Source organism: Halomonas alkalicola (assembly GCF_030704205.1).
Classification (GTDB): Bacteria; Pseudomonadota; Gammaproteobacteria; order Pseudomonadales; family Halomonadaceae; genus Halomonas; species Halomonas alkalicola.
The window spans coordinates 1,182,515-1,636,080 of sequence record NZ_CP131913.1 but is presented as its reverse complement, the minus strand read 5'-3'; the positions used below and the strand labels follow the sequence as shown (position 1 = coordinate 1,636,080).

Annotated in this window: 390 protein-coding genes, 13 tRNA genes and 19 pseudogenes (2 of these 422 running past the window's edge); 241 read left to right on the top strand and 181 right to left on the bottom strand. The window is 68.5% G+C overall.

What is annotated here, in order from left to right; translation table 11 throughout:
* Both B6N23_RS07760 and B6N23_RS07755 read right to left on the bottom strand, forming a co-directional pair.
* Positions 1-361, bottom strand: partial view of an AzlC family ABC transporter permease gene (locus B6N23_RS07760; protein ID WP_169957358.1) — the 5' portion only. It extends 350 nt beyond the left edge of the window; only the first 361 of its 711 coding nucleotides appear in the window; it begins with the start codon at positions 359-361; its stop codon lies beyond the left edge, outside the window.
* Complete coding sequence (locus B6N23_RS07755; RefSeq protein ID WP_305503453.1) at positions 358-1,353, bottom strand: LLM class flavin-dependent oxidoreductase; 996 nt, start codon at positions 1,351-1,353, stop codon at positions 358-360. The genes B6N23_RS07760 and B6N23_RS07755 overlap by 4 nt, the downstream gene beginning before the upstream one ends.
* A 195-nt stretch (positions 1,354-1,548) precedes the next feature.
* Between B6N23_RS07755 and B6N23_RS07750 the strand changes: the two genes are divergently transcribed.
* The 5 genes from B6N23_RS07750 (at position 1,549) to B6N23_RS07730 (ending at position 6,393) form a co-directional block, all read left to right on the top strand.
* The gene (locus B6N23_RS07750; RefSeq protein WP_305503451.1) at positions 1,549-3,183 is read left to right on the top strand and encodes a BCCT family transporter; all 1,635 of its coding nucleotides are present in this window, start codon (positions 1,549-1,551) and stop codon (positions 3,181-3,183) included.
* A gap of 105 nt (positions 3,184-3,288) precedes the next feature.
* Positions 3,289-3,489, top strand: a complete 201-nt coding sequence (locus B6N23_RS07745; protein WP_305503449.1) for a hypothetical protein — start codon at positions 3,289-3,291, stop codon at positions 3,487-3,489.
* 3 nt (positions 3,490-3,492) lie between these two features.
* On the top strand, positions 3,493-4,191 hold the full coding sequence (locus tag B6N23_RS07740) for an extensin-like domain-containing protein (protein ID WP_305503447.1): 699 nt from the start codon (positions 3,493-3,495) through the stop codon (positions 4,189-4,191).
* A gap of 87 nt (positions 4,192-4,278) precedes the next feature.
* Positions 4,279-5,634: an MFS transporter gene (locus B6N23_RS07735; RefSeq protein ID WP_305503445.1), complete on the top strand. Its 1,356-nt coding sequence runs from the start codon at positions 4,279-4,281 to the stop codon at positions 5,632-5,634.
* Positions 5,635-5,646: 12 nt separating this feature from the next.
* Positions 5,647-6,393 (top strand): sulfite exporter TauE/SafE family protein, encoded by a 747-nt coding sequence (locus B6N23_RS07730; protein WP_305503443.1) that lies wholly within the window; start codon positions 5,647-5,649, stop codon positions 6,391-6,393.
* Between the two features lie 39 nt (positions 6,394-6,432).
* Here B6N23_RS07730 and B6N23_RS07725 read toward each other — a convergent pair whose 3' ends face one another.
* Positions 6,433-7,716 carry an E22 family MetX-like putative esterase gene (locus tag B6N23_RS07725; protein WP_305503440.1) on the bottom strand — a complete coding sequence of 428 codons (1,284 nt, stop codon included), beginning with the start codon at positions 7,714-7,716 and terminating at the stop codon, positions 6,433-6,435.
* Between the two features lie 118 nt (positions 7,717-7,834).
* Here B6N23_RS07725 and B6N23_RS07720 point away from each other — a divergent pair, with 118 nt between their 5' ends.
* From B6N23_RS07720 to B6N23_RS07690, 7 genes and pseudogenes are all read left to right on the top strand, one after another.
* On the top strand, positions 7,835-8,359 hold the full coding sequence (locus tag B6N23_RS07720; protein ID WP_305503438.1) for a retropepsin-like aspartic protease family protein: 525 nt from the start codon (positions 7,835-7,837) through the stop codon (positions 8,357-8,359).
* Between the two features lie 7 nt (positions 8,360-8,366).
* Positions 8,367-9,395 carry a YihY/virulence factor BrkB family protein gene (locus B6N23_RS07715; RefSeq protein WP_305503436.1) on the top strand — a complete coding sequence of 343 codons (1,029 nt, stop codon included), beginning with the start codon at positions 8,367-8,369 and terminating at the stop codon, positions 9,393-9,395.
* The gene (locus tag B6N23_RS07710; RefSeq protein WP_305503434.1) at positions 9,392-10,429 is read left to right on the top strand and encodes an NAD(P)H-dependent flavin oxidoreductase; all 1,038 of its coding nucleotides are present in this window, start codon (positions 9,392-9,394) and stop codon (positions 10,427-10,429) included. Before B6N23_RS07715 ends, B6N23_RS07710 begins: the two co-directional genes overlap by 4 nt.
* Before the next feature lie 4 nt (positions 10,430-10,433).
* The gene (locus B6N23_RS07705; RefSeq protein ID WP_305503432.1) at positions 10,434-12,179 is read left to right on the top strand and encodes a VRR-NUC domain-containing protein; all 1,746 of its coding nucleotides are present in this window, start codon (positions 10,434-10,436) and stop codon (positions 12,177-12,179) included.
* Positions 12,176-14,570, top strand: a pseudogene (locus tag B6N23_RS07700) (helicase C-terminal domain-containing protein). Before B6N23_RS07705 ends, B6N23_RS07700 begins: the two are co-directional and overlap by 4 nt.
* A 27-nt stretch (positions 14,571-14,597) precedes the next feature.
* A complete protein-coding gene (locus B6N23_RS07695) occupies positions 14,598-15,263 on the top strand; it encodes a cupin domain-containing protein (RefSeq protein ID WP_305503429.1) in 666 nt (221 codons plus the stop codon).
* 109 nt (positions 15,264-15,372) lie between these two features.
* Positions 15,373-15,552: a PLDc N-terminal domain-containing protein gene (locus B6N23_RS07690; RefSeq protein WP_110070209.1), complete on the top strand. Its 180-nt coding sequence runs from the start codon at positions 15,373-15,375 to the stop codon at positions 15,550-15,552.
* Between the two features lie 76 nt (positions 15,553-15,628).
* Here B6N23_RS07690 and B6N23_RS07685 read toward each other — a convergent pair whose 3' ends face one another.
* Entirely contained in the window at positions 15,629-16,879 is a 1,251-nt protein-coding gene (locus B6N23_RS07685) for a ribonucleotide-diphosphate reductase subunit beta (RefSeq protein ID WP_305503426.1), read from the bottom strand.
* A 101-nt stretch (positions 16,880-16,980) separates the two neighbouring features.
* On the bottom strand, positions 16,981-19,884 hold the full coding sequence (locus B6N23_RS07680; RefSeq protein ID WP_305503424.1) for a ribonucleoside-diphosphate reductase subunit alpha: 2,904 nt from the start codon (positions 19,882-19,884) through the stop codon (positions 16,981-16,983).
* Positions 19,885-20,222: 338 nt separating this feature from the next.
* On the opposite strand from B6N23_RS07680, the gene B6N23_RS07675 reads away from it, so the two are divergent.
* Together B6N23_RS07675 and B6N23_RS07670 are read left to right on the top strand one after the other, a co-directional pair.
* Complete coding sequence (locus B6N23_RS07675; protein ID WP_110070206.1) at positions 20,223-20,936, top strand: winged helix-turn-helix domain-containing protein; 714 nt, start codon at positions 20,223-20,225, stop codon at positions 20,934-20,936.
* Positions 20,937-20,939: 3 nt separating this feature from the next.
* Positions 20,940-22,541: an ATP-binding protein gene (locus B6N23_RS07670; RefSeq protein WP_305503423.1), complete on the top strand. Its 1,602-nt coding sequence runs from the start codon at positions 20,940-20,942 to the stop codon at positions 22,539-22,541.
* A gap of 13 nt (positions 22,542-22,554) precedes the next feature.
* Here B6N23_RS07670 and B6N23_RS07665 read toward each other — a convergent pair whose 3' ends face one another.
* Positions 22,555-23,469: a LysR family transcriptional regulator gene (locus B6N23_RS07665; RefSeq protein ID WP_305503421.1), complete on the bottom strand. Its 915-nt coding sequence runs from the start codon at positions 23,467-23,469 to the stop codon at positions 22,555-22,557.
* A gap of 104 nt (positions 23,470-23,573) precedes the next feature.
* On the opposite strand from B6N23_RS07665, the gene metE reads away from it, so the two are divergent.
* The 3 genes from metE (at position 23,574) to B6N23_RS07650 (ending at position 27,460) form a co-directional block, all read left to right on the top strand.
* Positions 23,574-25,871 carry a 5-methyltetrahydropteroyltriglutamate--homocysteine S-methyltransferase gene (gene metE, locus B6N23_RS07660; protein WP_169957398.1) on the top strand — a complete coding sequence of 766 codons (2,298 nt, stop codon included), beginning with the start codon at positions 23,574-23,576 and terminating at the stop codon, positions 25,869-25,871.
* Between the two features lie 95 nt (positions 25,872-25,966).
* Complete coding sequence (locus tag B6N23_RS07655; protein ID WP_305503415.1) at positions 25,967-26,677, top strand: COG3650 family protein; 711 nt, start codon at positions 25,967-25,969, stop codon at positions 26,675-26,677.
* Between the two features lie 174 nt (positions 26,678-26,851).
* Entirely contained in the window at positions 26,852-27,460 is a 609-nt protein-coding gene (locus B6N23_RS07650; protein ID WP_305503412.1) for an FMN-dependent NADH-azoreductase, read from the top strand.
* A gap of 96 nt (positions 27,461-27,556) precedes the next feature.
* Here the strand turns inward: B6N23_RS07650 and B6N23_RS07645 are convergent, their stop codons facing one another.
* Positions 27,557-28,624: a metal-dependent hydrolase gene (locus tag B6N23_RS07645; protein WP_305503410.1), complete on the bottom strand. Its 1,068-nt coding sequence runs from the start codon at positions 28,622-28,624 to the stop codon at positions 27,557-27,559.
* A 61-nt stretch (positions 28,625-28,685) separates the two neighbouring features.
* Positions 28,686-29,222: a DNA-3-methyladenine glycosylase I gene (locus B6N23_RS07640; protein WP_305503407.1), complete on the bottom strand. Its 537-nt coding sequence runs from the start codon at positions 29,220-29,222 to the stop codon at positions 28,686-28,688.
* A 92-nt stretch (positions 29,223-29,314) separates the two neighbouring features.
* Here B6N23_RS07640 and B6N23_RS07635 point away from each other — a divergent pair, with 92 nt between their 5' ends.
* The 3 genes from B6N23_RS07635 (at position 29,315) to B6N23_RS07625 (ending at position 30,926) form a co-directional block, all read left to right on the top strand.
* The gene (locus tag B6N23_RS07635; protein WP_305503405.1) at positions 29,315-29,797 is read left to right on the top strand and encodes a DUF411 domain-containing protein; all 483 of its coding nucleotides are present in this window, start codon (positions 29,315-29,317) and stop codon (positions 29,795-29,797) included.
* Positions 29,798-30,003: 206 nt separating this feature from the next.
* Complete coding sequence (gloA, locus tag B6N23_RS07630) at positions 30,004-30,444, top strand: lactoylglutathione lyase (protein WP_305503402.1); 441 nt, start codon at positions 30,004-30,006, stop codon at positions 30,442-30,444.
* A gap of 35 nt (positions 30,445-30,479) precedes the next feature.
* Positions 30,480-30,926, top strand: coding sequence for an META domain-containing protein (locus B6N23_RS07625; RefSeq protein ID WP_305503400.1), 447 nt, complete (start codon positions 30,480-30,482; stop codon positions 30,924-30,926).
* 167 nt (positions 30,927-31,093) lie between these two features.
* Here the strand turns inward: B6N23_RS07625 and B6N23_RS07620 are convergent, their stop codons facing one another.
* The 5 genes from B6N23_RS07620 to B6N23_RS07600 form a co-directional block, all read right to left on the bottom strand.
* On the bottom strand, positions 31,094-31,828 hold the full coding sequence (locus tag B6N23_RS07620) for a phosphatase PAP2 family protein (protein ID WP_305503397.1): 735 nt from the start codon (positions 31,826-31,828) through the stop codon (positions 31,094-31,096).
* A 181-nt stretch (positions 31,829-32,009) separates the two neighbouring features.
* The gene (locus B6N23_RS07615; RefSeq protein ID WP_305503394.1) at positions 32,010-34,856 is read right to left on the bottom strand and encodes a valine--tRNA ligase; all 2,847 of its coding nucleotides are present in this window, start codon (positions 34,854-34,856) and stop codon (positions 32,010-32,012) included.
* Positions 34,857-35,119: 263 nt separating this feature from the next.
* Positions 35,120-35,572, bottom strand: a complete 453-nt coding sequence (locus tag B6N23_RS07610) for a DNA polymerase III subunit chi (RefSeq protein WP_305503391.1) — start codon at positions 35,570-35,572, stop codon at positions 35,120-35,122.
* Between the two features lie 3 nt (positions 35,573-35,575).
* A complete protein-coding gene (locus B6N23_RS07605) occupies positions 35,576-36,676 on the bottom strand; it encodes a branched-chain amino acid aminotransferase (RefSeq protein WP_305503388.1) in 1,101 nt (366 codons plus the stop codon).
* Between the two features lie 165 nt (positions 36,677-36,841).
* On the bottom strand, positions 36,842-38,362 hold the full coding sequence (locus B6N23_RS07600) for a leucyl aminopeptidase (RefSeq protein ID WP_305503386.1): 1,521 nt from the start codon (positions 38,360-38,362) through the stop codon (positions 36,842-36,844).
* 150 nt (positions 38,363-38,512) lie between these two features.
* Here B6N23_RS07600 and lptF point away from each other — a divergent pair, with 150 nt between their 5' ends.
* The 8 genes from lptF to B6N23_RS07560 all read left to right on the top strand — a co-directional run bounded on the left by lptF (position 38,513) and on the right by B6N23_RS07560 (position 45,071).
* Complete coding sequence (gene lptF, locus B6N23_RS07595; RefSeq protein WP_305503383.1) at positions 38,513-39,595, top strand: LPS export ABC transporter permease LptF; 1,083 nt, start codon at positions 38,513-38,515, stop codon at positions 39,593-39,595.
* Positions 39,592-40,656 carry an LPS export ABC transporter permease LptG gene (gene lptG, locus B6N23_RS07590; protein ID WP_305503380.1) on the top strand — a complete coding sequence of 355 codons (1,065 nt, stop codon included), beginning with the start codon at positions 39,592-39,594 and terminating at the stop codon, positions 40,654-40,656. Before lptF ends, lptG begins: the two co-directional genes overlap by 4 nt.
* A gap of 13 nt (positions 40,657-40,669) precedes the next feature.
* Entirely contained in the window at positions 40,670-41,146 is a 477-nt protein-coding gene (locus B6N23_RS07585; protein WP_305503378.1) for an RDD family protein, read from the top strand.
* A 111-nt stretch (positions 41,147-41,257) separates the two neighbouring features.
* Positions 41,258-41,464 carry a (2Fe-2S)-binding protein gene (locus B6N23_RS07580; RefSeq protein ID WP_110070188.1) on the top strand — a complete coding sequence of 69 codons (207 nt, stop codon included), beginning with the start codon at positions 41,258-41,260 and terminating at the stop codon, positions 41,462-41,464.
* Between the two features lie 155 nt (positions 41,465-41,619).
* A complete protein-coding gene (gene bfr, locus B6N23_RS07575; protein WP_110070187.1) occupies positions 41,620-42,102 on the top strand; it encodes a bacterioferritin in 483 nt (160 codons plus the stop codon).
* A 303-nt stretch (positions 42,103-42,405) separates the two neighbouring features.
* Positions 42,406-43,464, top strand: a complete 1,059-nt coding sequence (locus B6N23_RS07570) for an ABC transporter substrate-binding protein (protein ID WP_110070186.1) — start codon at positions 42,406-42,408, stop codon at positions 43,462-43,464.
* Positions 43,465-43,466: 2 nt separating this feature from the next.
* Positions 43,467-44,294 carry an ABC transporter ATP-binding protein gene (locus B6N23_RS07565; protein WP_110070185.1) on the top strand — a complete coding sequence of 276 codons (828 nt, stop codon included), beginning with the start codon at positions 43,467-43,469 and terminating at the stop codon, positions 44,292-44,294.
* 9 nt (positions 44,295-44,303) lie between these two features.
* Positions 44,304-45,071: an ABC transporter permease gene (locus B6N23_RS07560; protein WP_110070184.1), complete on the top strand. Its 768-nt coding sequence runs from the start codon at positions 44,304-44,306 to the stop codon at positions 45,069-45,071.
* A 6-nt stretch (positions 45,072-45,077) separates the two neighbouring features.
* Here B6N23_RS07560 and B6N23_RS07555 read toward each other — a convergent pair whose 3' ends face one another.
* The 4 genes from B6N23_RS07555 to B6N23_RS07540 form a co-directional block, all read right to left on the bottom strand.
* Positions 45,078-45,302, bottom strand: coding sequence for a DUF1653 domain-containing protein (locus tag B6N23_RS07555; protein WP_305503372.1), 225 nt, complete (start codon positions 45,300-45,302; stop codon positions 45,078-45,080).
* Between the two features lie 25 nt (positions 45,303-45,327).
* Entirely contained in the window at positions 45,328-46,173 is an 846-nt protein-coding gene (gene tcdA / locus B6N23_RS07550; protein WP_305503370.1) for a tRNA cyclic N6-threonylcarbamoyladenosine(37) synthase TcdA, read from the bottom strand.
* Positions 46,174-46,185: 12 nt separating this feature from the next.
* A complete protein-coding gene (locus B6N23_RS07545) occupies positions 46,186-46,959 on the bottom strand; it encodes a pseudouridine synthase (RefSeq protein WP_302143010.1) in 774 nt (257 codons plus the stop codon).
* 86 nt (positions 46,960-47,045) lie between these two features.
* Positions 47,046-48,224 carry a cation diffusion facilitator family transporter gene (locus B6N23_RS07540; RefSeq protein ID WP_305503368.1) on the bottom strand — a complete coding sequence of 393 codons (1,179 nt, stop codon included), beginning with the start codon at positions 48,222-48,224 and terminating at the stop codon, positions 47,046-47,048.
* A 171-nt stretch (positions 48,225-48,395) separates the two neighbouring features.
* Here B6N23_RS07540 and B6N23_RS07535 point away from each other — a divergent pair, with 171 nt between their 5' ends.
* A complete protein-coding gene (locus B6N23_RS07535; RefSeq protein ID WP_305503352.1) occupies positions 48,396-49,070 on the top strand; it encodes an SDR family oxidoreductase in 675 nt (224 codons plus the stop codon).
* Between the two features lie 97 nt (positions 49,071-49,167).
* The gene (locus tag B6N23_RS07530) at positions 49,168-50,400 is read left to right on the top strand and encodes an MFS transporter (RefSeq protein WP_305503350.1); all 1,233 of its coding nucleotides are present in this window, start codon (positions 49,168-49,170) and stop codon (positions 50,398-50,400) included.
* Positions 50,401-50,428: 28 nt separating this feature from the next.
* Here B6N23_RS07530 and B6N23_RS07525 read toward each other — a convergent pair whose 3' ends face one another.
* Entirely contained in the window at positions 50,429-51,775 is a 1,347-nt protein-coding gene (locus tag B6N23_RS07525) for a glycosyltransferase (RefSeq protein ID WP_305503347.1), read from the bottom strand.
* A 157-nt stretch (positions 51,776-51,932) separates the two neighbouring features.
* On the opposite strand from B6N23_RS07525, the gene B6N23_RS07520 reads away from it, so the two are divergent.
* Positions 51,933-52,352, top strand: a complete 420-nt coding sequence (locus tag B6N23_RS07520; protein WP_169957426.1) for a SpoIIAA family protein — start codon at positions 51,933-51,935, stop codon at positions 52,350-52,352.
* A 39-nt stretch (positions 52,353-52,391) separates the two neighbouring features.
* Positions 52,392-53,009, top strand: coding sequence for a LysE family translocator (locus B6N23_RS07515; RefSeq protein WP_305503345.1), 618 nt, complete (start codon positions 52,392-52,394; stop codon positions 53,007-53,009).
* 18 nt (positions 53,010-53,027) lie between these two features.
* Here B6N23_RS07515 and B6N23_RS07510 read toward each other — a convergent pair whose 3' ends face one another.
* The 4 genes from B6N23_RS07510 to ugpB form a co-directional block, all read right to left on the bottom strand.
* Positions 53,028-54,182, bottom strand: a complete 1,155-nt coding sequence (locus B6N23_RS07510) for a sn-glycerol-3-phosphate import ATP-binding protein UgpC (RefSeq protein WP_305503740.1) — start codon at positions 54,180-54,182, stop codon at positions 53,028-53,030.
* A 2-nt stretch (positions 54,183-54,184) separates the two neighbouring features.
* Positions 54,185-55,033, bottom strand: a complete 849-nt coding sequence (gene ugpE, locus B6N23_RS07505; RefSeq protein ID WP_305503342.1) for a sn-glycerol-3-phosphate ABC transporter permease UgpE — start codon at positions 55,031-55,033, stop codon at positions 54,185-54,187.
* 15 nt (positions 55,034-55,048) lie between these two features.
* Complete coding sequence (gene ugpA, locus B6N23_RS07500; protein ID WP_110070860.1) at positions 55,049-55,933, bottom strand: sn-glycerol-3-phosphate ABC transporter permease UgpA; 885 nt, start codon at positions 55,931-55,933, stop codon at positions 55,049-55,051.
* A gap of 64 nt (positions 55,934-55,997) precedes the next feature.
* The gene (gene ugpB, locus B6N23_RS07495) at positions 55,998-57,317 is read right to left on the bottom strand and encodes a sn-glycerol-3-phosphate ABC transporter substrate-binding protein UgpB (protein WP_305503339.1); all 1,320 of its coding nucleotides are present in this window, start codon (positions 57,315-57,317) and stop codon (positions 55,998-56,000) included.
* A 218-nt stretch (positions 57,318-57,535) separates the two neighbouring features.
* Between ugpB and B6N23_RS07490 the strand changes: the two genes are divergently transcribed.
* The 3 genes from B6N23_RS07490 to B6N23_RS07480 all read left to right on the top strand — a co-directional run bounded on the left by B6N23_RS07490 (position 57,536) and on the right by B6N23_RS07480 (position 61,741).
* Positions 57,536-58,288 (top strand): HAD family hydrolase, encoded by a 753-nt coding sequence (locus B6N23_RS07490; protein ID WP_305503337.1) that lies wholly within the window; start codon positions 57,536-57,538, stop codon positions 58,286-58,288.
* 62 nt (positions 58,289-58,350) lie between these two features.
* The gene (locus B6N23_RS07485; protein WP_305503335.1) at positions 58,351-59,946 is read left to right on the top strand and encodes a methyl-accepting chemotaxis protein; all 1,596 of its coding nucleotides are present in this window, start codon (positions 58,351-58,353) and stop codon (positions 59,944-59,946) included.
* 49 nt (positions 59,947-59,995) lie between these two features.
* A complete protein-coding gene (locus B6N23_RS07480) occupies positions 59,996-61,741 on the top strand; it encodes a GGDEF domain-containing protein (RefSeq protein ID WP_305503332.1) in 1,746 nt (581 codons plus the stop codon).
* 12 nt (positions 61,742-61,753) lie between these two features.
* On the opposite strand, the gene B6N23_RS07475 is transcribed toward B6N23_RS07480, so the two are convergent.
* From B6N23_RS07475 to B6N23_RS07465, 3 genes are read right to left on the bottom strand one after another with little or no spacing between them, the layout of a single operon-like run.
* Entirely contained in the window at positions 61,754-63,397 is a 1,644-nt protein-coding gene (locus B6N23_RS07475; protein ID WP_305503330.1) for an ABC transporter permease, read from the bottom strand.
* A gap of 53 nt (positions 63,398-63,450) precedes the next feature.
* Positions 63,451-64,416, bottom strand: a complete 966-nt coding sequence (locus B6N23_RS07470; protein ID WP_305503328.1) for an ABC transporter substrate-binding protein — start codon at positions 64,414-64,416, stop codon at positions 63,451-63,453.
* A 40-nt stretch (positions 64,417-64,456) separates the two neighbouring features.
* Positions 64,457-65,554 (bottom strand): ABC transporter ATP-binding protein, encoded by a 1,098-nt coding sequence (locus B6N23_RS07465; protein ID WP_305503326.1) that lies wholly within the window; start codon positions 65,552-65,554, stop codon positions 64,457-64,459.
* A gap of 224 nt (positions 65,555-65,778) precedes the next feature.
* Here B6N23_RS07465 and B6N23_RS07460 point away from each other — a divergent pair.
* Positions 65,779-65,898 (top strand): annotated as a pseudogene (locus tag B6N23_RS07460) (porin); the annotation flags it as partial.
* A gap of 173 nt (positions 65,899-66,071) precedes the next feature.
* Here the strand turns inward: B6N23_RS07460 and B6N23_RS07455 are convergent.
* Entirely contained in the window at positions 66,072-67,391 is a 1,320-nt protein-coding gene (locus B6N23_RS07455; RefSeq protein ID WP_119023480.1) for an IS1380 family transposase, read from the bottom strand.
* A 91-nt stretch (positions 67,392-67,482) separates the two neighbouring features.
* Between B6N23_RS07455 and B6N23_RS07450 the strand changes: the two genes are divergently transcribed.
* A complete protein-coding gene (locus B6N23_RS07450; RefSeq protein ID WP_305503323.1) occupies positions 67,483-68,412 on the top strand; it encodes a porin in 930 nt (309 codons plus the stop codon).
* Positions 68,413-68,668: 256 nt separating this feature from the next.
* On the opposite strand, the gene phnE is transcribed toward B6N23_RS07450, so the two are convergent.
* Complete coding sequence (phnE, locus tag B6N23_RS07445; RefSeq protein ID WP_305503321.1) at positions 68,669-69,469, bottom strand: phosphonate ABC transporter, permease protein PhnE; 801 nt, start codon at positions 69,467-69,469, stop codon at positions 68,669-68,671.
* Positions 69,426-70,079 (bottom strand): ATP-binding cassette domain-containing protein, encoded by a 654-nt coding sequence (locus B6N23_RS07440; RefSeq protein WP_379688487.1) that lies wholly within the window; start codon positions 70,077-70,079, stop codon positions 69,426-69,428. Before B6N23_RS07440 ends, phnE begins: the two co-directional genes overlap by 44 nt.
* On the opposite strand from B6N23_RS07440, the gene B6N23_RS07435 reads away from it, so the two are divergent.
* Positions 70,056-70,793 carry an SIR2 family NAD-dependent protein deacylase gene (locus B6N23_RS07435; protein ID WP_169957441.1) on the top strand — a complete coding sequence of 246 codons (738 nt, stop codon included), beginning with the start codon at positions 70,056-70,058 and terminating at the stop codon, positions 70,791-70,793. The two genes, B6N23_RS07440 and B6N23_RS07435, sit on opposite strands and share 24 nt — an antisense overlap.
* 54 nt (positions 70,794-70,847) lie before the next feature.
* Complete coding sequence (locus tag B6N23_RS07430) at positions 70,848-71,642, top strand: tRNA-uridine aminocarboxypropyltransferase (protein ID WP_305503316.1); 795 nt, start codon at positions 70,848-70,850, stop codon at positions 71,640-71,642.
* A gap of 152 nt (positions 71,643-71,794) precedes the next feature.
* On the opposite strand, the gene B6N23_RS07425 is transcribed toward B6N23_RS07430, so the two are convergent.
* The 7 genes from B6N23_RS07425 to def form a co-directional block, all read right to left on the bottom strand.
* On the bottom strand, positions 71,795-73,039 hold the full coding sequence (locus tag B6N23_RS07425; protein WP_305503314.1) for a TraB/GumN family protein: 1,245 nt from the start codon (positions 73,037-73,039) through the stop codon (positions 71,795-71,797).
* A 65-nt stretch (positions 73,040-73,104) separates the two neighbouring features.
* The gene (locus B6N23_RS07420) at positions 73,105-74,553 is read right to left on the bottom strand and encodes a TrkH family potassium uptake protein (RefSeq protein ID WP_305503312.1); all 1,449 of its coding nucleotides are present in this window, start codon (positions 74,551-74,553) and stop codon (positions 73,105-73,107) included.
* Positions 74,554-74,566: 13 nt separating this feature from the next.
* The gene (gene trkA / locus B6N23_RS07415) at positions 74,567-75,940 is read right to left on the bottom strand and encodes a Trk system potassium transporter TrkA (RefSeq protein ID WP_305503310.1); all 1,374 of its coding nucleotides are present in this window, start codon (positions 75,938-75,940) and stop codon (positions 74,567-74,569) included.
* Positions 75,941-76,040: 100 nt separating this feature from the next.
* The gene (locus B6N23_RS07410; RefSeq protein WP_110068383.1) at positions 76,041-76,247 is read right to left on the bottom strand and encodes a dodecin; all 207 of its coding nucleotides are present in this window, start codon (positions 76,245-76,247) and stop codon (positions 76,041-76,043) included.
* 31 nt (positions 76,248-76,278) lie between these two features.
* Positions 76,279-77,649, bottom strand: a complete 1,371-nt coding sequence (gene rsmB / locus B6N23_RS07405; protein ID WP_305503307.1) for a 16S rRNA (cytosine(967)-C(5))-methyltransferase RsmB — start codon at positions 77,647-77,649, stop codon at positions 76,279-76,281.
* Positions 77,646-78,650 carry a methionyl-tRNA formyltransferase gene (gene fmt, locus B6N23_RS07400; protein ID WP_305503305.1) on the bottom strand — a complete coding sequence of 335 codons (1,005 nt, stop codon included), beginning with the start codon at positions 78,648-78,650 and terminating at the stop codon, positions 77,646-77,648. Before fmt ends, rsmB begins: the two co-directional genes overlap by 4 nt.
* A 109-nt stretch (positions 78,651-78,759) precedes the next feature.
* Positions 78,760-79,272: a peptide deformylase gene (def, locus tag B6N23_RS07395; protein WP_305503303.1), complete on the bottom strand. Its 513-nt coding sequence runs from the start codon at positions 79,270-79,272 to the stop codon at positions 78,760-78,762.
* A 173-nt stretch (positions 79,273-79,445) separates the two neighbouring features.
* Here def and B6N23_RS07390 point away from each other — a divergent pair, with 173 nt between their 5' ends.
* The 5 genes from B6N23_RS07390 to aroE are packed head-to-tail and all read left to right on the top strand — an operon-like array spanning position 79,446 to position 84,081.
* On the top strand, positions 79,446-80,555 hold the full coding sequence (locus tag B6N23_RS07390; protein ID WP_305503302.1) for a LysM peptidoglycan-binding domain-containing protein: 1,110 nt from the start codon (positions 79,446-79,448) through the stop codon (positions 80,553-80,555).
* Positions 80,556-80,564: 9 nt separating this feature from the next.
* Positions 80,565-81,677 (top strand): DNA-processing protein DprA, encoded by a 1,113-nt coding sequence (dprA, locus tag B6N23_RS07385; RefSeq protein WP_305503299.1) that lies wholly within the window; start codon positions 80,565-80,567, stop codon positions 81,675-81,677.
* Between the two features lie 52 nt (positions 81,678-81,729).
* A complete protein-coding gene (tsaC, locus tag B6N23_RS07380; protein ID WP_169957450.1) occupies positions 81,730-82,287 on the top strand; it encodes an L-threonylcarbamoyladenylate synthase type 1 TsaC in 558 nt (185 codons plus the stop codon).
* A gap of 38 nt (positions 82,288-82,325) precedes the next feature.
* Positions 82,326-83,255: an oxygen-dependent coproporphyrinogen oxidase gene (gene hemF / locus B6N23_RS07375; RefSeq protein WP_305503295.1), complete on the top strand. Its 930-nt coding sequence runs from the start codon at positions 82,326-82,328 to the stop codon at positions 83,253-83,255.
* Positions 83,256-83,268: 13 nt separating this feature from the next.
* Positions 83,269-84,081 carry a shikimate dehydrogenase gene (gene aroE, locus B6N23_RS07370; RefSeq protein ID WP_305503292.1) on the top strand — a complete coding sequence of 271 codons (813 nt, stop codon included), beginning with the start codon at positions 83,269-83,271 and terminating at the stop codon, positions 84,079-84,081.
* Positions 84,082-84,143: 62 nt separating this feature from the next.
* On the opposite strand, the gene B6N23_RS07365 is transcribed toward aroE, so the two are convergent.
* Both B6N23_RS07365 and B6N23_RS07360 read right to left on the bottom strand, forming a co-directional pair.
* Positions 84,144-84,401: a hypothetical protein gene (locus tag B6N23_RS07365; protein ID WP_305503289.1), complete on the bottom strand. Its 258-nt coding sequence runs from the start codon at positions 84,399-84,401 to the stop codon at positions 84,144-84,146.
* Positions 84,402-84,453: 52 nt separating this feature from the next.
* A pseudogene (locus B6N23_RS07360) lies at positions 84,454-85,257 on the bottom strand (M48 family metallopeptidase).
* 126 nt (positions 85,258-85,383) lie between these two features.
* On the opposite strand from B6N23_RS07360, the gene B6N23_RS07355 reads away from it, so the two are divergent.
* On the top strand, positions 85,384-86,250 hold the full coding sequence (locus B6N23_RS07355; protein ID WP_302140888.1) for an ATP-binding protein: 867 nt from the start codon (positions 85,384-85,386) through the stop codon (positions 86,248-86,250).
* Between the two features lie 47 nt (positions 86,251-86,297).
* On the opposite strand, the pseudogene B6N23_RS07350 reads toward B6N23_RS07355, so the two are convergent.
* The 18 genes and pseudogenes from B6N23_RS07350 to B6N23_RS07265 form a co-directional block, all read right to left on the bottom strand.
* Positions 86,298-86,480: pseudogene (locus B6N23_RS07350) on the bottom strand (hypothetical protein); the annotation flags it as partial.
* A 163-nt stretch (positions 86,481-86,643) separates the two neighbouring features.
* Positions 86,644-88,006 (bottom strand): annotated as a pseudogene (locus B6N23_RS07345) (IS1182 family transposase).
* Complete coding sequence (locus tag B6N23_RS07340; RefSeq protein ID WP_305503286.1) at positions 88,003-88,521, bottom strand: hypothetical protein; 519 nt, start codon at positions 88,519-88,521, stop codon at positions 88,003-88,005. Before B6N23_RS07340 ends, B6N23_RS07345 begins: the two are co-directional and overlap by 4 nt.
* A 257-nt stretch (positions 88,522-88,778) precedes the next feature.
* The gene (der, locus tag B6N23_RS07335; RefSeq protein ID WP_305503283.1) at positions 88,779-90,185 is read right to left on the bottom strand and encodes a ribosome biogenesis GTPase Der; all 1,407 of its coding nucleotides are present in this window, start codon (positions 90,183-90,185) and stop codon (positions 88,779-88,781) included.
* Positions 90,182-91,333, bottom strand: a complete 1,152-nt coding sequence (gene bamB, locus B6N23_RS07330; protein ID WP_305503280.1) for an outer membrane protein assembly factor BamB — start codon at positions 91,331-91,333, stop codon at positions 90,182-90,184. Before bamB ends, der begins: the two co-directional genes overlap by 4 nt.
* Positions 91,330-91,995 carry a YfgM family protein gene (locus B6N23_RS07325; protein ID WP_305503278.1) on the bottom strand — a complete coding sequence of 222 codons (666 nt, stop codon included), beginning with the start codon at positions 91,993-91,995 and terminating at the stop codon, positions 91,330-91,332. The genes bamB and B6N23_RS07325 overlap by 4 nt, the downstream gene beginning before the upstream one ends.
* 54 nt (positions 91,996-92,049) lie before the next feature.
* Positions 92,050-93,375 (bottom strand): histidine--tRNA ligase, encoded by a 1,326-nt coding sequence (gene hisS / locus B6N23_RS07320; RefSeq protein ID WP_305503275.1) that lies wholly within the window; start codon positions 93,373-93,375, stop codon positions 92,050-92,052.
* A 40-nt stretch (positions 93,376-93,415) separates the two neighbouring features.
* Entirely contained in the window at positions 93,416-94,528 is a 1,113-nt protein-coding gene (gene ispG / locus B6N23_RS07315; protein ID WP_305503273.1) for a flavodoxin-dependent (E)-4-hydroxy-3-methylbut-2-enyl-diphosphate synthase, read from the bottom strand.
* 8 nt (positions 94,529-94,536) lie between these two features.
* On the bottom strand, positions 94,537-95,502 hold the full coding sequence (locus tag B6N23_RS07310; RefSeq protein WP_305503271.1) for a RodZ domain-containing protein: 966 nt from the start codon (positions 95,500-95,502) through the stop codon (positions 94,537-94,539).
* A gap of 30 nt (positions 95,503-95,532) precedes the next feature.
* Entirely contained in the window at positions 95,533-96,285 is a 753-nt protein-coding gene (pilW, locus tag B6N23_RS07305) for a type IV pilus biogenesis/stability protein PilW (RefSeq protein ID WP_305503263.1), read from the bottom strand.
* 118 nt (positions 96,286-96,403) lie between these two features.
* Positions 96,404-97,531: a dual-specificity RNA methyltransferase RlmN gene (gene rlmN, locus B6N23_RS07300; RefSeq protein WP_169957461.1), complete on the bottom strand. Its 1,128-nt coding sequence runs from the start codon at positions 97,529-97,531 to the stop codon at positions 96,404-96,406.
* Positions 97,532-97,600: 69 nt separating this feature from the next.
* Positions 97,601-98,026, bottom strand: coding sequence for a nucleoside-diphosphate kinase (ndk, locus tag B6N23_RS07295; protein ID WP_253449099.1), 426 nt, complete (start codon positions 98,024-98,026; stop codon positions 97,601-97,603).
* A gap of 198 nt (positions 98,027-98,224) precedes the next feature.
* The gene (locus B6N23_RS07290) at positions 98,225-98,551 is read right to left on the bottom strand and encodes a HesB/IscA family protein (protein WP_305503258.1); all 327 of its coding nucleotides are present in this window, start codon (positions 98,549-98,551) and stop codon (positions 98,225-98,227) included.
* A 58-nt stretch (positions 98,552-98,609) separates the two neighbouring features.
* Positions 98,610-99,767 carry an IscS subfamily cysteine desulfurase gene (locus tag B6N23_RS07285; RefSeq protein ID WP_305503256.1) on the bottom strand — a complete coding sequence of 386 codons (1,158 nt, stop codon included), beginning with the start codon at positions 99,765-99,767 and terminating at the stop codon, positions 98,610-98,612.
* Between the two features lie 34 nt (positions 99,768-99,801).
* Complete coding sequence (gene iscR / locus B6N23_RS07280; RefSeq protein ID WP_302140909.1) at positions 99,802-100,272, bottom strand: Fe-S cluster assembly transcriptional regulator IscR; 471 nt, start codon at positions 100,270-100,272, stop codon at positions 99,802-99,804.
* Between the two features lie 97 nt (positions 100,273-100,369).
* On the bottom strand, positions 100,370-101,239 hold the full coding sequence (gene cysE, locus B6N23_RS07275) for a serine O-acetyltransferase (protein WP_240407647.1): 870 nt from the start codon (positions 101,237-101,239) through the stop codon (positions 100,370-100,372).
* 115 nt (positions 101,240-101,354) lie between these two features.
* Positions 101,355-102,098, bottom strand: a complete 744-nt coding sequence (gene trmJ / locus B6N23_RS07270) for a tRNA (cytosine(32)/uridine(32)-2'-O)-methyltransferase TrmJ (RefSeq protein ID WP_305503251.1) — start codon at positions 102,096-102,098, stop codon at positions 101,355-101,357.
* Between the two features lie 69 nt (positions 102,099-102,167).
* A pseudogene (locus tag B6N23_RS07265) lies at positions 102,168-102,871 on the bottom strand (IS5 family transposase).
* A gap of 265 nt (positions 102,872-103,136) precedes the next feature.
* Here B6N23_RS07265 and B6N23_RS07260 point away from each other — a divergent pair.
* Positions 103,137-103,931, top strand: coding sequence for an inositol monophosphatase family protein (locus tag B6N23_RS07260; RefSeq protein ID WP_119022052.1), 795 nt, complete (start codon positions 103,137-103,139; stop codon positions 103,929-103,931).
* A 99-nt stretch (positions 103,932-104,030) separates the two neighbouring features.
* Here the strand turns inward: B6N23_RS07260 and secF are convergent, their stop codons facing one another.
* The 5 genes from secF to queA form a co-directional block, all read right to left on the bottom strand.
* Positions 104,031-104,957: a protein translocase subunit SecF gene (gene secF, locus B6N23_RS07255; protein WP_305503247.1), complete on the bottom strand. Its 927-nt coding sequence runs from the start codon at positions 104,955-104,957 to the stop codon at positions 104,031-104,033.
* A gap of 9 nt (positions 104,958-104,966) precedes the next feature.
* On the bottom strand, positions 104,967-106,826 hold the full coding sequence (gene secD / locus B6N23_RS07250) for a protein translocase subunit SecD (protein WP_305503245.1): 1,860 nt from the start codon (positions 106,824-106,826) through the stop codon (positions 104,967-104,969).
* 153 nt (positions 106,827-106,979) lie between these two features.
* Complete coding sequence (gene yajC / locus B6N23_RS07245; protein WP_119022049.1) at positions 106,980-107,312, bottom strand: preprotein translocase subunit YajC; 333 nt, start codon at positions 107,310-107,312, stop codon at positions 106,980-106,982.
* Between the two features lie 135 nt (positions 107,313-107,447).
* Positions 107,448-108,566: a tRNA guanosine(34) transglycosylase Tgt gene (gene tgt, locus B6N23_RS07240; RefSeq protein WP_305503738.1), complete on the bottom strand. Its 1,119-nt coding sequence runs from the start codon at positions 108,564-108,566 to the stop codon at positions 107,448-107,450.
* A gap of 10 nt (positions 108,567-108,576) precedes the next feature.
* Entirely contained in the window at positions 108,577-109,632 is a 1,056-nt protein-coding gene (gene queA, locus B6N23_RS07235; RefSeq protein WP_305503243.1) for a tRNA preQ1(34) S-adenosylmethionine ribosyltransferase-isomerase QueA, read from the bottom strand.
* 127 nt (positions 109,633-109,759) lie between these two features.
* Between queA and B6N23_RS07230 the strand changes: the two genes are divergently transcribed.
* The 3 genes from B6N23_RS07230 (at position 109,760) to B6N23_RS07220 (ending at position 111,651) form a co-directional block, all read left to right on the top strand.
* Positions 109,760-109,846 (top strand) — tRNA-Leu (locus B6N23_RS07230).
* Positions 109,847-110,007: 161 nt separating this feature from the next.
* Entirely contained in the window at positions 110,008-110,880 is an 873-nt protein-coding gene (gene yghU / locus B6N23_RS07225) for a glutathione-dependent disulfide-bond oxidoreductase (RefSeq protein WP_305503240.1), read from the top strand.
* Positions 110,881-111,006: 126 nt separating this feature from the next.
* Complete coding sequence (locus B6N23_RS07220; RefSeq protein ID WP_169957475.1) at positions 111,007-111,651, top strand: alternative oxidase; 645 nt, start codon at positions 111,007-111,009, stop codon at positions 111,649-111,651.
* 22 nt (positions 111,652-111,673) lie between these two features.
* Here the strand turns inward: B6N23_RS07220 and B6N23_RS07215 are convergent, their stop codons facing one another.
* The 3 genes from B6N23_RS07215 to B6N23_RS07205 all read right to left on the bottom strand — a co-directional run bounded on the left by B6N23_RS07215 (position 111,674) and on the right by B6N23_RS07205 (position 113,722).
* Positions 111,674-112,057 carry a septal ring lytic transglycosylase RlpA family protein gene (locus B6N23_RS07215; RefSeq protein WP_169957476.1) on the bottom strand — a complete coding sequence of 128 codons (384 nt, stop codon included), beginning with the start codon at positions 112,055-112,057 and terminating at the stop codon, positions 111,674-111,676.
* 200 nt (positions 112,058-112,257) lie between these two features.
* Positions 112,258-113,145: a S66 peptidase family protein gene (locus tag B6N23_RS07210; RefSeq protein WP_305503233.1), complete on the bottom strand. Its 888-nt coding sequence runs from the start codon at positions 113,143-113,145 to the stop codon at positions 112,258-112,260.
* 256 nt (positions 113,146-113,401) lie between these two features.
* The gene (locus B6N23_RS07205; RefSeq protein ID WP_119023650.1) at positions 113,402-113,722 is read right to left on the bottom strand and encodes a hypothetical protein; all 321 of its coding nucleotides are present in this window, start codon (positions 113,720-113,722) and stop codon (positions 113,402-113,404) included.
* Between the two features lie 146 nt (positions 113,723-113,868).
* Here B6N23_RS07205 and B6N23_RS07200 point away from each other — a divergent pair, with 146 nt between their 5' ends.
* On the top strand, positions 113,869-114,261 hold the full coding sequence (locus B6N23_RS07200; RefSeq protein WP_119022042.1) for an HIT family protein: 393 nt from the start codon (positions 113,869-113,871) through the stop codon (positions 114,259-114,261).
* A gap of 37 nt (positions 114,262-114,298) precedes the next feature.
* Positions 114,299-114,925 carry a transglycosylase SLT domain-containing protein gene (locus tag B6N23_RS07195; protein ID WP_305503736.1) on the top strand — a complete coding sequence of 209 codons (627 nt, stop codon included), beginning with the start codon at positions 114,299-114,301 and terminating at the stop codon, positions 114,923-114,925.
* Positions 114,926-114,937: 12 nt separating this feature from the next.
* Here the strand turns inward: B6N23_RS07195 and B6N23_RS07190 are convergent, their stop codons facing one another.
* Positions 114,938-115,270 (bottom strand): hypothetical protein, encoded by a 333-nt coding sequence (locus B6N23_RS07190; RefSeq protein ID WP_305503230.1) that lies wholly within the window; start codon positions 115,268-115,270, stop codon positions 114,938-114,940.
* A gap of 74 nt (positions 115,271-115,344) precedes the next feature.
* Complete coding sequence (locus tag B6N23_RS07185) at positions 115,345-116,289, bottom strand: patatin-like phospholipase family protein (RefSeq protein WP_305503228.1); 945 nt, start codon at positions 116,287-116,289, stop codon at positions 115,345-115,347.
* Positions 116,290-116,441: 152 nt separating this feature from the next.
* Here B6N23_RS07185 and ftsH point away from each other — a divergent pair, with 152 nt between their 5' ends.
* From ftsH to B6N23_RS07155, 6 genes are all read left to right on the top strand, one after another.
* Positions 116,442-118,391, top strand: coding sequence for an ATP-dependent zinc metalloprotease FtsH (gene ftsH / locus B6N23_RS07180; protein WP_305503226.1), 1,950 nt, complete (start codon positions 116,442-116,444; stop codon positions 118,389-118,391).
* Positions 118,392-118,574: 183 nt separating this feature from the next.
* Positions 118,575-119,978 carry an ATP-dependent RNA helicase DbpA gene (gene dbpA, locus B6N23_RS07175; RefSeq protein ID WP_305503224.1) on the top strand — a complete coding sequence of 468 codons (1,404 nt, stop codon included), beginning with the start codon at positions 118,575-118,577 and terminating at the stop codon, positions 119,976-119,978.
* A gap of 28 nt (positions 119,979-120,006) precedes the next feature.
* Positions 120,007-120,909, top strand: a complete 903-nt coding sequence (locus B6N23_RS07170; RefSeq protein WP_305503222.1) for a PA4780 family RIO1-like protein kinase — start codon at positions 120,007-120,009, stop codon at positions 120,907-120,909.
* A gap of 63 nt (positions 120,910-120,972) precedes the next feature.
* Positions 120,973-121,725, top strand: coding sequence for a creatininase family protein (locus tag B6N23_RS07165; RefSeq protein ID WP_305503220.1), 753 nt, complete (start codon positions 120,973-120,975; stop codon positions 121,723-121,725).
* Positions 121,726-121,823: 98 nt separating this feature from the next.
* The gene (locus tag B6N23_RS07160; protein WP_110068427.1) at positions 121,824-122,015 is read left to right on the top strand and encodes a tautomerase family protein; all 192 of its coding nucleotides are present in this window, start codon (positions 121,824-121,826) and stop codon (positions 122,013-122,015) included.
* Positions 122,016-122,149: 134 nt separating this feature from the next.
* Complete coding sequence (locus B6N23_RS07155) at positions 122,150-122,602, top strand: DUF4399 domain-containing protein (RefSeq protein WP_305503217.1); 453 nt, start codon at positions 122,150-122,152, stop codon at positions 122,600-122,602.
* A gap of 98 nt (positions 122,603-122,700) precedes the next feature.
* On the opposite strand, the gene B6N23_RS07150 is transcribed toward B6N23_RS07155, so the two are convergent.
* Positions 122,701-123,594: a bile acid:sodium symporter family protein gene (locus B6N23_RS07150; protein ID WP_305503215.1), complete on the bottom strand. Its 894-nt coding sequence runs from the start codon at positions 123,592-123,594 to the stop codon at positions 122,701-122,703.
* Between the two features lie 94 nt (positions 123,595-123,688).
* On the opposite strand from B6N23_RS07150, the gene menA reads away from it, so the two are divergent.
* Together menA and B6N23_RS07140 are read left to right on the top strand one after the other, a co-directional pair.
* Positions 123,689-124,576 carry a 1,4-dihydroxy-2-naphthoate octaprenyltransferase gene (menA, locus tag B6N23_RS07145; protein ID WP_305503213.1) on the top strand — a complete coding sequence of 296 codons (888 nt, stop codon included), beginning with the start codon at positions 123,689-123,691 and terminating at the stop codon, positions 124,574-124,576.
* A 40-nt stretch (positions 124,577-124,616) separates the two neighbouring features.
* A complete protein-coding gene (locus tag B6N23_RS07140; protein WP_305503211.1) occupies positions 124,617-125,468 on the top strand; it encodes an alpha/beta hydrolase in 852 nt (283 codons plus the stop codon).
* Between the two features lie 43 nt (positions 125,469-125,511).
* Here B6N23_RS07140 and B6N23_RS07135 read toward each other — a convergent pair whose 3' ends face one another.
* Positions 125,512-126,234 (bottom strand): YebC/PmpR family DNA-binding transcriptional regulator, encoded by a 723-nt coding sequence (locus B6N23_RS07135; protein ID WP_119022029.1) that lies wholly within the window; start codon positions 126,232-126,234, stop codon positions 125,512-125,514.
* Positions 126,235-126,415: 181 nt separating this feature from the next.
* On the opposite strand from B6N23_RS07135, the gene B6N23_RS07130 reads away from it, so the two are divergent.
* Together B6N23_RS07130 and B6N23_RS07125 are read left to right on the top strand one after the other, a co-directional pair.
* Positions 126,416-127,615: a M24 family metallopeptidase gene (locus B6N23_RS07130; protein WP_305503208.1), complete on the top strand. Its 1,200-nt coding sequence runs from the start codon at positions 126,416-126,418 to the stop codon at positions 127,613-127,615.
* Between the two features lie 116 nt (positions 127,616-127,731).
* Positions 127,732-129,138, top strand: coding sequence for a uracil-xanthine permease family protein (locus B6N23_RS07125; protein WP_305503206.1), 1,407 nt, complete (start codon positions 127,732-127,734; stop codon positions 129,136-129,138).
* Between the two features lie 6 nt (positions 129,139-129,144).
* Here B6N23_RS07125 and B6N23_RS07120 read toward each other — a convergent pair whose 3' ends face one another.
* Entirely contained in the window at positions 129,145-130,557 is a 1,413-nt protein-coding gene (locus B6N23_RS07120) for a PhoPQ-activated pathogenicity-related family protein (RefSeq protein WP_305503205.1), read from the bottom strand.
* A 174-nt stretch (positions 130,558-130,731) separates the two neighbouring features.
* Between B6N23_RS07120 and B6N23_RS07115 the strand changes: the two genes are divergently transcribed.
* Positions 130,732-133,821: a bifunctional diguanylate cyclase/phosphodiesterase gene (locus B6N23_RS07115; protein ID WP_305503203.1), complete on the top strand. Its 3,090-nt coding sequence runs from the start codon at positions 130,732-130,734 to the stop codon at positions 133,819-133,821.
* Between the two features lie 6 nt (positions 133,822-133,827).
* On the opposite strand, the gene B6N23_RS07110 is transcribed toward B6N23_RS07115, so the two are convergent.
* Complete coding sequence (locus tag B6N23_RS07110) at positions 133,828-135,504, bottom strand: acyl CoA:acetate/3-ketoacid CoA transferase (RefSeq protein WP_305503201.1); 1,677 nt, start codon at positions 135,502-135,504, stop codon at positions 133,828-133,830.
* A 46-nt stretch (positions 135,505-135,550) separates the two neighbouring features.
* On the opposite strand from B6N23_RS07110, the gene B6N23_RS07105 reads away from it, so the two are divergent.
* The 6 genes from B6N23_RS07105 to B6N23_RS07080 all read left to right on the top strand — a co-directional run bounded on the left by B6N23_RS07105 (position 135,551) and on the right by B6N23_RS07080 (position 139,976).
* Positions 135,551-135,847: a hypothetical protein gene (locus B6N23_RS07105; protein ID WP_305503199.1), complete on the top strand. Its 297-nt coding sequence runs from the start codon at positions 135,551-135,553 to the stop codon at positions 135,845-135,847.
* 137 nt (positions 135,848-135,984) lie between these two features.
* Positions 135,985-136,443 (top strand): LexA family protein, encoded by a 459-nt coding sequence (locus B6N23_RS07100; RefSeq protein ID WP_249322252.1) that lies wholly within the window; start codon positions 135,985-135,987, stop codon positions 136,441-136,443.
* Positions 136,440-137,717, top strand: a complete 1,278-nt coding sequence (locus B6N23_RS07095) for a Y-family DNA polymerase (protein WP_305503197.1) — start codon at positions 136,440-136,442, stop codon at positions 137,715-137,717. Before B6N23_RS07100 ends, B6N23_RS07095 begins: the two co-directional genes overlap by 4 nt.
* Before the next feature lie 136 nt (positions 137,718-137,853).
* Positions 137,854-138,606 (top strand): SDR family NAD(P)-dependent oxidoreductase, encoded by a 753-nt coding sequence (locus B6N23_RS07090; protein WP_305503195.1) that lies wholly within the window; start codon positions 137,854-137,856, stop codon positions 138,604-138,606.
* A 70-nt stretch (positions 138,607-138,676) separates the two neighbouring features.
* Positions 138,677-139,540, top strand: a complete 864-nt coding sequence (locus B6N23_RS07085) for a bifunctional nuclease domain-containing protein (protein WP_305503193.1) — start codon at positions 138,677-138,679, stop codon at positions 139,538-139,540.
* Positions 139,541-139,595: 55 nt separating this feature from the next.
* A complete protein-coding gene (locus tag B6N23_RS07080) occupies positions 139,596-139,976 on the top strand; it encodes a hypothetical protein (protein ID WP_305503191.1) in 381 nt (126 codons plus the stop codon).
* A gap of 77 nt (positions 139,977-140,053) precedes the next feature.
* Here the strand turns inward: B6N23_RS07080 and B6N23_RS07075 are convergent.
* Positions 140,054-140,129 (bottom strand) — tRNA-Thr (locus B6N23_RS07075).
* 36 nt (positions 140,130-140,165) lie between these two features.
* Positions 140,166-140,990: an acyl-CoA thioesterase gene (locus B6N23_RS07070; protein WP_305503189.1), complete on the bottom strand. Its 825-nt coding sequence runs from the start codon at positions 140,988-140,990 to the stop codon at positions 140,166-140,168.
* A gap of 54 nt (positions 140,991-141,044) precedes the next feature.
* Here B6N23_RS07070 and tadA point away from each other — a divergent pair, with 54 nt between their 5' ends.
* Positions 141,045-141,530 carry a tRNA adenosine(34) deaminase TadA gene (gene tadA, locus B6N23_RS07065; RefSeq protein WP_119022016.1) on the top strand — a complete coding sequence of 162 codons (486 nt, stop codon included), beginning with the start codon at positions 141,045-141,047 and terminating at the stop codon, positions 141,528-141,530.
* Here tadA and B6N23_RS07060 read toward each other — a convergent pair.
* Both B6N23_RS07060 and mltF read right to left on the bottom strand, forming a co-directional pair.
* Positions 141,486-143,519 (bottom strand): GGDEF domain-containing protein, encoded by a 2,034-nt coding sequence (locus B6N23_RS07060; RefSeq protein ID WP_305503186.1) that lies wholly within the window; start codon positions 143,517-143,519, stop codon positions 141,486-141,488. The two genes, tadA and B6N23_RS07060, sit on opposite strands and share 45 nt — an antisense overlap.
* Positions 143,485-144,966: a membrane-bound lytic murein transglycosylase MltF gene (gene mltF / locus B6N23_RS07055; protein WP_305503184.1), complete on the bottom strand. Its 1,482-nt coding sequence runs from the start codon at positions 144,964-144,966 to the stop codon at positions 143,485-143,487. The genes B6N23_RS07060 and mltF overlap by 35 nt, the downstream gene beginning before the upstream one ends.
* 168 nt (positions 144,967-145,134) lie before the next feature.
* On the opposite strand from mltF, the gene purL reads away from it, so the two are divergent.
* From purL to nadA, 9 genes are all read left to right on the top strand, one after another.
* Positions 145,135-149,166, top strand: a complete 4,032-nt coding sequence (gene purL, locus B6N23_RS07050; protein ID WP_305503182.1) for a phosphoribosylformylglycinamidine synthase — start codon at positions 145,135-145,137, stop codon at positions 149,164-149,166.
* Between the two features lie 163 nt (positions 149,167-149,329).
* A complete protein-coding gene (locus tag B6N23_RS07045) occupies positions 149,330-150,151 on the top strand; it encodes a crotonase/enoyl-CoA hydratase family protein (protein WP_305503180.1) in 822 nt (273 codons plus the stop codon).
* Positions 150,152-150,199: 48 nt separating this feature from the next.
* On the top strand, positions 150,200-152,083 hold the full coding sequence (gene radD, locus B6N23_RS07040) for a DNA repair helicase RadD (RefSeq protein ID WP_305503178.1): 1,884 nt from the start codon (positions 150,200-150,202) through the stop codon (positions 152,081-152,083).
* 235 nt (positions 152,084-152,318) lie between these two features.
* Positions 152,319-153,242: a segregation and condensation protein A gene (locus B6N23_RS07035; RefSeq protein WP_379686779.1), complete on the top strand. Its 924-nt coding sequence runs from the start codon at positions 152,319-152,321 to the stop codon at positions 153,240-153,242.
* Positions 153,239-154,114 (top strand): SMC-Scp complex subunit ScpB, encoded by an 876-nt coding sequence (gene scpB, locus B6N23_RS07030; protein WP_305503176.1) that lies wholly within the window; start codon positions 153,239-153,241, stop codon positions 154,112-154,114. The genes B6N23_RS07035 and scpB overlap by 4 nt, the downstream gene beginning before the upstream one ends.
* Positions 154,111-154,962, top strand: a complete 852-nt coding sequence (gene rluB / locus B6N23_RS07025; RefSeq protein ID WP_119022008.1) for a 23S rRNA pseudouridine(2605) synthase RluB — start codon at positions 154,111-154,113, stop codon at positions 154,960-154,962. The genes scpB and rluB overlap by 4 nt, the downstream gene beginning before the upstream one ends.
* Positions 154,963-155,038: 76 nt before the next feature.
* Positions 155,039-155,114: transfer RNA gene (locus tag B6N23_RS07020), tRNA-Lys, on the top strand.
* A gap of 29 nt (positions 155,115-155,143) precedes the next feature.
* Positions 155,144-155,219 (top strand) — tRNA-Lys (locus B6N23_RS07015).
* A gap of 306 nt (positions 155,220-155,525) precedes the next feature.
* Positions 155,526-156,554 carry a quinolinate synthase NadA gene (nadA, locus tag B6N23_RS07010; protein ID WP_169957502.1) on the top strand — a complete coding sequence of 343 codons (1,029 nt, stop codon included), beginning with the start codon at positions 155,526-155,528 and terminating at the stop codon, positions 156,552-156,554.
* A gap of 16 nt (positions 156,555-156,570) precedes the next feature.
* Here the strand turns inward: nadA and B6N23_RS07005 are convergent, their stop codons facing one another.
* The gene (locus B6N23_RS07005) at positions 156,571-158,034 is read right to left on the bottom strand and encodes a M48 family metalloprotease (RefSeq protein ID WP_305503173.1); all 1,464 of its coding nucleotides are present in this window, start codon (positions 158,032-158,034) and stop codon (positions 156,571-156,573) included.
* A 151-nt stretch (positions 158,035-158,185) separates the two neighbouring features.
* Here B6N23_RS07005 and B6N23_RS07000 point away from each other — a divergent pair, with 151 nt between their 5' ends.
* Complete coding sequence (locus tag B6N23_RS07000; RefSeq protein WP_305503171.1) at positions 158,186-158,434, top strand: sulfurtransferase TusA family protein; 249 nt, start codon at positions 158,186-158,188, stop codon at positions 158,432-158,434.
* Positions 158,431-159,531: an AI-2E family transporter gene (locus B6N23_RS06995; RefSeq protein ID WP_305503169.1), complete on the top strand. Its 1,101-nt coding sequence runs from the start codon at positions 158,431-158,433 to the stop codon at positions 159,529-159,531. The genes B6N23_RS07000 and B6N23_RS06995 overlap by 4 nt, the downstream gene beginning before the upstream one ends.
* Positions 159,532-159,575: 44 nt before the next feature.
* On the opposite strand, the gene B6N23_RS06990 is transcribed toward B6N23_RS06995, so the two are convergent.
* On the bottom strand, positions 159,576-160,049 hold the full coding sequence (locus B6N23_RS06990) for a peroxiredoxin (RefSeq protein ID WP_305503166.1): 474 nt from the start codon (positions 160,047-160,049) through the stop codon (positions 159,576-159,578).
* Between the two features lie 200 nt (positions 160,050-160,249).
* Between B6N23_RS06990 and dapA the strand changes: the two genes are divergently transcribed.
* From dapA to purC, 4 genes are read left to right on the top strand one after another with little or no spacing between them, the layout of a single operon-like run.
* Positions 160,250-161,134: a 4-hydroxy-tetrahydrodipicolinate synthase gene (gene dapA, locus B6N23_RS06985; protein ID WP_119022002.1), complete on the top strand. Its 885-nt coding sequence runs from the start codon at positions 160,250-160,252 to the stop codon at positions 161,132-161,134.
* Between the two features lie 44 nt (positions 161,135-161,178).
* A complete protein-coding gene (locus B6N23_RS06980; RefSeq protein ID WP_302141065.1) occupies positions 161,179-162,144 on the top strand; it encodes a lipoprotein, NlpB in 966 nt (321 codons plus the stop codon).
* Complete coding sequence (locus B6N23_RS06975; protein ID WP_302141067.1) at positions 162,144-162,932, top strand: MBL fold metallo-hydrolase; 789 nt, start codon at positions 162,144-162,146, stop codon at positions 162,930-162,932. Before B6N23_RS06980 ends, B6N23_RS06975 begins: the two co-directional genes overlap by 1 nt.
* A 54-nt stretch (positions 162,933-162,986) precedes the next feature.
* Positions 162,987-163,700, top strand: coding sequence for a phosphoribosylaminoimidazolesuccinocarboxamide synthase (gene purC, locus B6N23_RS06970; RefSeq protein ID WP_305503163.1), 714 nt, complete (start codon positions 162,987-162,989; stop codon positions 163,698-163,700).
* 69 nt (positions 163,701-163,769) lie between these two features.
* Here purC and tsaA read toward each other — a convergent pair whose 3' ends face one another.
* Positions 163,770-164,492 carry a tRNA (N6-threonylcarbamoyladenosine(37)-N6)-methyltransferase TrmO gene (tsaA, locus tag B6N23_RS06965; RefSeq protein WP_305503160.1) on the bottom strand — a complete coding sequence of 241 codons (723 nt, stop codon included), beginning with the start codon at positions 164,490-164,492 and terminating at the stop codon, positions 163,770-163,772.
* Between the two features lie 101 nt (positions 164,493-164,593).
* Here tsaA and B6N23_RS06960 point away from each other — a divergent pair, with 101 nt between their 5' ends.
* Entirely contained in the window at positions 164,594-165,133 is a 540-nt protein-coding gene (locus tag B6N23_RS06960) for a GNAT family N-acetyltransferase (RefSeq protein ID WP_169957510.1), read from the top strand.
* Between the two features lie 23 nt (positions 165,134-165,156).
* Here B6N23_RS06960 and nadC read toward each other — a convergent pair whose 3' ends face one another.
* Entirely contained in the window at positions 165,157-165,948 is a 792-nt protein-coding gene (gene nadC, locus B6N23_RS06955; protein WP_439649841.1) for a carboxylating nicotinate-nucleotide diphosphorylase, read from the bottom strand.
* Between the two features lie 176 nt (positions 165,949-166,124).
* Here nadC and ampD point away from each other — a divergent pair, with 176 nt between their 5' ends.
* The 7 genes from ampD (at position 166,125) to B6N23_RS06920 (ending at position 175,707) form a co-directional block, all read left to right on the top strand.
* Complete coding sequence (gene ampD / locus B6N23_RS06950) at positions 166,125-166,736, top strand: 1,6-anhydro-N-acetylmuramyl-L-alanine amidase AmpD (protein WP_305503157.1); 612 nt, start codon at positions 166,125-166,127, stop codon at positions 166,734-166,736.
* 315 nt (positions 166,737-167,051) lie between these two features.
* Complete coding sequence (gene aceE, locus B6N23_RS06945) at positions 167,052-169,724, top strand: pyruvate dehydrogenase (acetyl-transferring), homodimeric type (RefSeq protein WP_305503155.1); 2,673 nt, start codon at positions 167,052-167,054, stop codon at positions 169,722-169,724.
* 57 nt (positions 169,725-169,781) lie between these two features.
* Positions 169,782-171,773: a pyruvate dehydrogenase complex dihydrolipoyllysine-residue acetyltransferase gene (gene aceF, locus B6N23_RS06940; RefSeq protein ID WP_305503153.1), complete on the top strand. Its 1,992-nt coding sequence runs from the start codon at positions 169,782-169,784 to the stop codon at positions 171,771-171,773.
* A gap of 274 nt (positions 171,774-172,047) precedes the next feature.
* Positions 172,048-172,704, top strand: a complete 657-nt coding sequence (adk, locus tag B6N23_RS06935; protein ID WP_119021992.1) for an adenylate kinase — start codon at positions 172,048-172,050, stop codon at positions 172,702-172,704.
* Positions 172,705-172,848: 144 nt separating this feature from the next.
* Positions 172,849-173,553: a tRNA (adenosine(37)-N6)-threonylcarbamoyltransferase complex dimerization subunit type 1 TsaB gene (gene tsaB / locus B6N23_RS06930; protein ID WP_302141081.1), complete on the top strand. Its 705-nt coding sequence runs from the start codon at positions 172,849-172,851 to the stop codon at positions 173,551-173,553.
* 56 nt (positions 173,554-173,609) lie between these two features.
* Positions 173,610-174,314: a class I SAM-dependent methyltransferase gene (locus tag B6N23_RS06925; protein ID WP_379686813.1), complete on the top strand. Its 705-nt coding sequence runs from the start codon at positions 173,610-173,612 to the stop codon at positions 174,312-174,314.
* 271 nt (positions 174,315-174,585) lie between these two features.
* A complete protein-coding gene (locus B6N23_RS06920) occupies positions 174,586-175,707 on the top strand; it encodes a phospholipase D-like domain-containing protein (protein WP_305503150.1) in 1,122 nt (373 codons plus the stop codon).
* A 6-nt stretch (positions 175,708-175,713) separates the two neighbouring features.
* Here B6N23_RS06920 and B6N23_RS06915 read toward each other — a convergent pair whose 3' ends face one another.
* Complete coding sequence (locus B6N23_RS06915) at positions 175,714-176,355, bottom strand: YecA/YgfB family protein (RefSeq protein ID WP_302141088.1); 642 nt, start codon at positions 176,353-176,355, stop codon at positions 175,714-175,716.
* 72 nt (positions 176,356-176,427) lie between these two features.
* Here B6N23_RS06915 and B6N23_RS06910 point away from each other — a divergent pair, with 72 nt between their 5' ends.
* The 3 genes and pseudogenes from B6N23_RS06910 (at position 176,428) to B6N23_RS06900 (ending at position 179,976) form a co-directional block, all read left to right on the top strand.
* Positions 176,428-176,988 carry a SprT family zinc-dependent metalloprotease gene (locus B6N23_RS06910; RefSeq protein ID WP_305503147.1) on the top strand — a complete coding sequence of 187 codons (561 nt, stop codon included), beginning with the start codon at positions 176,428-176,430 and terminating at the stop codon, positions 176,986-176,988.
* 173 nt (positions 176,989-177,161) lie between these two features.
* Positions 177,162-179,124 (top strand): annotated as a pseudogene (gene acs / locus B6N23_RS06905) (acetate--CoA ligase).
* Between the two features lie 189 nt (positions 179,125-179,313).
* The gene (locus B6N23_RS06900; protein ID WP_119021986.1) at positions 179,314-179,976 is read left to right on the top strand and encodes a LuxR C-terminal-related transcriptional regulator; all 663 of its coding nucleotides are present in this window, start codon (positions 179,314-179,316) and stop codon (positions 179,974-179,976) included.
* A gap of 66 nt (positions 179,977-180,042) precedes the next feature.
* Here the strand turns inward: B6N23_RS06900 and B6N23_RS06895 are convergent.
* The 4 genes and pseudogenes from B6N23_RS06895 to B6N23_RS06880 all read right to left on the bottom strand — a co-directional run bounded on the left by B6N23_RS06895 (position 180,043) and on the right by B6N23_RS06880 (position 186,734).
* A pseudogene (locus B6N23_RS06895) lies at positions 180,043-183,992 on the bottom strand (hybrid sensor histidine kinase/response regulator).
* A gap of 67 nt (positions 183,993-184,059) precedes the next feature.
* Positions 184,060-184,575 (bottom strand): hypothetical protein, encoded by a 516-nt coding sequence (locus B6N23_RS06890; RefSeq protein WP_110068471.1) that lies wholly within the window; start codon positions 184,573-184,575, stop codon positions 184,060-184,062.
* Positions 184,576-184,670: 95 nt separating this feature from the next.
* Positions 184,671-186,467 carry a sodium:solute symporter family protein gene (locus tag B6N23_RS06885; protein ID WP_305503145.1) on the bottom strand — a complete coding sequence of 599 codons (1,797 nt, stop codon included), beginning with the start codon at positions 186,465-186,467 and terminating at the stop codon, positions 184,671-184,673.
* A gap of 6 nt (positions 186,468-186,473) precedes the next feature.
* Positions 186,474-186,734, bottom strand: a complete 261-nt coding sequence (locus B6N23_RS06880; protein WP_119021982.1) for a DUF4212 domain-containing protein — start codon at positions 186,732-186,734, stop codon at positions 186,474-186,476.
* Positions 186,735-187,087: 353 nt separating this feature from the next.
* Here B6N23_RS06880 and tnpC (B6N23_RS06875) point away from each other — a divergent pair.
* From tnpC (B6N23_RS06875) to ttcA, 4 genes and pseudogenes are all read left to right on the top strand, one after another.
* Positions 187,088-188,540: pseudogene (gene tnpC / locus B6N23_RS06875) on the top strand (IS66 family transposase).
* Positions 188,541-188,990: 450 nt separating this feature from the next.
* Positions 188,991-190,808, top strand: coding sequence for a putative nucleotidyltransferase substrate binding domain-containing protein (locus tag B6N23_RS06870; RefSeq protein ID WP_305503142.1), 1,818 nt, complete (start codon positions 188,991-188,993; stop codon positions 190,806-190,808).
* A 66-nt stretch (positions 190,809-190,874) separates the two neighbouring features.
* On the top strand, positions 190,875-191,501 hold the full coding sequence (locus B6N23_RS06865; protein ID WP_119021980.1) for a 3'-5' exonuclease: 627 nt from the start codon (positions 190,875-190,877) through the stop codon (positions 191,499-191,501).
* 83 nt (positions 191,502-191,584) lie between these two features.
* The gene (gene ttcA / locus B6N23_RS06860) at positions 191,585-192,514 is read left to right on the top strand and encodes a tRNA 2-thiocytidine(32) synthetase TtcA (protein WP_169957526.1); all 930 of its coding nucleotides are present in this window, start codon (positions 191,585-191,587) and stop codon (positions 192,512-192,514) included.
* 114 nt (positions 192,515-192,628) lie between these two features.
* Here ttcA and fnr read toward each other — a convergent pair whose 3' ends face one another.
* The 11 genes from fnr to ccoN form a co-directional block, all read right to left on the bottom strand.
* Positions 192,629-193,372 carry a fumarate/nitrate reduction transcriptional regulator Fnr gene (gene fnr, locus B6N23_RS06855; RefSeq protein ID WP_119023644.1) on the bottom strand — a complete coding sequence of 248 codons (744 nt, stop codon included), beginning with the start codon at positions 193,370-193,372 and terminating at the stop codon, positions 192,629-192,631.
* 97 nt (positions 193,373-193,469) lie between these two features.
* A complete protein-coding gene (hemN, locus tag B6N23_RS06850; RefSeq protein WP_305503138.1) occupies positions 193,470-194,792 on the bottom strand; it encodes an oxygen-independent coproporphyrinogen III oxidase in 1,323 nt (440 codons plus the stop codon).
* Between the two features lie 161 nt (positions 194,793-194,953).
* Positions 194,954-195,652: a sulfite exporter TauE/SafE family protein gene (locus B6N23_RS06845; RefSeq protein ID WP_305503136.1), complete on the bottom strand. Its 699-nt coding sequence runs from the start codon at positions 195,650-195,652 to the stop codon at positions 194,954-194,956.
* Complete coding sequence (ccoS, locus tag B6N23_RS06840) at positions 195,652-195,882, bottom strand: cbb3-type cytochrome oxidase assembly protein CcoS (protein ID WP_110068479.1); 231 nt, start codon at positions 195,880-195,882, stop codon at positions 195,652-195,654. The genes B6N23_RS06845 and ccoS overlap by 1 nt, the downstream gene beginning before the upstream one ends.
* Entirely contained in the window at positions 195,879-198,365 is a 2,487-nt protein-coding gene (locus tag B6N23_RS06835) for a heavy metal translocating P-type ATPase (RefSeq protein WP_305503133.1), read from the bottom strand. The genes ccoS and B6N23_RS06835 overlap by 4 nt, the downstream gene beginning before the upstream one ends.
* 30 nt (positions 198,366-198,395) lie before the next feature.
* Positions 198,396-198,920 carry a FixH family protein gene (locus tag B6N23_RS06830; RefSeq protein WP_110068481.1) on the bottom strand — a complete coding sequence of 175 codons (525 nt, stop codon included), beginning with the start codon at positions 198,918-198,920 and terminating at the stop codon, positions 198,396-198,398.
* A 1-nt stretch (position 198,921) separates the two neighbouring features.
* A complete protein-coding gene (gene ccoG, locus B6N23_RS06825) occupies positions 198,922-200,361 on the bottom strand; it encodes a cytochrome c oxidase accessory protein CcoG (protein WP_302141110.1) in 1,440 nt (479 codons plus the stop codon).
* A 130-nt stretch (positions 200,362-200,491) separates the two neighbouring features.
* The gene (gene ccoP / locus B6N23_RS06820) at positions 200,492-201,421 is read right to left on the bottom strand and encodes a cytochrome-c oxidase, cbb3-type subunit III (RefSeq protein WP_305503131.1); all 930 of its coding nucleotides are present in this window, start codon (positions 201,419-201,421) and stop codon (positions 200,492-200,494) included.
* Positions 201,418-201,633, bottom strand: coding sequence for a cbb3-type cytochrome oxidase subunit 3 (locus B6N23_RS06815; protein ID WP_110068484.1), 216 nt, complete (start codon positions 201,631-201,633; stop codon positions 201,418-201,420). The genes ccoP and B6N23_RS06815 overlap by 4 nt, the downstream gene beginning before the upstream one ends.
* Before the next feature lie 2 nt (positions 201,634-201,635).
* The gene (gene ccoO / locus B6N23_RS06810) at positions 201,636-202,244 is read right to left on the bottom strand and encodes a cytochrome-c oxidase, cbb3-type subunit II (protein WP_305503128.1); all 609 of its coding nucleotides are present in this window, start codon (positions 202,242-202,244) and stop codon (positions 201,636-201,638) included.
* Positions 202,245-202,267: 23 nt separating this feature from the next.
* Entirely contained in the window at positions 202,268-203,692 is a 1,425-nt protein-coding gene (gene ccoN / locus B6N23_RS06805) for a cytochrome-c oxidase, cbb3-type subunit I (protein WP_119021970.1), read from the bottom strand.
* 472 nt (positions 203,693-204,164) lie between these two features.
* Here ccoN and B6N23_RS06800 point away from each other — a divergent pair.
* The 9 genes from B6N23_RS06800 to B6N23_RS06760 all read left to right on the top strand — a co-directional run bounded on the left by B6N23_RS06800 (position 204,165) and on the right by B6N23_RS06760 (position 211,943).
* Positions 204,165-204,240: transfer RNA gene (locus tag B6N23_RS06800), tRNA-Val, on the top strand.
* Positions 204,241-204,281: 41 nt separating this feature from the next.
* A tRNA-Asp gene (locus tag B6N23_RS06795) sits at positions 204,282-204,358 on the top strand.
* Positions 204,359-204,385: 27 nt separating this feature from the next.
* A tRNA-Asp gene (locus tag B6N23_RS06790) sits at positions 204,386-204,462 on the top strand.
* Between the two features lie 52 nt (positions 204,463-204,514).
* Positions 204,515-204,591, top strand: a tRNA-Val gene (locus B6N23_RS06785).
* Positions 204,592-204,594: 3 nt separating this feature from the next.
* Positions 204,595-204,671 (top strand) — tRNA-Asp (locus B6N23_RS06780).
* Positions 204,672-204,875: 204 nt separating this feature from the next.
* Positions 204,876-206,888 (top strand): FAD-dependent oxidoreductase, encoded by a 2,013-nt coding sequence (locus tag B6N23_RS06775; protein WP_305503125.1) that lies wholly within the window; start codon positions 204,876-204,878, stop codon positions 206,886-206,888.
* Between the two features lie 254 nt (positions 206,889-207,142).
* Positions 207,143-209,065 (top strand): PrkA family serine protein kinase, encoded by a 1,923-nt coding sequence (locus B6N23_RS06770; RefSeq protein ID WP_305503123.1) that lies wholly within the window; start codon positions 207,143-207,145, stop codon positions 209,063-209,065.
* 16 nt (positions 209,066-209,081) lie between these two features.
* Complete coding sequence (locus tag B6N23_RS06765) at positions 209,082-210,365, top strand: YeaH/YhbH family protein (protein ID WP_305503121.1); 1,284 nt, start codon at positions 209,082-209,084, stop codon at positions 210,363-210,365.
* A gap of 27 nt (positions 210,366-210,392) precedes the next feature.
* Positions 210,393-211,943: a SpoVR family protein gene (locus B6N23_RS06760; RefSeq protein ID WP_305503118.1), complete on the top strand. Its 1,551-nt coding sequence runs from the start codon at positions 210,393-210,395 to the stop codon at positions 211,941-211,943.
* Positions 211,944-212,031: 88 nt separating this feature from the next.
* On the opposite strand, the gene B6N23_RS06755 is transcribed toward B6N23_RS06760, so the two are convergent.
* The gene (locus B6N23_RS06755; RefSeq protein WP_305503113.1) at positions 212,032-212,346 is read right to left on the bottom strand and encodes a high-potential iron-sulfur protein; all 315 of its coding nucleotides are present in this window, start codon (positions 212,344-212,346) and stop codon (positions 212,032-212,034) included.
* A 201-nt stretch (positions 212,347-212,547) separates the two neighbouring features.
* On the opposite strand from B6N23_RS06755, the gene B6N23_RS06750 reads away from it, so the two are divergent.
* From B6N23_RS06750 to B6N23_RS06740, 3 genes are all read left to right on the top strand, one after another.
* Positions 212,548-213,015, top strand: coding sequence for a methylated-DNA--[protein]-cysteine S-methyltransferase (locus B6N23_RS06750; protein ID WP_110068492.1), 468 nt, complete (start codon positions 212,548-212,550; stop codon positions 213,013-213,015).
* Between the two features lie 107 nt (positions 213,016-213,122).
* Positions 213,123-213,398: an Lrp/AsnC family transcriptional regulator gene (locus B6N23_RS06745; RefSeq protein ID WP_110068493.1), complete on the top strand. Its 276-nt coding sequence runs from the start codon at positions 213,123-213,125 to the stop codon at positions 213,396-213,398.
* 96 nt (positions 213,399-213,494) lie between these two features.
* On the top strand, positions 213,495-214,358 hold the full coding sequence (locus B6N23_RS06740) for a DNA/RNA non-specific endonuclease (RefSeq protein WP_110068494.1): 864 nt from the start codon (positions 213,495-213,497) through the stop codon (positions 214,356-214,358).
* 112 nt (positions 214,359-214,470) lie between these two features.
* On the opposite strand, the gene B6N23_RS06735 is transcribed toward B6N23_RS06740, so the two are convergent.
* The 3 genes from B6N23_RS06735 to B6N23_RS06725 form a co-directional block, all read right to left on the bottom strand.
* Positions 214,471-214,557, bottom strand: a tRNA-Leu gene (locus tag B6N23_RS06735).
* A gap of 40 nt (positions 214,558-214,597) precedes the next feature.
* Positions 214,598-214,684: transfer RNA gene (locus B6N23_RS06730), tRNA-Leu, on the bottom strand.
* A gap of 69 nt (positions 214,685-214,753) precedes the next feature.
* Positions 214,754-214,840 (bottom strand) — tRNA-Leu (locus B6N23_RS06725).
* A 245-nt stretch (positions 214,841-215,085) separates the two neighbouring features.
* On the opposite strand from B6N23_RS06725, the gene rnr reads away from it, so the two are divergent.
* The 9 genes and pseudogenes from rnr to B6N23_RS06680 form a co-directional block, all read left to right on the top strand.
* Positions 215,086-217,491, top strand: a complete 2,406-nt coding sequence (gene rnr, locus B6N23_RS06720; RefSeq protein ID WP_305503101.1) for a ribonuclease R — start codon at positions 215,086-215,088, stop codon at positions 217,489-217,491.
* Between the two features lie 75 nt (positions 217,492-217,566).
* Positions 217,567-218,361 carry a 23S rRNA (guanosine(2251)-2'-O)-methyltransferase RlmB gene (gene rlmB / locus B6N23_RS06715; RefSeq protein WP_305503099.1) on the top strand — a complete coding sequence of 265 codons (795 nt, stop codon included), beginning with the start codon at positions 217,567-217,569 and terminating at the stop codon, positions 218,359-218,361.
* Between the two features lie 151 nt (positions 218,362-218,512).
* Positions 218,513-218,881, top strand: a complete 369-nt coding sequence (gene rpsF / locus B6N23_RS06710) for a 30S ribosomal protein S6 (RefSeq protein WP_119021961.1) — start codon at positions 218,513-218,515, stop codon at positions 218,879-218,881.
* A 33-nt stretch (positions 218,882-218,914) separates the two neighbouring features.
* Complete coding sequence (gene rpsR / locus B6N23_RS06705) at positions 218,915-219,142, top strand: 30S ribosomal protein S18 (RefSeq protein ID WP_023004506.1); 228 nt, start codon at positions 218,915-218,917, stop codon at positions 219,140-219,142.
* A 12-nt stretch (positions 219,143-219,154) separates the two neighbouring features.
* A complete protein-coding gene (locus tag B6N23_RS06700; RefSeq protein WP_305503091.1) occupies positions 219,155-220,006 on the top strand; it encodes a hypothetical protein in 852 nt (283 codons plus the stop codon).
* A 15-nt stretch (positions 220,007-220,021) separates the two neighbouring features.
* A complete protein-coding gene (rplI, locus tag B6N23_RS06695) occupies positions 220,022-220,468 on the top strand; it encodes a 50S ribosomal protein L9 (protein ID WP_169957542.1) in 447 nt (148 codons plus the stop codon).
* A gap of 140 nt (positions 220,469-220,608) precedes the next feature.
* A complete protein-coding gene (gene dnaB, locus B6N23_RS06690) occupies positions 220,609-224,754 on the top strand; it encodes a replicative DNA helicase (RefSeq protein ID WP_369425019.1) in 4,146 nt (1,381 codons plus the stop codon).
* Between the two features lie 99 nt (positions 224,755-224,853).
* Positions 224,854-225,147, top strand: a complete 294-nt coding sequence (locus B6N23_RS06685; protein WP_305503088.1) for a hypothetical protein — start codon at positions 224,854-224,856, stop codon at positions 225,145-225,147.
* Positions 225,148-225,188: 41 nt separating this feature from the next.
* Positions 225,189-225,467: pseudogene (locus tag B6N23_RS06680) on the top strand (hypothetical protein); the annotation flags it as partial.
* A 155-nt stretch (positions 225,468-225,622) separates the two neighbouring features.
* Here B6N23_RS06680 and B6N23_RS06675 read toward each other — a convergent pair.
* A complete protein-coding gene (locus tag B6N23_RS06675) occupies positions 225,623-226,021 on the bottom strand; it encodes a thiol-disulfide oxidoreductase DCC family protein (RefSeq protein WP_305503086.1) in 399 nt (132 codons plus the stop codon).
* Between the two features lie 121 nt (positions 226,022-226,142).
* Here B6N23_RS06675 and hemH point away from each other — a divergent pair, with 121 nt between their 5' ends.
* A complete protein-coding gene (hemH, locus tag B6N23_RS06670) occupies positions 226,143-227,243 on the top strand; it encodes a ferrochelatase (protein WP_305503084.1) in 1,101 nt (366 codons plus the stop codon).
* A gap of 24 nt (positions 227,244-227,267) precedes the next feature.
* On the opposite strand, the gene B6N23_RS06665 is transcribed toward hemH, so the two are convergent.
* From B6N23_RS06665 to B6N23_RS06640, 6 genes are read right to left on the bottom strand one after another with little or no spacing between them, the layout of a single operon-like run.
* The gene (locus B6N23_RS06665) at positions 227,268-227,717 is read right to left on the bottom strand and encodes a Na+/H+ antiporter subunit G (RefSeq protein ID WP_302141150.1); all 450 of its coding nucleotides are present in this window, start codon (positions 227,715-227,717) and stop codon (positions 227,268-227,270) included.
* 10 nt (positions 227,718-227,727) lie between these two features.
* A complete protein-coding gene (locus B6N23_RS06660) occupies positions 227,728-227,997 on the bottom strand; it encodes a K+/H+ antiporter subunit F (protein WP_119021952.1) in 270 nt (89 codons plus the stop codon).
* Positions 227,991-228,488: a Na+/H+ antiporter subunit E gene (locus B6N23_RS06655; protein WP_119021951.1), complete on the bottom strand. Its 498-nt coding sequence runs from the start codon at positions 228,486-228,488 to the stop codon at positions 227,991-227,993. Before B6N23_RS06655 ends, B6N23_RS06660 begins: the two co-directional genes overlap by 7 nt.
* The gene (locus B6N23_RS06650) at positions 228,485-230,026 is read right to left on the bottom strand and encodes a monovalent cation/H+ antiporter subunit D (protein WP_302141157.1); all 1,542 of its coding nucleotides are present in this window, start codon (positions 230,024-230,026) and stop codon (positions 228,485-228,487) included. Before B6N23_RS06650 ends, B6N23_RS06655 begins: the two co-directional genes overlap by 4 nt.
* Positions 230,023-230,364, bottom strand: coding sequence for a Na+/H+ antiporter subunit C (locus tag B6N23_RS06645; RefSeq protein WP_119021949.1), 342 nt, complete (start codon positions 230,362-230,364; stop codon positions 230,023-230,025). The genes B6N23_RS06650 and B6N23_RS06645 overlap by 4 nt, the downstream gene beginning before the upstream one ends.
* On the bottom strand, positions 230,364-233,180 hold the full coding sequence (locus tag B6N23_RS06640; protein WP_305503076.1) for a monovalent cation/H+ antiporter subunit A: 2,817 nt from the start codon (positions 233,178-233,180) through the stop codon (positions 230,364-230,366). Before B6N23_RS06640 ends, B6N23_RS06645 begins: the two co-directional genes overlap by 1 nt.
* Positions 233,181-233,575: 395 nt before the next feature.
* Here B6N23_RS06640 and B6N23_RS06635 point away from each other — a divergent pair, with 395 nt between their 5' ends.
* The 13 genes from B6N23_RS06635 to rloA3 all read left to right on the top strand — a co-directional run bounded on the left by B6N23_RS06635 (position 233,576) and on the right by rloA3 (position 245,145).
* Entirely contained in the window at positions 233,576-235,906 is a 2,331-nt protein-coding gene (locus B6N23_RS06635; protein ID WP_305503729.1) for a putative monovalent cation/H+ antiporter subunit A, read from the top strand.
* On the top strand, positions 235,899-236,330 hold the full coding sequence (locus tag B6N23_RS06630; RefSeq protein WP_305503074.1) for a Na+/H+ antiporter subunit B: 432 nt from the start codon (positions 235,899-235,901) through the stop codon (positions 236,328-236,330). Before B6N23_RS06635 ends, B6N23_RS06630 begins: the two co-directional genes overlap by 8 nt.
* A gap of 30 nt (positions 236,331-236,360) precedes the next feature.
* Positions 236,361-236,708, top strand: a complete 348-nt coding sequence (locus B6N23_RS06625) for a Na+/H+ antiporter subunit C (RefSeq protein ID WP_110068511.1) — start codon at positions 236,361-236,363, stop codon at positions 236,706-236,708.
* Positions 236,705-238,282 (top strand): Na+/H+ antiporter subunit D, encoded by a 1,578-nt coding sequence (locus tag B6N23_RS06620; protein ID WP_110068512.1) that lies wholly within the window; start codon positions 236,705-236,707, stop codon positions 238,280-238,282. Before B6N23_RS06625 ends, B6N23_RS06620 begins: the two co-directional genes overlap by 4 nt.
* A complete protein-coding gene (locus B6N23_RS06615) occupies positions 238,279-238,752 on the top strand; it encodes a Na+/H+ antiporter subunit E (protein ID WP_305503072.1) in 474 nt (157 codons plus the stop codon). Before B6N23_RS06620 ends, B6N23_RS06615 begins: the two co-directional genes overlap by 4 nt.
* Before the next feature lie 21 nt (positions 238,753-238,773).
* Positions 238,774-239,043, top strand: coding sequence for an MrpF/PhaF family protein (locus B6N23_RS06610; protein ID WP_110068514.1), 270 nt, complete (start codon positions 238,774-238,776; stop codon positions 239,041-239,043).
* Positions 239,036-239,440 carry a monovalent cation/H(+) antiporter subunit G gene (gene mnhG / locus B6N23_RS06605; RefSeq protein WP_110068515.1) on the top strand — a complete coding sequence of 135 codons (405 nt, stop codon included), beginning with the start codon at positions 239,036-239,038 and terminating at the stop codon, positions 239,438-239,440. Before B6N23_RS06610 ends, mnhG begins: the two co-directional genes overlap by 8 nt.
* Positions 239,441-239,568: 128 nt before the next feature.
* The gene (locus B6N23_RS17040) at positions 239,569-239,721 is read left to right on the top strand and encodes a DUF2256 domain-containing protein (RefSeq protein ID WP_169959479.1); all 153 of its coding nucleotides are present in this window, start codon (positions 239,569-239,571) and stop codon (positions 239,719-239,721) included.
* Positions 239,718-241,112: a DASH family cryptochrome gene (locus tag B6N23_RS06600; RefSeq protein WP_305503054.1), complete on the top strand. Its 1,395-nt coding sequence runs from the start codon at positions 239,718-239,720 to the stop codon at positions 241,110-241,112. The genes B6N23_RS17040 and B6N23_RS06600 overlap by 4 nt, the downstream gene beginning before the upstream one ends.
* Positions 241,105-242,658: an FAD-binding domain-containing protein gene (locus tag B6N23_RS06595; RefSeq protein ID WP_305503052.1), complete on the top strand. Its 1,554-nt coding sequence runs from the start codon at positions 241,105-241,107 to the stop codon at positions 242,656-242,658. Before B6N23_RS06600 ends, B6N23_RS06595 begins: the two co-directional genes overlap by 8 nt.
* Positions 242,655-243,110, top strand: a complete 456-nt coding sequence (locus B6N23_RS06590; protein WP_305503050.1) for a DUF3429 domain-containing protein — start codon at positions 242,655-242,657, stop codon at positions 243,108-243,110. The genes B6N23_RS06595 and B6N23_RS06590 overlap by 4 nt, the downstream gene beginning before the upstream one ends.
* A 69-nt stretch (positions 243,111-243,179) precedes the next feature.
* A complete protein-coding gene (locus B6N23_RS06585) occupies positions 243,180-244,451 on the top strand; it encodes a lytic murein transglycosylase (protein WP_305503047.1) in 1,272 nt (423 codons plus the stop codon).
* Positions 244,452-244,569: 118 nt separating this feature from the next.
* Entirely contained in the window at positions 244,570-245,145 is a 576-nt protein-coding gene (gene rloA3, locus B6N23_RS06580; RefSeq protein WP_379687952.1) for a retropepsin-like aspartic peptidase RloA3, read from the top strand.
* 14 nt (positions 245,146-245,159) lie between these two features.
* Here the strand turns inward: rloA3 and B6N23_RS06575 are convergent, their stop codons facing one another.
* Positions 245,160-245,873: a 16S rRNA (uracil(1498)-N(3))-methyltransferase gene (locus B6N23_RS06575; protein ID WP_305503044.1), complete on the bottom strand. Its 714-nt coding sequence runs from the start codon at positions 245,871-245,873 to the stop codon at positions 245,160-245,162.
* A 110-nt stretch (positions 245,874-245,983) separates the two neighbouring features.
* Here B6N23_RS06575 and phaR point away from each other — a divergent pair, with 110 nt between their 5' ends.
* The 6 genes from phaR to coq7 all read left to right on the top strand — a co-directional run bounded on the left by phaR (position 245,984) and on the right by coq7 (position 250,327).
* Positions 245,984-246,436, top strand: a complete 453-nt coding sequence (phaR, locus tag B6N23_RS06570; RefSeq protein ID WP_305503042.1) for a polyhydroxyalkanoate synthesis repressor PhaR — start codon at positions 245,984-245,986, stop codon at positions 246,434-246,436.
* A gap of 88 nt (positions 246,437-246,524) precedes the next feature.
* A complete protein-coding gene (gene purD, locus B6N23_RS06565) occupies positions 246,525-247,811 on the top strand; it encodes a phosphoribosylamine--glycine ligase (RefSeq protein ID WP_305503039.1) in 1,287 nt (428 codons plus the stop codon).
* 10 nt (positions 247,812-247,821) lie between these two features.
* Positions 247,822-248,262 carry an acyl-CoA thioesterase gene (locus tag B6N23_RS06560; RefSeq protein WP_305503037.1) on the top strand — a complete coding sequence of 147 codons (441 nt, stop codon included), beginning with the start codon at positions 247,822-247,824 and terminating at the stop codon, positions 248,260-248,262.
* Complete coding sequence (locus tag B6N23_RS06555) at positions 248,262-249,134, top strand: phosphoribulokinase (RefSeq protein WP_305503035.1); 873 nt, start codon at positions 248,262-248,264, stop codon at positions 249,132-249,134. Before B6N23_RS06560 ends, B6N23_RS06555 begins: the two co-directional genes overlap by 1 nt.
* A 37-nt stretch (positions 249,135-249,171) precedes the next feature.
* Positions 249,172-249,513 carry a histidine triad nucleotide-binding protein gene (locus B6N23_RS06550; protein WP_119021932.1) on the top strand — a complete coding sequence of 114 codons (342 nt, stop codon included), beginning with the start codon at positions 249,172-249,174 and terminating at the stop codon, positions 249,511-249,513.
* 169 nt (positions 249,514-249,682) lie between these two features.
* Positions 249,683-250,327 carry a 2-polyprenyl-3-methyl-6-methoxy-1,4-benzoquinone monooxygenase gene (gene coq7 / locus B6N23_RS06545; protein ID WP_211620945.1) on the top strand — a complete coding sequence of 215 codons (645 nt, stop codon included), beginning with the start codon at positions 249,683-249,685 and terminating at the stop codon, positions 250,325-250,327.
* Positions 250,328-250,493: 166 nt separating this feature from the next.
* Here coq7 and B6N23_RS06540 read toward each other — a convergent pair whose 3' ends face one another.
* The 4 genes from B6N23_RS06540 to B6N23_RS06525 form a co-directional block, all read right to left on the bottom strand.
* Positions 250,494-250,913, bottom strand: a complete 420-nt coding sequence (locus B6N23_RS06540) for an OsmC family protein (protein WP_119021930.1) — start codon at positions 250,911-250,913, stop codon at positions 250,494-250,496.
* A 358-nt stretch (positions 250,914-251,271) separates the two neighbouring features.
* Complete coding sequence (locus B6N23_RS06535; protein ID WP_305503027.1) at positions 251,272-252,627, bottom strand: IS1182 family transposase; 1,356 nt, start codon at positions 252,625-252,627, stop codon at positions 251,272-251,274.
* A 67-nt stretch (positions 252,628-252,694) separates the two neighbouring features.
* A complete protein-coding gene (murU, locus tag B6N23_RS06530) occupies positions 252,695-253,369 on the bottom strand; it encodes an N-acetylmuramate alpha-1-phosphate uridylyltransferase MurU (protein WP_305503025.1) in 675 nt (224 codons plus the stop codon).
* Positions 253,366-254,388 (bottom strand): aminoglycoside phosphotransferase family protein, encoded by a 1,023-nt coding sequence (locus B6N23_RS06525; protein WP_305503022.1) that lies wholly within the window; start codon positions 254,386-254,388, stop codon positions 253,366-253,368. The genes murU and B6N23_RS06525 overlap by 4 nt, the downstream gene beginning before the upstream one ends.
* Positions 254,389-254,544: 156 nt before the next feature.
* Between B6N23_RS06525 and B6N23_RS06520 the strand changes: the two genes are divergently transcribed.
* The 8 genes from B6N23_RS06520 to B6N23_RS06485 all read left to right on the top strand — a co-directional run bounded on the left by B6N23_RS06520 (position 254,545) and on the right by B6N23_RS06485 (position 262,398).
* A complete protein-coding gene (locus B6N23_RS06520) occupies positions 254,545-256,974 on the top strand; it encodes an LPS-assembly protein LptD (RefSeq protein ID WP_305503020.1) in 2,430 nt (809 codons plus the stop codon).
* 41 nt (positions 256,975-257,015) lie between these two features.
* Positions 257,016-257,690, top strand: coding sequence for a SurA N-terminal domain-containing protein (locus B6N23_RS06515; RefSeq protein WP_305503018.1), 675 nt, complete (start codon positions 257,016-257,018; stop codon positions 257,688-257,690).
* Positions 257,690-258,733 carry a 4-hydroxythreonine-4-phosphate dehydrogenase PdxA gene (gene pdxA, locus B6N23_RS06510; protein ID WP_305503016.1) on the top strand — a complete coding sequence of 348 codons (1,044 nt, stop codon included), beginning with the start codon at positions 257,690-257,692 and terminating at the stop codon, positions 258,731-258,733. The genes B6N23_RS06515 and pdxA overlap by 1 nt, the downstream gene beginning before the upstream one ends.
* A 68-nt stretch (positions 258,734-258,801) precedes the next feature.
* Positions 258,802-259,632, top strand: coding sequence for a 16S rRNA (adenine(1518)-N(6)/adenine(1519)-N(6))-dimethyltransferase RsmA (rsmA, locus tag B6N23_RS06505; protein ID WP_169957575.1), 831 nt, complete (start codon positions 258,802-258,804; stop codon positions 259,630-259,632).
* Positions 259,629-260,027: a Co2+/Mg2+ efflux facilitator ApaG/CorD gene (apaG, locus tag B6N23_RS06500; RefSeq protein ID WP_169957576.1), complete on the top strand. Its 399-nt coding sequence runs from the start codon at positions 259,629-259,631 to the stop codon at positions 260,025-260,027. Before rsmA ends, apaG begins: the two co-directional genes overlap by 4 nt.
* A gap of 32 nt (positions 260,028-260,059) precedes the next feature.
* On the top strand, positions 260,060-260,878 hold the full coding sequence (locus B6N23_RS06495) for a symmetrical bis(5'-nucleosyl)-tetraphosphatase (RefSeq protein WP_302141210.1): 819 nt from the start codon (positions 260,060-260,062) through the stop codon (positions 260,876-260,878).
* A 41-nt stretch (positions 260,879-260,919) separates the two neighbouring features.
* Positions 260,920-261,240: a thiosulfate sulfurtransferase GlpE gene (glpE, locus tag B6N23_RS06490; protein WP_110068532.1), complete on the top strand. Its 321-nt coding sequence runs from the start codon at positions 260,920-260,922 to the stop codon at positions 261,238-261,240.
* Positions 261,241-261,243: 3 nt separating this feature from the next.
* Positions 261,244-262,398, top strand: coding sequence for a tRNA nucleotidyltransferase/poly(A) polymerase-related protein (locus tag B6N23_RS06485; protein WP_305503012.1), 1,155 nt, complete (start codon positions 261,244-261,246; stop codon positions 262,396-262,398).
* A gap of 6 nt (positions 262,399-262,404) precedes the next feature.
* Here the strand turns inward: B6N23_RS06485 and folK are convergent, their stop codons facing one another.
* Positions 262,405-262,923 (bottom strand): 2-amino-4-hydroxy-6-hydroxymethyldihydropteridine diphosphokinase, encoded by a 519-nt coding sequence (gene folK, locus B6N23_RS06480; RefSeq protein WP_305503010.1) that lies wholly within the window; start codon positions 262,921-262,923, stop codon positions 262,405-262,407.
* Positions 262,923-263,288, bottom strand: a complete 366-nt coding sequence (gene folB / locus B6N23_RS06475; protein ID WP_305503007.1) for a dihydroneopterin aldolase — start codon at positions 263,286-263,288, stop codon at positions 262,923-262,925. The genes folK and folB overlap by 1 nt, the downstream gene beginning before the upstream one ends.
* A gap of 167 nt (positions 263,289-263,455) precedes the next feature.
* Between folB and plsY the strand changes: the two genes are divergently transcribed.
* Positions 263,456-264,064, top strand: a complete 609-nt coding sequence (plsY, locus tag B6N23_RS06470; protein ID WP_302141218.1) for a glycerol-3-phosphate 1-O-acyltransferase PlsY — start codon at positions 263,456-263,458, stop codon at positions 264,062-264,064.
* Between the two features lie 223 nt (positions 264,065-264,287).
* Here plsY and tsaD read toward each other — a convergent pair whose 3' ends face one another.
* Positions 264,288-265,316 (bottom strand): tRNA (adenosine(37)-N6)-threonylcarbamoyltransferase complex transferase subunit TsaD, encoded by a 1,029-nt coding sequence (gene tsaD, locus B6N23_RS06465; protein WP_169957581.1) that lies wholly within the window; start codon positions 265,314-265,316, stop codon positions 264,288-264,290.
* A 260-nt stretch (positions 265,317-265,576) separates the two neighbouring features.
* Here tsaD and rpsU point away from each other — a divergent pair, with 260 nt between their 5' ends.
* The 3 genes and pseudogenes from rpsU (at position 265,577) to rpoD (ending at position 269,893) form a co-directional block, all read left to right on the top strand.
* Positions 265,577-265,792: a 30S ribosomal protein S21 gene (rpsU, locus tag B6N23_RS06460; RefSeq protein ID WP_110068537.1), complete on the top strand. Its 216-nt coding sequence runs from the start codon at positions 265,577-265,579 to the stop codon at positions 265,790-265,792.
* Positions 265,793-265,952: 160 nt separating this feature from the next.
* Positions 265,953-267,804, top strand: a pseudogene (gene dnaG, locus B6N23_RS06455) (DNA primase).
* A 238-nt stretch (positions 267,805-268,042) separates the two neighbouring features.
* Positions 268,043-269,893: an RNA polymerase sigma factor RpoD gene (gene rpoD / locus B6N23_RS06450; protein WP_305502983.1), complete on the top strand. Its 1,851-nt coding sequence runs from the start codon at positions 268,043-268,045 to the stop codon at positions 269,891-269,893.
* Positions 269,894-269,974: 81 nt separating this feature from the next.
* Here the strand turns inward: rpoD and B6N23_RS06445 are convergent, their stop codons facing one another.
* Together B6N23_RS06445 and B6N23_RS06440 are read right to left on the bottom strand one after the other, a co-directional pair.
* A complete protein-coding gene (locus B6N23_RS06445) occupies positions 269,975-271,546 on the bottom strand; it encodes an AbgT family transporter (protein WP_305502981.1) in 1,572 nt (523 codons plus the stop codon).
* A 191-nt stretch (positions 271,547-271,737) separates the two neighbouring features.
* Complete coding sequence (locus B6N23_RS06440; protein ID WP_305502979.1) at positions 271,738-272,394, bottom strand: hypothetical protein; 657 nt, start codon at positions 272,392-272,394, stop codon at positions 271,738-271,740.
* A gap of 358 nt (positions 272,395-272,752) precedes the next feature.
* Between B6N23_RS06440 and B6N23_RS06435 the strand changes: the two genes are divergently transcribed.
* The 5 genes from B6N23_RS06435 to B6N23_RS06415 all read left to right on the top strand — a co-directional run bounded on the left by B6N23_RS06435 (position 272,753) and on the right by B6N23_RS06415 (position 277,554).
* Positions 272,753-273,526 carry an ABC transporter ATP-binding protein gene (locus B6N23_RS06435; protein WP_305502977.1) on the top strand — a complete coding sequence of 258 codons (774 nt, stop codon included), beginning with the start codon at positions 272,753-272,755 and terminating at the stop codon, positions 273,524-273,526.
* Between the two features lie 17 nt (positions 273,527-273,543).
* Positions 273,544-274,281 carry an ABC transporter ATP-binding protein gene (locus tag B6N23_RS06430; protein ID WP_305503725.1) on the top strand — a complete coding sequence of 246 codons (738 nt, stop codon included), beginning with the start codon at positions 273,544-273,546 and terminating at the stop codon, positions 274,279-274,281.
* Positions 274,282-274,395: 114 nt separating this feature from the next.
* A complete protein-coding gene (locus B6N23_RS06425) occupies positions 274,396-275,616 on the top strand; it encodes an ABC transporter substrate-binding protein (RefSeq protein ID WP_305502975.1) in 1,221 nt (406 codons plus the stop codon).
* A 58-nt stretch (positions 275,617-275,674) separates the two neighbouring features.
* Entirely contained in the window at positions 275,675-276,562 is an 888-nt protein-coding gene (locus B6N23_RS06420; protein WP_110068543.1) for a branched-chain amino acid ABC transporter permease, read from the top strand.
* Positions 276,563-276,564: 2 nt separating this feature from the next.
* Positions 276,565-277,554, top strand: coding sequence for a branched-chain amino acid ABC transporter permease (locus B6N23_RS06415; RefSeq protein WP_305502972.1), 990 nt, complete (start codon positions 276,565-276,567; stop codon positions 277,552-277,554).
* A 107-nt stretch (positions 277,555-277,661) separates the two neighbouring features.
* On the opposite strand, the gene B6N23_RS06410 is transcribed toward B6N23_RS06415, so the two are convergent.
* A complete protein-coding gene (locus B6N23_RS06410) occupies positions 277,662-278,609 on the bottom strand; it encodes a LysR family transcriptional regulator (RefSeq protein WP_305502970.1) in 948 nt (315 codons plus the stop codon).
* Between the two features lie 124 nt (positions 278,610-278,733).
* Here B6N23_RS06410 and B6N23_RS06405 point away from each other — a divergent pair, with 124 nt between their 5' ends.
* From B6N23_RS06405 to B6N23_RS06380, 6 genes and pseudogenes are all read left to right on the top strand, one after another.
* Entirely contained in the window at positions 278,734-279,843 is a 1,110-nt protein-coding gene (locus B6N23_RS06405) for an S-(hydroxymethyl)glutathione dehydrogenase/class III alcohol dehydrogenase (RefSeq protein ID WP_305502968.1), read from the top strand.
* A gap of 78 nt (positions 279,844-279,921) precedes the next feature.
* Positions 279,922-280,779 (top strand): S-formylglutathione hydrolase, encoded by an 858-nt coding sequence (gene fghA / locus B6N23_RS06400; RefSeq protein WP_305502966.1) that lies wholly within the window; start codon positions 279,922-279,924, stop codon positions 280,777-280,779.
* Positions 280,780-280,913: 134 nt separating this feature from the next.
* The gene (gene mtgA, locus B6N23_RS06395) at positions 280,914-281,618 is read left to right on the top strand and encodes a monofunctional biosynthetic peptidoglycan transglycosylase (RefSeq protein WP_305502964.1); all 705 of its coding nucleotides are present in this window, start codon (positions 280,914-280,916) and stop codon (positions 281,616-281,618) included.
* A 67-nt stretch (positions 281,619-281,685) separates the two neighbouring features.
* Positions 281,686-283,043, top strand: a pseudogene (locus B6N23_RS06390) (IS1182 family transposase).
* A gap of 200 nt (positions 283,044-283,243) precedes the next feature.
* A complete protein-coding gene (locus tag B6N23_RS06385; RefSeq protein ID WP_305502963.1) occupies positions 283,244-284,968 on the top strand; it encodes an NADH-ubiquinone oxidoreductase-F iron-sulfur binding region domain-containing protein in 1,725 nt (574 codons plus the stop codon).
* Between the two features lie 11 nt (positions 284,969-284,979).
* Positions 284,980-287,952 carry a molybdopterin-dependent oxidoreductase gene (locus B6N23_RS06380; RefSeq protein WP_305502962.1) on the top strand — a complete coding sequence of 991 codons (2,973 nt, stop codon included), beginning with the start codon at positions 284,980-284,982 and terminating at the stop codon, positions 287,950-287,952.
* On the opposite strand, the gene B6N23_RS06375 is transcribed toward B6N23_RS06380, so the two are convergent.
* Entirely contained in the window at positions 287,912-288,838 is a 927-nt protein-coding gene (locus B6N23_RS06375; protein WP_305502960.1) for a DMT family transporter, read from the bottom strand. The genes B6N23_RS06380 and B6N23_RS06375 overlap by 41 nt on opposite strands.
* 326 nt (positions 288,839-289,164) lie before the next feature.
* Between B6N23_RS06375 and B6N23_RS06370 the strand changes: the two genes are divergently transcribed.
* The 3 genes from B6N23_RS06370 (at position 289,165) to B6N23_RS06360 (ending at position 292,348) form a co-directional block, all read left to right on the top strand.
* The gene (locus B6N23_RS06370; protein ID WP_110068552.1) at positions 289,165-289,560 is read left to right on the top strand and encodes a DUF4168 domain-containing protein; all 396 of its coding nucleotides are present in this window, start codon (positions 289,165-289,167) and stop codon (positions 289,558-289,560) included.
* Between the two features lie 143 nt (positions 289,561-289,703).
* Positions 289,704-291,626, top strand: coding sequence for a DUF294 nucleotidyltransferase-like domain-containing protein (locus B6N23_RS06365; protein WP_305502956.1), 1,923 nt, complete (start codon positions 289,704-289,706; stop codon positions 291,624-291,626).
* Positions 291,623-292,348: a 3'-5' exonuclease gene (locus B6N23_RS06360; RefSeq protein WP_305502953.1), complete on the top strand. Its 726-nt coding sequence runs from the start codon at positions 291,623-291,625 to the stop codon at positions 292,346-292,348. The genes B6N23_RS06365 and B6N23_RS06360 overlap by 4 nt, the downstream gene beginning before the upstream one ends.
* 58 nt (positions 292,349-292,406) lie before the next feature.
* Here the strand turns inward: B6N23_RS06360 and B6N23_RS06355 are convergent, their stop codons facing one another.
* Positions 292,407-294,047: a BCCT family transporter gene (locus B6N23_RS06355; RefSeq protein WP_305502951.1), complete on the bottom strand. Its 1,641-nt coding sequence runs from the start codon at positions 294,045-294,047 to the stop codon at positions 292,407-292,409.
* A 429-nt stretch (positions 294,048-294,476) separates the two neighbouring features.
* On the opposite strand from B6N23_RS06355, the gene B6N23_RS06350 reads away from it, so the two are divergent.
* Together B6N23_RS06350 and B6N23_RS06345 are read left to right on the top strand one after the other, a co-directional pair.
* A complete protein-coding gene (locus B6N23_RS06350) occupies positions 294,477-294,845 on the top strand; it encodes a hypothetical protein (protein WP_302141283.1) in 369 nt (122 codons plus the stop codon).
* 54 nt (positions 294,846-294,899) lie between these two features.
* On the top strand, positions 294,900-295,349 hold the full coding sequence (locus B6N23_RS06345; protein WP_305503951.1) for a hypothetical protein: 450 nt from the start codon (positions 294,900-294,902) through the stop codon (positions 295,347-295,349).
* A gap of 165 nt (positions 295,350-295,514) precedes the next feature.
* Here the strand turns inward: B6N23_RS06345 and B6N23_RS06340 are convergent, their stop codons facing one another.
* The 7 genes from B6N23_RS06340 to B6N23_RS06310 all read right to left on the bottom strand — a co-directional run bounded on the left by B6N23_RS06340 (position 295,515) and on the right by B6N23_RS06310 (position 304,066).
* Complete coding sequence (locus B6N23_RS06340; protein ID WP_305502948.1) at positions 295,515-296,903, bottom strand: sigma-54-dependent transcriptional regulator; 1,389 nt, start codon at positions 296,901-296,903, stop codon at positions 295,515-295,517.
* Complete coding sequence (locus B6N23_RS06335; protein WP_305502946.1) at positions 296,900-297,268, bottom strand: sensor histidine kinase; 369 nt, start codon at positions 297,266-297,268, stop codon at positions 296,900-296,902. The genes B6N23_RS06340 and B6N23_RS06335 overlap by 4 nt, the downstream gene beginning before the upstream one ends.
* On the bottom strand, positions 297,162-298,400 hold the full coding sequence (locus B6N23_RS06330; protein WP_305502943.1) for a histidine kinase dimerization/phospho-acceptor domain-containing protein: 1,239 nt from the start codon (positions 298,398-298,400) through the stop codon (positions 297,162-297,164). The genes B6N23_RS06335 and B6N23_RS06330 overlap by 107 nt, the downstream gene beginning before the upstream one ends.
* An 88-nt stretch (positions 298,401-298,488) precedes the next feature.
* Complete coding sequence (locus B6N23_RS06325) at positions 298,489-299,652, bottom strand: PQQ-dependent sugar dehydrogenase (protein WP_305502941.1); 1,164 nt, start codon at positions 299,650-299,652, stop codon at positions 298,489-298,491.
* Positions 299,653-299,770: 118 nt separating this feature from the next.
* Complete coding sequence (locus B6N23_RS06320) at positions 299,771-300,646, bottom strand: AEC family transporter (RefSeq protein WP_305502939.1); 876 nt, start codon at positions 300,644-300,646, stop codon at positions 299,771-299,773.
* An 84-nt stretch (positions 300,647-300,730) separates the two neighbouring features.
* Positions 300,731-301,645 carry a LysR family transcriptional regulator gene (locus B6N23_RS06315; protein WP_305502937.1) on the bottom strand — a complete coding sequence of 305 codons (915 nt, stop codon included), beginning with the start codon at positions 301,643-301,645 and terminating at the stop codon, positions 300,731-300,733.
* Positions 301,646-301,834: 189 nt separating this feature from the next.
* Positions 301,835-304,066, bottom strand: coding sequence for a TonB-dependent receptor domain-containing protein (locus B6N23_RS06310; RefSeq protein ID WP_305502936.1), 2,232 nt, complete (start codon positions 304,064-304,066; stop codon positions 301,835-301,837).
* Positions 304,067-304,259: 193 nt separating this feature from the next.
* Here B6N23_RS06310 and B6N23_RS06305 point away from each other — a divergent pair, with 193 nt between their 5' ends.
* Together B6N23_RS06305 and B6N23_RS06300 are read left to right on the top strand one after the other, a co-directional pair.
* Complete coding sequence (locus B6N23_RS06305) at positions 304,260-306,080, top strand: ABC transporter ATP-binding protein (protein ID WP_305502934.1); 1,821 nt, start codon at positions 304,260-304,262, stop codon at positions 306,078-306,080.
* A 98-nt stretch (positions 306,081-306,178) separates the two neighbouring features.
* The gene (locus B6N23_RS06300) at positions 306,179-307,546 is read left to right on the top strand and encodes a serine hydrolase domain-containing protein (RefSeq protein WP_305502931.1); all 1,368 of its coding nucleotides are present in this window, start codon (positions 306,179-306,181) and stop codon (positions 307,544-307,546) included.
* 4 nt (positions 307,547-307,550) lie between these two features.
* Here B6N23_RS06300 and B6N23_RS06295 read toward each other — a convergent pair whose 3' ends face one another.
* Complete coding sequence (locus B6N23_RS06295) at positions 307,551-308,189, bottom strand: hypothetical protein (RefSeq protein WP_305502929.1); 639 nt, start codon at positions 308,187-308,189, stop codon at positions 307,551-307,553.
* Positions 308,190-308,336: 147 nt separating this feature from the next.
* Between B6N23_RS06295 and B6N23_RS06290 the strand changes: the two genes are divergently transcribed.
* The 7 genes from B6N23_RS06290 to B6N23_RS06260 all read left to right on the top strand — a co-directional run bounded on the left by B6N23_RS06290 (position 308,337) and on the right by B6N23_RS06260 (position 318,429).
* Positions 308,337-308,413, top strand: a tRNA-Ile gene (locus B6N23_RS06290).
* Positions 308,414-308,505: 92 nt separating this feature from the next.
* Entirely contained in the window at positions 308,506-310,497 is a 1,992-nt protein-coding gene (locus tag B6N23_RS06285; protein ID WP_305502927.1) for a type I restriction-modification system subunit M, read from the top strand.
* Positions 310,494-311,897, top strand: a complete 1,404-nt coding sequence (locus B6N23_RS06280) for a restriction endonuclease subunit S (protein ID WP_305502925.1) — start codon at positions 310,494-310,496, stop codon at positions 311,895-311,897. Before B6N23_RS06285 ends, B6N23_RS06280 begins: the two co-directional genes overlap by 4 nt.
* Positions 311,898-311,913: 16 nt before the next feature.
* On the top strand, positions 311,914-313,047 hold the full coding sequence (locus tag B6N23_RS06275; RefSeq protein WP_305502923.1) for a Fic family protein: 1,134 nt from the start codon (positions 311,914-311,916) through the stop codon (positions 313,045-313,047).
* Positions 313,048-313,272: 225 nt separating this feature from the next.
* Positions 313,273-314,223: a GIY-YIG nuclease family protein gene (locus B6N23_RS06270; RefSeq protein WP_305502920.1), complete on the top strand. Its 951-nt coding sequence runs from the start codon at positions 313,273-313,275 to the stop codon at positions 314,221-314,223.
* Positions 314,220-314,963, top strand: coding sequence for a DUF3800 domain-containing protein (locus B6N23_RS06265; protein ID WP_305502918.1), 744 nt, complete (start codon positions 314,220-314,222; stop codon positions 314,961-314,963). Before B6N23_RS06270 ends, B6N23_RS06265 begins: the two co-directional genes overlap by 4 nt.
* 226 nt (positions 314,964-315,189) lie before the next feature.
* Entirely contained in the window at positions 315,190-318,429 is a 3,240-nt protein-coding gene (locus tag B6N23_RS06260) for a type I restriction endonuclease subunit R (RefSeq protein WP_305502916.1), read from the top strand.
* Positions 318,430-318,525: 96 nt separating this feature from the next.
* On the opposite strand, the gene B6N23_RS06255 is transcribed toward B6N23_RS06260, so the two are convergent.
* Positions 318,526-318,798: a hypothetical protein gene (locus B6N23_RS06255; protein WP_305502914.1), complete on the bottom strand. Its 273-nt coding sequence runs from the start codon at positions 318,796-318,798 to the stop codon at positions 318,526-318,528.
* Between the two features lie 392 nt (positions 318,799-319,190).
* On the opposite strand from B6N23_RS06255, the gene B6N23_RS06250 reads away from it, so the two are divergent.
* Together B6N23_RS06250 and B6N23_RS06245 are read left to right on the top strand one after the other, a co-directional pair.
* The gene (locus tag B6N23_RS06250; protein WP_305502911.1) at positions 319,191-319,475 is read left to right on the top strand and encodes a hypothetical protein; all 285 of its coding nucleotides are present in this window, start codon (positions 319,191-319,193) and stop codon (positions 319,473-319,475) included.
* Between the two features lie 223 nt (positions 319,476-319,698).
* Entirely contained in the window at positions 319,699-320,664 is a 966-nt protein-coding gene (locus B6N23_RS06245; RefSeq protein ID WP_305502909.1) for an arsenic resistance protein, read from the top strand.
* A 5-nt stretch (positions 320,665-320,669) separates the two neighbouring features.
* Here the strand turns inward: B6N23_RS06245 and B6N23_RS06240 are convergent, their stop codons facing one another.
* The 4 genes from B6N23_RS06240 to B6N23_RS06225 form a co-directional block, all read right to left on the bottom strand.
* Positions 320,670-321,359, bottom strand: coding sequence for a pirin family protein (locus tag B6N23_RS06240; RefSeq protein ID WP_305502907.1), 690 nt, complete (start codon positions 321,357-321,359; stop codon positions 320,670-320,672).
* Between the two features lie 25 nt (positions 321,360-321,384).
* Positions 321,385-322,287, bottom strand: a complete 903-nt coding sequence (locus tag B6N23_RS06235) for a bile acid:sodium symporter family protein (RefSeq protein WP_305502905.1) — start codon at positions 322,285-322,287, stop codon at positions 321,385-321,387.
* Positions 322,281-324,050 carry an AMP-binding protein gene (locus B6N23_RS06230; RefSeq protein WP_305502903.1) on the bottom strand — a complete coding sequence of 590 codons (1,770 nt, stop codon included), beginning with the start codon at positions 324,048-324,050 and terminating at the stop codon, positions 322,281-322,283. Before B6N23_RS06230 ends, B6N23_RS06235 begins: the two co-directional genes overlap by 7 nt.
* 114 nt (positions 324,051-324,164) lie before the next feature.
* The gene (locus tag B6N23_RS06225) at positions 324,165-325,916 is read right to left on the bottom strand and encodes an ExeM/NucH family extracellular endonuclease (RefSeq protein ID WP_305502901.1); all 1,752 of its coding nucleotides are present in this window, start codon (positions 325,914-325,916) and stop codon (positions 324,165-324,167) included.
* 213 nt (positions 325,917-326,129) lie between these two features.
* Between B6N23_RS06225 and B6N23_RS06220 the strand changes: the two genes are divergently transcribed.
* The 4 genes from B6N23_RS06220 (at position 326,130) to B6N23_RS06205 (ending at position 328,234) form a co-directional block, all read left to right on the top strand.
* Complete coding sequence (locus tag B6N23_RS06220; protein WP_110069891.1) at positions 326,130-326,522, top strand: fluoride efflux transporter FluC; 393 nt, start codon at positions 326,130-326,132, stop codon at positions 326,520-326,522.
* Entirely contained in the window at positions 326,519-326,938 is a 420-nt protein-coding gene (locus B6N23_RS06215; protein ID WP_305502899.1) for a fluoride efflux transporter FluC, read from the top strand. Before B6N23_RS06220 ends, B6N23_RS06215 begins: the two co-directional genes overlap by 4 nt.
* A 524-nt stretch (positions 326,939-327,462) precedes the next feature.
* A complete protein-coding gene (locus tag B6N23_RS06210) occupies positions 327,463-327,810 on the top strand; it encodes a GNAT family N-acetyltransferase (RefSeq protein WP_305502897.1) in 348 nt (115 codons plus the stop codon).
* Positions 327,811-327,958: 148 nt separating this feature from the next.
* Entirely contained in the window at positions 327,959-328,234 is a 276-nt protein-coding gene (locus B6N23_RS06205) for a hypothetical protein (RefSeq protein ID WP_305502895.1), read from the top strand.
* Between the two features lie 50 nt (positions 328,235-328,284).
* On the opposite strand, the gene B6N23_RS06200 is transcribed toward B6N23_RS06205, so the two are convergent.
* The 4 genes from B6N23_RS06200 to folE2 all read right to left on the bottom strand — a co-directional run bounded on the left by B6N23_RS06200 (position 328,285) and on the right by folE2 (position 332,037).
* The gene (locus tag B6N23_RS06200; protein WP_119022843.1) at positions 328,285-328,530 is read right to left on the bottom strand and encodes a hypothetical protein; all 246 of its coding nucleotides are present in this window, start codon (positions 328,528-328,530) and stop codon (positions 328,285-328,287) included.
* 99 nt (positions 328,531-328,629) lie between these two features.
* On the bottom strand, positions 328,630-329,238 hold the full coding sequence (locus B6N23_RS06195; protein WP_305502893.1) for an undecaprenyl-diphosphatase: 609 nt from the start codon (positions 329,236-329,238) through the stop codon (positions 328,630-328,632).
* 151 nt (positions 329,239-329,389) lie between these two features.
* Positions 329,390-330,739 (bottom strand): magnesium transporter, encoded by a 1,350-nt coding sequence (gene mgtE, locus B6N23_RS06190; protein WP_169957637.1) that lies wholly within the window; start codon positions 330,737-330,739, stop codon positions 329,390-329,392.
* Positions 330,740-331,137: 398 nt separating this feature from the next.
* Positions 331,138-332,037 (bottom strand): GTP cyclohydrolase FolE2, encoded by a 900-nt coding sequence (gene folE2 / locus B6N23_RS06185; protein WP_305502889.1) that lies wholly within the window; start codon positions 332,035-332,037, stop codon positions 331,138-331,140.
* A 92-nt stretch (positions 332,038-332,129) separates the two neighbouring features.
* Here folE2 and B6N23_RS06180 point away from each other — a divergent pair, with 92 nt between their 5' ends.
* From B6N23_RS06180 to B6N23_RS06140, 9 genes and pseudogenes are all read left to right on the top strand, one after another.
* A complete protein-coding gene (locus tag B6N23_RS06180) occupies positions 332,130-333,308 on the top strand; it encodes a nickel/cobalt transporter (protein WP_305502887.1) in 1,179 nt (392 codons plus the stop codon).
* A gap of 74 nt (positions 333,309-333,382) precedes the next feature.
* Entirely contained in the window at positions 333,383-334,744 is a 1,362-nt protein-coding gene (locus B6N23_RS06175) for a TonB-dependent receptor (protein WP_305502885.1), read from the top strand.
* 10 nt (positions 334,745-334,754) lie between these two features.
* Complete coding sequence (locus tag B6N23_RS06170; RefSeq protein ID WP_305502882.1) at positions 334,755-335,651, top strand: metal ABC transporter substrate-binding protein; 897 nt, start codon at positions 334,755-334,757, stop codon at positions 335,649-335,651.
* Positions 335,652-336,257, top strand: a complete 606-nt coding sequence (locus tag B6N23_RS06165; protein WP_305502879.1) for an ATP-binding cassette domain-containing protein — start codon at positions 335,652-335,654, stop codon at positions 336,255-336,257.
* On the top strand, positions 336,247-337,041 hold the full coding sequence (locus B6N23_RS06160; protein WP_305502875.1) for a metal ABC transporter permease: 795 nt from the start codon (positions 336,247-336,249) through the stop codon (positions 337,039-337,041). The genes B6N23_RS06165 and B6N23_RS06160 overlap by 11 nt, the downstream gene beginning before the upstream one ends.
* A complete protein-coding gene (locus tag B6N23_RS06155; protein ID WP_305502873.1) occupies positions 337,038-337,946 on the top strand; it encodes a class I SAM-dependent methyltransferase in 909 nt (302 codons plus the stop codon). The genes B6N23_RS06160 and B6N23_RS06155 overlap by 4 nt, the downstream gene beginning before the upstream one ends.
* Positions 337,947-338,226: 280 nt before the next feature.
* Positions 338,227-339,583: pseudogene (locus B6N23_RS06150) on the top strand (IS1182 family transposase).
* 233 nt (positions 339,584-339,816) lie between these two features.
* Complete coding sequence (locus tag B6N23_RS06145; RefSeq protein WP_305502871.1) at positions 339,817-342,078, top strand: TonB-dependent receptor; 2,262 nt, start codon at positions 339,817-339,819, stop codon at positions 342,076-342,078.
* Positions 342,079-342,087: 9 nt separating this feature from the next.
* Entirely contained in the window at positions 342,088-342,768 is a 681-nt protein-coding gene (locus B6N23_RS06140) for a Fe2+-dependent dioxygenase (protein WP_305502869.1), read from the top strand.
* 100 nt (positions 342,769-342,868) lie between these two features.
* On the opposite strand, the gene B6N23_RS06135 is transcribed toward B6N23_RS06140, so the two are convergent.
* The 12 genes from B6N23_RS06135 to B6N23_RS06080 form a co-directional block, all read right to left on the bottom strand.
* Positions 342,869-343,963, bottom strand: a complete 1,095-nt coding sequence (locus tag B6N23_RS06135; RefSeq protein WP_305502867.1) for a CobW family GTP-binding protein — start codon at positions 343,961-343,963, stop codon at positions 342,869-342,871.
* Positions 343,964-343,966: 3 nt separating this feature from the next.
* Positions 343,967-345,187 carry a zinc metallochaperone GTPase ZigA gene (zigA, locus tag B6N23_RS06130; protein WP_305502866.1) on the bottom strand — a complete coding sequence of 407 codons (1,221 nt, stop codon included), beginning with the start codon at positions 345,185-345,187 and terminating at the stop codon, positions 343,967-343,969.
* Positions 345,187-345,615 (bottom strand): TraR/DksA family transcriptional regulator, encoded by a 429-nt coding sequence (locus tag B6N23_RS06125; protein ID WP_302141401.1) that lies wholly within the window; start codon positions 345,613-345,615, stop codon positions 345,187-345,189. The genes zigA and B6N23_RS06125 overlap by 1 nt, the downstream gene beginning before the upstream one ends.
* A gap of 18 nt (positions 345,616-345,633) precedes the next feature.
* A complete protein-coding gene (locus B6N23_RS06120) occupies positions 345,634-346,296 on the bottom strand; it encodes a DUF1826 domain-containing protein (RefSeq protein ID WP_302141403.1) in 663 nt (220 codons plus the stop codon).
* A gap of 151 nt (positions 346,297-346,447) precedes the next feature.
* On the bottom strand, positions 346,448-347,785 hold the full coding sequence (locus B6N23_RS06115) for a TRAP transporter large permease (RefSeq protein ID WP_305502864.1): 1,338 nt from the start codon (positions 347,783-347,785) through the stop codon (positions 346,448-346,450).
* Positions 347,782-348,285 carry a TRAP transporter small permease subunit gene (locus tag B6N23_RS06110; protein WP_305502863.1) on the bottom strand — a complete coding sequence of 168 codons (504 nt, stop codon included), beginning with the start codon at positions 348,283-348,285 and terminating at the stop codon, positions 347,782-347,784. Before B6N23_RS06110 ends, B6N23_RS06115 begins: the two co-directional genes overlap by 4 nt.
* A 66-nt stretch (positions 348,286-348,351) precedes the next feature.
* Positions 348,352-349,461, bottom strand: coding sequence for a TRAP transporter substrate-binding protein DctP (dctP, locus tag B6N23_RS06105; RefSeq protein ID WP_305502861.1), 1,110 nt, complete (start codon positions 349,459-349,461; stop codon positions 348,352-348,354).
* A 167-nt stretch (positions 349,462-349,628) separates the two neighbouring features.
* Complete coding sequence (locus B6N23_RS06100; RefSeq protein ID WP_169957647.1) at positions 349,629-350,195, bottom strand: LuxR C-terminal-related transcriptional regulator; 567 nt, start codon at positions 350,193-350,195, stop codon at positions 349,629-349,631.
* Positions 350,196-350,226: 31 nt separating this feature from the next.
* Positions 350,227-351,021: a 3-hydroxybutyrate dehydrogenase gene (locus B6N23_RS06095; protein ID WP_305502859.1), complete on the bottom strand. Its 795-nt coding sequence runs from the start codon at positions 351,019-351,021 to the stop codon at positions 350,227-350,229.
* 77 nt (positions 351,022-351,098) lie between these two features.
* Positions 351,099-352,265, bottom strand: coding sequence for an acetyl-CoA acetyltransferase (locus B6N23_RS06090; protein WP_305502858.1), 1,167 nt, complete (start codon positions 352,263-352,265; stop codon positions 351,099-351,101).
* Entirely contained in the window at positions 352,262-353,794 is a 1,533-nt protein-coding gene (locus B6N23_RS06085; protein WP_305502856.1) for an AMP-binding protein, read from the bottom strand. Before B6N23_RS06085 ends, B6N23_RS06090 begins: the two co-directional genes overlap by 4 nt.
* 275 nt (positions 353,795-354,069) lie before the next feature.
* Complete coding sequence (locus B6N23_RS06080; protein ID WP_305502854.1) at positions 354,070-355,809, bottom strand: isocitrate/isopropylmalate family dehydrogenase; 1,740 nt, start codon at positions 355,807-355,809, stop codon at positions 354,070-354,072.
* Between the two features lie 84 nt (positions 355,810-355,893).
* Between B6N23_RS06080 and B6N23_RS17110 the strand changes: the two genes are divergently transcribed.
* The 3 genes and pseudogenes from B6N23_RS17110 to B6N23_RS06070 all read left to right on the top strand — a co-directional run bounded on the left by B6N23_RS17110 (position 355,894) and on the right by B6N23_RS06070 (position 358,040).
* Positions 355,894-356,268, top strand: coding sequence for an IS5 family transposase (locus tag B6N23_RS17110; protein WP_439649837.1), 375 nt, complete (start codon positions 355,894-355,896; stop codon positions 356,266-356,268).
* Positions 356,214-356,651, top strand: a pseudogene (locus B6N23_RS17105) (IS5 family transposase); the annotation flags it as partial. The gene B6N23_RS17110 and the pseudogene B6N23_RS17105, both read left to right, overlap by 55 nt.
* 169 nt (positions 356,652-356,820) lie before the next feature.
* Positions 356,821-358,040, top strand: a pseudogene (locus B6N23_RS06070) (IS256 family transposase).
* Here B6N23_RS06070 and B6N23_RS06065 read toward each other — a convergent pair.
* Positions 358,022-359,422 (bottom strand): threonine ammonia-lyase, encoded by a 1,401-nt coding sequence (locus B6N23_RS06065; protein ID WP_305502850.1) that lies wholly within the window; start codon positions 359,420-359,422, stop codon positions 358,022-358,024. The pseudogene B6N23_RS06070 and the gene B6N23_RS06065 overlap by 19 nt on opposite strands.
* 163 nt (positions 359,423-359,585) lie before the next feature.
* Between B6N23_RS06065 and B6N23_RS06060 the strand changes: the two are divergent.
* Together B6N23_RS06060 and B6N23_RS06055 are read left to right on the top strand one after the other, a co-directional pair.
* Positions 359,586-360,336: pseudogene (locus B6N23_RS06060) on the top strand (tellurite resistance TerB family protein).
* Positions 360,336-360,806, top strand: a complete 471-nt coding sequence (locus tag B6N23_RS06055; protein ID WP_305502848.1) for a phosphatidylglycerophosphatase A family protein — start codon at positions 360,336-360,338, stop codon at positions 360,804-360,806. The pseudogene B6N23_RS06060 and the gene B6N23_RS06055 overlap by 1 nt, the downstream one beginning before the upstream one ends.
* Here the strand turns inward: B6N23_RS06055 and B6N23_RS06050 are convergent.
* A complete protein-coding gene (locus B6N23_RS06050) occupies positions 360,791-361,369 on the bottom strand; it encodes a gamma-glutamylcyclotransferase (RefSeq protein ID WP_305503723.1) in 579 nt (192 codons plus the stop codon). The genes B6N23_RS06055 and B6N23_RS06050 overlap by 16 nt on opposite strands.
* A 146-nt stretch (positions 361,370-361,515) precedes the next feature.
* On the opposite strand from B6N23_RS06050, the gene B6N23_RS06045 reads away from it, so the two are divergent.
* Positions 361,516-362,082 (top strand): NnrU family protein, encoded by a 567-nt coding sequence (locus B6N23_RS06045; RefSeq protein WP_302141416.1) that lies wholly within the window; start codon positions 361,516-361,518, stop codon positions 362,080-362,082.
* Positions 362,083-362,092: 10 nt separating this feature from the next.
* On the opposite strand, the gene B6N23_RS06040 is transcribed toward B6N23_RS06045, so the two are convergent.
* Positions 362,093-362,608 carry a hypothetical protein gene (locus B6N23_RS06040; protein WP_305502846.1) on the bottom strand — a complete coding sequence of 172 codons (516 nt, stop codon included), beginning with the start codon at positions 362,606-362,608 and terminating at the stop codon, positions 362,093-362,095.
* 101 nt (positions 362,609-362,709) lie between these two features.
* Positions 362,710-363,630, bottom strand: coding sequence for a LysR family transcriptional regulator (locus B6N23_RS06035; RefSeq protein ID WP_305502843.1), 921 nt, complete (start codon positions 363,628-363,630; stop codon positions 362,710-362,712).
* A 181-nt stretch (positions 363,631-363,811) separates the two neighbouring features.
* On the opposite strand from B6N23_RS06035, the gene B6N23_RS06030 reads away from it, so the two are divergent.
* From B6N23_RS06030 to B6N23_RS05980, 11 genes are all read left to right on the top strand, one after another.
* Entirely contained in the window at positions 363,812-365,323 is a 1,512-nt protein-coding gene (locus B6N23_RS06030) for a CoA-acylating methylmalonate-semialdehyde dehydrogenase (protein WP_305502841.1), read from the top strand.
* 236 nt (positions 365,324-365,559) lie between these two features.
* The gene (locus tag B6N23_RS06025) at positions 365,560-367,209 is read left to right on the top strand and encodes a GMC family oxidoreductase (protein WP_305502839.1); all 1,650 of its coding nucleotides are present in this window, start codon (positions 365,560-365,562) and stop codon (positions 367,207-367,209) included.
* A 200-nt stretch (positions 367,210-367,409) separates the two neighbouring features.
* Complete coding sequence (locus tag B6N23_RS06020; RefSeq protein ID WP_010629501.1) at positions 367,410-367,616, top strand: cold-shock protein; 207 nt, start codon at positions 367,410-367,412, stop codon at positions 367,614-367,616.
* A gap of 232 nt (positions 367,617-367,848) precedes the next feature.
* Positions 367,849-369,618, top strand: a complete 1,770-nt coding sequence (locus B6N23_RS06015) for an SLC13 family permease (RefSeq protein ID WP_305502832.1) — start codon at positions 367,849-367,851, stop codon at positions 369,616-369,618.
* 80 nt (positions 369,619-369,698) lie between these two features.
* A complete protein-coding gene (locus tag B6N23_RS06010) occupies positions 369,699-370,367 on the top strand; it encodes an alpha/beta hydrolase (RefSeq protein WP_305502830.1) in 669 nt (222 codons plus the stop codon).
* A gap of 130 nt (positions 370,368-370,497) precedes the next feature.
* Complete coding sequence (trpB, locus tag B6N23_RS06005) at positions 370,498-371,700, top strand: tryptophan synthase subunit beta (protein WP_305502828.1); 1,203 nt, start codon at positions 370,498-370,500, stop codon at positions 371,698-371,700.
* Between the two features lie 124 nt (positions 371,701-371,824).
* Positions 371,825-373,174, top strand: a complete 1,350-nt coding sequence (locus B6N23_RS06000) for a sensor domain-containing diguanylate cyclase (protein ID WP_305503721.1) — start codon at positions 371,825-371,827, stop codon at positions 373,172-373,174.
* A gap of 46 nt (positions 373,175-373,220) precedes the next feature.
* Positions 373,221-373,865, top strand: a complete 645-nt coding sequence (locus B6N23_RS05995; protein WP_305502826.1) for a hydrogenase subunit MbhD domain-containing protein — start codon at positions 373,221-373,223, stop codon at positions 373,863-373,865.
* On the top strand, positions 373,858-375,306 hold the full coding sequence (locus tag B6N23_RS05990) for a complex I subunit 5 family protein (protein ID WP_305502825.1): 1,449 nt from the start codon (positions 373,858-373,860) through the stop codon (positions 375,304-375,306). Before B6N23_RS05995 ends, B6N23_RS05990 begins: the two co-directional genes overlap by 8 nt.
* A complete protein-coding gene (locus tag B6N23_RS05985; RefSeq protein WP_305502822.1) occupies positions 375,303-376,808 on the top strand; it encodes a complex I subunit 5 family protein in 1,506 nt (501 codons plus the stop codon). The genes B6N23_RS05990 and B6N23_RS05985 overlap by 4 nt, the downstream gene beginning before the upstream one ends.
* Positions 376,805-378,628 carry a proton-conducting transporter transmembrane domain-containing protein gene (locus B6N23_RS05980; RefSeq protein WP_305502820.1) on the top strand — a complete coding sequence of 608 codons (1,824 nt, stop codon included), beginning with the start codon at positions 376,805-376,807 and terminating at the stop codon, positions 378,626-378,628. The genes B6N23_RS05985 and B6N23_RS05980 overlap by 4 nt, the downstream gene beginning before the upstream one ends.
* Positions 378,629-378,667: 39 nt before the next feature.
* Here B6N23_RS05980 and B6N23_RS05975 read toward each other — a convergent pair whose 3' ends face one another.
* The 5 genes and pseudogenes from B6N23_RS05975 to B6N23_RS05955 form a co-directional block, all read right to left on the bottom strand.
* Positions 378,668-380,068 carry a PhoH family protein gene (locus B6N23_RS05975; RefSeq protein WP_305502818.1) on the bottom strand — a complete coding sequence of 467 codons (1,401 nt, stop codon included), beginning with the start codon at positions 380,066-380,068 and terminating at the stop codon, positions 378,668-378,670.
* A gap of 237 nt (positions 380,069-380,305) precedes the next feature.
* Entirely contained in the window at positions 380,306-381,331 is a 1,026-nt protein-coding gene (locus tag B6N23_RS05970) for a patatin-like phospholipase family protein (RefSeq protein WP_305502817.1), read from the bottom strand.
* 86 nt (positions 381,332-381,417) lie between these two features.
* The gene (gene nirD, locus B6N23_RS05965; protein WP_305502815.1) at positions 381,418-381,843 is read right to left on the bottom strand and encodes a nitrite reductase small subunit NirD; all 426 of its coding nucleotides are present in this window, start codon (positions 381,841-381,843) and stop codon (positions 381,418-381,420) included.
* Positions 381,844-381,857: 14 nt separating this feature from the next.
* Positions 381,858-384,391, bottom strand: a pseudogene (nirB, locus tag B6N23_RS05960) (nitrite reductase large subunit NirB).
* Position 384,392: 1 nt separating this feature from the next.
* Positions 384,393-385,721: an NAD(P)/FAD-dependent oxidoreductase gene (locus tag B6N23_RS05955; RefSeq protein ID WP_305502812.1), complete on the bottom strand. Its 1,329-nt coding sequence runs from the start codon at positions 385,719-385,721 to the stop codon at positions 384,393-384,395.
* A gap of 524 nt (positions 385,722-386,245) precedes the next feature.
* Between B6N23_RS05955 and B6N23_RS05950 the strand changes: the two genes are divergently transcribed.
* Positions 386,246-388,942, top strand: coding sequence for a nitrate reductase (locus tag B6N23_RS05950; protein WP_305502805.1), 2,697 nt, complete (start codon positions 386,246-386,248; stop codon positions 388,940-388,942).
* Between the two features lie 33 nt (positions 388,943-388,975).
* Here B6N23_RS05950 and B6N23_RS05945 read toward each other — a convergent pair whose 3' ends face one another.
* The 3 genes from B6N23_RS05945 to B6N23_RS05935 all read right to left on the bottom strand — a co-directional run bounded on the left by B6N23_RS05945 (position 388,976) and on the right by B6N23_RS05935 (position 392,727).
* The gene (locus B6N23_RS05945) at positions 388,976-390,274 is read right to left on the bottom strand and encodes a nitrate regulatory protein (RefSeq protein ID WP_305502803.1); all 1,299 of its coding nucleotides are present in this window, start codon (positions 390,272-390,274) and stop codon (positions 388,976-388,978) included.
* Between the two features lie 87 nt (positions 390,275-390,361).
* Positions 390,362-391,714 (bottom strand): MFS transporter, encoded by a 1,353-nt coding sequence (locus B6N23_RS05940; protein WP_302141478.1) that lies wholly within the window; start codon positions 391,712-391,714, stop codon positions 390,362-390,364.
* 293 nt (positions 391,715-392,007) lie between these two features.
* Entirely contained in the window at positions 392,008-392,727 is a 720-nt protein-coding gene (locus tag B6N23_RS05935) for a murein L,D-transpeptidase catalytic domain family protein (RefSeq protein ID WP_305502800.1), read from the bottom strand.
* A gap of 147 nt (positions 392,728-392,874) precedes the next feature.
* Here B6N23_RS05935 and B6N23_RS05930 point away from each other — a divergent pair, with 147 nt between their 5' ends.
* A complete protein-coding gene (locus B6N23_RS05930) occupies positions 392,875-394,506 on the top strand; it encodes a L,D-transpeptidase family protein (protein WP_305502798.1) in 1,632 nt (543 codons plus the stop codon).
* 16 nt (positions 394,507-394,522) lie between these two features.
* Here B6N23_RS05930 and B6N23_RS05925 read toward each other — a convergent pair whose 3' ends face one another.
* The 3 genes from B6N23_RS05925 to B6N23_RS05915 all read right to left on the bottom strand — a co-directional run bounded on the left by B6N23_RS05925 (position 394,523) and on the right by B6N23_RS05915 (position 399,283).
* Positions 394,523-396,376, bottom strand: coding sequence for an ABC transporter ATP-binding protein (locus B6N23_RS05925; RefSeq protein ID WP_305503719.1), 1,854 nt, complete (start codon positions 396,374-396,376; stop codon positions 394,523-394,525).
* A gap of 142 nt (positions 396,377-396,518) precedes the next feature.
* Positions 396,519-398,225, bottom strand: a complete 1,707-nt coding sequence (locus B6N23_RS05920) for a peptidoglycan DD-metalloendopeptidase family protein (protein WP_305502796.1) — start codon at positions 398,223-398,225, stop codon at positions 396,519-396,521.
* A gap of 212 nt (positions 398,226-398,437) precedes the next feature.
* Positions 398,438-399,283: a pirin family protein gene (locus B6N23_RS05915; RefSeq protein WP_305502794.1), complete on the bottom strand. Its 846-nt coding sequence runs from the start codon at positions 399,281-399,283 to the stop codon at positions 398,438-398,440.
* A gap of 117 nt (positions 399,284-399,400) precedes the next feature.
* Between B6N23_RS05915 and B6N23_RS05910 the strand changes: the two genes are divergently transcribed.
* Positions 399,401-400,318 carry a LysR family transcriptional regulator gene (locus B6N23_RS05910; protein WP_305502792.1) on the top strand — a complete coding sequence of 306 codons (918 nt, stop codon included), beginning with the start codon at positions 399,401-399,403 and terminating at the stop codon, positions 400,316-400,318.
* Positions 400,319-400,414: 96 nt separating this feature from the next.
* A complete protein-coding gene (locus B6N23_RS05905) occupies positions 400,415-401,419 on the top strand; it encodes a glutathione S-transferase family protein (RefSeq protein WP_305502789.1) in 1,005 nt (334 codons plus the stop codon).
* A gap of 269 nt (positions 401,420-401,688) precedes the next feature.
* Here the strand turns inward: B6N23_RS05905 and B6N23_RS05900 are convergent, their stop codons facing one another.
* Positions 401,689-402,138, bottom strand: a complete 450-nt coding sequence (locus B6N23_RS05900; RefSeq protein ID WP_305502787.1) for a YaiI/YqxD family protein — start codon at positions 402,136-402,138, stop codon at positions 401,689-401,691.
* Between the two features lie 443 nt (positions 402,139-402,581).
* Here B6N23_RS05900 and B6N23_RS05895 point away from each other — a divergent pair, with 443 nt between their 5' ends.
* Together B6N23_RS05895 and B6N23_RS05890 are read left to right on the top strand one after the other, a co-directional pair.
* Positions 402,582-404,291, top strand: coding sequence for a DEAD/DEAH box helicase (locus tag B6N23_RS05895; protein ID WP_305502785.1), 1,710 nt, complete (start codon positions 402,582-402,584; stop codon positions 404,289-404,291).
* Positions 404,292-404,402: 111 nt separating this feature from the next.
* Positions 404,403-405,386, top strand: a complete 984-nt coding sequence (locus tag B6N23_RS05890; protein WP_305502783.1) for a DMT family transporter — start codon at positions 404,403-404,405, stop codon at positions 405,384-405,386.
* Between the two features lie 25 nt (positions 405,387-405,411).
* Here B6N23_RS05890 and B6N23_RS05885 read toward each other — a convergent pair whose 3' ends face one another.
* Both B6N23_RS05885 and argE read right to left on the bottom strand, forming a co-directional pair.
* Positions 405,412-406,140, bottom strand: coding sequence for a glutamine amidotransferase (locus tag B6N23_RS05885; protein WP_305502781.1), 729 nt, complete (start codon positions 406,138-406,140; stop codon positions 405,412-405,414).
* A gap of 21 nt (positions 406,141-406,161) precedes the next feature.
* A complete protein-coding gene (gene argE, locus B6N23_RS05880) occupies positions 406,162-407,316 on the bottom strand; it encodes an acetylornithine deacetylase (RefSeq protein ID WP_305502779.1) in 1,155 nt (384 codons plus the stop codon).
* A gap of 187 nt (positions 407,317-407,503) precedes the next feature.
* On the opposite strand from argE, the gene B6N23_RS05875 reads away from it, so the two are divergent.
* The 12 genes from B6N23_RS05875 (at position 407,504) to B6N23_RS05820 (ending at position 423,035) form a co-directional block, all read left to right on the top strand.
* Entirely contained in the window at positions 407,504-408,637 is a 1,134-nt protein-coding gene (locus B6N23_RS05875; RefSeq protein WP_305502777.1) for an alkene reductase, read from the top strand.
* Between the two features lie 205 nt (positions 408,638-408,842).
* On the top strand, positions 408,843-409,322 hold the full coding sequence (locus tag B6N23_RS05870; protein ID WP_305502775.1) for a virulence RhuM family protein: 480 nt from the start codon (positions 408,843-408,845) through the stop codon (positions 409,320-409,322).
* 83 nt (positions 409,323-409,405) lie between these two features.
* Positions 409,406-412,942: a type I restriction-modification system endonuclease gene (gene hsdR, locus B6N23_RS05865; RefSeq protein ID WP_305502772.1), complete on the top strand. Its 3,537-nt coding sequence runs from the start codon at positions 409,406-409,408 to the stop codon at positions 412,940-412,942.
* Between the two features lie 258 nt (positions 412,943-413,200).
* On the top strand, positions 413,201-414,361 hold the full coding sequence (locus B6N23_RS05860; protein WP_305502770.1) for a Fic family protein: 1,161 nt from the start codon (positions 413,201-413,203) through the stop codon (positions 414,359-414,361).
* Complete coding sequence (locus tag B6N23_RS05855; protein WP_305502767.1) at positions 414,358-416,025, top strand: class I SAM-dependent DNA methyltransferase; 1,668 nt, start codon at positions 414,358-414,360, stop codon at positions 416,023-416,025. The genes B6N23_RS05860 and B6N23_RS05855 overlap by 4 nt, the downstream gene beginning before the upstream one ends.
* A complete protein-coding gene (locus tag B6N23_RS05850) occupies positions 416,022-417,404 on the top strand; it encodes a restriction endonuclease subunit S (RefSeq protein ID WP_305502765.1) in 1,383 nt (460 codons plus the stop codon). Before B6N23_RS05855 ends, B6N23_RS05850 begins: the two co-directional genes overlap by 4 nt.
* The gene (locus tag B6N23_RS05845) at positions 417,401-419,131 is read left to right on the top strand and encodes an SWIM zinc finger family protein (protein ID WP_305502763.1); all 1,731 of its coding nucleotides are present in this window, start codon (positions 417,401-417,403) and stop codon (positions 419,129-419,131) included. Before B6N23_RS05850 ends, B6N23_RS05845 begins: the two co-directional genes overlap by 4 nt.
* Before the next feature lie 59 nt (positions 419,132-419,190).
* Positions 419,191-419,457, top strand: coding sequence for a hypothetical protein (locus B6N23_RS05840; protein WP_305502761.1), 267 nt, complete (start codon positions 419,191-419,193; stop codon positions 419,455-419,457).
* Positions 419,458-419,547: 90 nt separating this feature from the next.
* Positions 419,548-419,958: a hypothetical protein gene (locus B6N23_RS05835; protein ID WP_305502759.1), complete on the top strand. Its 411-nt coding sequence runs from the start codon at positions 419,548-419,550 to the stop codon at positions 419,956-419,958.
* Between the two features lie 67 nt (positions 419,959-420,025).
* Positions 420,026-421,450 carry an IS1380 family transposase gene (locus B6N23_RS05830; RefSeq protein WP_305502757.1) on the top strand — a complete coding sequence of 475 codons (1,425 nt, stop codon included), beginning with the start codon at positions 420,026-420,028 and terminating at the stop codon, positions 421,448-421,450.
* 221 nt (positions 421,451-421,671) lie between these two features.
* Entirely contained in the window at positions 421,672-422,574 is a 903-nt protein-coding gene (locus B6N23_RS05825; protein ID WP_305503717.1) for a PhzF family phenazine biosynthesis protein, read from the top strand.
* Positions 422,571-423,035, top strand: a complete 465-nt coding sequence (locus tag B6N23_RS05820; protein WP_305502751.1) for a hypothetical protein — start codon at positions 422,571-422,573, stop codon at positions 423,033-423,035. The genes B6N23_RS05825 and B6N23_RS05820 overlap by 4 nt, the downstream gene beginning before the upstream one ends.
* A 137-nt stretch (positions 423,036-423,172) precedes the next feature.
* Here the strand turns inward: B6N23_RS05820 and B6N23_RS05815 are convergent, their stop codons facing one another.
* From B6N23_RS05815 to B6N23_RS05805, 3 genes are all read right to left on the bottom strand, one after another.
* The gene (locus B6N23_RS05815; protein ID WP_169957701.1) at positions 423,173-423,418 is read right to left on the bottom strand and encodes a type II toxin-antitoxin system CcdA family antitoxin; all 246 of its coding nucleotides are present in this window, start codon (positions 423,416-423,418) and stop codon (positions 423,173-423,175) included.
* Between the two features lie 70 nt (positions 423,419-423,488).
* The gene (locus B6N23_RS05810) at positions 423,489-424,067 is read right to left on the bottom strand and encodes an antibiotic biosynthesis monooxygenase (RefSeq protein WP_305502741.1); all 579 of its coding nucleotides are present in this window, start codon (positions 424,065-424,067) and stop codon (positions 423,489-423,491) included.
* Between the two features lie 245 nt (positions 424,068-424,312).
* Positions 424,313-425,188 (bottom strand): alpha/beta fold hydrolase, encoded by an 876-nt coding sequence (locus B6N23_RS05805; RefSeq protein WP_305502739.1) that lies wholly within the window; start codon positions 425,186-425,188, stop codon positions 424,313-424,315.
* 244 nt (positions 425,189-425,432) lie between these two features.
* Here B6N23_RS05805 and B6N23_RS05800 point away from each other — a divergent pair, with 244 nt between their 5' ends.
* The gene (locus tag B6N23_RS05800; RefSeq protein ID WP_305502737.1) at positions 425,433-426,848 is read left to right on the top strand and encodes a CHAD domain-containing protein; all 1,416 of its coding nucleotides are present in this window, start codon (positions 425,433-425,435) and stop codon (positions 426,846-426,848) included.
* A 39-nt stretch (positions 426,849-426,887) separates the two neighbouring features.
* Here B6N23_RS05800 and B6N23_RS05795 read toward each other — a convergent pair whose 3' ends face one another.
* Positions 426,888-427,751: an SDR family oxidoreductase gene (locus B6N23_RS05795; protein ID WP_305502735.1), complete on the bottom strand. Its 864-nt coding sequence runs from the start codon at positions 427,749-427,751 to the stop codon at positions 426,888-426,890.
* Between the two features lie 56 nt (positions 427,752-427,807).
* The gene (locus tag B6N23_RS05790) at positions 427,808-428,101 is read right to left on the bottom strand and encodes a DUF503 domain-containing protein (protein WP_305502732.1); all 294 of its coding nucleotides are present in this window, start codon (positions 428,099-428,101) and stop codon (positions 427,808-427,810) included.
* 141 nt (positions 428,102-428,242) lie between these two features.
* On the opposite strand from B6N23_RS05790, the pseudogene B6N23_RS05785 reads away from it, so the two are divergent.
* From B6N23_RS05785 to B6N23_RS05770, 4 genes and pseudogenes are all read left to right on the top strand, one after another.
* Positions 428,243-430,171, top strand: a pseudogene (locus tag B6N23_RS05785) (ribonucleoside triphosphate reductase).
* 63 nt (positions 430,172-430,234) lie between these two features.
* Positions 430,235-430,960 (top strand): anaerobic ribonucleoside-triphosphate reductase activating protein, encoded by a 726-nt coding sequence (locus tag B6N23_RS05780; protein WP_305502729.1) that lies wholly within the window; start codon positions 430,235-430,237, stop codon positions 430,958-430,960.
* Between the two features lie 418 nt (positions 430,961-431,378).
* The gene (gene tnpC, locus B6N23_RS05775) at positions 431,379-432,827 is read left to right on the top strand and encodes an IS66 family transposase (protein WP_022519762.1); all 1,449 of its coding nucleotides are present in this window, start codon (positions 431,379-431,381) and stop codon (positions 432,825-432,827) included.
* A gap of 237 nt (positions 432,828-433,064) precedes the next feature.
* The gene (locus B6N23_RS05770) at positions 433,065-433,994 is read left to right on the top strand and encodes a hypothetical protein (protein WP_305502727.1); all 930 of its coding nucleotides are present in this window, start codon (positions 433,065-433,067) and stop codon (positions 433,992-433,994) included.
* Between the two features lie 359 nt (positions 433,995-434,353).
* Here the strand turns inward: B6N23_RS05770 and B6N23_RS05765 are convergent, their stop codons facing one another.
* Entirely contained in the window at positions 434,354-434,677 is a 324-nt protein-coding gene (locus B6N23_RS05765) for a type II toxin-antitoxin system PemK/MazF family toxin (RefSeq protein WP_299314471.1), read from the bottom strand.
* Positions 434,674-434,907 (bottom strand): antitoxin MazE family protein, encoded by a 234-nt coding sequence (locus tag B6N23_RS05760; protein ID WP_254276018.1) that lies wholly within the window; start codon positions 434,905-434,907, stop codon positions 434,674-434,676. The genes B6N23_RS05765 and B6N23_RS05760 overlap by 4 nt, the downstream gene beginning before the upstream one ends.
* A 179-nt stretch (positions 434,908-435,086) precedes the next feature.
* Here B6N23_RS05760 and B6N23_RS05755 point away from each other — a divergent pair, with 179 nt between their 5' ends.
* Positions 435,087-435,674: a recombinase family protein gene (locus B6N23_RS05755; protein WP_305502722.1), complete on the top strand. Its 588-nt coding sequence runs from the start codon at positions 435,087-435,089 to the stop codon at positions 435,672-435,674.
* 110 nt (positions 435,675-435,784) lie between these two features.
* On the opposite strand, the gene B6N23_RS05750 is transcribed toward B6N23_RS05755, so the two are convergent.
* Together B6N23_RS05750 and B6N23_RS05745 are read right to left on the bottom strand one after the other, a co-directional pair.
* Entirely contained in the window at positions 435,785-436,066 is a 282-nt protein-coding gene (locus B6N23_RS05750) for a helix-turn-helix domain-containing protein (RefSeq protein WP_305502720.1), read from the bottom strand.
* Positions 436,063-436,401: a type II toxin-antitoxin system RelE/ParE family toxin gene (locus B6N23_RS05745; protein WP_305502718.1), complete on the bottom strand. Its 339-nt coding sequence runs from the start codon at positions 436,399-436,401 to the stop codon at positions 436,063-436,065. Before B6N23_RS05745 ends, B6N23_RS05750 begins: the two co-directional genes overlap by 4 nt.
* Before the next feature lie 219 nt (positions 436,402-436,620).
* Between B6N23_RS05745 and tnpC (B6N23_RS05740) the strand changes: the two are divergent.
* Positions 436,621-438,070: pseudogene (tnpC, locus tag B6N23_RS05740) on the top strand (IS66 family transposase).
* Positions 438,071-438,168: 98 nt separating this feature from the next.
* Here tnpC (B6N23_RS05740) and B6N23_RS05735 read toward each other — a convergent pair.
* The 3 genes from B6N23_RS05735 to B6N23_RS05725 form a co-directional block, all read right to left on the bottom strand.
* Entirely contained in the window at positions 438,169-438,927 is a 759-nt protein-coding gene (locus tag B6N23_RS05735) for a class I SAM-dependent methyltransferase (RefSeq protein ID WP_305502716.1), read from the bottom strand.
* A gap of 27 nt (positions 438,928-438,954) precedes the next feature.
* The gene (locus B6N23_RS05730; protein WP_305502714.1) at positions 438,955-439,695 is read right to left on the bottom strand and encodes a dienelactone hydrolase family protein; all 741 of its coding nucleotides are present in this window, start codon (positions 439,693-439,695) and stop codon (positions 438,955-438,957) included.
* 150 nt (positions 439,696-439,845) lie between these two features.
* Positions 439,846-440,754 (bottom strand): LysR family transcriptional regulator, encoded by a 909-nt coding sequence (locus tag B6N23_RS05725; protein WP_305502712.1) that lies wholly within the window; start codon positions 440,752-440,754, stop codon positions 439,846-439,848.
* Between the two features lie 160 nt (positions 440,755-440,914).
* Between B6N23_RS05725 and B6N23_RS05720 the strand changes: the two genes are divergently transcribed.
* From B6N23_RS05720 to B6N23_RS05710, 3 genes are all read left to right on the top strand, one after another.
* Entirely contained in the window at positions 440,915-441,358 is a 444-nt protein-coding gene (locus B6N23_RS05720) for a DoxX family protein (protein ID WP_305502710.1), read from the top strand.
* 72 nt (positions 441,359-441,430) lie between these two features.
* Positions 441,431-442,378: a glutathione S-transferase family protein gene (locus B6N23_RS05715; protein WP_305502708.1), complete on the top strand. Its 948-nt coding sequence runs from the start codon at positions 441,431-441,433 to the stop codon at positions 442,376-442,378.
* A gap of 79 nt (positions 442,379-442,457) precedes the next feature.
* Positions 442,458-443,402: a pirin family protein gene (locus tag B6N23_RS05710; RefSeq protein ID WP_305502706.1), complete on the top strand. Its 945-nt coding sequence runs from the start codon at positions 442,458-442,460 to the stop codon at positions 443,400-443,402.
* Positions 443,403-443,437: 35 nt separating this feature from the next.
* Here the strand turns inward: B6N23_RS05710 and B6N23_RS05705 are convergent, their stop codons facing one another.
* The 3 genes from B6N23_RS05705 to B6N23_RS05695 all read right to left on the bottom strand — a co-directional run bounded on the left by B6N23_RS05705 (position 443,438) and on the right by B6N23_RS05695 (position 449,069).
* A complete protein-coding gene (locus B6N23_RS05705) occupies positions 443,438-446,758 on the bottom strand; it encodes an AAA family ATPase (RefSeq protein ID WP_305502704.1) in 3,321 nt (1,106 codons plus the stop codon).
* A complete protein-coding gene (locus B6N23_RS05700; protein WP_305502702.1) occupies positions 446,755-448,050 on the bottom strand; it encodes an exonuclease SbcCD subunit D C-terminal domain-containing protein in 1,296 nt (431 codons plus the stop codon). Before B6N23_RS05700 ends, B6N23_RS05705 begins: the two co-directional genes overlap by 4 nt.
* 83 nt (positions 448,051-448,133) lie before the next feature.
* Positions 448,134-449,069, bottom strand: a complete 936-nt coding sequence (locus B6N23_RS05695; RefSeq protein ID WP_305502700.1) for a LysR family transcriptional regulator — start codon at positions 449,067-449,069, stop codon at positions 448,134-448,136.
* Positions 449,070-449,187: 118 nt separating this feature from the next.
* Here B6N23_RS05695 and blaOXA point away from each other — a divergent pair, with 118 nt between their 5' ends.
* Together blaOXA and nfi are read left to right on the top strand one after the other, a co-directional pair.
* Positions 449,188-449,994 carry a class D beta-lactamase gene (gene blaOXA, locus B6N23_RS05690; RefSeq protein WP_379687802.1) on the top strand — a complete coding sequence of 269 codons (807 nt, stop codon included), beginning with the start codon at positions 449,188-449,190 and terminating at the stop codon, positions 449,992-449,994.
* A 22-nt stretch (positions 449,995-450,016) separates the two neighbouring features.
* On the top strand, positions 450,017-450,709 hold the full coding sequence (gene nfi / locus B6N23_RS05685) for a deoxyribonuclease V (RefSeq protein ID WP_379687800.1): 693 nt from the start codon (positions 450,017-450,019) through the stop codon (positions 450,707-450,709).
* 141 nt (positions 450,710-450,850) lie between these two features.
* Here nfi and B6N23_RS05680 read toward each other — a convergent pair whose 3' ends face one another.
* Complete coding sequence (locus B6N23_RS05680) at positions 450,851-451,747, bottom strand: aldo/keto reductase (RefSeq protein ID WP_305502698.1); 897 nt, start codon at positions 451,745-451,747, stop codon at positions 450,851-450,853.
* Between the two features lie 85 nt (positions 451,748-451,832).
* Between B6N23_RS05680 and B6N23_RS05675 the strand changes: the two genes are divergently transcribed.
* On the top strand, positions 451,833-452,408 hold the full coding sequence (locus B6N23_RS05675; RefSeq protein ID WP_305502695.1) for a DUF1415 domain-containing protein: 576 nt from the start codon (positions 451,833-451,835) through the stop codon (positions 452,406-452,408).
* Positions 452,409-452,478: 70 nt separating this feature from the next.
* A complete protein-coding gene (tpx, locus tag B6N23_RS05670; RefSeq protein WP_110068332.1) occupies positions 452,479-452,979 on the top strand; it encodes a thiol peroxidase in 501 nt (166 codons plus the stop codon).
* Positions 452,980-453,043: 64 nt separating this feature from the next.
* Here the strand turns inward: tpx and B6N23_RS05665 are convergent, their stop codons facing one another.
* Positions 453,044-453,566, bottom strand: partial view of a gamma-glutamyl-gamma-aminobutyrate hydrolase family protein gene (locus tag B6N23_RS05665; RefSeq protein WP_302141578.1) — the 3' portion only. It continues 170 nt past the right edge of the window; only the last 523 of its 693 coding nucleotides appear in the window; its start codon lies off the right edge, out of view — the gene reads right to left on this strand; the stop codon is at positions 453,044-453,046.

Sequence of the window (453,566 nt, the reverse complement as noted above, 5' to 3'; positions counted from 1 at the left end):
CCCAGTTGGCATCGCTGAGCAGGATCAGGCTGGCGTAGCGCCGTCCGGCAGGCAGCTCGCGCAGGTGGGGGTAGAAGGCGGCGCCCATCAGCAGGTGGCGGGCGTTGATCGCCAGGGTGATGGCCACCAGCGGCACCAGCGGGATGCTGTCGTCCCACAGCTCGAGGGTGGCGAACTGGGCGGCGCCGGCGAACACCAGGCCGCTCATCAGCAGGGTCTCCAGGCCGGATAGCCCCTGCTGCAGGGCCGCGACCCCGAAGGCGAGCCCGAAGACGATGACGAACAGCGACAGCGGGGCCATGCGGCGGAAGCCCTCGACCAGATGGCCGACCCCCGATCGAGACGCGGCCGGTTCGGTCATGAACGCCACACCTCGGCGACGATTTCGTAGCTTCTCAGGCGGTCCTCCAGGGCGAACACATCGGTATTGAGCATCAGCTCATCGGCGCCGGTCTGCGCGAGGAAGGCCTCCAGCCCATCGCGCACGGTCTCGGGGCCGCCGACGATGGCCGCTCCCAGGAACTGCTGCAGCTGGCTCTCCTCCAGGGGCGTCATCGCCAGATGCTCCACCGGCGGCTTCGCGCAGGTACGCTGGCCGCGGATCATGCCCAGAAACTTCTGACGGGCGGTGGTGGCGAGATACTCGGCCATGGCGTCATTCTCGGCGGCGATCACCGGCAGGCCGACCATGGCGTGGGGCCGCTCTAGCACCGCGGAGGGTCGGAAGTTGTCGCGGTAGAGGCGCAGTGCCTCGAACAGGTAGCCCGGGGCGAACTGGGCGGCGAAGGCGAAGGGCAGCCCCAGGCGAGCGGCCAGCTGGGCGCTGTAGCCGCTGGAGCCGAGCAGCCAGATCGGCACCTTGGTGCCCTGGCCGGGCACCGCACGCACCCGCTGGCCGGGCCGCTCGTCATCCAGGAAGCCCTGCAGCTCCTCGAGCCGCTGGGGGAAGTCCTCGACGCCGGCATAGGGATCCCGGCGCATGGCGGCCATGGTGGCGCCGTCGGAGCCCGGGGCGCGGCCCAGGCCCAGATCGATGCGTCCGGGGTAGAGGGTCTCCAGGGTCCCGAACTGCTCGGCGATCACCAGGGGCGGGTGGTTGGGCAGCATGATGCCGCCGCTGCCCACCCGGATGCGCCGGGTGGCGCCCGCCACGTGGCCGATCAGCACGGCGGTGGCGGCGCTGGCGATGCCCTCGATGCTGTGGTGCTCGGCGAGCCAGAAGCGGGTGTAGCCCAGCCGCTCGGTCAGCTGCGCCAGGGCGACGCTCTCCCGGAAGCTGTCCGCCGCGCTGCCACCCTCGCGGGTCGGGGCAAGATCGAGTACGGAGAGAGGCGTGTCGGCGAGACGGGGCATGGTTCCTCCAGAATGTTAGCCTGCTGATGAAGCCTACCATGGGGGCCGCCGGACCGCCGTGCAATCCTCCAGGTCGAGTGTGCCGCGCCGCTGGCCTGGCCGAGAGGCGGTGGTGGCCACGAGCGTCGCCATGGTAATGCTGGGCCAGGCTGGTAGAGTATTTATTGTACAACTCCTTCACAAAAGGACTCTCTGATGGCAGACCATGGAGGAAAGACGGTCTTTACCGTCTCTGCACTCATCATCCTGGCGCTCGTCGCGGTCGGGGCGGCCTTCCCCGAGGGCTTCGGCAGCGCCGCCAGTGCCGCCCTGGCTGGCGTGACTCAGCTGTTCGGCTGGTTCTATCTCTTTTCCGTATTCGGCTTCGTGATCTTCCTGCTGGGCCTGGCCTTCAGCAAGTACGGCAAGATCCGCCTCGGCCCCCAGGACAGCACCCCGAGCTACAGCTTCTTCTCCTGGGTCAGCATGCTGCTGGCCGCCGGCTTCGGCGTGGGCCTGGTCTTCTACGGCATGGCCGAGCCGATGTTCCACTACATCGACCCGCCCTACGGCGACGTGCCGGCCGAGACCACCGACTCGGCCCGCTACGCCATCCAGTACGCCTACTTCAACTGGGGCATCCACCAGTGGGCGGCCTTCTCGGTGGTAGGACTGATCATCGCTTACTTCCAGTTCCGCAAGGGGCAGGCCGGGCTCGTCTCCTCGGTGCTCTCCTCGGTGACCGCCAAGCATCCCAGGGCGCGCCGCTACGCCCCGGCCCTGGATATCTTCGCCGTGGTGGCCACGGTGATGGGGGTGGCGACCTCCCTGGGTCTCGGCGTGCTGCAGATGAACGGCGGGCTCAATGCCGTCTTCGGCCTGCCGGAGTCGGTGCTGTGGCAGTTTCTGATCCTCTTCGTGATGTTCCTGGCCTACATGGCCTCCACCTGGTCGGGCCTGGACAAGGGGGTCAAGCGCCTCTCCAACCTCAACATGGTGCTCTGCATCGGCCTGATGCTCTACGTGCTGGTGACCGGCCCCACGGTGGCCATCCTCGAGACCATCACCCTGGGGATCGGCGACTACCTGCAGAACTTCATCGGCATGAGCCTGCGCATCTCCCCCTACTCGGACAATACCTGGGCGAGCAGCTGGACCATCTTCTACTGGGCCTGGGTCATCGCCTGGTCGCCCTTCGTGGGCACCTTCGTGGCGCGGGTCTCCCGCGGCCGCACCATCAAGCAGTACGTGTTCGGCGTGCTGATCGTGCCGCCGCTGCTGGCCTGCCTGTGGATCGGCGTGTTCGGCGGCGCGGCGCTCAACATGGAGCTCAATGGCGACGTGGGGCTGGCCGCGGCCACCCAGGCCAACATCACCGTGGCGCTGTTCGAGATGTTCGCCCTGATGCCCTTCAGCGGCCTGCTCTCGGTGGTGGCGATGATGCTGATCTTCATCTTCCTGGTGACCTCGGCGGATTCCGCTTCCTACATCGTGGCCCAGATGACCGACAACGGCTCCATCAACCCGCCGCTCTACAAGCGGGTGATCTGGGGCGTGCTGATCGCTGCGATCTGCCTGACGCTGATCGCCGCCGGCGGCCTCACCGGGCTGCAGTCGGCCTCGGTGCTCGCGGCACTCCCCTTCACCTTCATCCTCTACGGTATGGTGGTGGTGCTGGTGCGCGAGCTGCGCGCCGACCGCCGCGCGATGCTTACCCAGCTCTATCGCCGCCACGGCGAGACCCCGGTGGGCGCCGACGCCTTCGAGGCGGAGCTGCTGGGCGAGGAGGAGCGCCTGCGCCGCGCGCCCAACGTGGTCAACCGCCGCATCAACCGCCGCGAGGGGATGTAGCGACGCGTGGGGGCGGGCAGTGGCGGCGTCCTTGGCGTCGCCGCCACTGGCCTGGCGGCGGCGCAGGCCGTAAGCTCAGGGAAATGGTGAAAACGGACTTCGACCATGTCGCTTCTGCTCACTGCCCGCGCCCCCCGCCGCGGGGCCACCCGACGACGCCAGCCACGGCGTGGCCAGCGCCTGCCCGGCGGGACTGGGCTCGGTCGTTGGCTCGATCGCTGGCTCGACCGCCTGGTGGATATCGCCGTGGTGGTGGCGCTGGTGGTGGGCGCCACGGCCCTGCTCCTGACCCTGGTGACCCGGTAGGACATGCGGGGCCTGCTGCTTCTGATCCTGCTGGCCGGCGCCCTGGCGCTGGCCTGGTGGCAGTTCGAGGCGCTGATCCCGCGGCACTGGCACCCCGCCGAGCCGCTCCACATCGATGACCCCCTCACCCCGGTGACGCAGTGGAAGCTGCGTCGCCTGGCCGACGACCGCGAGGGGTGCCTGGCGGCCCTGGCCACGGCGCCGGAGGGCGAGCTTTCGTTCACGCCTCTCGAGGACCATGAGCCCGTGGCGGGCTGCCCGTTGGCCAACGTGGTGCGCCTGGAGGCCAGCGGCGTCGACTTCAATGCAAGCTTCGTGGCGAGCTGCCCGCTGGCGCTTGCCTGGACGCTCTTCGAGCGCCAGCGCCTGCAGCCCGCCGCGGAATCGGTGCTGGGCAGCCGCGTGGCGAGAGTGGAGCACTTGGGCAGCTTCGCCTGCCGCAACGTCTACGGCCGGGAGCAGGGGCGGCCCAGCGAGCACGCCACCGCCGAGGCGCTGGACGTGGCCGCCTTCCGGCTGGCCGACGGGCGCGAGATCCGCCTGATCGACCACTGGGACGACGAGGGAGAGCGAGGTGAGTTCCTGCGCGAGGCCCGGGACGGCGCCTGCGACCTCTTCGGCAACGTGCTGGGGCCGGATTACAATCAGGCCCACGCCGACCACTTCCACTTCGGCATGCGCGGCTTCCGGCTCTGCCGCTGAGCGGCGCCATGCACCTCGGCGGCTCGAGATGGTGCGCTTCTGGCCCATGCTGCTAGGCTTGCCGTCTCGACCCGCAAGGACAGCCCCATGTCACCCCTGACCAGCGTCACACCGCCGCGGACCCGCGCCTCGCGCAAGGAGATCCTCGGCTGGGCGATGTTCGACTTCGCCAACCAGGCCTACACCCTGCTGATCATCACCGTGGTGTTCGGCGAGCTCTTCACCACGGTGATCGTCGGCGACCGCGGCGACGGCTACCGGCTGGCCAACTTCCTGTGGAGCCTGGCGCTGGCGGTGAGCTACCTGCTGGTGGTGGTCACCGGCCCCCTGTGCGGGGCGGTGATGGACTACCAGGCCTCCAAGAAGCGCTTCCTGTTCGCAAGCTACCTGGCCACCGTGGCCACCACCGCCATGCTCTACTTCGTGGCGCCGGGCTACGTGGTGCTGGGGTTGCTGCTGATCGTGGTCTCCAACTACGCCTACTCCATGGGGGAGTCCTTCATCGCCGCCTTCCTGCCCGACCTGGGGCCGCCGGAGGATCTCGGCAAGATCTCCGGCTTCGGCTGGGCGCTGGGCTACGTGGGCGGGCTCTTCGCCGCGGGCTTCACCCTGGTGGCGCTGGGCGAGGCCACCGCGGAGAACTTCGAGCGCATCCGCTGGGTGGGGCCCTTCGCGGCGGCCTTCTTCCTGGTCACCGCCATTCCCACCTTCCTGTGGGTGAAGGAGCGCGGCACCCCCCAGCCGCCGGGCAAGCCCTACCGGGAGATCGCCTGGGAGCGGGTCTCCACCACCCTGCACGAGCTCCGGCGCTTCCGGGACCTCGGCATCTTCCTGGTCTCACTGCTCTTCTCCATGGCCGGGGTATACATCATCATCGCCTTCGCCTTCATCTACGGCGCCCAGGTGATCGGCTGGGACGAGTCGATCCGCAACCTGATGTTCATCATCGTGCAGATCACCGCGGCGGCAGGGGCGCTGGGCTTCGGCTTCATCCAGGACCGCATCGGCACCAAGGTCACCTACCTCTTCACCCTGGGGCTCTGGGTGGCGGCGATCCTGGCCATCTGGGCGACCCCGGAGGTCACCGCCTTCCTCAACGCGCGCTTCGCCCTCGACTGGGAGGCCCAGCACCTGTTTCTCTTCGTCGGCTGCCTGGCGGGGCTCTCGCTGGGTTCCAGCCAGTCGGCCAGCCGCGCCCTGGTGGGGCTCTTCTCGCCCACCCGCAAGGCCGCCGAGTTCTTCGGCTTCTGGGGCCTGGCCAACAAGCTGGCCGGGGTCTTCGGCATCGTGGCCCTCGGCCTGCTGCAGACGGTGGTGGGACTGCAGGCCTCGATCCTGCTCTGCGCCGCGCTCTTCATCGTCGCCATCCTGATCTGCCTGGCCGTCGACCAGGCCCGCGGCCAGCGGGCGGCGGCGGAGTGGGAGGCGCGCAATGGCCGCTGAGGGGCGCGAGTGATGGGAGAGCCGCTCATCCTGCTGCTTGTCGCCGCCACCTTCCTGGTGGCCGGTGGGGTCAAGGGCATCATCGGCATGGGCATGCCCACGGTGTCGCTGGCGCTGCTGGCCGCCACCCTGGGGCTGCAGCCCGCCATGGCGCTGCTGCTGGCACCCACCCCGATCACCAATGTCTGGCAGGCGCTGGTGGGCGGCTACCTGGGGCGCATCCTCAGGCAGCTCTGGCCCTTCCTGCTGGCCTCGGTGGTGACGGTATGGCTGGGGGTGAGCATCCTGGCGCGGGTCGAGGTGCGCTGGCTATCGGGGCTCCTGGGCGTGCTGATCGTCTTCTATGCGCTCGCCGGGCTGTGCAACCTGGGCCTGGCGAGGCTGGTCGGCGGCGGGCGTCATGCCGCGCCGGTCAACGGGGCCCTGACCGGCCTGCTGACCGGCATGACCGGCTCCTCGGTCTTTCCGGGCGTCGCCTACCTGCAGTCCCTGGGCCTGCCGCGGGAGATGCTGATCCAGGCCATGGGCGTGCTCTTCGTGGCCACCACCCTGGCGCTGGGCCTCGCCCTGGGCGGCCAGCGCCTGCTCAGCATCGAGCTGGGCCTGCTCTCCCTGGCGGCGGTGGTGCCGGCGCTGGTGGGCATGCGGCTGGGGCAGTGGCTGCGCGCGCGCCTCTCGGAGGCGACCTTCCGGCGCGCCTTCCTCAGCGGCCTGCTGGCCATGGGCAGCTACCTGCTGGTGCGGGCCCTGGCGGGTTGAGCCGCCAGGGCGCCGGGGTCGCGCTGCATGACCCTGCCATCACTCCGCCAGGAAGGCGCGCAGGCGATCGCCTGCCTGGTCGATGGCCACCACGCCATCCAGGTGGCCGCGGGTGCCCGTGAGGGGAATCAGCTCCACCGGGGTGCCATCGGCGGCGATCAGCTCGGCGGTGCGCCGCACGCTCTGGGGAGCGAAGACCAGGTCATCCTCGCTGTAGAGCATCAGGGTCGGCGCCTCGATGGCGGCCAGGCCCGCTTCCAGGCTCTTGCCGTAGCCGGCCATGAAGGTCTGGTTGGCGCGCACCAGGTAGAGCAGGTGGTTGGCGTCGGCCACCTCGGCGCGGGCCGTGGCGATGTCGTCAAGGGTCTGCTCGATGGCGTAGCGGGCGTCGAGATCCCGGGCGGGGTCCGCATCCTCGTCGGCCCAGCTGCGGTCGAAGGTTTCGTTGGCCCACTGCCAGTGGTTGGCGTTGAGGGTGACCAGCTTGAGCGCCTCGCGCAGCCCATCCAGCGGGGGCTCGCCGTCGTAGTAGTCCCCGCCGTTCCAGTTGGCATCCACGCGGATCGGCGCGGCCCAGGCGGCGAGGGTGGCCAGCAGCCAGGGGTCGGCCTCGCCGGCGCCGATCACCGGAATCAGCCGCTCGACCCGCTCCGGGTAGGTGCTGGCCCACTCGTAGGCCTGCAGCGCCCCCATGGAGGCGCCCATCACGGCGTGCAGCCGCTCGATGCCCTGGCTCTCCAGCAGCGCCTTCTGGACATCGACGAAGTCGCCGATGGTCACCACCGGGAAGTCCAGGCCCCAGGGCTCTCCGGTCTCGGGGTGGGTCGAGGCCGGACCGGTGGTGGTTACCTTGGGGTCATGGGCGTTGAGGTTGACCAGGGTGTCCGAGGCGATGATGTAGAACTCGGCGGTATCCAGCGGCTTGCCGGGGCCGATGATGCTGTCCCAGTAGCCGGCGGGCCCCTCCTCCTCGTAGCGGCCGGCGGCGTGGCTGGTGCCCGAGAAGAAGTGGGTGATCAGGATGGCGTTGTCCCGGGCCTCGTTGAGGGTGCCGTAGGCCTCCCAGCCCACCGCCAGGTCCGCGATGGTCTCGCCGCCGCGGGTGGTGTATTCCTCCATCTCGAAGACCTGCTTCTCGACAACGCCATCCCAGGCGTAGGCCGCGCCCGCCATCAGCAGCGCCGCCCCCAGGCAGAGGCCGGCGGCAAGGGCCTGAAGGGGAACGGGAGAGGGGTGGTGAGAGGAGTGGTGACAGGAGTGGTGACAGGAAGAGTGGGAATGATGGGCGATCGAGGGAGTCGAAAGCTGAGTGCTGTCCTGCATGGGGCGTTATCCTTGTGATTGCGCGGGTGTCCGGCCGGACGGCATTCAGTACAGTCAGGGAGGAGTGAGGTGTCAACGCGGGAGTGTCACAGGCCACCAACGCCCCGGGAGGCGTGCCATGAGCGATGACAACAGGACGGTCCGGCGCACCGGGCTCGGCATGATGCTGCTGTTCTGGATGCTCTTCATCGGGGCCGGGACCTGGTGGTTCCACGGCTTCCTGGAGAGCCAGCGCAACCCCAACGCCCACCTGGTCAACGCCGTGAACGGCGAGAGCTCGGTGGTGCTGGAGCGCAACCGCGCCGGCCACTTCCTGGCCACCGGGCGCATCAACGGCGAGCCGGTGGAGTTCCTGCTCGATACCGGGGCCACCTACGTGGCCGTCTCCTCGGCGCTGGCCGAGCGCCTGGGCCTGGAGGCGACCGGTAGTGCCTGGTTCAATACCGCCAACGGCCGGGTGCGCGGCGAGCTCACCACCCTCGACGAGGTGAGCCTCGGCGGCTTCGCGGCCCGCGAGGTGCGCGGCTCCATCAGCCCCGGCATGGAGGGCGAGGTGGCGCTGCTCGGCATGAGCTTCCTCAACCGCTTCGACATCGAGAGCCGCGACGCCCGCATGGTGCTCCATCCCGCCGGTTCCCACTGAGGACGTCATGACCCTATCGCGACGCGGCCGGCGCGCCGCCAGGCCCGCACAGATTCCCGGTCCCGGCTGGCTCGACATCCTCTGGCGCGTCAAGGAGCAGCTGGTCGACGACCGCGTCGGCCTGCTGGCCGCCGGTATCGCCTTCTATGCCCTGCTCTCGGTGTTTCCCGCCATCGCGGCGGTGATCTCCCTCTGGGCCCTGGTGCTCGACCCCCAGGACATGGCACGCCAGATCGCCGAGCTGGCACGCTTTGTGCCGCCAGAAGCGGCGGGGCTGATCGAGGAGCAGGCCCGCGAGATCGGCGACAACACCCCCACCGGCCTCAGCCTGACCGCCCTCGGCAGCCTGGCGGTGGCCCTGTTCGCGGCCTCCAAGGGAGTGCGCGGGCTGATCATCGCCCTCAACCTGGTCTACGGCGAGGAGGAGCGGCGCGGTCCGCTGGGCCGCCAGCTGGTGGTGGCCGCCCTGACCCTGGGGTTGATCGTCCTGACCCTGGTCACCATCGTTGTCGTGGCCCTCTTCCCCCTGGCCAGCGGCCTGCTCGGCCTGACGGGTATCCCGGCCATGCTGGTCGGCCTGGCGCGCTGGTCGGCGCTGCTGCTGGTGATGATGGCGGTGATCGCGGTGCTCTACCGCTTCGCCCCCTACCGCCGTTCGCCGCGCTGGGAGTGGGTCAGCGTCGGTACCGTCACCGCCACCCTGCTGTGGATCCTGGGCTCTGCCGGCCTCTCGCTCTACGTGGGGCGCATGGCCACCCTGAGCCAGCTCTACGGCTCCCTCGGTGCCGTGGTGGTGCTGATGCTGTGGTTCTGGCTATCGGCCTTCGTCGTCTTGCTGGGCGCCGAGATCAACGGTGAAATGGAGCGCCAGACCCGCCGCGACACCACCGTCGGCGAGCCCCGGCCTCTGGGCGAGCGCGGCGCCTTCGTGGCCGACACCCTGGGGCCCCGTCGGCCCTGGCGCCGCGATGGCAAGGGCGATGATTCACCCGACGTGACACCCGACGTTCCACAAGATCCCGGAGAGCCCCGATGAGCCTGACCCAGACCCTCGGCATCACGCTGCCGATCCTCCAGGCCCCCATGGCCGGCGCCCAGGGCAGCGAGCTGGCCATCGCCGTGGCCCGAGCCGGCGGCCTCGGCGCGCTGCCCTGCGCCATGCTCGCGCCCTCGGCCATGGCCGAGGAGCTCGCCGCCTTTCGCGCCGCCACCTCGGCCCCCGTCAACGTCAACTTCTTCTGCCATGCGCCGCCCGCACCGGATGCCGCCGCCCAGACTCGCTGGCACGAGGCGCTTGCCCCCTACTACGCCGAGTTCGGTCTCGACATCGGCGCGGTGCCGGCTGGGCCGGGGCGGCGCCCCTTCGACTACGAGGCCTGCGATGCCCTCGAGTCCTTCCGCCCCGAGGTGGTGAGCTTCCACTTCGGGCTGCCCGAGGCCGCGCTGCTTGCGCGAGTCAAGGCGTGGGGCGCCACGGTGCTCGCCTCGGCCACTACGGTGGAGGAGGCCCGGTGGCTCGCGGCCCACGGCGCCGATGCCATTATCGTCCAGGGGCTGGAGGCGGGCGGCCACCGGGGCATGTTCCTGACCGAGGAGCCCACCACCCAGGTGGGCACCTTCGCGCTGCTGCCCCAGGTGCGCGAGGCCGTCGACCTGCCGCTGATCGCCGCCGGCGGCATCGCCGATGCCCGCGGCGTGGCGGCGGCCCGGGCGCTGGGGGCCGAGGCGGTGCAGGTGGGCACCGCCTTCCTGTGCTGCCCCGAGTCGACCATCTCGGCGATCCACCGCCGGGCGCTGATGAGCGAGGCGGCCCGCTACACGGCGCTGACCAACCTCTACAGCGGCCGTCCGGCCCGGGGCATCGTCACCCGGCTGATGCGCGAGCTGGGGCCGATGAGCGATGCCGCTCCGGCCTTTCCCCTGGCCACCGCCGCCATCGCCCCGCTGCGTGCCGCCGCCGAGGCCCAGGGCAGCGGCGACTTCTCCCCGCTCTGGGCGGGCCAGAACGCCAGCCGCTGCCGCGAGGTGCCCGCCGCCGAGGTAGTGGCCGAGCTGGCCAGGGGGCTCTAGCGGGGTGGCGGCAGCGGCTTCCCTCGACGATCCCTTCTACTACCTGGTGAACTTCGAGTTCGTGCTGGGCTGGGTGGCCGAGCGCCATGGCGACCTCTTGAGCGACGAGGAGCTGGCCTTCCTGGCCGAGTTCGCGGCGCTGCCCCGGGCCTCCCGGGCGCTGCTGGTGCGCATGGTGATGCGCCGCGGCGAGCACTTTCGCACCTCGAAGCTCGTCTATCCCGAGATCAGCGCCGAGGTCAGTGCCCATACCGCAGACAGAGCCGAGACCGGCAACAGCGCCGCGAGCGACCCTGGCGAGGCGGCCCTGGCGCCTCTGGTCGCCGCCGGCCTGGTCGAGTCGGCTCCCGCCCTCTCCCTGGAGGTCCTCTTCGCCCAGCTGCGCCTGCCCGAGCTGCGCCAGGCCCTGGCCGGGGAGATCCGCGCCGCCGGGCTTTCGGCCTCGCTGGGCAAGGGCACCCTGCTCGATGCCTTGGCGCCTCGGGGCCTCGCGGCGCGTCCGCTGGCCGCGTGGTGGCCCGAGGCCCCGGATCGGGTGGTGCGCCTGACCGTGATGGCCACCTGCGACCGCCTTCGGCTGATGTTCTTCGGCAACCTGCGCCAGGACTGGTCCGACTTCGTGCTCGCCGAGCTCGGGGTGCAGCGCTTCGAGCGGGTGCCCTTCGGCGCCGAGTCCCGGGCCTTCCAGCGCCGTGAGGAGGTGGACGCCTACCTGGCCCTGCATCGGCTGCGCGAGCGGCTCGACGCCGGCGAGCCCGCATCGATGCTGGCGGCCGAGCTGCCTCCGGTGCTGGCGGATAACTCCTGGCTTGCGGCGCGGCACCGGCGTCTGGAGCTGGCCCTGGGCCGACAGGCGGAGCGGGCCGGGCAGGGTGAACTGGCGCTGTCGCTCTACCACCAGGCGGGCTGGCCGGTGGACGCCGGCAGCGCCGAGGCGCGTATCCGATGCCTGCGCCTGCTGGAGCGCCGGGGCGAGCATGGTGAGGCCCATGCCCTGACGGAAGCCCTGGCCGGCGGGTCACCGGGGGAGGCGGAGGCCCAGGCCCTCGCGCGGCTGCGCCCCCGGCTGCGGCGCCGGCTGGGGCGCGCACCGCTGCCCCGGGAGGCGGCGCCTGATCCCGAGCGCCTCGCGCTCTGCCTGCCGCGCTCTTCCAGCGTCGAGCGCGCGGTGGGCGAGCACCTGCAGCGTGACGACGCCCCGGTGGCCTACGTGGAGAACACCCTGCTCACCGGGCTCTTCGGCCTGCTCTGCTGGGAGGCGCTCTTCGTGCCCCTGCCCGGTGCCTTCTTCCACCCCTTCCACAGCGGCCCGGCGGACCTCTACCGGGAGGACTTCGTGGCCCGCCGCCGCGAGCACTTCGATGACTGTCTGGCGCGCCTCGACGACGGCCGCCACAAATGGGCAATCCTCTCGACATGGCGGGAGAAGCAGGGGCTCGCCAACCCCTTCGTCCACTGGGGGGCGCTGGAGGAGGCGCTGCTGTCGCTTGCGCTTTCGTGCCTGCCCGCCGAGCAACTGCGCGCCTGCTTCGAACGGCTGCTGGGGGACCTCAAGGCCAACCGCGCCGGCCTGCCGGACCTGATCCAGTTCTTCCCCGAGGCGCCCGCCGGGGAGCCCCGCTACCGGCTGATCGAGGTGAAGGGCCCCGGCGACCGCCTGCAGGACAACCAGCGCCGCTGGCTCGCCTTCTTCCGGGAGCACGGCATCCCCGTCGCGGTCTGCCACGTGCGCTGGGCGGACCCCGCATGAGCGGACCTTGCATAAGTGAGGCGCGACGCCTGCGGGTGGCGGTGCGCACCCTGTGCGACTTCACCGCCCGGGAGGGGGACCTCGACCACCGCTTCACCCCGGCGCCCAGCGCCGAGGAGGGCATCGCCGGCCACGCCGAGATCGCCCGCCGCCGCGGCGAAGGCTACCAGCGCGAGGTGGCACTCGCCGGCGTGGTCGAGGGGCTCGAGGTGCGCGGGCGCGCCGACGTCTATGACCCGGCCGCCCGCTGCCTGGAGGAGGTGAAGACCCATCGCGGCGACCTCTCGCGCATGGCGGCCAACCAGCGCGCCCTGCACTGGGCCCAGGCGAAGGCCTACGGCGCCCTGCTCTGCGCCGAGCGGGGCCTGGCCGAAATCACCCTGGCGCTGGTCTACCTGGAGGTGGGCAGCGGTCGGGAGACCCGCCTCGAGCAGCGCTGTGATGCCGCCGAGCTGTGGGCCTTTCTCGCCGCGCTCTGCCGGCGCTACCGCGCCTGGGCCAAGCAGGAGGCGGCGCATCGCGCGCGGCGGGATGCCGCCCTGCAGGGGCTCGCCTTTCCCCATGCCGACTTCCGCCCCGGGCAGCGGGCACTGGCCGAGGGCGCCTACAAGGCCGCGGCCACCGGCCGCTGTCTGCTGGCCCAGGCCCCCACCGGCATCGGCAAGACCCTCGGCACCCTCTTCCCCCTGCTCAAGGCGATGCCCCGCCATGACCTCGACCGGGTGCTGTTTCTCACCATGAAGACCCCGGGGCGCGCCCTGGCGCTGTCGGCGCTTCGCCAGCTGGAGGCGAAGGGTGAGGCGGGAACCACAGCGGAGCCGGGCGGCGGACCCTCGGAAGCGGGGCCCGAGCGACTGCCGCTGCGGGTGCTGGAGCTTACCGCCCGGGAGAAGGCCTGCGAGTACCCCGGCCGAGCCTGCCACGGCGAGGCCTGCCCGCTGGCGGCGGGCTTCTACGATCGCCTGCCGGCGGCGCGCCAGGCAGCGGTCGAGCGCGGCTGGCTGGATCGCGAGGCGCTGCGCGAGGTGGCTCGTGAGCAAGGCGTCTGCCCCTACTACCTGGGCCAGGAGCTGGCGCGCTGGTGCGATGTGGTGGTGGGGGGGGGTCAACCACTGGTTCGACGCCAACGCACTGCTCCACGGCCTGGCGACGGCCAACCGCTGGCGGGTGGGGCTGCTGGTGGATGAGGCCCACAACCTGGTGGAGCGGGCCCGGGGCATGTACAGCGCCGAGCTCGACCAGCGCCGGCTCGCCCGGCTGCGCCGCGGCGCGCCGCCGGCGCTCTCCCGGCCGCTGGCGCGCCTGGCCCGCCAGTGGCAGGGCGTGGTGAAGGAGGCGGGCCTCGCCGAGGCCGGCGAGCCGGGGCGGCCGGCCTATCGGGTGCTGGAGGGCGTGCCCGAGGCGATGCTGGGCGCCCTGCAGGGGGCGGCCAGCGCCATCACCGACTACCTGGGCGAGCACCCCGAGGGGGGCAGCGCCGAGCTCCAGGAGCTGCTCTTCGAGGCGCTGGCCTTCACCCGCCTGGCGGAGGCCTTCGGCGACCACTCGCTCTGCGACCTGGCCCGCCACGGCCGCGGCAGGGCCCTGCTGGGGCTGCGCAATCTGGTGCCGGCGGACTTCCTCGCCCCGCGCTTTGCGGCGGCTCACGCCGCGGTGCTCTTCTCGGCGACCCTGGCCCCGCCCGGCTACCATCGCGATCTGCTGGGGCTACCGGCACAGACGGTCTGGCAGTCGGTGGCCTCGCCCTTCGCCGCCGGGCAGCTCGAGGTGCGCATCCGCGCCGATATCTCCACCCGGCTGCGGGATCGCGAGGCCTCGCTGTCGCCCATCGTCGCCGAGCTGGCCGGCCAGTACCACCGCCGCCCCGGCAACTACCTGGCCTTCTTCAGCAGCTTCGCCTACCTGGAGCAGGCGCGGGCGGCCTTCGCCGAGGCGCATCCGACGATTCCCACCTGGACCCAGGTGCGCGGGATGGGGGAGCCCGAGCGCGACGCCTTCCTGGCGCGCTTCACGCCGGCGGGGCAGGGCATCGGCTTCGCGGTGCTGGGCGGCGCCTTCGCCGAGGGGGTCGACCTGCCGGGGGAGCGGCTGATCGGCGCCTTCGTCGCCACCCTCGGCCTGCCCCCCTTCGACGACTTCAACGAGGCCCTGAAGGCGCGGCTCCAGGCCCGCTTCGGGCGCGGCGATGACTACGCCTACCGGGTGCCGGGGCTGATCAAGGTGGTGCAGGCCGCCGGCCGGGTGATCCGCGGCCCCGAGGACCGCGGCACCGTGGTGCTGATGGACGACCGCTTCGCCCGGCCCGAGGTGCGCGCTCGGCTGCCGGCGTGGTGGCAGCTGCCGGGAACGCCGGGCGATGCCGGCGGTCCGACCCACACGACACGGCCCTGACGCGGGCCCTGAAAAGGAGAGAGTGCCATGCGACTCAATGCCGACTTCGACCAGCGGGTGGTGGTCACCCCCGAGGCCTACCGCTGGGTCGATTCGCCCATGGCGGGGGTCGAGCGGATGATGCTCGATCGCATCGGCGAGGAGGTGGCCCGGGCCACCTCCCTGGTGCGCTATGCGCCCAACAGCACCTTCCCGTCCCATGAGCATGGCGGCGGCGAGGAGATCCTGGTGCTGGAGGGGGAGTTCGCCGACGAGCACGGCCGCTACCCGGCGGGCAGCTACCTGCGCAACCCCATCGGCACCGCCCATGCCCCCCGGGTGGGGGAGCAGGGCGCGACGATCTTCGTCAAGCTGCACCAGTTCTCGCCCGAGGATACCGAGCAGAAGGTGATCGATACCCGCTCGGCCGAGTGGCGCCCGGGGCTGGTGGAGGGGCTTTCCGTGATGCCCCTGCATGACTTCGAGGGCGAGCACGTGGCGCTGGTGCGCTGGGCGCCCAACACCCGCTTCCAGCCCCACGCCCACTGGGGCGGCGAGGAGATCCTGGTGCTGGAGGGCGTCTTCCACGACGAGCTCGGTGCCTATCCCGCCGGCAGCTGGCTGCGCAGCCCCCATCGCAGCCAGCACACGCCCTTCACGGGCGAGGAGGGCGCGCTGATCTACGTGAAGGTGGGCCACCTGCTGCCGGACTGAGCGCGCGAACGCCCCGTCACATTTCGCTACCCGGCTTCCTTTGTCTCCCGGTGGTGCGCTGTGCTACCCATGAAAGGGGCAATTCGCCGAATGGACAAGGAGAAGTCGAATGGGAATCGAAGTGACCGGCCTGCTGGGCCTGATCTGGCTGATCATCGTGATCTGGGCCGTCGTCAAGGTGGCCAAGAGTTCGGCCGGGCCCGTGGCCAAGCTGCTGTGGATCCTGATCCTGCTGTTCTTCCCGCTGCTCGGGCTGATCATCTGGTTCCTGTTGGGGCCAAAGGGGTAGCCAGGCCGGCATGACATGAACGGGGCCGCCTTCGGGCGGCCCCCTTGCATCACGATCGGGCTGCGCGGCCCCGGTTTCAGTCCCAGCTCAGTGCGCCGCCCACCTGGTACTCGGTGACGCGGGTCTCGAAGAAGTTCTTCTCCTTGCGCAGGTCGATGATCTCGCTCATCCACGGGAAGGGGTTCTGGGCGCCGGGAAACTGCTCCTTGAGGCCGATCTGGGCCAGGCGACGGTTGCAGATGAAGTGCAGGTACTCCTCCATGATCGCCGCGTTCATGCCCAGCACGCCGCGGGGCATGGTGTCCCGGGCGTAGGCGATCTCGAGCTCGGTGCCCTCGAGGATCATCTGGGTCACCTCGTCCTGGAAATCGGGGGTCCAGAGGTGCGGGTTCTCGATCTTGATCTGGTTGATCATGTCCACGCCGAAGTTAAGGTGCATGGACTCGTCGCGCAGGATGTACTGGAACTGCTCGGCGACGCCGGTCATCTTGTTGCGCCGACCCATGGAGAGGATCTGGCTGAAGCCGCAGTAGAAGAAGATGCCTTCGGTGACGCAGTAGAAGGCCACCAGGTTGCGCAGCAGCTCCTGGTCGGTCTCCGGGGTGCCGGTGTTGAAGTCCGGACGGGCCAGGGACTGGGTGTGCTTGAGGCTCCAGGCGGACTTGGCGGCCACCGAGGGCACCTCGCGGTACATGTTGAAGACCTCGCCCTCGTCCATGCTCAGCGACTCCACGCAGTACTGGTAGGCGTGGGTGTGGATCGCCTCCTCGAATGCCTGGCGCAGCAGGTACTGGCGGCACTCGGGGTTGGTGATCAGCCGGTAGAGCGCCAGCACCAGGTTGTTGGCCACCAGCGAATCGGCGGTGGAGAAGTAGCCGAGGCTGCGCTCGACGATGCGCCGCTCGTCCGGGGTCAGGCCGTCCTGGCTCTTCCACAGGGCGATGTCGGCGTTCATGTTCACTTCCTGGGGCATCCAGTGGTTGGCACTGCCGTCCAGGTACTTCTGCCAGGCCCACTCGTACTTGAACGGCACCAGCTGGTTCAGGTCCGCGCGGGCGTTGATCATCTGCTTGTCGTCGACCTGGATGCGCGCCGCGCCCATCTCCAGCTCCTCGAGGCCGGCGGCCACGTCGAGCTCCTCCAGTGACTTGCGGGCCCGCGCCAGGCGATCACCCTCGGCGACCCGGTAGCTGCCGCGACTCTCGGCCACGGCTTCGGCCGGCTGGGCCGGCTGCGGCTTGGCGGCCGGGGGCGGCGTGGGTGCGGCCTCGGTCGGTTGCTCGGCAACGGGGGTCTCGTCCTCGTGGAATTCGTCCCAGTTCAGCATTTCACTTACCTCGAGTTGATTGGGGGCCATGGATGGATTCATCGCTCGAGGCTCACCCGGCGCCTCTCGCTCCACCGGCGGCAATACGTGTCCGGTTGGACTTACTGGCAGGCTTCGCAGCCCAGGTCGTCGATCTCGGCGGCCGAGGGGGCCCGTGAGCCTGCACCCGCCTTGCCGGTGAGGAAGTCCTCTACGCCTCTTGGCTCTCGCGCCATCGGCTGGGGTGCGGACGCGGGGGCGTGGGCGGCGGGGGCCTGGTTGCTCACCGCGTTGAGGTTGCCGCGTTCCACCGTGGACTTTTCCACCGCGGTGGCGCCCAGGGCGCGCAGGTAGTAGGTGGTCTTGAGGCCGCGGAACCAGGCCATGCGGTAGGTCACGTCGAGCTTCTTGCCGGAGACCCCCTTGATGTAGAGGTTTAGCGACTGCGCCTGGTCGATCCATTTCTGGCGGCGTGCCGCGGCTTCCACCAGCCATTTCGGCTCCACCTCGAAGGCGGTGGCGTACTTGGCCTTGAGGTCCGCCGGGATGCGCTCGATGGGCTGGGCGGAGCCGTCGTAGTACTTGAGGTCGTTGATCATCACCTCGTCCCACAGCCCGCGCGCCTTGAGGTCGTTGACCATGTAGGCGTTGACCACGGTGAACTCGCCGGAGAGGTTCGATTTCACGTAGAGGTTCTGGTAGGTCGGCTCGATCGACTGGGTCACACCGCAGATGTTGGAGATGGTCGCGGTGGGGGCGATGGCCATCACGTTGGAGTTGCGCATGCCCTGCTGGGCGATCTTGTCGCGCAGGACGCCCCACGCCTGGGTGGCGCTCTCGTCGAGCTCGATGTACTTCTCGCCGCGTTCGGTCTTGAGCTTCTGGATGGAGTCGATGGGCAGCACGCCCTGGCTCCACAGCGAGCCCTCGAAGCTCTCGTAGCGGCCGCGCTCGGCGGCGAGATCCGAGGAGGCCTCGATGGCGTGGTAGCTCACCAGCTCCATGGAGCGGTCGGCGAAGGCGACGGCAGCCTGGCTGGCGTAGGCGATGTCCAGGGCATAGAGGGCGTCCTGGAAGCCCATGATGCCGAGCCCCACCGGGCGGTGCTTGAGGTTGGAGTTGCGCGCCTGGGGCACCGCGTAATAGTTGATGTCGATGACGTTATCGAGCATGCGCACCGCGGTCCTCACGGTCTTGCGCAGCTTGGCGTCGTCGAGCTCGCCGTCGACCACGTGCTGGGCCAGGTTCACCGAGCCCAGGTTGCACACGGCGATCTCGTCCACGCTGGTGTTCAGCGTGATCTCGGTGCACAGGTTGGAGGAGTGCACCACGCCGGCGTGCTGCTGGGGGCTTCTCAGGTTGCAGGGATCCTTGAAGGTGATCCAGGGGTGGCCGGTCTCGAACAGCATCGAGAGCATCCGGCGCCACAGGTCCTTGGCGCGCACCCGCTTGAAGAGCTTGAGCTCGCCGGTGCGGGTCATCGCCTCGTACTCCTCGTAGCGCGTCTCGAAGGCGGCGCCATAGAGATCGTGGAGATCCGGGCAGGTGGAAGGCGAGAAGAGCGTCCACTCCTTGTCGTCGAAGACCCGCTTCATGAACAGGTCCGGCACCCAGTTGGCGGTGTTCATGTCGTGGGTGCGGCGGCGGTCGTCGCCGGTGTTCTTGCGCAGCTCCAGGAACTCCTCGATGTCCAGGTGCCAGGTCTCCAGGTAGGCGCAGACCGCGCCCTTGCGCTTGCCGCCCTGGTTGACCGCCACCGCGGTGTCGTTGACCACCTTGAGGAAGGGCACCACGCCCTGGCTCTTGCCGTTGGTCCCCTTGATCCAGGAGCCCAGGGCGCGCACCGGGGTCCAGTCGTTGCCGAGCCCGCCGGCCCACTTGGAGAGCAGGGCGTTGTCGCGGATGGCGCTGTAGATGCCGTCGAGCTCGTCGGGCACGGGGGTGAGGTAGCAGCTGGAGAGCTGGCTTCTCACCGTGCCGGCGTTGAACAGGGTCGGGGTCGAGGCCATGTAGTCGAAGCTGGAGAGCAGCTCGTAGAACTCGATGGCCCGCGCCTCGCGGTCGTCCTCGTTCAGCGCCAGGCCCATGGCCACGCGCATGAACATCACCTGAGGCAGCTCGTAGCGCACGTCATCGCGGTGGATGAAGTAGCGGTCATAGAGGGTCTGCAGGCCCAGGTAGGTGAAGGCGTTGTCGCGAGTGTGGTCCAGCGCCTCACCCAGGCGCGCCAGGTCGAACTCGGCCAGGCGCGGGTCGAGCTGCTCGAACTCGATGCCCTTCGCCACGTAGGCCTCGAAGGCCGGCCGGTAGAGCTCGGCCATCTCCTGGTAGGTGGCTTCATCCGCCACGCCGAGGAAGGCGAGCGCCTCGCGGCGCAGGTTGTCCTGCAGCAGGCGGGCGGTGACGTAGGTGTAGTTGGGCTCCTTCTCCACCAGGGTGCGGGCGGTCATCATCAGCGCCTGAGAGACGCCATCGACGCTGACGCCGTCGTAGAGGTTCTTCAGGGAGTCCTCGACGATGCGGCCGGGCTCGACGCTGTCGAGGCCCGCGCAGGCATCCTGCACCAGGGTCTCGACCCGGCCCAGGTCCAGCGGGCGGGTGGTGCCGTCGAGCAGGGTCACGTTGAGAGTGGGGTGAGGCTTCTGGATATCGCCGGCGGCGGCGGCGCGCGCCCGGGCGTGGGCCTCCCGGTAGAGCACATAGGCGCGCGCCACCTTCTGCTCGCCGGCGCGCATCAGCGCCAGCTCGACCTGGTCCTGGATGTCCTCGATATGCACGGTGCCGCCGTCGGGCATGCGGCGCAGGAAGGCCTGGGCGATGGCCTCGCTGGCGTCACGCACGAGATCGCGTACCCGGGAGGAGGCGTCGGCGTTGTCGCCCTCCACGGCCAGGAACGCCTTGCGCATGGCCACGGCGATCTTTCCGGCATCGAAGGGCACCACGTCGCCGGTGCGCTTGATGACGCGCAGGGTCTGCGGGGCGGTGACGGTGACGGACGGCGCGTCCGGAGAGGTCGTGGATGACATGTCGATGGAGTCCCTGTCAGGTGAACGAGAGGCGGCGATGAAAAACGCTCGGGGGCGTCTGTGAAGGAACCGCGGCGGAGAGGGTCTTTTCACAGGATGTAGTGTTATGCCTCGTATGGAGGCACAAGATAGTGTGTGTTTTGGCAGGCTTCAAGTGGATAACCCTGTGGACGGCTTGTGATCTTCCTGGGGAGCCGTGGGCCCCCGCCGGGCGCTATGCCGTCGTCGAGTGGCGACAGGCAGGCGTATCCGGGGATTTCGGGTATCCTTTAGCCAATGGCGGTATGCCCCTGGGCGCCGCTGCCCCGATCACCTGCCAGTCAGGATGGAACTTGAGGATGGACGAGAGCTTGGACCCCCGGGAGCAGGATCATGTGCTGATCATCGAGGATGATGAACGCCTGGCCGACCTGACCCGCGACTACCTGCAGGCCAATGGCTTCCGCGTCACCCTGGAGGCCGACGGCGCTCGCGGCGTGGAGCGGATCCTGGCGCTGCAGCCGGACCTGGTGATACTCGATCTGATGCTGCCCGGCGAGGACGGCCTGTCGATCTGCCGGCGCGTGCGCGGTGACTACCCGGGCCCGATCCTGATGCTGACCGCGCGCACCGACGACATGGACCAGGTGCTGGGCCTGGAGATGGGCGCCGACGACTACGTGCCGAAGCCCGTTCAGCCCCGGGTCCTGCTGGCGCGCATGCGCGCCCTGCTGCGCCGGGCCGAGAGCGCCGAGGCCGCGACGGAGCCGCGGCTCACCTTCGGCAACCTGGAGATCGACAGCGCCACCCGCGAGGCCTGGCTGGACGGCGAGCGCATCGATCTCACCAGTGCCGAGTTCGACCTGCTGTGGCTGCTGGCCAGCAACGCCGGTCGGGTGCTGACCCGGGAGGAGATCTTCGCCCAGCTGCGTGGTATCAAGTACGACGGGCAGGACCGCTCCATCGACGTGCGGGTGTCGCGCATCCGGCCCAAGGTCGGTGACGACCCCAACCAGCCGCATCGCATCAAGACGGTGCGCAGCAAGGGCTATCTCTTCGTCAAGGAGAGCTGAGCCATGCGGCGGGTCCTGGCCGACAGCACCTTCCTGCGCGTCTATGTGCTGCTGGCGCTCGCCCTGCTGCTGACCTTCGGCCTGGCCCTGCTGGGCGTGGCCATGGTCGACCAGGTACGCCGTGAGCACCATCGCGAGCAGCTCGCCGAGGTGCCCATGCGCCTGCTCGCCCAGCGCCTCGAGGCGCTGCCCGCCGATGCCCATGCCGGCTGGCTCGAGACCCAGGCCCGCCGCCTCGACCTGACCCCTTCCGTGCTGCCGGTCCAGAGCGCCTCCCTCGGCTACTTCACCCGCCTGCGCCTGGAGCGGGGCAAGGTGCTGGTGCAGGAGCGCGATGAGCGCGGCGGGCGCCTGCGGAAGCTGCTGCCCGACGGCGAGCGCCTGCTGCAGGTGGACCTCGCCAGCCTCAGCGAGCAGCAGCTGCGCGGCTTCACCGAGCTGCTGGCGGAGTGGCTGGCCGAGAGCCCGCCCGCCGAACGGCACGCACGGCTCTCCCGGGTGGCCGAGAGCAGCATCACCGTCGAGCTTGGCGACGCCCCGCCGGCGGGCCTGGACCCCTATCAGCTCGGGCGCCTGGCTGACGGCGAAGTGGTCATGCGTCTCTTTCCTGGCCGCTGGTCCATGGCCATGTACCTGGCGCTACCCGGCGGGGGCGAGGCGAGCTGGCTGAGCATCGGCCCGGTCGAGGCCTTCGATCCGGTGCCGGGCTCCCTGCAGCTGCTGGTGGCGTTGATCCTGCTGGCGGTGCTGGGGGCGACCATCTACCTGCTGATCCGCGGAATCGAGGCGCGCATGGCGCGCCTGGAGCTTGCCGCCACGCGCATCGCCGCCGGCCGGCTCGACACCCGGGTCAAGGTGGAGAGTGGCGACTTCCTCGGCCGGCTGGGCATGGCCTTCAACGGCATGGTGGCCCAGGTCCAGGCGCTGCTGCGCGCCCAGCAGGACATGATCCGCGCGGTCTCCCATGAGCTGCGCACGCCGGTGGCCCGCATCCGCTTCGCGGTGCAGATGGTCGAGGACATGACCGACGATGCGGCGATTCGCCGCCAGCTGCAGGGGATCGATGGCGACATCGAGGAGCTGGACGGCCTGGTCGACGAGATCCTCACCTATGCCCGCCTGGGCAGCGACGCCGTCAAGGGCCGCGAGATGGAGGCGACCCTGGTGGATTGCCGGGCCATGGCGGAGCGGGTGATCGATGCGCTGAGCCCGCTGCACGGCCACCTGGCCATCGTGCTCGCCGAGGGACCCGAGGTGGAGGCCCTGGCCGAGGCGCGCTACCTGCAGCGGGCGCTGCAGAACCTGGTGGCCAACGCCTGCCGCCATGCGCGCAGTCGGGTGGTGATCCAGGTGCAGGCGGAGCCCCGCCTGGTGCGCATCGACGTGGAGGATGATGGCCCCGGGGTGCCGGTCGGCGAGCGCCAGGCGATCTTCAAGCCCTTCGCGCGGCTCGACGACAGCCGCACCCGCAGCTCCGGCGGCTATGGGCTGGGGCTCTCCATCGTGCAGAAGGTGATGACCTGGCACGGCGGCAGCGTGGGGGTGGACGCCAGCCCCGCCCTGGGCGGGGCCCGCTTCACCCTGCTGCTGCCCCAGCGACCCTAGCCGCCGGCGCCCGCTAGGCGGGCTTGATCCCCTCCAGCACCGCGAAGGAGGTCTCCCGGGCGGTGCGCAGGAAGTCCTCCATCCAGGGCGCCTGGCGGGTCTCCTCGCGGATCGCCGCGAACAGGGTGCTCCACACGCCCTTCTCCCCCAGCGCCACGGCCTTCACGTAGTCGCGCTCCAGGTACTCGGTCAGGGCCCAGTTGGGCAGCGCGCAGACCCCGCGGCCGCTGGGCACCAGCTGCATCATCATGATGGTCAGCTCGGCGGTGCGCAGCTCCTTCGGGCGCACCCCGGCCGGGTCCAGGAACTGGGTGAAGACATCCAGCCGCGCGTGCTCCACCGGATAGGTGATCAGCGTCTCCTCGGCCAGCTCCCGGGGGGTGACGAACGCCTTGCCGGCCAGGCGATGCTGGCGGGCCACCGCCAAGAGCCCCTCGTAGCGGAACAGCGGCTCGTAGTGGATGCCGGCCAGCGGCTGGGGGTCGGCGGTGATCACGAGGTCGAGCTGCTCGCGGGCCAGGGCCGGCAGCGGGTCGAAGTGGTGGCCGCCGGGGATGTCGATCTCCACCTCGGGCCAGTGGTCGCGGAAGTGGTCGACGGTGGGCATCAGCCACTGGAAACAGCTGTGGCACTCGATGGCCATGTGCAGCCGGCCCTGTTCGTTGCCGGCCAGCCGCGCCAGGTCGCGCTCGGCCATGCGCACCAGCGGCAGCACCTGTTCGGCCAGGGGCAGCAGCCGCTGGCCGGCGCGGGTGAACTCCACCGGCCGGGTCTTGCGCACGAACAGCGGATTGTCGAGCCGCTCCTCGAGGTCCTTGATCTGGTGGGAGAGGGCAGACTGGGTCAGGTGGACCCGCTCGGCCGCCTCGACGAGGGAGCCGGCGTCGCGCAGTGCGACCAGGGTGCGGAGGTGTCGCAGTTCGAGCATGCCGAGTGAGCCATTTTCATTTTCAAGATTAGGAAGTTTAGTTTGATTCACCCTGCGTGGCCAGCCAGACTCTGCTGGATTATTCATCCATGGAGGGTTTTTCAATGAGTATCTCTCATGTTATCGGTTATCCGCGCATCGGCGCCGATCGCGAACTCAAGCGTGCGGTGGAGGCCTACTGGCAGGGCGAGCTCGATCGCGAGGGGCTGGAGCGGGCAGGGCGCGAGCTGCGCGCCCGGCACTGGGCCGAGCAGCGCGAGGCGGGGCTCGACCTGGTCACGGTGGGTGACTTCGCCTTCTACGACCAGGTCCTGGACCTCTCCGTGACCCTGGGGGCGGTGCCGGCACGCTTCGGCGCCGAGGCCGAGCTGGCGGCCGGCGAGGTGTCGCTGGACACCGCCTTCCGCATGGCCCGCGGCCGGGCGCCCAGCGGCGAGCCCGCCGCCGCCTGCGAGATGACCAAGTACTTCGATACCAACTATCACTACCTGGTGCCCGAGCTCCACGCCGGCCAGTCCTTCCGGCTGGCCAGCTCCCGCCTCTTCGAGCAGGTGGCCGAGGCCCAGGCGCTGGGCCATGCGGTGAAGGTGACCCTGCTCGGCCCCCTGACCTGGCTGTGGCTGGGCAAGGCCCGCGACGAGGGGCTCGACCGCCTGAGCCTGCTCGAGTCCCTGCTGCCGGTCTATGGCGAGCTGCTGGTGCGCCTTGCTGACCTGGGCGTGGAGTGGGTGCAGCTCGAGGAGCCGGCGCTGGTGCAGGATCTGCCCCGTGAGTGGCAGCAGGCCTATGAGGCCGCCTACAGTGTGCTGGGCCGGGCCCCGGTGAAGCTGCTGCTGGCCAGCTACTTCGGCGGCCTGGGCGATAACCTCGGCCTCGCTCTCGGCCTGCCGGTGGCGGGGCTGCATATCGATGCGGTGCGTGCCCCCGAGCAGCTGGCGGCGGTGCTCGACCGGCTGCCCGCCTACAAGGTGCTCTCGGTGGGCGCCATCGATGGGCGCAACGTCTGGCGCGCCGACCTGGCGCTGCTGCGCGAACGTCTGGCCCAGGCGCGCATCCGCCTCGGCAGGCGGCTGTGGATCGCCCCCTCCTGCTCGCTGCTGCATGTGCCGGTGGACCTTGCGCGCGAGACCGAGCTCGACCCCGAGCTCAGAAGCTGGCTGGCCTTTGCCCGCCAGAAGCTCGACGAGACGGTGACCCTGGCGCGCCTGCTCGATGGCCGCGCCACCGAGGCCGACCGCGAGCGTTTGGAGGCCGCTACCCTGGCCCTGCAGGCCAGGCGCGACTCGCCGCGCATCCACCGCCCCGAGGTGGCCGACCGCTTGGCGGGCGTCGAGCCGGCGGACCTCGAGCGCCAGAGCCCCTATGGCGTGCGTGCCCAGGCCCAGCGCCGGGCGCTGGACCTGCCGCTCTTCCCCACCACCACCATCGGCTCCTTCCCCCAGACCGCCGAGATCCGCGCCGCGCGCCGCGCCTTCAAGGCTGGTGAGCTCTCCCGTGAGGCCTACGAGGCGCAGATGTGCGAGGAGATCGCCCATGCCGTGGCGCGCCAGGAAGCGCTCGGCCTCGACATGCCGGTGCACGGCGAGCCGGAGCGCAACGACATGGTGGAGTACTTCGGCGAGCAGCTCGACGGCTACGCCTTCACCCGCTTCGGCTGGGTGCAGAGCTACGGTTCGCGCTGCGTGAAGCCGCCGGTGATCGTGGGTGACGTCAGCCGCCCGGGCCCGATGACGGTGCGCTGGAGCCGGTACGCCCAGTCGCTCACCGACCGGCCCATGAAGGGGATGCTGACCGGCCCCGTCACCATGCTGCAGTGGGCCTTCGTGCGCGACGACCAGCCCCGCGAGACCACCTGCCGCCAGATCGCCCTGGCCCTGCGCGACGAGGTCCGGGACCTGGAGGCGGCCGGCATCCGCGCCATCCAGATCGACGAGCCGGCGCTGCGCGAGGGGCTGCCGCTGCGCCGGAGCGAGTGGCCGGGCTATCTGGCCTGGGCGGTGGATGGCTTCCGGCTGACTGCGGCCGGGGTGCGCGACGAGACCCAGATCCACACCCACATGTGCTATTCGGAGTTCAACGACATCATCGAGTCGATTGCCGCTCTGGATGCCGACGTCATTACCATCGAGACCTCACGCTCGAACATGGTGCTGCTCGACGCCTTCCAGGACTTCGCCTATCCCAACGAGATCGGCCCCGGCGTCTACGACATCCACTCGCCCAATGTGCCGGACGTGGCGTGGATGGTGGCGCTGATGGAGAAGGCCGCCGAGCGCATCCCGCTGGAGCGTCTGTGGGTCAACCCCGACTGCGGCCTCAAGACCCGCCGCTGGGAGGAGGTGGAGCCGGCCCTGGCCAACATGGTGGAGGCGGCGCGCCAGCTGCGCCGGCGCTTCGGCTAGGCGCCTCCAGCGTTGAGCCAGCGGGAGCGGCCGCCGGCCCCGGCGGCTGCTATGCTCGGCGGGTCAAGGAATCGTAACCCTCGCAAGGAGATGCCATGTCCCGCCTGCTCGTTCCCGCCGCCCTCGGGGCGGCCCTGCTGTTGGGGGGCTGTGCCACCGCCCCGGCGCCGGCGCCGATCACCTCCGGTCATCACGCCCCGCTGCTGCCCTCGGTGCTCTTCCCCGGTGGCGCCGAGAGCATCACCGCCTGGCGCTGCACCCCCGACCAGGCCCTGGTCACCGCCGTCCCGGAGGGGGCGGAAAGCGAGCTGCGGCTGTGGTCGGCCCACGGCGCCTGGCGGCTTGCGCCCGCCGTGGTGGCCAGCGGCGCCCGCTACGAGCAGGGCGACGTCAGCTTCTGGGACAAGGGCTCCGAGGCGGTGGTGGAGACGCCCCGGGGGCGGCTCGAGTGCCAGGCCTACGTGCAGCGCCAGGCCCTGACCCGGCAGCAGCGGCCCGGGGTGATGTTCCAGGGGCGCGGCAACGAGCCGGGCTGGATGGTGCACCTGGCCCACGACCGGCCCGAGGCGACCCTGAGCCTGGATTACGGTACCCGGGAGCAGACGCTGCCCTATCGGGTGACCACCCTGGACAACGGCGCGGGGCGGGTGATCCTGCAGAGCGGCCGCGGCGATACCCCCTTCGAGCTGCGCATCGAGGCCGGCGCCTGCCTGGACGACATGAGCGGCGAGCCCTTCCCGGCGCGGGTCACCCTGACCGTGGACGGGCAGCAGTATCGGGGCTGCGGCCAGGGCATCGCTCCCTGACCGGGGCTGGCGAAAACTGTGTGCCCTCGACGCCTTTTCGCCAAGCCCCGGCGATTTGATCTTGGTCTCATCGATTTTATCGAACGGAGGGTGCGGATTTTTGCGCTTTTTATGGCAAAAAATGCATCTATCATGGTGACCATCATCCTGATGTCTGACTTCTAGGAGGTCGCCATGACCACTCGTACCCTCGTGATTACCGCTTCCATCCTCGGCGAGAACGGCCAGTCCAAGGCCCTGGCCGAGCACTTCATCGCCCAGGCTAAGAGCCGCGACGGCGTCGATGTGACCCATCGCGACCTGGTGGCCAGCGAGCTGCCCCACCTCAACCTGGCCGAGCTCGGCAGCTGGCAGGTCGCCGAGGAGGAGCGCAGCGCCGAGCAGCGCGCGCTGGCTGCCCGCTCCGACTCGCTGATCGAGGAGCTCAAGGCCCATGACGTGGTGGTGCTGGCGGTGCCGATGTACAACTTCGGCATCCCGAGCCAGCTCAAGGCCTGGTTCGACCGCGTGATGCGCGCCGGCGTGACCTTCCGCTACACCGAGAACGGTCCCCAGGGCCTGGTGGAGGGCAAGCGTGCGGTGATCCTGGCGGCCCGCGGTGGCCAGTACGCCGGCACCGAGATGGATACCCAGACCCCGCACCTCAAGCTGATGCTCGGCATGATCGGCATCAAGGAGGTGGATAGCGTCTTCGCCGAAGGGCTCAACATGGGCGAGGGCAAGCGTGATGCGGCGCTCAAGGAGGCCCGTCAGGCCATCGACGGCCTGGTGGAGCGTCTGTAAGGCGGCGCTCTTCCGGCGCTGCGCTCGATAGCGCGCACACCCGAACGCAGCGGGGCGGCCAATGGCCGCCCCGCTGCGTTGTGGCGTCTGCCTGCCTCAGCAGGCTTCCGGGGTCTCCAGCGCCCAGCCGGCGGCGACGAAGTCGCTGGTGCAGAGGGCTGTCTCGGGTGTCAGGATGCGGCCGGCCAGCCGGGTGAGGGCCTCGCGATTGCCGCGGGAGGGTGGCTCGAGCTGTTCGGAGGTCGCCACCGGCTGCCAGCCGTCGCTTTCGCGGGTGGCCAGGGTGAAGGCGAAGGGGTGAAAGCCGGGGAAGCCCAGCCGCAGGTCGGTCACCACCAGGGTCTCGCGACCGTCGAGCTCGCGGGTTTCGTAGCGCAGGAAGGGGCCGGCGAACCAATCCAGCCGCTGGCCACGCGGGCTGCCGAGTGCCACCGCCTCCAGGTCGGCCCCACGGCGGTAGGTCTCCACCAGCGGCGGGGTATCGCCGTCCAGCACGCCCACCAGCAGTTCGTGATGCGCGTCGCCATCCACCACCGTGACCCGCCACAGCAGGGTGTTGAAGGGGGTGGGCTGGACCAGGCGCGGGGCCTCGGCAAGCCCCCGTTCGGCCAGTACCGGCTCCAGGCGATGCTCCACCAGCTGTTTGGCGCCGAAGGCGAACACCAGGTAAGCGGACGAGAGCGCCAGCCCCCAGGCGGGGCCGCGCCGCCCGTCGCCGGTGGCCAGCGCCACGCCGATGCCCACCAGCAGCGGCAGGGTGTAGAGCGGGTCGATGATAAAGACGATCGGCCAGGCCACGGGCGGCACGTCCAGCGGCCACCACAGCTGGGTGCCGTAGGTGGTGAGGGCGTCGAGCAGCGGGTGGGTCAGCAAGCAGAGCCCGAAGAAGGCCCCCCAACGCGTCAGGGAGATATCCCGAGTCCTGGCGAAGCGGGCGGATAGCAGCGTCAGCGCCGTGGCCAGCCCCGCCAGCACGAAGAGCGAGTGGGAGAAGCCGCGGTGCCGGGTGACGTTGGCCACGGCATCGCCGTAGTCGATGATCACGTCCAGGTCGGGCAGGGTGCCGAGCACCGCGCCGATCAGCACCGCCTTGCGGCCCAGCCGGCGGCCGAGCACGGCACCGCCCACGGCGGCGCCCAGGGCAGCCTGGGTAATCGAATCCATCGGGAGGCGTTCCTCGCTGAGGGTACCCGGCTATGATGCCACGAGTGGGGGACGGGTTCCCTTACGCATCCGCCCAACGCGGCCCGGCGGCGAGGATGCGCGCCTGTACCGGGCAGTCGTCGCGGTGGGCGCCGGGGAGGTAGCCGGTGCTCATCAGGAACTCGCCAGTGATCTCCGGCCCGGTGAAGCGGAAGATGCGCCTGAAGAGCCTGACCCACTCCGCATGGGGCAGCGGGTGGTGGTGGTCGAGCCAGGCGGCGAGGCTGCCGTGCGCTTCGCGCAGGGCCTGAAGCATCCGGGCGTTGTGGATCACGGCCTCGACCTTCAGGCGGTTGCGGATGATACTGGCGTCGGCCAGCAGCCGGGCCCGCTCGGCCTCGCCATAGGCGGCCACCCGGTCGATGGCGAAGCCCTCGAAGGCCTCACGGAAGGCGGTGCGCTTCTTCAGCACCGTGAGCCAGGAGAGCCCCGCCTGGTTGATCTCCAGGGTCAGGCGCTCGAAGAGGGCCTCGTCCTCGGCCACCGGGAAGCCATACTCGTGGTCATGGTAGGGGCCGTGAAACGGATGGCCCGGGGCCAGATCACAGTAGTGCGACATTTCCACCCTCTTTCCTTCGGCAGGTATTGGCAAGCCGTCGGTGGCTTGTCACGATGCCATCATCCCGCGTCACGCTTCAGGAGTTCCCTAGCATGAAACACCTATCCATGAACCGCAAGGTGACCGCGCTCTCGCTGCTGGCCGGTGGCGCCCTGGCCGCCTACCTTTTGGTCACGCCCGGCGCCAGTCCCCAGGCCGGCACCGTGGTCGAGATGTACCAGGACCCCAACTGCGGCTGCTGCGGCGCCTGGGCCGACCATCTGGAGGCCGAGGGCTTCACGGTGGAGCGCCACAAGACCCGCGAGATGCGCGCCATCAAGATCGAGCAGGGCCTCACGCCTGAGCTCGCCTCCTGCCATACCGCCATGGTCGACGGCTACGTGATCGAGGGCCACGTCCCGGCGGCGGACATCCACCGCCTGCTGGAGGAGCGCCCCGCCGTGGCGGGGCTCGCCGTGCCGGGCATGCCCCACGGCTCGCCGGGTATGGAGACCGGCCGCTACGACGACTACCGGGTGCTGGGCTGGCACCGTGACGACCGCACGCCTGAGATCTTCAGCGAGTACACTCACTGATTCCCCAAGGGTATCTTGGGTTATCGATGCCGCGTCAGCGAAAGGCGCCGGGGACAGGTCGGAGAGGGGGTCCGTGGACCAGGGAAGGTCGAGGTAGCCCCCAGGGAGGGGTTCATGGCGCCCCCTCGCAGGCCTGTCGCCGGATCAGCCTTGAGCGGTACCGCCATCGGCGATAGCCCCGTGTTTCCCCGACTAAGGAGTTGAACATGCAGTATCTGCACACCATGGTGCGCGTCAGCGACCTCGACGCCTCGCTGCGCTTCTACTGCGACCTGCTGGGCCTCAAGGAGGTGCGGCGCAAGGAGAACGACAAGGGGCGCTTCACCCTGGTCTTCCTGGCCGCCCCCGAGGACGAGGCGCGCTCCGCCGAGCTCAAGGCGCCGGAGCTCGAGCTCACCTACAACTGGGACCCGGAGGAGTACACCGGCGGGCGCAACTTCGGCCACCTGGCCTATCGGGTCGACGATATCTACGCCCTGTGCGAGAAGCTCCAGGCCAACGGCGTGACCATCAACCGCCCGCCCCGGGACGGCCATATGGCCTTCGTGAGAAGCCCCGACGGCATCTCGGTGGAGCTGCTGCAGAAGGGTGACCCGCTCCCCGTCCGGGAGCCCTGGGCCTCCATGGAAAACACCGGCAGCTGGTAGGCGGCCGGCCACTCGACAAGGAAGAACGACGACCCATGAAGACGACAGTTGTGGTCCGCCTGGGCCTGGTGATGGCCGCCGCCGCTCTGCTGGCGGCCTGTGGCGGGCGCCCCGAGGCGCCGCCAGAGCGTGAGGTGAGCCTCTCGGGGCCGGTAGTGGAGCAGCGCTGGAACCTGCTGCTGGTGGGCACCGACGAGCGGCTCTCCCTGCCCGAGCCCGCCTGGTTCCGCATCGACGAGAACGGCCGCGTCAGCGGCAGCGACGGCTGCAACCAGCTGATGGGACGGGCCAATCTCGGCGAGAATCAGCGCATCGAGTTCTCGCAGCTGGCCACCACCCGGCGCGCCTGCCCCCAGGGCGAGGACGCGGCCCGGGTGAAGGGGATGCTGGAGACCGCCTACCGCTACCTGATCGACCATGACCGGCTGGTCTTCTTCGGCCCCGATCAGCGAGTGCTCGGCGGCTGGCGCAAGGCCAACTAGGCGAAAGCTTCGACGGCGTGGCAACTCGGGGCTGTTCCGTCGACAGGGCTACGGGGAGGCGCTGTGAATACTTCCCTGTACGCTACCGATGCCATCCCTGGCATAGGACCTCCCCTTTGCCCTGTCCCCGGCGCCCCTCGTCATCTGGCCTATGAGTCGTCCGCTTTCTATCGCCCCGGCAGCAGCGCCTGGACCCTGGCCATGCCCGCGGTGAGGCCGCGGGCCATGGCCGGTCCGACCGGCGTGAGCAGGAACCAGGGCGCGATGATCAGGTTGATGGCGATGGCGCCGAAGTAGACGTCGCTGAACCAGTGGGCACCGCTCAGGATGCGGGGGGCGCTCAGGATCACCGCGGCCACCAGGCTCACCAGCATCACCTTCAGCCCGGCGAAGCGCCACATGAAGGCGGCGAAGAGGAAGAGGTTGACCCCGTGGTCGCCGGGAAAGCTCGCACCGGAGCTGTCCTTGGTGGAGAAGTCGACCATCTCGGTGATCAGGTTGACCTCCTGGTAGACCAGGGTGGGGCTCGGGTGGCTGTAGTCGATCACCATGCGCACGCCCTGGGCCATGAACACCGCCACCAGCAGCATGGTGACGCCGATACCGCCCCAGCGCAGCATGCGCTGCTCGCGCAGCGGGTCTCGGGAGATGGCCCACAGGTAGATCACCAGCAGGATCAGCAGGCTTACCACGTCGAAGAGTCGCGCGTTGGTGGCCGCTACCAGCCACACCCAGGCGTCGTTCTCCTCGGTAAGCCAGCCGTTGGTGGTAAAGAAGACGGCGTCGTCGATCTCGGTCCAGAACAGCAGGTCCGGCGAGAGCCAGGTGAAGATCAGCAGCGCGCCCAGCAGGTTGAACAGCAGAAGGCGCCCGATGGCGAGGGCGGGGGGAGTCTGTGGCATCATGAAGTCGCGGGTCGGTGTATGTTCCGGCCCATTCTAGGCGAAGGGTTTTTGACAGAACAGCGTTTCTTAATATCTCTGTCACCGCCCTGTGCCAGGTCAATCCCGGCAGGCGATCTTGTCGGCCGAAACGACAGCGGCCCGCCGATGGCGGGCCGCTGCGTGCCAGAGGCGAGTGGGATCAGAGCGCGGCGATCTTGTCGCGCTGCTCCACCAGCAGGCGATGGGCGGCCTGGAACTCGGCCAGCTTGGCGCGCTCCTTCTCCACCACCGCTTCCGGGGCCTTGGCCACGAAGCCCTCGTTGCCGAGCTTCTTCTCGATGCCGCCGATCAGCTTCTCCTGCTTCTCGATCTCGCGGGCCAGGCGCGCGAGCTCCGCGTCCTTGTCGATCAGGTCGGCCATGGGCACCAGCACCTCCATCTCGCCCACCAGCTGGGTGGCCGAGAGCGGTGCCGCGGCCGGGTCGTCGAGCCAGGTGACGCTCTCGAGCTTGGCCAGCTTGGCCAGGAAGCGGCGGTTGGCCTCGAGGCGCTCGCGGTCGGCGGTGCCGCCCTTGGTGAGCAGCACCTCCAGCGGCTTGCCCGGGGCGATGTTCATCTCGGCGCGGATGTTGCGCACCGCCACGATCACGCCCTTCAGCCACTCGATGTCGCGGGTCGCCTGGTCGTCGAGCAGCGCGTCATCGGCGGTGGGCCAGGGCTGGGCCATGATGGAGTCGCCCTCGCCCTGGCGGGTGCCGGCCAGCGGCGCCACGCGCTGCCAGATCTCCTCGGAGATGTAGGGCATCATCGGGTGGGCCAGGCGCAGGATCGCCTCCAGCACCCGCACCAGGGTGCGGCGAGTGCCGCGCTTGGCCGCAGGGCTTGCGTCCTCGTCCCACAGCACCGGCTTGGAGAGCTCCAGGTACCAGTCGCAGTACTCGTTCCAGACGAACTCGTAGAGCGCCTGCGACGCGTGGTCGAAGCGGAACTCCTCCATCGCCTTTGTCACCTGGGCTGCGGTCTGCTGCAGCCGCGAGAGGATCCAGCGGTCGGCCAGCGACAGCTCGACGTCGCCACCGGCAGCCCCGCAATCCTCGCCCTCGGCGTTCATCAGCACGTAGCGCGAGGCGTTCCACAGCTTGTTGCAGAAGTTGCGGTAGCCGTCCAGGCGGCCCATGTCGAACTTGATATCGCGCCCGGTCGTGGCCTGGGAGAGGAAGGTGAAGCGCAGGGCATCGGTGCCGTGGGGCTCGATGCCCTCCGGGAACTCGCCGCGGGTGGCCTTCTCGATCGCCTTGGCCTTCTGGGGCTGCATCATGTTGCCGGTGCGCTTCTCCACCAGGGTGTCGAGCGCGATGCCGTCGATCAGGTCGATGGGGTCGAGCACGTTGCCCTTGGACTTGGACATCTTCTGGCCCTGGCCGTCGCGCACCAGGCCGTGCACGTAGACCTGCTTGAAGGGCACCTCGCCGGTGAACTTCAGGGTCAGCATGATCATCCGGGCGACCCAGAAGAAGATGATGTCGAAGCCGGTGACCAGGACGCTCGAGGGATGGAAGGTCTTGAGCTCAGGGGTCTGTTCCGGCCAGCCCAGGGTGCCGAAGGTCCACAGGCCCGAGCTGAACCAGGTGTCCAGCACGTCCTCGTCCTGGGTCAGGACGACGTCGGCGGCCAGGCCGTTCTCCTCTCGGGCCTCGGCTTCGCTGCGGGCGACATAGACGTTGCCGTCCACGTCGTACCAGGCGGGAATGCGGTGGCCCCACCACAGCTGGCGGGAGATGCACCAGTCCTGCAGGTCGCGCATCCAGGCGAAGTACATGTTCTCGTAGTTCTTCGGCACGAACTGGATGTCGCCCTTCTCGACGGCCTCGATGGCGGGCTTGGCGAGGCTCTCCACGGCGACGAACCACTGGTCCGTGAGCAGCGGCTCGATGACATCGCCGCTGCGGTCGCCGTAGGGCAGGGTGTTGCTGACCGTCTCGATCTGCTCGAGGAGCCCCGCGGCCTCCATGTCGGCGACGATCCGCTTGCGCGCCTCGAAGCGGTCCAGGCCGGCGTAGGCCTCGGGCAGGCTCGGGTCGATGTCGGGCAGGGGCCGGCCCTGGATGTCGAAGGCCTCGGCCTGGGGCAGGATGGCGGCGTCCTGGGTGAAGACGTTGATCAGCGGCAGCCCCTGGCGGCGGCCCACCTCGTAGTCGTTGAAGTCGTGGGCCGGGGTGATCTTCACGCAGCCGGAGCCCTTCTCCATGTCGGCGTGCTCATCGGCGACGATGGGGATGCGACGGCCGACCAGCGGAAGCGTCACGAACTTGCCGACCAGGGAGGCGTAGCGGGGATCCTCCGGGTTGACCGCCACGCCGGTGTCGCCCAGCAGGGTCTCCGGACGGGTGGTGGCGACCACCAGGTAGTCGAGGCCCGCGTCGGTGGTAACGCCGTCGGCGAGCGGATAGCGGAAGTGCCAGAACTGGCCCTGCTGGTCGCGGTTCTCCACCTCGAGATCCGAGATGGCGGTGTGCAGGGTCGGGTCCCAGTTGACCAGGCGCTTGCCGCGGTAGATCAGCCCCTCCTTGTGGAGGCGCACGAAGACCTCCTGCACCGCCTTGTAGAAGCCGTCGTCCATGGTGAAGCGCTCGCGGGACCAGTCGACGCTGGCCCCCATGCGGCGAAGCTGGCGGGTGATATGGCCGCCGGACTCGTGCTTCCACTCCCAGACCTTGTCGATGAAGGCGTCGCGGCCGAGGTCGTGGCGGCTCTTGCCCTCCTCGGCGGCGATCTTGCGCTCCACCAGCATCTGCGTCGCGATGCCGGCGTGGTCGGTGCCCACCTGCCACAGGGTGTTGCGCCCCTGCATCCGCCGCCAGCGGATCAGGGTGTCCATGATGGTGTCCTGGAAGGCGTGGCCCATGTGCAGGCTGCCGGTGACGTTGGGCGGCGGGGTCATGATGGAGTAGGGCTCGCCCTCACCGGAGGGGGCGAAGCGGCCATCGGCCTCCCAGCGCTCGTACCAGCGGGATTCGATCTGCTCGGGTTGGTAGGTCTTGTCCATGGGCGTTCCGGGTCCAGAAATGAGCACCGCCGACCCGGGGGTCGGACGGCAGGAGAGGGCGATGAAAATGGGGCTGATTATAGCCCGGGGAGGCACGCGGCGTCAGCCGGACTGGCCGGGGCATATCGTGAGGGGCTGACCCGGCGACAGGTCTCTGGGGAGGCGCTGTGAACCCCTCCCTGGGCGCTACCGATGCCATCCCTGGCATAGGACCTCCCCGACGACCTGTCCCCGGCGCCCCTCTCCAGGCGTGGGTGGAGCCACTACCCTCCGCGCAGCTGGTGGGCCTTCACGGGGTAGCCGCGCTTCTTGTAGGTCTGCCAGCACTCGCGCTTGGCGGTGAGCACATCCTGGTGCTGGTTGATGATCTCGGCGACCCGTTCGAAGCGGGAGAACCACTCCGGAATGTCCGGGGCGAGGTTGAGCAGCGCCTGGACGGCCAGGTCGGGGGAGGGCGGGGTGGCCCAGCCGATGGTCACCGGCACCCGCTCATCCAGCTCGGCCGCCGCCTGCGTGTCCAGCAGGGCGTGGGGTACGTAGGCGTCGGGGCGGAAGGTCCAGAGCCGGTCGTCGAGCTCCCGGGCCATGGCCTCGTCCTCGGCGTGCAGGTGCAGCCGATAGCCCTTGCGCTGGATGGTCTCGGCCAGCCGGCAGGCGAAGTCGAGACGCGCCTCCAGGGTGGTATCGGGGAGGACGTAGAAATCGACCTGGGTCACTCCTTACACCAGCCGCGTCAGCCAGCCGTGGGTATCCTCGGCGCGGCCGTACTGCAGGTCGAGCAGCTTGCTGCGCAGGCGCTTGGCGATAGGGTTTCCACTGTCGGCCTTCAGCCGGATGGTGCCCTCCTCGGTGACCAGCTCGCCCACCGGGGTGATGACCGCCGCGGTACCCCAGGCGAACACCTCGGTCAGCTCGCCGGAGGCGGCCGCCTCGCGCCACTCATCGATGCTGATCGGGCGCTCCTCGGGGGTGAGGCCCTCGTCGCGGGCCAGGGTCAGCACCGAGTCGCGGGTCACGCCCTCGAGGATGGTGTCGGTCAGGCGCGGGGTGGCGATGCGGCCGTCCTTGAAGACGAAGAACAGGTTCATGCCGCCCAGCTCCTCGATCCACTTGTTCTCGACGGCATCCAGGAAGGCCACCTGGCTGCAGCCGTGGGTGCTGGCCTCCTTCTGGGCAGCCAGGGAGGCGGCGTAGTTGCCGCCGCACTTGGCGAAGCCGGTGCCGCCGGGGGGGGCGCGCTTGTAGTGGCTGGAGAGCCAGATGGAGACCGGCTCGACGCCGCCCTTGAAGTAGGCGGCGGCCGGCGAGGCGATCACGTAGTAGTCCACCTCATGGGCCGGGCGCACGCCGAGGAAGCTTTCGCTGGCGATCATGAAGGGGCGCAGGTAGAGGCTGCACTCGTCGGCCTCGCTCTTCGGCGTCGGCACCCAGCCGTGGTCCTGGGCCAGCAGCGCCTTGAGCGAGCCGATGAAGTCCTCGTCGGAGAGCTCCGGTAGGGCCAGGCGACGGGCGCTGCGGCGGAAGCGCTCGGCGTTCTTCTCCGGGCGGAAGGTCCACACCGAGCCGTCGGCGTGGCGGTAGGCCTTGATGCCCTCGAAGATCTCCTGGCCGTAGTGCAGCACGGCGGCGGCGGGGTCCAGGGTCAGCGGCCCGTAGGGGCGTACCTCGCGGCCGTGCCAGCCGGCATCCAGGGTCCAGCGGACGTGGGCCATGTGGTCGGTGAAGTAGCCACCGAAGCCGGGGTTCTCGAGGATCCCTGCCCGGATGGTGTCGGCGGTGGGGGTGGCGTTGGGAAGCAGTTCGAAGCTGGCAGTCGACACGGCAAGGGGTCTCCGCTACGCCCGGGGCGTGCCAGCCCCGGGGTGATACTGGAAGCTCGGGCCGGCGAGAGCCGGCCCGGGTCGTGGATTTATCGTCAGTCCCACATGAGAAAGGCGACGCGGAAAAAACGCAAGCCCGCGCCGCTATTCCACCTTGGTTTCCACTCAGGTTTCCACGATGGCTTCGCTTTCGCGATCCAGCAGGTACTGGGTCAGCAGGCCCACGGGACGGCCGCTGGCGCCCTTCTGCTTGCCGGAGGTCCAGGCGGTGCCGGCGATGTCCAGGTGCGCCCAGGGGAACTTGTCGGCGAAGCGCGAGAGGAAGCAGGCGGCGGTGATGGTGCCCGCCGGGCGGCCGCCGATGTTGGCCAGGTCGGCGAAGTTGGAGTCGAGCTGCTCCTGGTACTCGTCCCACAGCGGCAGGTGCCAGGCGCGGTCCCAGGCCGCCTCGCCGGCGTCGAGCAGGTCGAGGGCCAGGTCGTCATCGTTGGAGAGCAGGCCGGTGGCGTGGTGGCCGAGGGCGATGATGCAGGCGCCGGTGAGGGTGGCGATGTCGACGACGCTGGCCGGCTCGAAGCGCTCGGCGTAGGTGAGGGCGTCGCACAGCACCAGGCGGCCCTCGGCGTCGGTGTTGAGCACCTCCACGGAGAGGCCCTTCAGGGTCTTGATGATGTCGCCGGGCTTGGTGGCGCGGCCGTCGGGCATGTTCTCGGCGGCGGCGACGATGGCCACCAGGTTAACCTTCGGGCGGATGCCGAGGACGGCCTTGACGGTGCCGAAGACGCTGGCTGCGCCGCACATGTCGAACTTCATCTCGTCCATGGCCTCGCCGGGCTTGAGCGAGATGCCGCCGGTGTCGAAGGTGATGCCCTTGCCCACCAGCACGTGAGGGGCCTCCTCGGGATTCTCGGCGCCCTGGTACTTCATCACGATCAGCCGCGAGGGCTGCTCGCTGCCGCGGCCCACGGAGAGCAGGCTGTGGGCGCCCAGCGCCTCCAGGGCCTCCTCGTCGAGGATCTCCACGGCAAGCGCGCCGCCGGAGGCCTTGCCCAGCGCCTCGGCCTGCTCGGCCAGGTAGCTCGGGGTGCTCGGGGTGCAGACGTTGCCCGGCAGATTGCCCAGGGTACGGGTGAAGCTCACGCCCTGGCCCACGGCGTCACCGATGCGCGCGCCCTCGCGGGCGGCGCCGGCCTCGCCATCCTCGCTGACCAGCAGGGTCACCTGGGCGAGGCGCGAGGTGGGCGCCTTCTCCGACTTGAACTCATCGAAGCGATAGAGGGCGCGATGGGTCGCCTCGGCCACCATGCGCGCCTTCCAGTCGGCGCCGCGCTCGGCCAGGGGCACGTCGGTGAAGGCCACGGCGCAGTCGTCCACCGGCAGCTCGGCCAGCGCCGTGAAGGCGGCGTCCAGGGCCTTGCGGAAGGCGGCCTCCTGGCACTTGTCGCGCTTGCCCAGGCCCACCAGCAGCAGGCGCTCGGCACACAGGCCCGGGGCGAAGGGGATCATCTGCACACGGCCCAGCTTGGCGTCGAAGTCGCCGCGCTCGATGAGCTGGCCGATCAGCTTCTCGCTGGCGTCGTCGAGGCGTGCGGCGGCGGGCAGGAGCTCGCCCTCCTGATACACCGGGATGACGAGGCAGGCGGTCTCGACCTTGGCGGGGTTACCCGTCTTGACAGGAAATTCCATGGCGTCTCCACAGACAAGCGTGTTGGTTGCAGGCGTCGGGGGTTGCAAGCGCTAGGGTTACAACTGCTGGGGGATTCTGGATAATGCCGGCACGTCGCCGTGCCGTCCCAGTGTACCCAAGGCATGGCCCCATTGCATGGCAGACGCCGCATGATCATCTTCCGTTATCTGACCCGCGAGATCCTGCTGACCATGGCCGCCGTCGCCGGCGTGCTGCTGCTGGTGATCATGGGCAGTCGCTTCATCCGCTACTTCGCCGACGCCGCCGAGGGGGGCATCCCGGCGAGCATCCTCGGCACCCTGATGCTGTTCCACCTGCCGGGCTTCCTCGAGCTGATCCTGCCGCTGGCCTTCTTTCTGGGCATCCTGCTCGCCTACGGCCAGCTCTACCTCAACAGCGAGATCACCGTGCTGGTGGCCTGTGGCACCAGCCCCAACAAGCTGCTCAAGGTGAGCCTGGTGCCGGCCACCCTGGTGGCGATCCTGGTGGGGCTGTGCAGCCTGTGGCTGACCCCGCCCGGCGCCCTGCACAACGCCGTGATGCTCGAGGAGCAGCGCAGCCGCATCGACTTCTCGGCCCTGGCGCCGGGGCGCTTCCAGGAGTTCGGCAGCGGCCGCACCGCCTACATGGAGGGCCTCAGCGCCGACGGCAGCGAGATGCGCGGCGTCTTCATCAGCGAGCGCCAGCGGCGCCGGGACGGCACCCCGGAGACGGCGGTGACTCGCGCGGAGGGGGGCTACCAGACCCTCGATCCCGAGACCGGCAGCCGCTTCCTGGTGCTGGCCGATGGCGAGCGCTACAGCGTCGATCCGGGGCGCTTCGAGGCGGAACGTCTCGAGTTCGACACCTACGCGGTGCGCCTCTCCCAGGCCGACGGCATGCGCGAGCTCGACGCCCCCGAGTACGCCACCACCGCGGCGCTGTTCGGCGACGACTCGACCCGCGCCCAGGCCCAGCTGCAGTGGCGCCTGGGGCTGCCGCTGATGGTCTTCATCCTGACCCTGCTGGCGATGCCGCTCTCCCGGGTCAATCCGCGCCAGGGGCGCTTCGCCAAGCTGCTGCCGGCGATCTTCCTGCACGTGGCCTACCTGAGCCTGCTGCTGGCGGCGCTGGATGCCATCGGCCGCGGCGCCCTGCCGGCCGTGGTGGGCATGTGGCCGATCCACGGCGCCTTCCTGGCCCTGGGCCTGGTGATGATGATGCGCGCCCAACGCAAGGGGATGAGCGGATGATTGCCGATCGCTTCGACCGCTACCTGGCGCGCAACGTGCTGGGGGCCATCATCGTGGTGCAGGTGGTGCTGCTGGGCCTCGACCTCGTGATCACCTACATCAACGACCTGGACGACGTGGAGGGCGACTATGGCGCCTTCCAGGTGCTGCTCTACCTGGGGATGCGCCTGCCCTGGCGCTTCTACCAGTATGCGCCGGTGGGGGTGCTGATCGGCGCGCTGATCGGGCTGGGCAGCATGGCCTCGAGCAATGAGCTCACCGTGATGCGCGCCGCCGGGCGCTCGCTGACCCGCATCCTGTGGGGGGCGATGAAGCCGATCATCCTGGTGATCGTTGCCGTGCTGCTGGTCGCCGAGTACGTGGCGCCGCGCACCGAGCAGTTCGCCAATGCCTGGCGCCTGGAGCGCATCCAGGGGGCCGGCGCCGTGGTCACCGAGCGCGGCGGCTGGCAGCGCGAGGGTGACAGCTTCTACCGCTTCGGCGCCATCCGCGCCGATGACACCGTGCTCGACCTGACCCGCTACCGCTTCGAGGGGGAGCGCCTGGTGGAGGCCGCCAGCGCCGAGCGCGCCGCCTGGCGCGACGGCAGCTGGCGGCTGGAGGAGGTGGAGATCACCCGCTTCCATGACGAGTACACCGAGGCGCAGCAGCACGAGACCCTGCCCTGGGAGACCAGCCTCACGCCGGAGCAGCTCAACCGCCTGCTGCGCCCCATCAACAGCCAGGCGCCCAGCGAGCTCTGGGCCTATGCCCGCTACCTGCAGGCCCAGGGGCAGGCGGCCACCCAGCCGCTGCTGCACTTCTGGCAGAAAATGCTGATGCCCTTGACCATGGGCTCCCTGGTGCTGGTGGCCGCCTCCTTCGTGTTCGGCCCGCTGCGCACCGTGGCGGCGGGGCCCCGGGTCTTCTATGGGGTGGTCACCGGCCTGGTCTTCAAATACCTGCAGGACCTGTTGGCGCCGGCCTCCATGGTGTTCGGCTTCTCGCCCGCCTGGGCCGTGCTGGCGCCCACCCTGATCTGTGCCGCCGTGGGGCTCTACCTCCTGCGGCGCACCGCCTGAGCAAGGAACTTCCATGCAACGACGTTTCGGCAATCTCGACGATGTCTGGCCGGCGGGGTTCGCCCGCCGGCTGGGCGCCATGGTCTACGACAGCTTCCTGGTGGCCGCCATCTGGATCCTGGTGGCCGGCCTGCACCTGACGATCGGACGCCAGCTGCTGGGGATCTCTGCCGAGCGGGTGGGGGACGGGCCGTTCTGGGTGCTGTCGCTGCAGCTGCTGCTGCTGCTCTCGGCCTTTGCCTTCTTCGCCTTCTTCTGGACCCGCGGCGGCGTGACGCTCGGCATGCAGGCCTGGCGGCTGCGGGTGCAGACCCCTGACGGCCGCTCCATCACCCTGGCCCAGGCGGCGGTGCGCTTCGTGGTGGCCTGCCTCTCGATCGCCGCCTTCGGCCTCGGCTACCTGTGGATCCTGTTCGATGCCGAGCGGCGCAGCTGGTCCGATATCGCCTCGGGCACCCGGGTGGTGGCACTGCCCAAGCCGGCGAAGTAGGGGGCGAGCCGCGCGGGGTTGATCCGGATCAGACATTTGTCGATTCCCGCTTGCAGGGGGCTATGCGAATCATTTACATTTACCTCCGCAGTCGTCAGCGAGGTGATGTCGATGTACGTATGTCTCTGCAAGGGGGTCTCCGACCACCAGATCCGCCAGACCGTCGAGGACGGCGCCCGCAGCTGGCGCGACGTCCAGCGCGAGACGGGCTGCGGCACCCAGTGCGGCAAGTGCGCCTGCCAGGGCAAGGTCATCACCCGCGAGGCGGTGAAGGCCGAGCTGATGGTGGGTGCCGAGGACCTTGCCTACGCTGTCTGACGGAATCGAGATCATTCTCGCTTTCGTTATCATCCTCTTGATTTCATTGGTTTTTCGCCAGAATTCGCTAGACTGGCAAGCAGCGCCTGGCAATGTCGCCCCTGGCATGCCAAGCTGCAGTCACATTTCCCTGACGACAGCCACAAGGTGAATCCATGAAAGGCGACAGCAAGGTCATCGAGCATCTCAACAAGGCGCTGGGCAACGAGCTGGTGGCGATCAACCAGTACTTCCTGCATGCCAAGATGTACAAGGATTGGGGCCTGCAGAAGCTGGCCAAGTGGGAGTACGACGAGTCCATCGAGGAGATGCAGCACGCCGACAAGCTGATCGAGCGCATCCTCTTCCTCGAGGGTATCCCCAACCTGCAGGACCTCGGCAAGCTCAATATCGGCCAGAACGTCCGTGAGATGCTGGAGTGCGACCTCAAGATCGAGCACGAGGGGCGCGCCGACTACATCGAGGCGATCACCTACTGCGAGCAGGTCAAGGACTACGTCAGCCGCGACCTCTTCCGTGACATCCTCGCCGACGAGGAAGATCACATCGACCATATCGAGACCGAGCTCGGCCTGATCGACAAGGTCGGCATCGAGAACTACATGCTCAAGCAGATGCAGATGGCCGGCGAGGAGTAACTCGCCTTCCCTCCTTCTGTCTGCTTCCCCTCACCGGCGCCCTCGTGGCGCCGGTGGCGTTTTTGGGCAGCCCCCCTCCTGAGCGACGCGATGTTCTACGCTGGTGCATAGCCCCCGCCGTGGCGTGGGGCAGTGCGCCGTCATGGTGCTGGTGCCGGCGGCGGGGATGCCCTGCCATGGCGCGCCTGCCTTGACCGACAGGTCAGGCCGTCAACCTGGCAGGCTTCCTGCAAAGCAAAGAAGAACAATGCCACCACCCTTCAGGTCGGTGGACCACAACACGATCCGCGCGAGGGCAACTTCATGAGTCGTCACCTCCTCTCCAGGGCCGGGCTGCCGCTCGGCATGATGGGCCTGCTGCTGGCCGGCGCCACCCTCTCCAGTGCCACCCTGGCCGACGAGACCCGCATCCGCTTCCAGCTCGACTGGCGCTTCGAGGGCCCCTCGGCCCCCTTCCTGATGGCCGTGGAGCGCGGCTACTTCGCCGAGGAGGGGCTCGACGTCCAGGTCGACTCCGGCAGCGGTTCCGCCGGCGCCATCAACCGGGTCGCCTCCGGGGCCTACGAGATGGGCTTCGGCGATCTCAACGCCCTGGTGGAGTTCCTGGCCGAGAACCCCGACGGCCCCGGCATTCAGGGGGTCTACGTGGTCTATGACGGCTCCCCGGCGGCGGTCTTCGCCCGCAAGGATCGCGGCATCGAGTCCCCCGCCGACCTGGTCGGCAAGTCGCTGGCCGCGCCCGCCTTCGACACCGGCTACCGCGCCTGGGGAATCTTCGCCGCCGCCAATGACCTCGACGCCGACGGCGTCGAGTGGCAGAACGTCGACCCGACCCTGCGCGAGACCCTGCTGGTGCGCGGCGACGTGGACGCCATCACCGGCTTCTACTTCACCAGCCTGCTCAACCTTGAAGGGCGCGGCATGGGCGAGGAGGAGCTGACCATCCTGCCCTTCCCGGAGTATGGGGTGCCGCTCTACGGCAACGCCATCATTGCAAGCGAGGCCTTCGCCGAGGCCAACCCTGAGGCGGTGGAGGGCTTCCTGCGCGCCTTCAACCGGGCCCTGGCCGAGACCCTGGCCGACCCCGAGGGGGCCATCGACTACGTGCTGGCCCGGGACGGTCTGATCGACGTGGAGCTGGAGACGCGCCGCCTCAAGCTCGCCATCGAGAGCGTGATCGACACCCCGGATGCCCGCGCCCACGGGGCCGGCGCGGTGGACGAGGCGCGTCTGGCCAACGCTATCCAGCTGGTGGCCGACGCCTACGACCTGCCCGAGGTGCCGGCGACGGAGCGGGTCTTCACCTCCCGCTACCTCCCCGCGGAGGAGGCGCGGATGATCTTCCCGGCGCAGGGAGACTGAGCATGACGGCACCCGCCACCCTGACCCCGGAGGGCGCTACGCGCGCCGGGGCGGCCCCCTTCGTGGCCTTCGACCAGGTCAGCCTGGCCTATGACGAGACGGGCAACGCCATCGAGGAGGTGTCGCTGACCATCGAGGAGGGGGAGTTCGTCGCCTTCGTGGGCCCCTCGGGCTGCGGCAAGTCCACCTTCATGAAGCTCTGCACCGGCCTGCACGCCCCCACCGCGGGGAGCGTGCGGGTCGATGGCCAGCCGGTGGGCGGGCCGCTGAAGATCTGCGGCATGGCCTTCCAGAGCGCCAACCTGCTGCCCTGGCGCACCACCCTGGACAACGTGCTGCTGCCCCTGGAGATCGTCAAGCCCTACCGCGCCCAGTTCCGCAAGCGCCGGGCCGAGTTCGAGGGCTGGGCCCGGGAGCTTTTGCGCACCGTGGGGCTCGAGGGCTACGAGGAGCAGTACCCCTGGCAGCTCTCCGGCGGGATGCAGCAGCGCGCCTCCATCTGCCGCGCCCTGATCCATCGACCGCGGCTGCTGATGCTCGACGAGCCCTTCGGGGCGCTGGACGCCTTCACCCGGGAGGAGCTCTGGTGCGTGCTGCGCGACCTCTGGGAGGCGCAGCGCTTCACGGTGGTGCTGGTCACCCACGACCTGCGCGAGGCGGCCTTCCTGGCCGACACCGTCTACGTCATGAGCCGCCGTCCCGGGCGCATCCTGGAGCGGCGCCAGATCGACTTCCCGCGCCCGCGATCGCTGGAAATGACCTTCGAACCCGCCTTCACCGGCCTGGTGCAGGAACTGCGCGCGCGGATCGGCACGATCCGCGGCAGCTGAGGAGTCCCCATGTCCAAGCACAATCGGCTGCTCGAACGCCTGGCCCCCTGGATCGCCGTGCTGGCGCTGATCCTGATCTGGGAAGCCACGGTCAGGCTCTTCAACGTGCCGCCCTTCATCTTCCCCAGCGCCTCGGCCACCGCTCAGGCCCTGGTCACCTTCGCCGGCCCCATCGGGGTGCACTCCTGGCAGACCTTCTGGACTACCATGGCGGGCTTCGGCCTGGGGGTGGCGGTGGGCCTGCTGCTGGGCTTCATCATCGGCTCCTCGCGCTTCCTCTACCACGCCTGCTACCCACTGCTGGTGGGCTTCAACGCCATTCCCAAGGTGGCCTTCGTGCCGATCCTGGTGGTGTGGTTCGGCATCGGCTCGGTGCCGGCGATCCTCACCGCCTTCCTGATCTGCTTCTTCCCCATCGTGGTCAATGTGGCCACCGGGCTCGCCACCCTGGAGCCGGAGATGGAGGACGTGCTGCGGGTGCTGGGGGCGCGGCGCCTGGACGTGCTGCTCAAGGTGGGGCTGCCGCGCTCGCTGCCCTACTTCTTCGCCTCGCTGAAGATCGCCATCACGCTCGCCTTCGTGGGCACCGTGGTGTCGGAGACGGTGGCCTCTAACCAGGGCATCGGCTACCTGATGATGAGCGCCGGCTCCCAGATGCGCATGTCGCTGGTCTTTGCCGGGCTGATCGTGATCAGCGCCATGGCCATGGTGATGTACGAGCTCTTTGCGCTGCTCGAAAAACGGATGACGGCGTGGGCCCACCGCGGGCAGAGGTAGTCGGCCTCAGAACGCCTTTTCGAGCTCGAAGCGCGGCACCGGTTCGCCCTGGACCTCCACCGTTTCGGTGAACATCGCCAGGGGCCTCACCCAGAGGCCGTAGTCGCCGTAGAGGGCGCGATAGACCACCAGGGGCTCCTCGGTCTCGCTGTGATGGGCAAGGCCCAGAACCTCGTAGCGGTTGCCCTTGTAGTGGGCATAGATGCCGGGGACGGGAAGCGGGCGTGACATGGCGAAGACTCCTGGAGGGGGTGGGTCAGGGAGAGGCCTGGGCGCTGCGGGCCAGGCGGGCGAGCACTCGGGAGGCGGCCACGAAGCCGAAGCTGCCGGTGACAAAGGTGGCGGCGCCGAAGCCCGAGGCGCAGTCGAGCCGCGTCGACTCGCCGCTGCCCGGCTTCTGCAGGCACACCTCGCCGTCGGCGCTCGGGTAGACCAGCTGTTCATCAGAGTAGACGCACTCCACCGAGAAGCGTCGCTTCGGGTTACGCGAGAAACCGAAGTCGCGCCGCAGGCGCGCGCGCACCTTGGCCAGCAGTGGGTCGTGCTCGGTGCGGGCCAGGTCCGCCACCCGGATGCGGGTGGGGTCGGTCTGCCCCCCGGCGGCGCCGGTCACGGTGATTGGCAGCTTGCGCCGCTTGCACCAGTTGATCAGCGCTGCCTTGGGCACCACGCTGTCGATGGCGTCCACCAGGTGGTCGGCGTCCTCGGGGATCCGCTCGGCGAGGTTGGTGGGGGTGACGAAGGCGATCTCCTCCACCACCTCGATGCCGGGCTGGATGGCCCGGCAGCGCTCGGCCAGCACCTCCACCTTGGGGCGGCCCACGGTGCCGTCCAGGGCGTGGAGCTGGCGATTGACGTTGGAGACGCAGACGTCGTCCAGGTCGATCAGGGTCAGCTTGCCGATGCCGGAGCGGGCCAGCGCCTCCACTGTCCAGCTGCCCACGCCGCCGACGCCCACCACCACCACGTGGGCGCTGCGGAAGCGCTCGACGGCGCGGCTGCCGTAGAGGCGGCGGATCCCCCCGAAGCGCAGGTCGTGGTCGTCGGTATCGACGCTCTCCTGGGGAACAACGGCGGGGGAGGAGAAGGGCAGGTCGGTCATGGCAGGTATGGGTCAGTCGATGGTGGCGGGTTGGAGGGGCGTGCGGGTAGCGTCCACGGCGTCCACCGGCAGGTGGCCGGCCCAGCCGAAGCGCCGGAAGAGCGCGCTCATGGTGGCATCCAGGGCGCAGGTCAGGCGCAGCGGCTGCCCGGTGACCGGGTGCACGAAGGAAAGCTCGGTGGCGGCCAGCAGCAGGCGCGGGGCGTCGAGGTGCTCGGCGAAGAAGCGGTTGTGGTTGCCCTTGCCGTGCTTGGCGTCGCCGATGATCGGATAGCCCCGCTGCGACAGGTGGCGGCGGATCTGGTGACGGCGCCCGGTCAGCGGGCGCGCCTCCATCAGCGAATAGCGGCTGCTCGGGTAGCGGTCCACCTGCACCGGCAGCTCCACGCTGTCCAGGCGGCGGATATCGGTCACCGCCTCCAGGGCGGGCATCTCGGCCTTGGGACGGCTGCCGTCCTCCTCGCGCAGCGGGTATTCGAGCCGCTCGGCCTCGGGGCCGATGCCACGCACCACCGCCAGGTAGCGCTTGGCCACCCGGCGCTCGGTGAAGGCCTCGGTGAGCCGGGTGGCGACGCCTGGAGAGAGCGCCAGCACCATCACCCCGGAGGTGGGGCGGTCGAGCCGATGTACCGGGTAGACCCGCTGGCCGAGCTGGTCGCGCAGCCGCTGCAGCAGGAACTCGCGCTCGCCGCGAGCCAGGGCGGTGCGGTGCACCAGCAGCCCCGAGGGCTTGTGCACGGCCACCAGGTGCTCGTCGCGATGGAGTATCCGCAAGGGGTCGCTCATGCCGGTCAGGTCGCCGCCAGGGTCGTGGAGAAAGGGGCGGCCATTGTCGCCGCCCGGGGCGGCGATGTCACCCATGGGGCCTGGGCTCAGCGGGTCGGCGAGGGGAGGGCGGCCAGGCGGCGGATCTCCACCTGGGCGAACCACTCGAGGTCGTCGGCGGCGCGCGCCAGCCGCCGGGCCGTCGCGGCACTCTCCAGCGGCGAGTGCTCGTCGAGGCAGGCCACCACGGTCACCGCTCCCTCCAGGTAGTGCAGCTCCAGGTCGAGGATCCAGGGCCACTCGGGAAGCCCGGCCCAGCGCTCGGTCAGCGCCGCCTCCACCGCAGGGCGCAGCGGCAGGCCCGGCAGGCGGCTGGGGTCGCCCTCGCCGGCGTCGTCCTCGGGGTCGATGTGGAAGGTCAGGTCGGTGAGCGCCGGAAACGCCTGGCGCAGGCGGCGGCTCACCTCGTTGCCGATCTCGTGGCCCTCGGAGACGCTGATGCGCGGCGAGACCACCACGTGGAGGTCCAGCATGGTGTGCCCGGCCGACTGGCGGGTGCGCAGGTCGTGGACCCCCGTCACCCCGGGCACGGAGAGCGCCACCTCGCGCATCGCCTCCTGCTGGGGAACCGGCAGGGCGGTGTCCACCAGCTCGCGGCCCGACTCCCACAGCAGGTCCCAGCCCACCTTGCCCACCAGCAGGCCGACGATCACGGCGGCGATGGTGTCGAGCCAGCCGTGGCCCAGCTGGGTGCCCACCAGGCCCACCAGCACCACGCCGGTGGAGAGCACGTCGGAGCGCGAGTGCCAGGCGTTGGCCTCCAGCAGCTTCGAGCGCAGGCGGCGCGCCACCCGCATGGTGAGGCGGAAGAGCGCCTCCTTGGCCAGCAGCGCCAGCAGCGCGATCAGCATCGCCCAGAGGCCCGGCGGCGGGATCTCGGCGCCGGCCACCAGGCGCTCAATGCTCGACCAGGCGATGGCGCCGGCCACGAAGATCAGCACGCTGCCCAGGAAGAGGGTGGCCAGGGTCTCGATGCGACCGTGGCCGTAGGGGTGGTCGTGGTCCGGATCCTGGCTGCCGTAGTGGGTGGCCGCCAGCACGAAGCCGTCGGTGACCAGGTCGGAGAAGGAGTGGATGCCGTCGGCCACCAGGGCCGCGGAGCCGACGATCAGCCCGGTCACCAGCTTGACCAGGCCGATGATGGCATCGACCCAGATGGCCAGCAGGGTGACGCGGCGGGCGTCGCGGGCCTTATGAAGGGCGGGGCTGTGTTCGGTGCTCGACATGGTGCCAGGCCTCGGGCGGCGTGGTCGATGGGCTAGGGCAGCGGCCCCGGCGGAGCCGCTGCAATGCAAAATAGTACCGAAAGGGTCCACTTTCACGCAACGCTGTCGGGTTGATGTCGCCTCCCCCCTGGGGCACTGTCTTGGCAGGTACCTTCCCGAACAGGAGATCGCATGGCTTCCACCGTACTGATCACCGGCGCCAACCGCGGCGTAGGCCTCGCCCTGGCCCGCCACTACCACGCTGCGGGCTGGGAGGTGATCGGCGCCTGTCGCGGCAGCGGCGATGACACCGCCGAGCTGCGCCTGGTGGCCACACGGGTGATCGAGGGCATCGATGTGACCCGCGACGAGGATGTCGCCCGGCTCGCCGTGGAGCTGGAGGGGCAGCGCCTCGAGGTGCTGATCAACAACGCCGGCCTGCTCCGCGACGAGCGCCTGGGCGAGATCGACTTCGACTCCATCCGTACCCAGATGGAGGTCAACGCCTATGCGCCGCTGCGCGTCACCGAGGCGCTGCTCGGCTGCCTGGGGGAGGGCAGCAAGGTGGCCAACATCACCAGCCGCATGGGCTCCATCGCCGACAACGACTCCGGCGGGCGCTACGGCTACCGCGCCTCCAAGGCGGCGCTCAACGCCTTCGGCAAGTCCCTGGCCATGGACCTCGCCCCCCGCGGCATCGCCGTGGTCCAGCTCCACCCGGGCTATGTGCAGACCCGCATGGTCAACTTCGGCGGGCTGATCACCCCGGAGGAGGCCGCCGCCGGCATCGCCGAGCGCATCGCGGCCCTGAGCCTCGCGACCACCGGCACCTTCTGGCACAGCAACGGCGAGCCGCTGCCCTGGTGACGTGAGCCTTCGACGAACGCAGGCTTCGCCATTGGCGTTGGCGGCGATGGCAAAATTGTGTGTAGGCTAACGGTTCTGTCCTCGACCGGAGCCCCCCATGTCCGAGCCATCCTCTGCGGCACTGCCTGCCCCCTCCCGCCGCGAGGGGTGGTGGGTGCTGGCCGCCACTACCTGGGTCCAGGTGCTGTGCAGCGGGGGCATGCTGCTGGTGCCGACCCTGGCGCCCCAGATGGCGGCGGCCTTCGGCGTGCCGACGGGCTGGGTGGGGCTGCAGGTCAGCCTGCTCTACGGGGTGGCGATGCTCGCCTCGCTGCAGTCGGCGGTGCTGGCCAGGCGCCTGGGGGGCTGCCGGGCCAGCCAGCTGGCCATGGCGCTGGTGATGGGGGGCTGCCTCATGGCGCTGATCGGCACGCCCCTGGCGCTGCTGGCCACCACCCTGCTGCTGGGGCTCGCCTACGGGGTCACCAGCCCCGCGGCCGCCGAGCTGCTCTCCCGCTTTACCCCGCCCGAGCGGCGCAACCTCGTCTACTCCATCAAGCAGACCGGCGTGCCCCTTGGGGGCGTGCTGGCGGGTCTGATGGCGCCGCCCCTGGCGGCCATCTGGAACTGGCAGGCTGCCTTCCTGGCGGTGGGGGTGGCGTGCCTGGCCACCCTGGCGGTGCTGCAGCCGCGTCGCGAGCGCTGGGACGCCAGCCGGGACGCCAGCGTGCGCATGCAGGGCGCCGGCAGCCTCGGCGTGCTGCGCCGCTACCGCGCCATGCGCTGGCTGGGGGCCACCGGCTTCTGCCTCTCCGCCGCCCAGCTCTCGCTGCTCAGCTTCGCGGTGGCCTACATGGTCGAGGAGCTGCTGCTGAGCCTGGTGCTGGCCGGGGCCGTGGTCTCCCTGGTGCACGTGGCCGGTGTCACCGGGCGCCTGGTCTGGGGCGCGCTGGCCGACCGCCTGGGGGGCAGCCTGCCGGTGCTGTTCGGCCTGGCCGGGGTCATCGCGGTGATCTTCTTCCTGCTGGCGGTGCTGGGCACCGCGGTGCCGACCTGGGTGACCCTGACCCTGATGGTGCTGGCCGGCGGCACGGCGGTAGGCTGGAACGGAGTCTACCTGGGGGAGGTGGCGCGGCGCTGCGAGCCCGGCGAGGTGGGCGAGGCCACCGCCGCCGTGCTGGTGCTTACCTACATGGGGGTGCTGGTGGGACCGGCGCTGTTCAGCCTGATCGTGTGGCTCACCGACAGCTACGCGGTGGGCTTCCTGCTGCCCACGGTGACCGGCGCCCTGGCCGTCTTCTGCCTGCTGCGCTGCGTGCGCAGCGACGGCCTGGCTGCCAGCGCCGGCTGAACGGCGCGGCAAAGCAATGTCGCCGCGGTTACCGCGCCGCCAGGGCGGAAGGGGCGGTGACGCGACGGTAGAGCTCGGCCAGCTCGGCGGCCTTGGCATCCTCGTGCCAGCCTGCTGCATAGGCGCGGCCTCGCTGGACGAGGGCCCGACGCAGGTCGTCGTCCTCCAGCACCCGGTTCACCTTGGCGGCGAAGTCGTCGTGGGTCTCCTCGGCGATCAGGCAGCCTTCGCCCTCGGTGAGCACGTCACGGGTGCCCATCACCGCGGTCGAGACCACCGGGGTGCCCAGCGCCATGGACTCCAGCAGCACCAGCCCCCGGGTCTCGGTGCGCGAGGCGAAGACGAACAGGTCCGCGGCGCGGTAGGCGGCCTGGAGGGGGCCGTCGCGGTCCAGGTAGCCGAGGAACAGCACGGCGGCCCCCACCCCGGCATCCCGGGCCAGGCGAGCCAGCGCGTCCTGGGCGGGGCCCTCGCCGGTGATGATCAGGCGGGTATCGGGGTGCCTGGCGAGTACCAGAGGCAGCATCTCGATCAGGAAGCCGATGTTCTTCTCATGGGCGGCGCGCCCCACGAAGAGCAGCAGCCGTGCCCGGTGCGGGAGGCCATAGCGGGCGCGGAAGTCGCTCTCCTCATGGGGGTGGGTGAAGGCCTCCAGGGCCAGCCCGGTGGGAATCACCGCCATGGGGGTGGTCACCCCGTAGCGGGTCAGCGCCGACTGCATGGCCCGTGACGGTACGATCAGGGCATCGAGCCGGTGGCACTGGTTCACCGAGAGGCGACGCGCGGCGAAGCGCAGCCAGCGGCGTGGCAGCCAGCGCACGTAGTGGTGCAGGTACTCCTCGAAGAGGGTGTGGTAGGTGGCCACCACCGGAATGCCCAGGCGTCGCCCCAGCCCGATGCCGGCATAGTGGGCCACGAAGGGCGTATGCACATGGATCAGGTCGAAGGCCGGCTCGGCGAGCGGCGCGGCCAGGGCAAGGAGCTCCCGGTAGCGCATCATGCGGTCCTCCGGGTCCCCGGGGACGCCCCGGGAGGAGACCCGTATCACTCCCGGCTCGTCCACCTGGCCCACCGGGTAGTCAGGGCAGACCAGGGTGACCGAATGGCCCTGGCGCTGGAGCGCACCGCGGAAGCTGGCGATGGAGGTGGAGACGCCGTTGATGCGCGGAAAGTAGACGTCCGAGAGCATCAGGACCCTCAAGGCGCCCGGACGGGCCTCGGCAGCGCCGGTGGCCGCCTGGAGCGCCGCTGCGGCTGGCGACAGTCGCGCCCGCTGCTCGGCCTGGATCCGCTGGGCCAGCGCATTGCCCCCGGCCAGCCGAATCAGGTATTCCACCTCCGCTTCGCTGAGCGGCTTGCGTGCGCGCCTTGGCATACCGGGCGACCCTCCTGTGGGTATCTCGCCCATGGTGGTCTGCGACCGTGACGTTTGTGTGATCACGGGCCCCGGGCTCGCCGGCAGGGTTGTCCTCGCGCGCTATGCTGAAAGTGGCCGAGGTGCATTGCCTCTCTCTTACCCAAGGAGTACGCCCATGTTGGACCTGATCTCCCATCCGGCAGAGCATGTCGTGGCGATGAAGGCAGGGGGCATCGTGACCGGCAGCGAACTGCAGCGCGCCATCGACGCCATCGAGGTCGCCAAGCGCAATCATCCCCTGATCAGCCTGGTGGTCGAGATCGACGACCTGCGCCTGATGACCCTGACCGCCCTGCTCAAGGACGTCGGCTACGGCCTGACCCAGCTCGGCGACCTCGAGCACTACCACCGCGCCGCCGTGGTCACCGACCAGGCCTGGATCCAGCTGGTGGCCGACCTGGAGGAGCGGCTCTTCAAGGCGGTGGAGATCCGCACCTTCGCAAGCCACGAGCACGCCGCCGCCATGGCCTGGGCCGCCGAGCTGCCCCCGGGCGCCCACGAAAATCCGGAGGAGGACGGCTACCACGGCGCGTGATAGCGTAGATGGCTTGGTTCACCACACCGGCAGGACGCCATGTCTCCCGAAAGCGCACTCCTCTATCTCCTGGCCATCTTCGTCTTCGCCGTGACCCCGGGCCCCGGGGTCTTCACCCTGCTGGCCCGCGGCATGGCCTCCGGCGGGCGCGCCTGTCTGACTCTGGCGCTTGGGATGACCGCGAGCGACCTGATCTACCTGATGCTGGCCTTCTATGGCCTGGCGGCCATCGCCGAGAACTGGGGCGAGGCCTTCACGGTGATCCGCTACCTTGGCGCCGCCTACCTGCTCTACCTCGCCTGGAAGATGTGGACCGCCCCGGTGACCGCCGAGCCCCTGGACCCCGAGCAGCGGCGGGGCGACGCCCTCAAGGGCTTCCTGCAGGGCTTTCTGATCTCCGCCTCCAACCCCAAGGTGATCCTCTTCTACATCGCCTTCCTGCCCACCTTCATCGACCTCACCGCCCTGGGCGGCGCCGACATGGGGCTGGTAGTCGGCCTTACCTTTATCGGGCTGATGGCGGGGCTGATGCTGGTGGCCTACGGGGCCTCCAGCGCACGACGTTTCCTGCAGACCGAGCGTGCCATGAAGGGCGCCAACCGCTCCGCCGGCTCGCTGATGGCCGCCGCCGGCGCCTTCCTGATCGCCAAGGGGTGAGGGAGGAGTGGCGCCCGGTCAGCCCTGTGCTGCCGGGCGGGTTGCTTCCGGATACTCGATAGTCGAGCTGTGCCCAGTGGTCGAAGCCGCCGAGGCCGCCATGTCCGGCTCGTCGAGGCGTACCCCGCTCTCCCGATGGAAGGGGTGCAGGGCGTCTCGGGCCATATGGAAGTGCAGGCGCTGGCCCTCGGCCACCGGGGGCTGACCGGGGGTGCGGATCACCAGGGTCTGGTCGCTGCCGGCCAGGCGCACATGGAGGTGACTCTCGGCGCCGGCGGCCTCGAAGAGCTCCAGGGTGGCCGAGAGGGTCAGATGGGGCCCGTGAGGCGCCTCGAGGCGCAGCGCGTCGGGACGGATGCCGACGATGCCGGTGCCCGGCGGCAGATCCCGCAGCAGGGCGCCATGGGTCGCTGCGCCCGCGTCGCTCAGCAGAGCATCCAGGGGCAGCAGGTTCATGGCCGGCGAGCCGATGAAGGTGGCCACGAAGAGCGAGGCGGGCCGGGCGTAGATCTCCATGGGCGTGCCCACCTGCTCGATGCGCCCGCCGTTGAGCACCACCAGGCGGTCGCCCAGGGTCATGGCCTCCAGCTGGTCGTGGGTGACGTAGAGGCTGGTGGTCTTCAGGCGGCGCTGCAGCCGCTTGATCTCCACCCGCATCTGCACCCGCAGCTTGGCGTCCAGGTTGGAGAGCGGTTCGTCGAAGAGGAAGGCCGCGGGCTCACGCACCAGGGCCCGGCCCATGGCCACCCGCTGGCGCTGGCCGCCGGAAAGCTGGCGCGGCTTGCGGGGCAGGAAGGGCTCGATCTCCAGCATCCTGGCGGCCTCCTCCACCCGGCGACGGATCTCGTCGCGCCCGAAGCCACGATTCTTCAGGCCGTAGGCCAGGTTGTCGAACACCGTCATGTGGGGATAGAGCGCATAGTTCTGGAACACCATGGCGATATCGCGCTGGGCGGGCTCCAGCTCATTGACTCGACGCTCGCCGATATGGAGCTCCCCGGCGCTGATGGTCTCGAGTCCCGCCACCATGCGCAGCAGGGTCGACTTGCCGCAGCCCGAGGGGCCCACCAGCACCACGAACTCGCCGTCGGCCACCTCCAGGTCGACGCCCTTCACCGCCTGCACGCCGCCGGGATAGGTCTTCTCGAGACCCTCGAGCTTGATACTTGCCATCATTATTTCTCCGTCTCGGTGAGGACCTTCACGAACAGGCGCTGCATGAACAGGATCACCAGCACCGGGGGCAGGGCGGCCATCACCACCGCGGCCATCACCAGGTGCCACTGGGGGTCGCCGTCGGCGGCGGTGGTCATGCGCTGGATGCCCATCACTACCGTGTAGTAGTCGCTGTCGGTGGTGATCAGCAGGGGCCAGAGGTACTGGTTCCAGCCGTAGATGAACAGGATCACGAAGAGGGCCGCGATATTGGTGATGGAGAGCGGCAGCAGGATGTCCCGGAAGAACCGGAAGGGGCCGGCGCCATCCACCCGGGCGGCCTCCAGCAGCTCTTCCGGCACCGTCATGAAGAACTGGCGAAACAGGAAGGTGGCAGTGGCCGAGGCGATCAGCGGGATGGAGAGCCCGGCGAAGCTGTTGAGCATGCCGAGGTCGGCCACCACCTGGAAGGTGGGGATGATGCGCACCTCCACCGGCAGCATCAGGGTGACGAAGATCAGCCAGAAGAAGAGCAGCCGGAAGGGGAAACGGAAGTAGACGATGGCGAAGGCCGAGAGCAGCGAGATGACAAGCTTCCCCACGGTGATCGCCAGCGCCATCACCAGGCTGTTGAAGAGCATCTGGCCCACTGGCGGCGCCCCGGCCCGCGACAGGCCGCTCTCCCACATGGCGCGGTAGTTCTCCAGGGCGTGGCCGCCGGGCATCAGAGGCAGGGTGCCGCGCAGGAACTCTCCCGGGGCCTGGGTGGAGGCGACGAGGGCGATGTAGACGGGAAATAGCACCAGGGCCACGCCGGCGATCAGAATCAGGTGCGCGGCCAGCTGGCTCAGGGGGCGGTGTTCGACCATGGGGGCTCCTCCGGGTCAGTAGTTGACGCGCCGTTCGATGAAGCGGAACTGCACCACGGTGAGGAGCACCACGATGGCCATCAGGATCACCGACTGGGCGGCGGAGCTGCCCAGGTTGAGCCCCACGAAGCCGTCGGCGTAGACCTTGTAGACCAGGGTATTCGTCGCCTGGGAGGGGCCGCCCTGGGTAGTGGCGTGAATCACACCGAAGGTGTCGAACATGGCGTAGACCACGTTGACCACCATCAGGAAGAAGGTGGTGGGCGAGAGGAGTGGAAAGACGATGGTCCAGAAACGCTTCACGGGGCCGGCGCCATCGATGGCCGCCGCCTCGATCAGCGACTGGGGGATCGACTGCAGCCCGGCCAGGAAGAAGAGGAAGTTGTAGGCGATCTGCTTCCAGGCGGCGGCGATGATTACCAGCATCATGGCATCGCTCCCTGAGGTGCGGTGGTTCCAGCGGTAGCCCAGCATTTCGAGCGCATAGGGCACGATGCCGATGGAGGGGTTGAAGAGGAACCACCAGAGCACCCCGGCGATGGCCGGGGCGATGGCGTAGGGCCACACCAGCAGGGTGGTGTAGGCGTTGCGCGAGCGCAGCATGCGGTTGACGGTGGCCGCCAGCAGCAGGGCGGCCGACATCGACAGCAGTGTGGTGCCGATGGCGAATACCGCGGTTACCGAGAGCGAGTCGAGATAGGTGTCGTCGGCGAAGAGCCGTGCGAAGTTGGCCAGGCCCACGAAAGTGCTGTTGAGGCCGAAGGCGTCCTCGCGCAGCAGCGACATGTATAGCGCCTGCAGCGAGGGCCAGATGAAGAAGATCAGGGTCACGATCACCTGGGGGGCCAGCAGGGCATAGGGCAGCCAGCGCCCGGGAAAGGTCATGCGTTTGGTCTGCATCGGAAGGCTCGAAGCGACGGTAAACAGGCGCCCCCTCCGCGGGGAGGGGGCGCAAAGGCAGGGCTCAGCGGTTGGCGGCCTCGAAGTCGCGCAGCAGGGCGTTGCCGCGGCGGGCGGCGTCGGCGCTGGCCTGCTCGCCGTTCTTCTGGCCGCTCATCACCGCCTCCATCTCCTCGGAGATGATGTCGCGGATCTGCACGAAGTTGCCGAAGCGCAGCCCCTTGGAGTTCTCGGTGGGCGGGTTGAGGTTCATCTGGCGAATGGAGATGTCGGCGCCCGGGTTCTCGGCGTAGAAGCCCTGCGTCTCGCTCAGCTCCCAGGCGGCCTGGGTGATCGGCAGGTAGCCGGTGCGCTGGTGCCAGTCGGCCTGCACCTCGGGGCGGGAGAGGTACTCGAAGAAGGCGGCTACGGCCTCGTACTCCTCGTCGCTGTGGCCCTGCAGCGCCCAGAGGGTGGCGCCGCCGATGATGGAGTTCTGGGGCGCGCCCTCCACCTCCGCGTAGTAGGGCTGCATGGCGAAGCCCACTTCGAAATCGGCGTTGGCCAGCACCCCGGCCCGAGAGGCGGAGGAGCCGAAGAACATGGCGCACTCTCCCGAGTAGAACATCGGCGCGGCGTCATCCCCCGGCCCCGGGCCGCCCCAGCGAAAGACGCCTTCATCCTGCCACGCCTTGAGGTTGTCCCAGTGGCTCGCCACCAGGTCGTTGTCGAAGACGAACTCGGTGTCCAGGCCGGCGAAGCCGTTCTCCCGGGTGCCCAGGGGCGAGTCGTGCATGGCGGAGAAGTTCTCCAGCATCACCCAGCTCGGCCAGGAGGTGGTGAAGCCGCAGCGGGCCGCGCCGCTCTCGCGCAGCTGGCGGGAGGCCTCGACGATCTCCTCCCAGGTCTCGGGCGTGCCGTTCAGGCCCGCGGCCTCGAAGGCGTCGCGGTTGAGATAAAGGATCGGCGTGGAGGAGTTGAAGGGGAAGGAGAGCATGTTGCCGCGGGTATCGGTGTAGTAGCCCACCACCGCCGGCAGGAAGGCCTCGCGATCGAAGGCGCGGCCGTGGTCCTCCATCAGCTGGTGGATGGGGTAGATGGCCCCCTCGGCGGCCATCATGGTGCCGGTGCCCACCTCGAAGACCTGCAGGATGTGCGGCTGCTGGCGGGCCCGGAAGGCGGCGATGGCGCCGGTCATGGTCTCGGTGTAGTTGCCGCGGTAGCTGGGGTTCACCCGGTAGTCATCCTGGGAGGCGTTGAACGCCTCGGTGATGCCTTCGAGAATCTCGCCGAGCTCGCCGCCCATGGCGTGCCACCACTGGACCTCCACGGCGGCGTGAGCGGACAGCGACAGGGTGGCGGCGGTGACGCCGGCGGCCAGGCCTTTCAGTGTGGGTGCGAACATGGGGCTCTCCTTGCGATGGGGACGGCCTGCGGCCGCGCGAAACCTCGCAAGACGTTAGCCGCGGAAGGTGACGACGCCGTGGCGGGTCGGTGTCAGTCGGGTGGCGAAGCGGTGTCAGCTGCATGGCAGCGCCATGACATGGCCGCCGGTCACGCCGTTGTCACCCGGTTGGCTCATGCTATGGCGCTTATCGAGTTACCGGGCCACTGGAGACCGTCATGCGCCTTGCCCTCTTCGATCTCGACGACACCCTGCTGGATGGCGACTGCAGCGCGCTGTGGAACGACTGGATGGTGGAGTGCGGCTGGATCGACTCCCCCGGCGAGTATCTTGCCCGCACCCAGGCCATGAACGCGGCCTATCACGCCGGTCGTCTCAAGTTGGAGCAGTTCCTGGCGTTGACGCTGTCACCCCTGATGGGACGCCACGAGGAGGAGGTCGCCGCCGAGGTCGAGGCCTTCGTGGCCGAGCGCATCGTGCCGCGCTTCTTTCCCCAGGGGCATGCACTGGTGGCGCGCCATCGCGATGATGGCGACCTGCCGCTGCTGATCTCCGCCTCGTCGCGGCACCTGGTGGGCCCGGTGGCCAGGTGGCTGGGCATCGAGCAGGTGATCGCCGTGGAGCCTGCGCTCGAGGCCGGGCGCTTCACCGGCGCCACCACCGGGGTGCTCTCCTACCGGGGCGGCAAGGTCACGCGTCTGGAAAGCTGGCTGGCCGAGCGCAACGCCACTGCCAGCCACCTCTGCTTCTACTCCGACTCCCAGAACGACCTGCCGCTGCTCAACCGGGTGGACCGCCCCGTGGCGGTCAACCCCGACCCCGTGCTGGCCGAGGTGGCCCGGGTCGAGGGGTGGGAGAGACTGGATTGGCGGTGCTCCGCACACACTCGGCGTCATTCCGTCGCTGCTGCTCCGGTGACGAGTTTCGCTGAAGTCGAAGCGGCAGTAGGACGTGGACACCAGCAGATCTGAAGCGATCGCTTCGTCTTTCGTCCGTGATTTGGACAGCTTTCCTGCTAGGCAGGTAATAGAGGATGACAGTGTCGGCATTTGAAAATCTTCCGATTCGCTACGCCGGTCTGGCAATGCTGGTCGCCGCGGCCTCTCTGGTGCTTTTCTCCGGAGGCCTGGCATGGAGGATCATGCAGGAGGGTGGTCGAAACCTGGAGCGGCTGGAGCATATCCATGTGCAGCAGGCATCCAGTCTGAACAGGCTGCATATCTCGGCCCTCGAAGGCCTCAACCTGATGGATCGGGCGCTTGAAAGGCAGCTTCGTCCCTCCCTGGGGGATCCCCTTCAGGCCATCCAGGATGTAGAGCATGAGCTGTCGGAAATACGGGTTGCCAGGGTAAGGCTCGAAAGCTCCATAGCAGACCATGGGCACACGAACCCAGAGCTGCATGCCGCCATCGATGTGCAGTCAGCTCATCTTCTGGCGCTGATGGAAGAGCAGCTGGGGGCCATCCGGTCCGGTGATCGGGCGGCCTATCGTCAGGTCACTGGCGAGGCCGTCGTCGCGAGCCGCGACCTGTCGGCATCTTCGCGGGACTTCTACCGTAGTGCCGAAACTCAGGTCGGAGAGCTGCTGGAAAACGCCAGAGGTCAGGCCACCCGTTTCGGATGGATACTGGCTGTGGGGGGTATCGCGGCCGTGCTCTTCCTGACGCTGCTTGCCTGGCTGGCTGAGCGGTATGCGCTGATGCCGCTGCGCAGGCTGGTAACACACTTTCGCACCATGGCAGGGGGCAACCTGGCGCTGGATATCGAGCCTATGGGAGACAATGAGATCGGCCAGCTATACACCGAGCTTGAGTCTCTGCGTGCGTCGCTGGCCGAGACGGTGGAGCAGCTCCATCTCAACAGCTGCCAGGTGCTTGGCAGCGCGCACCATATCAGCCATGGCAATGCGGAGCTTGCCTCTCGAACCCACCAGCAAGGGCGCGCCATCGAGCAGGCGTCATCGACGCTGGGGACGCTGACGGAAGCGGTCGCCAGGACGGCGGAGCATACCTCGAGAGCGTTTCAGCTGACGACCAGTACGGTCGAGCAGGTGCGTGGTTCGAGCGCTGTCATCAAGGATTTTGTGGCTACCATGCAGGAGATCCATGCTCGCTCTCAGCGTATCAATGAGATCGTGACATTGATCGATGCCGTGGCATTCCAGACCAATATTCTGGCACTCAATGCCTCGGTGGAGGCGGCAAGGGCGGGTGAGAACGGCAAGGGATTTGCTGTCGTGGCCAGTGAAGTACGAGTGCTGGCGTCGCGCAGTGCCGACGCCGCCCATCAGGCCCAGGCCCTGCTCTCCTCCTCTTATCAGAGTGTGGAAAAGGGCAACAGGCTATCCAGTCAGGCTGAAAGCAGCATGTCGCGCATCCTGCAGGAGACAGAGGCGCTGGATGCCCTGATGGTAGGTATCAGCGAGGCCTCAGAAAGGCAGCGTGATGGCATCGTCCAGTTCAGTGCAAGCGTGCGCGAGCTGGAGCTGGCCAATCAGGCGAATGCTCGCCAGGCCGATATCACACGACATGAGGCGGAAGAGCTCGAGAGCGCCGCCGGCCGGATGAGCCAGCAAGCGGCTCGCTTCAGCCGGGAGCCAGCGACAACTGAGGTGCTGTCATCTGACTGACACCCATCCGTCTTATGGTCTCGAGCTTTCTGCATGGGGCGAGGATGCCATGGTGAACGAGCAGGCGCTGCTGGACGAGATCATTGCCAATGAGGAGCTGGCGCCTCACTTCCAGCCCATCGTGGACGTTGCACGGCGTGAGATTCACGGCTATGAGGCGCTGATAAGGGGCCCGTCCGGGACTCTGCTCCATGCCCCTCAGCGGCTCTTCGAGGTCGCGCTGCAGACCGGGCGGCTGGTGGAGCTGGACCTGCTCTGCCGGCGCATCGCCATCGAGCGCTTCGTGGCGCTGAGGCTCGAGGGCAAGCTGTTCCTCAATGTTATGCCCGCGACGCTTCTGGAACGAGACTTTCGCGAAGGGCTGACGCTGGGTTTTCTTGACCGCGCCGGCCTGGCCCCCGGGCGCGTGGTCATCGAGCTGACCGAGCACCACCCCATCCTCGACTACCAGGCCATGCGCCAGGCCATGCAGCACTATCGCGACATGGGCTTTCGGGTGGCCCTGGATGACCTGGGGGCCGGCCACTCCAGCCTGCGCCACTGGGCCGAGCTCAGGCCCGATATCGTCAAGCTGGACCGCCACTTCATCTCCGGCATCGACACCCGGCCGGACAAGCGCGAGTTCCTGCGCTCGCTGCTGGATGTGGCGCGCAGCCTGGGCTGCGAGCTGATCATCGAGGGGGTCGAGACCGCCGAAGAGCAGCGCTGCCTCTGGGAGCTGGATCGCAGCCTCGCGTTGATGCAGGGCTACTACTTCGCACGGCCCAGCGCCGAGCCACCCCGCGAGATGAGTGCCCTGCTGCCCATGCATGAGCTGCCGGCCTCGGCACCGCGGCAGACCGCCGGTGCGCTGATGGTGGCGGTGCCACCCGTGGCGCCGGAACTGCCCGTGGCCGAGCTGGCGGAGCGTTTCCGAGAGGAGCCCGGGCTGCGCTGCGTGGCTGTGGTCGCCCAACACCGGCCCGTGGCAGTGGTGCGGCGCCACGAGTTTCTGACCCTGTTCACCAACCCCTATAGCCACGCGCTCTACGCGCGCAGGCGTGTCAGGGACATCGCCGACCGGCGGATGCTTGGCGTCAGAGTGGATACCTCGCTGGAGGCCCTGAGTCAGCGCATAACCGATGCGGGCGGCCTGCAGCAGGAGGACTTCGTTATCGTCGATGCCGAGGGGCGCTACCTGGGTATGGGCAATATCATCGACCTGCTGCGCGAGATCACCACTATCCAGGTGCGCCAGGCGCGCAACGCCAATCCGCTTACCGGCCTGCCGGGCAACATCCTGATCCAGGAGAGCTTGGCGGAGCGGCTCCGGCAGGAGCGGGCGTTCGTGGCCGTCTATGCCGATCTCGACAACTTCAAGGCCTTCAACGACTGCTACGGCTATGCCGAGGGGGACCGGCTGATCCTGGCGCTTTCACGGCTGCTGCTGTCACACCTGAGCGAGGCGGAGGATTTCCTGGGGCATGTCGGCGGCGACGACTTCATGCTGCTGCTCGGCGGCCCACGCTGGCGCGCCAGCTGTGAGCAGGTGCTTTCCGACTTCGCGGCGCTGGTCCCGGACTTCTATCAGCCTGAGCACTGCGCTGCGGGCGGGCTTACGTGCGAGAATCGCCGCGGAGAACCGGTCTTTCACCCCCTGGTCAGCCTATCGCTGGCGGCCCGTCCGGTTCATGCCGGGGAGGGGGTCAGGCCCGCCCAGCTGGCTGCCGAGCTTTCCGAGCTGAAGGCCCAGGCCAAGCGCCGGGCGGGCAATACGCTGTTTATCGACCGCCGCCGCCACGCCTGCCAGGCATGACGGCGGCGAGGGTCACCCCGCGATCGGCAGTCGCTTGCGGCTGAACACCGTCAGTGCCACCAGCAGCGCCGTGGTGGTGAAGATCGCCACGGCGCTCATCGCCATGCCGACGCCGGGGGAGCCCTGCTCGAATTGGCCGAACACGAAGGTCGAGACCGTGCGCATGCCGGCGGGCGCCACCATCAGTGAGGCGACGAGTTCACGAGAGGCGATGGCGAAGACCAGCAGCATGGAGACGATCAGGCTCGGGGCCAGGGTCGGCAGCAGGATGCGCCGGAAGGCGGTGAAGAAGCCGGCGCCGCACACCCGGGCCGCGGCCTCCAGGCTCTCGCCCATCTGGCGGAAGGCCGCCGAGGCGTAGCGCACCGGATAGGGCAGCAGCAGGCAGGCATAGGCGAGCAGCAGCATGGCGCCGGTGTTGTAGACCTGGATCGGCCACCAGTTCTGGTTCCAGGCCAGGATCAGCCCCACCGCCACCACGATGCCGGGCATGGTATTGGGCAGCAGCAAGAGCAGGTCGAGCAGCCCCTTGCCGCGCAGCTGGGCGCGCACCACCAGGTAGCCCACCAGGGCCCCCAGCACCCCGGTGAGCAGCGCCGCACCGATGGCAAGACCCAGGCTGGTGGAGAGCGCCTGCAGGGCGCCGCCGCGGTTGGCGAACAGCGCCTCGAAGTGGCGCAGCGAGAGGTTTTCCGGGGTCAGGCCGCCGGAGAGAGTGCCGGTGAAGGCGGTGGCCAGCACGGCGAGTAGCGGCACGCCCACCGAGACCAGCCCTACCAGCCCGAACAGCGCCAGCACCGGCCAGCGCCAGGGGCCCAGCTCGATACGCTCCACCGCCGCCGGCTTGCCTGTCTGGCTGACGAAGGAGCGTCGCGTCACCAGCCAGTGCTGCAGGTAGAAGGCGGCCATGGCCAGCATCATCAGCAGCAGCGAGAGCACCGCCGCCTCCGGGATATCGATGGGCCAGTCGGAGAAGCGCTCGTGGATGCCGGTGACCAGCACCTTGTATCCCGCCTGGGCGCCCAGGGTGGCCGGCGTGCCGAACTCCTCGATGGTCAGGGCGAAGACCAGCAGCAGGCTGGCGGCGATGCCGGGGGTGGAGAGCGGCAGGGTGATACGCCAGAAGGCGCGCCAGGCCCCGGCGCCGCTGACCCGGGCGGCCGAGGCGTAGCGTCCCCCGACGCTCATCATGGTGCGTGACACCGCGAAATAGACCACCGGGAAGACGTTGAGCACCATCACGAAGACGATGCCGAAGAAGGAGAACAGGAAGCCGCTGGCGGAGAACCCGGTGAGCTGCTCGGCGTAGCCCCGCGGCTGCAGTGTCAGCATCCAGGAGAGGGCCGCGATGTAGGGCGGGATCATGAAAGGGATCAGGAAGATGAGATCCCAGGCGGCGCCGCCGGGCACCCGGGCCAGGGCGCGCAACGCTCCCAGCGGGATGGCCAGCAGGGCACAGGCGACCACCACCGCGAGGCCCAGGCGAAGGGTGTTGCCGAGCAGCCCCAGCAGCGCCGGGTCGGAGAGCAGCGGCATGAACAGGCCGAAGGCGCCGGCGAGCTCCCCGCGCGACCAGCCGGGAAAGATCGCCTGCAGCACCACGTAGAGCAGCGGCAGCCCCACCAGCAGCAGCAGGGCGGCGGCGGTCAGCAGCATGACGACGCCTGCCCCGGTGAACCGGGGCAGGCGAGAGACGACAGGTACCGGCATCAGCTCCCCGTGGCCTCGCGGAAGCGGGTGAGGATGGCGTCGCGCCGGGCATTCATGGCCTCGCTGTCTACCTCGATCAGGGTCAGCTCCTCGAGGGTCGGGCGTAGCGCCTCGATATCGGTGCGGGCCGGCATCAGGTAGCTGTCGGCGACCCGCGCCTGACCCTGCTCGGAGAGCACGAAGTCGACGAACCGCTCGGCTTCGTCGGGCATGGAGGTGGAGGCGAGGATCATCATCGGCCGCGGGGCGATCACGGTGCCGCTCTCGGGGAAGATCACCTCGATGGCCTCGCCCTCGGCCTGCTGGCCCAGGGAAATGTAGTCCACCGCGCCGAACACCACCGACTTGGCGCCCTGCAGCACCGGGTTGAGGGCGCGGGCGTTGGGGCCGGGAACGATCATGTCATTGTCGGCGAGCGCTTCCATCAGCGTCCAGGTGGCCTCCTCGCCCAGGGCGGTTAGCAGGCCGGTGATCAGCTCGAAGGCGGCGCCGGACTGGGCCGGGTCAGGCATGGTCACCTGGTCGCGGTAGGCCGAATCGGTCAGGTCGCTCCAGTCGGCGGGGGCCGGCACGTCGCTGTTGCGGTTCCACACCAGGGCCAGGGCCGAGACTCCCTGGGCCACGTAGTGGCCGGTCTTGAGGAAGTCGGGCACCGTCTCGGCGTTGGGCGAGAGGTACTCGTGCAGGAGGCCATCCGCGTGGAGTGATTCGGCACTGTCCCAGGAGGCGGAGATCACCACGTCGGCCAACGGATTGGCCTGTTCGGACTCCAGGCGTGCCATCACCTGGCCGGTGGTGCTCTGGAAGACGTTGACCTCGATGCCGGTCTGGTCGGTGAAGTCGGCGGCGAGGTCCTCGATCAGCGCGCCGGGGCCGGCGGAGTAGACGGTCAGCGCGCTGGCCGTGGCCAGGCCCGGCAGGGCGAACAGGCAGGCGCCTAGGGCGAGGGGTTTCAGGGGGAACATGGGAGTCTCCGGGATCAGAGAGTGAGCGGGAGTGTCGGAATCAGCCGGTGGCGGTGGCCGTCACGTCGGCGTGGGGCATCAGGTCGAGCAGGTGCGCCCGGTCATCCCAGGCGCGCAGGGCGGTCACATCGAGATCGATCCCCACCTGGCAGCCACGCTCCGGGGCATGGGAAGCATGCAGCTTGAGGGCGCTGCCATCGGCCAGGGTGAGCTGAAGCGACAGGTGTTCGCCCTGGAACAGGCGGCCGGTGATGCGCGCTCGAAGCAGGCCGTCATCGGGGGCGCAGAGGCGCAGGGCCCGGCGCGGCAGCAGCAGGCGCACGTCGCCTCGGTAGCCGCAGGCCGCGGCCATCGGCAGCCGGGTGTCGGCGATGGCCAGGCCGTGAGCATCGAGCCGACCGTCGAGCAGGGTGCCGGCGTCCACGAAATCGGCGATGGCCGGCGTAGCCGGGGTGTGGAAGAGCGCCTCCGGCGAATCGACCTGCTGCAGGCGGCCCTGCTGCAGCACGGCGACCCGGTCGGCCAGGGCGAAGGCCTCGTGCTGGTCGTGGGTGACGAACACCGCCGTCAGGCTGAGCTCCTCGATCAGGCCGCGGATCTCCAGTGCCAGGCTTTCCCGCAGGCCCTTGTCGAGGTTGGAGAGGGGCTCGTCCATCAGCAGCAGGCGGGGCCTGGCGACGATGGCCCGGGCGAGTGCCACCCGCTGCTGCTGGCCACCGGAGAGGGCGCCGGGGGCACGCTCGGCGTAGTCGGCAAGCCCCACCACCGAAAGCGCCCATTCCACCTGGGGGCGGCGTGCGTTGGGCTTCACCCCCTGCATCTCCAGCGGAAAGGCCACGTTCTGGTAGACGCTCATATGGGGCCACAGGGCGTAGTCCTGGAAGACCATGCCCAGGCGGCGGTCGTCGGGGCTCAGGTGGCGGCCGGGAGCGGCGACGCACTCGCCATCGAGGTGAATCTCGCCGTCATCGGCATCGGCCAGGCCGGCGATGCAGCGCAGCAGGGTGGTCTTGCCGCAGCCGGAGGGGCCCAGCAGGGCCAGCACCTGGCCCCGGGGCAGGGCGAGATCGATGCCACCCAGGGCCAGGGTGTCGCCGAAGCGCTTGTGGAGTCCTGCAATTTGTAGTGCGTATTTCATGTGAGATCCGGCTGAAATATCGTCCCACCTTACGTTGATCGTCTTTCATTTCTGTGAAGCTCACTGCAAGCATGAAATCGTCACCTTCCTGACATGATCCCGGGATATCGTCCTCGGCCATACAACAAGAAGCCACGAATGGCTCGTCTTCCAGGTCGGCGCTATTCGCCGAGCGAGGAGGCATCCCTTTGCATATCCCAAGAGATCATTCAAGGAAACCTATCATGTTCAAGAAGTCCCTTATCGCCACCGCCGTGGTCGGCGCGCTGTCCACCTCTGCCGTCGCCCAGGCGGCCACCGTCTACGATCAAGACGGCACCAAGGTCGATATCTACGGCCGCATCAACTACCCCGGATATTGCACCGGGCCGGCCAGACGCTCTCAGGTTTCAGGCCCGGAGAGTGTGATCCCTCTCCGGGCCTGAAATTGGCTACATATTGATCAAATTACTGAGTTCAAGACGCACTGCCCCCAACCCCCATGTGTTTTCTGTGCCGGGGACAGCACGCCGCGGCGCTACCCAGGCACCAGTTTGCCAGCCAGCTTCAGGAAGAGGTCCTGCTCCGGGTACTGGCTGCTCAACATCAGCCGAATCGTGCGCGTGTTGCGAGTGATGACGGCGCCGATCTTCAGCAGCTTCAGGCGGATGGTATTGACCTGGGCCTGGGCGAAGGCGGTGCGCTTGAGGTAAATCCGACGCAGTCGTTCCAGAAGCAGATAGGCCAGCCCCGAGAGCAGTAGCCGGTACTGGTTGGGCCACCACTCGTGGCAGCTGGTGCGGTCGGAGAACAGGAACTGCTGCTCCTTGATGCGGTTCTCCATCTCGCCCCGGGCACAGTAGCGGTGGTCATAGAGCCACTCGGCGCTGCAGCCGCGCAGGCTGGTGACCACGTAGCGGGTGTTGAAGCCACGCCGGCTGGTCTCGGACTTGACGATCACCCTTCGTCGACGCTCCTTCCAGCTCTTGGCAGCGTACTCGATGAAGCCGAAGACACGTTCCTTCTCCCAGCTCTTCTCGAAGCGGATGGCCGATTCGTAGTCGATGTCCAGAGCCAGCTTGGCCAAGCGCTTGTTGCCGGCGAGGCCGATGATGTAATCGACGCCATGGCGGTCACACCAGTTGAGGATCAGCGGACGGCAGAAGCCGCTGTCGCCTCGGAAGACGATCTTCACCTCAGGCCACGCCTGGCGCAGCCGCCGGACCAACAGAGCGAGGATGGCACCGGCGTGGTGAGCGGCATCCAGCGAGGCCGGACGCAGGTAGCTGACCAGCAGCTGGTCGCCACAGAACACGAACAGCGGCAGGAAGATGTAGTGGTTGTAGTAGCCGTTGAAGTGCCGCCCGAGCTGCTGGCCATGCACCCGATCGTCGGTAGCATCGAAGTCGAGGTAGAGCGGCTTCTTGGGTGGCCGCCGGAACGAGCGGATGAACTGCTCGATCATCTCCTCGTGGATGGTGATCGCCCAGTCCCGGTCAGCTTGCTGCTCGAAGCGGCACAAGGTGGACTGACTGGCCAGCACGCCATCGGTATCGACGGCGGTCTGCAGGGCGATATCGTGACGCAACGCATGGTGGTCATTGAGATCCTCATAGCCCAGTGCCAGGCCGAACACGCGCTGCCGGACCAGGGTTTCGGTGCGGTGCAGGCAGCGCTGAGCGTCGCGCTCGTCGCTGAGTCGGCGAGCGACGGCGCAGGTCAGGCCCATCTCGCGATCGAGCTGCCGCAACAGCAGGATACCGCCGTCAGAAGTGACATCACCGCCATCAAAACGGGCGATGATCTGACGACCTTTGCAGCGTGGAAAGGAGGCGGACGGCGTGGTACATTTTGTCATGGCGGCTGAGGCGGTTGATTCTTGTGTAGGAGCTTGAATTATAACCGATTTTCAGCCGCCTTTTTCATTTCCGGTGCAATATCCAGGCTACATGATCACCTCTGGCGGGAATCAGGACCTGAGCCCGGGTGCGGACAAGACCAGCGGCAGCGAGTTCCAGAACAACGGCTCGCGCTTCGGCTTCCGTGCCAGCCATGAGCTCAACAGCGACCTGAGCGCCTTCGCCCGCATGGAGTTCCGTTTCGATGCGGATGAGCGTAACAACGATGGCATCAAGGATATTCGCAACAGCTATCTGGGCCTGAAGAGTCAGCAGCTGGGTACCCTGACCATCGGCAACTTCGACAGCGTCTACTTCGAGGCCGTCAGCAGCCTGTTCGACGTCTACGAGAACGATGGCTTCATCAGCCTGGACAGCGGCTCCACCAGCTCCCGCGGCGACACCGTGGCCTACGCCTCACCGGCCTTCAATGGCCTGCAGGGCCATGTGCAGGTCAAGCACATCAGCGGCAATGACGCTACGGTGGGCGCTCAGGACAACAGCTCCACCACCTCCACGGCGGCGGCGGTCACCTACAGCTGGGAAGACCTCTACCTGGCGGCGGGCTATAACCAGTCCAGGGATGTCTCCGATCGCGGCGCGACCTATGGTGGCGGTGACAACAACTCCGCCGGCGAGGATATCTGGGGCGTCTCCGCCCAGTACAAGTTCCTGCCGAACTTCTCTGCCCGGGTCATGTACGAGGAGCTGGGCTCCGTGAACGAGGGGGCATCGGCCAGCGCCAAGAAGGAGATCGTCGGCCTGGGTGCCACCTTCAACTACGGCCAGGGAAACCTCTACGCCGACGTCTACGACGTCAGCTACGTGGGCGACATCAGCAGCAGCAACCCCTGGGCCATCGGCGTCGACTATCGCTTCAGCCCGATGCGCGTCTATGCCGAGATCTTTGACGAGGATGTCAGCGGCGAGAACATCGACGACAGCCTGCTCTACACCGTCGGTATCCGCTACGACTTCTAAGCGCTTCCTTCACGTTTTATCCCGCATGACCCTGCCGATCTTCGCCGCCAGCAGGCGGTGAGGGTCGGCAGGAGAGTCGCCCAGGATTCTCTTTCATCACCGTATGTCTCGCACTGATTCGATTCTTGCCGGCCGGGCAAACCCGCCGGCCTTTTTGGTTGCCTGCATCGAGTAACCAGGCAGCAAGGTCCGGGGAATCGGCCATGAAAAAGGCCGCCCGGAGGCGGCCAAGGGTGAGAGAAATGGAGGGGGGTGTTCAGGTCACCCGCTTGCGAATCCAGGCGCTGACCTGCTCCACGCCGATCACCACCAACAGGATGGCGAGGATCACGGTGAGGGCCTGGTCGTAGCGGAACAGGCTCATGGCGGCGGAGAGCTCCACGCCGATACCGCCGGCGCCGACGAGGCCCAGCACCACGGCGCTGCGCACCGCCTTCTCCACCGAGAAGAGGCTGGTGGCCACGAACGACGGCGTGCACTCGGGCAGGATGGCGCCGCAGACCACGCCGCTGCGCGAGGCGCCAGTGGCGGCCAGGGCCTGGCCGGGGCCGGGGTCCACTTCCTCGATACGCTCCGAGAAGAAGCGCGCGCAGAAGCCGATGGTGTCCATGATGATGGCCAGGATGCCGGCCAGGGGCCCGAGCCCCACGGCGACCACGAAGATCAGCGCCCACACCAGATCGGGCACGGTGCGCAGGGTGGCCACCAGGTTGCGGGCGATCACCCGGATCACCGGGTGGGGGCTGGTGTTGCGGGCGCAGAGCAGGGCCATGGGCAGGCTCAGGATCACTCCGAATACCACGCCGACGATGGCCATCTGGAAGGTCTCCAGCATGGCCATGGCGATCACGTCCCAGCGGGCAAAATCCGGCGGCAGGGCCTCGCCGAAGAAGGTGCCGAGGTTCATCACCCCGCGCAGCAGGCGATCCGAGTGGATATCGGCGCTGGAGAAGCCGCTGATGAAGAAGGCCGCGAAGGCCAGCAGTAGGATGAAGGCGATGGGGGAGGGGCGTTCAAGCCTGGGCGGGGCGCTGTGTCGGGACGACGCTTGGTTCATCCGGTTCGGTCTCCAGGGTCGGTTGGGTCTGATAGAGCTCGGTCAGGTCAAGGTCACCGACCTGCTGGGCGGGGCGGTCGAAGGCCAGGCGCCCGGCGCGCAGGCCGATCAGCCGCTCGCCATACTCCCGGGCCAGTTCGACCTGGTGCAGTACGCAGAGCACGGTCATCTTCCGCTCGCGCACCACCGACCAGAGCAGTTCCATCACCTCGCGGCCCGCGCGGGGGTCGAGGCTGGCCACCGGCTCGTCGGCCAGCACGATCTCGGCGTCCTGCATCAGCATGCGGGCGATGGCCACGCGCTGCTGCTGGCCCCCGGAGAGGGTGTCGGTGCGACGCGCCGCCAGATGCGCCAGGCCGACCCGCTCGGCCATCAGCACGTACTCGGAGGGGCCGGCCAGCACGATATCGACCTGCTCGAAGCGCAGGGCGTTGATGGCGGTGGTGCGGTTGCCCACCGGGAAGAACTCCACCGTCACGCCGAGCCGGGACTCGACCTCGTCGACGAAGCCCTCGTGTGGTCCTGAGCCGGCCGCAGGTGGTATTTTCAGCCCAGGTAGTTCAGATGCCCCGAGCGGAGAGAGTCGATGGCAGAACAGCGCGCGCCGCATCTGGTGGTGTTCACCGGAGCGGGGATCAGTGCCGAGAGCGGTATCCAGACCTTCCGCGCCGAGGATGGCCTCTGGGCGGATCATCCGGTGGAGGAGGTGGCAACGCCCGGTGCCTGGCGGCGGGACCCGGCCCGGGTACTGGCCTTCTACAATGCGCGCCGCGACCAGGTGCGCCAGGCGCGGCCCAATGCCGCCCACAAGGCGCTGGCGGCGCTGGAGAAGCAGGGCTTCCGGGTCAGCATCATCACCCAGAACATCGACGACCTGCACGAGCGGGCCGGCTCCCGCCACGTGCTGCACCTGCACGGCGAGCTTCTCAAGGCGCGCTCCACGGTGGACCGGCGCATGCACTATCCGCTGCCCCGCGGCGGCATCGAGCTGGGCGACATCTGCGACAAGGGCAGCCAGCTCAGGCCCGACGTGGTCTGGTTCGGCGAGGAGGTGCCCCACTTCGGGGAGGCCTGCGAGATCGTCAGCGAAGCGGACCTGCTGCTGGTGGTGGGCACGTCGCTTGCCGTGATGCCGGCGGCCTCGCTGCTTCAGTACGCGCCCTTCGATGCCCCCCGCGTGCTGGTGGACCCCGAGGCCGAGGCGCTGGCGCCGCCCGGGGTGACCCGGCTCAGCCAGCCCGCCGGCAAGGGGGTGCCGGCGCTGGTGCGCCACTGGCGGCGCGAGGGACGGCTCTGGGTGCCGGAGACGCTGCTGGCCTCCTGAAGGGCGCCTGCGGAGGTGCTAGAATGCGGCGCCTCTTTCCATGCGGTAGCCGCCATGCAGCACGACAGCCCTGACACCTGTGCCGAGCGTCCTCTGGACGGGGCGCTTTCCCATGACCCCGGAACCGCGCTTTCCCATGACCCCGCCACCGGCCATCCGCGGCCGCCCCGGCGCGAGTTCAAGGCCCGGGGCAGCTTCGTTGCGCGCTGCCCGGGCTGCCACCTGCCCGAGCTCAACTGCCTCTGTCCCTATGCGGTGAGGGCCGAGAGCGAGGCGCGGGTGTGGCTGCTGACCCACCCCATGGAGCACCACAAGCCCACCAACACCGGGCGGCTGATCCGTGACGTGCTGCCCGAGACCGAGGTCTTCACCTGGTATCGCACCGCGCCGGACGAGCGGCTGCTGGCGCTGCTGGACGACCCCCGCTACGCCCCCTTCGTGATCTTTCCGGACGACCAGCCGGACTACGCCGAACGGGTGGTGGGCATCGACGCCGTGGCCGAGGCCAAGGCCGCCGGGCGCACGCCGGTCTACGTGCTGCTGGACGGCACCTGGCGCCAGGCGCGGCGCATCTTCCGCAAGAGCCCCTACCTCGACCGGCTGCCGGTACTGCCGCTGCACAGCGAGCGGCTGACCCGCTACCGCCTGCGCAAGCCGGCCTCCGCAGCCCATCTGTGCACCGCCGAGGTGGCCGCCGAACTGCTGCGCCAGGGGGGCGACGACTCGGCCGCCCAGGCCCTGGACGACTACTTCGACGCCTTCAACGAGAGCTACGCCGCCAGCCGGCGCTTCGAGAAGATCGAAGCGCCGACGGCGGCGATGCGGCGGCTGCTGGAGCGAAAGGGATAGCGCTATAACGCAAAGCTAGGGGCGCTGGGGACAAGCCGTAGAGGAGGTCCTACGCCATGGATGGCGTCGGTAGCGTACATGGAGGTATTCACAGCGCCTCCTCGCAGGCTTGTCGCCAGGTCAGCCCCGGGCCTTAGGGGCTCCTGGCGTGATCAAGGCGAGCTGCCGAACAGGGCGCCGGCGATACGGAAGCCCGCGACCCAGGTGCCGGCGGCGGAGCCCAGGGTGGCCAGCATGAAGACCAGCAGGGTGCGCGAGACGCGGTTGCGCCACCAGCCCTTCAGCTCGGTGACGTCGTGGCGCAATGTCGAGAAGTCGCGCACCTTGGGCTTGCGCAGGTAGAGCTCGACCCCGGCGGCCACGAAGCCGGCGCCGATGGTGGGGTTGAGCGAGGTGAGCGGCGCGGCGAAGAAGGTAGCCGCCACCGTCAGGGGGTGAGCCAGGGCCACCAGGGTGGCCGCCGCCGAGAGCACGCCGTTGATCAGGAACCACTCGCCGACCAGCTGCCAGCCGAGCTCGGTGTTGCGCGAGAAGCCGATGGCGAAGCCGGTCAGCACCAGGACGGTGACCAGCCAGGGCAGCGCTCGCCACAGCTTCGAAGGCGGCGGGGTCTCCTCCAGCGCCTCGCGCTCCGCCGTGGGCGCCTCGGGCAGCGGGGTCTCGAACTCCTCGGCCATTCCCTTCAGATGCCCCGCGCCGATCACCACCAGGACATGGCGGTAGCGCCCCGGCGGGGCCTCCTCGGCCAGGCGCAGCACCATGTAGCGGTCGCGCTCGCTGATCAGCGGCGTGTAGAGGGTCTCGGATTCGGCGGCAAACTCGCTGAAGGTGGACTCCAGCACGTCGCCCTCCTTGAGGCGCTCGATCTCCGCGGCGGAGACGTCCTGGCGCGACAGCACGCTGCCCAGCAGCCCCGAGAACAGCGAGAAGCGCTGCCACCAGGGGGCGTTGTGGTAGATGCGCTTGAGGGTCACCCCCACGTCGCGGTCGATCAGCAGCAGCGGCAGGCCCGCCTCACGGCTCTCCTCCAGGGCGGCGCGCATCTCGGCGCCGGGCTCGATGCCCGACTGCTCGGCGACGCGCTGCTGGAAGGCGCCCAGCGCCAGGCTCGCTGCCACCATGCCCGCCTTGCCCTGGCGAAAGATCTCGAACAGGTCCTGGTCGTGCAGGGCGTCCGGGTTGTCGAGGCTGTGGTGTCGGGCATCGCACAGCTCGATGGCCACGGCGTCGAATTCGCCGGAACGGACCAGGGCGCGCACGTCCTGGGCGCTCTCGGCGGAGACATGGGCGGTGCCCAGCAGGGTGTAACGGGTCTCGCCCACCTGGATGACGCGGCGCGGGCCGGTCACGCCGGCCGGCGAGTCGATGGGCATCGCGGTGTCCTGGGAGTCGGTCATGGACGCTCGATCTGAAAGTGTGAGGGACCGATTATCCACGATGGGCCCGTGCCGGCCAAATCCCCTCAGCGCCGCCAGAAGGCGGGGGTGAACAGCACCAGCACGGTGAAGATCTCCAGGCGGCCGAGCAGCATGGCCATCACCAGGATCCACTTGGCCAGGGTCGGCAGGTCGCCGTAGTGGCTGGAGGCCTCGCCCAGCGCCGGACCCAGGTTGTTGAGCGCCGAGGCCACGGTGGACCAGGCGGTGACCTGGTCGACCCCGGTGGCCATCACCCCCACCAGCATCAGGAAGAAGAGCATCACGTAGACCGAGAAGAAGCCCCACACCGCCTGGGCGATGCCGTCCGGTACGCTCACCTTGCCCACCTTGACCGCGATCACCGCGTTGGGGTGGATCAGGCGCATCACCTCGCGCATCCCCTGCTTGAGGATCAGGATGATGCGGATCACCTTCATGCCGCCGCCGGTGGAGCCGGAGCAGCCGCCGACGAAGGCGGCCATAAACAGCAGGAAGGGCAGCGCCCCCGGCCAGGCCGAGAAGTCCGCGACGCCGAAGCCGGCGGTGGTGGCCACCGAGACCACCTGGAAGATGCCGTGGCGCAGGCCCCGCTCGGTGCCGTAGGTCTCGGTGAGCCACAGCGAGACCACGGTGATCACCGCCAGGCCCAGCAGGAAGAGCAGCAGGAAGCGCGCCTCGGGGTCCTGGAAGTAGTGGGTCAGCCGCTTCTCGCGCCAGGCCACGAAGTGCAGGCTGAAGCTCACCGCAGAGACGATCAGGAAGAACACACAGATCATCTCGATCACGGCGCTGTCGAAGTGGCCGATGCTGGCGTCATAGGTGGAGAAGCCGCCGATGGCCACGGTGGAGAAGCTGTGGCCCAGTGCGTCGAACCAGTTCATCCCGGCGGCCATGTAGGCCAGCATGCAGGTGACGGTCAGGGCGGCGTAGATGTACCACAGCGCCTTGGCGGTCTCGGTGATGCGCGGGGTGAGCTTGGAGTCCTTGAGGGGGCCGGGGATCTCGGTGCGGTAGAGGGCCATGCCGCCGACGCCCAGCGTCGGCAGGATCGCCACGGCCAGTACCACGATGCCCATGCCGCCCAGCCACTGCAGCTGCTGCCGGGAGTAGAGGATCGACTCGGGCAGGTGCTCGATGCCGGTGATCACCGTGGCCCCGGTGGTGGTCAGCCCCGAGAAGGACTCGAACACCGCATCGGTGATGGAGAGCGCCGAGTCGCCGGTGAGCATCAGCGGCAGCGAGCCGAACAGCGCCAGCACGCTCCAGAACAGCGCCGCGATCAGAAAGCCGTCGCGGGTGCGCAGCTCCTTGCGCGCGCGCCGGTTGGGCAGGTACATCACGGCACCGGTCACCACCGTGATGGCGATGGCGATGGCGAAGGCATTCCACTGGCCGTCGCCGAACAGCAGGGAGATCAGGATCGGCGGCACCATGGTCAGGCTGAACAGCATCAGCAGCAGCCCCAGGATGCGCAGGATCATGCGCAGGCTCATCGGTGACTCCCTGTCAGAAGAAGGTCAGGCCGACCTGGAACAGCCGCTCCACGTCGCGGATGCGGCGCTTGTCGATCACGAACAGGATCAGGTGGTCGCCGGACGCCACCACCACGTCGTCGTGGGCGATCAGCACCTCCTTGCCGCGCACAATGGCGCCGATGGTGGTGCCCCGGGGCAGCTCGATCTCGCCGATGGCACGGCCCACCACCTTCGAGGACTGGGTATCGCCGTGGGCGATCGCCTCGATGGCCTCCGCCGCGCCGCGGCGCAGGGAGTGGACGTTGACGATATCGCCGCGTCGCACGTGGGTCAGCAGGCTGCCGATGGTGGCCTGCTGGGGCGAGATGGCGATGTCGATCTCGCCGCCCTGGACCAGGTCCACGTAGGCGGCGTTGTTGATCAGCGTCAGCACCTTCTTGGCCCCCATGCGCTTGGCCAGCATCGACGACATGATGTTGACCTCGTCGTCGTTGGTCAGCGCACAGAAGATGTCGCACTCCTCGATGTTCTCCTCCTCCAGCAGCCGCTTGCTGGTGGCGCTGCCGTGCAGCACCACGGTGCGGTCGAGGCGTTCGGAGAGCACCGTGCAGCGCTCAAGGTTGTGCTGGATGATCTTCACCTGGTGGCTGTGCTCCAGGTGCTCGGCGAGGCGCTCGCCGATGTTGCCGCCGCCAGCGATCACCACCCGGCGGAAGTCGCGGTCGAGGCGGCGCAGTTCGCTCATCACCGCGCGGATATCGCGGCGGGCGGCGATGAAGAAGACCTCGTCGTCGGCCTCGATCACGGTGTCGCCGCGCGGGATGATCGGCCGGTTGCGGCGGTAGATGGCCGCGACCCGGGTATCCACGCTGGGCATGTGGCGGCGCAGGAAGGCGAGATCCTGACCCACCAGGGGGCCGCCGTAGATCGCCTTGACCGCGACGAGCTGGACCAGGCCGCCGGCGAACTCCAGCACCTGCAGGGCGCCGGGGTGCTCGATCAGCCGGCGGATATGGTCGGTGACCACCTGCTCGGGGCTGATCAGCACGTCGATGGGCACCGCCTCGTGGGCGAAGAGCCCCTTGCGGGTCAGGTAGGCGGTGGCGCGCACCCGGGCGATCTTGGTGGGGGTGCGAAAGAGGGTGTGGGCGACCTGGCAGGCGATCATGTTGACCTCGTCCTGGCTGGTCACCGCGATCAGCATGTCGGCGTCCTCGCAGCCCGCCTGGCGCAGCACCATGGGGTAGGAGCCGGGCCCCACCACGGTGCGGATGTCGAGCTTGGTGTGCAGCTCGCGCAGCTTGTCACCGTCGGTGTCCACCACGGTGATGTCGTTCTCCTCCCGGGCCAGGTGTTCGGCCAGGGTGCCGCCGACCTGGCCGGCGCCGAGGATGATGATCTTCATGGAGTCTGATGTCCGCTGGCAGCGAGCGCGGCGCCTCTTGTGCGCCGCAACAGGATGGCGGCAAGCCTAAACCAGCCGCGGGGAGAAGAACAGCACGCCATCAGTCGAGGGTGAAGCCGACCTTGATGGTGACCTGCCAGTGGGCCACGCGGCCGTTTTCCAGATGGCCGCGGGTATCGATGACCTCGAACCAGCGCATGCCGTGCAGGGTCTCGCCGGCCTTGGCGATGGCGCTCTCGATGGCCTGCTGGATGCCCTCCTCGGAGGAACCGGTCAGCTCGATATGCTTGTAGGTATGGGTGCTCATGATGCCTCCTGCGCGGGTGGTGGTCGGCCGCTCACTGCGGCCGTTTCTTCAGTCTGGCATAGAAGAAGCCGTCGTGACCGTCGAGCTCGGGGAGCAGCTGGCGGCCGGCGCCGGCGGGCCGCCCCCAGGCCACGTCCTCGGGGGTGGTGACTTCGGCATCCGGGGTGCGCGCAAGGAAGGCGGCGATCTGGTCGCTGTTCTCCTCCGGCAGCACCGAACAGGTGGCGTAGAGCAGGGTGCCGCCTTCGCGCAGCAGCGGCCAGAGGTTGTCGAGCAGGCGGGTCTGCAGGGCGGCCAGCGCCGGAATGTCGCTGGGGCGGCGCAGGCGCTTGATGTCGGGGTGGCGACGGATCACGCCGCTGCCGGAGCAGGGAGCGTCGAGCAGGATGGCGTCAAAGGGCGCACCGTCCCACCAGTCGCGGGCGGTGGCATCGCCATGGGCCAGGCGCGCCTCCAGGCCAAGCCGACCCAGGGCGTCCTCGACCCGAGCCAGGCGTTCGGCGTCGCTGTCCACCGCATGCATCTCGATGTCGAACAGCTCCAGCAGGTGGCTGGTCTTGCCCCCCGGGGCGCAGCAGGCGTCCAGTACCCGGGCGCCGGGACGCGGCGCCAGGGCCGGGCCGAGCAGCACGCTGGTGAGCTGGGCGGCCTCGTCCTGGACGCTGACGAGGCCCTCGGCGAAGCCCGGCAGCAGCTGGACGTCGCAGGGCGTCTCCAGGGTGATGCCGTCCGGGGCGTGCAGGCAGAGCCTCGCCTGGATGCCGGCCGCGGCCAGCCGGTCCAGGTAGGCCTCGCGGTCGCCGTGGCGGCGGTTGACCCGCAGCGTCATGGGCCCTGGGGCGTTATTGGCGTCGCAGATGGCGCGCCAGTCATCGGGCCAGGCCTGGCGCAGTGCCTTGAGCAGCCACTTGGGGTGGAGCATCGCCACCGCCGGGTCGCGGTCCACCTCGGCCTGGAGCTCGGCGGCCTCGCGCTGCAGGCGGCGCAGGCAGCCATTGAGCACCCGGGTGGCCCACTCCTTGCCAAGCAGGCGGGCCGCCCCGGCGGTCTCGCCCACCGCGGCGTGGGCCGGGATGCGCAGGTAGAGCTGCTGGTGGATGCCCAGCAGCAGCAGCGCCTGGACGTCGGCATCGCGCACCTTGAAGGGCTTGACCAGCAGCTTGGCGGCCAGCGCCTCGAGGCGGGGCAGGGTGCGGCAGGCGCCGTAGCAGAGCGCCTTGAACAGGGCGCGATCACGGGCCACCACCTGGTGGTCGTCGAGGCCGGTGAGCGACCCCTTGCCGGTGATCACCGGCACCAGGGCGCGGGCCGCAGCGGCGCGTACCGCCAGACCGCCGTCGTTCTCCAGTCCGCGCTTGCGTTGGTGCAGTTCGTGGGAGCGATGGCTGGGGGGCTGACTCATGCGGAGGCCTCCTCGTCATGGTGGCCCAGGCGCAGGCCAGGCGCGAAGCGCTCGGCCCGGGGACGCAGCAGCTCACTCACCGGCAGTGCCTTGCCGCCGGGCAACTGGGCCTGGGTCACTCGCAGCACCTGGTCGCCCGCGGGGCCACAGGCGATGCGCAGCGCCTCGCCGTCGTGGTCGAGCAGGGTGCCCGGTGCGGCGGGCGCCTCGCCTTCGCTGAGCCCGCTCGCCTCGGCCATCAGCAGGCGCAGGCGGTCGCCGTCGAAGGCGCACCAGGCCACCGGCCAGGGGTTGAAGGCGCGGACCCGAGCGGCCATGGCCGCGGCCGGCTCGCGGAAGTCGAGTTCGGCCTCGGCCTTGGAGAGCTTGGCGGCATAGGTGACGCCGGCTTCGGGCTGGGGCGTGGCCGCAAGGCCCGGGCCTGCCAGGGCGTCCAGCGCCTCGACGATGGCCTCGCCGCCCAGCGCGGCCAGGGTGTCATGCAGCTCGCCGCCGGTGGTGGTGGCGGTGATCGGGGTGCGCCGCACCCGCAGCATGGCACCGGTGTCGAGGCCCTCGTCCATCTGCATGATGGTCACGCCGCTCTCGGCGTCGCCGGCCTCGATGGCGCGCTGGATGGGGGCGGCGCCACGCCAGCGCGGCAGCAGCGAGGCGTGGACGTTGAGGCAGCCCAGCCGCGGCGTCTCGAGCACCTCCCCGGGCAGGATCAGCCCGTAGGCCACCACCACCATGAGGTCGGCGTCCAGGGCGGCGAGCTCGGCCTGGGCCTCGGGGGCCCTGAGGGTCTCCGGCTGATGGACCGGCAGCCCATGCTCGAGGGCGAGACGCTTGACTGGGCTCGGCGTCAGCTTGCGGCCGCGGCCCGCGGGGCGGTCCGGCTGGGTGTAGACGGCGATGACGCGATGGCGGCTGTCCAGCAGCGCCTGCAGACTCTCGGCGGCGAAGTCGGGCGTGCCGGCGAAGATGACGCTGAGGGAGTGAGAGTCGTGGGGTCGGGACATGGTTCGTGCCTGGCCGGGGAGTGGATGACCTCAATGATAACGGAGCCGGCCGCAAACGACGAAGGCCGACGCCATGGCGTCGGCCTTCCGGGGGGAGCTCGCGGAGGAATCAGGCGGGCTGCATCAGCTTGTGGCGCTTCTGCATCTTCTTCATCACCCGGTCGCGCTTGAGCGGCGAGAGGTAGTCGACGAACAGCACCCCCTCGAGGTGGTCGTGTTCGTGCTGGATGCAATGGGCCAGCAGACCGTCGGCCTCGAGCTCGTAGGGCTTGCCGTCGCGGTCCAGTGCCTTGAGGCGAACCTTGAGCGCCCGTGGCACCTCGGCGTAGTACTCGGGAATCGACAGGCAACCCTCGCTCATCAGGTCGCGCTCGTCGCCGATCGGGGTGTACTCGGGATTGATCAGCACCAGCGGCTTGTCCTGGGCATCGCTGACGTCCATCACGATCACCCGTCGGTGGACGTTCACCTGGGTCGCGGCCAGCCCGATGCCGCGGGCGTCGTACATGGTCTCGAGCATGTCGTCGACCAGTTGACGGACCTCGTCGTCGTCCGTCTCCACCGGCGCCGCCCTGGTGCGCAGGCGCTCGTCGGGGAATTCGAGGATCGGTAATTTGGCCATGGCGTTGGTTTCACCGTTATGCTGTCATTTACAGAATGACACTATTCTAGAGGGGTGCGTTCGGTGGAGAAACCGCCGAATGCACATCACGTCGATAACCTAAGACTATAGCATGCCGGCCGGGTTTGATGAGAGCGCGTCAGGGCCAGGCAACCGACGCGGGGAGAGCAGGGATGAAACAGATGAAAGAGGGCAAGGTGCGGCGCCGCTGGCCAGGCAGGGCGGCGCTGGTGCTCGGCGTGGCGCTGGCGCTGGGGGGAGGGGCCGGCAAGGCCCTGGCCCAGGGGCTCTCCTGGGACGATGGCCTGCGCGGCGATGCCCCGGACCGCTACACGGTGGTGCGTGGCGATACCCTCTGGGACATCTCCGGGCGCTTCCTGCGCCACCCCTGGCAGTGGCCCGAGGTGTGGCAGGTCAACCCGCAGATCCGCAACCCCCACCTGATCTACCCGGGCGATGTCATCTACCTCTATGACTGCAACGGGCGTCCCTGTCTGGGGCTGGAGCGCGGCCAGGGCCAGGTGCGGCTCTCACCGGAGATGCGCACCATTCCCCACCGAGAGGCGATCGAGCCGATTCCCCTGGAGGCGATCCGCCACTTCCTGCGCGACCACCGCATCGTCGACGACCCCGACGCCCTCGACGAGCTGGCCTATGTGGTGGGCGGCGACGATCGCCGCCTGCTGAGCGGCGTGGGAGATCGCCTCTATGCCCGCGGGGAGGTGGAGGGCAGCGGTCGGGTCGGCTTCTATCGGGTCGGCGAGCGCTTCCTGGACCCCTCCAGCGGCGAGCTGCTCGGCCTGGAGCTGGAGAGTGTCGGCCAGGCCCGCCGCGAGCGACAGGAGGAGGAGATCGTGGTGCTGGAGGTGACCTCTTCGAGCCAGGAGGTGCGCAACAACGACATCGTGCTGCCCCTGGAGGTGCGCGATCTGGTCACCGAGTTCATCCCCCGCGCCCCGGAGCGCGAGGTGGAGGGCACCGTTCTCGCGGTGCCGGGGGGCGTGCAGTTCATCGGCCGCCTGCAGGTGGTGGCGCTGGACCGCGGGCGCCGCGACGGCCTCGAGCCCGGCCATGTGCTGATGGTCGAGCAGCGCGGCGAGCTGGTCAGCGACCCGCGCACCGGCGAATCGCTGCGCCTGCCCGGTGAGGACGCCGGTCTGGTGATGGTGTTCCAGCCCTACGAGAAGATGAGCTATGGCCTGGTGATGAAGGCCAGCCGCTCGCTCTCGGTGGGGGATCGCGTGCACAGCCCCGAGCGCGCCCTGGGCGCCGCCCTGCGTTGAGGTAGTCGCATGCCTGCCCAGCGGCCTGGCGTCCGGGAGTGGCTGGCCCTCTTCAGGCTGCCGGGCCTGGGCGGTGCGCGGCTGGCCGAACTGGCGGCCACGGCCACCGCCTGGCCCGATGGCTGGCTGGCGCTACTGCCCCGGGAGGCCGCCACGGCGCTGCGCCTGTGGCTCGACCATCCCGGGCGCAGCCCGCTGACGGTTGAGATCGACCGGGCCGAGGCGTGGCTCGCCGCGGCCCCCGATCGTCACCTGCTCCACCCCGGTCATCCTCGCTGGCCGACCCTGCTCGCCGAGATTCCCGATCCGCCACCCCTGCTGTGGGCCTGGGGCGACCTAGCCGCGCTCGCGCCGCCGCGCCTGGCCATGGTGGGGGCGCGCCGTGCCACCCGGGAGGGGCTGGCCAATGCGGCCAGCTTCGCCCGGGAGCTAGCCGGGCGCGGCTGGTGCGTGGTCAGCGGCATGGCCCTGGGCATCGACGCCGCCGCCCAGCAGGCGGCGCTGGCGGCGGGCGGGCCCAGCGTCGCGGTGCTCGGCTGCGGCGTCGACGTGGTCTACCCGGCCCGCCACCATCGCCTGCATGAGCGCCTGCGCGAGCCGGGTGGCCTGCTGCTCTCCGAGCATCCGCCCGGCACTCCGGCGCGGCCGGCCTTCTTTCCCCGGCGCAACCGCATCGTTACCGGGCTCTCCTTCGGCGTGCTGGTGGTAGAGGCGGCCGAGCGCAGCGGCTCCCTGGTCAGCGCCCGCCTGGCCGCCGAGCAGGGCCGCGAGGTCTTCGCGCTGCCGGGCTCCATCCACAACCCCCAGGCCCGGGGCTGCCTGCGGCTGATCCGTGACGGGGCCGTGCTGGTACGCGAGGTCGACGATATCGTCGCCGAGCTGACCCAGTGGCTGCCCGCCGCGAGCCCCCGGGTGCCAGCAGACCCGCTCCCGGCGGAGGAGGGCGCCGCGTCCGGCGAGCCGCTGCTGCGCTGGCTGAGCGGCCAGCCGACGCCGGTGGATACCCTGGTGGGCCTCTCGGGACTGGGCATCGCCGAGTGCCAGCGGCGCCTGCTGGAACTCGAACTGGAGGGGCGGGTGGCTCACGCCGCCGGCGGCTGGGTGCGCCTCTCGGGGGCATGATAGAATCCCCGGCCATTCATCAGCCCAGCCTGCCCACCGCCGAGGAGTTCCCATGAGCCAGGCCAGTCAGATCGCCCATGCCGTTGTCGCCCTGCACCGTGGTGGAGTGATCGCCTATCCCACCGAGGCCGTGTGGGGGCTCGGCTGCGATCCGGACAACGACGAGGCCCTGGCGAGGCTGCTGCGCCTCAAGCAGCGTGATCCCGCCAAGGGGGTGATCCTGGTGGCGGCCAGCATCGCCCAGTTCGCCCCCTGGCTCGAGGGGCTGCCCCTGGAGCTCCACGCGCCGCTGGCAGCCAGCTGGCCGGGACCCAATACCTGGCTGGTGCCCGACAACGGCCGCAGCCATGGTCTGGTGCGCGGCGGCCACGACAGGGTGGCGCTGAGGGTGAGTGCCCATCCCCTGGTGGTGGCCCTGTGCGAGGCCTTCGGCGGGCCCATCGTTTCCACCTCGGCCAACATTGCCAGCGAGCCGCCGGCCATGAGCGCCGAGGAGGTCCGCGGGGTCTTCGGCGATGGGCTCGATGCCATCGTTGAGGGGGAGCTCGGCGGCCTCGAGCGGCCCAGCACCATCCGCGATCTGGTCACCGGCCAGCTGATGCGCGCCTGATTCCCGACATTCCCCCGCCCGGCCTCGAGGAGATCGCCTTGGCCCACGCCCGACTCGACGACGTCAAGACCTACCTGCTCGACCTTCAGGAGCGCCTCTGTGCGGCCCTCGCCGCCGAAGATGGCGGCGCGGGCTTCCGCGAGGACGCCTGGGAGCGCCCCGAGGGGGGCGGCGGGCGCTCCCGGGTGATCGAGCACGGCCGCGTGTTCGAGAAGGGCGGCGTCAACTTCTCCCATGTCTTCGGCGAGCGCCTGCCACCCTCGGCCACGGCGGCCCGGCCGGAGCTGGCCGGCCGCAGCTTCCATGCGGTGGGTGTCTCCTGGGTACTGCATCCGGAAAATCCCCACGTGCCCACCAGCCACGGCAACGTGCGCTTCTTCATCGCCGAGAAGGCGGGGGAGGCGCCCGTCTGGTGGTTCGGCGGCGGCTTCGACCTGACCCCCTACTACCCGGTGTTCGAGGACGTGGTGCACTGGCACCGCGTCGCCTGCGCGGCCTGCGCGCCCTTCGGCGATGACGCCTATCCGCGCTACAAGGCGTGGTGCGACGACTACTTCTATCTGAAGCACCGCGACGAGACCCGCGGCGTGGGCGGGCTCTTCTTCGACGACCTCAACGAGGGGGGCTTCGCGCAGTGCTTCGCCTTCCAGCGCGCCGTGGGCGACGCCTTCCTCGAGGCCTACCTGCCCATCGTGGCCCGCCGCCGCGAGACCCCCTGGGGCGAGCGCGAGCGCGACTTCCAGCTCTATCGCCGCGGCCGCTACGTGGAGTTCAACCTGGTGTGGGACCGCGGCACCCTGTTCGGGCTGCAGAGCGGCGGGCGCACCGAGTCGATCCTGATGTCGATGCCGCCCCTGGCGCGCTGGGAGTATGCCTGGACGCCGGAACCCGGCAGCCCCGAGGCGCGGCTCTACGACGACTATCTGCGCCCTCGGGACTGGCTGGGCGAGGCGGGTCTCGATGACTGATCAAGGAGTGACCATGACCGACCGCTACTGCGTCTTCGGCCACCCGGTGGCCCATTCGAAGTCGCCGGCCATCCACGCTGCCTTCGCCGCCCAGACCGGCCAGGCCATGGAGTACACCGCCATCGAGGCGCCCCTGGACGACTTCGCCGGTGCCTGGCGGCGCTTCACCGCCGAGGGCGGGCGCGGCGCCAACGTCACCGTGCCCTTCAAGGAAGAGGCCTTCCGCCTCTGCGACACCCTGAGCCAGCGCGCCCGGCGCGCCGGGGCGGTGAACACCCTGGTGCTGGGAAAGAACGGCCTGACCTATGGAGATACCACCGACGGGGTAGGGCTGGTGCGCGACCTCGTGCGCCACGGCGTGACCCTGGCCGGCGCCCGCATCCTGGTGCTGGGCGCCGGCGGCGCGGTGCGCGGGGTGCTGGAGCCGCTGCTGGCCGAGAGGCCGGCGAGCCTGGTCGTGGCCAACCGCACGGCGGCCAAGGCCCGCGCCCTGGCCGCCGACTTCCGCGAGCTGGGCACGATCACGGGCGGCGGCTTCGATGCCGTGGCCGGTCCCTTCGATGTGGTGATCAACGGCACCAGCGCGAGCCTAGCCGGGGACCTGCCGCCGCTGCCTGACGACCTCTTTTCAGAGGGTGCTACCGCCTACGACATGATGTACGGCGCCGAGCCCACGGTGTTCCTGCGCTGGGCCGAGGCCCGCGGCGCCCGGCCCGTCGACGGCCTCGGCATGCTGGTGGAGCAGGCGGCGGAGTCCTTCTACCAGTGGCGCGGCAGGCACCCCGACACTGCCCCGGTGCTGGAGACACTCAGGGCGTCGCTATAGTCTCGGCGTCGCCCTCAGCGTCTCTTTACGTAGAGCCCTCAGCGTCCTTTAACGTAGAGCCCTCAGCGTCTCTTTACGTATAGCCCCACCATGCACAGCCCCATGCCGATCACCAACAGCAGCATGCCGCCGTTGACCAGCCACGGGTAGCGCTGCAGCCAGGAGACGAAGGGCTGAGGCGTGTCGCGGCACACCCCCTCCAGGTAGTCCCAGTAGCCGCCGGCGTAGGTGCACTCGCGCACGTCCGACAGTTCCCAGAAGTAGACCCCCATCAGCAGCAGGATGGGGGCAATCAACAGCAGCAGTCCAAGTCTCAGCATTCGCTTTCCAACAAGCCGTAGGGTTTCGAGCGCAGCAACGAATCAGTGTTGCCTAGGGGCGCGGGCAGTTCGGCGTGCGTCCCGCCTGTCGCGCCTGCTCGAAGCGTGCCACCGCCTCGGGCATGTTGGCCTGCAGGCCGGCCATGCGCTGGCCCTGGCTGGGGTGGGTGGACATCCAGGCGGGGGGGCGAGCGCCGCCGGCGGCCTCCATGTTTTCCCACAGGGTGACGCTCTCGCGGGGGTCGAAGCCGGCATCCGCCATCAGGCGCAGGCCGATCACATCGGCCTCGCTCTCGTGGCGCCGGGAGAAGGGCAGCAGCACACCGTACTGGGCGCCGAGGCCCAGGGCACCCATCATCTGCTGTCCCCCCGGGCCCTGCATGCCGGAAGCCGAGGAGAGCACGGAGAGGCCGAGCTGGGTGGCGGTCTGGGTGGAGACCCGCTCGTTGGCGTGACGGGCCAGCACGTGGCCGATCTCGTGGCCGACGACCGCCGCGACCTGCTCCTGGGTCCGGGCGACGTTCAGCAGGCCCGTATTGATCCCCATGTAGCCGCCCGGCAGGGCGAAGGCGTTGGCCTGCTCCGACTCGAAGACGCGAATCTGCCAGTCCTGGGCGCGCTGCTGCTCCGCCGGCAGTGCACTGATGATGGCGTCGGCGATGCACTGGGCATAGCGCTGCTCGGCGGCGCCGGCCTGGGGCAGGTCCTGCTGCTACTGCTCGAAGGCCTGGGCGCCCATCTGGTTGAGCTGGGCATCGGAGACCAGGGTGAGCTGCTGGCGACCGGTGGGAGAGGTGGCACAGGCGGTCAGGCTGAGGCTGAGCACGCCAACGGTGAGGAAGTGGAACCAGCGCATGGGGGTCTCCTGTGACCAGTCATGTTCGTCTCAGTGCGGTATGACGCTGGACGGCGCCACAAGGTTCGCCACAAGATACCCGGAATGCCTGCAAGGTCAACCGCCCGAGACGGAGAAGGAGCCCCCATGGACACGGAGCTGACGCGCCGCCTGATCAACCTGCTGGACCACGTGGAGCACTGGTTGCCGCCGCCTCCCCAGGAGGTGGACTGGACCCGTGATGTGGCGGCCCTGTGGCAGCGCCACAGCCTGGGCGGCCGGCTGCTGCCGGTGCCGCCGCGCGATGCCCTGAGCCTCGACGACCTGCTGGGCATCGAGCGCCAGAAGCTGGCGCTGGTGGACAACACCCGCGCCTTCCTGCGGGGGCTGCCGGCCAACCATGCCCTGCTGTGGGGCTCCCGGGGCAGCGGTAAGTCGTCGCTGATCCGCGCGCTGCTCAACTCCCTGGCCGCGGACGGGCTGCGGCTGGTGCAGGTAGATCGCCACGATCTCGCCGGGCTGCCCATGCTGGTGGAGCAGCTGCGCCACCAGCCCCACCGCTTCGTGGTCTACTGCGACGACCTCTCCTTCGAGGGGCACGACGACGCCTACAAGGCGCTGAAGAGCGTGCTGGATGGCGCCCTGACCGGCCCACCGCCCAACGTGCTGCTCTATGCCACCTCCAACCGCCGCCACCTGCTGCCGGAGTCGATGAGCGACAACGAGGGCTCGCGGCTGGTGGGCGACGAGCTCCACCACGGCGACGCCGTGGAGGAGAAGATCTCGCTCTCCGATCGCTTCGGCCTGTGGCTGGGCTTCCACCCCTTCAACCAGGACATCTACCTGGAGGCCTGCTGCCACTGGGTCACCCAGCTGGGCAGCCGCGAGGACTGGAATGCCGAGGCTCGCGCCGAGGCGATCCGCTTCGCCACCCTGCGCGGCGGGCGCAGCGGCCGCGGCGCCTGGCAGTTCGCCACCCAGTGGGTGGGCCGCCGGCGCCTGCATGGGCAGTAGGGGGAGGCCTGTCGACGGGGTAGCCCCGAGTCGAGCTGATATCAGCATTACCCCCGCGGTATCAGCCTGCCATCCTCGCCCACGCCCAGGCGGATGGTGGGGGTGAGCAGGCCGGCGGGCAGGGTCATGCCCAGGCCGCGCAGGTCGCCCGGAGTGATGGCCAGTTCGCTGCCGGCGGGCAGCTCGCCCTGGCGGGCCAGCTGGCTGGCCAGCTCCACCATGGGGCCTAGCAGTCTGTCGGTTTAGAGGGCATGAAGCGTAGAAGCACCGTCCCCTCTCTGGTTTCTTCGCAGGGTAGTCGGTCATGTGGCGGGAGAGTCGCTGTTGGCCCTCCCTGCCTCGCCTTGCACCGCTCTGACCCCGGTGACGCGCTACCCGGTGAGGGATCTCCCCTCATCCGGCAGCCAGGCGGTGCATTCGCTTGATGTTCCAGGCCAGGGTGGCCAGTCGCCACTCGCCACTCGCCGCTGACCTTGTCCAGGCCACGCAGCGAGAACTGCCGGAACCCCATCACGTGCTTGATGATGCCGAAGACCGGTTCCACCGTATGCTTGCGCAGCGCATACAGGGCGCGTCCCGCCCGGGTCTTCAGGCGGTGCGCCATCTGCTCGACGGGATCCTCACTCGCCGGGGCGGGCGGATCCGCCGCGAAGCGCTCGAACACGGGGAGATGATGGACATCGCGCTTCATGGCCAGCAGCGGTTCGATGCCATGGGCCTGGCAGGCATCGACATTGGCCGCACTGAAGTAGCCCGTGTCGGCCAGCAGGCAACTGGGGCGCCCCAACGCCTCGGGGTAGCCCTGCCATGCGGTCAGTAACGGCATGACCTGCTGCTTGTCGTTGGTCGCCTGGGTGACATGCACGTGGGTGACCAGCAGGGTGTCGGTATCGACGGCCGCCTGGGCGTTGTAGCACTGATCGAAGGCCTTGCCGGTGACCGGCATGATGCGTGATTGTGGGTCGGTGAGGTTGACCTGATCCTTGTCGCGGGGGCCGCCCGTCGGTGGCTCGGGATCCCGCCCCCGAGGCGTCTTGCCGGCCTTCCGCTGCGCCTCACGGCGCGCCACCTTTTCCTGGTAGGCGGCTTGTTCGACGGCGTCTCGCTCCTCGGCCCGCGCCTCGATCTTGGCCTTGGCCTCGGCGATCGCCGCCAGGCGCTGTTCGCGACGGGCAATCTCCGCCGGGATGTCCATGCCATCGGCGGCGTCATCCCGATCCGCGGACTCGGCCCGTTGGGTCAGCGCCTTCACCTCGGCCTTGAACTGAGCCTCCAGCTTCTTGGCATGGCCGTACGACAGCGCCCTATGCTTGCTGGCGTTGGCCTTGAGCTTGGTGCCATCCAGCGCGATGGTGCCGAGCTTGAGCAGCTTCATCTCGCGGGCCAGCAAGAGCACCTGGACGAACAGTTGCTCCAGTTCGGGCAGGAAGCGCCGCCGGAAGGTGGCCAGGGTGTCGTGGTCGGGATGGGTGTTGGCGGCCAGGTAGCGGAACGCCACCGAGTCATAGGTGGCCCGCTCGATCTTGCGGCTGGAATACACCCCGGTGGCATAGCCATAGACCAGCAGACTCAGCAGCACCGCCGGGTGATGGGCCTTATGCCCCCGGCCGGCGTACCGCCGCGTCAACGCCGAGAGGTCCAGCTGCTCGACAACATCCACCACGAAGCGCGCCAGGTGGTCATCGGGCAACCACTCGTCCACGGAAGGCGGCAGAAGATAATCGGTCTGGCGGTCAACGGGGATGAAGCGGCTCATGGCGACGTTCCGGTGGTGGCGGCTGGAAGCGAGTATCTCACGACGTTATCGAAAACCCGACAGACTGCTAGCCCCTCGCGTCCGCCGGCCAGCAGGTCGAAGGCCACCGGCAGGCGCAGGTTGGCATCGTCACCCGAGGTCAGGGTCACGTCCTGCTCGTAGTTGCCGCTGACCGGGTCCACGCCCGGCATGTCCAGGCTCCAGCGGAAGCCCGACATCTCCACCGGCGGCATGCCCACCGGCAGCCCGAGGCCCATGGCCAGGGTGGCCTGCACCGGCAGGCTGCCGGCGCCGAGGCTCTGGAGCGCCAGGGACATGATGTCGCTGGTGTCGAGGCGGGCATCCACGGCGTAGGGGCCGATGCGCACCTCCTCGACGCCCAGCGAGGTCACCGCCAGGCGGAAGGCGAAGAGCCCGGTCTGCCGCAGCGCCAGGCAGCCGGCGAGCAGGGCGGAGAGGCACAGCGGGGCAAGCAGCCGCCAGCGCCGGAAACGGGCAGGAACGAGACGAAACATGGGCGGAGATGCCTCCTGTCGGAATGGGGGGTAACGATGGGCGGGGCCCGCGGCGCACTATGCTGCGCTGCAAAATCGGCGCATTAGAGGGCCGGCGGACTCGGCTGTCAAGCGGATTGTGTCAAGGGGTCGTGCCAGGCGGATTCTGCGGGATTCGGCGAGGCGCGGGAAGTGGCCGAAAAGCGACAGCGCCCGGCCGCCCCTCTGTCGTTGCAGGGGCGGGCCGGGCGCTGTCAGGCGGGCTTGGCGCGGCGGATTCAGCGGCGGCGGCTGTTGCGCGCCTCCTTGGTGCGGCCCAGTTCGCGCTTCTTGGCCTTCTCGCGGTCGCTGGCATCGGCCATGGGGTCGAAGGGGTTCTTGCCCGAGCGGAACTCGAAGCGCATCGGCGTGCCGCGCACCTTGAGCACCTTGCGGAAGGTGTTGGTCAGGTAGCGGCGGTAGGCCTCGGGCAGCGAGTCGGTCTGGTTGCCGTGGACCACGATGATCGGCGGATTGGCGCCGCCCTGGTGGGCCATGCGCAGCTTGATCCGCCGGCCATGCACCATGGGCGGCTGATGGGACTCCACCGCGTCCTGAAGGATAGTGGTCAGGCGGTTGGTGGACCAGTGGGCGTTGGCCGAGGCGAAGGCGCGCTCGATGGAGGGGTAGAGGTCGCCTACGCCGGTGCCGTGCAGCGCCGAGATGTAGTGCAGGTCGGCGTAGTCGGCGAAGCCCAGGCGGCGCTTGATCTCGGCGCGCATCTTCTCCTTGGCCTCGTGCTCCAGGCCGTCCCACTTGTTGACCACCAGCACCAGGGCGCGACCGCTGGTCAGCACGTAGTCGAGCAGGTGCAGGTCCTGCTCCACCAGGCCAGTGCGGCCATCCAGCACCATGATGGCGACATGGCACTCCTTGATCGCATCCAGGGTCTTGATGATCGAGAACTTCTCGGCGATCTCGTGGACGTTCTTGCGCCGCCGGACGCCGGCGGTATCGATCAGCACGTAGGGCTTGCCGCGGCGTTCGAAGGGGATCTCGATGGCGTCGCGGGTGGTGCCCGCCTCGTCATAGACCACCACCCGCTCCTCGCCGAGCAGGCGGTTGACCAGGGTCGACTTGCCCACGTTGGGGCGGCCGATCACGCCGATACGGATGCCCTTGGTGCCGGTATCCACCGGGATGCTCTCGTCCCGCTCGGGGAAGGGGGAGAGCACCTCGTCGATCAGTGCGGTGACGTTGCGGCCGTGGGCGGCGGCGATGGGACGCGGCTCGCCGAGCCCCAGCTCCCAGAACTCGGCCACGGCGCTCGGCTCGTCGAGGCCGTCGGTCTTGTTGACGACCAGCCAGGTCTTCTTCTGGTTGACCCGCAGGTGGTTGGCGATGGCCTGGTCGGCCACGTTGAGGCCGGCCCGGGCGTCCACCAGGAACAGCACGATGTCCGCCTCGTCGATGGCGACGAGGGACTGCTCGGCCATGGCGGCGTCGATGCCTTCCTCGTCGCCGCTGATGCCGCCGGTATCGATCACCGTATAGGCCTTGCCGCCGAGCACGCCGTTACCGTACTTGCGGTCCCGGGTCAGCCCCGGGAAGTCGGCCACGAGGGCGTCCCGGGAGCGGGTCAGGCGGTTGAACAGGGTCGACTTGCCCACGTTGGGGCGGCCGACCAGGGCGATCACGGGTGTCATTGGCGAATGTCCAGGGCCTTGAGAGTGCCGTCGTTGGCCAGCACGTGGATGCGGCGGCCCTCGGTGATGGGCCGCACGCTGATGCCGGAGCGGTCGACGCGTTCACGGCCGACGATGTCGCCGCTGCGGGCGTCGATCAGGTGCAGATAGCCTTCGAAGTCGCCGAACACCAGCTTGCCATCGGCGAAGGCCGGGGCGGTGATGCTGCGGCCTTCCAGGGCGGTATTGCGCCAGATCTCGCTGCCGTCGTTGGCGTCCAGGGCGTGGATATGGCCCGCCTCGTTGACGGCGAAGAGGAAGTCGCCGACCAGGATCGGGGTGTGGTAGCTGGAGTAGTCGATGGCCCACAGCGGCTCGCCGCGGGTGGCCTCCAGGGCGACCAGGCGGCCGTTGAAGCTGGAGACGAACAGGCGGCCGTCCGGGGTCAGCACCGGCTGGCCGGCCAGGTCCACCAGGCGGTCGATGTCGCTGCGGCCCTGGGCCACGGCGATGCGACGCTCCCACAGCGGCTGGCCGCTGCGGTTGTCCAGGGTCACCAGGCGGCCGTTGGCGAAGCCGGCGAAGGTCACCGGGTCGATCACCGTGGGGGTGCCGGTGCCGCGCAGGGTCAGCGACGGGCGACTGGCGCTGTAGCTCCAGCGCTCCTCGCCGCTGGCGCGATCCAGGGCGGTGACGCTGCCGTCGACGCTCTGCACCACCAGCAGCTGCTGGTTGGGCTGCGGGGCGGCCAGGATCTCGCTGGGCACCCGGGCGCGCCAGCGCACGCTGCCGTCGCGCTGGCTCAGGGCCAGCACCTCGCCGTTGCGGGTGCCGAGGTAGATATCGCCGGCCACGGCGGTCAGGGCGCTGGAGACCGGGACCTCGAGCTCCACCTGCCACCGGCGGTCGCCGTCGTCGGCATCGAAGGCGGCCAGGCGGCCGCCCTCATCGGCGGCGAACAGGGCGTCGCCATCCCGGGAGGGGGCGATCGGGTAGGTGGCACGCCCCAGCCCGCGGCCGACCCGCGCGCTCCAGACGCTGGCGAGTTCGGCGCGCTCCTCGAAGCTTGCCAGCTCCTTGGGGGGATACTGCGGCTCCACCTGGTTGCGAGCGCAGCCGGTGAGTACAAGCAGCCCGGCCAGGGCGGCGATCAGGAAGGTCGGTTTCATGAGTCCACCCCCTGGTGGTCAAGGCCAAGGTTGTCGAGTTTGAGCTGCACGCCGTAGAGCGGTTGGCCGCGCGCCTCGGCCAGGTCCAGCGCCTCGCGCCAGGCTTCGCCGGCGTCGCTGTCACGGCCCAAGGCGTGGTAGGCGTCGCCGCGCACCTCGGCGCGTTGGGCGGCCAGCGCCTCGGGCACCCCGGCCTCCAGGGTGGCCAGGGCCGCCTCGGCGTCGCCGTCGGCGACCTGCAGGCGGGCCAGGCGCAGGCGAGCCAGCCCCTTGATGTAGTCGCGGCTGCTGGCATCGATCACCGCCTCCAGGGCGGCGCGTGCTTCGGCGGGGATCTCCTGGGCCACCGCCAGGCGGGCATCGATCAGCCGGGCCAGGTCGGCGTAGAGGGTCTTGCCGTGGTTGTCGGTGATCTCGACGACCAGCTCGCGGGCCTCGGCGATGCTGGCGTCGTCGAGCTGGGTGCCGGCGATCAGGTTGATCAGGTGCTGGTAGCGGGCCGAGGCGGCGCTGGCCTGATTCTCCTGGTAGTTCTGCCAGGCGTTCCAGCCCAGGACGCCGGCGGCGGCGATGGCCACCCCGGCGATCAGCGAGATGCCGTTCTCCTTCCACCAGCGCTTCAGCGCCTCGACCTGCTCTTCTTCGGTTCTCAGCTCCGCCACGGGCGGTCTCCTTCTGTTCGGCTGGGCGCCGGCGCAGAGCCGGCGCCGGAATGATCAGGTGTCCCGGGAGGTCAGCAGGCCGCTCAGCACCTCGACCAGCGCCTCCTGGCGCAGGCTCTGCTGCTCGCGCTCCTCGCGCAGGAACTTCAGGGTGACGGTGCCCTGGGCCAGCTCGTCCTCGCCCAGCAGCAGCGCCAGGCGGGCGCCGCTCCTGTCGGCCTTCTTGATGCGGCTCTTGAAGCTGCCGCCGCCGCAGTGCAGCTGGGCGCGCAGGCCGGGCAGCTCGCCGCGCAGCCGTTCGCCCAGCAGCAGGGCGGCGGCGGTGGCGCTGTCATCCATGGGCAGCAGGTAGAGGTCGAGTTCGCCGAGGGCGGACTCGGGCACCAGCGCCAGGGTCTCGAGCAGCAGCACCAGGCGCTCGATGCCCATGGCGAAGCCCACCGCCGGCGTCGGCTTGCCGCCGAGCTGCTCCACCAGGCCGTCGTAGCGGCCGCCGGCACACACGGTGCCCTGGCTGCCGAGCGCGGTGGTGGTCCACTCGAACACGGTGCGACCGTAGTAGTCCAGGCCGCGCACCAGCCGCGGGTTGATCACGTAGGCGATGCCGGCGGGGTCGAGCATGGCGCAGAGCGCCTCGAAGTGGGCGCGGGAGTCGTCGTCCAGGTGGTCGATCAGCTTCGGCGCGTCGGCCAGCATCTCGGCCATCTCGGGATTCTTGGAATCCAGGATGCGCAGCGGGTTGCTGCCCAAGCGGCGCCGGGAGTCCTCGTCGAGCTGCTCATGGTGCCGTTCGAAGTAGGCCACCAGGGTGTCGCGGTAGGCGGCACGCGCCTCGGAGGAGCCCAGGGAGTTGAGCTCCAGGGTGACGTGCTCCGCAAGGCCCAGTTCGCGCCACAGGCGCGCCGAGAGCAGGATCACCTCGGCATCGATGTCCGGCCCCTCCAGGCCGAAGGCTTCCACGCCCACCTGGTGGAACTGGCGGTAGCGGCCCTTCTGGGGGCGCTCGTGGCGGAACATCGGGCCCTGGTACCAGAGCCGCTGGGTCTGGTTGTGCAGCAGGCCATGCTCCATGGCGGCACGCACGCAGCTCGCCGTGCCCTCGGGACGCAGGGTCAGGCTGTCACCGTTGCGGTCGTCGAAGGTGTACATCTCCTTCTCGACGATGTCGGTGACCTCGCCGATGGAGCGCTTGAACAGGGCGGTCTGCTCGACGATGGGGGTGCGGATCTCGGCGTAGCCGTAGCGGGCCAGCAGTGCCTGCACCTTGCCCTCGAAGTACTGCCACAGGGGGGACTGCTCGGGCAGCAGGTCGTTCATGCCGCGGATGGCCTGGATCTTCTTCTTGCTTGGCTCTTTTTGACTTGCCTGGGACTTGCTCAACGCTTGCTCCTTGATGGGTCGCCGCTGCGATCTCTGCGATTCAGCCGCGGGCGATCATGTCCTTCTCGGCCTGCTCCTTCTCGCGCACCTTGTCGCGGATCAGCCGCTCGAGGTCGTCGACCAGGTGGTCGTTGCGCAGCTTGGAGGCCGGCTTGCCGTCGATGTAGACGAGGTTGGCCGGCGACCCGCCGGTGAGGCCGATGTCGCTTTCCTTGGCCTCGCCCGGGCCGTTGACCACGCAGCCGATCACCGAGACGTCCAGCGGCGTCCTGACGTCCTCGAGGCGCTCCTCCAGGGCGTTCATGGTGCCGATGACGTCGAAGTTCTGGCGCGAGCAGCTGGGGCAGGCGATGAAATTGATGCCCTTGGCGCGCAGGCGCAGGCTCTTGAGCATGTCGAAGCCGACCTTGATCTCCTCCACCGGGTCGGCGGCCAGCGACACCCGGATGGTGTCGCCGATGCCGTCCATCAGCAAAAGGCCGAGGCCAATGGAGGACTTGACGGTGCCCGAGCGCAGCCCGCCCGCCTCGGTGATGCCTAGGTGCAGCGGCTGCTCGATCAGGCCGGCCAGCTTGCGGTAGGCGGCCACCGCCATGAACACATCGGAGGCCTTGACGCTGACCTTGTACTCCTGAAAGTCGAGGCGGTCGAGGTGGTCGATATGGCGCATGGCGGACTCGACCAGCGCATCCGGGGTGGGCTCGCCGTACTTCTTCTGCAGATCCTTCTCGAGCGAACCGGCGTTGACGCCGATGCGGATCGGGATGCCGTTGTCCCGGGCGGCGCTGACCACGGCGCGCACGCGCTCCTCGCGACCGATATTGCCGGGGTTGATGCGCAGGCAGTCGACGCCGAGCTCGGCCACGCGCAGGGCGATCTTGTAGTCGAAGTGGATGTCGGCCACCAGGGGCACCGCCACCTCACGCTTGATCTTGCCGAAGGCCTCGGCGGCGTCCATGTCGGGCACCGAGACGCGCACGATGTCGGCGCCTGCCTCCTCGAGGCGGCGGATCTGCGCCACGGTGGCGGCCACGTCCAGGGTGTTGGTGTTGGTCATGCTCTGCACGGAGATGGGGGCATCACCCCCGACCGGCACATTACCGACGTGGATCTGGCGTGACTTGCGACGAACGATGGGGGATGGGGCGTGCATGGTGACGGTCAATCTCCCAGGGTGAAACGAGCGACGTTGTTGGCGCCGGCGCGGGCCGTGAGGTCCACGGCTTCGCCTGCCCAGATCAGCTCGACGCCGGTGGCGTTGCCCACGGTCAGGCGGAAGGGCGGTTCGCCTTCGACGCTCGCCGTGGTGCCGGGTTCCTGCAGGCCGACGAAGATGCGCTGGTTGTTGGCATCGAAGATCTCGGTCCAGGACTGCTCGTTGAAGGTCAGCTCCAGCTGGCGCGGGTCGGCGGCGCTGGCTTCCTCCTCCACGGGGGCGTCATCGATGGCGGCCTCGTCGACCATCTCGGGCTCGGCATCGGCCAGCGCCAGGGCGCTGTCGGCGTCGACCTCGACAGGGGCCTCGGCGATGGCGTCGGGGTCTTCCACCAGGCCCAGGCCCTCACCCTCTTCGGGCAGCGGCGGGAGGCTCTCGGTGGCCGGGGCCTCGGTCACCGCGGGGGGCTCGGGCTCGGCGATGGTGGTGGTGGTGCCGTCCAGGCCGTCCACGGCCACCGGGCTGCTGTCGCCGATGCCGGGGGGCTCATTGCCGCCGCGGCTTTGCCACCACATCAGGGTCAGGCCGAGCAGGCCGGCGATCACCAGCAGGGTGACCAGCCGGAACAGCCAGGCACCGATGTGGGAGGGAGGGCGCGTCACCTGAACCGGGGCGATGCGGCGCTCGGCCTCCTCGCTACCGAAGCGGGCGCGATAGGCCGAGAGCACCGGCGTCTCGTCGATACCCAGCAGATGGGCGTAGGCACGCAGATAGCCCCGCCGATAGGTGGGGATCGGCACCTCCTCGTAGCTGTCCTCTTCCAGCCCGCGAATCACCGCCGGGCGCAGGTTGAGCGCACCGGCCACCTCGGTGACCGTGAGGCCCTGGGACTCACGCTCCTGCCTGAGCTGTTCGCCCGGCGAGGCCGAGAGGGCGGTATCCGCGGAGTCCGGTGTCTGGGTGTCGCTCATGGCTGAGCATCCTTCGTCTAGAGTCTTGGGTCAGGGCGTGCCGGAGCGGCCGTCCAGTTGTTCGGAATAGAAGGCCGCCGAGGCCCGGTCGCCGCGGGCCTCGGCGATCTGACGCGCCAGGCGCAGCGCCTCGGGGTTCGGGCCTGCCAGGCGAATCAGGGTGTCGATCTGCTGCTGGGCGAGCTCGTGGTTGCCGGCGGCATACTCGAGCTCGGCCCGGGTGAAATAGCTGCGCGGATTGCGCGGGTCGATGCTCTGGGCGCGCTTGAGGCTCTGTCGGGCCGCCTCGAGGTCGCCCAGCTCGCGCTGGCACTGCCCCAGGTTGGCGAAGAGCTGAGCCCGGGCCGGGTACTGGGCGTCGTTCGAGGCCAGCTCGAGCTGTTCGCAGGCCTCGCGGATGCGGCCCTGGTCATAGAGGAAGGCCGCATAGTTGTTGCGCCCCCGGGTGAAGTCGCGATTCGCCGAGAGCGCACGACGGAAGGTCTCATCGGCCAGCTGACGCTCGCCCTGGCGCTGGTAGACCATGGCCATGGCCTGCAGCGCCTCCGGGTCGTTGGGGGCGATGGCCAGGGCGCGGTCCAGGGCGCCCATGGCGCGCTGCAGGTTGTCGCGCTCCAGATAGGCCACGCCCAGCTGGGTGTGGGCATCGGCGGGACTGGTATCACGCTCGCTGCCGGCCAGCCCCTGGGTCTGGGTGGCACAGCCGGCAAGCCACAGGGTGCCCAGCAGCAGGGCCAGGGTGGGTAGCCGTGAGGTTCCTGGCAGGCGAGTGCGGCGCGTCATGGTGTTCTCCCCAGGGTCGACACGAGGCCTCCGGCGGCTGGCCGCGGGCAGGCGGGGGCGATCAAAAGCCTGACCATCAAAGCGTTGTGACCAGTTGAAGTCAAGGCGGCCTGCCCGCTCAGTCGGCGTCGATCTGGATCGACTGGATATAGCGCTCGTGGCGCTTGGTACGATCCTTGACCCGTCCCACCAGCTGGCCGCAGGCGGCGTCGATGTCGTCGCCGCGGGTAGTGCGGATCGGTGCGGTGTAGCCCAGTTCGTAGAGCCACTGCTGGAAGCGCACGACCTGGTTGCGCGAGGGCTTCTCGTAGCCGGAGTGGGGGAAGGGGTTGAAGGGGATCAGGTTGATCTTGCAGGGCAGCTCGCGCAGCAGTTCGGCAAGCTCCTGGGCATGCTGCTGCTGGTCGTTGACGTCCTTGATCACCGTGTACTCGACGGTGACCATGCGGGTGTCGTCGCACTTGGCCAGGTAGCGGTGGCAGGCGTCCAGCAGGGCACGAATGTTGTACTTGCGGTTGAGCGGTACCAGCTCGCTGCGCAGCTCGTCGTTGGCGGCGTGCAGCGAGATGGCCAGGCTCACGTCGAGCTCGTCGCCGAGCCTGTCGAGCATCGGCACCACCCCGGAGGTGGAGAGGGTGACGCGGCGCTTGGAGAGGCCGTAGCCGTTGTCGTCGAGCATCAGCTTCATGGCCGGCACGACGTTATCGTAATTCAGCAGCGGTTCGCCCATGCCCATCATCACCACGTTGGTGACCGGGCGGTTGGCGGTGTCCTTGCGCGGGCCCACGCTGCGCTGGGCGACCCACACCTGGCCGATGATCTCGGCGGCGGTGAGGTTGCGCTGGAAGCCCTGCTTGCCGGTGGAGCAGAAGCTGCAGTCCAGCGAGCAGCCCACCTGGGAGGAGACGCACAGGGTGCGGCGCTTGCCGTTGTCGGCGGGAATCAGCACCGTCTCGACGTAGCTGCCATCCTCGACCTCCAGCACCCACTTGCGGGTGCCGTCGCTGGAGGTGCCCTCGTAGACCACGCCGGGGCCGCGGATCTCGGCGACGTCGGCGAGCTTGGCGCGCAGCGCCTTGGAGAGGTTCGTCATGGCCGCGAAGTCGTCACAGCCCTCGTGGTGAATCCACTTCATCACCTGGGCGGCACGGAACTTCTTCTCACCGATGGAGAGGAAGAAGGCTTCCATCTCCTCGCGAGACATGCCGAGCAGGTTGGTCTTCTGGGGTGCGGTATCAGCGGTCATGGCGGTCAGCGGGTCGGGAAAGGGAGAAGCAGGGGAGGCGGGGGCAGGGCCCCCCCCCGGGAGACGCGATCAGCGCGGGCAGATCTCGTCGGCGCCGAAGAAGTAGGCGATCTCGCGCTCGGCGGACTCGGGGGAGTCGGAGCCATGCACGGCGTTGGCGTCGATGGTCTCGGCGAAGTCGGCGCGGATGGTGCCCGGCGCGGCTTCCTTGGGGTTGGTGGCGCCCATCAGCTCACGGTTCTTGGCGATGGCGTCCTCGCCCTCGAGCACCTGGACCACCACCGGGCCGGAGGTCATGAAGCCGACCAGATCCTTGAAGAAGGGGCGCTCCTTGTGCTCGGCGTAGAAGCCGCCGGCCTTGTCGTCGTCCAGGTGCAGCATCTTGGCGGCGACGACCTGGAGGCCGGCCTTCTCGAAGCGGGCGATGATCTCGCCGATGGCGTTCTTGGCAACGGCGTCGGGCTTGATGATGGACAGGGTGCGCTGGGTAGCCATGGTCATGTCTCCAGTAGGGGATGGGGGGGGGAGGAATAGCGCCGCGCCGCCCGTGGGCTCCCGGATCGGAGCGTGGGCGGCGCGGTGAATCTGATGAAGCTCGGCGGCTGACGCCGATTGGGCGCGGATTATACCGCCCCGGGGCGGCGTTGAACAATCGTCGCTGATTGCGGGGCGCCGACCCGGCGCCCTTGTGCTTTAGACCGTGAAGCTCTCGCCGCAGCCGCACTGGTCCTTGACGTTGGGGTTGTTGAAGCGGAAGAAGCGGTTGAGCCCCTCGTTGACGTAGTCCACCTCGCTGCCGTCGAGCATCTCCAGCGCCTCCGGGGCGACGAAGACCCGGACGCCGTGCTCCTCGAAGCAGGTATCGTCGTCGGCGGCCTGGTCGGCGAAGTCGAGCACGTAGCTGTAGCCGGAGCAGCCGCTGGGCTTGACCGAGACGCGCAGGCCGAGGCCCTCGCCGCGCTCGGCGAGCACCCGGCGGATCTGGTCGGCGGCGGCGTGGGTGATGGTCAAATGCGCCATGGGTCTCTCCTGGGTTCGGTGGAATGGCCGTGAGTCGTTGGATGGGCCTGGGGCGGTGCTAGATCGCCTGGCGACGCAGCCCGGTCAGGGCGTGGCGCAGCGCGGAAAGCGCCGTGTCGATGTCGGCCTCGGTAGTGAAGCGCCCGAAGCTGAAGCGCAGCGAGGCCAGCGCCAGCGCCCGCGGCAGGCCGATGGCCTTCAGTACATAGGACGGCTCCACGCTCGCCGAGTTGCAGGCGGAGCCGGTGGAGAGGGCCACGTCGCGCAGCGCCATCAGCAGCGACTCGCCGTCGACGCCCTCGAAGGCCAGGTTGAGTATGTTGGGCACCGCCACCTCCACCGCGGTATTGCGGTGGATGCCGTCGAGATCCGCCAGGCCCGCCAGCAGGCGGTCGCGCAGGGCGGTGATGCGCGCCTGGTCGTCCTCGCCCTCGGCGCCGGCCAGGGCGAAGGCCTCGCCCATGCCGACGATCTGGTGGGTGGCCAGGGTGCCGGAGCGCATGCCGCGCTCGTGGCCGCCGCCGTGGATCAGCGCCTCCAGGCGGATGTCCGGGTCGCGCCTGACGTAGAGGGCGCCGATGCCCTTGGGGCCGTAGGCCTTGTGGCCGGAGAGCGACATCAGGTCGATGCCGAGTCGCCCGACGTTGAGGTCCAGGCGCCCCACCGCCTGGGCGGCATCCACGTGGAAGAGCGCGCCGCCGGCGTGGGCCACCTCGGCAAGCGCCGCCAGGTCGTGGATCACGCCCAGCTCGTTGTTCACCGCCATCAGCGACACCAGCACGGTGTCCTCACGCATCGCCTCGCGCAGCTGCTCGGGCGTGACGCGGCCGTCGCGCCCCGGGGGGAGCCAGGTCACCTCGAAGCCCTCGCTCTCGAGGGCGTGGGCGGTATCCACCACCGCCTTGTGCTCGACCACGGAAGTCACCAGGTGGCGGCCGCGGTGGCGGTTGGCCCGCAGGTAGCCGATCAGCGCCAGGTTGTCGGCCTCGGTGGCGCCGCTGGTCCAGACGATCTCGCGGGGGTCGGCGCCGATCAGGTCGGCCACCTGGCGGCGGGCGTTCTCCACCGCCTGCTCCGCCTGCCAGCCCAGCATATGGCTGCGCGAGGCGGGATTGGCGAAGATGCCATCGAGGGTCAGGTGGCGGCTCATCAGCTCGGCGACACGGGGGTCGACGGGCGTGGTGGCGGCATAGTCGAGATAGACGGGTGTGGTCATGGACTCGGGTATCGTGTCGCTCGGTGGGGCGCCTTCAGGGCGCCGAGGCGAAAACGTCGCCGCCGTCCAGGCGCTCGCGCTGGCGGTCGGCGATCTGCTGGACCTCCTGGCGGGCCGCGAGCTGCCCCAGGGTGATGCCTTCCAGGAAGCCGTGAATCTGCTCGGAGAGCTCGCACCAAAGGTGGTGGGTCAGGCAGGTGTCGCCCTGCTGGCAGTCGGAGAGCCCGCCGCAGCGGGTGGCATCCACCGACTCGTCCACCGCGTCGATCACCCGGGCCACCGAGATGGTCTCCGGCGCCCTGGCCAGCAGGTAGCCGCCGCCGGGGCCGCGCACGCTGGCCACCAGCTCGGCCCGGCGCAGCCGTGCGAACAGCTGCTCCAGGTAGGAGAGCGAGATCTCCTGGCGCTTCGAGATGTCGGCCAGGCTGATCGGCCCCGCCTGGGCGTGCATGGCCAGGTCGAGCATGGCGGTAACGGCGTAGCGTCCCTTGGTGGTCAGGCGCATGGCGGCCTCAGCGCCGAACGGGTCGGCGGTCGGTGAACGGGCGCTCCGCTGCGGAGCGTGGTCAAGCAAGCATTATGGTAAAGACCGAGTGCTATGGTCAACCATTGGTGCCGCGGCCGTCGTCGCCCTTGGTGGTCGCCGGTGCTTCCCTGGCGGCCGGCGCCTTCTCGGGCATGGCGCAGGCGTCGGCATCGTCGAGGATGTCGGCGAAGTCCTCGTCGCGCAGCTCCGGCAGGCGGCCGTCGCGATAGCTGGCATCCACCTTGCGCAGGGTCTGGCACATGCGCTCGATGCGCTCGTCCACCGCGTGCATGTGATCGAGCATCGCCTGGATCGAGCGCGCCACCGGGTCCGGCATGTCCTCGCTGATGCCGTAGGCGTCGAAGCCGAACTTGCGGCGCATCGCCTCGCGGCGTTCGGGGTCCACTTCCAGCACCTCGGCGGCGTCGGGCTCGGTGCGCTTGACGATCTTGCCGGGGATGCCCACCACGGTGGCGCCGGCGGGCACCTCCTTGGTGACCACGGCGTTGGAGCCGATCTTGGCGCCGGCGCCCACGGTGAAGGGACCGAGAATCTTGGCCCCGGCCCCGACGATCACGCCATCGGCGAGGGTCGGGTGGCGCTTGCCCTTGTTCCAGCTGGTGCCGCCCAGGGTCACGCCCTGATAGAGGGTGACGTCGTCACCCACCTCGGCGGTCTCGCCGATCACCACGCCCATGCCGTGATCGATAAAGAAGCGCCGGCCGATCCTGGCGCCCGGATGGATCTCGATGCCGGTGAGCCAGCGCGAGAAGGTGGAGAGGCTGCGCGCCAGCCACTTGAGGTTCTTCCGCCACAGCCAGTGGCTGAGGCGGTGGATCAGCAGGGCGTGCAGGCCCGGGTAGTTGGTCAGCACTTCCAGGAAGTTGCGCGCCGCCGGGTCGCGGTCGAAAACGCTGTTGATGTCCTCACGCAGACGTTGAAACATGCAGCGGTCCTTGGGGTGGGGGGCAGGGCGGCATCCGCCGCGGGCAATGGTCTCAGTGTGGGGGCGCGGTAGGCCTCCTTCAAGGCACGGCCTCGGGCGTCATCCTGGAATCGCCTCAGGTATCGTCCCGGGGCGGGGCCAGCTTCTCGGTATCGGAGAGGATGCCGCGCAGGATGTTGAGCTCCATGCGCTCGGGGCGTGCCCGCAGGGTGAAGCGGCGCAGGCGGGCCATCAGCTGGCGCGGCATGGCCGGGTCATGGAAGCCGATGGCGATCAGGGTGCGCTCCAGGTGGGCGAAGTAGTGCTCCAGCTCCTCGTGGGTGGCCAGCGCCTGGCCGGGCTCCTCGGCGGGAGCCTCTTCGCCAGCCAGCCAGGCCAGGCGGCACTCGTAGGCGAGCACCTGCACGGCGGCGGCCAGGTTCAGCGAACTGAAGTCGGGGTTGGTGGGGATGTGCACGTGGGCGTGGCAGCGCTGCAGCTCGGCGTTGGTCAGGCCGCTGTCCTCGCGGCCGAAGACCAGGGCGACCCGGGCGCCGTCGCCAGCCAGCTCCGCCGGCAGTCGGCCGCCCAGCTCGCGCGGGGTGATCATCGGCCAGGGCAGGGTGCGCGAACGGGCGCTCGCCCCCACCACCAGGGTGCAGTCGGCGACCGCCTGCTCCAGGGTCTCGACCACCCGGGCGCCGTTGACCAGGTGGTCGGCGCCGGAGGCCCGCGATACGCTGTCGGCGGTGACCGGCTCGCAGCGCGGCGCCACCAGGGCCAGGTCGGCCAGCCCCATGTTGTGCATGGCGCGGGCGACGCCGCCGATGTTGCCGGGGTGGCTGGTGCCGATCAGGACGATACGGATACGGTCGAGCATGAAGGTTCCCTGGGGCGAAATGAATCGGGCCGATGAATCTGGGCGACAGAGTCTAGGGAGCGTTAACAATTAGGCCAGCCATATGACGGCGGATACAAGGTTGAGTAGCGACTGGTAGTTTCTCGCCAGTCGCTCATAGCGTGTTGCCAGCCGCCTGAACTGCTTGATTTTCTGGAAGAACCTTTCTACCAGGTTGCGATCCTTGTAACAGTGCCAATCTATCTCGGGGCATTCCAAGCGATTCTTTCTCGGCGGAATCACCGGCTCGGCGCCCACCGCTCGAATGATGTCCCTCAAAGCGGTGGAATCATACCCCTTGTCGCCAAGCACCGCCGCTGGAGAAAAGCCCGCCAGTAACGCTGGGGCGGCTCCGTACTCAGACGCTTGGCCCGGTGTGAGGATTAGCCGTACCGGGTTGCCGAGGGCATCGACCGCCGCGTGGATCTTGGTGCTCAATCCCCCACGCGATTTCCCCATGGCTTCGGTGCTCTGAGCCGTTTTTTTGCCGCCCCATGCTGATGAACTTTGACGATACTGCCATCTATCATCAGCTGCTCCATGTCGGGATCATCGGCTAATGTGTCGATAACCTGCTGCCAGACCCCCTTCTTAGACCACCGGTTATAGCGCATGTAGACAGTGTGCCAGCGACCGAAGGCGTCGGGCAGATCACGCCAGGGAGCGCCTGTCCGGGCGATCCACAGGACGGCTTCCACGAACAAGCGATTGTCCTTGGCCGTCACCCCGCGATCTGAAGCTTTGCCGGGGAGCATGTGCTCGATGCGCTCCCATTGGTCATCACGTAGCATTAGCCGAGGCATAGATCACCGAAAAATGCTGATATTCTAAATCAGCCCGATCTCCATCAGCAATTGTTAACGCACCCTAGCATGTTGCAACGCCTCTGCCGCCGGGCCGGTCGCGCGCCGGCGTGGCGCAATCGGGCCGCGTCTGCTAGGATTCGCGCCGACCGTTCCAGCCGAACGCTTTCACGAACCTCCCCGTTCTTTAACACCACCGACTCCCCAAGGCCCGATCATGCATCCGATGGTCCAATATGCGCTGCGCGCCGCGCGCAGCGCCGGCGAACAGTTCCTGCGCATTCGCGAGCGTATCGAGAATGCCCACGAAGAGAGCAACCTCGACCGCCTGCTCGAGGACGCCGCCCGCAACGCCGAGTCGCTGATCGTGAATCAGCTCTCCCGCGGCTACCCCCAGCACGGCGTCGTCGGCCGCTTCACGCCCCACCGTGCCGGTGAGGGTGAGGGCAGCGACACCCTGTGGAAGATCGAACCCTTCCACGGCTACTCCAACCTCGGCGTGGCCGCCTCCGGCTTTGCGCTGTCGGTGGTCTGCCTGATCAAGGGCCGCCCGGAGCATGCGGTGGTGATCTGCCCCTTCAGTGATGACGAGTACCTGGCCAGTCGCGGCCGCGGTGCCCAGCACAACGGCAAGCGCATCCGCGTGCCCAAGACCCACGCCGTGGGCGGCGCCCGCATCGCCATGGGGCTGCCGGAGACCTGGCTGCGCCCGCGCAACCTGCCGGCCTACCTGACCCTGGTCCAGCAGCTGGGCCCGATCATCGAGGTGCAGCGCGCCTCGGGCAGTGGCCTGCTGGATCTGGCCGAGCTGGCCGCTGGCCGCGCCGATGCCGCCTTCGTGCTGGGCCTGGAGGAGCAGGACATGCACGTGGGCAGCCTGCTGCTCAAGGAGACCGGTGCCCTGATGGGGACCCCGGACGGTCAGCCCAGGGTCGAGGTGGAAGGCCAGCTGATGGCCGCGGGCCCGCGCCTCTACAAGGCCCTGGTGCAGCAGCTCAAGCCGCACTTCTAGGCCGCACGCCCGGCGTGGCGAGGCCATAACGAAAACCCCCGCAGGGATGCCCTGCGGGGGTTTTCTGTTTCTGCGTGAAGCCAGAGGCGTGTGCCCGGGTCAGGGCAGCTCCTCCTCGGCCTCGGCGTCCTCCTTCTTGGCGGGGATCAGGTCCTCGCGCTGCTGCTTCACGGCGATCAGCAGGGCCGCGGCCACGTAGATGGAGGAGAAGGTCCCCACCACCACGCCGATGATCAGGGCGATGGAGAAGTGGTGGATCATGTCGCCGCCCAGCAGCAGCAGCGCCATCAGCACCAGCAGGGTGGTACCGGACGTCGCCAGGGTGCGCGACAGGGTCATGTTGATCGCTTCGTTGAAGATCGCCGGCATGTCGTCGATGCGCGACTTGCGGATCGTCTCGCGGATGCGGTCGTAGACCACGATGGTGTCGTTGAGCGAGTAGCCGATCACCGCCAGCAGCGCCGCTAGCACGGTGAGATCGAAGTCGAACTGGAACAGCGAGAAGATGCCGACCACGATGATCACGTCGTGCATCAGCGCCAGCAAGGCGCCGATGGCGAACTTGTACTGGAAGCGGAACGCCACGTAGAGCATCACGATGCCCAGCGCCACCAGCAGGCCGAGGCCCGACTGGTCGCGCAGCTGCTCGCCCACCTGGGCGCCGACGAACTCGGCGCGGATCAGCTCGACGCTGTCGCCACCGGAGCGCAGCAGCTCCACCACGCGGTCGCCCACCTCGGGGTCGAAGGCCTGCTGCAGGCGGATCAGCACCTCGGTGGAGGCGCCGAAGGTCTGCACCGAGACGTCGCGGAACTCGGCGGCCTCCAGGGTCTGGCGCACGGCCTCAAGCGAAGGCGCCACGGCGTAGCGCACCTCCACCAGGGTGCCGCCGGTGAAGTCCAGCCCCAGGTTGAGCTGCTGGAACAGCAGCGAGACGATCGACGCCAGGATCAGCAGGCCGGAGATCGCGAAGGCGATCCGGCGCTTACCCATGAAGTCGAACTGTCGGTTGATGAGGGTTTTCATGACCACCTCTTATATCCAGAGCTTCTTGACCGGCTTGCCGCCGTAGACGAGGTTCACCATCGCGCGGGTCACCAGCAGGGCGGTGAACAGCGAGGTGATGATCCCCAGCGACAGGGTCACCGCGAAGCCCTTGACCGGGCCGGTGCCGATCGAGAACAGGATCACCGCCACCAGCAGGGTGGTGATATTGGCATCGACGATGGAGGTGAAGGCGCGCTCGTAGCCGGCATGGATCGCCTGCTGGACCGAGAGCCCGCCGCGCAGCTCCTCGCGTATGCGTTCGAAGATCAGCACGTTGGCATCCACCGCCATCCCCAGGGTCAGCACGATGCCGGCGATGCCGGGCAGGGTGAGGGTGGCACCGAGCAGCGACATGGCCGCCATCAGCAGGGTCAGGTTCAGCGCCAGTGCGACGTTGGCGATGATGCCGAACACCTTGTAGCGGATCAGCATGAAGAGCACTACCAGCAGCAGGCCGATCTGCACCGACATCACGCCGCGCTTGATGTTCTCGGCGCCAAGGCTCGGGCCGATGGTGCGCTCCTGCACGAAGTAGATCGGCGCGGCGAGCGAACCGGAGCGCAGCAGCAGGGCGAGCTCGGCGGCCTCGGTGGGCGAGTCGAGCCCGGTGATGCGGAAGCTGTTGCCCAGCGCACTCTGGATGGTGGCCAGACTGATCAGGCCGCGCTCGGTGTAGGGCTCGCGGACGATCACCTCCTCGCCGTCGACCACCTCCACGCGGTCGCGGGTCTTGTGCTCGATGAAGAGCACCGCCATGTTGCGGCCGATGTTGGTGCGGGTGGCGCGGTTCATCAGGGTGCCGCCGGTGCCGTCCAGGTTGATGTTGACCTGGGGGCGACCGTTCTCGTCGAAGCTGCGGCTGGCGCTGGAGACGCTGTCGCCGGTGATGATGACGTCGCGCATCAGGTCGGCGGTGCGGGATTCGTCGTTGCGGAACGCGAAGGTCTCGGTCTCGGCGTCCGGGGTGTCCGGGCGCGCCTCGAGGCGGAACTCCAGGTTGGCGGTGGCGCCCACCACCCGCTTGGCGGCCACGGTGTCCTGTACGCCGGGCAGTTCCACCACGATGCGGTCGGGGCCCTGGCGCTGCACCATGGGCTCGGCCACGCCCAGCTCGTCGACCCGGTTGCGCAGGGTGGTGAGGTTCTGGTTGACCGCGTAGTCCTGGATCTCGTTGACCGCCTGGTCGGTGAGGGTCATGGCCAGTGCCGCGCCGCGGCCGTCGCCCACGTTCTGGTAGTCGAAGTCGCGGAACTCACGGCTGATCAGGCGGCGGGCCGCGTCGCGGTCCTCCTCGGTGGTGAAGGTCAGCGTGAGGGTGCGTCCCTCGATCTCGGTGCCGCGATAGCGGATGCGCTCGCTGCGCAGCTGCTCGCGCATGGCGCTGGCGTTGACCTCGAGGCGCTGGGTCACGGCGGCGTCCATGTCCACTTCCAGCAGGAAGTGCACGCCGCCACGCAGGTCGAGGCCCAGGGTCATGGGCGAGGCGGAGAGCGCCTGCAGCCAGGCGGGGGTGGATTCGGCGAGGTTCAGTGCCACCACGAAGTCGTCGTCGAGCATGGCGGCGATGCGGTCGCGGGCCTGGAGCTGCTCGTCGGCGTCGGCGGCGTCGGCGAGGCGGATCAGTACGCTGCTGGCGTCGCGCTCGACGGCCTTGATGGTGATGCCGGCGTCACTCAGGGCGCGCTGGACGCGCTCCAGCTCGCCGTCGTCGATGGTGGTGTCGCCGCTGGCGCTGCTGATCTGCACTGCCGGGTCTTCGGGGTAGAGATTGGGCAGCGAGTAGATAAGGCCGGCGGCGAGGACGATCAGTATCAGCAGATACTTCCATAGTGGGTAACGGTTGAGCATGCGAGCCCTGCCCTCAGGTTGCTGACAACGTTTTCTGACAACGTGCGTTGCGGACGTTAGGAGGATGACGTCTAGAACGTCATGATCGCCGCGGGGGTGCCGCGGCGATCAGAAGCGGCCCCACCGCGAGGGGCGGGGCCGGAAGGACACGGCTCAGATGGCCTTGATGGTGCCCTTGGGCAGCACCGCGGCCACGGCGTTCTTCTGCACGTTGATCTGGGTGCCTTCGGCGATCTCCATGGTCAGGAATTCGCTGTCGTCGCTCACCTTGGTGATGCGGCCCAGCACGCCACCGCCGATGACGATCTCGTCACCCTTGGAGAGGCTTCCGATCAGCTGCTTGTGCTGCTTGGCGCGCTTGGCCTGGGGGCGCCACAGCAGGAAGTAGAAGATCAGCACGAAGCCGAGCAGCATGACGATCTGGGCCATGCCGCTGCCGGCAGCGGCATCCTGGGCGTAGGCCGGAGCGATGAAGAAATCCAGCATGGGTGGGTGTCTCCTGGTTGGTATGAAAAGTTGGTATGAACAGTGAGTATGAAAGGTCGGGATAGGTAACGGTGGACGCCCCGGCAGGGGCAGTCTCGTCCGGTGTCGGCCGCCAGGGGCCGGCACCGGACGCTATCAATTCGGGGCGGGAGGCACCGGCAGGCCGCGCCGTGCGTAGAAGCCTTCCACGAAGTTGGCCAATGTACCCGCTTCGATGGCACCGCGCAAACCGGCCATCAGGCGCTGGTAATGGCGCAGATTGTGGATGGTGTTGAGCATCGAGCCGAGCATCTCGCCGCAGCGGTCCAGGTGGTGGAGGTAGGCCCGGGAGAAGTGCTGGCAGGTGTAGCAGTCGCACTCGTCGTCTAGCGGCCGGGTGTCGTGACGATGCTTGGCGTTACGGATCTTCACCGTGCCCTCGGCGGTGAACAGGTGGCCGTTCCTGGCGTTGCGGGTCGGCATCACGCAGTCGAACATGTCGACCCCGCGGCGCACCCCTTCCACCAGATCCTCGGGCTTGCCGACGCCCATCAGGTAGCGGGGCTTCTCCTCCGGCATCCAGGTGGGCAGGTAGTCCAGGGTCCGGATCATCTCCTCCTTGGGCTCGCCCACCGAGAGGCCGCCGATGGCCAGGCCGTCGAAGCCGATGTCGAGCAGGCCCTTGAGCGACTGCTCGCGCAGCCCGGGGTACATGCCACCCTGAATGATGCCGAACAGCGCCGAGGGGGAGTCGCCGTGGGCGTCCCGGGAGCGCTGTGCCCAGCGCAGCGAGCGCTCCATGGAGAGGCGCGCCTCCTTCTCGGTGGCCGGGTAGGGGGTGCACTCGTCGAAGATCATTACCACGTCGGAGCCCAGCGAGTGCTGCACCGCCATGGACTCCTCGGGCCCCATGAATACCTTGGCGCCGTCCACCGGCGAGCGGAAGTGCACCCCCTGCTCGGTGATCTTGCGCATGGCGCCGAGCGAGAAGACCTGGAAGCCGCCGGAGTCGGTGAGGATCGGCTTGTGCCACTGGGCGAAGTCGTGCAGGTCGCCGTGGGCCTCGATCACCTCCATCCCCGGGCGCAGCCAGAGGTGGAAGGTGTTGCCAAGGATGATCTCGGCGCCGATCTCCTCCACCGACACCGGGGTCATGCCCTTGACGGTGCCGTAGGTGCCCACCGGCATGAAGGCGGGGGTCTCCACCGTGCCGCGGGGAAAGGTGAGGCGGCCGCGGCGCGCCCGGCCATCACTGGCCAGGCGCTCGAAGGTCATGAAGCATTCGTTACGCATGAGGGGTCTCGGCGCTCCTGCGGGTTAGAAACATCGCGTCGCCATAGCTGAAGAAGGCGTAGCGTTCGGCCACCGCCTCGCGGTAGGCCGCCATGGTGGTGTCGAAGCCGGCAAACGAGGAAACCAGCATCAGCAGGGTGGACTCCGGCAGGTGGAAGTTGGTGATCAGGGCGTCCACGCAGCGCCACTCGTAGCCCGGGTAGATGAAGATGTCGGTCTCGCCGCGGTAGGGGGCGATCTCACCGGTGGCACTCTTCATGCAAGCGCTCTCCAGGCAGCGCACGCTGGTGGTGCCCACGGCGATCACCCGGCGCCCGGCGGCGCGGGCCGCCTGCACCTTGGCGCAGGTCTCCTCGTCCACCTCCAGCCACTCGCTGTGCATGACGTGCTCGCGGATATCGTCCACGCGCACCGGCTGGAAGGTGCCGGCGCCCACGTGCAGGGTGACGAAGGCGCGCTCCACGCCCCTCTCGGCAAGTCGCCCGAGCAGCGGCTCATCGAAGTGCAGCCCGGCAGTGGGGGCGGCCACGGCGCCGGCGCGGCGGGCGTAGACGGTCTGGTAGCGCTCGCGGTCGGCGCTCTCGTCGGCGCGGTCGATATAGGGCGGCAGCGGCATATGGCCGTGCGCCTCGAGAAGCGCGATCAGCGGCGTCTCGCCGAGGAAGCGCAGCTCGAAGAGGGCATCGCGGCGCCCCTCCACCACGGCGTGGATATCGCCCTCGAAGATCAGCTCGGTGCCGGGCTTGGGCGACTTGCTCGAGCGCAGGTGGGCCAGGCCGCGGTGGGCGTCCAGCGGGCGCTCCAGCAGCATCTCCACCTTGCCGCCGCTGGCCTTGTGGCCGTGCAGCCGCGCCGGGATCACCCGGGTGTCGTTGAACACCAGCAGGTCACCGGGCTCGAGCAGCTCGAGCAGGTCAGGGAAGCGGCGGTGGGCCAGCTTGTCGCTCTCGCCGTCGACGCACAGCAGGCGACAGTCGCTGCGCTGCTCGGAGGGATAGCGGGCAATCAGCTCGTCGGGGAGCTCGAAGTGGAAGTCGGCGCGCTGCATGGGAGGTGTCGGGATCCGGTGTCTTGGCAAGCCGCCTAGGATACCGGCTCCATGGGGTGAAGTCAGGGGGGGAAGTCAGGACCCAGATTGACCTGCTGAAGGGCCCACGTATAATGCGTCACGCGTTGCCGGCGTGGCGAAATTGGTAGACGCAGGAGATTCAAAATCTCCCGGGGGCAACCTCTTGCCGGTTCGAGTCCGGCCGCCGGTACCAGCGTGACGCTTCTCCAGGTCAGCCTTCCAGAACAGCCGCCTTCGGGCGGCTGTTCGCGTTGGTGCGGGCCCCTCCCGTTGGCGAAGCCCCCGGGCTCGCGGTGCCGGGCGCGGCGGGGTATCGTGAGTGGCACATACCATGTCCCTGCTAATGGAGTCAGCATGAGCGATCACGCCTACGTTCCGCCCCGGGTATGGAAGTGGGAGCAGCCCAGCGGCGGCAAGTTCGCCAGCATCAACCGCCCCATCGCCGGGCCCACCCACGACACGGCGCTGCCGGTGGGCAAGCACCCGCTGCAGCTCTACTCCATGGGCACGCCCAACGGGGTCAAGATCACGGTAATGCTGGAGGAGCTGCTGGCGCTGGGCCATGCCGGCGCCGAGTACGACGCCTGGCTGATCCGCATCGGCGATGGCGACCAGTTCGGCAGCGGCTTCGTGGCGGTCAACCCCAACTCCAAGATCCCGGCGCTGATGGACCACACCGTCGACCCGCCCCGGCGGGTATTCGAGTCCGGGTCGATCCTGCTCTACCTGGCCGAGAAGTTCGGCGAATTCCTGCCGGACGCCCCTGCCGAGCGCACCCAGACCCTCAGCTGGCTGTTCTGGCAGATGGGCAGCGCTCCCTACCTGGGCGGCGGCTTCGGCCACTTCTACGCCTATGCCCCGGAGAAGTTCGAGTACCCCATCAACCGCTTCGCCATGGAGGCCAAGCGCCAGCTCGATGTGCTGGACCGTCGCCTGGCAGAGAGCCGCTACCTGGGGGGCGACGCCTACAGCATCGCCGATATCGCCACCTGGCCCTGGTATGGGCAGCTGGCGCTGGGGCGACTCTACGATGCCGGGGAGTTCCTGCAGGTGCAGGAGTATCGGCACCTGCGGCGCTGGGCCGAGGAGATCGACGCCCGGCCAGCGGTACGGCGCGGGCGCATGGTGAATCGCACCTTCGGGGAGCCCTCGGAACAGCTCCACGAGCGCCATGACGCCGGCGACTTCGCGACGCGCACCCAGGACCGGCTCGAGCCCGGGAGCTGAGGGCGGCAAGCAGCGTGGCGTGCTGCCCCACGCCGCGGTGAAGGGAACCGTCTGGCAGGACGGCAGTCTGTGAGGGAGCCCCGGTCATCGGGGCCGCCCTGCCAACGAAGCCAAGGAGAGTGCTTGATGAGTTCCAGTGACGCGTCCTCGCCGTCTGAAACGCCCCTTCGCCGCCACCACCGCCCCAGAGGGCTCTCCGACCGGTTCGCCTACCGGCTGGTGCGCTTCATGCGTTTCTTCGCCGACCTGTTCTTCGCCGGACGCTATGGCCACCGCGCCGTGGTGCTGGAGACGGTGGCGGCGGTGCCGGGGATGGTCGGTGGCACCCTGCAGCACCTGCGCTCCCTGCGGCGCCTGAAGGATGACGACGGCTGGATTCGGACCCTGCTGGACGAGGCCGAGAACGAGCGCATGCACCTGATGACCTTCATCGAGGTGGCGCAGCCCACCCGGCTGGAGCGGGCTCTGATCGTGCTGGCCCAGGGGGTGTTCTACAACCTCTTCTTTCTGCTCTACCTGTGTTCCAGCAGGACGGCCCACCGGGTGGTGGGCTATCTCGAGGAGGAGGCGGTGATCAGCTACACCGAGTATCTCGAGGGCATCGATAGCGGCAAGTACGAGAACATTCCGGCGCCGCAGATCGCCATCGACTACTGGAAGCTGCCGGCCGATGCGCGCCTTCGCGAGGTGGTCGCGGCGGTGAGGGCCGACGAGGCCGACCATCGCGACGTCAATCACGATTTTGCCGACCAGATCGCCGGCGGTCGCTGAGCGCCGGGCGGTGGCGTCTGCCTCAGTTGATGGCGGTGATGATGACCGGTGCCACGCCGCGATGGAGCATGCCGAGCTCGCGGGCGGCGCGCTTGGAAAGGTCGATGACACGCCCCTTCACGAAGGGGCCGCGGTCGTTGATCACCACCGTGACCTCGCGGCCGGTGTCGGGCCGGGTCACGACGACTTCGGTGCCGAAGGGCAGGTCGGGGTGGGCGGCGGTCAGCTGGTTCTGGTCGAACCGCTCACCGCTGGCGGTGGCCCGCCCCTGGAACTTGTCGTGATAGAAGGAGGCGTAGCCTTCCTGGATATCGGGCTCGGCCTCATGGGCCATGGCCGCCTGGGTACCGAGGGTCAATGCGCCTGTCAGGCAGCAGGCGAGTAACAGTCTCGATCGGGTTCCCATCTGGTTTCCTCAGGGTCTCTCGTGGTGCGGGTCGCGTATGCTGCGATGCAGCGAGTTGCCATAAGGGCGATCAAATAGTAGCCGCCTTTTCCAGGGGCGGCAAGCAGCGTTTCGAAGATCGGCGAAGATCGATGCAAGATGGCGACAATTGTGTAACTGCTTTGTTGGCGCACCCTCTACGCTGCGGTGCAGCACCAAGGCTAGCCCGCCACGCTAAGGCGCCCCTCCTCGAGAACCCCCGTTGCGCCATAGCGCCAGGGGCGGTTGTGCAGGCCGTGGCCCACCGGCAGGCCGTGGTAGAACGGTAGCCCAAGGGGGGCCAGGGTCTCGGCGACGATCGCCTCGAGCGGCGTCTCGTCATAGGGGCGGCACCCTTCGAAGGTCCCCAGGCAGACGGCGCCGGCCTCATCCAGGGCGCCGGCCTGCACCAGTTGCCAGAGGGCGCGCTCCAGCCGGTAGTAGGGCTCGCCCACGTCCTCGAGGATCACCAGGGCGCCGGGCGGCGCGCGGGAGGCCAGCGGGGTGCCGGCGAGGCTGGCCAGGGTGATGAGGTTGCCGCCCACCAGCGGGCCTTCCCGCCGTGATGGGGCGTCGTGCCAGGCGGTGAGCGGGTAGTCGAGGGAGGCGCTGCCGCGGATCAGGGCGAGGGTCTCCTCGAACTGGCGCCGAACGACGGTGCGCTCATCCGCGGATCCATCGAGCAGGGCGCCTGCGGCCTTGACCACCGGAGCGTGGATCGCCGGCAGCCCGTGCAAGTGGCACTGGTGGAGCAGGGCGGTGAGGTCGGAGTAGCCGACCAGCGGCTTGGGCCGGCCGGCCAGCCGCGCCCAGTCGATTCCCGCTGCCAGCTGGGCGCAGCCGAAGCCGCCGCGCACCGCCCACACCGCCTGGGTGTCGGGGTCGGCATAGGCGGCGTGGAGCTGCGCAAGGCGCCACTCCCGATCGCCCGCCAGGTAGCGGGTCCGCCGCTGCAGCGGGGCCGGCCGGCGCACGGTCACCCCGAGGGACTCGAGTCCGCGCACGCCCCGCTCGATGTCGTCCTCGGGGGTGAAGGAGGAGGGGGCAATCAGGCTGATGGCAAGCGGCATGGCGACACGTTCCGGTGGCGAGCGAAGGACCAAGGATGGCATGCCGCGTCACCGGGTGCATCTCGCCGGGCCCCCTCGCGGGGCGTATCCACGCCGGACGCATCCACGCCGGACGTATCCACGCCGGACGTATCCACGCCGGACGTATCCACGCCGGACGTATCCACGTCGGGCAGATCCGGCAGGCCGCAATGAAGACGCCCCATCCGGAGTCCGAATGGGGCGTGGGGATGGCACGCGGCTGCGACGGCGCGTGTCAGTGCCGGGGGCTTTCCTCTTCCTCCGCGAACAGCTCGGCCTTGGCGTCGCGCATGACGTCCTCACAGGCGGCCTGCTGGGCGAGCTGGGTGAGCAGGCTCTGGGTCACGGCGAAGCCCTTGCCCAGGCAGGTGTTGATCTCGTCCTCGCTCACCGCGGGTGTGACGTCGCAGTCGATCTTCAATGTCCTGCCGCCGCCGTCCAGCCGGTCGGCAAACTCGCGCAGCTGCCAGGCGATCCTCTCCTTCCAGCTGGCTGATTCTTCCGCGCCTTCGTTTACGCTAAACGTGCACCGCCATTCAGGTTTGTAGACCTTCATGTGAACCTCCGTGCTGGCTTGGAATGAATGATCGATCGTGTATTCTGCTCCGTACTGAGGGTGTTGCGCCTTCAGCATACCGGTTTCGTGCCGCCGCTGCAGTCCGCGCGTGTCGGCATGTCGTCCCCACTGCCAGGAGAGTGCCGATGGCGAGCATCTTCACCCGTATCATGCAGGGAGAGATCCCGGGCCACTTCGTCCACGAGGACGAGCAATGCGTGGTCATCATGACCATCCAGCCGATGAAGCCCGGCCATGTGCTGGTGATCCCCCGCGAGGAGGTCGACCACTGGGATGACCTTCCCGAAGCGCTCTACGTGCATCTGATGGGCGTCTCCCGGCGAGTCGCCAAGGCGATCAAGCGGGCCTTTCCCTGCCGGCGGGTCGGCATGCTGGTGGTGGGCCTCGAGGTGCCCCACGTGCATATCCACCTGACCCCGCTCGACGAGATGAGCGACATCCAGGTCGTCGACCTGCCCATGGCCGACCCGGCCGACCTGGCGGCGGCCGCCGAGACGCTGCGTGCGGCCCTTGGCTAGCAGCCTGCCGGGCAGGCGCGAGGGGCGGTGGCATCGCCTGCTGCGCACCGGCCTGGCGGCCGGCACGCTAGGCCTGCTCGGTGGCTGTGCGGCCCTGGCGCCGTCGCCGCCGCGGGACCAGAGCAACGTCTGCGAGATCTTCCGCGAACAGCCGCGCTGGTACGACTACGCCCGGGAGTCCGAGGCGCGCTGGGGGACCCCCATCGCCACCCAGATGGCCTTCATCCAGCAGGAGTCCTCGTTCCAGAGCCATGTGCGCCCGCCGCGCCAGCGCTACCTGGGCTTCATCCCGGGGCCGCGCCCCTCCTCGGCGCGGGGCTATGCCCAGGCCCTGGACCCGGTATGGGGGGAGTATCGCGACGAGGCCGGCGGCACCCTGGCCCGGCGCAGCCACATGAAGCATGCCACCGACTTCATCGGCTGGTACAACGCGCGCAGCCAGCGGCAGGCCGGTATCTCGCTGAACAACCCCGAGCACCTCTACCTGGCCTATCACGAGGGGGCCGGTGGCTATCAGCGCGGCACCTGGCGCGGCAAGCCCGCGGTGCAGCGGGCGGCCGGCCTGGTGGCGAGCCGGGCCAGCCGCTACCAGGGGCAGCTGGCCAGCTGCGAGGCGGAGTTCCAGTGCCGGCGCTTCTACCAGGTCGGGCCCTTCTGCCGCTGAGCCCGCGCGGGGTCAGGCGATCTCCTTCCAGCCCTCGTGTGCGCAGCTGCCGCAGCGGTAGAGGGCTTCAAAGCCGCCATAGTCGCTCTCGCGGATGGTGACGCGCTGATAGTGATAGCTGCGCAGCGAGCAGACCGGGCAGCGCTCCACCTCGTCGCGGGGTGCCCTGGGCGGCGGCCCCGCGGGCCTCGGCGCCGGGGGCGACGCCTCGAAGAGCCCCTCGAGGTCGCCGACCAGGGTCTGTGCCAGGCGGCTGGCATGCTCGCGGTGCTCGACGGCGGCCAGGCCGGCCAGCTCGTCAATCCTGGCCTTGATGTCGGCCAGCCGTGCGGTGATGTCGGCCATCGCGCTTCTCCTGCGGGGGCGGTAGGGGCTCTCCTGAGCATAACCCCCCGGCGGCGGTCCGGCACGGGGATCCGTCAGGGCATGGCGGCGTCGGCCTGGATGGCCAGCCAGATCGTCAGCTGGTCGCGCAGGTCGTCGGCCACCGGCTCGGCCTGGGCGAGGATCTCGTGGATGCGGTTGAAGTGCAGCAGGCGCACCCCCACGGCCTCCGGCTTCAAATAGAGGTGCGGGCGGCGATGCGCCAGCGCCTGCCGGATCAGCGACTGCTGCATGATGCTGAAGGTCTTGAACAGCAGGTCGGTGATGCCGGGCTCGGGGTCGCTGTCCGGGTGGCGGGCGCCGGAGACGTCCACCGCGATCACCAGGTCCATCTCATCCATCAGCAGCTCGAAGGGCAGCGGGTTGGAGGTGCCGCCATCGATCAGCAGCTGCTCGCCGCGGCGCACCGGCGAGAACAGCCCCGGCACCGCCATGCTCGCCTCGATGGCGGGAAACAGCCGGCCCGCCTCGATCACCACGCTGTCGCCGCTCCAGTAGTCGGTGGCCACCACCGAGAGCGGGATCGCCAGGTCATCGAAGGTGCGCGCCTCGGTGTGGGCAGCCAGATAGCGCAGGAACCCCCCGGAGTCGAACAGGCCGCCGTCGCTCAGGCCGAGCTGCAGTAGGTCCGCCAGGTCCAGCTCCGAGCCGGCGAGCCCCGAGAGGGCGTCCAGGGGCGAGCCCGCCACGTCGTCGAAGATATCCTGGATCTGGTCGGCGGAGAGCCCCGCCGCATAGAGCCCGCCGATCACCGCGCCGATGCTGGTGCCGGCGATGCGGTCGGGGACGATCTCCAGCTCGTCGAAGACCTGCAGCACGGCGATATGGGCCAGGCCGTTGGCGCCGCCGGAGCCCAGTGCCAGGCCCAGGGTAGGGCGCTGGGCGGCGCCGGCCTGGGCGAAGAGCAGGCAGTGGGCCAGCGCGGCGGCCAGCAGGAGGTGAAGGGCACGAGGAAGGGCGCGGGTGGTCGATTGTCGCACGGTGGACTCCTGGCGAGGGTGGTGACAGGCGCTCTGGCGGTCGCTGCCACCACTATGCCATAGCCGGGCCGCGACCGAGGTGCCGCGGGGGCGGGTTGCCAGCCGATGGGCGAAGGGCCATGTTGATAGCCATGAGCGATACGGAGAGCGACATGGCTGAGCCCCGGTCACCCACCCCGCGTCCCGCCCCCTCTGCCCCGGAGCCGTCCGGATCGGGAGGGCGCGATGGCGGTGGTGGCAACGCCCCCAGCGGGCTGCCCCGGCAGCAGTGGCTGCTGTTCGTCTGGATGGCGGTGGCCCTCCTGCTGATGTTTCACTACCTGGACGGCGCCGACCGCCAGGCCCGGGTGGAGCTGACCTACTCCGACTTCCTCGAGGCGGTGGACGCCGGCCACGTGGATGAGGTGACGCTGCGCGGCCAGGCCCTGGAGGGCGTCTTCAGCGACTCCGGCCGCCTCGACCTGGACCTGGGCGAGACCCGGGCCTTCACCACCACCCGCCCGGACGTGGAGAGCGAGCGCCTGCTGGAGCGCCTCGAGGCGCAGCAGGTGCGCATCGCCGCGCGCCCGGCGGAGCCCGAGGCGTGGCAGCGCCTGCTGATGGGGGTGGTGCCCTGGCTGCTGATGCTGGCGCTGCTGTTCTGGTTCTGGAACCGCATGCAGGAGCGCATGACCGGCGGCAGCGGCACCTTCGGCATGGGCCGATCCCGGGCGCGCCTGGTGGAGCCCCAGCAGAGCAAGGTGCGGCTGGCCGACGTGGCGGGCTCCGAGAACGCCAAGCGCGATATCTTCGAGGTGATCGAGTTCCTCCGGGAGCCCGAGCGCTTCCAGGCCCTGGGGGCGCGAATGCCCCGCGGCATCCTGATGATGGGCCCGCCCGGCACCGGCAAGACGCTGATGGCCAAGGCGGTAGCGGGCGAGGCCGGGGTGCCCTTCTTCAGCATCAGCGGCTCCGAGTTCATCGAGATGTTCGTAGGGGTGGGGGCCTCCCGGGTCCGCGACCTCTTCCGCCAGGCCAAGGAGAAGGCCCCCTCCGTGGTCTTCATCGACGAGATCGACTCCATCGGCCGCACCCGGGGGACCGGGGTGGGCGGCGGCCACGACGAGCGCGAGCAGACCCTCAACCAGATACTCGCCGAGCTGGACGGCTTCGAGGGGCATGAGGCGGTGGTGGTGCTCGCCGCCACCAACCGCCCCGACGTGCTCGACCCGGCGCTGCTGCGCCCCGGCCGCTTCGACCGCAAGGTGACCCTGGAGAACCCCCATCGCCAGGCCCGGGAGGCGATCCTCAGGGTCCACACCCGGCGCATGCCCCTGGCCGATGACGTGGATCTGGCGCGGCTGGCCGAGATCACCATCGGCTTCTCCGGGGCGGATCTCGCCAACCTGGCCAACGAGGCCGCCCTGCTGGCCGGGCGGCACGGCCGGGCCGACCTGGACTGGGCCTGCTTCCTGGACGCCCGGGATCGGCTGATGCTGGGGGAGGAGCGCGAGATGGGGCTCTCCGAGGCCCAGCGTCGCCTGGTGGCCTACCACGAGGCGGGGCATGCGCTGCTCGCCCACCTGCTGCCCCAGGCCGACCGCCTGGAGAAGGTGACGGTGCTGCCCCGGGGGCGCACCCCGGGCGTCACCGCCCAGGTGCCCGACGAGGAGCGCGTCAACTACAACGAGTCCTACCTGCACGATCGCCTGACGGTGATGTTCGGCGGTCGGCTGGCCGAGTCGATCGTGTTCGGCGAGGTGAGCAGCGGGGCGGAGAACGACCTGGAGCAGGCGACCCGCCTGGCGCGGCGCATGGTGGCGCGCTGGGGCATGAGCGAGCGGGTGGGCCCCATGGCGCTCTCCCAGGGGCAGGAGCACGCCTTCCTGGGGCGCGAGATGACCCAGCTGCGCGAGCACAGCGAGGCCTCCGCGGGCCTGCTGGACGAGGAGATCCGGCGCCTGCTCGGCGAGATGGAGGCTCGCGGACGCCGGCTGCTGGAGCAGCACCGCGCCGAGCTGGACCGTCTGGCCGCCGCGCTGGAGGCGCGTGAGACCCTGGAGGGGGAGGAGATTCGCGAGGTACTGGAAGGCGGCGCCTCACGGCTGCCGGTGCGGGCCTGAGAGCGGCAGTCGGTATCTGCAGCGTGCCGGGCAGCTTTCTGCTATCCTGCAGGCCTTCCAGTCTCCCGCTTCCCCGGCCCATGCCGCCCGGCCTTCGCTGCTCTTCATTGTCGACCCCGGCCGTTATCGACCCCGGCTCGTTCGCTGTCGTCGGCGCCCCTATTTTGTCTGCAGGATGTTCCCTTGTCTGATTCCTCCCCCGACGCCGCCTTCGCCTCGCTGCCGCTGGCGCCGGAGCTGCTCGATAACCTCGCCTCCCTGGGCTTCGCCGCCATGACGCCGATCCAGGCCGAGAGTCTGCCGCCGATCCTGGCCGGTCGCGATGTGATCGCCCGGGCGAAGACCGGCTCCGGCAAGACCGCGGCCTTCGGCCTGGGGCTGCTCTCGCGGCTTGCGCTTTCAAGCTTCGCGGTGCAGGGGCTCGTCCTCTGCCCGACCCGGGAGCTGGCCGACCAGGTGGCCGGCGAGCTGCGCCGGCTGGCGCGCACCCTGCCCAACGTCAAGGTGCTGACCCTGTGCGGGGGGGCCCCCTTCGGCCCGCAGCTCGCCTCCCTGGCCCATGGCGCGCTTATTGTGGTGGGCACCCCAGGCCGGATCGAGGAGCACCTGCGCAAGGGCTCGCTCGTCCTGGACGGGCTTGCGACCCTGGTGCTGGACGAGGCCGATCGCATGCTCGACATGGGCTTCCAGGCGAGCCTCGAGGCGATCGTCGCCGAGACCCCGGCGTCGCGCCAGACGCTGCTGTTCAGCGCCACCTTCTCCGACGCCGTGCGCCCCGTGGCCGCGGCGCTGATGCGCGACCCGGTCACCGTGGAGGTGGCCGAAACCCACGATGCCGGCAGCATCCATGAGCGGGTCTACCGGGTCGCCGACGGCGACGAGGCGCGCCTGGAGGCGCTGTGCCGGCTGCTGCTGCACTTCCGCCCGGCCTCGAGCGTGGTGTTCTGCAACACCAAGCGCGAGACCGACGAGGTGGCCCAGGCGCTGGAGGCGGCGGGCTTCAGCGCCCTGGCGCTGCACGGCGACCTGGAGCAGGCCGACCGCGACCGGCTGCTGGTGCTGTTCGCCAACCGCAGCGCCTCCATCCTGGTGGCCACCGACGTGGCGGCCCGCGGGCTGGACATCGCCGAGCTGGATGCGGTGTTCAACTACCACATCGCCCGGGATCTCGAGGTGCATGTGCACCGGGTCGGGCGCACCGGCCGGGCCGGCAGCGCCGGCATCGCCTGCACCCTGGTCGGCGAGGGCGAGGATTACCGGCTGGCGCGGCTGGCCGACTTCCTCGGCGAGCCCCTCGAGGAAGCCCCGCTGCCGCCCCGCTCGGTGCTCTCTCGCGAGCCGCTGGGACCGCCCATGGCGACCCTGCAGCTGGGGTCCGGCAAGAAGCAGAAGGTGCGCCCCGGCGACATCCTCGGCGCCCTGACCGGCGAGGCGGGGCTGGCCGGCGACCAGGTGGGCAAGATCAAGGTGCTGGCCAACAGCGCCTTTGTTGCCGTGCGGCGCGAGGTGGCCGACGAGGCCCTGGAGCGCCTGGTCAACGGCAGAATCAAGGGGCGCAGCGTTCGCGCCCGGCGGGTCGGCCGGTGAGGCGCATCGGCCAATTTCGGGAGAAGAGATGAAGATACCCAAGCGACTGCAGCCGCTGGTGGACGACGGCCTGATCGAGGCGGTCGAGAGCCAGCTGATGAGCGGCAAGGAGGCCCAGGTCTACGTGGTGCGTTCCCACGGCGAGCGGCGCTGCGCCAAGGTCTTCAAGGAGGCCAAGCAGCGCAGCTTCAAGCAGGCCGTGCAGTACCAGGAGGGTCGCCGCGAGCGCAACAGCCGGCGCTCCCGGGCCATGGCCAAGAAGACCCGCTACGGCCAGAAGGAGCAGGAGCAGGCCTGGCTCAACGCCGAGGTCGACGCCCTCTACCGGCTGGCCGCGGCGGACGTGCGGGTGCCCAAGCCCTATGGCTTCATCGACGGCGTGCTGCTGATGGAGATGATCTCCGACGCCGAGGGCTTCACCGCCCCGCGCCTGGACGATGTCACCCTGAGCGCCGAGCAGGCCCGCGAGTCCTACGCCAAGATCATCCGTGACGTGGTGAAGATGCTGTGTGCCGGCCTGGTGCACGGAGATCTCTCCGAGTTCAACGTGCTGATGGCCGCCGATGGCCCGGTGATCATCGACCTGCCCCAGGCAGTGGACGCCGCCGGCAACAACAGCGCCGAGTGGATGTTCGAGCGCGACGTGGACAACATGCGCCGCTACTTCGGGCGCTTCGCCCCTGAGCTTCTGGCCACCGACTACGGCAAGGAGATCTGGGCGCTCTATGAGTCGGGCGAGCTGCATCCGGAGAGCGAGCTCACCGGCTGCTTCGTCCACGACACCGCGCCGGTGGATGTGGGCGACCTGATGACGGTGATCGAGGACGTGCGCGACGAGGAGGCCTATCGCCGAGCGGCCCTCAACCGCGGCGACGAGCCCGGGGTGGAGGAGGCCGCCGAGGAGTGGCAGGCGGCCCAGAAGGAGCGCTGAGGCAGCGGTGGTGCCGTGTATCTGCCATCATGGTCCCATCGACCACGGCATGGGAGCGCAGCGATGCGACTGCAGCACGCCACCTGGCAGGAGGTGGAAGCCTATCTGGAGCGCGCCAGGGGCATCATCCTGCCCATCGGCTCCACCGAGCAGCACGGCCCCAACGGCCCGATGGGCACCGACGCCCTCTGCCCCGAGACGATCGCCTGGACCCTGGGCGAGCGTCACGGGGTGCTGGTCGGCCCGACCCAGGCGATCGGCGTGGCGCAGCACCATCTGGCCTTTCCCGGCAGCCTGACCCTGAGGCCGAGCACCCTGGTCGCGGTGCTGCGCGACACCATCGAGTCGCTGGCGCACCACGGCTTTACCCACGTCTTCTTCCTTAACGGCCACGGCGGCAATATCGCCACCGTCAACGCGGCCTTCGCCGAGGTGCTCGGCGAGCGCAGCCTGCGGCGCGAAGTGGCCGGCGAGCTGCAGCTGCAGCTGTTCAACTGGTTCGCCGGTCGCCGCGGCCGCGAGCTGGCCGAGTCGCTCTACGGTGATGCCGAGGGCAGCCACGCCACCGCCTCCGAGGTGTCGCTGGCCTGGCATGCCGCCCCCCCCCCCCAGACGGTACGCGATGTGGCCATGTCGCCGCGCCTGGCGCCGGCCGGCAGCGCCCAGTGCGACGCCCACACCTTCCGCCGGCGCTTTCCCGACGGACGCATGGGCTCCGACCCTTCCCTGGCCAGCCCCGAGCACGGCGAACGCTTCCTCGAGGCGGGCGTCGAGGATGCCTGGGAGGCTTACCAGGCGTTCGTCGCCAGCCGCTGAGTTCGCACGCATCGCCCACCGGAACCCGCCCATCGGCGGGTTTCTGCTATCTTGGCCTGCCACTTCCACGACCGAGACCCCCGCCCGAGGAGGCCAGCATGCCCATCGTCACCATCCAGCAGTTCCCCCGCGACCTGGCGCAGAAGCGCGAGCTCGCCCGCCGCATCACCGAGGCCTTCGAGGAGGTCTACGGCGCCCGCCCGGAGTCCGTGCAGGTGTTCTTCCAGGAGGTGGACGGCGAGCACTGGGCCCGCGGCGGCGTGATGGGCTGCGACACCCCCGGGGACTGAGCAGGACCCGTCTGCCAACCCTGCCAGGCTCGACTAGTCTTGGAGGGCGGGAGCGGGCCGTGCCGGCCCGATCGAACCAACCGGGTGGTGGATGCCGCCCAGCACGCCATCACGGGATGGACAAGGAGATAACAATGAACAAGCGGACCTATTCCCAGGCCCTGGCCCTGGCGCTGGGAGTGGCCGGCAGCGCGCTGCTGGCGGCGCCGGCCATGGCGGAACTGGAGCGCATCTCGGCCGCCGAGGGCGCCGAGGTCTACTTCATTGCGCCGGAGGATGGCGCCACCCTGTCGGGCCCGGTGACCGTACGCATGGGCCTCACCGGCATGGGGGTGGCGCCGGCGGGTGCCGACTTCCCCGACACCGGCCATCACCACCTGCTGGTGAACATGCCGCTGGAGGAGGTGGACCTGGGCGCGCCGCTGCCCTTCACCGACCACACGCGCCACTTCGGCGGCGGCCAGACCGAGGGCCGCCTGGAGCTCGAGCCGGGGGAGTACACCCTCCAGCTGCTGTTCATGGACTACCGCCACGTCAGCTTCGACCCGCCGCTGGTCTCCGACGTCATCACCATCACCGTGGAGTAGCGCGGCCGGCCGTCAGGCGCCGGACTGGCGGCTGACGGCCATCAGCAGGGCAGTGGCCATCTACGCGATGGAGCGGTGATGGGTGACCGGCAGGGGGCTCAGCGCCTGTCGGCGACCGTCGCTTCCGGATGGCGATCCCGCCACAGGCAGGCGAACATCCACAGGAAGACCGGCACGTTCATCAGCAGGCCGTAGAGAAGCGGCACCAGGCCGATGGCCGGCTGCTGCAGCAGCACGAAGGCCACCATCATCGCTACCCCGGCGTTCTGTACCCCGACCTCCACGGTGATGGCGCGCACGCTGTCGTGGGGCAGGTGCAGCCGGCGAGCGACCCCGTGGCCCAGCAGCATGCTGAACAGGCAGAGCAGCAGCACGGCGAGGGTCTCGAGGCTGAGCAGTGACGGCAGCCGTTCGGCGTGGCTGGCGAAGAGCGCCACCACCACCGAGATCATCGCCACCCCGGTGAACCCCTTGACCCCGGGCAGCACCACCTCGAGCCAGCGCGCCGGCAGGGCCTGGCGCAGCAGCATGCCCGCCAGCACCGGCAGCAGGGTGACCAGCAGCAGCTGGCCGACGGTGTGCCAGTAGGGGAGCGACAGGCCGCCGGTGGCCAGCCCCAGCAGCTCCAGGTTCCAGCCCATCACCAGCGGCAGGGTGAAGGGCGCCAGCACGGCGGCGATGGCGGTCAGGGTGACCGACAGGGCCAGGTCGCCCTGCACCAGGTAGCTGAACATGTTGGAGGTGGCCCCACCCGGCACCAGGGCCACCAGCAGCAGGCCGGCCGCCGCCAGGGGCGGCAGGGGCAGCAGCAGCACCAGCGCCCAGGCCAGCAGCGGCAGGGCCAGCATCTGCAGGCCGGTGCCGAGCAGCACCCGACGAGGGTGGCGCCAGGTGCGGGCGAAGTCCGCCCCGGTCAGGCTGAGGCCCATGGCCATCATCACGCTGGCCAGCACCCAGGGCAGGGCCACCTGGGACAACCAGGCTGCGGACATGTTTTCTCCTTGCAGGCAGGGGGGGTACGCCACAGAGTATGCCCCATGTCAGGCGCCGCGGCGAAGGGCGGCGGCGCGCTCAGGGAGGAGGTCGATGACGACATCGGTGAGTCACAAGGTGATGGTCTGGGGGCAGACGCTGCGCCCGCGCACGCTGCCCGCCGCGCTGGGGCCGGTGCTGCTGGGTCAGGCGCTGGTGGTGCCCGGCCACTTCAGCATGTCGACCGCCGTTCTCTGTCTGGCCTGCGCGCTGGCGCTGCAGTTGGCGGTCAATCTGGCCAACGACCTCTTCGATGGCCTCTCCGGCGTGGACCAGCCCGACCGCCTGGGCCCCACCCGCGCCCTGCAGGCGGGCTGGCTCAGCGCCGGCGAGCTGCGCGCGGGCCTCGCCGTGACCCTGGGCGTTGCCGTGGCCACGGGGCTCTGGCTTGTGCTCTTCGGCCACTGGCTGCTTTGGCTGCTGGGTGGCCTGGCGCTGCTCGGCGTGCTCGGCTACAGCGGCGGCAGGCGCCCCTACGCCAACCGCGGGCTGGGGGAGCTCGCGGTATGGGGCTTCTTCGGGCCGGTGGCGGTGCTGGGCTCGCTGCTGGCCCAGCAGAGCCCGATCACCCGGGAGGCGGTGGCGGCAGGCATCCTGGTGGGCATGCCGGTGGCCGCCATCCTGGTGGTCAACAACCTGCGCGACCGCCATACCGACGCCCGGGCCGCCAAGATCACCCTGGCGGTACGGATGGGGCCGGAGGCGACTCGCCGCCTGTTCGCACTGCTGACGACAGGGCCCCTGGCAGCCACGCTGCCGCTGGGGCTGACCGCCTGGGCCTGGATCACCTGGGGTCTCACGGGCCTGGCGGCGCTGGGGCTCGTGCGCGAGATGCGACGCCGCGACGGCGCGGCGCTCAATGGCCTGCTGGGCCTGACGGCGCTCTACTCCCTGGCGATGGCCCTGTGGCTGGGGCTGCGCCTGGTAGTCGCGAACGGCTGAGCGCCCACGGGTTCGCCAGCGGGCGCGGAAGGAGGAGACGATGCTGCTGCGCTGGCTTGTCGGGATCGCGCTGGCCTATCTGCTGGTGGTGGCGCTGGCCTGGGCCTTCCAGGAGCGGCTGCTCTACCTGCCGCATATGGGTCGCGAGCCCATCGGTACTCCGGCCGATCGCGGCCTGGCCTGGTCGCCGGTGACCCTCGAGACCGAGGACGGCCTGGCCCTGGACGCCTGGTGGCTGCCCCACGAGCGCCCTCGGGCCAGCCTGCTCTTCCTGCACGGCAACGCCGGCAACATCTCCCACCGCCTCGACTCCCTGGTGCAGTTCCACCGCCTGGGGTTCTCGGTGCTGATCCTCGACTATCGCGGCTACGGCCGCAGCGAGGGGCGACCCTCCGAGGCCGGCCTGGCGCTGGATGCCCGGGCCGGCTGGCGCTGGCTGCGGGAGGAGGCCGATCAGGCCCCGGAGGAGATCGTGCTGTTCGGACGCTCCCTGGGGGCCGCCGTGGCGGCCGAGCTGGCCGAGGCGCTGGAAGCAGAGGGGCTCGAAGAGGAGGGGCCGGCGGCGGCGATCCTGGAGTCGCCCTTCCGCTCGGTGCCGGCGCTGGCCCAGCGCGTCTACCCCTTCCTGCCGGCGCGCTGGCTGGCGCGCTTCTCCCACGACACCGAGAGGCACGTCAGGGGCGTCGAGGCGCCGCTGCTGGTGATCCACAGCCGCGACGACGAGATCATCCCCTTCGCCGAGGGCGAGGCCGTCTACCGGGCGGCGCGAGACCCGAAGCGCCTGCTCGAGATTCGGGGTGGCCACAACACCGGCTTCCTGGAGAGCGAGCCGGACTACTCCGCAGGGATCGAGGCCTTCCTGACGGAGCAGGCGCAGCTGCCGCTGCGCTGAAGGGGTGCTGCCGCCCTGAGCGGGCGGCAGACGGGGGAGGGCGTTACTCGGGCAGCTCGGCGTTGTGGAAGACGTTCTGGACGTCGTCCAGCTCGTTGAGCATGTCGAGAAACTTCTCGAACATCGCCACGTCGTCGCCCGCCACGGGCGTGGTGGTCTGGGGCACGAACTGGATCTCGTCCACCTCGAAGTCGAGCTCGCCGAAGGCGTCGATCAGCGCCTGCTTGGCCTTGGCATACTCGGTGTGCGGGGCGAAGACGGTGATCTGGCCCTCCTCGTTCTCGATGTCGGTCACGTCGACATCGGCCTCCATCAGCGCCTCGAGGGTGGCTTCCTCGTCCTGGCCCTTGAAGGCGAGGATGGCGCAGTGGTCGAACATGTGGCTGACGGTGCCCGGGGTGCCGATCTTGCTCTTGGTCTTGGTGAAGCAGGCGCGCACGTCACCGAAGGTACGGTTGGGGTTGTCGGTCAGGCAGTCGACGATGACCATCGCGTTGCCCGGCCCGAAGCCCTCGTAGCGGGCCGGGGAGAAGTCCTCGCCGCCCACGCCGCTGGCCTTGTCCAGCGCCTTCTCGATCACGTGGGAGGGCACCTGATCCTTCTTGGCGCGCTCGATCAGGCCGCGCAGGCTCAGGTTGCCGGCGGGGTCGGTGCCACCCTGCTTGGCGACCACGTAGATCTCGCGGCCGTACTTGCTGTAGACCTTGGTCTTGGCAGCGGCCGTCTTGGCCATGGATTCCTTGCGGTTCTGAAAGGCCCGTCCCATATCGTTGTCCTGTAGCGTTCAACACGAGGCTGGATTCTACGAAACCGGGCCGGAGGCGAACAGGGATATTTTCGCTTCCTTCCGCCGGGCTGCACCGGGTCCGGGGCTACACTGCCGATAGCCGCGAAGCCGCCCGTGCGCCGCCGGCTGGAACCTCGTCGTCGCGATCAGGAGAGCGCCCATGGACCATCACGCCTACCGTCATGCCCTGGCCGAGCAGCTGGAGGGCGCCGAGCTGCCCTTCGCTCCCGCCGAATTCGCCGCCCGCCTCGCCCGGGTGCACGCCGCCATGCGCGATGCAGGCCTCGAGGCGCTGCTGCTCACCGACCCCGCCGATATCTTCTACCTGACCGGCTACCACACCTTCGAGGTCTCGGTGCACACCGCCCTGGTGGTAACGGCCGACCGCCGGGTGCTGCAGGTGCCCTCCATCGAGACCGGGCCCGCCGTGGTCACCGCTGCGGTGGACGAGATCCTTGGCTACCGCTGGGAGGGGATCGACGAGGTGATCGCCCCGCTGGCCGAGACGCTCTCGCCCTTTCGCAGCATCGGCCTGGATCTCTTCGGTGCCGGGCTGCGCTTCGGTGTGATCCGCGAGCTGCAGGCGCGGCTCGGCGCCGAGCGCTTCCGCGACGACGGCGGGGCCCTGCTCGACGCCGTCCGCCTGGTCAAGACGCCGGCGGAACTCGACTGCCTGCGCGAGAGCGCGCGGATCACCGCCGCCGGCCTCGCCGCCGCCGAGGCGATCATCGCCCCCGGCGTCACCGACAACGAGGTGGCCGCCGAGGGCGCCCGGGCGATGCTGGCCGCCGGCGGCGAATTCATGAGCCTGCAGCCCATCGTCACCAGCGGGCGGCGCATCAGCATCATCCACGTCAACCACAAGCGCACCGTCATCGAGGCGGGTGATCCGGTGTTCCTGGAATTCGGCTCGGCCTTCCAGCGCTATACCGCTCCCATGATGCGCACCGTCGTGGCCGGCCACGCCAGCCGCGAGATGCAGGCGGTCCGGGACCTCTGCCGGGCTCTGTTCGAGACGCTCGCCGCCGAGATGCGCCCCGGCCGTACCTTCGACGATGCCGCCCGCGCCGCCGAGGCGGTGCTCGCTCCCCACGCCGACCGGCTGTTCTTCTCGGGGGTGTTTGGCTATGCGGTGGGCGCCCAGTTCCCGCCCAGCTGGGTCGAGGGCACCGGCTACATCGCTCGCGGCCAGCCGCGCGAGTTCGCCGCCGACATGGTCTTCCACCTGCCGCTCTGCCTGCGTCTGCCCGGTCAGTGGGGGATCGGCCTGAGCGATACCGTGCGGGTCACACCGAATGGCGGCGAGCCGCTCACCGACAACGACTGGCGGCTGGCCGAGGTGGCCGAGGTGGCCGACTGAGACATTGGTCTACATTTTAAGTTTTTTAGTATACAAAAGTTGTGTACACCCTGGCTCTTGACTAGGCTCGGTCATCGCGACCCCAACCAACGACAAGAATCGCGATGAGCCCCTCGATGAGCACACCACAGCACAGCCACTCCGTCTTCGACTTCCATGGCCGGCCGCCCCTGGCCAGGGCCCTGCCCCTCTCCTTCCAGCACATCCTGGCGATGATCATGGGCACGGTGACCGTGCCGATCATCGTGGTCGGCGCCGCCGGCGGCAGCCTGGCCGATCAGATGCTGCTGATCCAGGTCTCGCTGATCGCCTCGGCGCTGGCCACCCTGGTCCAGCTCTATGGCGTGGGGCGTTTCGGCGCCCGGCTGCCCACCATCTTCGGCGTGGGCTTCGCCTACGTGCCGACCCTGGTCGCCGTGGGCGCCCAGTACGGCATCGGCGGGATCCTCGGTGCCCAGGTGGTGGGCGGCATCGCCATGATCCTGGTGGGGCTCTTCATCACCCGCATTCGCCACCTCTTTCCGCCCATCGTGGCGGGGGTGGTGGTGCTGGTGATCGGGCTCTCGCTCTACGACATCGCCATCCACTACATGTCCGGTGGGGTGGGCGCCAGCGACTACGGTGATCCGCAGAACTGGCTGGTCGCCCTGGTGACGCTCGGGGTGGTGCTCGGCGTCTCCCAGTTCGCGCGGGGCTTCATGAAGCTGGCGGCGATCATCTGCGGCATCGGGGCGGGCTATGCGCTGGCCCTGGCGCTGGGCATGGTGGACATCACCCCGGTGCGCGAGGCGGGCTGGTTCAGCGCCCCGCGGCTGCTGCCCCATGAGCTCGAGTTCCACGCCGCCGCCATCCTCTCGGTGGTGATCATCTGCGTGGTCAACTCGGTGCAGACCATTGGTGATCTCTCCGCCACTTCGGTGGGGGGCATGAACCGTGAGCCCACCACCCGGGAGCTGTTCGGCGGCCTGCTGGGCAACGGGGCGACCACTGCGGTCGGCTCCTTCTTCGGCGCCATGCCGACCTCCTCCTACAGCCAGAACGTGGGCATCGTGGCGATGACCAAGGTGGTCAGCCGCTTCGTGCTGGCGCTGGCCGCGCTCTTCCTGCTGGTGGCGGGGCTGGTGCCCAAGTTCGGCGCCGTGATGACCACCATTCCCTATCCGGTGCTGGGCGGGGCCACCATCACGGTGTTCGGCATGATCACCATGACCGGCATCCAGCTGATCACCCGGGACGAGATGTCGGCGCGCAACATGACCATCGCCAGTCTCGCCCTGGCGCTGAGCATGGGGGTCTACGCGGTCCCCGAGGCGATCGGCCAGCTCCCGGCGATGCTGCAGCTGGTGGTGGGCGGCTCGCCCATCGTGGTCGCCGCCCTGGTGGCCTTCACCCTCAACCTGGTGCTGCCGCGGCGCAGCCTGCCTGACGAGGCCGCCGAGCGTGAGGCCCTGGCCAGGGCGATGGCCGAGGAGGAGCCGACCGGCCGCCGGGCGCAACGCGCCGAAGGGGGCCGCCCCTCCTGAGCGGGATCAGGAGCCCGGCGGCGCTGGGCAACCGGCCTGCGTGGCTTCACCGGCCGCGCGGTCGACCACCTGCACGGTGGTGGAGAGGGTCAGCCGCTCGTCCGGCGCCGCGGTGAACTGTAGCTCGCCGAACAGCGCCAGGTAGCCCGAATCGGGCCGCGGCAGGGAGAGAGCCAGCCCCGCGCCGTCGGCCGCCAGGGGATGGGGTTCCCAGCGTGCCTCGCGGAAGTCGCGTACCGGAGCCCGGGCCACCCAGGCCCGGGCTTCGTCGACGGGCTCTCCGGCGCTCACCCGCAGCGTCACCCGCTCGGCTTCGCAGTCAAACGTCCAGTCCAGTGTCGGCAGCGGCTCGCCGCGACTCACCCGGCGATGGAAGGCGGCCAGGCTCGGCAGCAGGCGGGCGTAGTCGCGCAGCCGGTGGCCCTGGTTGGGCAGGTAGAGCACATGGCGGGGCTCGGGCAGGGCGTGCCAGTAGAGGTTGAGGGCGTCCACGGGCCAGTAGGCGTCGTTACTGGCCAGCACCAGCAGCTTGGGCTGGGTCAGGCGCTCCCGGTAGCGGTAGGGGTCGACCATGGCCTGCAGGGCGCGGCCCGCGTCGCTGTCGAGGCGGGCGTCGATGCCGCGCTCGGTGTAGTCGGCGATCTGCGTCGAGGGGGCGCCCCACACCCGGCGCTGGTGGGCCAGCTGCGGCTCCATGTCGAGGATGTCGAACACCATGGGGGCGAGTGCTGCCACCCGGGGGGCCACCGCGGCGGTGAGCCAGGTGGTCCAGCCGCGCTTGGAGGCGCCGGTGAGGGTGAAGGTCTCGAGGGGGGCCGCCCAGTCGGCGGTCAGCGCCTGCAGGGTATCCATGGCGCGCACCGCGCTGTTGACCATGGGCAGCAGCAGCGGCCAGTCGGTCTCCTCGGGGGCGTCGAGAAAGCGGACGAAGGTCTCGGCGATCAGCGCATCCTCGGTCAGCCCGCCCAGCAGCGGCTGGAAGGGCACCTGGCGCAGCACCGCCACGGGCGTTTCCAGCGCCCGGGCCAGGGCCACGAAGCTGGCGGCATCCCGCGGCGGCTCGCGGGAGGGCTCGCCCTCGGCCGGCCAGGTGCCGCTGCCGATGAACAGCAGGGCATGAGGGGCGCCGCGCCCCTCGGTGGGGTCGATCAGCCACAGCTGGTGGCGCCACAGGGTGCCGCGCCAGCGCTGGGAGGCCAGCTCGATCAGCCGGGTCTCGGTACCCAGCAGACGATGCCGGGCGACTTCCTCCCAGTGAAAGTCGGCACCGGCGCTAGCCACGTAGGCCGAGAGGGCCGATTCCGGTGAGGAGGCCGGCGTGTCATCCGCGATGGCGGTGAGCGGCAGCAGGCAGGCGAGCCAGAAGAGCAGGGTCGCAGGGCGCATGGGCAGGGTCTCGCGAGAGCTCTTCTCCAGCATAGCGGACCACGGCTGGACAGCCGGTACCCGGAAGCGTCGGGAAGGTGCCGGCCGCTGCATGATGGAGCCGGGCGGGCCGAATCAACGCTGAATGGACTGCGTCAGGTCGGCACACTCTGCACCAAGGCGTTACACTGCGGTTACCTCCGTTGCACTCGCAAGGAACGCTGCTCGATGATCGAACCCGACGCCCAGGCCGATGTGATGGCGCGCCAGCGTGCGCGCCGGGATCGCCGGGTCGCCATCGCCCTCTACATCCTGGGCATGCTGATGCTGTTCGGCTCCCTGGGCGGTTTCCTCTTCGACCAGTACCAGCGTGACATGCAGGCCGCCCGCGAGCGCACGGCGGCGCGGGCCGACCTAGTGGCGGAGTGGGTCGCCAGCATCTTTTCCGCCAGCGACTTCAGCCTCTCCACGGTGTCCCAGCTGATGCAGCCGCCCCAGCGCCAGCGGCTCTTCGGTGACCCGCCGGACCCCGAGCGGATCGAGCCCTTCCTGGCCCAGCAGCTCGACCGCCTGGGGTTCGTCGACGAGATCAGCCTCGTCGACCCCGAGGGGCAGGTCGTCGCCTCGTCCAGTTCGCTCTATCCCCCGGGCTTCGATGTCTCCGGCCTGCCGTTCTATCGCACCCTGCGGAGCGCGCCCGAGCGGGCGGAATGGATCTCGCCGATCCACTGGTCGGCGCTGGAGCAGCGCCATGTGGTGGTGCACGCCCGGCGGCTGCCCGATGGTCAGGGCCTGGCCCTGGTGGAGCTCGACCCCGGGGTGTTCGGCGAGGCCCTGGAGCGGCTCAGCCTGACGCGCGGCGAGAGCATCGCCATCATCGACACCGAGATGCAGCTGGTTGCCCGGCGCCCCCGGGTCGGTGATGAGCACTCCCCGGCGGTGCTCGGGGTGTCGATCGACGAGCCCCATACGCGAGCCTTCATCGCCAGCGGGGCGCCGAGCGCCACGCTCAAGGCCAACTCGCCGCTGGATGGCGGCGAGCGGCTCTATACCTTCCAGCGAGTCGACGACCTGCCCTTCGTGGTGGTGGTGGGCGAGGCGCGGGAGGTGCTGCTCGGCGACTGGCTCCATCGCCTCTGGGTCCGGGTGATGATCGGGCTGGCGGTCATGGGCCTGGGCTGGCTGGCGCTGCGCCACTACCTCAACCGACTGCGGCTGGAGGAGGAGGTTCGCCGGCAGGCCCTGGAGCGTGAACTGGCCCGTCGCGAGGTACAGGCCCGGGAGTCGCGCCTCCAGGCGCTGGTGGGCTCCATCCGGGACATGATCTTCGTCTTCGATGGCGAGGGGCGCTTCAGCTATATTCACGCCCCCGACCCCGACGAGCTGATGACCGAGGCCGCCGCGGTGCTGCAGCGCCCCTATCGCGAGGTGCTGCCGCCCGCCATGGCCGCCCAGCTCGACCAGGCCTTCGCGGCGCTTCGGCAGGGCGGCGAGCCGGTGGAGTATGACTACACCCTGCCTATCGGCGGCGAGCCGCGCCAGTTCCACTCGGTGCTGAGCCCGCTGCTGAGCCCGGGCGAGGCGCCGGCGGAGGCCTTCGGCGGGGCGCTGGCGGTGGTGCGCGACGTCACCGAGGAGCGCGCCACCGAGGCCCAGCTGCGCATCGCCGCCACCCCCTTCGAAACCCACCTGGGGATGCTGATCACCGATGGCGAGGGCCGCATCCTCAAGGTCAATGACACCTTCACGCGGATCACCGGCTACAGGGAGGCCGAGGTGCTGGGCAGGAACCCGCGGCTGCTGTCGTCGGGGCTCCACGAGGAGGCCTTCTACCGGCGGCTGTGGCGCAGCGTGGTGAGCAGCGGCAGCTGGCAGGGGGAGGTCTGGAACCGGCGCAAGAACGGCGAGGTGTTCCCTGAGTGGCTGACCCTCTCCGCGGTGCGCAACGCTGCCGGCACCACGACCCACTTCGTAGCGACCTTCAGCGACCTCACCGAGCGCAAGGCGGCCGAGCAGAAGATCCACCAGCTGGCCTTCTTCGACCCGCTCACCGGCCTGCCCAACCGCCGCCTGATGCTCGACCGTCTGGAGGTGGCGCTCAAGGACAGCTATCGCAGCGGTGAGTTCGGCGCGCTGATGTTCCTCGACCTCGACCACTTCAAGCAGGTCAATGACACCCTCGGCCACCATGCCGGCGACCAGCTGCTCCAGGCGGTGGCCCAGCGGCTCGAGGGGGTGCTGCGCGATACCGATACCGTCGCCCGGCTGGGCAGCGACGAGTTCGCCATCCTGCTTCACGACCTGGGGACCGAGCTTGAGGAGGTGGCGGTGATCGCCGAGCGGGTCGCCCATAAGCTGCTGGCGGTGATGCAGGCGCCGATGAGCCTCGGTGAGGAGCGCCTCGGCGTGTCGGTGAGCGTCGGGGTGACCCTCTATCGCGACCACGAGACCACCCTCGACGAGATCCTGCAGCAGGCCGACCTGGCGCTGTTCCAGGCCAAGGCGGCGGGGCGCAATACCCTGGCCTTTTTCGACCCCGAGATGCAGGTGCGGCTGCAGGCCCGCGCTCGCCTGGAGGCGGACCTGAGGCAGGCGCTGCCCAAGGGTGAGCTGCGCCTGTACTACCAGCCCCAGGTAGACGAGCGGGGCGTGGTCATCGGCGTCGAGGCCCTGGTGCGCTGGCAGCATCCCGTGCGCGGCCAGGTCTCGCCCGGCGAGTTCATTCCCCTGGCCGAGGAGAACCGGCTGATCGTGGCCATCGGTCACTGGGTGCTGGAGACCGCGTGCCGGCAGCTGGCGGCCTGGGCGGCGGACCCGGCACGCTCGGCGCTGAGCCTCTCCGTCAACGTCAGTCCGCGGCAGTTCCGCGAGCCGGATTTCGTCGACCGGGTGCTGGAGACCCTCGAGGCGACCGGCGCTCCGGCCTCCCGCCTCAAGCTCGAGGTGACCGAGAGCCTGCTGCTGGAGGCCCGGGACGAGGCGCGCTCGCGCATGCTGGAGCTGCGCGCGCGGGGGGTGGGCTTTGCCCTGGACGACTTCGGCACCGGCTACTCCTCGCTTGCCTATCTCAAGCGGCTGCCCCTTGACCAGCTCAAGATCGACCAGTCCTTCGTGCGCGACCTGCTGGAGGACGAGGCCAGCGAGGCGATCGTGGCCAGTACCATCGCCCTGGCCCAGAGCCTCAAGCTGGAGGTGGTTGCCGAGGGGGTGGAGACCGAGGCCCAGCGGGCCTGGCTGCTGGCCCACGGCTGCCGGGCCTTCCAGGGCTACCTGTTCGGGCGGCCGGTGGCGGTGGAGGCCCTCGAACTCGATGCCTGAGAGGGCTCAGCCCTCGCCGTCGTGGAGGTGGGCCTCCGCCTCCGCGGCGCTCTGGTAGATGTGTGGGGCCACGGCCCGCGCCTCCAGGGCATGGCCCAGCTTGCGGCGCATGAAGCCGCTGGTGGTGTAGCGGGTCACCCGGGTATAGAAGCGCTCCTCCAGGCCGCGCACCATGGCCGTGTAGGCCTCCAGCACGGCGTCATTGATGCGGCAGTGGTCGTAGTTGACCACCGCATAGACCCGCCGGCCCAGCGGCGCCAGCCGCGTCTCCACCTCCCGCTCGATGTCATCCACGTCGTCCCGGGTCGCGATGTGCAGGTTCTCGAAGTCGATGAACAGCACCTCGCCGGCGGCGTCCAGGTGCAGGCGCCGGGCCAGCGGGCGCTCGAGCAGCGTCTCGCGCAGCCCCATGGGTGCCTCGATGAAGATGCGCGGGTCCATCTCGCGCAGCGGTGCCGGCATCCGCGGCGTGAAGCCCATCTGGGCGAGGATATCGCGCTCCAGGTCCACCCCTGGGGCGATCTCGGTCAGGGCGAGGCCCTCGGGCGTGAGCTCGAACACGCAGCGCTCGGTCACGTAGAGCACCGGCTTGCCGTCGGCGGCGGCCAGCGCGCCGCTGAAGGTGCGCTGCTCCACCTCGGCGACGAACTTGGGCTGGCCGTCCCCGGGCAGGCGCAGGGCGCCGTCGACCACCTCCAGCGCCTCCCGGCTCGCCGTGAAGGTGCCCATGAAGACCACCCGGCGGGCGTTCTGGCTGATATTGATGAAGCCACCGGCGCCCGCCAGGCGGCTGCCGAAGCGCGACACGTTGACGTTGCCGGCGGCGTCCGCCTGGGCCATGCCCAGGAAGGCGATGTCCAGGCCGCCGCCGTCGTAGAAGTCGAACTGGGCGGGCTGGTCGATGATCGCCTGGGTGTTGAGGGCGGCGCCGAAGTCGAGCCCGCCGGCGGGCAGGCCGCCGATCACGCCGGGCTCGGCGGTCAGCGTCACCAGTTCCAGCACCCGCTCTTCGCTGGCCACCGCGCCGACCCCCTCCGGCATGCCGATGCCGAGGTTGACCACGGCGTTGGGCGTGAGCTCGAAGGCGGCACGCCGGGCGATGATCTTGCGCGCCGAGAGGGCCATCGCGCCCGGCGCGGCCATGGGCGTGCGCAGCTCGCCGGAGTAGCCCGGGTGGTAGGGGGTCTGGAAGGTCTGCCAGTGGTGTTCGAGGGCGTCGCAGACCACCACGCAGTCCACCAGCACCCCGGGGATGCGCACCGCCTTGGGTGGCAGGGTGCCGGATTCGGCCAGCCGCTCCACCTGCACGATCACCAGGCCGCCGGAGTTGTGCACCGCCGTGGCGATGGCCAGCGCCTCCAGCACCAGCGCCTCGCGCTCCATGGTCACGTTGCCCAGGGAGTCGGCGGTGGTGCCGCGCAGCAGCGCGACCTGCAGCGGCAGCGCCGGGTAGAAGAGATACTCCTGGTCGTCGATCGTCATCAGCCGCACGCGCTCCTCGGTGCTGATGGCGTTGATCCGCCCGCCCTCCAGGCGCGGGTCGACGAAGGTGCCGAGCCCCACCCGGGTGAGGGTGCCGGGCTTGCCGGCGGCGATATCGCGAAACAGGTGGGAGATCACCCCCTGGGGCAGGTTCCAGGCCTGGATGCGCCCCTCGATGGCCAGCCGCTGCAGCGCCGGCACCAGTCCCCCCCAGGCCGCCGCCGATCACCCGGGCCACCAGCCCCTCGTGGCCCAGGTGGTTGAGCCCGCGGGTCTTGCCGTCGCCCTGGCCGGCGGCATACATCAGGGTCAGGTCGCGGGGTTCGCCGCTCTCCAGAAAGCGTGCCTCCAGGGCCACCGCCAGGTGCTCGGCGAAGCCGATGCCGACGAAGCCGCCGGTGGCCACGGCGTCGCCGTCGCGGATCAGCTCCACCGCCTCGCGGGCGGAGACCACCTTGCCCTTGGGGGAGAAGGGGCGGTCGGTGAGCAGCGGGTGGGTGCGGCGTTCCATGGCGAGTCCCCTCGACGTGCGTTGCGGTTGTGATTGTTGTTGTGATGGCTGCTGTCGTGCATGGCATTCACGTTAGCACGCCGCTGCGTCGAGCGACGGGTATGGCCCGTTGCCAAGCGTGAGCCCCTGTCTGATACTGTATGAAATTCCAGTATTCATCGGAGGTGCCCATGTCGTGCATTCACCCGACCCGAGCCCGCATCGTGGGCCGGGCCGCCGGCCAGGGGGCGGGTCCGCCCCGGCCGCTGATGGGCTGCCGGGTGCGGGCGGGCTTCCCGAGTCCCGCCGACGACCACCTGGACGCCGAGATCGACCTGCATGCCCACGTGGTGAAGCGCCCCGCGGCCACCTACTTCGTGCGCGCCGAGGGGGATTCCATGCTCGGTGACGGCATCCATGACGGCGACCTGCTGGTGGTGGATCGCAGCCTGGAGCCGCTGCCCGGCCGGGTGATCGTCATCGCCCTGGAGGGGGAGCCCACGGTCAAGCGCCTGGAGCGTCGCGGCGGGGCGGTGTGGCTGGTGGCCAGCAACCCGCGCTTCGCGCCGATTCCCCTTGCCGGGCGCGAGTGCGAGGTGTGGGGGGTGGTCACCCATGTGCTCCACGACCTGCTGGGGCGCACCCCGTGATCGCCCTGGTCGACGGCAACAACTTCTACGTCAGCTGCGAGCGGGCCTTCGATCCGCGCCTGGCGGGCCGGCCGGTGGGGGTGCTCTCCAACAACGATGGTTGCGTGGTGGCGCGCTCCGAGGAGCTCAAGGCGCTGGGCGTGGCCATGGGGGCGCCGCGCCACCTGCTGCCGCCGGCCGTGCGCCGCCAGGCGGTGCTGCTCTCCAGCAACTATGCGCTCTATGGCGACATGTCGCGGCGGGTCAACCAGGTGCTGGCGGAGTTCTCGCCGGACGTCGAGCTCTACTCCATCGACGAGAGCTTCGTGGGCTTTGCGGGCTTCCCTGAGGAGGGGCTGGAGGCCCGCTGCCGGGCGCTGCGGGAGACCGTGGGCCGCTGGACCGGCATCCCGGTGGGGGTGGGCGTGGCACCGACCCGGGTGCTGGCCAAGCTGGCCAACCGGCTGGCCAAGCGCGAGCCGGCCTTCGAGGGGGTCTGCCTGCTAGACGCCGACGGCGAGGCGACCCGCCGGGCCCTGGCCGCCTGCCCGGTGGAGGCGCTGTGGGGCGTGGCCCGGCGCAGCGCCGAGCGGCTGGCGCTGATGGGCATCACCACCGCCTGGGAGCTGCGCGAGGCCGACCCGCGCTGGGTGCGCAGTCGCTTCTCGGTGGTGATGGAGCGCCTCGTCTGGGAGCTGCGCGGCCGCCCGGCCATCGCCCTCGACGACATGAGCGAGCCGCGCCGGCGTCTGCTGGTCTCGCGCTCCTTCGGCCGGCTCACCGGCGAGCGCCACGAGCTGGAGGCGGCGATCCGCCAGCACGCCGCCCGGGCCGGCGAGAAGCTGCGCCGCCAGGGCAGCCTGGCCCGGGCGGTGCAGGTGTTCGTGCGCACCAGCCCTTTCCTGGCCGGCGAGCCTCAGTACCGCAACGCCGCCCTGGTGGCGCTGCCCGCGCCCAGCGCCGACAGCCGGGAGCTGCTCGCGGCGGCCCGCCGCGGCCTGGAAGCGATCTTCCTCGAGGGCTACCGCTACCAGAAGTGCGGGGTAATGCTGCTCGACCTGGTGGACGCCGAAGGCACCCAGCCCTCGCTGCTGGAGACGCCCGACGACGAGGCCCGACGCGCGCGCAGCGGGCGGCTGATGGCCACCCTGGACCGGCTTAACCGCGAGATGGGGCGCGATACCGTGCGCTTCGGCCTGCCCCGCCAGGGCAACGCCTGGGCCCTGCGCTGCGAGCATCGCACGCCGCGCTATACCACCCGCTGGAACGAGCTGATGCGGGTCAAGACGGGGTGAGCAAGCTCCTGACACAATAAGTCATTGCGGGGCGATCCGCGTCAGGCGGGTCGCCGGTTCGCTACACTGGGGCCGAGAGCGCGGGGGCAGAGGCCTGCTCCCGCGGCAGGTCCATCACCGTCAAGGAGAGTCTTCAATGCGCATGCAGGGAAAGAGGGTCATCGTCACCGGCGGGGCCAGCGGCATCGGTCTGGCCAGCGTGGAGCGCTGCCTGGAGGAGGGCGCCAGCGTGGTGATCGCCGATCTGGAGAGCAGCGACGGGAGCGCACGGGCGGCGGCGCTGGACGCCCGGCACACCGGGCGCTGCCTGTTCAAGGCCTGCGACGTCACCGATACCGCCCAGGTCGATCGCCTGTTCGCGGAAACGGAGAGTGAGCTCGGCGGCGTGGATGCGGTGTTCAGCAACGCGGGCATCGGCGGCATCGCGCCCTCCGATGAGGTCAGCGACGAGGAGTTCCTGCGGATCATCGACATCAACCTGAACGGCGTCTTCCGGGTGGCCCGGGCCGCCCTGCGGGTGATGTATCGCCAGGGCAGCGGCAGCATCGTCAACTGCGCCTCCATCCTCGGGGTGTTCGGCCAGTCCCAGACCGCCGCCTATACCGCCGCCAAGGGTGGGGTGGTCAACATGACCCGCGCCCTGGCCATCGAGGCGGCGCCGAAGGGCGTGCGGGTCAACGCCATCGGTCCCGGCTACATCGACACCCCGCTGCTGGCCGAACTCGACGATGAGCTGCTGCAGGGGCTGATCGGCCTGCATCCCCTCGGCCGCCTGGGGCGCTCCGAGGAGGTGGCCAACGCCTTCCTGTTCCTGGCCAGCAACGAGGCGAGCTTCGTCACCGGGGCCCACCTGATGGTCGACGGGGGCTTCACCGCCGGCAAGTCATGAGACGCCCCGGGCATGGCAGGGCGGCGCCTGGACTGCCATCCTGACAGGGCAATCATCGAGGAGCCCTGCCATGTCCGTCTCGTTCCTGCCGCGCTGCCGGCGTCTGCTGATCCCCTGCCTGGCCCTGCTGCTGGCCTGGGCACTGCCCGGCCAGGCCCGGGAGCTGGCCGTACCGCCGGAGGCGATGGTGGAGGTCGAGGTGGCCACCGTGGGCATGTCGGGCATGGCCGGTGTGCCGGTGGTGCTGCTGCGCGAACCCGGCGCCCGGGAGGTGATTCCGATCTTCATCGGCGTGGCCGAGGCCCGCGCCATCCTGCGCGCCCTGACCGGCGAGCGCCCCTCGCGCCCGCTCACCCATGAGCTGCTCGGCGACGTGCTGGCGGGGGCCGAGGTGGCGCTGACCCGAGTCTATGTGGACGCCCTCACCGACAGCACCTTCCTGGGCATGCTGGAGCTCTCGGTGCCGGGCCGCGAGTCACCGCTGCGCATCGACAGCCGCCCCAGCGACGCCATCGCCCTGGCGCTGACCGCCGGGGCCAGCATCCACGTGGCGCCGGAGGTGCTGGAGGCGGCCCGCCAGATCGAGTACCAGGGCTTCGATGACCAGGTGGTGGTGGCGCTGGGCATCACCGTCACCCCGCTGGACGACGATCTGCGTGAGGCGCTGGGGCTGCCGGACAGCGCCGGGGTGCTGGTCAGCGACGTGAGCGGCGAGGCCGCCGAGGCGGGGCTTGAACCCGGCGATCTGCTGCTGGCGGTCAACGGCGAGACCCCGGAGACCCCGCTGCACTTCCTGGAGCTGGTGCGCGACACCCCTTCGGGAGAGCCGGCGCGGCTGCAGGTGTGGCAGCGCGGCGAGGTCATCGAGGTGGAGCTCTCCACCGAGGTGCCGGCACCCACGCCGCGGCGCCGCGCGCCGGGGCTCGAGGCCTGAGGGGGCTTGGCAGCCGCGCCCGGGCGGGCAAGAATGGCGCCCGGGGGGACTGACCATGCTCGATTCACTGATTGCCTTCGCCCTGCTCGGCGAGCCCGCCCTTGCCGCACCCCCGGATACCGGGCTGGCGGCCCGGGAAGCCCACCACCGGGAGCTGCTCTCCTGCGACCGGCTGGTGGGCCACTGGCTCCAGGAGGACGAATACCTGGCGCTGTACAACGCCATCGCGGATTCCCGCCAGGCACTGGAGCCACTGCGGTCCATGCCCTTCAGCGAGGAGGAGTTCCCGAAGCATGCCGCCGACCTGAGGGTGGGTGACGTCCACTATGGCGAGGCGGATCTTGCCCGCCTGCACGACCGGCCTGCCGAGGCGGACGTGCGCGAGGCCTACCTGGTGCTGCGCCCCCACTGCATGCGGCTGATCGGCTACTTCTGAGGGCCAGGCGCCCCGGCGCCCTGAACGCACAACGGCCACCGCGACGATTCGCCAGGTGGCCGTTTTTCAATGTTTTATGGTGCCGCAAAGAGGATTCGAACCTCCGACCTACGCATTACGAATGCGTTGCTCTGCCAGCTGAGCTATTGCGGCACTGCTGTCGATGGTAGCGCTGCCGCGGTGCTTCGCCTAGTCCCCGGCGGGCTCGCGCAGCCGGGTGAGCCCCTCCTGGGCGGAGGAGGCCACCAGGCGGCCCTGGCGGTCGTAGATGCTGCCGCGGGCGAAGCCGCGGGCACCACCGGCCCAGGGGCTGTCCATGTCGTAGAGCAGCCAGTCGTTGACCTGGACGTCGTGGTGGAACCAGAGGGCATGATCGAGACTGGCGATCTGCAGTTTGGGGTCGCGGAAGTCGAGCCCGTGCGGTACCAGGGCCGTGGTCAGCAGGTTGAAGTCGGAGCTGTAGGCCAGCAGGTGGCGATGCAGGGCGGGGTCGTCGGGCAGCTCGCCGGCCAGGCGGAACCAGACCCGCTTGTGGGCCGGCTGGCCGGACCGGCTCTCCTCGCCGGCGAGCAGGAACTCGATGGGGTGGCTGTCGAAGCGCACCAGGCGCGCGCCCTGTTCGGCCAGGCGCTCCGGGGAGGCGACCTCGGGCATGGCGGTCTGGTGTTCGAGGCCGGACTCCTCGCCGTGGAAGGAGGCGCTGCAGAAGAAGATCGGCCGGCCCTTCTGGATGGCGGTGACCCGGCGGGTGGTGAAGCTGCCGCCGTCGCGCACCGCGTCCACCTGATAGACTACCGGGCGGTGGGGGTCCCCGGGGCGCAGGAAGTAGCCGTGCAGCGAATGGGCTCGGCGCTCTGCCGTCACCGTCTGGCTGGCCGCCGACAGCGCCTGGCCCAGCACCTGGCCACCGAACAGCTGGGGGAGCCCGAGGTCCTGGCTGGTGCCGCGGAACAGGGTCTCCTCCAGGGGTTCCAGGGCCAGCAGGCCGACCAGGGCGTCGAGGGGGGTGGGCATGGGGGCGATCTCCGGGCCGTCGTGGCCGCGTCGGGCCACTCATACAGATGTTTCATGGCAGTCTACATGGAGTCGAGGGCGTTGCGCAGCGATGAGTTCTACATGCACCGGGCGCTGGACCAGGCCCGACTGGGCTTGGCCGCCGGCGAGGTGCCGGTGGGGGCCGTGGTGGTGGATGGCGCGGGCGAGATCGTCGGCGAGGGTTTCAACGCCCCGGTGGGGGGGCGCGACCCTAGTGCCCATGCCGAGATCCGCGCCCTGCGCGATGCCGGCGCCCGGCTCGGCAACTATCGCCTCGACGGCTGCACCCTCTACGTGACCCTGGAGCCTTGCCTGATGTGTACCGGGGCCATCATCCATGCCCGCCTGGCCCGGGTGGTCTACGGCGCTGCCGAGCCGCGCACCGGCATGGTGGAGTCGAAGGCCAACCTCTTCGCCCAACCCTGGCACAACCACCGGGTCGAGGTAGTCGGCGGCCTGCTGGCCTCCCGCGCTTCACGGCTGCTTCGGGAGTTCTTCGCTGCCCGGCGCGGCGAGTGACTCCGCCAGCCTGGCCCGGTTGCGGCCGGCGCCCTTGGCCCGGTAGAGCGCCATGTCTGCCGCATTCAGCAGGTCGTCGACCCCCAGGGGGCCGGGGGCGCCTGTCGCCACGCCGATGCTGATGGTGAGCGGGGTGCCATCGGCGTGGGTCAGGCCGCGGGCCGCAACGGCCTCGCGCAGGGTGTCGGCGACCCGCATGGCCTCCGGGCCCTCCCGGCCGGGCAGGCAGGCCACGAACTCCTCGCCGCCCAGGCGGGCGAAGAGCCCGCCGGCCGGCTCGATCACCTCGCGACCCAGGCGGCCGGTCTCGATCAGGTAGCGGTCGCCCTCCAGGTGCCCGAGGCGGTCGTTGATCCGCTTGAAATGGTCGATGTCGCAGAGCAGCACGCTGATGGGCTGGCGCGGGTCGTGGGCGCGCAGCGCCTGCAGGAAGGTGCGCCGGTTGGGTAGGCCGGTAAGCTCGTCATGGCCGGCCAGCCACTCGACCTCCTGCTGCAGCCGGGTGCGCTTGCGGATCTCGCGGCGCAGCTCGTGGTTGGTGCGTCGCACCGCCCGGTGCTGGTTGGCCATCTCCTGCTGGGAGAAGAGCACCAGATAGAGCAGCTGGGCCAGCAGCAGGCCCACGCTCAGGCTCACCACCGGCTGACGGGGCAGGTCGCCCAGCAGCCGAGGCAGAGTGGGCTCGGCGCGCAGTACCAGGGGGATGCCGGAGAGATCCAGCTCGGCTTCCAGCTGCCAGGGCCCCAGGCGAGCCTCGGCGGACTGGTGGGCGAGGCGCTCGCCGCCATGGAACAGGCTGAGCTGCTGGGTGCCGGGGTCGATGGCGGTAAACAGCGTCTCGGCAAGGACCGGAAGGCTGACCACCATGGCCACGGCGCCTCTCGGGTGTGACTCATGCGAGAGGAAGAGCGGCAGGTAGTGGATCACCCCCGGGCCGCCCTGCAGCAGCTCGATGATATCGGTGCGCGCCTCCCTGCCGTGCTGCAGGGCGCTTATCACCGCCTCGCGTCCGGCGGGCTGATCCTCGAGGAGCCGGGAGCCGAGTATCCGCAGGTTGTGCGCGTTCGGTGGGTGCACCAGCTGGATGCGGGTTGCGGCGTCGATATAGGCGATGTTCAGGAAGTAGCGGAAGTCACGCTGATAGGGCGCCGCCTGGGTGGCCCAGTCGGTCGAGCCGGGCGTGGCGGCCGTGAGGCGCCAGACGTTGGCAAAGCGGCGCATGGCGGCGAGGTGGTCGTGGATCTCCCGGGAGAGGCTCTCGGCCATCTGGGCATGCTGCTGGCCGATGCGCTCGGCGAGCTCGCGCTCGCCGAGCGCCTTCTGGTGATGCCAGAAGAGCAGGCTCAGCAGGGCCAGGCAGAGCGCCGGCCACAGGGCGCGGCGCAGCCGGAAGGCGTGCTGTTGCCAGGCGCCGGCGACATCGACCATCTGGCCCGCCAGCAGGGTCAGCAGGATGGCCTGATCGAGCCAGCTCCCCCGCAGGGACAGCAGGGCGGGCGCCGAGTGGAATGCCTCGGCCGCCTGGGCCAGCAGCAGCAGGCCGGCGATCCCGAGCAACATGGGGGCGCCGAGGCCGGCGCGGGTGCGCACCGCAAGGCTCAGCAGCAGGGCGATCAGGCACAGGGTCAGCAGCAGCGGGGGGCGCCAGTCCACCAGCAGGCTGCCCGTCAGCAGCCGGTCGGCCAGCCGATCCCAGGCGGCATGGGGCAGCCAGTGTTCCGGTAGCAGATAGCTGACCAGGCACAGCGTCAGGAGCCCCAGGGCCGGCCACAGCAGCGCCTGGGCAGCGACAGGGCCCAGGCGATACCAGAGCAGCTGCCCCAGTGCAGCCATGACCAGAAGCACGGCGGTGGGAAGCGAGCCGTAGAGGCCGATTACGGCCAGGGCCAGGGCGATCAGGCTCCCCAGCAGCGCCGCCAGGCTGGCCGCGATGGCCCAGACGCTTACCGGGCGTTCACTGGCCAGGCGCAACGGATAGTATGGCGTCATGGCTCTCTTCCGGCTCCGGCAGCCGGGCGTTGAGCAGGTAGAACTGCTCCTGGCTGCGGTCAACGTAGCTCAGTATCTCGTGGTAGCGCCGAATATTGCGCACGTAGATCACCGGCTCGCCGCCGCGGGCATAGCCATGGCGGGTCTGGCTGTGCCACTCGCGCTCCTGCAGCAGCGGCAGCGACTCGCGCACGTCGGCCCAGCGGTCCGGGTCGCCGCCACGCTGCTCGGTGATGCGCCGGGCGTCGTAGAGGTGGCCCAGACCCACATTGTAGGCCGCCATGGCCATGAACAGGCGGTCCTCTCCGGTTATCGACTCGGGCAGCCGATCCTTTAGCTCGCGCAGGTAGCGGGCGCCGCCCTCGATGCTCTGGGCGGGGTCCAGGCGGTCGCTCACCCCCAGGTCGCCGGCGGTGGGCAGGGTCAGCATCATCAGCCCGCGTACCCCGGTGGGGGAGGTGGCCTCCGGGTCCCAGTGGGACTCCTGGTAGCCCCGCGCGGCCAGCAGCTTCCAGTCGAAGCCGGTCTGGCGGGCCGCCTCCCGGAACAGCTCGGTGTAGTCCGGGAGGCGGGCGTGGAGGTGCTGGATGAAGGTGCGCGCGCCCACGTACTCCAGGTAGTCGTCATGGCCGAAATAGCGCGCCACCAGGGCCTCGAGTTCACCCTCGTCGTGAAGCGCCGCGAGGAAGCGGTTGGCCGCCTGCGCCAGCGCCAGGCCACCCTCAGCGGGAAAGGCCCAGGCCAGGGAGAGCGGCTCGCCCAGCGCGAAGCCACGCTCCACCCCGGGGAAGAAGAGCCGGTTGAGGCGGAACTGGTGCTCGAAGAGCACCGCGGCGTCGAGCCGCCCGTCCTCGACCCAGCGCAGCAGCTCGGCGGCCTCCAGGTCATCGGACTCCTCCCAGGCGAGCGACGGGTGCTCGGCCTTGAGCTCGCGCAGCACCCGGTCGGTGCCGGCGCCGGCCAGGGTGCCGAGGCGCAGTCCCTGCAGCCGGTCCAGGCCGGTCACCGGCGGCAGGCCGCGGCGGTAGACCAGCACCGGCTGCAGCTCGAGGATCGGCCGGCTGAAGATCACTCCGTCGAGGCCCGGGGTCAGCGGCAGTGCGGCGGCCCCCAGGTCGCCCTCCCGGCGGACGGCCTCGAGCACGCTGGCGATATGGTGGTCCGCGCGCAGCGCCAGGCTCACGCCCAGGGAGGCGGAGAAGCGGCGTACCAGCTCGTATTCGAAGCCGGTGGGCCCCTCGCGTCCCTCGTAGTAGGTGGTGGGGGTGTTGCGGGTGTGCACCTGCAGGAACTCGCGGGCGAGGATCCTCTCCAGGTGCCGGCCGTCGGGCGTGCCCGGGGAGGCGGGCCACAGGCCCAGCAGGAGCGCGCCGGCCAGGCCCAGAGCGGGCAGGGCAGGGCGGCGGCGCCAGCGGCGCAGGAGCTGATCGATCGGCGGCAGGGGCATGCGGGGGACGGCTGGCGATGACGACCCACCACCATAACCAGCTGCGGCGCGGCTGTCATCCGTGCGATTTCTCACCGCGATTTCTTCCGCCCCGGGCTTTCCAGTATCATATGCGCTCTCTGCCGCTGGCCGCGGCCCCTCCTTGATGATTTCCAGAGGCTCCAGGATATGCTCGAACTGCGCGGCGCCCCCGCCCTCTCCGCCTTCCGTCACGCCAAGCTGCTGGCCGCCCTGCGCGAGGCGGCGGCCGACGTCGAGTCGCTGCAGGCGGAGTACGTGCATTTCGTCGACCACGACGGCGAGCTCTCCGGCGATGAGCTGGCCGTTCTGGAGCAGCTGCTGGACTATGGTTCTCAAGTTAAGGGTTCTCAAGTTAAGGGTTCTCAAATTCAGGGTTCTCAAATTCAGGGTTCTCCCGTCGAGGTTTCCCAGATCGAGGAGCGCGCCGAGGGCCAGCTGTTCCTGGTGGTGCCGCGCATCGGCACCCAGTCGCCCTGGTCCTCCAAGGCCACCGATATCGCGCGCAACTGCGGCCTGACCCAGGTGCGCCGCCTCGAGCGTGGCATCGCCTACCGGGTCAAACTCAGGGGCGTGCTCTCCGAGCAGGCCTACGAGGGCATCCGCGCCACTCTGCACGACCGAATGACCGAGACGGTGCTGGCCGACAGCTCCGACGCGGCACGGCTCTTCGCCCACCATGAGCCGGCGCCCCTGGGCAGCGTCGACATCCTCGCGGGCGGTCGCGAGGCGCTGGAGGCCGCCAACGTCGCCCTCGGCCTGGCCCTGGCCGAGGACGAGATCGACTACCTGGTGGCGGCCTTCCGCGACCTGGGCCGCAACCCCACCGACGTCGAGCTGATGATGTTCGCCCAGGCGAACTCCGAGCACTGCCGCCACAAGATCTTCAACGCCGACTGGGTGATCGACGGCGAGGCGCAGACGCACTCGCTGTTCAAGATGATCAAGAACACCTACCAGGCCTCCCCGGAAGACATCCTCTCGGCCTACAGCGACAACGCGGCGGTGATCAAGGGCGCCACGGCGCCGCGCTTCTTCCCGGCCCCGCTGACCGGCCAGGCCGGCGAGCGCGCCGTCTACGGGAGCGTCGAGGAGCCGATCCAGATTCTCATGAAGGTGGAGACCCACAACCACCCCACGGCCATCGCCCCGCATCCGGGCGCGGCCACCGGCGCCGGCGGCGAGATCCGCGACGAGGGCGCCACCGGCATCGGCGGCAAGCCCAAGGCGGGTCTCACCGGCTTCACCGTCTCCAACCTGCGCATTCCAGAGTTCGTGCAGCCCTGGGAGGCCTTCGACTACGGCAAGCCCGAGCGCATCGTCTCGGCCCTCGAGATCATGCTGGAGGGCCCCATCGGCGGGGCGGCCTTCAACAACGAGTTCGGCCGCCCCAACCTGGCCGGCTACTTCCGTACCTACGAGCAGGACACCCTGGGGGCCAACGGCATCGAGCGCCGCGGCTTCCACAAGCCGATCATGCTCGCCGGTGGCTACGGCAACATCCGCGACGGCCACGTCCAGAAGGGCGAGATCCCCGTCGGCGGCAAGCTGATCGTGATGGGCGGCCCCGCCATGCTGATCGGCCTGGGCGGGGGCGCGGCCTCCTCCATGGCCTCCGGCACCTCCAGCGCCGACCTGGACTTCGCCTCGGTGCAGCGCGGCAACCCCGAGATCGAGCGTCGCGCCCAGGAGGTGATCGACCGCTGCTGGGCCCTGGGCGAGTCCAACCCCATCCGCTTCTTCCACGATGTCGGCGCCGGCGGGCTCTCCAACGCCCTGCCGGAGCTGGTCAAGGACGGCGAGCGCGGCGGCCTGTTCGACCTGCGTGCGGTGCCCAACGCCGAGCCGGGCATGAGCCCGCTGGAGATCTGGTGCAACGAGGCCCAGGAGCGCTACGTGCTGGCGGTGGCCGCGGAGGACCTCGACACCTTCGACGCCCTGTGCCAGCGCGAGCGCTGCCCCTATGCGGTGGTGGGCGAGGCCACCGAGGCGCACCACCTGGAGGTGCGCGACGGCCACTTCGAAAGCAAGCCCGTCGACCTGCCGATGAGCGTGCTGTTCGGCAAGCCGCCGAAGATGACCCGCGAGTTCAGCCGCCAGAGCACCGAGATGCCCGGCGTGATGCTCGACAACCTCGACCTGCGCGAGGCCATGGACCGTGTGCTGCGCCTGCCCACCGTGGCCTCCAAGAGCTTCCTGATCACCATCGGCGACCGCTCCATCACCGGCCAGGTGGCCCGCGACCAGATGGTCGGCCCCTGGCAGGTGCCGGTGGCCGATGTCGCCGTGACCACGGCCAGCTTCGACACCCACGCCGGCGAGGCCATGGCCATGGGCGAGCGTCCGCCGGTGGCGCTGATCGACCCCGCCGCCAGCGCCCGCCTGGCGGTCGCCGAGGCGATCACCAACCTGGCCGCCGCGCCCATCGCCAAGCTCGGCGATATCAAGCTCTCCGCCAACTGGATGAGCGCCGCCGACCACCCCGGCGAGAACCAGGCGCTCCATGACGCCGTCCACGCCGTGGGCATGGAGCTCTGCCCGGCGCTCGGCATCGCCATCCCGGTGGGCAAGGACTCCATGTCCATGCGCACCGCCTGGCAGGAGGAGAGCGGCTCTGATGAAGGGCACGGCGAGCGGGAGGAGAAGAGCATCACCTCGCCGCTGTCGCTGATCGTCACCGGCTTCGCGCCGGTCACCGATGCGCTGAAGACCCTGACCCCCCAGATCAACCTTGAGCAGGACGAGTCCGACCTGCTGCTGATCGACCTGGGCGGCGGCAAGAACCGCCTGGGCGGCTCGGCGCTGGCCCAGGTCTATGGCCAGGTGGGCAGCGAGTGCCCGGACCTGGACGACCCGGAGGACCTCAAGGCCTTCTTCGCGGTGATCCAGGGGCTCAACGCCGAGGGCAAGCTGCTCGCCTATCACGATCGCAGCGACGGCGGCCTGCTGGTGACCCTGCTGGAGATGGCCTTCGCCGCCCACGCCGGCCTCGAGATCAAGCTCGACTGGCTGGTCGACGAGCCCGCCGAGGCGGTGAATGCGCTGTTCGCCGAGGAGCTCGGCGCGGTGATCCAGGTCAACCGCCAGCACACCGAGGAGGTGCTGGCCCAGTTCGCCGCCGCCGGCATCGAGACCTGCGGCGTCATCGCCCGGCCCCGCTACGACGACCAGGTGCGGGTCACCCTCTTCGAGGAGCCGCTGCTGGAGACCACCCGCATGCTGGCCCAGCGCACCTGGTCCGAGACCAGCTACCGCCTGCAGGCGCTGCGCGACAACCCGGAGTGCGCCAAGAGCGAGTTCGACGGCCTGCTCGATGACCGCGATCCGGGTCTCTCCGCCACCCCCGCCTTCGACGTCGACGAGGATGTCGCCGCGCCCTATCTTCAGGCACCCGGGCTCAACTTGGCTCGGCCTTCGGTGGCGGTGCTGCGCGAGCAGGGCGTCAACGGCCAGGTGGAGATGGCCTGGGCCTTCGACCGCGCCGGCTTCGAGGCCGTGGACGTGCACATGAGCGATATCCTGGCAGGCCGGGTATCGCTGGATGAATTCAAGGGGCTGGTGGCCTGCGGCGGCTTCTCCTACGGCGACGTGCTGGGGGCCGGCGGCGGCTGGGCCAAGTCGGTGCTCTTCAACGAGCGCGCCCGGGAGCAGTTCGCGGCCTTCTTCCAGCGTGACGACAGCTTCTCGCTGGGCGTCTGCAACGGCTGCCAGATGCTCTCCCAGCTCAAGGAGCTGATCCCCGGGGCCGAGTCGTGGCCGCGCTTCGTGCGCAACGAGTCCGAGCAGTTCGAGGCCCGGGTCGCCATGGTGCAGGTGGAGAAGACCCCCTCGATCCTGCTGGCCGGCATGGAGGGCTCCCGCCTGCCCATCGCCGTGGCCCATGGCGAAGGCCGCGCCGAGTTCCGCGACAGCGCCCACCTGCGCAGCATGCAGGGCAATGGCCAGGTGGCGCTGCGCTTCCTGGACAACCACGGCCAGGTCACCACCCGCTATCCGGCCAACCCCAACGGCTCGCCCTCCGGCATCACCGGCCTGACCACCCCGGATGGCCGCGCCACCATCATGATGCCCCATCCGGAGCGGGTGGTGCGCGCGGTGACCAACTCCTGGCGTCCGGCCGAGTGGACCCGGGACGGCGCCTGGCTGCGCCTGTTCCGCAACGCCAGGGTCTGGGTGGGCTGATTCACCGACCTCGCGCAGCAGCATCCCTCCAGCAGGAGATCAAAGGCGGCCTTCGGGCCGCCTTTGTCGTCTTGAGTCGCCCTCGGCATGAAACGAGTGTTTGAATGCGCGACCCGGGCCCGGCACACTCGATGCCATGGTGCCGAACAGGAGGACTGGCCAGATGGATGGAAGAAGCATGGAGGAGCGGTTCGAGGGGCGGGTGCGTCTCGGCGTCGAAGCGGGGGTGGCCGAGGTCACCCTGAGCCGACCGGAGGCCCACAATGGCCTGGACTGGGCGATGATCGACGGCCTGCTGGCGGCCCCGCGCCGCCTGGCCGCGCTCGATGGCCTGCGCGCCGTGGTGCTGGCCGGTGAGGGCGAGAGCTTCTGCGCCGGCCTGGATATGGGGGCCATCATGGGCCAGCCGGCGCGGCTGCCGTCGCTGCTCGAGGCCGACGAGGCCGGCATCAATCCGGTACAGCGCCTGGCGCTGGGCTGGCGCAACGCCGGGGTGCCGGTGATTGCCGCCCTGCACGGTCATGTCTATGGCGGCGGCCTGCAGATCGCCCTGGGCGCGGATATTCGCGTGGTGCACCCCGAGGCGCGGCTGGGCCTGCTGGAGATCGACTGGGGCATCATCCCCGATATGGCGATCAGCGTGACCGGCGCCGGACTGCGTCGGGACGCACTCCAGGAACTGACCTGGAGCGGGCGCAAGGTAAGTGGCGATGAGGCCGTTGCCATGGGTCTGGCCACCCGCCTGAGTGAGACGCCCGAGGCCTCCGCCTTGGTGAGCGCTCGGGCCATCGCCGCGCGCTCGCCCAGGGCGGTGGCGGCAGCACGTACCCTCTTCGAGATGGCGCCCGACCTGGGGTTTCGTGAGCGCCTGGCCCTGGAGGCCCGCTTGCAGGCCGAGCTGCTGGGCAGCGCCGAGCAGCAGGAGGCGGTCGCCGCCCGCCTGGAAAAACGCCCGGCCCGCTTTGACAGCCGCCGTTTGGGTTGATCCATGGCAAGCCGCTAGAATGGCGGCTTCGCTTATCTGGGCCCTGCCATGACCGTGCCCCTCTCCCTCGATGCTCTCGCCGCGCCCCCCAGCCTGCGCCCCTACCAGCAGGAGGCGGTGCGACGGGTGATCGAGCACTTTCGCGGCTCGGACGACCCCGCCGCGGTGGTGCTGCCCACCGGCAGCGGCAAGTCCCTGGTGATCGCCGAGCTGGCGCGCCTGGCCCGGGGGCGGGTGTTGGTGCTGGCCCACGTGCGCGAGCTGGTGGAGCAGAACCATGCCAAGTACCTGGCCTATGGGCTTGCGGCGGACATCTTCAGCGCGGGCCTTAAGCGCAAGCGCAAGGAGAGCGCCCGCCAGGTGGTGTTCGGCTCGGTACAGTCGGTGGTGCGAAGCCTCGAGAGCTTCGCCGCACCGGACCATCCGCGCGGCCCCTTCACCCTGCTGGTGATCGATGAATGCCACCGGGTCTCCCCCCCCGAGGACGCCAGCTACCGCCGGGTGATCGAGGCGCTGCGCGCGGCCAACCCGCGCCTCAAGGTGCTGGGGCTGACCGCCACCCCCTATCGGCTGGGCCAGGGATTCATCTACCACCGCCACCATCACGGCATGGTGCGAGGCGATGACGACTGCTTCTTTCGCGACTGCGTCTTCGAGCAGCCGCTGCGGCTGATGGTGAAGCAGGGCTATCTGGCCGAGCCGCGGCGCATCGACGCGGCCCTGTTCAGGGACGGAGAGGAGCTGCGCTATGATTTCTCGGTGCTGTCCCCCTCGGCCAGCGGGCTGTTCCGGGAGGAGGAGCTCAACCGGGTCGTGGCGGGCCACCGCGCCACCCCGGGGATCATCGCCGAGGTCATCGAGCGCGCCCGCGACCGCCAGGGGGTGATGCTCTTCGCAGCAAGCGTAGCCCACGCCGAGGAGATCCTCGGCTACCTGCCCGCCGCCGAGGCGGCGCTGGTCACCGGCGAGACCCCCCTGGCCGAGCGCGAGCGGCTCATCGCCGCCTTCAAGGCCCGCGAGCTCAAGTACCTGGTCAACGTGGCGGTGCTCACCACCGGCTTCGATGCGCCCCATGTGGATCTCATCGCCATCCTGCGTCCCACCGAGTCGGTGAGCCTCTACCAGCAGATCGTCGGCCGCGGGCTGCGCCTCTCGCCTGGCAAGCGTGACTGCCTGATCCTCGACTACGCCGGCAACCCCTGGGACCTCTATGCGCCGGAGGTGGGCTCCCCGAAGCCCGCCTCCGACAGCGAGCCGGTGCAGGTCCCGTGCCCCGCCTGCGGCCACGCCAACCTCTTCTGGGGCAAGCGCGACGGCGAGCTGGTGATCGAGCACTTCGGCCGCCGCTGCCAGGGGCTGGTGGAGGACGAGCCGCAGGCCCGTGGCGCGGCGTCGGGCGCCGAAAAACGCGGCGTGGCATCGGGCGCCGGGAAAAGGCGGCAGTGCGACTTTCGCTTTCGCTTCAAGGTGTGCGGGGAGTGCGGCGCCGAGAACGATATCGCCGCCCGGCGCTGCCACGGCTGCCAGACCCTGCTGGTGGACGCCGATGACAAGCTGAAGGCGGCGCTGCGCCTCAAGGATGCCCGGGTGCTGCGGGTGGCCGGCATGCAGCTCGAGGCCACCGTCAACGGCCGCGGGCTGCCGCGGCTCAGGGTCACCTACCACGACGAGGAGGGCGTGACGCTGGCCGAGTGGTTCGCCCTGGAGACCCCGGCCCAGCGCGGTGCCTTCGCCGCGGCCTTCCTGCGCGATCACCTGCGGGCGCCCGGCGTGCCGTTCCGGCCCACCACGCCGGAGGAGGTCGTGGCCGAGCGCCGCCGCCTGCGCCACCCCGACTTCGTGGTGGGGCGCAAGGTGGGCCGCCACTGGCAGGTGCGCGAGAAGCTCTTCGACTATGTCGGGCGCTATCGCAAGGCCAGCGAGGCTGAGTAGCAGGCATGCACGGTCCGAGCGAGAGGCGCCGGGGACAGGCCGAAAGGGAGGTCCTACGCCATGGATGGCGTCGGTAGCGTACAGGGAGGTATTCACAGCGCCTCCCTGAAGGCCTGTCGCCGGGATAGCCTCGAGCGCTGGCGGCATGTCGGCAGAAGCGGCGGCAGAACTATCTCCGGCGCCCTGCTCTTGCTAGACTGCCCCGTTGATCCTGCGTCCCGGAGAGGCACGCCGCGTGAGCGCCACCCCCGATACCGCCAGCCCCGAGCAGAGCGTCGCCGCGGCCCAGCACGCCGCGGTGCTCGGAAGGCTGTTCGACGAGCCGATCACCGAGCTGCCCGAGGATCTCTATATCCCGCCGGAGGCGCTGCGGGTCTTTCTGGAGGCCTTCGAGGGGCCCCTCGACCTGCTGCTCTACCTGATCCGCCGCCAGAACCTCGACATCTTGGCCATCGACGTGGCCGCCATCACCCGCCAGTACATCGAGTACGTGGAGCTGATGAAGGCCATGGAGATCGAGCTGGCCGGCGAGTACCTGCTGATGGCGGCGATGCTGGCCGAGATCAAGTCGCGCACCCTGCTGCCGCGCCCGCCGAAGGAGGGCGGCGACGGCGAGGAGGAGGATCCGCGAGCCGAGCTGATCCGGCGCCTGCAGGAGTACGAGCGGCTCAAGCATGCCGCCGAGGCGCTGGCCGAGCTGCCGCGCCTGGGGCGAGACTGGTTCCCGGCGCGGGCGCTGCTGCCGCCGCTGGAGTCGCGGGTGATCCATCCGGACGTGGAGCTCGGCGAGCTGCTCGGAGCCCTGGCCGGCATCCTGCGCCGCGCCGAGCTGGTGCAGTCGCACCATATCAGCCGCGAGGTGCTCTCGACCCGGGAGCGCATGCTGGCCATCATGGAGCGGCTCGGCCACGATCACTTCACCCCCTTCGAGGCGCTGTTCAGCCTGGAGGAGGGGCGGGCGGGGGTGATCGTCACCTTCATGGCGATCCTCGAGCTCGCCAAGGAGGCGATGATCGAGATCGTGCAGAACGCCCCGCTTTCACCGATCCACGTGCGCGCCCGTACCCCGGTGGAGGCGGACGAGGCCGGCGACCTGGACGACCTGGAAGCCGAGGGGGAGAGCGCCTTCGCGGACGATGATGAGGGAGGGCGGCCATGACCGCCATGGAGTATCCCGAGGCCCTGGACGAGATCCTCGAGGCGGCGCTGCTGGCGGCCGGTGAGCCGCTCTCCCTGGAGCGCCTCGACGGGCTCTTCGATGATCACGAGCGACCGCCAAGGCGCGCCCTGCGCGAGGCGCTCGAGCGCCTCGGCCTGCGCCACGAACGCGGCGCCATGGAGCTGCTCGAGACCGCCTCGGGCTACCAGCTGCGCATCCGCCCGCGGCTCTCGCCCTGGGTCTCGCGGCTGTGGGACGAGCGTCCCCAGCGCTACTCCCGGGCGCTGCTCGAGACCCTGGCGCTGATCGCCTACCGCCAGCCGGTGACCCGCGGCGACATCGAGGAGGTGCGCGGGGTCACGGTGAGCGGTTCGATCATGCGCACCCTGCTGGACCGCGGCTGGATTCGCGTGGTGGGCCACCGCGACGTGCCGGGGCGCCCGGCGGTCTATGCCACCACCCGCAGCTTCCTCGACGACTTCGGCCTGAAGACCCTCGACGAGCTGCCGCCGATGCACGAGCTCAAGGACTTCGAGGAGCCCGGGTGGATGAGCGAGGACGAGGCGCCGCCGCCGCCCCAGCACGACCTGCTGGCCCAGGCCGATGCGCCCCTCGACGATGCGTCCCTCGACGATGTGCCGGAAGAGGGCGAGCAGGCGGCAGGCACTACCGATCAGGAGGCACCGGCCGCGTCCGGTGCCACCGACGCGACGGCCGGGATGGCCGACGACAACCACGCCGGGACGGCGTCAGAACGGTCCGGCCTGAGCTTCGCCGAACTCGAGGCTCGCCTGACCGAACGTGCCCGGAGCCGCGTCGACGATGACGCTGCCCCGGGGGCGGAATCCACACCCAGTGAGAACGACTCATGAGCACTACCAGCGAAAAACTTCAGAAGGTCCTGGCACGCGCCGGGCTGGGCTCCCGCCGCGAAATGGAGACCGCCATCGCCGATGGGCGGGTCAAGGTCAACGGCCAGGTGGCGACCCTCGGCGACCGCATCGAGATGCGCGACCGGGTGCTCTTCGACAACCGCCCGGTGACCCTGCGCGGCGCCGATGAGGTGCCGCGGCGGGTGATCATGTACAACAAGCCCGAGGGCGAGCTGTGTACCCGCAAGGACCCGGAGGGTCGCCGCACCGTCTTCGACCGCCTGCCGCGGCTCAAGGGCGAGCGCTGGATCGCCATCGGCCGCCTCGACATCAACACCAGCGGCCTTTTGCTGTTCACCACCGACGGTGAGCTGGCCAACCGCCTGATGCACCCCTCCACCCAGGTGGAGCGCGAGTATGCGGTGCGGGTCATGGGCGAGGTGACCCGGCAGAACGTGGTCGCCATGGTCCAGGGCGTGATGCTCGAGGACGGGCCGGCGAACTTCACCGACGTGCAGGAGTTCGGTGGGGAGGGCATCAACACCTGGTTCCACGTGGTGATCCTGGAGGGACGCAACCGCGAGGTACGCCGCCTGTGGGAATCCCAGGGGGTCACCGTCAGCCGCCTCAAGCGGGTGCGCTACGGCAACATCTTCCTCGACAAGCGGGCCAAGGCCGGCGAGTGGGTGGAGCTCTCCCAGGCCGAGATCGATGACCTGGCCGAGCTGGCCGGGCTGGAGTCACGCAAGGTGCCGGATCTCACCCCGGACGAGAAGAACCGCTGGAGCCGCGACAAGCACAAGCGCAAGCCGGTACAGGCGATGCGCAAGCCCAAGACGCGCCGCTGAGCGGCGGCGGCGACAAAAGGCAAAAAAGTCCTTGCCAGCCAGGGGGCGGATCAGTAATATCTGCCCCCGTTCGGAAGGGTCGTTAGCTCAGTTGGTAGAGCAGTTGGCTTTTAACCAATTGGTCGTAGGTTCGAATCCTACACGACCCACCATCCGGACCTGCAGGCTTGTACGCAAGCATGGGTCGTTAGCTCAGTTGGTAGAGCAGTTGGCTTTTAACCAATTGGTCGTAGGTTCGAATCCTACACGACCCACCAGATTCGACGCCCCGGCCTCCCAGAGGTCGGGGCGTTCTGGTTTCTGGCCCGGGTGCCCGGTGAGGCGCGCCGTGAGCCGAACGGTTCGGCCCGCCGCGCGTCCAAGCGGAGCAGCGGCGCGATTTCCTGACCGGATTTCTTAACCGATAGTGGCCACGACCCCCGCCTCCTGGTCTAGAATAGGGTCCTTGCCGACGGTGGCGACAGACGCCCCGGGCAGCCGGCGCATCGTCCGCGCGGAGCGCGCGAGCCGCGATGCACCCGATCACGCAGGGGGAGCCCCTGCCAGTCACAGTGGTAGACACGATGACGATCATGACTTCACGTGCGGAGGTACGCGAGTACCTGACCCGCACCTATTGCCCCACCCGCATTCCCGCCGAGGACGAGGCGCGCGTCGAGGAGATCAAGCGGCTCCTCGAGGCCAACAACGCCGTCCTGGTGGCTCACTACTACACCGACGATGCCATTCAGCAGCTCGCCGAGGAGACCGGCGGCTGCGTGGCCGACTCCCTCGAGATGGCCCGCTTCGGCGCCCGCCACGCGGCCGACACCCTGGTGGTGGCCGGGGTGCGCTTCATGGGCGAGACCGCCAAGATCCTCTCCCCGGAGAAGCGCGTGCTGATGCCCACCCTGGAGGCGACCTGCTCGCTGGACCTGGGCTGCCCGGCCGACGAGTTCGCCGCCTTCTGCGACCAGCACCCCGACCGCACCGTGGTGGTCTACGCCAACACCTCGGCGGCGGTGAAGGCGCGCGCCGACTGGGTGGTCACCTCGTCGATCGCCGTGGAGGTGATCGAGGAGCTCCAGGCCCGCGGCGAGAAGATCCTGTGGGCCCCGGACAAGCACCTGGGCGGCTACATCCAGAAGAAGACCGGCGCCGACATGCTGCTGTGGGACGGTGCCTGCATCGTCCACGAGGAGTTCAAGGCCAAGGGGGTCGAGGAGCTCAAGGCGCTCTACCCGGAGGCCGCGGTGCTGGTGCACCCCGAGTCGCCGGCCTCGGTGGTGGCGCTGGCCGACGTGGCGGGCTCCACCTCCCAGCTGATCAAGGCCGCCCAGGCGCTGCCCAACGACAAGCTGATCGTGGCCACCGACCGCGGCATCTTCTTCAAGATGCAGCAGGCGGTGCCCGGAAAGACCCTCTTCGAGGCGCCCACCGCCGGCAACGGTGCCTCCTGCAAGAGCTGCGCCCACTGCCCCTGGATGGCCATGAACGCCCTGGACAACCTGGCCGACGCCCTGCGCCACGGCTCGGGCGAGATCCTCGTCGATGACGCCCTGCGTCAGGCGGCGCTGAAGCCCCTGGAGCGGATGCTCAACTTCCAGCGCTGATCACGGGCGCTGGGCGCTAGAACTTCTCCAGCGTCTCCCGATAGCCGATGAACGCCTCGCGGCGCTGCTCGATGCGAGCAGTGGCCGCGGCGTCTCCCTCACGCTCGGCCACCTGCCGGGCCACCTCGAGCTGACGAATCCCCTCGCTGATGCGCCCGGTGAGCTGCAGCTGCTCGGCCCGGGCCAGGTGTCCCCAGGCCTCGCGTCCGCTGCGCCCGGCGGCTTCCGCCAGCAGGGTGAACACCTGCGGGTCCTCGTGGCGGCGCTCGGCCAGTTCGCGCAGCACCCGCCACGCCTCGTCGGGGTCGCGCTGCAGCAGCGCCTCGCCCCGGGTCAGGGTGGCGGGCAGGTGCCCCGGCATCAGCCGCAGCAGGCGGCGGCTGCGCTCGATGGCGTCGTCGTAGCGGCCGGCATCGAAGGCCACCTGGGCGGCGGAGGCGGGCAGCAGCCCCAGGTCGGGCTCCTGGCGGGCCAGGGCGTCGAGGGTCGAGAGGGCCGCCTCGACGTTGCCCCGACGGGCCTCCACCAGGGCGCCCAGGTAGCGTCGGGCGGCGTCGGGCACGTCGTCCTGGGCGAGCCGGGTGATGGCCTGCTGGGGGTCGCGCTCGTGGATGGTCAGCAGGGCGCGGGCGCGCACCAGGTGGTACTGGAGGTCGTCGTCGCGGGGGGCGGCGACCGAGAGCTGACCGGCGCGGTCCTGGGCATCGCCGATGCGCGACTCGGTCACCGGGTGGGTGAGCAGGAACTCCGGCGGGTTGCCGCCCTGCAGCCTGGCCATGCGCTGCATGGCCTGGAACATGCGCACCATGGCCTGGGGGTCGTAGCCCGCCTGGGCCATGGCCTGCAGGCCGATGCGGTCGGCCTCCTGTTCGAAGCGCCGCGAGTAGGCCAGCTGGTCCTGGATGAAGGCGGCCTGGGAGCCCATGGCCACGCCGATGCCGGCGTCGCCCCCGCCGGCGGCGGCGATCAGCATGCCGGCCAGCATGGCGGCCATGGCGGGTACCTGGGTCTGCTCGGTGCGGGCCTGGCCGCGGGCGTAGTGGCGCTGGGAGAGGTGGCCGAGCTCGTGGGCCAGCACCGAGACCAGCGCCGCCTCCTCCTCCGCAAAGGCGAACAGGCCGGCATTCACCCCGATGATGCCCCCCGGCACGGCGAAGGCGTTGAGCTGGCGGCTGTCGACCAGGGTCACCAGCGGCTGGCTGCCGCCCAGCCCGCTGTGGGGCAGCAGGCGCGCGATCATCGACTCCACGTAGTGCTGGGCGATGGGGTCCTGCCACTGGGGGGCCCGCGCCTGGAACTGGCGCAGCCAGGCCCGCCCCAGGCGAAATTCCTCGCCGCTGGCGGCCTGGCTGTCGCCGCTGGCCAGGCTCGGCAGCCCGGCGGCGCTGTCCCACTGGGGCTGGGTCCACTGGCCGGCGGCGGGCAGGGGCAGCGCCAGGCACAGGGCGCCGGCGGCGAGTCGGGGAAAACGGCGCGGCATGCTCGGGGTCTCCTGTGGTGGGCCGAGGTGGCCCATGGTCTGACATTGATTCAGCCGGTAAAGTGCCTTTAAATCCCAAGGGTTTCCGTGCCGCGCGGCCATCCGTCGTCCGGCAGCAATCCGCCCCACCCCCATTGTTCCGGGAGAGATCATGGCTCTGCAACCCGATGACCTGCTCGACGCCCGCGGTCTTCCCTGTCCGCTGCCGCTGCTCAAGGCGAAGCAGGCGCTGGCGCGCCTGGCCCCGGGCCAGCTGCTCGAGGTGATGGCCACCGACGCCGGCTCCTGGCGGGACTTCGAGACTTTCACCGCCCAGAGCTCCCACGAGCTGCTGGAGCGAGAGGAGCGCGGCGACACCTACCACTACTGGATCCGCAAGGGCGGGGAGGGCAATTCATGACCCTGCGGGCGGTCTTCAAGAGCTGGATCGACCACTACTTCTCCGACGAGGAGGCGGTGATCCTGCTGGTGCTGCTGGTGCTCGGCTTCGCGGTGGTGATCCTCTTCGGCCGCATGCTGGCGCCCTTCCTCACCGCGCTGGTGATCGCCTTCCTGCTGCAGGGGGCGGTGGGCTGGCTGGAGCGGCGCCACGTGCCGCACCTGATGGCGGTGAGCCTGGTGTTCCTGGGCTTCATTGGCCTGCTGCTGGCGCTGGCCTTCATCCTGATGCCGCTGATCTGGAACCAGCTGGTGGGGCTGGTGCAGGAGACGCCACGCATGTTCGCCAGCGGCCAGCAGCTGCTCGACGACCTGCAGGAGCGCTACCCGCACCTGGTGACCCCCGACCAGATCCAGAACTGGATCGCCGTGGCCGGCCGCGAGATGACCCAGTTCGGCCAGCGCGCCCTGACCCTGTCGCTGGCCTCCCTGGGCAACGTGCTGGCGCTGATCATCTACCTGGTGCTGGTGCCGATTCTGGTCTTCTTCCTGCTCAAGGATCGCGAGAAGCTGGTGGACTTCACCCTCTCGCTGCTGCCCCAGAAGCGCGCCCTGATGACGCGCATCTGGCACGAGATGGACGACCAGATCGCCAACTACGTGCGCGGCAAGTTCATCGAGATCATCATCGTCGGCACCGTCTCGTTTCTCACCTTCGCCTACTTCGGGCTGCCCTATTCGGCGCTGCTGGCGGTGCTGGTGGGCTTCTCGGTGCTGGTGCCCTACATCGGCGCGGCGGTGGCCACCCTGCCGGTGGCGGCGGTGGCCGGCTTCCACTTCGGCATGACCAGCGAGTTCGCCTATGTGCTGATCGCCTACGGCATCATCCAGGCGCTGGACGGCAACGTGCTGGCCCCGATTCTCTTCTCGGAAACCAACAATATCCACCCGGTCTCGATTATCGTGGCGGTGCTCTTCTTCGGCGGGATCTGGGGCTTCTGGGGGATCTTCTTCGCCATCCCGCTGGCGACCCTGCTCAAGGCGCTGGTCTACGCCTGGCCGAGGGGGATCCAGCGGCACAAGCGCGAGGAGGCGGCCGAGGCCCTGGCCGAGGAGTGAGCCACGGGCCTGCGAGACCGCATCGGCGGCGCAGGCCCCTGGGATCAGCCGGCGTGCAGCGCCTGGGCGGCCTCCAGCACCTCCTGGGCGTGGCCCGGCACCTTGACCCCGCGCCACTCCCGGGCGAGGTTGCCCTCGGCGTCGATCAGGAAGGTGCTGCGCTCTATCCCCAGGTGCTCCTTGCCATACAGCTTCTTGAGCTTGATGACGTCGAAGAGCCCGCACAGGGTCTCCTCCTTGTCGGAGATCAGCTCGTAGTTGAAGGCCTGCTTGGCCTTGAAGTTCTCCTGGGCGCGGAGGCCGTCCCGGGAGACCCCGAGGATCACGGTGTTGGCGGCCTCGAAGGCCTCCTTGTGGTCGCGGAAATCGCCGCCCTCGGTGGTGCAGCCCGGGGTGCTGGCCTTGGGGTAGAAGAAGAGCACCACCTGCCGGCCCTTGAGCTCGGAGAGGGTGACCGTGGTGTCGCCGGTGGCGATGGCGGTAAAGTCGGGGACCGGCTGGCCTGTGCTCACGCTCATGGAAGTCTCCTGCGCGTTGGTGGGGGGGGAGATTGATTACACGCAAGCGGCGCGGCGCTGTCAAAGTGGTGCGCCTCGCTGTACAGGCTCTGGCCGGCTGAGTACCATTTGACCCTTGATGCGGGCCACGGGCCCCACTCCCTGTCGACCCGGTGGTTACCGGGCCGTGGCGCAGCCGTCGAATCGAGAGGAAAGAAAGGATGATCACTGGCAGTATCGTCGCCCTGGCGACGCCGATGAAGGTCAATGGCGACATCGACTGGGAGGCGCTGCGTCGCCTGGTGAACTTCCACCTCGACAACGGCACCGATGGCATCGTGGCCGCCGGCACCACCGGCGAGCCCACCACCATGTCGTTCGCCGAGCACTTCGACGTCATCCGCACCGTGGTGGAGGAGGTCGATGGTCGCATCCCGGTCATCGCCGGCACCGGCGCCAACGCCACCTCCGAGGCCGTCGAGCTGGCCCGCTACGCCGGCGAGGTGGGGGCCGACTACTGCCTGTCGGTCTGCCCCTACTACAACAAGCCCACCCAGGAAGGCCTCTACCGCCACTTCAAGGCGGTGGCCGAGGGCAGCAAGCTGCCGGTGATCCTCTACAACGTGCCCGGCCGCACCGCCTGCGATCTCTACAACGAGACCGTGCTGCGCCTGGCCGAGGTGGACAACATCGTCGGTCTCAAGGATGCCACCGGCAACCTGGAGCGCGCCGAGGACCTGATCTCGCGGCTCAAGGGCAGCGGGTTCATGCTCTACTCCGGCGACGACGCCACCGCCTGCGACTTCATGCTGATGGGCGGCCACGGGGATATCTCGGTGACCGCGAACGTGGCCCCCCGGGCCATGCACGACCTGTGCGTCGCGGCGGTGGCCGGCGATGCCGACCGCGCCCACCAGCTCAATACCCGGCTGATGCCGCTGCACACCAACCTGGGCATCGAATCCAACCCGATCCCGGTGAAGTGGGCGCTCTACCGCATGGGGCTCGTCGAGCCGGGCATCCGCCTGCCGCTCACCTGGCTCTCGGAGAAGTACCACTCCACGATCAGCGAGGCCCTGCAGCTGGCCGGCGTGATCGAGGACTGATCGGCGTCGTGCCGGAACCTGGAGAACTGATGCAAGGTAGACGCATGAACTCAGCGCTGAAATGGCTGCCTCTGGTGGCCGCCGTGGCCCTGGCGGGCTGCGCTCGCCCCGACGGCTACTACCACGACCGCAACGTCGACTACGCCGAGGCACGTATCGCCCCGGCGCTGACCCTGCCCGAGACCCGGGACCCCCAGCGCTACCGCGATGCCATGCCGGTGCCCCAGGCCGCCGGTGATTTCCAGGCCGCCGACGGCCGCTTCCGCGCACCGAGCCCTCAGGCCCTGGGCGCCGGTCGCGCCGTGGAGCGCGACTTCGTCGAGCGCCGTACCATCGGCCGCGACGCCTGGCTGGTGGTGGGCGCCGACCCCGGCACCGTCTGGCCCCAGCTCGAGGACTTCGCCCGCAGCCGCGGCCTGGGCATCCAGGCCAGCGACTCCTCCCGCGGGGTGATCGAGACCGGCCAGGCGCGCCTGAGCGTGCGCCAGGGGCTGCGCGCCGGCGACAGCGAGGTGCGCTGCGACCAGGGCGGGGCCCCGGTGGGCGCCTGCCTTGACGCCCTGGAGTCCTTCTTCGGCGCGCGCAGCGCCACTGCCAGCGCGTCGTCCCTGGCCGCCCAGCGCCTGGCCGGCGAGTCGCGCCTCAGCCTCGCGCAGCGTGGCGACGAGTGGCTCGTCGAGATCCCGCTGGAGCTCGATCGCACCTGGGCCGAGCTCGATCACCAGCTGCGCCAGGACTTCACCGTGGAAGAGCGCCGCGAACTGCTGGAGAGCGACCCGGCGAGCCACGAGTTCCTGATCAGCTACATGACGGTCACCGAGCGCAACCGCAATCCGCTGCAGATCGTCTTCAGCGCCGACGTGCGCCAGATGCACCAGCAGATCCGCCTGGTGCTGGAGTCCGAAGGCCCCCGGCAGACCGTGCTGCGGGCGGTGAACGCCAGCGAGCGCGGCTTCAGCCCCGAGGACCAGCGCGAGCTGCTCGAACGGGTATCGGGCCTGCTGCGCTGATGACGGAAGGGCAGCAGGCCGGGAGGCTGCGCTTCGCCTCCCTGGGCAGCGGCAGCAAGGGCAATGCGACCCTGGTCAGCGACGGCGAGACCCACCTGCTGGTGGACTGCGGCTTCGGCCTGCGCGAGACCGAGCGTCGGCTTGCCGACTTCGGGCTGCACCCGCGCCAGCTCGATGCGGTGCTGGTCACCCACGAGCATGGCGACCATATCCGCGGCGTCGGCCCCCTGGCGCGACGCCACGGCGTGGCGGTCTACCTGACGCCCGGCACCTGGGCCTCGGGGCGGCTCGGCGAGCTGCCGAGCCGCCACTGGATCACCCCCCAGTCACGCTTCGCGGTCAAGGGGTTGACCATCGACCCGGTGACCGTGCCCCACGATGCCCGGGAACCGGTGCAGTTTCGCGTCCACGGCGGCGAGCGTAGCCTGGGGGTGCTCACCGACCTGGGCCACCCCACCGAACACGTGGCCGAGGCCTTCGCCGGCTGCGACGCCCTGGTGCTGGAGTGCAACCACGATGTGCAGATGCTGGCCGATGGCCCCTATCCGCCGCGGCTGAAGCGCCGGGTGGGCGGCGACTGGGGGCACCTGGCCAACGCCCAGGCCGCCGCCCTGCTGCCGCGCCTCGGCCTGGATCGACTGCAGCACATCGTCTGCTCGCATCTGTCGGAACACAACAACCGCCCCGAGCTGGCCCTGGCGGCCCTGGTGCCGCTGCTCGACGGCGACGACTCCCGGCTCAGGGTCTCCTGCCAGGAGGCGGGCCTGGCGTGGCAGGCCATTGCCTGACCCCAGCCCCTGAGCTCCCCCACTACCACCTACCCCAAGCCTCCGGAGGCTTCCATGGAAAAGCGTCAAGAACTCTATGCCGGCAAGGCCAAGTCGGTCTTCGCCACCGATGACCCTTCCCGGGTGATCCTGCAATTCCGCGATGACACCAGCGCCTTCGACGGCGAGCGCATGGAGTCGCTGGCGCGCAAGGGCATGGTCAACAACTGCTTCAATGCCTTCATCATGGAGAAGCTGGCGGCGGCCGGCGTGCCCACCCACTTCGAGAAGCGCCTCTCCGCCACCGAGAGCCTGGTCAAGTCGCTGAAGATGATTCCGGTGGAGTGCGTGGTGCGCAACATCGCCGCTGGTGGCCTGGTCAAGCGCCTGGGGGTCACCGAGGGGCAGGAGCTCACCCCGCCCACCTTCGAGCTGTTCCTGAAGAACGATGCCCTGCACGACCCGATGATCAACGAGTCCCTGGCCGAGACCTTCGGCTGGGCCACGCCCGAGCAGCTGGCCGAGATGAAGGCGCTGACCTTCAGGGTCAACGAGGTGCTCAAGGGGCTGTTTGCCGACGGTGACCTGCTGCTGGTGGACTACAAGCTGGAGTTCGGCCTCTTCGAGGGGCAGATCGTGCTGGGCGACGAGTTTTCCCCGGACGGCTGCCGGCTGTGGGACGCCAAGACCCGCGAGAAGCTCGACAAGGATCGCTTCCGCCAGGGGCTCGGCGGCGTGATCGAGGCCTACGAGGAGGTCGGCCGTCGCATCGGCGTCGAGTTCGTCTGATCGCGCCGGCGGTTGCCGCCTGAACGACGAAGGGCCCCTCGGGGCCCTTCGTCGTGTCTGGTGCCGCGCTCAAGCCGCCACGATCGCCACCACCTCCATGCGGGTCTCCTCGCCGACGGCGACGGCGCGGAAGCGCACGTCCACATCGCGCAGGCGCACGCCGTAGGTGCGCGCCTCGGCCCCCTTCCGGTAGGCGGGGCGCGGATCCTGGGCCAGCACCTGGATGATCAGCTCGCGCAGGGAGTCACCGTCGGGGCGTTCGGCCAGGGTCGCGGCGGCCTCGTCGTTGAACGCCACCGCCAGCTGTGGCGGGGCCTCGGGGGCGAAGCCGGCGCGGGCCTCGGGGCGAGACTCCGCCCAGGGCAGGTAGGGCTTGATATCGAGCACCGGCGTGCCGCTGACCAGGTCGGCGCCGGCCAGGGCCAGGCGCACGCCGCGGCGGGTGTCGATCGCGAGGAGCTCCACCAGCGACAGGCCCAGGCGATTGGGGCGATGGGTGCTGCGGCTCGCGAAGACCCCCACCTTGGCGTTGCCGCCGAGGCGCGGCGGACGCACCAGCGGCGTCCAGCGCTCGGGGCTCTCGTGAAAGACGAAGGTGAGCCACAGGTGGCTGAAGGCCTCGAGGCCACGCACCGCCAGCGGGTCGTCGAAGGGGGGTGCCAGCACCAGGCTGGCCCGGGCCGCCGGCGCCAGCCCCGGCTGGCGGGGAATGCCGAACTTGTCGGGGTAGTCGCTCTCGATGACGCCGATCGGCGACAGCGTGAAGGCGTCGGGGAGGGGGAGTTCGCTCATGGGCGGATTATGCCCGGCGCCGGCGCCGGCGGCGAGGGGATTGGCGCCCGGGGCCGGCTTGTGTAGTCTCCCCGCAACAGCCAGGTTTCGACAGGATCGCCATGAGCCAGATCGCCAGTGCCCCGACGGCCGCCACGGCCCCGCCCCGGGGGCCGCGCATACGCTACCGCCAGGCCCTTTCCCGTGATGCCGCCGACCAGGCCGAGGTCTTCCATCACGCCGTGATGCAGGGCGCCATGGCCCACTACAGCGTCGCCGAACGCGAGGCCTGGGCATCGGCCCTGCCGCGGGATGCCAGCGCCTGGGCGGCGCGCCAGGCGCTCTTTACCACCCTGGTGGCCGAGTGCGATGGCCGCTGCGTGGGGTTCCTGGAGCTGGACCTGCCGCGGGGTCGCATCGAGACGCTCTACGTCTGGCCGTCGCTCGCCCGCCGCGGCATCGGCTCCACCCTGCTGATTCATGCCGAGCGCCTGCTGATGGAGCAGGGCCATGCGCGGGCCCGGATCGAGGCCAGTCTGGTGCTGACGGAGCGTCTGGTGCGACGCGGCTGGCAGGAGGTGGGCGAGGAGTGGGTGGAGCGCGGCGGCGAGCGACTGTGCCGCAAGACGCTGGAGAAGCGCCTCGCCGCCGTGGAGACCTGAGCGCCGCCTTCTTTCGCCTTCCTTCAGTCGATGATCCGCATCGAGAGGTCGATGGCCTTGACGTCCTTGGTAAGGGCGCCGCTGGAGATGCAGTCCACGCCGGTCTCGGCGATGGCGCGCAGGGTGCTCTCGTCGACGTTGCCCGAGGCCTCCAGGGTCGCCCGCCCGGCGGTGCGCCGGACCGCCTCGCGCATCTCGTCGAGGCTGAAATTGTCCAGCATGATGATATCGGCCCCCGCCGCCAGCGCCTGCTCCAGCTCCTCGAAGGTCTCCACCTCCACCTCCACCGGCGCCTCGGGCGCGATGTCGCGTGCCTCGCGGACGGCCGCCACGATGCCGCCGCAGGCGGCGATATGGTTCTCCTTGATCAGGAAGGCATCCCACAGGCCGATGCGGTGGTTGTGGCCGCCGCCGCAGGTCACCGCGTACTTCTGGGCCAGGCGCATCCCCGGCAGGGTCTTGCGGGTGTCGAGCAGGCGCACGCCGGTGCCCGCGATCAGATCCACGCAGTGGCGTGTGCGGGTGGCGGTGGCGGAGAGGGTCTGCAGCAGGTTCAGCGCCGCACGCTCGCCGGTCAGCAGGCTGCGGGCAGGGCCCTCGAGCTCCAGGAAGGCCTGGCCGGCCTCGAGGCGGTCGCCATCGGCGGCGCCCCAGCGAAGCGTCACGGCAGGGTCGAGTCGGGCGAACAGCGACTCGACCCAGGCCACGCCGCACAGCACGCAGGCCTCGCGGGTGATCACCCGGGCCCGCGCCGTCGCCTCGGCGGGGATCAGTCGGGCGGTGATGTCGCCGGAACCGACGTCCTCGGCCAGCAGGCGGGCGGCGGCGGCGGCGGCGGTCGCGGATCTCGTCGCTGAGCGTGTCGTGGTAGGGCAGGGCGTCCTGGTAGTCCATGCGGGGCACTCTTGGGGTGGCAGCCGGCGCGGGGTGGCCGAGGTGAGCGGAGGCGTCCATTATAGGGAATCCATGCCGATCACGTCAGGGGAGAGCAATGCCGATCACACGGGGATGGCTTGAGGGCGCGCGGCGGGTGCCGTCACCCAACTGCGATGAGCGACCCGACGGTGAGGTGTCGCTGCTTCTGCTCCACTCCATCAGCCTGCCGCCCGGCGAGTTCGGCGGCGAGCATATCGAGCGCCTCTTCACCAACCGCCTGGACCCCGCGGCCCACCCCTTCTTCGCCGAGATCCACCAACTGCGGGTCTCCGCCCACCTGCTGATTCGCCGCGACGGCGAGTGCGTCCAGTTCGTGCCCTTCGATCGCCGCGCCTGGCACGCCGGGCGCTCCCGCTGGCGCGACGGCGAGCGGGAACGCACGGCGCTCAACGACTTCGCCATCGGCATCGAGCTCGAGGGCGACGAGGTCTCGCCCTACGCCCTGGCCCAGTATCGCGCCCTGGCGCGGGTCGTGGCCGAGCTCCTGGCCGCCTATCCGGCGCTGGACGAGACGCGCATCACCGGCCACGCCCGGGTGGCGCCGCTGCGCAAGTCCGACCCCGGCCCGGCCTTCGACTGGGCCTTCTTCCGGCAGCGGTTGGCACTGCAATGCACGGAAAGCAACGAACATTTCGCTTCCCGGCCCGCTGGCGTCGACCCTTTTTGAGAGTGTCGATAATCAAACGGTAGTTCGGCTACAAGTGGCTGTTATTGCCCGGGGTGGCGTCGCGCAGAGTGCGGCAACCCCTTGTGCTGCGGTGCAATGTCGCGTCTATGGAATAAGTTTCCATTTAATCACTAATTGGCACTCGCGGGTGTTTGCGGTATCTTTCGGCTACCAACGGCAGATCGATCGCGTCGTCTTGTAAAACTACTACACAAATCCCTGCGCACGGTGGATGCGCCTCTCCAGAAGAGAGGCCGTCGCGATCGCCGTATTGCGGGGCGCACGACACCCTATCGTCATTTGGAGAGACGTCATATGAGTCTGGAGGCAAGAGAGGATCTCGATCCGGTCGAGACCACGGAGTGGCTGGAATCCCTGGAGTCGGTGCTGGATCGCGAGGGCGAGGAACGCGCCCGGTTCCTGCTGACACGCCTGGCGGATCGCCTGCGCCGCGACGGGACCCAGGCTCCCTTCTCGGCAACCACGCCCCACCGCAACACCATCCCGGTGCACCGCGAGGCGCCGATGCCGGGCGATCTGTTCATGGAGCGCAAGATCCGCTCCCTGATCCGCTACAACGCCATCGCCCAGGTGATCCGCAACAACCGCGCCAATCCGGGGCTGGGCGGCCATATCGCCAGTTTCATGTCGGCGGCGACCCTCTATGACGTCGGCTTCAACCACTTCTTCCGCGCCCCCAACGGCGACTTCGAGGGTGACCTGGTCTATATCCAGGGCCACGTGGCGCCGGGCATCTACGCCCGCGCCTACCTGGAAGGCCGCCTGACCGAGGAGCAGATGGACAAGTATCGCCAGGAGGTGGACGGTGACGGCCTGTCATCCTATCCGCACCCCTGGCTGATGCCGGACTTCTGGCAGTTCCCCACCGTCTCCATGGGCCTCGGGCCGATCCAGGCCATCTACCAGGCACACGTGATGAAGTACCTGCACTCACGTGAAATGAAGGACATGCACGATCGCAAGATCTGGTGCTTCATGGGCGACGGCGAGTGCGACGAGCCCGAGTCCCTCGGCGCCATCCATCTGGCCAGCCGCGAGAAGCTCGACAACCTGATCTTCGTCATCAACTGCAACCTGCAGCGCCTCGACGGCCCGGTGCGCGGCAACTCGCGGATCATGGACGAGCTCGAGGGCGTCTTCCGCGGCGCCGGTTGGAACGTGCTCAAGGTGGTCTGGGGTCGGCTGTGGGATCCGCTCTTCGAGAAGGACAAGAAGGGCGTGCTGCAGAAGATCATGGACGAGTCGGTCGACGGTGAGTACCAGAACTACAAGGCCAACGACGGCGCCTATACCCGCAAGCACTTCTTCGGCAAGTACCCCGAGACCGCCGAGATGGTCAAGGACATGTCCGACGAGGACATCTGGAAGCTCAACCGTGGCGGCCACGACCCGTTCAAGGTCTATGCGGCCTACCACCAGGCCACCCAGAACGCCAATGGTCGACCCACCGTGATCCTGGCGCACACCGTCAAGGGCTACGGCATGGGCAGCGGCGACGGCGAGGCGGCCAACGAGGCGCACCAGGTCAAGAGCATGGAGCTCGAGGCGCTGAAGAAATTCCGCGACCGCTTCGGCATTCCGCTCACCGACGAGCAGCTCAAGGAAGTCCCCTACTACAAGCCGGCCGATGACTCCCCGGAGCTGCGCTACATGCACCTCCAGCGCGAGCGCCTGGGCGGCTACCTGCCGCAGCGCCGCAGCGACTTCGAGGCCCTGCCGATCCCCGCCCTGGAGGACAAGACCTTCGCCTCCCAGATGGGTGGCTCCAAGGGGCGTGAAGTCTCCACCACCATGGCCTTCGTGCGTGTCCTCAACGGCCTGGTGAAGGACAAGCAGATCGGCAAGCAGGTGGTGCCCATCGTGCCCGACGAGGCGCGTACCTTCGGCATGGAGGGGATGTTCCGCCAGCTCGGTATCTACACCTCCGAAGGCCAGAAGTACGAGCCCCAGGACAAGGGCCAGATCATGTTCTACCGCGAGGACAAGAAGGGCCAGATCCTCGAGGAGGGCATCACGGAGGCCGGCGCCATGTCGGCGTGGATCGCCGCGGCCACCTCCTACAGCAACCACAACCTGCCGCTGCTGCCCTTTTACATCTACTACTCGATGTTCGGTTTCCAGCGCATCGGCGACCTGGCCTGGGCGGCCGGCGACCTGCAGGCGCGCGGCTTCCTGGTCGGCGGTACCGCGGGGGGCACCACCCTCAACGGCGAAGGCCTCCAGCACCAGGATGGCCACAGCCTCCTGCAGGCCTCCACCATCCCCAACTGCCGCAGCTACGACCCGACCTATGCCCACGAGGTGGCGGTGATCGTCCAGGATGGCCTGAAGCGCATGTTCGCCGACAAGGAGAACTGCTTCTACTACCTGACGGTGATGAACGAGAACTACGAACACCCCGAGCTCGCCGAGGTCCCCGTCGACGACATCGTCAAGGGCATGTACCTGCTGCGCGAGACCGAGGGTGACAAGGGCCGCGTCCAGCTGCTGGGCTCCGGCACCATCCTGCGCGAGGTCGAGGCCGCCGCCGAGCTGCTGCGCGACGACTGGGGCGTGGGCGCCGATATCTGGAGCGTGACCAGCTTCAACGAGCTGCGCCGCGAGGCGCTGTCGCTGGATCGCGAGGCCTTCCTCAACCCCGAGGCGGAGCCGGGCAAGCCCCACGTGACTCGCTGCCTGGAAGGGCGCACCGGGCCTGCCATCGCCTCTACCGACTACATGCGCCTGTTCGCCGATCAGGTGCGTGCCTGGGTGCCGACCGACTACCACGTGCTGGGCACCGACGGCTACGGCCGCTCCGATACCCGCCAGAAGCTGCGCCACTTCTTCGAGGTCGATCGATTCTTCGTGACCGTGGCGGCCCTCAAGGCGCTGGCCGAGCGTGGCGAACTGGATCGCAAGGTGGTGGGCGAGGCCCTGAAGAAGTACGGCATCGACCCGTCCAAGCCCAACCCGCTGACCGACTGATCCGCGAGCGGCGGGCCCGCGGGCCCGCCCCAGGCACGAGTTTGAAGGAGCGCGACCTTGAGTAGCGAAATCATCAAAGTTCCCGACATCGGCGGCAGCGAGGATGTCGAAATCATCGAGATCGCGGTGTCCGAAGGTGACGTGATCGCCGCCGAGGACACCCTGATCACCCTGGAGTCCGACAAGGCCAGCATGGATGTGCCCTCGCCCAAGGGCGGCAAGGTCATCCGGGTGCTGGTGAAGGAGGGCGACACCGTCTCCGAAGGCGACGAGATCGTCGAGCTGGAGGTCGAGGGTGCCGGCGGTGGCCAGGGCGGCGGTGGCGAGAGCGAGGCCCCGGCGAAGGCCGAGCCTGCCCCCGAGAAGGCCGCCGAGCCCGCCGCCCAGAAGCCCGCGGCCAAGGCCGGCGGTGGCGGCAAGCGCACCGTGGAGATCAAGGTGCCCGACCTGGGTGGCTCCGACAATGTGGAGATCATCGAGGTGGCCGTGGCCGTGGGCGACGAGGTCGAGGAAGAGGCGACCCTGATCACCCTGGAGTCCGACAAGGCCTCCATGGACGTGCCGAGCCCCCACGCCGGCCGGCTGGTGTCGCTGACGGTGAAGGAGGGCGATACCGTCTCCGAGGGCGACGTCATCGGCACCATGGAGATCGCCGGCGAGGGAGGAAACTCCGAGCCGGCCCCCGCCGAGCCCGAGCCTGCCGCGCCCGAGCCCGAGCCTGCCGCCGAGCAGGAAGAGGCCGCCGCCTCCGGCGAGCCCGAGCGCCGCGAGATCCGCGTCCCGGACCTCTCCGGCTCCAGTGACGTGCCGATCATCGAGATCGCCGTCGCCGCCGGCGACGAGGTCAACGAGGAAGATCCGCTGATCACCCTGGAGTCCGACAAGGCCTCCATGGACGTGCCGAGCCCCTTCAAGGGCAGGCTGCTCGAGCTCACCGTCAAGGAGGGCGACACCGTCTCCGAGGGTGACCTGATCGGCTACATGGAGGTGGCGGGGAGCAAGCCGGCACCCAAGGCGCCGGCCAAGGAGCCGTCAAGGGCCGAGACGCCCAGGGCCGACAAGCCCGCGCCGACCCCGGCCGGCACGCCGAGCCCCGAGGCCCAGATGGCCGCCCACAAGCCTCGCGATGCCAAGCTGGTCCACGCCGGCCCGGCGGTGCGCATGCTGGCCCGGGAGCTCGGCGTCGACCTCGGCCTGGTCAGGCCCAGCGGCCCGAAGGAGCGGGTGCTCAAGGAGGACGTCCACGCCTACGTCAAGCAGGTGATGGCCAGCCAGGGCAAGGCCCAGGCCGCCGCGCCGGCGGCCGCGGGCAGCGGGATTCCGCCGATTCCGGACCAGGACTTCAGCCAGTTCGGCGAGGTGGAAGAGAAGCCCATGGGCCGCCTGATGAAGATGGGCGCCACCAACCTGCACCGCAGCTGGGTCAACCTGCCCCACGTCACCCAGTTCGACGAGGCGGACATCACCGAGCTGGAGGCCTTCCGCAAGTCCATGAAGGCCGAGGCAGAGGCCCAGGGCGCCAAGCTCACGCCGTTGCCCTTCCTGATCAAGGCGTGCGCCTTCGCCCTGCGCCAGTACCCGCAGTTCAACGTCAGCCTGAAGAGCGACGGTGAGACCCTGGTGCACAAGAAGTACGTGCACATCGGCATCGCCGTGGACACGCCGGACGGCCTGATGGTGCCGGTGATCCGCGATGCCGATAAAAAGTCGCTGATCGACCTGGCCAAGGAGTCGGTGGAGCTGGCCAAGAAGGCGCAGACCAAGAAGCTCAAGCGCGAGGAGATGACCGGTGGCTGCTTCACCATCTCGAGCCTGGGCTCCATCGGCGGCACCGCCTTCACCCCCATCGTCAACGCTCCGGAGGTCGCCATTCTCGGCGTCTCCAAGGCGTCGATGAAGCCGGTGTGGGACGGCAAGGCCTTCGAGCCGCGGCTGATGATGCCGCTGTCGCTCTCCTACGACCACCGGGCGGTCAACGGGGCCGACGCGGCGCGCTTCACCGCGCTGCTGGCCCAGCTGCTGAGCGATATCCGTCGCCTGCTGCTGTGACCCCGGCCGGGCCCTGCCCGGAGGCTTCGGCCACCTGACGACGGCGCCCTCGGGCGCCGTCGTCCTTTGGGCGCGCACGGGCCTGGCGGACGCGGTGCAGGGGTCGCCAGACCAAAGTGCTATTCGGCCCGAGGCGGTTGATCTTCAACGATTTTCCGGGTGAAGGCCGGGGCGCGCCAGGGGGTGGCGCTTGTGCCCGACCCGGGCCACGGTTATCGTTCCCCTCCAACCATTTCTTCACTACTGACAGCCACTTGTAATTGAGGACAACAACATGCGTTTGATCCTGTTGGGCGCCCCGGGTGCCGGCAAGGGCACCCAGGCCCAGTTCATCTGCGAGCGCTTCAATATTCCGCAGATCTCCACCGGCGACATGCTGCGCGCCGCGGTCAAGGAGGGCAGCGAGCTGGGGGTCAAGGTCAAGGAGATCATGACCAGCGGTGGCCTGGTGTCCGACGACGTCATCATCGCCCTGGTGAAGGAGCGGATCGCGCAGCCCGACTGCGAGAACGGTTTCCTGTTCGACGGTTTCCCGCGCACCCTGCCCCAGGCCGACGCCATGAAGGAAGCCGGCGTCAAGCTGGACCACGTGCTGGAGATCGCCGTGGAGGACGAGGAGATCGTCAAGCGCCTGGCCGGCCGCCGCGTGCACCCGGGCTCCGGCCGCGTCTACCACGTCGAGTACAATCCGCCGAAGGAAGAGGGCAAGGATGACGTCACCGGCGAGGCGTTGATCCAGCGCGACGACGACCGCGAATCCACCGTGCGCAACCGCCTGGCGGTCTACCACGAGCAGACCGCGCCGCTGGTCGACTACTACCAGGCCTGGGCCGAGCAGGAGCCGGCGCTCGCCCCGACCTACCACCGGGTGGAAGGCATCGGCAGCGTCGACGATATCAAGGGGCAGGTGCTCAAGGCCCTCGAGGGCTGATCAACCCTGCTGTCGGCGCGGGGCTTTCCCGGCGCCCCTGTGTAGAAGGCTGCAATCTGTATGGCCCGCCTCGGCGGGCCATCGTCGTTTGTGGCCCCGGCGCGTATAATGTCCGCCACCTTTCTCCCCTGCGATGGTGCTGCCATGTCGATCCTGCTGGCCCTGGATGCCTCCTCGAGCGCCTGCTCGGCCGCCCTGCTGCGCCGCCGCGCGGGCGCCGAGGACGAACTGCTCTCCCGCTTCGAGATGACGCCACGCGAGCATACCCGGCGCCTGCTGCCCATGGTCGATGAGGTGCTGGCCGAGGCCGGCATTGCCCCCTCGGCGCTGGACGCGGTGGCCTACGGCCGCGGCCCCGGCTCCTTCACCGGCCTGCGCATCGCCGCCGGGGCCGCCCAGGGGCTCGCCTACGGGCTCGATCGGCCCCTGATCGGGGTCTCCACCCTGGCGGCCCTGGCGCTGGGCGCTCACCGTCGCCATCACTTCCGCTGGCTGGTCACCGCCCTGGATGCGCGCATGGGCGAGATCTACGTGGCCGCCTGGCAGTGCCGCGACGGCCTGCCGGAGCCCCTCCTCGAGGAGGCCGTGATGCCTCCTGAGCGGCTGCGCCTGCCGGCTGGTCACGACGACCACGACTGGGTCGGCATCGGCTCCGGCTGGGGCCTCTGGGAGCAGATGCCCGTCGAGGTGCAGGCGGGGATGAGCCAGCGCCTGCCTGAGGCCGAGGCCGCTGCCGAGGAGATGGCGCTGCTGGCCATGGCCGAGCTGGAGGCGGGGGGCGGGCAGCCGGCCCACCTGGTGCAGCCGGTCTACCTGCGCAACGAGGTGGCCTGGAAGAAGGCCAGGTGAGCGCGCTGCCGCCGGTGGCGGTGCGTGGCGAGGCGCTGGCCGCTCTGGCCGAGCGCCTGGGGCTGCCCGTCGAGGGCGAGGCCGAGCTTCATCTCGAGCGGCGCGACGGTCGCCTGGTGCTGGCCGGCGACGAGAAGCGCTACGGTCATCCGCTGGCGGTGGAGTTCACCTCCGGGAAGGCGGCTCATCGACGTCGCTTCGGCGGCGGGCGCGGCCAGCTCATCGCCCGGGCCTGCGGGTTCTCCCAGGGGGTGACCCCCTCGGTGGTGGACGCCACGGCGGGCCTGGGGCGCGATGCCTTCGTGCTGGCGAGCCTCGGCGCGCCGGTGCTGCTGGTGGAGCGGGTGGCGGCGATCTTCGCCCTGCTCGAGGACGGCCTGGCCCGCGCCCGGGCGGACGCCGAGACCGCCGAGATCGCCGCGCGCATGCGCCTGGTGCATGGGGATGCGGCCGCCGCGCTCGCGGCCCTGGTGGCCGGGTCGGACGTCGCGCCCCAGGTGATCCACCTCGACCCGATGTTCCCCCATCGCGACAAGTCGGCGCTGGTCAAGAAGGAGATGCGGCTGTTTCGCACCCTGGCCGGTGACGATGCGGACGCCCCGCGCCTGCTGGAGGCGGCCCTGGACGTGGCTACCCACCGGGTGGTGGTCAAGCGCCCGCGCAAGGCGCCCCCCATCGCGGGGCCGGCCCCGCGCCACGTGATCGAGGGCAAGACCAGCCGCTACGACCTCTACGTGCACCGGGCGCTCAAGGCGGACTGAGCCATCAGGCCTGGCGCGTCACCAGCTGCAGCCGATGGCGCAGGGCCGGGTCGAACAGCCGGCTCGAGCGTCAGCGCGTCCGGGGCGGGCTCGATCAGGCGCGGCCGGACCCAGGCGGCGAGCAGCCGGGTCATCAGCGCGCGCAGGGGGGGGGTGAGTTGGTGACGCAAGGCCATCCGTTTGCCCCGACGCAGGAAAGGGGAAGAAAAGGCCAGTATAGTCTCCGGGAAGGCCTCGGGTCAGGCCCGCCGCCCAGGACAGGGAGTCAGCCATGCACGGGATCTGGAGAGACGGCAACCACTTCGAGCTGCTGCCCGAGGCCAGCCGTTTCCTGCCGGCCATGTTCGAGGCGCTGGAGCGCGCCGAGTCGTCGATCCTGATCGAGCTCTACCTGATGGAGTCGGGACGGCTGGCCTCGGCGCTGATCGGCGCCCTGGTGAAGGCCTCAGAGCGCGGCGTCGCGGTGCTGCTGCTGCTGGATGGCTACGGTGCCATGGGGCTCTCCGGTGAGGATCGCGAGCGCCTGGAAACGGGCGGTGTGGCGCTGCGCTTCTTCAACCCGCTGGGCTTCCACTCCCTGGCCCGCAACCTGACCCGGGACCATCGCAAGCTGGTGGTAGTGGATGGCCGGGTCGCCTTCACCGGCGGTTTCGGCGCCGTGGACGAGTTCCTCGACGCCTGGTACGAGGTGGCCCTGCGCATCGAGGGGCCGGTGGTGGCCGACTGGGTGCGCCTGTTCTGCCGGCTGTGGGACTCGCCGCTGACCCGGGGCAGCGGGGCCACGGGACTGGTGCATGGGCTGGTGACCGAGACCCGCCAGGCAGAGGGCTACCGGGGCATGACTGGGCGGGTGGTGTGGGGGCAGGGCTATCGCTACCAGGCGATACGCCATTCGCTCTATCGGCAGGTCTCCGGGGCACGCAAGCGCATCTGGATCTGCACCCCCTACTTCGTGCCCACCTTCAGCCTGCGCCTGCGCCTGGCCCGGGCGGCACGCCGCGGCGTTGACGTGCGCCTGCTGCTGCCCGGTGAAGCCCATGACCACCCTGGGGTCCGCTACGCCGGCCAGCGCTTCTACGGTCGGCTGCTCCGGGCCGGGGTGCGCATTCACGAGTTCCAGCCCACTTTCATCCACGCCAAGTTCTCGCTGGCCGACGACTGGGTCAGTCTGGGCTCCTGCAACTTCGACCACTGGAGCCTGCACTGGAACCTGGAGGCCAACCAGGAGGTGGCCGACCGGCGCCTGGCGGCCGAGGTGGCCGAGATGTTCGAGCGCAACTTTGCCGCCAGCCACGAGATCGACCGCGAGGCCTGGTCCCGGCGCCCGCGCTGGCAGCGATTCAAGGAGTGGCTGTTCGGCAGCCTGGATGGCCTGCTGACGCGGCTGCGGTAGCACTCGCTATCGCCGGCGCCCCTTGCCGGCGGGCTTCTTCTTGCGCGGCATCGGCTTGGGGGTCTCCGGCGGCACCCGGTAGTGCAGGTAGAGGTCCAGCACCAGCTCGGGGAGCTGGCGCACCAGCGCCTCCAGGCGGGAGCCGTCGCCGATGAACTCGGCCATGTCGGGCTCGTCGTCGAAGAGCCCCGAGAGGGCCATGAAGGGCAGCAGCAGGGTGGCGGCGGCCTCCTCGTCCTCCTCGAACCAGGCGGCCTCGTCGAGGAAGACCCCCTCCATGAAGCCGGCGCACCAGTCACCGATGGGGGTCTCCTCCGCGGGCAGGTCGTCCAGGGTGAGCTCGAAGGGTAGCTCCGGCAGGAGCCCCTGCTCCAGGGCGGCGATGGCGTTGCGGCGCAGCCGGTCGAGCAGGCCGAGGATCTCCTCGCGCTCGCTGGCGTCATGGAACTCCGGTTCGCCCTGGAACAGCTCTGCCACCCAGGCGGCCGGGTCCGCCTCGCAGGGCGCCACCGCCAGGGCCACCAGGAAACCATGGCTGCCGATCAGGTCCAGGGCATCCTCGCCGACCCGCTCGGAGGCCAGGAAGTCATCCAGACGGTCGAGCTCGGCATCGTCGAGCAGGGGTTCGGGCTGGGGGGTGTCGGACATCGTCACTCTCACGGACAGGAGGGCAGGAAGGGCGCTTTACGCCTGGCGGGCGAGAGGCCATTCTAGCACCCCATGAAACGACCCGCGCTGCCCACCCCGGATCCCGACCGCGTCGCGGCCCTCGACCGCGAGGCGCTGCTGGCTGCCCTGCACGCGCGGGTGGACGCCGCCTGGCGGCTCTGTTGCGAGGTGCATCCAACGCTGCCGCGCCCGGCGGTATGGTGCGACCTGCGGGGCAAGTGTGCCGGCCAGGCCCACTTCGGCCGCGGCGGCCTGCGCTTCAATCCGGTGCTCTATGCCGAGAACCGCCTCGACTTCCTGGTCGAGGTGGTGCCCCACGAGATGGCTCACTGGCTCGTTCACCACCTGGAAGATGGCCCCCGGGTACGCCCCCACGGCCGCGAGTGGCAGACGGTGATGCGCGAGCTGTTCGGCCTGGCGCCCCGCACTACCCACCGCTTCGATACCGGCCGGGCGAGCCCGGCGCCCCACCGCTACGCCTGTGATTGCCGCGAGCATGCCTTCAGCGCTCGTCGCCATGCGCTGGCCCGGCAGGGGCAGCGTTATCGCTGCCGCCACTGCGCTCAGACCTTGGTCTATCTTGGCCTGGAGGTGTTTGAAAGTGCCGTCTAACATTATGTTTTTAAAAAGAAAATTGTTCATACCAATGTCTAAGGGGAAGTGGCGCCGGGCGAGAGTATGCTGAGTCCACCTTAAATGGCGTCGGGCGTCCCCACACAATCCCAACGTACGGTTGCCCGGCATCACTCACCTGACGGGGCCATCCCAAGGACAGAGGCACTTCCATGAGCGATCAGCAGAACGTCTATCCGGTGCGCGACGACATCGCCGCCAAGGCCTGGGCCGACAAGGCGAAGTACGAGGCGATGTACCAGCAGTCCGTGGACGACCCCGATGCCTTCTGGGCCGAGCAGGCCAAGCGCATCGACTGGGTCAAGGCGCCCACCAAGATCAAGCACACCAGCTTCGATCCGCACAACGTGGACATCCGCTGGTTCGAGGACGGCACCCTCAACGCCAGCGCCAACTGCCTCGATCGCCACCTGGAAACCCGCGGCGACCAGACCGCCATCATCTGGGAAGGCGACAGGCCCGATGAGTCCGCCCACATCAGCTACCGCGAGCTGCACGCGCGTACCTGCCAGCTGGCCAATGCCCTGAAGGAGCTGGGCATCGGCAAGGGCGATGTGGTCACCCTCTACATGCCGATGATCCCCGAGGCCGCCGTGGCCATGCTGGCCTGTGCCCGCATCGGGGCGGTGCACTCCGTGGTGTTCGGCGGCTTCTCCCCGGATGCACTGGCCCAGCGCGTGATCGGTGCCAGCTCCAAGCTGGTGATCACCGCCGACGAGTCCGTGCGCGGTGGCAAGCACGTGCCGCTCAAGGACAACGTCGATGCGGCCCTGACCCGCAAGGGCACCGAGGTGTGCCAGAACGTGCTGGTGGTCAAGCGCACCGGCGGCGAGATCGAGTGGAACGAAGGGCGTGACGTTTGGTACGGCGACCTGGTCGACAAGCAGTCCACCGACTGTCCGGCCGAGGAGATGAACGCCGAGGATCCGCTCTTCATCCTCTACACCTCCGGTTCCACCGGCGCGCCCAAGGGCCTCAAGCACACCACCGGCGGCTACCTGGTCTACGCCAGCCTCACCCACCAGTACGTCTTCGACTACCAGGACGGCGAGATCTACTGGTGCACCGCCGACGTGGGCTGGGTCACCGGCCACAGCTACATCGTCTACGGCCCGCTGGCCAACGGCGGCACCACCCTGATGTTCGAGGGCGTGCCGAGCTATCCGACCCATGGCCGCATGGGCGAGATCGTCGACAAGCACAAGGTCAACATCCTCTACACCGCGCCCACCGCCATCCGCGCCCTGATGGCCCACGGCGACAGCGTGATGGACTCCAGCCAGCGCGACACCCTGCGCATCCTCGGCTCGGTGGGCGAGCCCATCAACCCCGAGGCCTGGGAGTGGTTCTACCGAGTGATCGGCAACTCGAAGTGCCCGATCGTCGACACCTGGTGGCAGACCGAGACCGGCGGCATCATGATCGTGCCGCTGCCCGGTGCCACCCCGCTCAAGCCGGGTTCCGCCACCCTGCCGTTCTTCGGCGTGCAGCCGGCGCTTTACGACAGCGAGGGCAACACCCTCGAGGGCGCCGTGGACGGCAACCTGGTGATCACCGACTCCTGGCCGGGTCAGGCGCGCTCCATCTGGGGTGACCACGAGCGCTTCATCCAGACCTACTTCTCCACCTACAAGGGCGTCTACTTCACCGGCGACGGCTGCCGCCGCGACGAGGATGGCTACTACTGGATCACCGGCCGCGTCGACGACGTGATCAACGTCTCCGGCCACCGCATGGGCACCGCCGAGATCGAGTCGGCGCTGGTGGCCCACGAGGCCGTGGCCGAGGCCGCCGTGGTGGGCTTCCCCCACGACATCAAGGGCCAGGGCATCTACATCTACGTGACCCTGACCGGCGACGTGGAGCCCACCGACGAGCTCAAGAAGGAGCTGACCCAGTGGGTGCGCAAGGAGATCGGTCCGATCGCCTCGCCCGACGTCGCCCGACGACGTCATCCAGTGGGCCCCGGGCCTGCCCAAGACCCGCTCCGGCAAGATCATGCGCCGCATCCTGCGCAAGATCGCCGCCAACGAGTGCGACGGCCTGGGCGATACCAGCACCCTGGCCGACCCGAGCGTGGTGGATGACCTGATCGAGAACCGCGCCGTGCGCTGATTTTCGCGCCAGCGCTGTACCGTCGAGCCGGCCTTCGTGGCCGGCTTTTTTGATCCGTTGGTCAATGTTGTCGACAATGTGGCCGGAGCGCTTGGGAATCGGCTCTGCCATGGGGTAACATGCCCCACAGTCATACAAGAGCCCGAGTGGCGGACGATGCCCGCTGCCAGAGGAACCGGAGGAGAATCCATGGCCTTTGCCCAGAAATTCATCGTCGCCGATGACCATCCGCTGTTCCGCGCAGCCCTCACCCAGGCGCTGCGTCAGCTGGCCCCCCAGGCCGAGATCGTCGAGTCCGACACCATGGAGGCGACCGCCGAGGTGGTCACCCGCCATCCGGATGCCGACCTGATCCTGCTCGACCTGCACATGCCCGGCGCCCACGGCTTCTCCGGCCTGATCCAGCTGCGCGGCCAGACCCCGGATATCCCGGTGGCGGTGGTCTCGGGCAGCGACGAGCCCTATGTGGTGCGCCGCGCCATCGACTACGGCGCCTCCGGCTTCATCCCCAAGTCCTCCTCGCTGCAGCTGATCGCCGAGGCGGTGGGCGAGATCCTCGACGGCGAGGTGTGGCTGCCCGCCGAACTGGCCGCGGCCATGGGCGAGGCCAACGAGGAAGAGACGAAGTTCGCCGAGGCGATCGCCTCGCTGACCCCGCAGCAGTTCCGCGTGCTCAACATGCTCACCGAGGGCCTGCTCAACAAGCAGATCGCTTATGAGCTCAGCGTCTCCGAGGCCACCATCAAGGCCCACGTCACCGCCATCCTGCGCAAGCTCGGCGTGCACTCCCGCACCCAGGCGGTGATCGCCGCCCAGAAGCTCGAGGTGGAGCCGCCGAAGGTGGAGTCCTGACGCCAGGCGCCAAGGAAACGCAAAAAACCCACCGCTTGGTGGGTTTTTTGCGTTCAGGGGGCGCGACTACTGCGCCGCTCGGCTGGCCTGAAGCGTGCGGGTGAGCAGGGCGCGCAGGGCGGCGGGGCGCACCGGCTTGAGCAGCAGCTGGTAGCCGGCACGGCGGATCTCCTCGGCGACCTCCTCGGTGCGGTCGGCGGTGATCACGATCCCCGGCACCGCGCCCTCCAGTCGCTCGGAGAGCGCCTCCAGCGCCATCAGGCCGGTCACCTCGTTGTCCAGGTGGTAGTCGGCCAGGATCGCGTCGGGGTCCCCATCGAGGTGGCGCAGCACCGACTTGGCGCCGCCGATGCTGGTGGCGGTGAAGACCTCGCAGCCCCAGCCGGAGAGCATCGCCTTCATGCCCTCCAGGATCAGGGTCTCGTTGTCGATGCAGAGGATCCGGGTGCCGACCAGCTTGTTGCCGGCGCGCTTGGGCGAGGCGGCCTCCTCGGCCTGTTGTGCCTCGCTGCGCGCCGCCACCATCGGCACACTGACCGAGAACATGGTCCCCGAGCCCTCCTTCGAGCGCACCGTGATGGGGTGGTCGAGCACCCGACTCATGCGGTCGGCGATGGAGAGCCCGAGCCCCAGCCCCTTCTCGCTCTCCTTGTGGCGCGAGGCCTGGTCGAGGCGGCGGAACTCCTGGAAGATCTCCGCTTGCTTGGATTCGGGAATGCCGGGGCCCGAGTCCCACACCTGGATGGAGAGGCGGTCGCCGCGGCGACGGCAGCCCAGCAGCACGCGGCCCTCCTGGGTATAGCGGATAGCGTTGGAGAGGAAGTTCTGGATGATCCGGCGCAGCATCTGGGCATCGCTGTCGACCCAGGCCCGGGTCGGCACCACCATCAGGTCGAGGCCGCGGTCCTCCGCCATCACCTCGAACTCGGCGCGCAGCGGCCGGAAGATGTCGGCCAGCGCGAAGTGGCTGCGCCGGGGGGGGGGTGGAGGGCACCGGCATCGAGCTTGGAGATATCGAGCAGGGTGCCGAGCAGCTCCTCGGCGGCCTGCAGCGAGTTGTCGATATGGCCGATGGTGCGCTGCATGGTCGCGGGCTCCATCTCTTGGGAGAGCGCCGAGGTGAACAGCCGGGCGGCGTTGAGCGGCTGCAGCAGGTCGTGGCTGGCGGCGGCCAGGAAGCGGGTCTTGGAGGCGTTGGCGTCCTCCGCCAGCTGCTTGGCCTGGCGCAGCGCCAGCTCGGCCTCGGCGCGCACGCGGTTCTCCTGGCGCAGGGCGGCGTTGGCCTCGGAGAGCGCCTGGGTGCGCTCGCGGACCCGCTCCTCCAGGGTCTCGTTGGTCTCCTTGAGGGCGATCTCCGCCAGGCGCCGCTCGGTGATGTCCTGATAGAGGGCGAAGAAGCCCAGGATCGCCCCGCTGTCGCCGAAGTGGGGGGTATAGGTCACCAGCATGTAGCGGCGCCCCTCGGGCAGCCGGATCGACACCTCGAAGCTGACCCGCTCGCCGGCCAGCGCCCGTTCGATCCAGGGTTCGCGCTCGCGGGCCATCTCCGGCGGCACCACGTCCTGGACCCGCTTGCCGATCACCGCGTTGCGATCGATGCCGAAGGCCTGCTCGTAGGCGCGGTTGGTGAAGAGGTAGCGGCACTCCTTGTCGAAGTAGGCGATCAGCGCGGGCACGTTGTCCGTGTAGATACGGATGTTGTTCTCCGAGCGGATCAGCGCCTCCTCGATGCGCTTCTGCTGGGTGATGTCCTGGTAGGTGTAGACGAAGCCGCCGCCGGGCATGGGGTTGCCCTGCACCTCCAGCACGCTGCCGTCCTGGCGGTAGCGCACGTAGCGGTGGGGCTGGCCCTCACGGATGTTGTCGAGCAGCAGCTGGACGTGCTCCTCGGGGTCGCCGGGGCCGTATTCGCCGTTGTGGGCGTTGTAGCGGAAGATCTTGTCCATCGGCGCGCCGACCCGGATCAGGTGGTCGGGGAAGCGGAACAGCTCCAGGTAGCGCTGGTTCCACACCACCAGGCGCAGGTTCTGGTCCACCACGCTGATGCCCTGGTTGATGTTCTCGATGGTGGCCTGGAGCAGGGCGCGGTTGAACTCCAGCACCTGGGAGGCCTCGTCGACGATGGAGATCACGTCGGAGATGCCGATGCCGCGGCCCTGCAGCGCCGAGTTCACCACGATGCGTGCCGAGGAGGCGCCGAGCACCGAGGCCAGGAAGCGCTCGGTGAACTGGATCACGTCGATGGAGGCGCGGGTGCCATCCTCCAGCGGCTTGCCGCTGCGCCGTGCGTAGTCGTCGAAGGCGCGCTGCACCTGGCCGGCGCCCAGGAACCGCTCGCACAGCACCTTGAGGTCGCCCACCGTGGTGGCCCCGGTCCACGGGCGGTTCACCGAGGTCTGGCGGGTCTCCACGCTGTCCACGAACAGCGAGGCCTGGATGCGCTCCACCACCCGCTGGGAGGTGATCTGGGAGACGAAGATGTAGCAGAACAGGTTGATGCCCAGCGAGAGCATCACGCCATGGGTGAAGCTGTCGCCCACATTGAGGCCGAACAGCGAGGTGGGCGACAGCCAGCTCACCCCCAGCGGGCCGCCGTCGAGCCAGTGGGCCGGCAGCACCCCGGCGGTGATCATCGCCGGCATCAGCAGGCTGTAGACCCAGATGGCGAAGCCGGCGTTCATGCCGATGATCACCCCCAGGCGGTTGCCGCGCTTCCAGTAGAGCCCGCCGATCAGCGCCGGGGCGAACTGGCCGGCGGCGGCAAAGGAGAGCATGCCGATGGAAGCCAGCGAGGTGAACTCGCCGATCAGCTGGTAGAAGCCATAGACCATGGCCAGCACCGCGACGATGGTGAGCCGCCGGGCGCGCAGCACCAGGCGACCGTAGTCGCGGGCCTTGGTGTCGAACCAGCGCAGCCGGAACAGCGCCGGGATGACGATCTCGTTGGAGATCATGATCGAGACCGCCACCGCGGCCACGATCACCATGCCGGTGGCCGCCGAGAAGCCGCCGATGAAGGTGAGCAGGGTCAGCCACTCGCTGCCCGCCGCCATGGGCAGCGCCAGCACGTAGGTGTCCGGCTCGATGCCGCTGTCGGCGAACAGGGTCAGGCCGGCGGCGGCCAGCGGCAGCACGAAGAAGGCGAAGAGCACCAGGTAGAGGGGAAAGAGCCAGCGCGCCTTGGCGGCATCGTCTCGGTGGGTGTTCTCCACCACCGCCACGTGGAACTGGCGGGGCAGGCAGAGCACCGCCAGCATCGCCAACAGGGTCTGGGCCCAGAAGCTCTGGCCGAAGTCCTGCTGGGCCAGCTGGCGCTGCAGTTCCAGCTGCACCTCGGCCTGGGCGAAGAGCTCGCCGAGGCCGCCGAACATGCCCCAGGTGACGTAGGCGCCGAGGATCATGAAGGCCAGCAGCTTGACCAGCGACTCGAAGGCCACGGCGTGGATCAGCCCCTCGTGGTGCTCGGTGGCGTCGGTGTGCCGGGTGCCGAAGAGGATGGCGAAGGCGGCCATCACCACCGCCACGTAGAAGGCGGTGTCGGCGAACAGCGGCGTGTGGGTGGGGTCACCGGCCGCGGTGAGCACGCTGAAGGAGGTGGAGACCGCCTTGAGCTGCAGGGCGATGTAGGGCAGGGCGCCGATCAGCGCCACCAGGCTGGCGAAGGCCGCCAGGGATTGGGTCTTGCCGTAGCGCGAGGCGATGAAGTCGGCGATGGAGGTGACGTTCTGGTGCTTGGCAACGCGGATCATCTTGGCCAGCACCGGCCAGAACAGCAGGAAGGTGAGGATCGGCCCCACGTAGATGCTGGCGAAGGACCAGCCGCCGGTGGCGGCCTGGCCGACGGCGCCGTAGAAGCTCCAGGAGGTGCAGTAGATGGCCAGCGCCAGGCTGTAGATGATGGGCCGGCGATGGCTGGCGCCGTGCTCCTTGGCCCGGCGATCGCCACGCCAGGCGATGCCGAACAGCACGGCGATGTAGAGCAGCAATATGGCAACCAGCAGCCAGCCTGAGAACATGGGGTTCCTCCCTCGGGTCTGGCGCCCATTCTAGGGCAATGTGCCCCGGGAAGGCAGGCGGCGGGCCTCAGGTCTCCTGGCAGAGCGCCCGATAGAGGGCATCATCCTCGTCGAGGGTGCGCATCGCCTCGAAACGCGGCCGGCGTTCCTCGCCGATCAGCGGCAGGGTCTCGCGGGTGTCGCAGTTGATCAGCCAGGCCTGGTGGGTGACCAGGTCCACGTGCTGCTTCTCGAAGCGGTAGCGGATGTACTCGACCAGCCGCTCGCCGTTGGCATCGCGCTCGGCCATGCTGTCGCGGTCCACCACGCTGAAGGCGTTGGCCATGGGGAAGGCGTAGGTCCAGGGGCGCCAGAACATCGAGCCGTGCTCCACCGCCACCACGCTGGCGGTGGCGGGCAGCTGTGCCTGCTTGTGGCTGAACCAGGAGTACTCGTAGTGGATCTGGTAGCCGAGCATGCCCAGGCCGCCGAACACCGGGATGATCCAGGTCGGCAGGCGCTTGCCGCTGGCCATGCGCAGCAGCATGCCGATGCCGGCGGCGCCGAGGCCGGCGAAGATCGCCGCGATCAAGTGCCAAATCATGAAGTGTCCTTGCTCAAAGCGATCGGGCTTCCCTAGGGAAGCCCGATCGGTGGAGAATGACTGGCCCGGCGAGCCGGGCCAGGGGCCATTATGGCTTAGTGGTCGATGGCAGTGCCAGCACCCTTGGGATAGCGCACGCTCTCCACCAGGTCCTGGATCTCCTGCGGCGGCTCCTGGGTGACACTGGAGAGTGCGAAGGCAACCGCGAAGTTCATGATCGCACCCACCGCGCCGAAGGAGAGCGGGGAGATGCCCATGATCCAGTTGTCCGGGGTGTTGGGCAGCATGTTGGTGCCCGGAATGAAGAACCAGCCCAGGTAGGTGAAGATGTAGAGCAGGGTGGCGACCAGACCGGTCAGCATGCCGGCAACCGCACCCACGTTGTTCACCCGCTTGGAGAAGATCCCCATCATCAGTGCCGGGAACAGCGAGGCGCCGGCGATACCGAAGGCGAGGGCCACCGTCTGGGCGGCGAAGCCCGGCGGGTTGAGGCCCAGGTAGGTGGCCAGCAGGATGGCACCGCCCATGGAGATCCGCGCCGCCAGCATCTCGCCCTTCTCGGTGATTTTGGGGTTGATCATGGTCTTGATCAGGTCATGGCTGATGGCCGAGGAGATGGCCAGCAGCAGGCCCGCGGCGGTGGAGAGGGCGGCCGCGATACCGCCGGCGGCGATCATGCCGATGACCCAGCCGGGCAGGTTGGCGATCTCGGGGTTGGCCAGTACCAGGATGTCGTTGTTGACCGACAGCTCGTTGCCTGCCCAGCCGCGACGCTCGGCGACCTCGTCGAACTCCGGGTTGGCATCGTTGTAGAACTGGATGCGACCGTCGTTGTTGAGATCGTTGAAGGTGATCAGGCCGGTGTCTTCCCAGGTGCGGAACCACTCGGGACGGTCCTCGTAGAGGATCGGCTCGGCGGCGGCGGACTCGTAGTCCTCGACCTGGCCGGTCATCTCCGGATAGACGGTGGTCATCAGGTTGAGGCGCGCCATGGAGCCCACGGCCGGTGCGGTCAGGTAGAGCAGAGCGATGAAGACCAGCGCCCAGCCGGCAGACCAGCGAGCGTCGGCCACCTTCGGCACGGTGAAGAAGCGGATGATGACGTGGGGCAGGCCCGCGGTACCGACCATCAGCGACAGGGTGAACAGCACCATGTTGAGCTTGTTGTCGACGTCGGCCGTGTAGTCCTGGAAGCCCAGGGCGACCACGACGTCATCGAGCTTCTGCAGCAGCGGCACGCCGGACTCGGTGTGGGTGCTGAACATGCCGAACATCGGGATCGGGTTGCCGGTCAGCTGGAAGGCGATGAACACCGCCGGGATGGTGTAGGCGATGATCAGCACGATGTACTGGGCCACCTGGGTGTAGGTGATGCCCTTCATGCCGCCGAATACCGCATAGAGGAACACGATGAAGGCCGCGATCCAGATGCCCCAGGTGTTGGAGACCTCGAGGAAGCGCGAGAAGGCCACGCCGGCGCCGGTCATCTGGCCGATGACGTAGGTCACGGAGGCCACGATCAGGCAGATGACGGCCACCAGGCGCGCCGCCTTGCTGTAGAAGCGGTCACCGATGAAGTCCGGCACGGTGAACTTGCCGAACTTGCGCAGGTAGGGCGCGAGCAGCATGGCCAGGATCACGTAGCCGCCGGTCCAGCCCATCAGGAACGACGAGTTGGCGTAGCCGCCGGAGGCCAGCAGGCCGGCCATGGAGATGAACGACGCCGCGGACATCCAGTCGGCGGCGGTGGCCATGCCGTTGGTGATCGGGTGGACGCCGCCGCCCGCCACGTAGAAGTCCTTGGTGGAGCCCGCTCGGGCCCAGATCGCAATGCCGATGTAGAGGGCGAAGGAGGCCCCTACGAACAGCAGGTTGATGGCAAATTGGCTCATGCTGGCTTACTCCCCCAGACCGAATTTCTGATCGAGCTTGTTCATCTTCCAGGCGTAGAAGAAGATCAGCACGATGAAGGTGAGGATGGAGCCCTGCTGGGCGAACCAGAAGCCCAGGTCGGTGCCGCCCACGGGAATGCCGGAGAGCAGGGGCCGGAACAGGATCGCCATGCCGTAGGAGACGAAGGCCCAGACGATCAGGCATCCCGTGATCAGGCGTACGTTCGCCTTCCAGTATTCGGACGAATCGACTTTCTCTTCTGCCATTGTCGTGTTCTCCACTTGTTATTGGTGGGGTTGGGAACTGGGGGTCTGTCGGTTGCGGGTCACCAGGGCAATCGCATGTCTTGTGTCAGGCCGTTGCGAGCCTTGGGGTAGATCCCGACTGTGAGAGGGCCGGTGGCCCGTATCTCGCCGGTGTCGGCAGGCATCGTTGTCGTGCGATTGCCCTGCATGATGCATGGTGGATAGTGGGCAATGAGTGTCAAAAATGAATCCCAGACTTTCGTATCATGAGAAAAATACGAGTAACTATTCAGGTGGCTGCGGATGGGGTATCGCCAACCAGCTGATTTTTCTGGCATAGTGCACAGCATCATTCGGCACACCTATGCGGTGATATGACCATCAGCGATATCAACGTCGACGAGGCCCTGGAGCGGGTCCGGCAGCAGCTCAAGGAAGACCAGACGGTCTCGCCGTCGCTGCGTGCCGCCATCGATGTGCTGATGCTGCTGGTCAAGCTCATGGCCGATCGCCTGGCCACCAGTAGCCGCAACAGCAGCAAGCCACCGTCCCAGGATCCCAATCGCCAGCGCCGCTCGCGCGCCAAAGGCGAGCGGCGCCCCGGCGGACAGCCAGGGCATGAGGGTAAGACGTTGGCGCCGGTGACGGACCCCGACGAGGTGGTCAAGCTCCGTGTCGATCGTCGGCAACTCCCCAAGGGGCGTTCTTACCGCCCGGTCGGCGTCGAAACGCGCCAAGTGCAGGACATCGTAATCCAGGCCGTGGTCACCGAATATCAGGCTGAGGTCCTCGAAGATGATCAGGGGCAACGCTACGTGGCGCCATTCCCCGAGGGCGTGACTCGCCCCATCCAGTATGGCCCTCGCCTCAAGGCGCATGTCGTCTATCTCTCCCAGTATCAGCTGTTGCCCTATGCGCGTATCCGCGAGTTGCTCACCTCGCAGTGCGGCCTGTCGCTGAGCACCGGCACCCTGTTCGCCTTCAACCAGGAGGCCTACCAGCGGGCCGAGGCGTTCGCCGAGTGGGTGATCCCGGCGCTACGTGAAGCAGCCACCGTCCATGCCGATGAAACCGGAATGCAGGTCGGTGGCAAACGCTACTGGCTACACAGCGCCTCCAACGAGGCCCTGACCTGGTTGGCCCCGCACCCCAAGCGCGGCCAGGAAGCGATGGACGCCATCGGCGTATTGCCCTTCGTGCGTGGCGTGCTGGTGCATGATCACTGGAAGCCCTACTACTACCGCTATCCGGATTGCCGGCACGCGCTCTGTAATGCGCACCACCTTCGGGAGCTGACAGCGGCCTGGGAGAACGATGGCCAGGCATGGGCCAAGGCCTTGCATGACCTGTTGTTGGAGATGCATCGCGCCGTGGAGGTGGCCGACGGCTGCCTCTCGGCCGATGAGACCCGAGCCTGGCGGCAGCGCTATCGAGATTGCCTGGCGAAAGGGGACGCCGAGTGCCCCCCGCCGGTGAAAACCGCCACCTGGAACGCGAGGCCGGGCCAAGCGCACCAAGTCGCGCAACCTCCTGGAACGCCTCCAGGCGTACGAGGACGACGTGTTGCGCTTCCTCGACGACCCTGCCGCTCCCTTCACCAACAACCAGGGGGAGCGCGATCTGCGAATGACCAAGGTCCAGCAGAAAATCTCGGGCTGTTTCCGCTCCTGGGAGGGTGCTGAGATCTTCTGCCGCATGCGTAGCTTTCTCTCGACCGCCGTCAAGCAAGGGGTAGCGGCGCATACCGCACTGGAGCAACTGTTTGCGGGGGAGGTGCCAGCCTTCATGCAGCAAGAAGCCCCGACTCAGCCAACCGGTGCTGAATAGTTACAAATACGATTCAATGCGGTGTCAACGAATCCTTGTCAATCAAAAGGATGGGGGCGTGTTTCTGCTGAGTTACACGAGGTACGTCAGCCAGGTTAGGACGATGGTATAGGGGGTGTGAGAGGGGCGGTCGGGGGCGGGCGCGACACGGCTTGGACGATCGTCTAAGGAGGCGGAGGAAGACCAAAGTCGCAGGGTCGCTGCGTTCGCGGGCGAGGCTTGGACGATCGTATAGGGGGCCAAAGGGGGAGACGATCGTCTAGCTTATAAGGGCGACAGGGAGGTTGCTATGCTGCCACCAGTCCTACGAGACCCAACAACAACCCCAACAATCATCTGGTGGCGGCCACAACGCCGTTTTCCTCTCCGGCCCCCTCGTCTGTCGATCGCCTGCTGGCGGTGGCGCGACAGGGAGGCCCGAGTCGGGATGCCGCCCGCGAGGTCTGCGCCATGGTCGAGGTCGATCTTTCCCAACCGCCGTTCACCCTGCTCGACGAGGCAGGCCGCGAGCGGGTTCGCCAGGGCGTGGACCTGGCCTACTTCGATCGCGACGAGATCATCCTCGAAACGGGGCAGGCCGGTGAGAACCTCTTCCTGATCCACAAGGGGGAGGTGGCGGAAGTCGACCCCACCCTGCCCGCGGCCCGCTCGCGCATCGGCCACTACACCCGCGGCGACCTCTTCGGCGCCATCAGCATCCTCAACGGCAAGAGCCGCTACCGCTTCCGTGCCGAGCAGGAGAGCCTCTGCTACCTGCTGCCCAAGGCGCTCTTCCTCGAGCTCTGCGATGACTGTCCCCCCTTCGCGGAGTTCTTCCGCCAGACCCTGGCCCACAAGGCGCGCCTGCTTACCGAGCAGCGCGCCGAAGGCGGGGTGACCATGGCCGGTTTCATGCTGGCCCGGGTCGACGAGTGCATGCGTGAGCCGCTGATCGTGCCGGCCGCCACGACCATTGCCGAGGCGGTGACCACCATCAACGAGCGCCATGCCGACAGCCTGCTGGTGGCGGGTGACGCCGGCCCCGGCATGATCACCAAGACCGACCTGCTCAACGCCCTGGTGGTGGAGGAGCGCGACCGTGACAGTGCCCTGGACGGGATCGGCAGCGCCGAGCTGATCACGGTGGGGCCGGGGCAGTACCTGTTCGAGGCGCTGGTGGTGATGACCCGCCACAAGGTGGAGCGGGTGGTGGTGGTGGAGAAGGGGGTGCCGGTGGGGGTCGTCGAGCTCACCGACGTGCTCAGCTACTTCTCGAGCCGCAGCTACGTGGTCAGCCTGCAGGTCGAGCAGGCCGAGAGCCTCGAGGCCCTGGCCGCCGCCAGTCGCCGCACGCCCGAGCTGGTCAAGGCGCTGATGGCCCAGGGGGTCAAGCTGCGCTTCGCCATGGGCCTGCTGGCGGCGCTCAACGGACGGATCATGCACAAGGCCTGGGGCTTCCTGGTCGACGAACGCTACCACCGCGACAGCTGCCTGATGGTGATGGGCAGCGAGGGGCGCGGCGAGCAGATCCTCAAGACCGACCAGGACAACGGCCTGATCCTGACCGACGACCTGGAGTGGCCCGGCTGCGCCGAGCAGATGCAGCGGCTCACCGAGACCCTGATCGAGCTGGGCTACCCGCCCTGTCCCGGCAACATCATGGTCTCCAACCCCGAGTGGGTCGGCACCGTGACCCAGTGGCGCGAGCGCATCGCCCGCTGGGCCGAGAAGCGGGACGGCGACAGCCTGATGAAGCTGGCGATCATGCTCGACTCCCATGCGGTGGCCGGTAACCCGGCCCTGCTCGACCGGGTGCGTGACGAGCTGTTCGCGCGCTGCTCCGGCGACGAGCTGCTGCTCTCCTACTTCGCCCGCACCATCCTGCGCTTCTCCACGCCGCTGACCCTGTTCGGCTCGCTCAAGCGGCCCCAGCATGGCATCGACATCAAGAAGGGCGGCATCTTCCCCATCGTTCACGGGGTGCGGGTGATGGCCCTGGAGCGGCGCATCCGGCCGACCTCCACCCTGGAGCGGCTGGATGCCCTGGCGGCGGACGGCCGCCTGGAGCCGCGCTTCGCCGAGGACCTCGGCGAGGCGCTGTCGCTGTTCACCGAGCTGCGCCTCAAGCAGCAGCTCGCCCATCTGGACAGCGGTGGCGAGCGCAAGCCCGACCGCGTGGTGGTACAGGAGCTCTCCTCGCTGGAGCGCGACCTGCTGCGCGAGGCGCTGCATATCGTCAAGGACTTCAAGCAGCGCCTCTCGCACCGCTTTCATCTGGAGTATTCGTGACGGCCCGAGGCTGCACGAAGGCATGACGATGCACGAAGGAACGACAATCACAACAGGAGACCCCTCATGCTCAAGGTCCTGCGGCGCGCTGCCGACCGAAGACGGCACGCCAACGGCGACTACGCCTGGCTCTTCCACCCCTATACCGGTGACGAGATGGTGGTCATCGATACCGAGACCACCGGGCTTGATACGCGCAGCGCGGAGCTGGTCTCCATCGCCGCCGTCAAGGTGCGTGGCGACCGGGTGCTGACCAGCGAATCCCTGGACCTGCGCCTGGCGCGCCCGGCCTCGCTGTGTGGCGATTCGATCCGCATTCACGGCCTGCGCGGCATCGACCTGGAGGGCGGCATGGCGGTGGACGAGGCGCTGGAGCGCCTGCTCGACTTCGTCGGCAATCGCCCGCTGGTGGGCTGGCACCTGGACTTCGACCTGGCGATCCTCAATCGCGAGCTGCGCCCGCGCGTCGGCTTCGAGCTGCCCAACGCCACCATCGACGTGGCCCAGCACTATCTGCGCCGCCTGCGCCGCCGCCACCCCGAGGTGGAGTCGGCGCCGCGCTTCGAGAAGGTGGCCGAGCTGCTGGACGTGCCGGTGATGGGGCGCCATACGGCGCTGGGGGATGCGGTGACCACGGCGCTGATCTTCCTGCGCCTGGAGCGCGAGACCAGCGCCCTGCGGGGCGACGCCTGAGGCGTGACGGCGTCGCCTGACGTCGCCGGCGATGGTAGGATGGGCGCCCGTCATTTTTGCCCGCACTGGCAGCGCCGACCGACATGCAAGACGCCGTGATCTTCGACCCCCGCGACACCGACGCCGAGGCCCCCGCCGGGGGCTCCCCGCAGCAGGAGGCCCCCTCGCCGCTCCTCGATGCCCTGGATGCGCGGGGCAGGCGCGAGTTCAACAAGCTCCAGAAGCGCCTGCGCCGCCAGGTCGGTAACGCCATCATCGACTACGGCATGATCCACGAGGGCGACCGAGTGATGGTCTGCCTCTCCGGCGGCAAGGACAGCTACACCCTGCTCTCGATCCTGCGCAGCCTGCAGCGCAACGCCCCGATCGACTTCTCGCTGGTGGCGGTCAACCTCGACCAGAAGCAGCCCGGTTTCCCCGAGCAGGTGCTGCCCGAGTACCTCGAGTCCATCGGCGTCGAGTACCATATCCTCGAGCGCGACACCTACTCGGTGGTCAAGGAGAAGACGCCGGAGGGCAAGACCACCTGCGCGCTCTGCTCGCGGCTGCGCCGCGGCTCCCTCTACGGCTTCGCCGAGGAGATCGGCGCCACCAAGATTGCCCTGGGCCACCATCGCGAGGACATCCTCGAGACGCTGTTCCTCAACCTCTTCTTCGGCGGCAGCCTCAAGGCCATGCCCCCCAAGCTGCTCTCCGACGACGGCAAGAACATCCTGATCCGCCCGCTGGCCTACTGCCGCGAGGCGGATATCGCCGAGTTTGCCCGGCTGATGGCTTTCCCGATCATCCCCTGCAACCTGTGCGGTTCCCAGCCCAACCTGCAGCGCCAGGTGGTCAAGGAGATGCTCGCCGAATGGGAGAAGAAGCACCCCGGGCGCCTGGAGAGCATGTTCAAGGCGGTGACCAACGTGGCACCGTCGCAGCTGGCCGACCGCGAGCTGTTCGACTTCGCCGGGCTCGAGGAGGCGCAGGCGCGGCGGCAGGCCAGCCGCATCGAACTGCTGAACGAGTAGCCCCGACGCCGGCGCCAGGGCTCGGGAACTCATGGCTCGAAAACCAGAAACCCCCATCGGGCACTCGCCCGATGGGGGTTTCTACGTGAGGGGTTAAGGCCAGGCGGCTCGGTGCTACTTGGCCCCTTCCTCCTCGGCGACCTGGATCAGCGACTCCAGGTCGAGGATATGCACCTCGCGGCCCGAGACCTCCACCAGGCCCTGGCTCTGGAAGCGGCCCAGGATGCGACTGACGGTCTCCACCGCCAGGCCCAGGTAGTTGCCGATATCGGCCCGGGACATGGAGAGCCGGAAGCTGTAGGGGGAGTAGCCGCGCCGGCGGAAGCGGTCGGAGAGGCTGGTGAAGAAGCTGGCCAGGCGCTGGTCGGCAGTCTTGCGAGAGAGCAGGCGCATCATGCGGCGGTCGTCGCGCAGCTCCTTGCTCATGCTGCGATAGAGCTGGCCGCGTAGCTCGGGGAGGGACTCCGACAGCTGGTCCAGGCGATCGAAGGGGATCTCGCACACGGTGGTGGTCTCCAGGGCCACGACCGTGCCGGGATACTGCTCCTCGTCGATGCCGTCCAGCCCCACCAGTTCGCTGGGCAGGTAGAAGTTGGTTAGCTGGTCGTCGCCGCTGCCCTCGGTGGTCACCTGCTTGAGGCTGCCCGAGCGCACCGCATAGACGCTGGTGAAGGGGCTGTCCTGGCGGAACAGGGTCTCTCCCTTCTTGAGGGGCGCGCGCCGTCGGATGATGGCGTCGAACTGGTCCATGTCCTGAACCTCGAGGGCCAGCGGCAGGCAGAGCGAACTCAGGCTGCAGGTCTGGCAGCGAGTCTCGTGCAGTACAGAGCGCCGCCGTCCGGTCAGGCTATCGGGCATGGCCGCCTCCTCCTTGATCATGATCATGTCGACCATTATGGAGGAAACTTCGGGCAGGGCAAACCACCTCCAAGGAGGTAGGCCCGCCCGGCCTGGCTTACGCCACCGGGGTGGCCTGGGGATCGAAGGCGGCGAGCAGGTGGGTCAGGCCCCAGAGCCCGTCGGGGGTTACCCGCAGGCACTGGCCGTGGCGCTCGAGCAGCCCCGCCCGGCAGAAGGGGGCGAGGCGCTCGAGGGCACCGGCCAGGGCCGCGCCGGCGTCGAGCCCATGGGCCTGCGAGAGTGCGGCCAGATCCAGCTCGCGGCGACAGGCGAGCGCCTCGATGGCATCCCGGTGCAGGCGTTCGACCGCGTCCAGCCGGTAGCCGGCGCTGGCGGGCAGCTGGCTGGCGTCCAGCGCCGCCTCGTAGTCGGCCAGGCTCAGGGCGTTGCGGGCCAGGGTATCGCCGACCCGGCTGAGGGCGGCGACCCCGAGGCCGAGCTGGTCGCCGGGCGGGTAGTGGGTGTAGCCCTGCAGGCCGCGGGCCAGGCGACCCTCCCCCAGGGCCTGGGCCAGGCTGTCATCGGGGCGGGCAAACTGGCCGAGCCCGATGTGCACGTAGCCGGCGTCATCTAGCCGCTCGCGAGCCGCCTCGAGGATCGCCAGCCGGGTGGCGGCGTCGGGCAGATCCTCGGCGTCGATCTCGCGCTGGGGGCGGTAGCGCTCCGGCAGGTGGGCGTAGCGGCGCAGGGTGATGCGCGCCGGGGTCATGGCGATCACCTGCTCCACGGTTTCGCCGAAGCCCCGGGGGGTCTGCAGCGGCAGGCCCACGATCAGGTCGAGGTTGAGGGAGTGGAAGCCGAGGCGTTCGGCCTCGTCCACCAGGGACTCGGTCAGCACCCGGGGCTGGACCCGGTTGATCGCCTTCTGGACGCGCAGGTCGAGCTCCTGGACGCCGAGGCTCAGGCGGTTGAAGCCCAGCGCCTGAAGGTGGCGCAGGGTGAAGACATCGGCCTCGCGGGGGTCGATCTCGATGCTGAAGTCGCGCCCTCGGGCGCCGGACAGCCCGAAGCGGGCGTCGAGGCGGTCGAACAGGTCGCCCATCTGGTCCAGCGAGAGGAAGGCGGGGGCACCGCCGCCCCAGTGCAGGCGCTGCACGGCCGGGAGGCGGCCCAGCAGGCGGCTCACCAGCACCATCTCGCGGTCGAGCCGCGTGAGGTAGGGGTCGGCCTGGCGGCTGTCCCGTGAGGGCACCCGCTGGGAGGCGCAGAAGCGACAGGCCTGCCGGCAGAAGGGCAGGCGCACGTGCAGCGCCAGCGGCGCGCCGGGGGAGCGCTCGGCCAGGGCCCGGGTCAGCGCCGCGGGGCCGTCCCCCGTCGCCAGGCGGGCGGCGTCGGGGTAGGTGAGGTAGTGCGATCCGTCGTGGTCATGGTACTGCATCGAGGGCCTGCCTCCGGCAGTCCAGGATGGCCCGGCGCGATCGTTGCGTTTCGCCTGAACGGGCATGACGGCGCTCCCGGCTATGGATGTGCTCTCCATGCTAGGGCGGCTAGACGCCGGCGGCGTTGAGCTGCGTCAATCCGGCGTGGAATAGTGCCGAATCAGCCGTGACCCTGAGCGGGCAGCATCAGCCACAGCTGCCACAGGGCGAAGGCGATGATCGACAGCGCGGCGATGTTGCGGGTGGCCCGGTGACGAATCAGCCCCCCCAGCTGGCGCGCCGCCAGGCCGGTGGCGAGCAGCGCCGGCAGTGTGCCGAGGCCGAAGGCGCCCATCAGGGCGGCCCCCTTGAGCGGGTCGGCCATGGCCAGGCTCCAGGCCAGCATCGAGTAGACCAGCCCACAGGGCAGCCAGCCCCACACCGCGCCGAGCGCCACGGCCTGGGGCGCCCTCACCACCGGCATCAGCCGCCGGCCCACCGGCTCCAGATGGCGCCAGAGGCGCCTGCCCAGCGCCTCGACCCGCAGCAGCCCCTTCCACCAGTCGGCGATATAGAGCGCCATCAGGATCAGCATCAGCGCGGCAAGGCCCTGCAGGACGAGGCGCATGCCGGGGGTGAGGCTGAGCAGGGTGCCGAGGGTGGCGACCAGGGCGCCGGCCACCATGTAGCTTCCGATGCGCCCCAGGTTGTAGCCCAGCAGCAGGCCCGCGAGGCGAGCAGGGGAACGCATGCTGGGGGGCACGGCGAAGGTCAGGGCACTCATGATGCCGCCGCACATGCCGATGCAGTGGGCGCCCCCCAGCAGGCCGAAGACGAAGGCCGCCGCGAGGGGCGGCAGGCCGAGACCGGTGGGGTCCATCAGGGCTCCGGGTCGGCGTCGCGGCGTTCCTGCGCGGCGCGCTCGCGGGCCTCGCGGCGGCGCTGGCGCTCCTCGGGGGGAAGGTCGTTCTCGTCCTCGTCGAAGAGGATGCGGTGGGCGGGGCCCTCCAGGTCCTCGAACTGGTCATGCTTGACCGCCCAGAAGAAGGCCCAGACGGCCAGGCCCAGCAGGGTCAGCGACAGCGGGATCAGCAGGTAGAGAATGCTCATGGGGTCACCCGGCTCGGTTCAGGGGATGGCGTCGGCAGCGGGGCGGCAGGCATGGCACGGCTGCGGAAGCGGTTGAGGCGCAGGGCGTTGCCCACCACCACCAGGGAGCTGGCCGACATGCCCATGGCGGCCAGCCAGGGGGGCACCAGCCCCACGGCGGCGATGGGCATGGCGGTGAAGTTGTAGCACACCGACCAGATCATGTTCTGGCGCATCACCCGGCGGGTGGCGCGGCTGATCTCGACCGCCTCGACGATGCGTGACAGGCGCGGGCTCAGCAGGATGGCATCGGCGCTGGTGCGTGCCAGGTCGGTGGCGCCGTTCATGGCGATGGCCACGTCGGCACCGGCCAGCACCGGCACGTCGTTGATGCCGTCCCCGACCATGGCGACCTTCTCGCCCGCGGCCTGGCACTCGCGGATGCGCTCAAGCTTCTCCTCGGGGCTGGCGCCGCCGCGCCAGGTGGGGATATCGAGGCGCCGGGCGAGGTCGCCGGCGGCCTCTGGGGTATCGCCGGAGAGCAGCTCGACCGCAAGGCCCAGCGCCTTGAGCGCTGCCACGGTGTCGGCGGCATCCTCGCGGATCCTGTCCTGCAGGGCGAACCAGGCCCGGGGCTCGCCCTCTTCGGCGAGCAGCAGCCACTGCCCCCCGCCGGGGGCTCTTGGCGTCGCGTCCGGGGCGGCGAACTCGGCCTTGCCGAGCCGCCAGCGGCGGCCGTCGAGGGTGCCCTCGAGGCCCTGGCCGGTGCGGCTGGCCACCTCGGTGGCGTGCACCGTGGCCAGCCGGTAGGGATGGAAGGCCCGGGCGATGGGGTGCTCCGAACGCGCCTCCAGGGCGGCCGCCAGGGTGCGGGCCCGCGCGGCGTCGAGCCCGCCCAGGGGCCGCGTCTCCACCAGCGTCATCTGGCCGCTGGTCAGGGTGCCGGTCTTGTCGAGGATCACCCGGTCGATCTGGGAGAGCGCCTCGATGGCATCTGCGCGGGTCACCAGCACGCCCCGGCGGCGCAGCTGGCCGTGGCCGGCGGTGAGTGCGGTGGGGGTGGCCAGGGCCAGGGCGCAGGGGCAGGTGACCACCAGCACCGAGAGCATGATCCAGGGCATGCGCGCCGGGTCGATGAACCACCAGGCGATGGTGACGACGGCGGTGACCACCAGCAGGCGCAGCACGAAGAGGTGGGCCATGCGCGCCGCCATCTGCGCCAGGCGCGGGCGGCTGGCGAAGGCGCGGTCGGTGAGGTCGACGATGCCGGCAACGCGGGCGTCGCGTCCGGCGTGGGTCACGCGCACCACCAGGGGACTCTCGATATTCTGGCTGCCGCCGGTGACGGTGTCGCCGAGGCGGCGGGTGACCGGCAGGTACTCGCCGGTCAGCATGGACTCGTCGAGGCTCGATTCGCCGTCCTCGATCACCCCGTCGGCGGGCACGCCGTGGCCGGGCTTGACCAGCACTCGGTCGCCGGAGGCCAACTCGCTGGCCGGCAGGATGCGCTCCTCCCCCTCGTCGGTGAGGCGAATGGCCGAGAGCGGCAGGGCGCCGGCCATGGCGTTACCGCTGTGGCCGCTGCGGCGGCGGGCGCGGGCCTCCACGTAACGCCCGAAGAGCAGGAAGAAGGTGAACATCGCCGCCGAGTCGAAGTAGACCTCGCCCTTGCCGGTGATCACCGCATAGCCGCTGGCGGCGTAGGCGAAGCCGATGGCCAGGGAGACCGGCACGTCCATGCCCAGCACCCGGGTGCGCAGGTCGCGCACGGCATTGCGGAAGAAGGGCGCCGCCGAGAAGAACACCACCGGGGTGGTCAGGGCGAAGGAGAGCCAGTGGAAGAGGGCGTGGAAGTCCTCGCTGATGCCCTCGGGGCCGGCCACGTAGATGGGGATGGAGAACATCATCACCTGGGCCATGCCCACCGCGGCGATGATCAACCGGCGCACGTTCATGCGCTCCTCGTGCTGCAGGCGCGCCTGGGCCTCGTCGGGCTCGTAGGGCTGGGCCTGATAGCCGATGGCGGCCATCTCGGCCAGGATCCGCGACAGCTTGACCGCCTCGGGGTCCCAGCTCACCCGCACCCGGTGGTGGGTCAGGTTGACGGCGCTGGAGGCGACGCCGGGCAGGGCATTGAGGCGGTGCTCGATCAGCCAGGCGCAGGCCGCACAGGTGATGCCGTCCACCGCCAGGGTGGCGTGGACCCGGCCACTGTCGTCGCCTTCCGCGTGCACGAACTGGCGCTGCAGCCCCGGGTCGTCGAACACCGCCCAGGTCTCGGCGCGCACGGTGTCGCGCTCGTCGGGGGGTTCCGGCAGCTCGGTGCGGAAGCGGTAGTAGCTCGCCAGCCCGCCATCGACGATGGCGTGGGCCACCGCCTCGCAGCCGGGGCAGCAGAGCGGCTGGCGGGTGTCATCGAGGGTGATCGACCAGGGGGCGCCGGGGGGAACCCGGCTGCCGCAGTGGTAGCACTCCGCCGAGCCGACAGCGACAGCGTCACTCATGGGCGCAGGAGTCCTTGCCGCTCAGGCATGTCAGGTGTCGCCGTCGGGCGCGGCCCGGCCGGGGGTCAGGCGCACGGACTCCTCCTCGGGGAAGCGTGCCTCGCCCACCAGGCGCCACTCGGGCTCGTCACTCTGGGGCTGCAGCTGCAGGTACCAGCGGTAGCGCAGGTTGTCGGGGGCCTGGCCCAGGTAGCGACCGTCGCGCACGTGTTCCAGGGTAAGCTCGATGTCGCGGTCGTCCTGGGTGGGGAAGATCAGCTCGAAGTCGAGCCTCTCGGGGAAGCCGTTGCCGCCCTCCAGGTCGACGACCACGTCGCTGGTGAGCGGGTCGATGCGCAGGCTGGCGGAGAGCCCCAGTTCGGCGGCGCGCTCCTGCTTGGCCAGCACCATGTTGATGGCGCGGCCATGTTCGTAGTAGTCCTCCTGCACCATGCCGTCGGCGCTCCTCACGGCCAGCACCGCCAGGGTGCTGCTGGCGGTGATCGAGGTGAACAGGAGGCCGAGCAGCAGCCAGGGCCAGAACTGCTTGTACCAGGGGGTCACGGTGTTGGACATGTCATCTCCGGATCTCGCCGATGAAGCGGGTCTCGCGCTCCATGGCGATGCGTGGGTGGTCATCGGCCTCGATGCGCAGGGTGATGGGGTGGCTGGGGCGCTCGATCACCGCCGGGTCGGCAGTGATCGTCACCACGGCGCGGCGGCTGTCGCCGGCGGGCACCGTGAGGCGCTCGGTATCCAGGGCCAGCCCCGGCAGGCCCGAGGCCTCCAGGCGATAGCTGTGTTCCTGGCCGTCCAGGTTGCGCACCATCAGCACATAGACATTGCTAAGCCGGCCCTCGCGGGTCAGCTGGTAGAGCTGGGTACGTTCGCGCTCCACCTCGAAGCCCAGCGGCATGCGATCGGTCACGGCCCAGGCGAAGACCCCGATCATCACCAGCAGCGCCGCCAGGTAGCCCATCAGGCGCGGCCGCAGGATATGGGTGGGCTTGCCCTCCAGGGCGTTCTCGGTGGTGTAGCGGATCAGGCCGCGGGGGTAGCCCATGCGGTCCATCACGCTGTCGCAGGCGTCGATGCAGGCCGCGCAGGTGATGCATTCGTACTGCAGGCCGTCGCGGATGTCGATGCCGGTGGGGCAGACCTGCACGCAGAGGTCGCAGTCGATGCAGTCGCCGTGGCCGGCGGCCCGGGCCTGCTCATGGGTGAGCGTTTTCTTGCGGGCCCCGCGCGGCTCGCCGCGCCCCGTGTCGTAGGAGACGATCAGGGTGTCGCGGTCGAACATCACCGACTGGAAGCGGGCGTAGGGGCACATGTAGATGCACACCTGCTCGCGCAGCCAGCCGGCATTGAGGTAGGTGAAGACCAGGAAGAAGCCGACCCAGAAGTAGGACCAGCCGTGGGCCTGCAGGGTCGGCAGATCGACCACCAGCTGGCGAATCGGCGTGAAGTAGCCGACGAAGGTCACCCCGGTGGCCAGGGCGATGACCAGCCAGATGGCGTGCTTGGCGCCCTTGCGCCACAGCGTGTCGGCGCTCATGGGCTGGCTGTCGAGCTTGATGCGTCGGTTGCGGCTCCCCTCCAGGCGGTGCTCGAACCAGATGAACAGGAAGGTCCAGACGCTCTGCGGGCAGGTGTAGCCGCACCAGACGCGGCCGGCGAACACCGTGATGAAGAAGAGTCCGAAGGCGCAGATGATCAGCAGCCAGGAGAGCAGCATGAACTCCTGGGGATAGAAGGTGGCGGCCAGGATATGGAATTCGCGGCCGGGCAGGTCGAACCAGATCGCCGGGCGGTCCCCCCAGGGGACCCAGGGCATCACGAAGAAGAGCAGCATCAGCAGCCAGTTGGCGCCGCGTCTCACCCGCTGGAAGAGCCCCTTGATCTCCCGCACATAGATATGGCGCCGCTTGGCGTACATCTCCTGCTGCACCGTGGCGCCGGGCGCATGGTGCTCGACCGGTGACGGTGTGACATCGCGGGCGGGGATCTTGTCGCTCATGGCAGGCTCACGGCAGGGAGGAGGGGAGGGCCGGCGCTGATCTTGCGGCACTCATTGTATCGAGTCGCCGGTCCAACGAGAAAGGGTGCGACCTGACGCCGCACCCTTCCGCTGGTTCCTGGCTCTCGGGTCAGTCCCGGAAGCGCAGGCTGTAGACGTAGGCGGCCACCAGGTGGACGCGCTCCTCGCCGATGTAGGCTGCCTGGGCCGGCATGTGGCCGTTGCGGCCGTTGCGCAGGGTCTGGCGCACGGAGTCTGCCACGCTCTGACCGGGTGCCTGGTAGAGCCAGATATCGTTGGTCAGATTGGGCGCACCCAGCGCCTGGTTGCCGGTGCCGTCGGGCATGTGGCAGGCCGCGCAGACCGAGGCGTAGGTGGCGGCGCCGCGCTCGGCGCGCTCCTCGTCATGCTCCAGGCCGGAGAGGGCGAGGACATGCTGGGTGACGTTCTCGATGTTGGTCTCGCCGAGCTGCTGCCAGGAAGGCATCAGGCCGTTGCGGCCCCGCACCAGGGTCTGGACGATCTGCTCGGGCTCGCCGCCGTAGAGCCAGTCGTCGTTGGTCAGGTTGGGGAAGCCGTAGCCGCCCTGGGCGTTGGAGCCGTGGCACACCGCGCAGTTGTTGAGGTAGATGCGCTCGGCCACCTGCATGGCGTCGGCGTCGCGAGCCAGCTCGGGGATCGGGATCTCCTGGTACTGGGCGAAGATCGGCGTGAAGCGCTCCTCGGCGCGGGCGACCTCCTCTTCCCACTGCCCCTCCTGGGTCCAGCCCAGCACGCCGGCGAAGTTGCCGAGGCCGGGGTAGAGCACCAGATAGCCCAGCGCGAAGATCACGGTGCCCACGTAGAGCTGGAACCACCAGCGCGGCAGCGGGTTGTCGTACTCCTCGATGCCATCGGCGGCGTGTCCGGTGGTCTCGATGTTGCCATCGGCGTCGGGGATCTTGTCGGTCTTGCGGTTGGCGTAGAGCAGCCAGAAGGCAAGGCCGATGGAGCCCAGCGTGATGACGATGATCCAGGCGCTCCAGAACCCGGAAAGGGAGTCACCCCAGAGATTGTTCATGTGTTCCTGTCTCCCTTGCTCTTGCGGGAATCCGCCCCGTTCGGCGAGGCGCTCCTGTCACGGTTCGGTTGCTCATCATCATCGGCGAAGGGCAGGTGGGCCGCCTCGTCGAAATCCGGCTTGCGCCGCTTCGAGTAGGCCCACCAGGTGATGCCGAGGAAGGCCACGATCAGCAGACCGGTGATAATGCCGCGGAAAGTCCCGGTATCCATGATCAGCGCGTGCCTTCGAGAACGGTGCCCAACTGCTGGAGATAGGCCACCAATGCGGTGATCTCCTGCTGGCCGCGAACGTCACGCGTGGCGTTGGCAATGTCCTCGTCGGTATAGGGCACGCCCAGGCGGCGCAGCGCCTCCATCTTGCGCGGCGTGGCGTTACCGTCGAGGGTGCGCTCGAAGAGCCACGGGTAGGCGGGCATGATCGACTCGGGCACCACGTCGCGCGGGTTGTACATGTGGGCACGGTGCCAGTCATCGCTGTAGCGGCCGCCGACGCGGGCCAGGTCCGGGCCGGTGCGCTTGGAGCCCCACAGGAAGTTGTGGTCGTAGACCGACTCGCCGGCCACGCTGTAGTGGCCGTAGCGCTCGGTCTCGGCGCGGAACGGGCGGATCATCTGCGAGTGGCAGCCGACGCAGCCCTCGCGGCGATAGATGTCGCGGCCTTCCAGCTCCAGGGCCGAGAGCGGACGCAGCCCGTCCACCGGCTCCGTGGTCTGCTTCTGGAAGAACAGCGGCACGACCTCGGCCAGGCCGCCGAAGCTGATGACGACAAGGATCAGCACGGCGAGCAGGCCAACGTTCTTTTCGACAATCTCGTGTTTCATTGGTGTCGGTATCCCCGGTTGGCTCAGGCAGTCTGCGGAAGCGGCTGACGAGCGCCTTCGCCGCGCTTGACGGTCATGGTGACGTTGTAGGCCATGATCAGCATGCCCACGACCCAGCACAGGCCGCCGATCAGGCGCACGATGTAGCCCGGGCCGCTGGCCTCGACGGACTCGATGAAGGTGTACATCAGGGTGCCGTCGGGGTTGATGGCGCGCCACATCAGGCCCTGCAGGATGCCGTTGACCCACATGGAGGCGATATAGAGCACGGTGCCGATGGTGGCCAGCCAGAAGTGCACGGCGATCAGGCCCACGGAGTGCATCTCGGTGCGGCCGAACAGGCGCGGGATCAGGTGATACATGGAGCCGATGGTGATCATCGCCACCCAGCCCAGGGCGCCGGCGTGCACGTGACCGATGGTCCAGTCGGTGTAGTGGGAGAGGGCGTTGACGGTCTTCACCGCCATCATCGGTCCCTCGAAGGTGGACATGCCGTAGAAGGAGAGGGCCACCACCAGGAAGCGCAGGGTCGGGTCGGTGCGCAGCTTATGCCAGGCGCCGGAGAGGGTCATCATGCCGTTGATCATGCCGCCCCAGGAGGGCGCGAGCAGGATGATCGACATCACCATGCCCAGCGACTGGGCCCAGTTGGGCAGGGCGGTGTAGTGCAGGTGGTGCGGCCCGGCCCACATGTAGACCATGATCAGCGACCAGAAATGCACGATGGAGAGACGGTAGGAGTAGACCGGACGCTCGGCCTGCTTGGGCACGAAGTAGTACATCATCCCCAGGAAGCCGGCGGTCAGGAAGAAGCCCACCGCGTTGTGGCCGTACCACCACTGCACCATGGCGTCGATGGCGCCGGCGTAGATGGAGACCGAGTACATGGCGGTGACCGGGATGGCGGCGTTGTTGACGATGTGCAGCACCGCGACGGTCAGGATAAAGGCGGCGAAGAACCAGTTGGCCACGTAGATGTGGGAGGTCTTGCGCTGCTTGATGGTCATCAGGAAGACAAGGGCATAGGTGACCCACACCACGGCGATCAGGATGTTGATCGGCCACTCCAGCTCGGCGTACTCCTTGGTGGTGGTGTAGCCCAGCGGCAGGGTGATCACCGCGGACAGGATCACCGCCTGCCAGCCCCAGAAGGTGAAGGCGGCCAGCTTATCGGACCACAGGCGGGTTTGACAGGTCCGCTGAACCACGTAGTAGGAGGTGGCGAACAGCGCGGAACCCCCGAAGGCAAAGATCACGGCATTGGTGTGCAGCGGCCGCAGGCGGCCGAAGCTGGTCCAGGGCAGATCGAGGTTGAGTTGCGGCCATACCAGTTGTGCGGCGAGGATGACGCCGAGGAGCATGCCGACGATGCCCCACACTACTGTCATGATCGCGAACTGCCGAACTACCTTGTAGTTGTAGGTCGGGTGTTCAAGTGCTGTGCTCATGTCAGGTTCCCATCGAACGCGGTAGCAGGGTGGTGGGTTTGAAGCTGCGGAAGCTGCGCCAGTTTGCCACGGACCCAGCGCCCCAAGAAATGATGCAGGTCAAGCCGGTCTGGATTCTAGCGCAGCCCGCCTCGATCCTGAACACGCCAATTAGTGTAGTCGGAGAGCCCACGACAAGCTCCCTTACCACATCATATGCCACCCGAGATTATGCGCCCATTACCTCGACCCGATTTCCGGTACCTGCTGGAGGGAGATCGAGGTCGCCGGCTTGTTGCCCAAGAGCCCTTTGGAGATGCGCGGCGAGGCCCCGCTCGGGCGCCAGCAACATGGCCGAGCGTGCCTGAACCCGGGGGCGTGGGGGTGGCGTGGGCAACTCGATGAAATGCCGACAAATGGCGGTTGTCGAAGAGTGGGCAAAAAGCGTTGACATTGGCCGGCACCCCTGTAGAATGCAGCGCCACGTGACCAGGGGTGGTTAGCTCAGCTGGGAGAGCACCAGCCTTACAAGCTGGGGGTCACAGGTTCGAACCCTGTACCACCCACCATTGCCCTCGGGCGGTCGTGGATCACGTAGAAAGCACGCAGCGGACCGGTAGTTCAGTTGGTTAGAATGCCGGCCTGTCACGCCGGAGGTCGCGGGTTCGAGTCCCGTCCGGTCCGCCAACGTGTTTTCGCCAGGTGTCATCTTGCGGACCGGTAGTTCAGTTGGTTAGAATGCCGGCCTGTCACGCCGGAGGTCGCGGGTTCGAGTCCCGTCCGGTCCGCCACGATGATGGCCTGACAGCAGTAGAAAGTTGCAGCACGCTTTGCAGTTCACGTGGGTGATTAGCTCAGTTGGTTAGAGCACCAGCCTCACATGCTGGGGGTCACTGGTTCGAATCCGGTATCACCCACCACGCGGACCGGTAGTTCAGTTGGTTAGAATGCCGGCCTGTCACGCCGGAGGTCGCGGGTTCGAGTCCCGTCCGGTCCGCCAACTGCTGCAAGTGTTTCTGCCCGTGCACGGTCATGCACACGACTTCTCGAAGCTCCGAGCCCAGCCGCTCGGGGCTTCGTCGTTTCTGCCCCCTCCCTCGTTCCTGCCCCCTTGTTCCTCTGCCGTTTCCTGCATCGGGCTTTGCGCCTTCGTGTCTGCTGTCATACAGTTGTTTGAATTTGGATCAAGAACAAGGAGCATGCCGTGACTGCCTATCCCCATCTCTTCCGTCCCCTGACGCTGGGCCACCTGACGCTGCCCAATCGGGTGCTGATGGGCTCCATGCACACCAACCTGGAGGAGGCGCCCGGCGGCTTCGAGCGCCTGGCCGCCTTCTATGCCGAGCGGGCCCGGGAGGGGGTGGCGCTGATCGTCACCGGCGGCATCGCGCCCAACCCCGAGGGCGCCGTCTTCCAGGGCGCCGCCACCCTGGAGCGGGAGGCGCAGCTGCCCGATCATCGCCGCCTGGTGGAGGCGGTGCACGCCGAGGGCGGGCGCCTCTGCCTGCAGATCCTGCATGCCGGGCGCTACGCCTATTCGCCGGAGCTGGTGGCCCCCTCGGCGATCCAGGCGCCCATCAATCCCTTCACGCCCCGGGAGCTCTCCGCCGACGAGGTGGAGCGGCAGATCGCCGACTATGTGCGCTGTGCCCGCCTGGCGCAGCAGGCCGGCTACGACGGCGTGGAGGTGATGGGCTCCGAGGGCTACCTGATCAACCAGTTCGTCTGCCGGCGCACCAACCGGCGCGACGATGCCTGGGGCGGGTCCTTCAAGAATCGCATCCGCTTCCCGGTGGAGATCGTGCGGCGCATGCGCGCGGCGGTGGGCGACGATTTCCTGATCATCTTCCGCCTCTCCATGATCGACCTGGTGGAGGAGGGCAGCACGCATGAGGAGGTGGTGGTCCTGGGGCGCGCCATCGAGGCCGCCGGCGCCAGCCTGATCAATACCGGTATCGGCTGGCACGAGGCGCGGGTGCCGACCATCGTCACCAGCGTGCCGCGGGCGGCCTTCACCGAGGTGACCCGCCGGCTGAAGGCCGAGCTCTCGGTACCGCTGATCACCACCAACCGCATCAACATGCCGGAGGTGGCCGAGCGGGTGCTGGCCGAGGGCCATGCGGACATGGTCTCCATGGCGCGCCCCTTCCTGGCCGACCCGGCCTGGGTCACCAAGGCCGCCGAGGGCCGGCCCGAGGAGATCAACACCTGCATCGCCTGCAACCAGGCCTGCCTGGACCATACCTTCGAGGGCAAGGCGACCTCCTGCCTGGTCAATCCGCGCGCCGGCCACGAGACCGAGCTCGTGATCGAGCCCGCCCGCGCGCCGCGGCGCATCGCCGTGGTGGGGGGCGGTCCGGCGGGGCTGGCGGCCGCAGTGACCGCCGCTCAGCGTGGCCATGCGGTGACCCTGTTCGAGCGCGGTTCCGAGCTGGGCGGGCAGTTCAACTACGCGCGCCGTATCCCCGGCAAGGAGGAGTTCGACGAGACCCTGCGCTACTTCCGGGTGATGCTCGACAGGCACCGGGTGCAGGTGCGCCTCAGCTGCGAGGCGGACCTCCAGGCGCTGCGCGACTTCGATGCGGTGGTGCTGGCCAGCGGGGTGCGCCCGCGCGCCCTGGCGCTTCCCGGCAGTGACCACCCCAAGGTGATGGGTTATCCCACGGCGATCCTGCACCCGGAGCGGGTCGGGCGGCGGGTGGCGATCATCGGCGCCGGCGGGATCGGCTTCGATGTGGTGGAGCTGCTCACCCAGGGCGCGTCCTCGTCGCTGGACCGCGAGGCCTGGTGCGACGAGTGGGGCGTGGATCTCTCGGTCGCCACGCCGGGCGGGCTCAAGGCGCCGCGCCGCCCCGAGGTGCCACGCCAGGTCTTCCTGCTGCAGCGCAAGGCCTCCAAGCCCGGCCGCGGCCTAGGCAAGACCACCGGCTGGGTGCATCGCGCCTCGCTCAAGCATCGCGGCGTCGAGACGCTGGCCGGCTGCGAGTACCTGAGCATCGACGATGCCGGCCTGCATGTCCGCCAGGCGGGCGAGGTCCGCCGGCTGGCGGTGGACAGCGTGGTGGTCTGTGCCGGCCAGGAGCCGGTGCGCGAGCTGCTCGACCCGCTGCAGGGGGCGGGCATCGAGGTGCACCTGATCGGCGGCGCCGAGGAGGCCGCCGAGCTGGATGCCAAGCGCGCCATCGATCAGGGCACCCGGGTGGCAGCCGCCCTCTAGATCCTTGCCCGAGTGCTTCGTGCCTCCCTCCAGGGCCCGCCGAGACGTCTCGGCGGGCCCTCGCCATCTTGCGTTGGCAAAACTGCCTCCCTGCCAACGAACCCTTGGTCGTCCACAGGCTCTTAGGGGATAAGGTCCAGCGTTGATTCGATGTCCGCTAATGCTGTGCCGGACTGTCCTACGCTGTGATTGCCACGACCCGGGGCGCCCCGGACGAACCAGGCGCCGAATCATCGGGCTTTAAGGAGGCATCGATGAGCATCTTCGACCATGTGCAGAACCGTTACGAGCGCGTCCAGCAGGAGGAGCTGACCCTGCAGGAGTACCTGGAACTCTGTCGACGGGAGCCATCGGCCTACGCATCTGCCGCCGAGCGGATGCTCGAGGCCATCGGCGAGCCCGAGGTGATCGATACCGCCAGGGATCCACGGCTGTCGCGGATCTTCTCCAATAAGGTCATCCGCCGCTACCCGTCGTTCTCGGAGTTCTACGGCATGGAGGAGGCGATCGAGCAGATCGTGTCGTTCTTCCGCCACGCCGCCCAGGGCCTCGAGGAGCGCAAGCAGATCCTCTACCTGCTGGGCCCCGTGGGGGGCGGCAAGTCGTCGCTGGCCGAGCGCCTCAAGCTGCTGATGGAGAAGGTGCCCTTCTACGCCATCAAGGGCTCGCCGGTCTATGAATCGCCGCTGGGCCTGTTCTCCCCCGAGGAGGATGGCGAGCTGCTCGAGAAGGAGTTCGGCATTCCGCGGCGCTACCTGAAGAGCGTGATGTCGCCCTGGGCCGCCAAGCGCCTCAAGGAGTACGGCGGCGACATCTCCCAGTTCCGGGTGGTGCGCCTCTACCCCTCGCGCCTCAACCAGATCGCCATCTCCAAGACCGAGCCCGGCGACGAGAACAACCAGGACATCTCCTCGCTGGTGGGCAAGGTGGATATCCGTCAGCTGGAGATGTACTCCCAGGACGACCCCGACGCCTACAGCTTCTCAGGGGGGCTGTGTCGCGCCAACCAGGGCCTGATGGAGTTCGTCGAGATGTTCAAGGCGCCGATCAAGGTGCTGCATCCGCTGCTGACCGCCACCCAGGAGGGCAACTACAACCCTACCGAGGGCATGGGGGCGATCCCCTTCGAGGGCATCGTGCTGGCGCACTCCAACGAGAGCGAATGGCAGGCGTTCCGCAACAACCGCAACAACGAGGCCTTCCTCGACCGCGTCTATATCGTCAAGGTGCCCTACTGCCTGCGCGCCTCCGAGGAGGTCAAGATCTACCAGAAGCTGCTCGAGCACTCCTCGCTCAGCCAGGCGCCCTGCGCCCCGGATACCCTGCGCATGCTGGCCCAGTTCACGGTGCTCTCGCGGCTCAAGGAGCCGGAGAACTCCAGCGTCTACTCGAAGATGCGCGTCTATGATGGCGAGAACCTCAAGGACACCGACCCCAAGGCCAAGTCGATCCAGGAGTATCGCGACACCGCCGGGGTCGACGAGGGCATGGACGGGCTCTCCACCCGCTTCGCGTTCAAGATCCCCTCCAAGGTGTTCAACTTCGACAGCCACGAGGTGGCGGCCAACCCGGTGCACCTGCTCTACGTGCTGGAGAAGCGCCTGGAGCAGGAGCAGCTGCCCCGCGAGACCTTCGAGCGCTACCTGCGCTACATCAAGGAGTACCTGGCGCCGCGCTACGTCGACTTCATCGGCAAGGAGATCCAGACGGCCTACCTGGAGTCCTACTCCGAGTACGGTCAGAACATCTTCGACCGCTACGTCACCTACGCCGACTTCTGGATCCAGGACCAGGAGTACCGCGACCCGGAGACCGGCGAGCTGTTCAATCGCCAGTCCCTCAACGAGGAGCTGGAGAAGATCGAGAAGCCGGCCGGCATCTCCAATCCCAAGGACTTCCGCCACGAGGTGGTCAACTTCGTGCTGCGGGCCCGGGCCCAGAACAACGGCATGAACCCGAGCTGGCAGTCCTACGAGAAGCTGCGCGGGGTGATCGAGCAGAAGATGTTCGCCAACACCGAGGAGCTGCTGCCGGTGATCTCCTTCAACGCCAAGGCCTCCCAGGCGGACCAGAAGAAGCACGAGGACTTCGTGGCCAGGATGGTGGATCGGGGCTACACCGAGAAGCAGGTGCGCCTGCTCTCCGAGTGGTACCTGCGGGTGCGCAAGTCGCAGTAGGCCGAGGAGGTCTTCCATGACCTATTTCATCGATCGACGGGCCAATGCCAAGCACAAGAGCGCGGTCAACCGGCAGCGCTTCCTCGACCGCTATCGCACCCATATCAAGCGCTCCGTGGAGGAGGCGGTGAACCGCCGCTCCATCACCGATATGGAGCGCGGCGAGAAGGTGTCGATCCCGAGCCGGGATATCTCCGAGCCGGTGTTCCAGCATGGCCCGGGGGGCAGGCGCAGTATCGTGGCGCCCGGCAACCGCGAATTCGTCGAGGGCGACCGCCTGCGTCGCCCCGGCGGCGGGGGGGGTGGCGGGGGCGGGGAGGGCAGCGCCTCCGACCAGGGCGAGGGCATGGACGAGTTCGCCTTCACCCTCTCCCGCGAGGAGTTCCTCGACTTCGTCTTCGACGGCCTCGAGCTGCCCCACCTGGAGCGCAAGGCGCTGGTGGACCTCGACGAGGTGAGGCCGGTGCGGGCGGGGGTGTCGAAGGAGGGGGTGCCGGCACGGATCAATATCGTGCGCTCCATGCGCGAGGCCCAGGCGCGACGCATTGCCATGCGGGCGCCCATCCGCCGCGCCCTGCGCGAGGCGCGCGAGGCCCTGGAGGTCGAGGAGAGCAAGGACCCGGTGCTGCGCAACCCGGCGCGCATTGCCGAGCTCAAGGTGGAGATCGAGCGCCTGGAGAAGCGCCTCGAGGCGGTGCCCTTCATCGATACCTTCGACCTGCGCTACAACAACCTGGTCAACCAGCCGATGCCCTCCAGCAAGGCGGTGATGTTCTGCATCATGGACGTCTCGGGCTCCATGACCCAGGCCCACAAGGACATCGCCAAGCGCTTCTTCCTGCTGCTCTACCTGTTCCTGGAGCGCAGCTACGAGAAGGTCGAACTGGTCTTCGTGCGTCATCATACGGCGGCCAAGGAGGTGGACGAGGAGGAGTTCTTCTACTCCCGGGAAACCGGCGGCACCATCGTCTCCAGCGCCCTGACCCTGGTCGACGAGATCATCGCCAAGCGCTATCCCCCCCGCCAGTGGAACCTCTACGTGGCCCAGGCCTCGGACGGTGACAACTGGGACGACGACTCCGTCGCCTGCCGCGACCTGCTGCTGAAGCGCCTGATGCCGCGTCTGCAGTACTACACCTACGTGGAGATCACCCCCCATGCCCACCAGGCGCTATGGGAGGAATACGAGACGGTGGCCGCCGAGTTTCCGTCGCGCTTCGCCATGCGCCAGATCGTCGAGGCCGGGGACATCTATCCGGTGTTTCGCGAGCTGTTCAAGCGGCGCGCCGCTGGCGGCTGAGCGCCGACGCGGCGCCGAGGAGGGACCATGACACGACGCAAGCCCATTGCCACCGGCTCCGACTGGAACTTCGAGACCCTGACCGAATTCGAGCGCGAGATCGCCCGGCTGGCCGATGAGTATCGCCTCGACACCTATCCCAACCAGATCGAGGTGATCACCACCGAGCAGATGATGGATGCCTATGCCAGCGTCGGCATGCCGGTGGGCTACCACCACTGGTCCTTCGGCAAGCAGTTCCTGGCGGTGGAGCAGGCCTATCGGCGTGGCCAGATGGGCCTGGCCTACGAGCTGGTGATCAACTCCGACCCCTGCATCGCCTACCTGATGGAGGAGAACACCCTGATGATGCAGGTGCTGGTGATGGCCCACGCCTGCTACGGTCACAACTCCTTCTTCAAGGGCAACTACCTGTTTCGCACCTGGACCGATGCCAGCTCGATCATCGACTACCTGATGTTCGCGCGGCAGTACGTGGCCGAGTGCGAGGAGCGCCACGGCGTGGCCGCGGTGGAGCAGCTGCTGGATGCCTGTCACGCCCTGCAGAACTACGGCGTCGACCGCTACAAGCGCCCCTCGCCGATCTCCGCCGCCGAGGAGTCGCGCCGCCAGAAGGAGCGCGAGGCGTACCTGCAGTCCCAGGTCAACACCTTGTGGAGCACCATCCCCGGGCGGGCGCCCGCGGGTGTGCTGGCCGGCGATCACGACGAGGAGGACCCGCTGGGGCTGCACGCGGGCGGGCGCTACCCCGCCGAGCCCCAGGAGAACCTGCTCTACTTCATCGAGAAGAATGCGCCGCTGCTGGCGCCCTGGCAGCGCGAGGTGGTGCGCATCGTGCGCAAGCTGGCCCAGTACTTCTACCCCCAGCGCCAGACCCAGGTGATGAACGAGGGCTGGGCGACCTTCTGGCACTACACCCTGATGAACCGCCTCTATGAGGAGGGGCTGGTCGACGAGGGGCTGATGCTGGAGTTCCTGCAGTCCCATACGGCGGTGGTGCATCAGCCCGCCTTCGACAGCCCCTGGTACAGCGGGATCAATCCCTATGCGCTGGGTTTCGCCATCTTCAGCGACCTCAGGCGCCTGTGCGAAGCCCCGACGGAGGAGGATCGCCAGTGGTTTCCGGATATCGCCGGCAGCGACTGGCGGGAGACCCTGGAGTTCGCCATGAAGAACTTCAAGGATGAATCCTTCATCCAGCAGTTCCTGTCGCCCAAGGTGATCCGCGACCTCAAGCTGTTCATGGTGGTGGACGACGACCAGGAGGAGATGCTCGAGGTCAGCGCCATCCATGACGAGCGCGGCTACCGTCGAGTCCGCGAGGCGCTGGCCACCCAGTACGCCCTGTCGCTGCGCGAGCCCAATATCCAGGTCTACTCGGCGAACATCCGCGGCGACCGTTCGCTGACCCTGCGTCACGTCCAGGACAGCCGTCGCCCCCTGGCGCGCAGCGTCTATCCGGTGATCCGCCACCTGCACCAGCTGTGGGGCTTTCCGGTCACGCTGGAGTCGATGGAGGAAGACGAGGTGGTGCGGCGCTATCAATGGCCGCTGCCGGACGAGGCCGCCCGCGCCTGAGGGCGGCCAGGCCGCTGCCACGAAACGAAAAAACCTGCGCCAAGGCGCGGGTCTTGTCTGCTTGGCCGCGGTGTGCGGCGGCCTCGGATCAGGCCTGGGCGGTCCAGGACTGACACCACCCCTTGGGTTCGACGCTGTTCTGCGGGAACAGCTGGCAGCCTTCGCTGTCGGCCTGCCAGAACATGCAGTTGTCGCAGACCTCGCCTTCCTCGTAGGCCGGGTGATCGGCGGCGTCCTCGGCGACTTCGACGTAGTTCAGGGCCTGGGCCTGGTCGCTTTCCGGATCGAGGCGCGGCAGGGTATCGGCGAAGGCGGTCTTGGAGAGGATGCCGGCGCCCAGCGGCAGGGCGGCGAGGCCCAGCAGGCTGTTGCGCATGAAGTCACGACGGCTATGGTTGGCCATGGGATCTCCTTTTCGTCACGGTTGCAGGAAAGCTTCCTGTTCTTCTTTCTCTTGCGCAGGGTGGTGAGCCACCTCTTGCTCCGACAGGGGCTGCCCCGGGGAGTTCGCTGCTCTATGGTAGTAGAGTGCCTGTAGCGATGCGAACCAGCCATTGGCCGTGCGGCAATCTGTCGCGTGGCAGACGGGAGTCCAGGAGGACCGATGATCTTTACCCGTTTTACCTCCCCCCTCGGCGAGATCCTGCTGTGCGCTGAGCCCGAGGGGCTGTGCCGGCTCACCCTGGCCGCGGAGGGGCAGCCCGACCCGGAGGCGGCTCGCCGGGACGATGACGCCCTGGCCGAGGCCCGAGACCAGCTGCTCGCCTACCTGGAGGGGCGGCGCCATGGCTTCAGCCTGCCCCTGTCGCCCGGCGGCAGCGACTTCCAGCGTGAGGTGTGGTCGGCGCTGCTGCGCATCCCCTGGGGCGAGACACGCACCTACGGCGAGCTGGCGCGCCGGCTCGGCCGCGAGGGGGCGGCGCGGGCCATCGGCACCGCCAACGGCGCCAATCCGCTGCCGCTGCTGATTCCCTGCCACCGGGTGGTAGCCGCCGACGGGCTGGGCGGCTACAGCGGTGGCCTGGCGCTCAAGCGTCGGCTTCTCGAGCTGGAGGGCAGCCTTCCCGGCTGAGCCGCGATTCTGCCGGGCTGCCGGCGCTGCTATACTCGCGCCATCGCCGGTCGCCGCCGGCCGGACAACCACCAGGCCCCGCGGGGCCTTCGCAGGGAGAGTGCCCGATGCAGAATGCCGTGATCCTGATCAATGCCGAGAAGGGCCAGGTCAAGGCCGTGGCCGAGCGCCTGGCCGACGTGGAGGGGATCAGCGAGGTCTACTCCACCTGCGGGCGCTATGACCTGGTCGCCATCGCCCGGACCCGCGACTTCGAGAGCCTGGCGGAGCTGGTCACCGAGCGGCTCAACGCCGTGGAGGGTATCCGCGACACCGAGACCCTCAACGCCATGCAGGTGCACTCCCGCCACGACCTGGAGACCATGTTCTCGCTGGGCTGGTAGCCCGCGAGAGTCGCCTGTCGAGTCAGCCCCCGGGGCGGGTGGCTCGGGTCGGCCTGCCTCCCCTCCCGTCATCTGTCGCTGGAAGCCGTTTCAAGGATGAGTCGTCGTCGTTCCCCCGTCCCGCGCTGGCGCCGCCAGGTGCGCCGCTTCGGTATCACCCTGGTGTTCGTGCTGGTCACCTCCGGCCTCTGGTATGGCCAGGAGCGCCAGGTCCGCGACCAGCTGGTCTGGATGGGGGTGCCCGAGTGGCAGAGCCCCACGCCCGCAAGCCTGCATCGGGTGCTGCGCAACGAGGGGTTTCTGGTGGGCTGGTCCGATGTGCGGGTCAATCCGCTGTGGGTCAGCTATCGCCTGTATGCCGTCGATGACCCCGCGGCGGGGCCGCGGCCGAACTTTCAGCGCGACTGGCGCACCCTCTGGCCGATCGGTACCGACCACTACGCCGGCAGCGGCTACGACCGCGGCCATATGGCGCCCAACTATGCCATCGCCGTGGTGCACGGGCCGGATGCCCAGCGCGACACCTTCACCATGAGCAACATGTCGCCTCAGCGTCCGGATCTCAATCGGCGGCTGTGGCAGCGCCTGGAGGAGGTGGTGATCGACCACTTCGTGCCGCGCTTCGGCGAGGTGCAGGTAATCACCGGGCCGGTTTTTCCGGAGCGCTTTCTCGACAACGTGCTCAACCGGGTGGGCTTCGTGGAGATTCCCGAGGCCTTCTACAAGATCATTGCTGTGCCGGGGGAGGAGCCGCGCGTGCTGGCCTTCATCATGCCCCAGGAGGTGCGTGGGGATGAGCCGCTGGACGACTACCTGGTGAGCGTGGACGAGATCGAGGCGCGTACCGGGCTCAACTTCTTTCCCAACCTGCCCGAACCGGTCGCCGAGGCGCTGGAGGGGGAGGTGGTGACCCGCGGCTGGGCCCTGGAGGAGGTGGCGCGCCGGCCGGGTCGCTTCTGACGGGGCGGGCGTAGCGGACAGGCACAAAAAAGCCGCGATCTCGGTCGCGGCTTCCTGTGCTGGTCTTGCTGGGTGCTCTTGTCTGGATCAGTCGGCATGAAGCGATATAAAGTGGTGCCCAGGAGAGGACTTGAACCTCCACATCCGTAAGGATACTAGCACCTGAAGCTAGCGCGTCTACCAATTCCGCCACCTGGGCGCATCATGCATCTCGTCGTGTTCGCGGGTTTCCCGAAGGATGGTGCCCAGGAGAGGACTTGAACCTCCACGTCCTTACGGACACTAGCACCTGAAGCTAGCGCGTCTACCAATTCCGCCACCTGGGCGAACACGAGCGAGTCGAGCTGATAAAGAGCAGGGGAGCGGACTCCCGATCATCGATCCCGAGGGAGCGATGGTGCCCAGAAGAGGACTTGAACCTCCACGTCCTTACGGACACTAGCACCTGAAGCTAGCGCGTCTACCAATTCCGCCATCTGGGCAAGCGACGCGTATGTTACCCGATTCCATCGCCATTGCAAGAGGGCCGGGAGCGCTTCGCGGGTTTTTTTCGCGACGCCTTTCGCCACCGTGCCGGGGCCTGGCGGCATGCCGAGGTTGGGTGGTGGCGCCCGCAGCGCTATACTGCGGCCATGACAATAGACCCTATCAGCAAGATTCCATGCCCGCGGCGCTCGTGCGCCTTCTCCTTCCTGCCGTCCCCGACCCTGCCAAGGATGCTCTCCGCATGACCCACTGGACGCTCAGCGACGACCCGCACGCCAGCCGCGAGGCCCACAAGTACGACAATCCTGCTCCCAGCCGCGAGTACCTGCTCGCCCGGCTCGAGGAGTATGGCAAGCCGATCACCCACGAGAAGATGAGCCGCCTGCTGGGCCTCGATGACGAGGACCTCGAGGAGGCGGTCCGCCGCCGCCTGGCCGCCATGGAGCGTGATGGCCAGGTGCTGCGCAACCGCGCCGGTGCCTATGCGCTGATCGACAAGCTCGACCTGATCCGCGGTAAGGTGCTCGGCCACCGCGACGGCTTCGGCTTCCTGATCCGCGAGGATGGAAAGAAGCCGGATCTGGTGCTGCCGCCGCGCCAGATGCGCCGGGTCTTTCACGGCGACTACGTGCTGGCGCGCATCAGCGGTCGCGACCGCCGTGGCCGCGACGAGGCGACCATCGCCGAGGTACTCTCCCACAACACCCAGACCATCGTCGGCGTCTACCGCGAGAACACGCCCGAGTTCGGGGTGCTGATCCCGGAGAACCCCCGCATCACCCAGGAGGTGATCATCCCGCACAGCGCCTGCGGCGGGGCGAAGGATGGCCAGGTGATCTCGGCAAGGATCGTCCAGCAGCCCGAGACCCGGGTGCAGCCGGTGGGCGAAGTGGTCGAGGTGCTCGGCGAGCGAATGGATCCCGGGATGGAGATCGATATCGCCATCCGCAGCTACGAGATTCCTGCCGAGTTCCCGCCGGAGGTCCACGACCAGATCGCCGGCATGTCCGCCGAGGTGGTGGACGCGGACAAGCACCACCGCATCGACCTGCGCGACGTGCCGCTGGTCACCATCGACGACGAGAGCGCCAAGGACTTCGACGACGCGGTCTGCGCCTGGAAGACCAAGTCCGGCAGCTGGAAGCTGCTGGTGGCCATCGCCGACGTCTCCCACTACGTGCGTCCGGGCAGTGCCCTGGACCAGGAGGCGATTCGCCGCGGCAACTCGGTCTACTTCCCGGGGCAGGTGGTGCCGATGCTGCCGGAGCTGCTCTCCAACGGGCTCTGTTCGCTCAATCCGGCCGTCGACCGCCTGGCGCTGGTCTGCGAGATGAACATCTCCCAGAGCGGCACCATCAGCCGCTACCGTTTCTATGAGGCGGTGTTCCAGTCCCATGCGCGCCTCACCTACAACAAGGTGGCGGCGATCCTCGACGAGGACGATTCCGCAGGGGATGCGCTGCGCGAGGAGTACCGGGAGCTGGTGCCCTCACTCAAGAACCTGCACGCGCTCTACCGGGTGCTGCGCGAGGCGAGGGAGGCCCGCGGGGCCATCGACTTCGAGACCACCGAGACCGCCATCGTCTTCAACGAAGAGCGCAAGATCGAGAAGATCGTGCCGCGCAGCCGCAACGACGCCCACAAGATCATCGAGGAGTGCATGCTGGCGGCCAACGTGGCCACGGCGCGTTTCCTCGACAAGCACGACCTGCCGGCCCTCTATCGCATCCACGAGCGCCCCTCGCCGGAGCGCCTCGACAAGCTGCGGCTGTTCCTCGCCGAGCTCGGGCTCTCGGTGGGCGGCGGCGACGAGCCGACCCCCCAGCACTACCGTGACCTGGCCGAGGCGATTCGCGGGCGGCCGGATGCCGACGTCATCCAGACGGTGATGCTGCGCTCCATGAGCCAGGCGGTCTACTCGCCCCAGAACGAGGGCCACTTCGGCCTGGCCTATCCGGCCTACGCCCACTTCACCTCGCCGATCCGCCGCTATCCCGACCTGCTGGTGCACCGCGCCATCCGCTCGGTGATCCGCGGCCCGCGCCAGACCAACACGGTGCTGCGCGCCGACGACGCCAAGGTGGAGCCGCCCAGCAAGTGGTGCCCCTATACCTTCGAGCAGATGCTCGAGCTCGGCGAGCACTGCTCCATGACCGAGCGCCGCGCCGACGATGCCACCCGCGACGTCGAGGACTGGCTCAAGTGCGAGTTCATGTCCGACAAGCTGGGCGAGGTCTTCGACGGCACCATCGCCTCGGTCACCCAGTTCGGCATCTTCGTGCGTCTCGACGAGGTCTATGTCGAGGGCCTGGTGCACGTCACCTCGCTTCCCTCCGACTACTACCACTACGAGCCGGAGAAGCATCGCCTCAAGGGCGAGCGCAGCGGCATGAGCTACCGGCTGGGCGATGGCGTCAGCGTGCAGGTGGCCCGGGTCGACCTCAACGATCGCAAGATCGACTTCGCCCTGGCCGACGACAAGCCTCGCCCCAAGCGTGCGCCTCGCCGTCGCGGCAAGGGCGATGAGGCCCCGGACAAGGGGCAGGCCCGGGCCGGTGGCGGGCCGGCCGCGGCAGGCGCTGGCCGGGCGGAGGAGGGCGACGGCAAGAAGCGCGGTGGCGGTCGCCGCCGACGCTCGCGCCGCTGAGCGAGTCCGATCCGTGAGGGGCGCCGGCGGCCTGCCGCTGGCGCCCCTGCTCGTTTCCCTGCGTGGATGAATGCGATGAAACAGAAGCGATCCCGCCGCCCCGTCGGCGGCAACTCCGGCACACCCGGCGGCCTCGAGGCCGTGTTCGGCGTGCACGCGGTGCGCGCCCTGCTCGAGCGCGGTGAAGCGCCAAGGGAGCTGTGGGTCCAGGAGGGTAGCGCCGGCGGCCGCCTCGCCGAGCTGGTGGAGGCGGCCGCCGGTCGCGGCGCCCGCATCCAGGCCCGCCCTCGTGACGAGCTCGACCGGCTGGCCCAGGGGGCGGCCCACCAGGGCATCGTCGCCTTCACCACGCCGCTGGCCTTCGCCGGCGAGGCGGAGCTGTGGTTCCGGCTGGAGGACTGGTCCCGGGAGGAGCCGCCGCTGCTGCTGGTGCTGGATGGTGTCACCGACGTGCACAACTTCGGGGCCTGTCTGCGCAGCGCCGACGCCGCCGGGGTGCACGGCGTGATCGTGCCCAAGGACAAGGCGGCCCCGCTCAATGCCACGGTGCGCAAGGTGGCCTGCGGCGCCGCCGAGAGCGTGCCCGTCTACCAGGTCACCAACCTGGCCCGGGCCCTGGCCAGGCTCAAGGAGCTCGGCGTGTGGATCACCGGCACCGCCGGGGAGGCCGAGGCGCTGGTCTATGAGGCCGACCTCGCGGGCCCTACGGCCCTGGTGATGGGCGCCGAGGGCAAGGGCATGCGCCGCCTCACCCGGGAGGCCTGCGACCAGCTGGTCAAGCTGCCCATGGCCGGCAGCGTGTCGAGCCTCAACGTCTCGGTGGCCACCGGCATCTGCCTGTTCGAGGCGGTCCGCCAGCGTCGTGGCTGACGCGCCGCCGCTTGCTATCTCGCCCCGCACTCCCTAGAATACCTGCGCCCGTTCGTCCATCGAACGGGCGCTCGTGTTTTTCCGTTATCACCTCCTTGCTTCCCCGGAGCTCAGGTCTCCCGCGGAAGCTGCCAAACCGCAAGGAGATTCCATGCGTCACTACGAAATCGTGTTCATGGTCCACCCGGACCAGAGCGAGCAGGTTCCTGCCATGGTCGAGCGCTACACCAGCCTCGTCACCGAGAACGGCGGTACCGTGCATCGTCTCGAGGATTGGGGTCGTCGTCACCTGGCCTACCCGATCAACAAGATCCACAAGGCCCACTACGTGCTGATGAACGTCGAGTGCGAAGGCGAGACCCTCGACGAGATCGAGAACATCTTCCGCTTCAATGACGCCATCCTGCGCAGCCTGGTGGTGCGTTGCAAGGAAGCGATCACTGAAGCTTCCCCGATGATGAAGCCGGTGGAAGAGAAGCGCGCCCGTCGCGACGAGAAGCCCCGCGCCGAAACCGCCTGATCTCACCCATCGCACGTCTGAAGGAGTCTTCACATGGCACGCTTTTTCCGTCGCCGCAAGTTCTGTCGTTTCACCGCCGAGGGCGTGAAGCAGATCGATTACAAGGATCTGGACACCCTCAAGGCCTACATCACCGAGACCGGCAAGATCGTTCCCAGCCGTATCACCGGTACCAAGGCTCGCTATCAGCGCCAGCTGGCCACCGCCGTCAAGCGCGCCCGCTACCTGGCCCTGCTGCCCTACACCGATAGCCACCAGTAAGCGGCTGGCGTGATGCTCGCGATCGCCCGCTGGATGATGCGGGGAACGCCCTATGCCGTCGGCGGGGCCGCCCTCTCCACGCTGATTCCGTGGCTGTTCTGGCTGGGGGCCGCCATCGCGGCCCTGGTCACCCTGCGTCGCGGTCTCTCCCCGGCGCTGCCGGTGATCGTGGCGGCCGGGCTGCCGGCCGGATGGTGGTGGGCCCAGGGCGACGTCATCCCGTTGACCAGCGTGCTGCTGGTCACGCTGATGGCGATCGTGCTGCGCTCCCGCATGCGCTGGAGCGAGGCGCTGATCACCGGCGCCCTGGTCGGCGCGGGGATGATCCAGCTCGGCGTCTTCCTGCCGCCGGGCGGGGCCGGCCCCATGCTGGAGCAGCTTCGCCAGGGTTCGCCCGAGGTGGAGCGCCTGCTCAGCGAGTTGACCAGCCAGGGGCTCGATACCGAGCAGCTGGCCGGGATGCTGATCGGTGGCATCACCGGGCTCGTGGTGCTGGTCGCCGCCGTGGCCTGCCTGGCCCTGGCGCGCAGCTGGCAGGCGGGGGTCTACAACCCCGGGGGATTCCGCGAGGAGTTCCACGCCCTGCGCCTGACGCCCCGCGAGCTCGCCGTGCTGGTGGTGCTCGGGGTGGTCGGCGGCGTGATGGGCCTCGTCGGCCTGGGCATGCTGCTGTGGATCCCGCTGCTGGTCGCCGGCATCGCGCTGGTACACGGCTATATCGGACTGAAAGGGATGAACGGGCTGTGGCTGATCCTCTTCTATGTGTTGCTGATCACCACCTGGCCCATGATTCTGATTGTGCTGCTGCTGGCCTTCATCGACGTCTTCGCGGATATCCGCGGGCGCCTGGCCAGCCGCAACTGACAAGAGGTTAACGAGATGGAAGTCATTCTGCTCGACAATATCGGCAAGCTCGGCGGCCTGGGCGACCAGGTCACCGTCAAGCCTGGCTACGGCCGCAACTACCTGGTGCCCTACGGCCTCGCCGTGCCGGCCACCAAGGACAACATCGAGGCCTTCCAGGCCCAGCGCGCCGAGCTCGAGGCCCAGGCCGCCGAGCGCAAGGCCGAGGCCGAAGCGCGTGCCGCCCAGCTCAACGAGATCGAACTCTCCCTGGTCGCCAAGGCCGGCGACGAGGGCAAGCTGTTCGGCTCCATCGGTCCCCGCGACCTGGCCGAGGCCATCGCCTCTGCCGGCTTCGATGTGGCCAAGAGCGAAGTGAAGATGCCGGAAGGCCCGATCCGCGCCACCGGCGAATACGACATCCACCTGCAGCTGCATGCGGAAGTCGACGCCACCGTGCGCGTGGTGGTCGTGGCCGAGTAACACCGGTCCGCCATCGCCCTGCGGGGCGACACCAGGGGCGCGAGGAGAGATCCTCGCGCCCCTGCGTCTTTTTCGGCCGCTGGCAGAGCCAGCGGCCTGGGGTAGAATGAGCTCCCCGCGTTACCCAGGTGCCCCTCGCCATGAACGAGCTCCTCGAGCACGACAAGGAAACCGCCGCCCTCAAGGTGCCGCCCCACTCGCTGGAGGCGGAGCAGTCGGTGCTGGGTGGCCTGATGCTCGACAATCAGGCATGGGACAACGTCGCCGACCGTCTGGTGGCCGACGACTTCTACCGCTACGAGCACCGGCTGATCTTCAACGTCATGGCGGGGCTGGCCGAGGCGGCCCGCCCGCTGGACGTGGTGACCCTCTCCGAGGCGCTCGAGGGGCGCGACCAGCTCGATACCGTGGGGGGGCTCGCCTACCTCGCCGAGCTGGCCCGCAACACCCCCTCGGCCAGCAACATCCGCGCTTACGCCGATATCGTTCGCGAGCGCGCCACCCTGCGCAAGCTGATCCGCGCCGCCAGCCAGATCGCCGACGGCGCCTTCAGCCCCCAGGGGCGGCCGGCGGACGAGCTGGTCGACGAAGCCGAGCGGCTGGTGTTCCAGATCAGCGAGGAGCGCCCCAAGTCGGGCGGGCCCATCGGCATGAGCGAGCTGCTCGCCAAGGCGGTGGATCGCATCGACGAGCTCTTCAACATGAAGGGGGAGATGACCGGGCTCTCCACCGGCTTCCGCGACCTGGACGAGATGACCTCGGGCCTGCAGCCTTCGGACCTGGTGATCATCGCGGGGCGGCCCTCCATGGGCAAATGCATCATGGCCGGCTCGCGCCTGGTGGACCCGGCCAGCGGTGCGCTGGTCACCATCGATGAGCTGGTGGCCCGACAGCAGGCCGACCTGCTCTCTCTGGGTGATGACTTTCGTCTGGCGCCGGCGTGCGCCAGCGCCTTCGTGGATGATGGGTGCAAGCCCGTCTTCCGGGTTCGCACGGCGCTGGGCCGCGAGATCTGCACGACCCTTACGCACCCCTTCTTGACGGGCGACGGCTGGCAGCCTCTGGAGCGCCTCGCGGTAGGGGAGCGTGTGGCCGTGCCGAGGCGGTTGCCGGTCTTCGGCCGGGAGCGCCTGCCGGAGCATCAGGTGAAGGTGCTGGCCTACATGATCGCGGACGGCGGCACGACCCAGACCAATGCGCTCTTCACCAACGCCGACCCGCGCCTGCGCGCGGAGTTCGACGAGGCGGTGGCGGCCTTTCCCGGGCTGGTGTGCCGGCCGGTGGAGAGCGCCGGGCGCACTCCCGCCCTGCGTGTGAGCCGTGAGCCCCAGGCCCTGGTGACGGCACGCGAGGCCTTCGGCAGGGCGCTTCGCGGGGCCCTGGCTCGGGCCGGGATGACCGGGGAGGTCCTGGCGGGTGCGCTCAACGTCAGCAAGGCGGCGGTGAGTGGCTGGTGCCAGGGCCGGGCCATGCCCGCCGAGGCAACCTTCGGGCGGCTCTGCCACGTACTGGAGGTTCCGCCGGCCGAGCTCGAAGTGGACGACTACGCCCGGGCGGCGAAGAATGCCAGCAGCCCGATGCGGCGCTTCCTGGAGGCCCATGGGGTATGGGGGATGAAAGCCACCGCAAAGCGGATGCCTGCCGGAATCTTCCGCCTCGAGAAGCCGCTGCTGGCACTCTTCCTCAACCGGCTTTTCGCCTGTGACGGCAGCGCCTTCGTGCAGGCCAGCGGCCAGGCCAGGGTCAGCTACGCCTCATCCAGCCGGGAACTGATCCGTGAGGTGCAGCACCTGCTGCTGCGCTTCGGCATCCTGGCCAAGGTGCGTGAGAAGCCCCACGCCAAGGCCAGTCCTGACTGCCTGCCCTGGGAGCTGGAGATTCTCGACCGCGCCAGCATCGAGACCTTTGTCGCCGAGATCGGGATCTTTGGCAAGGAGTCACGGCTAGCCGAGGTCCAGGCGTGTCTGGGCGGCAAGCGGCATCACAGCAATCGCGACAGCCTTCCGCGCTCGGTCAATCGCTATGTGAAGGCGATCAAGGGAGAGCGCTCCTGGCGTCACCTGTTCGAAGCGGCCGGTCGCCGGCTGCCCGAGGGTGGTAATCTGCACCTCAGCGGCGGCAGCGAGCGCTGCCTGTCGCGGGCGCGCGCGGCGGAGCTCGCCGCTGTGCTGGAGGATGAGTACCTGGCGAACCTGGCCGACTCGGACCTCTACTGGGACGAGATCGTCGAGATCACCCCTCTGGGGCATCAGCAGGTCTATGACCTGACCGTGGACGGGACCCATAACTTCGTCGCCGAGGATGTCTGCGTCCACAACACCACCTTCGCCATGAACCTGGTGGAGCATGCGGTGATCGCCAGCGACCGTCCGGTGATGGTCTTCTCCATGGAGATGCCCGCCGAGTCGCTGATGCTGCGCATGCTCTCGTCGCTGGGGCGCATCGACCAGACCCGGGTGCGGACCGGCCAGCTGGAGGACGAGGACTGGCCGCGGCTCACCTCGGCGGTGAACCTGCTCAAGGACAAGCAGCTGTTCATCGACGACACCGCGGCGCTCTCCCCTAACGAGATGCGCTCGCGCATCCGGCGGGTGGTGCGCGAGCACGGCAACGTCGGTCTGGTGATGATCGACTACCTGCAGCTGATGCAGATTCCCGGTTTCTCCGAGAACCGCACCGGGGAGATCTCCGAGATCTCCCGCTCGCTCAAGGGCATGGCCAAGGAGTTCGGCTGCCCGGTGGTGGCGCTCTCCCAGCTCAACCGCTCCCTGGAGCAGCGCCCCAACAAGCGCCCGGTGATGTCGGACCTGCGTGAGTGCGTGACCGGCGACACCCTGGTCATGCTGACCGATGGCACGCGCCGCCCCATCGCGGAGCTGGTGGGGCAGACGCCGCGGCTGTGGTCGGTCAATGCCGCCGGACGTCTGGAGCCGGCGGCCAGCGACAAGGTGTGGCCGGTGGGGCGGCGCCCCGTGTGGCGTGTGCGCCTGGCCAGCGGGCGGACTCTGCGCTGCACCGCCGAGCACCGGCTGCGGGCCTGGGAGGGCTGGAAGACGCTGTCGGAGCTGGGAGAGGGGGACCGCCTGGCCCTGGCCAGCCATCTGCCGGCGCCTGCGCGCCCCGAGCGCTGGGATGACGAGGCATTGATCCTGCTGGCCCATCTGGTGGGGGATGGCAGCTATGTCTCCGGCCAACCGCTGCGTTATACCACCGCCAGCGAGGCCAACAGCCGGGCGGTGACGGAAGCCGCCGAAGCGCTCGGCTCCCGAGTCAGCCGTCATCCCGGGCGCGGCTGCTGGCACCAGCTGGTGATTGCCGGCAACGGCAATCGCTGGCACCCGGCGGGGGTGGGAAAGTGGCTCAAGGCGCTGGGTATCTTCGGCCAGCGCTCCCGGGAGAAACACCTTCCCGAAGGTATCTTCCGCCTCGATGATGATCAGCTGGCGCTCTTCCTGCGTCACCTGTGGGCGACCGATGGCAGCATCACCCTGAGTGCCCGGGGGCGCGGGCGCATCTATTTCAGCACCGCCAGCCGCCGCCTGGTCGATGATGTGGCGGCCCTGCTGCTACGCTTCGGTATTCAGGCCAGGATCAAGCATATCGTTGCGAAGGGTGGTGAGGGCTGGTTCACCGCGGATATCTCGGGGGTCGAGCCGCAGCGCCGCTTCCTGGAGCGCGTCGGCGCGTTCGGCGAGCAGCAGGCTCGTGCCGCCGAGCTGCTGGCGCATCTGGCCGGTGTCATCCCCAATACCAATATCGACACCCTTCCCCGTGAGGCCTTCCGGGAGGTCAAGGCCCTGATGGCAGAACGCGGCGTCAGTCAGCGGGAGATGGCGCGCCTGCGAGGGACGTCTTATGGCGGCAGCTCGCACTTCGGCTTCGCTCCTTCGCGCACGACCCTGGCAAGTTACGCGCAGTTGCTGGATGAAGAGGCGCTGAAGTCCCGCCTGGAAGACGACCTCTTCTGGGATCGTATCGTCGAGATCGTGGCCGAGGGAGAGGAGGAGGTCTTCGACCTGACGGTGCCCGGCAATGCCTGCTGGCTGGCCGACGGCATCGTCACTCATAACTCCGGCGCCATCGAACAGGATGCAGACGTCATCGCCTTCGTCTATCGCGACGAGGTCTACAACCCGGACAACCCCGACAACCAGGGCCTCGCCGAACTGATCATCGGCAAGCAGCGTAACGGCCCCATCGGCACGGTGCACATGGCCTTCATCGGCAAGTACACCCGCTTCGAGGACCTGGCCCCGGACAGCTACGGCGACACCTTCGGCGAGTAGGCCGAGGCGCCCGGCTTGAGCCCGGCGAGCGGGGCCGTATAATGCCAACCCCCCAGGCCCGGGCAAATCGAGCCGGGCAGTGAGAATCGAGGAGGCAGCATGGCAGGCGGATTTCGGCGCGGCAGTCGGCAGCGTACCCCCAAGCTACAGGCGCGCGGCGAGCTCCAGTCCCTGGAGCGTGAAGGCCCCTTCAAGGAGTGGCTGGGCATGCCCGACCTCTATCGCTACCACCTGGTGGTGGAGGGCGAGGCCTACAGCTACCAGACCGAGGACGCCGAACTGCCGGTGCAGGTCGGCGACAGCGTGGTGTTTCGCTACAAGGAGACCAAGGCGGGCAAGTGGATCGACCGCAACTCCCTGGGCAAGGCGATCGATCCCTCCAGCTATCAGTAACTTGCGGAACCCTCCCGGGTCTCGATGGTCATAGTCTCGACATGCAGCCGTCATCCAGGCGTCACGCTGTGGCCTCAGGCTGTTCGGAACTGCAATCACAAGATACCCGGGAGGGAAGCATGGAATTCAAGGACCTCAAGGCCTTCGCGGCCCATCACGACAACTACGAGATCCGTGTCATCGGTCATGCCGGCAGCCGCTTCTATCAGGTGGAGCTGGAGGATATCGAGGGGCAGCGCCACATGCTGACCCGCCAGGGCAAGCCGGTGCTCTTCCGCGCCCTCGACGACGTCTATCTCGAGCTCAAGCGCGCCGGCATCCATCGCGCCTATCTGGTGCAGTACGTGCCTCACGACGAGGTGGTCGGCCGCGACGCCCACTACCACGACCCGCTCTCCTCGCGCGCATGCGCTGGTCTTCTAGGCCCTCCATCCGGCCCCCGCACCATCGAGGGGCGCCCTCTTCGTTTTCCCGCCTACCGTTTCCGCCGCCGACCCTCCAGCCAGCGCCCCAGGCGCACCCGGCGGCGGGCAAACCAGCGATACCCCGCGTTCATCACCGGCGCCACCCCCCGCAGGCTGCTCAACCAGACCAGCCGCCGATACCCCAGCACGGCGTAGAGCGCCCGGCTGGCATCCATGCCGATGAACCAGCGCCCCTCGGCATCCCTCAGGTGCAACCGCCCGATCATCGCCTCGAAGGTACGCCCCAGCGCCGTGGCGTCGAACTCCGCTGCCTGGATGTCCACCAGGGCCACGCGCTCGCGCCGCGGATGGCGCGCCAGCCAGGCCACCTCCCGCTGGCAGAGCGGGCAGTGGCCGTCGTGATAGAGGATGACCGGCGGCGTGGCGGAGAGGGCGGGGCGTCGATTCACGGGGTTTACCTCAAGCTGTACAAATGTATCTGATAGTACAACTCGATCCCCCGTCGGGCGAGCGGCCTGATACACTAGCCGCATCTCATCACTTCGTGCGCATCGACCAAGGAGCCCCCCCATGACCACTGAGACCAAGGATTCGGCCAGCCAGGCCATGGACCGTCCCGGCGAGGGCCGCCTGGCCCATGCGCCCAGCGACCATCCGCCCGTTCGGCGCGCCCGAGTCGGCGTGGTGCTGGCCAACCTGGGCACCCCGGACGCCACCGACTACTGGTCCATGCGCCGCTACCTCAGCGAGTTTCTCTCCGACAAGCGGGTGGTGGACTACCCGAGCTGGAAGTGGCAGCCGCTGCTGCAGCTGATCATCCTGGCGCGGCGGCCCTTCAAGTCCGGCGAGGCCTATCGGAGCATCTGGAACACCGAGAAGGACGAGAGCCCGCTTTTGACCACGACCCGGGAGCAGACCCGCAAGGTGGCCGAGGGGCTCGCGGCGCGCTACGGCGAGCAGGTGATGGTCGACTTCTGCATGCGCTACGGCAACCCCTCCACCGACAGCGTGCTGAAGCGCATGCAGGCCGCGGGCTGCGAGAAGATCCTATTCTTCCCGCTCTACCCCCCGTACGCCTCGCCCACCACGGCGACCGCCAACGACCAGGCCTTTCGCACCCTGATGCAGCTCAAGTGGCAGCCGGCCCTGCGTACCGTGCCCGCCTACTTCGAACACCCCCAGTACATCGAGGCGCTGGCCGCTACGGTGCGCGAGGCTTACGAGGCCGCGGCGACGCCGCCCGAGGTGCTGGTGGCCTCCTACCACGGGGTGCCCAAGCGCTTCCTGATGGAGGGCGACCCCTACCACTGCCAGTGCCAGAAGACCACGCGATTGCTGCGCGAGGCGCTGGGCTGGGAGGGCGAGGCGATCCAGACCGCCTTTCAGTCCCAGTTCGGCCCCGAGGAGTGGGTCGGCCCCCAGACCGTGGAGCACGTGGCCGAGCTGGCCCGTCAGGGGAAGAAGCATATCGCGGTGATCTCGCCGGCCTTCTCCGCCGACTGCGTGGAGACCCTGGAGGAGATCGAGGAGGAGATCCGCGACGCCTTCCTGGCCGCGGGGGGGGAGACCTTCACCTACGTGCCCTGCCTGAATGCCCGCGACGACCATATCGCGGCGCTGCTCGCCATCATCGGCAACGAGCTCTCCGGCTGGGTAGCGCCCGGGGCCTGAGGGCCGCCGGGCGGTGTGCCGGTATCAGCGGGGCAGGCGGGACTTCTGGCGAGACCTCTGGCGTGACTGGCGGGTGCGCCACGGGTGGCGCGCCTTGGCGGGTCGCGCCACCCGGCTCTGGCCGACGTCCTCGTCGCGCAGCTCCGGCAGCGAGCCGCGGGTCCCGGTGGTGAAGCGCAGGTGCATGTGCAGCCCGGTCTTGGCCAGCATATGGCCGGTAACCGGCGCGGTGATGAAGAGGAACAGGGTGATCAGCAGCTCCTGCACGTGGAACTCCCGTTGGGTCACCGTGAAGTAGAGCATCGAGGCGATCAGCACGCAGCCGATCCCCAGGGTGGTGCCCTTGGTGGGGCCGTGCAGGCGCATGAAGAAGTCCTTGAACTGCAGCATGCCCAGGGAGCCGGTGAAGGCGAACACGCCGCCTGCCACCAGCAGGAAGGCGACGACGCCTTCGGCCAGCAGGGTGAAGCTCATGGGTGCCTCCTCACTCGATGATGTCGCCGCGCAGCAGGTAGCGGCAGATGGCCATGGTACCGACGAAGCCCAGCATGGCGATCAGGATCGCCGCCTCGAAGTAGGTCTTGGTGTTGAGCCACAGCCCCAGCAGCACGATCAGCGCGATGGAGTTGACGTACAGGGTGTCCAGGGCCAGCAGGCGGTCGGGCACGTCGGGCCCCCTGGCCAGGCGCAGCACGTTCATGGCCATGGCCGCCACGATCAGGCCCAGGCTGATCATCAGCGCGGTCTCTAGCATTCGAAGATCTCCTTGAGCGGGCGCTCGTAGCGCTCCTGTATCTCGCGCACCAGCGCCTGCTCATCCTCCATGTCGAGCACATGGATCAGCAGCGATGAGCGGTCCAGGCGGATATTGGTGGAGACGGTCCCCGGGGTCATGGTGATGGTGTTGGCCAGCAGGGTGATGGTCAGCGGTTCCTTGACCTGCAGGGGGTACTCGATGAAGCCTGGGTGGGGCTCACGCTTCGGTGACAGGATCAGCAGGCTGACATGGATGTTGGCCTTGACGATGTCGTAGAGCACCACCAGCACGAACCAGGCCAGCTTGAGGGGGTGCCTGACCTGGGGCAGCGGCTCCCAGAAGCCGCGGGTGAGCAGCGGGATGCCCACCGCCAGGGCGGCGCCGAGGAGCAGCTGGCCCGGTGCGATGCTGCGCACCAGCAGCAGCCAGACGACCAGCAGCACCAGCGACAGGGTGGGGGTGGGCAACAGGCGACCCATGGCTCTCATGGTGACTCTCCCTCGTCGATGGTGTGCCGGCCGAACTGCAGGGCCGGGGATTCACCGAGCAGCCGGGAGACCACGACCTGGGGCGCGGCCAGCTGTTCGGCGGTATCACGGGCGTAGTCGCTGACCGGGCCGGCGAAGCCCACCAGCAGCGGGGCGCTGGCCAGCAGCCAGAGCACGCCCGCCAGCTGCGGCCGGGAGACTCGGCCGCTCTCCACCTCGCCCTTGTAGCTGGCCCAGAAGAATACCGAGCCGGCGCGGGACATGGCGATCAGCGCGCAGAGGCCGGCCAGCAGCAGCAGGGGCCAGAGCCACAGCCGGGCGCTTCCCTCGGTGGCCTGCATCAGCAGCAGCTTGCCCAGGGCGCCGGCCAGGGGGGGGAGGCCGGCCACCGCCACGGCGGCGACCAGGAACATGCCGCCCAGCAGATGGCGCTGATAGAGGCGGCGGCCGCGCACCAGGCGGGTGCCCGCCTTGCCGCGCTGCTGGCCGATCAGCTCGGCGATCAGGTAGAGCGCCCCGCACGCCAGGGTGGTGTGGGGCAGGTAGTAGAGCAGGGCGCCGACGGCGTCCACGGAGCCCAGGGCCAGGCCGGCCAGCAGGGTGCCCACCGAGACCAGCACCAGGTAGGCCACCAGGGTGCGCAGGTCCCGGGCCGCCAGCACGCCGACCCCGGCCAGGGCGATGGTGGCCAGCCCCGACCACCACAGCCAGGCGGTGATCGCCTCGGCGGCGGGCGACTCGCCGAAGATCAGCGACTGCACCCGCAGGATGGCGTAGAGCCCCACCTTGGTCATGATGGCGAACAGCGCGGCCACCGGCGCCGGGGCGGCGGCATAGGTGCGTGGCAGCCAGAAGTAGAGGGGCAGCAGGGCGGCCTTGAGGCTGAACACCACGATCAGCAGCAGGGCGCCGGCGGTCACCAGCGCCGCCTGGTCGCCGGACATCACCGCGACACGACGCGCCATGTCGGCCATGTTGAGGGTGCCGGTGGCGCCGTAGAGCACCCCCAGCGCCACCAGGAAGAGCGCCGAGCCCGCCAGGTTGAGGATCACGTAGTGCAGACCGGCGCCGATGCGCTCCTTGCCGCCGCCGTGCATCAGCAGGGCATAGGAGGCCAGCAGCAGGATCTCGAAGAAGACGAAGAGGTTGAACAGGTCGCCGGTCAGGAAGGCCCCGTTGAGCCCCATCAGCTGCAGCTGGAAGAGGCCATGGAAGTTGCTGCCCCGGGCGTCCTCGCCGGCGCTGGCGAAAAGCACGCAGCCCAGCGCCAGCACCGCGGTAAGGACGAGCATCAGCGCGGAGAGCCGATCCAGCATCAGCACGATGCCGAAGGGGGCATGCCAGTTGCCCAGGGCATAGAAGAGCAGCCCGCCGCCGGCGGCGCCATGCAGCAGCCAGGCGCTGACCAGCACCTGGGCCGCGCACAGCGCCACGCTCAGCTGGCGCCGCCGGGTGTCGCTGGCCTGGCTGGCCAGCAGCAGCGCCATGGCGCCGATCATCGGGATCAGCACCGGCAGGGTGATCAGGTGCTGCATCATTTCGCGTCTCCCGCTTCACCGGACTGCCCATCGACGTGGTCGCTGCCCAGCTCGCTGCGCGCGCGGATCGCCAGGATCACCACGAAGGCGGTCATGGCGAAGCCGATGACGATGGCGGTGAGCACCAGCGCCTGGGGCAGCGGGTCGGCGGGGCTGATCGACTCGCCGATCACCGCCGCGGCGTGGGTGTGCAGGCCGCCGGTGGAGAAGAGGAAGAGGTTTACCGCATAGCCGAGCAGGGCGAGGCCGACGATGACCGGGAAGGTGCGCCCGCGCAGCAGCAGGTAGATGCCGCTGGCGGTGAGCACGCCGACCACCAGCGAGAAGAGGGCTTCCATCAGCGTTCCTCCAGCGTCGGGCGATGGATCGTGGTGACCCGGCCCAGGTTGATCAGGATCATCAGGGTGGCGCCGACCACGGCCAGGTAGACGCCCACGTCGAAGAGCATCGCCGAGGCCAGCTCGATCTCGCCGATCAGCGGGAGATGGAAGTGGCCGAAGGCGGAGGTGAGGAAGGGGTAGCCGAACAGCCAGCTGGCAAGGCCGGTGGCCACGGCGACGGCCAGGCCCGAGACCGCCACCACCGAGTAGGAGATCGGCAGGCGCTCGCGGGTCCAGTCGTGGCCGCGGGCCATGTACTGCAGGATCAGCGCCACGGCGGTGATCAGGCCGGCGATGAAGCCGCCGCCGGGCTGGTTGTGGCCGCGCAGGAAGATGTAGACCGACACCAGCAGGGCGAGCGGCAGCAGGATCTGGGCCACCACGGCGAGGATCATCGGGTGGCGGTGGCGCGACCAGCGGATGCCCTCCAGGTTGCCCGCCGGCTTGAACAGCCGCATGCGGTTGCGGTTGAGCAGCTTGAAGGTGGCCAGGCCCGCCAGGGTCAGCACGGTGATCTCCCCCAGGGTGTCGAAGCCGCGGAAGTCCACCAGGATGACGTTGACCACGTTGGTGCCGCCGCCGCCGGGCACCGCCTCGCGCAGGAAGTAGTCGGCGATCGAGATCGTCTCCCGGGTCAGCAGCGCATAGTTGAGCATCGCCACCACCAGGCCCAGCGACACGGCCAGCAGCAGGTCGCGCAGGATCCGTCGGCTCGAGACCAGCAGGGGAGGGCGCTGGGGCAGGAAGAAGAGCGCCAGGATGAAGAGGATCATCGACACCACCTCCACCGAGAGCTGGGTCAGCGCCAGGTCGGGGGCGGAGAAGCGCACGAAGGTGAGCGAGACGGTGAGGCCCACCACCGAGAGCATCAGCAGCGAGACCAGCCGCCAGCGGTGGCTCAGGGCGCTGCCGATGGCACCGAAGACGATCAGTGCCGCCCCCAGCACCAGCATGCCGTCCACCGGCTGCAGGCCCAGCGGGCCGGTCAGGGCGTCGAGGCGGGTCAGGCCCACGGCCACCATGGCCAGGGCGGTGAGCAGCAGCAGCGCCTGGTAGCGCTGCAGGGAGCCGTTCTCCAGGCGCTGGGTGAGCCACAGCGCGGCCTTGATCACCCTCAGCACGGCGGCCTCGAAGATGCGCCCGGCGTCCCGCGCGGGGAACAGGGCGGCGATGGCGGCCAGCCGGCGGTGCTGGCGCAGCACCAGCACGCCCGCGATCACCGCTACCAGGCTCATGGCCAGGGGCAGGTTGAGGCCGTGCCACAGCGCCAGGGAGATCAGCGGGGTGGTGTCGCCCTGGACGGCGAGGCTGGCGGCGTTGACCAGGGGTGCGGCCAGGGTCATGGGGAAGAGACCCACCGCCAGGCTCATGGCGGCCAGGAACAGGCCCGGGGCCAGCATGCCGCGGGCCGGGTCATGGGCCTCGAGGGGCGGCTGGGCCTTCTGTTCCCGGGTCAGCTTGGGGGCGGCGAAGAACAGGCTCCAGATCAGGCGCAGCGAATAGGCCACCGAGAGGGTGGCGGCCACCATCACCAGCAGCGGGATCAGCGCGCTCAGCGCCCCCAGCACGTTGTTGAGCAGGCTCTGCTCGAAGAGCATCTCCTTGGAGAGAAAGCCGTTGAAGGGGGGAAAGCCCGCCATGGCGGAGCCCGCCAGGATCACCATGGTGCCGGTGAGCGGCATCATCGACCACAGGGCGCCCAGGCGGTCGATGTCACGGGTGCCGGTCTCGAGGTCGATGATGCCCACGCTCATGAACAGCGCCGCCTTGAAGGTGGCGTGGTTGAGGATGTGGAACACCGCGGCGACGATGGCCAGCGGGCTGCCCAGCCCCAGCAGCAGGGTGATCAGGCCCAGGTGGCTCACCGTGGAGAAGGCCAGGATGCCCTTGAGGTCGCGCTCCAGGAGGGCGAACCAGGCGGCATAGAGCATGGTGGCGAGGCCCACCAGGGAGAGCGATACTGCCCACAGCGTGCTGTCGCCCAGCGCCGGGGTGAGCCGGGCCATCAGCAAGACCCCGGCCTTGACCATGGTGGCCGAGTGCAGGAAGGCGGAGACCGGGGTGGGCGCCGCCATGGCGTGGGGCAGCCAGAAGTGGAAGGGGAACTGGGCCGACTTGGTGAAGGCGCCGAACAGCACCAGCGCCAGGATCAGCGGGTAGTGCGCCGAGGCGCGGATGACGTCGCCGGCGGCCAGCACGTCCGCCATGGCGAAGCTGCCCACCACGTTGCCGATCAGCAGCAGGCCGGCGAGCAGCGCCAGGCCGCCGGCGCCGGTGACCGCCAGCGCCATGCGCGCACCGCGGCGGGCGTCGCTCCTGTGGCCCCAGAAACCGATCAGCAGGAAGGAGGAGACGCTGGTCAGCTCCCAGAAGAGCCACAGCAGGATAAGGTTGTCCGCCATGGCGATGCCGATCATGGCGGTCATGAACAGCATCATGTAGGAGAGGAAGCGACCGTCGTCCTCGTCGGCGCTCAGGTAGTGGCCGGCGTAGAAGAGGATCAGGCTGCCGATGCCGAGGATCAGCAGCGCGAACAGCAGCGTCAGGCCGTCGATGCGCAGCGCCAGGTCGAGGCCCAGCAGGGGCATCCAGGCAAGGGAGGCGCGGACCACCTCACCGTCGATCACCGCCGGGGCCTGGGCAAGCACCAGGCCCAGGGCGAGCAGGGGAACGATCAGGGTGGCGAGAACGCAGAGGCGTCGACCGTGGCGAGAGGTGGATATCGGCACCAGGGCGCCGAGCAGGGTGAGGAGGGGAATCCACATCAGTGCCATCGGTTTGCTCATCCACGCAATGGCGGGGGCACAACTGGCCAGGCCGGGCACCGGGGGTACGGGGTGCGCTGTGGCCCGGGCAGCCACGTCACCGCCCGGCTCGTGTTCATCTCGATGCCCTGGTGGGGGATCGAGGCGCTGGTGTGCGGCAACCGGGCACGGCGAAAATTTGCATGATAATCATTCACTAATGATACAATGCCGACTTTCGTTTAAGGTGATATGTGGCCCGTTCTTGCCACTCGCCGGCGAGAGTCTATAGGCTTTCTCTATTGATAAACAGGCTCCGGGGTGCTGCGCCGCGTCATCCATTAGGCGAATGCTGACCTGGGTCAGCTGGGCCCGATCTGCGAACCTTGGACCTTCGAACGAACCCGACCAGGAGAGTGACCTTGATGCAATTCGCCGTGCTATCGGGATTCCTGCTGGCCGCGCTGGCGCCGCTCTTCCATCGCTGGTTCGGCGACCGTACCAGCTTCTTCCTGGCCGCCTTCCCCGCCGCCCTGGCGCTCTGGTTCCTGACCCAGCTGCCGGCGGTGATGGCCGGCGAGACCCTGGTGTTCGCCATGGAGTGGGTGCCGTCGCTCGGCATGAGCCTGACCTTCGTGGTCGACGGCCTCTCGATGCTGTTTGCCCTGCTGGTGACCGGCATCGGCACCTTCGTGCTGATCTACGCCGGGGGCTACCTGAAGGGGCACCCGGACCTGGTGCGCTTCCACCTGGCGATCCTCGCCTTCATGGTCTCCATGCTGGGGCTGGTGCTGGCCGACGGTCTCTTCACCCTGTTCGTCTTCTGGGAGCTGACCAGCATCACCTCCTACCTGCTGATCGGCTTCAACCATACCGATCTGGAGGCGCGCAAGTCGGCCCGCCAGGGGCTCTTCGTCACCGTGGCGGGGGGGCTGGCGCTGATGGCGGGCCTGGCGATGCTGGGGGTGGCCGGCGGCAGCTGGTCGCTTTCCGAGCTCAATGCCATGGACGACGTGCTGCGCGACCATGACCTCTACACGCCGCTGCTGATCTGCCTGCTGCTGGGCGCCTTCACCAAGTCGGCCCAGTTTCCCTTCCACTTCTGGCTGCCCAACGCCATGGCGGCGCCCACCCCCGTCTCGGCCTACCTGCACTCGGCCACCATGGTCAAGGCGGGCATCTACCTGCTGGCGCGCCTGCAGCCGAGCCTGGGCGGCACCGAGCTGTGGACGGTAACCCTCTCGGTGGTGGGGGCGCTGACCATGTTCACCGGCGCCTTCCTGGCCATCCGCCACACCAACATCAAGAAGCTGCTGGCCTACTCCACGGTGATGGCGCTGGGCACCCTGACCATGCTGCTGGGCATCGGCACCGAGGGGGCGCTGATCGCCTTCGTCACCTTCCTGCTCGCCCACTCCCTCTACAAGGGGGCGCTGTTCATGGTGGCCGGCATCCTCGACCACGAGACCGGCACCAAGGACGTCACCGCCATGGGCGGCCTGAGGCCGCTGATGCCGATCACCGCGGTGGTGGCCATGGTGGCGGCGCTGTCGCTTGCCGGGGTGCCACCGCTGTTCGGCTTCATCGGCAAGGAGCTGATGTTCGAGTCGGTGCTCGAGGCGAGCGCCTGGCGGTGGCTGATCCTGCTGCTTGCCTTCTCCGCGGCGATCCTGACCATCGCCGTGGCGGCCATCGTGGTGCTGCGGCCCTTCTTCGGCCAGCGTCGCCAGACCCCGCGGGTGGCCCACGAGGCCCCGGCCTCCATGCTGCTGGGGCCGGCGGTACTGGCCGTGCTCTCGCTGCTGCTTGGCCTGCTGCCGGCCCTGGCCGGCACCGGGCTTCTGACCGCTGCCGCCTCGGCGGTGGCCGGCACCTCGCTGGAGGTCAGGCTGTCGCTGTGGCACGGCATCAACCTGCCGCTTCTGATGTCGCTGGTCAGCCTGGCGCTGGGCTACCTGCTGTTCAAGCGCTGGGATCGCGTCAGGGCGCGGCTGGCGCGCCTCGACCCGCTCATCGCCCGGGGCCCGGAGGCCGGCTACGACGCCTTCATGGATGGCGTGGTAGTGGTCGCCGAGTGGCAGACCCGGGTGCTGCAGAACGGCTACATGCGCAACTACATCCTGGTGATGATCGTCACCCTGATCGCCCTGGTCGGGAACTCGCTGCTGCTGCGCCATGCGCCCCAGTTCCATGTCGCCCTGGACGTGCAGTTCCACGAGGCGATCGTGGTGGGCACCATGGTGATGGGCGCCCTGTTCGCCACCATCTCCCGCTCGCGGCTCGGCGCCGTGGTCTCGGTGGGCATCATGGGCTTCTCCATCGCGCTGATCTTCATCCTCTTCAGCGCCCCCGACCTCGGCATCACCCAGCTGCTGGTGGAGACCCTGACAGTGATCCTGCTGGTGCTGGTGCTGTTCCGCCTGCCGCGCTTCTCGAGCCTCTCCACTCCCCTGGAGCGGGTGCGCGACGTGGCCGTGGCCGGCAGCCTGGGCGGGCTGATCACCCTGCTGGTGCTCACCTCCTGGAGCATCGACCAGTTCGTGCCGATCTCCGACTACATGATCGCCAACAGCGCGCCGCTGGCCTACGGGCGCAATATCGTCAACGTGATTCTGGTGGACTACCGCTCGCTGGATACCCTGGGCGAGATCTTCGTGCTGGCGCTGGCCGCCATCGGGGTCTTCGCCATGCTCAAGCTGCGCGCCCCGGAGAAGCCGAAGAAGAGTGCTGCGACCAAGGAGAACGCCGATGGTTAAGTCCGGCACCATCATCCTCAACACGGCGGCACGGATGCTGATGCCGCTGCAACTGTTGTTCTCTATCTTCCTGCTGCTGCGCGGCCACGACGAGCCCGGCGGCGGCGTCATCGCCGGCCTGGTGGCCGCCGGTGCCTTCACCCTCTACCTGTTCGCCTTCGGGGTCAGCGCCACCAAGGAGGTGCTGCGCATGCTCGACCCCCGCGACCTGATCGGCATGGGCCTGCTGCTGGGCATGATCTCGGTGGTGCCGGCCTGGTTCGTCGGCGAAGCCTTCCTCACCGCCCAGTGGTGGGAGATTCCCGGCATCGACTTCAAGGCCTCGACGCCGCTGATCTTCGATATCGGCGTCTACCTGGCCGTGCTCGGCTCGGTGCTGACCATGGTGATGACGCTGATGGAGGTGGACAAGGATGAGCCCTGAGAACGCCGCCCACCGGACAGGAGATGCCCCATGGAACCCGTGATGGCGCTGGCCATCGGCATGATGTATGCCGCCGCGATCTTCCTGATGCTGCGTCGCTCCATCGTCAAGCTGGTGATCGGGCTGATGCTGCTGTCGAACGCCGCCAACCTGCTGATCTTCACCTCGGCGGGCATGACCCGCGGGGCGCCGCCGCTGATTCCCGAGGGCATGCTGGCGCCCGCCGGGGCGGTGGCCGACCCGCTGCCCCAGGCGGTGGTGCTGACCGCCATCGTGATCGCCTTCGGCGTGCTCGCCTTCGCCGTGGTGCTGATTCGCCGGGCCTACGAGATCGTCAAGGCCGATGACCTGGACAAGATGAAGGATACCGACACGTGAGGCCCGAAGTCGCACTTCCCGTCCTCCTGCCGCTGCTGTCGGGCGCCATCTCGCTGCTCTTCTGGCGCTCGCGGCCCATGCAACGCTTCACCGCCGTGGCCGGCAACCTGGCCCTGCTGGTGGTCTCGCTGTGGCTGTTCACCTCGGTGCACCAGGATGGCTACGTGACCATCCAGATGGGGGGCTGGGAGGCCCCCTATGGCATCACCCTGGTGGCCGACATGCTCAGCGCGGTGATGATCGTGCTCACCGCCCTGATCGGCCTGGCGCTGGCCGTCTACTCGCTGGCCTCCACCGGGCCGGATCACGAGAAGTTCGGCTACTACCCGCTGATGCACCTGCTGCTGGCCGGGGTCGCCGGTGCCTTCCTCACCGGCGACATCTTCAACCTCTACGTCTGGTTCGAGGTGATGCTGGTGGCGAGCTTCGCGCTGCTGATCCTCGGCGGCGAGAAGGCCCAGATGGAGGGGGCGATCAAGTACGTGACCCTCAACCTGCTGGCCTCGGTGATCTTCCTGACCGCCATCGGCCTGACCTACGGCATGGTAGGCACCCTCAACATGGCCGACATCGCCCTGCGCCTCCACGAGGCGGAGCACCAGGGCATGGTGGAGGTGCTGGCGGTGATGTTCATGGTGGCCTTCGGCATCAAGGCGGCGGCCTTCCCGCTGTTCTTCTGGCTGCCGGCCTCCTACCACACGCCGCCGGTGGCGGTGTCGGCGCTGTTCGCCGGCCTGCTCACCAAGGTGGGGGTCTACTCGCTGTTCCGGGTCTTCACCCTGATGTTCGACGAGACCCTGGACTACACTCAGGACCTGCTGATCTGGGGCGCGGCCCTGACCATGGTCACCGGGGTGCTGGGGGCGGCGGCCCAGTACGAGTTCCGCCGCATCCTGTCGTTCCATATCGTCAGCCAGATCGGCTACATGATCCTGGGCCTGGCGCTCTACACGCCCCTGGCGATCGCCGGCGGCATCTTCGCGGTGATGCACAACATCGTGGTCAAGACCAACCTCTTCCTGATCAGCGGCATCACCCGGCGCCTGCAGGGCACCTACCAGCTCAAGAAGATGGGCGGGCTCTACAAGGAGCGCCCCTGGCTCGCCGTGGCCTTCTTCCTCTCCGCCTTCTCCCTGGCCGGCATCCCGCCGCTGTCGGGCTTCTTCGCCAAGTTCGTGATCGTGCGCGCCGGCATCGAGGCCGAGGCCTACGTGGTCACCGGCATCGCCCTGGCGGTGGGCTTGATGACCCTCTACTCCATGGTCAAGATCTGGAACGAGGTGTTCTGGAAGGCGCTGCCCGAGGAGAACCTGGTGCCCGAGCAGGAGACCGTGGTGGGCGACGATGGCCGCATGGTCAAGCCCAGCCTGTGGCTGATGACCCTGCCGGTGGGGGTGCTGGCGGCGCTGTCGCTTTTGATCGGCGTCTTCGCCGAGCCGCTGATGGGCCTGATGAACACCATCGGCGAGCAGCTGATGAACCCCCAGGGCTACATCGAGGCCGTGCTGGGCGGTAACGTGGATGTCAGCGAGGCCCTCATCGAGGCGCCGGCAAGCGAGGAGGCAAGCCCATGACCGGAGCCATCTGGAACCTGCTGCTGGCCCTGGCCTGGGTCGTGCTGAGCGGCGACTTCACCGGCCTCAACCTGGTGGTGGGGCTGGTGTTCGGCTTCATCGCCCTGGTGCTGATCGAGCCCCAGGTGGAGGCCCTGCAGGGCTATCCCGCGCGTATCCCGAGGATCCTGGGCTTCATCGGCTTCTTCATCAAGGAGCTCTTGATGGCCAACCTCAAGGTGGCCTTCGACATCCTGACCCCGCCCTGGCACATGAAGCCCGGGGTGATCGCCATGCCCCTGGAGGCGCGTACCGAGCTCGAGATCACCATGGTGGCGAACCTGATCTCCCTGACCCCCGGCACCCTGAGCCTGGACGTCTCCGACGACCGCAAGGTGCTCTACATCCACGCCATGTTCCTCGACGATGAGGAGGAGCTGCGCCGCAACCTCAAGGAAATGGAATACCGTGCCCTGGAACTGTTTCGCTGAGCCTGGCCGCGAGGTACCCGCATGGATATCGTGATACTGATCAGCCAGGTCATCATGAGCCTCGCCCTGATCCTCTGCTTCGTGCGCGTGGTGCGCGGGCCGAGCCTGCCCGACCGGGTGGTGGCCCTGGAGCTCTTCGCCAGCATCGTCGTGGGCCTGGTGGGCGTCTACGCCATCAAGTCCGACGTCTCGAGCTTCATCGATGCGGCCATCGTCATCGCCCTGATGGGCTTCCTGGCCGCCATCGGTTTCGCCCGCTTCCTGGAACGTGGAGGACCGCGCGATGATTGAGTTCATCAAGGGCACCTTCGTCATCGCCGGCGCCCTGCTGATGCTGCTGGCGTCGCTGGGCATCCTGCGCCTGCCCGACCTGTTGACCCGCATGCACGCCACCACCAAGGCCGCGGCCCTGGGGGTGATCCTGGTCATGCTGGCGGTGGCGATGCACTTCGCCGAGGTGGGGGTGGCGGCTCGCGCCTTCGCCATCATCGTCTTCATCCTGATGACCGCCCCGGTGGCGGCCCACATCATCGGCCGAGCCGGCTACTTCGTGGGTTCCAAGCTGTGGAGCGGCACGGTCAAGGATGAGCTGCGTCCCAACTATGACCCGCTCACCCACGAGCTGAAGAGCGGCCACGAGACCGAGGCCAACGCCCGGCGCGAGCCGAAGGAGAGCGACCCCTCCTGATCCATGCTGACGCTGCCCGTCGAAGGCCGCCTCCGGGCGGCCTTCTGCCGTGAGGAGGGCAGGCGGGCTTTAAGTTATACACTTGTTGTACGATAATGAGGCTCTGTCCATGAAGATGGGGCCCCATCGTGCACCTCAAACCTCACCTGCCCAGCAAGACCTGCGGCCACTGCCAACGACCCTTTGCCTGGCGACGCAAGTGGGCGCGCTGCTGGGCGGAGGTGCGCTTCTGCAGCGAGCGCTGCCGCCGCGAGGCGCGCCGCGCGGGGAGGGCCACATGAGCCTGACCCTTGCCTGGCTGCGCCACGACCTGCGTCTCGCCGACAACCCCCTGTTCCAGTTCGAGACCCCGCCCGAGCAGCTGCTCTGCGTCTACGTGCTCGATCGGGCCTGGCTGGAGACCCTGCCTGGCCTCGAGGCGGCGCGCATCGGGCCGGCCCGGCTGCGGTTCCTGTGGGAGAGCCTGATCGCCCTGCGTGGGGAGCTGCTCAGGCGCGGCAGCGACCTGCTGGTGCGGGTGGGCGACCCGGTGATGGTGGTCGCCGAGCTCGCCGACCGGCACGGGGCCAGTCAGGTGCGGGTTCGCCGCGATGCCGGGCGGGACGAGGCCCAGCAGGTACACCGGCTGGCCGAGCGCCTGGGGGAGGGCGTCGCGCTGTGCCAGCCCGACAGCGGGCTGCTGCTGGACGAGGCGAGCCTGCCGGTCCCGGTGGCGGCCCTGCCGGGGAGCTTCTCGGCCTTTCGCCGCAGGGTGGAGCGTGCCGGGGCGGTGTCGGCGGCGCTGCCGGCCCCCGTGACCCTGCCGCCCTGGCCCGAGGCGGCCCCCCGCGGCTTCCCGCCCCTGGGCAAGGTGTGCAGCCGGGCGGCGTCCTGGACCCCCGACAAGCGTACGGCCTATCGCTTCGTCGGCGGCGAGGCCGAGGGGCTGGCGCGCTTGGATCACTACCTGTGGCAAAGCGGTGCCGTGGCTCGCTACAAGCAGACGCGTAACGGTCTGCTGGGCGCCGACTTCTCCACCCGGTTCTCGGCCTGGCTGGCCCACGGCTGCCTGTCGGCGCGCCAGGTGCACGATGCGGTGCGAGCCTGGGAGGCCCGGCATGGTGCCAATGAGTCGAGCGGCTGGGTCATCTTCGAGCTGCTATGGCGGGACTATTTTCACTGGGCGGCCCGCCAGGAGGGGGCGGCGCTCTTCGGCCCCCGCAGGCTTCCCCCGAGGAGTGACGCCTTCCGGGCCTGGTGCGAGGGGGGCACCGGGATGCCCTTCATCGACGCGGCCATGCGCGAGCTCGCCGCCACCGGCTGGCTCTCCAACCGGGCTCGCCAGAACGTGGCCAGCTACCTGGTCCATGAGCTCGGCGTCGACTGGCGGCTGGGTGCGGCCTGGTTCGAGCATGCGCTGATCGACTTCGATGTGTCCAGCAACTGGGGCAACTGGCGCTATGTGGCCGGCGTCGGGCGTGACCCCCGCGGGCACCGTTTCGATGTGCTCTGGCAGGCCGCGCGCTACGATCCCGACGGGGCCTACGTGGCGCACTGGCTGCCCGAGATCGCCGTGCTGCCCCCGGGCAGCGGCCGGCATCGTCCCTGGACGGTGGCGCCCGAGCACTTTGCACTCCCCCTTCCGGAGGCGCCCGGCCAGGGGGGACAGGCAGGAGCGCGCCAGAGTGGCTGAGGCGCCCGTCCAGCTGGTGTGGTTCAAGCGCGACCTGCGCAGCCACGACCACCGGCCCCTCGCCGAGGCCTGCGCCGCGGGGCCCGTGCTGCCGCTCTACGTGATCGAGCCGTCGCTCTGGCAGCAGCCCGACAGCGCCCAGCGCCACTGGGACTTCATCGCCGAGAGCCTCGAGGCGCTGGCCGATGCCCTGGCCGAGTTCGGCCTGCCGCTCTGCGTGCTGGAGGGCGAGGCGGTCGAGGTGCTGGAGCGCGTGGTCGCCCTCCTTGGCCCCTGCGTGCTGCGCTCCCACCAGGAGACCGGCAACGCCTGGAGCTTTGCCCGCGACCTCGCGGTGGCCGACTGGTGCCGGCGGCGGGGTGTGCCCTGGCACGAGACCCGCCAGCACGGCGTGATCCGCGGGCTGGGGCATCGCCGCGGCTGGGCGACCCAGTGGGAGGCGCTGATGGCCGAGCCACTGGCGGCCCCGCGCCCGGCCCGCTCACCCGAGGGGGGGCAGCGACTGGCACCGCTGCCCCGCACGTACTGGCGGGCCCAGCGGCTCGGTGCGGGCCGCGAGTCCTGCCCGGGGCGCCAGGCCGGAGGCCGGCTCGCGGGGCTCGACGCCTGGCACTCCTTCCTGGCGGGGCGAGGGGTGCGCTTCCACCGGGACATCGGCAGCCCCGACCGCGCCCGTCGTGCCGGCTCCCGGCTATCGCCCCACCTCGCCTGGGGCACGCTCTCCCTGCGCGAGGTGGTGCAGGGGCTGCGCCGGGCCAGGGGCGAGCGGCGCGGCGATGCTGAGTGGTCTCGGGCCCTGGCCGCCCTGGAGTCGCGGCTGCACTGGCACTGCCACTTCATCCAGAAGCTGGAGAGCGAGCCCGCGCTGGAGCAGCGCACCCTGCACCCCGCCCTGCGCGGGCTGCGCGAGACACCCGCCCCCGAGCGGCTGGCCGCCTGGTGCGAGGGGCGAACCGGCGTGCCCCTGGTGGATGCCTGCATGATCTCCCTGCGGGAGACCGGCTGGCTCAATTTCCGCATGCGCTCCATGCTGGTCTCCTTCGCCACCTTCGGGCTGGGGCTGCCATGGCGTGACCCGGCCCTGCACCTGTCGCGGCTCTTCGTCGACTACGAACCCGGCATCCACTATTCCCAGGTGCAGATGCAGGCGGGGCTCACCGGCACCAACGCCCTGCGGGTCTACAACCCTCTCAAGCAGGCCGCGGAGCGCGACCCCGAGGGACGCTTCGTGGCACGCTGGCTGCCCGCCCTGGCGGGGCTGCCATCGACCTGGCGACACCGTCCCTGGGCCCTGCCGGCCGCCGAGCGTGCCGCCCTGAACTTCCACCCGGGGCGGGACTACCCGCGGCCGATCCATGACTTCGAGGCGGAGGCGCGACGCTGGAAGCGCGAGCTCCACGCCGCCCGCCGCGCCCCCGGGGCGCACGAGGCCAGCGAGGCGCTGCTGGAGCGGCTCGCCAGCCGCCGGCCCGGGCGGCGCCCCGGCACGCCGGCCGCCTCGCCCCAGCTCTCGCTCTTTTCGGAACCCGACCAGGAGACGCCATGACTGCCGCTCGCCTTCCTCGACTTCCCCTTGGCCTCGGTCTCGCCGGGCTGCTCCCGTTCCTCGCGTTGGCGGGGAGTGCCTGGCTGGCGCCGCTGGCCTGGCAGCTTGTGGCCATTCCGGCCTTCCTCACCTACAGCGCCGTGATCCTCTCCTTCCTGGGCGGGGTGCAGTGGGGCGTGGCGATGTCCCTGGAGCCGGACGACAGCGCCGGCTTCCGGAGGCGGCTGGCCCTGAGCATGGCGCCGAGCCTGATCGCCTGGCCGGCGCTGCTGCTGCACCCGGCCACCGGGGCCTGGGTGCTGATCGCCGGTTTCCTGGTGGTGCGCCTGCACGAGTGCGGCAGGACGAGCCGCGAGCTGCTGCCCACCTGGTACCAGTCGCTGCGCACCCTGCTGACCGTGGTGGTGGTGGCCTGCCACGGGCTGGTGATCTGGCGCCTCGCCGGCGGCTAGGGGGGTGGTGGTGGTGCCGTTTCTGCGCGATGATCGGCGCAATGCCATGCCATGGAGAGCGCAAGCGTGATGAAACGGACACTGACCCTCGGCCTGATGCTGGGCCTGCTTGCCGGCTGCCAGAGCGGCCCGGCCCGGGACGCCCAGGCGGCGGATGAGCCTGCCGCCGACGCCACCCCGACGGCGGCCGAGGCGACCGCCAGCGAGGCCGAGCCGGCCCCGCCTGCCAACTTCGACGCCTGGCGCGCCCAGTTCCGCCGGGAGGCCCGCCAGGAAGGCATCTCCGAGGCGACCCTGGCGCGGGCCCTGGACGGTGTCCGCTACCGGCCGCGGGTGATCGAGCTGGACCGCTCACAGCCGGAGTTCGTGCGTCCCATCTGGCAGTATCTGGACAGCGCCGTCTCCGCCCAGCGGGTCACCCAGGGGCGCGCCAAGCTGGCCGAGCATCGCGACACCGCGCGGCGCATGGAGCAGCGCTACGGCGTGCCCGCCGAGGTGGTCGTGGCGATCTGGGGCATCGAGAGCAACTACGGCGGCAACTTCGGCAGCTTCTCGACCCTCGACGCGCTCTCCACCCTGGCCTTCGACGGTCGCCGTCGCGACTTCGCCCGCGGCGAGCTGCTCGCCGCCCTGCGCATCATCGAGGCCGGCGACATCGCCCCGGATCGCATGGTCGGCTCCTGGGCCGGCGCCATGGGCCACACCCAGTTCATTCCCTCGAGCTTCGAGGCCTACGCCCTGGACGGCGACGGCGACGGACGCCGCGACATCTGGGGCAGCATTCCCGACGTCATGGCCTCCACCGCCAACTACCTGGCTCGGGCCGGATGGGTCACGGGCCAGCCCTGGGGCGTGGAGGTCGTGCTTCCGGACGACTTCGACTACGCCCGGGCGGAGCTCGCCAACCGGCGCTCGGCCCGGGAGTGGGCCGACCTCGGCGTGCGCCCGCTCGGCGGCGGTCGCCTGCCCGACTTCGACGCGGCCTCGGTGATCGTGCCCGCCGGGGCCCGCGGCCCGGCCTTCCTGGTGGGTCCCAACTACCGGGCGATCCTGCGTTACAACAACGCCACCAGCTATGCCCTGGCGGTGGGGTCCCTGGCCGACCAGATCGCCGGCCGCGGCGGCATCCAGGCCGGCTGGCCCCGGGATGAGCAGCCGCTGAGCCGTGATCAGGTGCGCGAGATGCAGCGCTCGCTCAACGCCCGCGGTTTCGATGTGGGAACCCCGGACGGCATCATGGGCCCCAACACCCAGCGCGGGCTGCGGGCCTACCAGCAGTCGATCGGCGTCACGCCGGATGGCTTCGCCACCCTGCGGCTGCTGGAGCGCCTCCAGCGGTGAGGGCGGCTGACGCACCGGGCCTGCCGCCCGGTGCGTCAGGCGGGGAACCCTCGGCTCTCTGTGCGGTCCATTTGCACGTTTTGTGCATTTTCTCTCTGCCCCTGAAAGGAGATCACCCATGGATTTCGCTGCCTCGACGCGCCGCATGGTGCGCCCCCTCGCCCTGGCTGCCGGGCTCCTGGCCGGCATGGCCCAGGCCGGCGCCGACGACAAGGTGTTCGGCTGGGTCGAGCGCGCCACCATCGAACCCTGGGGCGTGGCGGTGAAGGCCAAGCTGGACAGCGGGGCGCTGACCTCGTCGCTGGATGCCCGGGAGATCGAGACCTTCGAGCGCGACGGCGAGGATTGGGTGAGCTTCCGGCTCAAGCTGGAGGATACCGCCAGCGGCGAGGCCTTCACCGAAGAGCTCGAGCTGCCGCTCTATCGCGACCTGCGCGTGCGCGGGGCCGGGGGGCGCGACGAGCGGCCGGTGGTGCTGATGAAGGTCTGCCTGGGTGATACTGTCTATGAGGAGCAGTTCAGCCTGCGTGACCGCGAGGAGATGAACTATCCGCTGCTGCTGGGGCGGCGCACCATCTCCCACCTGGGTCTGCTGGACGTGCGCGAGACCTTCATGCAGCGCCCGAACTGCAGCGAGGAGTCACCGCTTCTCGAGCATGAGCCCGACGAGATGGGCGAGGGCCACGACGGCTGACGCCACCCCCCGGGTCAGAACAGCCGGGCCAGCAGGGCGGTCACCGCGGTCTCCACGCGCAGGATGCGCGGCCCCAGGTGGATGCCCTCGCAGCCCGCCTCGAGCAGCTTCTCCACCTCCCAGGGAATGAACCCGCCCTCCGGCCCCACCAGCAGCAGGGTGGGGTCGTCTATCCCCCGCGGGCAGGCCTGGGCCATGCCGGGGTGGGCCAGCAGGCCGCGCCGCCCCTCGAGCAGGCCGGGCAGGCGCTCCTCCACGAAGGGGCGAAAGCCCTTCTCCAGGGTGACCGTGGGCAGCAGGGTGTCGCGGGCCTGTTCGAGCCCCAGCACCAGGTGCTGGTGGATCTTCTCCGCGGCCAGCTCCGGCGACTGCCAGTAGCTCTTCTCCACCCGGCGGGTGTGCAGCAGGGTGATCGCCTTCACGCCCAGCGCGGTGGCATGCTCCAGGCTTCTCGCCAGCATGCGCGGCCGCGGCAGGGCCAGCACCAGGTGTACCGGCAGGGCCGGGGGCGGCGGCTGGTCGAGGCCGTCCAGGCGGAAGGTGGCTTCCCGGTCGTCGAGGGCGAGCAGCTCGCCCTGGCCGATGCCGCCACCCAGTACCCCCAGCGTCAGGCGGTCGCCCGGCGTGGCGCGATGCACCTCGCGCAGGTGGCGCAGTCGGCGCGGGTCGGTAACCCGGGCCAGGCGGTGGTTCTCGATATCCTCCGGAGCAAGCAGGATCAGGTTCATCGGTGCCTCGCGTTGGCGGCAATGTCGTGCATGGCCTTGCATGGATGGTGTCGCGGTGCACAATAGCCGTACAGGGGTACATACCCCCACATCGACCGAGGAGCAGCGCCGTGCGCGCGATTCGCAAGTATGCCAACCGCAGGCTCTATGATACCGAACAGAGCCGCTATGTGACCCTCGAGGATCTGCGCCAGCTGGTGCTCGATGACGTGCCCTTCCGCGTCGAGGACGCCAAGAGCGGCGAGGACCTGACGCGCACCATCCTGCTGTCGATCATCATCGAGCAGGAGCAGGCCGACGGCGATGCCGAGGTGTTCTCCAACGACCTGCTGGCCCAGTTCATCCGCGTCTACGATATGGCCCAGCCGCTGCCCCTGGCCCGCTATCTTGAGCAGGGGACCCGGCTGATGATGGAGCAGCAGCAGCGCATGCAGGATCAGTGGCAGCAGGCCATGCGCCACTCGCCCCTGGAGCTGATGCGCGAGCTGGCCGAGGAGAACATGAAGTTCTGGCAGCAGACCATCGGCCAGGCCGGCGGCAAGAACGATGATGAGACGAAGTGAGGCCCGGGCGAAGGCGCACGCTTTCTGACATAATGCCGCCTCGTTACGGCTCGTCGAGCTTTCGATTCGCAGAATGCAGGTGGAACGAATGAAGGTGCTGATCATCGGCGGCGGTGGCCGCGAACATGCCCTGGCCTGGAAGGTCGCCCAGTCGCCCCTGGTGGCCCAGGTCTTCGTGGCGCCCGGCAATGCTGGAACCGCCCGGGAGGCCGGCCTGGCCAACGTCGACATCGCGGTGGATGACCTCGACGGCCTGGTGGCCTTCGCCCGGGACGAGGGCATCGACCTGACCATCGTCGGTCCCGAGGCGCCGCTGGTGGTCGGTGTGGTCGATCGCTTCCGCGAGGCGGGCCTGGCGATCTTCGGCCCCACGGCCGGCGCCGCCCAGCTCGAGGGCTCCAAGTCCTTCACCAAGGACTTCCTGGCCCGCCACGCCATTCCCACCGCCGACTACCGCACCTTCACCGAGGTGGCGCCGGCGCTTGCGTACCTCGCCGAGCAGGGCGCCCCCATTGTCATCAAGGCCGACGGCCTGGCCGCCGGCAAGGGCGTGATCGTGGCCATGACCCTCGACGAGGCCGAGGCAGCGGTGCGCGACATGCTGGAGGCCAACGCCTTCGGCGACGCCGGCGCGCGGGTGGTGATCGAGGAGTTCCTCGACGGCGAGGAGGCCAGCTTCATCGTCATGGTGGACGGCGAGACCGTGCTGCCCATGGCCACCAGCCAGGACCACAAGCGGGTGGGCGAGGGCGACACCGGCCCCAACACCGGGGGCATGGGCGCCTACTCCCCGGCCCCCGTGGTCACCGACGAGGTGCATCGCCGCATCATGGAGCGGGTGATCCTGCCCACCGTGAAGGGCATGGCGGCCGAGGGGCACCCCTACACCGGCTTCCTCTACGCGGGGCTGATGATGGACGCCGAGGGCAACCCCAAGGTGATCGAGTACAACTGCCGCTTCGGTGACCCCGAGACCCAGCCGATCATGCTGCGCCTCGTGTCCGACCTCGCCGAACTCTGCCTGGCCGGCGCCACCGGTGCGCTTGCCGGCAAGGCGTGCGACTGGGATCCCCGCGCCGCGGTGGGCGTGGTGCTGGCCGCCGGCGGCTATCCCGGCAGCTACCGCAAGGGCGATGTGATCGAGGGCATCGAGGCCGCCGAGGCCACCGGCTGCAAGGTCTTCCATGCCGGCACGGCGGAGCAGGACGGCCAGCTTGTCACCGCCGGCGGGCGGGTGCTCTGCGTCACCGCCCTGGGCGAGGGGGTCTCGGCCGCGGCCGAGCAGGCCTACCGCGGCGTCGACGCCATCCGCTGGGAAGGCGTGCTCTGCCGTCGCGACATTGCCTACCGGGCCATTGCCCGGGAGGGTGTTTAAGGAGGTGCCCATGGAGCGCGCCAGGCTCGAGTTTCCCGAGACGGCCATCGTGCACCGTCATCCGCTGACGGTGCGCGTCACCGACATGAACTACGGCCGCCATCTGGGCCATGACACTCTGGTGTCGCTGCTCCACGAGGCGAGGATCCAGGCCTTCGGTGCCCTGGGCCTCACCGAGTGGGACCTCGGCGGCTACCCGAGCGTGGTGGCGGACCTCGCCGTGCAGTACCAGTCCGAGGCGCGCTGGCCCGATGCCCTGGTCGTGGAGACGGCGATCCCGACCCCCGTCGGGCGGGCGATCACCGTCTACCACCGCGTGCGCCACGCCGAGGGCGGCCGCCCCGTGGCCACCGCCCGGCTCAACGTGATGCTGGTCGACCCGGCCACCGGGCGCCCGGTGGCGGTGCCCGAGGCCGTGGTCGCGGCGCTTGCCGGAGCAGGGGGCGCCTGATGTCCCGCGAATATCCGATCATCGCCGTGACCGGCTCCTCCGGGGCCGGCACCACCACGGTCAAGCGTTCCTTCGAGCGCATGTTCGCCCGCGAGGACGTCCATGCCGCCGTGGTCGACGGCGACGCCTTCCATCGCTATACCCGGGAGGAGCTGGCGCGGATCTTCCGCGAGGAGCCCGAGCGCAAGGACGAGCTCTCTCCCTTCGCCGTGGAGGCCAACCTGCTCGACGAGCTCGAGGCGCTGTTCCAGGAGTACGGCGAGCAGGGCAGTGGCACCTATCGCCACTATATCCACGCCGAGGACAAGCGGATGATCGAGGCCGGCTACCGGGTCGGCACCTTCACCGAGTGGCAGCCGCTGCCCTACGGCACCGACCTGCTCTTCTACGAGGGGCTCCACGGCGGCCTGGTGACGCCCGAACACGACATCGCTCGCCATGTGGATCTGCTGGTGGGGGTGGCGCCCACCATCAACCTGGAGTGGATCCAGAAGATCGTGCGCGACACCAAGCTGCGCGGCCACTCCCAGGAGGCGGTGATCGACACCATCCTCGGGCGCATGGACGACAACGTGCGCTACATCCAGCCGCAGTTCTCGCGCACCCACATCAATTTCCAGCGAGTCCCCACGGTGGATACCTCCAACCCCTTCGAGGTGCAGGATATCCCCACCGATGCCGAGTCCTTCGCGGTGATCCGCTTCCGCGATCCCGCCACCGTGGACTTTCCCTACCTGCTGGCGATGATTCCGGATTCCTTCATGAGCCGTCCCCATACCCTGGTGGTGCCAGGGGCGCGGGTGTCGCTGGCCATGGAGCTGATCCTCGCGCCGCTGGTGCGCCACCTGCTGGCCCAGCGCCGCTTCCGCTGAGCCCCACCCTCCAGAGCTCCGACCAGGGAGAGACGCCATGGCCTGCCTGTTCTGCCGGATCGTCAACCGCGAGATCCCCGCCACCATCGTCTTCGAGGACGACGAGGTGCTGGCCTTCGAGGACATCGCTCCCCAGGCCCCGACCCACCTGCTGGTGATCCCCAAGCGCCATATCGCCACCCTCAACGACCTCGACGAGGGCGACCGCGCCCTGGTCGGCCGGCTGCCCATCGTGGCCGCCGGGCTGGCCCGCGAGCGGGGCTTCCATGAGGCGGGCTACCGGGTGGTGATGAACTGCAATGACGACGGCGGCCAGACGGTCTACCATATTCATATGCACCTGATGGGCGGTCGACGCTTCACTTGGCCGGCTGGCTAGCCGGCGCCCTGCGGGCAACCGCGCAAGCCCAGGCGTTCGACGCATCGGGTGCAGCTTCTTTCGACGCCACCGCCAGGTGGCGTCGGCCGTTCAGGGCGGTGCTTCAGGCGGCAGGGGCCCTCGGCTACAATGGGGCATCCATTCCGGACCGAGGCGCGAAGAGATCGTCATGAACCGCAAGCTCTCTCCCAGCGACAACCTGATCCACCAGTTCGATACCGTGCTGCGCACCCTGGTGCCCCATGCCGCCCAGGCGTCACGGCCGTCTCCGGCGACCCCCGAGGTGCAGGATGCGCCCATGGACGAGGAGGAGCGCCGCCATGCGGCCGGGCTGATGCGCATCAACCACACCGGCGAGGTGTGCGCCCAGGCGCTCTACCAGGGCCAGGGGTTGACCGCCAAGTTGCCCGATGTGCGTGACCAGATGGAGGAGGCGGCCAGGGAGGAGATCGACCACCTGGCCTGGTGCGACGAGCGGCTCCAGGAGCTGCACGACCGCCCCAGCCTGCTCAACCCGCTCTTCTATGCCGCCTCCTTCGGCATTGGCGCGGTGGCCGGGGCCGTGGGCGACCGGGTGAGCCTCGGCTTCGTGGCCGCCACCGAGGAGCAGGTGGGCCGCCATCTGGAGGACCACCTGGTGAAGCTGCCGGCGGGGGATCAGCGCTCCCGGGCGGTGCTGCGCCAGATGGCCATCGATGAGGCCCACCACGCCCAGCTGGCGCTGGAGGCCGGTGGCGCCCGCTTCCCCGCCCCGGTCAAGTTCGGCATGACGCTGATGTCCAAGGTGATGACCAAGAGCGTCTATCGGGTCTAGGCGCCGAGCGCCAGGAACCAAGGATCAAGGGCCACGATTCAGCGGGAGGCGCCGGTGGTAGGCCGAAGAGGAGGTCTGAGGACCAGGGATGGCCGAAGTAGCGTACAAGGATGTATTCACAGCGCCTCCTCGCAGGCCTACTTCCGGATCAGCCTCCTGCGCAGGCTTATTCCTCAACAATGGTATAAGAGTGCGTCACCTCGACGCCGCCCTTCACCAGCATGATGGAGGCGCTGCAGTACTTCTCCGCGGAGAGCTCCACGGCGCGCTGCACCTGCTTCTCCTTCAGCCCCTTGCCGGTGACGGTGAAGTGCACGTGGATCTTCGTGAAGACGCTGGGCACGTCATCGGCGCGCTCCGCCTCCAGGCTCGCCACGCAGTCGCTCACCGGGGCGCGGGACTTCTCGAGGATCTCCAGCACGTCGAAGGAGGTGCAGGCGCCCAGGCCCATCAGCAGCATCTCCATGGGGCGCGGGCCGGTGTTGCGGCCGCCGTGGTCGGGCGGGCCGTCGATCACCACGCTGTGGCCGCTGCCGCTTTCGGCAACGAACTGACGTCCATCGGTCCATTTCACGCTGGCTTTCATGATTCTTGATTCCTTCTCGATTGTCGGGAAATCGCGGCAGCATAGCAGTCGTTGCTAAGCCCCGCACATCGCTCAAGGCTGTTCCGGCGACAGGCCTGTTCGGGGGCGCTGTAAATACTTCCCTGTACGCTACCGATGCCATCCCTGGCATAGGACCCCCTCTCAGACCTGCCCCCGGCGCCTCTCGCTCTAGCAGTCTGTCGGTTTAGAGGGGCATGAAGCGTAGAAGCAACGTCCCCTCTCTGGTTTCTTCGCAGGGTAGTCGGTCATGTGGCGGGAGAGTCGCTGTTGGCCCTCCCTGCCTCGCCTTGCACCGCTCCTGACCCCGGTGACGCGCTACCCGGTGAGGGATCTCCCCTCATCCGGCAGCCAGGCGGTGCATTCGCTTGATGTTCCAGGCCAGGGTGGCCAGTCGCCACTCGCCGCTGACCTTGTCCAGGCCACGCAGCGAGAACTGCCGGAACCCCATCACGTGCTTGATGATGCCGAAGACCGGTTCCACCGTATGCTTGCGCAGCGCATACAGGGCGCGTCCCGCCCGGGTCTTCAGGCGGTGCGCCATCTGCTCGACGGGATCCTCACTCGCCGGGGCGGGCGGATCCGCCGCGAAGCGCTCGAACACGGGGAGATGATGGACATCGCGCTTCATGGCCAGCAGCGGTTCGATGCCATGGGCCTGGCAGGCATCGACATTGGCCGCACTGAAGTAGCCCGTGTCGGCCAGCAGGCAACTGGGGCGCCCCAACGCCTCGGGGTAGCCCTGCCATGCGGTCAGTAACGGCATGACCTGCTGCTTGTCGTTGGTCGCCTGGGTGACATGCACGTGGGTGACCAGCAGGGTGTCGGTATCGACGGCCGCCTGGGCGTTGTAGCACTGATCGAAGGCCTTGCCGGTGACCGGCATGATGCGTGATTGTGGGTCGGTGAGGTTGACCTGATCCTTGTCGCGGGGGCCGCCCGTCGGTGGCTCGGGATCCCGCCCCCGAGGCGTCTTGCCGGCCTTCCGCTGCGCCTCACGGCGCGCCACCTTTTCCTGGTAGGCGGCTTGTTCGACGGCGTCTCGCTCCTCGGCCCGCGCCTCGATCTTGGCCTTGGCCTCGGCGATCGCCGCCAGGCGCTGTTCGCGACGGGCAATCTCCGCCGGGATGTCCATGCCATCGGCGGCGTCATCCCGATCCGCGGACTCGGCCCGTTGGGTCAGCGCCTTCACCTCGGCCTTGAACTGAGCCTCCAGCTTCTTGGCATGGCCGTACGACAGCGCCCTATGCTTGCTGGCGTTGGCCTTGAGCTTGGTGCCATCCAGCGCGATGGTGCCGAGCTTGAGCAGCTTCATCTCGCGGGCCAGCAAGAGCACCTGGACGAACAGTTGCTCCAGTTCGGGCAGGAAGCGCCGCCGGAAGGTGGCCAGGGTGTCGTGGTCGGGATGGGTGTTGGCGGCCAGGTAGCGGAACGCCACCGAGTCATAGGTGGCCCGCTCGATCTTGCGGCTGGAATACACCCCGGTGGCATAGCCATAGACCAGCAGACTCAGCAGCACCGCCGGGTGATGGGCCTTATGCCCCCGGCCGGCGTACCGCCGCGTCAACGCCGAGAGGTCCAGCTGCTCGACAACATCCACCACGAAGCGCGCCAGGTGGTCATCGGGCAACCACTCGTCCACGGAAGGCGGCAGAAGATAATCGGTCTGGCGGTCAACGGGGATGAAGCGGCTCATGGCGACGTTCCGGTGGTGGCGGCTGGAAGCGAGTATCTCACGACGTTATCGAAAACCCGACAGACTGCTAGGAGATATGCCTATCGAGCAGGCGCCGGTCGAGCTCGGCCAGCCGTTCGGGGGTGCCCACGTCGACCCACTCGCCGCGATGGTGGTGGCCGCCCACGCGCCCCGCGGCCATGGCGCGGCGCAGCAGCGGTGCCAGGGCGAAGGCGCCGCGGGGCTCGTCGGCCACCAGCGCGGGATGCATCAGGCTGATGCCGGCGAAGGTGAGGCGCGGCTCGCCCTCGGCGTGGACGCGGCCGGCGGCATCCAGATGGAAGTCGCCGGTCGGGTGGTGGTCGGGATTGGTCACCAGCGCAAGGCACGCCAGGTCGTCGCCCAGGGCGGGCAGGTCGGCCGGGTCGAGGTCGCACCAGATGTCGCCGTTGACCAGCAGGAAGGGCGCCTCGCCGAGCAGCGGCAGCGCCTGGCGGATGCCGCCGCCGGTCTCCAGCGGCGCCTCCTCGCGGCTCCAGGCGATCCGCACCCCGTACTCGGTGCCGTCGCCCAGGGCGGCGATGATCTGCTCGGCGCGGTAGCTCACGTTGATCACCACCTCGGTGATGCCCGCTATCCGAAGCCGCGCCAGGTGGTGGACGATCAGCGGCCGGCCGCCCACCGGCAGCAGCGGCTTGGGGCAGCGGTCGGTGAGCGGGCGCATGCGGGTGCCGAGCCCCGCGGCCAGGATCATCGCCTTCATTCCGTGCCCTCCAGGCGTGCCGCCAGGGCCGGGCGGAAGGTGTCGGCCAGCCAGGCCTTGACGTCGGCGTGCCCGTCGAGCCCTGCCAGGCTCTCTTCCAGATGGGCCAGGAAGTGGGGCAGGCGCTCAAGGTAGCCGCTCTTGTGGTCGCGCAGGGTCAGCCGGCAGAAGATCCCCAGCACCTTCAGCGAGCGCTGGGCGGCCATGGCCTGAGCCTGGGCCAGGAAGGTGGCCGTCTCCACGCCGGCGGGCAGGCGGCCATCGGCCTGGGCGCGGCGGTAGAAGGCCTCCACCCAGGTGGCGAAGCGGTCGGCGTCGAAGCGGCAGTAGCGCCCGCGCAGCAGCGAGATCAGGTCGTAGCTGAGCGGGCCGGCCACCGCGTCCTGGAAGTCGATCAGGTGCAGGGTGTCGCCGTGCACCATCAGGTTCATGGCGTCATAGTCGCGGTGCACCGTGACCACTGGCTGAGACAGGGCCGAGGCGATCAGCGCCTCGCGCAGGTCGCCCCACCCGGGCGGCGGCGCCAGGTCCAGCCACTCGCCAAGGCACCACTCGGGGAAGAGGTCGAGCTCGCGGCCCAGCAGGGCCCTGTCGAAGCGGGGCAGCGCGTCCGGGCCGGCGCGGTTCTGCAGCTCATGGATCAGGGCAATGGCCCGCTCGTGCCAGGCCAGGGTGGCGGCGTCGTCCTCGTGGCCGAAGCAGGCCTGCAGGGGGGTATCGCCCAGGTCATCGAGCTCCAGGAAGCCGCGGGCAAGGTCCTCGCCGTGAAGACGCGGCACCGGCAGGCCGGCGGCGGCCCAGCGCCGGGCGATGGCCACGAAGGGGTGGCTGTCCTCCTGCTCCGGCGGGGCATCCATCAGCATTCGGGTGACGCCACCCGGCAGCGACAGCCGGTAGTAGCGGCGAAAGCTGGCGTCGCCGGCGGCCAGGCGCAGGTCGATCTCCTCGGCCGGCAGGCCGTGGCGCTCGGCGGCCCACCGGCTGAGCAGCGCGAGGCGCGAGGGGGCGGCGTCGGACATGGTGGCTGGCTCCTGGGTGACGTGAAGGGTCCGGCGGCGGGTCGGTTGACGGCCGCGGGGGCTCGCCGCATGCTGAGCGCAGCGTGGCCCGCCGGCAGCACAGGCGCGGTGCGGCCTGTATAATACCGATTCACCCCGCCAAGGACATCGAGGAACATGGGCAAGCGACTCTCATGGACGGCCCTGGCCGGCCTGGCGACCCTGAGCCTGGCCGGCGCTCCCTATGCGGCGGCCTCGCCCGCCTCCCTGCCCGCCGAGTCGCTGGACTTCCGCCCCTGGGGCGATGACCGCCCCGCCGGCGCCCTGTGCCGCGGCGTCTACGTGATGCCCGACTACCGCCTTGCCGAGCCGCCGCCGGGCCGCGTGGCCAGCGAGTCGGACAGTGCCAGCTACGGCGAGGATGGCGAGACGATCCTGCGCGGCGAGGTGGTGCTGCGTCGCGATACCGCCCAGCTCGAGACCCCCCAGGTACGAGTGCCCGGCAGCCGGGAGCGTGCCTTCGCCGAGGGTCCCCTGGCGCTGCGCGACCAGAACCTGCTGGTGCGTGGCGAGGCCGCCGAGCTGTCACTGGTCAGCGATGCGGCGCGCATCGACAACGCTCACTACGTGGTCCACGACCGCCACCTGCGCGGCGATGCCCTGCAGCTGGAGCGCCTGGAGGATGGTCGTTACCGGCTCTCCTCGGCGAGCTTCACCACCTGCGACCCCGGTGACAACCTCTGGCGCCTGGTGGGGGGCGACGTGGTGCTCGACCGCGAGAGCGGCTTCGGCACCGCCCGAAATGCAAGGCTCGAGGTGGGGCGGGTGCCGGTCTTCTACTGGCCCTGGGTGCGCTTTCCCATCGACGATCGCCGCCACACCGGTTTCCTGTGGCCGGCCGTGGGGATCTCCAGCGATGCCGTGGACTACGCCCAGCCCTTCTACTGGAACATCGCGCCCAACCACGACGCCACCATCACCCCGCGCTGGATCACCGATCGAGGCCTGCTGCTGGGCGGCGAATACCGCTACCTCTTCCCCAGCGACGCCGGCCAGATCGAGGGGGCCTTCCTCGGCAGCGACGACGGCGGGTCCAGCGACGACCCCAACGCCGCCTCGCGCCGCCACGAGGGCGAGGACCGCTGGTATGTGGACTACCGCCACGCCGGTACGCTCAATCCGCGCAGCCGCTACCAGCTGCGCTACGGGGCGGCCAGCGACGGCCGCTACTTCGACGACTTCGGCAGCGACTTCGCCGAGCAGAACACCTCCGCCATGCCGCGCCTGGCCCAGATCGACTACCGCGGCGACGTCTGGCGCCTCGACGCCCGGGCCCAGGGCTTCCAGAAGCTGGACGACCCCCTGGCCGACCGCGACAAGCCCTTCTACCGGCTGCCGAGCCTCTCCGCCAGTGCGCGCTGGAACCAGGGAGGCTTCTACCAGCAGTGGGGCTCCAACTACACCTACTTCTGGCGCGACGTGGACGAGAACAGTATTCCCTTGGAGAGGGAGTCCGCCATCGGCTCGCGGCTGCACCTGACGCCGGCGATGGGCTGGCGCTTCGACGAGAGCTGGGGGCACCTGGAGCCGCGCCTGGAGTGGCTGGCCACCGCCTACGAGCTCGACTACGGCGAGCGCGAGACCGACCGCGACACCTCCCTGACCCGCGAGGTGCCGGTGGCCTCCCTCGACGGCGGCCTGGTCTTCGAGCGCGAGCTGGAGCTGGGGGGGAGCGGCTACCGCCAGACCCTGGAGCCCCGCGCCAACTACGCCTATGTGCCGGCCCGGGATCAGTCGGAGTTCCCCGACTTCGATACCAGCGAGCGCGCCTTCTCCTGGGGCCAGCTCTGGTCGCCCCATCGCTTCTCCGGCAGCGACCGCGTCGGCGACCTCAATCGCCTCTCTCTGGGGGTGGAGTCGCGGCTGCTGGAGGACGCCCGCGGCCGCGAGCGCGTCTCCGTGGGGGTAGGCCAGGCCTACTACTTTGAGGATCGCACCATCGACATGAACGGCGATCCCGATACCCTGCCCGGCAACTTCATCGATCGCTACCGGGCCACCCGCGACCGCTCGCCGGTGGTGACCCGTGCCGACTGGCAGATCACCGACCGCTGGCGCACCCGCTGGCAGTGGCTCTACGACGACAACTTCGAGCAGACCGAGCGCACCTCCCTCGACCTGCAGTATCGCTCGCCCGCGGGCCACGCATTGAACCTCGGCTACCGCTGGGAGCTCCAAGGCTTCGATCCGAACACCACGGATGACACCACGGACGAGTTCCGCGACTTCAACCGCGAGGAGTACGACCTGTCGTTCGCCTGGAAGGCCAGCCACCGCGTCGACCTGATCGGTCGCTTCCTCTACGACCACACCAACGACCGCTCCCTGGAGCAGCTGGCGGGTGTGCAGTGGAACGACTGCTGCTATGGTCTGCAGCTGGTCTGGCGGGAGTGGGTCGATGACAACGACACGGCCCGGGTGGAGGACGACTTCACCGATCGCGGGATCTTCCTGCGCTTCGTGTTCAAGGGTCTCGGCGGCGTGGGCCGCGAGGCCGACAGCTACTTCGAGGAGGCCATCCCGGGCTATCGCTCCACCGCCTTCTGACCCGGGCGCCACCCGCCGTTGCCAAGTTCTAGAGAGGAAAGATGACACATAAGCAGACAGTGAGCCGCCGGCGCACCCCCCCGATGGCCGCCGGCCTGGCCCTGGCGCTGGGCCTTTCCGCCGTGCCGCTGAGCGTCCAGGCCCAGGAGTTCCAGTCGATCCAGCGCCAGTCGCTGGATCGCATCGTGGCGGTGGTCAACCAGGGCGCCATCATGGCGAGCGAGCTGGAGGAGCGGGTGGCCCAGACCCGCAGCCAGCTCACCGCCCAGCAGATCGACCTCCCCCCTGAGCGGGTGCTGCGCGAGCAGCTCCTCGAGCAGATGATCCTTGAGGAGATCCAGCTGCAGATGGCCCGGGAGGCCGGGCTCTCCATCGATGACACCGAGCTCAACCGCCAGGTGCGGGCCATCGCCGAGAGCAACGGCATGAGCCTTGAGCAGTTTGCCGACGCCCTGGAGGCCGACGGCCTGGCACTCGCCACCGTGCGCGAGGAGATCCGCCGCGAGCTGGTGCTGCGCGAGCTGCAGCAGCGCCGGGTGGGCAGCCGGGGCAATCTCTCCGAACGGGAGGTGGAGCGTTTCATGGAGCAGGAGGGCGCCAGCCGCCAGCAGGCCCAGCAGGCGCTTTTCCAGCGTCGCGCCAACGAGGAGCTGGAGGTCTGGCTGCAGGAGATCCGCTCCCAGGCCTTCGTCGACAACCGGCTCGACGGCCGCTGATGGCGCCGGCCGAGCCCCCGGTGCTGGCGCTGACCACCGGCGAGCCGGCCGGCATCGGTCCGGAGCTGGTCGTGATGCTGGCGGCTCAGTCACGGCCGGCGGCCCGGGTGGTCGCGGTGGGGGACCCGGGGCTTCTGGCCGAGCGCGCCGCCGGGCTCGGCATCGCCCTCGAGCCGCTCGAGCTCGCCCCCGGCCAGGCGGTGTCCGAGGCCGCTCCCGGGCGCCTGCCGGTGTGGCCGGTGGCCCTGCGGGCGCCGTCCCGCCCCGGCCAGTTGGACGCGGCCAATGCCGCTTACGTGCTCGAGACCCTGGACGTGGCGATCGCCGCCTGTCGCGCCGGCCACGCCGCGGGGATGGTCACCGCACCGCTGCACAAGGGGGTGATCCTCGATGCCGGCCACGCCGGCTTCACCGGTCACACCGAGTACCTGCGCGACGCCTGCGGGGTGGAGGAAGTGGTGATGATGCTCGCCACCGACCTCGCGCTGCACGCCACCCGACCCGGCTGGCGGGGCTCGCCGGCGCTGCGGGTGGCGCTGGCCACCACCCACCTGCCGCTGCGCGAGGTGGCCGATGCCATCACCGCCGGGCGCCTCTCCCGGGTGCTGCGCATCCTCGATGCGGAGCTGAAGCACTGGTATGGCCTCCCGGCGCCGCGCATCGCGGTGTGCGGGCTCAACCCCCACGCCGGCGAGGGTGGCCACCTGGGCCGCGAGGAGCTCGAGGTGATCGAGCCGGCGCTCGCGGCGCTGCGCGCCGAGGGGCTGCGGCTGGACGGCCCGCTCCCCGCCGATACCCTGTTCACGCCGCGTCACCTCGAGGGGGTCGACGCGGTGTTGGCCATGTATCATGACCAGGGCCTGCCGGTGCTCAAGTACGCCGGCTTCGGCAGCGCGGCCAATATTACCCTCGGGCTGCCCTTCGTGCGCACCTCGGTGGATCACGGCACCGCCCTGGATCTCGCCGGCACGGGGCGCGCCGACCCCGGCAGCCTGCGCGTGGCCGTGGCGCTGGCCGCCGAGATGGCCTGGCGCCGCTCATAAGCCGGTCGCCGGAAAGCTCCGTTTCCATGCAAGAATTCAAGATCCTAGCGATAGAAGGACACCCCTGAATGTCATCTCGCCCCCCGGTTCACCGGGCCCGCAAGCGCTTCGGCCAGAACTTCCTGCGTGACCGCGGCATCATCTCGCGCATCGTGCGCGCCATCGGGCCGCGTCCCGGCGAGCGCCTGGTGGAGATCGGCCCCGGCCAGGGCGCCCTCACCGAGCCGCTGCTGGAGGCCGCCGAGGGTCATCTCGAGGTGATCGAGCTCGACCGCGACCTGATCCCCGGGCTGCGGGTGCAGTTCTTCAACTACCCCGGCTTCGTGATCCACGAGGGCGACGCCCTCAAGTTCGACTTCCGCGCCCTGCGAGGCGAGGGCGAGCGGCTGCGGGTGGTGGGCAACCTGCCCTACAACATCTCCACCCCGCTGATCGCCCACCTGCTGCAGTCCGGCGATGCCATCGCCGACATGCACTTCATGCTGCAGAAGGAGGTGGTGGAGCGCCTGGCCGCCGAACCGGGCGGCCCCGACTGGGGGCGGCTCTCGGTGATGGCCCAATACCGCTGCCGGGTGGACTCGCTGTTCGTGGTGCCGCCCGAGGCCTTCGTGCCTCGGCCCAAGGTGGACTCCGCCATCGTGCGCCTGACGCCCCATGCCGAGCTGCCCCATCCGGCCACCGACGAGGCGCTGCTCTTCACCCTGGTGCGCGAGGCCTTCGGCCAGCGTCGCAAGACCCTGCGCAACAACCTCAAGGGGCGCATCACGGCGGAGGCGCTCGAGGCGCTCGGCATCGATCCCGCCCGCCGCCCCCAGACCCTCACCGTGGAAGAGTTCGTGCGCATCGCCAACCACCTGGCCCAAAGCGGCGCCGAGGCGGGCGAGGAGGTGCCGGAATGAGGCCGGTGCTGCCCGAGGCCCTGCAGGGCCAGATCAGGGTCGAGGTGGAGCCCGAATTCCGCGAGGAGGAGTCCGCACCGGGCGAGGGGCGCTACGTCTTCAGCTACACGGTGACGGTGCACAACGCCTCGCGCCACAGCATCCAGCTGATGGCCCGCCACTGGAAGATCACCCAGGGCAGCGGCAAGGTCCAGGAGGTGCGCGGCAAGGGGGTGGTGGGCCAGCAGCCGATGATCGGGCCGGGGCAGCAGTTCCGATACACCAGCCGGGCGATCCTCGATGGCCCCGTGGGGGTGATGGAGGGCGACTACACCTGCGTGGATACCGCCTCCCAGCGCCCCTTCGAGGTGGCCATCGCCCCCTTCCGCCTGGCCGGCCCCAACCAGGTACACTGAATCCACTGTTTCACCCTTGCCGGGAGCGCCATATGACCACCTATGCCATCGGCGACCTCCAGGGCTGTCACGCCGAGTTCGTCGAGCTCCTCGAGGCCCTCGACTTCGATCCCCGCCGCGACCGACTGTGGCTGGCCGGTGACCTGGTCAACCGCGGCCCGGGGTCGCTGGCCTGCCTGCGCGAGGTGATGGCACTGGGTGAGGCGGCCCGGGTGGTGCTCGGCAACCACGACCTGCACCTGCTCGCCGTGGCCCGCGGCGGCGCGGCCCTCAACCGCAAGGACACCCTGGATGCCATACTCGCCGCACCGGACCGCGAGGCGCTGCTGGACTGGCTGCAGTCGCGGCCTCTGCTGGTGCGCGACACCCTCGGGCAGGACACCCTGATGACCCACGCCGGCCTGCTGCCCCAGTGGTCGCTGGACCAGGCCGCCGGCCTGGCCCGGGAGGTCCAGGCCGTGCTCGGCGGCGAGCACGCCGGGGCCTTCCTCGAGCGCATGTACGGCAACGCCCCGGCGCTGTGGCGCGACGACCTCGATGGCGTCGACCGGCTGCGGGCCATCGTCAACGTCTTCACCCGCATGCGCTTCATCGATGCCGAGGGAAGGCTCGACTTCTCCGCCAAGGAGGGGCTCGACAGCGCCCCGCCGGGTTTCGCTCCCTGGTTCCAGTACCCCCGCGGCGACGGCGCCCGGCTGCTGTTCGGCCACTGGGCGGCCCTGCAGGGGGCGACCCCGCACAGTCGCGTCGATGCCCAGGCCCTGGATACCGGCTGCGTGTGGGGCGGGGCGCTCACCGCCCTGGCCCTCGAGAGCGGCGAGCGCGCAAGCGTGCCCAGCCGGCGGCGCTGACGCCGGCGATAACCTTCAAGCCCTGACCACGAGAGGCCACCATGAGCTTCCAGCATCTCGATATCCCGACCCTGCAGGCCTGGCTCGACGAGGGCCGCGAGGCGGCGCTGGTCGATATCCGCGACCCCATGAGTTACGCCCAGGGGCACATTCCCGGCAGCCGGCGCCTGGACAACGACAGCGTCGGCGCCTTCCTCGGCGAGACCCCGGCCGAGCGGCCGGTGGTGGTGGTCTGCTATCACGGTCACTCCAGCCAGCAGGCTGCCGCCTGGCTGGCCGGCCAGGGGCTGTCCGAGGTCTACAGCCTCGACGGCGGCTTCACCGAGTGGCAGCTTCGCCACCCCGACCGCGTGGAGGCCTGACCCTTGGACGTGACGCGGGACCCCGCCGTGGAGGGCCTCGAGGTCTTCTGCGTGCGCGGGGCGGTGCGCGATGCGCGTCTGGGCTGGCCGGTCTACGACCACGACTGGGTGGTGGTGGGGGCCACGCCGGAGGAGATGCACCGCCGCGGTTTCAAGCCGGTGGGGCGCGACTTCCCGGTCTTCCTGCATCCCGAGACCCACGAGGAGTACGCCCTGGCGCGCACCGAGCGCAAGGCCGGCCACGGCTACACCGGCTTCGTGGTGCACGCCAGCCCCGAGGTGACCCTGGAGGAGGACCTGGCGCGCCGCGACCTGACCCTCAACGCCATGGCCGAGAGCCCCGCGGGGGAGCTGATCGACCCCTACGGCGGCCTGGCCGACCTGGAGGCGCGAGTGCTGCGCCATGTCTCGCCGGCCTTCGTCGAGGACCCGCTGCGGGTGCTGCGGGCGGCGCGCTTCCTGGCCCGCTATGCCGGGCTCGGCTTCACTATCGCCGAGGAGACCCGGGCGCTGATGCGGGAGCTGGTGGCCAGCGGTGAGATCGGCCACCTGGTGGCCGAGCGGGTCTGGACCGAGACCGAGAAGGCGCTCGCCGAGCCCTGGCCGGAGGTCTACTTCCAGGCGCTGGAGGCGTGCGGTGCCCTGGCGGTACTGATGCCGGAACTCGCGGCCGACCCCGAGGCGCTGGACGAGGCCCTGGGCAGGCTCCATTGCCTGCCGGAAGAGCTCGATGGCGAGGCGCTGGCGCGCTGGCGCTGGGCGCGACTGGTGGAGCACCTGGACGAGGCGGCGCGAAGCGCCCTGGCCGAACGGCTGCGCCTGCCCAGGGCCCATGCCGCCCTGGCTCGCCAGGCGGCGCTGACCCGGGAACTGTGTCGGGAGGCGCGCGAGGGGGCGCTGCCGGGGCAGCGGATACTGGGCTGGCTGGATGCCATCGATGCCTGGCGGCGCGGCGAGCGGGTGGCCCCGCTGGTGAGCCTGGTGAGCCTCGAGGCGCCGGCGCTGGCCGACGACCTGGCGCTGGCCTGGCGGCTGGCGGCCCAGGTGCTGCCGACGACGCTGGTGGAGGAGGGCTTCCAGGGGCGAGCGCTGGGCGAGGAGCTGGCCCGCCGGCGGTGCGAGGTCATCGAGGCGGCGCTGGCGCCCCCGGCGTCCTGAGTCGGGTCAGTCGGCCCGGGAGATCATTCGCCCGGCCCAGTGGAACTCGATTGCCCACAGGCGCTGGCTGCCGGCCTCGAAGCCGGCCCACAGCGCCGCATAGGTCTCGCCGCTCTCGGGGTGGCGGGCCTCGGGCAGCAGCTCGGCCAGGGGCTGCAGCACGAAGGCGTGATGCCTGATCTCGTCGCGGGGCAGGGCGACGCCGTCATGCTCGCCGGTCAGTTCCCCCACGGTGAGCAGGTCGATGTCCAGGGTGCGCGGGCTGAACTTGGGGCTCGCCTTGCGCCGGCCGTTGGCGAATTCCAGGCGCTTGCACCAGGCCTGCAGCTCCCCCACCGTCCAGTCGCTGTCGAAGGCCGCCACCAGGTTGTAGAAGTTGCGCCCATCCTCGAAGCCCACCGGCTCGCTCTCGAACACCCGCGAGATCCGGAGCTCTCCGAAGGTCTCCGCCAGGGCATCCAGGCAGGCGTGCACGTGGCGGTCGCGCTCGATATTGCTGCCGATGCTCACCGTGACCAGGGCCATCAGCTTGCCTCCGGGCGAGTGCCGCGTTCGATCTGTACGCCGACGGCCGCCGCGGCGGGCACCGCTCCCGGCTTGCGCACGGTCAGCCGCAGCCAGGGAATGGCGAACTCCTCGCGCAGGGTGTCGGCCAGCCGCTCGGCGAAGGTCTCCACCAGGGCGAAGTCGTGCGCGGCGGCGAAGGCCTGGATGCGCTCGCTGATGGCGGCATAGTCCAGCGTCAGGGTGATGTCGTCCGCGGCCGCGGACGGGCGGATATCCGTGGCCAGCGCCAGGTCGAGCACCAGGCGCTGGGTGATGGTGCGCTCCCAGTCGTAGACCCCGATGACGGTGTCGACGCCGAGGGACTCGATCAGCACGAGATCCATGGTGGAGTTACTTCCGCAGTCAGAGGGTGGGCGCCGCAGTCGTCGAATCGCCTGCGGCAGGCGTGGCGGGATTGTACGCGAGCCGCCCGCTGGCGAACACCGCAGGTGCTGGGCGCGCTTCGCTGTGCCTGGCAGAATGGAGCCTGTTCCTTCTCGGGAGGCCGGCCATGGAAGCGCCGCTCATCTTGTCGCTGCCGCTCTGGGCCCCGATGCTGCCTCTGGTGGCGCTGGGCTATCTCAGCGGGAGCTGGCTGGGAGCCCTGACCGTCTGCCGGCTGGCTGGCGTCGGCGACCCCCGCCTGGACGGCTCCTTCAACCCGGGGTTCTCCAACGTGCTGCGCCTCCACGGGCGCCGCCTGGCGCTGGCCACCCTGCTGGTGGATGCCGCCAAGGGCATGCCGGTGCTGCTGCTGGCGATCCTGCTGGGAATGCCCCCCTGGGCCCAGGGCCTGGTGGGGCTGGCGGTCCTGCTGGGCCACAGCTACCCGCTCTGGCACCGCTTCCGGGGGGGCAAGGCGGTGGCCAGCGCCTTCGGGGTGATGCTGGTGCTGACGCCGGGGGTGGCGCTGGTATGCGCGCTGCTCTGGGCGCTGCTCGCCTGGCGCGTGCGCACCGCCGCGGTGGCGTCGCTGGCCAGCGCCGCCGCCGCTCCCCTCGCCAGCCTGTGGCTGGCGCCGGACTATGTGGTCGTGGTGATCGCCTTCACGCTGCTGGTGCTGGTGCGTCACGTGCTCAATATCCAGCGCCTGGGGCGCGGCGACGAACCAGGGCTTTAGCCTTGTCTGGTGTGTGCCGAGGACGGCCGGGTAACGAAGCGAAGCGATATCTACCCGGGGGGGCTGGCAACGAGCGCCGCCGCGCACGTCAATCGACAGGGATGTCGATTGAGGGGCACCCGTGAAGGATTATGTTGTGCCCCGACGTGCAAGCGGCAAGCGAAGTGGCAGGGTTTCGCCCCCGGGATCGCGAGTCTCGTTACCCGGCGTTCAGGCGTAGGCTTTAAGGCGCTTTCAGCGTATCCATCGGCCAGCGCGGCACCGCCTTCATCACGCCCTGCTCGTCGCGCTCGCCGGCCAGCAGCCGCTGTGCCCCCACATAGGCGATCATCGCGCCGTTGTCGGTGCAGAAGCGCCCACGGGGGTAGTAGGCCCTGGCGCTGCGCTTGGCGCACTCGTGCTCCAGCCGCTCGCGCAGCCGCGCATTGGCGCTGACCCCGCCGGCCATCACCAGGCGCTTGAGGCCGGTCTGATCCAGGGCGCGGCGGCACTTGATCACCAGGGTGTCCACCACCGCCTCCTCGAAGGCGCGGGCCACGTCGGCGCGGGCCTGATCGTCCAGTTCGCCCGCCTCCTCCAGCTGGCGGATGGCGGTCAGGGTGTGGGTCTTGAGGCCCGAGAAGCTGAAGTCGAGCCCCGGGCGGTCGGTCATCGGCCGCGGGAAGCGGAAGCGCTTGGGGTCTCCCTGCTCGGCCAGTCGCGCCACCTGGGGACCGCCGGGGTAGTCCAGGCCGAGCATCTTGGCCGCCTTGTCGAAGGCCTCGCCGGCGGCGTCGTCCACGGACTCGCCCAGCAGGGTGTAGTCGCCAAGGCCCCTCACCTCGACCAGTTGGGTGTGGCCGCCTGAGACCAGCAGCGCCACGAAGGGGAACTCGGGGCGCTCATCCTCCAGCATGGGCGCCAGCAGGTGGCCCTCCATGTGATGAACCCCGAGCACCGGGATGCCCAGCGCCCGGGCCATGCCATGGGCGGTGGCGGCGCCCACCATCAGGGCGCCCACCAGGCCGGGCCCCGCGGTGTAGGCGATGGCGTCCAGCTCGTCGCGGGAGAGCCTCGCCTCGTCGAGCACCTGCTGGATCAGCGGCAGCAGGCGCCGGGTGTGGTCGCGGGAGGCCAGCTCCGGCACCACGCCGCCGTATTCGGCGTGCATGGCCACCTGGCTGTAGAGCGCATCGGCGACGAGGCCGTGCTCGGTGTCGAAGAGGGCGACGCCGGTCTCGTCGCAGGAGGTCTCGATGCCCAGTACGCGCATGGTGTCGGCTCGGTTGTGCGGAACAGCCCGGCATTCTACGCGGTTTGGGGGTGGAAAGCATTTGCAAAGGGTGGGGGGCACGACTAGACTATTGTGCGCTGCAAGACTGGGTCGTGCACCCAGGTGGCGATTTCCCGCGACCGTTTTCGCCTTCCGGCTCGCCTCCCGGCGTTCCGGGTGCTTTCTCGTCGCGAAAGCTGCCACCCGCAGGGGTGTGCGTACTAACCGAACTCTAGTTACCTAAGGTAGGTGAGTGCTTAATGCCTTCTGTCAAAGTACGTGATAACGAGCCGTTTGACGTCGCACTGCGTCGCTTCAAGCGTTCCTGCGAAAAAGCCGGTGTTCTCTCCGAGGTACGTCGTCGCGAGTCCTACGAGAAGCCCACCGCAGAGCGCAAGCGCAAGGCGGCGGCTGCCGTCAAGCGTCACGCCAAGAAGGTCCAGCGTGAGCGCAAGCGTTTCGAACGGCTCTATTGATCCGTGCTGGAGATAGTCGGGGCTCCGGACCCGGCCGTCTCAGGAGGACGCCAAGCGGCCGCCATCCGGTGGCCGCTTGTTTTTTCCTGGGTGGCGGTACCCAGCGGGTGCCGACGCCCTGAAGCGATCGCATCGCGGCTCGTCGAGGTGATCCGATTCCATGGCAGGACAGATTCCCCAGCGCTTCCTCGATGACCTGCTGGCCCGCGTCGACGTGGTCGAGTTGGTGGGCGAGCGGGTCAAGCTGAAGAAGGCCGGCCGCAACTACTCCGGGCTCTGCCCCTTCCATCAGGAGAAGACGCCGTCGTTCACCGTCAGCGCCGACAAGCAGTTCTATCACTGCTTCGGCTGTGGCGCCCACGGCAACGCCCTGCGCTTCCTGATGGAGTACGACAAGCTGCGCTTCCCGGAGGCGGTGGAGCAGCTCGCCGGCCGGCTGGGTCTGGAGGTGCCTCGCGAGGGCGCCGATGACCCGCGGGCCCAGGCGCGGGGGACGCAAGCGCAAGGAGGGGGTCAACCTGCTCGAGCTGGCCGCCAGCTTCTTCCGCGAGCGGCTGAAGATGCCCGAGGGCCAGGGCGCCCGGGGCTATCTGGAGCGGCGCGGCCTCTCGCCGGAGGTACAGCAGACCTTCGGCATCGGCTATGCCCCGGACGACTGGGAGGCGCTCAAGCGCCACCTGACCGAGCGGGGCATCGGCGAGGCGGTGCAGGTGGAGTATGGCCTGCTGGTGCATCGCGAGGAGAGCGGACGCACCTACGACCGCTTCCGCGACCGGGTGATGTTTCCGATCCGCGACATCAAGGGCCGCACCATCGCCTTCGGCGGCCGGGTGCTGGGCGATGCCAAGCCCAAGTACCTCAACTCGCCCGAGACCCCGGTGTTCCACAAGGGGCGCGAGCTCTACGGCCTCTTTGAAGCCCGCCAGGCCGACCATCGCCTGGAGCGCCTGGTGATCGTGGAGGGCTACATGGACGTGGTGGCCCTGGCCCAGTTCGGCATCCGCAATGCGGTGGCTACCCTGGGCACCTCCACCAGCGAGGAGCACCTGACCCGGCTATTCCGCCTGGTCAGGGAGGTGGTGTTCTGCTTCGACGGCGACCGCGCCGGGCGGCAGGCCGCCGCAAGGGCGCTGGAGACGGTACTGCCGTTGATGATCGACGGGCGCCAGGCGCGCTTCCTGTTCCTGCCCGAGGGGGAGGATCCGGACACCCTGGTGCGTCGCGAGGGGGCCGAGGCCTTCCAGGACCGCATCACCTGCGCCAGTCCTCTGTCGGAGTTCCTCTTCGACCAGGCGGCGGCGGGGCGCGACCTGGCGAGGATCGAGGATCGCGAGCGCTATGCCAGCCAGGTGCTGGCGGCGCTGGCCCGCCTGCCGGAGGGGGTGCTGAAGTCGCTGATGCTCAGCGAGCTCTCGCGGCGTACCGGCGTCGAGGCGGCAGACTTCAGCGCTCTGCTGGCGCGCTCGGCTGCCGCCGAGCCTGCGCCGGGGCGGGAGGTGCCCGGTGCGGGTGCGCCGCTGGACGAGCCCGCCGGCATGTCCGAAGCGCCGCCGCTGGGGGAGAGTGCGGCCCCGGTGGCGCCCTCCGGCGGGGCGCTGAGCCTGGTGGCCCGCGCCCTGCAGTTGCTGGTTCACGAGCCGGCGCTGGTGGCGCGGCTGCCGGAGGAGGACGACTGGTGCCCGGAGGAGGAGCCCGACGGCCGCCTGTGCCGTGAGGTGATTCGCCTGCTGCGGGCCGGTCGCTATCGCAGCGCCCAGGTGCTGCTGGCCCACTTCCATGGCAGCGCCGAGGGCGAGCGCCTCGCCGCCCTGGCGCGCCGCGAGCTGCTGATCCCGAGAGAGGCGCGTGGCGCCGAGCTGGAAGGGCTGGTGGCTCACTTTCGCAGGACGCGGCAGCGGCGCTCTCCCCAGGAGGAGATCGACGCCCTGCTGGCCAGGGAGAGGAGCGGGGAACGGCTTTCGCGGGAGGAGAAGCAGCGGCTGATGGTCCTGCTCACCGAACTGCATGGCTGACCGGAAGGTCAACTAGCATTATTCAGGTTGGCGCCAGGGTTGATTTTTCTCCTACCATCACCACATAGGAGAGAGCGCCACCCCAGGGGCAACCTGACAACCTAACACACCTGATTGACTGCGCAAATAGAGCGAACTGGCAGAAAGGGGCGTTACGGCGCTATACTGTTTGGCTTCACGAGTTTTCTCCACCGAGCGCTTCAGGTGCTTCATTCTTCTTCGTCGAGATAGGGTTTCTATGGCTGGAAATGCGCAGCAGCAGTCACGTCTGAAGGAGTTGATCGCGCGCGGCAAGGAACAGGGCTACCTGACCTATGCCGAGGTCAACGACCATCTACCCGAGGATATCGCCGACCCCGATCAGGTGGAAGACATCATCGGCATGATCAACGACATGGGTATCAGCGTCGTCGAGGAAGCCCCCGATGAAGATACCCTGATGATGTCGGATCACTCCACCGACGAGTCTGCCGCCGAGGAGGCCGTGGCGGCCCTGGCGGCGGTGGAGAGCGACGTGGGCCGTACCACCGACCCGGTGCGCATGTACATGCGTGAGATGGGGACCGTGGAGCTGCTGACCCGCGAGGGCGAGATCGAGATCGCCAAGCGCATCGAGGAGGGGACCCGCGAGGTGATGTCCGCGCTGGCCTACCTGCCCGGTGCCGTCGACTCCATCCTCGAGGCCTACGACGCCACGCAGGATGAGGAGGCGCCCGGTCGCCTGTCGGACCTCTTCTCCGGCTTCATCGATCCCGACGAGGGCATCCCCGGGGTGGCCGAAGCCGAGGTGCCCGACCCCGAGGTCAGCGACGAGCTGGACGAGGAGAGCGACGGCGCGGACGACGAGGACGAGGAAGACACCACCAGCAACGAGGGCGGCCCGGACCCGGAGGAGGCGCGTGCGCGTTTCGAGCAGATCCGCGAGCAGAGCGCCGCGGCTCAGGCCGCCATCGAGGCCCATGGGCGTGGCTCAAAGCAGGCCCAGGAAGAGCTGGCGCGCCTGGCCGAGCTGTTCTCGCCGATCAAGCTGGTGCCCAAGCACTTCGAGCGCCTGGTGAATCAGGTGCGCATCAGCGTCGAGCAGGTGCGTGCCCAGGAGAAGGCGGTGATGCAGCTGTGCGTCAAGAAGGCACGCATCCCCCGCAAGACCTTCATCAAGTCCTTCCCGGGCAGCGAGTCCGACCCCGAGTGGCTCGACGCCTTCGGGCAGGAGTTCCCCAAGTACGCCGACCGCCTCGAGCCGCTGCGCACTGACATCCAGCGTGCCCAGCGTAAGATCGCCTTCGAGGAGGAGATGGTTCGCCTGCCGGTGCAGGAGATCAAGGAGGTCAACCGTCGCCTCTCCATCGGTGAGGCCAAGGCGCGCCGTGCCAAGAAGGAGATGGTCGAGGCCAACCTGCGCCTGGTGATCTCCATCGCCAAGAAGTACACCAACCGTGGCCTGCAGTTCCTGGACCTGATCCAGGAGGGCAACATCGGCCTGATGAAGGCGGTGGACAAGTTCGAGTATCGCCGCGGCTACAAGTTCTCCACCTACGCCACCTGGTGGATTCGCCAGGCGATCACCCGCTCCATCGCCGACCAGGCGCGCACCATCCGTATTCCGGTGCACATGATCGAGACGATCAACAAGCTCAACCGGGTCTCCCGGCAGATGCTCCAGGAGATGGGCCGCGAGCCCACCCCCGAGGAGCTGGGCGAGCGTCTCGAGATGCCGGAAGACAAGGTGCGCAAGGTGCTTAAGATCGCCAAGGAGCCGATCTCCATGGAGACCCCCATCGGTGACGACGACGACTCGCACCTGGGTGACTTCATCGAGGACAGCACCATGATCCTGCCTATCGACTCCGCCACCGGCGAGGGGCTGATCGAGGCGACCCGCAACGTGCTCGGTGGTCTCACCGCCCGGGAAGCCAAGGTGCTGCGCATGCGCTTCGGTATCGACATGAACACCGACCACACCCTCGAGGAGGTCGGCAAGCAGTTCGACGTCACCCGCGAGCGTATCCGCCAGATCGAGGCCAAGGCGTTGCGCAAGCTGCGCCACCCCTCGCGCTCCGAGCCGCTACGCTCGTTCCTCGACGACTGAACGTCGCAGCCGATACAAGGACGCCCGCAGGTCAGACCTGCGGGCGTCTTCGTATGCGTATGCGCGTGCCTGGGCGCTACGTTACAGCGTGTAGTGGGTCGCGGCGCCGGGGCCCACCGGCAGGCCGAGCAGGAAGACCCAGACGAAGAACAGCAGACTCCAGCCGATCAGCATGAAGAGGGTGTAAGGCAGCATCAGCGCCACCAGGGTGCCGATGCCGAGATCCTTCCGATAGCGTGCCGCCACCGCCATGATCAATCCGAAGTAGCTCATCATCGGCGTGATCAGGTTGGTCACCGAGTCGCCGATGCGGTAGGCCGCCTGGATCACTTCCGGCGCATAGCCCATCAGCATCAGCATCGGCACGAAGATCGGTGCGGTCACCGCCCACTGCGCCGAAGCGCTGCCCAGGGAGAGATTGACGAAGGCGCACATCAGGATGAACAGCGCGAACAGTGCCGGACCGCCAAGCCCCAGCGACTCGAGCACGTCGGCGCCGGCCACGGCGATGACGGTGCCGAAGTTGCTCCAGTTGAACAGCGCCACGAACTGCGCGGCGAAGAACACCAGAACGATATAGAGGCCGAGACTGCTCATGCTGCGCGACATGGCGTCGATCACGTCGCGATCGTTGCGCATGGTGCCGGCCAGCCGGCCGTAGACGAAGCCGAGGAGAGAGAAGGAGACGGCGACGATCACCACGATGCCGCTGAGGAAGGGCGACCCGCTGACCAGGCCGGTCTCAGGGTGGCGCAGCACGCCCCACTCCGGGACCACCAGCAGGGCCAGGCCGGCCACCAGGGCGAGGGTCGCCAGGCCGGTGCCCTTGAGTGCCCGTTTCTCCGTCGCCGAGAGTGTAGCCATCTGCTGGCTGTCGATATCGGCCTCGGCATAGGCGGCATCGAAGCGGCCCAGCTTGGGTTCGACGATACGCTCAGTCACCAGGCCGCCGATCAGGGTCACGGCGAAGGTGCTGACGATCATGAAGAACCAGTTGGCCTCGGCGCCGACCACATAGGCCGGGTCGAGAAGCCGAGCCGCTTCCTGGGTAATGCCGGAGAGCAGCGGGTCCACGGTGCCGATCAGCAGGTTGGCGCTATAGCCGCCTGACACCCCGCAGAAAGCGGCGGCCAGCCCCGCCAGGGGGTGGCGGCCCAGGGAGTGGAAGATCATCGCCGCCAGCGGAATCAGCACCACATAGCCGAGTTCGGCGGCCATGTTGGACATGATGCCGGCGAACACCACCGCATAGGTGACGATCCGCGGGGAGCGGTTCAGCACCAGGGCTCGCATGCTGGCCGAGAGCAGGCCGGAGTGCTCGGCTACCCCGACCCCGAGCATGGCCACCAGTACGGTGCCAAGCGGTGCGAAACCGGTGAAGTTGGTCACCATCTCGGTAACCAGTCGCCGCAGACCATCGGCGTTCATCAGGGAGTTGACGGCGATCCACTCGCCCTCGTTGGCGGGACGGGGGTCGGCGACCGAAACGCCGAGGGCGCCGGCGATGCCGCTGGCCACCACCACGATGACGCAGAGCAGGGCAAAGAGGGTGACGGGGTGGGGCAGCAGGTTACCGAGCCACTCCACGGTGTTGAGGAAGCGGGTGAAGGCACCGCGTCTGATGCGCTCTCCCCGCATACGGGAGCTGGACATGGTTGTTTCTCTTTAGGAGTGAGTTTGTAGTGGTATTTTTTTTTTTAAGGCATGGCGCGACATTACTTCGAAGTGCCGGCGTCTGCAAACTCAATCTCTCTTGTCCATGACCTCACGCAGAGCGATCTCCCTGAGGAGACCGCTCTGCGTGGTGAAGTAGCGGGTGGCGGGCTAGCGGAGTAGCGGGTGATTCAGGCCTTGCGGCGGGCCAGGGCCCAGCGCCGGGCCAGCAGGGGCAGCTCGATGACGGCGATCAGGATCAGCGCATAGCCGAGCAGCTCCACCACCTCCTCGGCGGCATCCTTGAAGGTGCGCACATAGTTCTCCTCCATCACCGCCATCCAGAAGTCCTGGCGGCCATAGAGACGCGAGAAGACGTAGGTAGTGAGCACCCCTGCGGCAAAGAGGCCGAAGGAGAAGCTGTTGGCGTAACTCGCGAACTCGGTGACGAAGCGCCGGCGTTCGCGGATCACCCAGAAGAGTATGGGCACGATCACCAGCGTCACCAGCACCTTCCAGGTATGTCGCGCCACCCAGGTGTCCAGGAAATAGTCCTGCTCGCGAATGAAGGAACTGAAGGTGAAGGCGAACATCAGCAGGGTGACGGTGGGCAGCACCTTCAGCACCTGGCGGGTATAGAGCAACAGCAATGATGCCATGAGCAGTAGCACACTCTGGGTGAGCTCGGTAAAGCCGTACTCCGAGAAGCGTACCTCGGGATAGTGCAGCGCCTCGATGTAGGCGCCCTGGGCAAGCCCTGCGATCAGCAGGATATAGAGGGTGGCGCGCAGGCAGGTGGCGGTGAAGCCGATGGGCCAGGGCTGGCCGGGGGGTGGGAGTTGAGACATGGGGGGCAAGGGTTTCCGAATCAGGACATTCATTGATGCATGTATTCTACTACCTGGGTCTCATTTTGCCCATGCTTTGATAAAGCTGTTTCTTTTCAAAGCTCTGTGTCAATCGAGAGATTCGTTTTCAAGCTATTGAAAAACCGGAAACTACGCCATTGGTCGAGTCATGCCCAACTGACTATTGCTGTGCCGCCTCGAGTCCTCTAGCTTACGTTAACGTAAAATGCCGGAGCGCCCCTGATCCACAAGCGCCCGGCCAGTCCGATGCCGAGATGGCCAGAACAACGACAACGGCACACAACAACGACAACAGCACCAACGGCGGATCGTTCGCGCGATCCAGAGAGGACGTCACATGACCCAGGACTTCATTCTGGAGACTCGGGGGTTGACCAAGGAATTCCGCGGCTTCACCGCCGTGGACGATGTCAACCTGCAGGTCCAGGAGGGGCATATCCATGCCCTGATCGGCCCCAACGGGGCGGGCAAGACCACCGTCTTCAACCTGCTCACCAAGTTCCTGCCGCCCACTCGCGGCGAGATCCTCTATCGCGGCCAGCCGATCACCGGCATGAAGGCCAACGAGATTGCGCGGATGGGCCTGGTGCGCTCCTTCCAGATCTCCGCGGTGTTCGGCCACATGACCGCCATGGAGAACGTGCGCGTGGCGCTGCAGCGTCCCATGGGAACCTCCTTCCACTTCTGGAAGTCCGAGCGCACCCTCGACCACCTCAACGACCGCGCCATCGAGCTGCTCGAGGAGGTGGGCCTGCGCGACTATGCCGACGTGCTCACCGTGGAGATGCCCTACGGCCGCAAGCGGGCCCTGGAGGTCGCCACTACCCTGGCCATGGACCCCACCCTGATGCTGCTCGATGAGACGACCCAGGGCATGGGCGCCGAGGACGTCGACCGCATCGTCGAGCTGATCCGCCGGGTCGCCCGGGGGCGCACCGTGCTGATGGTGGAGCACAACCTCAGTGTGGTGAGCCGGCTGTGCGATCGCATCACCGTGCTGGCCCGCGGCGCGGTGCTGGCTGAGGGCGACTACGCCACCGTCTCCGCCGACCCGCGGGTCAAGGAGGCCTACATGGGCAGCGAAGCGGCGGAAGAGGAGGCCACGGCATGAACCAGGCAGCCCAGGCGATGCAGGCCCCGGCCCTGCAGTACCAGGACCGCGACGGCGCCGAGATGCTGCGGGTCAGCGACCTGCACGCCTTCTACGGCGAGTCGCACATCCTCCACGGTGTCGACTTCAACGTGAAGCGCGGCGAGCTCGTGACCCTGCTCGGGCGCAACGGCGCCGGGCGCAGCACCACCCTCAAGGCGATCATGAACATGGTCGGCCGGCGCACCGGCTCGATCATGGTCAACGGCAACGAGACGCTGGGCATGAGGGCCCACCGCATCCCGCGGCTGGGGATTGGCTACTGCCCTGAGGAGCGCGGCATCTTCGCCAGCCTCGACGTCGAGGAGAACCTGCTGCTGCCGCCCACGGTGCGCTCCGGCGGGATGTCGATCGACGAGATCTACGCGATGTTCCCCAACCTCTACGAGCGGCGGCGCAGTCAGGGCACGCGGCTCTCCGGGGGCGAGCAGCAGATGCTGGCCATGGCGCGGATCCTGCGCACCGGGGCGCGGCTCTTGCTGCTCGACGAGATCACCGAGGGGCTGGCACCGGTCATCGTCCAGGCGCTGGGCGAGGTGCTGGTCAAGCTCAAGGAGCGCGGCATGACCATCGTGCTGGTGGAGCAGAACTTCCGCTTTGCCGCCCCCCTGGCCGACCGCCACTTCGTGATGGATCACGGCCGCATCGTAGAGGAGATCGCGGCGGCCGAGCTGCCGAGTCGGCGCGAGCATCTGCACACCCTGCTGGGGGTGTAGGCTGGATCTGCGCCTCGGCGCCACCGCTATTCACAACACCGAATCCCAACGACACGCCGCAACACCACATCGCAACAACAACAAGAGCCCCGCTTCGGGGCAGAGGAGATCAGCATGACCTTCATCAAGAAGAGCCTCACCGCCGCCGTTGCCCTGGCCGCCACCGCTGCCATGGCTACCACCGCCCAGGCCGAGATCAGCGACGGAGAGGTGCGTATCGGCTACCTGGCCGACATGTCCGGCACCTACCGCGACCTGGCCGGCCCCGGTGGCCTCGAGGCCCTGCGCATGGCCGTGGAAGACTTCGGCGGCAACGTCAACGGCGCCCCGATCCAGGTCTTCAGTGCCGACGACCGCAACAGCGCCGACGTGGGCGCCAACACCGTGCGCGAGTGGTTCGATACCCGCAACGTCGACCTGGTCTCCGGCATGGTGGCCTCCTCGGTGGTCATCGCCGCTACCCGGGTGATCGAGGAGAACAACGGCCTGGGCATCATCTCCGGCTCCGCGGCCTCCAGCATCACCAACGAGCACTGCACCCCGAACCATATCCACTGGGTCTATGACACCTACCCGCTGGCCAACGGCACCGCCAAGGCGATCGTCGAGCAGGGTGGCGACACCTGGTTCATGCTCACCGCCGACTACGCCTTCGGTCACGCCCTGGAAGGCGACGTGACCCGGGTGGTCGAGGAGGCCGGTGGCCAGATCGTCGGCGGCGTGCGCCACCCGTTCCCCACCGACGACTTCTCCTCCTACATCCTCCAGGCCCAGGGCTCCGGGGCCAAGATCATCGGCCTGGCCAACGCCGGTGCCGATACCGTCAACGCCATCAATACCGCCAGCCAGTTCGGGGTGGTGGAAGCGGGCCAGCAGCTCGCCGGCCTGCTGGTGTTCCTCAACGATGTCTACGCCATGGGCCTCGAAACCACCCAGGGCCTGCTGCTGACCACCGGCTGGTACTGGAACATGGACGACGAGTCCCGCGAGTGGGCCGAGCGCTATTACGAGCGCGTGGGCCGCATGCCGACCATGGTCCAGGCCGGCATCTACTCCAGCACCATGCACTACCTAGAGACCGTGGCCGAGCTGGGCACCGACGACCCGGTCGCGGTGCGCGCAGCCCTGGGCGAGAAGCCGATCAACGACTTCTTCTCCCGCAACGGTCGTGTCCGCGAGGACGGCCGCATGGTCCACGACATGTTCCTGGCCCAGGTGAAGTCGCCGGAGGAGTCCGAGCACGAGTGGGACCTCTACGAGATACTCGCCACCATCCCCGCCGAGGAAGCGTTCCGTCCGCTCTCCGAGAGCCAGTGCAAGCTGGTGCAGAACTGAAGCGAGCAAGACCGGCGGCGGCCTCGGCCGCCGCCCCCTCTGACGGGAGATTCCTGACATGACGATGATATTCGGGGTGCCGCTGGCGGTGTTCCTCGGCCAGCTCCTGCTCGGCCTGATCAACGGTGCCTTCTACGCCCTGCTCAGCCTGGGCCTGGCGGTGATCTTCGGCCTGCTGAAGATCGTCAACTTCGCTCACGGTGCCATGTACATGCTGGGGGCCTTCGCCACCCTGCTCGGCATGCGCTACCTGGGCATCAACTACTGGGCGGCGCTGCTGCTCGCGCCGCTCTTCGTCGGCCTGTTCGGCATGCTGCTCGAGCGCACCCTGCTGCGCCGCATCGCCCACCTGGACCACCTCTACGGCCTGCTGCTGACCTTTGGCCTGGCGCTGATCTTCGAGGGCACCCTGGTCAACTTCTTCGGCGTCTCAGGGGCTCGCTACCCGACTCCCGAGGCGCTCCAGGGCGGCTTCCAGCTTGGCTTCATGTTCCTGCCCAAGTACCGCGCCTTCGTGCTGGTGGCGGCCATCGTGGTGTGTCTCGCCACCTGGTACATGATCGAGCGCACCCGCCTCGGCGCCTACCTGCGCGCCGGCACCGAGAACCCGGCGCTGATGCAGGCCTTCGGCGTCAACGTGCCGCTGCTGATCACCCTCACCTACGGCTTCGGCGTGGCGCTGGCCGCCTTCGCCGGGGTGCTGGCCGCACCGCTCTATCCGGTGTCGCCCACCATGGGCTCCAACCTCTTGATCGTGGTCTTCGCGGTGGTGGTGATCGGCGGCATGGGCTCGATCCTGGGCGCCGTGCTCACCGGGCTTGGCATGGGCCTGATCGAGGGCCTCACCAAGGTGTACTACCCCGAGGCGGCCAACACCGTGATCTTCCTGGTGATGATCCTGGTGCTGCTGCTGCGACCCGCCGGCCTGTTCGGCAAGGAGGCATGACCATGTCCGCGACCCAGACCCAGACGCTGACTCCCTCCATGAAGCGTCAGCGCCGCGCCGATATTCGCCGCAACGTCTTCTACCTGGTGCTGATCGGCATCGGCCTGGTGGCGCCCTTCGTCGCCTACCCGGTGTTCCTGATGAAGGTGCTGTGCTTCGCGCTCTTCGCCTGCGCCTTCAACCTGCTGCTCGGCTACGCGGGGCTGCTCTCCTTCGGCCACGCGGCCTTCCTGGCCACCGGCGGCTATGTCACCGGCTACCTGCTGTCGAGCCACCCGGCGCTCACGCCGGAGCTGGGTATCCTCGCCGGGACCCTGGCCGCCGTGGTGCTCGGTGCGGTGTTCGGCGCCCTGTCGATCCGCCGCCAGGGCATCTACTTCGCCATGGTGACCCTGGCGCTGGCCCAGCTGGTGTTCTTCGTCTACGTCCAGTCGCCCTTCACCGGCGGCGAGGATGGCCTGCACGGGGTGCCGCGGGGTGAGCTGTTCGGCGTCATCAGCCTGCGCAGCAACCTGGCGATGTACTACTTCGTGTTCGCGGTCTTCCTGCTCGGCTTCGCCATCATCCAGCGCGCCGTGCACTCGCCCTACGGCCAGGTGCTCAAGGCGATCCGCGAGAACGAGCCCCGGGCGATCTCGCTGGGCTACAACGTCGATGCCTACAAGTGGCTGGCCTTCGTCCTCTCCGCGGGGCTGGCCGGCCTGGCGGGCTCCACCAAGACGGTGGTCTTCCAGCTCGCCTCGCTGACCGACGCCCACTGGCACATGTCCGGCGAGGTGATCCTGATGACCCTGCTGGGCGGGGTGGGCACGCTGTTCGGCCCGGTGGTCGGCGCCGGCATCGTGGTCAGCCTGCAGCACCTGCTGGCGCAGTCGCCGCTGGGCAACTGGGTGGGGCCGATCCTCGGGGTGATCTTCGTGGTCTGCGTGCTGAGCTTCCGCAGCGGCATCGTCGGCGAGATCCTCAAGTCCTACCGCAAGAACTTCAAGTAGACGGCAAGGGGCGTCCGGTCGCGCAACGCCGAGGCCCCGACCATACTCTTCACTTCTACCTTCAGGCGCCCCCCGGGGCGCCTTTTTTGATGCGCCTGGCGCGGCGCTCACCGGTGCCAGAGAAAGCTCGAGGCCATCACGCCGCTGCCCGCACCGGTGCCGGTTCGTCCTGGCAGGCTGCTGGGCAGATGCGCCACCAGATGATCGATGAACTGGCCTACCTTTGGGGAGCGCTGGCGGTGGCGTGGAAAGACCGCCCAGACGGCAGTATCGTCATGGCGATAGGCGTCGAGCACCGAGATCAGCTCGCCGCTGGCGAGGTAGGGGTCCACGTAGTAGTCGGGCAGCTGGGCCAGCCCCAGCCCCTTGAGCGCGGCGTCGAGCAGGGCGGGACCGGAGTTGGCGCGCCAGACGCCTGGCACCCGCACCTCGCGACGCACTCCCTCCACGGCGAAGCGCCAGTGGTCCCGGCTGCCCACCAGGCAGCGGTGGCGGGAGAGCTCGGCCAGCGAGTGGGGTTGGGAGACATGGGCGAAGTAGGCTGGGGCCCCCACCACATATTCACGCCGCTCGCAGAGGCGGCGTGCGATCAGCGTGGAGTCCTCCAGCTTGCCCATGCGGATGGCGATATCGAAGCCCTCGTCGATGATATCCACCTGGCGGTTGGTGAAGTGCATGCGCACCTCCAGCCGCGGATGCTCGAGCAGGAAGGCGTTGGCCAGCGGGGCGATGAAGCGCTCACCGAAGGTGGTGGCCGAGGTCAGGCTGAGCAGGCCGCGGGGGCGCTCCTGGAGGTCGCTGAGGGCGGCCTCGGCCTCGCGGAAGCCGTCGAACAGCTGGCGGCAGTGGGTGAAGTAGAGTCGTCCCTCGTCGTCGTCGGTCAGGTGGATCTGGCGCGTGGTGCGGTAGAGCAGGGCGGTACCGAGCTGCTGCTCGAGCTGGGCCACAAGCCGGCTGACGTGGGAGGGCGAGACGGACAGCTCCCGGGCGGCGGCGGCGAAGGTGCCCAGGCGCACCACTTCCACGAAGGCTTCGATACGATCCCAGCGCTGCATGGCAGGTTCCTCGTTGATTATTGCCTCACAGCAATAATGTCGTGCATTTGGTGCAGTTTATCCCAGGCCGGTGCTTTGCCTACACTGTTCCCACTGCCTGTTCATCGTCAACGAGGATATCGCCATGAAATCACGCGCCGCCGTCGCCCTGGAAGCGGGCAAGCCCCTCGAGCTGGTCGAGATCGACGTCGAGGGCCCCAAGGCCGGCGAGGTGCTGGTGAAGATGGCCGCCACCAGCGTCTGCCATACCGATGCCTATACGCTGTCCGGTGCCGACCCGGAGGGCAACTTCCCGGCGGTGCTGGGCCATGAGGGCGCCGGCATCGTTCAGGAGGTGGGTGAGGGGGTGACCAGCGTGCGTCCCGGCGACCACGTCATCCCGCTCTATACCGCCGAGTGCGGCAAGTGCAAGTTCTGCCTCTCCGGCAAGACCAACCTGTGCGGCGCCGTGCGCGCCACCCAGGGCAAGGGCCTGATGCCCGATGGCACCAGCCGCTTCTCGCTGGACGGCAAGATGCTGCACCACTACATGGGCACCTCCACCTTCAGCGAGTACACCGTGCTCCCCGAGGTGTCGCTCGCGGTGGTCTCCAAGGAGGCACCGCTGGACAAGATCTGCCTGCTGGGCTGCGGCGTGACCACCGGCATCGGCGCGGTCATGAACACCGCCAAGGTCGAGCCGGGCTCCACCGTGGCCGTCTTCGGCCTCGGCGCCATCGGCCTGGCCGTGATCCAGGGGGCGGTGATGGCCAAGGCGAGCCGGATCATCGCCATCGACGTCAACCCGGAGAAGTTCAAGCTGGCCGAGCAGTTCGGTGCCACCGACTTCGTCAACCCCAAGGAGTACAGCGACCCGATTCAGCAGGTGATCGTCGACCTGACCGACGGCGGCGTCGACTACTCCTTCGAGTGCATCGGCAACGTCAACGTCATGCGCTCGGCGCTGGAGTGCTGCCACAAGGGGTGGGGCGAGTCGATCATCATCGGCGTCGCCGGTGCCGGCGAGGAGATCTCCACCCGTCCGTTCCAGCTGGTCACCGGCCGGGTCTGGAAGGGCTCCGCCTTCGGCGGCGTCAAGGGGCGCTCGGAGCTGCCGGGCTACGTGGAGCAGTACATGAAGGGCGAGATCAACATCGACGACTTCATCACCCACGACATGCCCTTCGAGAAGATCAACGAGGCCTTCGACCTGCTGCACCGGGGTGAGAGCATCCGTACCGTTCTTCACTACTGACGCGCCAGGCGTCGTATCGCCCTTGACCCCCTTGCGGAGCGGCCGGGAAAGGCATCCCGGCCGCCAGGAGACCTCATCATGACCATGACCGAGAACCTGGAGCTGGTATCGGCCAACAAGAGCTTCGGCGGCTGGCACAAGCGCTATCGCCACCGCTCCCGGGCGCTGGACTGCGAGATGGTCTTCGCCATCTACCTGCCGCCCCAGGCCGAGGCCGAGCGGGTGCCCCTGCTGTGGTGGCTCTCCGGACTCACCTGCACCGACGAGAACTTCATGCAGAAGGCCGGCGCCCATCGCCTGGCGGCGGAGCTGGGTATCGCCATCATCTGCCCCGACACCAGCCCCCGGGGCACCGACCTGCCCGGCGAGCACGACAGCTACGACTTCGGTTCCGGCGCCGGCTTCTACGTCAACGCCACCCAGGCGCCCTGGAAGAAGCACTACCGCATGTACGACTACGTTACCGAGGAGCTCCCTTCGGTGGTGCGCCAGCACTTCCCGGTGAACGGTCGCGAGTCCATCAGCGGCCACTCCATGGGGGGCCATGGGGCGCTGATCATGGCCCTGCGTCGGCCCGGCCACTACCGCTCGGTATCGGCCTTCGCCCCCATCGTCAACCCGTCCGACTGCCCCTGGGGCCAGAAGGCCTTCGGTGGCTACCTGGGCGAGGACCGCGGCAAGTGGACCCAGTACGACGCCTGCGAGCTGGTGGCCCGCGGTGCCTCCCGCCAGCCGCTGTTCATCGACCAGGGCGAGGCCGACGACTTCCTCGACGAGCAGCTCAGGCCCGAGCGGCTGGAGGCGGTGTGCGCCGAGCACGACCACCCGCTCACCCTGCGTCGGCAGCCCGGCTACGATCACAGCTACTACTTCATCGCCTCCTTCATCGAGGATCACCTGCGCTATCACGCCGAACGGCTGCACAAGAATCTCTAGCGCGTTGAGGCTGGCGCGTTGAGGATGCGCCGGCCGCTCGCCTCCCTTGCCGCGATGCGAGCCCGTATACTGGTCGTCTGGCGTCGGGTTCGCAGGGGCGAGTGGTCGTGGGTCGAGCGATAGTGAGAAGAGGAATGGGCAGGGCATGGGGCCGCCGGCTGTGGGGCTGGCTGTGGCGCGTCGTGCTGGGCTTCGTGGTGCTCTCGGTACTGCTGGTGCTGCTGTTTCGCCAGGTGCCGGTGTTCGGTTCCATGGTGATGGTGGAGCGCAAGGTGCAGTCCTGGATCTCCCGGGAGCCCATCGAGCTTCGCCACCAGTGGCGCCCCTGGGAGGCGCTCTCCGACCACGCCAAGCTGGCGGTGATCGCCGCCGAGGACCAGCGCTTTCCCGAACATCGCGGCTTCGACCTGGTGGAGATGCGTCGAGCCTGGGAATCCAATCGCGCCGGAGGGCGCCTGCGAGGGGCCAGCACCCTGAGCCAGCAGACCGCCAAGAACCTCTTCCTGTGGACCGGGCGCAGCTGGGCGCGCAAGGGACTGGAGGCGTGGTTCACCCTGCTGATCGAGACCCTGTGGCCCAAGCAGCGCATCCTCGAGGTCTATTTGAACATCGCCGAATGGGACAGCGGCGTGTTCGGCCTGGAGGCCGCGGCCCAGCACTACTTCGGGGTCTCTGCCGGCCAGCTCACGGCCGTGCAGGCCAGCCGCCTGGCGGCCATCCTGCCCAACCCGCGAGGTTGGGATGCGGCGCGCCCCAGCCCTCACGTGGAGCGGCGCAGCGCCTGGATCCGCCAGCAGATGAACAACCTGGGCGGGCCGGCCTATCTTGAAAGACTCTAGCAGTCTGTCGGGTTTTCGATAACGTCGTGAGATACTCGCTTCCAGCCGCCACCACCGGAACGTCGCCATGAGCCGCTTCATCCCCGTTGACCGCCAGACCGATTATCTTCTGCCGCCTTCCGTGGACGAGTGGTTGCCCGATGACCACCCGGCGCGCTTCGTGGTGGATGTTGTCGAGCAGCTGGACCTCTCGGCGTTGACGCGGCGGTACGCCGGCCGGGGGCATAAGGCCCATCACCCGGCGGTGCTGCTGAGTCTGCTGGTCTATGGCTATGCCACCGGGGTGTATTCCAGCCGCAAGATCGAGCGGGCCACCTATGACTCGGTGGCGTTCCGCTACCTGGCCGCCAACACCCATCCCGACCACGACACCCTGGCCACCTTCCGGCGGCGCTTCCTGCCCGAACTGGAGCAAACTGTTCGTCCAGGTGCTCTTGCTGGCCCGCGAGATGAAGCTGCTCAAGCTCGGCACCATCGCGCTGGATGGCACCAAGCTCAAGGCCAACGCCAGCAAGCATAGGGCGCTGTCGTACGGCCATGCCAAGAAGCTGGAGGCTCAGTTCAAGGCCGAGGTGAAGGCGCTGACCCAACGGGCCGAGTCCGCGGATCGGGATGACGCCGCCGATGGCATGGACATCCCGGGCGGAGATTGCCCGTCGCGAACAGCGCCTGGCGGCGATCGCCGAGGCCAAGGCCAAGATCGAGGCGCGGGCCGAGGAGCGAGACGCCGTCGAACAAGCCGCCTACCAGGAAAAGGTGGCGCGCCGTGAGGCGCAGCGGAAGGCCGGCAAGACGCCTCGGGGGCGGGATCCCGAGCCACCGACGGGCGGCCCCCGCGACAAGGATCAGGTCAACCTCACCGACCCACAATCACGCATCATGCCGGTCACCGGCAAGGCCTTCGATCAGTGCTACAACGCCCAGGCGGCCGTCGATACCGACACCCTGCTGGTCACCCACGTGCATGTCACCCAGGCGACCAACGACAAGCAGCAGGTCATGCCGTTACTGACCGCATGGCAGGGCTACCCCGAGGCGTTGGGGCGCCCCAGTTGCCTGCTGGCCGACACGGGCTACTTCAGTGCGGCCAATGTCGATGCCTGCCAGGCCCATGGCATCGAACCGCTGCTGGCCATGAAGCGCGATGTCCATCATCTCCCCGTGTTCGAGCGCTTCGCGGCGGATCCGCCCGCCCCGGCGAGTGAGGATCCCGTCGAGCAGATGGCGCACCGCCTGAAGACCCGGGCGGGACGCGCCCTGTATGCGCTGCGCAAGCATACGGTGGAACCGGTCTTCGGCATCATCAAGCACGTGATGGGGTTCCGGCAGTTCTCGCTGCGTGGCCTGGACAAGGTCAGCGGCGAGTGGCGACTGGCCACCCTGGCCTGGAACATCAAGCGAATGCACCGCCTGGCTGCCGGATGAGGGGAGATCCCTCACCGGGTAGCGCGTCACCGGGGTCAGGAGCGGTGCAAGGCGAGGCAGGGAGGGCCAACAGCGACTCTCCCGCCACATGACCGACTACCCTGCGAAGAAACCAGAGAGGGGACGTTGCTTCTACGCTTCATGCCCTCTAAACCGACAGACTGCTAGCCTCGTCTGCCCGCCGACTCCGGGAGTCCGCCATGACCGAATCGACCGCCACGCCCAAGCGCCGCCTGCGCGGCAAGACCCGCGGCCGTGAACTGGCGCCGGTGGCGCTGGCCGCCCTGCGCGTGCTGCTCGGCGACGAGAGTGAGGCGCCGGAGCTGCGCCGTCGCGACAGGCTGATCGAGCACCTGCACGCCATCCAGGATGCCCACGGTCACCTCTCCCTGGTGGAGCTCAGGGCGCTGGCCGCCTACATGAACCTGCCCATGGCGGCCATCTACGAGACGGCCACCTTCTATGCCCACTTCGACGTGGTCCACGACGGCGAGGCCCCGCCGCCGGAGGTCACCGTGCGGGTCTGCGATTCGCTCTCCTGCCAGTTGGCCGGCGCCGAGGCCCTGCGCCAACGGCTGGCGGCGGGCCTCGACCCGGAGCGGGTGCGGGTGGTGCGTGCCCCCTGCATGGGACGCTGCGACACCGCCCCGGTGGTCGAGGTGGGCCATCATCACCTGCTCTACGCCACCCCGGAGGGGGTCGAGGCGGTGGTGGATACCGGCCACACCCATCCCGAGGCGATCCTCTGGCAGCGCCTGGCCGACTACCGCGTCGGTGGCGGCTACTCGCTGCTGACCCGGTGTCGCGCCGGCGAGGTGGGCGTCGAGGTGCTGATCGATGAGCTCGAGCGCGCCGGCCTGCGCGGCCTTGGCGGGGCGGGCTTCCCCACCTTCAAGAAGTGGCAGGCGGTGCGCGCCGAGCCCGGCCCCCGCTACGCGGTGATCAACGCCGACGAGGGCGAGCCCGGCACCTTCAAGGACCGCTTCTATCTCGAACGTGAGCCGCACCGCTTCCTGGAGGGGGCCCTGGTCAGCGCCTGGGCGGTGGAGGCCCGCGCGCTCTACATCTACCTGCGCGATGAATATCCCGGGCTGCACCGTGTGCTCACCGAGGCGATCGCCGAGCTCGAGGCCGCGAGCCTGGTCGCCCCCGGCTTCGTGGTGCTGCGCCGCGGCGCCGGCGCCTACATCTGCGGCGAGGAGTCGGCGCTGATCGAGTCCCTGGAGGGCAAGCCCGGCAAGCCGCGCCACCGGCCCCCCTTCGTGGCCCAGCGGGGGCTCTTCGGTCGGCCGACCCTGGTCAACAACGTCGAGACGGTCTACTGGATCCCGCTGATCCACGAGAAGGGCGCCGACTGGTTCGCCGGCCAGGGCCAGGGCCGGCACGGGCGCAAGGGGCTGCGCAGCTTCTCGGTCTCCGGCCGGGTCAAGCGGCCCGGGGTGCACCTGGCCCCCGCCGGCATCACCCTGGCCGAGCTGCTCGAGGAGTACTGCGGCGGCATGGCCGAGGGGCACCGCCTCGCCGGCTACCTGCCCGGTGGCGCCTCCGGCGGAATACTCCCGGCCGGCAAGGCGGATATCCCGCTGGACTTCGATACGCTCCAGGCGCACGGCTGCTTTATCGGCTCGGCGGCGATCATCGTGCTCTCGGACCAGGACGATCTGCGTGCGGTGGCCGCCAATTTGCTGGCCTTCTTCGCCGACGAATCCTGCGGTCAGTGCACCCCTTGCCGGGTGGGCACCGAGAAGATGCTGACCCTGCTCGAGCGTGACGCCTGGGACGTCCAGGCGCTCGAGCGCCTCGCCCGGGTGATGATGGACGCCTCCATCTGCGGCCTGGGCCAGGCGGCGCCCAATCCGGTGCTGAGCCTGCTGCGCGACTTCCGCGGCGAGCTCGAAGCTCAGAACCTCATCGTGAAAGGGTAGGGAGGCAGACCATGCAGACCACGCAGACCCCGAACCCCGAGACCTTTATCCTGACCCTGGACGGCGTCGAGGTGAGCGCCCGTCCCGGCGAGACCCTCTGGCAGGTGGCCAGACGCTTTGGCGAGACCATTCCCCATCTCTGCTTCAAGGACGCCCCGGGCTATCGGGCCGACGGCAACTGCCGCGCCTGCATGGTGGAGATCGAGGGGGAGCGGGTGCTGGCGGCCAGCTGCCTCCGCGAGGCGGCCCCCGGCATGGTGGTGAGGAGTGCGAGCTCCGAGCGCGCCCGCGAGGCGCGGGAGTCCGTGCTGGAACTGCTGCTCGCCGACCAGCCCGAGCGGAAGGCGAGCCCCGACCGCGCCAGCCATCTCTGGGCCATGGCCGAGGCGCTGGCCATCGATGCCACGGCGGTGAGCGAGCGGCTGCCGGAACGCGACGAGCGCGCCGCGCCCACCGTTCACCATGTGCGCCCGCGGGAGGCGCAGCGCTTCCAGGATGCCTCCCATACCGCGATGAACGTCAACCTCGACGCCTGCATCGAGTGCGGGCTCTGCGTGCGCGCCTGCCGCGAGGTGCAGGGCAACGACGTCATCGGCCTGGCCCATCGCGGTGCGGCGGCGAAGATCGTCTTCGACTTCGACGACCCCATGGGGGAGAGCACCTGCGTGGCCTGCGGCGAGTGCGTCCAGGCCTGCCCCACCGGGGCGCTGATGCCGGCGACCCTGATCGACGAGGCGGGCCGCGGCGACTCCGCCGTGGCCGACCGCGCCGTGGATTCCGTCTGCCCCTACTGCGGGGTGGGCTGCCAGCTTACCTACCATGTGAAGGATGACGTACCACACGTCGAGGAGCGCCGGGGGCAGGACGAAGGGGAGGTCCGAGGGCCAGGGATGGCCGAGGTAGCCTCCATGGAAGGACTTGTAGCGCCTCCCCGCAGTCCTGTCGCCGGAACAGCTCCGGGGCCTGGGCGCATTCTCTTCGTCGAGGGCCGGGACGGCCCCGCCAACCAGGGGCGGCTGTGCGTCAAGGGGCGCTTCGGCTTCGACTACCCCAATCACCCGGCACGCCTGACCAGGCCGCTGATCCGCCGGCCCGGCGTGGCCAAGGGGCTCGATCCCGACTTCGATCCGGCAAGGCCGCTGACCCACTTCTTTGAAGCGAGCTGGGAGGAGGCGCTGGAGATGGCCGCCACCGGGCTCGTCGACCTCAAGGCGGCCCACGGCCCCGGGGCGCTGGCCGGCTTCGGCAGCGCCAAGTGTTCCAACGAGGAGGCCTGGCTCTTCCAGAAGCTGGTGCGTACCGGCTTCGGCTCCAACCACGTGGACCACTGCACCCGGCTCTGTCATGCCAGTTCGGTGGCCGCACTGATGGAGTGCCTGGGCTCCGGCGCGGTGACGGCGTCGTTCATGCAGGCGCTCGAGGCTGACGTGGTGCTCCTCACCGGCTGCAACCCGGCGGTGAACCACCCGGTGGCGGCCACCTACTTCAAGCAGGCGGCGAGAAACGGCACCCGGCTGATCATCCTCGACCCCCGCGGCCAGGCGCTGGACGCCTACGCCTGGCGCAGCGTGCGCTTCTCCCCCGGCGGCGACGTGGCGCTCTACAACGCCATGCTCAACGTCATCGTCAGTGAAGGCCTGTATGACCCGGCCTATATCGACGCCCATACCGAGGGCTTCGCGGCGCTCAAGCAAAGCGTGGTGGACATGACCCCCGAGGCGATGAGCGGCCTGTGCGGCGTGGCCCCCGAGGCCATCCGCGAGATCGCCCGCGCCTATGCCACCGCCGAGCGAGCGATGATCTTCTGGGGCATGGGCATCTCCCAGCACGTCCACGGCACCGACAACGCCCGCTGCCTGATCTCGCTGGCGCTGGCCTGCGGCCAGACCGGGCGCCCCGGCACCGGCCTGCACCCGCTGCGCGGCCAGAACAACGTCCAGGGTGCCTCGGATGCCGGCCTGATCCCCATGGTGTTGCCTGACTACCAGCCGGTGGGCGACGCCCAGCTGCGCGCCGCCTTCGAGGAGCTCTGGGGCGCCGAGCTCGACCCCGAGCCTGGGCTCACCGTGGTGGAGATCATGGACGCCATCCTCGCCGGCCGGATCCGCGGCATGTATATCCTCGGCGAGAACCCCGCCATGTCAGACCCTGACCTGAACCATGCCTGCCAGGCCCTGGCGGCCCTGGAGCACCTGGTGGTGCAGGATCTGTTCGTCACCGAGACCGCCCAGTTTGCCGATGTCATCCTGCCGGCCACCGCCTGGCCGGAGAAGGAGGGCACGGTGACCAACACCAACCGCCAGGTGCAGTTGGGCCGCGCCGCCGTGGCGCCGCCGGGGGAGGCGAGGCCCGACTGGTGGATCATCCAGGAGATCGCCCGGCGCTTCGGCCTGGCCTGGGACTACGCCCACCCGAGCGAGGTGTTTGCCGAGATGAAGCGCGGCATGCACTCGCTCGATCATATCTCCTGGGAGCGTCTGGAGCGCGAGGGCTCGGTGACCTATCCGTGCCCCGCCGAGGATGCCCCGGGCCAGGACGTGGTGTTCACGGATGCTTTCCCGCGGGCCGGCGGACGGGCGAAGTTCGCTCCCACCCGGCCGCTGCCGCCGGACGAGCCAGTGGACGACGCCTACCCCACGGTGCTCACCACCGGGCGGCTGCTGGAGCACTGGCATACCGGCGCCATGACCCGCCGCGCCAGCGTGCTCGACGCCCTGGAGCCCGAGGCGACGGCCAGCCTCTCCTCCGGGGAGCTCAACCGCCTCGGGGTGGCGCCGGGGGAGGAGATCACCATCGCCACCCGCCGCGGCGAGATCACCCTGACGGCCCGGGTCGACCCGGGGATGCCCGACGGCATGGTCTTCGTGCCCTTCGCCTACGTGGAGGCGGCGGCCAACCTGCTCACCAACCCGGCGCTGGACCCCTTCGGCAAGATCCCGGAGTTCAAGTACGCTGCCTGCCGGCTGGCGAAGGCTGCCCCCTGACCACCAGCACCACCCCGGCGATGGCGACGGCCATGCCGGCAAGCGACACCGGCGGCAGCGCCTCGTCGAAGAGCCACCAGGCCTGCAGGGCGGTGACCGGCGGCACCAGGTAGAAGAGGCTCGCCACCCGCGAGGCCTCGCCGCGCCTGATCAGCGCCATCAGCAGCAGGATGGCGGCGATCGACAGCACCAGCACCAGCCAGCCCAGGGTGAGGGCGAAGGTGGGCGTCCAGGTCACGCGGCGCTCCTCGAAGAGCAGGGCGCCGAGCCCCAGCACCGCGCCCGCCGCCAGGTACTGCACCACGGTGCCGGAGAGCAGCGGCATGCCGGTGCAGTGGCGCTTCTGGTAGAGGGTGCCGCCGGCGATTCCCAGCAGCGCGATCAGGATGGCCAGCAGGGCGCCGGCGCCGAAGCCCTGGAAGAGCGCCTCGCCCGGGTCGAGCTTGCCGCCCAGCACCAGGGTGACGCCGACGAGCCCCAGCACCAGCCCCAGCCACTGGCGCCCGCCCAGCCGCTCGCCCAGCAAGGGGCCGGCGAGCGCGGCGGTGAGCAGCGGCTGCAGCCCCACCAGCAGCGAGGCGAGCCCCGCCGGCATGCCCAGGTAGATGCCATAGAAGACCCCGCCCAGGTAGGCGCCGTGCACCAGCAGGCCGGAGACGGCGATATGTCCCCACAGCCGAGCCCCCCTCGGCCACTCCCCGGAGAGCCAGTGGGCCAGCGGCACCAGCAGCGCCAGGGTCAGCACGAAGCGGATGAACAGGAAGGTGAAGGGCTCGGCGTAGGGCAGGCCGAACTTGGCACCGATGAAGCCGGTGCTCCACAGCACGACGAACAGCAGCGGCATGGCGGCAAGCCAGAGACTGGCAGCGCGGGAGGCAGGGGGCATGCGAAACATCCATGTCAGGAAGTCGGGTCAGCCCACGACCATACTGCGCCGCTCAAGTTTCGCCTAGCCCCCGGCAGGCTGTCGGCGGCTCTTTTTCGGAATGAATGTCATTCCCATTCACAGGCGATGCCTCGAAGCCGCCCATGCCGGGCCTGATGGCGAAGCGGTGACTCAGGGTGTCGCTTATCGGCAACGAATGTAAAGTTGCTCACACTTCATGTTTCAAAGTTTTACACGAAAATTCTGAACGCCGACCGGTCGCTGCCGTCACAGTTCCCACATGCACGCAACGCCCCGACGGGGTCCTATAACGACTGGAGGAACTCATGAAACGGATGACCGCTCTCTTCTCTGCCGCCCTGCTCAGCGCTGGCCTGATGTCCGCCACCGCCCACGCCCAGCAGGATCCGGCACAGGACCCGGCGGCAGCTCCCGAGCAGCCCCAGGCCGCCGCCCCGGCCATGGACTTCTCCGACGAGCAGCTGCAGCAGTTCGCCGATGCCTCCCAGGAGATCGCCGTGATCTCCCAGGAGTACACCGAGCGCCTGCACTCCGCCGAGGATGAGGCCTCCCAGCAGGAGGTGCGCATGGAAGCCAACGACAAGATGGTCGAGGTAGTCGAGGAGAGCGGTCTTGACGTGGATACCTTCAACGCCATCGGCCAGGCGATCCAGCAGGATCCCGAGCTGATGCAGCGCGTCCAGGAGATGGCGCAGTCGTAAGGTCGAGCTCCTCCTGAAGCCGACTCCCATCGGCAGCTGACGGCCACCCTTCGGGGTGGCCGTTTGCATGTGTGCCGGCTTTACAGCGCCGCCGGCAGCTCCCAGACTTCCGGCATGTGACCAGCCGGACGGGAGCGCGACTCATGGAAGTGGAACTGCTGGAAATCCGCCAGCATATGGGGCGCTTCCCGCCCTTCGATGCCCTCTCGGACGACCTGCTCGACGAGATCGCCGGCCAGGTCGAAGTGGCCTACTACCGGGCCGGCAGCGAGATTTGGCTCCTCGATCAGGAGATCCACGAACTGGGCTACATCCGCAGCGGCGCCGTGGAGGTCTATCGCCGCAACGGCGACCTCTACGACCGCCGCGGTGAGGGCGATATCTTCGGCCACTTCAGCCTGCTGCGTAACCACCGGGTCCGCTACCCCGTGCGGGCGCTGGAGGACAGCCTGATCTACTTCCTCCCGGATGCGCTCTTCCAGCGTCTCTGCGAGGAGGATGAGCACTTCGCCGAGTTCGTGGAACTGGAGCGCCCGCGCCTCGAGTCGGCGGTGGAGCAGCACAAGAAGCAGAACGACATGATGATCACTCGGGTGCGCAAGCTGCTGACCCGCTATCCGGTGATGGTGGTGGCGAGCACCACGGTGCAGGAGGCCGCGCGCCTGGTGGGCGACTCCGGCGCCTCGGCGGTGCTGGTGCTGGATGCCCCCGGCGACAACCCCCGCTACACCTTCCGGGACAGCGAGGAGCGCGCCTGGCAGGTGCGCGGCATCCTCACCGACAGCGACTTCCGTCGGCTGGTGGCCGAGGGGCGCCCGTCCGACACGCCGGTGGGGGAGATCGTGGTCGACCGGCTGGTGGCGATCCAGTCCGACGAGTCGGTCCACGAGGCGATGCTCACCATGCTGCGCAACAACATCCACCACCTGCCGGTAATGCATCGCCGCCACCCGGTGGGCATCGTCCACCTCTCCGACATCATCCGCTACGAGACCCACTCCAGCCTCTACCTGGTCAGCAACATCTTCAACCAGTCCACGGCGGAGGGCCTGGCCAAGCTGGCCCCGGACGTGCGTGCCGCCTTCGTGCGCATGGTGGAGGATGGCGCCGACTCGCGGATGATCGGCAGCGCGCTCTCCACCATCGGGCGCAGCTTCACTCGGCGCCTGCTGGAGCTGGCCGAGGAGGCGCTGGGGCCGCCGCCGGTGCCCTACTGCTTCATGGCCATGGGTTCCATGGCGCGCAACGAGCAGTCCATCGTCACCGATCAGGACAACGCCCTGGTGCTGGATGACGCCTTCGACCCCGAGGCCCACGACGCCTACTTCCTGGCGATGGCGAAGATCGTCAGCGACGGCCTGGACGCCTGCGGCTACACCTACTGCAGCGGCGACATCATGGCCACCAACCCGCGCTGGCGGCAGCCGCTGGCGGTCTGGAAGGGCTACTTCGAGGACTGGATCCACGACCCGACCCCGGAGCGGCTGCTGCACAGCTCGATCTTCTTCGACCTCGATGTCGTCCACGGCGAGAACGTCTTCGTCGAGCAGCTGCAGGACCTGGTGGCCGAGCAGGCGCCGAAGAGCCCGCTGTTCCTGGCCGCCATGGCGCGCAATGCCCTCAATCGCACCCCGCCGCTGGGCTTCTTCCGCACCTTCGTGATGGAGAAGGATGGCAAGCAGAACAACTCCATCAACCTCAAGCGGCGCGGCACCGCGCCGCTCACCGACCTGATCCGCGTCCACGCCCTGGCCTGCGGCTCCCGGGCCCAGAACAGCTTCGAGCGCCTCGACGATATCGATCGCACCCAGCTGCTGGCGCAAGGGGTCAGCGACAAGCTGCGCTACGCCCTGGAGTTCCTCGCCATGTCGCGCATCCGCCACCAGGTGTTCGACCTGCAGCACGAGCGTGCCCCGGACAACAACATCGAGCCGGAGAACGTCTCCGACGCCGAGCGCCACACCCTCAAGGACGCCTTCCAGGTGCTCAGCAACGCCCAGAAGTTTCTGAAGTTCCGCTATCCGGTCCCGGCCACGGCGGCGCGCCGCCCGCGAGGGACCCGGTGATTCGCCTGCCTGGCGCGACGCGCCAGCAGGAACCCGGCTGGCCGGAATATCTGGCGGACCGCGCCGCCCGGGTAAAAGACACGCTGCTTCAGGACTATTTCGCCGCGGGCTGCCCGGACCCCGCCACCCCCATCGGCGAGGTGCCGCTGGTGGCGCTGGATATCGAGACCACCGGCCTCGACCCGCGCCGCCATGCCATCGTCAGCGTCGGGGTGGTGCCCTTCACCCTGGCACGCATCCCGCTGCGCGAGCGACGCTACTGGGTGCTCAAGCCGGTCCGTGAGCTCACCGAGCAGTCGGTGATCCTGCACCGCATCACCCACGGCGAGGTGGCGAACGCCCCCGATCTCGCCGCGATCCTGCCGGAGCTGCTCGGGGTGCTGAAGGGGAGGGTGGCGGTGGTACACTACCGCCAGATCGAGCGGCCCTTCCTCGACTCCGCCATCCAGGCCCGGCTGGGGGAGGGCCTGCGCTTCCCGGTGATCGACACCATGTCGCTGGAGGCGAGGCTGCACCGTCAGTCGCCGTGGGCACGCTTCCGGCGCTGGCTGGGGCGCCCGCCGGTCTCGATCCGCCTGCACAATAGCCGCGCGCGCTATGGCCTGCCCGCCTACCAGGGGCACCATGCCCTGGTGGACGCCCTGGCCACCGCCGAGCTGCTGCACGCCCAGGTGGCCCGCCACTACTCCCCCGACACCCCGCTGGGTGAGCTGTGGAACTGAACGAAGGAGGGCGGCCAGTGGCCGCCCTCCTTCGTTCATGCTGCGATACCGGCTGGTCTCAGCGCGGCTCGCTCATCAGCCCCTTGATGATGGCGTAGCAGCCCACCAGCAGGACCAGGGTGAAGGGCAGGCCGGTGGAGATCACCGCCGCCTGCAGCGCCGCCAGGCCGCCGCCGATCAGCAGGCCGATGGCGATGGCGCCCTCGATGATGGCCCAGAAGATGCGCTGGGGCTTGGGCGCGTCCACCTTGCCGCCGGCGGTGATGGAGTCGATCACCAGGGAGCCGGAGTCTGAGGAGGTGATGAAGAACACCACTACCAGCACGATGGCGATGAAGGAGGTGATCTCGGTGAGCGGCAGCCCGGCCAGCATCACGAAGAGCGCATCCGCCTCGCCCTCGAAGGTACCGGCCAGCAGCTGGCTGATGCCGGCGCTGCCGAAGGAGGTCATCCACAGCACCGAGACCAGCGACGGCACCAGCAGCACGGCGATCAGGAACTCGCGCACGGTGCGCCCGCGGGAGACCCGGGCGATGAACATGCCGACGAAGGGCGACCAGGAGATCCACCAGGCCCAGTAGAAGGCGGTCCAGCCCTGGCTGAAGTTGGCGTCCTCGCGCCCGAAGGGGTTGGAGAGCGCCGGCAGGTAGCTGAGGTAGTGGCCCAGATTCTGGAAGAAGCCGGTGGCGATCATCAGCGTCGGGCCCACCAGGATGACGAAGGCCAGCAGCAGGAAGGCGAGCCCCATGTTGAGCTGGGAGAGGCGCTGCACGCCCTTGTCGACGCCGAGGGTGATGGAGCCGATGGCCACGATGGTGATGGCGACGATCAGCAGCACCATGGTGACGTTGGTATCGGGAATGCCGAAGAGGTCGTTCAAGCCGTTGGTGGCCTGCTGGGCACCGAGGCCGAGCGAGGTGGCCAGGCCGAACAGGGTGGCGAACACCGCCAGGATGTCGATCACATGCCCCGGCCAGCCCCACACGCGCTCCCCCAGGATCGGGTAGAAGATCGAGCGCATGGTGAGCGGCAGGCCCTTGTTGAAGGAGAAGATCGCCAGCGACAGCGCCACCACGGCGTAGATGCCCCAGGGGTGCAGGCCCCAGTGGAAGATGGTGGCGGCCATGCCCAGCGCCAGGGCGCCGGCCTCGTCGCCCTCGGCGCCGCCCAGCGGCGACCAGTCGGTGCGCGCGCGGCCTTCGCTGCTGATGCCGCCGAGCGCCGCCTGGAAGTGATCCATGGGCTCGGAGACGCCGAAGTACATCAGGCCGATGCCCATGCCGGCGGCGAACAGCATGGATAACCAGCCCGCGTAGCTGAAGTCCGGCTTGGCATCGGCCCCGCCGATGCGCACCTTCCCCAGGGGCGTGAAGATCAGCACGATCGACAGCAGCACGAAGATGTTGGGGGCCAGCAGGAAGAACCAGGCCATGTTGCCGGTCAGGAAGTTGAAGGTGCTGGTGAACAGCGGACCGACCTGGTCCTGCAGGGCCAGGGTGATGATCACGAAGAACATCACCACGATGGCCGACACGGCGAATACCTTGCCGTGCAGGTCCACGTCGATCCCCATGGGCGAGGCGGAAATGTTGTCCTGGCCGATCACGTAGTCGGTATCGATCAGGTTGGCGGGCCCCTCCGGGGCCGGAATGCCCTCGGAAGCCTGCGGCTTCTCGGGGGCGTTCTCGTCATTGGCCATAGTGGCTGTCTCCCTTGCGTAGCGTCTTGGGGGTATCCGGGCGGGCCGGCTCAGGCCTTGGGTGGGCGCACCAGGAACACCGAAACATCGGTGTGGGTCGCCACCTTGCCGCCGTGGGCTGGCATTTCCTCAGTGCCTTCAAAGCCTAGCTTCGCTTCGTGGAAAGCGATTCAACGCCCGGCTGGCGTCACGGGGAGGCGACTATACCTTCGTATAGCGTTGATTCCGAACCGACCCGACTCCTTCCGGCGGGTAATCCGGGGCGCATGTGTCAGATCTGACCACCCGATGCGCGGGTGTCGGCACGCGACTCGTCGTCGCCTATTGTTTTTTAAGTCATTGATTGTCTAATTTTTTATTGGCGGTTGGCCAGGAGTGGCATGGCGACTGCTCCTCTCTTGGTGAAGTCAATGAACCCAGGAGATGTCAATGCCTCAGCAAGCACCGTCCAGCCAGGTGGAGTCTCGACAAGGTCATGCCTCCCGCTCGCCCCGAGGGCGTCGCCTGAAGGCGCTGGCGGCCATCGCCGCCCTGTCGCTCGGCAGCCTGGCGCTGGCCGGCTGTGGCAACGGTGATGATGAGCTGCCCCCCATGGAGCCGGCGGACCCGCCCATGGAGGAACCGGCCCAGCCTATGGAGGATGAGCCTGGCATGGGCGATGAGCCTGCGATGGGCGACGAGCCCGGCATGGACCAGGCCCCCGCCCAGAGCGACGACCCCATGGATCCCATGGAAAGCCAGGAACCGATGATGGACGAGATGGACGAGATGGACGACGAGGAAGCGGGCAACTACTGACCGCAAGTTCGTCCCGATACGACGAAGGATGATCCGAAAGGAAAGGAGCGAAGCATGATGTCACAGGAGCTGTTGAAGAAACTGGGCGTTCTCGGTGTCTCTGTCGGCCTGCTGGCCAGCCCGCTGGCCTTCGCCGATATGCATGACCCTGCGGCAGGCGATCCTGCGGCAGGCGATCCTGCGGCAGGCGATCCTGCGGCAGGCGACCCTGCGGCCGGCGACCCGGCGGCCACCCAGCCCGCAGATCCGGCCACTCAGCCTGCCGATCCGGGTGCCCAGCCCGCCGACCCCGGTGTCGACTCCGTGAGCGATCCCATCAATGACCCGGCGGCCGATCCGGCGGGGGGTGACCCCATGGCACCGGCGGAGCCGGGCGGCGCGACTGACGAACCCGGCTTCGGCAGCGGCGCCAAGCCCATGCCCAACGGCGAGCCGGGTGCGGCCCAGCCGGATGCGGCCCAGCCCGGCGGCGAGGATGACGAGTGGGAGATGCCGCAGGAGTAAGGCCCGTCATGGTGGTGTTCCCCGGCGCGGCCGGCCGATGCTCTCTCCTATCCCCTCGGCATCGGAAGCCGGACCGCGCCCTTCAACCCCTGCCAGGTGCAGGGGTTTTTTCTGCCTGTCGGTTTTTTGCCTGTCTGGTTCGTTCTGTCTGTCTCCCGGTCGCATTCAGCCGTCGTCGAGGCGGCGATAGAGGGTGCGTCGGGCGATGCCCAGGATGTCGGCGGTGCGGCGCTTGTTGCCGCCGGTGGCGTCCAGCACCTTGCGGATATAACGCTTCTCGACCTCCTCGAGGCTTGGCCAGGCCTGCTGCGGCGTGCTGGGGGCCAGGCTGCCGGCCACGACCTCGCCGCTCTCGCGGCGGGATGCCTGGGCCTGCTCGCGCAGGCGCTCGGGCAGGTCGGCGTGGCGAATCTCGCCCGAATCGGCCAGGGTCACCGCGCGCATGATGGCGTTCTCCAGTTCGCGCACGTTGCCCGGGTAGCCATAGGCGAGCAGCGCCTGCAGGGCAGCGGGCTCGATGCCCTCGATGCGCTTCTGCTGGGCGTCGGCGTGCTTGTCGATCAGCGCCGTGATCAGCCGCTCCAGGTCGCCCTCCCGCTCGCGCAGCGGGGGAATACGCAGCGAGAAGGTCTCCAGGCGATAGAAGAGGTCGCTGCGGAAGTGGCCCGTCTCGATGGCCTGCTCCAGGTCGCGGTGGGTGGCGGCGATGATGCGCACGTCCACCGGCTCCTCCCGCTCGCCGCCCACCGGTCGCACGGTCTTCTCCTGCAGGGCGCGCAGCAGCTTGGCCTGCAGCTCCGGCGACATCTCGCCGATCTCGTCGAGGAACAGGCTGCCGCCCCGGGCCGACTGGAACAGCCCCTGGCGATGGTCGCTGGCGCCGGTGAAGGCGCCCTTCACATGGCCGAAGAACTCGCTCTCCATCAGCTCGCCGGGGATGCTGGCGCAGTTGACCGCCACGAAGGGGCCCTCGGCGCGCGGGCTCTCGGCGTGTATCGCCCGGGCCAGCAGCTCCTTGCCGGTGCCGCTCTCGCCGAGCACCAGGATCGGCGCATCGCTCTTCGCCAGCCGGGCGGCGTCGTGGAACAGCGCCTGCATCGGCTCGCTCCCGCCGACGATGCCGTGGAAGTGGCCGGGCGGCGCGTCGCGCTGGAAGCGCTCGGCCAGGCGGCGGTGCTCCAGCACCCGGAATACCGCCTCGCGGACGTTCTCCAGGTCCAGCGGCTTGGTCAGGAAGTCATCGGCGCCGAGCTTGAGCGCCTCCACTGCCTGGTCGATGGTGCCGAAGGCGGTGATGACGATGAAGCCGAGGGTGCTGTTCTCGGTGCGCAGCTGCTCCAGCAGGGCCAGGCCGCTCATGCCGGGCAGGCGCACATCGCTGATCACTAGGGCCACCGGGCTGTGGCTGAGGGTGGCGAGGGCCTCCTCGGCGCTGGCAGCGCCCAGGGTGGCGTGGCCGGCCTCCTGGAGCTCCTCCTCGAGCAGCTCCAGGATGGCGGGATCGTCCTCGACGATGAGGATCGGGCAGGGGGGCACGGCGTCCTTGGGGGTCACGATTGGCGTCCTCGCGTTGCCGAGTGGTTGGGGGTAACGGCCTCGTTCTCTCCCGTTTCCAGAAGGTCCTCCAGCGGCAGGGTGATGGCGAACCCGGCACCGCCGAGCTCGCTGTCGAACACCCCGATGGTACCGCCATGGTCGTTGACGATGCGGTGGACCATGGAGAGGCCGAGGCCGCTCCCCTGGCCCACCGGCTTGGTGGTGAAGAAGGGATCGAAGACCTGGGACTTGTCGGCCTCGCGGATGCCGCTGCCGTCATCCTCGAGCCTCAGGTGCAGCTGATCGCCACGGGACTCGGCGCTTAGCCTGACGCGGCGGGTGCCCTCGGCCTGGGCGGCATTGCGCAGCAGGTTGGTGAGCACCTGGGTCAGCTGCTGGCCGTTGGCCAGCAGCCGCGGGGGCCTGGGGGGGGAGCTCGGTGTCCAGGCGGATGCCGCCCTGCTCCAGCTCCTCCTCCACCAGCTGGCGGGCCCCCTCCACCAGGGCGTCCAGGCGGACCCACTCCTTCTCGACGTTGTGGCGCCGCCCCAGCTCCATCAGCTGGCGCACGATCTCGACGATGCGCGCCACCTCGCCGCGGATACGCCCGAGCCGGGCGCGTTCATCCTCGCCGATCACCTCGCGGCGGGCCAGGCGCTGGGCCTGGCCGTTGATCACCGTGAGCGGCGCGCCGATCTCGTGGGCCACGCCGGCGGCCAGCACGCCAAGCTCGGCCAGCTTGCGGGACTTGCGCAGGCGCTTCTCGAGGGCGATCTCGTTGAGGCGGCGCGCCTCGATGTCGGCATCCTTCTCGGCCATGGCGTCGAGCATGCCGTTGAGGGCTACCGCCAGGCGGCGGTACTCCTCCGGCCCGCGGGGCGCAGCGCGCTGCTCGCGGTCGCCCCCCTCGACCCGGGCCATCACCTCCAGCAGGCGGTTGATGGGGCGCTCGATATGGCGCCGGAAGCCCCACCAGATGCCCAGCACGATGCCGGTGGAGCCGATCAGGAAGGCCAGGCCGGCCACCAGGGTCAGGAAGCCGGTGTAGTTCTCGATGCCGGTATTGAGCCGGTTGACCTGCAGCACGCCGCGCAGCTCGCCGTCCGGGGTGGTCAGCGGCATCAGCGCCGAGTAGTAGGTCCAGCCATCGTGCTGGCGGTAGTCGCCGGTGGGTTCGCCGGCCTCCACCACCTCGCGGATCTCCGCGGGTTCGAACAGCGACTCGCCGAGCCCCAGGCCGTAGATCTCCTGGCCCTCGCGGTCGAACACGTAGGCCCCGTAGATGCGGTGGAAGGAGAAGGCCGCATGCAGCGACTCCTCCAGGGATTCCGGCGAGTCGCGGGCCATGGCGTAGCCCAGGGAGGTGCCGATGGCATGGGTGATGATCTGGACCTCGGTCTGCAGCTTGGAGCGGACGTTGTCCTCCAGCGAGTGGATCGCCACCAGGCTGAAGACCACCAGGATCAGGAACAGCGGCACGATGACGGTGAGGATGATCAGGTTGCGCAGTCGCATGCTGGGTCCCGTGGCTGGCGCAGGCCGGCCCCGCCGCGGCAGCAGCGGGGCCGGTGATGGAAGTGCCGGGCCGATGCCCGGTGCGATGTCAGTCCGCCGGCACCAGCCGGTAGAGGCTGCCGCGGGCGTCGTCGTCGAGCAGGTAGAGGGCGCCGTCGCGGCCCTGGCGGACGTCGCGGATGCGGCCGATCTCGCCGTCGAGGATCACCTCGCTCTCGGCCATGCCGTCGCCCTCCAGCACCAGGCGCTTGAGCAACTCGCTGCGCAGGCCGCCGGCCAGCAGGTTGCCCTGCCATTCGGGAAAGTGCTCGCTCGTTACCTCAGCGAGCCCCGAGGGGGCTTGGGTGCCGTCGAAGACGTGCACCGGATCGCGCATCCCGGGCAGGGAGTCCGCACCGATGGGCTGCCGGGTGGAGTAGTCCACGCCCAGGCTCACCTCGGGCCAGCCGTAGTTCTCGCCGCCCTCGATCAGGTTGAGCTCGTCGCCGCCCAGCGGGCCGTGCTCGGTGGCCCAGACGCGGCCGTCGGCGGTGACGGTCATGCCCTGGATATTGCGGTTGCCGATGCTGAAGAGCGCCTCCAGGGCGTCGCCGTCATCCAGGAAGGGGTTGTCGTCCGGCACGCCGCCGGTCTCGGTGAGGCGCAGCACGCTGCCGGCATGGTCGCCCTTGTCCTGGGCCCGGGGCGGCTGGCTGCCGCGGTCGCCGATGCTCATCAGCAGGGTGCCGTCGGGCAGCCAGGCCAGGCGCGAGCCGTAGTGGCGGCCGGGGCCGGAGAAGCGGTCCTGGACGAAGAGCTCCTCGACATCGGTCAGGGCGCCGTCGCCCAGGCGCGCCCGGGAGAGGGTGGTGGCGGTGCCGTCGCTGCCGGCCTGGCTCCAGGTGAAGTAGACCCAGTCGTGCTCGCCGTCGCCCGTGCCATAGTCGGGATGCAGCACCACGTCGAGCAGGCCGCCCTGGCCGCGGGCGTTGACCTCGGGCACGCCTTCCAGGTGGGAGATCTCGCCCGACTCGCTGACGTGGGCCAGGCGGCCGGGGCGTTCGCTGACCAGGAAGCTGCCATCGGGCAGCTGGGCCACGGCCCAGGGGTGTTCGAACCCGGTGGCCACGCGCTCCAGGCGCAGGTCATGGTGCTCGGTCTCGATCCGCTCGACGACTGTCTCGGGCAGGGTCTCGGCGGCCAGCGCCTGGCCGCCGACGGCCAGCCCCCCCAGCAGCAGGGCGGCAGGCAGTCTGCGAAGTGGTGCAGGCATCGTGTTCTCCCCTCGTTGGCTCGTTCATCGAATGATGAGGCATCTACCAGCATAGGGACTTTTCGGCGGCGGGCGCGTTCCCTGTCGCCATCTGGCGACGCCGGCCCGCTCGATGGCGCTACATCAGCCAGGCCAGCAGCAGGGGCAGATAGAAGAGCGCCAGCAGGGTTGAACAGAACACCAGGCTGGCCACGTAGGCGGGTTCGCGGCCGGCCTTCTGGGCGAACAGGTAGTTGAAGACCGCCACCGGCATGCTCATCTGCAGCACCAGGATGCTCTGGGCCAGCGGGGGCAGCCCCAGCAGGGCGCCGATGCCCCAGGCCAGCCCCGCCGCCACCGGGATGCGCACCAGGCTGAAGCCGACCCCGGACTTGAGGCTCCTGACCTGGATGCTGGCCAGGGAGACCCCCAGGGTGATCAGCATCAGCGGCACGGTGAAGCCGGAGATCAGGTCGACGCTGTTGTCGAGCCAGCGCGGCAGCGAGGTGTCGGTGAGCAGCAGCGCCAGCGAGATCACGATGGCGTAGACGGTGGGGGTGCGCGCCAGGGTCTTCAGCGCGTTGCCCTGGCTCGCCATGACCGAGCCCACGGTGAACTGGAACAGCGACACCGTGACCATCACCGTGATGCCGAAGGCGAAGCCGGCGCTGCCGAAGGCGTAGAGCACCACCGGCAGGCCCATGTTGCCGGTGTTGGGGTACATCATGGGGGGGAGCACCACCCGCCAGTCTCGCCGGAGCAGCCGCGCCATCAGCGGGGTCGCGGCGGCCATGGCGATCATCACCAGGGCGGTGGCCAGCATGGTGCGCCCGACGCTGCCGGCGTCGATCTGGGCATTGGCAAGCGAAGCGATGATCAGCGCCGGGGTGCCGATATTGAAGACCAGGCGGGTGACGAACTCCACCGGGTAGGGCTGGCCCAGGCGAATCCAGGTGTAGCCCAGGCCGGCGCCGGCCAGCACCGGGGCCATCACGGCGAAGAGTTCGGCGATCATCGAGAGGTCCTCGTGGGGCGGGGCGGCCCATTGTCCTGAATCGCCGGGTGGGCTGGCAAGCGCCGGCGCCTCTCTCTCGAGGGCTCAGGCCGCCCTGGCGGGGGGCTGCCAGGCGCTGGGCACCGCCTGGCGCAGGCAGTCGAGCAGGGCGGTCACCCGGCGTGGCTGGTGGCCAAAGGGATAGAGCAGGGTGATCGGCAGCGGGGCGGGCTGCCACGCCGGCAGGCAGGCCACGAGCTGGCCCGGGTGGTGATGCGCGTGGCGCTCGACCATCCAGTGGGGTAGCAGGCCGATGCCCTGGCCGCGACTGATGGCGTCCATATGCAGCACCGGCAGGTCGACCCTCAGCCGCGAGACGGGCGGTAGGAAGTGAAAGGGTGCCTGGTCGGGGTGGTGCAGGGTCAGGCCCTCACGGCTGGTGCCCAGCAGGTCGATCCAGGCATGGCCGGCCAGCTCGCGGGGATGTTCGGGTGCGCCATGGCGGGCCAGGTAGTCGGGGTGGGCATGCAGGCCGCGGGTCAGTGCGCCCAGCGGCTCCTGACGCAGCCCCGATTCCGGCACCTCGCCCAGCCAGACGTGCACGCCCTGGCTCTCCGGGCCGGTGCAGGGCGCATCGCCCGTCTGCAGGGTCAGCGCGATGCCGGGATGGCGGGCGAGGAAGGCGTCCAGGGTCGGCGCCAGCCAGCAGCGGGCCAGGGCGCAGTGCACCGTCACGCAGAGCTCGCCGCTGACCTCCTGGCGCAGCTCGTCCAGGGCCGTTCGGCTGCGCTCGGCCAGGGCGAGCATCTCGCGGCAGTGGTCATGGAACAGCAGGCCGGCCTCGGTGGGGATCAGCCGGTTGGCCTGGCGGCGCAGCAGCGGCTGGCCCAGGCGGCTCTCCAGCTGGCTGACGCGCCGGCTCAGGGTCGACTTGGCGAGCCCCAGCTCACGAGCGCTGCGGGTCAGGCTGCCGGAGGCCATGATGGAGGCGAAGGCGATCAGTTCATCGAAGTCGTGCATGGAAGCGACTCATGGCAGGTGTCCTTGACCAGCGCAGTATGCCAGCTAACCATGCGGATGAAAATCATTAACAATTGAGTCTGTGTCTCATGGGTCGCCATGGGCATGTGAAAGCCCCGGCGGTGCCGGGGCGAAGATCAGGATCGAAACAGTGCCGTCGGGCGACAGCGCTGCCGGGCGCCAGGCGGCCTAGAAGTCGTAGCTGGCGGAGAGCCAGAAGCTGCGGCCGTCCAGGGCCACGCCGTCGGTGGAGCGTCCGGTCTGGGTGAAGCGGTAGGCCTGGTAGGTGTCACCCTGCCACTCGTAGCTGTCGGCGCGGCCGAAGTCCTTGTCGAGGAGGTTGTAGACGGTGCCGGTCAGGCGCACGTTCTGTGCCAGCTGGTAGGAGCTGCGCAGATGGAAGAGCTCGTAGCCGTCCAGCTTGTTGCCCACCTGCTCGAGGAGCGCGAGGTTCTGGCCCGAGTCCGGCAGGCCGCCGGAGAAACGCTCCCGGGATGAGTAATACTCGCCGTCCAGGCTTGTGCTCCAACGGTCGCTGATCTGCCAGGTGACCCCGGCGGTCAGCTTGTGCTTGGGCGCATTGGTCAGCTGCAGTCCCTCGTTCTCGCCGGAGGTGATCTCGGTCTCCGTGAAGGTATAGCCGCCGCTCAGGTACCAGGAGGGAGTCAGTTCCATCCGGGCGCTGAGCTCGATGCCCTGGGTCTCGGCGCGGTCGATATTGACCAACTGGCCGAAGCTCTCTTGGGCGGTGAAGTTGCCCACGCTCAAGCAGTTGGCCAGGTCGGCGTTGGGGGTGGTGCCATTCACCTCATATTGACAGTTGGGGATGTCCGCGGCGTCGGCGATGCGGTCGGTGAAGCGGGTATGGAAGGCGGTGGCGCTCGCCGTGAGCCCCTCGCCGCTGTCATAGCTGGCGCCCAGCTCATAGTTGGTACTCTTCTCCGGCTTGAGATCCGGCGAGCCGATGGTCACGGTCTGGCCCTGAGCGGTGAAGCCGGTCACGCCGTCGTGAAGCTGGTTGAGAGTCGGCGTCTTGTAGCCGCGGCTGACGCCGCCCTTGAGGGTCCAGTCGTCGCTTGCGCTCCACACCAGATAGCCGCGGGGGCTGAAGTGGCCGCCGAAGGCGTCGTGGTTCTCGTAGCGCCCGCCCAGGGTCAGGGCCAGGTCCTCGGCAAGCCACCACTCGTTCTCGGCAAACAGCGCCCAGCTGTCCTGGCGGAAGACCTGGTTGCCCGCGGCGCCATCCTCCAGCCGGGAATCGATGGCCTGGCCGCCCAGGGTCAGCATATGGTCGCCCAGCGGCATCACGAATTTCGTATCGAGGGTGATATCGCGGTTCTCCAGCAGGCGTGGCTCGCCGCCCTCGGCTTCGTAGCCGAAGTCGGGCGCGCTGCCCGCCGGTAGGGTGCGGCCCAGGGTCTCGGTGGTGCTGTGGGTCAGGCTGCTCTCCAGGGTGCCCGCCGGCAGCCGTGCGGTGTGGCCGATAGCCACCTGGTCGCGGTTGAAGCGCAGCTCATCCTCGTAGCCGAAGACTCGCTCCGGGGTGTCCAGGTTGCCCAGCCTGCCGTCCGCGTTGTCGTAGACCTGCCGGGAGCGCTCCCGGTCCAGCCACAGCTCGTTCGTCTCGTCCGGGGTGGCGTTGAGACGGCCGCCGATGGAGTAGATGCGCGCCTCGCTGGGACGAGGGTCGCGGCCTGGGGTGCTGTCGGCAGGGCCTTCGATGAGGCGCTCGGAGGCGTCGCGGTCATAAAGGCGGCCGCGCAGCTGCAGCCCGAGGCGCTCCTCCACCAGGGGGCCTGCGGCATAGAGGTTGAGAGTCTGGGAGTTCCCCGCGTCGCGGTCCTGCTGGAAGGTGGTGTCCACGGCGACAGAGCCGCTCCACTCACTGGCCACCCGGCGGGTGATGATATTGATCACCCCGCCCATGGCGTCGGAGCCGTAGAGGGTCGACATGGGCCCGCGGATCACCTCGATGCGCTCGATGGCGGAGAGCGGCGGAATAAAGCTGGTGCCGGTCTCGCCGAAGCCGTTGGGGGTCACGTCGCCGGAGGCGTTCTGGCGCCGGCCGTCGATCAGGATCAGGGTATAGGACGCCGGCATGCCGCGAATGCTGACGTTGAGCCCGCCGGTCTTGCCGGTGCCGGAGCGCACGTCGACCCCGGGCACGTCGGCGATCGCCTCGCCGATATTGGAGAAGCGCTTGCGCTCAAGCTCCTCCCGGGTGACCACCGAGATGCTGGCCGGCGCATCGCGCAGCGCCTGCTCGAAGCCGGCGGCGGTGACCACGATGTTCTCCAGGCGAGCGCTCTCCTCGGCCTGGGCCTGGGCGGGTAGGGCGGCAGCGGCGGCCAGGGCGATGGCGCTAGCCAGTGCCTTGGAGGGGAAGGGCTGGGCAAGGCGAGGCGGGAGTGAGCGAAGCATGACGTCCTCTTGAATGAGTTTGATTCTCAGTTGCGAGGAGGATTCTAGGCCCGGAAGTTCCCTGTCGAACAGCGACGGTGGTGGAACAGCGCGTTGCCGAGAACGAAACGCACCGTTGGACCAGGCTGCCAGGGCATTGGCCGGGGGCGGGCGCCCTCGGCTATGCTTCGCTGGCTAAGCACAAGGACGCCTCATGACCATCTCCGCCTTATCCGCCAGTGCCTCACCCAACAGCTTCCAGGCGCTGGTGCGCCTGCTGCGCTACGCCCGGGGCTATCGGCGGCGCATCATCGCCGCCACCAGCTGCTCGATCATCAACAAGATCTTCGATATCGCCCCGGAGATCCTGATCGGCGTGGCCATCGACGTGGTGGTCAACCAGGAGCGCAGCTTCGTGGCGCGGCTGGGCTTCACCACGCCCCAGGAGCAGATCTTCGTGCTGGCGATCCTGACCTTCTTCATCTGGGCCGGCGAATCGATCTTCGAATACCTCTACAAGATTCTGTGGCGCAACCTGGCCCAGCGGCTCCAGGCCGACATGCGCCTGGACACCTACGAGCACGCCCAGCGCCTTGACATGGCCTACTTCGAGTCGAAGAGCTCGGGGCAGCTGGTGGCCACCATGAACGACGACGTCAACCAGCTGGAACGCTTCCTGGACGGCGGCGCCAACTCGCTGATCCAGGTGGGCGTCACCGTGGTGGCGGTGGGCGCGGTCTTCTTCGTGATCTCGCCGCTGATCGCGCTGCTCGCCTTCACTCCCATCCCACTGATCATCTGGGGCGCCTTCTTCTTCCAGCGCAAGGCCGGCCCGCTCTACGCCGACGTGCGCGAGAAGGTGGGGGATCTCGCCAGCCGGCTCTCCAACAACCTGGCCGGCATCGCTACCATCAAGAGCTTCACCAGCGAGGCCCGGGAGGCGGCGCGGCTGCGCGAGGTGAGCGAGGCCTACGTGGAGGCCAACCGCCGGGCGATCCGCGTCAGCTCCGCCTTCATCCCGGTGATCCGCATGGCGATCCTCGCCGGTTTCCTGGCCACCTTCACCGTGGGTGGCATGCTCGCCCTGCGCGGTGACCTCAACGTGGGCGCCTACGGGGTGCTGGTGTTCCTCACCCAGCGCCTGCTCTGGCCGCTGACGGGCCTGGCCGAGGTGATCGACCTGTTCGAGCGGGCCATGGCCAGCACCCGGCGCATCCTCGACCTGCTGGCGGTGCCGATCACCGTGCGTGACAACCATGACGCCCCCCTGGCCGAGCCCCTGCGCGGCGAGGTGAGCTTCGAGGGGGTGAGCTTTCGCTATGCGGCAAGCGAGGTCGGTGTGGAGAACATCAGCCTGCAGGTGCCCGCCGGCCATACGCTGGCCCTGGTGGGGGCCACCGGCTCCGGCAAGTCGACCCTGATCAAGCTGCTGCTGCGCTTCTACGACCCCAGCGCCGGGCGGGTGCTGATCGACGGCCAGCCAATCGATCAGGTAAGCCTCGCCTCGCTGCGTGGCGCCGTCGGCCTGGTGAGCCAGGACGTCTACCTGTTCGAGGGCTCGATTCGCGACAATATCGCCTACGGCAAGCCGGACGCCTCGGAGGAGGCCATCATCGAGGCGGCACGCACCGCCGAGGCGTGGGAGTTCATCCAGGCGTTGCCCCAGGGGCTCGACACCTCGGTGGGGGAGCGGGGCATTCGCCTCTCCGGCGGCCAGCGCCAGCGGCTGTCGCTTGCCCGGGCGCTGCTCAAGGACCCGCCCATCCTGGTGCTGGACGAGGCCACCAGCGCCGTGGACAACGAGACCGAGGCCGCCATCCAGCGCTCCCTGCGCAAGATCGCCCACGGCCGCACCGTGATCATGATCGCCCACCGCCTCTCCACCATCGTCCACGCCGACGAGATCGTGGTGATCGAGGGTGGCCGGGTGGTGGAGCGCGGCACCCATGCGCAGTTGCTCGAGGCCGATGGCCGCTACGCCGCCCAATGGCGGGTGCAAACCGGGGCGCTGATGGAAGGCGAGCCGCTCGGCTGAGGTGCTGCCGGGGGCGATTCGCTTCATCGCGGCGGCGTTGCCCGCGGCCTCGTTCTGGACAAGACTCGCTCCATCACCTCGAGACAGGAGCGAGTGTCATGTCAGCGAACGCGGGGTCTGGAATATCGGGGCGTCAGCGGCCTGCGCGGCTAGGGCGCCGGGCGCTGGTCGCCGCCCTTGCGATGGCGGGCATGGCGCTGCCGGCGGCGGCCGCACCGCTGCTCACGGCGGCGGAGTCCGATCCGGTGGCGCTCGGCTGGATGCAGGGCTTCCCGCCGCCTTCCGAGAAGATCATCGGCCAGCCCGACAGCGACTACTTCAGCTTTCCCAAGCTGCGCTGGACGGTGTGTCATTTTCGCGAGCTGCTGCCGACACGGCGGGTGAGTCGCGGCCTCGAGGCGCCGCGAGCCTTGCCCTATGCCCTGGATCCGAACATCGATGCGGTCACCTTCACCCCGCTGGGGGGCGGCGAGCCGATGACCTGGGAGGCGGCCTTCGACGCCAACTACACCGACGGCCTTCTGGTGTTGCACGAGGGGCGGGTGGTCCACGAGCGTTACGCGGGCTGTCTGGACGAGGCCGGCGTGCACGGCGCCATGTCGGTGACCAAGTCGGTGACGGGGCTCCTGGCCGAGATCCTGATGGCCGAGGGGGCGCTGGACGAGACGGCCCTGGTGGCGGAGATCCTGCCGGAGCTTGAGGAGAGCGCCTTCGGCAACGCGACCGTGCAGCAGGTCATGGAGATGACCACCGGGCTCGACTTCAGCGAGGACTACGCCGACCCGGAGGCGGAGATCTGGACCTACAATGCGGCGGCAAGCCCGTTGCCCAAGCCCGACGACTACGAAGGGCCGCGCAGCTACTACGAGTTCCTGGCCACGGTGCAGCCCGACGGCACCCACGGCGAGGCCTTCGGCTACCGTACCGTGAACTCCGATGCCCTGGGGTGGATCATCGCCCGCACCGCCGGCCGCTCGGTGGCGGACCTGGTCAGCGAGCGCTTCTGGCAGCCCATGGGCGCCGAGCAGGATGCCTACTTCACCGTGGACGCCATCGGTACGCCCTTCGCCGGCGGAGGGCTGAGCGCCGGCCTGCGCGACCTGGCGCGACTAGGCCAGCTGGTGCTGGATGGCGGCGAGCTCGATGGTAAGCGGCTCTTCCCCGAGGCAGCGGTCGAGCGCATCCGCCAGGGCGGCGACCGCGACGCCTTCGCCCGGGCCGGCTACGCGAACCTGCCCGGCGGCAGCTACCGTGGCATGTGGTGGGTGCTGCACAACGAGCATGGCGCCTTCGCCGCCCGGGGCGTGCATGGCCAGACGATCTACATCGACCCCACCGCCCGCATGGTCATCGTGCGTTTCGCCTCCCACCCGGTGGCGGGAAACGCGGCCAATGACGCGACCTCGCTGCCCGCCTATCAGGCGCTGGCCGAGTACCTGATGGGGCGTGACCCAAGGGCGGAGTAGCGAATCAGCGTCTCACCAGCACCGCATCCAGGTTCACCGGCACCTCGTCGCCGATCTGCTCGTAGCCGAGCAGCAGCAGCAGCAGCACCGAGCGCAGCGTCGGGTCGGCCATCAGCTCGCGGCCGTCCAGCGCCACCCGCTCGGCGTTGGTGACCCGCACCCGCGCAGGCGATTCCCGAGTGAAGCGCACCGCCAGGGGCTCGCTGCGGGTGCGGTTGCCGGACTGCACCGAGAGCATCAGCACCTCCACCAGCGATTCGCCCACGGGCAGGCGCTCCAGGCGCTGCGGGGGGAAGCGGGTGGTCAGGGTGGCCATGGGGCGCTCGGTGAAGCCCGAGAGCCAGGGCGGAAGCGGCCCCATTCGCTCGATCACGTCGCTCTGGGCCAGCCGCAGCGGCAGCACCAGAGTGCCGTCCGCCTCGGTGGTACCGCTCAGCCGACGCACCTCGTGCAGGCGGGGAATGGGGCCTTCCGGGGCGATCTGCACCACGGTGGCCGCAACCCGCGACTGGGCGGGATCCAGTTCCCAGGCGGCCGCTGCCGCCGCCGGAAGGGCAGCCAGGGGCGCAACCAGCAGGGCGACCAGGGCGGAAGACCGCAAAAGAGGACGAGCAAGCGAGAAGGCAAGCAAACGAAGAGGCACCGGCGGATCTCCAGAAGGGGCGGGCTCAAGGAAGACCACGGCGGAGGGAGAAGGTGCCATGGAGGCCGCGAGCGGCGCGCGGGCTATGGCCACCTTCAGCGCCATTCGCTATCATACGCCGGCGCGCTCGCGCACCTTCCTCTGAAAGGGCCTATAGCTCAGTTGGTTAGAGCAGGGGACTCATAATCCCTTGGTCGTAGGTTCAAGTCCTACTGGGCCCACCATTCTGGCTGTTAGTCATCTCGTTGGTTACCCCCTCGCTGTGTATGATGGTTCGCACTTATTACCATCAGTACCAAGAACGCGGGGAAGCATCGTGAACACGGAGAGTCACTCTCAGCTGGCGGCCTTCATCTGGTCCGTGGCGGATCTGCTGCGCGGCGATTTCAAGCAGTCCCAGTACGGCCGCATCATCCTGCCCTTTACCCTGCTGCGGCGCCTGGAGTGCGTGCTGGAGTGCGTGCTGGAGCCCACCAAGGCCGACGTGCTGAGTGCCGCCCGGGAGCACCAGGCCAAGCCCGACGCCGTGCGCGAGAAGCTGCTGCTGCGCGCCGCCGTCCAGCCCTTCTTCAATGCCTCGCCGTTGACCCTGGGCAGCCTCTCCGACACCCAGACCGCCGACGACCTGATGAGCTACGTGCAGTCGTTCAGCCAGGACGCCCGGGAGATCTTCGAGCACTTCGAGTTCGAGGGCTTCGTCCAGCAGCTGGCCGCTAACAACCTGCTCTACCAGGTGGTGCAGCGCTTCGCCGCCATCGACATGAGCCCGCAGAGGCTCTCCAACTACGGCATGGGCCTGGTGTTCGAGGAGCTGATCCGCAAGTTCGCCGAGAGCTCCAACGAGACGGCGGGGGAGCACTTCACCCCGCGGGACATCGTCCACCTGACCACCTCGCTGGTGCTCACCGGCCAGGACGACAAGCTGCGCCCCCACCGCATCGTCACCGTCTACGACCCGACGGCGGGCACCGGCGGCTTCCTCTCCGAGAGCGACGAGTACATCCAGCAGGTCAGCCGCGACGTCACCGTCTCGCTGCACGGCCAGGAGCTCAACCCCGAGTCCTACGCCATCTGCAAGGCCGACATGCTGATCAAGGGCCAGGCGGTGGAGCAGATCAAGCTCGGCAACACCCTCTCCGATGACCAGCTCCCCGGCGAGCACTTCGACTTCATGCTCTCCAACCCGCCCTTCGGCGTGGAGTGGAAGAAAGTGCAGAAGCAGGTCACCGACGAGCACAACCACAAGGGCTACGACGGCCGCTTCGGCCCTGGCCTGCCGCGGGTCTCCGACGGCTCGCTGCTGTTTTTGATGCACCTGGTGAGCAAGATGCGCCCCCGCCAGGAGGGCGGCTCGCGTATCGGCATCATCCTCAACGGCTCGCCGCTGTTCACCGGCGGCGCCGGCAGCGGGGAGTCGGAGATCCGCCGCTACCTGCTGCAGCACGACCTGGTGGAGGCCATCGTCGGCCTGCCCACCGATCTCTTCTACAACACCGGCATCGCTACCTATGTGTGGATCCTCTCCAACCACAAGCCCGCCGAGCGTCGCGCCCAGGTGCAGCTGATCAACGCCACCGGCCGGGCCAGCAAGATGCGCAAGTCGCTGGGCAGCAAGCGCCAGTTCGTCGCCGACCGCGACATCGAGGAGATCGTGCGCCTCTACGGCGCCTGCCAGGAGAGCGAGGAGAGCAAGCTGTTCCCGGTGGAGGCCTTCGGCTACCGACGCATCACCGTGGAGCGCCCGCTGCGCCTCAACTTTCAGGCCAGCCCCGAGCGCCTGGCCCGGCTCGATGACGAGAAGCCGCTGCAGAAGCTCACTGATGCCGAGCGCGAGGTGATCAAGGCCGCCTGCGCGACCCTGGATCCGGAGCAGGTCTTCACCAACCGCGACGCCTTTACCAAGGCTCTGAAGGCCGCCCTCCAGGAGGCTGGCCTCAAGGTCGGCGCCCCGGTGCAGAAGGCGATTCTCAGCGCCCTCTCCGAGCGCGACCCGGAGGCCGACATCTGCCTCGACAAGAAGGGCAACCCGGAGCCCGACAGCGGCCTGCGCGACAACGAGAACGTGCCGCTGGGCGAATCCGTGTTCGACTACTTCGAGCGCGAGGTGAAGCCCCACGTCCCCGACGCCTGGATCGATGAGGAGAAGCGCGACCCGCTGGACGGCCGCATCGGTATCGTCGGCTTCGAGATCCCCTTCAACCGTCACTTCTACCAGTTCACTCCGCCACGACCGCTGGAGGAGATCGACGCCGACCTCAAGGCCTGCACCGACCGGATCAAGCAGATGATCGAGGAGCTGTCGGCATGAGCTTCCCGAAGTACCCCCAATACAAGGATTCCTGCGTCGAGTGGCTGGGTGAGGTGCCGGCGCATTGGGATATATTTCCCATCAAGCGTGACCTGGAATTACTTACAAGTGGGTCTCGGGGTTGGGCATCACATTACGCGGATGACGGAGCGGCATTTATCCGCATTGGAAATTTGACCCGAGATCATATCCATCTGGATTTGGCCGACCTGCAGCGTGTCAATGTCCCAGTGGGTTCAGAGGGTGAGCGCACCAAGGTCAAGCCGGGTGATGTGCTTTTCTCGATTACTGCCTACCTTGGTTCAGTTGCTGTGGTCTCAGATGACATTGAGACGGCGTATGTCAGTCAACATGTTGCCCTTGCAAGACTTTTCAAAAAAAGGCTGTTGCCTGGCTGGGTTGCCTATGTGACGTTGTCGGATGTCGGGAAAAACTATTTGTCCTCTCAAGGTTATGGCGGGACGAAGATTCAGCTCTCACTTGAAGATGTGGCTGATCTCTTGGTGACAGCGCCTCCTCTATGTGAGCAAGCCTCCATCACTTCCTTTCTCGACCACGAAACCGCCCGCATCGACGCCTTGGTGGAGGAGCAGCAGCGTCTGATCGAACTGCTCAAGGAGAAGCGCCAGGCGGTGATCTCCCATGCCGTCACCAAGGGGCTGGACCCCGATGTGCCGATGAAGGACTCCGGGGTGGAGTGGTTGGGGGAAGTGCCGGCGCATTGGGAGGTGGCACCCCCTAAAAATCTAGCAATAGAAAAGGTTGCTGGGCCTTATGGAGCATCATTGACCAAAGCAATGTATACCACGTCAGGTTATAGGGTTTATGGTCAGCAGCAAGTTATACCAAATGACTTTTCATCAGGTGATTACTACATTCCCCAAGAAAAATTTGAGGAGATGATTCGATACCAGGTTTATCCTGGCGATGTGCTATTCTCGGTGATGGGAACTGTTGGGAAGGTTGCGGTTGTTCCTCCAGAAGTTGAGCCGGGAATTATAAACCCTCGTTTGGTTCGCTACAGGTTTTTCCGCAGGGTTAACCCTGACTTCATACGCCTCTTAGTGATGAGCCAGCATTATCAGAGGAGTCTCCAAGAATCTGCTCAAGGCTCCACCATGGAGGGCCTGAACATGTCCATTCTTGGTGATCTTCAAATTTTGCTACCAGACCCGGAAGAACAAGGCGAAATCGTGGCCTGGCTTACTAAAGAAAGTTCGTTGCTTGAAGAGCTAGTGAGTCAAGCTAAACACGCTATGGAGCTATTGAATGAACGTCGCTCCGCCCTGATCTCCGCCGCCGTCACCGGCAAAATCGATGTCCGTGGCTGGCAAGCCGATCAACAATCTGAGCAGCCTGAGATATTGATGGCCGCTGAGACGCGGGCCACCTACGGCTAAGGCAAGGAGGCTATCGATGAAGTTTGAAACTTTTCAGGCCGGACGTTGGGTGCCGCAGTACCAGTACAAGAGCTTCAGCCCGGTCACAGTGAACCGTGAGTGGAGCTGGGAAGACCCTCAGATCAACACTCTTCTGGAGCGGGCTTCTCGAGCCCTGGCCGAGCTCGATGCCTTCACACTGATCGTGCCGGATGTGGACCTTTTCATTCAGATGCATATCACCAAGGAGGCCAACAACTCGTCTCGCATTGAAGGCACCCAGACTGAAATGGACGAGGCGGTGCTGGACAGCAGCCAACTGGCGCCCGAAAAGCGCGATGACTGGCAGGAGGTGCAGAACTATGTCCAGGCGATCAACGAGGCGGTCGAAGAGTTGGAGCATTTGCCGCTGTCCAATCGGCTGCTCAAGCACACCCACGCCATCCTGATGCAGGGGGTGCGTGGTGAGCACAAGTCACCAGGTGAATTTCGTATCAGCCAGAACTGGATCGGCGGCAGCAGTCTGGCCGATGCCGCCTTCATTCCGCCTCATCCCGATGAAGTGCCGGCGTTGATGGGAGATCTGGAGCTCTTCTGGCACAACGACAATGTCAGCGTTCCTGAACTGATCAGGATCGCCATCAGCCACTACCAGTTCGAGACCATTCACCCCTTCCTCGACGGTAACGGCCGCATTGGCCGGCTGCTGATCGCACTTTACCTGGTCAGCAAGGGACTGCTGCGCAAGCCTTCGCTGTATCTGTCTGACTTCTTCGAGCGCAACCGCGCCAGCTACTACGACGCCTTGACTCGGGTAAGGATGTCGAACGACATGGTGCACTGGGTCAAGTTCTTCCTGTCGGCCATCATCGAGACGGCTGGCAAGGGCAAGGCCACCTTCGAGGGCATCCTGGCGCTGCGCCAGCAGATGGACCATCTGGCATTCGGCTACGGGAAGCGGGCTGAGAACGTTCAGAAGCTGCTCAAGCATCTTTACAGGCGCCCGGCGGTAACGGCCGGCCAGGTCAGTGATTTGCTGGGTGTGACCCACCAGACCGCCTCTGCTCTGCTCAACAAGATGGTCGAGGACAACATGCTGAGTGAGATCACCGGCTACCAGCGCAACCGGATCTTCGTTTTCGAGCGGTACATGCAGCTGTTCCGCTCATGACTGACCGTATCATCGGCCATGTAAGGCACGGTGGCTGAAATTGATATACAGGAATCTTTGTGTAAATCCGGGGGTGTTATCCTTACATATGGGATCCATGTGTGAGGCAGCAGCCTGCTGCCAAAGTGCTGCTCCGGCTCGAGGGAAGCTCGGGCTTGGCCCGTGAAGGCAGCATACACTGGCAACCTCAACGGCCCATACTGAGGCCACCTAAGCGGAGACGGTATGACCCAAGGACGCAGCATCCGGCTCTTTCTGGTGGACGGCACGCCCAACGGCCTGCTTACCGCCGAGATCATGAACTGGACCGGCCATGTGCTCACCGGGCCGCGCAGCAAGCTCAGCGAGCTGGTGCAGCGCCCGGAGTGCGGTCGGACCGGGATCTACTTCCTGGTCGGCCCCGACCCCGACAACAGCCTGCGTCCGCTGGTCTACATCGGCGAGAGCGACGACGTCGGCACCCGGTTGAAGCAGCACAACCGCCCGGAGGAGAGGGGCGGCAAGGACTTCTGGGAGAAGGTCTGCCTGGTCACCAGCAAGGATCAGAACCTCACCAAGGCCCATGTGAAGTACCTGGAGAGCCTGCTGATCCAGAGCGCCGGCCAGGTGGGCCGCTGCAAGCTGATCAACGGCACCGCCCACGAGTACATCAACCTGCCCGAGTCGGACCGCGCCGATATGGCGTTCTTCATGGAGCAGATCCGTACCGTACTGCCGGTGCTCGGCTTCGACTTCCTGCGCGAGACCTCGCGCCCTTCGCGGGTGCCAGAGGGGACCCCAGTAGCAGAGCCCGAGGCCTCGCCGCGCTTCACCCTGGAGGTGCCGCGGCACGGCATCCGCGCCACCGGCCAGGAGATCGACGGCGAGTTCTACGTCTTCAAGGGCTCCCTGGCCCGGGGCAGCTGGGTCGGCACCGAGCGCGGCTACCAGAGCCTCTATAACCAGCTCTGCGAGGACGGGGTGCTGGTGGAAAGCGATGGCACGCGGGTCTTCAACGAGGACCAGAGCTTCAGCAGCCCCAGCGCCGCCGCCGCTGTGGTGTCCGGCCGCAGCGCCAATGGGCGCATCTCCTGGAAGACGGAGGGTAGTGGGCTGACTTATGGTGAGTGGCAGGATCGACAGGTCAGCGCCGCCGCTGGAGGGGAAGGAGGAGAGGGCAGGGATGGAGCTGAATGATGGGTGATGTCGGAGAGTATATTGTTTATGTGGATGAGAGTGGTGATCATGGCCTGAGGAACATTAATCCTGATTATCCAGTGTTCGTGTTGGCATTTTGTATCATCCACAAGCAAGATTACCTGACAAAGATTGTGCCGAAAATGCAGGAGCTGAAGTTTCGCTACTTCGGTCATGACATGGTGGTCCTCCATGAGGCGGAGATCCGGAAATCAAGAAAGCCATTTGATATCCTTCTCAATCCTAATGTCAGGCGTGACTTCATGGGAGACCTTTCTGCTATTATAGAAAAATCCCCTTTTACTCTGGTGGCTAGCTGCATCATGAAAGAAGAGTTTTCAAAGAAACATGGTGTTGATGGAAATCCTTATCATGTTGCGATGGAGTTTGGCCTGGAGCGTGTCTTCATGGAATTGCAGAGTCGCGGACAACGTGGCCAGCTAACCCATGTGGTTTTTGAGCAGAGGGGGCTGCAAGAGGATCAAGCTCTGGAGCTTGAGTTTAGACGAATCAAAGATCGATCACGTATGGAGGGGCTGGAAGAAACTTTGGATATCGTCATGGCCAGCAAGAAGGTGAATTCGGCTGGTTTGCAGCTGGCCGATATGGTCGCCCGTCCCATCGGTCGCCATCTGCTGAACCCGGATCAACCAAATCGGGCATTCGAGATCTTGGAGACCAAATTTCGGCGCAGCCGTGCTGGACAGGTCCGCGGCTGGGGGCTGAAGGTATATCCCTGAAAACAAAAGGCCCCGACGCATTCGCCGAGGCCCCTTGCCGATCGGGCATTCCCAATCCATAGTTATATGATAGGCAGTTAGGCCGATCATGGCAACCACAGCGGCTCACCTGGCAACAACACCCCCCACGCCTCTCACAGAAGCGCACCTTGGGGGGTTACTTTTTGTGTACTGAGCGCGGACATCGTAGGCTAAGAAAAATAAAGACGGATTCGCAGGGGAGATCATGGCGGACAGCAGGGAAGCCAGGTTCCAGCAGGACATCATCGACGCCATGGTGGCCGGCGGTTGGAAGGCCGGCACGGCCAGCGACTACGACCGCACCTCGGCGCTCTACACCGACGATCTGCTCGGCTACGTGCGCGAAGCCTGGCCGGAGCGCTGGGAGAAGTTCTGCAAGGCCAACTCCAAGGCGCCGGAAACGGTGCTCGTGCAGAAGGTAGTCCGCGAGCTGGAGCGGGCCGGCACCCTGGAGGTGCTGCGCCATGGCTTCAAGGTGCCGGGCCTGTCGGGTGAGAGAATGGCCGTCTGCAGCTTCCAGCCCGACCACGGCATGAACCCCGATTCCCTGGCCCGCTACCGCGCCAATCGGCTGCGGGTGGTGCCGGAAGTCTCCTATTCGCCCCACGCCCGCGAGAAGGGCAAGGGCGGCGACAGTGCTGGCCAGAACTACAACCCCCGCCTGGATCTTGTGCTGTTCGTCAATGGCATCCCCACCGCGACTCTCGAACTCAAGAGCCAGTTCAAGCAGACGGTCGAGAACGCCAAGCGACAGTATCGTCAGGATCGCCCGATCAAGGACCCCGTCACCCGCAAGCCCGAGCCGCTGCTGACCTTCAAGCGCGGCGCCCTGGTCCACTTCGCGGTGAGCCAGGCCGAGGTGGCGATGACCACCAAGCTGGCTGGCAAGGAGACCTACTTCCTGCCCTTCAACCGCGGCACGGAGGAGGGTGGCGCCGGCAACCCGCCGGCGCCGGACGCGCAGAGCTATGCGACCGCCTACCTGTGGGAAGAGGTGTTCGCCCCGGACGCCTGGCTGAAGGTGCTCGGCCGCTTCCTGCACCTGGAGCAGAAGACCGTCGAGGACTTCCATGGCCGACGTACCACGAAAGAGACGCTGATCTTCCCCCGCTATCACCAGTGGGAGGTGGTCAATCGCCTTGTTCAGGCCACCCTGGCCGAGGGGCCGGGGCGGCGTTACCTGGTGCAGCACAGCGCCGGCTCGGGGAAATCCAACTCCATCGCCTGGACCGCCCACCAGCTGGCCAACCTCTACGGCGATGACGGCAAGAAGCTCTTCAACTCGGTGATCGTGGTCACCGACCGCACGGTGCTTGACAGCCAGCTCCAGGACACCATCTACCAGTTCGAGCACGCCCACGGCGTGGTCTGCCGGATTACCCGCGACATTGGCAACCAGAGCAAGTCGGAGCAGCTCGCCGAGGCCCTGGCCAGCAACACCCGCATCATCATCGTCACCATCCAGACCTTCCCGGCCCTGTTCGACGCTCTGGACAAGCGACCGCAGCTCGCCGAGGGCCACTATGCGGTGATCGCTGACGAGGCTCACTCCTCGCAGACCGGCAGCTCGGCCAGCAAGCTCAAGGCGCTGCTGGCGGCCGCGGGAGAGGCCACAGAGGGCGATAGCGACCGCGAGGGCGGCGGCGAGCTGGAAGTCAGCGCAGAGATGATGCTCGATGCCGCCGTGGCCTCGCGCCGCCCCAGCGAGCGCATCAGCTACTACGCCTTCACCGCCACCCCCAAGGCCAAGACCCTGGAGCTGTTCGGCCGCCCGCCGGATCCCACGCTGCCGGCCAGCGCCGATAACAAGCCCGAGCCGTTCCACCTCTACTCCATGCGCCAGGCCATCGAGGAGGGCTTCATCCTCGACGTGCTGCGTAACTACGTCACCTACAGCACCGCCTGGAAGCTCGCCCATCCCGAGGGCGAGGAGCAGGAGGTCGATTCCAAGAAGGCCTCGCGCACCCTGGCCAAGTGGGTGCGGCTGCACCCCTACAACATCGCCCAGCGGGTGGAGGTGATCGTCGAGCACTACCGCGACAACGTCCGCCACCTGCTCGATGGCCAGGCCAAGGCCATGGTGGTCACCGCCAGCCGCCAGGAGGCGGTGCGCTACCAGCTGGCCATGCAGGCCTATATCAAGGCCCAGGGCTACGACGACGTGCACCCCATGGTGGCCTTCTCCGGCAGCGTGCCGCCGGACGAGGTGATCACCGAGGAGGTGACCGAAACCAGCCGCCTGCTCAACCCCGGGCTCAAGGGGCGCGACCTGGCCGAGGCCTTCGACACCGACGACTTCAACGTGATGATCGCCGCCAACAAGTTCCAGACCGGCTTCGACCAGCCCAAGCTCTGTGCCATGTACGTGGACAAGAAGCTCCAGGGCGTGGACTGCGTGCAGACCCTCTCGCGGCTCAACCGGCTGTTCCCCGGCAAGCAGACCTTCATCCTCGATTTCTATAACGACGAGCAGGAGATCCTCGACGCCTTCGCCCCCTACTACCGCAAGGCGGAGCTGGCCGACGTCTCCGACCCCAACGTGGTCTACGACCTGCAGCGCAGCCTGGACGCCAGCGGCATCTACCACTGGCCGGAGGTGGAGGGCTTCGCTCACGCCTTCTTCGATCCCAAAGCCCCGGCCTCGAGCCTCAGCTACCACTGCCGTCCCGCCCAGGACCGCTTCAAGCAGCGCTACCGGCTGACCCTGGAGCAGCTGCAGACCTGGAAGGAGGCGCGCCGGATCGCTGAGCAGCGCGGTGACGACAAGGGCCTCAAGCGCGCCGAGCAGGAGCTCAAGGAGGCCGGCACCACCCGGGATGAGCTCGACCTGTTCCGCAAGAACCTGCAGAGCTTCGTGCGCGCCTACGAATTCCTCAGCCAGATCGTCACCTTCGACGACCCCGAGCTGGAGCAGCTTTGCGTCTACGCCCGCCACCTCTACCCGCTGCTGAGCACCGACCGCCTGCTGGAGGAGGAGGCCATCGACGTTAGCGAGCTGGAGCTGACCCACTACCGGCTCACCAAGCGGGAGGAGAAGCGCCTGCAGCTCGAAGAGGCCGATGGTGACTACGGCCTCAAGCCGGTCAGCGATGTGGGCTCAGGCAAGCCCTACGATCCCGAGAAGCAGCGCCTGGCCGAGATCATCGACCGGCTCAACGACATCTTCGGGGCTGAGGTGAGTGACGAGGATCAGCTCCACTACGCTCAGGGCATCGCCAAGCGGCTACAGCGTGATGAGGCGCTGATGGCCCAGGTAGACCAGCATGACGAGGCTCAGGTGATGCACGGCCTGTTCCCCAAGAAGGTCACCGACGCCGTGCTCGACGCTCTCAATGACCACGAGAAGCTCAGCATGCCGCTGCTGGAGGACGAGGAGACGGGCCGGCGATTTGCGCTGTTGATCCTGAAGTTGCTGGCGGGACGGGAGGCTCGAGCTGAAAGATAACCGCGGTTGCTGGAGCTCCCAGTGGGTGGGGACGTTGAATGGCAGAGTTCCTCCTTGGGGGCATTGCATTAGTGGGGTGCGTGCCATTCTCCCGGATCAGCGCTGCTGGTGTCGGCTCCTGCGGCCCGGCAGGGGCTCTGGTTGCGGCTCGCGACGCTCTGGTGGCCTGGTGCCGCAGAGGAGCATGGCCTCGTCCAGGCTGGTGGCTACCGCATCCCAGGGCAGCGGCGAGCCGGCGAGGTGGCAGTGGTAGAGAGCGTCGTCGTCGATCTCGACACGATGGATGTCGTTGCCCTGATCGTCTTGCCACCAGTCGGCGTGGATATGCTGCCAATGGGGGGTGAGCGGGGCGCCAAAGGAGATATTCATATGGCTGTCCCTCCTTGAGCACGAGGCTGGACGTGAAGGATGACGACTTCGCGAAAGGGGTGTGGGGTAATCGCCAGGCCTGATGGATCACCGGCCCCTCCCTGCTGCTCGAAGTGCCAGGGGGGCTCCGGCTCTCTGTGATGCTGGCGGGTCAGGGTGGTGACGCGCCGTCGGCATGCTCCCCTTATGCCTCAGGCTAGTTGAGAAACGACGTTTGTAAATACTGTTAACATTTGATCTTTCTCTGTAGTCATCTCACCCGAGGGACAGTAGAAACCTGGGTCATGTTCGAATAACGCTCCCCTGATCCAGCGCAACTGGCTTGCGATGCCGCGGTGCGATACTGCCGCCCCGCAGGTTTACACCCCGCCATGTCAGAGGAGACGCAGATCATGTCCCGGCGCACTCGACCTGACCTCAACACGGCCATGCGGGGCCTGATCCACGAGATCCGGGCGCAGGTGCCCTTCGACACGCCCGAGTCGAGCCTCTGTCGTGGGCCCTGCCGGGGGTGCTCCAAGAAGCTGTTGGAGTTCCTCGATACCGAACTCGAGGAGTGGGAGGGCCGGCTCGAGGAGGGCGAGGTGCCGCGCTTCGGCGACCTCGCGCGCCTGGGGAGGCTCGCTCGCAAGGTCGTGGCGGCGCTGCGCAGGAATGGCCTGATCGCCTCTGCCTGAGCCTTGATCGAGCCGCGCGGCTCCTGCTCATCCAGAGTGGGGAGTGCCAATACAGCGTATTGCTGGCGCGGCGGAAGTCCGACTGGCGTATTCAGCCATTTGCGACAGGCACTGATGCCGTCAGGAGCAGGGCATCCGATACCACCGCCTGGCTTGATCGGCACAGGTAATGGGGTAGGGTGGCGGGAACCGATGAAGAGCGAGGGGGCAGGGGTGATCGCCAGTGCGTGAACTCATGGAGCGCCACCAGTCCTGGGTCTACCTGGTCGCGATTCTCGCCGGTCTGGGGCTCGGGCTTGCCTCGCCATCCGTGACCGGGTCACTGGGTCGGCTGCTGTGGCCGCTGCTCGGTCTCCTGCTCTATGCCACCTTCACCCAGGTGCCGTTGACGCGGCTCTCCCTGGCGTTTCGGGATTGGCGGTTTCTGGGCGCCCTGCTCACTGGCAACTTCGTGATCATCCCGCTGATGCTGGGCGTCATGGCGTGGTGGCTACCGCTTGCGCCGGCCGTTCTCGTCGGGGTGTTGCTGGTGCTGCTGGTGCCCTGCACCGACTGGTTCATCAGCTTCACCCACCTCGGCAAGGGAGACACCGGCAGGGCCATCGCCGCGGCGCCGATCCTGCTGCTCGTCCAGATCGTCGCCCTGCCGGCCTACCTTTGGTGGTTCCTGGGCAGTGACTGGCTGCGGATTGCGATCAGCGGCCAGCTGCTTGGCGCCTTCGCTGGGCTGATCCTGCTGCCCCTGGCGCTGGCCTGGCTGACCGAGCGGCTGGCGGCTCGTCACCCGAATGCCCGGCGCCTGGTCCACGGCCTGGGGTTCCTGCCCGTTCCCCTGCTCGCTAGCGTGGTGTTCCTGATCGCGGCGTCCCAGGTGAACCGGGTGGCCGGCCTGACCGGGGTCCTGGCGCAGGTGCTGCTGATCTTCGTGGCCTACCTGGCCCTGGCCGCGCTGCTGGGCAGGCTGCTCGGCCACGGCTTCAGGCTGCCTCCGGCGTCGGCCAGGACCCTGACCTTCAGCTTCGGCACCCGCAACTCCTTCGTGGTCCTGCCCATCGCGCTGACGCTGCCCGAGGCCTGGTACGTCGCCGTGGTGGTCATCGTCTTCCAGTCGCTGGTCGAGCTGTTCGGCATGGTGGCCTACATGGCCTGGGTGCCCAGCCGGTTGATTCCCGACCGCGATGGCAGGTGAACCCCTCAGGCCAGGTCGAAGAGCAGGAGCTCCGCCTCCGTTACCCCTACGGCTTCGATGGTCTCCCCCCGCTGGAAGGCGGCGGCATCGCCGGCCGAGAGCCGCTGCCCGTTGATCTCCGCCTCGCCGCGCACCACGTGCAGCCAGGCATGGCGCACCTCCGGGGTTGGTACCCGCTCGCCGGCAGCGAACAGGCCGACGTAGAGGTTGACGTCCTGATTGATGCTAACCGAGCCATCGCGCCCCTGCCGAGAGACCACCAGCCGCCACTCGCCCTGGCGCTGCTCGGCGGGAAAGGCCTTCTGCTCGTAGCCGGGGGCGATGCCTCGCGCCTCCGGCTCGATCCAGATCTGCAGGAAGTGCAGCTCCCGGTCGGGGGCGTTGTTGAATTCGCTGTGGATCACCCCGGTGCCGGCCGACATGCGCTGCACATCGCCCGGGCGCATGATCGCACCGTTGCCCATGCTGTCCTTGTGGGCCATCTCGCCTTCCAGCACGTAGGAGAGGATCTCCATGTCACGGTGGGGGTGAGCGCCAAAGCCACTGCCGCCCGTGACCCGGTCCTCGTTGATCACGCGCAGCGTGCGAAAGCCCATGTGGTGCGGGTCGAAGTAGTCGGCAAACGAGAAGGTGTGGCGCGACTTCAGCCAGCCGTGGTCGGCGTAGCCGCGCTCGTCGGCATGACGAATGATCATCGGGTTTTCCTCCGGGGTTGTTCCCTCAGGGGGTGGCCGCCTCCACCTTCGCCTGGTCGCGGGCGAGCTCCTCGCGCTGGCTGCGGCGTCGGTAGTAGAAGGTCAGGAAGGTGGAGGTGATGACGATGAACAGCGAGTACATCACCGGGATCAGCAGCATCTGCTGCTGGATCTCGCCGGCAAACGAGAGGGTGACGATCAACACTGCAAGCGGCCCGTTCTGGATGCCGGTCTCCAGCGACACGGTGCGGGCCTTGAGCGGGTTGAGGCGGGCGGCACGGCTGAACCAGTAGCCGATCAGGAAGCCGCACAGGCCGAGGCCGATGGCCGCCAGGTAGATCTCGGGGCCGGTGGTCATCAACAGTTGCCCGTTGCGCGGCACCCAAGTCGCGATCAAAAAGACGATCACCACCACGCCGAGGATGCCGCCCATCAGCTCGGTGCAGGCGCCGAGGTTGGCGTTGCGCCGGCGCAGCCACATGCCGAACAGGGTCGGCACCAGCAGCACGCCGAGCACTGCGACGATATTACCCGAGGGGATCCGGAAGGCGGCGTCGATGCCGGTGGTGTAGAGGGCCAGCACCACCGGCACCATGACCACCGCCAGCAGGGTCGAGCAGACCGTCATCAGGATGGAGAGGCCGAGCAGGCTCCTCGAGAAGTAGGCGAAGATATTGGAGGTGGTGCCGCCGGGCACGCAGCCCATCAGGATCAGGCTGACCGCCTGGATGGGGGGCAGTTGCAGGGCGCGGCCGATCAGGAAGGCGAGCAGCGGCATGAACAGGTACTGGGAGGCGAAGCCGATACCGATCGCCTGGGGGTGACGCATGGCGATGCGGAAGTCCTTGAAGGTCAGCGACGACCCCATGCCCAGCATGATCACGGCCATCATGATGGCCAGCAGCGTTTCCTCGAGTGGGCTCAGCATGCGGGGCTCCCGTCGGTGGCTTGTGGGTGATCCTTGAGGTAGTCGGCGCGCAGGTCCTTGCGCAGCACCTTGCCGATGGGGCTCTTGGGCAGGTCGTCGACGAATTCGACCTGCCTGGGCACCTTGTAGCGGGCCAGGTGCTTCCGGCAGTGGGCCTTCACCGTCTCGGGGTCGAGCTCGCCGCGGGTGACGATATAGGCCCGCACCGCCTCGCCGCTATCGGCGTCGGGCACGCCGATCACTCCCACCTCTTGCACGGCGTCCAGCAGGGCGATGCAGTCTTCCACCTCGTTGGGGTAGACGTTGAAGCCGCTGACCAGGATCAGGTCCTTCTTGCGGTCGACGATGCGCAGGTAGCCGTCCTCGTCCATGGCGGCCACATCCCCCGTATAGAGCCAGCCGTCGCGCAGGGCTTCGGCGCTGGCCTCCGGCTGCTGCCAGTAGCCCTGCATCACCTGGGGGCCGCGGGCGGTAAGCTCCCCCGGCTCGCCCTGGGCCACCGGCGCGCCGCCCTCATCGACCAGGCGCACCTCGGTGCCCGGCACCGGGATGCCGATGCTGCCCGGCTTGCGCCTTCCCACCAGGGGGTTGAAGCTGATCACCGGCGAGCTCTCGGTGAGGCCGTAGCCCTCCACCAGCGGGGTGCCGGTGACTTTCTCCCAGCGTTCGGCCACGGCGGCATGCAGGGCCGTGCCGCCGGCCGCCGCGGCACGCAGCCGGCGGGGCGGGTAGAGGGTGAACCACTCCTCGTTGAGCAGGGCATTGAAGAGGGTGTTGACCCCGCTGATCCAACTGACGGGGTAGTTCTCGATGGCCCGCTGCAGGTTCTGGATCGGCCGCGGGTTGGGCACCAGGACGTTGTGGGCGCCGTGCTTGAAGAAGGCGAGCAGGTTCACCGAGAAGGCGAAGATATGGTAGAGCGGCAGGGCGGTGAGCACGCACTCCTCGCCGTCGCCGATGTGCGAGCCGGCCATGGCCTCGATCTGGGCCACGTTGGCGAGCAGGTTGCCGTGGCTGAGCATGGCGCCCTTGGCGACCCCGGTGGTGCCGCCGGTGTACTGCAGGGCGGCGAGGCTCTCCGGCCCCAGGTCGCGCCAGTAATCCTTCACCGTCACGCCCTGGCCCAGGCGTCGCCCCTCGGCCAGCGCCTCGCCGAGGGCGGTGGCCTCCACGGGGCAGGGGGGAATCACCCGGTTCCAGTACTTGAGCACCGCCTTCACCACCTGGCGCACCACGGGGGGGAAGCCCTGGGCGAGGCTCGTCACCACCACCTGGCGGATGGCGGTGTGGGGCAGCACCTCGGGCAGCTTGTCGACGAAGAGATCGACGATCACCAGCGCCTCGGCGCCGCTGTCGCGGAACTGGTGGGTCATCTCCGTGGCGGTGTAGAGCGGGTTGGTGTTCACCAGCACGCAGCCCGCCTTGAGGATGCCGAAGACCACGATCGGGTAGCTCAGGCAGTTGGGGAGCTGCACCGCGACCCGGCTGCCCGGGGCGAGCCCGAGCCCCTCGCGCAGGTAGGCGGCGAAGGCATCAGAAGCCTCATCGACCTGGGCGTAGCTCAGGGCGCCATTCATGCCGTTGGGCATGCAGCTGGTGAAGGCGCGCCGGTCGGCGAAGCGCTCGGCGCTCTCGCTGATCAGCGCCGCCAGGTTGGGGTGCGCCGGGGGCGGCAGCTCGGCCGCTATGCCGTCGCGGTAGTGACGCGTCCAGGGGCGGGAAGCCTGGGCGTGAGGGGTGGCGGCATCCTGCGGTGACTCCATGGGGCTCCTCCCCGAGGGGCGATTGTTATTTTAGTGTCTTCTTGATAGCGGGAAACGGCCGCCACTGCACCCCTTTTCTGGCCGCCTGGCGCACGCTCTTTCCACGCCCCGGGCTCACCGCCCCTCGGGCGAGAGGTCCACCACCACCGGGTCATGGTCCGAGGAGCGGAAGGGATCGGGGCGGATGAGCTCCGCGGCGCTCTCCGGGCCATCGTAGCCGAGGAAGGGGGGCTCGTCGGCGTTGATCGGCCAGGGGTGCACCGCCGCCACGGCCGCGGCCAGGGCGGGGCTCGCCAGGGCGTGGTCCAGGTAGCCCGACTCGCCGTGGAACACATAGGTGTAGCGCCGCTCCGGCGGCAGCTCCCTGGCGATCAGGTCGACCAGGCCGGTGTCGGTCAGGGTGCGGATCGGCTCCTCGGCACCATAGGCGTTGAGGTCGCCGACCAGCAGCAGCCGCTCGCTTCCCTCGGTAGCGAGGCGCTCGAGGAAGGCCGCCATCGCTTTCGCCTGGGCCACCCGGCGCTCGTTCCAGCAGCCTTGGCCCTGATCGATATCGCCGCGGGCGGGGCAGCCGCTCTTGGCCTTGAAGTGAGCGGTCACCACCCCGAAGGCCTCACCGCCCTCCCGGGGTTGGAAGAAGGCCGCCAGCGGCGGGCGATGGTGCACCGGGTCGTTGTCGGCATGGAGCTCGCTGATCGCCTCCACCCGGTCCGGCCGGTAGAGCAGGGCGAGCTTGATGGCATCGGAGCCGCGGTCGGCGCGGCCGCCCACCGCCCGGTAGGTCACGCCGGTGCGAAGGCTCAGCTGCTCGACCAGGTCGGCCAGCGCCCCCGGAGTGTTCTGAACCTCCACCAGTGCCAGGATATCGGCACTCAGCCCCGCCACTGCGGCGGCGAGCTTGGCCCGCTGGCGCTCCAGCTCCTCGGCGTTGGCCGCGCCGCGCTGGCCCAGGGTGGTGAAGTAGTTCTCGACGTTGAAGGCTGCCACCCGCAGCCGCTCTCCCGGCTCGTCCAGCGGCGCCGGGCGCGGGTTGGCATCCAAGAAGCGCGGTGTCTCGGTGGGGTGCAGGCGCCAGGCGTCGAAGGCGTGGGTCAGCACCCCGGTCAGCCCCGCGACCCGGCTGCCGACGCGTCGGGTGCCGTCGTCGTTCAGGTAGGGAATGGGGCTCGGGAAGGCACGGTAGCTGCCGTCGTCGAGCATCAGGACGGCGCGCTCCTGGTCATGGTCCGGCGCATTGGTAGGGCGGAAGAGCCGCTCATTGGCGAGCCTCAGGGAGCCATAGCGCCCCAGTTCGTAGTTGCCGGTAACGGTGAGGGGCTCAGAGAAGGCGACCAGCCGCCCCTCCAGCCGGGAGAGCGCCTCCTCGTCCAGGGGCCAGGCCAGCGCCTCGGGCTCCGGCAGTTGGTCGCGGGCGCAGATCTCGACGCGCTCGACCCGCTGCAGCTGAATCTGCCCGCGGTATTCGCCGGTGCGGGCGTGGAGCTGGACGTGCTTGCCCGGCACGAGGCGTTCGGCGTCACGCTCGGTGGCCCCGGGCATGTAGACGAAGAGCCCACCCGGGCCCTGCTCGGTGGCCTGCTGCAGGTAGAAGCCGTTGAGGCGGTCGCGACCCAGGAAGGCACCGGTGACCACGCCCTCGGTCACCACCGCCTGGCCTTCGGGCAGGGCCGGCGCAGCGTCGGTTCCCTTGATGGCGGCGAGGTCGGCGGTGGAGGGTTCGGGGCAGCTGGCTGGGGCCTGCGCGGCCACCAGCAGCAGGGCCAGCAGCAGATAGCGCCCGATGCGCCGGGTGCCCAGCAGGCGGGGGGCGCCGTCGGAGGCGGCACTCAGCCGTGCAAACAGGGCGAGATTTTGCCTGGGTTTCATGGGGATGATGTCGCTGCCCTGAAGATTGCCAAGTCCAAGATAGTGTCATGAAGACGAGCCGTGACTCTAGCGAGGTTTGTCGTGCACTCCAAGGACGAGCGCAGGGCAGGGGGCCTCTGGCCGGTAGGTCAAGCACTGCGCCACCCTTACGTCAGGGGGATCGGGTAGACTCGTGCTGCACGAGGACCATTGAGACGCGACCGAGGGGGGAGCATGGGGATCGGAGCATCCGGCCTGTTGCTGGTAGCACTGGGCGGCGCGCTGGGCGGCATGGGCCGCCTGGCGGTGACCAACCTGTTCAGCCACTGGCTGGGGGCGCGCTTTCCCTGGGGCACCCTGGCAGTCAATCTAAGCGGTGCGCTGGTGGCGGGCTGGTGGGCCGCACGGCTGGGGATTCCCACCACCCTGGATCTCTCCTCGGCGTGGCTGGCGCTGGTGGTGGGGCTGCTGGGCGGCTACACCACGGTCTCCTCCTTCAGCCTGCAGACCCTCACCCTCTGGCAGAGCGGCCACCCGCGCCGCGCCGTGGCCAACGTGCTGGCTACCTGCCTGGCGGGCCTCGCCCTGGCGTCGCTTGGCTGGTGGCTGGCGGGAGGTGGCGCATGAGCCGCGGATATTCCCCTCTGTTCCCCTATGCCGCGGTGGGGCTCGGCAGTGCCCTGGGCAGCCTGCTGCGCTATCTGGTCTCCATGGGGTCGCTGGCGCTCTTCGGCCCGCTCTTCCCCTGGGGGACCCTGGCGGTCAATGTTGTCGGCTCCTGGCTGATCGCCTGGCTGGCCACCCTGGGGGGGCGCTACACCCACGGCCGCGTGGCGCGCTGGCAGCCCTTCCTGGTGGCCGGCTTCTGCGGCGGCTTCACTACCTTCTCGCTGTTCAGCCTCGAGACCCTTCATCTGATCACGCTCGGCCGTCCCTGGCTGGCCGCGGCCTATGTGGCTGCCAGCCTGCCGCTCTGGTTCGCCGCGGCCTGGCACGGGCAGCGGGTCGCCAGGACGATGCGCCAGGCGCGGGGGCGGCGTTGAGCATGACCAGCACCGCCAGGACGGTGGCCAGCACGGCCGAGAGGCCCAAGCCGATCAGCCAGATCCTGGAGCCTTTCGTTATGCACTCTCCCCGGTCGCTGGCGTCATGGGCCGCTGCATTCTGCCAAGCGTGACACCCTAGCATGATGCCATCGCCGGGTGGACGGGAACCGGGGTATCGCTTCTGCGCGTCAGTCGCTATGGGCCGGACGGAAGCCACTTCAGGTGGCCATCGAGACGGGGTAGGCTGTAGGCCGACAGGATGAGTCGAGAGGTGTACGGCGTGAGCCAGGGAGTGGTGACCTATCAGGTGAGAGAGGAGGCGCTGGCGCGGCCCGAGGAGGTTCGGCTGGGGTCGAGTTCGCCGTCGTTCCTGCGGCCGCTGCTGGGCCGGGCCCATCGGCGGCGGAGCCTGCTGGCGAGCGGGGTGAACTGGGAGCGCATCCTGTTCATCGAGGTCGACGGCGAGGTGGCCGGCTATCTCCAGTTCTATCTGGGTGGCGAGGGCCCGCATCGTCTCGGCCATGAGGACCTGCGCGCCGAGTTCGGTGCCGCCAGCGCGGCCTGGGCGCTGGGCGCTCTACCGGCTGGTGCAGTGGCGCTTCCGGCGCTTCGACGCCTACCTCTATCGCATCATCATCGACGAGCGCTTTCGCGCCCGGGGCCTCGGCCGGCAGCTGCTGGAGCGCTGGCTGGCGCTGCTGGCCGAGCAGGGCGTGCGGCGGGCGGATCTTGAGGTGTGGGGCAACAACCCGCGGGCCGAGGCCCTCTATGCGGCGCTGGGGTTCCAGGTGAAGCGACGTCGCCGGCTGCCACTGCGCGCGAGCTGGCTGCGTGATCGCGAGCTGACCCACATGATCAAGCGATGGTAGGGCCGCCATGTCGGTGAGCGGTTTCGTCGATCGCGTGTGGGCCGAGGGGGTCTCGGGGTGGAGCCCTGCGCCCCGGGTACTGGTGTCGGTCAATGGCGCCGCGGTGGCCCTATCTGTCAGCGTAGTTGTCACCTAAACGGATTGAGAGGTGATCAACGTGCTGGTGGATGCCGAGCGGGGCGAGCTTGCCCTGATCGACTGGGAGCGCTGGGGCCAGTTGCCCATCGGCTTCGATCTGGCCCTGCTGATGCGCGGCCTTCCAGGGGAGGTCGCCGAACCCCTGGCCGGCGGTGGCCGGGCCCAGCGTCTGGGCGTGGCGGGCTTTACCTATCTCTTCCAGCGGCTCGACCGGCCTGGCCTGGTGCAGACGGAGGAGGGCAGGGCGCTGCGCCGGCGCTGCCGGGAGCTGGCCGGCCACCGCTGATCGCCGAGATAGCTTCCTTGATGCCGGCGACGGGGGGAGCGTCGGAGTACTCAGGTGAAGTCGGGGTCGCTGGTCCTGACGATCAGGTCGCTCTCCTCGCCGGGGAGGGTCACGGAGAACTCGCCGGCGCCCAGGTAGGTCACCGGGTGCCCCTCGCGGGTGCGCAGGGCGGGCTCGCCGCTGACCGGGCCGGCGCGGGTGAGTTCGCCAAGCTCCTTCACGCTGACCAGGATGTCGATCATCACCTCTCGACCCTGGTCATCGAAGGCCATGATGGTGCGTTCGTGTTCGCTCATGGAGTGGCTCCGGGGGCTGATGGGGCTGCCTCCAGTATCGGCGCTTGAGCCGGGAGTGGCGAGTGCCGGAATGCCGCGGGACGGACAGGGTGGCAGCGCTCAGCGCTCGACCCAGCCTCGGCTGATCAAGGGCGCGAACAGCAGGTGATAGAGCCGCCTCGCCACGTGGTGATAGAAGGGCAGGGTCAGCCAGCTGCGACTGACGCCGACCAGCGCGGCCACGCCGGCGGCCAGCAGCAGGGCGCCCAGCATGTCCTGGGGGAAGTGCACGCCGAGAAAGACCCGCGCCCAGGCGACCGGCACGGCCAGCAGCAGCAGGTAGCGGCCGATGCGACGGGTGCCGGCATGCAGCAGCAGGCTGAAGCCCATGGTCAGCATGATGGTGGCATGGTTGCTGGGGAAAGCGGGCGTCGCCGCATGCTCGAGGAAGGTCTGCCCCACCGGCATCATGAAGGGGCGCGGCGTGGGCCACCAGTACCCGATCAGCCAGCTCGCGGCCAGGGCGAGCAGGGTGGCGATGAACGCCTCGAGCAGCGGACGCTTCAGGCGGTCGCTGCCGCGCAGCCAGCCGATGACCAGCAGGGCCGGCACCAGCCAGATCAGATAGACCGCGGCGAGCTCGGCCAGCAGCAGCAGGCGAGGATCGCTGTCCGGTGCGGCATTCAGCTGGGCGAACAGGGCGAGATTGAGCGTCTTTTCCGTGAGCATGAGGTGTCGGGGCGTCGTCCTTGAGGGGGGGCACAGGTCCGCACCGGCGGGTGATCCGGTGCGCGGCCTTTCTGCAGTGTGTGACAGGAGTATGACGATGCGCCCGGGCGGGGACAATGGGGCGACCATGAGGTCGCCCCTTGCCCGGGCGTCAGGCGGGCAGGCCGAGTACCGCGGTGGCGATGGCGAAGTAGATTAGCACGCCCACGGCGTCGGCGATGGAGGTCACCAGCGGCGCGGAGGCGGTGGCCGGGTCCCAGCCCAGGCGATTGAGCAGGAAGGGCAGGATCATGCCGATCAGGCTGCCCATGATCACGATCAGCACCATGCTCATCGCGACCACCATGGCGATCTCGGTGCCGGCGCGGAAGATCCCCACCACCGAGACGGCGAGTGCCATGGTCAGGCCCAGGGCGATGGCCACGCTGACCTCGCGGCCGAGCAGTCGCGCCCAGTCCCGAGTGCGCACATCGCCGGTGGCCATGCCGCGCACCATCAGGGTCGCCGCCTGGGAGCCGGCGTTGCCGCCGCTGTCCACCAGCAGGGGCAGGAAGAAGACCAGGGCGATATAGGCCTCGATGGTCTCCTCGAAGTAGGCGATGCCGGCGCCGGAGAAGATGTTGGCGAACACCAGCAGCACCAGCCAGACGATGCGCTTGCGGTAGAGGTCGAAGAGGCTGGCGCTGCGCAGGCCGCCCTCCAGCTTGCCCACCGAAACGCTCTTGTGCATGTCCTCGGTGGCCTCCTCCTCGGCCACGTCCATGGCGTCGTCATAGGTCACGATGCCCACCAGGCGCTCGCCGCCGTTGGTCACCGGCAGGGCCATCAGGTCGTAGCGCGAGATCAGCCTGGCCACCTCTTCCTGAGGGGTGTCCACCTTGGCGACCACCAGCTCCTCGACCATCAGGCTGGCCAGGGTAGCGTGGGGATTGGCCAGGATCATCTCGCGCAGCGACAGGGTGCCGGTCAGGCGGCCTTCGTCGTCGACACAGTAGATCTGGTAGATGGTCTCGGCGTTGGGGCCGGTGCGGCGCACCTTCTCCAGGGCGGTGGCCACGTCCATCTCGGCCGGCACGGCCACGTACTCGGAGGTCATCAGGGCTCCGGCGGTGCCTTCCTCGTAGCTGGCCAGCTTGCGGATGTCCTCGCGCTCGGCGTGGGCCAGGCGGCGCAGCAGCCCCTGCTGGCGGGCCTCGTCGAGCAGCTTGAAGAGGTCGGCACGCTCGTCGGCGCTCATGTGGTGCAGCAGCTCGGCGAGGGTGGCGTCGTCCATCTCGGCGGCAAGCGCGCTCTGGGTCTCCTCCTCCAGGTAGCCGAAGGCGCTGGCGCGTTCGTCCAGGGGCAGGTAGTCCAGCAGGGAGAGGGTGGTGTCCTCCTGCTCGTGCTGGATGAACTCGGCGAGGTCGGCCAGCTGCATCTCGGCGACCAGATGGCGGATGGCAGCGGTGTCCTGCTGCTCGATGGCGCTGCGCAGGTCGGCAGCGAGCTCGATGTAGCTCATGGTGTGGCTCCTTGGCGCGCGTCAGGCGGGCGCGCAGGAACCAGGGCCTAGGGGGTAGGCGCGGGCGGGCTCCGGCGCACCACGACGTTTGACGCGGCGCGGCCAATCAAGTTGTCGGTCGTGTCGTAGCGACTCGGAGGTTCCATTGATTCCTCAAGGGGGTTTCGCTGCCATGCAGCAGCGCCGGCATATTAGCCGCGAGTCAGATGAGGGTCAATTAAGATCGATTGGCAATTGCCGTTATCGCAAGGCGCCTCATATGGAGGCCTCCTCGGCGTTTGCCGGGCCAGGCCGGGACCGATGGCCGCCGCGATCTCCGCCACGCTAGTGGGGGACAGACCACCAGCGTGTAGTCGTGGCGCAGCACCCGCGCCAGCAGGTCGAAGACCACTCGAGACTCATTCCCCCTCCTGCCAGTTCCACTGGCTGCGCGCCACGGCGTCGTGGGCGTGCAGGCTCTCGGCGTGCACCACGGGCAGGGAGAAGCCCTCGAGGCCGGGCTGGTCGCGCAGGGCGTGGTGCAGGCGCCGAGCGGCATCCTCACAGAACATCAGGTTCTGGCCGTTGGCCAGGGCGAAGGCCTGCTCGTCCACGCGCTTCACGGCGGTCTGCAGGGCGGTGCCCAGCGCCCGCTCCACGCGGTCGACCAGCGCCAGCAGCGGCAGCGCCGCCTGATCGGCGTCGAGGCGCACGGCCAGGTGCGCCTGGCTTCGCTGGCTGTGGGGGGTGGCCAGCACGCCCTGGTCGCTGCCCAGCCATGCCCGCACCGCCTCGCGGGTCACCGGCATCTCGGTGAAGTCCTCGTCGAAGGCCTGCTGGATCAGCTGGCGGGCCAGGGCCGCCGAGCAGGGGCAAGTGGAGGAGTAGCCCACGCTCAGCTCGAGGATGGCGTGCAGGCCCTGGGCGTCGCGGCGGCAGCACAGGGTGAAGGGGTAGGTCTTCCAGCCTGACAGGGGACTGATCAGCGCCGGGCGGCGCAGCAGTGCTTCCCCCTCCAGATCGAGAAAGGCCCGCTTGGCGAGCCCTTCGTGGCTCTCCAGGAAGGCGTCGAGTACCGCGGCCACCATCGGCAGCGAGAGCTCCTGCCCCTCCAGCTCGGCCAGCGCCAGGTAGAGGCGGGACATATGGATGCCGCGGGCGGTGGGGTCATCGAGGCTGACGCCCGCCGAGGCGCGGCCGGCGATGGCCTGGCCGGCCACCTTGAGCGGCAGGGCGATGCCCTCCATGCCCACCCAGCTCAGGGTGCCGAGGCGGGTGGAGGGCGAGGCCGCGATATCTTCCAGAGGTTGCTTGTTCATGAAGGGCTCATTGGGTGATTGCGGCTGTAAATGTTATAACATAACATTTTGAGCCGACCGATCACCAGCCAAAGGCCTACCCGAGGTACACCATGTCGCGTCACGCCAGCTCGCTCCCTTCGTCTGCCGGCCCGGCCGGCGTTTCCTACCGGTTGAGAAGTTTCCTGACCCGCCACCGATGGCGGCTGGGCGGCCTGGCGCTGCTGGTCATCGTGGCCGCGCTGCTGATGCAGCTGGGCGTGATGCGCGGCCTGAGCCTGCAGATCCTGGCCTGGCAGCGCGAGCTTCACCGGGCGCTCACCCTGGCGGTGAGCGGCTGGTCCGAGACGCCCAGCTGGGCCACCGCCGGCTGGCTGCTGGCGCTGAGCTTCGGCTATGGGGTCTTCCATGCCGCCGGCCCCGGCCACGGCAAGGCGGTGCTCTCCACCTACCTGGTCTCCCAGGGGGGCGGCCTCAAGCGCGCCCTGGGGCTCTCGTTCAGCGCCGCCCTGCTGCAGGGCATGATGGCCATCGCCATGGTACTGGTGCTGGTTCAGGGCCTGGGCTGGCTGACGCGCCGGGCCGTGGGCAGCGTGGCGAGCCTGGAGCTGGCGAGCTTTCTGATGGTGGCGCTGCTGGGGGCCTGGCTCTGCCTGAGGGCCTGGCGGCTGCTGCGGCGCACGCGGGCCGGCGGCGATCACGGCCAGCATGATCACCGCCACGCCCACCACCACCACGACCACCAGGGGGCTCACGGCCATGCGCACGCTCACCGCCATGCCCATGCCCATGACCACAGCCACGCCCATGACCACAGCCATGACCACAGCCATACGCATGACCACAGCCACGTTCATGGGCACGCTCACGGCCATCAGCACGATGGCTGCGGCTGCGGATCGCGCCACCATATCGCCCCGGAGGAGGTCGGCAACTGGCGCACGGCGCTGGCCACCGTGGTGGTAATCGGCCTGCGCCCCTGCACCGGCGCGGTGCTGATGATGGGGGCGGCCAGCCTGCTGGGCCATGCGGCCCTGGGGGCTGCGGCGGTCATGGTAATGGCGCTGGGCACGGCGATGACGGTCTCGGCCCTGGCGCTGGCCAGCGTGCTGGCCAGGGACTGGGTCATGCGCCACTACGGCCGGTTCGCCGGCGGTGGGGGCGCGGCGCGCCTGGGGCGGCTGAGTGTCTGGCTGGCCATGGGGGGCGGCCTGGCGATTCTGTGGCTCGGGGCCTCGCTGGCCTGGCAGGTCGGCAGCGCGCCGACGGGCGGACTGCCGCTGCTCTCCTGAGGGCGCCGCGTTGACGCCTTTATGACTAATATTGTTATGATATAACGTAATATATAACTAGAGGAAGCAAGCAAGTGATCAAGAAGAACGTCAAGGGAACCCTCGCCGGCCTGACCACGGCCGCGCTGATCATGCCGACGCTGGCAGTGGCAGAGAGCGGCGGAGACCGCGACTGGGACATCGATGTCTCGCTGATTCTGGAGGGCATCTACTTCAACGAGGTCTCCAGCGGCAATCAGACGCCGGCAGGCTTCTCGGACCACGACCATGGTCATGACCACGGTCACGATCACGACCACAGCCTGAGCGATGGTTTCAATCTCGGGCACTCCGAGCTGGTGATCGAGTCGCGCCTCGGTGACCTGCTGGACGGCACCCTGCTGATCGGCTTCGACGAGGACCATATCGAGGTCGAGGAGGCCTATCTGGTCACGCGGGCGCTGCCGGCCGGCCTCCAGCTCAAGGGCGGCAAATTTCTCTCCGACGTGGGGTACATGAACAGCCGACATCCTCACGACTGGGACTTTGCCGACCGGCCGCTGGTCAATCGCTTCCTGTTCGGCGATCACGGCCTGCTGGAGACCGGGCTGCAGGCCAGCTGGGTGGCGCCGACGCGCACCTTCACGCGCTTCGGCGTAGAGGTGCTGCAGGGCGATAACGGCAGCTTCAACCGCTTTATGGCCGCGGGCGGCGGTCACGATCATGAAAGCGAGCACGGCCACGACCATGGGCATGACCATGACCACGGGCACGACCATGGACATGATCACGGCCATGGGCACGACCATGACCACGGCGGCGCCCCTTACTCTCAGACCAGCGCACCGCGTCTGTTTACGGCCTTCGTCAAGACGGGTCCCGACCTCGGCCCGGACCATGCCCTGCAGCTGGGGGCCTCCACCGGCTATAACCGTCAGGTTTCGCGGGTTGAGGACCACGGCCATCACGCCCATGCCCTGGAGGGTGACACCTGGTTTGCCGGCCTGGACCTGGCCTACCGCTACGACGCCGGCCGCGCCTATGGCCAGGGCGACTGGCGTGTAACCAGCGAATATTTCCACGTCTGGCGCAACCTCGATGAGTACGTCGAGCGCAGCACCGGCTGGGAACAGCGCGACGGGCATCGTGAGCGCCAGGACGGCATGTATCTCGAGGCGGTCTACGGGGTGGCGCCTCGCTGGCAGGCGGGGCTGCGCACCGAGGCGCTGGGCCTGACCAACAAGGTGGTCGACTTCCACCCCACCGAGGTCGAGTCCCTGAGCACTTCTTACCGGCACAGCGCCCAGGTGACCTTCCGCCCGGTGGAGCCGGTGTTCCTGCGTGCCCAGCTGAGCCAGAACGACTTCGCGGTCGCCGGCGGGGAGCGCGATCGCGGGCTGGAGCTGATGTTCCAGGTCAATGTGGCACTTGGCGCTCACGGCGCCCACCGCTTCTAAGGAGTATTAGATGCGATTCATGCGCAATCGCGGCGTCGGGGCCCTGGCCCTGGCGCTCCTGCTGAGCCTGCCGCTGCCGGCCCTGGCGGCGCTGAACATCGTGGCGACCACGGCAAGCCTCGGGATGCTGGCCAACGAGGTGGGGGGTGAGCAGGTGTCGGTCACGGTGCTGGCTGCGCCGGACCGCGATGCCCACTACCTGGACGCGCGCCCGAGCTTCATGGCGGCGCTGCGCCGTGCCGATATGCTGCTGGAGGTCGGCGCCGGGCTGGAGGAGGGGTGGCTGCCCGCCGCCCAGCGCGGCGCCGCCAATCCGGCGGTCAACAGCGGCCGGGAAACGCACTTCGTCGGTGCCAGCATCCTGCCGCTGCGGCGCTCCATCACCATGGATGGCCCGAACGTGGGGCACGTGCATACCGAAGGCAATCCCCACTTCAACGTGGACCCCCTGCGCATGGCGTCGCTGGGCGAGGCGCTGGCGCGGCGGCTGGCGCGTCTCGACCCGGCCCATGCCGAGGCGTATCACGCGCGTGCCGGCGCCCTGGCGGAGACCCTGCGCGAGCAGGCTCGGCAGCTGGCCGAGGGCGTGGCCGAGCAGCGCATCGTGGTCTACCACGAGGACCTCGACTACCTGGAAGAGTGGCTGCCCGTAGAGGTCGTCGGCTATCTCGAGCCGGCGCCGGGCATTCCGCCCAGCGCCCGCCACCTGGGCGAGCTGGTCGGCAAGCTGCAGGGCACCGAGGGGCGGGTTCTCTATGCCAGCTTCCAGCCCTCCAGGGGGGCGGAGTTCCTGCAGCGTCAGCTGGGCTGGCCGGCGACCAGCGTGGCGCTGGAGCCGCAGACGCCGACGCTTGAGGGCTATCTGGCCCTGATGCGGGACTGGGTCGACGCGCTGGACGCGCGCTGAATGGCCAGCGGCAGCGAGGTCGTGGCGCTGGAGCGTGCCACGCTGGGCGTTGCCCGGGCCCTGGTCGGCCCTCTGAGCCTGAGGGTCTCTTCGGGGGCCCGGCTCGCCATCACCGGCCCCAACGGCAGCGGCAAGTCGCTGCTGCTCAAGGCGATTGCCGGCCAGGCGACGCTGTTTTCGGGTCGCCTGCGCTGCGCTCCGGGGCTGACGCTGATGTTGCTGGCCCAGGAAAGCGCCCGGCGCGAGCCCTGGCCGCTTTCCGGCTGCGACTGGTTCGCCGCCATGGAGGTGGTGCCGCCCGCGCTGCCGCGCCTGGCAGCGCTGCTGCCCAGGCGGCTGGATACCCTCAGCGGCGGGCAGTGGCAGCTGCTGCGGCTGGCGGCGGCGCTGTCGCCGCCGCCCGGCGCGGGAGGGCGGGCGCCCCACCTGGTCATGCTGGACGAGCCGGCCAACCATCTGGATCACGCCGTCAAGGAGGCCGCCGTGGAGCTGATGACGGCGCTGGACCCGGGCGTCACGCTGCTGATGACCGGCCACGACAGCGGCATGATCGAGGCCTGTGGTGCGACCGCTCTGCCTCTGGAGGCCTGCCTAGATGCCGCCTGATCTTCTCTGGCTGCCGCTGCTGGCCGGCACCGGCATGACCCTGCTGCTCGCCCTGGCCGGCGTCGGCCTCTTTCTGAAGGGCTCCGCCTGGCAGGCCCTGGCGCTCAGCCAGTGGGCCGCCGTGGGCGGCGTGGCGGCATCGGCGCTGACCTGGCCGGTGCTGCCTCTGGCGCTGGGAGTGAGCGGGGGTATGATGTGGCTGCTGCGCCTGCAGCGACAGGGCGAGCATGCGGCGCTGGCCAGCTTTCTGGCTGGCCTGGCCCTGGTGACGCTGCTGGCGGCCAACGCTCCCCAGGCGAGCCTGGCAGCGGCCCGCTGGGCCGAGGGTCAGCTCTACTTCGTGGCGCCGACCGACGCCTGGGCGGTTGTCGGGCTGACGCTGCTCTCCCTGCCTCTGCTCCGGCCCCTCAAGCGCATCTGGCTGCGCTCACAGCTGCTGCCCAACCTGGCCTCCTGGGCGGTGCCAGGCCTGCCCATGCGCCTGGCGGAGGCGGCGTGGCTGGTCGCCGTGATCGTCATGGGCGCCATGGTCTTTGGCGTGCCGGCCGCGCTGTCGACGCTGCTGTTCCCCGCCTGGATCAGCGCGCTGCGGGCGCGCCACCTGCAGCACTGGCTGCTTCACGCCGTGCTGCTGGCGCTGGCCTCCTTTATGCTGGCCTGGTGGCTCAGCCTCTGGCTGGACCAGCCCTTCGCCCCCGTGCTGATCGTGACCCACGCGGCGGCGGGCATCACGCTATGGGCGCTGCGCTCCGTTCCCTCTTCAACTCGACGATCAACCCCATGACATCGACTGTGACAGGCTCCGCTTCCACTCCGTCTCGCGCCACCGCGCCTTCCGCCGATGCCGGCGCCTCGCGCACGGCGTCGCCGATCTTCCGCGCCATCGAAGCCCTTCAGGGCAGCCAGCCCTGGGGCAGCTTTCTCGATGCTGGCACCGGCTACAACTCGCTGCGCTGGGTCTCCTCGCTTGAGACCGAGCGCTGGGCCGCGGTCACCGCCTCGGCCGGCATGGCCCGAACGGCCAGAAAGGCGGCGGGGGAGCGCATGCGCCCTCAGGACCGCGTGCTGGTGGCCAACTGGATCGCCCCCGAGCTGTTCTACGGGGAGTGCTTCGACACGGTGCTGCTGGACTACTTTATCGGCGCCATCGAGGGCTTTGCGCCCTACTGGCAGGAGCAGGTGCTGACGCGCCTGAGGCCCCACGTAAAGGGCAGGCTCTATATCGTGGGCACCGAGCCCTATGTGCTCGACGCCCCCGATACCCGGGAGGGGCGCATCGTTCAGGCCATCGGCAGGCTGCGCGACGCCTGTCTGCTGATGGGCAACGGGCGCCCCTACCGGGAGTATCCGGCCTCCTGGGTGCTGCGCCAGCTCGGCACGGCCGGCTTTCGCGTGCTCGAGGTGCGCCAGTTTCCCATCCGCTACCGGGAGCGCTTCGTCAATTCGCAGCTCGACCTGTGCCTGAAGCAGCTGGATCAGCTGAAGGACCCGGCGCTGGCCGAGGCGCTCCGGGGGCGCATCGAAGCGCTGCGCGCCGAGGCGCTCCCCCTGGCGCGCAGCGAGACGGGGCTGCCCTGCGGCGCCGACTATGTGATCGCCGCCGAGCCACTGGCCCCCGGGCATCATGCGCTATCCCTGCCGACATATCCCGGTGGCGACCCGGCGACGTCAGCCGACGAGAACGCCTGAAAAGCACCAAGGCAAATGAGAATGCTTTAGTTTTACATTTTAAATGTTATTTGATAACATCCGCGCGTCAAGCCTGTAAGAACAACAACGCCTCTACCTATGCAGTGGAAGCGATCGTGCCAAGCCGAGGGGGGAGGACAGTCCAATACCGTCCTCCAGAAAGGGAACACACCATGCTGCTTTGCCAGAAAAAAGCGCTCCCCAAGGCGCTAGCAGTCTGTCGGGTTTTCGATAACGTCGTGAGATACTCGCTTCCAGCCGCCACCACCGGAACGTCGCCATGAGCCGCTTCATCCCCGTTGACCGCCAGACCGATTATCTTCTGCCGCCTTCCGTGGACGAGTGGTTGCCCGATGACCACCTGGCGCGCTTCGTGGTGGATGTTGTCGAGCAGCTGGACCTCTCGGCGTTGACGCGGCGGTACGCCGGCCGGGGGCATAAGGCCCATCACCCGGCGGTGCTGCTGAGTCTGCTGGTCTATGGCTATGCCACCGGGGTGTATTCCAGCCGCAAGATCGAGCGGGCCACCTATGACTCGGTGGCGTTCCGCTACCTGGCCGCCAACACCCATCCCGACCACGACACCCTGGCCACCTTCCGGCGGCGCTTCCTGCCCGAACTGGAGCAACTGTTCGTCCAGGTGCTCTTGCTGGCCCGCGAGATGAAGCTGCTCAAGCTCGGCACCATCGCGCTGGATGGCACCAAGCTCAAGGCCAACGCCAGCAAGCATAGGGCGCTGTCGTACGGGCCATGCCAAGAAGCTGGAGGCTCAGTTCAAGGCCGAGGTGAAGGCGCTGACCCAACGGGCCGAGTCCGCGGATCGGGATGACGCCGCCGATGGCATGGACATCCCGGCGGAGATTGCCCGTCGCGAACAGCGCCTGGCGGCGATCGCCGAGGCCAAGGCCAAGATCGAGGCGCGGGCCGAGGAGCGAGACGCCGTCGAACAAGCCGCCTACCAGGAAAAGGTGGCGCGCCGTGAGGCGCAGCGGAAGGCCGGCAAGACGCCTCGGGGGCGGGATCCCGAGCCACCGACGGGCGGCCCCCGCGACAAGGATCAGGTCAACCTCACCGACCCACAATCACGCATCATGCCGGTCACCGGCAAGGCCTTCGATCAGTGCTACAACGCCCAGGCGGCCGTCGATACCGACACCCTGCTGGTCACCCACGTGCATGTCACCCAGGCGACCAACGACAAGCAGCAGGTCATGCCGTTACTGACCGCATGGCAGGGCTACCCCCGGGCGTTGGGGCGCCCCAGTTGCCTGCTGGCCGACACGGGCTACTTCAGTGCGGCCAATGTCGATGCCTGCCAGGCCCATGGCATCGAACCGCTGCTGGCCATGAAGCGCGATGTCCATCATCTCCCCGTGTTCGAGCGCTTCGCGGCGGATCCGCCCGCCCCGGCGAGTGAGGATCCCGTCGAGCAGATGGCGCACCGCCTGAAGACCCGGGCGGGACGCGCCCTGTATGCGCTGCGCAAGCATACGGTGGAACCGGTCTTCGGCATCATCAAGCACGTGATGGGGTTCCGGCAGTTCTCGCTGCGTGGCCTGGACAAGGTCAGCGGCGAGTGGCGACTGGCCACCCTGGCCTGGAACATCAAGCGAATGCACCGCCTGGCTGCCGGATGAGGGGAGATCCCTCACCGGGTAGCGCGTCACCGGGGTCAGGAGCGGTGCAAGGCGAGGCAGGGAGGGCCAACAGCGACTCTCCCGCCACATGACCGACTACCCTGCGAAGAAACCAGAGAGGGGACGTTGCTTCTACGCTTCATGCCCTCTAAACCGACAGACTGCTAGAGGCGCTCGCCCCGGCGCACTCCAGGTCTTCGTTGGGCCGCGGCGTTGTCGCCGCCGGTGCCTGCATGCTGGCCGCGATGAGCGTCAATGTTCACGCCCAGTCCCAGGACGCGCCGTCGGCGGACCTGGAGACCGTTACCGTCACCGGGTATCGCGGCACCTTCATGGACAGCGTGCGCTACCAGCGCAGCGTTCAGGAAACGCCGCGTATCGTGACGGTGTGGACCAGCGACCTGCTGGAAGATCAGAACGTGACCGAGCTGCGCGATGCGCTGCGCAACGTCTCCGGCATCAGCCTGCAGGCGGGGGAGGGCAATCCCCCCGGCGGCGACCAGCTCAAGATCCGCGGCTTCAACGCCCGCGACGATATCAACGTCAACGGCGCCAGGGATCTGGGCAACTACTTCCGCGATCCGTTCTACGTCGAGCAGATCGAGGTCATCAAGGGGCCCAACTCGGCGTTTTCCGGCCGGGGTTCCGCCGGCGGCACCATCAACTTCGTGACCAAGCAGCCCCTCATGGAGGATCGCAACCGGATCGATACGTCGGTCGGCACGGATAACCTCTTTCGCCTGACCGGGGACTTCAACCGCCGCATCGACGACAACAGCGCCGTGCGGCTGAACCTCATGCACCACACCCAGAACGGCCACGGCCGAGACGTGGTGGAGCAGGACCGCCACGGCGTCTATGCCGCCTACGTCTGGGGGCTGCAGGAAGACACACGGGTCGAGCTGGATTTCCTCCACACGCGCCAGAACAACATCCCCGATCAGGGGATACCCATCGACCGGGAAGGCTTCAGCGGCGACCCGGCGGTGCTCAACGATCGCGGGCGCACCTCGGGCGGTCAGCGTGCTGGCGATGGTTACTACACGGGCCGTCTACCGCCGGGCATCGACTACAGCAGCTATTACGGTCACGTTGATGACTACCAGAAGATCAACGTCGACCAGCTGGGCGTGGCGATCGAGCATTACGTCAATGACGGCCTGAGCGTGCGCAACCAGTTCCGCGTCAGCCGCGTGGAGAACGACTCCATCACCTCCTCGCCGCGTATCAAGGTGCCTGAAGCGGCCTGGGGAAGCGGCGACTTCGACCAGGCGCTGGTGCAGGGCGACCTGAAGCCCCGGGACCAGACCGACACCTCCTTCTTCAACCAGACCGACCTGCTGCTCTCCTTCGACACCGGCCAGGTGGCACACGACCTGATCCTCGGCGCGGAAGTGGGCTATATCGACATCAAGAATGACCGCCGCCCCGACCAGAGTGGCCCCCGGACGTCCCTCTATGACCCCGAGCGTCGCGTCCGGCCGGTGGCCTACTACGACGGCACCCGCCATCGCCTGGAATCCGAGCAGCTGGGGCTCTATGCGCTGAACGTGGCCGCTCTCTCGCCCCAGTGGGACCTGCATACCGGGGTGCGCTGGGACCATGTCAAGTCCACGGCAACCGACACCGGCTATGAGGGGCTTCCCGGCGGAAATCTCGGGCCGGCATCGCGAACGGACAGCGAATGGAGCGGCAACCTGGGGCTGGTCTTCAAGCCGACAGCGAACGGCACCCTCTATGCGTCGGTGGGGACCGCCTTCGACGTGACCGGCACCTTCGACCGGGGCCTGGTACAGCTGGCCGGCGGCGCCGATGCCACCGGCCAGAAGCATGGCGGCGATCGGCAGCGGGAAGACATCATCGATGAATCGGCCTTCGACACTGACCCCGAGCGCACCGTGGCCTATGAGCTCGGTACCAAGTGGAGCCTGGGTGAGAACCTGCTGCTGAGCGCGGCGCTGTTCCGTACCGACAAGACCAACGCCCGGACCCCCGCCCAGGGCGGTGGCGACCTGCTCGACGTGCTGGACGGCAAGCAGCGCGTGGAAGGGTTCGAAGTGGGGGCCATGGGCAGTCTGGCGCCCGGCTGGGACCTCTATGCCAGCTATACCTACATGGACTCCGAGGTGCGCAGCTCCAACAACGAGTGGGAGGTGGGCTCACGGCTTGGCGGCACGCCCCGGCATACCTTCAACCTCTGGTCGGACTATGAGGTGACCCCCCGCTGGAGCGTCGGCGGCGGCATGGAGTATGTGGCCAGCCAGGTCAACAGCGTGGCCTCCGAGCCCGGAGCGCGCCGTCGCCAGGTCGAGATCGACGGCTACTCCGTCTTCCATGCGTCCACGGCCTATCGCTTTACCGACGAGCTCCAGCTGCGTGTGAACGCCTTCAACCTTACCGACAAGGACTACATTTCCCAGCTGGCAGAGGGCGGCGCCCAGGGCATTCCCGGGCCGGGCCGGCACGCCATCGCCACGCTGCGCTATGACTTCTAGAGCCATTCCATGATTGTCAGTTTTGAGAACATTCTGACACCTGACGAGCTGGCGGCCATGCGCCGCCAGCTGCTGGCCGCCGAGTGGGCCCGCGGCATCAGCGCGGGGCCCCAGGGCAGGCAGGTAAAGAAGAATCTGCAGATACCCGAACAGTCGGCGGTGCTCAGGGAGCTGCGCACCCTGGTGATGCGGGCCCTCAACCGTTCGCCCGATGTCATGAGCGCGCTGCTGCCCTTCAAGATCATCCCGCCGAACTTCAACCGCTATACCGTGGAGGATAGCCACTACGGCAAGCATATCGACAGCACGCTGCGCCCCCTGCCGGACGGCAGCTACCTGCGCACCGACGTCTCCGCGACGCTGTTCCTGTCGGATCCGGAGGAGTACGACGGGGGCGAGCTGAAGATCATCGACACCTTCGGCGAGCAGACCGTCAAGCTCGCGGCGGGGAGCCTGGTGACCTATCCGTCGGGCTCGCTGCACGAGGTCACGCCGGTGACGCGCGGCGAGCGGCTGGGGTGCTACATGTTCATGCAGAGCCTGATTCGCGACACGGAGAAGCGCCGCCTGCTCTACGAGATGGACAATTCGCTGCGCCGCCTGAGGGCCGAGCAGGGCGAGGCCCAGGCGGACCTGGTGGCCCTGACGGGCACCTACAACAACCTGGTGAGAATGTGGTCGGAGTGCTGATATGAGCTGAAAACCATTCCTTGAGTCCTTTGTTTCGAACGTATTGGCGCATGAAGGCTGAAAAGCATCATGCGCCTTTTTTGTCGTCCTCCTGGGCGGTTTACGGCGGCGTTGGGCTCTGCTCGGCCTGGGGGGCCTGGAAGTAGTCGAACAGCCGGGTCACGGCCTCGGGCGCCACGCCATTGGTGATAAAGACGAAGCGCGAGACCCCGTCTGGGCAGGCCTCCGCTGGCAGCGTCACCGGCGGGTGGAAGATATTCTGCACGCCGTGCAGCGCCAGCGGCTGCTCGCGCCCGGCAATCTTCACGATGGCCTTCACCCGCAGAATCTTCTCGCCCAGCAGCGACATCAGCAGGTCCAGCCAGTCCTCCAGCACCTCAGGTTCGATGGGGTGCTCGACGGTGAAGCAGAAGGAGCGGATCTGCTCGCCGTGGCGGGTGAGCGTCGGGTAGGACGCGGGCGCCATCATCGAGACCAGGGCGCCCTGTGTCGGCGGTGAGATGCCCGCGGCGGGTGAGACCTGAGAATAGGAGGCCGCACGCAGCCAATGGTCGGCGCGCCGCCCCTGGGCGGGCAAGCCGCCGCCGATGACATGCTCGGCCGCCAGCTCGCCATGGCACACCTGCAGCTGTTCGGCGGCCGGGTTGATCGTCGCCAGCTGGCAGGCCAGCCGTGACAGCTGCTCCTCATCCACCAGGTCCGTCTTGGTCAGCAGCAGCCGGTCGGCAATCGCCGCCTGGCGCTGGGATTCGCGATGGGCGTTCAGGGTCGAGACGCCGTTGGCCGCATCCACCAGGCAGACCACGCCGTCCAGGCGAAAGCGGTGGGCGAGCCAGTGGTCGGTCATCAGGGTGTGCAGGATGGGTGCCGGGTCGGCCAGGCCGGTGGTCTCGATGAGCATCCGCGAGATCGGCCGGCCCCCGTCGCGCTCAATCGCCTCCCAGGCCTGCTGGACGCTTCGGCTCAGGTCGCCGCGGATGGTGCAGCAGAGGCAGCCGCTGCTCATCTCCACCACGCTGTGCTCGTCGCCCTTGGCGACCAGCCGATGGTCGAGGCCGATATCGCCGAACTCGTTGATCACCACCAGCGCATCGCGCATGGCGGGCTGGCGCACCAGGTGGTTGAGCAGGGTGGTCTTGCCGCTGCCGAGAAAGCCGGTCAGCACCGTGACCGGCGTGAGGTCTGCGTCGTGCATGGCTTACTCCCAGGCGGGGAAGGGGTCGGGCAGCGCTTGCCATGCGTCCTTGCCGGCCAGCAGCTCCTCCTCGCTGAGCAGGCAGGCGTCCAGGGCCTGGCGGATGCGGGCCTCGTCGAGGTTCTGGCCGATGAAGACCAGCTCCTGGCGCATGTCGCCGAAGGGCTCCTGCCACTTGTCGAGGATGGCGGCGCGGTAGTCGGGGTCCTCCGGCCAGCGCGACTCGGGTACCGCCTTCCAGAACATGCCGGCAAAGCCGTAGTGGGCGATGCCGCCGGCCTGGCTCCACTGGCCGGCGAACTGCGGTCGGGTGGCCAGCCAGAAGAAGCCCTTGGAGCGCAGCAGCCTGCCGCCGAACCAGTCGCCATGCAGCAGCTCGAAGAACTTCTGCGGGTGGAAGGGGCGCCGGGCATGGTAGGCGAAACTCGAGATGCCGTACTCCTCGGTCTCCGGCACGTGCTCGCCGCGCAGCTCCTTGAGCCAGCCCGGCGCCTGCTGGGCGCGCTCGAAGCTGAAGCGGCCGGTGTCGAGCACCTTCTCCAGCCGCACCTGGCCGTGGGTGATGGGGATCAGCTCGGCCTCGGGGTTGAGCGAGCGCAGCACGGCGGTGAGCTCGTCGAGCTGGGCCGGCGTGAGCAGGTCGCTCTTGCTGATCAGCAGCACGTCGCAGAACTCGATCTGGTCCACCAGCAGGTCGGCGACGTTGCGCTCGTCCTCCTCGCCCAGGCTCTCGCCCGCCTCGGCCAGGGACTGCGCCTCGCGGTACTGGGTAAGGAAGTTGGCGCCGTCGACCACGGTGACCATGGTGTCGAGGCGAGCGACATCCGAGAGGCTTCGGCCCTCTTCGTCGGCGAAGGTGAAGGTCTCGGCCACCGGCAGCGGCTCGGAGATGCCGGTGGATTCGATCACCAGGGTGTCGAAGCGCCCCTCTTCGGCGAGCCGGCGCACCTCGATCAGCAGGTCCTCGCGGAGGGTGCAGCAGATGCAGCCGTTGCTCATCTCCACCAGCCGCTCCTCGGCGCGGTTGAGGGTCACCTCCTCCTCGTCGCCGGGGGCGCCGCGCACCAGGGCGGCATCGATGTTGACCTCGCTCATGTCGTTGACGATGACCGCCACCCGGCGGCCTTCGCGGTTGGCGAGAATATGGTTGAGCAGGGTGGTCTTGCCGGCGCCCAGAAAGCCGGAGAGCACGGTCACCGGCAGGGGCGTGTGCAGGGATGTCATCAGCCTTCACCTCGGGTCTTGCGGTAGTGGTTCTCGCGCTGTTCCTGGCGCTCCTTGGCCTCCAGGCAGAGCTTGGCGGTGGGTCGCAGCAGCAGCCTGGGGAGACCGATCGGCTCGCCGGTCTCCGCGCAGTAGCCGTAGTCGTCCGCGTCGATACGGCGCAGGGCCGCCTCGATATTGGCCAGCAGGCGGGTCTCGCGGTCGGCCTGGCGCAGCTGCAGGCGTAGCTCCTCCTCGAAGGCCGCCTGGTCCAGCTCGTCGCTGTCGCGCTCATGGGAGGCCATGGCGGCGCGCACCTCGCGCAGGTGCTCTTCTACCTGCGCCTTCTCCTCGAGCAGCCGGTCGCGAAAAAAGGCCAGCTGCTCGTCGTTCATGTAGTCGTCGTCGGGCATCGCCAGCAGGCGCGCCTCTTCGGGGGTATAGGGCATGGTGGTCTCTTGCTGGCGTCAGGCGGGGTCGATGGTCAGCAGAAGGCGCTTCTGCCCCTCGATCAGTGCGGGGCTGCGGTGCACCAGAGCGCGGTACTCGTTGCCCTCCCAGCCGCCCCCCTTGAGCAGGGCCAGGTCGCCCGCCTCGAGTCGCTGGATGGCATCGGGGTCGCGCACGATCTCCGGCTTGCTCGCCGAGGGGGCGCCCAGGCCTTCGCGGTTGACGGCCTCCTCGGGGAGCCACTCGCTGCCCGGGCCGTGATAGGTGGTCACCAGGCGCACCGGCAGGTTGTCGACGTGGAAGCGCGGGCACATGGCGGCGTCCAGCAGGCGCAGGCGGATGCCCACCGTATCGGTATCGAACAGGTAGGCCATGGCCTCGGCCAGCAGTTGGACGTCCTCCACCAGGGCGCCGGCCGCCTCGGGAGCGGGCAGCCGCTTGAGCAGATCGGCGCGCAGATCGTCACCGGGTTGGCCCAGCCAGGCCAGCTGCCAGGCGCGCTCGGTCTGGCACTGGGCCTGGACGCTCTGCTGCAGCGCCGCCGAGAGGCGCCGGCGCATGACGGCAATGTTGATGTCGTCCTCGAAGATGCGCGGCAGGACATCGATTTCGTCACCCAGGGCCAGGTGGCGGGTAAACCCCGCATCGGAAAGGGGAGCAGAAAGAGCGGGTGTCGGCATGAGATGACTCCACGGCGCCAAAATTTAGAGATGTTATAACGTATCTTTTTTGGGCGTCGAAGCCAAGCGCGCAGTGTGACGGTAACCGAGATGAAAGAGCGCCCGCCATGCAGGGCATGGCGGGCGCTCGGTGTGGCCGGCGGGGCGCGGCTCAGTAGCCGAGCAGCGCCGAGGGTAGGCCGGTGATCAGCACCGGGAAGAAGGCCATCAGCACACAGGCCAGCAGGATCAGCGCCACGAAGGGCAGCACCGCCTTGTAGAGATCGACGATCTCCACCCCCTTCGGCGCCACCCCCTTCATATAGAAGAGCGCATAGCCGAACGGCGGGGTGAGGAAGGAGGTCTGCAGCACCACCGCCACCATCACCACGAACCACAGCAGCACGTCGACGCCCAGCTGCTGGACGATCGGCAGCATGATCGGGAAGCTCAGCAGCACGATGCCGGTCCAGTCCAGGAACATGCCCAGCAGGAAGACCAGGAACAGCATGAAGATCAGCGCGCCCACGGTGCCGCCGGGCATCGCCATGACCAGATCGCTGATCACCGTCATGCCGCCGCCGCGGGAGAAGACCCCGGTGAAGGCGGTGGCGCCCACCAGCACCAGCATCACCATGGTGGTGGTCTTGCCGGCATCGATCAGCGTCTTGAAGCAGGTCGATAGCTTGCGGTCGCCGAAGATCAGGAACAGCAGGAAGGCGATGCCCACGCCGATGGCCGAGGCCTCGGTGGCGGTGGCCACGCCGGTGAACAGCGCGCCCAGCACGCCGAGGATCAGCGACATGGGCGGCAGCACGTACTTGGCCAGCATGACCAGCAGCTGGCCGGTGGAGACCTCGGCGCGCTCCGCGGCGGGCACCGGCGGGCCGTAGCTCGGCTTGACGAAGCAGATCACCAGCACGTAGAGGGCATACATCGCGCCCAGCATCACGCCCGGCACCAGGGCGCCGGCGAACAGCGCGCCCACCGAGACCGGCGAGTAGCTGGCCATCAGGATCAGCATGATGCTCGGCGGGATCAGGATGCCCAGGCAGCCGCTGGCCATGATCACCCCGGTGCTGAGCTCCTTGTTGTAGCCGTACTTGAGCATCGGGGCGAGGGCGATCATGCCCATCACCGCGATGGAGGCGCCGACGATGCCGGTGGTGGCGGCCAGCAGCACCGAGACGATGACCACGGTGAGCGCCAGGCCGCCGCGCAGGTTGGCCATCAGCAGGCGCATCGCCTCGAACATCTTCTCGGTGACGCCGGAATCGTTGAGGAAGCGCGCCATCAGCACGAACAGGGGAATGGCCACCAGGACATAGTTGTCCATGGCGTTGCCGTAGATGTTGTTGATGATGGTGCCGAGCACGCGCTCGCCGGGGCCCAGGTAGGCGCCGATGACGGCGACGCCGCCCAGCACGAAGGCCAGTGGATGGCCCATGAACAGGCCGATCAGCAGCCCGCCGAACATCACCAGGGTGAGCAGTTCGGGACTCAGGTTCATGCGGCTCTCTCCTCCCGCAGCTGCTGGATGGCGCGAATGACGATGGCGATGGCCTGGAGCAGGATCAGCACGGCGGCCACCACGATGACGCCCTTGATGGGGTAGACCGGGATCGACACCACCCCGTAGGTGGTCTCGCCGCGGCTGTAGGAGCGCATGAAGAAGCTCCAGCCGAGCGTCAGCATCATGTAGATGAAGGGCACGAAGAAGATCAGGTAGCCGAGAATTTCCAGCGCCGCCTGCTTGCGGCGGGAGAGCAGGCGCTTGAGCACGTCGACCTCGACGTGGGCGTGATGGCGCAGGCCGTAGGCGGCCATCAGCATGAAATGGGCACCGAACAGCATCTTGGTGATGTCGAAGGCCCAGTCGCTGGGGCGTCCGGCAAAGTAGCGCAGGCCGATGTCATAGAGGACGATCAGCGTGATCACGGCGATCAGCGGCGCGATGAGCCGCCCGAGCGCCTCGTTGAGCGTATCGATCGCCTTGGCAATCGCATTCATGGGAACAGTCTCCGACGTCGGAACGCAGGCCGCCCCGGTGGGGTCACCGGGGCGGCGGCAGGGGCCTTACAGGCAGGCTTCGATCTCTTCCAGGGACGGCAGATTGTCCATGGTGCGGCTCATGTTGAACGGCGCGGAGAGATCACGCCAGTTGGCGTAATGATCCATATAGCTAAGCATCGAATGCAGCACCTTGGCGTAGGTAGGATCTTCGCAGGCGCCGCGCAGGTAGACCTCGTTGGTGATCTCCTGGATGCGTGCCAGGTCCTCGTCGGAGAAGGTGTTGATCTCGACGCCGGCGTCGATGAACTTCTGGGTGGCGTCGGTGGACTCGCGCTCGGACCAGGCCAGGGCCCAGGCCATGGTGGCGTCGGCGGCGATCTTCAGCTTTTCCTGGGGCTCCTCGGAGAGGGCGTCCCAGGCGTCGCGGTTGATCATCACGCCGAACACGCTGGCGGACTGGTGCCAGCCGGGGGTGGCCCAGTAGTCGGCGACCTCGGCGAAGCCGGCGTTGTAGTCGACGCCCGGGGTGGAGAACTCGCCGGCATCGATCACGCCGCGCTCGATGGCCTGGTAGACCTCGCCGCCGGCCAGGGTCACCTGGGAGCCGCCGAGCTGCTCCAGGATGCGGCCCTGATCGCGACCGCCAAGACGCAGACGTTTGCCCTCGAAGTCGGCCAGGGTCTCGATCTTGGTACGCCCGATAAAGCCGGTCTCGTTGTTGAGAATGGCGTAGGGAAGGTAGTGGATATTGAACTGGTTATAGACCTCCTGGTAGAGCTCATAGCCGCCCCAGTGCTGGATCCAGTTCAGGTAGTCGACGGCGTTGAAGAGGCTCGCCGTGGTGCCCAGCAGGGCGAAGGCGGGGGAGCGCCCTGCCCAGTAGACGCCGGTCTCCCCGGCGGCTTCGATGCTGCCGGTCTCGGTGGCATCGAACACCTCGCCGGGCGGCATCAGGGTGCCGCCGGCGCGGAATTCGATCTCGATGTCGTCACCGGCGATCCGGTGCACGGTATCGACCCAGCGGCGGTCCGCCTCGATCAGCGCCAGGCTGTCCGGCCAGGTGGTGGTCATGGTCCAGCGCGCCTTGTCGGCGACGGCCTGGGTGGAAACGGTGGCGAGCGCCATGGCGGCAGCCAGAGAGCAGGTGGCAAGCAGGTGAGGGTGCTTGTTCATGACGTGATCCTTGTAATTATTGGGTCGGTAACGGGTGACATTGGCGGGCCGGTTGGCCTGCGTTTCACGCCTGGTTCTCATCCTAGGCAGCGGTACCCCGCGCCGATATACGTAGTACTACGTACCGGGCTGCGTAGATGGTCCTGCCTCGTCGGTGCGCTTCATCGTCATGAGAGCTGGATGATGCGTGAGACCATCTCCGCGGTGTTGCGGCAGTCAAGTTTCTTCATGATGCGCGCCCGGTGGGTCTCGACGGTGCGATGGGAGATGCCCAGCTCCCGGGCGATCTCCTTGCAGGTCAGACCGTTGGCGATGAAGCCGGAAATTTCCCGCTCGCGCATGGAGAGCTGGTTTTCCGCCTGGGGGCGCACATCGATCTTGATGAAGGTCCACACCGCCAGATCGAACGGCGCCTCCGGCGTCAGGGTGCGCCCGCGGGTCTTGGCCCAGAAGACCTCCCCCGAGCGGGTCTGCATGAAGCGCTCGTCGGCGTAGTTGGGCGTCCTGAGCATCTCCTTGTAGCCGCGATCGCCGATCGTCTTGAAGTCGGCGAAGCTCGGGTAGAGCTTGAGCATCAGCTGGCCGATCAGCTCGCTGCGCGGATACTCGAAGAGCTCGCAGAAGGCGTGGTTGCACTCCAGGATGCGACGCTTCTGGGTGACCACGATGGCGCTGGCCGAATGCTCGAAGGCCAGCGCCATCAGCTCGCGCCCCATGGGCGGTGAGGTCGTCATTGGGCGTGGTACCTCCCCTGGCGGTGATGCGCTAGACGCAGGTCCAGCCGCCGTCGATGGGCATGGCGGTGCCGGTGATGTGGCGGGCCGACTCGCCGCCCAGGAACAGCGCGAGTTCCGCCACGTGGGCCGGGGGAATCAGGCCGCCGTCCGGCTGCTTCTCCGAGACCAGGTGACGGATCGCCTCCTGCCGGCTGCTGCCGAGCCGCTGCTGTCGCGCCTCGATCTGCGGCGCGATGATGGGCGTGTCGGTCCAACCCGGACAGATGGCGTTCACCGTGATGCCCTGGCCGGCGGTCTCCAGCGCCACCTCCCGGGTGAAACCTACCACGCCGTGCTTGGCGGCCACGTAGGCCGACTTGTCCACCGAGGCCACCAGGCCATGCACCGAGGCCAGGTTGATGACGCGCCCCCAGCCCTTGCGGCGCATGTCGACGAGCGCCTGCTTGGTGCAGTGGTACACGGCCACCAGGTTGATGGCGGTGATCGATTCCCAGAGATCATCGGGGAAGTCGGCGATGGGGGAGGTCTTCTGGATGGCGGCGTTGTTGACCAGCACATCGACGTCACGCTGCTCCTCACGGAGCCGGGCAAACATGGCGTGAATCTCCTGCCGGCTGCCCAGGTCGGCCTGCTGGTAGCAGACCTCGCGGGCTCCGACCGAGAGCAGCTGGGCCTTGAGGGCGGCGACCGTCTCCTCATCGGCCGCCACCCGGTCATGGATGATGATGCCGGTCCCCTGGCGAGCGTAGGCCAGGCAGATGGCGGAGCCAATGCCGCCCAGGGCGCCGGTGACCAGCACGTTCTTGTCGTGAAGGTATGACATTGGGACTTTCCTCGCTTGTTATTGGAATGATGACGGGAAGCGTTGCCGAAGCCGCCGGCGCGTCACCGGCGGCAACGTCAGTCGGTGACGCGCTCCAGCAGGCTGGCGTAGTTGGCCACGCCCATGCCGCCGATGTTGAAGACGGCGGCCAGGCGGGCATCCGGTATCTGTACGCCGGTCGCCTCGCCGAGCAGCTGCCGGGCCGCCAGCACGTGCATGGAGACGCCGGTGGCCCCGACCGGGTGCCCCTTGGACTTGAGTCCGCCGGAGGGGTTGATCGGCAGCCTGCCGTCGGGCATCACCCAGCCCTCCTCGATGGCGCGGGCGCCCTGGCCGTGGGGGGCGAGTCCCATGGCCTCGTAGATCATCAGCTCGGCGATGGTGAAGCAGTCGTGCACCTCGGCCAGCGACAGCGCCTCCAGGCCGACGTTGCCCTCGGCGAGCAGCTGCTGCCAGGCGCGCTCGGCGCCCTCCAGGCGGGTGAGGTCGCGGCGGGCCAGCGGCATGAAATCGGTGACCTGCGCCCTGGCGCGGAAGCGCACCTGGCGAGGGCCGGCGGGGGCCGCCTCGGGGTGGGCGAGCACCAGGGCGGCGGCGCCGTCGGAGACCGGCGAGCAGTCGGTGCGCTTCAGCGGCGGGGCGACCACCGGGTTCTTGTCCGAGACCTTGCGGCAGAACTCGACCCCGAGATCATTCCTCAGCTGGGCGAGGGGGTTGTGGACGCCGTTGGCGTGGTTCTTGGCGGCGATGCGCGCCAGGGCCTCGGTGTGGTCGCCGAAGCGCTCGAAGTAGGCCCGGGCGACCTCGGCGAAGATCCCGGCGAAGCCGGCCTCGACGCCCTGGGACTCGGGCCGGTAGCTGGCACCGAGCAGCCCCTCGGCGATGGCGGCGGGGCTCGCCTCGGTCATCTTCTCGGCGCCGATCACCAGCACCCGCCGGGCCAGGCCGCCCTCGATCAGGTTGATCCCCTGATAGAGCGCCGCCGAGCCGCTGGCACAGGCGTTCTCGCAGCGGGTGGCGGGCTTGAAGCGCAGATCGGGGTCGGCCTGCAGCGCCAGCGAGGCGGGGAACTCCTGGGCACACATCCCGCTGTTGAACTGGCCGACATAGATGGCATCGATGTCGCGCGCCTCGACGCCGGCGTCGGCCAGGGCCGCACTGGCCGCCTCGCTGATCAGGGTTTCCAGGCTCGCCTCGAGCTTGCCAAACGGGCTGTGGGACATGCCGATGATGCGGGTCTTCATGAAGTGCTCTCCTGCTGTGGGCGGGCGAGGCGCTGCCTCAATGCTGTCTTGACGATCTTGCCGTAGGCGTTCTTGGGCAGCGACTCCAGGACCTCATAGCGCTTGGGGCGTTTGAAGCGGGCCATGCGCTCCAGGCAGTGCCGGTCCAGCTCGGCAGGGTCGAGCGGACGATGGAGCGAGACGAAGGCCACCACCTCCTCGCCCCACTCGGGGTGGGGGGTCCCGACCACCGAGGCCTCGTGGACGGCGGGGTGCTGCAGCAGCACCTCTTCCACCTCGCGCGGGTAGATGTTGGTGCCGCCGCTGATGATCACGTCCTTGACGCGATCGGTCAGGTAGAGAGTGCCGTCGACCTCCATGCGGCCGATGTCGCCGGTGCGCAGCCAGCCGTCGCGCAACGCCTCGCGGGTGGCCGCGGGGTTGTTCCAGTAGCCCAGCATCACGCTGTCGCCACGCACGCAGATCTCGCCTTCTTCGCCTGCAGGCAGCGGGTTGCCCTGGCGATCCTGGATGGCCACTTCCACCTGGGGGTGGGGGCGACCCACCGGCACCAGGGCCTGGCGATCAGCCGTTGTCTCGGCGGTCTCGGCGTAGGGCGCATGGGCCTCACGGTCCATCACCGAGATGGTCATGGGGCTCTCGCCCTGGCCGTAGATCTGCACGAGTCGGGGGCCGAAGGTGGCCAGGGCGTCGCGCAGGTCGCGCTCGTACATGGGGCCGCCGCCATAGACGATGGCCTGCAGGTGCTCGAGCGCCAGCGGCGTCGCCTCTGCCTCCAGGTGATCGACGAGCCGGCGGATCATGGTGGGGGCCAGGAACATGGCAAGCCCCGCGCGCTGGTTGACCAGGTCGACGAACTCGGCCTCGTCGAAGCCGGCGCTGGCGGGCACCAGGTTGGCGCAGCCTCGCATCAGGTAGGGAATCAGGTAGATGCCGGAGCCGTGGGAGAGCGGCGCGAAGTGCGCCAGCACGTGGTCGGTCTCGACGCGATCCACGTTGGTCAGGTAGCAGTTGGCCATGCAGGCGAGGTTGCCATGGGAGAGGGCGGCGCCCTTGGGTCGCCCGGTGGTGCCGCTGGTGTAGAAGATCCAGGCGGGATCGCGGGAGGCCCGGTGCAGCGGCTCGGCGAGGGGCTCGCCGTCGGCCGCGAAGCCGGGCGCGTCGAGCCTCAGCAGGACTGCCGGGCTGGCAAGCTCGGCGTCCGGGGTGCGGTCGCTGATCAGCAGCCGGCTGCCGCTGTCCTCGAGGATATAGTCGACCTCGCGCCAGTGCAGCTTGGCATTGATCGGCACGACCACCAGCCCGGCGTACCAGGTCGCGAGCAGGGCATCCAGATAGGCGGGCCGATTCTTCATGTAGATGGCCACCCGCTCGCCCGGGGTGAGCCCGAGCTTGACGAAGTGGCCCCCCAGGGCCTGTACCCGCGCTTGAAGCTGGGCGTAGGTGGCGTGGAGCGCCGCGCCATGATAGAGCGCAGGACGCGTTGGCCCGACCCGCGCGCTGTGGTCGAGGTAGTGGGCAATGTTCAAGGGATCTCTCCGCACTGTCTTGTCGTTGTGATTCGGGCATTCGCCGTATGCACCAAGACTAGAGGCCTCCCCTACGGATCGATATACGTAGTACTACGGATGCGATTCCGTATTAGGTCGCGAGTGGCGGGCGCGGTCAAACCTGCCCGCAGGGGGGGGGCGGCCGAGCGCGGGAACGGGGACATCGCTGGTTGGGCGTGGCGGGAAGGCGGCGGAGGATGCGGTCTTAGCGAAGGGGAGGCGGCCTCGCCTGGCAGGCGAGGCCGCTTGGCGGGTTACGCCGTCAGCCGGCTGGCCACGGCGTCGAGGAAGCCGTTCATGTCGACCAGGGTCTCGCTGGCCGGGTCGCGGGTCTTGCCCTTGAGGTCGCCGGTGATGATGCCGGCATCCACGGTGTCGATCAGCGCCGCCTTGAGGGCATGGGCGTAGTCGATCAGGGCGTTGTTCTCGTCGCGCTCGCCCAGGGTCTCCAGGGCGTTGGCCACGGCGAAGAGCAGGGCGGAGGAGTTGAAGTGCGCCTCCCGGCCGTCGGTCTCCAGGTACTTCAGGTAGAGGTCGTGGGCGGTGCCGTGGGGCGCCTCGAACAGCATGGTGCCGTCCTTGCTCTCGATGATCGAGCTGGCGGTGGCCAGGCTGCCGCCCAGGGCGGCGGAGATGTCGGAGAAGATGTCGCCGTCCAGGTTCTGCGCCGGGTAGAGGGCGTTGCGGGGCGGGTCGGTGATCATCTTGATGAGCTGGCTGGAGGGCCGCATGATCATGAACGACGGCGGTGGGGTGCCGGTCTCGGCGAGCTCGCGACGCACGTCGGTGATCGCCGTGCTGAACACCTCGTCGTACTCCATGTACTCGCGCTTGAGGCCGAAGTAGACCTCCTTGCCCTTGCGCGAGGCGTCGCGGAAGACCTGCAGGACCCAGTCCTTGATCGCCGCCTGGTCGTTGGACATCAGCAGGATGGCGTCGCCCTTCCTGACCCGGCGCGCGTGCTTCTCCTCGCCGTCGACGATCACCTTGAGGATGCCGTCTTCCGAAGCGGGGGCGTTGAAGCTGCCGTACTGGTCGCCGCCGCCGGCGCTCATGCGCGAGATGGAGACCTGGGCCTTGCGGTCGGGAATGCCGAAGCGCTTGAGCTCCTCCACCAGCTTGTAGAGCTTGCGGCCGGTGGTGTTGTCCGGCACCCCCCACAGGGCGCGCTCCGGCGGATTGGCCACCAGGCGGGCGGCTTGGGCGTCGATCAGTTCGTAGTGATAGGAGAGCCCCAGCGCTTCGACCTGCTCGCGGTAGTCGCGATCAAAGATCTCCTCGATGGCGGCCCGCATCACGCCGTCGTAGCCGGCGATGACGGTATCCTTGAGGCCCAGGTAGATGTCGCGTTTTTCGCCGATGGCGCGCTGGAAGAAGCGGTGGGCCCAGGCCTTCACGTCTTCCACATCGTTGGTGGCCAGCAGCCAGGGGTCGCCCTTGTTGACCTCGCGGCGGTGCAGTTCGACCGGGTCGCCGCTGGCTCCCACGAACATCAGCTTGACCACGCCGGTGGCCCGGGAGAGCTCGTTGAAGCTGTCCTTGATGCCGCCGGTCTCCATGGTGTCGACCTCGATGTCGCGGCCGATCCATTCGGGGCGCGAGAACTTGAGGTTGCGAAACTCGATGTCCTCGCGGGTGATGTTGCCGCCGATGCCCTTGCGGATGGCGCCGTTGGGCGATCTGGTGGCCAGCGGGTGGAGCTTGGTGCCGTCGATCTCGGGGTGCTTGGCGAGCAGCTCGCCGAGCTGGGTGCGGTTGACCGTCATGCCGGCGTTCTTGATCCCCACGCCGTGTTCCCTGAGCGCCTCGACCGCGTCGACGATCACCTGGCCGTTGGTGACCAGACGGTTCTCCGCCGAGAGGTCGATCTCCACCAGCGGAATGTCCAGCCGGGACGTCACGAAGGTCTCGAGGATCTTCTCGAAGGCCACCTGGGCCATCTCGTCGCCGTGCAGGATGACGAGAGGGGCGTCGACGCGGATCTTGTTGCTCATCACTCTTCCTTGTTCACTAGGGTGCGTTAACAATTGCTGATGGAGATCGGGCTGATTTAGAATATCAGCATTTTTCGGTGATCTATGCCTCGGCTAATGCTACGTGATGACCAATGGGAGCGCATCGAGCACATGCTCCCCGGCAAAGCTTCAGATCGCGGGGTGACGGCCAAGGACAATCGCTTGTTCGTGGAAGCCGTCCTGTGGATCGCCCGGACAGGCGCTCCCTGGCGTGATCTGCCCGACGCCTTCGGTCGCTGGCACACTGTCTACATGCGCTATAACCGGTGGTCTAAGAAGGGGGTCTGGCAGCAGGTTATCGACACATTAGCCGATGATCCCGACATGGAGCAGCTGATGATGATAGATGGCAGTATCGTCAAAGTTCATCAGCATGGGGCGGCAAAAAAAAAACGGCTCAGAGCACCGAAGCCATGGGGAAATCGCGTGGGGGATTGAGCACCAAGATCCACGCGGCGGTCGATGCCCTCGGCAACCCGGTACGGCTAATCCTCACACCGGGCCAAGCGTCTGAGTACGGAGCCGCCCCAGCGTTACTGGCGGGCTTTTCTCCAGCGGCGGTGCTTGGCGACAAGGGGTATGATTCCACCGCTTTGAGGGACATCATTCGAGCGGTGGGCGCCGAGCCGGTGATTCCGCCGAGAAAGAATCGCTTGGAATGCCCCGAGATAGATTGGCACTGTTACAAGGATCGCAACCTGGTAGAAAGGTTCTTCCAGAAAATCAAGCAGTTCAGGCGGCTGGCAACACGCTATGAGCGACTGGCGAGAAACTACCAGTCGCTACTCAACCTTGTATCCGCCGTCATATGGCTGGCCTAATTGTTAACGCTCCCTAGGGATCACTCTGTGGTAATCGTTGCGCTGATCGGCACCCTCCAAGGGTAACGTCCCGGGAAGAGGTGTAATTCAGACGGGAGGATGAGGTCACCATGGGCCTTCGATAAAGTTGCAAGTCGCCAAACACGCAACCAACCGAAGGAACCCCACGATGACCAACAAGAGCATGGCACTGACGGAGCTGCTTGAAAAGCGAGCGGTGGCACCGGACTTCCTGCGTGAGACGCTGGCCTTCATGCTCCAGGAGCTGATGGAGCACGAGGTGGCCGAGCTGTGCGGGGCCGATCGCCACGAGCGCTCCGAGGAGCGGGTCAACCGGCGCAATGGCTACCGGGAGCGGCCGTTGGAGACGCGTATGGGCCGAGTGGATCTCAAGGTCCCCAAGCTCCGCCAGGGCAGCTACTTCCCCGGCTTCCTCGAGCCGCGGCGGATGAGCGAGCAAGCGCTCACGGCGGTGGTGCAGGAGGCCTACGTGCAGGGCATCTCAACTCGTAAGGTCGACGACAGCTGGTCCAGGCCATGGGGATGACCGGGATCTCCAAGTCGCAGGTCTCCCGACTGTGCGCCTCGATCGATGAGCGCGTCCAGAGCTTCCTGGAGCGGCCGCTGGAGGGGCACTGGCCCTACGTATGGCTCGACGCGACCTATATCAAGAGTCGAGAGCACGGCCCGGTAGCGAGCCAGGCGGTGGTGGTGGCCACGGCGGTGAATCAGGACGGTTACCGTGAGGTGCTGGGCCTCTCCGCAGGTCCGGCTGAGACGGAGGGCTTCTGGACGGCGTTCCTACGCTCGCTGGTGGCCCGGGGGCTGAAGGGCACTCGCCTGGTCATCTCCGACGCTCACGAGGGGCTGAAAAAGGCGATCGCGACGGTACTGACTGGGGCGGGCTGGCAACGCTGTCGAGTGCACTTCATGCGCAACGTGCTCTCGCAGGTCCCTAAGGCCCACCAGCCAGCGATCTCGGCGGCGGTGCGCACGGCCTTTGCCCAGCCGGATCAAGCCGCAGCGACGCGCCAGTGGCGGCAGGTGGCCGACAGCCTGCGTGAGCGCTTCGCCAAGGCGGCGGACTGCATGGATAGCGCCGAGGAGGACGTGCTGGCGTTCATGGCCTTCCCGAAAGATCACTGGCCGAAGTTGGCGTCCACGAACTGCTTGGAGCGGCTGAACAAGGAGATCAAACGGCGCAGCAACGTCGTCGGGATCTTCCCCAACAACGCGTCGGTGACGCGCCTGGTCGGAGCGGTACTGCTGGAGCAGAACGATGAATGGCAAGTCAGCCGCCGGTACCTGAGCCTGGAGAGCCTGGCCCCGGTGCTCAAGGAGGCGACTGAGGCAGGCACCGAACAATTGATTCACGAGGAGGCGGCGTAACAGTCAGCGAAGGCCGCGGTGGCCTCACCCGCTGTTACACCACTTGACGGGACACTACCCCTCCAAGGGTACGCCTGCGGTGCGACGGACGCTACGCGCAGAAAGCAGTACGGCATGGGGCGGGGGCTGGGGTAGCCGGTGTGGCGCGGCGTGCGGCGCTCGTCGGGATGCACCTCGTTGGCGGGCAGCACCGGGTCGTAGCCCTCGGCGCGCAGCGCCTCGATCACCTCCCGGGTGTGCTCGCTGCCCAGGGTCTCGAGCGTCGCCTCCACCTCGGTGGCGCGCAGCGAGAGGTCGGTGAAGGTGCGCTGGTGGGCGATCTGGATCACGTTGGCGCGCTGGTCGGCCAAGAGCCGGGTGAGCTCCGCCAGTGCCCCCGGCACATCGGGAATCGCCACCCGCACCCGCACGATGCGGGCGGTGCGCACCAGGCCCCGCTGAATCACCGAGGCGAGCGCCAGCATGTCGATGTTGCCGCCGCACAGGATCAGCCCCACCTTGCGCCCCCGGTAGCGCTCGGGGTCGGCCAGCACTGCGGCGAGCCCCGCGGCGCCGGCGCCCTCGGCCACCGTCTTCTCGATCTCCAGCAGCAGCAGGATGGCGCGCTCGATCTCGGGCTCGTCCACCAGCACGATGTCGCGCACCCGCTCGCGCACGATGGGCAGGGTCAGCCGTCCCGGCTGCTTCACGGCGATGCCCTCGGCCAGGGTGGCCAGGCCGCAGTGGATCGGCTCTCCGGCCAGCGCCTGCTTCATGGCCGGGAAGCGCGACGTCTGCACGCCGATCACCTCGATGGCGGGGTTGAGCGCCTTGGCGGCCACCGCGTTGCCGCCGATCAGCCCGCCGCCGCCGATGGGGATCACCAGGCACTCCAGGTCGGGCACCTCGTCGAGCATCTCCAGGGCGATGGTCCCCTGCCCGGCGATGATCCGTTCGTCGTCGTAGGGGTGCACGAAGACCAGGTCGCGCTCCTCGGCCAGGCGCCGGGCATAGTCGCCGGCCTCGGCGACCCCGTTGCCCTCCAGGTGTACCTCGGCGCCGAAGCTGCGGGTATTGCGCACCTTGAGGTTGGGCGTGTGGCGCGGCATGACGATGGTGGCGTGAATCCCCAGACGGGAGGCGTGGTAGGCCACCGCCTGGGCGTGGTTGCCGGCGGACATCGCGATCACCCCGCGGGCACGCTCATCGGCGCTGAGCGAGAGCAGGTGGTTGAGGGCGCCGCGCTCCTTGAAGGCGGCGGTGAACTGGTGGTTCTCGAACTTGATGTAGAGCTCGCAGCCGGTGAGCTGGGAGAGGGTGTGCGAGTGCAGGCAGGGGGGGCGCTCCACGCTGCCCCGGATGCGGGCGGCGGCCTGTCGGACGTCGTCGAGGGTCACGGTCATGGTGGGCGGCTCCGGGTTGGCTGAGCCCCCCATGATGCGTCGCCGTGAGACGCTTGTCGAAGCCGTCGCCGACCCCGCGAGGGAAACGCTTACCGAACCCCGGCGGCTGGGATAGAGTCCATCCAGGCACCCCTTCCAGGGTGATACTGACGAGGAGCATGCGATGAATGCCAGCAGGATACTGGAACAGCTGATGCAGCAGGCCGGTGGCCAGTCGGGCCGTCAGGGCGGCAGCGGGAGCCAGGGCGGTTCGGGCCTGGATATCAAGGGCATGCTGGATGGGCTCTCGCGCCAGCTGGGCGGTGGCGGCGAGGGGGGCGCAGCCGGGCAGGGCGGTGGCTCGGGGCTCGGGGCTGGACGTCAAGAGCCTGCTGGGCGGCGGCGCCCTGGGGCTGCTGGTCGGCTCCAAGCGTGGCCGCAAGCTGGGCGGCAAGGCGCTCAAGTACGGCGCCATCGCCGGAGTGGGCGCGCTGGCCTGGAAGGCCTGGCAGAACTCGCGCGGGCCGGGCGGCGAGTCGCCCGCCGAGGGCGAGCCGGTGGAGCGCCTGGGCGGTGAGGCCCGCGAGCGGCGCAGCCTGGAGCTGCTGCAGGCGATGATCATGGCGGCCCGTGCCGATGGCCATATCGACGACCAGGAGCGGGCGCTGATCACCCAGCAGATCGATGCCCTGGGTGCGGACCAGGAGCTGCACGCCTGGGTGGAGCGCCAGCTGGCGGCACCGCTGGATGCCGAGGCCCTGGCTCGCCGGGTCGATTCGCCCCAGGCGGCCCGCGAGATGTACCTGATCAGCGTGGCGGTGGTCGACGAGCAGAATGCCATGGAGCGCGCCTGGCTCGACCAGCTCGGCCAGGCCCTGGCGCTGCCCGGTGAGGTCACCGCGGCGCTGGAGCACCAGGCGCGCGAGGCCGGCTGATGGAAGCGGCGCTGATGACGCTGGCCACCGGCTTCGGCCTGGGGCTCTCGCCCTGGGCTTCGGGCACGGTGGGCTCACTGCTCGGCCTGCCGCTGGCCTGGTGGCTGCTGGGGCGCACCCGCCGCGTGCAGGCGGGCGTCACCCTGGCGCTGCTGCTGGCGGCGGTGCCGGTCTGCCACCTGGCCGAGCAGGCGCTTGCCGCCAAGGACGACGGACGCATCGTGCTCGACGAGATCGTCGCCTTCCCGGTGGCGGTACTGGGCCAGGCAGGGGCGCGAGCGCCCTGGGCGATGGCCTCCGCCTTCGTGGTCTACCGGGTGTTCGACAGCACCAAGCCGCCGCCGGTGACCCTGGCCGAGGCGGTGCCCGGCGGCGCCGGCATCGTGCTCGATGACATCGTGGCCGCCGCCATGACCTGGCTGGTGATGGCGGGCGGCCTCGCACTGTGGCGGCGTCAGGGGTCGTCCTGAGTGCCTGGCAGGCGCTGCGCCAGCCCGGAGACGTGGGGATCCTCCACGCCAAGCGCCTGCAGCGCGTCGGCCAGGTGGAGCAGGTAGTCGCGGTTGGCGCCGCTGGGGCCGTGGGCCCGGGCGATCTGCTCGGCGATGGCCTCGAGCGGGGCGTCGCCGAGGAAGGCGGCGTTGTCCTCGGTGGCCAGGTAGACCAGCCCCTCGGCGCGGCCGCCGGCCGGGTCGTCGAAGCAGAGGGTGATGACCTCGCGCAGGTAGCCGTTCTTCTCGCGCACATCCAGCGGGGCGAGTACCTCCGGGGTGATGCGGTAGGCCATGCCGTGGCACACCGCCCCGGGGTCGCGCACCAGGGTGGCCACCCGGCCAGGCGCCTCCGGGGTGCCGCGATGGTCGTGGGAGCCCTGCCAGAAGCGCCGCGACCAGCCGTGGATGAACGCCGGGCGCCGCTCCAGATAGGCGAAGTCGACCTTCCAGATCAGCGAGCCGTAGCCGAACAGCCAGATCTCGTCGTGGCCGTCGAAGTGGGTCATCTGGCGGTTGAGGGCGGTGGTGTCCAGGGCCATGGTCGTCGTGCAGCCGGTGGTGGAAAAGGAAGCTTCCATGATGCGTCGGCAGGCGGCGAAAGTCTAAGGGGGGAAGGAGCGCGACGTGGTCATGCGGGTGCGGTAGTCTGGCGGCCTGTTCACTTTCTGCTGATGGAGTCTCTGCCATGACCGTGATGATACTCGGCCTCTTGATCTTCCTGGGGGTTCACTCGGTGCGCATCGCCGCCGACGACTGGCGCAGCGCCAGGATCGCCCAGATGGGCGAGCTGCCCTGGAAGGCTGCCTACTCGGTGGTCTCGATCGTCGGCCTGGCGCTGGCGATCTGGGGCTATGGCCAGATGCGCCTGTCGCCCACCTGGGTGTGGTTTCCGCCGGTGGGGCTGCGCCACGCCGTGTCGCTGCTGATGATTCCCGCCTTCATCCTGCTGGTGGCGGCCTATGTGCCGGGCAACCACCTCAAGGCGAAGCTGGGCCACCCGATGATCATCGCGGTGAAGCTGTGGGCTTTCTCCCACCTGCTGGCCAACGGCCGGCTCGGCGACATCGTTTTCTTCGGCGCCTTCCTGCTCTGGGCGGTGTTCGACTTCCGCGCCGCGCGCCGTCGCCCAGCACCGCCGGCCCAGGCGGCGAGCGCGGTGCGTACGGCCATCACTGTGGTGGCGGGTCTGGTCGCCTACTATCTGTTTGCCTTCCATCTGCACGTCTGGGTCACCGGCGTGCCGGTGATGTGACCGCCTCGGCTTACCCCGCCGGTGAGCCGAGGGAGGCCAGCAGGGCCTCGTGATCATCGGCGATGGGGCCGGCGGTGTAGGGCATCGTCGGCCCCTCTTCATGGCAGGGGAAGCCCAGTGCCCGGGCCTGCTCCTGAAGCAGGGCCAGGAAGCGCTCGCCGTCGACGCGGTCGTTGGCGGCAGGCCAGCGGCAGCCCAGCAGGAAATGGGCCAGGGCGAAGGCGAGGCTCTCGCGCACCTCGAGATCCTGGCTGGAGCGGAAGGCCGCCAGGCGGATGCGGGCATGGGGATAGAGCAGCAGGAGGTCGCGGGCATGCTGCGGGGTCAGTGCCAGGCCGCTGATATCGCTCATGAAGCGGGCGGCCTCGGCGTACTGTCCGGCACTGGGCGTAAGCTCCCTGAGCTCCAGGTAGAAGCGGGAGGCCTCCTGGCGCAGGCGTAGCCGGAAGGCCGCATCGTTGCCGCCGGCGAAGCGCGCGGCCTCGGCGAGGTGCAGCGTGTTGCGGGGTGTGTCGATGAACAGCATGGCCGGCTCCCTGCGTGGCTGACTGCGCGAAGCCATGCCGGCCCCGCGATTCATCTTTCACTACTCACGCCATCCAACATGGTTCATGCCCTTGACCGCGGTCAAGTGACGGTTTGGCTCAGGGGCTCCCCCCAGACTCGCTCCAGCACCGCCAGGGCCTCGGCGATCACCGCTTCCTCGCCGCGGTCGCGCCGCCAGATGAAGCAGAGCGCGCAGGGCAGGCGGATCCCCTCGGCCACGGCGAGGCCACGCTCCTGGCGCTCGGTCATGGCCAGGGCGTCCCGGGCGAGGCTCAGGCCCACCCCGGCGCGCACCAGGTCGAGCATGCAGGCTTCCTGATCCACCTGGGCGACCCCGTTGGGGACGAGCTCCAGCGGGTCGAGCACGCCGTGCAGCAGGCGGTGATGCACGGAGTCTTGCGGGGTGACGATCCACGGCAGCCGGGCGAGCCGCTCCCAGTCGGTACCGGCCAGGCGGCTGCCCCAGCCGGCCGGGGCGATCACGTGGTAGTGGAATTGGGTGAGCTCGCGGTGGACGATCTCGTCGGCGGCCTCGCCGGGGCCTTCACCCGGCGGGGCGAGATAGAAGCCCACGTCGAGTTCGCCGCGGCGGACCCGCTCCAGCACGCTGCCGCTCATGCCGTGGGAGAGCTCCGTCTCGAGCTGCGGGGCGCGCTCCACCAGGCGGTGCAGGAAGGCGCCCAGGCGGATGAACTCGGGGTCGACGATGGTGCCGATCTTCAGCCTCCCGCGCAGGGTGCTGTGCAGGGCGCGGGCCTGCTCCTCGAAGGCAGCCACCGCGGCCAGCGCCTTCTGGGCGGCGGGCAGCAGCGCCTGGCCGTCTTCGGTCAGCGCCAGCCCCTGGGGGCGGCGACGGAAGAGGGTGAGCTCCAGGTTGGCCTGGAACTGCTTGAGCTTGAGGCTCACTGCCGGCTGGGTGAGGTGGAGGCGCTCGGCGGCCCGGGAGACGCTGCCTTCGTGGGCGACCGCAACGAAGGCGCGCAGGGTCTGAAGGTCCTGCATGGGGAGGCCTCTCGTTGTCATGGCATGATATTAGTAGAGCTTATATCCTGGTTTTGAATTACTCAATTGATTCGGGTGGCGCCGGGGCTAGTCTAGTGCCAAACAGGCGCGCATCCGTCGCTTCCTGTCACGGACAGTGGACGTCTGCCCCTCATTCCGACAACGACGAGACGAGACCACCATGAGCAACTCCAGCATCCTGCATTATATCAATGGGCAAATGACCGCCGGCGAGTCCGGCCAGAGCCAGGAGGTCTTCAACCCGGCCACCGGCCAGGTGAGCGGCCGAGTGGCCCTGGCCTCCCGCGCCGATGTGGATACGGCCGTGGCCGCCGCTGCCGCGGCCTTCCCGGCCTGGGCCGATACCCCGCCGATCCGCCGTGCCCGGGTGATGTTCAAGTTCCTGGAGCTGCTCAACGCCCACAAGGATGAACTCGCGGAGGCGATCACCCGGGAGCATGGCAAGGTCTTCACCGACGCCCAGGGCGAGGTGGCCCGCGGCATCGATATCGTCGAGTTCGCCTGCGGCATCCCGCAGCTGCTCAAGGGCGACTACACCGAGCAGGTCAGCACCGGCATCGACAACTGGACGGTGCGCCAGCCGCTCGGCGTGGTGGCCGGCATCACCCCCTTCAACTTCCCGGCCATGGTGCCGATGTGGATGTTCCCGGTGGCCATCGCCGCCGGCAACAGCTTCATCCTCAAGCCGAGCCCGCTGGATCCCAGCGCCTCGCTGCTGATCGCCGACCTGCTCAAGCGGGCCGGGCTGCCGGACGGCGTCTTCAACGTGGTGCAGGGCGACAAGGAGAGCGTCGAGGCGCTGATCGACCATCCCGAGGTGCGCGCGCTCTCCTTCGTGGGCTCCACGCCGATCGCCAACCTGATCTACGAGCGCGGCGCCCACCACGGCAAGCGCGTCCAGGCCCTCGGCGGCGCCAAGAACCACATGGTGGTGATGCCCGATGCCGACCTCGACAAGGCCGTGGATGCGCTGATCGGCGCCGCCTACGGCTCCGCCGGCGAGCGCTGCATGGCGATAAACGTTGCGGTCCTGGTGGGCGACGTGGCCGACCAGGTGGTACCGCGCCTGGCCGAGCGGGCCCGCGCCCTCAAGGTCAAGAACGGCATGGAGCTCGACGCCGAGATGGGCCCCATCGTCACCGCCCAGGCTCACCAGCGCATCACCGGCTATATCGAGAAAGGCGTTGCCGAGGGTGCCGAACTGGTGGTGGACGGCCGCGACTTCGATGCGGCAAGCGCCGGTGAGGGCTGCGCCGAGGGCTTCTGGATGGGCGGCACCCTGTTCGACCACGTCACCCCGGAGATGACCATCTACAAGGAGGAGATCTTCGGCCCGGTGCTGGTCTGCGTTCGGGTCCCCGACATCGCCACCGCCATCCAGCTGATCAACGACCACGAATTCGGCAACGGCGTGAGCTGCTTCACCGAGAGCGGCAGCGTGGCCCGTGAGTTCGGCCGCCGCATCCAGGTGGGCATGGTGGGCATCAACGTGCCGATCCCAGTGCCCATGGCCTGGCACGGCTTCGGCGGCTGGAAGCGCTCGCTGTTCGGCGACACCCACGCCTACGGCGAGGAGGGGGTGCGCTTCTACACCAAGCAGAAGTCGATCATGCAGCGCTGGTCAGACTCCATCCGCGGCGGCGCCGAGTTCGCTATGCCGACGCATAAATAAGGTTTTTCGCAGGCTAGCGTGAAACTGCCCTGTGGGAGCCCGGGTCCCCCGGGCGAATGGCGCCGCAGGCGCCCCGGCGGTGTTGGTGAGGTTGGCATCTTCCGCCAGGAGTCCTTCGGCCTCCATTCGCCGGGCAAAGCCCAGCTCCCACAAGAAGTTCTCAGCCTCAACCAAGGCTCATGCCAGTTTGCGAAATAAGCAGCACGAGCCACCATTTGCCGCAGTGAGATCACGCCATGGCTGATCAGGAATTCGACTATATCGTGGTGGGGGCCGGCACCGCCGGCTGCCTGCTGGCCAACCGCCTGAGCGCCGATCCGGCCAACCGGGTGCTGCTGATCGAGGCGGGCGGCCGCGACAACTACCACTGGATCCATATCCCGGTGGGCTATCTCTACTGCATCGACAACCCCCGCACCGACTGGCGCTTTCGCACCGAGCCCGACCCGGGGCTCAACGGCCGCTCGCTGATCTACCCGCGGGGCAAGACCCTGGGCGGCTGCTCGAGCATCAACGGGATGCTCTATATCCGCGGCCAGGCCCGCGACTACGACGGCTGGGCCGAGTTCACCGGCGAGTCCGCCTGGCGCTGGGAGAACTGCCTGGCGGACTTCATGAAGCATGAGGACCACCACCGCCTGGATGCGGGGGGCGACGCCGACGCCGCCCATCGCGACTTCCACGGCCACGGCGGCGAGTGGCGGGTCGAGAAGCAGCGCCTCAGCTGGCAGGTGCTCGACGACTTCGCCACCGCAGCGGTGGAGGCTGGCATCCCGCGTACCCGGGACTTCAACCGCGGCGACAACGAGGGGGTCGACTACTTCGAGGTCAACCAGCGCAAGGGATGGCGCTGGAACACCTCCAAGGCCTTCCTGCGCGGGGCTGAGACCCGCGGCAACCTGACCCTCTGGCACTCCAGTCAGGTGCTGGGGCTCGAGCTCCAGCGTGGGGAGAGTGGCGAGCCGCGCTGCACCGGCGTGCGCGTCGAGCGGGGCGGCGCCGAGGTCGTGGCCCGTGTGGCCCGAGAGGTGATCCTCGCCGCCGGAGCGATCGGCTCGCCCCAGCTGCTGCAGCTCTCGGGCATCGGCCCGGCGGCGCTGCTCGCCGAGCACGACATCCCGGTGGTGGTAGACCTGCCCGGGGTGGGGGAGAACCTGCAGGACCACCTGCAGATCCGTTCGGTCTATCGCGTCACGGGGGCGAAGACCCTCAATACCATGGCCAACTCCCTGGTGGGCAAGGCGAAGATCGGCCTGGAGTATGTCCTCAAGCGCACCGGGCCCATGAGCATGGCGCCGTCGCAGCTGTGCGCCTTCACACACAGCTCCGAGGCCTATGAGCATCCCAATATCGAGTACCACGTCCAGCCGCTGAGCCTGCCGGCCTTCGGGCAGCCGCTGCATGACTTCCCGGCGATCACGGCCAGCGTCTGCAACCTCAATCCCACCAGCCGCGGCACCGTGCGCATCACCAGCCGCGACCCGCGCCAGGCGCCGGCCATCGCCCCCAACTACCTGAGCACTCCGGAGGATCGTAAGGTGGCGGCGGACTCGCTGCGGGTCACCCGGCGCATCGCCGCCCAGCCCGCCTTTGCGAAGTACCAGCCGGAGGAGGTGAAGCCAGGCGTCGAGTTCCAGAGCGACGAGGACCTGGCGCGGCTGGCCGGGGATATCGGCACCACGATCTTCCATCCGGTGGGCACCACCAGGATGGGGCGCGACGACGATCCCATGGCGGTGGTCGACCCACACCTGCGGGTGCGCGGCGTGGCGGGGCTGCGCGTGGTGGATGCCGGGGTGATGCCCACCCTCACCAGCGGCAACACCAACTCGCCGACGCTGATGATCGCCGAGAAGGCCGCGGCCTGGATCCTGGCCGGGGAGTAACTTTCTCGTCATCGAAGGCAAATAGTGTTTGACCTGCGCCCGAGAAGGGCGCAAGCTGTGCGCAGTTGGTTAGCAAGTCGAAAATCGCAAGTGGTCATCGAAGGCTCATGGCATCGATTTCCCGGTGAAAGGTTTCTTGTTCTACCCACTGCAACTCGGGTATTTCCCGGAAAATCAATTGCTATTAGAGGAATTCGATAATGGCTACCGGTACTGTCAAGTGGTTCAACGACACCAAGGGCTTCGGCTTCATTTCTCCGGACGACAACGGCGACGACCTGTTCGCTCACTTCTCCGAGATCCAGGCTGACGGCTTCAAGACCCTGCAAGACGGCCAGAAGGTTTCCTTCGACGTCACCCAGGGCAAGAAAGGCCTCCAGGCTTCCAACATCAAGGTCATCGGCTAATCGCCAGCTGACACTGATGTGACTCCTTCGGGAGTCGAGAAAGGGCCCGCCACGTGCGGGCCCTTTTGCGTGTGCGCGAGTTGGCCCGGGAGGAGCGTACCGGGGAGCCGGCTCAGGCAGAAAGGTAGGATCGATATGGCTATTTGTGGAATAAGAGAAGCTCCACAAAGAACTTTTTAGAATAATCGGCGGGCGGCAGAATAGGGGTACTCTCGTTGACCGGATACCTGCCATGCCCCTGGACGCCTGGATCTCCCTCGCCGTCGTGATCGCCGTCTTTCCGCTGATGGCCTTCTCGCGGCTCGGGCCGGATATCGTCCTGCTGGGCGCGGTGATCCTGCTGCTGACGCTCGGCATCCTCGAGCCGTCCCAGGCGCTGGGCGGCTTCTCCAGCACTGGCCTGTTCACCGTGGCCTTCATGTATGTGCTGGTCACCGCCATCCGCCAGACCGGCGGCATCGACCTGATCATCCGCCATGTGCTGGGCCGGCCTCGCCGCGAGAGCGGCGCGCTGCTGCGCCTGCTGCTGCCGGTGGCCTCGCTGAGCGGCTTTCTCAACAACACCCCGGTGGTGGCCACCTACATTCCCGCGGTGCTGAGCTGGAGTCGCCGCGTGCGCGTGCCGGCTCACCGCCTGCTGATGCCGCTCAGCTTCGCCTCCATCCTCGGCGGTACCATCACGCTGTTCGGCACCAGCACCAACCTAGTGGTGCACGGCCTGCTGGTGGACCGTTCGCCCGAGCTTGCCATGGGGCTCTTCGATCTCGCCTGGGTGGGCGTGCCGGTGGCGGTGATCGGCCTCGCCTACCTGATCCTGCTGGGGCCGCGGCTGTTGCCGGCGCGGCGCGGCGCGGCGGCGGCCTTCGAGAACCCCCGCGAGTTCACCATCGAGATGGAGGTCGACCCGGAGGGGCCGCTGGTCAATCGCACGGTGGAGGAGGCGGGGCTGCGCCACATCCAGGAGCTGTTCCTGGTGGAGATCGAGCGCGACGGCAACGTGGTCAGCGTGGTGGGGCCCGGCGAACGGCTCAAGGGCGGCGACCGGCTGGTGTTCGCCGGCACCAGCGAGGGGGCAGTGGAGCTGCAGCAGGTGCGCGGCCTGATGCCGTCGCGCCACGGTGAGTCGAGCCTGGAGAAGGACTTCAAGGAGCGGCGCCTGGTCGAGGCGGTGGTCTCCAGCCAGTGCCAGTTCGTCGGTCAGCGCATCCGCGACGGCCACTTCCGCACCCTCTACGGGGCCGCCGTGCTGGCGGTGTGCCGCGGCGGCGAGCGGGTCGCCGGCAACCTCGGCCAGGTGCGCCTGCAGCCCGCCGACGTGCTGCTGCTGGAGGCACGCCCGCCCTTCATCGAGCGCCATCGCCAGTCGCGGGACTTCCTGCTGATCAGCCAGCTCAACGGGGCGGCACGCCCCGTTCACGAGAAGGCCTGGCTGGCCTGGAGCATCCTGGCCGGCGTGGTGGCCCTGGCCAGCCTCGGGGTGATGAGCATGATGAATGCGGCCATGCTGGGGGCGGCGATGGTGCTGCTGACCGGCTGCTGCTCGGTGGGGGCCGCCAAGCGCGGGCTGGATACCCAGGTGCTGCTGACCATCGCCGCCTCCTTTGGCCTAGGCGCGGCGCTGGAGAGCTCCGGGGCCGCGGCGGCCCTGGCCGGAGGGGCCCTGGCGCTGGCGGATGGCAACCCGCTGCTGCTGCTGGTCGGGACCTACCTGCTGGTGGCGCTGCTGACCGAGCTGGTCACCAACAACGCCGCCGCGGTGATCACCTTCCCGGTGGTGATGGCCAGCGCCGAGAGCCTGGGGGTGAACCCGATGCCCTTCGTGGTGGCGGTGATGTTCGCCGCCTCGGCGAGCTTCCTCACGCCTATCGGCTACCAGACCAACCTGATGGTGCACGGGCCCGGAGGCTACCGCTTCGGCGACTTCCTGCGGGTGGGCGGGCTGCTCAACCTGATCACCGCCGCGGTGGCCCTGACGCTGATTCCGCTTATCTGGCCCTTCTGACGGACCTGGCGTCTCGCCGCCGCCATGGCTTTGCGGTAGGGTGTCGGGTCTGATTTCCCCGACCAATGGAAGCCCTCCCCATGAGCCAACCCGGTGAGCTGATCATCGAGCCGAAGGGCGGCAAGCCCGCCGATGCCTGTGTCTTCATCCTGCACGGCCTGGGCGCCGACGGCAGCGACTTCGAGCCGCTGGTGCCGGCCCTCTCGCTGCCGGCCGACGCCAGCGTGCGCTTCATCCTGCCCCCTGCGCCGCGCCTGCCGGTGACCATCAACGGCGGCATGGTGATGCCGGCCTGGTACGACATCCTCGAGATGAACCTGGGGCGGCGCGTCGACGAGCGCCAGCTAAAGGCCTCCGCCGAGCGCATCCAGGGCCTGGTGCGCGAGCAGATCGGCCACGGCATCGACAGCCGTCGGATCATCCTGGCCGGCTTCTCCCAGGGCGGGGCGGTGGCCTACCAGGCGGCGCTCTCCTTCGAGCAGCCGCTGGGCGGCCTGCTGGCGCTCTCCACCTACTTCGCCACCGCGGAGAGCATCGCCCTGGCCGAGGCCAACCGCGAACTGCCCGTCGAGGTGCACCACGGCAGCTTCGACCCGGTGGTGCCCGAGACGCTCGGCCGCGCGGGCTTCGAGCGGGTCAAGTCGCTGGGCTATCCGGCCCACTATCGCCAGTACCCCATGGCCCATGCGGTCTGCCCCCAGCAGGTCGCGGATATCGGTCACTGGCTGAGCCAGCGTCTGTCACGCTGACCCCGGTGGCAGGCCCCTCCGGGCGAGCCCCCAGGCCCCGACCCGGCTCGCCCAAGGTCGCCTCGACACCGTCGGGGCGGCTGGGCAAACTGTGCCGACGACCTTTCGGCATGCCTCCAGGACAGACACCATGAGCACTTCCCCCTTCGCCAATCTCCCCGATGCCCAGGGCTATTTCGGTCGCTTCGGCGGCCAGCTGATTCCGCCGGAGCTCAAGGCGGTGATGGACGAGATCGACGCCGCCTACGAGGAGATCCGCGTTCGCGAGGACTTCCAGCAGGAGCTGGCCAGCCTGCTCGCCGACTACGTGGGCCGGCCCAGCCCGATCTTCCACGCCCGGCGGCTCTCCGAGAAGCTGGGGGGTGCCCAGATCCACCTCAAGCGCGAGGACCTCAACCACACCGGCGCCCACAAGATCAATCACTGCCTGGGTGAGGCGCTGCTGGCCAAGTTCATGGGCAAGACCAAGGTGATCGCCGAGACCGGCGCCGGCCAGCACGGCGTGGCCCTGGCCACCGCCTGTGCCCTGGTGGGCATCCCCTGCGAGATCCACATGGGCCAGGTGGACATCGAGAAGGAGCACCCCAACGTCACCAAGATGAAGATCCTTGGCTGCACCCTGGTGCCGGTGACCCGCGGCACCGCGACCCTCAAGGATGCCGTGGACAGCGCCTTCGAGGAGTACCTCAAGGACCCGCACAACTTCATCTACGCCATCGGTTCGGTGGTGGGGCGGCACCCCTTCCCGAAGATGGTGCGCGATTTCCAGTCGGTCATCGGCCGCGAGTCCCGCGAGCAGTTCCTGGCGCGCCATGGCCGCCTGCCGGACCACGTCACCGCCTGCGTGGGCGGCGGCTCCAACGCCATCGGCATGTTCACCGCTTTCCTGGAGGACGAGGGCGTGCATCTGGTGGGCGTGGAACCGGCCGGCGAGGGCCTCGATACCCCGCGTCACTCCGCCACCCTGACGCTCGGCAAGCCCGGCGAGATCCATGGCATGGCCTGCTACGTGCTGGAGGATGAGGCCGGCAACCCCATGCCGGTGCACTCCATCGCCTCCGGCCTCGACTACCCGGGCGTGGGCCCCCAGCACAGCTACCTCAAGGAGCAGGGCCGGGTCGACTACCAGAGCGCCAGCGACGAGGAGTGCCTCGAGGCCTTCCTGACCCTCTCCCGGGTCGAGGGCATCATCCCCGCCCTGGAGAGCGCCCACGCGGTGGCCTGGGCCATGCGCGAGGCGCCGAAGCTGCCCGCCGACCAGCACATCCTGGTCCACCTCTCCGGCCGCGGCGACAAGGATGCCGACTACGTGGCGGACAAGCTCGGCCTCTAGGCGCTGCCCCGGCCAAGCGCCATCGGCCATGCGTACAGGTGCCAGGCCACGCATTCTGGGTTAGGGTGGAGGGCGGACTCGGAGAGGTCCCTTCACTTGACGCAGGGAGTGTCGTGGCTTGGGCATGGAGATAGTCAGGCGGACATGGCAGCGCTGGCGGGCCGGAGGCGAGGAGAGCGCCCCCGGCCTCGATGCGCTGCTGCTCGCGCACTATCCCGGGGCGGTCATGCTGCTCGACGAGCAGGGCGTGGTGTTGCGCGTCAATCCCGACTTCGAGCGCCATGCCGGCCACCCTCCCGACCAGCTCCTCGGTCGTCGGGCGGTGACGCTGGATGCCGACCCCCTGCATGGCGGTTTCGCCCTCGCTCTCGATCACTGCTTCACCACGCGGCAGGCATGGCGTGGCGTGCTCCTCTGCCGGCGCGCCGATGGTGCCCCGCGCCACCAGACCACCATGATCCAGCCCTTGGAGGAGCGCCCTGGTGGCCCGCTGCGGCTGCTGGTGATCCAGTATGACGTCACCGGCATGCGCGAGCGGGAACTCCACGATCGGCAGCTGCTGGCGCGGCTCGAGGGCACCGTCTCGCGCCTGCCCGGGGCGGTGTTCCGCCTGCGCCAGGATGCGGCCGGCCATCTGGAGCTGCTCTATGCCAGCGAAGGACTGGTGGCGCTGATCGGGCAGACGCCCGAGCGGGTGATGGACGATATCGAGCGGCTGCTGGGTCGGGTGGTGGCGGAGGATCGACGCCGGCTCGAGGTGGTCCTGGCGCAGTCGGCGGTGAGCCTGGAGCCCTGCCAGCTGGAGCTGCGTCTCGACCTGCCGAGTGGCCAGCGCTGGCTGGAGGCCCGCGCCCGGCCGCAGCGTCGCCGCGACGGCAGCACTCTGTGGGACGGCCTGCTGGTGGAGATCACCGAGCGCAAGCACGAGGAGTTCAAGGTCCGCCGGCTGGTCAGCACCGACATGCTCACCGGGGCGCTGAACAGGCGCGCCTTCTTCGAGCAGGGCGCGGCACTCCAGGCGCGTGCCCAGCGCCACGGCGAGGCCCTGCCCCTGGCGATGCTTGACCTCGACCACTTCAAGGCCCTCAACGATACCCACGGCCATGCCGCCGGCGACCTCGCCCTGCAGGCCTTCGCGGCCACCTGCCGCGAGTGCCTGCGCCCCTACGACCTCTTCGCCCGCATCGGCGGAGAGGAGTTCGCCGTGCTGCTGGTGGATATCTCGCTCGACGAGGCCTGGCCCATCCTGGAGCGCCTGCGCCGGGCGGTGGAGGAGATCGTCCTGGAGGTCGAGGGGGCGACCATCCGCTTCACGGTCAGCCTGGGCCTGGCGATCCTGCTCCCCAACGGCAGCCTGGAGGGCGCCCTGGGCGATGCCGACCGGGCCCTCTACCGGGCCAAGCACGAGGGGCGCAACCGGATCTGCGGGCCCGGCGGCGCCTCGCCGCTTCCCCGCGACGCTGATCCAGCGTGAGGGGGTGCCCTGGCATTCACCCCGCGAAGTGGTCAGGATCTTCGTCATGACGTCGATTGCCCTGATTCTCCTGGCGCTGCTCTGCCTGCTGGACCGGCAGCTCGCCCGCGCCTGCCTGGCCTTCATCGCCTTCGCCCTGGTGATGGCGCTCGCCTGGTGGCGGCTGGGGGCTCCCTGGCTGGCCGCTGCCGAGGCGCTGCTGGGCGCGCTGCTGTCCGGCGCTGCCCTCTTCCATGCGCTGGGTCGCGCCGGCGACGTGCCGCGCCTGCCCCAGCGGGACACCACGCCGCGCTCCGGCCTCCGGGCGGCGGTGCGTTGGCTCGCCGTCCTGGCCTGGCTCCTGCTTGCCGGCCTGGCGCTGGTGGGACTGCTCGCCAGCGAGCGGCTCTCCCTGCGCGGGACCGCCATGCCGGCCCTGGTGCCGACGGGGCTCGGGGTGATGGCGCTGGGGCTGTGGGCCTTCGCCCCCCATCGCCACCTGCTGCGCCGGCTGCTGGCCTTCAACGTGCTCGGCTCCGGCGTCTTCCTGCTGCTGGCGGGGCTTGCGGGCACCGCACCCGAGGTGCAGGGGCTGATCCTGGTGGGGCTGACGGTGGCGCTGGGCGGCTCGGTGCTGGGCGCCCTGCTGCTGCGCCGCCTGCATGCCCTGGAGGGCAGCGTGATCCTCGAGCCCGAGGCCGCCCATGAGTGAAGCCGCAAGCCTGCTGCTGTGGCTGACGCTGGCGGCGCCGCTGCCACTGGGCCTGCTGGCCCTCTGGAAACCGCCGTGCCAGATGCGCACGGTGGTGCTGGCCACCGGGGCGCTGCCGCTGGCGACGCTGTGGCTGCTGCCCAGAGCGGGGGAGGGCGCGCTGCACGGCAGCCTGGCGCTGGGTGGGCTCTCGCTGCACTGGCGGCTGGATGCCCTGGCGGCGCTGCTCCTGCTGCTGACCCAACTGGTGCTGCTGGCCAGCGCCGCCTACGGCGTGGGTCACCGCCGCGCGGCGCTGGCCGCCGACGCGCCCCATGCGCGCTTCTGGCCGCTGCTGGGCGGCCTGGCGTTCGCCCTGGGGGTGATCTGGGTGGCCGCCGACCTGCTGCTGCTCTATGCCGGCCTGGAGCTGATGGGGCTGTGTGCAGTGGGCATGATGCTGCTGCCCGGCAAGGCCGAGGCGATCCGCGCCGGCCTGCGCTACCTGCTCTACGCCCTGGTGGGATCGCTGGCCTGGCTGCTGGGGGTGGCGCTGCTGCTGGGTGCCTGGGGCACCCTGGAGCTGAGCGGCCTGGCCGCGGTGGCCGAGCCCGATGCCACCACCCGCATCGCCATGGCGCTGCTGGCCGGCGGCCTGCTGCTCAAGGCGGCGATCTTCCCGCTGCATGGCTGGCTGGCCCCGGTGCATGCCAGCGCCTGGACCCCGGTCAGCGCCGTGCATGGCGCCCTGGTGGTCAAGGCCTCCTTCTTCATCCTGATCACCCTGTGGCGGCGGCTGCTGCCGGAGGCCGAGGGGGCGGCCTGGGCGCTGGGCCTGCTGGGGGCGGCGGCGGTGCTGTGGGGCGGGCTCAAGGCGTGGCGTGCCGACTCCCTCAAGCAGGTGGTGGCCTGGTCCACGGTGGGCCAGCTCTGCTACCTGATGCTGGCCTTTCCGCTGCTGGCCGGCGCCGCCGCCTCGGTGGCGTCGCTGGCCTGGCAGGCCACCTGGCTGCAGCTGGCCGGCCACGCCCTGGCCAAGGCGGCGATGTTCATGGCCGCCGGCAACCTGCTGTTTTCCACCGGTGCCAGCCGCCTGGTCGACCTGGCCGGCACCAGCCGCCGGCTGCCGCTGTCGCTGATGACCTTCGGGGTGGCCGCGGTGACCCTGATGGGGCTGCCGCCCAGCGCCGGCTTCACCGCCAAGTGGTTGCTGCTGCAGGCCTCGCTGGAGGCGGGCCAGTGGCCCTGGGCGGTGGTGCTGGTGCTCGGCACCCTGCTGACCGCCGCCTATGTGTTCCGGGTGCTGCGCTGCTCCTTTGTGGAGGAGGCTCCGCGCCATGAGTTCCATCCCCTGCCGCGGGGCACCGACCTTACGCCGCTGCTGCTGGCCCCGGCCGCGGTGGGTCTCGGCCTGGTGGCGGAGTGGCCGTTGTCGCTGCTGCGCCAGGGAGGGGTGCCATGAGCGGGGCCTTCTTCCCGGTCGCCACCCTGGCCACGTCGCTCGCGGCGGCAGCGATCATCTTCCTGCTGCCGGAGGGTGCCTTCCGCGCCCGGACCGGGCTCAACCTGGCCGCCGCCGTGCTCAAGATCGGCCTGGTGGCCTGGATGGTGCGTGGCCTCAGCCAGGGGCATGCCTACGCTGTGGAGTTCCCGGTGCTGGAGGGGCTCGCCTTCGTGCTGCGCGCCGACCCCCTGGGCATCATGTTCGCCGGGCTCTCCTCGCTGCTGTGGCTGTTCACCACCATCTATGCTATCGGCTACCTGGAGGACTCGCCCAACCGGCGGCGCTTCTTCGGTTTCTTCAGCCTCTGCGTGGCCAGCACCCTGGGCATCAGCCTGGCCGGCAACCTCTTCACCTTCCTGATCTTCTACGAGCTGCTGACCCTCTCCACCTACCCGCTGGTGGCTCATCGCGGCACCCCCAAGGCGCTGGCCGCGGCCACCCTCTACCTGCGCTTCACCCTGACCGCGGGGCTGGTGCTGATGATCGGCATGGTGGCGCTGCACGCCCTGGCCGGCGATATCCGCTTCGGCCAGCGGGAGATCCTCGCCGAGTTCGGCCCCGAGCAGCGCGGCGTGCTGATCGCCATCTTCTGGGTGCTGATCGCCGGCTTCGGGGTCAAGGCGGGCCTGGTGCCGCTGCACGGCTGGCTGCCCCGGGCCATGGTGGCGCCGGCGCCGGTCAGCGCCCTGCTGCACGCGGTGGCGGTGGTCAAGGCCGGCGCCTTTGGCATCGTGCGCTTGGTCTATGACGTCTATGGCGCCGAGCTCAGCCACGCCCTGGGGCTGCTCACCGGGCTCGCCGTCATCGCCACCGTCACCATCCTCTATGGCTCCGTGCGCGCCCTGGCCCAGGTGGAGCTCAAGCCGCGGCTGGCCTTCTCCACGGTGAGCCAGGTGAGCTACATCGTGCTCGGGATCGGGCTGTTCGGGCCCCTGGGCACCATCGCCGCGCTCTCCCACCTGCTGCACCAGGGGCTGATGAAGATCACGCTGTTCTTCTGCGCCGGCAACTATGCCGAGGAGCTCGGTATCCACCGCATCGATGAGCTCGATGGCGCGGGACGACGCATGCCGCTGACCAGCCTGGCCTTTACCGTCGGCGCCCTGGGGATGATCGGCCTGCCGCCACTGGTGGGCTTTCTCAGCAAGTGGTACCTGGGCACTGGGGCGGTACAGGCCGGGATGTCCTGGGTGATCGCCGTGCTGGTGGCCAGCAGCCTGCTCAACGCGGCCTACTTCCTGCCGATCCTCTACCGGCTGTGGTTCCGGCCCGGCCCGGCGCATGGGGTGGGCACCTGGCCCGAGGAGCGCCATCTGGGCCGCCTCGAGACCAATGCCTGGCTGCTGCTGCCGGTCATCGCGACGGCGCTGTTCAGCGTGATGGCGGGGCTGCTGGCCGGGCTGCCCTACAGCCCGCTGGAGTGGGCGACCCGGGTCGCAAGTCTGGAGTACCTGCCATGAGCCAGGAGATCTTCGCCCTGCTGATGATCGCCGCGCTGCTCTGGCCGCTGCTGCTGGGGTTGCGCCAGCCGCTGATGGCGGCCCTGGCCGGGCGCGACGAGGTGCGTTTCCCGCTTGACCCGCTGTGGGCCACGGCGCCGCTGCCGGCGCTGGCCCTGGCGCTGCTGGGCGGCGACGGTGAGCTGTCGATGGCAGCCTGGCTGCTGGGCGGGGTCTGGGGACTGGACGAGCCGCGTCGGGTGCTGCTGGCGTTCACCGCGCTGCTGTGGCTGCTCGCCGGCTGGTATGCCCGCGGCTATCTGGCCGGGGACGGCGAGCGGGCGACCGCCGGGGACGGCGCGGCGGCCACGCGCCTTGCCCGCTTCGCCGTGCTCTGGCCGCTGACCCTCTCCGGCAACCTGCTGCTGCTGGTGGCCGAGGACATCGCCAGCTTCTACCTGGGCTTCGCGGTGATGACCTTCGCCGCCTACGGCCTGGTGATCCACTCCGGCACCCGGGATGCCCTGACCGGCGGGCGCGCCTACCTGATCATGGCGGTGCTCGGCGAGGGGCTGATCCTGGGCGGCCTGCTGTGGGGCGCCGGCAGCCTGGGAGTGCTGACCCTGGGCGAGCTGCGCGAGGGGCTCGCCACGCTGGAGCAGGGCGCCTGGATCGGCGTGCTGCTGTGGCTCGGTTTCGGGGTCAAGGCCGGCGTGGCGGGCCTGCACCTGTGGCTGCCCCTGGCCCACCCGGTGGCGCCGACGCCGGCCAGCGCCGTACTCAGCGGGGCCATGGTCAAGGCCGGGGTGGTGGGCTGGATGGCGACCCTGCCGCTGGGCGAAACCGCCACCGCGGAGGGCATCGCCTGGCTGGGCCGCGCCATGCTGGCGGTGGGACTGGTGGGGGCTATCGGCGCTGCCCTGGTGGGCGTCTGCCAGCGCCACCCCAAGGCGGTGCTGGCCTACTCCAGCGTCAGCGTCAGCCAGCTCGGCATGCTGGCCGCCCTGGTGGGGGCGGGGCTCACCGCCCCCGCGCTGTGGCCGGCGCTGGTCCCTGCCGTGGTGCTCTTCGCTGCCCACCACGGGCTCACCAAGGGGGCGCTGTTCCTGGGCGTGGGCATCGCCGAGCATCCGCCGCGGCTGCCGTCCTGGGCGCTGACGCTGCTGCTGGCCGCCCCGGCGCTCTCCCTGGCCGGCGTGCTGGGTTCCGGGCTTGCCACCAAATGGGCCTTCAAGGAGGCGCTCTACGACGGTGGCTACGCGGGCCTGGTGACCTGGCTCTCCCTGGCGGCGGTGGGCACCACGGCGCTGATGGCGCGCACCCTGTGGTGCCAGTGGCCGGGCGAGCGGCGGGCCCGGGGGGATGGGCTGATGCCGCTGGCCGCTCCCATGCCGCTGGCCTGGCTGCTGCTGATGGCCAGCGCCCTGGCCCTGCCGCTTTGGCTGCCGGTACTGGGCATGGCGCCCGCCTGGCCGCCGGCGGCGGAGCTCATCGGCCTCCTGTGGCCGGCCCTGTTGGGGCTCTCGCTGTCGCTGCTGGTGGGGTGGCTGGTGCATCGTGGGGTGCTGCGGGCGGCATGGCGGCGTCCGCCGCCGGGGGATCTCTGGTGGCCGCTGGCCCATGGCCTCGACCGGCTGTGGAGGGCCGCCGTGCCCGGTCTGGAGCGGCTGGCCGCACGCAAGGCGGGCTGGGTGGCGTGGTGGGTCGGCCTGGAGCGGTCGGCCACCGCGGCGCTGGAGGCGCTGGGCGAGGGGGAGGCGTGGCTGCGTCGCCACGCCGCGGTGTTGATGGTGGTCGTCGCCGTGGGGCTCGCCCTGGTGCTGCTGTTCAGCGCCGCCTGAGGCCGGTGGGGGCCTCAGGCGGTAGCGGGCGGTGGCGTGTCAGAGCAGCTCCTCGCCGGCCAGGGCCAGCCGCGAGCGCTCGACGCTCTTCAGGGTGATATGTCCGGCATGGGGCCAGTCGCGGAAGCGCTGCACCACCGCCGCCATCCCGCAGCTGTTGGCGGTGAGGTAGGGGGTGTCGATCTGGCCGACGTTGCCCAGGCAGACGATCTTAGTGTTGCGCCCGGCCCGGGTGACCAGCGACTTGAGCTGCTTGGGCGTGAAGTTCTGCGCCTCGTCGATGATCAAGAAGGTGTCGTTGAGGGTGCGCCCGCGCATGAAGCCCGGTGAGCGGATCTGCACCCGGGCGCCGAGCAGCTGGCGGGTGGCGCCGTTGTCCCAGCTCGATTCCCCGTTCTCGTCGCGCAGCAGGTTGTCCATGTTGTCGTGGAAGGCGCCCATCCAGGGCGACATCTTCTCCTCCTCGGTGCCGGGCAGAAAGCCGATATCCTCGCTCATGGAGATGGGGGCCCGGGTGAAGACGATGCGCTCGAAGCGCTTGGTGTCCAGGGTCTGCTGGAAGGCCGCGGCCAGGGTCATGAAGGTCTTGCCGGTGCCGGCGCTGCCGGCGATGGTGACCAGGTCGATGTCGTCGTCCATCAGCAGGTTGAGGGCGAAGTTCTGGCGGCAGTCGCTGGCATGCACCCCCCAGACGCTGGCGCCGTGGCGATAGTTGGTGAGCAGGTCGAGGCGGGCCCGGCCTCCGCTCACCTCGCGCACGATGGCCTCGAAGCCGGCCTCGCAGTCACCGTCGGCCACCAGCATGCCGGGGTGCCAGTCGGCGGGGATCTCGCCGTTGAGGTGGTAGGTCACCCGCTGGCCCTCGCGCTCGACGCTGACGTCGAGTGACAGGCCGTTCCACAGCTCGCTGCCGGCGTCCGGGTAGACCCTCACCCCCTCCAGCATGGCGTCGCTGTCGTCGAAGGCGCGGTCGTTGAGGTAGTCCTCCACCGGCACGCCCAGGGCGGCGGCCTTGACCCTGAGGTTGATGTCCTTGGTGATCAGGATCACCGAGGCGTCCGGGGGCTCCTGGCGCAGCCGGCAAGTCTCGGCGAGGATGCGGTTGTCGGGGTTCTCCTCGAGGGGCTCCAGGGGCGTCAGGTCGGTGTAGCAGAGCAGCCGCAGGCGTCCCTCGGGGCCGTTCAGGCGCACAATGGGAATGCCGTCGCGGATCTGTTCGAGTCCGACGTTGGCGGTGAGGTCCGAGAGGGTGCGGCTGACCTGGCGGGCGGTGCGGGCGATCTCGCGAGCGCCATTCTTGTGCTTGTCGAGCTCCTCGAGCACGGTCATGGGGATGACCACCTCGTGCTCATCGAACTGGTAGAGGGCGGCTGGGTCGTGGAGCAGGACGTTGGTGTCCAGCACGTAGAGACGGGTGGCCTTCTTGTCGATGCGTACCATCGGCGCAGCTCTCCTGATTGTCGCGAGCGGGCGTCGTTTATGACGTCCCTATGTCGACACTGTCAGCGCACGATGTCAGGAAAGTGACAGGGCCGACGGTGTCGTGCGGCGCTGATCCTCCCTCCTGTTGCCTTGGACAGACGGCGGGGCAGCGAGTGCCCCACCCGTTTCCCGAGCATGGTCCGCGCCTCTGGAGCTGGCAAGATGCGTCTCTCGCGAAGTCTCAACGCAGGCCGCCTATTCGGTATCTCGATAGACGCTCTCGACGTCCAGGGTGGAGCGGCTGCCCAGCGCTTCGAAGTGCTCGGCGAGCCAGCCATCGGCGGTGCGCCGTCCCGCGTCGCGCAGGTGGCAGAGGAAGGGCCACTCGGCGTTCATCTTGCTCGAGACCGAGAGCTTGCTCAGGGTCTCGTCGCCGTCGATGCGGTGAAAGAGGGTGCCGGCATAGCAGCCGATATCCACGCCCTGGTCGCCGAGCAGGCGCTGCAGCATGGCGATCATGTGCACCTCCTTGATCAGCGAGGCGTTGAAGGTGATCTCGTTCAGGCGGCTCATGATTGCCGCGGCGCTGGTGGGCAGCTCCTCCCGGTAGATGGGGTTGATCTGCACGATGACGATGTCTCTTGTGCCGCAGTGCTCCATCAGGGGCATCAGTGCGGGGTTACCCATGTAGCCGCCGTCCCAGTAGGCCTCGCCGTCGATCTCCACCGCCTGGAAGACCGTGGGCAGGCAGGCCGACGCCATCACCGCATCCGCGCTCATCTCCTCCCGGGTAAAGATGCGCTGCTTGCCGCTGCGCACGTTGGTGGCGGTAACGAACAGCTTGAGGTCGGGGCAGCGGCGCACCCCCTCGAAGTCGACCCGCTCGGCGAGCAGGTCGCGCAGCGGATTGAGATTGAAGGGGTTGAACTGGTAGGGCGAGACCAGCCGGCTCATCAGGTCCATGGCGATATAGCCGGGGGAGTGGTCGAGGCTCCAGTTGCCGGTGAGCATGTCCAGCGGGGTGCGCCGGATGGGGCTGGTCATGCCGGCGCGGCTCACCGCCTGCCAGAAGTCGTGGAGGGCCTGGCGAGCGGTGTCGCGGTCGCCCCGGGTGAGGGCGTCGGCCATCACCACGCCGTTCATGGCCCCGGCGCTGGTGCCGCTGATGCCCTCGATCTCGATACGGGAATCTTCCAGCAGGCGGTCCATCACGCCCCAGGTGAAGGCGCCGTGGGCGCCGCCGCCCTGCAGGGCCAGGTCGATCCGTTTGGTCTCGCTCATCGGCTTGCCTCTCATGGCGGTTGCGTTGTGCTGCATTGCATCACGAACAGCATAGAGAGTTCACCCCGGGGCGGCCAGCGCTGGCGTCAGGCCTGGATCCACACCTCCTCGCCCTTGAAGCTCACCTTCCAGGTGCGCAGCTGAACGCTGTCGTCCTCCAGGCACCGGCCGTCGGCGAGGCGGAAGTGCTGCTTGTAGAGCGGCGAGGCGACCACCGGCTCGCCCTGTAGATCGCCGACGATGCCGCGGGCGATGACGTTGGCCCCTGAGAAGGGGTCGCGGTGGTCCATGGCGTAGAGTTCCTGCGCGTGGCCGGGGAGCTGCGACGTGTTCGGGTCGCTTGGCTGCGACGTGTTTGGGTCGCTTGGAAGATAGAAGATCGCCACCTGGGCGGGGCCTTCCGGGGTTTCCAGCCAGGCGGCGACGCCGGAGTGGGGCACCAGGTCGGCGCGGGTGCATAGACGTTGCCAGGTCTGGGTCATGGTGTTGGCTGCTGCAGAGGCGATAGTCATGGGGAAAGACTCCTTCAGGCGGGACGTAACTGGCCGCGCTCGCTGGTATAGATGATGTCCGGGTCGGGGCGACTGTCGTTGACGAAGCTTCTGAAGCGCTTGAGCTTCTCCGGGTCGCTGATGGCGTTGGCCCACTCGCACTGGTAGGTGTCGACCACGGCCTGCATCTGGCGCTCCAGCTCCTCGCCGATGCCGAGGCTGTCTTCGAGGATCACTTCCTTGAGGTAGTCCAGGCCGCCTTCCAGGTTCTCGCGCCACACCGAGGTGCGCTGCAGGCGATCGGCGGTGCGGATGTAGAACATCAGGAAGCGGTCGATGTAGCGGAACAGCGCTTCGTCGCTGAGGTCGGTGGCGAACAGTTCGGCGTGGCGCGGGCGCATGCCGCCGTTACCGGAGACGTACAGGTTCCAGCCGTTCTCGGTGGCGATCACACCGATGTCCTTGCTTTGGGCTTCGGCGCACTCGCGGGTACAGCCGGAAACCCCGAACTTGATCTTGTGCGGCGCGCGCAGGCCCTTGTAGCGGTGCTCCAGCCGGATCGCCATGCCCACGCTGTCTTGCACGCCGTAGCGGCACCAGGTGCTGCCCACGCAGGATTTCACCGTACGCAGCGATTTGCCATAGGCGTGGCCGGTCTCGAAGCCGGCTTCGATCAGCTCGCCCCAGATGGCCGGCAGGTCCTCCAGGCGCGCGCCGAACAGATCGATGCGCTGGCCGCCGGTCACTTTGGTGTAGAGGTTGTACTTCTGCGCCACCTGCCCCAGACCCACCACACTTTGTCGGGGGTGATCTCCCCGCCGGCGATGCGCGGCACCACCGAGTAGGTGCCGTTCTTCTGCATGTTGGCCATGAACGTGTCGTTGGTGTCCTGCAGCGGGATATGGGCCGCGTCGGTGATCGGCTCGTTGAAGCAGGAGGCCAGTATCGAGGCCACCGCCGGCTTGCAGATGTCACAGCCAAGCCCCGGGGCTGGTGAAGAGCCGAGGCCGTGGCCCACCTTGGAACCGTGCTTCTCCATCAGCTCGCTGAAGGTCTTGATGCCCTCCACCCGGACGATGTCGTAGAGCTCCTGGCGGGTGTAGTGGAAGTGTTCGCAGATCGACTTGTCGACCTCCACGCCGCGGCTTTCGAGTTCGTGATCCACCAGGGTCTTGAGCAGGGCGGCACAGCCGCCGCAGCCGGTGCTGGCGCGGGTCTCGCCTTTCACCGCGCCCAGATCAACCGCGCCGCCGTCGATGGAGGCGCATACATCTGCCTTGGTGACGTTGTGGCACGAGCAGATCATGGCGGTGTCCGGCAGGGCGTCCGGTCCCAGCGCGGGGGCGGCACTGCTGCCGGCCGGCAGGATCAGCGAGGCCGGATCCTCGGGCAGTTCGATGCGGTTGGCGTAGTACTGCAGCAAGGTGTCGTAGACGCTGTTGTCGCCCACCAGCATGGCGCCGACCAGGCGCTTGCCGTCGCTGGAGACCACCAGCTTGCGGTACTGCTGCTTGAGCGGGTCGAGAAAACGGAACTGGCGTGCTCCGGGTGTACGGTCGCCGTGGGCGTCGCCGATGGAGCCCACGTCGACGCCCATCAGCTTGAGCTTGGTGCTCATGTCGGCGCCCTTGAAGGGCTCATTGCCTTCGAGCAGCGTGACGGCGGCGGCCTTGGCCATCTGGTAGCCGGGGGCGACCAGGCCGAAGATGCTGTTGTTCCACAGTGCTACCTCGCCGACGGCGAGGATGGCCGGGTCGCTGGTCAGGCAGTTGTCGTCGATCACCACGCCGCCGCGTTCGCCGATCTCCAGGCCGCAGTCGCGGGCCAGCTCGTCGCGGGGACGAATGCCGGCGGAGAAAACGATCAGGTCGGTTTCCAGCACTTTTTCGTCCTGAAACACCATGCGGTGGCGGCTGCGCTCGCCGTCGACGATCTCCTGGGTCGCGCGACCGGTGAGCACCTGCACGCCCAGCGATTCGATCTTCTCGCGCAAGAGCTCGCCGCCTTCGGTGTCCACCTGCATCGGCATCAGCCGCGGGGCGAACTCCACCACGGCGGTGTCGAGGTTGAGCCCGCGCAGGGCGTTGGCGGCTTCCAGGCCGAGCAGGCCGCCGCCCACCACTACGCCGGTGGCGGCATTCTCGGCCGCGGCGCGGATGGCATCGAGATCGTCCAGAGTGCGGTAGACCAGGCAGCCCTCGCGGTCATTGCCGGGAATCGGCGGCACGAAGGGAAAGGAGCCGGTGGCCAGCACCAGTCGGTCGTAGGGGGTGCGGCCCTCGGCGGTGACCACCACGCTCGCATCGCGGTCGATGGCGGTGACCGCTTCATCGAGGCGCAGGGTGATGCCGTGCTCGGCGTAGTAGTCGGCGGTGGAGAGGGCCAGCGACTCGGCGTCCTGGCCGTTGAAGACCTCGGAGAGGTGGACCCGGTCGTAGGCCAGGTGGCGTTCCTCGCCGAACACCGTGATGGCATAGCGCTCGGTGGCGCCGCGTTCTACCAGCTGTTCGACCAGGTGGTGGCCGACCATGCCGTTGCCGATGATGATCAGGTGCGGTTGTGTAGACATGTCAGGCGGCCTCCTTCTCGGGGCGGGTCTGAGTGGGGGAATCCTCGGGCTTGGGTGAGGCGTCGAGTGAGGCGTCGAGTGAGGCGTCGAGCAGGGCGTCGGCGTCGGCCGCGCCCAGCAGCAGCGCGGGTCGGCAGGGGGTGAGATCGCGTCCGGCCAGGGCCTGGGCGAAGTACCAGGGACCCGGGGCGGTATCGCCATAGAGCACCGCTCCCTCCAGGGGGCCCTCGCGCAGCAGGAGCCGGCGGTAGTCGCCCTGATCGGGGTCGTGGTAGGCGAGCACCTCGTGCTCCTCGCCCGGCTCGGTGGGGCCGAAGGCATAGAGGGAGACGCCGCTGACCTTGAGCCGGGTGGCGCTGGGGCGCTCCGCGTAGCCGCCGACCGCTTCACCGGCGAGGTGGGCGGCGAGCACCTCGACCTGGCGCCAGATCGGCTCCACCAGGCCATAGGTGTGCTGTTCGAACTGGCAGCATTCGCCGAGGGCGAAGATCGCCGGGTCGGAGGTGGTCAGGTACCCATCCACCCGGATGGCGCGGTCCACCGCCAGGCCGGCGGCTCGCCCCGGCTCGACGTTGGGCGCGATGCCGATGGCCACCACCACGCAGTCGGTGGGCAGGCGGCGCCCCCCCTCGAGGCAGACGGCGGCGACACGGCCCTGGCCATCGTCCTCGAGGGCGGCCAGCCGGGCGCCGGTGATGACCTCGAGCCCGCGGCCGACGAGCTCCTGCTCGAGCAGGCCCGCAGCGGTGGCATCGAGCTGGCGGTTCATCAGGTGCTCCGCCCGCTGCAGCAGGGTGACCGCCATGCCGCGCTTGCGCAGCCCCTCGGCGGCCTCCAGGCCCAGCAGGCCGCCACCGATCACCACGGCGCTGCCGCCGCGGCTGGCGCAGTCGGAAAGGGTGGCGGCATCGTTCAGGTCGCGGAAGGCATGGACGCCCGCGAGCCGGATGCCGGGCAGCGACGGCAGCGCCGGGCGCGAGCCGGTGGCCAGCACCAGGCGGCCATAGGCCAGGTGGCGTCCGGCATCGGTGGTCAGGCGTTGCGCCTGACGATCGATCTCGGTGACGCGCTCGCCGAGGATCAGCTCGATGCCCTGCTCGGCATACCACTCGGCCGAGCGCAGGGTCAGGGTGTCGCGCTCCAGTTCGCCGGCCAGCAGCGGCGAGAGCAGGATGCGGTTGTAGGCGGGAGTGGGCTCCTCGCCGATCACCGTGATGCGGGCAGGCCTGGCCGGCTGCCTGAGTAACGCTTCCAGCAGCCGGTGGCTGGCCATGCCGTTGCCGACGATGACCAGTGGGTCCTGGGGTGCCTGGGTGCTGTGCGGAGGCATGGAGCTCCTCCTCTGCCTGTGGGTGAACGCAAAAGGGCGCCTCGACCCCGTCTCGTGGAGAGACGGGTGCGAGGCGCCCTTGCCTGATGTTCGTTGACGGGCGATCGCCGTTGATCGCCGTCTGAGCAGACCCATCAAGAATCTCGCCAGCAGGCGGTTGTCGCGCCATACATTTCGTTTAATCAATGGGTTGCCGAGGCCTGGCGGCGGCGTGGCGGGAGAGGGCGGGTGCCGGGGGAGCGCCTCGCTGGTGCAGCAAAAGGGGGGTGTGCACCGCGATGAGGCAGGTTTCGGCGGCGTCGACCCGGCGCGAGGTGGCACCCCGTGGCGGGCACGGCGCGAAAAGCCAGGCGTCAGGCACGGGGTAGGGCGGGTTGGCACCCCGCTTGCATCGCCCTGGGTATCCATAAGGCGCCATGTCGGCGCCTCTCGGGGCAACGACGCCCGCCGCTTCCTGGCCAGACCGGGACGCGGCGGGCGTCTGCGTTCATGGGCCTTGGAAACGACAACAGCAGGAGACTGCCATGCGGCACATCAGCACCACCTGTCCCTACTGCGGCGTCGGCTGTGGGGTCCGGGCGACCCTGGCGGACGGGCAGCTGACCGCGGTGGCCGGCGATGCCGACCATCCGGCCAACTACGGACGCCTCTGCGTCAAGGGCTCGGCGCTGCACGAGACCCTGGGCGAGCAGGGCCGGCTGATGCGGCCGCGGGTGGACGGCCGCGAGGTGGCGTGGGCCACGGCCCTGGATGCCGTGGCCGAGCGGCTGGCGGCCACCCGTCGCGAGCATGGCAAGGAGGCGGTGGCCGCCTACCTCTCGGGCCAGCTGCTCACCGAGGACTACTATGTCGCCAACAAGCTCTTCAAGGGCTTCATTGGCACCCCGCACCTGGATACCAACTCGCGGCTCTGCATGGCCTCGGCGGTGGCCGCCCACCGGCGCGCCTTCGGCGCCGATGCGGTGCCCTGCAGCTACGAGGACCTGGAGGAGGCCGAGCTGGTGGTGCTGGTGGGGTCCAACCTGGCCTGGAACCACCCGGTGCTCTACCAGCGCCTCAAGGTGGCCAAGACCCGCAACCCGCTGATGCGAGTGGTGGTGATCGACCCCCGGGTCACCGACAGCTGCGAGATCGCCGATCTCTACCTGGGTCTTCGCCCCGGCAGCGATGCCCGGCTGTTCAACGGCCTGCTGGCCTGGATGGCCGACCGGGGCAGGCTCGATGCTCTCTATCTGGCGCGCCATACCCGGGGGCTGGACGCGGCCCTGGCGGCGGCCCGGGAGGATGACGTTTCGCTGGCGGCCGTGGCCGCCGACTGCGACCTGGACCCGGAGCGCCTGGAGACCTTCTACTACTGGTTCGCCAGCCAGCTCCACGTGGTGACCCCCTTCTCCCAGGGGATCAACCAGTCCAGCAGCGGCACCGACAAGGGCAATGCGATCATCAACTGCCACCTGGCCGGCGGCAAGCTGGGCCTGCCCGGGGCCGGCCCCTTCTCGATCACCGGCCAGCCCAACGCCATGGGCGGCCGCGAGGTGGGGGGCCTGGCCAACCAGCTGGCCGCCCATATGGACTACGACAGCCCCGGCGCCATCGATCGGGTCACCCGCTTCTGGTCGACGCCCTCGCTCACGCCGAGCCTCCCCGAGGCCCCCGGCCACAAGGCGGTAGACCTGTTCGAGGCGATCGAGCGCGGCGAGATTCACGCCCTGTGGATCATGGCCACTAACCCGGCGGTGAGCCTGCCCCGTGCCGACCGGGTACGGGCAGCGCTCGAGCAGTGCCCGCTGGTGATCGTCTCCGAGTGCGTCGCCGACACCGACCTGCTGGCGTACGCCGACATCGTGCTGCCGGCATCCTCCTGGTCGGAGAAGGACGGCACCGTGACCAACTCCGAGCGGCGCATCTCCCGCCAGCGCGGCCTGCTGCCGCCGCCGGGGGAGGCGCGCCACGACTGGTGGATCATCTGCGAGGTGGCCCGCCGGCTGGGCTACGGTGAGGCCTTCGCCTACGCGCACCCGGCGGAGATCTTCGACGAGCACGCCCGGCTCTCCGGCTTCGAGAACCTTCCCGGCACTCCGGGCGAGCGGCTGTTCGATATCTCCGGGCTGGCCTGGCTCGACCGCGCCGCCTACGACGCCCTCGCACCCATCCAGTGGCCGGTCACGGCCGCCGCGCCCCGCGGCACCGCGCGGCTGTTCGAGGAGGGCCGCTTCGCCACCCCCGACGGCCTGGCCCGCCTGGTGCCGGTGCGCCCCCGCGGGCCCGAGCAGGCGCTCTGCGCGGCGCGACCGCTGCGCCTCAACACCGGGCGCATCCGCGACCAGTGGCACACCATGACCCGCACCGCCCGCTCGCCGCGGCTGATGAACCACCGCCCCGAGCCCTTTATCGAGGTGGCCCCGGCCGATGCCGCAGCCTGGGGGGTGTCCGACCAGCAGCTGGCGCGACTGCGTGGCGCCGGCGGCGACTATGTCGGACGAGTGCGGCTCGCCAAGGGCCAGCGGCGCGGCGAGGTGTTCGTGCCGATGCACTGGAACGACCGCTTCAGCGGTGCGGCCCTGGCCGGCCGTCTGCTCGCCGCCCACCTCGATCCGCTCTCCGGCCAGCCCGAGGCCAAGCAGGGCGCCGTGGCGCTGGCCCCGCTGGCGATCGCCTGGGAGGCCACCCTGCTGGTGGCGCCGGATCTGGCCGGTGAGGCCGACTGGCGCGAAGAGGCCGCCTACTGGGCCCGAATTCCCCTGGCCCACTGCCAGCGCTGGCAGCTGGCCGGCACCCCCGAGAGCGCCGACCGCGACTGGCTGGCCTGGGTAACGCGCCATTTGCCGGCGGCGACCCTGTGGCTCGAGGACCCATCCGGTGGGCGCCTGCGTGCCGCCGGCATCGAAGCGGGGCGCCTGCGCTGGTGGCTGATGGTGGGGCCGCCCGGCGAACTGCCGGGGCTGGCCTGGCTCGACGAGCGCTTCGCCGAGGCCGCCCGGGACGAGGCCCTGGACGGCGCGCGTCGTCGTCGGCTGCTGGCCGGCGGTGACGCCGGTGCCGCCGACAGCGGCCCGGTGGTCTGCAGCTGCCACCAGGTGGGAAGGAGCACCATCGTGACCGCCATCCGCGACGGGGATGCCAGCATCGAGGCGCTGGGGGCGCGGCTGGCCTGCGGCACCCAGTGCGGCAGCTGCGTTCCCGAGCTCAAGGCCCTGATCGAGGAGAGCTCCGCCGCCTGAGAGGTCTGCCGCCCGGAAGCGGCGAGGGTCTGGTTAGTCGTCCGGCCCGTGCCGGGCCGGCTGTTGGCTCTGCAGCAGGTCGGCGAGGTCGAGGATGGCGCGGGAGAGGTCGGCCATGCTGCGGCTCTGGTCCATGGCCGTCTTGCGCATGTAGCGGTAGGCCTGCTCCTCACTCATGGCCTGGTTGGCCATGATGACCCCCTTGGCGCGTTCGACCAGCTTGCGCTCGCGCAGCGCCTTGCGGGTGTTCGCCAGTTCGTTGCCGAGCCCCTGCAGCCGGTCGGTCTGGCTGCGCACGAGCTCGAGCAGCGAGCGATTGAGGGGCGAGGCGAGGGCCTCGGCCGTCGCCTGCCCGTCGATGCCGCCGGGCGTGGCCGCGACGGTATCGCCCAGCAGCGGGTCGAGCGCCGAGGGGCCGGTGTCACACGGCGGCGCGGCCAGCGCCTGGCGCGCGGCGGCCAGGCGCTCGGCACATAGTGAAGCCAGCTCCTCGCCCAGGAAGGCCTCGACCCGGTGCATGGCATCGATGCGTCGGGTGGTCAGGGCGAACCAGAGCTCCCCCAGCTGCGCGGGGTCGCTCACGCCGGCCGCGGCGGCATCCACCGGCGCTGCCCCGGCGATCTCGCGCAGGCGCTGGATCGGTGCCAGGTCGCTCTCCGGCAGGGCGGCGTCCCAGCAGGTTCGGGCCTCGGGGCTGGCGAACTCCAGGAAGGTCGCGAAGCAGCGCGTCTGGGCCTCGAGCAGCCGCCCCAGCAGCCGGCGATGGGCGGCGTCGAAGCCGCCGGCGGTGAAGCCGTGGGCGCCGCAGGCGCGCTCCTGTCCGGCCAGCTCCTTGCCCTTCAGCAGGTGAAAGAGGGCCACCAGGGCCAGGGTGATGCGGGTGTCACCGCCGCCATCGGCGGCCTCGAACACCAGGCCCAGCAGGCCGCCGATCAGGCCGTTGTAGTCGCGCGTGGCGTCGTCCGGTGTCATCCGTCGGGTGGCCACGGCGCCACGCACCGTCTCCAGGGCGTCCAGGGCCTGCCACACCTCCGCGCCGCGGCGCAGCAGCCGGGCCCCCTGGGCCGTCTGCTCCGGGAGCTCGGCAAGCTCCGTGAGACGCCGCCGGACGGCCAGCTCGGCCGACTGGCTGTCGGCGATCCGCTCGCTGCGGTCGGCAGCGAAGCGCCGCCCCTCCGAGGCCAGGTAGATGGCGCTGCAGCCGCGCTCCTTCTGCAGCGCGTGGATCAGGCGACCGGTGTCGATGACGATGCCGCAGGCCGCGGAGAGCTGCTCGAGGGCGCCGAGCTCGCAGCGCCTGGCGGCCTGTCGCAGGCGTGATGCCGATGTCATGGGATAACCTCCCTTGCCAGGACGACCGCCGCCCCGGGCGGGCGGCGGTCGGTAATGGGGGCGAGGCGGCCACGTCGGCCGCCAGGCTCAGCGCAGCGAGAGGGCGCCGGCACCGGCGTCCTCGCCCAGCGCATCCCGGTACGCCTTGGCCTCCTCGGCCTCGGTCTCGTCCGAGAAGCGTACCAGCAGCGCGCAGGAGGCCAGCACCAGTACGGTCAGGCCCAGGTAGAAGAGCCCCTGCTGGTAGGTGATCGCCTCGGAGCGGAACAGGAAGGCGGCGGCCACCGCCCCCACGTTGCCGCCGGCGCCGACGATGCCGGCCACCGCGCCCAGCGCCTTCTTGTTGATGAAGGGCACCACGCCATAGGTGGCCCCTTCCGCCATCTGCACGAACAGGCTGAACACCAGCATGATACCGATGGCGTAGGAGAGCACGTGCATCTGGGAGAAGGCGACCAGGGCGATGCCCTCGCAGATCAGGGCGATGAACAGCCAGCGCACGCGGCCCTTGAGGCCACCATTCCTGGCGAACAGGTCGGAGAAGATACCGCCCAGGGTGCGGGCGAAGACGTTCATCAGCCCGAACAGGCCGGCGAGCATCCCGGCCATGGCCAGGGTCAGGTCGAAGTGGTCGAAGAAGTAGATGGCGGCGATGTTGTTGATGGTCAGCTCGACGCCGAAGCAGATCGCATAGACCACGAACAGCGCCCAGACGCGGATGTCCTTGGCGGCGGCCATGAAGCTGCTGCCGGCACCGTGTTCGCCCGTGGCCTCGGGCAGCTCGCCGCGTGCGCGCAGCTCGGCGAAGTTGCCGTTGGGGGCGTCCTGGGTGAACAGCCAGTAGCCGATGCCGGTGGCGAACATCACCACGCCCGGCACCACCATGGCCAGGCGCCAGCCCAGGGTCTCGCTGACGCCGAGCATCAGCAGCCCGGAGAAGATCAGCGGCATCAGGATCTGGGTGGTGCCGCCGCCCAGGTTGCCCCAGCCGGCGCTGGTGGCGTTGGCGGTGCCCACCACGTTGGGGGCGAACATCATGGTGGTGTGGTACTGGGTGATCACGAAGGCCGCGCCGATGGCACCGATGGCCAGGCGCGCCAGCAGGAAGGTCTCGAAGCTGTTGGCGAAGCCGATGCCCATCACCGGGATCGAGCCCAGCAGCAGCAGGCCCGAGTAGGTCTTGCGCGGCCCGATACGGTCGCAGAGCACGCCGATCGCCAGGCGCACGATCACGGTGATCAGCACCGAGGCGATGATGGTGTTGCCAATCTGGGTCTGGGTCAGGCTGAGGTCCTCGCGGACCACCGCCATCAGCGGGGCGATGCCGAACCAGCCGAAGAAGCAGATATGGAAGGCGAACCAGGAGAAATGGAAGGCCCGCATCTGGGGAGTGGTGAAGTCCAGCAGGCGAATCCTGTTGGCCTTGTTGAGAATGTTCATGGCGTTACCTCGCGGATCAGTCAGTCGCGTTAGCAAACGAGCCCTTCGACGTTGAAGGTCAGGTTCGACGCACTCGTGCTCCACGGAGCCTGGTCCACGCCCAACAGGTCTTGATCCGTATTAAGCAAGTGATCTGCCACTTCTGGATTTTTTATCTGGATTTCATTGGCTTGATAGAAAAGCCGAGGGCCGCCCTCGTCGGGCGGCCCTCGGTTCTGCGGGGCTGGGGCTTTCTGATGGTGCAGTGCGGCACGGACGTGCCCGATCCTGGTGCCTGCGGCGGCACGCCGGAGTCAGCGCATGGCCAGCTGGCGGTCGTCACGGTCGCAGGCCAGGAAGGCGGAGCCCTCGAGCCACTCCGGGTCCGGGTAGTAGACGAACAGGTACTGCTCCTCCTTGATGCTGTCGATCAGCGGGTAGGTGACCTCCTGGCGCACCGCCGGACAGCCGTGGCTGCGGCCCAGGCGGCCGGTCTGCTCGATGAACGACTCGCTGACGTAGTCGGCGCCATGGATGACGATGGCGCGCTGGTAGGCCAGGTCGTTGACGCCGGCCTCCAGCCCCTCCAGGCGCAGCGAATAGCCGTTGCGCCCGTAGTAGGTGTTCATGGTGCGAAAGAGCCCCAGGCTCGACTGGTAGCTCTCGGGCACGTTGGAGAAGGTGGTGGCCATGGCGTCACCGGAGCCGCGGCCGTGGGAGACCAGCTCCTCGAACATCAGCTCGTTACGGGGCAGGTCGAAGACCCACAGGCGCGGCTCGGTGGAGGGCAGCGAGTAGTCGATCACCGCCAGCCGCCTGGCGTCCGGGTCGGCACAGGCCAGGGCATTGGCGGCCAGCGACAGCACCTTGGGGTCGGCGCCGGGGGCCAGGCGGGTTAGGCGTTGCTCCAGGCTCTGCCCCTGGAGGACCTCGGGGTGCAGTGCCTGGGCGAGGAAGGTATCGGCATGAACCTGGCCGGCAGCGAACAGCGCGCAGCCGGCGAGCAGGGGGAGCGGAAGCAGGGAGCGAGTCATGAAAACACTACCTCGAGAATCGGTCACGGGCCGAGGGCCAGGCAAGACGAAGCGGGGCCCGCTTCCCTGTGGCCCCGCACCTGGGACTATTATGGAGAGAGAGGCAGGGAAAGCCAATTTAGCCTTAAACGATAAAAGGAAGTGAACATGCGGCCATTTGTCACCATCCTCGCCATCCTGGCGCTGATGCTCTCCATGTCGGTCGGCGCGCAGGAGGCGCCGCGAGAGGCCCCGCGCGGCGATCTGAAGGCAGAGATCGCCCGCCTGCTGGCCGAGATGCCGGCCGGGGAGGGTGCCGAACTGCGGGGCTTCTATGCCGCCCGCGATCACCGCGCCGCCTGGGGGGAGCGGCAGCGGGTGGCCGCCTTCGCCGAGGCCCTGGAGACCCTGGAGAGCGACGGGCTGGACCCGCGGGACTACCGCGCCGACCGCCTGGTGGCCGAGCATCGCCGCCTCCAGGAGGCCAATGCCGGCCCGGCCGAGCAGGCGCGCTTCGAGCTGGCGACCTCGACGCTGTTGCTGAACGCCCTGCGCCACCTGCAGCGCGGCCGCCTGGATCCGCGCGCGGTGGACCCCCAGTGGGAGATCCCCTTGGAGCCGGCGCGACTCGACTTCGAGGCGATCTCCCGCGCCGTGGACGGCCAGCGCTTCGAGCAGGCCTTCGGCGAGGCGCGCCCCGCCTATGCCCCCTACGAGCGCCTGCGCAGCGGCCTGGCCCGCTATCGCAATATCGAGCGGCTGGGCGGCTGGCCTGGGCTGCCCGACACGCCTCGGGTGCTGCGGGCAGGAGACGTGGACGACGCCGTAGCGCAGCTGCGCCGGCGGCTGGCCATGGAGGGGGAGCTCGAGGTGATGGCGGCCGACACCGACGCCTTCCCCGGGGCCGAGCTGCAGAGCCCGGACCCGCGGCGCTTCGATACCGCGCTGGAAGCGGCAGTGAAGCGCTTCCAGCGCCGCCACCTGCTGGAGGTAGACGGCGTGGTGGGCCCCCCGACCCGAGCGGCGCTGAACGTCCCGGTGGCGGCGCGCATCGACCAGATCCGGGTCAACCTGGAGCGCGCCCGCTGGCTGCTGCACGGCCTGCCCGAGGCCTTCGTGCTGGTGGATATCGCCGGCTATCGGCTCAGCTACTTCCGCCCCAACGGCGAGATCTGGCAATCGCGCATCGTGGTGGGGCAGCCCTATCGGCGTACGCCATCGCTGCGCTCCGAGATCACCCATATGACCGTCAACCCGACCTGGACGGTGCCGCCTACCATCCTGCGCGAGGATGTGCTGCCCAGGGTGAGGCGGGATCCAAGCTACCTGCAGAGCCAGAACATGCGCGTGCTGACCCCCTCGGGGCAGCGCCTCGACCCCTGGCAGGTGGACTGGTACAACCCCGGCAACGTGATGATCCGCCAGGATCCGGGGCCCCAGAATGCCCTGGGGCAGGTGGTGATCCGCTTCCCCAACGACCACCTGGTCTATCTGCACGATACGCCTGCCCAGGGGCTCTTTGCCCGGGAGCAGCGCGCCTTCAGCTCCGGCTGCATCCGCGTGGAGGGGGTGCTGGCGTTCGCCCAGCTGCTGTTCGACGATACCGGCAGCGGCCAGGACGTGCGCGCCCTGATCGCCAGCGGCCAGACCCGCAACGTCTCCCTGGGCCGGCCCATGCCGGTGATCCTGCACTACTGGACGGTGCACCCGGACGAGAATGGCCAGCTGGTGTTTCGCCCGGACATCTACGAGCGCGATGACGCCCTGCTGCGGGCGCTCGACCGCCCGCTGGCGCTATAGCGGCGGGTAGCAGGCGTCACTCGTAGCCCTTCGCCTGCAGCCGGAAGAGCCGGGCGTAGCGCCCGTTGGCGGCCATCAGGCTCGCGTGGTCGCCCTGCTCGAGGATCTCGCCGCCGTCGATGACCAGTATCTGGTCGGCGGCGCGCACCGTGGAGAAGCGGTGGGAGATCAGGATGGTCATCTTGTCGCGGCTGTGCTCGCGGAAGTCGGCAAACACCGCCGCCTCGGCGGCGGCGTCCATGGCCGCGGTGGGCTCATCCAGTACCAGGATGTCGGCGCTCTCCCGCATATAGGCCCGCGACAGGGCGATCTTCTGCCACTGGCCGCCGGAGAGCTCCTGGCCCCCCTTGAACCAGCGCCCCAGCTGGGTGTGGTAGCCCCCGGGCATGTCGGCGATGAAGTCGTCGGCCAGCCCTCGGCGCGCCGCCTCCTGCCAGCGCGCCTCGTCCTCGAAGGCCGCCACGTCGCCGGCGCCCAGGTTCTCGCCCACCTTGAGCTGGTAGCGTACGAAGTCCTGGAAGATCACCCCGATGCGCCGGCGCAGGGCGCCGACGTCCCACTCGGCAAGGTCGCTGCCGTCGAGCAGGATGCGCCCCTCGCCGGGCTCGTAGAGGCGGGTAAGCAGCTTGATCAGGGTGGTCTTGCCCGAGCCGTTGGCGCCCACCAGGGCGAGGCTCTGCCCCGGCCTCAGATGAAGGCCGATGCCCGAAAGCGCGGGCCTGTCGGCGCCGGGGTAGGTGAAGCCGACGTTCTCGAAGCGAATGCCGTCGCCGGGGCGCGCGCCCTCGGTGAGGGTGCCGGCCTGGGGCGCCACCGGCTGCTCCAGGTACTCATAGAGGTTGGAGAGGTAGAGGTTGTCCTCGTACATGCCGCTTACCGAGGTGAGGCTCGCCGAGAGCGCCGCCTGGCCCTGCTTGAAGACCATCAGGTACATGGTCATCTCGCCCAGGGTGAGCTGTCCGCCCACCGTCTCCACCACCACCCAGGCGTAGGCGCCGTAGAAGGCCAGGGTGCCCAGCAGCCCGAGGGCGAAGCCCCAGCTCTCGCGGCGAATCGTCAGCCGACGATCCTCGCCGTAGAGGGTGTCGAAGATCCTGCGGTAGCGGTCGAGCAGCAGCGGCTCCAGGCCGAACAGCTTGACCTCCTTGATGCTGTCCTCCCGGGCCAGCACCGTCTCCAGGTACATCTGCATGCGGGTCTGGGGCGAGCGCCAGCGGAACAGCCGGAAGGCGTCACCGGAGAACTTGGCCTCGGAGAGAAACACCGGAAGCGCCCCTACGGCCAGGATCAGCAGCGCCCAGGGAGAGAACTGCACCAGCAGCACCCCGAAGCTGATCAGCGAGATGCCGTTCTGGGCGAGGCCGAAGGTCTTGTTGACCAGCCCCAGCGGGCGGATCGAGGCCTCGCGGCGGGCCCGGGTCAGCTTGTCGTAGAACTCCGAGTCCTCGAACTGGGCGAGCGACAGGGTGCCAGCCTTCTCGAGGATCATGACGTTGACCTTCTGGCCGAGCAGGGCGCGCAGCAGCGACTGCTGGGCCGAGAGGCCGCGCTGGGCCATGGCGATGGCGGCGATCACCCCGGCCTCGGCCAGCACGTAGCGCAGCACCGGCCAGGCGCTCTCGAGGGTGAGGGGCGCGCCGGACTCGCGATGGTAGGCCATGGCCTCCACCACCGAGTCGACGATCAGCTGGCCGATCCAGGCCGCCACCGCGGGTAGCACGCCGGCCACCAGGGTGCACAGCGCCAGGCCCACGGTGAGTGGCCGCGAGGTCTGCCAGACCAGCACCAGCGCACGGCGGCTGTAGCGGAAGACCCCGAAGAAGGCCGCCAGGCGGTTCGCGGGGGGAGGGGCGGGTTGGGTGCGGCGCATATGGGGCGAGGACAAGCGGTGTCTCCGTACCTGGAGAGGGCGGCAGGGGCGGTTCAGCCGGCGCGTGCCGCGGCCCCGGGGTCAGGCACTAACCACAGCGCCCCGCTGGGGAGCGGGGCGCTGTGGCATATCAGGCGAGGGGTCAGCCCTCGTCGTCGCCGCTGTCGCGACGGCTGGCCACCACCGCGCCGGTCTCGCCGCTCTGCAGGGCGGCCAGCAGGGGTTCGGCCTGGCGCTTGAAGGCCACCAGCTGCTCCCCGGTGAGGCTCTTGTTCTCCGGCAGCTCCACGGTCATCGCATTGACCTGGGTGTTGTTCACCAGCACCTCGTAGTGCAGGTGCGGGCCGGTGCTGCGGCCGGTGTTGCCGGAGAGCGCGATGCGCTCGCCCATGGTCACGCGGTCGCCGCGGCTGACCAGCGGGCGGGAGAGGTGCAGGTAGCGGGTCTGGTAGCCGTTGTCGTGGCGGATGACGACATAGCGCCCCGCCACCGGGTGGTTGGCGACCTTCTCCACGCGGCCGTCCGCGGGTGCGATGATCGGCGTGCCGATGGGCATGGCGAAGTCGGTGCCGCGGTGGGGGCTCACGCGGCCGGTGACCGGGTGCCGGCGATTCGGGTTGAAGCCGGAGCTGAGGCGGTAGCTGCCCTCGAAGGGATAGCGATTGAAGGCGGGGTCGAGGCTCTCGCCGTCCGGGGTGTAGAACTTGCTGTCGGCGCCGTTGCGCACCAGGGTCATGTCGAAGCGCTCGCCCTCGTACTGCACCGCCAGTACCCGCGGGTCGAAGCTCGAGCCGTCGATAACGTCAGACTCCACCAGCACCTGGAAACGATCGCCGCGACGGGTGTCGCGGCGGAAGTCGAGGCGCTGGCCCAGCACGCGGGTCAGCTCGCTGATCTCTGCGCTGGAGAGGCCGGTGGCCTGGGCCGAGCGGGCAAAGCTGCCGCTGACGGTGCCGGCGAACAGGCGCTGGGAGGCCTCGCCGGTGCGCTCGATGGTGGCGACCTCGAAGCCGGCATCATCGCGCTCCACCATGAAGCCGGTGCGGGCGTTGCGCATCATGCGCAGGGCGAGCAGCTTGCCCTCTTCGTCGAGCTGGTACTCGAAGGAGTTGCCGGCGCGCCAGCGGGTGAGGGCGTTCTTGTCGGGCAGCTCGTCGAGCAGGCGCAGCACCTCGCTGTAGCCGAGCCCCAGGTGGTTCTGGGCCATCACCGCGAAGGTATCGCCCTGCTTGACGGTATAGGTCTGCCACTCCGGCACGAAGGGTTCGGTGGCGGCGATCTCCTTCTCGAGGATCACGGGGCCATCGTCGAACAGCCCGAGCTCCTCGTCCGACACCGGCTCATAGGAGGTGGCGTCGGCCATCAGGGCGCCATCGTGGTCGAGCATGCCGCTGCCGATGGTGCCCACTACCACTGCCATGTGCACCGCGCCCTGATCGAGCTTGGACTGTGCCTGGGAGGCGTCGGAAGCGCCGCTTTGGGCCGGGCGAGTGAGGGCCAGCGGCAGGCCGCCATCGGCGGAGGCGCTGGCGGTGTTGATCAGGTCGAGGTCGAGCGCCTCACCGTCGACGAGCTTGGCCAGGGGCAGTTGATGCCGGGTGGCGTCCAGCGCCTGGCTCGCCATCTCGATGGCGTCGCCGACGGGGCTGCGTTCGAAGCTGAGGGTGGGAAGGACGGGTCTGGCGTCGACCTCGAGGGGAACGATCACGGTGTCGAGCGTACGGTACTCGCGCTGGACATCCTGGTAGGTGGTGACAATCTTCTGTGCGCCCAGCACGGTGACCATGGTGGCGACCGGCAACAATAACAGCTTGTGCGTGCGGGGCAGCGAATGGAGGATTCGCAGCATGGGTAAAGGCCAGTGAATAATGAAAAAGAGAAAAAAGGCCTGAGAACCATAACCCATGACGTATGGTGTGCCTAGGCTGTACGTATGCACAGTGGGATAGGCCGCGCTGCATTGCAGCGCGGCCAGCCGGTTCAGAAACGGCGTTTACTAACTATCCATTGGGCCCGGGGGAGAGTGAAAAATCAACCCCTGCGCCTCCGGAGCCATGCCGATCAGCCGGTGAGGGTGCCGTCGCGATAGTCGCGCAGCGCCTGCTGGAGCTCGGCCTGGCTGTTCATCACGAAGGGGCCGTAGTGGGCGACAGGCTCCCGGTGGGGGGTGCCCGCCAGCAGCAGGGCCTGGCCGCCCGTGGCGCTGGCCACTGCCAGGCGGTCGCCCTTGGAGAGCCGCGCCAGTTGGCCAGCCGGTACCCGGGTATCGCCCACCTGAAGCTCGCCCTCGAACACGTAGGCCAGCAGGGTAGGGGCGTCGGCCTGCAGGGTCAGCTCACCCCCCGCCGCCAGGCGCAGGTGGGCCACGCCGCCGTTACCGGCCAGGGCATTCAGGGGGCCCGTCACCGCCTCGCCGTCATCTCGGGCCCAGCGGCCGCCCAGGGCGATCAGCTCGGCCTCGGTGCCGGCCAGTCGCGGCATCTCTTCACCGCGCACGTCGCGGTACTCCGCCGGGCTCATCTTCTCGCTGGCGGCCAGGTTCAACCACAGCTGGAAGGCGTGCAGGCCATGGTGGTCGGTGAGTGGCATCTCGGAGTGGACGATGCCGCGCCCGGTGTGCATCCACTGGGCGTCGCCGGCGCGAATGGTGCTGGAGTGACCCATGTGGTCCTCGTGGGTCAGGCCGCCGTGGATCACGTAGGTGAGGGTCTGGATGCCGCGGTGGGGGTGGGGCGGAAAGCCGCCGATATAGTCGTCGGGACGATCCGAGCCCAGTTCGTCGATCATCAGGAAGGGGTCCAGCCCGCCGCCGAAGTCGTGGATCCGCTTGATCTTGACGCCGTCACCGTCCTGGCTCGGCTGGCTGGACTGGAGGCGATCGACCTGGCGAAGGAGGGGAGCTGTCATGATAGGGGGCCTCTGGCTGTCGTGAGGGCTTCTTTATGAAGCGATATCTGGCATTCTAGGCCGACTTTTTCGAAGCTTAAGCGCATTGTTTCGCTTTGTTCATTCGAGGATATCGAAATGTCACGCGTCACCCTGGCCCAGTGGCAGATGCTGGCCGCGGTCGTCGACCACGGCGGCTTCGCCCGCGCCGCCGAGGCGATCCACAAGAGCCCCTCCACCCTCAACCACGCGGTGCACAAGCTCGAGGAGCTGCTCGGCGTCCAGGTGCTGGAGCCGGTCGGCCGGCAGGTGCGCCTGACCGAGGCCGGCGAACTGCTGCTGCGCCGCGCCCGCCAGCTGATCGAGAGCGCCGCGGCCCTGGAGGACGTGGCCGGGCGCCTGGCGGAGGGGCTGGAGGCGGAGGTGGTGCTGGCCGTGGATCAGGTGTTCCCCTCGGACGCCCTGGCCCGCGCCCTGGATGACTTCTCCGAGGCCTACCCCTATGTGCGGGTCCAGCTGCACGAAACGGTGCTCAACGGCGGCATCGAGATGCTCTACGACGGCAGCGCGGATCTCGTGATCTCCGGCCTCTCGGCCCAGGGCTTCCTGGGCGAGCCGCTGGTCACCGTGCGCTTCCTGGCGGTGGCCCACCCCGACCACCCCCTTCACCATCTGGAGCGCTCGCTGGACCTGCGCGATCTCGTGCAGCACCGCCAGCTGGTGGTGCGCGATTCGGCGCAGCGCCAGTCCCTGGATTCGGGCTGGCTCAAGGCCGAGCAGCGCTGGACGGTGAGCCACCTGGAGACCTCTATCGACATGGTACAGCGAGGCCTGGGCTTCGCCTGGCTGCCGGAGACGCGCATTCAGGGCGCCCTTGCGGCGGGGCGGCTGAAGCCGCTGCCGCTCTCCGTCGGCGGCGTGCGCGAGATCCCGGTGCAGCTGATTCACCGCGATCGCGACCGCGCCGGCCCCGCCACCCGGGCCCTGGCCGAGGCGCTGGCCCAGGGGGCGAGCGGCTGCATGGCCCAGGATGGTTCAATTTTATCGAACGATTGAGCCCAGAATATGCGCTGAAGAGTCGATGAATTCGCAATAGGATGGTCGCATCACGATCCATCGGCGGCCAGGAGCCGCCCCCAGAGGAGACGCTTCATGGGCCTTCTGATCAACGGCAAGTGGCACGACCAGTGGTATGACACCGACAAGCACGGAGGCGAGTTCGTGCGCGAATCCGCCAAGCTGCGTGACTGGGTGACCCCCAGTGGCGAGAAGGGGCCTGACGGCCAGCCGGGCCTGCCCGCCGAGGCGGGGCGCTATCACCTCTATGTCTCGCTGGCCTGTCCCTGGGCGCACCGCGTCATGATCCTGCGCAAGCTCAAGGGCCTCGAGGAGCTGATCGGCCTCTCCCACGTCAGCCCGCTGATGCTCGACGAGGGGTGGACCTACAACGTGGCCGAAGGGGCCAGCGGCGATCCGGTCAACGGCGTCGACTTCCATCACCAGCTCTATACCCTGACCGATGCGGGCTATACCGGCCGCGTGACCGTGCCGGCGCTGTGGGACAAGCAGCAGCGGCGCATCGTCAACAACGAGTCCTCGGAGCTGCTGCGCATGTTCAACGGCGCCTTCGATGAGCTGACCGGCAACCGCCTCGACTTCTATCCCGAGGAGCTGCGCGCGACCATCGATGAAGTGAACGCCGACGTCTACGACCACATCAACAACGGGGTCTACAAGTCGGGCTTCGCCACCGAGCAGAAGGTCTACGAGAAGCACGTGGTGGCGTTGTTCGAGGCGCTGGATCGCATGGAGGCGCGCCTGGCCGAGCACCGCTACCTGGCCGGCGAGTGGCTCACCGAGGCGGACATTCGCCTCTTCACCACCCTGGTGCGTTTCGACGCCGTCTACCACGGCCACTTCAAGTGCAACCTGCGCCGCATCGAGGACTACCCGAACCTCTCGAACTACCTGCGCGAGCTCTACCAGTGGCCGGGCATTGCCGAGACGGTCAACTTCGACCATATCAAGCGCCACTACTATTACAGCCACGACACCATCAACCCGACCCGCATCGTGCCCCACGGCCCGCTGCTGGAGCTCGACCGCCCCCACGACCGCGAGCGCCTGCCGGGCCAGGGCATCCGCGAGAAGGGTTAACGGTTCTTCGCCAGCCAGCGATGCCCCATCGCTTTGAAAGCAAGCGGAGGCCTCGGTCTCTGCTGGCATTGATCCTTGCTGGTGGGAGCTGGGCTTTGCCCGGCGAATGGCGCCGCAGGCGCCCAGCGGTGTTACCAGGCAATGCAGTGGCCTCGGCCTTTCGCCCCGCGGAGCGTGGCTCCCACCAGTAAAAACAGCGCCCAAGTAGGTATTGCGCGATGGTGATTCTTTACTGGTGAGAGCTGGGCCTTGGGTGGTAAATGATGGGTTTATCGGTTCTTCGCCAGCCAGCGGTCCAGGGCATTGGCGAACTCGCGGCGATCCGCATCGCTGTAGCCCCTCGGCCCGCCGGTGTGCTCGCCGCTGGCTCTCATGGTTTCCATGAAGTCCCTCATCTGCACCCGAGCGCGGATATTGTTCTCGTTCAGGGCCTCGCCCCGGGTGGTCATCACCTTCGCCTGCCGCTCGATGGCCGCCATGGCCAGGGGCAGGTCCGAGGTGATCAGGAGGTCGCCCGGCTGGATGCGCTCGACGATCTCGTCATCGGCGGCGTCGAAGCCCTGGCTCACCGCCAGCCCCTTGACCCAGCGGGAGGGCGGCAGCGGCACCGCATGGTTGGCCACGAACCAGGCTGGCGTGGCGGTGCGCTCGGCGGCGCGTACGATGATGTCGCGGGCTACCCGGGGGCAGGCGTCGGCGTCGACCCACAGCGTCGGCATGGCGTGTCTCCCGGAGCAGAAAGAGTGGCGTGCCCGGCGAAAAGGCTGGCCAGGTCAGAGTGGCGATGGTAGCATGCGACCTTCCTCGCATGTGCTGACCCCACCATCATGTACGACGCCATCGCCGCCGGTCCTCGACCGAGCACAGGATGCGCGCCGCAACGCCAGGCCCAGCGACACTTGTTGGCCGCAAGCGTTCGAATTGTGTAGATGGAGCGCCACCGAGATCCCGCCACCCTGGCGAGATCGGCGCAAACGGTCGCCACAGGGTTCCTGATCGCCATCCTCGATGGCACGGGCCCGATGCCAGGTGCGACCGGCGTCCCCGACTCCGATGTCCCGTGCTGCTGCCCCTGAAGGGCGCCGCACGCCTGACCGTATTGTTCGCGTCAGGGACGCCAATGAATTTTTGCCGGCAACCCCGGCCTACCAAGGTGTGATTGATGACCCCGACTTCTGTCGCCTCGCCGAGCTTCGGTGACCTCGCTCTGCTGCCCGCCGTTCTGTCTGCTGTCGAGACCCTGGGCTACGAGACCCCCTCGCCGATCCAGATCCAGACCATTCCGGCCCTGCTGGAAGGGCGTGACATGCTGGGCCAGGCCCAGACCGGCACCGGCAAGACCGCTGCCTTCGCTCTGCCGCTGCTCTCCCGGCTCGAGCTGACCCGTCGCGAGCCCCAGGTGCTGGTGATGGCGCCGACCCGCGAGCTGGCCCAGCAGGTGGCCGTCTCCTTCAGCCGCTATGGCCAGAACCTCCAGGGCCTGGAAGTGGCGGTCCTGTGCGGCGGCCAGGAGTATCGCGAGCAGCTGGGTGCCCTGAAGCGTGGCGCCCAGGTCGTGGTCGGCACCCCCGGCCGGATCATCGATCACCTCGATCGCGGCAGCCTCAAGCTCGACGGGCTCTCCGCCCTGGTGCTGGACGAGGCCGACGAGATGCTGCGCATGGGCTTCATCGACGACGTCAAGCGCGTGGTCGCCGACACCCCGAAGGAAGCCCAGCGGGTCTTCTTCTCCGCGACCCTGCCGACCGAGATCGAGCGCATCGTCAACCGTTACCTGGTGGACCCGGTGAAGGTGGCCATCGAGTCGCGCACCACCACCGGCGAGAACATCGAGCAGCGCCTGGTGCGCGTCGATGGCGGTGCCAAGCTGGAGGCGCTGTCGCGCATCCTGGAAGTCGAGCCGGTGGATGCCGCCATCGTCTTCGTGCGTACCCGGGCCGCCTGTACCACCCTGATGGAGCAGCTCTCCGCCCGCGGCGTCAACGTGGCCAGCCTCTCCGGTGACCTGGACCAGAGCCTGCGCGAGCGCACCATCCAGCGCCTGAAGCGTGGCAAGGTCGACGTGCTGATCGCCACCGACGTGGCCGCCCGCGGCCTCGACGTGCCGCGCATCACCCACGTCTTCAACTACGACCTGCCCCAGGACTCCGAGGCCTACACCCACCGCATCGGCCGCACCGGCCGTGCCGGGCGTACCGGTATCTCGATCACCTTCGTGGGCTTCCGCGAAGGCCGCAAGGTGGGCTGGATCGAGCAGGCCACCGGCCAGAAGATGACCGAGATGGAAGTGCCCGACGAGGCCGCCATCCGCGCCCATCGCGACGAGGTCTTCCACCAGAAGGTGATCGCCGCGCTGACCGCCGGTGCCGAAGAGCAGCGCGCCCTGGTGGGCCGCCTGGTCGAGGATGGCTACGACCCCATCGAGCTGGCCTGTGCCTTCGCTCGCCTGGCCCGTGCCGACGAGGCCCCCATCGGCCGCATGCAGGCGCCGCGCAAGGAAGCCCGCAACGATCGCCCCACCCGCGACGGCAAGCCGCCGCGTCGTGAGAGCCGCGGCCCGAGCGAGGGCATGACCCGCTACCGCGTCTCCGTGGGCCACAAGGACGGCGTCAAGCCCGGCCAGCTGGTCGGGGCGCTGGCCAACGAGGGCGGCATCGAGGGCTCGCGTATCGGCCGCATCGATATCCGCACCTCCTTCTCCGTGGTGGAGCTGCCGAGCTCGCTGCCGGCCAGCATCCTGGCCAAGATGGCCCGCGCCCGCGTCGCCGGCCGCGCCCTGGAGATCAGCGAGGACAGCGGCGCCCCCGAGCGCGCCCCGCGCCGTCGTCGCGAGGATGGTGACGCGCCGATTCGTCGCCCGTCACGCGCCTGAGGTAACGGTCGCCGCCAGCGGGCGGCACCACACCCCCCGACAGGTCGGAGCTCAGCTCCGGCCTGTTGTCGTTGTGAGCCCTGAATCGTCTGCCAGCAAGGAGGAAGAGTCATGTGGAAGCGGCTGCCGTTTCGTCTGCGCGGCTACCTGATCACGGTCACCGGCGTGCTGCTGCTCTCGCCGGATGCGCTGCTGGTCAAGGACACCAGCGTGGACGTGGCCACCTTCATGTTCTGGCGAGGGCTGATGCTCGGCCTGGTGCTGCTGATGATCGCCGCGCTGCGCTATCGGGAGCGCCTGCCCCAGGCCATTCGTGCCTGCGGCCCGGCGGCGCTGTGGTGCCCGCTGGCCTTCGCCGCCAGCGCCTGGGCCTTCGTCGGCGCCACGCGGCTGACCACGGCCGGCAACGTGCTGGTGATGCTCAACCTGGCGCCGCTGGCGGCGGGGCTGATCGGCATGCTGCTGTTCGGCCAGCGGCTCCGCCGCCAGACCTGGGTGGTGATCGGGGTGTGCGTGGTCGGGGCCAGCCTGATGGCCGCCGGCGAGGTGGGGCAGGGCAGCCTGCTGGGCCTGGCCGTGGCGCTGATCATTCCGGTGGCCATCGCCGTGAATACCACGGTGGCCAGCGCCCAGCGCGGCAGCGGTACCCGGGGGCTCGACACCACCGTGGTGCTGCCGCTGGGCTGCCTGGCGATGCTGGTGCCGGCCGCGCTGATGGGGGGCGCCCAGCTGCCCGCCACCGAGGACATGCAGCGCCTGGCGCTGATGGGGCTGATCCTGCCGCTGGCCTACTTCCTGATCCAGACCGGCGCGCGCTACCTGCCCGGCGCCGAGGTCAGCCTGGTGATGCTGGTGGAGACTCTGGCCGGCACCCTGCTGGTGTGGTGGTGGGTCGGCGAGGTGCCGGCGGCACTGGCCTTCGTGGGCGGCGGCATGATCGTCGCCGCCATGCTGGCAAGCTCCCTGCGCGACCTCTACCGCCAGCGCCGCAAGGCCGCCGAGGGTGCCCCGGATGCTCGGCGCCTGCGCGACGCGGCGGCGGAAGCGAGCATCGAACGCGGCGAGCCCGCTCCGCCGGTGGGCGAGCGCCACTGAGCCAGCGGGTTCTGATCCGACGAGTTCAGTCTCGGCGCGACGGCTCCCCTGCCACCGCCTCGGCGACGCGCGCCAGCAGCGAGCCGGCCTCGGGGGTGGCGCCGACGCCGGCCAGCAGCGCCTCCGGGTCCTGGCCCTGGTCGCGCAGCGCCGCGACCTGGCGGGCCAGGTAGGCGCGCATCACCTCGGGGGTGAACTCCGGGTGGAACTGCACGCTCCACTGGCGTGGCCCGTAGCGCAGCGCCTGATGGGCGTCGTGGGCGTTGCGGGCCAGCACCACGGCGTCTTCCGGCGCCTCGAGCACCGCCTGGGCATGGGTCAGCTGGGCCGGGAAGCGCTCCGGCAGCTGGCCGAGCAGGGCGTCCGCGCGGCCCGCCTCGGTGAGCGTCACCTCATGGGTGCCGGACTCGCGTCCCGCCGGATGGTAGTCGCTTACCCCGCCGAACGCCGCGGCCATCAGCTGGTGGCCGTAGCAGACCCCGAGCATGGCCGTGTTGCGCTCGCGCGCCTCCACCAGCCAGGGCTTCAGCGCCTCGCTCCAGGGCTCGGCGTCGCTGACCATGGCGTGGGAGCCGGTGATATAGAGGCCGTCGATCTCCTCGAGGGCGGGCAGCGGCTCGTGGCGGGCGTCGAACACCGCGGCGTCGAAGCCGGCGGCGGCGAGCACCTGCTGGAACAGCGCCTCGAAGTCGCCGTGGGCCTCCACCACCTCGGGGAAGGCGTCACCGGTCTTGACGATCAGCAGTCGGGGCATAGGGGGTATCCTCTTTCTAAATCAGGCGCGGCGCAGCCGCTCGCCCAGGGCGGTCATGAACGCCGCGCCGGCCTCGAGCTGCTCGATGTCGATGTATTCGTCGGGTTGATGGGCCTGGCCGATGCTGCCCGGGCCGCAGATCACCGTGGGCAGGCCCTTGCGCTGGAACTGGCCCGCCTCGGTGGCGTAGGCCACCGCGCCGGCGGGGCGCTCGCCCAGCAGCGCATGGCACAGCGCCAGCACCTCGGCGTTGTTGTCGTCGGCCAGCGCCGGCACCGTCTCGTTGAGCGTCTGGGTGACGATGCTCGCCTCCGGGGCGCGGCTCTGCATCTCGGCCTCGAGCTCGGCGGCCCGGGCGTTGACCCGGCCCAGCAGCTCCTCGAAGCGGTCCGACGGCAGGTGACGGATCTCCCACTCGAAGGTGCACTCCCGGGCCATGATGTTGATGGCCGTGCCGCCGGCGATCTTGCCTACGTGCAGGCTCGAGTGCACCACGTTGAAGGCCTCGTCCACCCGCCCTTCGGCGCGCAGCTCGGCCATCACCTCCTCGATGTAGGTGACCAGCCGGGCCGCCACGTGGATCGCCGAGACCCCCTGGTTGACCTGGCTGGAGTGGCTCGCGCGCCCGGTCACGGTGGTACGCAGATTGGTGGCCCCCTTGTGGGCCACCACCGGGTGCATCATGGTCGGCTCGCCGACGATCACCGCGGCGGGCCGTGGGTGCTCGGCCATCAGCCGCTCGATCATGCGCGGCGCGCCGATGCAGCCCACCTCCTCGTCGTAGGAGAGCGCCAGCCAGATGGGCGTCTTGAGGTCGAGGGTCACCCAGCGAGGCACCTCGGCCAGGGCGCAGGCGATGAAGCCCTTCATGTCGCAGGTGCCGCGGCCGTAGAGGCGGCCGTCGCCCTTGTCGATCAGGGTGAAGGGATCGGTGGACCAGGGCTGGCCGTCCACCGGCACCACGTCGGTATGGCCGGAGAGCACCACACCATCGACCACCTCCGGGCCGATGCGCGCCAGCAGGTTGGCCTTCCTGCCATCGTCGCTCTCCACCCGCCAGTGGGGCACGCCGTGCTCGTCGAGGAAGGCCTCCACGAAGGCGATCAGGTCGAGGTTGGAATCCCGGGAGACGGTGGGGAAGCCCACCAGGCGGTCGAGCATCTCGGCGGCGGTCATGGCGCGCTCCTTGGTCACGTTTCGGGAAATCCTATCACGCCCGCGGGGCAGGCCGGCGGCCTGGGCGTCATAGCCCCAGACTATCCGGTCGATGCCGTCACTCTTTCTGACAGCAGTCATTAACAGGCTTAAGATGTCGGGCGACGACGGATACCCGTCCATTCACTCTTCATCTGGAGGCGTCTTGATGCCGGATACATCCTTCTCCAACCCCGGGCTCTTCACCCCGCTGCAGCTGGGCAGCCTCAGCCTGCCCAACCGCGTGATCATGGCGCCGCTGACCCGCTCGCGCACGCCGGACAGCGTTCCCGGCAGGTTGCAGCAGATCTACTATGGCCAGCGCGCCAGCGCCGGGCTGATCATCAGCGAGGCCACCAATATCTCGCCCACCGCCCGCGGCTACGTCTACACGCCGGGGATCTGGACCGACGCGCAGGAAGCCGGCTGGAAGGGCGTCGTCGAGGCGGTGCATGCCAAGGGCGGGCGCATCGCCCTGCAGCTGTGGCACGTCGGCCGTGTCTCCCACGAGATGGTCCAGCCCGACGGCCAGCAGCCCGTGGCACCGAGCGCCCTCAAGGCCGAGGGGGCGGAATGCTTCGTCGAGTTCGAGGACGGCACGGCGGGGCCGCACCCCACCAGCACGCCGCGGGCGCTTGAGACCGACGAGATCCCCGGCATCGTCGAGGACTACCGCCAGGCTGCGCAGCGCGCCAAGCGTGCCGGCTTCGACATGGTCGAGGTCCACGCCGCCAACGCCTACCTGCTCAACCAGTTCCTCGCCACCGGCACCAACCGGCGCACCGACCAGTACGGCGGCTCCATCGAGAACCGGGCGCGCTTCCCGCTGGAGGTGGTCGACGCCGTGGCCGAGGTGTTCGGGCCCGAGCGGGTCGGCATCCGCCTGACCCCCTTCATCGAGTTGTTCGGCCTCACCGACGAGGAGCCCGAGGCGATGGCCCTGTACCTCGCCGACGAGCTCAACCGTCGCGGCCTGGCCTACCTCCACTTCAACGAGCCCAACTGGGCCGGTGGTGACATTACCTTCCCCGAGGGCTTCCGTGAGCAGATGCGCGAGCGCTTCAAGGGCGGGCTGATCTACTGCGGCAACTACGACGCCGAGCGCGCCCAGGCCCGCCTGGATGACAACACCGCCGACGCCGTGGCCTTCGGCCGCCCCTTCATCGCCAACCCCGACCTGCCCGAGCGCTTCCGCCTGGGGGCCGCCCTCAACGAGCCCGACCATAGCACCTTCTACGGTGGTGCCGAGGCTGGCTACACCGACTATCCCTTCCTCGATAACGGCCACGACCGGCTCGGCTGAGTCGGCGTCCGCCCCTGAAGGTAGCAAGCCCGGCCAGCGTGCCGGGCTTTTTGATGATGAAGCGGGTGGTGCGGGGCATCGTCGGTGATTGGCGCACATCAACACCGCGGCGTAGCATCCACAGAACGCATTGCCAGGGACCGCCAGCCGGGACGGCCATCGGCAAGTTCAGGCAGGGGTAGGCCGCAGCTTCAGGGAGCAGGATATGAACACCAGTAGCCAGGCACCCATCGTCATCTATCAAGAGGCCGATCAGCAGGTCGAGGTGCGGCTGGACGTGGAGCAGGGCACCGTCTGGCTGACGCAAAGGCAGATGGCTGAGCTATTCGGTAAGGATGTCCGCACCGTTAATGAGCATCTGCTGAACGTCTATTCCGAAGGAGAGCTGGAGCGTGATTCAACTATCCGGAAATTCCGGATAGTTCGGCAGGAGGGCGCGCGAAAGGTCTCTCGGAGCATTGAGCACTACAATCTGGATGTCATCATTTCGGTGGGGTATCGGGTCAAGTCTCCACAAGGCACCCGCTTCCGCCAGTGGGCGACCCGGGTGCTGCGCGAGCACCTCACCCAGGGCTGGACCCTGAGCCGGCAGCGCTTCGAGGAGAACGCCCGCGAGCTGGAGGCCGCCATGGCTCTGGTGCGCAAGACCGCCGGCAGCCCGGCGCTGGCCCCCTCCCCGAAATAGTGGCAGGCTAAGGATATGTCGGACCCACCCTGCCGGGAGAGCGGGGGAGTCACGCTCAGGCAAACCGGGAACGGGTACCACCTATGCAGGGACCACCAGGCCGCGGGGATGGCGGCAGCGCCGGGCAGGATGCCGGCGGCAACTTCGCCTTTCTGACCGGCCACGACCCGGTCTTTCTCGAGCTCGCCGCCAGCGCCGAGCGCGCCTTCAGTCACGATCCCAACACCACCCTGATCAAGCTGCGCCAGCTCGGCGAGGCCATGGCCCAGGACATCGCTGCCCGTCTGGGCATCGGAGTGGACGAGCGTACCGGCCAGCGCGACCTCCTTTACCGCATCGACAGCGCCCTGGGGCTCGACCCCACCGTGCGTGAGCTCTTCCACACCCTGCGCATCGAAGGCAACCGCGCCACCCACCAGTTCCGCACCCAGCACCGCGAGGCGATCCAGGGACTCAAGGTCGCCCGCAGCCTGGCGGTCTGGTTTCATCGCGCCTTCGCTGACCCCGACTTCAAGCCCGGCGCCTTTCGTCCACCGGAAGACCCCAGCCGCGAGCTGCGCGAGCTCCAGGCCCAGATGGCGCGCCTGCAGGGCGAGCTGGTCACTGCCACCGAGCAGGCCGATGCCCAGCGCCAGCTGGCCGAGCTGGAAGCCCGCGAGAAGCAGGAGTACGCCGAGCTTGCCGAGGCCATGGACGAGGAGGCCCGCGCCCTGGCCGAGCAGTCGCGGGCCCAGCAGGCGGAACTCGAACGCCGCGAGCGGGAGTTCCAGCGGCGCCTGGCCGAGCAGGCTCGCACGGGGGCCGAGAGCGAGCCGCCCCGGGCGCTGCGCCAGCGGGTCGGTCAGGCCGACCGCGCGCTCAACGCCCAACTGGGTCTGGATGAAGAGCTCACCCGCCTGCTGATCGACCAGCAGCTCCAGGAGGCCGGCTGGGAGGCCGATACCCTGGAACTCACCTGGCAGAAGGGCGTGCGCCCGGAGGCCGACCGGACCCTCGCCATCGCCGAGTGGGAGCTGCCCAACGGCCAGCGCGCCGACTACGTGCTGTTCCATGGGCTGGTGCCTATCGGCGTGGTGGAGGCCAAGCGCCAGAATATCGACGTGGCCGGCAAGCTCGCCCAGGCGGAGCGTTACGCCCGCGGCTTCGATCGGCGCGGCTTTGCCGGCGGCATCACCCCGGCGTGGGAGGAGGAGGGGCGCACCGTCGCCTGGCCCGACGACGCCGAGGGCCATTTTCATGTGCCCTTCGTCTTCTCGTGCAACGGCCGGCCCTATCTGCCGCAGCTGGCCGAGAAGTCCGGCATCTGGTTCCGCGACGTGCGCGAACCCGGCAACCTGGCCCGGGCGCTGCCGCACTTCCACAGCCCCGAGGGCCTGCTCGACCGCCTCAAGCGCAGCCGTGCCCTTGCCGAGCAGCGCCTGCGCGAGGAGGACTTCGGCTACCTGCGCCTGCGCGACTATCAGGAGAACGCCATCCGTGCCGTGGAGGCCGCCCTGGAAGAGGGCGCGCCCCGTGCGCTGCTGGCCATGGCCACCGGCACCGGCAAGACTCGCACCATCATTGGCCTGATCTACCGATTCCTGAAGACCGAGCGCTTTCGCCGCGTGCTCTTCCTGGTGGATCGCACCGCCCTGGGCCAGCAGGCCCAGGACGCCTTCGACGAGGCGCCGCTGGAGCAGAATCACACGCTTTCACAGATCTACAACGTCGCCACCCTGGGCGACATGGCCGCCGAGGCCGAGACCCGGGTGCAGGTCGCCACGGTGCAGGCTATGGCGCGGCGGCTCTTCATGGCCGACGCCCCGCCGCCGGTGGACGCCTACGATTGCATCATCGTGGACGAGGCCCACCGCGGCTACACCCTGGATCAGGAGATGACCGAGGGGGAGCTGGCCACCCGCGACGCCGGCCAGTATCTCTCCCGCTACCGCCGCGTGCTCGACCACTTCGACGCCGTGCGCATCGGGCTCACCGCCACACCGGCCAAGCACACCAGCGAGATCTTTGGCCGGCCGGTCTTCACCTACTCCTACCGGGAGGCGGTGGCCGACGACTGGCTGATCGACCACGAGCCGCCGATCCGCTACGAGACCCTGCTCAGCCAGAAGGGCATCCACTTCGCGAAGGGCGAGACGGTCAGCCTGATCGATTCCCGCACCGGCGAGGTGGAGAGCGCCGAGCTGGAGGACGAGCTCGACTTCGAGATCGAGGCCTTCAACCGGCGGGTGATCGCGCCGGAGTTCAACCGTGTGATCTGCGAACAGCTGGCCCGGGAGCTCGACCCCTTCGGCGAGGAGAAGACGCTGATCTTCTGCGCCACCGACCTGCACGCCGACATGGTCAAGCGCCTGCTCGACGAGGCCTTCCACGCCCACTACGGCGAGGCCTACCGCCAGGCCGCGGTGGCCAAGATCACCGGCAAGGCGGACAAGGTCGACGACCTGATCCGCCGCTACAAGAACGACAAGTACCCCAATATCGCCATTACCGTGGACCTGCTCACCACCGGCATCGACGTGCCGCGCATCTGCCACCTGGTGTTCCTGCGCCGGGTGAAGTCGCGCATCCTCTATGAGCAGATGATCGGCCGCGCCACCCGCCGCTGCGACGAGATCGGCAAGACGGTGTTCACCATCTACGATCCGGTGGACCTCTATGCGGCGCTCGCCGAGGTCAACACCATGCAGCCGCTGGTCAAGGACCCCGGCGTGACACTGGAGCAGCTGCACGAGGAGCTCAGCGACCCGGCGCAGCTGGCGCGGGCCCTGGAGGCCCCCGGCCAGGCGGCCGGGGAGAGCCACGCCGATGACGTCCTCGACCAGTACAGCCAGATGCTGATGCGAGTGATGCGCAAGGCTACCAAGCACGCCGAAGGGCGCGACGACCTGCGCCAGCAGCTGGAGAGCCTCGAGCAGAGCTGGGGCGTGGCGCCGGAGAAGCTCCACCAGCACCTGCGCGAGCTGGGCCCCCGGGCCGCGGCCAGCTTCCTGCACCAGCATGCCGGCCTGCTTGGCCAGGTGGCCGAGGTGAAGACGCTGCTCGGCAGCGAGCGTCTGCCGCTGATCTATGAAGGCAGCGACGAGCTGCTGGGCCGCACCCAGAGCTACGGGGTGCACGAGAAGCCCGCCGACTACCTGGAGAGCTTCGAGGCCTTCATATGCGAGCGGCTCAACGACTCGGTGGCGCTGGGCGTGGTGGTCAATCGCCCCCGGGACCTCACCCGCGAGACCTTGAAGGAGGTGCGCCTGCTGCTCGACGGCGCCGGCTACAGCGAGGCCCGGCTGGAGAGCGCCTGGCGTAACACCACCAACCAGGAGATCGCTGCCAGCATCGTCGGCCATATCCGCCGTGCCGCCCTGGGCGAGGCGCTGGTGCCCTTCGAGCAGCGGGTGCGCGACGCCATGCAGCGCATCTACGCCCTGCATAGCTGGACACCCGCCCAGCGCAAGTGGCTCGACCGCCTGGCCAAGCAGCTCACCCACGAAGTGGTGCTCGACCGCGACTTCATTCACCAGCGCTTCGCCGAGCAGGGGGGCATCCAGCGCCTGGATGCCGTGCTCGACCATCACCTCGACGAGGTCCTCGAGGCCCTCAACGATGCCCTCTGGGAGGCGAGCTGACATGTTCAAGAAATGCGATTTTTTCGACAGGTTGCGCGGACATGTCGATGGCGTCGACATGTCTCGAGGACATGTTCAAGAAAGCCGTTTTTTTCGACAGGTCCCCTGGATATGTCGATGCCATCGCCACGACGGCCCCCGTAGAGCGGCGAGAAGGTAAAATAGCGGCAGGCCTTATTTTAATTTCAGGCGTAACTTAAAATAAGGCGCGACGCTATTTTACCCAGGCCCGCTTTCGAGCGGTGAGAGGGAGCCCCCATGGAACGCGGACTCACAGGCCACTACGAGGAGAGCATCGCTGGCGGCGTGCGCTGCCAGGCGTTCATCCCCGACCCGCTGCCGCCACGGCCGGCGCTGGCGCTCGACGGCAAGCTGCAGGGACGCATCAATCAGGCGATGCTGGCGCTGGGCCGTCTCGACGCCATCAGCACCCTGCTGCCCGACGCCTCACTCTTCCTCTACAGCTATGTACGCAAGGAAGCCGTCATGTCGTCGCAGATCGAGGGCACCCAGTCCTCGCTCAGCGACCTGATGCTCTACGAGATGGAGGGTATGCCGGGCGTACCCATGGACGACGTGCAGGAAGTCTCCTGCTACGTGAATGCGCTGATGCTGGGCGTGCAGCGCATCCGAGAGGGCTTCCCCATCAGCCATCGCGTGGCGATGGAAATGCACACGACGCTGATGACGTCCGGACGTGGCATCAATCGGATGCCAGGGGAGTTTCGCAGCAACCAGGTGTGGCTCGGGGGGCACCGCCCCGATGAGGCGGTCTTCGTGCCGCCGCCGCCTCATCGGCTGGCCGAGTGCTGGGCGGCGCTGGAGCGCTTCATCAACGACATGCCCGAGGCCACCGACCCACTGATCAAGGCCGCCCTGACCCACGTGCAGTTCGAGACCATCCACCCCTTCATGGATGGCAACGGGCGCCTGGGTCGTCTGCTGATTCCGCTGATCCTGGTGGAAGCGGGCATCCTCAGCGAGCCCCTGCTATACCTGTCGGTGTTCTTCAAGAAGCATCGCCAGGTCTACTACGAGCGTCTGCAGCAGGTACGGGTCACCGGCGACTGGGAGGCCTGGCTGCTGTTCTTCGTGGACGCCGTGGCCGAGACTGCCAATCAGGCAGTTGCAACGGCTCGGCGGCTCAACCAGCTGCGCGAGCAGGACAAGGCGCGCCTCGGCGAGCTGGGTCGCCAGGCCGGCTCGGCGGGGCTGCTGCTCGACGCGCTCTTCCAGCAGCCCATCGCCAATGTCGCCCACTTGAGTGAACGCACCGGGCTGACGCCGGCCACCGTAGGGCGTGTGCTGACCCCTCTCGAAGACACCCTTGGCATCGTCCATGAGCTGACCGGCCAGAAACGCAACCGGATCTTCGCCTACCGGGCCTACATCGACATACTCAATCAGGACCCCTCATGACCCAGAACGACATCGTCCAGAAGCTGTGGAACCTCTGCGACGTGCTGCGCGACGACGGCATCAACTACTCCGACTACGTCACCGAGCTGGTGCTGCTGCTGTTCATCAAGATGGAGTACGAGAACACCCAGGCCGGGCTGCTCAACGCCCACGCCTTGCCCGAGGGCGCCCGTTGGCCGGACCTCACCGGCCGCTCGGGTCTTTCCCTGCTCAACTACTACAAGCAGATGCTGCTCGACCTCTCCAAGAGCAGCGACCGGCTGATTGCCGCCATCTACGCCGACGCCCAGACCCGCCTGCGCGAGCCGCGCCACCTGGAGCAGCTGATCCGCGACCTGGACCGCATCGACTGGTTCAGTGCCCAGAAGGATGGCCTGGGCGACCTCTACGAGGGGCTGCTGGAGAAGAACGCCAACGAGACCAAGTCCGGCGCCGGCCAGTACTTCACGCCCCGCGCGCTGATCAACGCCATGGTGCGCTGCCTGCGCCCCCGGCCCGGCGAAGTGATCCAGGACCCCGCCGCCGGCACCGCGGGCTTTCTGATCGCGGCCGATGCCTACATCAAGCAGCAGACCGATGATCACTTCGATCTCGATGCCAGGGCCCAGGCCTTCCAGAAGCTCAAGGCCTTCGTCGGCATCGAGCTGGTGCCTGGCACCCGGCGCCTGGCGCTGATGAACTGCCTGCTGCACGGCATGGAGGGCGATGACGAGGGCGTGGTGCACCTGGGCAACGCCCTGGGCGAGGCCGGCAAGGCGCTGCCCCGCGCCGACGTGATCCTCGCCAATCCGCCCTTCGGCACCGCCAAGGGCGGCGAGGCCAGCATCACCCGCGACGACCTCACCTACCGCACCAGCAACAAGCAGCTCGCCTTCCTGCAGCATATCTACCGCGGGCTCAAGCCCGGCGGCCGCGCCGCCGTGGTGCTGCCCGACAACGTGCTGTTCGAGGCGGGGCAGGGCACCGAGATCCGTCGCGACCTGATGGAGAAGTGCCACCTGCACACCCTGCTGCGGTTGCCCACCGGCATCTTCTACGCCCAGGGCGTGAAGACCAACGTGCTCTTCTTCACCCGCGGCACCGCCAAGAACCCGCACCAGGACGAGGGCTGCACCGACAACCTCTGGGTCTATGACCTGCGCACCAACATGCCGAGCTTCGGCAAGCGCACCCCCTTCACCGAGGCCCACCTCAAGCCCTTCGAACAGTGCTACAGCCCCACGGGCAGCGACGCCCTGGGCGAGCAGCTGGCCGCCCGGAAGGAGGGCGACTGGAGCTTCGGCGCCGAACAGATCGAAACTGCGAGTGTTGAAGAGAGTGCCTCCGCTGCCGACGATGCCAATGCGGGGGTGGCCGTCGTTATGGAAAAGCGGCTGCAGACCTCGCGCTGGCGCAAGTTCAGCCGCGAGTGGATTCGCGACACCAAGGGCGATTCTCTGGATATCACCTGGCTCAAGGACGCCGACAGCCTCGCCGCCGAGAACCTGCCCGAGCCCGACGTGCTCGCCGCCGAAGCCATGAGCGAGCTCACCGAGGCCCTGCGCGAACTCGATGGCCTGATGGCCGCCCTCGGCAGCCAGGACGAGGCTGCAGCACAGAAGCGGCTGCTGGCCGACGCGCTGGGGCTTGGGGATGACGCCGCAAGCGATGGGGGTAAGGCATGAGCGAGCGGGTATTGCCGGAGGGGTGGGTGAGCACGACTCTGGGTGAGCTGTGCGAACTCAATCCCAAGCAAAAGCTGGATGATGAGCTTGAAGTCGGGTTCATGCCCATGACGGGTGTGCCGACCACTTTTCACGAAAAGCCAGAGTTCGAGACTCGAAAGTGGGAAGCCGTGAAGAAGGGGTATACCCAGTTCAAGGACGGCGACGTGCTATTCGCTAAGATTACCCCCTGCTTCGAGAACGGAAAGGCTACCGTTGTCGAAGGATTTCCTTGCGGTTGGGGGGCTGGTAGCACCGAGTATCATGTCCTCAGGCCCCGCGCAGAGGTTGTAGATCCTAGGCTGCTGTTGGCATTTGTCAGAACGAAAGATTTTCTTAATAATGGTGAGCTGAATATGTCCGGTTCTGTCGGGCATAAGCGGGTGCCAAAGGATTTTATTGCCAGCTATTCTTTCCCATTGATGCCGAAAGAAGAGCAAAAGCTTATCGCCGATAAGCTGGATGAGCTGCTGGCTCAGGTCAATAACCTGAAAACCCGCCTGGATGCCATTCCCGCTATCCTCAAACGCTTTCGGCAGTCCGTGCTGGCGGCAGCGGTGAGTGGGAGCCTGACTGATGGCTGGCGTGGGGCTCCCGAACTTACGGGGTGGGAGGATGTTTATCTGGGAGACGTGATCGAAAAGCCTAGGTACGGAACGTCTTCAAAATCACAGAAACATGGCGATGTTCCAGTGCTGAGAATGGGGAATCTTCAGCAAGGTGAGATTGACTGGGGCGATCTTGTCTATACTTCGGATCCTTCAGAGATTGAAAAATACACGTTGAAGAAGGGGGATGTGCTGTTCAATAGGACGAATAGCCCTGATCTGGTGGGTAAGACGTCGATCTATAGAGGTGGAAGGGAAGCAGTTTATGCGGGTTATCTGATTTGCCTTCGGTCCAAGAGTCGGTTGGTTCCCGATTACTTGAACTATCACCTAAATAGTCCGCGTGCCAGGCGCTACTGTAAATTGGTGAAGTCTGACGGTGTCAGCCAGTCAAATATCAATGCAAAAAAGGTGGCCGCATACCCGATGTTGCTGCCACCGATTGAAGAGCAAGCCGAAATCGTCCGCCGCGTCGACCAGCTCTTCGCCTTCGCCGATCAGATCGAGCAGCAGGTCGCTAACGCCCAGACCCGTGTCGACAAGCTGACCCAGTCCATTCTTGCCAAGGCCTTCCGCGGCGAGCTGACCGCCGAATGGCGTGCCGAAAACCCCGAGCTGATCAGCGGCGAGCACTCCGCCGAGGCGCTGCTGGAACGGATCAAGGCGGAAAAGGCGAAGCAGAAGCCGGCCAAGACACGGCGGGGCGGCAGGAAGGCAACGGTGACATCATGACGCGACACAACGAGACGGCACTGCTTGCCGACGAGCAGCTCGTGCGGCTCGCCGGCGAGGCCGCCTTCGAGCGCGGCGTGGCCTATTTCCGGCAGGGCCAGGTGCTGGGCTGGAACCGGCAGGGGAATACCGTCACCGCCCAGGTCGCGGGCAGCGAAAGCTATCGGGTGACCCTGCGGCTCAATCCCCGTGGCCTGGAGGGCGGCTGTGACTGCCCGGCCTCCGAGGGCATCGATTTCTGCAAGCACTGCGTGGCCACTGCCCTGGCCTATCGGGCGGAGCAGGCGGAGCAGCAGCGCTTGATGACGGGGGGAGAGAGAGGCCGCCTGCTCGCCTATCTGCAGCAGTTGGACAAGGACTCGCTGGTGGAGGCGCTGGCCGAACTGATCGAGGAGGACCCGGTGCGGCGGCATCAGTGGTCGCTGCGTGCCGATGCGGTGCTCGGCGTGCTCGATCACAAGGCGCTGAAGAAGCGCATCACCGCGGCCTTTCCGCTAAAGCGCCACCTGCATCGCTACGGCCAGGTGCGGCCCTATTTCGCCAAGGCGGAGGCCGTGGTCGACCAGCTTGCCGAGCAGGCGCCGCAGTTGCCGCCTGATACCTGCCTGACCCTGGTGGAGTACGCCCTGTCGCGCCTGGCCCGAGCGCTCGAGACCATCGACGATTCCGGCGGCTTCCGCTTCCACTGCGAAGAGACGCTGCAGAAGCTGCACGTGCAGGCCGCACAAAGGCTCGATTGGTCCGCCGAGACGCTGGCGGCCCACCTCTATGAGATCGCCTTCGGGGATAGTCATGATTTCTACCCGAAGATTCCCGATGCCTACGCCGAGGCCCTGGGCAGCGAGGGAATGGACGCCTACCTGACCCTGCTGCAGCGGGTCTGGGACGCCTTGCCGAGCCTGACCGCCAAGGCGAGCTGGTCCAAGAAGTTCCACTATGAGCGGCTGCGCGAGCCCCTGCTGAAGCGCGCCGAGGCGAGTGGCGATGTCGCCACCATCCTGGCGCTGCATCAGAAGAGCGCCACCGAGGTGCAGGACTACCTGAAGATTGCCGAGCTGTGCATCGCGCATGACGCCTGGGACCAGGTGGAGCTGTGGCTCGCCCGGGCGGCCAGGGCCGAGGACGAGCGCTACCCGCACTGGCGGCGCGAGCGCGAGCGGCTGCAGATACGCCTGCTGCTGCATCGCGGCGAAGCCGAAAAGGCGGGGCAGCTCCAGTGGCAGATCTATCAGCAGACGCAGCAGCTGGAGGATTATCGGCATCTGCTCGAGCTGGCCGATGAGTATGGCCTGGCCACCGATTATCGCCAGCGCGTCCACGATTGGCTTAAGAAGGAGATCGACAAGGCGCCCGAGGCGCCCTGGGGCTATGCGCCCCAGGTGGTCAATAGCCTGCTGGAGATCTACCTCTACGAGCACCGCCTGGAGGAGGCGCTGGCATTCAGCTCTGACCGGCCGGTGGCGGCTGGCCTGCTGCTGAGGCTGGCCCAGCAGCTGGGCAACCCCGACCAGAGCCTGCCGCTCTATCTTCGCCTGGCCCGCAGCGAAGTGCGCAACGCCGACAACCGAAGCTACCGCAGCGCCATCGCGCAGCTTCGTGAGCTGCATGGCACGCTCGAAACGCTGGAACAGCACCGGGCATTTGCCGCGGCGCTGGAAGAGTTGCGTACCGAATTCAGGCAGAAGCGCAACTTCATCAAGTGGCTGAATGAGGCCTTTCCGCCATGAGAAAAATCGGGGGCGTACCCCTGTTTCCATCTGGTTCTATAAAATGGGAGGGACCCAGATTGTCGGATGACGTTGAGATTGAAATTTCGGGGAGAGAGGCGAACCTGATTCTGCGGTATGGGTATCCGTTCCCGGACCAGGCCCCCGCCTTTGAAGCGGTGGCAGGAAAGGCAGGTTTTCATCGGCTGATGATTGAAAGGTTTTGGCTCGAAATGCTGGTCGGAGACCTGAGCAGGTCAATAAAAGAGGTCGGGAGTCCGGCATTGCAGGAAGAGCTTGACTCCCTGTGCGTTACGCTGGAAACCGCCATGAGATATTCAGACTAGACCGTGAGAATGGCAGGGTGATAAGCCGAAAAGAGAGAGTCCACGCCACTTGCTGGAACGAGCCTGGCGTCATGAGAATCAGGAGGCGTAATGCTGAATCCGGATCAGTTTCAAGTCAATGAGGCCTGGATCGCCTTCAGGCTGAACGAGTGGCCAGTCCATACGGAGCAAGATGGTGATTTCGATATTTTCGCGTTCATGGATGCCGCAAGCTGTTTTCTCCTAAGTTCCAGGCCGGTGCCGGCAACGGGTCGGGGTGAGGGGCCGGGAAAGCTGGAATCCCGGCGCTTGTTGAAGCAGGCCAAGGCCCATAAGAAACGCTGGCCCAAGAAGCTTTTCGTTCCCAAGGAGTGGCCGGCGTCGTCAATTGTCGCCGAGGCGAAGAGGCAGGGTATTGCCGTGGTTCATGTTCCAGAAGATCAGCTGCTTTCTTTTATCAGTGATGCGAGAGAGGGGTTCAGGGAGAGTTTGATCGGGCCTCGGGTGGGGCCGCATGATTGACCCCGCCTTATTCATGAGACCGGCCTGAAAACGAAGATAGCGGATGGTATCCTCTTGAAAATTCAGTGTGTTCCGCCAAGAACCTGATCCAAGGGAGCCATCCGCTATGGGTGAAAGCCTATCCACCTGGACGCCCTCGTGCAACGGCTCTGTCCGTGTCGAGCTGAGCGGCCACCGCACCACCAGCGACAGCGGCGCTTTGTTGCTGCGCGAAGCCCTCGACAGTAGCGGCGTGATCGAGGCGCTCGGCGACAACCTGGTCGATGCGCGTCATCCGCTGCGCATTCGCCACTCGCTGACCAGCCAGATACGCACTCTGGTGCTGCAGCGGGCGATGGGCTGGATCGATCTCAGCGATACCGACATGCTGCGCCGTGATCCGCTCTGGCAGCTGGCCTGCAGCGATGCGCGCGGGGTGACACCACTGGCACAGGAGCGGCCGTCTCAAGCCACGTTGTCCCGGCTGCTGACCTGCCTGGGGCACAACGACAACATCGATGTCGTGCACGAAGGCCTGCTGCGGCTGGTGCTCTGGCGCCTGACCTCGCTGAAGAACGGCGAGCGCCCCAAGCAGCTGACGCTGGACATCGACGGCCTGCCGATCGAGGTCCACGGTCACCAAGGTGGCTCGGCCTACCATGGCCTTTACGGTACCCGCATCTACTCGCCGCTGGTCGCCTCGCTGGCCGAAACAGGCGACATGGTCGGTGGCCTGCTACGCGAGGGCAACGCCGGCCCGGCTGAGAATGCCGATACATGGATCCCCCATCTGGTGACGCGGCTCAACGAGAGCACTGGCGCCCAGGTTCGGGTGCGCATCGATGCCGGATTCACCGACAACGACACGCTGGAGGCGCTGGAAGAGCGCGACATCGAGTATCTGGGCCGGTTACGCAGCCACAAGGGCCTGCAAAAATTGGCGGCGCCCTACCTGAAGCGGCCCCGCGGCCGACCGCCTGAACAGCCTCGAGAATGGTGCCATGACCTTGAGTACCAAGCCGGTTCCTGGCCGGCACCACGGCGCGTCGTGCTGGTCGTGCAGGAGCGCCCCGATGACCTGCTGCTGCATGCATTCTTCCTGGTCACCAACCTCGGCAAGTTCGACTGGCCGCCGGAGAAGGTCCTGGCGCTCTATCGCAAGCGCGGGAGCGCCGAGGCCCACATGGGCGAGGTGAAGTCGGCGCTGGATGTGCACCTGTCGTCGACGGATCGTGGTGCCTCCACGGTCCAGGTCCAGGATGTCATGGCCCGCAACGAGGTGAGCCTACTGCTGAGCCTCTACGCGTATCAGGTCCTGCATGGCCTGCGCTGCTTGCTGGTGCGTCAGACCCGACAGGGCTGGAGCCTGAGCCGGCTGCGCGAGCAGGTACTCAAGGTCGCAGCCACGCTGAAGCTGCACGCCCGGCGCATCACCGTTCACCTCGGCGATGCGGCTGACAAATGGTGGCCTGCCTTGCTGAAGGGGCTACCGAAACTGACCGCGCTAGGCTGACTCGTCGGCGATACCACCACCGATCCCTGCGCCAAGCAGCCCCACTTCGGCTGACGGTGACGGCTGCACGGATGAGGGCAATACATTCCTGTAGGCTATAAGAAGAACTAAAGTTTGCGCTTTTTTGCATATAACAGCGGGTTCTCATGCTGCCAACGCGGTGCCGGTGGGCTGGTGTTGGCAGCGAGGGCTGACAATCCACTCAGCCAGCGCCCTCATGAATAAGGCGGGTTGACTACTTTCTGCTCGATGTCTTCACCGACCGAGCCTTTGCCGGCAACCCGCTGGCGGTATTCCCCCGGGCAAAGGGGCTGGATGACGGCATGATGCAGGCTATCGCCAACGAGCTGAACCTCTCCGAGACGGTGTTCGTCAGTGAGGCGACCGGCCAGCATCGCTATCCCATCCGCATCTTCACGCCGACGAGGGAGCTGCCCTTCGCGGGCCATCCGGTGATAGGCACCGCTCATCTTCTGCTTCATCTAGGTATGGCCGAGCGAGAGTGTCCGCTGATTCTCGAGGCCGGCGTTGGCTCATTGCTCGTAGAGTTCGATCAGGCGTTGGCTCGCCTGACCACGGCAGAATCCGTCAGCATCCTGGCGAGCACCTTGACCCAGGCCTCTGCCGCTGAACTGCTGGGGCTGGAGGCGCATCAGGTCCTTGGTGAGCCGGTTCTCGCTTCCTGTGGGCTGCCTTATCACCGGATCGAGCTCTCCTCACAGGAGGCCTTGGCGAAGGCACGGCCCTGGCCGACTGCCTGGGCGGAATGGGTATCACCCAGCGGCCACGATCAGGCCTATCTCTATGTGGTCGTCAAGGAGGCTGGTGCATCACGCGCCGTGAGAGCCCGAATGTTTTCCACCCCGGGCGGCATGCGTGAGGACCCGGCGACTGGCAGTGCGGCGGCGGCCCTGGCAGGGTATCTGGCCCAGAGCAAGGGAGTTGGCCGATGGCAATGGCAGATCGAGCAGGGCATCGAGATGGGTCGCCCTAGCCGCATCCTTGCCGAGGCCGATCGCATCGAAAACGATCTTTCGATCCGCATTGCAGGAGAGGCAGTGATAGTGGGAAGCGGGGCGCTGCACCTGCCAGGCGAACTGATGGTTTCCCGGGAGGCCCTATGAAACCCTTTTCCGTCCTGATGATCCGGCTGCTGGGTCTCTATCTCTTCCTGAATACGCTGTTCGCGGTGCTGCCGGCGCTGCTGGGCCCCCACCTGGGAGAGTTCTGGTCAGCCGAGCTGCTGCCGGTGCTGATCGCCACGGTGGCGGTGCCCATGGGGGGCGGCGTGTTGCTGTGGTGCTTCGCCGGCCGCCTGGCGGAGCGGCTGCATGGCGCTGGGGGAGTGAGTGATGGGGCGAGCGGCCGCATCCCGGACGACGACCTGGTGCGTGCCGGCACCTTCCTGATCGGTGTCACTCTGGTGGTGCGCCACCTCGGCATGCTGGTGGGGGCCTACTCGACTTCCGGCGTCGTGGCCTATGACGCCCTGGTCGTGGTGGTCGCGGGCCTCTGCATGATGCTGGGCGGCGGTGCTATCGCCGGGCTCTACCGCAGGGTGAAGTATCTGGGGGTGGGCCGGTAGGGCGGCCATGGTGAAGCCCGCTGCCCGGGTCAGATACCTGTCACCAGGAAATCGACGGCGGCAATGATCCGGTCACGATAGAGGCCGAGATCATGTACCGCCTTACCGAGACGCTTCCTTGGCGTGGAACTGCGCCATCAGAATGTCCGCTCGCCGTCACCGAAGGTGCCGTTTTCCTCCGCGAACTGGTTGTAGGCGCGGATGGCGTCGGTGTTCTCCCGTTGCCACCGTTCGCGCTGCTCCGCACGTACCTTGTCCGACAGCGCGCTCTCGAAAGTGGCAGAAAGGTTTATGCCCAGGCGCCGGGCCTGCTGGAGCAGGTCGCTGTTGATGCTGACGTTGGTGGCCTTCTTGGGAGCTTGAGTGTCGTAGGGCTGGGTCATGTCAATGGCCTCGCAGCGGGCATGCGCATAGTGTGTGCGCGCCAGGCGTGTTCGACAAGTGTGGCGGTTCTTACGCCCCGCGCTGGTGCATCCGCCGGCTCAGACGCGCCAGCATGGAGACCTCGCCGCGCAGCCAGGGGCCGAGCAGGCGCATGGAGAGCGGGATGAACAGGAACACCATCACCGGGGTGAGCGCGAGGGTGCTGACCAGCACCTTGGGAAGCAGCGGTAGCCCCGCCAGCAGGCCCCCGAACAGCGCCTGAAAGAGCAGCGACACCGGAAAGAAGGCGAGCCAGATGGCGATGGCCTGCTTCCAGCGGGGCGGCGCCTGGCCGGTGGCGTCCTGGAACCAGCCGTCCAGGCCGGTGGCGCGATGCTCGTGCGGTGCGACGAAGAGCCCTTCGCCGCGGGCCAGCCAGGCGCGGCGCGAGGCGGAGTGCTCCCAGGCGGCCAGGGTGTCGGCATCGCGGAAGCGGAAGATGATCTGGTACTCGTCGTCACCGGGCGGCGGGGCCAGCACGCCGGAGCCCAGGTAGCCGCTGAAGTCGGCGGCCAGCGCGCGGCCTTCCTCCAGCCAGGCGGTGAAATCGGTGTAGCGGCCGCGGGAGACGCGTCGGGCCACCATCAGGGTCAGGGGGGCAGGGGACATGGTGTATCTCCTTGATCGGGGCGCCGGGGTAGGGCGCCGAATCACACTCGGGCCGGGTAGGCCCTCGTGAGCGTTCATGCAGCAACTATTCAAAGCAAGAAGTATATACATGCCGTCCGTGCCTGGCGGGGAGATCAGCTTTTCAAGATTGGGGTTCTGGTCGTTTTTGCTGCTAAGTGCCGGGATGGCCGGCATGATCTTTCTGGTTGGTCGGGGCCTGGCAGCATCGGATTCGAGCAGCGGCATCATGGTGGTGTGCCGATCACTCGTTCCAGCTCACGGTTGAAGGCCTCCGGCTTGGCCATGTGCAGGAAGTGATCGGCCTCTTCCATGATCACGGCCTCGAACTCCGGCAACAGCTGCCGGTTGGCGTCGACGTCGGTTGGCCACAGGTCGGCATTGATCGCCACCACCGGTATCGTCAGCTCCTCGAAATGCCTTGTCGCCTCACCATCGGCATGCCGTGACAGCATGTCTTCCATGGCGCTGATAGCCACCTCGGGCGGTGCGGCCGCCATGTCATGCATTACCCACTCGCGCAGCTTGGCATCGGTGCTATCGATGAACATCGACGCCACGAACTGGCGTGCGGCCGAGGCAAAGTCATCCTGAAGCGGTTCCAGCAGCTCGTCGCGCTGCTCCTGGCTGATCTCCGCGACCATGTCGTGGAAGGTGTCGACGCCGATGATGCCGATGACGCGTTCCGGCACCAGGCGTGCCGCTTCCACGCTGACCGGCCCGCCCATGGAGTGTCCGATAAGGATCGCTTGCGCCACGTCCAGGTCGTCCAACACCGCCTTCACGTCCTCTCCGAAGGCTGGCAGGGTGTAGGAATCACGCCCCAGGCCAGAGTGGCCGTGCCCCGCAAGATCGACCGTCACCACGCGATGGCGCTGCGAAAAGTGCGGCACTTGCCCGCGCCAGTAGCGGCCATCGCCGCTCCAGCCATGGATGAAGACGAGCGTCGGCTCGCCGCTGCCCTGCACCTCGTAGGCAATCGGTACCCCGTCCGCCGAGTCGGCCATGCGTGGCCAGTTGACCTCGGTGGCCAGCACCGGGCTGGCAAGTGCCAGCAGCAGCAGGCCCAGGTAACGCACACCCCGCAACGCATATACCTTCATGATGCCCTCCGTCGAGTCTGACGTGACTGATGCAGCATAGACGAGACCAGCGTTTCGTTTCACCGAGTCCGGGCCCGGCCCACAGAGACAGGGAAGCTCTCGCTGCTGGATGGACTTTGCGGAGATTCACCGTCTGCTGGAGGCGCTTCGCCGGCGATGGTCGTGTCCCTGGCGCGCTCCAGCGACTGAGCGCGTCGCGGCCGGAGGACTAAGCTGAAAGGGATTTCACACGGCGGAGTCCCCCATGCTGGAGCTCTATCTGCTGCGTCATGCCAAGGCGAAACGCGGGGGCAGCGAGCTGCCCGACGCCGAACGGCCCCTGAGCCAGCGAGGCCGGCGCCCGGGCCAGGCGGTGGCCATGGCGCCGGCGCTGATGCGCTGGGGGGCGTTCGAGGGCGAAGTGGTCTCGAGCCCGGCCCGGCGCACCCGGGAGACCCTCGAGGCGATGGCCGCGGCGCTGCCCGAGGGCACCCTGGGCTCGGTGGCCCGCTTCGGCGAGGCGCTCTACACCTTCGACGGTGAAGCGCTGCGCGACTGGCTGCAGACGTTACCCGAGGGCAACCGGCGGGTGCTGGTGGTGGGTCACAACCCGGTGCTGCTGGAGTTGGCCCGCTGGCTCAGCCCCGTGGCGCCCGATTCCCTTCCCACCGGCGGACTGCTGCACCTCAGCCTGCCCGGCGAGACCTGGCAGGCGCTTGCGAGGCACACCGCCGAGCGGCTGGCGTGCCTGACCCCGGAGCAGGCCAGCCATGCGCTCTTCCAGCGCCGGGCGCCCGCGCCCCCGGAGCTGCGCAAGGCCGACCTGGCCGGCCGCCTCCAGGGGCAGCTCGGCCATCTCTATCGTCTGGTTCGGGCCCTGGAGCCCGGCGTGATGGCAGGCATCGATCCCGAGTTCCTGCACCAGTACCGCGTCAACCTGCGCCGCAGCCGGGCGATCGGCGAGGCCGTGCTGGCCACCGTCCGGCAAGCCGGGAACGGGAAGGCGCCCGGGCTAAAGAAGCGGCTGAAGGCGCTCAAGCAGCGTGCCCAGGCCACCAGTGACCTGCGCGACCTCGATGTCTTCCTGGAGAGCCTGGCGCAGGCGCCGCCGCCGCTTCAGGCGAGCACTCGACGGGCGCTTCACGCCTGGCTGAACGAGCGGGCCCGGGAACAGCACGAACGCCTCTGCCGGCAGCTGGGCCAGCCCGACTACGCTGCCGACATGCAGGCCTGGCAGGCGTTCCTCGACGGCGACGGCTTTCGGCAGGCGCTTGCCCGGCTCTCTGCGGCGCGGGTCGCGGCGGTGCTGGACGAGCGCATCGCAGGCCACGATAGCGACCTGGCCGCCCTCACGCCTGACGCCCCCGACGAGGCCTTCCACGACCTGCGCAAGGCGGTGAAGCGCATCCGTTACCTGGCCGAGCTGGATCCGAAGCGCCACCGCCGTTTCCTCAAGGGGCTCAAGCAGCGCCAGACCCTGCTCGGCGAGTTTCAGGACCTCTGCACCCGCCAGGCTTGGATCGTGGCCTTCTTCGCCAGCGCCCCTTCTCTCGCCAGCGATGGGGCGCTGGAGGGCGAAAGGAGCGCCTGGCGTGAGGGACTCGCCAAAGAGAAGCTGGCGCTGCGCACGCAGATCATGGCGCTGGCGCCGCTCTGCGAGTCAGGGCCTGCTGCCCGCTGAGCTCAGCGCTGGCGGCACTCGTGCGGGTGCGCCCCTCGGCTACTCCCGCTCGGCCCGGGTCGAGCGCAGCAGCACCCGGTCCATGCCCCGGGTGCTCAGCACCCGCTTCAGGGCGGCGAAGAGATGGGTGGGCAGGGTGACCGCATAGCGGGGCCTGGGGCGCGGGTGCTCCAGGGCGTGGATCAGCTTGGCCACCACAGCCTCCGGGCCCAGGGTGAAGGCGGCCTTGCCCTCGGTGCTGGCCAGCCGCGCCTCCACCTTGCGGTAGGTCTCGGCATGGGCGCTGCGCTCGGTATCGATATGGGCCCGGAAGGCGCGGTGGGCGTTCTCGCGAAAGCGGCTGGTGATGGGGCCGGGCTGGATCAGGCTGACGTGGATGCCGCTGCCCGAAAGCTCCTGGCGCAGGGTATCGGTGAGCCCCTCCAGGGCGAACTTGGAGCAGATGTAGGCGCCGCGGTAGGGCAGGGCGGCGAACCCCAGCACCGAGCTGTTCTGCACGATGCGCCCGTGCCCCTGGGCGCGCATCATCGGCAGCACCCGGGTGGTGAGCTCGTGGGTGCCGAGCAGGTTGGTCTCGAGCTGCTGCCTCAGCGTCTCCCGGGAGAGATCCTCCACCGCCCCGGGCTGGCCGTAGGCGCCGTTGTTGAAGAGCGCCGTCAGCCGCCCGCCGGTGCGCTCCGCGATATCGGCCACCGCCGCCTCGATGGAGGCGCTGCTGTCCAGGTCCAGCGCCAGCGCCTCCAGGCCCTCCCCCTTCAGCCGGGCCACGTCCGCCTCCTTTCTGGCGGTGGCAAACACCCGCCAGCCCCGCGCCGCCATGGCGTGGGCCGCGGCGTGGCCGATCCCGCTGGAGCAGCCGGTGATCAGCAGGCTGCGCGCCGCTCCGGCTTCGTTATCCGTCATTCGTTTCTCCTGGTGATCTTGGCAACTGTGTGTGTCTTGGCGTTGGAGGGCGGGCGTTACGGGCCGCCCTGCAGTATTTCCCGGGTCGCCTCCATCACCCGGCCATCCACGCTGCGCTGGACCTTGTCCTCGATCTCGCCGAGCAGCGCCTCCACCCTGGGGCCCTCGTTGGCCACCGCCACGAAGGTCCATTCGCTGGCCTCCAGCCGGTCGTGCTCGCCGCTCTCGCAAACCGCCACCGCCGGGTTGCGCCCGAAGCGCTCGTGCAGGCCGCCCATGCGCTGGCGCTTCTCCTTCAGCGAGCGGCAGCCGGGCAGCGAGATGTGCAGCGTGAGAATCCCCATATGCATGCTGATCCCTCCTTCGCCCTTTTCCTGACCTGGATCATTTCCCCGTCTCGCCCGGGTGTCTACCCTTCTCTGGCACAACATATGGTGCCTGATAGAAGAAAAGGCACCATATATAGATAATCGGTCAGTGAGGGAACACCCATGCAACGCCAGCCGACCGGCGCCGTCAACGTCGCTTCGACGGTCAATGAATACCTGCAGCGCGCCGACTGGCGCGTCAACGCCAACGCCAACCAGGGCTACTCCCTGGGCGGGCTGATCCTCAATGCCTCGGGCAAGCTGATCGCCAACTACTGGCTGGATGAAGTCTATCCCGCCGCGGTAGGCGAGGCCCACCGGGAGGGCGACCTGCATATCCACGACCTGGACATGCTCAGCGGCTACTGCGCAGGCTGGTCGCTGCGCCAGCTGCTGATCGAGGGCTTCAACGGCGTGCCGGGCCGGGCGGAGAGCGCGCCGCCCCGGCACCTCACCAGCGCCCTGGGGCAGATGGTCAACTTCCTCGGCACCCTGCAGAACGAGTGGGCCGGCGCCCAGGCGTTCAGCTCCTTCGATACCTACCTGGCCCCCTTCGTGCGCCGTGACGCCCTCGACTACCCGGCGGTGAAGCAGGCGGTGCAGGAGTTCATCTACAACCTCAACGTGCCGTCGCGCTGGGGCAGCCAGACCCCCTTCACCAACCTCACCTTCGACTGGACCTGCCCGGCGGACCTGCGCGACCAGGTGCCGATCATCGGCGGCGAGGAGCAGCCCTTCACCTACGGCGAGCTGCAGGCCGAGATGGACCTGCTCAACCGCGCCTACTTGGAGGTGATGGAGGAGGGAGACTGCCAGGGGCGGGTGTTCACCTTCCCGATCCCCACCTACAACATCACCCCGGACTTCCCCTGGGAGAGCGACAACGCCGAGCGGCTCTTCGCGCTCACCACCGCAAGTACGGGGCTGCCCTACTTCCAGAACTTCCTCAACTCGGACCTGGAGCCCCACATGGTGCGCTCCATGTGCTGCCGGCTGCAGCTCGACCTCAGCGAGCTGCTCAAGCGCGGCAACGGCCTGTTCGGCAGCGCCGAGCAGACCGGCTCGCTGGGCGTGGTGACCATCAACTGCGCGCGCCTGGGCTACCGCTTCGCCGGCGACCGCACGGGGCTCTTCCAGGAGCTGGACCGGCTGCTCGCGCTCGGCCGCGACAGCCTGGAGATCAAGCGCGGCTGCATCCAGGGCTGGATGGACGACGGCCTCTACCCCTACAGCCGCCGCTACCTCGGCACCCTGCGCAACCACTTCTCCACCCTAGGGGTGAACGGCCTCAACGAGATGGTGCGCAACTTCTTCGAGGACCGTTTCGATATCGCCAACCCCGAGGGGCAGCAGCTGGCCATCGAGCTGCTGGAGCACGTGCGCGAGCGGATGCGTGAGTTCCAGGCGGCCACCGGCCACCTCTACAATCTGGAGGCGACCCCGGCGGAGGGCACCACCTACCGCTTCGCCAAGGAGGACCAGAAGCGCTACCCCGACATCCTCCAGGCGGGCACGCCGGACTCTCCCTACTACACCAACTCCAGCCAGCTGCCGGTGGGCTATACCGACGACCCCTTCGAGGCGCTGCTGCACCAGGACCCGCTGCAGACCCGCTACACCGGCGGCACCGTGCTGCACCTCTACATGGGGGAGCGGCTTTCCTCACCGGCGGCCTGCCGCAAGCTGGTGCAGAGCGCGCTCTCTCGCTTCCGCCTGCCCTATATCACTGTGACGCCGACCTTCTCGATCTGCCCGGTGCACGGCTACCTGGCCGGCGAACATGAGTTCTGCCCGAAGTGCGATGACGCCCTTCTGGCAAAGCATGCTCGGGCCGACGCCATGGCCTGAGGCCTTTCCCCGCAATACCACCAACCTGAAAAGGAGCATCCCATGCGTCATAGCGTCGAGAGCCTGCCCACCGAAGCGCGCCAGCGCTGCGAGGTCTGGACCCGAGTGATGGGCTATCACCGCCCGGTCAGTCAGTTCAACCGCGGCAAGCAGTCCGAGCACCGTGAGCGGCGCCACTTCAGCGAGCAGGCCGCCACCCCCTGACCCACCGCCACACCGAGCGCCCCCACTCCAGAGCGACAGGGGGCGCTCGGCCGGATAACCGCCATGCCCCATCCTGAATCCAACCGGCCACGACTGCCCGTGGCCGGCCTCACCCCCATGACCACCCTGGACTACCCGGGCCACCTGGCCTGCGTGGTGTTTCTGCAGGGATGCCCGCTGCGCTGCGGCTACTGCCACAACCCCGGGATGCTCGCGCCTCGCCGCGCCGGGCCCGGCGAGTGGGCCGAGGTGGAAGCCTTCCTGGCCAGGCGCCAGGGGCTGCTCGACGGCATCGTCTTTAGCGGCGGCGAGCCGACCCTGCATGCCGACCTGCCCGTCGCCGCCGCCCGGGCGCAAACGCTTGGCTTCAAGGTGGGGCTGCATACCGCCGGGGTCTACCCGCGCCGCCTGGCCGAGACGCTGCCGCACCTGGCGTGGGTGGGGCTCGATGTGAAGGGCCCGGCGGCGTGCTTCGACGCCATCGTCGGCCGCCCCGGCCTGGCCGCCGCCCACGCCGAGAGCCTCGAGCTGCTGCTGAAAAGCGGCGTCGCCTTCGAGTGCCGCACCACCGTTCACTGGCGCGATCTCGACCTGGAGAGCCTGCGCCGCCTGGCCCTCGACCTCGCCGAATGGGGCGTAACCCGTTACGCCCTGCAGGTGGCCCGCCCCGGCCGCTGCCTCGATCCCGCCTACGCCCGCCCGGTGCCCAGCGCCCCGACCCTCGGCGAGCTCGAAGCGCTGGTGGAGACCCTGGCGCCGGCCTTCGTGCGTATTGAACTGAGGACGTAAGCCAAAGACGACACTGCCTTGTAAGCCATTGCCCACTGGTGCTCAGGCGGCTTAGGTGTCAGGCTGCTAGGTTACAGAATGTTGCCGGCACGCCGCCATCCCCGGCCTGCGCCTGGAAAAGCGTGAGAGTCTCGAAGGACGGCCCGATCTACACGGCCGCTTGCCGGAAATGCGAGCATCAGCATCTAGTCTATCGGTAGGGAGAGGGGGGGGCATGATGGCAGATAACGACCCAAAGCCGACATGCCGGAAAGGGCAGCAAGCATGTTCATCGGTATTATGCTGTCAAGTTATATTTTTATTTTTTGGTTTTTTAATAAGTTAAGTAACTATTCAGGTGGCTGCGGATGGGGTATCGCCAACCAGCTGATTTTTCTGGCATAGTGCACAGCATCATTCGGCACACCTATGCGGTGATATGACCATCAGCGATATCAACGTCGACGAGGCCCTGGAGCGGGTCCGGCAGCAGCTCAAGGAAGACCAGACGGTCTCGCCGTCGCTGCGTGCCGCCATCGATGTGCTGATGCTGCTGGTCAAGCTCATGGCCGATCGCCTGGCCACCAGTAGCCGCAACAGCAGCAAGCCACCGTCCCAGGATCCCAATCGCCAGCGCCGCTCGCGCGCCAAAGGCGAGCGGCGCCCCGGCGGACAGCCAGGGCATGAGGGTAAGACGTTGGCGCCGGTGACGGACCCCGACGAGGTGGTCAAGCTCCGTGTCGATCGTCGGCAACTCCCCAAGGGGCGTTCTTACCGCCCGGTCGGCGTCGAAACGCGCCAAGTGCAGGACATCGTAATCCAGGCCGTGGTCACCGAATATCAGGCTGAGGTCCTCGAAGATGATCAGGGGCAACGCTACGTGGCGCCATTCCCCGAGGGCGTGACTCGCCCCATCCAGTATGGCCCTCGCCTCAAGGCGCATGTCGTCTATCTCTCCCAGTATCAGCTGTTGCCCTATGCGCGTATCCGCGAGTTGCTCACCTCGCAGTGCGGCCTGTCGCTGAGCACCGGCACCCTGTTCGCCTTCAACCAGGAGGCCTACCAGCGGGCCGAGGCGTTCGCCGAGTGGGTGATCCCGGCGCTACGTGAAGCAGCCACCGTCCATGCCGATGAAACCGGAATGCAGGTCGGTGGCAAACGCTACTGGCTACACAGCGCCTCCAACGAGGCCCTGACCTGGTTGGCCCCGCACCCCAAGCGCGGCCAGGAAGCGATGGACGCCATCGGCGTATTGCCCTTCGTGCGTGGCGTGCTGGTGCATGATCACTGGAAGCCCTACTACCGCTATCCGGATTGCCGGCACGCGCTCTGTAATGCGCACCACCTTCGGGAGCTGACAGCGGCCTGGGAGAACGATGGCCAGGCATGGGCCAAGGCCTTGCATGACCTGTTGTTGGAGATGCATCGCGCCGTGGAGGTGGCCGACGGCTGCCTCTCGGCCGATGAGACCCGAGCCTGGCGGCAGCGCTATCGAGATTGCCTGGCGAAAGGGGACGCCGAGTGCCCCCCGCCGGTGAAACCGCCACCTGGAACGCGAGGCCGGGCCAAGCGCACCAAGTCGCGCAACCTCCTGGAACGCCTCCAGGCGTACGAGGACGACGTGTTGCGCTTCCTCGACGACCCTGCCGCTCCCTTCACCAACAACCAGGGGGAGCGCGATCTGCGAATGACCAAGGTCCAGCAGAAAATCTCGGGCTGTTTCCGCTCCTGGGAGGGGGCTGAGATCTTCTGCCGCATGCGTAGCTTTCTCTCGACCGCCGTCAAGCAAGGGGTAGCGGCGCATACCGCACTGGAGCAACTGTTTGCGGGGGAGGTGCCAGCCTTCATGCAGCAAGAAGCCCCGACTCAGCCAACCGGTGCTGAATAGTTACGTCTTTTTAAGGCATTATATTGGATATCGCACAGAAGTAGACCATGAAAGCGCTTTGATTCGTGTTTTTGCACGAGAACCACATGGCAGTTTTTACGATGGTATAGATATTTTCATTACTTTCTATCTACGAACTAAAGAAGGAGCAGATCAGCTAGATTTTGGGCGGAAGCGCCGGGATTTGCAAGATTCTTTGGATAGAGAAAGAAAGGCAGAAGGCAAGGGAGATTCAGAATGAGAAGACATCGGGCGCAGCTAAATATTAAGCCTTGTTTGGCTACACGCTTTCCGAGCCTATCAAAAGGGTTGGATATTGATCTTGATGTCAATATGTTCACAGAAGATGTTCATTTTGCAATTATGCCAATAGGTGGAAGAACATATAAGCAAGAAGACTTCGCTGTTGAATTTCAGGGTAAAGAACCAGATTGTGAAAGGGCAAAAGGAATAGTTGGTGAGCTAGGTGAGTTTGATAGGTATGATCCTACTGGAATGGCATGCGATGCTGTAGAAAATATTGCCAGATACCTGGCCTGGGAAGGGCAAGCGGTCTTTGAAATCATAGAACACAAGGATAAGATATATGTTAATGGCTTTACGCCCAAGAATCTCTTTAAATTATTTAATTGGTACCTGCAAATAATCCCACCAGGCGACTGGGATTTGTGGAAGCGAAAATTTTCGTTTGTTAATAAGGGGAAAGTGTGGAAAGTGGAAATTCCACATGAGCTTGGAGGGGTGAGGGGCTATAAAAAAATCTTGAAAAAGCTGCGTAGGTATAATCGATTAGGCCCCGGTTTTTATAGGAGAGATTTAGAGCGCGGAATACTGCAAGGAGATTTTGATTTGTTAAAATATGTTAGAGACAGTGAAATATATTGTAATCGTGTTACTAGATCTTGGGGGTGGAACAGAAGAGATTGGGGGCAGGAAAAATGTACTGAATTCTACTCGTTCTATAAGATGCTCAGCTTTAAGTATGCACAGGCGCTTTTACGCGAGCACATACTTGAAGAGATTAATCGTCTTTTAGACAGGTTGGAGATTAAGTGCAAGTTGATAGTAACTGGTCTTCCGACTTCAGGTGACATTTCACAGATAATAAATGATATGCGAGAAGGTGAGCTTTCATTTTCTGCAGTATCAGATAAAGTCGCAATATAGTTATGGCAGAACGTTGCATAACCCTGAATGACAAGGCCATGCGCCGGATGCCTAGCAAGCCGCTGGAGGCGGACGGCGCAAACGTGCCGCCACTTAGCGGCTGGCCATTATATAATTTTTTACTGAAAGTCCGCTTCTGGCCGGTAGCAGCCGTGAATCATATGGTCGTTTTCTTTACGCGCGCTGACCGCCTCTCCAGGAAGCTCTGGAGGGGCGGTTTTCCGTAAAGAAACCACGCAAACCTTGGCGTGCACAAAAAACGGGCCTTCTTCTCCCCCCCCCCCCCCCCGCTGCGAGGGGGCGAGGCTGAGCGCTGGGTAGGTCTCAGGAAGGCATGGGGCAGCGATGGTGGTCCATGCTCACGCGAAGCCCAGGAAGACGGCCAGGGCTCTGTTGACGGCGACCATGGTGCTGTCATCGAGGTGGCCGAAGGCCTCTCCCACCCTCTCTCGCTTCACCGTCATAGGCTTGTCCACCATGATCTGGGAGCGTCGCTGCAGGCCATTCTCGGGGGTGGGCTCCACATCGAGGCGGATCAGTGGGGCATCGACCCGGGTGCTGGAGAGCAACAGCACCGTCACACTGCCGGTTCCGGCAAACTGATCCGACTGGATGATGAGGGCGGGACGCGGCTTCCCGAAGTCACCCGAAATGGCGATGGTCACTAGGTCGCCACGCCTCATGCGTCACACTCGTCGTCGTCCAGGTCCAGGAGGGCGGCATCCATGAAGTCCTGCAGATCCTGATCCCCGGCGTCGGCGGCCGCGACGGCAGCGCACTGGCGGCGGGCCTCTTCGGCGAAGCCGGGTTGGCGAGTATCCGGTACCCAGATCTGGATCGGGCGCAGGCCGGCCGCGCGCAAGGCGGCGCGGTGCCTCTTCACCCGGTTGTTCACGTTGTCGGTTGCTACCATGGCGAATCCTCCGTCCGTTTCATGTAACAGGGTAGCGCGCCCTTCCGTTACATGCAACGAAGGGTGTCCAGAAAACGATCGTTAGACGGCCAATTCGGACATTGTCCGAGAATAGGCTTGTTTGATGGGTTGTCGGACAATAAGATAGGCGGACGGATTAACGGACAAAATGGCGGCATATGGCACTGATCGGCTATGCGCGGGTCTCGACGGCGGAGCAGGACACCGCCTTGCAGACCGATGCGTTGCTCAAGGAAGGATGCGAGCGGATCTTCAGTGACACCGTCTCCGGGGCCAAGGCGGAACGCCCCGGCCTGACGGCTGCTCTGGAGTTTCTACGCGACGGGGATGTGCTGGTCGTATGGCGACTGGATCGACTAGGTCGCTCGCTGCCGCATCTGATCGAGGTGGTCAGCACCCTGGAGGCGCGTGGCGTCGGCTTCCGGTCGCTGACCGAAGCCATCGATACCACCACGCCGGGTGGACGGTTGATCTTCCACGTGTTCGGCGCCCTGGGGCAGTTCGAGCGTGACCTGATCCGTGATCGCACAAAGGCGGGGCTGGCCGCTGCCGCTGCCCGTGGGCGCAAAGGTGGACGCAAGCCCGTCGTCGCCGACGACAAGCTGAAGCGAGCAAAGGAGCACCTCGCCAACGGGCTGAACGTCCGCGAGGCTGCCGCACGGATCAAGGTCAGCAAGACGGCCCTCTACGCCGCTTTGAAATCCAACCAGCACGATGCCTCAGATCACCGTGCCACCGACTCCTGACACGCCGTGCGGTTGTCTTCTGAAAATGACACCTCAAGGAGACCCTGGAGGGGCGGTTTTTCGTAAAGAAATTGCGTAAAGCTTTCTATGTGAAGAAAAGGCAGGTTTTCTTACGCAGCGTCGAGTACGCGCATTTCGACATGCAGCCCCGCTGCGACAACCATGTTCACCAGCGTATCGAGACTAAACAGGTGGATTTTTCCGCGCATCAGGTCGGACACCCTGGGTTGAGTGACGCCCAGCCGCTTCGCGGCTTCGCCTTGGGTCCAGCCCTGCTGGGTAATGTGCTGCTCAAGTGCCATCATCAGGCCGGAGCGAAGCTTCATGTTTTCCGCTTCGGCGGCGGTGTCCTCGATGGCGTCCCACACGCTGTCGAATGTCTCATTGCTCATTGTCTCACCTCGCTCAGCAAGGCGCGGTATCTGGCTTCGGCCAAGTCGAGATCCGCCTTACTCGTCTTCTGGGTTTTCTTCTGGAAGCAGTGCAGGACATAGACAGCCTCGGCGAGCTTGGCGACGTAGATCACCCGGAACGCCCCGTTAGCGTCTCTGATACGAATTTCCCGCACGCCTTGACCAACGGTAGCCATTGGCTTCCAGTCTTTCGGCTCGAGCCCCCGTTGCACCTTGTCGAGCTGGTATCCCACTTCCTGTCGAACTGTCGCTGGGAACGCTCGGAGGTCGGCGAGGGCGCTACCTCGGAAATTTAGGGGCTTGTGTTCTGACATGCCGCAATTATACAAAGTTCTGTATAGATCGCAATGTAGGGAGGCCCCTCCCCTTCCGTAGGAGCGCCTGGGTGCCGCCCTGGCATCAGCTACAAGCTGCGGTCACAATGTAAAGAAGACCAAGGTGTAACTATTCAGGTGGCTGCGGATGGGGTATCGCCAACCAGCTGATTTTTCTGGCATAGTGCACAGCATCATTCGGCACACCTATGCGGTGATATGACCATCAGCGATATCAACGTCGACGAGGCCCTGGAGCGGGTCCGGCAGCAGCTCAAGGAAGACCAGACGGTCTCGCCGTCGCTGCGTGCCGCCATCGATGTGCTGATGCTGCTGGTCAAGCTCATGGCCGATCGCCTGGCCACCAGTAGCCGCAACAGCAGCAAGCCACCGTCCCAGGATCCCAATCGCCAGCGCCGCTCGCGCGCCAAAGGCGAGCGGCGCCCCGGCGGACAGCCAGGGCATGAGGGTAAGACGTTGGCGCCGGTGACGGACCCCGACGAGGTGGTCAAGCTCCGTGTCGATCGTCGGCAACTCCCCAAGGGGCGTTCTTACCGCCCGGTCGGCGTCGAAACGCGCCAAGTGCAGGACATCGTAATCCAGGCCGTGGTCACCGAATATCAGGCTGAGGTCCTCGAAGATGATCAGGGGCAACGCTACGTGGCGCCATTCCCCGAGGGCGTGACTCGCCCCATCCAGTATGGCCCTCGCCTCAAGGCGCATGTCGTCTATCTCTCCCAGTATCAGCTGTTGCCCTATGCGCGTATCCGCGAGTTGCTCACCTCGCAGTGCGGCCTGTCGCTGAGCACCGGCACCCTGTTCGCCTTCAACCAGGAGGCCTACCAGCGGGCCGAGGCGTTCGCCGAGTGGGTGATCCCGGCGCTACGTGAAGCAGCCACCGTCCATGCCGATGAAACCGGAATGCAGGTCGGTGGCAAACGCTACTGGCTACACAGCGCCTCCAACGAGGCCCTGACCTGGTTGGCCCCGCACCCCAAGCGCGGCCAGGAAGCGATGGACGCCATCGGCGTATTGCCCTTCGTGCGTGGCGTGCTGGTGCATGATCACTGGAAGCCCTACTACCGCTATCCGGATTGCCGGCACGCGCTCTGTAATGGCGCACCACCTTCGGGAGCTGACAGCGGCCTGGGAGAACGATGGCCAGGCATGGGCCAAGGCCTTGCATGACCTGTTGTTGGAGATGCATCGCGCCGTGGAGGTGGCCGACGGCTGCCTCTCGGCCGATGAGACCCGAGCCTGGCGGCAGCGCTATCGAGATTGCCTGGCGAAAGGGGACGCCGAGTGCCCCCCGCCGGTGAAACCGCCACCTGGAACGCGAGGCCGGGCCAAGCGCACCAAGTCGCGCAACCTCCTGGAACGCCTCCAGGCGTACGAGGACGACGTGTTGCGCTTCCTCGACGACCCTGCCGCTCCCTTCACCAACAACCAGGGGGAGCGCGATCTGCGAATGACCAAGGTCCAGCAGAAAATCTCGGGCTGTTTCCGCTCCTGGGAGGGTGCTGAGATCTTCTGCCGCATGCGTAGCTTTCTCTCGACCGCCGTCAAGCAAGGGGTAGCGGCGCATACCGCACTGGAGCAACTGTTTGCGGGGGAGGTGCCAGCCTTCATGCAGCAAGAAGCCCCGACTCAGCCAACCGGTGCTGAATAGTTACACCAAGGTTTGATTAACACCAGCCGTGCTGAGTTGGTGGTTCCGGCTGAAAGGCCGCTCCTGGCCGCAAGCGGCTGTCTATTGCCCTGGCTTCGTCACCCCTCGGCAACCTTCCTGGCGATATAGAACCCATAGCCGAAATACTCGCCATAGCGTTCGTACAGTTCGATCTCCTGCTGCTGCTCCTCGACGATGGCTCGGGCGACGGGGCTGTTGCCATGGTCCTCGAGGAAGGCCGGGACGCGCTCCTGCAGCGGGCGGTAGTAGTGCTCTCGCCAGCAGTGTGGCGGCAGCACGAAGTAGCCGAGCGGTGAATAGCCGTGGCGCTCCAGCACGGCGAGCTTGGCCGAGGCGGTGTCCACTTCGGGGTACTGGGCGCGCCAGAAGGCGTCGAGCTCGGCAGGGCGCTGCTCGGTGAGCCAGGTGAGTTCGGAGACCGCCAGGACGCCGCCGGGCTTGAGAAAGCGGCGCCACTCGCGCACGCCGCGGGTAAAGCCGATGTTGTAGATCGCCCCTTCAGACCAGATGGCATCCAGCGATTCCGGCGCGAAGTCGAGCGCCTCCATGGAGGCGTGGCGGGGAGTGATGCGCTCGGCCAGGCCAGCCTCGAGGGCGCGGGCCTTCAAGATGTCGAGAAATGGCTCGAGGAAATCCGCCGCCACGATCTGGGCATCGAGCGCCTCGGCGAGCACCAGGGTGGAGGCGCCGGTGCCGCAGCCCAGATCGGCGATGGCGAGGTCGCGCCGCCCGCAGAGCCCAGCGAGCTGGAGCGCGAGCCGGGTTTCAGCCTGGCCGCCGGGCCCCTGGCGTTCGTTGTGGCGGTGCAGGTCGGCCAGTAGCTCCAGTTCGTTCATGGCGGGCTCGCTCCTCGGGTGGCGGCGCTACAGGGTCTCTTCCAGCAGCATGGCCAGCCGCCGGTGGTGCAGGGCGTCGGCGGCGGCGTCATAGGAGGGGGCGTCCTTGGCGGTGAAGCCGTGGGCGGCGCCCCGGTAGAGCTCGGTGATGAAGTGCACGCCGGCCGCAGCCAGGGCTTCGTCCATGCGGGCGATCTGCTCGGCCGGCAGCAGTTCGTCCTGGTCGGCGTGGCCGAGATAGACGCGCCCCTGGATGCGGCTGACCACGTTGACGGGGCTCGCCGGGTCGCCGGCCTCCGCCAGCCGGGCCGAGTGGAAGCCGGCCGCGGCGGCAACGCGGTCGGGGTAGTCGGCCGCCATGCGCAGGGCGAAGGCGCCGGTCATGCAGTAGCCCACCACACCGATCTTGCCCGCGGCGAATTCGGGTTCGCCATCGAGGCAGCCGAGCAGGGCAGCGAAGTCGCGGGACTGCGCCTCGGGCGTGAGGTGAGCGGCATAGCCGAACAGCGTCGGGCGCACGTCCGGGTCGCGGAAGGACTTGCCCTCCGGCACCACGACCCCGCGGGCATCGCGGTAGTAGACGTTGGGCATCAGCACCGCATAGCCGTTGTCGGCGATGCGCTGGGCCTTCTCGTGATAGCAGGGGCGCAGGCCGCCGATATCGGTGAACAGCACCACTGCCGGGAGGGGGCCTTCGGCGCCCGCGGGCGTGAAGAGATGGGCGTCGATGGTGCCGTCGGCGGCGGGGATATCGATGGCGCGAGACATGGGCGGGCTCCGGATGGCAGTGGGGGAGGGCGGTGAGGGCCTCGTCAGAGTGTCATCTAACCAGAGCCGGGCCCCGCCGGTCACCCTTCGCATTTGGCCCCTGAGCACCAGCGGCGTGCGGGTGATGGCAAGAGCGGGGGTGGCCCCGCCTCAGAAGCGATCCCAGTAGGGCGGGTCGCCGAAGTACCCCTCCAGGAAGTCCACGAAGTGGCGCACCTTGCTGGCCAGCAGCTGGCGGTGGGCGTACACCGCATAGAGCCCGAGCGATTCGGGCTCATGCTCGGGCAGCACGATCGCCAGGCGCCCCTGGCGGATGGCGTCGCCGCAAAGGAAGGTCGGCTGCAGAGCGATGCCGGCCCCGCCCACGGCGGCCTCCACCAGCACGTCGCCATTGTTGCTGGTCAGCTCGCCGCCCGTTCTTCCTCCGCCGCCGCTGCGTGGCAGCCACTTCAGCAGCGGTTCCTGACTCTCCTCCATGTAGCGGTAGCGCAGGAAGCGGTGCCCGGCGAGCTCCCTCGGGTGCTCGGGCGTGCCGTGGGCCGCCAGGTAGCCGGGCGAGGCGCACAGCACCAGGCGTACGGGCGCGATGCGCCGGGCGATCAGCGAGGAGCTCTTCAGCCGCCCGATGCGCAGGGCGATGTCGAACCCCTCCTCGACGATATCCACCTTGCGGTCGTTGAGCTGCAGGTCGATATCCACGGCGGGGTGGGCCCGCTGGAAGTCGTTGATCAGCGGTGCCAGGTGGCGGATGGCGAAGGAGACCGGGGCACTGATGCGCAGCCGTCCGCGGGCCTGGCCCTGCAGCTCGCCGAGCTCGCTCTCCATGTCGTCGATCTCGGCAAGCACCTGCTCGGCGCGCTGCCGATAGGCGGCCCCCGCCTCGGTCAGGTGCAGCCGGCGGGTGGTGCGGTTGAGCAGGCGCACCCCCAGGTGCTCTTCCAGCTGCGAGACATACTTGCTGACCAGCTGCGGGGAGAGCGCCAGGCGCTCGGCGGCCCGAGTGAAGCTCCCCTCGGCCACCACGGTGACGAAGGTGCGCATGGCGTCGAGGCGGTCCATGGCGGGCTCCTGCGGAAGGGGGGATAATTATCAACATTACATTGATAGTCATGCAATGTCTTCGCGCTTATTCCGCCTTATTGGCGAGAGTAGAGTGGCCTCATCGCTCGAGGCCACAGACGGCCTCGGCTCCCCGAGACACCCTGATGAGGAAGACCCCATGAAGACCCAGCTCGTGAAATCCCTGTTCGATACCGCCGGCGGCTACGGCGCCCTGGCCCTGCGCATCCCCGTTGGCCTGATCCTGGCTGCCCACGGCGCCCAGAAGCTCTTCGGCTGGTTCGGCGGCCATGGCCTGGCGGGCACCGCGCAGTGGCTGGAGAGCATCGGGCTGGCACCCGGCCTGCTGATGGCGCTGCTGGCCGGCGGTGCGGAGTTCTTCGGCGGCCTGGCACTGATGTTCGGCCTGCTGACCCGCCCCGCGGCGCTGGTCTCCGCCTTCACCATGCTGGTGGCGATCTTCAGCGTGCATATCAGCCACGGTCTGTTCATCGCCAACGGCGGCTACGAGTTCGCCCTGGCCCTGCTCGCCGCCACCGTGGCGCTCACCCTTCAGGGCGCCGGCCGATTCTCGCTGGATGGCCTGGTCGCGAAGCGGTTCTGAGCCGACTAAGCGGCTGACCCGACCCGGCACCCGCCCATGACGGCGGGTGCCTCACCACCTGGAGGACGCAACATGCTGGTCAACGGCATCTGGCAGGAGAACTGGCAGCCGGTTCAGGCGAAGGACGACGAGGGGCGCTTCATTCGCCAGACCTCGACCTTCCGCCACTGGATCACCCCGGACGGCACCCCCGGCCCCACCGGCAGGGGCGGCTTCAAGGCCGAGCCCGGGCGCTATCACCTCTATGTCGCCTATATCTGCCCTTGGGCCTCCCGGGTCCTGATGGCACGCCGGCTCAAGGGGCTCGAGGCGCTGATCGGCGTCACCGTGGTCAACCCGCGCCTCACCGACCAGGGCTGGCAGTTCGGTGGCTTTCCCGGCGCCGACGAGGACCCCCATCACGGCGCCCGCTACCTGCATGAGCTCTATACCCGCGCCGACCCCGAGGTCTGCGGCCGCGCCACGGTGCCGGTGCTGTGGGACACCCACACCGACACCCTCGTCAACAACGAGTCGGCCGATATCCTGCGCATGCTCAACGGCGCCTTCTCGCATCTGGTCGACCGGGGACCGGACCTCTATCCCGACCACCTGGCCGCGGAGATCGACGCCCTCAACAACGTCATCTACACCGAGCTGAACAACGGCGTCTACCAGGCCGGCTTCGCCTCCAGCCAGCCGGCCTATGAGGAGGCCTACGGCAAGGTCTTCGCCCGGCTCGATGCGCTGGAGGCGCGCCTCGGCGACGGGCGCTCCTATCTGTTCGGCGAGGCACTGACCGAAAGCGATATCCGCCTCTTCGTGACCCTGGTGCGCTTCGATGCGGCCTACCACGGGCTCTTCAAGTGCAACCGCAACACCCTGAGTGACATGCCGGCCCTGCACGCCTATCTGCACCGCCTCCTGGCGCTGGAGGGCATCGCCGAGACGGTCAACCTCGAGCACATCAAGGCGGGCTACTACTCCATCAAGGCGCTGAACCCGACCGGGATCGTGCCCGTGGGCCCTGCCGCCCTCTGAGCCCGGGAAATCCCGGCGGACGGCAAGCCCACGGCGGGCTATGGTGAGGTCAGAAGGCCACGAACCCGAGGAGCGCCCCATGAGCAACCAGATCAAGGACGCCGCGGCGTCGTCATCGCTGGACTGCCCGGTGGTAGAGGGCCGGCGCCAGGTGCAGCATGTGCCGGCACGCAAGGCCGAGGTGGGCGGCATTCCCATCCACCGGGTGCTGCCCTCGCGGCAGCGGCGGCTGGTGGGGGCCTGGTGCTTCCTGGATCACGCCGGGCCTGCGGTCTTCAAGGGCGACAGCCGCGGCATGCAGGTGGGTCCGCACCCCCATATCGGCCTGCAGACCTTCACCTGGATGATCGCCGGCGAGGTGCTGCATCGCGACAGCCTCGGCAGCGAGCAGGTGATTCGCCCGGGCCAGGTCAACCTGATGACCGCCGGGCGCGGCATCAGCCACACCGAGCAGTCGCTGCCGGAGGACCCGCAGCTCCATGCGGCCCAGCTGTGGATCGCCCTGCCGCACGCCTATCGCGATACCGCGCCGCGCTTCGACCACTACCCCGAGCTGCCGACCTGGCAGGAGGAGGGCGTCACCCTGACGCTGCTGGTGGGTGAGCTGGCCGGCCGCGAGGCGCCCACGCTCACCTTTTCGCCCCTGGTGGGGGTGGACCTCGCCGTCGAGCGCGAGGCAACGCTGACCCTGCCGCTGCGGCCCGAGTTCGAGTACGCCCTGCTGCCCCTGGAGGGCGCGCCGAGCCTGGAAGGGGAGGCGCTCGCCGTGGACGAGCTGGCCTACCTGGGCCGCGGGCGCGATGCGATGACCCTGGCCCTGCCGGCAGGCGCCCGAGTGCTGCTGATCGGCGGCGAGCCGCTGGGCGAGGAGGTGCTGATCTGGTGGAACTTCGTCGGCCACAGCAAGGCGGAGATCGTCGAGGCTCAGCGCGAATGGGAAGCCGGCGGCGAGCGCTTCGGCCGCGTTGCCGGCTTCAGCGACGACGAACGGCTGATGCCGCCGCCGCTGCCCTGGAGGGAGTAGGCCCCGGGGCGACCACCGAGCCCCCGGGTAGCCTCTCAGGCGCTGACGATGCGCGCGCGGCTGGTACCGTTGCCCAGCGGCTCCACCCTTATCTGCACCGGGATTCGCTCGTGCATCTCCTGCACGTGGGAGATTACCCCCACCCGGCGGCCCAGCGCCTGCAGGCCGTCCAGCGCCTCCATGGCCAGGGCCAGCGACTGCGGGTCCAGGCTGCCGAACCCCTCGTCGATAAACAGCGACTCGATGGTGAGCTCGCCGGAGGCCATGGAGGCGAGCCCCAGAGCGAGCGCCAGGGAGACCAGGAAGGTCTCCCCGCCGGAGAGCGAGTGCACCGAGCGCGTCTCATCGCCCATGTCCTGATCCACTACCAGCAGGCCCAAGGGCGATCCGCCCCGCGCCAGGCGGTAGCGGCGGGTCAGCCCCGCCAGGTGGGCATTGGCGTGCTCGAGCAGCTGCTCCAGGTTGTAGGCCTGGGCGATGCGCCGGAACACCTTGCCGTCGGCGGAGCCGATCAGCTCGCTGATCCGGCCCCAGCGGCGGTACTCGGCCTGGGCGGCTTCCAGCTCGCCTTGGCCGGCCCGCTGGCGCTCACGGCGGCGGTCGTCGTCGGCCAGCGCGAAGGCGGCGGCGTCACGCTCGCCCTGGGCGGCCGCCAGCCGCGGGGCGAGTTCGGCCTGGCGCGCCGCCAGTGCCTCCCGTCGCTGGGCGATCGCCTCGGCGGTGCGATCGCTCAGCAGTGCCTCGTCGTCGGCCTCATCCTCTCCTGACGCCTGCTCGCCCAGCCCCCCGTCGCGGCGGTGGGCGAGCAGCGCCCGGCGCCGCTCGGCCAGGGCGGCGCCGGCCTGCTGGCGAGCCTGGTCGGCCGCCTCTATCTCGCGCTCCTCCTCCCGGGCCTCGGCGTCGTCCTGGGCCAGCAATCGCGCCAGGTTAGCGTCGTCCAGCGCGGGGTGCTGGGTCCGCCAGTCGGTGAGTTCGCGGGCGAGGTCGTCGCGCTCCTGCTGCAGGGCGTTGAGCCGCTCGGCCAGGTGCTCCTGACGCTGGGCCAGACGCTGCTGCGCCTGTTCGGCGGCGTGGCGGAGGGCCAGCGCGCCGTCCCGGGCCTGGCGGGCCTCGGCCTCGGCGGCATCGAGTCGCTGCTGCCATGCCTCCGCCGAGGCGTGCTCGCCGAGCAGGGCGCGCAGGGCACGCAGGGTGTCGTCATGCTGGCGCTGCAGCTCGGGGAGGCGCTGCTCCAGTTCCGTCAGGTCGCGGTCGGCCCTGGCCTTATCGCCCTCCAGGCGAGTGAGGGCCAGCTCACCCTGGCGCAGCGACTCCTCCAGGGGGGCGAGCTCGGCTTCGGCCCGCGCCAGCGCCTCCAGGGTCCGCTGGGCCTGCCGGCGGCTCGCCTCGCTCTCGTGGCGCCGGGTCTGCAGCCAGGCCTCCCGGCCCGGCGCCTCCACGGCGTCGAGCTCGTCCTGGAGCGGATGCTCCATCAGGGCCGTGCGGGCCTCCGCCAGGCGGACTTCGGCGCCTGCCAGCGTCCGCTCGCCCTGGGCAAGGGCGGCCTCCAGGGCGCGGTACTCGCCCAGCAGGGAATCTCGCCGGGCCTGGGCATCGTCGCGGGCCTGCCGGGCGGACTCGAGCTGGCGCCCCTCCTCGGCCTCCTGGGCGGCGAGCTGAGCCGCCTCGGGGGTGGCCGGCGGCTGATGGCGCCAGGGGTGGTCCTGCCCACCGCAGACGGGACAGGGCTCGCCTTCCCGCAGGCCATCGCGCAGCCGGGCCACGCTCTCGCTGCGTACGGCGCGGCTGCGCTCGATCAGGGCGGTGACGCTCTCCAGGTGGCCCTGGGCCCGGTCGAGGGCCTGGCGAGCCGTCTGCCCCTCGGCCAGCAGGCGCTCGCGCCGCTCGCGGTCGGTCGTTTGCTGGTGAGCCTGGTGGCGGCACGCCTCTTCGGCACGCTGGTATTCCTGCCAGCGGCTGGCCAGCGCCTCCAGGGCGAGGGTGCGAGCGGCGGCCCGATCGTGGGCCTGCTGGTCGGCCTGGCGGGCGGCCGCCAGGTGTGAGTGCTCACCCAGCAGCTCGGCCAGGGCCGCCTGCCACTGACGCTGCTGCTCATGGCGCTTCTGCTGGGCGGCCTGCTCGCGCTGGTGGTCGTCACTCAGCTTGGCGGCCTGCGCCCGGGCTTGGGTGAGCTGGGTCTCGCACTCGGCCAGCTCGCGCTGGCGCTGGCTGAGGGCGTGCTGGTGCGCCCGGGCCTCATGAAGGGCCGGTTCGGCGCGCTGGCGTGCCTCGCCGGCGTGCGTGAGGGCCTGCTCGGCCTCGGCCAGGGCGCGCCCGGCGGCCTTGTGCTCGGCCTCGGCGGTGGCCAGTGCCTCGTCGGTCTCGCGCCGGGTCGCCGCCAGGGCGTCGAGCTCGGCGGGCAGGGCCGCCTGGCGGGCCAGGGCGTGCCGCCGGGGGGCGATCAGCCGGCGCCAGTCGCGGTCGCGGCGGGCCTCGGCGAGATCCTGCCAGGTCGCCTCGGCGGCCTGCTGTTGCGCCAGGCCCTCGGCATGGGCCGCGTGGCGCCGGTCGTCCTCCTCGTGCCAGCGGCGCGTCGCCTGGAGCGATTCCGCCTGGGTCTGCAGGTGAGTAAGGGCTTGCTGGGTGGCCTCGGCGGCACGCTCGAACTCTGCACGGGCTTCGGGCTCGGCGGGCAGGTCGTCGGCAAGCTTCGCCTCCAGGGCCTCCACCGTCTTTCGCGCCTCGCTGGCGCGTCGGTAGGCGGCCATGGAGATCTCGGAGTACTCGGCGGTGCCGGTGAGGCGCTCCAGCAGATCGCTTCTGGCGTTGTCGTCGGCCTGGAGGAAGGCGGCGAACTCGCTCTGGGCCAGCAGCACGGCGCGGGTGAACTGGTCGAAGGTGAGCCCCAGGCGCTCCGGCAGCAGGCGCTCGAACTCACGTTTCTGGGCGGTCAGCAGGCGCTCGTCGTCGAGGTCGGTGAGCGATTGCTCCGCCGCCTGCAGGCGGCCGGTGGCCTTCTCCCGGGCGCGGCGCACCGCCCAGCGGGCGCGGTAGCGGCGTCCGTCGCGGCCCAGGAAATCCACCTCGGCGTAGCCGCTGGCGGTGCCGCGGCGCAGCAGGGTGCGCGCATCGCTGGTGGTGAGGCGGGAGTCCGGGGTGTCATCGATCTGGCTGTCGCGGGCCGGCGCCTGGCGCAGCCGCGGGGTACTGCCGTAGAGCGCCAGGCACAGGGCGTCGAGAAGGGTGCTCTTGCCGGCGCCGGTGGGGCCGGTGATGGCGAACAGGCTGGCGTCGCTGAGCGGCGAGGCGGTGAAGTCGAGCTCGAGGGGCCCCGGCAGCGAGGCCAGGTTCTCCAGGCGCAGGGCAAGGATCTTCATGGCCGCGCCTCCCGGCCACTCGCCTCGCTGTCGTCGGCGTCCAGCACCTCCTGGCGCAGGCGGTCGAAGTCGGCCAGCACGTCGTCGCCCGGCGGCTCGCCCCAGCGCGCCTCCCAGGTGCGCTCGAAGAGCCTGCGCGGGCCCAGGCTCTCCAGGTCGACCCGGGCCGCGGCGGCGTCTCCCTCGACGGTGGGCAGGCGGCGCTCCAGGCGCAGCAGGCGCACCGCCTTGTCCTTGAGTGCGGTCTCCACCCGGGCGCGCAGGTCGGGGAGGGGGGCCTCGAGCGCGACCCGCACCTCCAGCCAGGGCCAGCGCTCCTTCGGCAGCGCCGGGTCGTCCTCCAGGGCCTCGAGCTCGGCCAGCACGCTATCGATGGGGCCGGGGCCAATACGATGCATGGCCACGGGGCGCGGTACCGGGATCGCCGTGGCCTCGGCCAGCGACTCGCCGTCCAGGGTCACCTCCACCACCTGGTGGGGGTAGGCCACCTCGCTGAAGTCCAGCGGCAGGGGGCTGCCGCTGTAGCGGATGCGCGCCTCGCCCACCTGCTGGGCGCGGTGCAGGTGGCCCAGTGCCACGTAGGCGATGGCCGGGGGAAAGAGGGCGGCGGAGATCGACTCCTCGCCGCCGATCACGATGGGCCGTTCGCTGGCCTCGGAGACCGCCGCGCCGTGCAGGTGTGCGTGGCTCATGGCCACCAGTGCCTGGCCCGGTTCGCGGCGCGCCTCGGCGGCGGCGATCAGCTGGCGATGCACCCGGGTGATACCGGCCACGTAGTCATTCGCGTCGGCGGCGTCGCCGGGCCCGCTGTCGTCGTCGCGGCTTGCCAGCGCCGCGCCGGTCACTTCGGCGGGGCGCAGGAAGGGCAGCGCCAGGCACCAGGCGAGGGTCTCGCCGGCGGCGTCGGTGAGCGGCACCAGCAGGCGCTCGGCATCGAGGCGGCCGTCGTCGAGCCAGCTCACCCGCCCCAGGGCGTGGGTGCGCAGCCGGCGCATCAGCGGGGCGGGCAGCTCTATGCGGTTGCCGCTGTCGTGGTTGCCGGCGATCAGTACGATATCCAGCCGCGGCAGCCGCTCGTGGGCGGAGACGATGAAGTCGTAGAGCAGCTCCTGGGCGGCAAGCGAGGGGTTGACCACGTCGAAGATGTCGCCGGCGACCAGCAGGGCGTCGGCCTGGCGCGCGGCCAGGGTGTCGAGCAGCCAGGCGAGAAAGGCGCGGTGCTCGGCGTGGCGCTCCTGGCCGTGGAACGTCTGGCCAAGGTGCCAGTCGGCGGTATGAATCAGCGTCAACATGAACGGCTGGGCTCCCTTCCCGGCATGCAGGGCGAAGCCACGAGGCTATGCCAGTGTGAGGGATTTGCAAACCAGGTTGAGGGCTAATCCCCGGTCATGCTGCTGGATCCGGCCGGGGGAGGCGTCTCACCGGCGGTTCCGTAGGCCTGCCATGCGGCCTCATGGAGCCAGTCGCGAAATGCCGCCAGCGCCGGGGTCACCGGTCGCGATACCTGGCGGGTCAGCCAGTAGCTGCCCAGCGAGGTCGTGGCGGCAAACGGCTGGACGATGCTGCCCGAGGCGAGCTGGCGCTCGAACATCCGCGGCGGTGCCAGCGCCACCCCGCCCCCCTGGGTGGCGGCCTCCATCATCGCCAGCGAGGAGTCGAAGGTGATCCCTTGCAGTAGCGGAGGAGGCCGCTGTATGCCCGCGGCGGCGAACCAGCTGGGCCACTCGTTATCCCGATAGGAGCGCAGCAGCGTGTGCTGGAGCAGGCTGGCGGGACTGCTCATCGACTCGGCGAGTCGCGCCGTGCAGAGGGGCGAGAGCGGCGCCTCGAACAGCCGCTCGGATTCGCAGGCATGCCAGGCGCCATCACCGAAGCGGATGGCGTAGTCCAGCCCTTCGGCAAGCATGTCGACCCGGTTATTGTGGGTCGACAGACGCACCTCGAGCAGCGGGAAGCGCGCCTGGAATCCGCCCAGCCGTGGCAGCAGCCAGCCCACGGCGAAGGTGCCCACCGCCCCCACCATCAGGATCTCCCGTACCTGGCCGTTCTCCAGCCGCTCCAGCATCTCGGCCATGCGGTCGAAGGCATCGCGCAGCACCGGGAGCAGCGCTTCGCCCTCGGCGGTGACCATCAGGCCCCGCGGAAGGCGCTTGAAGAGCGCTACGCCCAACTGCAGCTCCAGCCGCTTGACCTGATGGCTGACTGCGGCCTGGGTCACGTTGAGTTCGTCACCGGCCCGGGTAAAGCTCAGCAGGCGGGCCGAGGCCTCGAAGGCGCGCAGGGCATTGAGGGGCAGGTGAGGGCGTCTCATGACCTAATCCTGTTCATGGCTCGTGCTAGAAATCATCGTTTGTGAGGGGAGCAATGGCGCCACTATTCTTCGCCCGCTGTGAGAGCAGCGATCATAACCATGATCACCGGAGAAACCCATGACCCTAAAATCATTCATGACAGGTGCCTTGCTGCTGGCACTGTCGCCCCTGGCCGCGGTGGCCGACGGCTGGCAGACCCACGACGGCTGGGCAGGACTTTTCGACACCCATGAGGCCGAGGGTACCCTGCTGGTGGTGGATAAGCGTGGCGAGACGGTGCAGACCTGGGTGCACGACGCCGAGCGTGCCCGGACGGCCTTCGTGCCGGCTTCCACCTTCAAGGTGCCGCATACCCTGTTTGCCCTGGACGCCGGTGTGGCCAAGGATGAGTTCCAGCGTTTCGCCTGGGATGGGGTGGAGCGCGGCGTGCCGGCGTGGGATGCCGATCAGGACCTGCGTACCGCCATGCGTCGCTCGACGGTCTGGCTCTACCAGCACTTCGCTCGGGAGATCGGCGAGGCGGACGAGCGCCGCTATCTCGAGCTGATCGGCTACGGTAATGCCGAAGTCGGCGACAACCTCGAACATTTCTGGCTCGAGCCCGGCCACCTGGCGATTTCCGCCGAGGGGCAGATCGACTTTCTCGATCGCCTCTACCGCCATGCCCTGCCTTTCGAGGAGGCCGACCAGCGTCTGGTCAAGGATCTGATGATCAGCGAGGCCGGTTCCGACTGGATCCTGCGCGGCAAGACCGGCTGGTCCGGCGAGTTGGGCTGGTGGGTCGGCTGGGTCGAGTGGCCCAGTGGCCCGGTCTTCTTCGCGCTCAACATCGATACCCCCAACCGCATGGCCGATATTCCGAAGCGCGAGGCCATCGTTCGCGACGCTCTGCGCGACGTGGAGGCATTGCCACCCGCGTCCTGAGCCCCATCCTGAGGAGTCGAGCATGCTGAATCGCCACCTCCACGACTGGAACCTGGCGCCCCGCGAGGCCATCGCCCTGCAGCGTCGCCTGGCCGGGCGGGTGGAGCCTGAGGATCGCCTGGGCGAGGTGCGGTGCATCGCCGGGGTGGATATCGGCTTCGAGCAGGGCGGGGCGATCACCCGGGCGGCAGTGGTGGTGCTGGCCTGGCCGCCGCGGGGGCCGGGGGTATTCGATGTGGTCGAGGAGGTGGTGCACCGCGGGCCCACGCGGATGCCCTATATCCCCGGGCTGCTCTCCTTTCGCGAGGTGCCGGCGGCGCTGGCGGCCTTCGAGCGGCTCGGCGTGATGCCCGATCTCATCATGGTGGACGGCCAGGGCATCGCCCATCCGCGCCGGCTCGGGGTGGCCTCCCACCTGGGGCTGTGGCTCGACCTGCCCACCATCGGCGTGGCCAAGTCGCGGCTCTGCGGGCGCCACGGCGAGCCGGGGCCCGTGCGGGGCGACTGGGCGCCGCTGATCGACGGCCCCGACGACGAGGTGATCGGTGCGGTGCTGCGCTCGCGGGTGGGCGTGAAGCCGCTCTTCGTCTCGCCGGGGCATCGCCTCTCGCTGGCCGCGGCGCTCGACTGGGTGATCCGCTGCCTCGGGCGCACCAAGCTGCCGGAGCCGACGAGGTTGGCCGATCGCCTGGCCTCGCGACGGGGAAACCGGTGATTTTCTACTGCGCTCGATATCCAGACCGCCGGCGGTACTCAAAATCCTCATTTACTGGCGTGTAAACTCCGGTTTTTCCGTTCCGGCGTCGGCCTGCCTATCATCGCTCGTAACGTAAATCCCTCGGTTTCCGGGCTTTCTCTACACGATATCCAGGGGTGTCTTGCGGGCCGGCGCGGGGAAGGCGGCGTCGAGGCGGGCGAGCGCTTCCTCGGTCAGCGAGATCTCGAGGGCCCTGGCGTTCTGCTCCACGTGCTCGAGGCGGGTGGCCTTGGGGATGGCGATCACGTCGCGGGGCGCGCCCTCGCCCCGTGGCCGGATCGCCCAGGCCAGCAGCAGCTGGGTGGGGGTGATGCCGAGCGACGAGGCGATCTCGAGCACCTCGGGGTGGGTGAGCAGCTCCCGGCGCAGCTCGCCGGCCTGGGCCAGCGGGCAGTAGGCCATGGTGGGGATGCCGCGGGCGCGCTGCCAGGGCAGCAGGGCGTGTTCGATGCCCCGGGAGCCGAGGTGGTAGAGCACCTGGTTGACTGCGCACGCCTTGCCGCCGGGCAGGGCATGTAGCGCGGCCATCTCGTCCACGTCGAAGTTGGAGACGCCGAAGCGGCGGATCTTGCCCGCCTGGCGCAGCCGCTCGAAGGCCTCCAGGGTCTCCTCCAGCGGTACGCTACCCGGCCAGTGCAGCAGATAGAGGTCCAGGTGGTCGGTCCCCAGGCGTTTCAGGCTCGCCTCGCAGGCGGCGATGGCCGAGTCGCGTCCGGCGTTCCAGGGGTAGACCTTGGAGATCAGGAAGGCCTCGTCGCGCCGGCCCAGCAGCGCCTCGCCCACCACCTCCTCGGCGCCGCCGTCGGCATACATCTCGGCGGTGTCGATCAGGGTGAGGCCACGCTCCAGGCCGAGCTGCAGGGCGCGCACCTCGTCGCTGCGCGGGGCGAGCCCCTCGCCCATGTGCCAGGTGCCCTGACCGATGGCCGGAAGCTCGACCGGATGCTCATGGGCGGTGGCGGGTAGGGTGACGGTGGGTGACGAGATGGCGGACATCGTGGCTCCTCGTGGCGGTCGGGTTTCTGCCACAATAGCAGACCGCTTTCCCCAGACCGTCCTCCCCGCTGCCACGAGAGTCGCCATGTCCGCACCCGCCGAGCCCACCCCGAATCAGTCCCAGGCCCTTGCCGCCACCCGCGCCTGGGTCGAGACCTTCGTGGTCGCCCGCAACGTCTGCCCCTTCGCTGGCCGCGAGGTGGCCCGCGACACCATCCGCTACCTGGCGGTGGATGCCGGCGACTGGGAGCGCGCGCTGCTCACCCTGGTGGCCGAGTGCGAGCGCCTCGACGAGACGCCCGCCATCGAGACCACCCTGCTGGTGCTGACCCCGGGGCTCGAGGCGTTCGACGACTATCTCGACTTCCTGGGGCTGGCCGAGGCGCTGCTGGAGGCCCAGGGCTACGAAGGCACCTACCAGCTGGCGAGCTTCCACCCCGACTACTGCTTCGAGGGCGCCGAGGAGGAGGATTCCGCCAACTACACCAACCGCTCGCCCTGGCCGATGCTGCACCTGCTGCGCGAGGCGGGCCTCGAGCGGGCGCTTGAGCACTATCCGGACCCCGAGGCGATCCCCGAGCGCAACGTGGCGGCGATGCGCGAGCTGGGCACCGCGGCGCTGGCCTCGGCCCTGGCCAGGCTGCGTGACGGCAAGCGTTGAGTCGTGGCTGGCCGTTCGCGGCCGGAGAGGCTAGGCTCGAGTCTTCCCCAGACGACAGAGGAGTAGTGCCATGAGCCAGGTGAAACTCGGCGGTGAGCCGGTGGACGTTGCGGGCAGCTTTCCCGCGGTGGGCGATACGGCGCCCGCGCTGACCCTGACCAATGCCGAGCTGGCGGATGTGACCCTTGCCGACCACGCCGGTAAGCGCAAGGTGCTCAATATTATTCCCAGCGTCGATACGCCGACCTGCGCTACCTCCACCCGCCGCTTCAACGAGCTGGCGTCGCAGCTGGATAACACCGTGGTGCTGGTGGTGTCCGCCGACCTGCCCTTTGCCGCCCAGCGCTTCTGCGGTGCCGAGGGGCTGGAGAAGGTGGCGACCCTTTCTACCTTCCGCCATCCGGAATTCCGGCGCGACTGGGGCGTCGATATCAGCAGCGGACCGCTGGCCGGCCTCTGCGCGAGGGGCGTGGTGGTGCTCGACGAGAACGATCGCGTGATCCACAGCCAGCTGGTCGACGAGATCAAGGACGAGCCGGACTACGAGGCGGCGCTCGCGTCCCTCGGCTAGCGGGTGAGGGAACCGGATCGCCCGATCCATGCAGACGGCCACCCTCGGGTGGCCGCCGTCGCGTTCAGGCCTCCGCCTGGGCCGTCTGCTGGCGCCGGGCGGCGTTGACCAGGGCGCGGATCAGGCGCTGCTGGGGACGGTTGAAGATCAGCCACTCCGGGTGCCACTGCACGCCGATCAGGAAGTCGTGGTCGCGGGATTCGATGCCCTGGACCAGGCCCTCGCGGTCGCGGGCGACGATCTCGATCCCCTCGCCGGTCTCCTGCACCGCCTGATGGTGCAGGCTGTTGATGCGGCACCAGCTCACCCCCAGCAGGCGGTGGAGCTTGCTGGCGCCGACGATATCCACCGTCTTGCGCGGCAGCACCGTGCGCCGGCGCTTGAGGCCCTCGTGGGTGGTGTAGATGTCCGGGTCCAGGGTGCCGCCACGGTAGACGTTGATCAGCTGTGCGCCGCGGCAGATGCCGAGCACCGGGGTGCCCTCGGGGATGAAGCGCTCGAGCAGCTCCAGCTCCAGCTCGTCGCGCTGGGGGTCGACCCGCACGTCGAGCTGCACCTCGGCGTTGTAGAGGTGGGCCTGGATGTCG

Coding starts and splice junctions, on each gene's coding strand:
- B6N23_RS07755 (WP_305503453.1), bottom strand. CDS start 1,353: ATGCCCCGTCTCGCCGACACGCCTCTCTCCGTACTCGATCTTGCCCCG.
- B6N23_RS07750 (WP_305503451.1), top strand. CDS start 1,549: ATGGCAGACCATGGAGGAAAGACGGTCTTTACCGTCTCTGCACTCATC.
- B6N23_RS07745 (WP_305503449.1), top strand. CDS start 3,289: ATGTCGCTTCTGCTCACTGCCCGCGCCCCCCGCCGCGGGGCCACCCGA.
- B6N23_RS07740 (WP_305503447.1), top strand. CDS start 3,493: ATGCGGGGCCTGCTGCTTCTGATCCTGCTGGCCGGCGCCCTGGCGCTG.
- B6N23_RS07735 (WP_305503445.1), top strand. CDS start 4,279: ATGTCACCCCTGACCAGCGTCACACCGCCGCGGACCCGCGCCTCGCGC.
- B6N23_RS07730 (WP_305503443.1), top strand. CDS start 5,647: ATGGGAGAGCCGCTCATCCTGCTGCTTGTCGCCGCCACCTTCCTGGTG.
- B6N23_RS07725 (WP_305503440.1), bottom strand. CDS start 7,716: ATGCAGGACAGCACTCAGCTTTCGACTCCCTCGATCGCCCATCATTCC.
- B6N23_RS07720 (WP_305503438.1), top strand. CDS start 7,835: ATGAGCGATGACAACAGGACGGTCCGGCGCACCGGGCTCGGCATGATG.
- B6N23_RS07715 (WP_305503436.1), top strand. CDS start 8,367: ATGACCCTATCGCGACGCGGCCGGCGCGCCGCCAGGCCCGCACAGATT.
- B6N23_RS07710 (WP_305503434.1), top strand. CDS start 9,392: ATGAGCCTGACCCAGACCCTCGGCATCACGCTGCCGATCCTCCAGGCC.
- B6N23_RS07695 (WP_305503429.1), top strand. CDS start 14,598: ATGCGACTCAATGCCGACTTCGACCAGCGGGTGGTGGTCACCCCCGAG.
- B6N23_RS07690 (WP_110070209.1), top strand. CDS start 15,373: ATGGGAATCGAAGTGACCGGCCTGCTGGGCCTGATCTGGCTGATCATC.
- B6N23_RS07685 (WP_305503426.1), bottom strand. CDS start 16,879: ATGCTGAACTGGGACGAATTCCACGAGGACGAGACCCCCGTTGCCGAG.
- B6N23_RS07680 (WP_305503424.1), bottom strand. CDS start 19,884: ATGTCATCCACGACCTCTCCGGACGCGCCGTCCGTCACCGTCACCGCC.
- B6N23_RS07675 (WP_110070206.1), top strand. CDS start 20,223: ATGGACGAGAGCTTGGACCCCCGGGAGCAGGATCATGTGCTGATCATC.
- B6N23_RS07670 (WP_305503423.1), top strand. CDS start 20,940: ATGCGGCGGGTCCTGGCCGACAGCACCTTCCTGCGCGTCTATGTGCTG.
- B6N23_RS07665 (WP_305503421.1), bottom strand. CDS start 23,469: ATGCTCGAACTGCGACACCTCCGCACCCTGGTCGCACTGCGCGACGCC.
- metE (WP_169957398.1), top strand. CDS start 23,574: ATGAGTATCTCTCATGTTATCGGTTATCCGCGCATCGGCGCCGATCGC.
- B6N23_RS07655 (WP_305503415.1), top strand. CDS start 25,967: ATGTCCCGCCTGCTCGTTCCCGCCGCCCTCGGGGCGGCCCTGCTGTTG.
- B6N23_RS07650 (WP_305503412.1), top strand. CDS start 26,852: ATGACCACTCGTACCCTCGTGATTACCGCTTCCATCCTCGGCGAGAAC.
- B6N23_RS07645 (WP_305503410.1), bottom strand. CDS start 28,624: ATGGATTCGATTACCCAGGCTGCCCTGGGCGCCGCCGTGGGCGGTGCC.
- B6N23_RS07640 (WP_305503407.1), bottom strand. CDS start 29,222: ATGTCGCACTACTGTGATCTGGCCCCGGGCCATCCGTTTCACGGCCCC.
- B6N23_RS07635 (WP_305503405.1), top strand. CDS start 29,315: ATGAAACACCTATCCATGAACCGCAAGGTGACCGCGCTCTCGCTGCTG.
- gloA (WP_305503402.1), top strand. CDS start 30,004: ATGCAGTATCTGCACACCATGGTGCGCGTCAGCGACCTCGACGCCTCG.
- B6N23_RS07625 (WP_305503400.1), top strand. CDS start 30,480: ATGAAGACGACAGTTGTGGTCCGCCTGGGCCTGGTGATGGCCGCCGCC.
- B6N23_RS07620 (WP_305503397.1), bottom strand. CDS start 31,828: ATGCCACAGACTCCCCCCGCCCTCGCCATCGGGCGCCTTCTGCTGTTC.
- B6N23_RS07615 (WP_305503394.1), bottom strand. CDS start 34,856: ATGGACAAGACCTACCAACCCGAGCAGATCGAATCCCGCTGGTACGAG.
- B6N23_RS07600 (WP_305503386.1), bottom strand. CDS start 38,362: ATGGAATTTCCTGTCAAGACGGGTAACCCCGCCAAGGTCGAGACCGCC.
- lptF (WP_305503383.1), top strand. CDS start 38,513: ATGATCATCTTCCGTTATCTGACCCGCGAGATCCTGCTGACCATGGCC.
- lptG (WP_305503380.1), top strand. CDS start 39,592: ATGATTGCCGATCGCTTCGACCGCTACCTGGCGCGCAACGTGCTGGGG.
- B6N23_RS07585 (WP_305503378.1), top strand. CDS start 40,670: ATGCAACGACGTTTCGGCAATCTCGACGATGTCTGGCCGGCGGGGTTC.
- B6N23_RS07580 (WP_110070188.1), top strand. CDS start 41,258: ATGTACGTATGTCTCTGCAAGGGGGTCTCCGACCACCAGATCCGCCAG.
- bfr (WP_110070187.1), top strand. CDS start 41,620: ATGAAAGGCGACAGCAAGGTCATCGAGCATCTCAACAAGGCGCTGGGC.
- B6N23_RS07570 (WP_110070186.1), top strand. CDS start 42,406: ATGAGTCGTCACCTCCTCTCCAGGGCCGGGCTGCCGCTCGGCATGATG.
- B6N23_RS07565 (WP_110070185.1), top strand. CDS start 43,467: ATGACGGCACCCGCCACCCTGACCCCGGAGGGCGCTACGCGCGCCGGG.
- B6N23_RS07560 (WP_110070184.1), top strand. CDS start 44,304: ATGTCCAAGCACAATCGGCTGCTCGAACGCCTGGCCCCCTGGATCGCC.
- B6N23_RS07555 (WP_305503372.1), bottom strand. CDS start 45,302: ATGTCACGCCCGCTTCCCGTCCCCGGCATCTATGCCCACTACAAGGGC.
- tcdA (WP_305503370.1), bottom strand. CDS start 46,173: ATGACCGACCTGCCCTTCTCCTCCCCCGCCGTTGTTCCCCAGGAGAGC.
- B6N23_RS07545 (WP_302143010.1), bottom strand. CDS start 46,959: ATGAGCGACCCCTTGCGGATACTCCATCGCGACGAGCACCTGGTGGCC.
- B6N23_RS07540 (WP_305503368.1), bottom strand. CDS start 48,224: ATGTCGAGCACCGAACACAGCCCCGCCCTTCATAAGGCCCGCGACGCC.
- B6N23_RS07535 (WP_305503352.1), top strand. CDS start 48,396: ATGGCTTCCACCGTACTGATCACCGGCGCCAACCGCGGCGTAGGCCTC.
- B6N23_RS07530 (WP_305503350.1), top strand. CDS start 49,168: ATGTCCGAGCCATCCTCTGCGGCACTGCCTGCCCCCTCCCGCCGCGAG.
- B6N23_RS07525 (WP_305503347.1), bottom strand. CDS start 51,775: ATGCCAAGGCGCGCACGCAAGCCGCTCAGCGAAGCGGAGGTGGAATAC.
- B6N23_RS07520 (WP_169957426.1), top strand. CDS start 51,933: ATGTTGGACCTGATCTCCCATCCGGCAGAGCATGTCGTGGCGATGAAG.
- B6N23_RS07515 (WP_305503345.1), top strand. CDS start 52,392: ATGTCTCCCGAAAGCGCACTCCTCTATCTCCTGGCCATCTTCGTCTTC.
- B6N23_RS07510 (WP_305503740.1), bottom strand. CDS start 54,182: ATGGCAAGTATCAAGCTCGAGGGTCTCGAGAAGACCTATCCCGGCGGC.
- ugpE (WP_305503342.1), bottom strand. CDS start 55,033: ATGGTCGAACACCGCCCCCTGAGCCAGCTGGCCGCGCACCTGATTCTG.
- ugpA (WP_110070860.1), bottom strand. CDS start 55,933: ATGCAGACCAAACGCATGACCTTTCCCGGGCGCTGGCTGCCCTATGCC.
- ugpB (WP_305503339.1), bottom strand. CDS start 57,317: ATGTTCGCACCCACACTGAAAGGCCTGGCCGCCGGCGTCACCGCCGCC.
- B6N23_RS07490 (WP_305503337.1), top strand. CDS start 57,536: ATGCGCCTTGCCCTCTTCGATCTCGACGACACCCTGCTGGATGGCGAC.
- B6N23_RS07485 (WP_305503335.1), top strand. CDS start 58,351: ATGACAGTGTCGGCATTTGAAAATCTTCCGATTCGCTACGCCGGTCTG.
- B6N23_RS07480 (WP_305503332.1), top strand. CDS start 59,996: ATGGTGAACGAGCAGGCGCTGCTGGACGAGATCATTGCCAATGAGGAG.
- B6N23_RS07475 (WP_305503330.1), bottom strand. CDS start 63,397: ATGCTGCTGACCGCCGCCGCCCTGCTGCTGCTGGTGGGGCTGCCGCTG.
- B6N23_RS07470 (WP_305503328.1), bottom strand. CDS start 64,416: ATGTTCCCCCTGAAACCCCTCGCCCTAGGCGCCTGCCTGTTCGCCCTG.
- B6N23_RS07465 (WP_305503326.1), bottom strand. CDS start 65,554: ATGAAATACGCACTACAAATTGCAGGACTCCACAAGCGCTTCGGCGAC.
- B6N23_RS07455 (WP_119023480.1), bottom strand. CDS start 67,391: ATGACAAAATGTACCACGCCGTCCGCCTCCTTTCCACGCTGCAAAGGT.
- B6N23_RS07450 (WP_305503323.1), top strand. CDS start 67,483: ATGATCACCTCTGGCGGGAATCAGGACCTGAGCCCGGGTGCGGACAAG.
- phnE (WP_305503321.1), bottom strand. CDS start 69,469: ATGAACCAAGCGTCGTCCCGACACAGCGCCCCGCCCAGGCTTGAACGC.
- B6N23_RS07435 (WP_169957441.1), top strand. CDS start 70,056: ATGGCAGAACAGCGCGCGCCGCATCTGGTGGTGTTCACCGGAGCGGGG.
- B6N23_RS07440 (WP_379688487.1), bottom strand. CDS start 70,079: ATGCGGCGCGCGCTGTTCTGCCATCGACTCTCTCCGCTCGGGGCATCT.
- B6N23_RS07430 (WP_305503316.1), top strand. CDS start 70,848: ATGCAGCACGACAGCCCTGACACCTGTGCCGAGCGTCCTCTGGACGGG.
- B6N23_RS07425 (WP_305503314.1), bottom strand. CDS start 73,039: ATGACCGACTCCCAGGACACCGCGATGCCCATCGACTCGCCGGCCGGC.
- B6N23_RS07420 (WP_305503312.1), bottom strand. CDS start 74,553: ATGAGCCTGCGCATGATCCTGCGCATCCTGGGGCTGCTGCTGATGCTG.
- trkA (WP_305503310.1), bottom strand. CDS start 75,940: ATGAAGATCATCATCCTCGGCGCCGGCCAGGTCGGCGGCACCCTGGCC.
- B6N23_RS07410 (WP_110068383.1), bottom strand. CDS start 76,247: ATGAGCACCCATACCTACAAGCATATCGAGCTGACCGGTTCCTCCGAG.
- rsmB (WP_305503307.1), bottom strand. CDS start 77,649: ATGAGTCAGCCCCCCAGCCATCGCTCCCACGAACTGCACCAACGCAAG.
- fmt (WP_305503305.1), bottom strand. CDS start 78,650: ATGTCCCGACCCCACGACTCTCACTCCCTCAGCGTCATCTTCGCCGGC.
- def (WP_305503303.1), bottom strand. CDS start 79,272: ATGGCCAAATTACCGATCCTCGAATTCCCCGACGAGCGCCTGCGCACC.
- B6N23_RS07390 (WP_305503302.1), top strand. CDS start 79,446: ATGAAACAGATGAAAGAGGGCAAGGTGCGGCGCCGCTGGCCAGGCAGG.
- dprA (WP_305503299.1), top strand. CDS start 80,565: ATGCCTGCCCAGCGGCCTGGCGTCCGGGAGTGGCTGGCCCTCTTCAGG.
- tsaC (WP_169957450.1), top strand. CDS start 81,730: ATGAGCCAGGCCAGTCAGATCGCCCATGCCGTTGTCGCCCTGCACCGT.
- aroE (WP_305503292.1), top strand. CDS start 83,269: ATGACCGACCGCTACTGCGTCTTCGGCCACCCGGTGGCCCATTCGAAG.
- B6N23_RS07365 (WP_305503289.1), bottom strand. CDS start 84,401: ATGCTGAGACTTGGACTGCTGCTGTTGATTGCCCCCATCCTGCTGCTG.
- B6N23_RS07355 (WP_302140888.1), top strand. CDS start 85,384: ATGGACACGGAGCTGACGCGCCGCCTGATCAACCTGCTGGACCACGTG.
- B6N23_RS07340 (WP_305503286.1), bottom strand. CDS start 88,521: ATGTTTCGTCTCGTTCCTGCCCGTTTCCGGCGCTGGCGGCTGCTTGCC.
- der (WP_305503283.1), bottom strand. CDS start 90,185: ATGACACCCGTGATCGCCCTGGTCGGCCGCCCCAACGTGGGCAAGTCG.
- bamB (WP_305503280.1), bottom strand. CDS start 91,333: ATGAAACCGACCTTCCTGATCGCCGCCCTGGCCGGGCTGCTTGTACTC.
- ispG (WP_305503273.1), bottom strand. CDS start 94,528: ATGCACGCCCCATCCCCCATCGTTCGTCGCAAGTCACGCCAGATCCAC.
- B6N23_RS07310 (WP_305503271.1), bottom strand. CDS start 95,502: ATGAGCGACACCCAGACACCGGACTCCGCGGATACCGCCCTCTCGGCC.
- pilW (WP_305503263.1), bottom strand. CDS start 96,285: ATGACGCGCCGCACTCGCCTGCCAGGAACCTCACGGCTACCCACCCTG.
- rlmN (WP_169957461.1), bottom strand. CDS start 97,531: ATGACCGCTGATACCGCACCCCAGAAGACCAACCTGCTCGGCATGTCT.
- ndk (WP_253449099.1), bottom strand. CDS start 98,026: ATGGCTACCCAGCGCACCCTGTCCATCATCAAGCCCGACGCCGTTGCC.
- B6N23_RS07290 (WP_305503258.1), bottom strand. CDS start 98,551: ATGGCGCATTTGACCATCACCCACGCCGCCGCCGACCAGATCCGCCGG.
- B6N23_RS07285 (WP_305503256.1), bottom strand. CDS start 99,767: ATGACCACACCCGTCTATCTCGACTATGCCGCCACCACGCCCGTCGAC.
- iscR (WP_302140909.1), bottom strand. CDS start 100,272: ATGCGCCTGACCACCAAGGGACGCTACGCCGTTACCGCCATGCTCGAC.
- cysE (WP_240407647.1), bottom strand. CDS start 101,239: ATGTTTCAACGTCTGCGTGAGGACATCAACAGCGTTTTCGACCGCGAC.
- trmJ (WP_305503251.1), bottom strand. CDS start 102,098: ATGCTCGACCGTATCCGTATCGTCCTGATCGGCACCAGCCACCCCGGC.
- B6N23_RS07260 (WP_119022052.1), top strand. CDS start 103,137: ATGCATCCGATGGTCCAATATGCGCTGCGCGCCGCGCGCAGCGCCGGC.
- secF (WP_305503247.1), bottom strand. CDS start 104,957: ATGAAAACCCTCATCAACCGACAGTTCGACTTCATGGGTAAGCGCCGG.
- secD (WP_305503245.1), bottom strand. CDS start 106,826: ATGCTCAACCGTTACCCACTATGGAAGTATCTGCTGATACTGATCGTC.
- yajC (WP_119022049.1), bottom strand. CDS start 107,312: ATGCTGGATTTCTTCATCGCTCCGGCCTACGCCCAGGATGCCGCTGCC.
- tgt (WP_305503738.1), bottom strand. CDS start 108,566: ATGACCTTCGAGCGCCTGGCCAGTGATGGCCGGGCGCGCCGCGGCCGC.
- queA (WP_305503243.1), bottom strand. CDS start 109,632: ATGCAGCGCGCCGACTTCCACTTCGAGCTCCCCGACGAGCTGATTGCC.
- yghU (WP_305503240.1), top strand. CDS start 110,008: ATGAGCGATCACGCCTACGTTCCGCCCCGGGTATGGAAGTGGGAGCAG.
- B6N23_RS07220 (WP_169957475.1), top strand. CDS start 111,007: ATGAGTTCCAGTGACGCGTCCTCGCCGTCTGAAACGCCCCTTCGCCGC.
- B6N23_RS07215 (WP_169957476.1), bottom strand. CDS start 112,057: ATGGGAACCCGATCGAGACTGTTACTCGCCTGCTGCCTGACAGGCGCA.
- B6N23_RS07210 (WP_305503233.1), bottom strand. CDS start 113,145: ATGCCGCTTGCCATCAGCCTGATTGCCCCCTCCTCCTTCACCCCCGAG.
- B6N23_RS07205 (WP_119023650.1), bottom strand. CDS start 113,722: ATGAAGGTCTACAAACCTGAATGGCGGTGCACGTTTAGCGTAAACGAA.
- B6N23_RS07200 (WP_119022042.1), top strand. CDS start 113,869: ATGGCGAGCATCTTCACCCGTATCATGCAGGGAGAGATCCCGGGCCAC.
- B6N23_RS07190 (WP_305503230.1), bottom strand. CDS start 115,270: ATGGCCGACATCACCGCACGGCTGGCCGACATCAAGGCCAGGATTGAC.
- ftsH (WP_305503226.1), top strand. CDS start 116,442: ATGGCTGAGCCCCGGTCACCCACCCCGCGTCCCGCCCCCTCTGCCCCG.
- B6N23_RS07170 (WP_305503222.1), top strand. CDS start 120,007: ATGAAGATACCCAAGCGACTGCAGCCGCTGGTGGACGACGGCCTGATC.
- B6N23_RS07165 (WP_305503220.1), top strand. CDS start 120,973: ATGCGACTGCAGCACGCCACCTGGCAGGAGGTGGAAGCCTATCTGGAG.
- B6N23_RS07160 (WP_110068427.1), top strand. CDS start 121,824: ATGCCCATCGTCACCATCCAGCAGTTCCCCCGCGACCTGGCGCAGAAG.
- B6N23_RS07155 (WP_305503217.1), top strand. CDS start 122,150: ATGAACAAGCGGACCTATTCCCAGGCCCTGGCCCTGGCGCTGGGAGTG.
- B6N23_RS07150 (WP_305503215.1), bottom strand. CDS start 123,594: ATGTCCGCAGCCTGGTTGTCCCAGGTGGCCCTGCCCTGGGTGCTGGCC.
- menA (WP_305503213.1), top strand. CDS start 123,689: ATGACGACATCGGTGAGTCACAAGGTGATGGTCTGGGGGCAGACGCTG.
- B6N23_RS07140 (WP_305503211.1), top strand. CDS start 124,617: ATGCTGCTGCGCTGGCTTGTCGGGATCGCGCTGGCCTATCTGCTGGTG.
- B6N23_RS07135 (WP_119022029.1), bottom strand. CDS start 126,234: ATGGGACGGGCCTTTCAGAACCGCAAGGAATCCATGGCCAAGACGGCC.
- B6N23_RS07130 (WP_305503208.1), top strand. CDS start 126,416: ATGGACCATCACGCCTACCGTCATGCCCTGGCCGAGCAGCTGGAGGGC.
- B6N23_RS07125 (WP_305503206.1), top strand. CDS start 127,732: ATGAGCACACCACAGCACAGCCACTCCGTCTTCGACTTCCATGGCCGG.
- B6N23_RS07120 (WP_305503205.1), bottom strand. CDS start 130,557: ATGCTGGAGAAGAGCTCTCGCGAGACCCTGCCCATGCGCCCTGCGACC.
- B6N23_RS07115 (WP_305503203.1), top strand. CDS start 130,732: ATGATCGAACCCGACGCCCAGGCCGATGTGATGGCGCGCCAGCGTGCG.
- B6N23_RS07100 (WP_249322252.1), top strand. CDS start 135,985: ATGTCGTGCATTCACCCGACCCGAGCCCGCATCGTGGGCCGGGCCGCC.
- B6N23_RS07090 (WP_305503195.1), top strand. CDS start 137,854: ATGCGCATGCAGGGAAAGAGGGTCATCGTCACCGGCGGGGCCAGCGGC.
- B6N23_RS07085 (WP_305503193.1), top strand. CDS start 138,677: ATGTCCGTCTCGTTCCTGCCGCGCTGCCGGCGTCTGCTGATCCCCTGC.
- B6N23_RS07080 (WP_305503191.1), top strand. CDS start 139,596: ATGCTCGATTCACTGATTGCCTTCGCCCTGCTCGGCGAGCCCGCCCTT.
- B6N23_RS07070 (WP_305503189.1), bottom strand. CDS start 140,990: ATGCCCACCCCCCTCGACGCCCTGGTCGGCCTGCTGGCCCTGGAACCC.
- tadA (WP_119022016.1), top strand. CDS start 141,045: ATGGCAGTCTACATGGAGTCGAGGGCGTTGCGCAGCGATGAGTTCTAC.
- B6N23_RS07060 (WP_305503186.1), bottom strand. CDS start 143,519: ATGACGCCATACTATCCGTTGCGCCTGGCCAGTGAACGCCCGGTAAGC.
- mltF (WP_305503184.1), bottom strand. CDS start 144,966: ATGCCCCTGCCGCCGATCGATCAGCTCCTGCGCCGCTGGCGCCGCCGC.
- purL (WP_305503182.1), top strand. CDS start 145,135: ATGCTCGAACTGCGCGGCGCCCCCGCCCTCTCCGCCTTCCGTCACGCC.
- B6N23_RS07045 (WP_305503180.1), top strand. CDS start 149,330: ATGGATGGAAGAAGCATGGAGGAGCGGTTCGAGGGGCGGGTGCGTCTC.
- radD (WP_305503178.1), top strand. CDS start 150,200: ATGACCGTGCCCCTCTCCCTCGATGCTCTCGCCGCGCCCCCCAGCCTG.
- scpB (WP_305503176.1), top strand. CDS start 153,239: ATGACCGCCATGGAGTATCCCGAGGCCCTGGACGAGATCCTCGAGGCG.
- rluB (WP_119022008.1), top strand. CDS start 154,111: ATGAGCACTACCAGCGAAAAACTTCAGAAGGTCCTGGCACGCGCCGGG.
- nadA (WP_169957502.1), top strand. CDS start 155,526: ATGACGATCATGACTTCACGTGCGGAGGTACGCGAGTACCTGACCCGC.
- B6N23_RS07005 (WP_305503173.1), bottom strand. CDS start 158,034: ATGCCGCGCCGTTTTCCCCGACTCGCCGCCGGCGCCCTGTGCCTGGCG.
- B6N23_RS07000 (WP_305503171.1), top strand. CDS start 158,186: ATGGCTCTGCAACCCGATGACCTGCTCGACGCCCGCGGTCTTCCCTGT.
- B6N23_RS06995 (WP_305503169.1), top strand. CDS start 158,431: ATGACCCTGCGGGCGGTCTTCAAGAGCTGGATCGACCACTACTTCTCC.
- B6N23_RS06990 (WP_305503166.1), bottom strand. CDS start 160,049: ATGAGCGTGAGCACAGGCCAGCCGGTCCCCGACTTTACCGCCATCGCC.
- dapA (WP_119022002.1), top strand. CDS start 160,250: ATGATCACTGGCAGTATCGTCGCCCTGGCGACGCCGATGAAGGTCAAT.
- B6N23_RS06980 (WP_302141065.1), top strand. CDS start 161,179: ATGAACTCAGCGCTGAAATGGCTGCCTCTGGTGGCCGCCGTGGCCCTG.
- B6N23_RS06975 (WP_302141067.1), top strand. CDS start 162,144: ATGACGGAAGGGCAGCAGGCCGGGAGGCTGCGCTTCGCCTCCCTGGGC.
- purC (WP_305503163.1), top strand. CDS start 162,987: ATGGAAAAGCGTCAAGAACTCTATGCCGGCAAGGCCAAGTCGGTCTTC.
- tsaA (WP_305503160.1), bottom strand. CDS start 164,492: ATGAGCGAACTCCCCCTCCCCGACGCCTTCACGCTGTCGCCGATCGGC.
- B6N23_RS06960 (WP_169957510.1), top strand. CDS start 164,594: ATGAGCCAGATCGCCAGTGCCCCGACGGCCGCCACGGCCCCGCCCCGG.
- ampD (WP_305503157.1), top strand. CDS start 166,125: ATGCCGATCACACGGGGATGGCTTGAGGGCGCGCGGCGGGTGCCGTCA.
- aceE (WP_305503155.1), top strand. CDS start 167,052: ATGAGTCTGGAGGCAAGAGAGGATCTCGATCCGGTCGAGACCACGGAG.
- adk (WP_119021992.1), top strand. CDS start 172,048: ATGCGTTTGATCCTGTTGGGCGCCCCGGGTGCCGGCAAGGGCACCCAG.
- tsaB (WP_302141081.1), top strand. CDS start 172,849: ATGTCGATCCTGCTGGCCCTGGATGCCTCCTCGAGCGCCTGCTCGGCC.
- B6N23_RS06920 (WP_305503150.1), top strand. CDS start 174,586: ATGCACGGGATCTGGAGAGACGGCAACCACTTCGAGCTGCTGCCCGAG.
- B6N23_RS06915 (WP_302141088.1), bottom strand. CDS start 176,355: ATGTCCGACACCCCCCAGCCCGAACCCCTGCTCGACGATGCCGAGCTC.
- B6N23_RS06910 (WP_305503147.1), top strand. CDS start 176,428: ATGAAACGACCCGCGCTGCCCACCCCGGATCCCGACCGCGTCGCGGCC.
- B6N23_RS06900 (WP_119021986.1), top strand. CDS start 179,314: ATGGCCTTTGCCCAGAAATTCATCGTCGCCGATGACCATCCGCTGTTC.
- B6N23_RS06890 (WP_110068471.1), bottom strand. CDS start 184,575: ATGATTTGGCACTTGATCGCGGCGATCTTCGCCGGCCTCGGCGCCGCC.
- B6N23_RS06885 (WP_305503145.1), bottom strand. CDS start 186,467: ATGAGCCAATTTGCCATCAACCTGCTGTTCGTAGGGGCCTCCTTCGCC.
- B6N23_RS06880 (WP_119021982.1), bottom strand. CDS start 186,734: ATGGCAGAAGAGAAAGTCGATTCGTCCGAATACTGGAAGGCGAACGTA.
- B6N23_RS06870 (WP_305503142.1), top strand. CDS start 188,991: ATGGTCGAGGTCGATCTTTCCCAACCGCCGTTCACCCTGCTCGACGAG.
- B6N23_RS06865 (WP_119021980.1), top strand. CDS start 190,875: ATGCTCAAGGTCCTGCGGCGCGCTGCCGACCGAAGACGGCACGCCAAC.
- ttcA (WP_169957526.1), top strand. CDS start 191,585: ATGCAAGACGCCGTGATCTTCGACCCCCGCGACACCGACGCCGAGGCC.
- fnr (WP_119023644.1), bottom strand. CDS start 193,372: ATGCCCGATAGCCTGACCGGACGGCGGCGCTCTGTACTGCACGAGACT.
- hemN (WP_305503138.1), bottom strand. CDS start 194,792: ATGCAGTACCATGACCACGACGGATCGCACTACCTCACCTACCCCGAC.
- B6N23_RS06845 (WP_305503136.1), bottom strand. CDS start 195,652: ATGGACCCCACCGGTCTCGGCCTGCCGCCCCTCGCGGCGGCCTTCGTC.
- ccoS (WP_110068479.1), bottom strand. CDS start 195,882: ATGAGCATTCTCTACCTGCTGATCCCGCTGTCGCTGACCCTGCTGGGC.
- B6N23_RS06835 (WP_305503133.1), bottom strand. CDS start 198,365: ATGAGTGACGCTGTCGCTGTCGGCTCGGCGGAGTGCTACCACTGCGGC.
- B6N23_RS06830 (WP_110068481.1), bottom strand. CDS start 198,920: ATGTCCAACACCGTGACCCCCTGGTACAAGCAGTTCTGGCCCTGGCTG.
- ccoG (WP_302141110.1), bottom strand. CDS start 200,361: ATGAGCGACAAGATCCCCGCCCGCGATGTCACACCGTCACCGGTCGAG.
- ccoP (WP_305503131.1), bottom strand. CDS start 201,421: ATGAACAATCTCTGGGGTGACTCCCTTTCCGGGTTCTGGAGCGCCTGG.
- B6N23_RS06815 (WP_110068484.1), bottom strand. CDS start 201,633: ATGGATACCGGGACTTTCCGCGGCATTATCACCGGTCTGCTGATCGTG.
- ccoO (WP_305503128.1), bottom strand. CDS start 202,244: ATGAAACACGAGATTGTCGAAAAGAACGTTGGCCTGCTCGCCGTGCTG.
- ccoN (WP_119021970.1), bottom strand. CDS start 203,692: ATGAGCACAGCACTTGAACACCCGACCTACAACTACAAGGTAGTTCGG.
- B6N23_RS06770 (WP_305503123.1), top strand. CDS start 207,143: ATGAGCATCTTCGACCATGTGCAGAACCGTTACGAGCGCGTCCAGCAG.
- B6N23_RS06765 (WP_305503121.1), top strand. CDS start 209,082: ATGACCTATTTCATCGATCGACGGGCCAATGCCAAGCACAAGAGCGCG.
- B6N23_RS06760 (WP_305503118.1), top strand. CDS start 210,393: ATGACACGACGCAAGCCCATTGCCACCGGCTCCGACTGGAACTTCGAG.
- B6N23_RS06755 (WP_305503113.1), bottom strand. CDS start 212,346: ATGGCCAACCATAGCCGTCGTGACTTCATGCGCAACAGCCTGCTGGGC.
- B6N23_RS06750 (WP_110068492.1), top strand. CDS start 212,548: ATGATCTTTACCCGTTTTACCTCCCCCCTCGGCGAGATCCTGCTGTGC.
- B6N23_RS06745 (WP_110068493.1), top strand. CDS start 213,123: ATGCAGAATGCCGTGATCCTGATCAATGCCGAGAAGGGCCAGGTCAAG.
- B6N23_RS06740 (WP_110068494.1), top strand. CDS start 213,495: ATGAGTCGTCGTCGTTCCCCCGTCCCGCGCTGGCGCCGCCAGGTGCGC.
- rnr (WP_305503101.1), top strand. CDS start 215,086: ATGACCCACTGGACGCTCAGCGACGACCCGCACGCCAGCCGCGAGGCC.
- rlmB (WP_305503099.1), top strand. CDS start 217,567: ATGAAACAGAAGCGATCCCGCCGCCCCGTCGGCGGCAACTCCGGCACA.
- rpsF (WP_119021961.1), top strand. CDS start 218,513: ATGCGTCACTACGAAATCGTGTTCATGGTCCACCCGGACCAGAGCGAG.
- rpsR (WP_023004506.1), top strand. CDS start 218,915: ATGGCACGCTTTTTCCGTCGCCGCAAGTTCTGTCGTTTCACCGCCGAG.
- B6N23_RS06700 (WP_305503091.1), top strand. CDS start 219,155: ATGCTCGCGATCGCCCGCTGGATGATGCGGGGAACGCCCTATGCCGTC.
- rplI (WP_169957542.1), top strand. CDS start 220,022: ATGGAAGTCATTCTGCTCGACAATATCGGCAAGCTCGGCGGCCTGGGC.
- dnaB (WP_369425019.1), top strand. CDS start 220,609: ATGAACGAGCTCCTCGAGCACGACAAGGAAACCGCCGCCCTCAAGGTG.
- B6N23_RS06685 (WP_305503088.1), top strand. CDS start 224,854: ATGGCAGGCGGATTTCGGCGCGGCAGTCGGCAGCGTACCCCCAAGCTA.
- hemH (WP_305503084.1), top strand. CDS start 226,143: ATGACCACTGAGACCAAGGATTCGGCCAGCCAGGCCATGGACCGTCCC.
- B6N23_RS06665 (WP_302141150.1), bottom strand. CDS start 227,717: ATGAGCTTCACCCTGCTGGCCGAAGGCGTCGTCGCCTTCCTGCTGGTG.
- B6N23_RS06660 (WP_119021952.1), bottom strand. CDS start 227,997: ATGCTAGAGACCGCGCTGATGATCAGCCTGGGCCTGATCGTGGCGGCC.
- B6N23_RS06655 (WP_119021951.1), bottom strand. CDS start 228,488: ATGAGAGCCATGGGTCGCCTGTTGCCCACCCCCACCCTGTCGCTGGTG.
- B6N23_RS06650 (WP_302141157.1), bottom strand. CDS start 230,026: ATGATGCAGCACCTGATCACCCTGCCGGTGCTGATCCCGATGATCGGC.
- B6N23_RS06645 (WP_119021949.1), bottom strand. CDS start 230,364: ATGGAAGCCCTCTTCTCGCTGGTGGTCGGCGTGCTCACCGCCAGCGGC.
- B6N23_RS06640 (WP_305503076.1), bottom strand. CDS start 233,180: ATGGCACTGATGTGGATTCCCCTCCTCACCCTGCTCGGCGCCCTGGTG.
- B6N23_RS06635 (WP_305503729.1), top strand. CDS start 233,576: ATGCAATTCGCCGTGCTATCGGGATTCCTGCTGGCCGCGCTGGCGCCG.
- B6N23_RS06630 (WP_305503074.1), top strand. CDS start 235,899: ATGGTTAAGTCCGGCACCATCATCCTCAACACGGCGGCACGGATGCTG.
- B6N23_RS06625 (WP_110068511.1), top strand. CDS start 236,361: ATGGAACCCGTGATGGCGCTGGCCATCGGCATGATGTATGCCGCCGCG.
- B6N23_RS06615 (WP_305503072.1), top strand. CDS start 238,279: ATGACCGGAGCCATCTGGAACCTGCTGCTGGCCCTGGCCTGGGTCGTG.
- B6N23_RS06610 (WP_110068514.1), top strand. CDS start 238,774: ATGGATATCGTGATACTGATCAGCCAGGTCATCATGAGCCTCGCCCTG.
- mnhG (WP_110068515.1), top strand. CDS start 239,036: ATGATTGAGTTCATCAAGGGCACCTTCGTCATCGCCGGCGCCCTGCTG.
- B6N23_RS06600 (WP_305503054.1), top strand. CDS start 239,718: ATGAGCCTGACCCTTGCCTGGCTGCGCCACGACCTGCGTCTCGCCGAC.
- B6N23_RS06590 (WP_305503050.1), top strand. CDS start 242,655: ATGACTGCCGCTCGCCTTCCTCGACTTCCCCTTGGCCTCGGTCTCGCC.
- B6N23_RS06585 (WP_305503047.1), top strand. CDS start 243,180: ATGAAACGGACACTGACCCTCGGCCTGATGCTGGGCCTGCTTGCCGGC.
- rloA3 (WP_379687952.1), top strand. CDS start 244,570: ATGGATTTCGCTGCCTCGACGCGCCGCATGGTGCGCCCCCTCGCCCTG.
- B6N23_RS06575 (WP_305503044.1), bottom strand. CDS start 245,873: ATGAACCTGATCCTGCTTGCTCCGGAGGATATCGAGAACCACCGCCTG.
- purD (WP_305503039.1), top strand. CDS start 246,525: ATGAAGGTGCTGATCATCGGCGGCGGTGGCCGCGAACATGCCCTGGCC.
- B6N23_RS06560 (WP_305503037.1), top strand. CDS start 247,822: ATGGAGCGCGCCAGGCTCGAGTTTCCCGAGACGGCCATCGTGCACCGT.
- B6N23_RS06555 (WP_305503035.1), top strand. CDS start 248,262: ATGTCCCGCGAATATCCGATCATCGCCGTGACCGGCTCCTCCGGGGCC.
- B6N23_RS06550 (WP_119021932.1), top strand. CDS start 249,172: ATGGCCTGCCTGTTCTGCCGGATCGTCAACCGCGAGATCCCCGCCACC.
- coq7 (WP_211620945.1), top strand. CDS start 249,683: ATGAACCGCAAGCTCTCTCCCAGCGACAACCTGATCCACCAGTTCGAT.
- B6N23_RS06540 (WP_119021930.1), bottom strand. CDS start 250,913: ATGAAAGCCAGCGTGAAATGGACCGATGGACGTCAGTTCGTTGCCGAA.
- B6N23_RS06535 (WP_305503027.1), bottom strand. CDS start 252,627: ATGAGCCGCTTCATCCCCGTTGACCGCCAGACCGATTATCTTCTGCCG.
- murU (WP_305503025.1), bottom strand. CDS start 253,369: ATGAAGGCGATGATCCTGGCCGCGGGGCTCGGCACCCGCATGCGCCCG.
- B6N23_RS06525 (WP_305503022.1), bottom strand. CDS start 254,388: ATGTCCGACGCCGCCCCCTCGCGCCTCGCGCTGCTCAGCCGGTGGGCC.
- B6N23_RS06520 (WP_305503020.1), top strand. CDS start 254,545: ATGGGCAAGCGACTCTCATGGACGGCCCTGGCCGGCCTGGCGACCCTG.
- B6N23_RS06515 (WP_305503018.1), top strand. CDS start 257,016: ATGACACATAAGCAGACAGTGAGCCGCCGGCGCACCCCCCCGATGGCC.
- pdxA (WP_305503016.1), top strand. CDS start 257,690: ATGGCGCCGGCCGAGCCCCCGGTGCTGGCGCTGACCACCGGCGAGCCG.
- rsmA (WP_169957575.1), top strand. CDS start 258,802: ATGTCATCTCGCCCCCCGGTTCACCGGGCCCGCAAGCGCTTCGGCCAG.
- apaG (WP_169957576.1), top strand. CDS start 259,629: ATGAGGCCGGTGCTGCCCGAGGCCCTGCAGGGCCAGATCAGGGTCGAG.
- B6N23_RS06495 (WP_302141210.1), top strand. CDS start 260,060: ATGACCACCTATGCCATCGGCGACCTCCAGGGCTGTCACGCCGAGTTC.
- glpE (WP_110068532.1), top strand. CDS start 260,920: ATGAGCTTCCAGCATCTCGATATCCCGACCCTGCAGGCCTGGCTCGAC.
- folK (WP_305503010.1), bottom strand. CDS start 262,923: ATGGCCCTGGTCACGGTGAGCATCGGCAGCAATATCGAGCGCGACCGC.
- folB (WP_305503007.1), bottom strand. CDS start 263,288: ATGGATCTCGTGCTGATCGAGTCCCTCGGCGTCGACACCGTCATCGGG.
- plsY (WP_302141218.1), top strand. CDS start 263,456: ATGGAAGCGCCGCTCATCTTGTCGCTGCCGCTCTGGGCCCCGATGCTG.
- tsaD (WP_169957581.1), bottom strand. CDS start 265,316: ATGCGCGTACTGGGCATCGAGACCTCCTGCGACGAGACCGGCGTCGCC.
- rpsU (WP_110068537.1), top strand. CDS start 265,577: ATGCCTTCTGTCAAAGTACGTGATAACGAGCCGTTTGACGTCGCACTG.
- rpoD (WP_305502983.1), top strand. CDS start 268,043: ATGGCTGGAAATGCGCAGCAGCAGTCACGTCTGAAGGAGTTGATCGCG.
- B6N23_RS06445 (WP_305502981.1), bottom strand. CDS start 271,546: ATGTCCAGCTCCCGTATGCGGGGAGAGCGCATCAGACGCGGTGCCTTC.
- B6N23_RS06440 (WP_305502979.1), bottom strand. CDS start 272,394: ATGTCTCAACTCCCACCCCCCGGCCAGCCCTGGCCCATCGGCTTCACC.
- B6N23_RS06435 (WP_305502977.1), top strand. CDS start 272,753: ATGACCCAGGACTTCATTCTGGAGACTCGGGGGTTGACCAAGGAATTC.
- B6N23_RS06430 (WP_305503725.1), top strand. CDS start 273,544: ATGCAGGCCCCGGCCCTGCAGTACCAGGACCGCGACGGCGCCGAGATG.
- B6N23_RS06425 (WP_305502975.1), top strand. CDS start 274,396: ATGACCTTCATCAAGAAGAGCCTCACCGCCGCCGTTGCCCTGGCCGCC.
- B6N23_RS06420 (WP_110068543.1), top strand. CDS start 275,675: ATGACGATGATATTCGGGGTGCCGCTGGCGGTGTTCCTCGGCCAGCTC.
- B6N23_RS06415 (WP_305502972.1), top strand. CDS start 276,565: ATGTCCGCGACCCAGACCCAGACGCTGACTCCCTCCATGAAGCGTCAG.
- B6N23_RS06410 (WP_305502970.1), bottom strand. CDS start 278,609: ATGCAGCGCTGGGATCGTATCGAAGCCTTCGTGGAAGTGGTGCGCCTG.
- B6N23_RS06405 (WP_305502968.1), top strand. CDS start 278,734: ATGAAATCACGCGCCGCCGTCGCCCTGGAAGCGGGCAAGCCCCTCGAG.
- fghA (WP_305502966.1), top strand. CDS start 279,922: ATGACCATGACCGAGAACCTGGAGCTGGTATCGGCCAACAAGAGCTTC.
- mtgA (WP_305502964.1), top strand. CDS start 280,914: ATGGGCAGGGCATGGGGCCGCCGGCTGTGGGGCTGGCTGTGGCGCGTC.
- B6N23_RS06385 (WP_305502963.1), top strand. CDS start 283,244: ATGACCGAATCGACCGCCACGCCCAAGCGCCGCCTGCGCGGCAAGACC.
- B6N23_RS06380 (WP_305502962.1), top strand. CDS start 284,980: ATGCAGACCACGCAGACCCCGAACCCCGAGACCTTTATCCTGACCCTG.
- B6N23_RS06375 (WP_305502960.1), bottom strand. CDS start 288,838: ATGCCCCCTGCCTCCCGCGCTGCCAGTCTCTGGCTTGCCGCCATGCCG.
- B6N23_RS06370 (WP_110068552.1), top strand. CDS start 289,165: ATGAAACGGATGACCGCTCTCTTCTCTGCCGCCCTGCTCAGCGCTGGC.
- B6N23_RS06365 (WP_305502956.1), top strand. CDS start 289,704: ATGGAAGTGGAACTGCTGGAAATCCGCCAGCATATGGGGCGCTTCCCG.
- B6N23_RS06355 (WP_305502951.1), bottom strand. CDS start 294,047: ATGGCCAATGACGAGAACGCCCCCGAGAAGCCGCAGGCTTCCGAGGGC.
- B6N23_RS06350 (WP_302141283.1), top strand. CDS start 294,477: ATGCCTCAGCAAGCACCGTCCAGCCAGGTGGAGTCTCGACAAGGTCAT.
- B6N23_RS06345 (WP_305503951.1), top strand. CDS start 294,900: ATGATGTCACAGGAGCTGTTGAAGAAACTGGGCGTTCTCGGTGTCTCT.
- B6N23_RS06330 (WP_305502943.1), bottom strand. CDS start 298,400: ATGCGACTGCGCAACCTGATCATCCTCACCGTCATCGTGCCGCTGTTC.
- B6N23_RS06325 (WP_305502941.1), bottom strand. CDS start 299,652: ATGCCTGCACCACTTCGCAGACTGCCTGCCGCCCTGCTGCTGGGGGGG.
- B6N23_RS06320 (WP_305502939.1), bottom strand. CDS start 300,646: ATGATCGCCGAACTCTTCGCCGTGATGGCCCCGGTGCTGGCCGGCGCC.
- B6N23_RS06315 (WP_305502937.1), bottom strand. CDS start 301,645: ATGCACGACTTCGATGAACTGATCGCCTTCGCCTCCATCATGGCCTCC.
- B6N23_RS06310 (WP_305502936.1), bottom strand. CDS start 304,066: ATGCTTCGCTCACTCCCGCCTCGCCTTGCCCAGCCCTTCCCCTCCAAG.
- B6N23_RS06305 (WP_305502934.1), top strand. CDS start 304,260: ATGACCATCTCCGCCTTATCCGCCAGTGCCTCACCCAACAGCTTCCAG.
- B6N23_RS06300 (WP_305502931.1), top strand. CDS start 306,179: ATGTCAGCGAACGCGGGGTCTGGAATATCGGGGCGTCAGCGGCCTGCG.
- B6N23_RS06280 (WP_305502925.1), top strand. CDS start 310,494: ATGAGCTTCCCGAAGTACCCCCAATACAAGGATTCCTGCGTCGAGTGG.
- B6N23_RS06275 (WP_305502923.1), top strand. CDS start 311,914: ATGAAGTTTGAAACTTTTCAGGCCGGACGTTGGGTGCCGCAGTACCAG.
- B6N23_RS06270 (WP_305502920.1), top strand. CDS start 313,273: ATGACCCAAGGACGCAGCATCCGGCTCTTTCTGGTGGACGGCACGCCC.
- B6N23_RS06265 (WP_305502918.1), top strand. CDS start 314,220: ATGATGGGTGATGTCGGAGAGTATATTGTTTATGTGGATGAGAGTGGT.
- B6N23_RS06260 (WP_305502916.1), top strand. CDS start 315,190: ATGGCGGACAGCAGGGAAGCCAGGTTCCAGCAGGACATCATCGACGCC.
- B6N23_RS06255 (WP_305502914.1), bottom strand. CDS start 318,798: ATGAATATCTCCTTTGGCGCCCCGCTCACCCCCCATTGGCAGCATATC.
- B6N23_RS06250 (WP_305502911.1), top strand. CDS start 319,191: ATGTCCCGGCGCACTCGACCTGACCTCAACACGGCCATGCGGGGCCTG.
- B6N23_RS06240 (WP_305502907.1), bottom strand. CDS start 321,359: ATGATCATTCGTCATGCCGACGAGCGCGGCTACGCCGACCACGGCTGG.
- B6N23_RS06235 (WP_305502905.1), bottom strand. CDS start 322,287: ATGCTGAGCCCACTCGAGGAAACGCTGCTGGCCATCATGATGGCCGTG.
- B6N23_RS06230 (WP_305502903.1), bottom strand. CDS start 324,050: ATGGAGTCACCGCAGGATGCCGCCACCCCTCACGCCCAGGCTTCCCGC.
- B6N23_RS06225 (WP_305502901.1), bottom strand. CDS start 325,916: ATGAAACCCAGGCAAAATCTCGCCCTGTTTGCACGGCTGAGTGCCGCC.
- B6N23_RS06220 (WP_110069891.1), top strand. CDS start 326,130: ATGGGGATCGGAGCATCCGGCCTGTTGCTGGTAGCACTGGGCGGCGCG.
- B6N23_RS06215 (WP_305502899.1), top strand. CDS start 326,519: ATGAGCCGCGGATATTCCCCTCTGTTCCCCTATGCCGCGGTGGGGCTC.
- B6N23_RS06210 (WP_305502897.1), top strand. CDS start 327,463: ATGAGGACCTGCGCGCCGAGTTCGGTGCCGCCAGCGCGGCCTGGGCGC.
- B6N23_RS06200 (WP_119022843.1), bottom strand. CDS start 328,530: ATGAGCGAACACGAACGCACCATCATGGCCTTCGATGACCAGGGTCGA.
- B6N23_RS06195 (WP_305502893.1), bottom strand. CDS start 329,238: ATGCTCACGGAAAAGACGCTCAATCTCGCCCTGTTCGCCCAGCTGAAT.
- mgtE (WP_169957637.1), bottom strand. CDS start 330,739: ATGAGCTACATCGAGCTCGCTGCCGACCTGCGCAGCGCCATCGAGCAG.
- folE2 (WP_305502889.1), bottom strand. CDS start 332,037: ATGAACAAGCAACCTCTGGAAGATATCGCGGCCTCGCCCTCCACCCGC.
- B6N23_RS06180 (WP_305502887.1), top strand. CDS start 332,130: ATGTCGCGTCACGCCAGCTCGCTCCCTTCGTCTGCCGGCCCGGCCGGC.
- B6N23_RS06170 (WP_305502882.1), top strand. CDS start 334,755: ATGCGATTCATGCGCAATCGCGGCGTCGGGGCCCTGGCCCTGGCGCTC.
- B6N23_RS06165 (WP_305502879.1), top strand. CDS start 335,652: ATGGCCAGCGGCAGCGAGGTCGTGGCGCTGGAGCGTGCCACGCTGGGC.
- B6N23_RS06160 (WP_305502875.1), top strand. CDS start 336,247: ATGCCGCCTGATCTTCTCTGGCTGCCGCTGCTGGCCGGCACCGGCATG.
- B6N23_RS06155 (WP_305502873.1), top strand. CDS start 337,038: ATGACATCGACTGTGACAGGCTCCGCTTCCACTCCGTCTCGCGCCACC.
- B6N23_RS06145 (WP_305502871.1), top strand. CDS start 339,817: ATGCTGGCCGCGATGAGCGTCAATGTTCACGCCCAGTCCCAGGACGCG.
- B6N23_RS06140 (WP_305502869.1), top strand. CDS start 342,088: ATGATTGTCAGTTTTGAGAACATTCTGACACCTGACGAGCTGGCGGCC.
- B6N23_RS06135 (WP_305502867.1), bottom strand. CDS start 343,963: ATGCACGACGCAGACCTCACGCCGGTCACGGTGCTGACCGGCTTTCTC.
- zigA (WP_305502866.1), bottom strand. CDS start 345,187: ATGACATCCCTGCACACGCCCCTGCCGGTGACCGTGCTCTCCGGCTTT.
- B6N23_RS06125 (WP_302141401.1), bottom strand. CDS start 345,615: ATGCCCTATACCCCCGAAGAGGCGCGCCTGCTGGCGATGCCCGACGAC.
- B6N23_RS06120 (WP_302141403.1), bottom strand. CDS start 346,296: ATGCCGACACCCGCTCTTTCTGCTCCCCTTTCCGATGCGGGGTTTACC.
- B6N23_RS06115 (WP_305502864.1), bottom strand. CDS start 347,785: ATGAACCTGAGTCCCGAACTGCTCACCCTGGTGATGTTCGGCGGGCTG.
- B6N23_RS06110 (WP_305502863.1), bottom strand. CDS start 348,285: ATGAATGCGATTGCCAAGGCGATCGATACGCTCAACGAGGCGCTCGGG.
- dctP (WP_305502861.1), bottom strand. CDS start 349,461: ATGAACAAGCACCCTCACCTGCTTGCCACCTGCTCTCTGGCTGCCGCC.
- B6N23_RS06100 (WP_169957647.1), bottom strand. CDS start 350,195: ATGACGACCTCACCGCCCATGGGGCGCGAGCTGATGGCGCTGGCCTTC.
- B6N23_RS06095 (WP_305502859.1), bottom strand. CDS start 351,021: ATGTCATACCTTCACGACAAGAACGTGCTGGTCACCGGCGCCCTGGGC.
- B6N23_RS06090 (WP_305502858.1), bottom strand. CDS start 352,265: ATGAAGACCCGCATCATCGGCATGTCCCACAGCCCGTTTGGCAAGCTC.
- B6N23_RS06080 (WP_305502854.1), bottom strand. CDS start 355,809: ATGAGCAACAAGATCCGCGTCGACGCCCCTCTCGTCATCCTGCACGGC.
- B6N23_RS17110 (WP_439649837.1), top strand. CDS start 355,894: ATGCCTCGGCTAATGCTACGTGATGACCAATGGGAGCGCATCGAGCAC.
- B6N23_RS06065 (WP_305502850.1), bottom strand. CDS start 359,422: ATGACCGTGACCCTCGACGACGTCCGACAGGCCGCCGCCCGCATCCGG.
- B6N23_RS06055 (WP_305502848.1), top strand. CDS start 360,336: ATGGAAGCGGCGCTGATGACGCTGGCCACCGGCTTCGGCCTGGGGCTC.
- B6N23_RS06050 (WP_305503723.1), bottom strand. CDS start 361,369: ATGGCCCTGGACACCACCGCCCTCAACCGCCAGATGACCCACTTCGAC.
- B6N23_RS06045 (WP_302141416.1), top strand. CDS start 361,516: ATGACCGTGATGATACTCGGCCTCTTGATCTTCCTGGGGGTTCACTCG.
- B6N23_RS06040 (WP_305502846.1), bottom strand. CDS start 362,608: ATGCTGTTCATCGACACACCCCGCAACACGCTGCACCTCGCCGAGGCC.
- B6N23_RS06035 (WP_305502843.1), bottom strand. CDS start 363,630: ATGCAGGACCTTCAGACCCTGCGCGCCTTCGTTGCGGTCGCCCACGAA.
- B6N23_RS06030 (WP_305502841.1), top strand. CDS start 363,812: ATGAGCAACTCCAGCATCCTGCATTATATCAATGGGCAAATGACCGCC.
- B6N23_RS06025 (WP_305502839.1), top strand. CDS start 365,560: ATGGCTGATCAGGAATTCGACTATATCGTGGTGGGGGCCGGCACCGCC.
- B6N23_RS06020 (WP_010629501.1), top strand. CDS start 367,410: ATGGCTACCGGTACTGTCAAGTGGTTCAACGACACCAAGGGCTTCGGC.
- B6N23_RS06015 (WP_305502832.1), top strand. CDS start 367,849: ATGCCCCTGGACGCCTGGATCTCCCTCGCCGTCGTGATCGCCGTCTTT.
- B6N23_RS06010 (WP_305502830.1), top strand. CDS start 369,699: ATGAGCCAACCCGGTGAGCTGATCATCGAGCCGAAGGGCGGCAAGCCC.
- trpB (WP_305502828.1), top strand. CDS start 370,498: ATGAGCACTTCCCCCTTCGCCAATCTCCCCGATGCCCAGGGCTATTTC.
- B6N23_RS06000 (WP_305503721.1), top strand. CDS start 371,825: ATGGAGATAGTCAGGCGGACATGGCAGCGCTGGCGGGCCGGAGGCGAG.
- B6N23_RS05995 (WP_305502826.1), top strand. CDS start 373,221: ATGACGTCGATTGCCCTGATTCTCCTGGCGCTGCTCTGCCTGCTGGAC.
- B6N23_RS05990 (WP_305502825.1), top strand. CDS start 373,858: ATGAGTGAAGCCGCAAGCCTGCTGCTGTGGCTGACGCTGGCGGCGCCG.
- B6N23_RS05985 (WP_305502822.1), top strand. CDS start 375,303: ATGAGCGGGGCCTTCTTCCCGGTCGCCACCCTGGCCACGTCGCTCGCG.
- B6N23_RS05980 (WP_305502820.1), top strand. CDS start 376,805: ATGAGCCAGGAGATCTTCGCCCTGCTGATGATCGCCGCGCTGCTCTGG.
- B6N23_RS05975 (WP_305502818.1), bottom strand. CDS start 380,068: ATGGTACGCATCGACAAGAAGGCCACCCGTCTCTACGTGCTGGACACC.
- B6N23_RS05970 (WP_305502817.1), bottom strand. CDS start 381,331: ATGAGCGAGACCAAACGGATCGACCTGGCCCTGCAGGGCGGCGGCGCC.
- nirD (WP_305502815.1), bottom strand. CDS start 381,843: ATGACTATCGCCTCTGCAGCAGCCAACACCATGACCCAGACCTGGCAA.
- B6N23_RS05955 (WP_305502812.1), bottom strand. CDS start 385,721: ATGCCTCCGCACAGCACCCAGGCACCCCAGGACCCACTGGTCATCGTC.
- B6N23_RS05950 (WP_305502805.1), top strand. CDS start 386,246: ATGCGGCACATCAGCACCACCTGTCCCTACTGCGGCGTCGGCTGTGGG.
- B6N23_RS05945 (WP_305502803.1), bottom strand. CDS start 390,274: ATGACATCGGCATCACGCCTGCGACAGGCCGCCAGGCGCTGCGAGCTC.
- B6N23_RS05940 (WP_302141478.1), bottom strand. CDS start 391,714: ATGAACATTCTCAACAAGGCCAACAGGATTCGCCTGCTGGACTTCACC.
- B6N23_RS05935 (WP_305502800.1), bottom strand. CDS start 392,727: ATGACTCGCTCCCTGCTTCCGCTCCCCCTGCTCGCCGGCTGCGCGCTG.
- B6N23_RS05930 (WP_305502798.1), top strand. CDS start 392,875: ATGCGGCCATTTGTCACCATCCTCGCCATCCTGGCGCTGATGCTCTCC.
- B6N23_RS05925 (WP_305503719.1), bottom strand. CDS start 396,376: ATGCGCCGCACCCAACCCGCCCCTCCCCCCGCGAACCGCCTGGCGGCC.
- B6N23_RS05920 (WP_305502796.1), bottom strand. CDS start 398,225: ATGCTGCGAATCCTCCATTCGCTGCCCCGCACGCACAAGCTGTTATTG.
- B6N23_RS05915 (WP_305502794.1), bottom strand. CDS start 399,283: ATGACAGCTCCCCTCCTTCGCCAGGTCGATCGCCTCCAGTCCAGCCAG.
- B6N23_RS05910 (WP_305502792.1), top strand. CDS start 399,401: ATGTCACGCGTCACCCTGGCCCAGTGGCAGATGCTGGCCGCGGTCGTC.
- B6N23_RS05905 (WP_305502789.1), top strand. CDS start 400,415: ATGGGCCTTCTGATCAACGGCAAGTGGCACGACCAGTGGTATGACACC.
- B6N23_RS05900 (WP_305502787.1), bottom strand. CDS start 402,138: ATGCCGACGCTGTGGGTCGACGCCGACGCCTGCCCCCGGGTAGCCCGC.
- B6N23_RS05895 (WP_305502785.1), top strand. CDS start 402,582: ATGACCCCGACTTCTGTCGCCTCGCCGAGCTTCGGTGACCTCGCTCTG.
- B6N23_RS05890 (WP_305502783.1), top strand. CDS start 404,403: ATGTGGAAGCGGCTGCCGTTTCGTCTGCGCGGCTACCTGATCACGGTC.
- B6N23_RS05885 (WP_305502781.1), bottom strand. CDS start 406,140: ATGCCCCGACTGCTGATCGTCAAGACCGGTGACGCCTTCCCCGAGGTG.
- argE (WP_305502779.1), bottom strand. CDS start 407,316: ATGACCGCCGCCGAGATGCTCGACCGCCTGGTGGGCTTCCCCACCGTC.
- B6N23_RS05875 (WP_305502777.1), top strand. CDS start 407,504: ATGCCGGATACATCCTTCTCCAACCCCGGGCTCTTCACCCCGCTGCAG.
- B6N23_RS05870 (WP_305502775.1), top strand. CDS start 408,843: ATGAACACCAGTAGCCAGGCACCCATCGTCATCTATCAAGAGGCCGAT.
- hsdR (WP_305502772.1), top strand. CDS start 409,406: ATGCAGGGACCACCAGGCCGCGGGGATGGCGGCAGCGCCGGGCAGGAT.
- B6N23_RS05860 (WP_305502770.1), top strand. CDS start 413,201: ATGGAACGCGGACTCACAGGCCACTACGAGGAGAGCATCGCTGGCGGC.
- B6N23_RS05855 (WP_305502767.1), top strand. CDS start 414,358: ATGACCCAGAACGACATCGTCCAGAAGCTGTGGAACCTCTGCGACGTG.
- B6N23_RS05850 (WP_305502765.1), top strand. CDS start 416,022: ATGAGCGAGCGGGTATTGCCGGAGGGGTGGGTGAGCACGACTCTGGGT.
- B6N23_RS05845 (WP_305502763.1), top strand. CDS start 417,401: ATGACGCGACACAACGAGACGGCACTGCTTGCCGACGAGCAGCTCGTG.
- B6N23_RS05835 (WP_305502759.1), top strand. CDS start 419,548: ATGCTGAATCCGGATCAGTTTCAAGTCAATGAGGCCTGGATCGCCTTC.
- B6N23_RS05820 (WP_305502751.1), top strand. CDS start 422,571: ATGAAACCCTTTTCCGTCCTGATGATCCGGCTGCTGGGTCTCTATCTC.
- B6N23_RS05815 (WP_169957701.1), bottom strand. CDS start 423,418: ATGACCCAGCCCTACGACACTCAAGCTCCCAAGAAGGCCACCAACGTC.
- B6N23_RS05810 (WP_305502741.1), bottom strand. CDS start 424,067: ATGTCCCCTGCCCCCCTGACCCTGATGGTGGCCCGACGCGTCTCCCGC.
- B6N23_RS05805 (WP_305502739.1), bottom strand. CDS start 425,188: ATGAAGGTATATGCGTTGCGGGGTGTGCGTTACCTGGGCCTGCTGCTG.
- B6N23_RS05800 (WP_305502737.1), top strand. CDS start 425,433: ATGCTGGAGCTCTATCTGCTGCGTCATGCCAAGGCGAAACGCGGGGGC.
- B6N23_RS05795 (WP_305502735.1), bottom strand. CDS start 427,751: ATGACGGATAACGAAGCCGGAGCGGCGCGCAGCCTGCTGATCACCGGC.
- B6N23_RS05790 (WP_305502732.1), bottom strand. CDS start 428,101: ATGCATATGGGGATTCTCACGCTGCACATCTCGCTGCCCGGCTGCCGC.
- B6N23_RS05780 (WP_305502729.1), top strand. CDS start 430,235: ATGCCCCATCCTGAATCCAACCGGCCACGACTGCCCGTGGCCGGCCTC.
- tnpC (WP_022519762.1), top strand. CDS start 431,379: ATGACCATCAGCGATATCAACGTCGACGAGGCCCTGGAGCGGGTCCGG.
- B6N23_RS05770 (WP_305502727.1), top strand. CDS start 433,065: ATGAGAAGACATCGGGCGCAGCTAAATATTAAGCCTTGTTTGGCTACA.
- B6N23_RS05765 (WP_299314471.1), bottom strand. CDS start 434,677: ATGAGGCGTGGCGACCTAGTGACCATCGCCATTTCGGGTGACTTCGGG.
- B6N23_RS05760 (WP_254276018.1), bottom strand. CDS start 434,907: ATGGTAGCAACCGACAACGTGAACAACCGGGTGAAGAGGCACCGCGCC.
- B6N23_RS05755 (WP_305502722.1), top strand. CDS start 435,087: ATGGCACTGATCGGCTATGCGCGGGTCTCGACGGCGGAGCAGGACACC.
- B6N23_RS05750 (WP_305502720.1), bottom strand. CDS start 436,066: ATGAGCAATGAGACATTCGACAGCGTGTGGGACGCCATCGAGGACACC.
- B6N23_RS05745 (WP_305502718.1), bottom strand. CDS start 436,401: ATGTCAGAACACAAGCCCCTAAATTTCCGAGGTAGCGCCCTCGCCGAC.
- B6N23_RS05735 (WP_305502716.1), bottom strand. CDS start 438,927: ATGAACGAACTGGAGCTACTGGCCGACCTGCACCGCCACAACGAACGC.
- B6N23_RS05730 (WP_305502714.1), bottom strand. CDS start 439,695: ATGTCTCGCGCCATCGATATCCCCGCCGCCGACGGCACCATCGACGCC.
- B6N23_RS05725 (WP_305502712.1), bottom strand. CDS start 440,754: ATGGACCGCCTCGACGCCATGCGCACCTTCGTCACCGTGGTGGCCGAG.
- B6N23_RS05720 (WP_305502710.1), top strand. CDS start 440,915: ATGAAGACCCAGCTCGTGAAATCCCTGTTCGATACCGCCGGCGGCTAC.
- B6N23_RS05715 (WP_305502708.1), top strand. CDS start 441,431: ATGCTGGTCAACGGCATCTGGCAGGAGAACTGGCAGCCGGTTCAGGCG.
- B6N23_RS05710 (WP_305502706.1), top strand. CDS start 442,458: ATGAGCAACCAGATCAAGGACGCCGCGGCGTCGTCATCGCTGGACTGC.
- B6N23_RS05705 (WP_305502704.1), bottom strand. CDS start 446,758: ATGAAGATCCTTGCCCTGCGCCTGGAGAACCTGGCCTCGCTGCCGGGG.
- B6N23_RS05700 (WP_305502702.1), bottom strand. CDS start 448,050: ATGTTGACGCTGATTCATACCGCCGACTGGCACCTTGGCCAGACGTTC.
- B6N23_RS05695 (WP_305502700.1), bottom strand. CDS start 449,069: ATGAGACGCCCTCACCTGCCCCTCAATGCCCTGCGCGCCTTCGAGGCC.
- blaOXA (WP_379687802.1), top strand. CDS start 449,188: ATGACCCTAAAATCATTCATGACAGGTGCCTTGCTGCTGGCACTGTCG.
- nfi (WP_379687800.1), top strand. CDS start 450,017: ATGCTGAATCGCCACCTCCACGACTGGAACCTGGCGCCCCGCGAGGCC.
- B6N23_RS05680 (WP_305502698.1), bottom strand. CDS start 451,747: ATGTCCGCCATCTCGTCACCCACCGTCACCCTACCCGCCACCGCCCAT.
- B6N23_RS05675 (WP_305502695.1), top strand. CDS start 451,833: ATGTCCGCACCCGCCGAGCCCACCCCGAATCAGTCCCAGGCCCTTGCC.
- tpx (WP_110068332.1), top strand. CDS start 452,479: ATGAGCCAGGTGAAACTCGGCGGTGAGCCGGTGGACGTTGCGGGCAGC.